We start from the raw sequence: 461,373 nt of genomic DNA, 5'->3' as shown, positions 1-461,373 counted from the left end.
ACTGGTGTTTGCATTGTCAGTTGTAGTAGTTGTCACAAGATAAGGAATATTTTGCACAGCTTCAAAAACAAATTTTTGATTATTTTTCACTAAAACATAAGGAAATTGCTTTACATTTAACAAATTATTAGAATTTAAAAAATGTAATGCAGAATAAAAATTAAATTTAGAAATTGAAAGCGTATTGTTAGTGATAGGAGCAACGATAGCCGATATAGCACTTTTTGTAGCACCGTCAATAGTTTTATAAACGCTGCCAAATTCTAAGCCCCGTTCATCAGTAATAGAACTTTGATATTCCAATATCATAATTTTCAATGTTACTTGACTTTGTTTTTTATCAACCATAGAAAGATATTTTTTCAAAATTGCAAATTTGTCATCATTAACCAATAAAACAAATGTATTGCTATCTTTCAAATAATTATATTTAACCCCCATAGTGTCGAGAATAATCTTACAATCAGCAAAGCTATTATATTTTAATTGAAATAAGTGAGACTTCATAATCATTTCTTTATGCTTTTTAATAACATAAACATGACCAAGCTTCCTTAAATAAAATCCGTTTTTATCCAAAGTCTGCTTATATAATTTAAAAATATCTTTACTGGAAATTTTATCAGGCACATACAAAGAAACAGAAGCATTTATGTCCTCATCTATATATATGCTTTTTAATGTCTGTTTTGAAACCCTATCCGTAAAATCTACTAAACTAATGTTTAATAAATCATTTGCCGCTAACAGCACCGAACAAATTAATACTATCAGAATCTTTTTCATCTGTGTCACTCCTTTTTGAAATAAAATGATAAAAATCTTTAGAACTTGACAAATAAACTATAGTCAAATATTTACCAACTTTTTCATCATAATATTTATGTATATATTCCATATCAATAAATTTTTTTAATAATCTAGGAGGCAAATTTATTTCTTTATTAGAACAAGAAGAATAAGAACAGTTCAAAACAAAAAAAGACTCATCAGAAAAATTTGATTCAATTTCCTTATTAATAGAAAAAGTATTTTTATTTAAACCAGATGAAAGAGGTTTGGAATTTGAAACAGACTTACCAGGTGGAAAATCTTTTTTAATTTTTTCCTCAACAGAAAATTTATAATATAGATATGCCAGAAGCAAAACTAATGAAAAAAGAAGGATCGCTATAATAATAAATTTCTTGATTACATTTTTAGATTCTACGATATCTCCAGACTTATAAAGTTTGAAAACTTCTTGACGTTTAGGAACTTTTTTAACTTCCACAAAAGAATCTTTTGTCATTCTAGAATCAGTATAATACATATAATTAAAATATTTTTTATTTAATGTAAGCGAAGAAGCTTTTGCTTTGTAAAAAGATTCGGCAAGTGGCTTGTATTTACTATTTACCAAAGAGAGATTTTGCGTAATCAAATATATATCATGATATAAATGCCTGTGATATGTAAGCCACCAAACTTTTACTTTATTATCCATATCAAAGAAATTATGACACTCATCAATAACAAATAATGATTTAAATATTTTTAACTCTTTTGCTTTTTCAATAAGTTCAGAATCAGAAGCTTTAGGGATCTTCTTTTTTTGCTTTGTGGAAGTAGAAATTTTTTCACGGTAGGCTTTTGCTTCCTGGAGTGTCATACCAGATTCTAATAATTCAGATAAAGACTTAAATGCAATATTTGAGTCTATTTCATCATCTAAATTTTGCTCTATGCCGTGAGCCATATTATATAAATTTGCAACTTATCAAAAAATTCATCAAAATCAAGTTTATAGACATTTTTAGTCAATTTGAAATTAAATTCATTTATATTTGTATAGCAGTTTTTATAATCTTTTTTTAAAGTAAGTTTTGTTTTTTTAGGAATCTTTTTTGCAAAATTATCGTATATGACATTTACACCAAAGTATGTTTTTCCACTACCTGGGATTCCTAAAAAATATGAAATCATTATGAAGCCGCCAATCCTAGCAATACACCAAGCTTATACAACTCATCTTTAATAATTCCAACAGCACCAATTGTGAACCTGCCAAGATGAAAAACAAGCAAAGGGACAAGTGCAGCAAAAAACATGCTAATACCATTTTGGATAGCAGGAGTTACACCAGTACACATAAGCATGCCAAAAAAACAATCTAAACCTGTTTGAGTAGTAATAGTATTGATAATATTGACAGCCGAATTATACAGGGAAATAAAAAGCGTAATACTTGCAAAATAAAAAGCACTTACAAAAACAATAGTTCCAGCTGTAATAGTAAACTGAATACCAAGTATAACACCAAAAGTAACATATTTAAGAAGATAATTTTTTACAAATTTAACAAGATAAATAATGCCTGAGACTATAAAACCAATTGCAGTAAAAAAACCCATTATGAAAAACTCCTAAGCGTATATTTCAAAGAAAAGAAAAATACAAGAATCATAAAATAAATATTTAAAACTACATAAATAATAGGCGAAAGATATCCAAAACTACTGCACAAATCAAAAGATATTTCATGACCGAAAACAGTAGTCTTAAAACAATCAGAAGTTGAACCAGACGGCAAAACAGATGAAGGAGCCTCGCCATGAAAAAGTGCAATAGCTTCATCATATTTTGACTCAATAGAATCTAAAACATTTTTAGTATTTTCATAAAAATCTTTATATTGCTGTGTAGCTCCATCTAAAAAATCTTTAGCAGCATTAAGCAAAGATAAATCTTCTTCCTTAACATCAATTAATTTTTCATCTTCAAATTTATCTTTAATATCATTCAAAATATTATTAGTAGTATTAATATCAGAACGTAAACCAGATAAATCGTTGCCAAGACCTATAATGCCAGAAGCAGTAGATGAAAAACTAGAATTTAAATCATTACTCAATTCTGCTTGTTTTTTAGTTGTAGCATTTGAAATTTCATTTGATATTTTTTGATTTTTTTCCTCATCAGTCAAATTTTCATCTGCTTTACCAAAAAAATCATAAGAACAATTCCCAAATCTGTCTTTATAGTAACCTTCTTTACAATCACACTCATTAGTAGTAGGATTATAAACTTCACCCCAAACACCATCACATTTTGGTTTTGGAACAATACAGGACAAAGTATTCTTAGTTATAACTATGCCATTATCTTCACAAACAGAAGACGGATCAATAATTTTTCCACTATCCTTACAACTTTGTTCTAATGATTTTCGAAAGTCATTACAAGGAGAAACTTTTACAGATTCATTTTTTGGAGTACAAGAAGTCTCAATAGTGGGCAAATCGTTTAAATTATCAGTACAACTAAAATTAAAATTATTTAAATCAGTGTCACAATTAAAAACTTCTTTAATAACAGTAGGAGTATATTCAGAACATGGAACAATTTTATCTTCAACAACAACACAAGATTTTAAATAAACATCCCAAGACAAAACACCAGAAAAACCTTTGGAATAATCATTAAAAACTGTACCAGGAACACAATCACTTTCAGGAATATTTACAACCAAATCTTTTTTTATACATTTATTATCAGAATTAACTACTTCATCAGAAGAACAAACAGCTCTTTTTTCATAATATCCTTGATCACAGATAATGGAACATAATGTATAATTTGGGCTGGTTTGCAAACTTAATTCTAGAGAAGGAGCATAACCCTTTATATCAAAACCAGGTAAGGTTACAGCAGCCGAAACAGCAGCACAACTGCCACCAGACGCAAGAGGATAACCCGTTAAATTATCTGGAGGCGTATCAGTACAAGGAGTCGGCTCAACACAAGTAAACTGACCATAATGTCTATAAGTTTGTACATAACCATCAGATAAATAATCATCAGTATAATAAGAATCTTCAGGATATCCCAAATCAGGACGATAACAAGGAGAAGTCAAACCAACATCCTCACAACGTCCAGTTTTTTGACCAATTTGACGAGGATTGTAAAAAGTCACAGAACTTTCAGAAGAATAATCTCTACCTAATTGAGAATCACAAACTGTATCGCCATCAAGTTTTACAATAGCACTAAACAAATCTACACTTAATAATAATAAAAATAAAATTTTAAACATTTTAATGCCTAGTAAGTGCCAAAGCACCAAATAATGGAGCTAAAACTATTGTAAGATTCAAAAATATAGAAGCGAAATAATTTATCGTTGCCATATCTGTAATTTCAAAATAAATCATTTTTCTTTACCTGCCTGCATAAATAAGATAATCGTAAAAAACATAAACACAAAACCGAACAAGAGCCCTGTAAGAGCCTCAAGGAAATGCCAATCTTTTACATCCATTCCAAGAATTAACCAGGACTGCGGTTTACAAATAGAATTATTTGAATCCCATGTATAACCAGAATGTAAATCTTTAATAGTATTATTTTCAGAAGTAGAAGCCCAAGTAGAATCAGAAGAACGAAGATAATATATACGACCAGACTTTAGATAATAATCTTCTATACAAACAGGATAATCTTTGTCGTAGAGGAAAGAAGCGGAAAGGCTTGACAATAAAAAAGAGATAATAAGTATTTTTTTCATAATCAAACCTTTTGATACAGGGGAAAAATCCCCTATTTTTTAGCCATATGTATGGCTTTGTTTATACCCCAGAAGACGCCAAGTGATACCAAAATAATTGACATTAATTGAATCAATCCGACAACGTCTAAAGAGGGCATATCAGGCATTTACTAGCCTCTGTTCCCGAAAGAAATAGCTTTACGAACACCCCAAAGAGCTGCAACAGCCACCAAAACCAAAACACCGACTGCCGTAGCGTCAGCCGTATTAAATGCAACAGATGTTAAATCCATCTTAAACCACCTTTTATTTTTTTTTGCAGGTCGTGAAACTCTGCACTGAATAGTTCACGCTACTCAATGCAAAATTCCAATACTTAAGAACTTTTAAGTTCAGATATCATTCTATCTCTTACAGCTCTTAATCTATCAATCTGTTCTTTGTAATCTATACCAAATTTGTTTTGAATATAAACCAATCTTGTTATCTCTTCCTGGTAAGCTCTTATTAAACTCTGATTCAAAATAATTCTCCTTATGCGGTTTAGGGGAGAGAGTTACCTCTCTCGGCACTTGTTAAGAAGTTGGAAATAATCTTGTTTACCAGTTCTTGACAAGCATATAAACTCGGGGCGGTGCCACAACGGCTACGCCTCTACCCTGCGGGTGCTTTGTCGTTAAGACCTCTTAGACTGCTCTTTTCTTTTGAACTTGGAATAGTCGAGCGGATTTTTTTCAAGCTCAAGCACAGGCATAGAACGATCGGCATAAAACTTAACTCCCCACTGGTCCACTTTTGCAGTATAAGCAATGGCGATTGTTTTTCCTATCTTTTCTTTGAGTTCGTCATAATACTCTTCATCAACATTAACCGTTTCAACAGATACTTTTCTGAAACCCTCTTCGTCAATACCGTCAAACATTACTGTTAAATCAGTGCTGTACTTAACTTTATCTGTTTTTCTATCTACTATTTCGATAGGCTTTACTTCTAAAAGCTGTCCAATCATGTGTGTTGTCATCTGTCACTCCTCAGTGAATTAATTTTTAACTTAACTACTGTCATAATTAAGTATTTAGAAAGCTAGAGTGAGTTTTTTTACATTTAAGGGAAAAAATAAACCCTCTTTTGACTCAAAGTCTAACTCTCTAAATACCTAACAAGTCACTTTTATTATTTAATCCCCGAGAAGTGACTGACGGGGAGAGCGTTAGAGTTTTTAACGTCTTCATGCTCAAATGGACGTGGTACCGACCGACTTACATCAAACTGAATTAACTCTTTTGTGATTGCGGGAATTCCGAAGATGCTGCTTCAATAAGAAGATTATAAGTATCAATACTGTTTTCTAATCTCTTAAGAAATTCAATTTTATATTCTATAAGTTCATCTTTAGTAAAACAATCAATTAACAAAGTAAATTCACGCACAGGTTCACATATATCGAGCCAATAAGCAATATCATATTTTGTTTTTGAAGACTGTAATTTTTGTTTTTTTAAAAGAAGTGCATCTCTTTTTTTAATATATCTAGGCAAAGCCTCTGAAAAGTATTCTTCATTATTAAGTGATTTTTCGCTATTATCAGCAGTAGAAGTGACATTATTCTTTTTATGAACAACGTTAGAAGATTTTACAGAACAGTCTATATATTTTATAAACTCATTTGTAGGGGATAGTTCCATGTTTAAGAATGGTTCTATCAAAGACGGTCTTTTAATGTTTTCTTGTTTTACTTGCATTTTGTCACTCCTAATTGTAAACTATGTTTACGTTTTATGTATATATTGTAAACTATAATAACTTTAAGATAGCTTAAATATAATTAGATATGAAATTATTTTAACTATTTTACTTAAAAAAGGTAAATTAATATGACAAAAGAAGAATTGGCAAAGCTGTTAGGAACAACAAGACAAAACCTAAATAAATGGGAAAAAGAACGACCAGACTTAGTAAGACTTATAAATCAAGGCTTAGCACTAGACTTATCTATAGAAGAAACACGTAAGCACCTGGAACGACTAGAAGCAATAAAAGAAAATGCCAGCTCTGGAAAATTTAATTTAAAATGAATGCAACAGGAGTATTTCTTTTATTTTTAGTACTCATAGCAATACAAATATTTTTAAAACCTAAGAAAAATAAATATAAAAAAAACAATAAAGGAAATAACATGAGTCAAAAAGAAGAAACAATCACAATAAAGATGATAGGAGAACATTTCAAAAAATCATCAAGAGAAATAAATAAGATATTTAATGAATTAGGTTGGATAGAAAAAAGAGACAGATGGTGGATATTGACACTAGCTGGAGAAAACAAAGGAGGAAAAGAACTATATAATCCTAAAAACAAAACCAAATATACAATATGGAATAAAAAAATATTAAATGATACACAATTAATAAATAGAATATATGATTCATCAAAAGAAAATATTAATTCAAAGCAAATACAAGGTTATGATAATCTATATAAAAAAAACAAACCAAAAATGACTAAAACAGAAAAAAAGAAAAAAGGGGATGAATACGAAAAATATATAGCTGATTTTTTTAGAGAACAAGGGTATTATGTTTGGGAGCATGGAAAAGAAAAAGGCGTTAAAGATAAAAATATTGATTTGTTTATAAAAAAAGATAAAAATATATATTTTGTACAATGCAAAAACTGGGAAACATGGAAAGTAGATCATAATAAAATAAAAGCAACTAGAATGGATATATTAGACTATTTAGAAGAAGATAAAATACTAAAAGAAATGATTAATAATTATAATTGGAAAATTTTATATATAACTTCAAAAGAATGTTTAACTAAAGCCGCATATACTTATATACAAAAAAACAAAGACATAATAGAATATCAAGTTATACCAATGGCATAGTAGCCAGAGGGGTAACTAATCCCTCTGTTTTGATTAATGCAATAATGGTACAAAGACCATAAACACTAAAAAGACTACTATTATTTTGGAATGCAAAACATCTCCTTATTACAAGAGTTCCCACCCACACCACAAACCAACCATAAAAAAATGGCAAAAAAAAAGGCTAGAACCGAAGTCCTAACCTAAAATCTCTTGTAAGTCTGTTAGTTAAGCAGACTAGGAGTGTTTTGCATTCACAAAGAAAGTATATCAAAGTATGAATAATATGTCAAAGAAACAAAATAAAAGGGTAGGTTTTTTTCGAATCTCTCCTCGTCCACCAGAAACCCCTAAAATACGAGCTTTCAAGCACCTTTTTAAAAATCAGTTTTTTTCTTGTCCTACCCCGTTTGTCAAACGAACTGCTAAAATTGGCACTAAGGGAAGTGAGTTAAAAGTTACTTTTTAAACACAAACCTTAAAAAATCAAATTAATTTTTGATAGACTCCGTTTCATCTTTTTTGAAGGGAGTCAAGTGTTAGATAAGAGGCAAGTTCAAATGATAAAAAAACTTTTAAAACAAGGATTTAATAAAACAGAAGTAGCAAGACGACTGGGAATCAGTCGTGAGACAGTTCGTAAATATTCTAAACTTCCTGATGGGTATACACCAGTTATTAACAGAGCACCAGTAGAAAATATTGTAGATCCATATCTTCCCCATATTGCAAAGATGTTGGAAATATCCCATAAGGAGAACTCTTTTATTCCAACCACTGTAATTTACAAAGAGATACAGGCTTTAGGATACAAAGGAAGCTTGCGTTGGCTCCAGCAGGTAATGCAGAAATATGAACTGCGTGAGCGAATAAAAAATAGTGAAAAGCTTATACGCTTTGAAACAGAGCCAGCCAAACAGATGCAAGTCGATTGGGTAGAGTTTCCAAAAGACAACCTCTCTGCATTCGTTGCTACAATGGGCTATTCAAGGGCTTCGTATGTGGAGTATGTTGATAATGAAAAGATAGAGACATTGCTGGCATGCCATATGAACGCTTTTAGATACTTTGGAGGCGTTCCACTAGAGTGTCTATATGATAATATGCGCACAGTCATTATTAGACGCAATGCGTACGGGAGAGGTAAACATAAACTCAATCCTCTCTTTGAAGACTTCGCCAAGCATTGTGGCTTTGCTATTAAAGTATGTCGACCATACCGTGCAAAGACGAAAGGAAAAGTTGAGAGATTTAACCATTATTTACGCTACAGTTTTCATAACGCACTGCGTGTAAAACTTGCAATGAAAAATTATCAGCTCAATATTGACAATGCTAATGCAGAAGTACTCAAATGGCTTGAAATGCAAGCCAATGTACGCATACATCAAACAACCCTGCAAAGGCCATTTGATCTGTTGGCAGAGGAGCAACCCCACTTGCTTTCTCTGCCTAAACCTTATGGTGGCATCCATCCAAAGGCTGTAATACAAAGTGTAGCAAAAAATAATCAAGAGTTCAATAAAACACAAACAATAGATTCTATCTATATTCCAAAACCAGATATACAAAGTTATGATGAACTGATCCCTGCTGCCCTGCTTTACTGTATGCTGCCAACTTTTTCTATGCAACAACTGGGAGGTGCTTTATGGAACTAGAGCAGGAGATAGAAACACTTTGCAGATCACTCAAACTCTCTACTGTAGCAAACGAGTTTCACACTGTTGCCGCCACTGCTGCCAAAGAGAGTTGGCAATATACACAGTTCTTACATGAACTTTTAGTGCTTGAAAATAACAGTAGAATGGACAGAAGTAAAAACACCCTAACCAAACTTGCAGGGTTTCCTGCTATTAAAACGCTTGAGCAGTTTGATTATACTTTTTCTGTAGGAGTTAACCGCAAACAAATAGAGGAGTTGGCAACTCTAGGTTTTATTAAACGGCATGAAAACATTATTCTCCTTGGAGAGTGTGGTGTAGGCAAAACCCATCTGGCTATTGCTTTGGCATATAAGGCAGTTCAGAACAGATACAAAGCAAAGTTTACTACTATTGCAGAATTACTTGCCAATGCCAATAAAGCCAAAAAAGATAGGAAGTATGATGCCTTTTTAAAATCAGTAACCAATCCTTCAATACTTGTTATCGATGAGATAGGTTATTTCAATATGAATAAAGAGGAAGCCAATCACTTCTTTCAGATTATCTCTAAACGGTATGAAAAAGCCTCTACTATCCTTACCTCCAATCTTGTCTTTAGCAAGTGGTCACAGGTATTTGCAGGTGATAAGGTTGTAACAACTGCTATCCTCGATAGACTACTGCATCATTCACACATCATCAACATACAAGGAGACAGCTATAGATTAAAAGAGAAAAAAGAGTCAGGAATTATCAATTCAGATTTATATAAGTTTGGAGCTAAATCTTCAAACAAAACAGGACAAAACAAAGTGGTGGTTTAAGTTTCAAATTGTAACTTTTTTTTACTTTTTAGTGCAAATTTTTAGGGTTCGTTTGACATTGCAAATAAACGCCTATTTATAAGCACTTTCACGAGTAGTTACATGTATCACTAAAATTATAAGTTTATCATCATACTTTTTATAAATAACTCTATAAGAACGAAGCTTTAAACGATATAAGTCTTCTTTTTGCCCTTGAAGCTTTTTAATCTTACCTTTTTGCATTAATGCAATTTCATATTCTTTAGAAAATAATTCCGAAAAATCTTTTAAACTATCACGAATAAATTTTAAATCAGGTTTATTTACTTTTTTAAAATCTTTTTTTGCGGTAAATGTAAATTCAATTTGATACATCAAGACCTAACTCTTGAAACATATCATCAAATGAAATTGTAGGCTCTTTAAGTTCAAGTCTTCTTTCTGCTTCTTTTAAGTCTATATAATCAAAATACATATCAAGGGCAGAAGCTATAAGATGACTCTTTTTTGTCTTAAGCTCTTTGGCGTAACGATTAATATCATTATCAAGTGATGTAGGTAATGTAATATTTAATCTTGTAGTATTCATAATGTCACTTCCTTTATGTGTATAATTATACACCTTTTATGTGTATGAAGTCAAATAAACAGCATAGGATTTTTTCGAATCTCTCCTAGTCCACCACAAACCACTAAAATACGAGCTTTCAAGCACCTTTTTAAAAATCAGTTTTTTTCTTGTCCTATCCCGTTAGACATATATTTCAATACTTCTGTCAAATTTATGATTTGAACTTATGGAATTTTGAACGGTCTCACAAATTGTAAGTGTGATGTCAACGGCGGAGTTAAAATAAGCAGTATAAGCGTAAACTGCCTGTTTCTTAACTCTGTCGTGATATATTGTACTTTGGTACATTTTTGGATTGCGCTTGACACCTCTTCACCGCTTTTTAAATCCTTCTTATGATATAATCATATTCTAAATAAAGCTTAGTAAAAAAGAGTTCCATGCAGTCATCAGATGTTAATAAAATATTAAACAATAAAGAAAAACTTTTAACGCAGATATATTTTGATTTACAACGGTTTTTTGAACAGAAGTATGGGAATGATACAGTTGTTTTTATGGAAATCGGTACTTTTTTTGAAGTGTATGAAGTCAATAATGATGAAGAACAGATTGGAAAAGCCAAAGAGATAGCGGAACTTTTAAATATACAGCTTACGAAAAAAAATAAAAAAATTATAGACAATTCTGAAAAGAATCCTTTGCTTGCCGGTGTGCCTGCCGTTTCGTTTGAACGTTATTTAAACCGTTTGATTCAGGAGCAGAAGTATACGGTTATAGTCGTCAAGCAAAAGGGAAATCCTCCTAAGATCAGTCGTTATATTTCTCAAATTGTCTCACCCGGTACCAATTTTGAACATATTATTGACAATGATGACAATTACATTGTTTCTGTTTTGATTGACAAGTTTCGTGATATTTATACGGTCGGGTATGCTGCCATTGACGTAACCACGGGGAAAACATGGCTGTATGAGACACACGGGACAAGTGAAGATCCCGCTTATGCACTTGATGAGATTTTTAATCTTTTAAATGTTTACAGAACGAGTGAAATTGTTGTGACTTTTTTAGACGGGATTGATGACCAGCGTCATGTGATGCAGTATCTGGAGATCCCCGAACATTATCACTATTCTGTGAATAACAAACGGGCAAAAATAGAGTTTCAAAATGAACTTTTTAAAGAGGTATATCAGATTCGTTCACTGCTCTCTCCTATAGAGCATCTGGATTTGGAACGCTCTCCTATGATTACCGAAGCCTTGGCAATTCTCATCAATTTTGTGATAGAACATGATTATCATATAGTGCAGAAGATGGCGATGCCCCGTCTTATAGACAATCGCCGTTTTATGTATCTGGGCAACAATGCACTGGAGCAGATGGGGATAATTTCCAAAGACAAAAAAGAGTTCACACTTTTAAAAATGCTTGACAAGAGTGCAACGGCTATAGGAAAAAGACTCTTAAAAGAGCGTCTTTTAAATCCGATAATGGAAGAAGACGAACTTGAACGTCGCTATAACCTTATAGAACGGGTTGCTTCACATGTAAGGTATTTGGATGAAATGATGCGGGGTGTTTATGACCTTGAGAGGCTTTCTCGCCGTTTAAGTCTTGGCAGACTGCATCCTTTTGAGATGAATCATATGTATGACTCTATGGTAAGTGTCAAGGAATTGATGCTTTATGTCAAAAAGCATAAAATTCAAAAAACGCCTTTTCATGAGAGTGAAGTGGAAGAGTTCTTGCGTGATATAACTAAAACGATAGATTTGGATATATCACGGCGTTTTACCAATGCCACGGTAGATGAAAACTTTTTGATGAGCGGTGTGGATGAGGCGATAGATACTTTGGTCAAAGAAAACAGCGTAATGATGCTTGCTTTTGAAGATATAATTTTGAAAATCGAAGCACTTCTGACAAGTGTCAATGCAGGAAGTTCGACAAAAATGGTGACTTTGGGACTTTTGGAAAAAGAGGGCTATTACATCTCTTTGAGCAAAAACAGATTCTCTTTGATTGAGAGTGAATTTAAAAAGCGGGAAGATTTTGCAGATTTCAGTGTAAAAAAACTGACAAACAATGTAAAAATCACCTCTGCTTTTACTGACAAACTCTCTGACAATATCATGAAAAACCGCCGAAAAATTGTTGTTTTGGTAAAAGAGCGCTATATCCAACTTCAGGCACTTTTTGAGAGACGTTATTCACTTCTTTTTGACAGAGTTATCAGTTATGTAGCTGATCTGGACGTGGGAGTGAGCTCTTCAAAGGTCGCACAGGAGTACAAACATTCAAGACCGATGATAGTGGAAACACAAGAAGATGAAAATTTTATGCAGATTATGCAATTGCGCCATCCTTTGATAGAAGTGCAGGAGCGGGGCGGGCTCTATGTTCCCAATGATATAGTGATGGGGAACCGTGACTATATGGACCTGCCTCATCCAAAAACGGTGATGCTTGATGTGGCTGTGCATGACGGGCATGACATTAACGGCGTACTTTTATACGGTATAAACTCCAGCGGAAAATCCTCTTTGATGAAGAGTATCGGCATTGCGGTGTTAATGGCTCAGTCAGGTTTTTTTGTGAGTGCTGCGGTGATGAAATTCAGTATTTTTGATTCTCTCTTTACACGCATAGTTTCTAAGGATAATCTGGCAAAGGGACTCTCTACCTTTGCAGTGGAAATGCTTGAACTTAAAAATATTTTCAACCGCTCAACCGTAAAATCGCTTGTTTTGGGCGATGAAATAAGCCACGGGACAGAAACACTCTCGGGCGTTGCCATTGTCGCTGCAGCTATACAAAAACTTGCCGAGACTCGATGTCTGTTTTTGTTTGCAACACACCTGCATCAGCTCTCGACGATGGATGAAATTACTTCGCTTGACAATGTTGTCGATTTGCACCTGAGTGTGGAGTATGATGAGAAAAGAGATACACTGATATTTAACCGTGTGCTTCAAGCCGGAAGCGGCAGCAGTATATACGGACTGGAATTTGCCAAATCGCTCCATATGGACAATGAATTTTTGGAAAATGCCAATGCCATCAGAAAACGTCTTGCCAATGATTATGACGAGCTTGAACTGCTTGTGAAGAAGAAAAAATCCAAGTACAACAAAGAGCTTTATGTGACCAAATGTGTTATCTGCGGTGCGGTGGCAGAAGATGTGCATCATATATCGCAAAAATCACTGGCTGATGATGCAGGTTTTATAGGGCATTTTCACAAAGACAACAAACATAATCTTGTGCCTTTGTGCAAAGAACATCACAAACAAATACATGACGGCAAGTTACATGTAAACGGCTTTATAATGACAAGCAAAGGGCTTGAGTTGCAGTTTGAAGAGCAGATGAAAAAAACAGAAGTAAAAAAAGTTGTTGCACCTGAAATAAATACAAATATTGAAGTAAAAGAAGTAGAAAATGACGAGCCAAAGGGCTTCGTCCTGGATGACTGGTAAGATTTAAGCCAAGGCTTTTTTGACTGCATCACTGATGCGTTTTCCATCGGCACGTCCGGCTAATTCTTTACTTGCCATGCCCATAACTTTTCCCATCTCTTTCATGCTCGAAGCACCTGTTTTTTCAATGATGGTTTTGATTTCATTTTGCAGTTCTTCATCACTGAGCTGTTTTGGCAGATAAACTTCATAGTAGGCGATTTCATCAAGTTCTATTTGCATTAAATCTTCACGGCCTGCTTCTTTGTACTGGCTTGCCGCGTCATTTCTGCGTTTGACCTGTGTCTGAATAATTTTTATGACATCTTCATCACTAAGCTCTTTTCGTTCATCTACCTCTATCTGTTTAAAAGCACTGGTAAGGAGGCGAAGCGCATCTCTTTTTTTTGTATCTTTTGCTTTCATGGCATTTTTTACATCTTGGTTGATTGTTTCTCGTAATGACATTGCTAAAATCCTTGTTTATTGTTTATGGAACTGTAATTGCTAGTATTATAACAAAATTAAGGGACTTTCTTGATGAAAAAAATAAAATTGACTGCTTTTGTATTTCTCTGTGTTGTGGTGTTGTTTAACGGATGTACAGCAAACTTAACTGATCCCGAGATAAATTTTGAACCGCCTGCCTATGTTGAACAGATGCCTGCCAAAGAGGAACAGCAGGATTTTGCCTCGACTGGCAGTATATTCGGACAGGGAGAAAATCCTCTTTTTTCTGATCACAAGGCTATGCATGTCAGTGATATTGTAACTGTAGTTATTTCAGAAACTGCACAAAGTTCAAATACCGGTACAAAGCAGCTGCAAGAGGCTGATACAAGTGCTCTTGGAGGGGGGTTGTTTTCAAGTACAGGTCTCAATTCTGCTGTAAACTCCAAAGTAGCAGACTTGAACGGATTTACGAATGTAGGTTTTAACTCTACATCAAACAGTAGTTATAAGGGATCCGGAAGTGCAACAAAGGATGCAAGCTTTACAACAACTATTTCGGCAAGAATTGTAAAAATTTTAAAAAACGGAAATTATTATATTTCTGGAAAAAGAGAGATTCTGATAGATGACCAGAAGCAGATAATTCAGTTAAGCGGTGTGATCCGTCCATATGATATTGATCAATACAACAGAATCAACTCTACACAAATCAGTGATGCAAAAATATTATATAAAACGGAGGGAGATATGGATCGTGCTACAAAACAGGGATGGGGGACGAAAATTGTTCAATCAATTTGGCCGTTTTAGTTTTGTTACAGCACTTTTTTTAACTTCTGTATATGCAGGGAGTTTTGCGGAGTTTAAAAAGGTGCAGACGGGATCTTTTAACAGCTTTAAAGATAAAAAAGACAGCGAATTCAACAAATATCTTCAGCAGCAGTGGGAAGAATACAGTGCGTATATCTCAACACCCTTATATAAAAAGAAAAAACCAAAGACTGTGCCGGCATTGCATCAAAAAAAAGTTCGAAGTGTCGGTCCGAATTTAGTGATAAAGATAAAACCTTTTGCTGAGAAAAAATCCGCTCCTCAGGAAAAAAAAATAAAAGCTGACAATACAGTTTTTGAGTTTTTTGGAACATCTTTGGGATTTGATGTTGATAAAAAAATAAAAAACGCCAACTTTTATCCCAGAACACAAAAGGGGATTGAGAATTTTTTCAGTGTTGTGGCGACAAGTGATTACGACAGCCTTTTGTACGGGATTGAGAGTACATGTAAAGAGATGCATCTCAATGACTGGGGAGTTTATCTTTTAATAAACAGACTCTCCTATACTCTTTTTTCTACACCGGATAATGAAAAATTATTGAGCTGGTTTTTGTTGAATAAGCTTGGCTACAGAGTCCGTGTAGCTTTGGGTGCAGACAAACATATAGTTTTACTTCACAGCGTCAAAGGCAAGATCTACTCTACACCAAACTATACACTGGACAATAGAAAATTTTATGTCATTTCTAAATATAACAAAGAAAATATTGCAAAAGTCTATACGTATAAAAATGATTATCCTGATGCAACAAAAGCACTTGATTTTACGTTAAAAACACTTCCTGTACTTGCAAAAAAAATCCAAACAAAAACTGTTTCTTTTAAAGAACATGGAAAAGTTTACACTTTTTCTTATCGGTATAACCAAAATCTCATAGATTTTATGAAAACATATCCTCAGGTGGAATATAAAGTTTTTTTCAATGCACCTTTGGAGTATGAGACATATAAAGACATAGCAGGGGATATCAAGAAATATACTGAGAACAAAAAAGCAAGTGAAGCTTTGGATTTTGTACTGCATTTTGTACAAAAAGCTTTTATATATGAGCGTGATCAGGAACAGTTTGGCAGAGAAAAAGTTATGTTTGCAGAGGAAACACTTTATTATAAAAAATCAGATTGCGAGGACAGAGCTGTATTGTATGCCCGTTTGGTGAAAGATTTGTTTGGTATTGGTATTGTGGGTGTTCAGTATAAAGATCACATGAGTACTGCTTTACATGTACCGATGGCAGGGGAGAGTGTACAGGTATCAGGACAAAGGTATGTTGTAGCGGATCCGACATATATAAATGCTTCTTTGGGACAAAGTATCCCCAAGTACAGATCTGTCATACCCGAAAGCTTTGTTTATGTAAAATAGGATTCAAATCTCACTGTAAATCGAACAACTGTTTTTTCCGTTTTTTTTGGCAACATACATGGCTTTGTCGGCATCATTCATAATATTTTCTATGTTGTGTTTTTCATCGGGAAAGATTTTAATGCCTATACTTGCACCAATGTGAATTTCATTTCCTTCAATGACAAATGTACGAGAGAGGGCTTCTATGATAGAGTGGCATTTTTTTTGTGCATACTCTTTGGCGGCCTCTTTTGTCTCTGCTATATTTACTAAAATGATTGCAAACTCGTCACCGCTGATTCTTGCAAGAATATCTTCTTCTCTTAAGATGCTTCTCATTCTGTGTGAGACTTGAATGAGAAGTTCATCTCCGACATGGTGGCCATAGGTGTCATTGACCTGTTTGAAATTGTCCAAGTCTATAAATAAAAAAGCATGAATAAAGCTATGTCTGATTGCCTTTGCATTCTCTTCATGGAGTCTTTGCAATAAAGCTTTTCTATTCATGAGTCCTGTGAGAAAATCATGATTTGCCTGATATTGAGCCTCTTCCTGTGCATTTCTTAAGTCTGAAATATCATAAAACTGTGCAATAAAATTAATAATTTCACCGTTTTTATCTTTAATAGCAGTAATAGAGAGTCTTTCAGGATAAATTTCACCGTTTTTACGTTTGTTGTAAATATCACCTTTCCATTGTCCGGATGAAAGGAGTTGATGCCACATGTTGGCATAAAATTCTTTACTGTGTTTGCCCGATTTTAGCAGCTTTGTGGTTTGTCCTATAATCTCATTTGCTTTATATCCTGTAATTCTGGTAAAAGATTTATTGACTTCAAGTACAACACCGTTTTTGTCAGTAATGACTATAGCCTCGTGTGAGTCGAATGTATGGGAAGCTATACGTATTTTTGCAAGAAGTTTGTCCTCTTTTCTGATAAGAGCGTTAATATAATAGAGGAGGAGAAAAAAAGAGATAAAAGAGAGAATCCAGAAGATAATTGTATATGTAAAAACCCGTTTTATATCTTTTTGTGTCTGCAGGGCATCTGTTACAATGGTATTGAGAATGTGGCTTGACACATTGTAAAGTTGTGTAATGTATTGTGAAGCAGTCTGAAACCATATTTTTGCATCTTCTTTGGATGAGAGTTTATTCTGAAAAAACATTGTTCGTAAGGCAGCTGTTTTTTGTACAGTCTCTTTTTGTATGAGTTGTTTGAAAATATTTTGTGTGTTTTTTGAAGCACATATGTAAAAAATAGTCTGGAGCTTTTTCTCTTTTTCCTGCAGGAGATGAATATAATGTATATACTTTTCATTTTTTTTGGGAGCGAGTATCTGGTTATAAACATACGCTCTTTCCTGTCCCACATACTCTTTAAGTTTTTGAAGTTCAATAAGGGCTTTGCCGTTATATGATTTTGATTCTAAATTATGCATCAGTGCAGTAATAGCCTGAAGCAGTTCTTTATTGAGGGTATTATAATATTGCATTTCATCCCAAAAGCTGATTTGTGTTTTAAGAACTTTTCTTCTCACTGCCGTAATAGAATGAAACTGCTTTTTAAGATACTGATATGCATTTGAAAAATGAATCAGATCCTGATAGGCACTGTCTGTATGCTTATACTGTTTTTCCAGATTTTTTCGGATTATTTCATCTTTTGAAACAAGGTACCCTGCACTCAGTCCTCTTTCAAGTTGTAAATTATGAATGAGTTTACTGAGAATTTTTGTTTGTTTTGCAGAGAATGCATAGGAAGTACTGTTCTTATACTTGATATAGTTTTCATTTACCAAAGAATAGGAAAAGTAAAGTAATGCAATGGCAGGAAGAGAAAAAATAAGGATAATTTTTATCTGCAAAGATTTTAAATTCATATTTAATGATATGCTGATATAGATTAAAAGATATCATTACATGTATTGAAAATGTTAAAAGTTAAAATCATGTTTCACATTGAAACACAATTTAATAATTAATAGCAACCTTGTATGTCGGATCATCTTCTTCATAACTGCAATGCGGTCCGGCTTTTTTCATGATTTTTTTACAGTCATCACTTAAGTGGCGCAAAAGAAGATTTTTGCCGGCATCTTCATATTTTTTTACGAGAGAATCTATGGCTTCGACACCGGAAAAATCCAATACTCTCGCATTTTTAAAATCAATGACAACTTTTGGCGGATCATTTGGAATGTCAAAATTATCTGAAAAAGTTGTAGCACTTGCAAAAAAGAGCGGACCTTCAAGTTCATATACTTTTGTTCCGTCTGCTTCTGTATGTGTTTTTGCCCAGATGCGTGCATGCTTCCATGCAAATACAAGTGCAGAGATGATAACACCGGCTATGACTGCAACAGCCAAATCTTCTACAACTGTTATAATTGTCACAACGACCATAACAAAAACATCGGCACGAGGCATATGTTTGAGATGTGAGAAGCTCGACCACTCAAATGTTCCTATACTCACCATAAACATAATACCCACAAGAACACCGACTGGAATGGCATTTAAAACATCTGTTAAAGAGATGACCAAGATCAAAAGTCCGACAGCTGCCGTAAATGAGGAAAGCCGTCCGAGACCGCCTGATGTATAGTTGATGATACTCTGCCCGATCATTGCACATCCCGCCATGCCTCCAAAAAATCCACAGGCGATATTTCCGGTTCCCAAAGCGATACACTCCTGGTTTCCACTGCCTCTTGTCCCACTCATTTCATCTAAAACTGCAAGTGTCAAGAGTGATTCTATAAGACCGACAAGAGCCATAATAACAGCATAAGGAAGAACCATGACAATGGCATCCATACTAAAAAGCGTATCGGGAATAATGAGATGCGGCAGTTTCCCTTTAAACTCTGACAAATCGGCCAATGCTCCGACGGTGAGTGTGTCTAAATGAGTAAAATACACCACAAGTGTTAAAAGGACGATGGCAACAAGTCCTGAGGGAACAGCCTTTGTATATTTTGGCAAGAAGTACATTATAAACATGGTAATGGCTACGATAACATACATATTTAAACCCTGTCCCTCAAAGAATTTAAACTGTGCCATGGCAATAACGATTGCCAGACCGTTTACAAAACCATATAAGGCAGGTTGGGGAACAAGACGGATAAATTTTCCAAATTTCAGCACTCCTACAGCAACCTGGATAAGTCCTGCTATGATGGTTGCCAGCAAAACATAGTGGAGCATATGGAAGTAGAGTTCATCTCCGCTAAACCCCTGTGCTGTGAGTTTTAGGTTTGCTTCTATAACAAGCCCGACTATAACAACAGCGACGCTGCCGGTAGCTCCGCTGATCATTCCCGGTTTTCCACCGATAAGTGCAGTAATAACACCTAAGATAAAAGCAGTATAAAGTCCTACAATAGGACTGACACCTGCTATAAAGCTAAAAGCAATAGCTTCAGGTACCAGTGCCACTGCAACAACAAGACCTGATAAAATATCGTTTTTTATATTTGGAGAGGTGTATTTTCTTATATCAAACAAATTATGCCTTTAGTGAATCTAGTTGTGCTAAAACTTTTTCACGTTTGGCTTCTGCTTCTTTGAGTGCTTCACGATTCTTTGCCAAAACATCTGCCGGAGCATTCGCAACAAAGCGTTCATTGTTCAGCATCCCGCTCAGTTTGCCTATCTCTTTTTGGAGTTTTTCATCCTGTTTTGTCAGTTTGTTGATAATCGGTGTCAAATCAATAGAATCTGTCGGAATGAAAGTTTCGCAGCTGTCTGCGATGTCACTGACCGCATTTTCTATTTTTGTATCGGTAAATTCTACATCTTCCACTTTTGCAAGTTTTGCGATAAAAGGCAACATCATTGCCTTTTCTTTTTCGCTCAGACCGTCAATTTTCACATAGGCTTTTTGATTTTCTGATTTGCCAGATCAACCAAAACTTTTGCACGGCGAATGGAGACGATGGCATCCATAATGGCAAATGTTTTTTCTTCTTTGCGCTGTTTTGTTTTATGTGGAAATTTTTAATCATAATAGAATCAGTATTTTCAAAGAAGTGCCGCTGAGTTCATGGTAGAGATGTTCTGTGATAAACGGCATAAACGGATGCAGGAGTTTCATGGCTTCTTTGAAAATTGCACCAAGTTCTATGATGGATGCTTTGTCTGCTTTACTCAACTCAATACCCCAGTCACAAAATTCATTCCATAAGAAACGGTACATTGTAAGGGCGGCATCGTTAAACTTGTACTCATCAAGATAGGTACGAACCTCTTTTGTAGCAAAATTCAAACGGCTCATCATAACGACCAAGATCGGTCTCAACACAAAAACTCTCCATATCAGGAAAAGTATCACCATTCATCTGCAGGTATTTGCTTGCATTGTAGAGTTTGTTTGTAAAGTTACGGTTTTGTTCGAGTTTGTCAACACTCATTCGTATATCACGTCCCTGAGCAGCAGAAATGGCAAGAGTAAAGCGTAATATATCAGCAGAGTATTTATTGACCATATCAAGAGGATCAATGACATTGCCTTTTGATTTGCTCATTTTCTGACCGTGTTCATCACGCACAAGAGCGCATGCAGATAGATGTGGTTAAACGGCAGTTCTCCTATAAAATGTTCGCCCATCATCATCATTCTTGCAACCCAGAAGAAAAGAATGTCAAAACCGGTAATAAGCAAAGAGTTTGGATAAAAATCTTTCATATCCTGTGATTGAAAAAGCTTGTCCATCTCGGTATCACCTTGACCCCAGCCAAGTGTAGAGAATGGCCACAAAGCAGAAGAAAACCATGTATCGAGTACATCAGGGTCTTGAGAGATGTTTTTTGAAGCACATTTTGGACACTCAGTCGGGTGTTCATTTTCTGTTGCCCATTCATGGTCACAATCCCCGCAGTAAAAAACAGGAATCTGGTGTCCCCACCAGAGTTGACGGCTTATACACCAGTCACGGAGTTCACCCATCCATGAATTGTAAGGAGTTTATCCAGTGCGGCGGGAAAAATTTTGCTTCACCTGCATTTGTTTTTTGTATGATTTGTCAGCGACTTCTTTGCGAACAAACCATTGTTTTGAAATATACGGCTCTACTACATTTTTACATCGGTAACAGTGTCCAACCTGATGTTTGTGGTCTTCTATTTAACGATATAACCCTCTTCCTGGAGTCTTTTTACAATAGGTTCTCGTGCTTCAAGGCGTTCCATGCCTTTGAATTCTCCGGCATAGTCATTTAAAATACCTTTTTCATCAAAAACCGTAATAAATTCCAAATCATGGCGTTTCCCGACTTCGTAGTCATTCTGGTCATGTGCAGGCGTGACTTTTACGACACCTGTTCCAAACTCCGTATCGACATAAGCGTCTGCAATAATTTTAATCTTTCTATCAAGAAGCGGTAAAACAACTTCTTTTCCTATGATGTCTTTGTATCTTTCATCATCAGGATGTACCATGACGGCAGTATCTCCAAAATAGGTTTCAGGTCGTGTAGTCGCCACTTCAACACTGCCGCTGCCATCTGCAAAATGGTAAAGCATATGGTAAAACTTACCATCTTCTTCTTCGTGTTCTACTTCGATATCTGAGAGGGCCCCGTCATGTGTGCACCAGTTTACCATGTAGTTTCCGCGAACAATCAAACCTTCATTGTAGAGATGGACAAAAGCTTCTTTGACTGACTTTTGCAGACCTTCATCCATGGTAAAGCGCTCTCTCTCCCAGGCAGGACTTACGCCCATTTTACGAAGCTGTTCTGTCATTATGCCGGCAGATTCTTCTTTCCATGCCCAGACTTTTTCCAAAAATGCTTCGCGTCCTATCTCTTCTTTCGTGAGTCCCTGTTCTAAGAGTTGTTTTTCAACAACATTTTGTGTGGCAATTCCTGCATGGTCCGTTCCCGGCTGCCAAAGTGTTTTGTAGCCGTCCATGCGTTTGTAGCGGGTAATGATGTCTTGGAGTGTAAAGGTAAGAGCATGCCCGATATGCAGTCGTCCTGTTACGTTTGGCGGTGGCATCATAATAGAGAAGTTTTTATTTTCTTCTTGTATGGCTTTGTTTCCGTCTGTTTCGAAGTATTTTCTTTCTTCCCAAATTTTATAATATTTGTTTTCGGTTTCTTGTGGATTGTATTTGTTGTCTGACATAGTGCGCGCCTTAAATTATCTAAATTAAAATTGCGCGATTATATCCAAAAAGAGGTGAGTATTTGCTTAGAAATTGCTATATGCCGGTTACTCTCTTTTTTATCTCTATCTTATCATTGTACATATTTTTATCAGCTACTTCTATAACCTGTGGCAGGAGATCATTTTTTTTAAATTTGGTTACACCAAATGAAAAACTGACACGAAAGGTGTCGTTGTGTGCTTTTAATTTTTTGCCAAGAACATTTTCTCTGATTGTATTTAAAAAAGAGCTTGCTTTTTCCTCGGAGACACTGTCGCCAAAGAGTATGATAAACTCATCACCTCCGTAGCGTATGACAGGAATTTTTAATTTTTTCAGTTCATTTGTCAAAAATATTAAAACTTTATCACCGATAATGTGGCCATGTGTATCGTTCACCTGTTTAAAATAGTTCAGATCTATAATAGCAAGCGTTCCATTATGCACAAAAGTATTGCCAAGCGGGTCCAGGTGAGTATCATGAAGCCATTTTCTGTTATATGCGTGGGTCAGTTCATCTTTGTAAACAGATTCTTTGAGTTTTTCAATTTCTTGACGAAGATATTGCGTCTCTTGCAACACCTGATTGAGAATTTTTCGTCTTTGTTCTCAATAGCATGAATGGCCCTGTTTGTATTTTCACTTAAGGCCTGTACATTTTTGGATGTTTCATTTTGTAAAGTTGTAAATCGTGAACATTCAGTTTCTATAATTTTTCTTGAAAGGCTTTCCTCATCTTCTATTTCAAGATTGTTTTTCTTGGCAAAGTCTGAAAAAACTGAAGCATAAATAGTAGGTGTGACAACAGGAATCTGTGCGATAGAGTTTTTTGCCTCATTCGAAACAATCTCTAATATTTTTTTATTTTCTTCCATGGCTTGCCTTAAAACATTTAATTTAAATGATTTTAGCATATCCCAAATAAATTTAACAATAAATAAGTATAATCACACTCTTAAAATTTTTGCCCAAGGAGTTTGTTTATGCCGTTGTCCCGATTAAATGAAGAACAGTATGCCGCTGCAACATCTCCTTACAGTAAAAATCTCATCATTGCCTCTGCCGGAACAGGAAAAACCTCGACTATTGTCGGCAGAATCGGACATCTTTTAAACAATGGCATTGCACCAAATGAAATTCTTCTGCTGACTTTTACAAACAAGGCGGCAGCAGAGATGGTGGCACGTGTTGCAGAGTATTTCGGCGGGGGTGTTGCCAAAAAAATTGATGCGGGAACATTTCATGCGGTCAGCTACAGATGGCTGAAAAAAAGAGACAAACGAGTGGTGCTCAAACAGCAGAGAGAACTCAAAACACTCTTTCGCTCTGTCTTTGAAAAGCGCTCTTTTATGCATATAGAGGCTGAAGTACAGCCCTACGGCGGGAATTATCTGTACGATTTGTACTCTTTTTACCAAAATACGGAACTGCAAAATAATTTTGAAGATTGGCTTATAGAAAAATATCCCGAACATGAACTCTTTGCTCTGATATATGCCGATATAGTCGATGAATTTGAAGCACTGAAAAAAGAGTACGGTTTTTTAAATTTTAACGATTTGCTGTTGAACTTCAGAGAGATGTGCAAAAATGACGAACTGGGATATAAAGAGGTTTTGGTGGATGAGTACCAAGACACCAATGCCCTGCAGGGAACGCTTATAGATGCGATGAACCCGCCCTCGCTCTTTTGTGTGGGGGATTATGATCAGAGTATTTATGCTTTTAACGGTGCTGATATCGGGATTATAGGCTCCTTTACGACAAAATATCCTGATGCGGTTGTGCATACTCTGACAAAAAACTACCGCTCTTCTGTGCCTATTCTCTCTCTTGCAAACAAGGTCATTGAGCATAATGAGAGAATTTATCCGAAAAAACTGGAAGTGACACGTATATATGATGCGCAGGCTCCAAAACTTTTGGCATTTGATGAGCTGTTTGACCAGTATCATGCTATGGCTGCCATGATTCGCGATACGCAGACACCCAAGAAGAAATAGCCGTGATTTTTCGTAATAACTCCTCGGCTGACGGTATAGAAGTTGGACTTCGTGAGCTTGATATTCCCTGCAAACGTAAAGGAGGCACAAGTTTTTTTGATTCGCGCGAAATAAAAGCGATACTTGATTTATACACACTGCTTGTGAACGAGTCGGATATGATGGCTTTTATACATCTCTTTGAATTTGCACGGGGCATTGGCTCTGCTATGGCAAAAGAGCTCTATATTGCACTCAAAGCTTTAGGGCAGGGGAGTATTTTTTACGGACTCTATGCGCCTGATGAGGGGATGAAAAATCCTTTTGAAAAGCGCAAACTCAACCATCAGCTCGGTCTTTTTGATGATTTTTTGGAACTCGGTGCTGTCGGAAAATATGCAAAACTCGGATTTGAAGCAAAATTTATGAAAAATCCGGTACTCAAACATCCAAAACTTACAAAAGAGAGCGCGACTTTTTTGCATAATTTTTACTTGCTTTTTCGTGATCTAAAAGGGGTGAAACAGCCAAAAACAGTCGTGAAAAAAATTGCAAATTCATCGCTTTACATGTATATATCCGATGTACTTGCAACTAAAAGAGCGACACTCAAAGACGGTTCTGTTGATGAGAAACAAAAAACGGAAGCACTGAGCAGAATACAGAGAAAAACTCTGCTTTTAGAAGAGCTCTCAAAACCTTATTCTGAGCATGAACGTTTTTTAAATGCGATGATTTTGGGTTCATCCGACTTGACGCAGGGAGAGGGGGTTAATCTCTTGAGTGTGCATGCAAGCAAAGGGCTTGAATACAAAGAAGTGTATGTGATAGATTTGATGGACGGGCGTTTTCCAAACAGAAAACTGATGCAGCGGGGTGGGAGTCTTGATGAAGAGCGACGGCTTTTTTATGTGGCAGTCACACGGGCAAAAGACATACTCTATTTGAGTTATGCCAAATACGACAAGATTAAAAAACAGAACTTTGTGCCAAGCCAGTTTTTGTATGAAGCCGGAATGGTTCCAAAAGATGAAGCTTACAGGAAAATGGTAATGCAGGAAGAAAAAGAGGAAGAGTAGTTTTTCGAACCTGTACTTTTAATTCTAAACAGTCGGCACTAAAGTACCGATTCCATGGAATATGCGGTTTGCTCGGAACCCATCCTTTAGGGTGGGCCGAGAGTGGGAGGAAAGCAACAGCAGTCGGTGCTACAGTACCGATTCCGGACACAATGCCATATTAGCTTTCATTGCGTAACTTTCTGGTTTCTAAAAAGAAACTGTGTCCAAGATATATCACATAAAAAACAGATGCAAAAAATATAACAAAAGGGATGAGTGAGAGCAGATAGAGTCCCAGTGTCTTGAGCCTGAGTGTATTGGCATGAAAAAACCTGATTTTCATCGCTTCTTCTTTGGTGCATATTGCCGAAGAGACATCATAGATCATCATTTTATGAAAGAAGTAATACAGCGGAAAATTGAATGCTATGATGTTTACAACGGGTATAAAATACAGGGGAATAAATACAAAAAACAGGACAATCATAACAAACATCCATTTCAGTGTTAAAAATATGCCTTCTGCTGCATTGGAATAGCCTATCATTGCTACATCCTGATAGTGCCTGTAGTGAATTTCTTTCAAAATAGCATGGGTTAAAAAGCCGATAACAAGCAGTGCTACAAATATAGAAGCATACAATGTCATGAATCCGCCTATGGTATAGATAAGAAAAGTGGCTATCCAGGAAGTCAGCGCACTGCTCATTAAAAATTTCATGATGCCCGTACCTGCGAGTGTGGCCTGAAAGCTTTCTGTGTGAGGTATGCCGTTTTGGATCGTCGTTTGTGTGCTTTGTATCTCCATGGTTGTGAGCTGGTCAACACCAAGACCGGCAACGATAAAAAAGAGAATATACAAAATTAGCATACTGATGACAAAAGGCATGAGTGAATACATCAGCATTTTTTTTGTAAAAAGGTCTTTGATACTCAGAGCAAGGATGTTTGTCTCATTCTCCATTTATATATTTTCCTCAATGATTTGAAATGCTTTTTGTGTATCGTCTGCACTCATTTTTCCTGATTTGTAAAAGAGGACTTTGCCGTCTTTTGAAAAAATGACGATATTTGAAGCATCATCCGCTATCTTCCACTCTTTTACCAGAGTTTTGTCTTTGTCCTTTACATAGATCGTTTTTGGAAATTCTTTTTGTTTGCCTTTGAGGATGGCTTCGATTGCGAAGTTTGGTTTCCATGTTGCCGCCATATTGACAATGGCAATACTGCCAAACGCTCCTTTTTCTCTGTAGTGTTTTTTCTTCAGTGCCTGAGAAAAATCTTCATTGACATCTTTTTCATCAGGATCAACATAAAACATGACAAATACTTTATTTTTAAGCATATTTGAGTTCCATGCGCCTCCTGTTACCAGTCCTCCTTTTTCACCCTCTATTGTTACATTTTTTGGTGCTTCCCCGATTGTAAGTGCATACAAATTGAGGGTGGTTAAAAGTGCTGCCAGTGTTAGTTTTATTTTCATCGTTTACTCCATAGTTTTTGGTTGAGTTGTAACTCCCCGACAATTCCCAGTGCCAAATGCAGGGTTTGTATATATTGCATTGCTATTTTATACTTTAAAAGTGAATGAAATACAGACGGTTCAAAAAGATCTTTATTATACTCTATTGCCATATAAATATTGCCGTCTAAAAAAGAGACATAGAGAGGGTGTTTTGATTTTTTTTTCAAATGCAGAAGTTTGCTCATAAGTGTATGTGTCAAAATATAGCGTGCTTCAATTTGGTCGTTTGAATAGACAACAAACTCTTTTTCAAAGGCAATATTGTCCATTTTTACAAGTTCGCTGCGGCTCATATTGTTTGCCTGCAGCCAGTTGCCGATAAGCGTGCCAAATGTATTTTGGGCACTGTCGGGAAGAATGATGGTTTGGGATGCAAAATGTTTGTTAAATTCGCAAACAATAAAAAGACCTTGAAATATTGTGCTCCAGCTTGTTCTGCCTTTTGAATCTTTATGTTTTTTTTGGGCATGAATATCTGAGAGTTCTATTTTTATTCCATCAATTGCTCCTCGAATATAGTCATTGCCGCTGAATTTGTCAGGCCGTGCGGTAAAAATCTTTGAACGGGTGAAACTCTCTTGTGCAATATGCGCATTTGGCAGATAAGTGAGATTTTTATCGATCTCTTGAATCAAGGGCTCAATGATGAGGCTCTTAAACTGTGCGGTATAATCTTTGATGAGGTATTTGTATATGCCTCCGCCCACAGTGAGGTACACAACTGCTGCAAAAATCCAGGCTTCAATGTTTTGGATGTTTTGTAAAAGTGCAAAAGCAAAAAGCAGGAAAATAACAGTATATACAATACCGATATTTATGATCTTTTTTTTAAGTTTTTCTCTTTTATTTTCAAGTTCCTGCAAAACAGGGAAGAGTGTTTTATAGTAAAAATCTGTTAACTCACTGATATTTTTCATATCTTAAGAAAACAGCTCTTTGACATTGACATTTTTTCTCTCGTCTTCACTGATGACAAAAACATCTTTTTTCTTGTAGCCCATCATATTTGCCATGATATTTGTAGGAATCTGCTCAAGTGCATTGTTGTAATCCGTAACGGCTTGATTGTAAGCACGGCGGGCTGCCGAGATCTGTGCCTCTACTTCATTGAGCGAATGTTGCAGATGCAGAATGTTTTCATTTGCTTTGAGCTCAGGGTAGTTCTCAACCGCAATCATAATTGAGCCAAGAGCAGCACTCATTTTTTTGTCCAAATCTATTTTCTCTTTGTTGCTCAGATTTGTTTTGTTTGCCTGGGCACGGAGTTTTGTTATATCTTCAAGGATTGATTTTCATGCTGCATATACTTACTGACACCGGCAACAAGATTTGGTATGAGGTCATATCGTTTTTTCAAAAGCGTATCGACTGAGGCAAAAATATTTTCAACCTGATTTTTCTTTGCAACAAGCGAGTTGTACATAAGAATGAGAACTATGGCAAGCACTATGAGAATTATAAGCGGTGTGGACATACAAGCAACCTTTTTTAATATAAGTATATTTTATCTGTTTATGTTTTAATCTGCACTTATGGCGTTGGCCGCCGCATAGGCACTTGCCCAGGCAAAAGCAAAGTTGTATCCGCCGCGTTTGCCGACGACATCGAGACACTCTCCTATAAAGTAGAGATTCTTCTGTTTTTTTGATTCAAATGTTTTGTTGTTTATTTCTAAGGTATTTATGCCTCCGCCGCTGACTTCTGCGTGCCGAAATCCATGCGTGTCTGTTACTTCAAATCGCCAGTTGAGCATCAGGTTTGCTATTTTTTTGGAGAGTTTTGTATCTATATTTTTGCTCTCAGGGTTGAGATGCAGGTCCTGCAAAATACCGTTTGCTATTTTTAAGGGAACTAAGCCGACCAATACATCCAAAAGAGTAAACGCAGGCATGTTTTTCTTTACATGTAAGAGATGGGCAGAGAGTTTTTGTGCTGTAAATTCAGGAAGCAGGTTGATGGAGATATCAACAGCCCCGTACTCCAAGAGTGCTTGTGAGGCATGTTGGGAGATATCCAAAATAGCAAAACCGGAAACACCGTAATTTGTAAAAAGCACATCGCCGTTACATGTAAGCTCTTTTTGCTGATTGACAAACAGCGTTACTTCGGCATTGATTTTGGCTCCGCTCATTTTGTGGGCTGTTTTAGAATTGAGGTGGAGTTGTACCAAAGAGGGGTAGGCTTCAATGACAGTGTGCCCAAAGGCTTTGGCAAACTCCTCGGCATCGGCATTACCGCCCAAATGAGAAGCAGCACGCGAACCGCTGGCAACGACAACACTGTCATAGCTGTTTGTCAGTTTTTTTATATCGGTAATTTTATGCTCTGTATGAAAAACAACGCCAAGGCTCAGGGCATATTCTATAAAAATCTTGGCAACACTTTTGGCTTCATTGCTCAGCGGATAGGCTCTTCCGTCATCCGTTACATGTAAGAGCAGTCCGATTGATGCGGCAAATTTTTCAAACTCTTTAAATCCGAAGTTCCTGATGGCATACTCTACAAAATTCGGATTTTGAGAAAAAAAATCGTTTACATGTAAATTTTTGTTTGTAATATTACAGCGTCCGTTTCCAGAGACGAGAATTTTTTTTGCCGGTTTGGTATTTTGCTCATAGAGCGTTACATGTAAACCTGCTTTTGCACAAAAGACGGCACACAAAAGCCCGCTTGCACCGCCTCCGATGATTGCAACTGATTTTGCCATTACAGATGTACTACCTTTGCTCCAAATCCGCCCATATGCTGTGGGGCATCCTCAAATTTTTTCACTCGCGGGTGGCGTTTTAAAAACTCTTTGACCGCATAAGAGAGTTTTCCTGTGCCTATGCCGTGATAGACTATGACTTCATCCCAGCCGTTGATAAGGGCGTCGCTTAAAAATTTGTCTAAGACTTCACAGGCCTCTTCGCCTCTTAAACCGTGCAAGTCACATTTGAGTCCCGCTTTTTTCTCTACATGTAAGCTCAGATTTGTCGCCGGTTTCGGTTGAATGATTTGTGTAGGTTTGAGATGTTTTGTTCTGACGCGAACCCGCATACCGTCCACTTCTATGGTCGCCTCGTTTTTGCCTTTCATGGAGACTATCGTCCCTTTTTGGGAGTGGTATTTGACTTTGTCTCCGACTTTAAACTCTATATTTCTTTTGTCCTCTTTTTGTGTCTGTTTTGGCAGTTTTTTGTTTGCTTTGTTCATCGCACGGTGAATCTCTTTGACATCGCCTGCTTTTGCCGCATTTTTGGCTTCGTTTATGGCAACATCATAAGAGTGTTTGAGTGCTGCTTTTTCTTTTTCAAGTTCACGCAAAAGCTGTTCTTTTTGTTCTTTGAGGGCATGCTCTTTTTTATGAATTTCATCCAGTTTTTCATCGACTTTTTGATGTTTTTGCCTGAGTTCACGTTCAAGTTGTGAACCGCGTTCGATCAAGAGTGAAAGTTTTTCCGAGTTGTCGCCGTAGACTTTTTTTGCCTCATTGACAATGGTATTTGAAATGCCGTAACGGCTGGCTGTTTCAAATGCGTAACTTTTCCCGATGATACCCTGCATAAATTCATAAGTGGGTTTTCGCTGCTCTTCATCATAAATGGCAGCCATCAGTTCCACATCATCACGGTCTGCCATCAGTGCAGCAAGGCGTTTGTGGTGGGTGGTCACAACCACTTTTTGTCCGCGTTTGATTAAATCATCGAGAATGACCTTAAAAAGCGCCGCCGCTTCATCAGAGTCTGTTCCGAGTTCTATCTCATCGACTCCGATGAGTGCTGATTTGTACTCAAATATACGTGAAAACTGCTGCATTCTGCCTGCAAAAGTCGAGATGTCGTTTTTGACATTTTGCGGATCATCTATAATGGCCTGTATCGCTTTAAAATTGCCTATATGTGACTTTGTCTCATTAAGTTTCATAGGAATAATATACTTTGCCATAAAAGAAGCCGCCAATATGGACTTCAAAAGCATGGTTTTTCCGCCGGCATTGACACCCGTAATCATCAAAATATTTTTGGAAAAGTCAACATTGATAGGTTTTGCATTATGCAGAGCCGGGTGAATAAAACTGTTGAGCACTATTTTTGAATCTTTTTTGCTTTTGACGAGCTGCAGGTTTTTGCTTTTTGCAAAGAGTACCCGTGCCTGATAGTTGTCAAACTTTGTAAACTCTTTGTCTATAAAGTTGATAAAAGGCTGCAGTTCATAGAGTTTTTTTGAAAATTCTTTGGCATATTCGTAAAATATTGCTTCACGTTCTTGCTCTATAAAACGAATTTGCTCTTTTGATTTAAGTACGCTGTCGGGTGCAACATAAAAAAATCCACCGGTACTTCTGCCAAGTATGGCACCTTTAAGGACATGGTTAAATCCGCCGCGTACAAGCAGACACTCTTCATTGTTTATAAAGTGAATCTGGGTATCGACAAGGTAGCCGGCGAGTTTGGAACTCGACATCATTCTTTTGAGTGCGCCTGAGATGTTGCTTTTGTGCTCTTGTATGCGTTTACTGAGCGCAAAAAGGTTTTCATCCAGATTTTCTTCAAATTTTCCGTCATTTGTGAAATATTTTTCTATTTCCAAAAACTGTTCCGGGATGATGAATTTTTCCATCCATTCTCCGATTAGGCCCTCAAGTTCTCTGTTTTTAAAATAACGAAAATAGCGCACAATTTTGACAATCTCAAAAATCTGTTCAAAATTTAAGACACCGTGTTTTTTCAAATGTCCTTTGATTTCAAAAAAATCACTTACTTTAGGCGGGGCTTTAAACTCCAGCTTATCCAACTCTTTGATAACGAAAATGCAGTTCCTGATCACCTTCAATGTACAAAGAGTGTTCACGGGAAAAAAAACTTTTAAACTGTTCTATATGTTCAACTAAGTCAAGTTGGTGGATGAGGGTATCGACTCGGGAACTTTTAGCAGTTTTATTCACAACTGTCTGCACTTATCATCTCTGCATAGTGGGGTGTGTTCTTTTTGCCTATGAAGGTGTAGGTTCCTGTACTGAGGGAGTATATGTCTGCATTGACATCGACGCCGTTACATGTAATCGTTTTTCCCTGTTTGTATTTTATTATTGTCTTGAGCATTTTGTCTCTTTGTGCCTGATTATATTTGTTGTAGGTAATGGCACCGAGTATGATAAAGAGCAATACAGCTCCGATTAGAAGTTTTTGAGAGTTGTTAAGTTCTGTAAAATAATGCAGTGCCGCGAATAAAAGTGTTACTATAATTAAACCGTAAATATATGCCATTACAGTGTGCCTCTGATTTGATAGGTAATATCACCTGCACCAAAACCGATGATGAGCCCTTTATCAAGTGTTTCCAAGTCTTTATTGTCTTTTATAACTTTTATAGTATTGTTACTGCGGGATATTTTGTCCGCTAGAGTAAGGTTGTAATGTTTGAAATTTTCTTGAAAATCAATATCGCGCGGTGCTTCTCCCGCTGCCCATACGGGGAGGATGATAAGCTCGGCCGCTCCGTCGAAACATTTGATGAATTCCTCCAGATTGTCAATGGTTCTGGAGTATTTGTGCGGCTGCCAATGGCTGTAATTTTGTCAAAACCTTTGAGCATGGCATACTCTTTGACCGATTCAAAAGTGGCTTTAATCTCTGTAGGATGATGCCCGTAATCATCTATGATGACACTGTCGTGCTCAAATCCGACAATATCAAAACGTTTTTTAATACCTTTGAAGTTTAAAATATTTTTGCGTATCTCTTCTATGGACATGGATTCATGTGCGGCAAGTATCGCGAGGGCTGCATCAATAGCAATATGCTTGCCAAATCCCCAAACATCAAAACTCCCAAAATCACGGAAGGTAAAACGGGTATGGGGCTGATTGTTTATGAGTACGAACTCTATGTTTTGTATCTCTTTGCTGGGATAAAGCCACTTGGCTTCAACTTCATTGACCAGTGTTGCCAAAAACGGGTCTTCGGCATTTAAAACTTTGAGTGGTGCAAGATTTATGAAAGTTTTGTATGAATCATAAAATCTTTCATAATTATAGTCATAATATTCCATATGTTCAGGTTCGGCATTGATGACAATGGCACAATGTGGATTTGAATTTATAAAGCTTCCGTCACTCTCATCGGCTTCAAAGATCATAACATCATTTGTTGCATCGTAACGGACGTTTGAACCAAACTCTTTGGATTCTGCACCGATAATGGCAGAGCCGCTCATAATAGCTGAGAGAATTGCTGTTGTTGTGCTCTTTCCATGTGCTCCGGCAACAGAGTAGACTTTTTTGTCATGAAGAATTTTAGGCAGTGCTTCACGGCGGGCAAGCACTTCTATACCTTTTTCTTTGGCTGCAATAATTTCGGGATTGTCAGGGCGGATAATCGCAGAGTGTACAATCAGGTCGTGATTCGTAACAGCATCTGCAGAGTGGGGTATGGTTACATGTAAACCAAGAGCGCGCAGTTTTTTGGTAATAACAGTCTCTTTGATGTCAGAACCGCTGACTTCATGCCCTTTGTAATGCATATACTGTGCAAGTCCTGAGATACCGATGCCGCCGATGCCGATGAAGTGTATTTTCATGCTTGTATGCCTTTGTCTTTCATTGTGTCGAGCAATTTTTGTGCCTCTTGCTGAAACTCGCTTATGTAAAAAGTTCCCGCTCTTTGTGTCGCTTCCAAATCTGCAACTCTGTCAAGGAAGTCATCAAAAGAAATTTTTTCCTCTGCTGCTATCCAGTGCAGTTTTAAAGCATTTGAAAATTTTTCGTCATTACTAAGCCCGCTGAGTACCTCAAAGAGGGCAGCAGCATCATTTGTCTTACCGGCGGAGTAGTGCTCTATCGCATATTCATACAAAGCACGCAGGGTTGCAAAATCCTGCACTTCGTTCATATCCATTTTTCTGTGTTCTTCGAGTGTTTGGGTAAGCTTTTCCAGCGCCAAATCAAGAATATTTGCATAAAAACCTTGCAGTGTTTCTTCATCGAAACTCTCATGTGCCTGCTGTTCCAAAACATAAAGTGCTGCTATGTCACCGCTTTGCTGGGCTTTGAGGATTTTTTCTTTTAACTCTTTATCTTTGCTCATTTAAACATTCCTTAATTCTTACAAGTGCATCTTTTGTTTTTTGGGGATTCTCAACCAGTGCAATACGAATGAATCCTTTGCCCGGGTTGTCGTCTTTTGCATCTTCTCGGGCGAGATATTCGCCCGGAAGTACTTTTACATTGTAGTTTTTGTATAATCTTTTAGTAAATTCAAGCGCGTCACCGACATGTATCCAGAGGTAAAATGTAGCATCAGGAATCTTGGTTCCCAATATCTCCTGGGCTATACGAAAGTTTTCCTGATAGACAGCTCTTGCTTTGACAACATGTTCTTCATCGCTCCATGCCGCTGCTGCCGCATATTGCAAAGGTAATGGCGAAGCACAGCCTATGTAGGTTCTGTACTTCATATACTCTCCCAATATTGTGGCGTCACCGGCGATAAAACCGGAGCGAAGACCAGGTGCAGAAGAACGCTTGGAAATGGAGTTAATCACTAAAATATTTTTAAATGTGTCATTGTTTACATGTAATGCGGCTTCTAGGAGTGAAGGCATCGGTCTGTTTGTATATATTTCGCTGTAACATTCATCATTGAGCAAAACGAAATCATGTTTGAGAGCGAGTTTGACCCACTCTCCAAGTTCGTCAAGAGTGAGCGTTGCCGTAGTAGGATTGTTTGGAAAGTTAAGTATAACCAGATCACACTTTGCCAGCTCTTCTTCGTTGATTTTTGGTTTAAAGCTGTTTTTTTCACTCAAATTCAAATGTATCACTTTTGCTCGTGTCGCTGTTGCCGCACCTTCGTAGATTTGGTAAAAAGGGTTTGTGTAGGCAATAACGGGATTTTTCTTGTCAAAAAGCAAAAACTGCGGAAAGTTAAAAAGGACTTCGCGCGTGCCGAATGTGGGAATGATTTGTGCATCGTTCAGCGTGACACCAAAGCGTTTGCCTATAAAATCTCTTTGCGCTTCTCTTAAAATCGTCTCACCGCTGGTTTTTGGATATTTTTTTAAAAGTGCGGTATTGTCAGTTAATGTTTTTTGTATGAAATCAGGTGTTTCAAACTGTGGTTCGCCGATTGTGAGAACAGAGGGATAATAGCCTTTGTTTGGTTGTATATTTTGTAATAAATTGTTTAATTTTTCAAATGGATAGGGTTCAAAATTCATAGTTTTCATCGCTTTATTAAATTAAAGCTATTATACTGTACAATAACTAATAAACAATTAAGGAATATGAAAATGAAGATAGTATTATCAGTTGTACTTGCAATGTTGATTGCAGGATGCAGTGACGAGAAAAAATCTGAGAATGTATCGGCTACAGCAGAAGCTGCGAAAGAGGTACAAACGGTCCAAAAACAACCTGTTCAAACCCGACAAAATGATGCAATGCAAAAAGTTGCTGCAGTGCAAAAAGCCATTGAAACAAAGAAGCTTGTAGTGGTAGAAAAGGTAACAAAAGATGTGCCCCAGACAAAAACAGTTGACGGTGCAAAACTTTTTACTGCTTGTTCAAGTTGTCACGGAGCACATGCTGAGAAAAAAGCTTTAGGAAAATCTCAGATAATTAAAGGATGGGACAAAACAAAAATCATAACGGCGCTCAAAGGCTATAAAGACGGAACATACGGCGGAGCTATGAAAGCTGTTATGAAAGGACAGGCGACAAAACTTTCTGATGCAGACATCAAAGCTTTGGCAGAATATATTTCTCAATTATAATATGTAATATTACACTGATATTCAAGTAAAGTTGGTACAATTACAAAAAGGGTACCTTAAAAAATAGAAACGGGAAATATTAATGACAATAATAGTGAATGGAAACAGCAAAGTTTTTAAAGAAGATATAACACTCTTGGAAATATTAAAAGAACTTGATTTGGTTGATAAAGTTATGGCAGCGGCAGTAAATATGGAAATCGTAAAGCAAAATGACTGGGATAAAAAAGTTTTAAAAGATAATGATAAACTAGAACTGCTTGATTTTGTCGGAGGAGGGTGAGTTTAAAAACTCTATACTGACAACACTGATGGCATAGTCTCCGTCATGTGTAATCGATAAAGCAACATCAGTAATCTTAAATTTTTCAATGATCTTTTTTGAAAGTGCAAAAAGCGGAGCGCCTTTTTCCGATTTATAAATTTTCATATCGAAAAAGGAACACTCTGCACCTATGCCTGTTCCCAGTGCTTTAGAAAATGCCTCTTTTGCAGCCCAGAATCCGGCTGCTGTTTTGTAGGACTTTACAAGTCTGATCTCATTTTCTGATAGAAATCTGCGAAGCCCTTTGTCACCGAACCGCGTCATCAGATGCTGCATACGCGATGCTTTTATAATATCTATCCCAATCATTAATTATTGAATGACAAATTCAGTAAAATAGATACCTTGTATTTTTCCGTCAGTAATCATAGAGTTCAGTGTATCCATAATTTGTTGTGAAACTTTTTGTTTGCCTTTTTTGGAAGAGATTTCTTCTAAAGTTTTAGAACTGAGTATTCGAATAATTCTGTCCCGAAGTACCGGTGCTTTTGAGTCAAGTTCATGACTGAGCTCGGGAGAATCAAGTTCTAAAGACATTGTTGCTTTGAGATATCTTCTTCCTGAATCACTTTTTAAGTTAACTGTAAAAGTGTCCAGCGGATATAAGACACCGATATCACTCAGTTTTCTGTTGTTGTCAAATGAACTGCTAGATACACTCTTTCTGCTTGTATGTGTATCTGCCATTCTTTCCTGTGCCTGAGGAGCATTGTTGACTACTGCTTCTTCATCTGAACCCATTAACAAAAAGGCAACTACAGCACCTATAATTATGATAAGAATCAAAACAACAATGATAATAATCATCAGCAAATTACTGGATTTTTTTTCTACGGGTGCGGATTCTTCGGTTTCTTTTTCTTCAGCCATATTTCTTCCTTGAAATTACAGTTTTATTTTTGTTAGTATATCAGAAAAATAATTATTTTTATTTTCAGTTAATAACTTTAACATCAAGAGACTTGATTATTTCTTCAAAAATCGGTCCGGCTTCACGATTACAGTCATCATGAAATTCAATAACCAAAACTTCTTTTCCATTAGCGACTTTTGTTGTATATGTGTCAGGCTTGAAAGCATATTTATTGATTATTGATTCTATTTTTGCACATACATCATCTTTTTCTTTCGCACATTCGTAAGCCAGTGACAATCTTGAAAATCGTTCTTCGCTTCTAAACTCTGCATCTATCATTTTTTGCCTTTTGAAAATATAGAGTTATTATACAACGAAATTATGCAAATATAACTTTAAAATGTATAATTTAATACCACTCCAAAAGTTTTGTTACTTCATCGACTATAAATGTTTTTATACTTGTCTTTTCAAGTGGTTTTTTAGATACAAGTGCCTTGGTGATATTTTGCATTCTCGCCTCTTTGAGCCTTGCATCAAGGGCATATACTTCTCGAACATCGCCAACCAGAGAGACTTCACCTATAAAAATAGTCTCTTTTGAGATGGCACGGTCACGGAAACTGCTGATAATTGCTGCGAGTATGGCTAAATCGGCTGCTGTTTCGGTGATTTTAATACCGCCTGTTATATTGATGAAAACATCATATCCCGAAAGCGGAATCTCCAGTTTTCGCTCAAGCAGTGCCAAAAGCATATTTAGTCGGTTGTTGTCAAAGCCGGTTGCCTGTCTTTTTGCATTTGGCGTGTGTGATTCTGACACAAGCGCCTGAACTTCTAAAATGATGGGACGGGAACCCTCCATAATGACAGTAAGTGCAGAACCGCTTTGAGAGGAGTTACGGTTAAAAAAGCGTGAAGCAATGTCTGTGGCACTCACAAGTCCTTCGGCTTTCATCTCAAAAACACCTATTTCACTTGTTGCCCCGAAACGGTTTTTAAAGCCTCGTAAAATTCTCAGCTCCTGGGAAGAATCCCCTTCAAAATACAAAACGGTGTCAACCATATGTTCCAAAACCCGAGGACCGGCAATAGAGCCTTCTTTTGTAATATGCCCGATAATGAAAATGGCTATATCCTTGTCTTTGGCAATACGCATCAATTCAAAAGTGATCTGGCGAACCTGTGTAACACTTCCCGGAGCAGAAGAGATGTTTTCCGAGTAAATAGTTTGAATAGAATCAATAATCAAAAAATCATATTTTCTGTGTTCAAGTTCAACCAAAATCTGCTCAAGTCGTATTTCACTTAAAAGGTAGAGTGAATCATGGTTTGACTTGAGGCGGTTTGCACGCAGTTTTATCTGTCCGGCTGATTCCTCTCCTGTAACATACAGTACATCTTTGCCTGTTGATGCAATGTTTGAACCTACTTTAAGCAAGAGGGTTGATTTGCCAACACCCGGACTTCCTCCTATAAGTGTGAGTGAACCGGGAACAATGCCTCCTCCTAAAACATTGTCAAGCTCATCGTCGAGTGAAGAAAATCTATAGACTTCTTCTTCTACAATGTCATTAATACTGACAGCTTTAGCCGATGATGATGTCGTTGATTTTGTCTGTTTGACAACTTCCTGCTGGTGCTCGTTTAATTCAACAAAGCTGTCCCAGGCACCACAGTTGGTACATTTTCCCATCCATTTAGGTGTGGTAAGCCCACAGTGTTGACACTCAAAGAGTACTTTTTTCTTAGCCATAATGATCATCTCTTATTTATATTTGAAGCATTATAATCTATTTTTTATTTTTGTATTAAAAAAATGACATTTTGTCATAAAATAGAAAGAGCCAATCACAGGGGGGGGGTAGTCCAATGGCATTAAGTTAAGTGGCTTTTTCGAAACCCGTACTTCAGTGCGGGCTTTGTGCCTTTCAAGACTAAGGCCTTGGTTAAAACCTAGGTTCCGAGAAAACATCAAGCTATTTTCTTAACTTAATGGCATTGAGAGGGGTAATTTTGTATTAATTTTTTTTGCATAATATTTTTGCAACTCTTTATATTGACACATCAAACATCTGTTGCAGATTATTCTACTTCCTACAAATTATATATAGAAAAGCTTAAAATGATACAACTGATAATATAAATATTTATCAAGCTATAATTTTCCAAACTCCAACCACTTAATTCCCTTAAAAAGTTCCTTAACACTATACCCACTAAAATACTGCTGAGTAGTAGTGTCTTTATCAGGTTCATGTCCAAGTATTCTGTTTATTAAATCTTTCGGAAGTTTTTGGTGTACTGCATTTCTAAGCATTTGTGAACTTGGATTATGTCTCAGAGAGTGAAAAACTTGATTTTCTTCTTTTGTTACATATCTTCTAATTCCACCCCTGTGATTGAATATCCTTTTTACTACCTTATGTTCAACCTGCTTTAATGATAAATTTTAATATAAAAACCCAAACAACCAGAGTGGAATCTTATTGCCGTGCCCGATTTCAATATCATCCGCAACAACAAAGCTGTCTGGTATATCTTTTATTTGTTTAAAAGTTTTATTTTTACTGCCTACTTCTACCAAATATTTATTGTTTATTAAAAAATCACCTTTTGCAGGTACACTTAGAACATCATCGTCAAACATACTCATAAAAAAAACTTCTCTAATCGTACCTATCTCAATATTTTGGCAATACGCATAATGAAGATTCGTATTTCCCAAATAAAGTTTATCCGGCTTAGTGAAAATATTATCGCCTTTGGTTTTCGCTCTTAAAAGGTTAAGAATTTTACCTCTTTTTAAATACTCCATATATTTATAGAGTGTATGGTAATCACTTGTACCTATTTTTACAGAGAGCTCTTTAATATTGATTTTAAATGGTTTAGATTCACATACAAATTTTATAAGCTTTTTAAGCTTAATAATTTTATCATACTCTATCGGAAAAATAGAGGGTATATCTACTTCAATAACCGTATTGATTGTCTCTTGGAGTCTAAGCAGATAACTTCCCTCATTTTCAAAATAAAAAGGGTAGTATCCCATTTTTAGATACTCCGTCCAATACTCATAAATTTTTAATTTGGAAGATATTTCATACGCTATATTTTCATGGTCGACAAAAAGTTTTTCATATGTAAAAGTTGGCAACTTTTTTGAGCTCTTTAACTCTATAAATTCTCTAAAAGACAGACCTTTCATATGGTATAGAACAGCTCGTCTGCTTAAATCTCCTTTAGAATTATCTAATTGCAATGCACTTGAACCAGAAAATATTACATGTAAATCAAGCATATCATAAATTTTTTTTAGCTCTATTTCAAAATTTTTATATTTATGAATTTCATCTATGACAAGTAGCTTCCCACCCTCTTTTGAAAAGTTGTATGCTATCTCAAACAATGATTCTATTTCTATTGCATCTGCACTAAAGTAAAGCTTTTTAGCAAGAGGCAGATCATTTTCTTGTAAATACTGTAATAAGAAAGTTGTTTTTCCAACACCTCTGGCACCTATGAGACCTATCATTTTTTGAGAAAAATCTATATTTTTGTGTATATAGCGCTTATAGGAACTTTTTAAAACTCGTAAATAGTTCAGTTGATAATCTTTAAGAGTTTGAAGCATTAGAAGTCCTTTTATTGTTTGAACATAAATATTATATCATAAAATTATGGTTTGAACCATATTTTATCCGTATGTTTTATGAAGTACTATAATATAAAAGCAGAGTTATGCATCTTCTGTAAAAATGGCATCAAGCAGACCATCGACAAATTCGTATTTGTCAAACGGTGTGAGATTTTCCGGCTGTTCTCCTGTGCCTACGTAAATTATAGGAAGTTCCAAGGCATAGGCGATGGAGAAGATACTGCCGCCTTTTGCCGTACCGTCGAGTTTTGTGATGATGATGCCGTCTATGCCTATCATCTCATTGAAGGCCTTTGCCTGACTTATTGCGGAATTGCCCTGTGTGCCGTCTATGATGAGTACGGTTCTGTGCGGTGCGCCTTTGTGGGCTTTGTCGCAGATGCGTTTTACTTTTTTGAGCTCATTTGCCAGGTTTGTCTGTGTGTGCAGACGTCCTGCAGTGTCTATGATGACATTGTCAAAACCTTTTGCCTTTGCCGAATCTATGGCATCATAGGCAACTGCCGAGCTGTCATGCCCCTGTTTGGAAGAGACAATGGGAATGTCAAGTCTGTTTGCCCAAAGTGTCAGCTGTTCGATGGCTGCGGCACGAAAGGTATCGCCTGCACCGAGTAAAACTTTTTTGCCTTCCTGCTTGTACTTGTAAGCGAGTTTTGCAATAGTGGTTGTTTTTCCGGCACCGTTGACGCCGACTATGAGTTCTACAAAAGGCGGTGTGAACTCCGGTTCTTTGTAAGAGGTGTATGCCAGTGTCGCCAAGAGTTTGGAACGCAAAATTTCACGTGTGATTTTGTCTTGGTATATTTCGTTGAGAATGATTTCGACCAAAGCATATTCTACATCCGCTTCAAGCAAAATGTCCTCGAGTTCTTCTTTGGTAAAAGTGATTTTTTTCTTTGGAGCGACTGTTTTTATAGCGGCGACGGTTTTGCTGAGGGATTTTTTTATAAAACCAAACATTGTTATATTCCTAACGCTTTTTTAATGTCACTTTCGATAAACTCTTCTTCTGTAGCACCCTGATAATAATTGATTATTTTACCGTCTTTATATAAAACCATAAGCGGAATTCCGAAGTCTCTGCCTAATTTTAACTCTTTTGCTATTTCACTGATGATACGTGAGTTTTCACTTGAATTGACAAGAGTATAGTTTGCATTATATTGTTTTTTGAATGTTTCAAGCTTTTCGTTTGGAATATTGTTTTCAACGCTAATCCCAATAATGATGAGTTTATCTTTGTATTTTTTTTGGAGTGAGGCAAGGTGTGACGCTTCCGCCTGACAAGGCGGACACCAGGTTGCAAATATATCATAAATGACTACTTTGCCTTTTGCCCCCTCAAGTTGCAGTCCATTGTCTGCTTTTTCGACAACAAGCTGTTTGTTGTCGAGTGATGTTAAAACGATTTCATTTGTTGCAAGGAGTGAATTTGCTTCTTGGCGGGTGTTTTCTTTCTCTTTTGAGCAGGCTCCAAAAAGTAATCCGATTGCCAGTAAAGTAGTTAAGAGTGGAGTGTTTCTCATATATTTTTTTGCCTTTGTTTGTTTATTTGTGTAAAATATGCAAAATTATAGCGATAAAGATTTAATATGACTCTTACAAAAAACAGTTTCAGGCAAATATGTCTTCAAAAGATTAAAAAAGCATCACAACACAATAAGTTTTATAAAGATTTTTTAATAAATAATGCACTCTTAAAAGAGTTGGAATATTTTAAAACCGGCAAAAGACTGAAAATATTGTTTTTTTATCCGTTGCCATATGAGGCAGATATCCTTAAAGTGCTTAAAAAAATGAGAAAAAAACACGATATTTTTGTGCCGTTTATGCAAGGCGAAAGTTTTAAAATGGTACCATTTAGATTACCGCTAAAGAAAAAAAAATTTGATATTTTTGAAGCGGGAAATACAATAAAAAAAAATAATAAAATTGATATAGCTATAGTTCCAGCAGTGGGAGTTGACGGTAATTTACAGAGAATTGGTTTTGGAAAAGGGATGTATGATCGTTTCTTTGCAAAATTAAAAGAAAAACCATATACTATTTTTGTACAACCGGTATTTTGTCACACAGACAGTTTGATATGTGATGCATATGATGTGGCATGTGATGTACTTATAACCCCGACAAGAACACTGCGTAAACGGAGTAGCTAAGGTCTTTATAAAAAGGTTTATTAGATGTTAAACGAAATACTGCTTGGTGGTGCAATTGCAACAGTAAGTGGAGTAGTTGGTTTTTTAATTTCTAAAAAGATAACCGGTGCTAACTTTGATGTATATGTTGAACAGGCGGTTGCCAAAGCAAAGGCGATTGAAAATGAAGCACAGACACTTCTGGAACGTGCAAAACTCAAAGCACGTGAAATAGAGCATGAAGCACAAAAAGCCTTTGACAGTGCCAAAGAACGTGCACGTGCAGATTTTGCGCAAAGAGAAGATGAACTTTTACGCAAAGAACAAAGTCTAAAGCGCTTGATACAGGATGAAGAAAAAAACATTCAAAATGAGTTAAACAGAATCAAAGCACAAAAAGTTAACCTGGAAAGAAATGAAAAATCACTGGCTTCACTGAAAAAAAAGTATGAAGAGAAAATAGATGAAGCAGTCCATACCATAGAACACAGTGCAGGTATGACACAGGAAGAGGCTAAAAAAATTCTTCTTGATAAAATTGAAGAAAAGGCGCGTGGCGAGATAGCACATATTGTAAGAAAATATGAAAATGAAGCCAGACAAGAAGGGGAGCGCAAAGCCAATTTTATTTTGGCACAGGCAACGAGTCGTTTTGCCGGAGAATTTGCTTCTGAGAGATTGACAAATCTGGTTCATTTGGAGAGTGATGAACTCAAAGGCCGCATTATCGGTAAAGAAGGGCGAAATATCAAGGCTTTGGAAACTCTTCTTGGTGTGGATATCATTATAGATGACACACCAAATGCTATTCTTGTGAGCAGTTTTAATTTGTATCGTCGAGCTATTGCAACAAAAACACTGCAGTTGCTTATAGAAGACGGAAGAATTCAGCCTGCGCGAATAGAAGAGATATTTAAAAAAGTTTCTGAGGAGTTTGAATCCAAAATTTTGGCAGAAGGTGAAGAACTGATAGCAGAAATGAATATCGGTGTAATGCACCCGGAACTTATGAAATTAATCGGAAGACTGCGTTACCGCGCAAGTTACGGACAAAATGCGTTAGCCCATACGCTTGAGGTTGCCCATCTTGCCGGAATTATGGCTGCAGAAATGGGGGGAGACCCGATCTTGGCAAAACGGGCAGGACTTTTGCATGATATAGGCAAGGCATTGACGCATGATATGGATGGAAATCATGTTGATTTAGGGGCCCAGATTTGTCGCAGATACAATGAAGATGAAGTTGTCATCAATGCAATCTATGCACATCACGGACAACAGGAAATCAACTCCATAGAGTGTGGTGCGGTTTGTGCTGCAGATGCACTTTCAGCGGCACGTCCGGGTGCACGAAGAGAAGTTCTGGAGAGTTTTTTAAAGCGTGTTACCGAAATAGAAGATATCGCATCGCGTCACAGCGGTGTCAAACAGGCATATGCGATTAATGCCGGACGGGAAGTCAGAGTCATCGTGAATGCAACTTTGGTAAATGATGATGAGTCAATTCTGATGGCAAGAGAAATTGCAAAAGAGATAGAAGATCGTGTGCAGTATCCGGGTGAAATTAAAGTAAATGTTATTCGGGAAAGTCGGGCTGTGGAATTTGCCAAATAAAGTAGAAAACTCTACTTTATTTACTTTTTAATCGTAACAACGACGGCTCCTCTCAAGTCACCCATCTTGTAGTGCTGTGCTTTATCTTCCGGATATCTTTGGGCAATGGCACGTTTTAAAGCTTCATTCTGTATATTTCCATGACATTTCAAGCACACCTGTTTGTTTATTACTAATGGTTTATAGTATTTGTATGTATGTTCATCTACTTTTTGTATCAACTGTTTTGGTAGCTTTACATGTAGGCTTTGGAGCTTTTCAAGTGATGCCAAAACTTCTTGTTCATTACCTTGCGGCTGGTTGGCGGGGTTTCTGTATTTTGTACTGATTCTTTTGACTGTTACTCCTTTTGGAAGCTTTTTGTTCACTTCCTCTGTCAGGGTATAGGCTTTTTGTGTACAGAAATCAAGGGCTTGCATAGGACCGCCTGCTTTCATATTTCTTTTCATATTGGAACCCAGGGTTTTTAGCAGCAGCATGGAACTTTTCTGTCCTGTTCTTACTATGTTCTGCAGTTGTTTGTTTTCCTGTTGAGAGGCCCCAAAAAGCAATGAAACACTCAATGTAATATATGTAACGGATTTTAAAATATTCATGAAATCCTCCTCGATTAAAATATTCTTGGGATGATTATAACAAAACTTAGAATAATTTAATGCAACTTTGAGTATAATTGCGTCAATATTTAAAGACAAGGGAGCACACCTATGGGTGAACTGTTTACTTTTTTCGGACTTATCTCAGAAGATAAAACGTTTATTTTTATGAGTCACATGTTGCTATCAGCCGGTATAGCTTTAATCTTAGCGAGAGTGGCTATGTCAAATTTACAACTTGTACCCAAAGGGACACAAAACCTGATGGAAGCATACGTGCAGGGTGTATGGTCTATGGGTACGGATGTAATGGGCAGATTGCATGCCCGTAAATATGTTGCACTGGTAGCAACTATCGGTTTGTTTGTTGGAATTGCAAATATTATTGGAATATTCCCAGGATTTGAAGCGCCTACAGCAATGTTGGAAATGCCTTTGGCTCTTGCTATAACAGTATTTGTGTATTACAACTATGTTGGTATTAAAGAGCATGGTCTGCTGCTTTATCTCAAGCACTTTCTTGGACCTGTCTGGTGGCTGTACTGGTTAATGTTCCCGATTGAGATTGTGTCTCATATCTCCCGTATTATCTCTTTGACATTCCGTCTTTTTGGAAATGTAAAAGGGGATGATATGTTCTTGATGGTAATATTGATGCTTGCTCCTTGGATATTGCCGATTGTTCCGTTTGCTCTGTTGACATTTATGGCATTTTTACAGGCGTTTATCTTTATGATGCTTACATATGTTTACCTTGGTGGTTCATTACTTGTCGATGAGACTATCTAATTTCTCTCAATGCAAAAAGACATTTATGAAAAAATTATAAGCTTTTTGCTTGGAGCATCATGGGCAATAGTATTGTTCGGTGCTCTGTTTACTTTCAAGATATTTATCAATTTCGGAATCGTAATAGCGATTTTTACCACGATGGTATATATCTTTATCTCACTCTTTCTTATTCTCGCAATAGATGCTTTTTTAGTCAATAAACAGCGACTGCAGGAAGCGAAAAAACAAACCAAACTCTTAGAAAAAATCTATACTCAAGTCACTTCATAACGTCCTTTAAAGCATACATTGGTTAAAATAAGAACAATTAATTTATTTTCACAAGGAAATTTATGTTTGAAGTAGTTATCGGTCTTGAAGTCCACGTACAATTAAATACAAAAACGAAACTTTTTTGCTCGTGTCCTACGAGTTTTAACCATAAGCAAAATACAAATACCTGTCCGACCTGTTTGGCACTGCCCGGTGCACTTCCTGTGCTTAACAAAGAAGTTATACATAAATCCATAATGCTCGGTACAGCCCTTGATGCTACGATTAACAGAGTTTCTTATTTTGACAGAAAATCCTATTTTTATCCGGATTCTCCCTCTTCTTATCAAATTACGCAGCTCTATACGCCTATAGTGGAACACGGGAAACTGCAAATTGATTTTGAAGACGGTTCACACAAAACGATTCGTGTCAATCGGGCACATATAGAGGCTGATGCCGGTAAAAACATCCATGACGGCAATATTTCAAAAGTTGATTTAAACCGTGCCGGAACACCTTTGCTCGAAATTGTAAGTGAACCGGATATGCGCAGTGCTGAAGATGCGATTCTTTATCTGAAAAAGCTCCACTCGATTATCCGCTATTTGGATATAGGTGATGCGAACATGCAGGAGGGTTCTTTTCGAGTGGATGTAAATGTCTCTATCCGTCCTAAAGGAGATGAAAAGCTGTATACCCGTGTCGAGATTAAAAACATCAACTCTTTTAAATTTATTCAGCGTGCTATAGAGCTTGAAGTGGCTCGTCAGATTGATGCATGGGAAGATGGAACATATGAAGAAGAGATTTGTCAGGAAACACGTCTTTTTGATCCTGTAAAACAGGAAACACGTTCTATGAGAGGAAAAGAAGAAGCGGCTGATTACAGATATTTTCCGGAACCTGATCTGCTCAAATGTGTTGTAACAGATGAAATGATGCAAAAATATACACAAATTCCTGAACTGCCTGATGCAAAAAAAGAGCGTTTTGTGAATGAATACGGTATGAATAAATACAATGCTATGGTAATCACTTCTGCTGTGGAGACGGCAAACTTTTTTGAAACAATGCTGCAAGAGGAAGGGGTGAGTGCAAAAACGGCTACTACATGGCTGACTGTGGAATTGCCTGCCCGTTTTAAAGGGGAGATAAATATAACGAACTCTCCGGTAGATGCAAAAAAGCTTGGATTTTTGGTCAAAAGAATAGATGATAAAACCATCAGCGGTAAAGCGGCGAAAGAAGTTTTAGATTTTTTAATGGAGAATGAAACTGTAGATGTTGACAGTGCAATTGACAAACTCGGACTCAAACAGGTTACAGATACCGGAGCAATCGAGGCGATGTGTGATGAAATTATCAATGCAAATGAGGATAAAGTTGCCCAGTACAAAGGCGGAAAAGAGAAACTTTTCGGTTTCTTTGTCGGTCAGGTGATGAAAGCAAGCAAAGGAAGTGCAAATCCACAGGTTGTCAATGAAATTCTTAAAGCTAAACTGGGTTAACTTCTATGATAAAAAGTTTGATACTTGATGCGGCCTATTTTTTAAATACCTCAAAAAAGTATCAGTCTTTTAAAAACTTTTTTTACAATATTTTAGAGAATGACAAATGCAAATATAAAAGATATATAGATATCTTTATGATTCTGCTTATTTTTATAAGTGTGGGTGTTTTAATTCGGGAAGTCAAACATCATGTAAATGACTACCTGATGTTTTTTAGCAATTATGTAATTTCTATCATTTTTTTTATAGAGTATATGTTGCGTTTGTGGGTAAACAGCAGTGTCAGTGAAATTATTGTCAAACGAGCGGAACATGATACATTTTTGCTTCGAGAGGTTAATCTTTACAAGGCGTTTAAAGAGATCGCAAAAGTAAAACTCAGCTATATGGCATCACCAAAAGCCATTATAGATCTTCTTGCAATTTTACCGTTTTTCCATGAATTGAGACTGTTGCGTATATTTATTCTTTTTAGGGTTTTTAAACTTTTTCGGTATGCCAAAAGTTTGCAAATACTGAGTTCTGTTCTTGCAACAAAAAAGTTTGAGTTTTTTACGCTTGGTATTTTTGCCTTTGTCGTTATTTTTATCTCTTCTGTTTTGATTTATGTTATGGAAGGCAACAGGGCAGACTCTCCTGTTGATACTCTTTTTGAAGCACTTTACTGGGCTATAGTGACCATTTCAACTGTGGGATACGGTGATATAGTTCCGGTAACGAGCGAAGGGCGTTTTGTATCCATCATCGTTATCATTGCAGGTATTGCAGTTTTGGCATTTACTACATCTTTGTTTGTTTCTGCTTTTACCGAGAAGCTTGAAGAGATCAAAGAGATAAAAACAATTGAAAATATTGCCAAACTAAAAAAATTTTATTTGATATGCGGATATGAAAATGTTGCCAGGGAAGTTGCCAGAAAACTTTCAAAAAGCGGGCATAACATTATCGTTCTTGATGAAGATACCCAAAGGGTGGAAAATGCAAAACTGGACGGGTATACTACATTAAATTATAATCCCGGCAATAAAGAAAGCTATGAAAAACTCAACATAGATATGAAAAAACAACTCAAAGGAGTGCTGTGTCTGCGTGAAAATGATGTAGACAATGTTTATGCCGCTTTGACTATACGGTCTTTAAACAAAGATGTTATGATTTTGTCTTTGTTAAACAATGATGCAAACCGTAACAAACTGGAGTTTGTAGGCATCAATAAAATAGTTTATCCTCAGGAGCTTGTGGGACTTATAACGAAAGAGCTGGTAGGAAAGCCTGTTGCTTTTGAAGTGATTCATGAGCTTAGGAGTGAGGATTCTGATGTAATTATCGATGAGATCGGCATCACCAAAAGAATTGTAGAAAACTTTCCTACAGTCGGAGATTTGAACAATAAACACTACAGTATCGTTTTGCTTGGCGTGTATAAGCATGAAAAAGACCGTTTTTATTTTAACCCTTTAGACAGCACTTTGTTGGAGGCCGGAGATTATCTTTTGGTCATTGGATATCAGGTGTATATTAAAGAATTTGAAAAATATTTGCATACAAGAGTACATGATGACTAAAACTACAGCATTGATATTTGGACACAATAAATACGCCTATGAAATAATTAAAAATGTAAAAGACAAATACAACAGCATCAAAGTATACTCTTTGGATGACAATGATAAAAAAGAGGGTTTGTATGATGTGGAACTTTTTGATTTAAGTGATGAGTGGGAAGATATAGAAAACAATGTCGATATTGAAAATTCAATAGCTTTTTGTGCATTGGAAGACCCTTCCGAAAATATATTTTTAACGATATCACTGCGTTCAAGTTTTAAAAACCTGACAATTATAACCATTGCATCAAATAAAGAAAATTCAGATAAACTGAAAATGGCAGGAGCCACAAAAGTCATTCCGATTGTAGAAACGACATCGGATATTATTGCAAATGTATTGGAAAAGCCGGTATCAAACAAGGTACTGCACAGTATTTTATATGAAGAGAGTGATCTCAAAATTGCACAAATTAAAATTGACGACACAAGTCATTTTAAAGATGAAAAACTTAAAAGTATAGACTGGACACGATATAATGGCATACTGGTATTGTCTGTGATGCACGAAGATATGCAGAGTGAATTTATATATTCAAACAAAGCAAAAGAGCATGTTATAAAAAGCGGTGATATTCTCGTAATTGTAGGATATGAAAAAGATATACAGGAATTTGAAAATTTGATTGGGAGTAAGCGATATGTCAATTGGAGTCATTGGAGCAGGTAAGTGGGGCAGTGCTTTGGCATTTGCCCTGAGTGAAAAAAACAGTGTTCTTATAACGTCTAGAACTCCGAGAGATTTAGACAATTTTGTCACTCTGGATGAGATTCTTGAATGTGAGTATCTTGTGATTACAGTACCTGCACAGCAGATAGCAGGCTGGCTTGAAGAAAATTTTGTATTTAAAAACCAAAAAATTCTTGTGGCATCGAAGGGCATAGAGGCTACAAGCGGAAAGTTTTTAAATGAAATATATGAAAAGTATGTTCCCGATGAAAATATAGCCTTTTTATCCGGTCCCTCTTTTGCGTCAGAAGTGATGCAGTCACTGCCGACTGCCTTGGTTATAAACTCCTCGAATGAGAAACTTGCTCAAGAATTGGGTGGTTTGTTTCCCTCTTTTATCAAAACATATACCTCAGATGATGTGACAGGCGCAGAAGTTTGCGGTGCATACAAAAATGTCATTGCGATTGCCGCAGGCATATGCAATGGATTGGAATTGGGAAATAATGCAGCTGCAGCGTTGATATCTCGCGGTTTGGTTGAAATGCAACGCTTTGGCATTGCATACGGCGCAAAAGAGGAGAGTTTCATAGGGTTAAGTGGTGCAGGTGATCTGTTTTTAACAGCTTCTTCTCCCATGAGCAGAAACTTCAGAGTGGGAATCGGTCTTGCAAAAGGCCGTACTCAAAAAGAAATTCTTGAAGCATTGGGCGAAGTTGCAGAGGGAATAGGAACTGCGTATGCGCTGCATGACATCTCTGTAAAACATGATTTGTATCTTCCTATTGCGAGAGAAGTGTATCTGACACTTGAGGGAAAAAACCCACATGAAAGTTTGAAAGATCTATTGACAAAGTAGAAAGCAGGATATATATGAAAATAGCAGTGGCACTGAGTATAGGACTTTTCTTTTTTGCTCTAAGCGGAGTCTTTTTTACACTCCAACAGAGTACCCTTATAGGGTGTATAGCCTTTTTTGTAACGCTTTGGACAAACGAAGGTCTGCCATTGGGCGTAGTCTCTCTTTTACCGATAGTTCTTTTTCCTGCCTTTGGGATTTTAGATACAAAAATGACTGCCACAAATTATGCCAATCCTATCATTTATCTCTTTTTTGGCGGTTTTTTACTTGCAATAGCGGTTGAGAAAACAAAGCTGCATTTACATGTAGCCAATAAACTTTTGGGTTTGTTTCCTGCAACACCAAGAGGGATGATATTTTCTCTTGCACTGACATCAGCTCTTTTAAGTTCCATTTTGTCCAATACGACAACAACCCTGTTACTTATCAGTATTGCAGTTTTTTTAACAGATAATATAAAATTAAAAATGCGTTTTGCCCTTGCTATTGCTTATGGTGCAAGTATAGGAGGTATATTGACACCCATCGGCACACCTCCAAATTTGATTTTGCTCGGTATTATGCAAGAACACAGTATGCAGCTTATTCCGTTTTTCCAGTGGATGTTTATGGTTGTGCCACTCTCTCTTTTTATGTTGACAAGTGTCGGTTTTTTACTGAGTTACGGTGTCAATGCAATACCGATACAGACAAAAATAGAAAAAAAAGTTTTAGAGCCATCACAGAAAAAAGTGATGTATTTAATGTTGGGCTTAATTGCAGTCTTGTTTGTCAACGCTCCTGTAAGACCCTATTGGAATGGTCTTGGTATGAGTGAGAGTGGCATACTGCTTGGTTTTGGATTGGCACTGTTTATGCCGCCTTTTAATATACTGCAATGGAAAGAGGACAGTAAAAAAATTCCTTATGCCATAATGTTTTTATTTGGTGCGGGTTTTTCTATTGCAAAAGCTTTTGCACAAACCGGACTGGCAGATGAGGTTGCATCATATCTCTTACATATGACTGAACTTTCACCATTGCTTCTTCTGTTGAGTGTTGCTGTATTGATAACTTTTACGACAGAAATTACGTCAAATACGGCACTGATTTCGATAATGCTGCCGGTTATCTATTCTGTAGCAGAGCAGTCCGGCATAAATACAACACTTTTCATGATGGTGGCTACCCTGTGTGCCAGTTATGCTTTTATGCTGCCTATTGCCACACCGCCCAATGCTATTGCGATGAGCAGCGGAGCTGTCGGGGTAAAAGATATGCTGAAATACGGAATAGTTTTGAATTTACTTGGAATATTTTTTATCGTTTTTATTGCAGAATATTTTTGGAAAAATATTTTATAGTTTGTCACTCTTTTTTCTGATGTACATGTAAAGGTCTTTGAAGATTAAAAATACAGAGTAGAGCCATAAAATATCCAGAATTGGATTATGCTGCAGACCATGTGTCAGCATATACGGATAAACAACGGCGATTGGCCATTTCAAAAAATAAAAAAATAAAATTCCTACACCGTATAACTCTTTCATACAGGTATCTTAGCAAAATATTATAAAATCTTTGCTAATATTGCAAGAAATATCTAAAGGTTGAAAAATGATAGTCCATATAGTGATGTTTAAATTTAAAGATGAAAACAAAGCTTTAAATATAGCAAAGGCAAAAGCGAAACTTGAAAGTCTGGAAAAAAGTATTGATGTGCTCAGAACCATTGAAGTTGGTATTAATTTTAATGAATCAGACAGAGCTATGGACCTCTCTCTTTACTCAACATTTGCAACCCAAGCAGATCTTGAAACATATGCGACACATGAAGAGCATCTCAAAGTGGTCTCTTTTATCAAAGAAGTTACTGTAGAGTCAAAAGTTGTTGATTATATACTTGAGTAACTGAATTTTTCTAAAATGACGATAAAACAAAATAAAAAATAGACTTAAATCGTCAAACTAGCTCTTTTTTATCACATCAGCTTATATTTATTTTTGATACAATCTCACAAAATATTTATAAAGGATGGAAAATGATGTCAGAACCAAGATTAGAAGATATGGGTGATTACAATACGTTAAAAGGCGAAAAAAAGAGAATTGTATGGGCGGTTATCATTGCCGGTCTTCTTTTAGGCGCTGTATATATGATCGCATATAATATATTTGATGACAAAGGAGATGTTATTCCTGTAAAAGATGAAATAACAATCGTTCCGTTAAGCAAAAGTATTCCAATTAGATAAGTTTTAGCTATAATTTCTCAATTAAAATAAGGCGGTAGTGGCATGTTAATGACAATAGTGGGTATATATAGTTTTTATGTATTGATCATGATATATACAAGTGTAATGCAGATAGGCTATATTAATCTCATAAAAAGAAAAACACCGGTTTTGCTGTCTGCTGCTGATTTCTTAAAAGCGGGAAATTATGCTGTTGAAAAAGAAAAACTCTCGATTGTAAATACTTTTGTTGACTATCTTGTGTTTATTGCCTGGATCGGCATTGGGATAAAGTACCTTGTTGAACAGTACTATACTCTGTCAAACCAGGCATTGATGAATGTGGCTATAGTCATGAGTTTTGTGGTTGTAAACTATATCATTTCTTTGCCTTTTTCCTATTATGAAAAATTTGTGATTGATGCAAAATACGGCTTTAACAATTCAACCCTTGGACAGTGGATAAAAGATACGTTTATTTCTTTTTTTCTGACAATTGTTTTTGGTTCTCTGGTTGTGTGGGGTATTTATGAAATCATTGCAAACTTTGAGTTGTGGTGGCTGTGGAGCTTTTTGTTTGTTTTTGCGATAGTGATTTTGATAAATATGCTTTATCCTACTTTTCGTGCAATGTTTTTTGATAAACTGACACCGCTTGAAGATGCAGAACTTGACAGTGAAATTAAAAGACTTATGGACAAAACAGGTTTTGTAAGTTCGGGTGTTTTTGTAAGTGATGCGAGTAAGCGGGATAACAGGCTCAATGCCTATTTCGGCGGATTCGGAAAAGCTAAAAAAGTTGTTTTGTTTGACACTTTGCTTAAAAAACTGACAACGAAGGAGCTTTTAGCCGTTTTAGGGCATGAACTCGGACATTTTGCCCATGGGGATATTTATAAAAATATTGCTTTGGTGGGTGTGATGCTTTTTGCAATGTTTGCAATCTTTGGTAATTTGCCGGATTCGCTTTACCTGGAACTCGGTGTTTCCAAACAGCCCTATGTCATTATGATTTTACTGATGCTGTTTATGCCGGTACTTGGTTTTGTAATGATGCCTGTTATGGGAATTGTCAGTCGGCATAACGAATATGAAGCGGATAAGACGGGGAGTGAACTTGGCGGAAGCGCAGGTGCAATTGAACTTGCAAATGCACTGAAAAAACTGGTAAATGAAAACAAAAGTTTTCCGCTTTCGCATCCTTTGTATATTTTCTTTCACTATACACATCCTCCTGTGATTGAACGATTAAAGGAACTCGGCATGGATGTGGGATATATAGAAAAGAGCGGTACTGAGGGTAAATGCGAAGCAGATATATAGTCAAAGATTTACTTCGTGAGGTTACACAGAATCTACAGCCTTGTGTACAAAGAGCCCCAAGAGAAGCACAGCTGCTTTTAATGAAATATCTTGAAGTGGATGAACTCTGGCTCATTACCCATCAAAACAGTTCTGTAGAAATTTCACAGCAGTTTTTTGAATGGGTACAAAGACGGCAAAACAATGAACCTTTTGAATACATCACAAAGCGGGTAAGCTTTTACAGTGAAGAGTTTTACATAGACGAGGGCGCCCTGATACCCCGTCCCGAAACAGAACTGCTGATAGATGAAGTGATCAAAAACGTACCGGATAAAAAGAGTGCTTTCACTTTTGCCGAGGTCGGAGTAGGGAGCGGCATCATCTCTATAATGCTTGCAAAGACTTTTAAAAACTCTAAAATCATCGCAGTGGATATTTCTCAAAAAGCTTTGGATGTGGCACAAAAAAATATAGAAAAATTTGGACTGCAGGAGCAGATTGAACTGCGGTTAGGATCTCTGCTTGAACCGGTTTGTGAAAAAATTGATTATCTGGTTTCAAATCCGCCGTATATTGAAAATGGTACTGCTTTGGAATCAAATCTCTCCTATGAGCCGCAAAATGCACTTTTTGGGGGAGAGGTCGGTGATGAAATTATTAAAGAACTTCTTGATGAAGTCTTAAGGCAAAAGATTAGATTTTTTAGTTGTGAGATTGGTTATGACCAACAAGATAAAATACAGGATTATATGCAAGGAAAAGATTTTAAATCTATAACTTTTTACAAAGACTACAGCTCGTTCGATCGCGGATTTACATTACAAATATAACAAGGTTTTACAAAATGAAAAAAAATATTTATCTGGATTTTACATATTTTATTGTTTTAGCAGCTACTTTTGGGGCTGTTTTGGTTTTAGGTGCTATCGTTGCGCCTGTTGTTTTTCATACAGACAAGATTACGGTCAACTTACTGATAGACCATTATAATGCGGGTATTATAATGGGAGAAATTTTTCACAGGTTTTCATATTGGACCTATTTTGTAGCAACTTTTGTCGCTTTGTATGAGGCCATGGCTTATAAAATGGGTCAGCGTGATGCCATCAGTTTTGCAGCGGCTGTCACAGTGATATTTGCATCTTTGATGTTTTCTGCAGTGTATGTTCCAAAAATCCTTTCTATGCAGGCACTGGGAGCAGAAGCTACACAAAGCGATACCTTTGAACATCTTCATATTGCAAGTGAGATAGATTTTAAAATACTGGCATTTGCTCTTTTGGTTCTGTTTGTCAGAAGATTGATGCTCTTAAGAGTACCTTCCAGGCAACTTTAACGCTAAATTAACACTATTTTGATAAGATTTGTCCTGAACATATTTTTGTAGTAGGTGGTTTTATGTCAATTTTTAAATTTTTCATTCTTGTTCCTCTTTTTTCAACACTTCTTTTTTCTTATCCGAATTATTCACAGGCCTTTAAAGAGAAGAAGCTTTATCCTATGGGTGAAAAAATTTATAAGAAAAAATGTTCTGATATAGACGTAAAGAGATACAACAGTTATGAAGAACTCTCAAATGCTTTGCTTACAAAAAAGAGTTGTGCAACACTCAATAAAAAATACTTGGAGGCATTGGCGCTTTATCTGTGGGAGGTTAAAAGAGTCTCAGGCAAACACAGACACTTTTGCAAACTTACTGTTTTAAAAGATGAAAAATGTCCTGTGTGCGGTATGCTTTTATATAAATATCCAAGTTGGATTTCACGTATAGAGTATACTGACAAAAATGTATCTTTTGACGGAATTAAAGATATGATGAAGTACTATTTTGAACATCCGAAGAAAATAAAACATATGTTGGTGCAAGAGTATTATACGCAGCAGGTTATTGATGCAAAAAAAGCCTATTTTGTTATGTGGAGTGATGTGTACGGACCCATGGGAAATGAGTTGATAGCTTTTAAGGATGAAGCATCTGCCAAACGGTTTTATCTTGACCACAAGGGAAAAAAGATACTCAAGTTTGATGATATCACGCCTGAAGATGTGTATAAACTGGATGAATAAAAAAAGCCGCTTTTGTCTCTTTACATGTAGTGCTTTAGTGCTTTTGAGTGTGGGAGAGATATTTTATCTACAGATGAATGATACGCTGACAAAACAAGAGTGTATGCAAAAGAAAAAATTTGTACAAATGACAACTGTTTCCAATTTTGTTTTGGCGCTGAAAAACAACTCTATTAAGGCAATACCGTGAAAAAGATTAATTTTCATCTTCTGGAATATGCCATCAATTATATTTTACGATATAAAGCAAAGAACATATTTATTCTTATAATACTGACACTGCTCATTACTCTGTTGGCGTCATTCTTTTTTGTGCAAAACTCGCTGAAGTATGAACTGGAATCAACACTTGATGCCCAACCGCAAATTATAGTGACAAATCAAAAGGCGGGCAGAGATACCACTGTGGATGAGCATGTTATAGATAGCATTGTAAATATTAAAGGTGTATCTGATGTAAATGCACGTGTATGGGGATATTATTGGTTTAAACATATGCATGCAAGATTTATTGTAGTAGGTATAGATGAATTTGAAAATCAATACAATGCTACTTTTGAAAATATAATAAAGAACAGTGAACTGAATGCTTCGTCTATGCTTGTAGGAGAGGGAGTCAAACGCATATTGGATGCAAGTTATTATAAAGAATATTTTAATTTTATTTCTCCTGATTTATCAGTAAAAAAAATTTATATAGCCGGAACATTCAAAGCCGCAACACAGTTGGAATCAAATGATATGATTGTTATGAACAAAGATACTGTGAAAGAAATTTTTGGTTACACAAACAGTGAGGCTACAGATTTGGCTGTTCGTGTCAATAACCCTCTGGAACTTCCTTCCATAATGTCAAAGATTCAAAATAGATTTCCAACTTTTAAAATTGTTGCGAGAAAAGATTTGAAAACAGCACTTGAAAACCAGTTTAATTATACCAGCACTGTTTTTTTAATTCTGTTTACAATTACTCTTTTTACATTTTTTATGATTGTTTATGATAAATCCAGCGGACTCAGCAGTGAAGAAAAAAAAGAGATAGGCATACTTAAGGCAATAGGCTGGACAATTGATGATGTTCTTAAAGCACGCATATATGAAGGTCTCATTATCTCTTTTATCGCTTATATTATGGGAATAACCCTGGCTCTCTTTTATGTGTATATTTTAAATGCGCCGATACTCAAAAACATATTTATAGACTATAATGATATTGCAAATAGTTTTACGCTTCCCTTTGTGCTTGACTATAAGATACTGCTTTTACTTTTTTTGCTCAGTGTCCCTGTATATATGTTTGCAACAATCATTCCGTCATGGAGAATTGCTACGCTTGATGCTGATGAGGTAATACGATGATAAAACTGCTACATGTAAGCAAAATTTATGATGATATAAAAGCTTTGGATAACATTGATTTGGAAATTGGCGAAGGAGAACTTGTCATATTAAAAGGGGTCAGTGGCAGTGGAAAAAGTACCATACTTTCATTGATTGCCGGACTGCTCAAACCGACAAGTGGAGATGTCCTGGTTGAAAACAAACATATCTCAAAACTGCCGGATCATTTTTGCTCCCGATACAGAAGAGACAATATCGGATTTATATTTCAAAAATATAATTTGATTCCGACGCTGAGTGTTCGTGATAATATTTTACTGCCATTGGTGCCGTTAAACCTGGATGAAAAGGCTTTACATGTAAAGCTTTTTTCTGTAATGAAGATGTTTGACATTGAACATAAAAAAGATGTGAGGGTAAAGAATCTCTCGGGTGGTGAACAGCAAAGAGTTGCAATAGCCAGGGCAAATGTAAACAATCCAAAAATAATTCTGGCAGATGAACCGACTGCAAATCTGGATGAAAAGCTCTCTTGTGAATTCATACAAATTCTTAAAGAATTAAAGTCTATGAACAAAACTGTCATCGTTGCAACACATGACCCTCTTTTTTTTGATTTGGATTTTGTGGATCGTGTTGTAGAGATACATAATGGTAAACTGCTATGCTCCTGACGCCTGAAGTATTGACAATAGACATACTGAATCTGCTCTTTGTTGTTTTCGCCACTCTTGCATTTTATTACAGTGTGAAAATAGTCTCCCGATACGACCGGAATGCTACAACTCCATTACAGTATAATCTGGAAAAACAAAGCTATCTGGTAAGTGTAGTTATAAAATTTATTTTTTATACCAAGGTTTTATTGTTTATATTTTTTATTTTTACTCTTGATGATATTTCAAATATTTTACCCGGGGCAATGTGTGGAGCCGGTGTCGTCAATGCAACACAATACGGTACCTATCTTCTGATACTTAAGGTTATCAATTTATATATTTTTGCCTACTGGCTTGTACTTAACAATGAAGATATGAAATCAGAACAACAGATATATTTACAATTGAAGTTAAAAATATATTTGTTTGCATATTTTTTGCTCATCCTCGAAATAGGGCTGGAGAGCCTGATGTTTCTTTCTATAGATACAAAGAGTGTTGTAGACTGTTGCGGTGCTATTTTTTCTACAACAGACGGTACCTACATGGCACATTTGCTAAGTGTAAACCCGGTAATGCTTCTTGGAAGTTTTTATGCTCTGTTTGCGTTTATTGTATTGGCATACAAAATAAAAAACAGATATCTGTTTTCTCTTATGAATCTACTGTTTGTTATTGCAGCCCTGGTCTCACTCATAGGTTTTTTTGGAACGTATATATACGAACTGCCAACACATCACTGCCCGTTTTGTCTGCTGCAAAAAGATTATAACTATATAGGATATTTGTTATATATATTTTTATTTATCGGTACTTTTTTTGGTATTGTTCTGGGACTTGTTCCTTTCAGGCAAGAAGATGAAAATGCAAAATATAAGATATCGCTTTTTTTTACAACTCTGTATGTTACAGCTGTAAGTTACTACCCGCTTGCATATTATATAAAAAATGGTGTTTGGCTTTAGACATTATGTTGGTTGTCCCCAAATTTACTGTTCCACCACTCTTGAGGTGTGTAGGTTGATTTTTTAACACTCTCTTCATCAAGAGGGTATTCATAAGTGTTGCAGTAGTCAAGTATAATTTGATAGGCTTCATTGATTTGCATACTCATCTGTGTTGCCTGTTCATAGTTGTCTTTATGTTTGTCAGGATGCCATTTTTTCATAAGGTTTTTATATTTGTTTTTTATTTCTTTGAGAGAAGCTTTTTCGCGAAGACCAAGGAGTGATTTGGCCTTCATTATTTTTTCAAAAGAGTGCAATGGAGTTAGTCTTGTTGTTGTCTCATATAAGCAGGAATATCCAGATAATCACCGTCAAGTTCACCGCCTACGACAAGTCTTGGTCTTACTTTGGCGCGAACAGGAGCAGGTGTTTCACTGACAAAATCTTCATTGTTTGTCAGTTCTTTTTCAAAACCTGTTGCAACAATAGTGATTTTAATATAGTTCTCAGGAATCTTCTCGCTTGTAGAGGTTCCCCAGATAACTTCTGCATCATCATGTGCACTTTCATGGACAACTTCCATTGCTTCTGCAAGTTCCATCATAGGAAAATCAGGATGCATACTGAAATGTACCAAAACACCCATTGCACCGTTAATGGACATGTTGTCTAAGAGCGGAGACTCTATTGCCGCTTTAATCGCTTCATAGGCTGCATTTTCACCTTCATGTTCCCCCACACCCATCAGTGCCATACCTTTGTGACTCATAACAGTTTGCAAGTCGGCAAAGTCAAGGTTGATATCATTGTCCCCGCTTGAGAGAATAACACCTGATGTTCCGCTGACAGCCTGTGCCAATACGCTGTCTACTATTTTAAAGCTCTCTTTAAGTCCCAGTCTTCGGTCGATGATTGATAAAAGTTTGTCATTTGGAATAACTACTATAGAATCACTCTCTTTTTTGAGTTCTTCTAATCCTTCTTCCGCTAATTTTAAACGTTTTTTTCCTTCAAACATAAAAGGTTTGGTAACGATTGAAATAGTAAGGGCTCCAACTTCTTTGGCTATCTGAGCAACTACAGGTGCAGCACCTGTTCCGGTTCCTCCGCCAAGACCTGCAGAGATAAAAACAATGTCAGCCCCTTCAAGTGCTGCTCTGATTTCATCATAGTTTTCCAGTGCAGAATCTTTGCCTATGCTTGGTTTCATTCCGGCGCCCAAACCTTTTGTAAGTTTTGCACCTATTTGAATCTTTGAAGCGGCATTTGTTTCATTGAGAACCTGTGCATCGGTATTGATAAGCATCATCTCAATACCTGTTACACCTTCATTAATCATATGTCCTATCATATTTCCACCGCCGCCACCGACACCGACAGCTATAATTCTTGCACCGGTAGGGCTCTGTGCTTCTTCTATTACAAATGGTTCCATTCTTTCACTCCTTTAAAATAACTGGGTTGCCCAGTTCCAAAATTTACTGAAACTTCCAGCTTCATCACTTTTTTTCTCTTTTGCTGTCTCTAAGTTTACCATTTTATCCTTATCACTAACTGTTTGTTCTTCAGATGAGACTATAGGTATAACAGGTTCATTGGACAGATCAATACTGTTTGTTACTGTCGGCTCTTCATTAGTATGACGGACTCTTTTGTTGACATCAATCTCATAAGGGGTATAAGGAGAAGCAGAGTACATAACCAGTCCGACAGCACTTGCATATTCCGGACCGCGCAGTGAGTCAAAAAGACCGTTCATCTCAATAGGTTTTGCCAAACGAACAGGGACAGAACCAAAGGTTGCTACAGCCAGGTCACGTATACCGTCCATTTTTGAAAAACCGCCTGTGAGGACTATACCTGCTCCAATCTGCTCTTTAAGCCCACTGTTTTCTATAAACTGTGCAAGTATCATTAATGTCTCTTCGACTCTTGCAAATATAACATTGTGGACAACTTCCAGAGAGACTTCATGCGTAGAGTTCTCATCCCCGATAATAGGAAGCTCTATTAAATCATTGCTTGGCGTGAGCAGTGAACCATAAGTCAGTTTTACTTTGTCTGCAACATTAAGCGGTGTGTGCAAGGCCATGGAAAGGTCACTTGTTACATGGTTTGAACCAACACCCAAGAATTCATTGTAGCGAATTGAATTGCCTGAGTGAATGGCAATGTTGCTTGTATTACCACCCATATCAATAACTGCGGCACCTAACTCTCTTTCATCTTCATTGAGTGTTGCGATGGCTGAAGCATAACTGTTAAGGACTACATTCTCCACCTCGACACCAGCTCCCCTGACAGCTTTTTTAAGATTGTTCAGATTTGATTTTTGTGTCGTTATGATGTGTGTTTCAACCTCAAGTCTTGAAGCATTCATCCCAAGCGGATCTTCTATATAGTCCTGGTCATCTACTTTAAAGTTAAAAGGCAGTGCATGCAGAACTTCGTATTCGTTTGGTATATTGGCGTTGTACAAAGAAGTGTGCATAACTCGTTTTATCTCTTCAAAGGAGATCTCCTTTGATTGAATGTTTACAATGCCGTTTGAGTTAAGGCTTTTTGTATAGGCTCCGGATATGGAAACAATTGCCGTGTTGATATTGCTGCCTGATACCCGTTTTGCATCTTCAACTGCTGTTTTTATACTTCTTGAAGCAAGTTCAATGTTTGTTATGCTTCCCTTTTTTAAACCCTGTGCTTTTGTTGTGCCTGCACCGGTTATTGAGATTGTATGATTATTGTCGATTTCTGCAATGATTGCACAAATTTTTGTCGAACCTATATCTATGGCTAAAACAGTTCTACTCAATTTAGAGTCCTTGAATATAAATCTCAGTTTGGTACTTGTTTTGAAGCGTTTTTATAAGCCCTTCGTTAAACAGAGTATTTTTTAATTTTGCGACAGTATCGCTAACATTGTTGTTTTTATTTGTAAGCAGTTTTTGTTCCAAAATGTTGTATAAAACAACTTTTCCGTTATTCAGACCGATATAAGATCTTTTTTTATCACTCACAAACAGTTTTTGTAAGAAATCAGCAGCTTCTTGCTTACTTAAAGGTGCTAACTTGTCTACAGAAGTCACAGTAAGAAAATCAGAAGTTTTGCCTATAAAAGTATTTACAGAATCATTGACAAGTTTCATCAGTTTTTCTTTTTTCTTTTGTGTTATATAGAGTGGTAAAATTTCCGCTTTTGCTTCTTCAAATGATTTTGGTTTTGCAGGTATTGTTTTTGTTAACTCAAAAACATAGTATGTTCCATTGATATTTATCGGTTTTGTATATGGTTTCGTCAGTGCCAGTTTGGAAATTGTATTGAGTGTTTGCTCATTGAACGGATTGTTTGATTTTGAGATTTGAGTACTTTGCGGTTTTACAGTGTCCGGAAGTTTGTTCTTTTTAAATGCTATATATGTTCGTAAGGCTTTGTCTTTCATCGCTTTTGCATTAAGCTCCCTAAGAACCTTTTCTTTAGCTGCCTCAAGAGTTAAAATTTTACTGTCACTGCCTTTGAAATGTGTTCTGTTTTCTTTGTAGTATGTCGCAATCTCTGTATCGCTGAATTTTTTTGTTACAGGGGCTACCTTGATAAAAGTAACCTCGTAAACAACATCATTCATAAAATTGTTTTTCTGTTTTTGCCAAAACTTTTTTAATGCTTCATTGTCTACAGAAACCTGAATGTCATCAAGTGCAAGAACTTTATAGTTTATTTTGTCTGCGATGTTGAAAATCGTGTTTAAAATATTTTCTTCATTTTTTGATGTTTTTACAGGAAGCAGTTTCAGAGTTTTTTGTATAAGAAGTTCTTTTCGCAACTCGGTTTCATACTCTTTGATACTCAGTCTGTTCTGGGAAAGGACAAGCTTGTATGTCTCTTTGTCGAATGCTCCGTTTTTGTAAAAAGCTTTTTGCTGTTTGAGTGCTTCAATCATCTCTTCGTCACTTACAATAAGGTCATAGGACTGTGCAAGATTTATAAGCAATGCCTGCTGTATCAACTGTTGGAGTGCCTGTTTGTCCAATCCGAACTGTTTTGCTTTTTCTTCATCAAAGTTTCCCTGAAACATTTGATTATACTGTGCATAAAGACGAGAATAGGTTTTTTGCAGTTCACCGTTTGTAATTTCAACATTTCCCACTTTTGCAACAGCACCTGCTTTGTTGCCATAGCTGTATTGTCCCCAGCCGACAAAGCCTGCTCCAACAAATGCTATTGTTGAAATCCATATAGTTATAATAAGCCATTTCTTATGTCTTTGCATCCATGTAATCATATAATAAAAACCTTGTTTGTGATATTGTTTGATATTCTATGTAAATTCGTATTAAAACTTGATAAAGAGAGAAAATAAAAGGTATAATTTGCCCATGAAAAACAATGAATTGAAAAACAGAGATCTGGATGTCCTTTGGCATCCGTGTACACAAATGAAAGACCACGAAACGCTGCCGCTTATTCCGATTAAAAAAGCACACGGTATTTATCTGGAAGATTTTGAGGGAAACAGGTATATAGATGCTATCAGCTCCTGGTGGGTAAATATGTTTGGACATACGAATGAATATATTAATTCAAAAATAAAAGAACAGCTTGATACTTTGGAACATGTTATATTGGCAGGTTTTACGCATGAACCGGTTATAAGGCTTTCTGAGCGTCTTGTAAAACTAACACCGGCTAACCTGGATAAGTGTTTTTACTCAGATAACGGTTCATCTGCTGTTGAGCTTGCCTTGAAGATGAGTTATCATGCTCATTATAACGACGGAAAGAAAAAGTCTCTTTTTGTTTCTTTAAGCAATTCATACCATGGAGAAACCATAGGTGCTTTGAGTGTCGGAGATGTGAAACTTTACAAAGAGACCTATGAGCCTCTTTTGATCAAAACAATTCAAACACCTGTCCCTGTTGATATGAGTGAGACGGCAGCTGTAGAAGCAGCGCAGAAGTTTGAAGAACTGTGTCAGGAAAAAGCATCACAAATCAGTGCCTTGATATTAGAACCTCTTATACAGGGTGCAGGCTATATGCATATGTATCATGCAAAGTATCTGGTACTTGTTCGGGAAATATGTACAAAATATGATATTCATCTTATAGCCGATGAGGTAATGGTCGGTTTTGGAAGAACAGGAGAACTTTTTGCCTGTGAAAAAGCAGGAATATCCCCTGATTTCCTGATTCTTTCAAAAGGCTTGACCGGCGGATATTTACCGCTTTCTGTGGTTCTGACTTCCAATAACATATATGCAAAATTTTACTGTGACTATAATGAGCATAAAGCTTTTTTGCATTCTCATTCCTATACAGGGAATGCCTTAGCCTGTGCCGCTGCAAATGCAACACTTGATATTTTTGAAAATCAAAATATTATTGAAAAGAACAGAGAGCTTGCAGACTATATGTCACAAAAACTCCAAAGGTTTTTAGAATTGCCGAATGTAGAACAAATCAGACAGACAGGGATGGTTGGTGTTGTGGAACTCAAAGGCTATGATGCTAAAGAGAGAATAGGGCTAAAAGTATATGAATATGGGCTTGAACATGGTGTTTTGCTGCGTCCGCTTGGACACATAGTCTATTTTATGCCGCCTTATGTGATAACTAAGGAAGAGATAGATACTATGATGGATGTGGCATATGAAGCCATAACAGGGCTTTAGTCATAATCACAAAGAGAGTTACACGAATCACCTAACATGAGTAAGCGACAGCTTTTTTCCAAAATGGCAAGTTTTTTTGCCATTTCATGAATATCTCTGCTGTATGCATAGACCCCATATCCGCGAATCACCATCAGATTTGTCTTTTTTGTTTGAAAATACAAAATAATTTCACTTTGTGCTCTTTCATACCAGTCTTCAAATTGTTTGGGATCGATTATTTCCACCAAGCCTATCTCTGTATATCCAAAATAATCTTTTGGAATGATAATGTTATGTTCAAGTGAATAGGCTGTAGTGAATTGTGGCATACTGAAGCATATAAATTTTGCTTCTGAAATATGCGAATAGATTCCTTGGTGAATATTGGCGTCTATACTTGCCTGTTTCCATCTGTAGTCCTGTTTGAAAGACAACTCTATAAGACTCTCTTCATTGATGTTGTCAAATATAGCCTCTTTTGTGTTGATGATAAAGCGGCTTTTGTCTGTTTTGGAAGATATTGAACCGTGATATATGCCAAAAAAATCTTTTCTAAACATGGAAAGAGCCAGTGATGAGAGTTGATTTTTAAGGCGTGTTTTATTCATAAGGGTTACTTAAACCAGTTTTTCATTTTGTCTATCACTGAATCCAAAATACCTTCATGAGGTTTTGATTCTATGCCAAAAGAGTCTTGAATTTTGTCTAAAAGCTCTTTTTGTTCATCAGTCAGTTTTTTAGGATACTGGATGTTGATCACAGCGATTAAATCACCTTTCCCGTGTCCATGGACATCTTCTATCCCTTCACCTCTAAAGACATACCGTTGTTTGTCTTTTGTTCCGATGTCAAGTTTTAGTTCAAGTTCGCCTGTTAAAGAAGGTATTGTCAGGGTGTCTCCTTTAACAGCTTGCGTGAAAAATACCGGAATTTCAATATATACATCGTTGTCATCTCTTATAAAATGTTTGTCAGGTTTGACTTCAAATGTTACATAAAGATCGCCACGGTTTCCTTTTTTTCCGATATTTCCTTTTCCTGAAACGCGTAAGCGGTTCCCGCTGTCAATACCTTTTGGCACAGAGATGGTAATAGTCTCTTTTACCTCTTCATAACCCTTGCCATGGCATTTTCTACATTTGTCTGTTGCTGAGGTACCTGTTCCGTTACATACCGGACAGGTTTGAGAAAAGGTCATAAAGCCCTGTTTCATATAGATTTGCCCCTGTCCTTTACATTGCGGACATGTTGAGAGCTTGCCGTCTTTTGCTCCTGTACCTTTGCATGATTCACAGGCTTTTTTATAGGTGTATTTTATCTCTTTTTCACAGCCAAATACAGCCTCATTAAAATCAATGACAATATCGACATTCATGTCAAGCGGATATTTGTCCATATCGGCAGGATTTTGGCGTCTTGTGCGTCCGCCGCCAAATCCGCTGAACATCTCTTCGAACATAGACCCCAAATCATCAAAACTTGAAGAAGATCGACTGCCGCCGCCCATTCCCTGGAGACCTTCCTTGCCATAACGGTCATAAATACTGCGTTGCTGGTCATTGCTCAAACACTGATAGGCTTCATTAATAAGCTTAAATTTGTGTTCTGCCTCTTTATCCCCAGAGTTTTTATCCGGATGATATTTTTTTGCCAAAGTTCGGTAAGCTTTTTTGATAGTTGCCTTATCTGCATTTTGTGATACTTCTAAAATCTCATAATAGCTTAAGTGTTCCATTATAATAAAATCCTATTTAAATATTTTTTTGAAATTATACCCATTTTGTAGTTTAAAAAAAAATAATTAGATGATATAATACTGTTTATGAAACAAACAACTCTTTTTTTCCTGATGATGACACTTTTTTTAGGGTGCAACAAACATACACAGTCGCCACAGCCAAGTAAAATAAAAAATGTAAATTTTACCAAAACATCTTTTTCAAAACTTCCCGGATTTCAAGAACAAAATTATGATGAATTCTTAAATAATTTTACAAATAACTGTAAAAGTACACAGGGACAAAAAATCTATAAAAATTTATGTCAAAAAGCCTTACATGTAACAGATGCAAAACAGTTTTTGCTTAATAACTTCACCCCTTACTCAATAGCTGATAAAAGTGGAAATAAAGAGGGCTTGTTAACCGGGTACTATGAAGCACGGATACACGGTTCTTTTCATAAAAGCGATACCTACAAATATCCGATTTATGCAACACCGAAGGATCTGGTTGTTGTCGATCTGAGTTCTATATATCCCGAACTCAAAAACTACAGGCTTCGAGGAAAGATACAAAATAACAGGCTGGTTCCTTATTACAGCCGCAAAGAAGCAAAGCTTCATGATTTAAATGCCTCGGTCATTTGCTACTGTGATTCTAAAATAGACAGATTTTTTCTACAGGTACAGGGTTCAGGAAAGGTAATCTTGGATGATAATTCGACGATGTATATAGGATATGAAAACCAAAATGGCTATAAATATAAATCAATAGGAAAGTATTTGGTGCAAAAAGGAGAAATTTCTTTGCAAAACATCTCTTTGCAGAGTATCCGTAAATGGTTGGAGGAACATCCCTCTCAGATCGATGAAATACTTGATTACAATCCCTCTTTTGTCTTTTTTACAAAAAGAGACAAAGGTGCAACAGGTGCATTAGGGTTACAACTTCGAGAGAAAAGTTCTATTGCAGTTGATAAAAAATATATTTCGTTGGGAAATATGCTATACTTGTCATCAAGTTTCGGAAAAGAAAAATTTAATAATATCGTTTTTGCCCAAGATACGGGTGGGGCTGTCAAAGGTCCTGTACGGGCAGATCTGTTTTTAGGCAGTGGAGAGGATGCATTGAAAATTGCCGGAAAACTACAATCACCATTGCAGTTATGGCTATTTATGCCAAATAAAAAAGAAGTGAATGAATGAACAGCTCCTTGGAAAAATTTAACAGGCTTGTTGATGCACTCGGTGAATTGCCGAGTATAGGAAAAAAGTCGGCGACAAGACTGGCGTATCATATGATTATGAATGATACATTTGCAGGGATGAAAATAGCACATGCTATTGAAGATGCCCTGGGGAGTCTGAAAAAATGCAAAGAGTGTGGTGGCATGAGCGAAGATGAACTGTGTCATATCTGCTGTGACGAGACACGCGACACATCTTTATTGTGCATAGTTGAAAATGCTAAAGATATTTTGCTTTTGGAAGAGAATGGCCTGTTTGACGGAAAATATTTTGTTTTGGAATCACTCGAAGAGTTAAGTATGACACATCTGGAAACTATTGTACAAAATGGAATAAGAGAAGTGTTGTTTGCGCTTACGCCCTCAATAGCAAATGATGCCGTCATTCTGTATATAGAAGACAAACTTGGCATATATGATTTGAATTTTTCTAAAATAGCACAGGGTGTCCCGACAGGAGTCAGTTTGGAAAATATAGATTTGCTTTCATTAACGAGAGCGTTAGAAGATAGAGTAAGGGTGTAGATGAGATTATTTTTATATGTGATTTTAATAGTAACGGTGCTCCAGGCAGAACAAATCTCTGATGCAACAAAAAGTAAAATAAATATTGAAAATATTGCAAATGATACTTCAAAAGAGAATATGCAAAAATGGCTTGATAACTCTTTTGGTCTTCGTCCCTATAAAGCAAATTACCTTTTACCTTTTGGTGTTGCAAATAAGAAGTATATAAATCATAAACTCGATATTGTGCCATATGATAAGTTTGAAGCTGAAATCCAAGTGAGCTTGCAATTGCAAGTTTTTAAAAATATTTTTGGTTTAGGGGAAAAATACTCTTTGGCATATACGCAACAGGCTTTTTGGCAGATATATGTTACATCTTCTCCTTTTAGAGAAAACTTATATAACCCTGAAGGATTTGTTGTTTTTCCCATTAGTGACAAAAGCTCAATATTTCAAATGCGATCATTAAAATTTGCTATTGCACATAAATCAAACGGACAGCCGAATACAGAGTATATACCAGAATTTAATGGTTTTAATCTCTCTAAAAGTATAAATTATTTTTATACAACATTGCGATTGCAACATAGTACGCTTATTACAGACTTAACACTTTTGGTACCTTTCCCGGGAAGTGCAAATTTAAGTGATAATCCTGATTTAATGAAATATTTAGGGTATACAAAGGTAAAATTTACCTATTTTTATAATAAACATATGTTTAGTCTGATGGCACGAGGGAATATAGACAGTATGAGAGGAGCGGTTGAAGCGACCTATTCTTACCCTTTACGAAAAGACAAATCATATCTGTATATAAAACTTTTTAGTGGATATGTAGAGTCTTTAATAGATTACAACAAAGATATCACAAAACTTTCTATAGGTTTTAGCTTTTCTCGTTAGTAAAGAAAACTTTTTTGCATCTCTTTTTTATGGCTTCTTTGTCAAGTTCAAAGTTGCAAAAAAGTTCATTTGCCAAAACTCCCTGTCCCAAAAGCATGTCTGCACCGTCTTTACATGTAAGACCTTTTTCCTTGGCAAGTTGTAAAAAGGGAGTAATTCTGCCATATATGGCATCTGCAACATAGCGGGTATTTTGCAAAGCAGCTTCAATCATCTCTTTTGGTGCAGGCAGATTTTCATCTTTGAGACCGGCACTTGTTGTATTTATAACCAAGTCATACTGACTGGGCTGAAAATTTTCCCATGTATAACATTCACAGTCAAGTTTTTCAAAGTATGTAAGGCGTGCCTTGCTTCTGTTGAGTATGCTTACATGTAAACCTTCTTCTAAAAATTTTTGCACAAGAGCTTTTGCTGTGCCGCCTGCACCAAGTACCAAAATATTTTGTATATTTTTAAACTCATTTATGGCATACATAAAGCCATCAGCATCTGTATTGTAGCCGATAAGTTTTCCGTTTTCATTTATAAGTGTATTGACAACTCCGATTTTTTTTGCAAAGCCCCGAACTTCATCACAGGCAGCATAGGCGCTCTCTTTGTGTGGTACTGTGACATTGGCACCGCTCAGGCCCAGAGAAAAAAAGGTTTCTTTGAGTTTGTTGCCATCTTTGAGAAGCGTGCGTGTATAGCAGGCATTGTAATTAAGATTTTTGAAAACGCTGTTGTGCATCAGAGGACTGCGGGAGTGTGAAACAGGATTTCCAAAGATGGAGAAAAGTTTATGCATTGTATCTCTTTTAGTCTTTTTTATCTAAATCTTCAAGTGAGTGAATGAGCGCACCCAGTTTATTGTTTACTTCAAGATACTCCAGTTCTTTTATACTGTCTGCAACTATGCCTGCACCTGCCTGAAGAACTACCTTGTCTTCTTTTACAAGGGCTGTTCGTATGGCAATTGCACTGTCCATATTTCCGTCAAACCCGAAGTATCCGACACTGCCGCTGTAAAAACCGCGTTTTAAGCCTTCATATTCGGCTATAAGTTCCATAGCACGAATTTTTGGAGCACCGGTCATAGTACCTGCTGTAAATGTTGCCATAAACAGATCAAACATATCTTTGTCATCATCGAGTGTTGCTACCACATCAGAAACAATATGCATAACATGTGAAAAACGCTCTATATGCATAATATCTTCCACTTTGACTGTACCGGTTTTGGCAACCCGGCCGACATCGTTTCTGCCAAGATCTATAAGCATTAAATGTTCAGCCAACTCTTTTGGGTCTGCGAGCAGTTCTTTTTCAAGTTCTTTGTCTTTTTGTTTTGTAGTTCCGCGTTTTCTTGTACCGGCAATTGGGCGAAGAAGCAATTGTGTATCTGTGAGTCTCACCATAACTTCAGGCGATGAGCCGACGATACTGAAATCTTCATACTCCATTAAAAACATATAAGGGGAGGGATTTTTTGTACGAAGAATACGATAAAAACTAAAAGGGTGCACTTTTATATGTCTGGTGAAACGATTTGTCATCAAAATTTGAAAAACATCACCGCTTTTAATCATCTCCTTTGATTTGTCTATCATGGCAAAGAATTTTTCTTTTGTATGGGCAAAGCTTCCTTTGTCCTCTCCAATGTTGAAGACTCTGTGTTTGTAAGTATATGTGCCTTTTAAATCATTTTCAATGGCTTGAAATTTTTCACTGTACTCTTTGAGTGTCGAAATAAGTGTAATCTGATGATTTTTATGGGAATAGACAAGGACAAGTTTTGGTAAAATCAGGTCTAAGTCCGGAGTGTTCAATTCGTCTTTGAGGTTGTCCATGAATGATCGAAGTTTTGGCTCAAAGACTTTTACCATATCATAACCGATATAGCCGATAAATCCATCCACATAACCGACATTTAGTTTTTTTGTGGCATTTTTATATTCGTCTGTATCTATATTTTTATAATACTCTTTTAAAAAGGAAAAAGGATTTTCTTTTTTAATATGTTTTGTACCGTTTTTGTCTGTATAGACTGTTTTGTCGTCTATAAACTGTAAGCGTTCTCTCGCACCTATACAGATAAAACTGTAGTTCCCCTCACTTTGTCCGGCACTTTCAAAAAGGTAGGAGACCTCCTCTTTGAAAAACTCTTTTAGTTTTGAATAAACGGCAATAGGTGCCAGCTGATCTTGTGTAAATTGTTTAGAATATATCAAGATTACCCTTGTAAAATTATAATTTTACTAAAAATGCACCCGGCTCAATTTTGGCACGAATAACACGTTTAGCATTATTTGCTTCTTTTTGTGTTTTAAATGGTCCAATCAATACTTTGTTAAGTGTTTTTGAATTGACTGTAACTTTATGATATCTATATTTATAGCCTAAATTCGTAATAGATTTTAGGAATTTTTTATTTGGTTCATATTTTGAAAAAGACCCCACCTGTATATAATACTTTACCTTTGATGTTCCATGAGGTTTCTGTTTTATCTGAGGTTTTTGTGTCACTTTTTTGGTTTGAGTCACTACTTTTTTCTGTGGTGCAGCAACTGTTTTATGTTCTTGTTTACTTTCTTGTTTGAGTTTTTGTGCGATTTTATCTAAATCTTCATCAACAGAATTATTTTCCTGTATGACATCCACTTCTTCAAAAAGAGGTTCTTCAGGTGTTTCCTGTGCAAGAGTTTTGGCTTGAGGTTCCGGCGGCAGTATAGCTTGAGGCAAATTGTCTGTCCCCTTGGAATTAAGTGAATTCATAAGCATTACAACTACTATGAGAATAATTCCCAATGTGGCAACAGCGAGAATTATTTTTTTATTTGAGCTGGAAGAGCCGTTTTTATTCAGGACAATATCACTTAGTTCATTCTTATCATTCATACTATTATACCCTCAATCTTTTATTTGTTCTATGATACCAAAAATAACCTAAAGAACAAAATCACATATGCTTCGACCACGAAGCGCCTCTCTCTTTTGCATAGACTTCATAAGGAAGTGTCAAAATGTTGTATTCATCAGGCAAATCATTTGTCGGAAACATTCTCCACTGCTTTGGCTGTTTTGCAGCCAGTTTCATACTGATCATTTTGCCAAGCTGTATCGCTTCTTGCAGTGTTGTATGCCCTTTGTGAATATAGAGATGCAAATGCCCTTTGGTCTTTGTTTCATAGGCTGTAAAGTTAATAAAACCTTCTTCTCGCAAAAGAAGCTGTGCTTTGTGATAAAATCTTTCAGGATCTCTGCCGTTATAATCAATAACTATATTTTCAACAATCCCTTTTTTGTCCACAATCGAATGAGCTACAGTTATTTCACCTTTTATATGTTTGTTAATCACAGACTGGTTTAAAGGCGCATTGACTTTTTCAAATTTATTGTAAAAAGTACGCCCTTTAAAAGTGATTTTGTTCACTACCGTATCTCTTTTGATCCAGTAGTGGTCACTTACCATTTTTATAAGTTTTAAATCCATGGCAGTCATGTGGGAACCTTAATATGTTGGTTGGTTGTATATTACAAAATTTTGTGCAAGTTCTTTGAGTTCTTCTTTTATTTTTGCCTGAAGTTCAGTATTGTTGATATCATCCAAAACATCTGCCATTTTATTTGCGATGAGTTCAAACTCTTTTTCTTTCATACCGCGAGATGTAAGTGCCGGTGAACCGATACGAATACCTGATGTTACGAAAGGACTTCGTGTCTCTCCGGGAACAGTGTTTTTATTGACAGTGATCCCTGCATTTCCCAGAGCTGCATCAGCATCTTTTCCGGAGATCTCTTTGCCTACAAAACTGACAAGCACTAAGTGATTGTCTGTTCCGCCGCTTACGACATCATAGCCGCGTTTCATAAGTACATCAGCCAATACAGAAGCATTTTTCTTTACCTGTTTCGCATAATCTTTCCACTCTGGTGTAAGATTGTGTTTAAAACCAACTGCTTTTGCAGCGATTACATGTACAAGCGGTCCGCCTTGAAGAGCCGGGAAAATAGCAGAGTTTATCTTCTTTGCTATATCCTCATCATCTGTCATTATCATACCGCCGCGAGGTCCTGCAAGTGTTTTGTGTGTAGTTGTTGTAACTACATGTGCGTGAGGGAATGGACTAGGATGCTCACCTGCGGCTACCAAACCTGCAATGTGTGCGATATCTGCAAAAAGAATTGCACCGACTTCATCGGCAATTTCACGAAATTTCTTAAAATCAATTTCACGGGCATACGCAGAAGCCCCGCATACGATGATTTTAGGCTGTACAATTTTAGCGATATCTAAAACTCTGTCATAGTTAATACGTCCGTCAAGTTCAACACCATAGGTGAAACTGGAGTAGTTTTTCCCTGAAAAACTTGGTTTGGAACCATGTGTCAAGTGTCCGCCATGGCTCAGGTCCATACCTAAAAGTTTGTCACCTGCTTTTAAAAGTGCCGCATAAACAGCTCCGTTTGCCTGTGATCCTGAATGTGGCTGCACATTTGCATATTTGCACCCAAAAAGTTTACATGCTCTGTCTATAGCCAGCTGTTCTACGCTGTCAGCATATTCACATCCGCCATAGTAGCGTTTTGCCGGATACCCTTCAGCATATTTGTTTGTAAAAACCGAACCCATAGCTTCCATTACTGCCGGAAGTGTGAAGTTTTCACTTGCTATCATTTCCAGATGGTTAGTCTGTCTCTCTAACTCTTTTTCGCACAAGTTATAAACTTCTTCATCGTACTCTTTTAAAAAACTCATGGTGTCAAAATCCTTGTAAAAATTAAAAAATATATTTATTGTACTGAAAATATAATAATATTGTTCTGAATGGAGAGTCTGTTTTTTATTTATCAGGGTTTTGAGAGCTGTCCTTAAGTTTCTATGTGCAATAATGATGGAAAATTTCAATATAAAGGTGTTGCTATGAGAAAGTATGAAACGTATAGATGTAACAAATGTGGAAATATTGTAGAAATACAGGCAGTCGGAGGAGGAGAACTGCATTGTTGTGGCGTGGCAATGGAGATGATTACGCAAAATCTTACTTTAGTCAATCTTATGAAAGCGTTTGCCGGAGAATCTCAAGCCCGAAACAAATACGAATTTTATGCAAAAGTAGCACAAAAAGAAGGTTACCGAGATATAGCTGCCCATTTCCAAAGAGCGGCAAATAATGAAAAAGAGCATGCAAAATTAGAATTTGCCCTGCTTAACAGGCTCAAAAACAACAGTGAAGAGAGCTTTGGCAAGACAATGGAAAATCTTCAAGATGCCATTAACGGTGAGCATTATGAAAATTCTGATATGTATCCTGATTTTGCAAAAATTGCCAAAGAAGAGGGTGATAAAGAAGCAGCTGCACTTTTTACGGCTATTGGCAAAGTGGAAATTGAGCATGAGAAAATGTATAAAATGCTTTTAGAACGTCTAACTTCCGGACATGAGTTTGAAAGTGATGAAGAAGAAGCATGGATATGTGAAGTGTGCGGGCATGTTCATTATGGAAAAAAACCACCGAAAAAATGTCCTGTGTGTAAACATCCGCAAGAGTATTTTTCAAGACTGCTTGAAATAAAATAGGTCCCAAAGAGGATGAAGGAAGTCTTAAAAGACTATCGCTTCATATACATAAAGCGTTGCATCCTTGCAATGCTCGGGTGCAATTCCCGCTTTTTCAATGCAGCAGCTTCTGACAAACTGCTCTTTGTCCCATCCCATATCTGTTGCCACTTGCGGTAAATAGGTACCGTTTTTATTGCCGTATTCAATATATATTCCATGTTTGCCGACAATGACATCATCAACAGAATTGACTTTTTTTCTCGGTGTAAGCACTGAAATTTCAATCTCTATATTGTCAAGTTCTTCTTTTGTGACAGGGGTAAAACGGGTGTCATACCGTGAAGCGGAAATTGCCATATCTATAATGACTTGATAAAGAGGCTCATCCGGTTCAAATCGTCCTATACAGCCTCTGAGTCTGCCGTTTTCTTTAAGTGTGACAAAAGCACCGAGGTGCAGTTTGAATTTTGGAGGTACTTTCTCTTCATCGAGGGCAATTTTTCGGTTGTGTATAACAGCTTCATAAAGCGCTGCTTTTGCTATCTCTTTGAGTGCTTTTTTTTCTTCGTCTGTGAGGTAAAATTCATCTGTGTCCATAATAAAACTCCTTTGTAGATATATTTTACATATCTTTTACAAACTAATACTACACTTTATATATGAAAAACAAGATAAAATTATTAAAACAAGAAATAGCAAAAGGGGTCATCGGTCATGAAAATATGATTGATGCTCTGCTTATCGGACTTATTACAAACGGACATATATTGCTTGAAGGGGTTCCCGGTCTTGCAAAAACAACGGCCGTCAATGCCTTGTCAAAAGCATTGAGCCTGGATTTTAAACGTGTGCAGTTTACTCCTGATTTACTGCCGTCAGACATTATCGGAGCAGAAATTTATGATGTCAAATCCGGAGAGTTTAAAATTAAACACGGTCCGGTTTTTACAAATTTGCTTTTGGCAGATGAAATAAACAGAGCGCCTGCAAAAGTACAATCGGCACTCTTGGAAGTCATGCAAGAGAGACAGGTTACAATCGGTGATGAAAGTTTTAAAATCGAACCTCCGTTTTTGGTGCTTGCAACACAAAATCCGATTGAGCAGGAGGGCGCGTATACTTTGCCCGAAGCGCAGTTAGACCGCTTTATGTTTAAAGTAATTGTCGGTTATAACACAGAAGATGAAGAGTATTTAATAGCACAAAAAGCTGCAAATGAGACTTTTGAAACCATTGAACCGGTTCTTTTGGCCAGTGAACTCGAAGAGATGAAAGAAGAGGTAAAAGCTGTTTATATCGAAGAGGAGTTGAGTACCTATATAGTAAGACTGATCTTTGCAACAAGAGATCCGAAAAAATACGGTCTTGAAGCGTTGGAACGATATATAGCTTTTGGAGCAAGTCCGCGTGCAACGATAAATATGCTCAAAGCCGTCAAAGCAAGAGCCTATTTAAGAGGGAATGATTTTGTCTCTCCTATAGATATTGCTCTGAGCATCAAAGATGTATTGCGACACCGTATCATTTTAAGTTATGACGCCATTGCAGAGGGGTTAAGCAGTGATGATATTATTCAAACAATCCTAGAATCTATAGAAATACCGTAACAGCATGCTGAAAACACTTTTGGAGTCCAATAAAAAACTTGCACTAATCCTTATCAAAACACAAAGAGAAGTCTTTAGTAAAATTGCAGGGGAAAATATTTCAAAAAAAAGAGGCGAGGGATATGATTTCCAAGAACTCAGAGAGTATGAAAGCGGAGATGATATAAGGCATATTGACTGGATTATAAGTGCAAAAACTACAAAACCCTATGTGAAAGTTTTTCATCAGCAAAAAGAACTCAACGTAGTGATTGTTCCGTTTTTATGCGGTTCGCTTCATTTTGGAACGAAAATACTGAAAAAAGATTTACTGACTCAGATTTGTGCATTACTCAGTTACAGCTGTGTCAAGCAAAACAATCCCTTTGAGAGCTATATCTGCAGTGATACACTCTTTTTGTGTACGCAAAAGACCAAACAGCTCTTTGCTGTGCGAAGACTGGCAGAAAAGGTTGAGAGTTTTGATATTCTTGGAAAAACTTTGGATTATTCGTATAGTACACAGGCTCTTTACAGACAAATTCAAAGAAAGAGCATGCTGTTTTTAATCGGAGATTTTTTTGATACGCATGATTTAAATTTGATGGCATTGAGTCTGAAACATGAGCTTGTACTTATTATTGTCCGTGACCGTTTTGAAGAAAATCCTGCAGAACTTGGGGAGTTGCATATTACCGACCCGGCTTTGGGTATGAGTGCAGAGATAAGCCTTAACAAAAAAACGCTCCATTCCTATAGAAAAAAAATAGTACAAAATGATGAGATGCTGTATAAAAAACTGAAAACAGCAGGAGTCCGTTTTGTGAAAATTTACACAGATGAAGATCCGGCTGAAAAAATTATCGGTCTTATGGAGAAAACATGAATGAAATAAATGATATTTTTGCTCCTGTAACAGTACCGGACAACTCTTTGTATCTGTTAGTGTTTTTTATACTGCTTTTTTTTATACTGTTTTTTGCACTCTTTTATTTTTATAAAAAAAGAGTGCAAAAAAATAAAACAGACGAAACATGCTATTTGAAAATACTGCTGCATTCAAATTTTTATAATGTCAAACAAAGTGCTTACCTTTTTACCTATTACGGAAGAAAACTGGCAAAAACACAAGAGCAGAAAAAAGAGCTTGAGCATATAATTTCACAGCTTTTTCTCTATAAATACCAACAAAAATCTCTACAGATACCGCAAAAGCTCTCTCATGAAATAGAGAATTTTTTAGATACGCTAAGAGAATTCTATGCTTAATTCCTTTCATTTTACATATCCCTTTTTTTTGCTGCTGCTTCCTTTGTTTGTTTTGAGCACTTTGTTATTCAATCAGGAAAAAGAATCTTTCTATATGCCTCATTTTTTGCAACTGCTCTTGCATGTTAAGAAGAAACACTATGCAAGAGAAATTTTAAAATGGGCTATGATTACATGTATGACTGTTGCATTGAGCGATCCTGTTGTAGTGAAAAAAATAAAAGCAGTCAGGAGCAATGCCGTTGATATTGTGTTGGCACTTGATACCAGCGGTTCTATGAGTACTTATGGCTTTAATGAAAAAAATTACAAACAAAGCAGACTGGATGTGGTAAAAGAGGTCGTGAAAAGTTTTATAGATATGAGAAAGAGCGACAGAATAGGTTTGGTCATTTTTGGTACAACAGCCGCTATAGCCTCTCCTCTGAGTTTTGACAAAGAGGCGCAAAAAAATATCGTGGGCAAGATTGAAGTGGGGGTTATTGGAAAAAGCACAGCTTTGATTGATGCTCTCGTCTCTTCTGCAGCGCTTTTGAAAAATGCAAAAAGCAAGTCAAAAATCATTATACTGTTGAGTGACGGAGAAGACTCTGCAAGTAAAATTCCGCTTGCATTTGCACTGAAACTGGCAAAAAAATACAGCATAAAAATTTATACGATAACCATAGACAAAAGTTACAGCAACATGATGAAGGTTATTGCCAGTAAAAACGGTGCACAAAACTTTGAAGTGCAAAATAAAAAAGATTTACTCAAAGTCTACAAACGCATTGATAGGCTGCAAAAAAGTGAACTCGAGTACAATACTTTAGATGTAGAAGAGCATATATATTTTTATTTTCTTCTGTTTTCGTTGTTGTGCGCAATCTTGCTTGTAGCACATGTAAAAACGAGAGGGGTGTTGTAAATGTTCTTTTTATATGATTATGTACTGTACCTCTTGGTTGTTCCTGCATTACTCTTTGTTTTCTCTTTTAAAAAGAGCAACAATATTCTCGAAACTGTTTTTTCTCAGGCAGTGATCAGACAACTCACATTACATCCTCAGTTAATACAAGCTTCCATGCGCTACAGATATTTTTTACTTGTCATATCTTTGATGATAATCGCACTTGCCCGTCCTGTATATCTGAAACAAAATACGGTGATCAAACAGATGAGTAGTTCGGCTGTTATTGCACTTGATGTCTCAGAATCTATGAACTCATCAGATATTTATCCGAGCCGTTTCACTTTAGCCAAAGAAAAGCTTGTAAAACTCATCGAAAAAGCAGAGCATTTACATGTAGGGGTACTGTTGTTCGCTAAAAACAGCTATATGCTTTATCCCCTTAGTGAAGATACACAGGCTCTTGCCTATATGCTTAAAAACGCTCAGATAAAGCAAAAATTTGAGCCAAACACCAATCTCTTTGGTGTATTTGAGGCAAGTGAAAAAATGCTGCATACGGAAAAAACAAAAAATATAATTTTACTGAGTGACGGTGGTGAAGATGTCACAAGAGTGGATGAAACTGCATATATTAGAAAAAATCATCTAAGGCTGTATGTCATTGATTTTGCATCCAGGAAAAATAATGCCTTGAACAATATGGTGCAAAAGAGTCATGGGTATTATACAAAGTATCAATGGGGAGAGGGTGACATAGAAAAAATTCTCAATGCCATACAAAAGAGTTCGCAAAAGATATCTGCTGATGCATATGATATGAAACAGTATCAGGAACTGTTTATGTATCCTTTGGGGCTTGCACTGTTGATTCTCTATTTTGTTTTTATACTGAACTTGAAAAAAAAGCATACAGTTAAACTGACAGTGTTGTTTGCTCTGATGCAGCTGACTTTTTTAAATACTCCTGTAAATGCGGGTGTTTTCGATTTTATAACTCTGCAAAAAGCAAAGTCTTTTTATGCAAAAAGCAGTATGAGCAAGCGGTAGAATGTTATAAAAAGCTCAAGCCTACAAGCGCAGTTAATTATAATATTGCCAATGCTTTGTATAAAAAACATGAATATTTACAGGCAATAAAGTATTATAAAAAAGCACTCGGCAAAGATAAACTGTTCAATGCAAAAATTTATCACAATATCGGCAACTGTTATGTACAAAGAGGGAAACTGGAACTGGCAAAGTCTCAGTTTGAGCATTCTTTGCAACTGCATGTTTTTGATAAGACAAAAAAGAATTTACAGATAATTACACAGGAGCTTAAAAAAAGAAAAAAACTCAAAAAGATTTTCAGCAGAGGCACGGCAAAAGTATGTTTTAAAAACAGGCTTGAACAAATGAATAATGATTATAAAGTCAGTTCAAAATACAAGATAAAACTGCAAAAACTGGTTTTGTCAGAGGAAGAAAAATGGATAAAAATAATACAAAAACAAAAAACTCCTGTTTTCTTGCAAAAAATCCGGACAAAAAGGAGCAGCAGTGACAGTAAAAAACCTTGGTAGTATAATTTTTTTACTCTTTTGTATTCCTTTGGAACTGTATGCATGGGTACAAACAACTGCACCCAAAGAGATTGTCAAAACAGAAACTTTGGAGTTTCGCGTGGTTGCAAAAGGTTTTCATGTTACATTTCCAATGATAGAGTATATAGACGGGTATATCGTGCAAAATGTAAGAACTTTCCATGAGGCAACGCTGATTCATGCGAAAAAAGCAGACAAAGTGACTAAAATTTACTCTTTGGCACCGACCGAAGATGTTACATTACCTGCTTTTAGTATCAAAGTTGACGGCAAGGTTGAAAAGACACAGCCTTTACATGTAAAGGTGAAAAAACGCACACAAACACATTCACCGGATTATAGACTCAGTATGAACATCAGCAATATAACGCCGATGGCAGGAGAAAAGTTTCTGTTACATGTAAGGCTTGTCTGTAAAGATGATGTAGAAGACTATAGTGTTGAGACCCCCCGTTTTAATGATTTTGCATTGCAGGAAATCAGTGACAAAGAGTATAAAAACGATAAAGGCGAATGGGTCGAAGAGCTTCGCTATGAAATCATAGCCCAAAAAAGCGGTACTTTTGTTTTAAATCCCATAAAAGCTGCAATAGAACTCTCAAGCCCAAAATATGCAAAACGAAATATTTATTCTAATGCTCTGAACCTGGAAGTGAAAAAAATTCCAAATAATCTTACTGTTATGGGTTCTTATGAGCTTCATGCAAGTGTGAATGTCAAATATGTCCAAAAAAATCAGCCGGTACAATTCACACTCTCTCTGCAGGGCAAGGGCAATATCAATAATTTTGATGATATAAACATAAGTATAGCAGGTGCAACCGTATACGAAAAAAGTACAAAAAAACTGCACCAGGGAGAGGAAGAAATTTATCAAAAAAGTTTTGAAATTGTTTCGGATAAAAACTTTACAATTCCCTCTGTTTCTTTAGAATATTTTGACATCAAGGAGCAAAGAGTAAAAGAGATAACAACACAGGCTTTTGCGATACATGTGGAAGATGCTGTGTTTGAAGATACAACAAAAAAGAAGGAAAGGACAACTATGATGGAAAAAGCAGTTTATTTTTTGTCGGGAGTATTTGCAGCACTGTTTTTAGTTTACATGTATCAGGTACTGAAAAATACTACAAGAACGGACAAAGAAAAAAGGATCAAAAAAGAGTTGCAGAGTATTGGGGATAAAGAGAAATTTTTGAAAAAAGTTGTACCTTATTTGGGAAAAAACAGATCACTGGACAGATTACTGTATACTCTTGAAAATGTAGAAAATGCTGAATTTAAGCAATTGAAAAAAGAGATAATCAGATATATCTGTGAAGAAGATATTTTATAGCAACATTATGTTGCTATAAAACTAGTTTAAGTTCGGTTTAGGAGTTTTATCTGTTGAAGCAGGAAGCATAGGCATCATCATATGCGGTTTTTTCCCTGTTAATGAACCTAAGAATGCTTCAATAGACTCAGCCTGTTTGTCCGTAATTTTCATTCCAAGTTGAATACGCCCCATCTCTTTGATAGCATCTTTTAAGTTCCAAATCATACCATTGTGAAAGTAAGGTGCAGTCTCAGTAATGTTTCTGAGTGTCGGTACTTTTACCATGCCGTTTTTGTCACCTTTAAAGTCACCTGTATTCATGTATTTGTATGTTGCTGCCACATTCAATACATTCATTTCACCGCCAAGTGCTACACCGTTATGACAAGATGCACAACCAACTTGAATGAAAGTTTTCAGACCCTCTTTTTGCTTTGGTGTCATTGCTTCTTTGTAACCATTCATAAATGCATCAAACGGTGCCGGTGTTACAAGTGTACGTTCAAAATTTGCAATAGTGTCCGTAATTTTTTCAAAAGTGATTTTTACATTGTCACCGTATGCTTTTTTAAATGCTTTTACATATTCCGGCATAGATTTGACTACTTCTTCTATATGTCCTTTTGTTGCTGCCATTTCAGGATGGGCAAGTGCTGGTCCCTGTGCCTGCTCTTCCAAATCTTTTGCCCGTCCGTCCCAAAACTGAGAACCGAAGAACACTGCATTGTAAACTGTCGGTGCATTTAAGTGATGCGGATTGTGTCTCCACATATGTCCTGTTGAAGGACCTACGCCGTCATCTCCACCTTCCATTAAATTATGGCATGTGTTACATGAAATAAGACCACTGCGTGAAAGACGCGGATCCATATAAAGCTTTTCACCGAGTTTTACTTTTGCTTTTGTGATAGGATTTTTCGGATTGTCTATCAGTTTTAAAAGTTCAGTTTGTGAACTCGGAATTGGCATAAGGCCTGCGTTTTTTGCATCTTGAACCAATGATGATGCCATTAACGAAGCGGCTGTTAATGCTAGTGCTGCGATTTTTTTCATTTTGTCTTCCTTCTAAATATTTATAGGTGTAGTATAACAGAACTAATCTTAAAGGAAAATAATTATCATTTAAAAAAAATTTATGGAATTTATCTTTCAAACTGGAACAGGAGTGACAAAAAGCAACAACAGTCGGCACTGAAGTACCGATTCCCAGAAGAGAGGAGTGCTGTTTGGAAAAGGCTTCAAAAACATTTTTGGTATTTTTCAGGTCTGAAACAGCGATTTCGGGAAGAGAGTGTTGTTTGGAACCCGTACTTCAGTGCGGGCTTTTGGTATTAAAAGACTACATCCAAGGTTAAAACCCGGATTCGGAAAAAATATCAGTTTTTTTAACTTATTAAAGGAATTGATTCTTCAGATTTAATGAAATCCAATGCTGCCTGTACAGCATTGATATAACTCAGTGTTTTTGCTTTATTTTTGTAGGCGATGTCAAAAGCAGTTCCATGATCGACTGATGTGCGTATGATGGGCAGGTTAAGTGAAATATTAACACTTTCGTCAAAATAGAGTGCTTTGAGCGGAGCAAGTCCCTGGTCGTGATACATTGCTGCAAAATAGTTGTAGTTGTTGCGGCAGTAGGGTGCAAAGGCCACATCAGGCACCATTGGACCGACAAACTGTTCAAAGCCTATTTTTTTGTTGGCACTTTTTATTGCCTTCGTGATTATAAGCTCTTCATGCCCCAAAACACCGTTGTCTCCAGCATGCGGATTAAGACCGAGCACGGCTACAGGGGCTTTTGGAATTGTATTGTGCATATCCAAAAAGAACTGTTTGAGTTTTTTGTATTTTATACTTTTTGCAACATCTTTGAGTGGAATGTGTTCTGTAAAAAGTGCCACATACATTTTATGGCATCCTAGCATCATAATGGCTTCTTTGCCAAAGTGTTTGCGTAAGAGGTCTGTATGTCCTTTGTACTCAAGTCCTGCCTGCATCCAGGCTTCTTTATGTATCGGTAAGGTTACAACGGCTTTGGCTTTTTTTTCTTCACACAAACGCACGGCAGCCATAAAAGAATCATAGGCGTACAAACCGCTCTTGGCAGCTACTTTTCCCGGCTGCAGAGCAAAATCTCCCGCAACTTCATAAAGTGTGAAATCATCAGGGATGCTTACATGTAACAGTGCAGAGGCTTTTTGCAAGATATTTTTATTGATGCAGTAAACCGGATGGCATATTTTAGCAATCTCTTCATGTGCTTTGAGTGCTATCTCCAGTCCGACACCGTTTACATCACCGACACTTACGGCTATTGTTGGCTTATTCATCGCCTTGTAACTCTTTTCATCTCTTGTATCGCTTCACGTAATCCGGTAAAAACACTGCGGGCGATAATGCTTTGTCCGATGTTCAACTCTGTAATCTCCTGAATCTGCATGATTTCATCTACATTATGATAATTGAGTCCATGGCCTGCTGCTACTTCGAGACCAAGTTCTTTTGCATATCTTGCAGAGAGTTTTAACTCTTCGAGGGCAGTTTCCAGTCTGTCACTGAGTTCATATCTTGGAAATTCAAGTTCTTTTACAGAGTGATTTGATTTTGGCAAAGAGGAGTGAAGCATCGCAAAAAGATTTGCAAAAAGTCCGGTGTGAAGTTCGACCATCTCGGCTCCGAGCTTTTTTGACTGTTCTATCGCATCTGTAGAGGGGTCAACAAACAGCGAAACAGGAATGATGGCGTCATGGAGTTGCTCAATTGCATAGGATATTTCATTTTCATAGGCAAAAACATCAAGTCCGCCTTCTGTGGTAACTTCTTCTCTTTTTTCAGGAACCAAGGTTGCACGATGAGGCCTGACCTTACTGACAATGTCGAGTATTTTTTTATTAATCGAACATTCCAAATTAACAGGCACCTTCGAAAACTGCAAAATATTTGTAACATCATTGTCCTGAATATGTCTTCTGTCTTCTCGTAAGTGTATAGTAATCTGATCAGCACCGCTTTCACAGGCGACGTAAAGTGCCTGCAAAATATCAGGGTCATTTACCTGCCTGGCTTCTCGTAAAACTGCTACATGATCAATGTTTACACCAAGTTTCATTTGTTTCCTTTTGTTTTTTCTTTTACTGATTTATAAAATTCAAGATACTTTTCTTCCAAATTCTCATAGTTGATGATTTCGCCTATATGGACTTCAACAGTGTAAGGTTCATTGTAAGGGGCATTTTTAAATACCTTTTCAAGTTTGTCATTGATATATACAGGAACTATGTCAAGGTTGTTTGCTTTGGCTATTTTTGAAGCACCGCTTTGAAATTGTTTAATGCCTTCTCCATTGTATCTCTCACCTTCTGGAAAGATGTAAATATTTAAGTCATCAACTTTGGCAAGTGTTCTTTTGATGGTCTTAAAAAAGCGTACGAGTCCTTTTTTGTTTTCCAAATCTACAGGAATACATCCGCTGTATTGAAAAAATTTGCCATATATCGGGTCTTCAAAAAGTTCCTGTTTTGCTATCCAGGCACCACTTTTGCTGTATCTTGAAAAAATATTTTCCATCACGAGAATATCAAGCAGAGAACGGTGGTTGATTGCATAAAGAATTTTGTCTTTGTTTGGAAGTTTGCCTACAGGTTTTACTTTGATATTCAAAAAGTTCAAAACTTGTTTGAATACTCCTGTCTTGCTTTTGAGAGTTCCTGATAGGCATATTTTTGTGTGATAAACGGATGAAAATAGGTTTGTTTGAAAATTTTTATATATTTGAAGCCAAGCTCAATCATAAAAATAAATTTTCCTAAATCTTTTAGCATGAGGTGCCCTTTCATTGAAAAAGAAAATTATAGCTAAAAATATACAACCCTTTTGTAACACGCCTACGCATTGTCTTTTTTTAAGGTCATCTCTGTTTCCATGATTCTGATTTCATCATTGGCAGAAATACGTATGTCAGCATCTGCTTTGAGTTTCTGTTTGTCAATTTTTTTCGGATAGTCAAAATGGTTTAATATATGTTTGATGGTATTTATACGGGCTTTTTTCTTGTTATCGGAACGAATGATTGTCCAGGGTGCATAGTCTGTATGAGATGCTAAGAGCATAGAATATTTCGCTATGGTGTATTTGTCCCATAAATCTTGTGATTTTTCATCCACCGGTGAGAGTTTGTACTGTTTGAGCGGGTCTGTTTTTCTCTTCTCAAAACGTCTTTTCTGTTCGGCTTTTGAAACAGAAAAATAGAATTTAAAAATTTTTATATTGGAATTGACAAGCATCTTTTCAAATTCGGGAACTTCATGTAAAAACTCTTTATGCTCCTCTTGTGTACAAAAGCCCATAACAGGCTCAACACCTGCACGGTTATAGTAACTTCTGTCAAAAAGGACTATCTCTCCGGCTGATGGCAGGTGTTGGACATATCTTTGAAAATACCACTGTGTTCTCTCTTTGTCACTGGGCTTGTCAAGGGCTACTACTCTTGCACCACGAGGATTGAGATGTTCTGTAATACGTTTGATAGTCCCGCCTTTTCCCGCAGCATCACGACCTTCAAAAATCATTAAAACCTTCTGTCCTGTTTCTTTGACATGGTTTTGCATTTTTAAGAGTTCTATCTGTAAATCTTTGAGTTCACTTTCATATCGCAGGACTTCATCTTTTACCCAGACGGCAACACGTTTCTTATGAGGGTCTTTGCCTCTTTTGTCCTCAGTGTCTTTCTCTTTTGTTTTATTTTTTCTTCTGTCTTCATGTACAATATCTTTTAAATCAGTACCTTCTTTTATCTCATCTTCGAGCATAGTTCTTTCATGTCCCATCTTTTTATCCTTTGATTTATTATAATCACTTTCACCTTAACATAAATTTTGTTCTATGTTATAATGGTACAAGAAGGTATGAAAAGATGGATGTAAGTATTGAATCAGCATTTAAAAATTTTTTGGAAATTGATTTTAAAAAAATAAAAAAATACAAAAAAGCTGTGCTTGCAAAAAAAGAGACCGAACCCCTGCATCAAATGCGTGTCTCTTTGAGAAGGATGCGCTCTGTATTGTTTACTTTTCAATCCGTAATACCAAAAAAAATTACAAAAAAAATTGACATAAAAATTGCAACCGTGGCCTCTTATTGCAACAGAGCCCGTGATATTGATGTTTACATGGAAACATACTTGAAAAAAGAGACATTGTCTTCTACAGAATCGCTGCTTTATAAAATTGTTGTCCACTACAGAGAAAAAGAGTATAAAAAGATTCAAAAGTATTTAAAGTCTCACAAATATAAAAAGCTTATAAGAGAACTAAGAAGATGGATACAAACAAAAAAATGGCGAAAAAAGCTTAAAAAAAAGGAGTTGTCCGCCTGGAAAAAAACATTATTCCTTTTGCCGAAAATTTTTTAAAAAGCTATACAAATGAAATAATTTTATACGGTTCCACAATAGGGAGTGTCTTGGAAGATGAACAGGCACACAAATTACGAATTAAATTAAAAAAACTGCGATATGCCACAGAGCTGTTTTCCGCTTATCTGCAAAAGAAAGATACTCTCACAAACACACTCAAAGAACTACAGGATATTTTAGGAAAACTTCATGATATATATGTAACAAAAGAGTTGCACAAAGTTTTTCTGCAATCCCAAAAAAACAAAAAACTTTTTACCTTTACAAAACAACTTGAAGCAGAGAATACAAAGAGGAAAAAAAAGCTTAAAGAAGCTTTTTTTCTAAAGTGGAAAGAGTTTAGAAAGATTGCTCAACAAGTTGATTAATCTTATCCACATCCTGTGTATTTGCAAAACAGCTTTTCTCTCCGCATATCATGAAATCATCTGTTTCACTTCTTTTTAACAGTGTGAACGGATATTTTATTTTTGCCAGTTTGTACGCGTAGCTGTAAATGTTTTGTTCGCTTGTTTTTATAACTCTGTCTCCTTTGACATATCGTAAAGCCTGTATAAGCATAGAGGGGTAGTAAATTGGCTTACGCCCGAGTTCATAAGAGTTGTATTCCATTGTTTTAAAGGCAAAATGGGTATATTTTTCATCTTCAAGAAGTGTTCCGAGGGTTTGTAGAACATCTATCATAATACTGACGGAACTTGTATATGTTGTATCGGTTATTTCGGCTTTTACAGCAAATTCGCCGCTACTGAAGTTCCACAGTCCTTTGTCGTAAAACTCTTCCAGTGCTTTGTTGACAAACCGTTGGGCATGTATAAGATACATTTCATTTTGTGTGTATTTAAAAGCGCTGAGAAGTGCCTGTGAGAGAAATGCATAATCTTCTAAAAAAGCTTCGACTTTTGGCTTTTTGTGCATGAGTGCCGTATGATACAGTTTTCCATCAATAAAGAGTGTTTCAAGAAGTTTATCAAGGCTTTTTATGGCTTTTTCTTTGTACTTGCTATCAACAGTTCCAAGCAAAAATAAAGTATTTATCATCATACCCGACCATGATGTCTGTACTTTTTTGTCTGTAAAAGGGTAGTCTCTTTTTTGTCGAATTTTTTGTAGAAGCGGTTTTACATTACTGAACCATGCAGGAATCTCTTCTTCAAAACGAATGATATTTTTGCCTTCAAAATTTCCGTGATGCGTAACATGCATCGTTTCACACATCTCTTTTGCATTTTCATATCCATTTTGAACAAGAAGCGTATAAACTTCATCATAGGTATAAACAAAGTAGCTTCCCTCTCCCTCCTCACTGTCGGCATCACTTGCACTGTAAAAAAGTCCATCTTCACTCATAAAGTTGTACCAGAAGTCTGCTGTCTCTTTTGCAATATGCAAATATGTTTTATCCTCATATAGCAAATAGGCTTTTGTGTAGACACCACAGAGCAGGGCATTGTCATAGAGCATCTTTTCAAAATGCGGCACAAGCCATTTTTCATCTACACTGTAACGGCAAAAGCCTCCGTCTACAAGGTCATACATACCGCCTTTTATCATGTTTTTGAGTGTATTTGTCAGCATTGTTTTTGCATCGGCATCATTGTAGAGTCTTGCAACAACAAGCAGGGCATCAAGAGTGGAAGCACGTGGAAATTTCGGTTTATCTGAAAAACCGCCGTTTTGTGCGTCATAATTGTTTTTGGCTTGGAGCAGAAAATTTTTATAAAACTCCTCTTTTAACACAGTCGCTTCTTTTGGATGCTCTTTTTGACCCAAAAAGCCTTCTATCTCATTGGCATTTTCAAAGAGTTTGGGATCCCCTCTTTTACTTTTCTTGCTATAAGTTGTGTAATCTCTTTAAAACCCATGCCTTCTATGCTGCCAGAATTTGATTCAGGCGGTATGTAAGTGGCGGCAAAAAAGGGTTTGTTCTGTGGTGTACAAAATATACTTGTCGGCCATCCTCCGGCGCGACGATTCAAAAGCATATATACTTCCTGATAATATTTGTCTATATCCGGACGCTCTTCTCTGTCTACTTTTATAGAGATGAAACTTTCATTTAAAATATCCGCACACTCTTTGTCTTCAAATACTTTTTCTTCCATTACATGGCACCAGTGACAGGAACTGTAGCCTATGCTGATGAAAATTGCTTTGTTTTGGGCCTCAGCCTGAACAAAAGCCTCCTCACACCACGGCCACCAGTCTACGGGATTGTCTTTGTGCTGCTGCAGGTATGGAGAATCTTCGTTTGCTAATCTGTTTGACATAGTTTGTAACCTCTTGTATTTTATAGGGTCAATGCCATTAAGTTAAGCAATTTTTTCGGAACCCGTACTTTAGTGCGGGCTTTGTGTCTTTCAAAATTAAAGCCTAGGGTAAAACCTGGGTTCCAAGAAAACATCAAACTTATTTCTTAACTTAATGGCATTGATTTTGTATGGTAGGGTATGAAAAAAGGGCTGATGCTTTGCTTAAGCGTGTAATTTACACAACTTGTATAAAAACATGATACAATAGTGTTGAATTTAGTGAATAGAGTATTGTATGAAAAAAATCTATATAGCCGGACCTGATGTTTTTGAGCCTGATTCTGTTGCAATTGGAAAAAATTTAGTGCAATTGTGCCAAAAATATGGATATGAAGGTCTCTACCCGCTTGACAACATTGTTGATTTTTCACAGCAAAAACATAAAATTGCACAGGATATATTTGATGCAAATATTGCAATGATACAAGAGGCTGACATAGTGATAGCCAACTTAAATCCTTTTCGCGGGAAAGAGCCTGACAGCGGAACTGTTTTTGAGTGCGGATATGCCTATGGACTCAAAAAAGAGGTATACGGATACTTAAGTCCTGCCTGTAATTATATTGACAGATTTACAGAAGATGAAAGATTTGCAAAAGAGGGATCTTTTTACGATTTGGATGCAAGAGTGATAGAAGATTTTGATTATCCGCTTAATCTAATGCTCTCCTGTTCTACAAAAATTATAGAAGGCAGTTTTGAAACAGTTTTAAAATTTTTAAAAGGCAGAGAATGAGATTTTTCCTATTGATACTCTTCTTTTTATGTGGTTTCACAGAAGCCGATACAAACCGAGGACACGCTGCAGATGCCTTGGAAAAAGTCTCTTTGCAACTCCACTGGAAATATCAGTTTGAGTTTGCGGGATTTATTGCCGCCAAAGAAAAGGGATTTTACCGTGATGCCGGTCTGGATGTGGAGATCAAAGAGTACAGGACGGGGATGGATGTCGTTGATGAGGTTCTCTCACAAAGAGCAAATTACGGTATTTACAACTCTTCTATTTTACTGGAGTATCTGCAGGGAAAACCCCTGATTCTGTTGGCGTCATTTTTTAAGCGTTCCGCACTTGTATTGATTACACAGCCTTCTATCCATTCTCCCAAAGATCTGATCGGCAAAACAGTGATGTCTTCGCTAGTTGATGATTTCAGGCTTAATTTTAAACCTTATTTGGATGGATACGGCGTAAAGATAAGTGATCTTAAAATGGTTCCGCAAACATACCGTGTGGATGAGTTTGCAAAAGGTGAAGTCGATGCTATGACGGCCTTTATTTCCGATCAGCCTCACAAACTTGACAAACTCGGTGTAAAATATAATATTCTGGATCCCTCAAATGATAACCTCTTTGTCTTGCAGGAGGAACTCTTTACCTCCGCTGCTGAACTGAAAAACCATCCCTACCGGGTGCATGCTTTTAAAAAAGCTTCCATAAAAGGCTGGGAATATGCTCTCTCGCACAGAAAAGAGATTGCCAAAATCATTCATGAAAAATATGCGCCACAGCTGGACACAGAGACATTGGAATATGAAGCAGAAACAATCAACAAACTGATATTGCCTTTTATATATGACATAGGTTCCATAGACAGAAACTTCCTGCATAAACAGATGCAGCTTTTTAAAAATGATTTTCATGTGGGTGCGGGAAAAACACTGGATGATTTTATTGTAAAGCCCGGGATAAACGGACTCGCATTGACAGATGAGGAACAAAGATATATAGAGCTGCATAAAAAGATATCTTTGTGTGTAAATTATGATTTTTTTCCGATTGACGGATTTAAAGACGGCAGACACATTGGTATTATGGCTGATGTGTTTGCAATGATTGGCAATAAAACAGGTTTTGAGTTTATTCCTGTAGAATCACACTCAGAAGAAGAGTTGTTCCAAAAACTGCAAGAAAAAAAGTGCAAACTACTTGCAGTCGTGGCAACGAATAACAGGTATTTTACTACTGTCAGACCGACAAAACCTTTTAGCAGTACCCATTTCACATTGTTAAGCAGGCTTGACAAATCCTTTGTTGAAAACCCTCTGTTTTTAAAAGGAAAGTTGTTGCTGGTGCAAAAAAACTCATTTAAAAATTATTTAAACTATCTGTATCCCTATTTAAATATTGAAGTGGAAGAGAATAAAAATACAATGGTGAAAAAAGTGCTCGACGGCAGAGCCTATGCTATTGCATCCATAGATGAACAGGCGGACTATTTTATTGACAAATATGGATACGGAAAGCTGAAGATCAATGGATTCCTGGCAAAAGAGAGGCTGCTGCATGGAAGTATAGGTGTGCAAAAGGATGAACCGGTCTTGTACTCAATTATGCAAAAAGCTTTGAAGAGTCTTTCCAAAGAGAAGATAGAAGCAATAAAAAACAGCTGGAGACTCACGCGGTATCATGAAAGAGTTGATTACTTTCTTTTATGGATGGTTTTAGGGGTTGTTGCAATCATTTTTTTTATTATGATTTACTATCAAAGAAAATTGAAAAACTTCAATGCGGCACTTGAACAAAGAGTGCAGCAAAAAACAAAAGAACTGCAGGAGACAAATGAAATTTTAAAACACAAAGTACAGGAAAAAGCAAAAGAACTGATAAAAAAAGATGAAATTCTGACTGCACAGTCAAAACAGGCTGTAATGGGAGAAATGATCAGTATGATTGCCCATCAATGGCGACAGCCCCTAAATACAATTACGCTTCAAATTTCAAATTTACAGTTAAAATATCTTATGGGACAACAAATTTCCAAAGAGGATATTATGCAGACTTTGGAAGATATCAGTGATTCTGTTGTGTATCTTTCAGATACGATTGAGGATTTCAAGACATATTTTCGCCCAAACAAAGCTCCTCAAGAGACTGACATGAGAGGATTGCTAAAAAAAGCAATAAAATTTGTTGAGCCAAGACTCAAGTCAAATAAAATTGAACTCCAAACAGAATGTGATTCTGAGTTGCATGCAAATGTATATGCAAATGAACTGATACAGGTTTTACTGAATCTGTTAAACAATGCCATTGAAGCATACGAAAATAAAAAAACAGAAGATAAGATTATAAAGCTTACATGTAAACAGAGCGGTCCGAAGATTCAGATTGATGTGACTGACAAAGCGGGAGGTATAAGAAAAGAACACTTGTCCAAATTGTTTGAACCCTATTTTTCTACCAAAGGCAAAAACGGAACAGGCCTTGGACTGTACATGTCAAAAATGATTATAGAAAAACAGTTTGGAGGGAGTATCAGTGTGGAAAGTTCAATGTTTGGTACAACTTTTACCATAGTCATACCAAAAGATGTACAAAAATAATATTTAGATTTGTTTTCTTTTTACCATTGCCAAAACCATCGGGAGGTTGAGCCCGTCGTTATGGTATCCTTCATCTCTGCATGATTCACATTTGTCACCCATAGGGCATATGTCGTTTTGCAGGAGTTCTTGGAGGGTTGTGAAATTATTCTCTTTTATACAATCAGCTATATCTTTTAGAGTCAGCGAATTGCATACACATATTTCAGTATCTAAATCTATCATGTTTTTAAAAACCTTTTTCTTTGATATGGAATTATAATATATTTTTATTAACACAAATTTTATATTTATGAGATACAATTACACAAAGAATACATACAAAAATGTAATATTTTCCTAAAAGGACAGATATATGAAACTGTTGAATAAAATATTTTTAATTTTGACTTTTAGCCTCGGCTTGCTTCATGCAAGCGCTTTTTTAATGCCGGACCAGGCATTTAAACCTTATGCCAAAGTCAATGACACAATGCAGATAGAAACAGGTGTGAAAATTGCCAAAGATATTTATCTGTATGTTGATAAATTAAAAATTGAACTGATTGATGCAAAAGGTTTGTCCATACAAAGCATCACAAAGCCTGCTGCATCTGAGCACCAGGGCGACAAAGTTTATATCAAGTCACCGAATTTTATTGTTACATTGAAAAAAGATGCTTCCTGAAAGGGATGCAAACAATAAAATTAAAAATCTCCTACCAGGGATGTTCGGAGCAGGGCTTGTGTTATGAACCAAGTACAAAAGAGTTTACACTCACAGTGGATACAGACAAACTCTCTTCAACAAACGATGCGTTAGGTACAAAAACAGAAAAAAAATCAGAGACTGACTCTATAGCAGATACGATAAAATCAAGCAGTTTTTTTGTTATTTTGGCAACTTTTTTCGGGTTTGGCGTGTTACTCTCTTTGACGCCTTGTGTATTTCCTATGATTCCTATAATTTCCGGTGTGATAATTTCTCAGGGTGAAGGACTTACGACAAAAAAAGCTTTTGCCCTCTCTTTGGTTTATGTACTTGCAATGGCTGTTGCCTATACAATTGCAGGTGTTTTAGCAGGAGTCTTTGGAGCTAATCTGCAAGCAGCATTGCAAAATCCCTGGGTTGTCTACTCTTTTGCAGGTATCTTTGTTGCTCTTGCTGCAAGTATGTTTGGTTTTTATGAATTGAAACTTCCTGATGCACTTGTAACCAAAGTAAGTACAAATACAAATCGTAACGGTTTTATAGGTGTAGCCATTATGGGATTTCTCTCAGCACTTATTGTCGGTCCCTGTGTTGCTGCTCCTTTGGCAGGTGCTTTGGTATACATAGGACAAACGGGTGATGCACTCTTAGGCGGGGCTGCACTTTTTAGTATGAGTATAGGAATGGGTGTTTTACTTGTTTTAGTCGGTGTAAGTGCCGGTAAGTTTATGCCTAAACCTGGTCCGTGGATGGTTATGGTCAATGAAATTTTTGGCGCATTAATGTTGGGTGTTGCTATTTGGATGCTTGAAAAAGTACTGCCGTCATCTGTTACTACTTTGATGTATGCAATTGTCGGAATAGGATTCAGTGTTCATTTTGGAGCCTTTGACAAAGACGGACACAGTTTCAAGCGGAGTCTGTCTTTGCTCTTGTTTCTCTACTCTTTGGCACTTTTCATGAGTGTTTTAGCAGGCGCACCAAGTATAAAACAGCCGCTTGGATTTTTAAAATCACAGGCAGCAGGTACAGTGCTTCCTGCAAATGAGAAAAAGTTGACATTTACAAAGGTAACCTCATTGGATGAGCTCAATACTTTGTTGGAAAAAAACAGAGGTAAAAAAATAATGCTTGATTTTGCAGCTGACTGGTGTACGGCATGTAAAGAACTTGAAGAGGTGACTTTTGCAGATCCGAGAGTAAAAGAAAAATTAAGTGAATATGTTCTGATTCGTGCTGACGTTACGGCAAACGGAGCAAAAGAAAAGGCACTCTCTAAGGCATATGGTGTTTTTGGTCCTCCTGTGATGATCTTTTTTGACAAAGATTTAAATGTAGAGAAATCCAAAACAATTGTAGGATTTATAGAACCGGAAGCGTTCTTAAAACATCTTCAGTAATTTGGACTAAAGAATAGAGGCGGAGTTTATTTGTTAAAAAAAATAGTAATCTTTTTTGGGGGCATTATACTGATCACATTGCTTCTGAGCTTATACTACAAAAATGAAGTCAAAGAAGAAAAAATTTACCATATTATGGATCAAATGCGGCTGACACTTGACTCACAGCTCAAATCTCATGAAATGGATGATCTGAAAATTGCGCTGCTCCTTTCAAAAAATGAAGCACTTGTCAATGCCCTGGAAAATGATGATGAAGATCTGGGCTATAAAATTTTAGAAGATATTACACAGAATATTGAAAAAAACACCGGTATGCATATACGTGCCCAGGTCATTACAAAAGAGCTGAATATCTTTGCAAGAAGCTGGGATGACATTTATGCCGGTATGCCGATAGGTGACTACAGACTGGATCTGCAATATTTCTATACGCATACAAACCCCCGTACCTCTGTAGAAATCGGACGCCGTCTGGGTATAAAGGCAACAGTGCCTGTATATAAAAACGGTAACTTTTTGGGCTTTGTGGAAGTTATCTCTTTTTTTAAATCTATAACAGACTTTTTCAGCTCCATGGGTGTTGATTTGTATGTGTTACTCGATGTAAAACACACAGATACTGCAGTTTTGATGATGCAAAACCTGACAATTGACAATTATGTTCTGGCAAACAGAAACTATAATTATGCACATATTCAAACCCTCAACCATATTGATTTTAAAGAACTGAAGCTTAACGGTGTTGTTTATGCAGATGAAAAATATATTTTTTATGAAAATATGAAAGACGGAAGTGGTACAATAATAGGGGCTTTTGTTTTTGTACTGCCAAAAAGGTATTTGGATTATTTTAGAAATCCGGAAGATGATATCTCTTTTTTAATTAATGTTACAAGAAGCGGACTGTATGATGTTGTCAAAGAAGAAAAATATCAAAACAACATATATAAAGATTACAGTGCCAAATCAATGGTCTATCTGCAGGATGTCATAGACAAAGAAGAGAGACAGCTGTTTTTTGACGAAGCCTATGAAAAGTTTGATAAATACTCCAAAGACGAGTTGATTCAAATGATGCTTAACAGAAAAATTGTAAAAAAAATAGACGGGAAAATTAAATGAAAATTTTACTTTTGGAAGATGAATACTCTTTGCGTATCAGCGTAGAAGAATTTTTGAGTGATCTTGGATATGAAGTAGACGGGATTACGGATGGACTTGAAGCATATGATGCTGTTTATGATAAAAGTTATGATCTGCTTCTTTTGGATGTAAATGTTCCCTCTTTGAACGGTTTTGAACTTTTAAAAAAACTGCGTGCAGATGAAATTACAACACCTGCCATATTCCTAACATCAATGACGGATGTTGATGATTTAAAAGAGGGTTACAAAAGAGGGTGCTGTGACTATATCCGCAAGCCGTTTGATCTCGAAGAGCTTGAACTGCGTATAGATCAGGCAATTGCAAGTCATTTGCAAAATGACGGTAACAGTGTAGAACTCGGTTGTGGTCTGGTGTATGATTTGAAAAAAAGCAAACTGACGAAAGATGATGAAGAGATTGTACTGAGAAAAACAGAAAAAGATTTGCTTGAAGTGCTTATCAAGCATAAAAACTCTATAGTTTCTACAGAAATGTTTCAAGATGAAGTATGGGGAGAGTATGTGGAACCGGCTACAATACGAGTTCAGCTCAACAATCTTAAAAAGAAACTTCCACAGGCAGTCATACAAAACAGACGCGGTTTAGGGTACATTATTGAAAGATAATAAATATTCGGCGAAATATGCGCTTATTTATACTTTTTGGTTTCCGGCATACTGCTGACGCCTCTGTTTTTTTATTTCGTCTATATGAAAAATATCCATTCTATTCAAAATGAACTTTTTTTAAAAGAAAAGTCTCTTTTGGTGGTAAAAGCGATGGAAGAATTTAACCAGGATGATGAATATTTTGAGTACCCAAGGTTTAAAACATTTCAGTCAGGTCTTTATGACGAAGGTTTTCATCCGATTTTTACCTTGATTGACACTCCGATCAATTATTTTAAAGAGGGATATTATTTAGAAGGCAACAACGCCTACCTCATTGTAACCTTGCCAAAGAGAGATATTTCGGTGCGAGATATCTTGTGCTGAAAAATGAAATCTCCTTGCACCTGTGTATGAAAAAGTGTTTATTATCCTTTTTACCATTGTTGTCTTCGTCTTTATACTGAGTCTCTTTTTTCTAGGCAGTTTCGCCAAACCTTTTCAAAGAATAAACAAGCAGCTGGACAACTTTATAAAAGACTCCATGCATGAAATAAATACACCCCTCTCTATCATTAATGTAAATATTGATCTTTACAACAGAAAATATGAACAAAACAAATATATGCAGAGAATGAAAGCTGCCGCAAAAGTACTCTCTAATATCTACAATGATATGGACTATCTTATAAAATATGAACGCTTGCATCATGAAAAAAAAGATATAGATCTTGCCGAGTTTTTAAAAGAACGTATAGAGTATTTTAATGAAGTTGCCAAAATGAAAAATATTCAGATCAATGCATCAATACAGGAGTGCGGAATGGTATATATGAATGACAAAGAACTGCAGCGTCTCATAGACAACAATATATCCAATGCCATAAAATACTCGTATGAAAATTCAAATATTGATATTACTCTTTTTAGGAAAAATGAAAAATGTCATTTGAGTTTTAAAGACTATGGTGTAGGCATTGAAAAAGTTGAAAAGATATTTAGCCGATATTACAGAGAAGACAGCAGCAAAGGCGGTTTTGGAATAGGGCTCAATATAGTAAAAGCAATCATAGACAAAGAAAATATAGAACTTAAAATAGAGTCACTTCCGAAGCAGGGAAGTCTGTTTATCTACACATTTCCTAAAAAAAAGACAAATTAAATATAAATAAAACTGATTTTACATAAATTTTACATTTAGTAGTTACACTTACTCCATAAAACAAATAGGAGGAACGAGAATGAAGAAAACTGTTATGATGTCATTACTTGTGGGTGTTTCATTATTTGCTACTGATTATAGCAAAGTAATAACACATCCGGATGCGAGTAAGATGATAGAAAAAGATTTGTTAGCACCACCAAAAGTATATAGTATGCCAGCCGGTTGTGTAACAACTGACCCTGATGCAATAGCAAGAGGTGCATATATTTTCCATAATTTAAACGGAAAGAAGGCAAAGAAAAACCCGCCAAAAGGTTTGTCTAGAAAAACGAAAGACGGAAAAGTCAAGCAATACGGAAACTGTGTTGCCTGCCATAATATAGAAGGTGCTAAAGGTGCCGGTAATATAGGTCCTGATTTAACTGACTATAGAGAAAACTTTATAGAGAGTGGTGCAAGAGACAACCAGTTTGTTTTTCAAAAAATAGCTGATGCCCGTATTGACAATCCGGATACTCATATGACAATTAACTTAACAACCAAGTTATTCACTCCAAGAGAAATATGTGATATTACTTCATATATTGTTGCTCCAAAATAATTATAAGGAATTTAAACTATGCAAAGAAGAGATTTTTTCAAAAAACTAGGAACAGTAGCTGCGGTATCAGCTGTTATGCCAGCGATGAGTTTTGCCGGTGGTTCGAAACCTATAAGTCCAAATAAAATGGATTATAATACTGCTGTAAACACGATAACAGGTGGGAAAACCCCTAAACCTTCAAAAAAAGTAAAATTAAAAGTTCCGGAAATTGCGGAAAACGGTGCAGTTGTTCCTGTAACAGTTACAGTTGATTCTCCAATGACTGAGAGTAACTATGTAAAAGCTATTCATATTTTAACAGGAAAAAATTCAAATGCTCGTACAATTGATGTTTATTTGACTCCTGCTAACGGCAAAGCAATGTTTTCAACACGTATTAAACTTGGTGGTACGCAAAAAGTAACTGCTTTGGTAGAGTTGAGCAATGGAGAGTTTTTAACAGCTTCTCAAAGTGTTAAAGTAACTATTGGTGGTTGTGGTTGATTCTAACCAAACATTTAAAGTCAAGAAAAATATAAAATAGAGGAATTGAAAATGCAAGAAAGAAAGTCACTGATTAAAATCAAGCCAAAAAGATATAAAAACGGCGAGATAGTCAAAGTTAGTTTTATGGTTATGCACCCAATGCATACTGGTATGGCTAAAGATAAAAAAACGAAAAAAATTATTCCGGCAAAATATATAAACAGTGTAAAGTTTATTTATAACGGAAAAGAAATTACAAGTATGAAAGTCTGGGAGTCATTATCTGTAAACCCTGTATTTACTACATACATGAAAATTAACGGCAAAGGGAAACTGACTGTTAAATATACGGATAATACTGGCGAAGCGCACGAAAAAACCAAAAAGATTAAACCAAAAGGATAATCAAATGAAAACAGGTATTAAAATAGCTCTATCAGTTGCAATGCTTGCTTCATTATCTTATGGTGGTGAGCAATTTGCAATGAGCGACGCAGACCGTGCAATGTACGCAGAGATGTCAGAGAACAATCCTGCAGACATTATGGTGGCTGACGGTGAAGAATTATTAGGTTATATGGGTGGGGACGAAGGTCTTGCAAAATATCTTGGTGTGACCGAAGATGAACTGCCGGCATATATAGCAGGGTTTCCCCGCTATATCAAAAAGTTTGACATGGTTGTAGGAATTGACCAGGTAATTCAGGCAATGATGGCAGACGGAGGGCATAAACCGCTGAAGCTTAAAAGCGGAAACATGTTTGCAATGGTGGCATATGTGAAATCTATTGCAAACGGCGAAAAGATAAACATAGATGTAACAGCAAACAAGCAGATGAAAGAAGCTTATGCACTGGGTTTAAAGACATATATGACAAAACGCGGCGGTCGCGGACTTTCATGTAACTCTTGTCATGCTCCTGCTGTAGTCGGCCGTATTTTAAGAACACAGCCGCTTCCGGATTTAGGTGCAAAAGGTGCAAAAGCTGCGGCAACATGGCCGGCATACAGAATGACAAAATCATCTTTAAGAACACTGCAACGCCGTTTTCAGGGATGTATGAAAAATGCACTTTTAAAAGTTATACCGCTCGGTTCAAAACAGATGGTAGCACTTGAAGTGTATTTAACAAATAAAGCAAAGGGCGCTGAAATTTCAATCCCTGGTTTAAAAAGATAGAAGGTTAATTAATGGAAATTTCTAGAAGAGATTTTATGCACATTGCAGCGATATTTGGACTGACTGCAGCTACAAGCAGCTTTGCAAGTTCACAAAAAATAGAGCAGATTGGTTTAAAAGATATATACCAGTTTAATTCAATGGGTAATTTTACACTGATGCATATATGTGATTTACATGCACATATAAAACCACTATACTGGAGAGAGCCCTCAACATTGATCTCTGCTCCAAACCTTGTGGGAACACCTGGGTTTTTATGTGGTGAAGCATTTGCAAAGCATTATGGACTTGAACCAAGTTCTCTTGATGCATATTTCGACACATATATAGACTTTAGCAAATTGGCTAAAAAGTTTGGAAAAATGGGCGGTATCGCGCACATTAAAACTTTGACAAATCACATTATAAAAGAACGCGGAAAAGAGAATGTACTTTTCCTTGATTCCGGTGATACATGGCAGGGAACTGGTGTGGCACTGAAAACCGCTGGCGAAGCTATTGTAAAAGCCCAAAATTATCTTGGAATTGACACTATGGTCGGGCACTGGGAATTTACCTATGGGAAAGAGAGAGTCAAAGAGCTGATTGAGATGCTTGATGCGAAATTTATTTCTCAAAATATCATAGGTGATGATCCTTTTGCTGATGAGTATGAAGAGTTGATTTTTGAACCGTATACTATTGAAGAGCGTGGTGGGGCAAAAATCGGAATTATCGGACAATCCTTTCCGTTTACATCTACTGCGAACCCAAAAGAGTTTACAGAGGGTTGGAGTTTTGGTTTAAGACTTGAAACACTTCAAGAATATGTAGATGAGTTGAAAAATGAGAAAAAAGTGGACTGCGTTGTTGTGCTTTCGCACGATGGATTCAGCGTTGATCAGGAAGTGGCGCGTAAAGTTAAAGGTATCGACTTTATTTTAAGCGGTCATACACATGACCCTTCACCGGAACCTATTGTCATTAACGGTACTGTTATCGTTATTGCAGGAAGTCACGGAAAATATATAGGTCGTTTGGATATTGATGCAAAAAACGGAAAAGTGAACGGATATGAGTACAAACTGATTCCTATTGCTTCGCATATTATTCCGGCAGATCCGGAGGGTGTAAAGCTTGTCAATGAATTGTATGCTCCTTTTGATAAAGAGTTTAATGAAGTGTTAGGCCGAACAAAAGGAATGCTTTATAAGCGTGATACATTCTTCTCAACATTTGATCAGCTCATCAATGATGCAATTATGGATGAGATGAAATGTGATGTCTCTTTTACTCCAGGGTACAGATGGGGAACAACAGTGCTTGCCGGTGACAATATTTTAATGGACAATGTATATGAGATGTGTGGGATTACCTATCCTGATGTGTATACATTTGAGTTAAAAGGTGAAAAAATTGCAACACTTTTAGAAGATATTGCAGATAATGTTTTTAATGCAAACCCTCTATACCAGCAGGGTGGTGACATGAGCCGTCTTGGCGGTGTAACCTATTCTATCGCCGTTTCAAACAAAGCGGGTGAGAGAATATCAAATCTTAAGATTGGAGGTAAACCTATAGACTTGAAGAAAACATATATAGTCTCATCATGGGGTGGGAACCTGCAAAAAGCAGGCGCCAACTTGCAAACTGACAAAATTCGTCCGGTTTATGATGTTGTACGTGATTATATTAAAAAGAAAAAAGTGGTTGATGTGAGTAACAAAGGTAATGTTACTATACTAGATTACAGTTGTGGCTGTCCGACTAAGGGGTCAAGAGGCTGCTAAAGGAACAGGAGGCAGCTGCAACTGCCTCCTGTATCTGAATGTGTTAACAATAACATAATCAAACAAGGTTATTATAACACTTTTTAAACAAATAAAAGGGAAACAAATGAAAAATATGATTAAATTGGCAGCTGGAACTGCTGCTTTACTACTAATGGCTACTTCAGCACAGGCAACGTTAAAGACAGATAAGGTTACTTTAAAAGGGAACATGCAAGTGAAGTATAACAAACTTCCATCTCCAGTTGATTCTTTGAAAGAAGCTTTTACTGAGGGTATGTTCTACGGTCGTTTCAGAACAAACTTTTTCTATTGGGACTGGGATGTAGAAAATTATGCAACTGGCGGAAAGCAAAAAGATAACAAAAACAATGGTGTCGGTGGTAGTTTAATCTATAAATCTGCTCCGTTTAAAGGGTTCAGCGGAACTGTTGGCCTGTATACATCACAAAACTTAGATTTCTTTCGTATGGATAAACAAGATGCAAAATATGCAAAATCGGGTAAAGATACATTCAGCAGATATAATTTATCAACTGGCGGGCATTATGGTATTACTGATTTAGGTCAGGCATATTTGCAGTATGATGCTACAAAAAAGACAACTGTTAAAGTTGGTCGTCAAATGTTTGAGACAGTGTTTACAAAATCAAATGATACAAAGATGATACCAAATACTTTTGACGGTCTTACTGTTGTCAGTAAAGATTTACCAAAAACTACGGTAAAACTTGCATATTTTACAAAACAAAAACTAAGAGATCATACAGTTGCACATGATGTTCTCGCATTTGATCCAAACAATAAATGGAACCAAAATGATGATTCGGCAATAAACAAAAACCTCACAGTTGCAAGAATAGGACAGGATAACAAACTTATAGTCGGTACTGTGACAAACAAGTCTGTTAAAAACCTCAAAGCAAGTGTAGGTTATGCAACAGTTCCCGGTGTTGTGAGCAATATTACATTGGAAGCACATTATACTATTCCTGTCGGTTCAATGAAAGTTGTCCCTGGTGTGAGATATATGATGCAGTATGATGCTTTGGGTGCCAACTACGGTGTGGCAAACTTAAAAGGGAATCAGACAAACTATACTAATCCGAACTCTTTGGATTCAAATCTGTTATGTGCTAGAATTGACTTTAAACAAGGTGCATTTTTAGGCCGTTTAGGGTACTCAAAAGTAGCTGACAAAGCAGATATCGTTGCTCCATGGCGTGGATTCCCGACGGGTGGATTTACTCGTGCAATGGCTCAATATAACTGGTATGCAAACACTCAAACTATTATGCTTCGCGCAGGATATGACTTTGGAAAAGCAAAAATTCTTCCAGGATTCAGTGTAATGGTCAGATACGCAATGCAGGATTTTGATGACAGTAAACCAGGTGTACAGGCTGATAGTAATATTATTCATATGGATGTTCGTCAGAACATCGGACACAGCAGTGAATTAAAATTCAGACTCGGTATGGTTGACGCGAAACCGACAAACGGTAAGACAGATGTATCATACAATGAGTACCGTTTAGAGTATAACTACTTCTTCTAAAGAGAAGTAGTTTAATCACAATTATAAAGGTTATGCTTTGAAGTCATTTTTGTTGAGTATTGTATTATTTCATTCTCTCCTTTCTTACGATTACAAACTTCAGCCTGAAAAAGTAGATGAGATCACCACTCACTGCTTTTTTGGGCTACCAGAAGTGATGGATGAGCATAACAACGGAAACATGTCCAATTCATGTTTTGTTACCCTTGGGAGCAGCTATCTTGTGATAGATAGTGGTCCCACGTATCAGTATGCCCAGCAGGCATATCAAAAGATGAAAGCTATCAAAAATCTTCCTGTCTCTTATGTTATAAACACACATGTTCATGATGATCATTGGCTTGGAAATAGTTACTATGCGACACTTGGTGCCAAAATCATAGGATCAGAGGCATTTAAAGAACTTCCTAAGTTGAAACAAACACGCATGCAAAGAAGAATATCTGCCGAGGCATATAAAAAAACGACACAGGTCTTTCCGACTGTTTTTGTAAAAAAAGAAAAAGTTTTACAGATTAACGGAAACAAAGTATATATCAAAAGTGTAAATCATAAAGCGCACACAAACAGTGATCTTTACGTTTACATACCAAGTAAAAAAATTGTCTTTGTAGGTGATCTTGTGTTTAATCAAAGACTTCCTTCACTTCGAGATGGAGATATAAGCGGCTGGTTGGAGGCTCTTGAACAAATAAAGAAAATGGATGTTCAGTATATTATTGGCGGGCATGGAGAAAATATAGATAAAAAAGCCGTTGATTTTACCTATAATTATCTGAAAACCTTAAAAAAAGAAGTAAAAAAAAGGCTGGAAGCGGGTGAAGATATCGCTGATGTTGTAAATGAGGTTAAAATGAAAAAGTATGAAAATGACCCTTTTTATGATTCCATCCACAGACAGAATGTAGAAACAGCTTATAGAATGTTGGAGTGGGAAGATGAGTAAAATTATATTTTTAGTTTTGTTAAGTGCTTTTTCTTTATGGGGTCTTGAATTTCATACTTATGAAGAAGCGTTAAAAATCCAAAAACAAAACAATAAAATTATTATGATAGATGTCATACGTTCGGATTGTCAGTACTGCATCAAAATGAAAAAAGAGGTTTTTGATGATCCGGAAATGTCAGAATGGATAGAAGAACGTTTTATTCCCGTGGAATTGAACCTTGACTTTGATGAACTGCCTTTGGGATTACATGTATATTTTACACCGACTTTTTTCTTTGTAGACAAAAATCAAAAAATAATTAAACAGATTCCGGGTTCATGGAATATTCAGGATTTTAAAGATTTAACAAAAAATATAAAATAAAGGATAATTCATGCTAAAATTTACACTAATTTTACTAAGCTTTTGTATTCTCTCGTTTGCAGATACAGAGTATGCAGAGCCCAAACCTTCTATAGACAATCCGAGACAAATTGTCTTTTCAGTCACAGAAGATTCTCCGCATGCACTGGATCACATACTCAGTGTCGCAAACAATGTTTTGAAGTTTTACGGACCGGAAAAAGTAGAGATGAAAATCGTTGCCTATTCCAAGGGGATAAAACTTTTGGACAGACATGTGAAAGAGACTGCTGTGCGCGTAGATGCTCTGATGCAGTATGATGTAGAATTTGTTGCGTGTGGAAACACAATGCGGACACTGCATATAAAAAAAGAAGACCTTGTTGACGGCTCCGTTGTAGTAACCGCAGGTGTGGTTGAACTGCTGGAGAGTGTTAAAGCAGGTTGGATTTATATTAAACCATAGGAAAAGAAAAATGAAAAAACTAATTACACTGGCAATTGTACTTTTTTGTGCAGTTTCACTCCAGGCAAAAGGAGACTTGCATCTTTTCAGTATAGAAAACAAAGATGGAAAAATTACTCCATATACTATTGAACAGGCGCTGAACAACGGCGGTTTCCATGTAGAGCTTAACAGCAATATGATAGGACCGTTTAAAAAACAGTTTAAAGAGACACAATACAAAGTTTTTACTTTAATGACATTCTGGAGTAAAAAATACACAAGAGATTTGGTGATTAAGTATCCAAAAGCGGGTGTTTTTACACCGATGGGTATGGGAATCTATCAGGCAAAAAATGAAAATACTTTGCATTTTTCTGTGTTGAGCGCAGAGGCACAGGGAAAAATATTAGGGATTAAAGACCTGTCTCTTCTGAAAAAGATAGAAACAGACGTGCTTGCAGTGATAAAAAAGAATTTTCCAAAAGCAAAGCATACTTACAGTGAAGACAGTTTAAAAACATCACATAATTTAGTAACAGTTTATGAGATGGAAGTAGATGAGGATGAAGACCCTGATGATGTGCTGGATGAACTTCAAATGAACCTTGAAGGCGCATTTAAACCATACGGGTTTGTTGTTCCCCAGTTTATGGATCTCAACGAAGTACTTACACAAGACGGAACAAAAGAATCGCCGTTTGATTTTTATATTACTTACTCTATCTGTAAACTGCCGGTTATTTATACTGTTTCAAAAAGCAGACCTGAAGCATCGGCATTTGCACCATGTACAACAATGTTGTATAAGAAAAAAGGAGAAAATAAAGTTGTCGTAGGTTTTCCGGCTGTGTATAACTGGCTGAGTTCTGCAAAAGTTGAAGACAAAGAGGCGAAAGCGACACTCTTAAAAGCACAAAAAGATTTCGAATCTATTTTGAAAGATATTACAGAGTAGAAGAGTTATCTTCTTGCTCTGCTTCTGTTGGCATTTGAGCCGCGGGAGTTTCCTCTTGGCTTGTTTCTTGAGCCTCGGTTTCCACCCATATTGATAGGTTCTGCTTTGATGCTCGGATCGGGTTTAAATCCCTTGAGCCATACTTTTTGTATATCTTTTTTTATCAGCTTTTCTATATTGCCTAAAAACTCATCTTCATCAACACACACAAGTGATATAGCTTCTCCTTTGTTTCCTGCACGGCCTGTTCGTCCGATGCGATGAACATAATCTTCGCTGACATTAGGCAGTTCAAAGTTAACGACATGAGGCAGCTGGTCGATGTCGATGCCACGTGCTGCAATATCCGTTGCGACTAAAACTCTCACATCCCTTTTTTGAAATCTGCAAGTGCTTTCGTACGTGCATTTTGGCTTTTGTTTCCATGATGGCAACTGAGGAAATACCCTCTTTTTCAAGTTGTCCGCTGAGTTTGTTTGCGCCGTGTTTTGTGCGTGTAAATACAAGAACCTGCTGCCATTTTCCCTCATGTATAAGATGGGTTAAGAGTTCTCTTTTTCTTGTCTTGTCAACAGGATAGACACTCTGCGCTACACTGGTGTTTGACTCGTTTGTGCGGGCTACTTCTATAAGCGTAGGAGATCTTAAAAACTGGTTTGAGAGTTTTTTAATGGCATCCGAATAGGTTGCAGAAAAAAGCAGGGTTTGGCGTTCGCTTGGAATAATGTTGACAATTTTTTTAATGTCGTTGACAAAACCCATATCGAGCATTCTGTCCGCTTCATCAAGTACCAAAAACTCTATTTCTCTCAAATCGATTGTTTTTTGGGAAATATGGTCAAGCAGACGTCCCGGTGTTGCAATGACAATATCAATGCCTTTTCGCAGTTGTGTAATCTGCGGGTTAATCTTTACACCGCCAAAAATAACAGTTGATTTAAAAGGGGTATGTTTGGCATACAATGCGACATTTTCGGCAACCTGCAGTGCAAGCTCGCGTGTCGGCGTCAAAATAAGTGCACGGACTTTATGCTTTTGCTTTGAAGATTTTTTGCGTGAAAGCAACTCCAAAAGAGGCAGTGTAAAACCTGCGGTTTTTCCTGTTCCTGTCTGTGCACCTGCCAAAATATCTTTTTTTTGTAAAATGACGGGAATCGCCTTTGCCTGAATGGGTGTAGGTATATCATACCCTTGTTCTTTGACAGCTTTTAAAATCGGCGCTGAAAGACCGAGTGAATTAAATGTAATTTCTTTTTGAATCGTTTTTTCCTAATGAAGACTTAAACAAGTCTTTTGTTTATTCTTCTATAATAGCATAATTTATGGCATTTGTGGGTATAATTTCAAAAATACTTTTATAGGATACCAAATGCCTGCTGATACCATTGCCATTAAACCAAACAACCATCGTATTTATCCCTGCCCGGATGATAAAAAAACAGAACTTTTAAATAAAATTATAGAAGAAAACAAAAATGAAGATATTTTGGTGGTTTGTGCAAGCAATTCTCAAGCACTTAAAGAAGAGCTGGACAATAAAGAGATTCCTGTCATAGAAGATAAAGAACTTGTAAAAAACAAAAATTTGACCTGTGGTTTTTTGATCAGTTATGATATGCCGATCAAAGCCATCGTCTATATAGCAAGAGTGTCAAAAGCTACACACAAGGCCGTAATGCTGTTGGATGAGAGTGAGCAAAAAGCCCTGCATGCTATAGAAAATTTGCTTGGACGTGCCATTAAACAAGAAACAGTTGAAGGTTTTGCATATCCGCAAAAAGAGTCTAAAGATTCAGATGAACCAAAAAGAAAAAAACTCTCAAAAGATGAGATAAGAGAAGTTGCTAAAAAACGGTATGAAAGTTCTACACAGGAAAAGCCGAAGTTTGACAAGCCAAAAGGTGATTTTACAAAGGATGATGAAAAAGAGAACAAATGGGCAAAAAAGAAAAAAGCACCCAACAAGTTTTTAGGCAAAGATGAAAACGGCAAAGCAAAATTTTCAGGAAAAAGCGGCGAGCGTAATCACCGTTATGACGGGAAGCCAAGAGAAAAGCTTACAGGGAAAAAAATAAGCATTCAAGCCCGCAAACCAAAAGATACATAAAGGCATTAGTTTGACGCTAACGGGAAAGAATCTCTGCCACTCTTTGAGAACTCCCATGCTGCAGATATTCTCTTAAAGATTGGGAATTTTGTAAAAATTTCTCTCTGTCATACTCTTTATAAGCATTTAAAAGATTTTCTACAGTCACATCTTTCTGAATAAACTCAGGATGCAGTGCCTCCTTTTTATACTGTGAAAACATAATATTCCCAAGACCAAGATAATCCAGTTTTACAAGTCTGCTTGCTAGAAAATAATCAAACGGTTTTGCAATGTAACTCAAAACAAAAGGCACACCTATGAGTGCCGCTTCAAGTGTAGCCGTTCCACTGCAGATAAAAGCAAAATCTGCATTGTAAAGGGCGTTATGCGGTTCATGCGTGATGTCAAAATCACTTATATCTCCATATAATGACTTGATGTCTGTCTGGGAAAAATGCTCAGGTATAACCAGTGTTGCCTTTACATGTAAGTGCTGCACAAGTTCCCTAAAAACAGGCATGAGTTTTGTAATTTCACCTTTTCGACTGCCGGGCATAAACACGACATTTTGTACTTCGTCCCTGAGGGATTCTTTAAAGTGTGTAATTTGGTCAAGTAATGGATGCCCGACATATTCTATAGGAGCTTCTTTTGGATAGTAACTCGGCTCAAAAGGTAAAATAGAGCATAACCTGTCTATAGTTTTGGCAAGCACGGGAATGCGTTTTTTCTTCCAGGCCCAGGCTTGGGGCAGTATATAGTAGATTATCTTTTTTTGCGGGTATCTTTTTTTGATTTTTTTTGCCAGAGGCAGGTTGAAGCCGGAAGAGTCTATCAGCAGTATTTTATCCGCCTCTTTTGCAAGTTCTGTCATTTCGTCTGCAAGTTTGAAAAAGAACCGTAATTTTTTCAAAGCATCCACAAAACCCATAATAGCAAGGCTTCTCAAATCCACAATGGGCTCTCCCAGATTTTTATCAAAGATACCTATAAATTCAACATCATCGGCCAACTCTTTTTGTAATGATTTGAGATGCATATTTGCAGAGTGTTCGAGTGCTGATACAAGAATTTTCATGAGTTTTAAGCCTTAATAATTTATAATACGGACATTATATCAAAGGTGGTCTGAAATGCTTATATCAAATGCCGTAGTGTGTGACGTAAACGGAGAAAGAAATGTCGATGTACAGATACAAGACGGTGTGATTGTCGCCATAGGTGAAAATTTGCAGGATGAAAATGTTATAGATGCCCAAGGTGTCTATCTGTTGCCTAGTCTTATAGATACCAATGTAAGAGTGCTGGATTCTTCTTTAAATGCAAAAAATATAAAAACACTTGCGAAAGAGGCAAGAAAAGGCGGAGTAGGGCATATTGTATTAAATGCCGATGCAACACCTGCTATTGACAATGAAGTCGTTTTGGAGTTTGCACAAAACGGTGTCAAAGATATAAAGGGCGTAAAGATTGATTTTATGCTGAACGCTTTAAAAGAAGATATGGCGCTTTCAAATATCGCGATTTTATTAAAAAAAGGTGTTGTGGCCCCTTATATGAGCACGATAGCAAAAAACAATATTGCTATTAAAATAGCAGAATATGTCAAGATGTATGACGTAACACTCTTTTGCAAGCCTGAGGACAACTCTTTGATTAATGCCGGTGTAATGCTTGAGGGGGATGTCAGCTCAAAACTCGGACTGGCAGGAATTCCTGAGCTGAGTGAAGTATTACATGTATCACGAATGATAGAAATAGCAAGATATTTCAATATTAAAATACTCTTTAAGTCCATTGCCTCACCTCGTTCTATAGAGCTTATCACTAAGGCAAAAAAAGAGGGTGTCCATGTAAGCTGTGAAGTCTCCGTACATCACTTGATTTATTCCGATGAAGCCTGTGAAGGTTTTAATACAACGGCAAAACTCAATCCTCCTTTAGCAAGCAGGGAAGATGTCATTCTTTTGCAAAATGCTTTAAAAAATGGTGATATTGATGTTCTGAGTGTTTTGCATCAGCCAAATTCACCTGTAAATAAAGAAGTGGCGTTCTTTGATGCGGCCTATGGATGTGAAGCACTTGAAGATGCACTTTCGATTTATTATACAAAACTGGTAAAATCAGGGATGATCTCTATGAGCGAATTAGTAAAATTGACTGTACAAAATCCTGCCAAATGTATCAATACGAAAGCAGGAATTATAGAGGTAGGACAAAATGCAGCAGACATTGTGCTTTTTGACACAAATGAAAAAAAAGTTATCCACAATGCCCAGTCGCTTTATAACGGCGAAGCACTTTTTGGAACTGCTATTCCAATGCCGGAAGAGAGTGATAAAAAGTAACAACAGTCGGCACTGAAGTACCGATTCCGAAGTCTTTTTGGAACCCGTACTTCAGTGCGGGCGAGAGTGGCAGGAAAGTTATTACAGAAAAAAATTTGGTTTTATTTTTAAGCCATGCTTTGGCATAGAAAGTACTGATTGCGAAGTCTTTTTGGAACCCGTACTTCAGTGCGGGCTGAATTGCTTTTATGTTTAAATTACTTGAAAATCAACTTCTTTTTGCATAAAATATTTGTTTATACTCTGCAAAGCTGTCTGCTAAAATAGCCTCACGAACTTCTCTCATCAGGTTGAGATAGTAGTGCAGATTGTGAATCGTAGCAAGTCTGAAGTAGGTTATTTCACGCGCACGAAATAGATGGTTGATGTAGGCACGGCTGTATGTTTTACATGTAAGGCACTGACACTCAGGGTCTATCGGTAAAGGATCTTCTTTGAACTTGGCCCCTTTGATGTTTATTTTCCCAAATGATGTAAAAAGAGTGCCGTTTCTTGCATTTCTTGTGGGCATTACACAGTCAAACATATCGATGCCGCGTTCAATATTTTCTATTAAATCTTCCGGTGTACCGACACCCATCAGGTAACGGGGTTTGTCTTTTGGCATATATTGTACGGTATGTTCTACCGTATCGTACATTTCATTGTTGAGTTCTCCTACAGAGAGCCCGCCGATGGCAAAACCGTCATAATCCAAAGCACACAGTTCGGTCGCACTTTTTGTTCGAAACGCTTTGTCTGTACCGCCTTGAATTATGGCAAAAATATTCTGTTCAACGCCCACACCCTCTTTTTGCTTTGCACGAAAGTACTCTATAGACTCTTTTGCCCAGGCAGTTGTCCGTTCTATAGAGAGTTTTATGCGCTCCTGTGTTGCCGGCAGTGCAACCAAATCATCTAAAATCATCATGATGTCAGAACCGAGATTGTGTTGGATGTCTATTACCTTTTTAGGTGTAAAGAAGTGTTTGCTGCCGTCAATGTGGGAGCGAAACTCTATACCGTCAGTTTTTGATTTTGAGATGTCGCTTAATGAAAATGCCTGGAAACCGCCGCTGTCTGTCAAAAAACTTTTAGGGTATTGTGTAAAGCCGTGAAGCTTGCCCATCTTGGCAACCGTTTTGTCTCCGGGACGCAGATACATATGGTAGGTGTTTGCCAAAATGATGTCGGCACCGAGTAATTCTAAAACATCATGTGCATCCAAAGATTTCACACTGCCTATAGTACCGACAGGCATAAAAACAGGTGTTTTAATAGTGGAGTGGGCTGTTTTAAGAGTTCCCGCACGGGCATTTTTTGAAGTTGCATCTAAAGTAAATTCCATATTTCTCCACTCATTTTAAAATTTTGTGAAATTATAGCTAATTTATGTCAGTAAAATATAGGTGATGTCATCTTCTTGTATTTCTATCTTTTTTTGATACAAATTTTCAAATTCCTCAACACTGTTTGCCTGCATAAAATCTTCTGCAATATATGCATTATAACTCTCTTGTGAATTATGAACCGTGTTCTCATTCAAACCGTCACTGTAGAGAATCATTTTTTTAAGTTTTTGTATATCCAGTGTGTCAACAGTAAATTTTTTTGTATAGGATGCCAGAGGAGTATTGTTGGATTTGAGTTTGAAGACCTCTTGTGTATCGAGCATATAGAGTACAGGAGGCATAGAAAAAATCGCATAACTCAGGGTATTGTGCTTAAAATGTAAAAAATGCGCACAAAGTACTTCATATTTTAGTAAATTTGGTCGTATAAACTTCACTAGCGAGTTGAGTAATGTCTCAAGCGAAAACAGTTTTTTTTCTTCTTTTAGCAAATCAACAGAGTAGTTGACAAAAGAACTGCACAGCATTGCAGTCACAGAAGCAGAGATGCCTTTGCCCATACCGTCTACCAAAAAGATAAAATACTCATTTTCATTTAGCTTTCGTATAATATAGCTGTCTCCGCTGAGCGTGTCTTTTGGCTTATAGACGGCTTTACATGTAAGTTTTAGAAGCCTGTTGTCCTCTTCCAAATCATTTTTTGTAATAATTTTTTCTTTTGCAAAAGTAATACCTTCCTGATAATTGCTGTATTTTATTTTTTGGTCCTGTTCTTTCATAATACATCTGTCAACTATGATGGATTTTACTGCCTGATTGAATATTGAGACTAAAGAAGAGACAGTAAAAGGTCGTTTTAAAAAGCTTGCAATATGCAGATCAATTGCTTCTTTGAGAATTTCAATACTTTGAAAAGAAGTTACCAGTACTATTGGAACAGAAGTATCCACTTTGCGTATTTTTTTGCTCATTTGCAGTCCGTTGCATATCGGCATACTGTATCTGGTAATAACAATATCTATTTCATTTTTTTGAAAGCTGTTAAAACCTTCTAGACCGTTTTTGGCACAATATACATTTTTGAACATATCGGCAAAAATGTTTTTATATATCTGTATCGTTTTTGTATCGTTTTCAACACATAATATATTTAAAGTTTTATATATGTCTGATATATAGTCATTCATCAATGCGCGGAGAGTTTTTTTACATTCAATAAAGGAACCAGATTCAAATCATCCAAAAGTTCATGCAAACCTTCATTTTGTATGTGTACCTCAAGATTTATCCCGTCGTCCACGAGTTTACACAGGTATCCTATAATAGAGGAGGTAATGGAGATGGATTCCAAAATGAGAATTTTTATATATTTTATATCCGGAGAATTGTCGATCATCTTTTCAATTTCGTTTTTTATTTCTTCATAATGGCTTATAGCCTTGATATTGCCTTTTACAGTTATAGTATTTAATGATGATGAAATTTCCATTTTTAGCTCCAGTTTGCTTTTTATAAATAGTACGCCTCTATATATTAAGAATTGCTTAATCTTGCGATTTAAAATAGCAAATAATAATAAAATGTCACTAATCAGATATTTGCAATGCTATTAGAGACTTCTAAGCCCATTTATTATAGAATTGTAAAAATATTTTTAAAGGTGAGTGAATGGCAACAATCGGTATGAGTGATATCAAAAAAAATGTGCGTCTGATAGTAGGGGAAGTTCCGTATAAAGTAGTAGAGTTCCAACATGTAAAACCGGGAAAAGGGGCAGCATTTGTCCGTATGAAAATGAAAAGTTTTTTAAACGGCAAAGTGGTTGAAAAAACAGTGCATGCGGGTGACAAGTTTGAAGTGCCTGTGATTGAATACAAAACAATGCAGTATCTGTATGATGACGGAGAGATGTATCAGTTTATGGATAATGAAACATATGATCAGCTTGGCTTGACATATGAACAGTGTGATGATGCTTCTAAGTGGTTTAAAGACGGTATCAACGTTGATATTGTGTTTTACAAAGGCAAGGCAATTTCTGTGCAGGCTCCGGAAGTAATGGAATTTGTTATCACAGAAACACCGCCGAATTTTAAAGGTGATACATCAAGCGGAAGCAAAAAACCTGCAACACTCGAAAGCGGTGCTGTTGTTCAGGTACCGTATCATGTGCTAGAGGGCGATACTGTTAAAGTCAATACAGTTGACGGCGAGTATTTAGAAAAAGTTAAATAATTTAACTTCACTGATTAAGGAATAAGCAGCATGGGATTAAGCAATAAAGAGTTACCGAAATTAGGCCTTTTGTATATGGACTATGTCCTGAGATTTTTTGACCACTCCAATTTCAAAGGGTGGCCAAACAAAATAGAAACAGTGACATATCACTGGAAAAATGATAAAGAGAGATTTATTCAAGAGGTCAAAGACAAAAAAATTGATGTACTTATCGGCAATATTCCTGCTACTGCTTATGAGACATTTCGTGAAATTGCTCGAGCCTTGCCTCATGTGCGTTTTATTCCTTCTTTGGATACACAGTTTTCTAACAAATCAAAAGAGAATGTGACACGGTTTGCCTGGAAATATGACTTGCCGATTCCAAAGACCTATATTTACTACAATCATAAAAAAGCGGATGAAGCACTGAAAAAAGCAAAGTATCCTAAAATCATCAAAAAGTCCTACGGACCTTCAAATTACGGCGGTTATTTTGTACATAAAGTCGACAGTTATGAGGAAGCAAAAGCACTTTTGGAAGAAAAAAGATATCATCCCGTTTATGTGCAGGATTTTGTGCCGATGGAGGCAGACATTCGTGTTATGCTCATAGGGCATAAACCTGTATGTGCCTTTTGGCGTCGTGCGCCTGAGGGGGAATGGCTGACAAATACTTCCCAGGGCGGCAGTATGGATTATAATGATGTACCAAAATCCGTACTTGATTTGGCAGTGAAAGTCTCAAAGGCTGCAAAAGCAGAATACTGGGCCTGTGATGTGGCTTACGGCAAAGACGGGAAAGTGCGTATTTTAGAGTGTGCGACTGCATTTGCCGCTTTTCCTTATATAAGAGACTGGATCGGGGAATACCTGATGTGGCTTTTAAGCGAGGGAAGATTTAGAAAACCGCATATTCCAATGTTTAACTGGGAAGAGCTGGGAAAAATCTCTCCGGATTTGCTGCGAACAATGCGACACATTACTTTTGGTGAATATCGTGCAAGTTATGACGGTGCCTACTTTGGTAAAAAGAAGAAAATGTATGGTGACAAAGAAGTTTATCTGCATGAACTGGATAAAAAGTATAAAATTTCTGCCGTCAAACCACGATACAGTGAGGAGTGGCCGAGTGAAAAATGGAATTATCAGGATAAACTCTCGCTTAAACCGTTGCGTTCTTTGAAGAAAGATTCGAATGTAGAAGTTCCAAAGCCTACGAAAGATGAATCACAGGAGTCTTTTAGTGATGAGGTGAAAATTACACAAGAAGAACTGAGTGATTTTTTAACATCTGTAAAAGGCATAGGGAAAAAGAAAGTAAAAAAAATAGTGGAACATTTTGGTGATGTGGAAGAGGTAATTGGTGTATTGCATCAAAATCCGAATATGCTGACAGAAATAAAAGGCATTACCGAGAAGCTTGTAAAAAAAATAAAAAAAGCATGGAAAAAGCTTCTTAAATAAGGAGCTTTTTTTCATCTTCTTACCTCAAATTAAGTCATTTTAACTATAATCACTCTATTCTTTACATACTAAAAAACGGAGTGATTTTTGAGTGCAAAACCTTCCTTTACACATTTACATCTTCATACAGAATACTCACTGTTAGACGGTGCAAACAAACTCTCAAACCTTGTTTCAAGAGTCAAAGAACTTGGGATGACAAGTGTTGCGATGACAGATCACGGCAATATGTTTGGAGCTATTGATTTTTACAAGCAGATGAAAAATGCCGGACTCAAGCCTATTATCGGTATGGAAGGGTACATTCACAACGGTGAGACTCTTGGCGATAAAAGTACAAAACAGCGTTTTCATATCTGTTTATATGCCAAAAATAAAAAGGGATATGAAAATCTGATGTACCTCTCCTCCAAAGCCTTTATAGAGGGCTTTTACTATTTCCCGCGAATCAACAAAAAAGAGCTAAGAGAACACAGTGAGGGGCTTATCTGTACCTCTGCATGTCTTCAGGGAGAAGTAAACTGGCACCTAAATCTGCAAAATGAAAGAAATGTCAAAAACGGTGCGCTCGGATATGAGGGTGCTTTAGATGTTGCTCGGGAGTATCAGGATATTTTCGGTGATGACTTTTACCTTGAACTGATGCGTCACGGTATCGGGGATCAACTCTACATAGATGAGCAGATTTTAAAAATTTCCAAAGAAACAGGTATTAAAGTTGTGGCGACAAATGACACACACTATACCTATCCTGAAGATGCCCAGTACCATGAGGCCTTTATGTGCATAGGGATGAATAAACTTTATGATGATCCAAATCGTATGCGTCATTCGGTACATGAGTTTTATATAAAATCTCCTGATGAGATGGCACGGCTTTTTGCCGATATTCCGGAAGCTTTAGAACATACGCAGGAAATTACAGACAAAATAGAAGATTTTGTACCCATTGTAAAATCACCGACACCGCCCAACTTTAAATTTACGCAGGAGTATGCAAAAGAAGAGGGGCTTGATATAGACTTTGAAGATGATCCCCCTTTACCTGAAAATGCCACAGAAGAAGAGAAAAAAAAGTGGATGAGTGCTGCTGATAAGAATGATGCTGAATTTTTCATTGTCAAATGCCGACAGGGACTCCAAAAGCGTCTGAAAATTGTTCCAAAAGAGAAGCATCAGGAGTATCGGGACAGGCTGGAATTTGAGATGAACATCATTAACTCTATGAAATTTCCCGGTTATATGATGATTGTTTGGGACTTTGTTAAAGAGGCAAAGCGTCTGGGTATTGCAGTAGGTCCCGGACGGGGAAGTGCTGCCGGAAGCCTGGTTGCCTACTCTTTGGAGATTACCGACATTGACCCGATGAAATACGACCTGCTTTTTGAGCGTTTTTTAAATCCTGAGCGTGTGAGTATGCCCGATATTGATATGGATTTTATGCAGGCGCGCCGCGGAGAAGTGATAGACTATGTCACAAAAAAATACGGGCGTAATCAGGTTGCCCAAATCATTACTTTTGGTTCTTTGCTTGCCAAGGGAGTCATTCGGGATGTGGCACGTGTTTTGGATATGCCGCTTAGTAAAGCCGACCAGATGGCAAAACTTGTACCCGATGAACTCGGCATTACACTTAACGGTAAAACAAAAAACGGAGAGTTTAAAGAGGGTGCTTTTCAAAAAGAGCCAAAACTTCGAGAACTCATAGAGAGTGATCCTCAGGTCGGACGGGTTTGGGAATTTGCCAAAAAGCTTGAAGGGCTCAAGCGAAATGCAGGAATGCACGCTGCCGGTGTCGTTATAAGCAATGAAGAGTTATGGAAAAAAACACCTATATACAAGCCTTCCGGGGAAGATACTTTTGTCACACAGTATTCACTCAACTATATGGAAGATGTCGATTTAATCAAGTTTGACTTCTTGGGTCTAAAAACACTCGATGTTATTGACAATGCAATCAAACTCATTAAAAGAAGATACAACAAGGAGATAGACTGGCATCAGATAGACGAAAATGACAAAAATGTGTATGATGTCATTCAGACCGGTGAAACAGTCGGAATGTTTCAGATAGAATCATCCGGTATGCAGGATCTGAACCGTCGTTTAAAACCTTCAAACTTTGAGGATTTGATTGCGGTCCTGGCACTGTATCGTCCGGGTCCTATGGAATCAGGGATGCTTGATGATTTCATCGAGCGTAAACACGGACGACAGGAAATTACCTATGTTTTTCCCGCACTTGAAGAGATACTCAAGCCTACCTACGGAGTTATAGTTTATCAAGAACAGGTTATGCAGATTGTGCAGACTATCGGTGGATTTTCTCTCGGTGGTGCAGATATTGTGCGCCGTGCCATGGGGAAGAAAAAAGTCGAGGAGATGCTTAAATACAACAAAGAGTTCTCCGAGGGTGCAGCCAAACAGGGGCTTGATTATAAAACGGCTTCAGAACTCTTTGATTTGATTGAAAAGTTTGCCGGATACGGTTTCAACAAATCACACTCGGCAGCCTATGCCATGGTTACTTTTCAAACGGCATGGCTCAAGACATATTATCCCAATGAATTTATGGCAGCACTTTTAACCTCAGACAAAGACAATACAGAAAAAGTAGTGCGCTATATAGATGAAGTCAAGCGAATGGGCATAGCACTTTCTCCTCCTGATATCTGTGACTCTTATTTGGAATTTTCTGCTATTACGAAAAATCAGCAGGAGATTATTTTGTTTGGTTTGGGCGGTATAAAAGGGGTTGGAGAAGCAGCTATTTATGCCATGATAGAAGAGCGCGAAGAAAACGGCGACTATACCTCTTTGCAGGATTTTGTCAACAGAATCGAGCCAAGTAAAGTAAACAAGCGTGTTATTGAAGCCATTATAAAGTCAGGCGGATTTGACAGATACGGCTACTCACGAAAAGCACTCTTAGACCAGATAGAACTGATTGTGGAGACGGCAAAAAAAGCGAGTGAAGCAAAGAAAAATGCAGTTGGTTCTCTTTTTGGAGATGATGAAGAGATTACAACCGTAAAACTCGAACTTACAAACTCAGACGAATATGAACTCAAAGAGATTTTAGAGTTTGAAAAAGAGACTTTGGGATTTTATGTCTCCGGGCATCCGATGGATAATTTCAGACAAGAATTGGATGAGCTAAATTATACACTCTCATCAGAACTTGAAAGCATCAAAGACGGCTCTTTTGCTATATTTATAGGAAAAGTAGAAGAGATAACGAAAAAAATCTCTAAAAAAGGGAATCAGTTCGGTATTGTCAACCTGATGGACTTTCATGGAAATATTGAAATTATGCTTTTTTCCGATAAGCTCGAACAACTCAGTGAAATGGACTTGGAAGAACCTGTTGCTTTTAAGGCAAGAGTCACGCATACTGATTTTGGACCACGACTCAATGTTACAAAGCTAATGACACTCAAACAGGCAAAGAAAGAGACAAAAAAAGTAAAAACAGAGATTCAAGAAGCGCCGCCGGAGCCAATTAATTTGGCTGTACGACTGAGCAGTAATTTTGATGTACTGGAAAAACTTTATACGCTTATCAGGCAAAATCCGGGGAACAGACCGCTTAAAATTACCATAGTATCAAAACTGCACAATGTCGTCATAGATTCCGCCATACATGTAAATGCACAGCTCATAACTGCGCTTGAAGGCAATGAATTTGTGGATATAATAGGATAAACAGATGAATAAACAAGATTTTAACGAAGGACTTTTAGGCTTTTTGGATGCTTCGCCTACGCCTTTTCATGCGACGCAAAATATGGCAATGATGTTTGAAAATGCAGGATTTATCAAGCTTGATGAAACAGATAAATGGGAACTTAAAGCAGGACAAAAGTATTATGTCACACGCAATGGCTCATCAATCATTGCCTTTACCTATCCAAAAACAGAGAAAAATTATGTGATGGTCGGGGCACATACCGATTCGCCAAACCTGAAACTCAAGCCAAATCCTGTAATAAAAGAGCATGGTGTGGTGAAATTCGGTGTTGAGCCTTACGGCGGACTGCTCTTAAATCCCTGGTTTGACAGAGATTTATCTTTAGCGGGTCGGGTAAGTTATCTTGATGCAAACAAGACTTTGCAAAGTATCTTGATTAATGTGCAAAAGCCAATCGCTGTTATTCCATCGCTAGCCATTCATTTGGACGACAAAGCCAACAAAGAGAGAACGGTGAACAAACAGACAGATATCTGTCCGGTTTTGAGCACAAATGAAGATTTTGATTTTGATGAATTTATTAAATGGCAGCTTGCAAACAACGGTATTGGAGATGTCGAAGAAATTTATGCAAGTGAGTTGAGCTTTTATGATACACAAAAAGCAGAATTTGTAGGGCTGCGGAATGATTTTATTGCAAGTGCGCGGCTTGATAATCTGCTGAGTTGTTACACAGGCATGGTTAGTATTTGCAGTGTAAATACAGACAAGCCTATGCTTTTCATCGCAAGTGACCATGAAGAGGTGGGGAGTGAATCGACGAGCGGAGCAGGGGGCAGTTTTCTAGAAAATACCCTGCACAGAATGTTTGATGATTATGAAGAGTATATGAAGATGACAAGAAGCTCTTTGATGATAAGTGCAGACAATGCCCATGCAATTCATCCAAATTACCCGGCAAAACATGACAGCAATCATGCCCCGCATATAAACAAAGGTGTTGTCATAAAAGTCAATGCAAATCAGCGATATGCCTCCAATGACAAAACAATAGCAAAGTTTAAGTATAGCGCTTCATTGTTACATGTAAGGCTGCAAAATTTTGTGACAAGAAGCGATATGGGATGTGGCTCCACCATAGGACCCATCACGGCTTCGCGTTTAGGAATAGACACCATAGATGTAGGACTGCCAACCTGGGCAATGCATTCCATACGCGAACTTGCCGGCAGTGATGATGCACATGATTTGTATAAAATTTTGACAGGACTCAGTGCTTAATGGCATCTATTACACCGCAGGAACTTAATGTTCTTATTCAGCAGACTTATAAGGTTGAGAATGAGTTTAATGAGTTAAAGGCCTCGTATGCACACCTGCAGGATACTGTTGAAAAGGTTGTTGAATTTCTCCCTAATGCTATTTGGATTCTTAACAGTGATAACACTGTTTTTTTGCAAAATTCCCATGCAAGAGAGTTATGGGAGCTTTTAAAGCTTTTGGAGTACCGTGATGAAGATTATGAAATTACTTTTAATGCACACTCCTACCTTGTCAAGAGTTCTACCTATAAAGACAAAGTGATGCTCTCTGCAACAGATATTACAGAACAAAAGCGAAAAGAGAATCTTGCCACTATGGGACAGATGGCAGCCCACCTTTCCCATGAAATACGGAACCCTATAGGGGCGATTTCTTTGATGAGTTCGACACTTAAAAAACGGGTACTTCCTGAAAATATTCCAATAGTCGAAGAGATACAAAAATCAGTTTATAGAATTGAGCGAATCATTAAAGCGACACTGATGTTTTCAAAAGGTGTGCAGACACAAAAAGATCTTATACCGTGGAGTCAGCTCAAAGAGTCTCTGGATATGGCGATAGCCTATTACGGATATTCAAAAGAGATAGAATTTGTTTTTCCAAAAGAGGATTTTTTTATGCATGCAGACAAAGATTTACTTGAAATGCTGTTTGCAAACTTTATCACCAATGCCATTGATGCGATAGAAGAGGATGAAAACGAAGAGGGAAGGGTTGAAATAACCTATGAAAATGATGGAATATATCACATCTTTAAGATATATGACAGTGGTGTGGCTATAGATAATGAAAAAGAGCTTTTTGAAGCATTTAAAAGCACAAAGCTCAAAGGCAACGGTTTAGGACTTGTTCTTTCCCGTCAGATTGCCGAGGCACACGGCGGAAGTGTAAATTTATGCACTGTGCAGAAAAAATGTTTTGAAGTGAAAATTAAAATGTAAGTTAAAAAGGCGTGATTGTTTTTAGGTTAGTTTATTATTATCTTATTGCAAGTATAATAATTTTTTTTTAAAAGGTTAAACATGAAAAAAATTCTCTCTTTAATTGGTTCAATGCATACGATGGCAATTTTAATGCTTATTTTTGCATTTACAATAGGGTATGCAACGATAGTTGAAAATGACTATGGAACGATGACTGCAAAAGCAGAAATCTATAATGCACGATGGTTTGAGGTTTTGCTGGGTTTATTGGCTTTGAATCTTTTGTATAATATCTATCGATTTAAGATGTACAAACTCTCTAAAGCGCCTATTTTTATCTTTCATATTGCGTTCTTGGTGATATTGGTCGGTGCGGCAGTGACGCGGTATTTTGGTTATGAAGGGACTATGCATATTCGTGAAGGAGGCAGTGCTTCTTCAATTGTAAGTGCTGATCCCTATATAAGCATAAAAGTCAGTAACGGCAGTGACACAAAAAAATTCTCTAAAGTTTTATATCTCTCAAAAAGAGGAAATAATGATTTTGAGGCGTATGTGAAGCTTGAGAATAAAAAGGTTGATGTGAAGCTTGTAGAGTACATTCCTAATGCCATAGAAACTTTGGTGGCAGACAAAAACGGCAAGGCAATAGCAAAACTTATGGTTACAGGCAGTGGACAGGGAAAACCTGTAGCACTCGAAGAGGGCAAGTTTTATAATGCGGGAAGTTTTATTCTGGATTTTAATTCAGGCGAACATTTTGATAAACCGGTTTTGTTTTTGTATATAAAAGACGGCAGGTTGTACCTGAAGCATGATATGAAACTTTCTTACTTAAAAATGGCTGACCGATCCAGAGGCAGTTTGGATGCAAATGATCATGAAGCGCTTCAGACAAGAGTTCTTTACAGCAGTGATTTAGGCGGTTTTGTTTTGCGTGATTTTATGCTGCATGCACATAAAAAAGTGGTTTCAAACCCAAAATCCATACTGCGGGCTTCCGGTGTAGATGCGCTTAAGTTTTTGGTTCACAGTGGCGATAAACAAAAAGAAGTCCTGGTATACTCACAAAAAGGTATGCTTGGTGTTCCCAGTGAAGTGGATATAAATGGTTTACATGTAAGTGTTGCCTATGGTTCAAAAGAGATAAAAATTCCTTTTACCTTAAAACTTTTGGATTTCCAGCTTGACAGATATCCGGGATCTATGAGTCCGGCATCGTATGCAAGTGAAGTGGAACTTATAGACAAGGAAATGGGAATTGATATGAAATACAGAATATACATGAATCATATTTTGGAACACAGAAATTACAGATTTTTCCAATCTTCTTATGATATGGATGAAAAAGGAACAATTTTGTCAGTAAACCATGACCCAGGAACACTGCCGACATATATAGGGTATTTTTTATTGGCACTCGGAATGTTTTGGGCACTTTTTTCCAAAAAACACAGATTTGCCAAACTTTCGGCAAAAGCAAAGAAAGCGAGTGAGTGTAAAATAGTTCCGGCATTGTTGATTGCAGGTTTGGCATTTGCAGTGACACCGGCAAAAGCCGCTGAACTTGATCCGGCTATAAAAACCATACTTTCTTTTGATAAAGAGCATGCACAAAAATTTGGACATTTGATAGTGCAGGATACAAAAGGACGTATGAAGCCGATAGATACACTTGCTTTGGAAGTATTGGCAAAAATACACAGAAGTTCTACATTGCAAGTCGGAGAAACAGAGTTAAGTGCAAATCAGGTAATCCTGGGCATGATGATACGACCGGATGTTTACAAAGACATAAAACTTATTCGAACGGGTGATGAAAGAATAAATGAGGCCATAGGAATAAAAAAAGATGCAAAATATGCCTCTTTTGCACAGTTTTTTCAGGATCCTGCAGGTATGCGGGGTTACAAGCTTTTGTCTCTTGTTGAACAGGCTTCAAGAAAAGCTCCAAAAGACAGAAACAAGTTAGACAAAGCTGCCTTGAAAATTGATGAAAAAGTAAATGTTGTTTATATGGTTTTTACAGGTTCACTGTTGAAAATATGGCCAAAACCGAATGACCTTAATAACAAATGGTATGCAACAATTGAGGCTTTAAAAACATTTGATGCTTCTCAGGCTGAAAAAGTCAGAATGATTGCGATAGCCTATTTCACAGCTGTCGATGCTGCTCTTTCAAACGGAGAATGGAAAATCGCTGATGCAGGATTGAAAAAGATAGACGAATATCAGAGGTTCTACGGTTCTGCTGTCTATCCGAGTGAAAATAAAATAAAAGCAGAGATTTTTTACAACCACTCAAATGTTTTTGAAATTCTTTGGCCATTGTATTTCATTATGGGCTTTGTATTATTGATTTTAAGTTTTGTGAAAATTTTAAAACCGAAATTTCAAATGCAAAAAATTACAAAAGTTTCTTTGGGACTTTTAGGTATCTTTTTTATTGCACATACTTTGGGTCTTGCACTGCGATGGTACATATCGGGACATGCTCCATGGTCAAACGGTTTTGAATCAATGACATATATTGCATGGGCAACGGTTCTGGCAGGATTTATTTTTTCCAAGCAGTCTCCTATTACGCTGGCATCTACGTCAATTTTGGCAGGTCTGATTCTGTTTGTGGCACATTTGAGCTGGATGAACCCGCAGATTACCAATCTTGTGCCTGTACTTAATTCTTACTGGTTGAGTATTCATGTTTCTATGATTACGGCAAGTTACGGTTTTCTGGGGCTTGGAGCATTACTTGGGTTTATCACCCTGTTGCTGTTTATTGTAAAAAATGACAAAAATGAGAAGCAGATATCTCTTTCAATTAAAGAGTTAAATGCAATCAATGAAATGAGTTTGATGATAGGGCTCGTTTTACTGACTGTTGGAAACTTTTTAGGCGGTGTCTGGGCGAATGAATCATGGGGTCGATACTGGGGATGGGATCCAAAAGAGACATGGGCACTGGTGACTATTTTAGTCTATGCCGTTGTTATCCATGTACGGTTTATTAAATCTATTTACAATGACTTTAATTACAGTGTAATCTCGCTCTTGGCATTTACATCGGTTTTGATGACATATTTCGGAGTGAATTATTATCTTGCGGGTATGCACTCGTATGCAAAAGGGGATCCGGTACCTATTCCTGACTTTGTTCCGGTAACCTATGCAATAGTGTTTATAATTATTGCACTTGCTTTTAGAAACAGAAGATTAGCTTAGGTATTAGGCTTGAAAGATACAAAGCCCACTAAAATACGGGTTCCAAAAAACAGTTTAACTGGAATCGGTACTTTAGTGCCGGCTGTTATGGTCTGGTACTTATGAATCTGGGCTGAAAATTGATAAACTCGTAAAATAGGAATCGTATTGGAATTTACAGGTTTTAGTAAAAAAACACTGCCGTTTTTGGCAGCAATTCGAAAAAACAACAACAAAGAGTGGTTTTCGGCTCATAAACAGGAGTACGAAACACTCATTCTCAATCCCTCCCGTGCTTTTGTCACAGAGATGGGAGAGCATCTGCAGGCACTTGAACCATCCATAAACGCAATACCAAAAATCAACAAATCTCTGTATAGAATCTACCGTGATTCAAGACGTCCAAATGCGCTTGTCATGCCTATAAAAGAGCGCATCGGCATAATATTTTGGCAGGGAAACAGCAAGAGAATGCAAAGCTCCTCTTTTTATCTGCACTTTTCGCCTGAAGAACTTTATGTAGCCGTGGGTGTACGCTGGTTTGAAAAACCGATGCTTGATGCTTTTCGGCAAACCATTAAAAATGATGCCAAACGTGCCGAACTCGCAAATATACTTAAAGTTATCAAAGCAAAAAACAAAAACTACACCCATCTTGAAAAAGGCTATAAGCGTTTTCCTAAAGGATTTCATGCTGATATGGAACATGCTGATTTGAGCCTTTATAAAGGTATGGCAACCTATACGATACTCGACCCGCATCTTATAGAAGACGGGGAGAAGCTTATAAACAGGCTTTATGAAATTTATGAAGATATGCTGCCTCTGCAACAGTTTATGTATGAAGTCAGCCTGAGAGTCGAAGATGAGTAATATTTTTGATTATGAGCTGCCTGAACCTGACAGTGAGAAATTTCAAACACTTTTAAAAAAGAAAAATGTAGAAATAAAAACTATAGTAAGCAACACCCTGAAAACTCCGCAAACCTTTGTTGAGGAGAGAGATGAATGGCTTGTCGTTCTCAAAGGTTGTGCAAAATTGGAAATAAATGGTATAGTACACAAATTAAAAAGCGGTGATACTCTGTTTATAGCTGCAAATACAAAGCATACACTTCTCAAAACAAAAAAAGTCGTTGTCTGGCTGAGTGTATATATACAATAGGAAGTAGATTGAAAAAAGAGGCGATAGTATTACTGAATATGGGTGGTCCAAACAACCTGAATGAAGTAGAAATGTTTTTAAAAAATATGTTTGCAGATAAAAACATACTGACGATGAAAAGCAATCTTGTGAGAAAAATGGTTGGCGGACTGATTGTCTTTAACCGTGCGGAAGCATCTCAGGAAATATACAGAGAACTGGGCGGAAAATCGCCTATAGTCGGGCATACAAAAAATCTTGTGTCAAAACTGCAAAAAAAACTGGGTGAAAAATTTATAGTTGATTTTGCCATGCGATATACACCGCCTTTTGCCTGTGAAGTAGTGGAAAAACTGGCTAAAGAGGATGTGGACAAAATATACTTGATTCCTTTGTATCCGCAATACTCTACAACGACGACAAAGTCCTCTCTTGAAGATTTTGAAGAGTGCTATCACAAGAGTAAAGGCAATGCACTTTTGGTGGAAATAAAACATTTTTTCCAAAATGAAACATATAACAGGGCAGTTATTCAAAGTATTCAAAATACAGTGGGAGAGAGTGAGTATCGTGATTTTGACATTGTTTTTTCAGCACACGGACTTCCGCAAAAAATTATAGATGCGGGAGATGTGTATGAAAAACATGTGAAACGTCATGTGGAAATTTTAAAAGAGATGATGCAAAAAGAAGGGATGGCATTTCATGATGTTCATTTGGCATACCAGTCAAAAGTAGGGCGTATGGAGTGGCTCAAACCTTCACTTGAGGACAAACTCAAAACAGTCAGAAACAGGGGTGTTGTCATTTTTCCTATCGCCTTTACTATTGACAATTCGGAAACAGACTATGAGCTGGATGTAGAGTACAGAGAAATAGCACAGGATTTGGGATTTAAAGAGTATAGAGTCTGTAAATGTCCAAATGACAGTGATTTGTTTGTTGAAGCACTTGTGGAAATTTATAAAAAGATGAAATCATGAAAAAAATAGTTATATTTGATATGGACGGGACATTGATTGATTCAAAAAAAGATATTACCATCTCAGTCAATTATGTAAGAAAAACAAATCATAACCTGCCTCCACTAAGCGAAGAGTTTATAGTGGATGCTATTAACAAAGAGGTAAGAAATCTTCCTAAACTTTTTACAATACTGAAATCTATGAAGAAAAAGACAGAATTCTTTTTGAAAAACATTATAAAGAGCAGTGTATAGAACATCCTTACCTTTATGATGGTGTCCAAGAGATGCTTGAGCGGTTACATGTAAAGGGGGTAAAGCTTTCAGTTGCGACAAATGCACCGACACAGTTTGCCCTGACAATGCTGGAACATTTACATGTAGCCGATTGTTTGACATGATAGTCGGTGCAGATAAAGTACAGGCATCAAAGCCGCATCCCGATATGATACACAAGATTTTGAATTTTTACAGTTATGATGCAAAAAAAGATAAGGCATGGATGGTGGGGGATAATTCAAAAGATATTAAAAGTGCACACAATGCCGGCATTGAAGCGATTTTTGCAGCATGGGGATTTTCTGCGCATGGAACACATACCGTAGTAGTAAAAGATCCAAAAGAAATAGTAGATATCGTTTTACAATAAATTATGATACAATAAATCCTAACTCGGTTGAGGAGGGATGTCAAAATGTTTCATAATGATTTACTGATAGCTTTTATTGTAATGGGCATTTTATTTTTACGACAAATAGCAATTTTGAAACGTCCGGACAAAATTAACTATGCTCCTCTAAATGTCAAGAATCAAAGTGAAATGATAATAAAACAGATTGTTTTATCAGTGAAGAATATGCAGGAACTTGAAAAAACAACAGCAAGTTTTCCAAAAATATTTTCTCAATTAAACAGTGTGATTCAAGAAATAGAAGCGATAAAATCGGATTATATAACATCATACAAAGAGCTTGAAAATCTTTTAAAAAGATTGGAAAAAAAGCTCTTTTAAGTCATTTTAAATATTTGTCGATATAATCCAAACCAAAATAACAATTATAAGGAAAAATATGAAAAGAAGAGAATTTCTTAAAACTTCTATGGCTGCTTCAGCTGCTATTTTAGGTACAACTGCATTATCAGCCGGTGAAACACATCAGCCAATTGATACCAGAAAAGTCTCTGATATGGCTTTCCCTGAAAAAAGACCATTGATAACCTATTCGGACAGACCACCGCTTTTGGAATCACCAAGAAGCACATTTGCACGCGGCATCACTGAAAATGATGAATTTTTTGTCAGATGGCACCTTCCGGATATCCCGACTTATATTGATACAGATTCTTTTACTATTAAAATCGATGGTTTGGTTGAAAAAGAGTTGGAAATTTCTCTTAAAGAGTTGAAAAATGATTTTGAACAAGTTGAAGTAACTGCAGTACTGCAATGTGGTGGTAATTCCCGTTCAGCTTTTACACCAATAGCAGGCGGTATTCAATGGGGAAGTGGTGCTATGGGATGTGCAAAATGGAAAGGTGTACGGTTAAGTGATATTTTGAATCGTGCAGGCTTGAAAAAAGATGCTCATTGGATCGGTTTCAACGGTAAGGATAATGCAGCTTATTATGAAACACCGAATTTTGTAAGAGAATTAGAGATTGAAGAGTTAAATGATCATGTCATTATTGCGTATGAAATGAATGGTGAGGATTTACCTTATTTAAATGGCTTTCCTCTTCGTTTGGTTATTCCTGGATACTATTCGGACAGTTGGGTTAAAATGTTAAGTAATATTACAGTTACAAATAAATACAAATCTCTTTTCTTTATGGATGTAGCATACCGTGTTCCAGACAATAAATGTGAATGTGAAACGCCAAAGCATAAATTTAAACCAACAAAGCCAATAACAAATATGAATGTAAAATCAGTGATAGGGTATCCTGAAAACGGGATGAAACTCTATCATAATTCACATGTAGTTGTAAGAGGTGTGGCATTTGATGACGGACATGGAATTAGAGAAGTTTTAGTCTCTGTTAATGGTGGGAAAACATGGGAAAAAGCAGAACTCAAACAAGAAAATGGACGTTATGCTTATACGGAGTTTAGGTATTCATATAAACCTACAAAATACGGAAAACTGACATTTATGGCAAAAGCAGTTAATCGTCTTGGAGATGAACAGCCATTTGCAAAAGATATCGGATGGAACCATGGTGGATATAAGTACAATGGTATTGATGAAGTTACAGTAGAAGTGGTTTAAGGAGAAAAAATGAAAAAATTATTATTAATAGCAATACTGTCCGCAGGTTCACTCTTTGCACAAGTAAAGGGAGATATTGAAGTCCCGTATATATCTTATCAAATCAAAATGGGTAAAGGATTTGATGCTGTTCAGGCAAACTGTCTGATGTGTCACTCTTTTGGATATATTATTAACCAAGGCCCTCAATCACGTGAGTTTTGGCATAAAAAGATAGAGAAGATGATTGTACATTTTAAAGCACCTATCACAAAAGAAGATGAAAAAATTGTGACTGACTATCTCTTTAAGCACTATGGAAACGGCAAATTAAAATAGTACCTGTCAAAAAAAATTGCAGGAATGGAGGTAAATTTCATGTCAATCAGTAAAAAAATACATATACCATTGGTAGTTTCTATTTTAGCAGGATTTATTGTTATTTTGGTGAACTACTATTATTCTATTAAAGACTTGGAACATGAGGTTTATACTTCAGAATCTGCTTCTTTGCATCTTAGCTACAAGCAAGCAATGCAAGCAAAGGAAGACATCGGTCTTACCAATGCTATAAACATATCGCAAAATTACAGTGTGATACGCTCATTGATGGAAAACAACAGAACTGTTGCCATCAATGGTTTAAAAAGCCTGTCTCAGGAATTTAAAAAATACACAAAATATAAAAATATTAAAATACATATACATGATGCAAATGTACATAGTTTTTTACGTGCTTGGAAGCCAAAGAAATTTGGAGATGATTTAAGTTCTTTTAGAAAAACAATAGTTGCCGTTAAAAGAGATAAAAAACCTATTGTCGCTATTGAGCTTGGTCGTGCAGGGCTTGTACTCAGAGGCTTAGCTCCCGTTGAGCTCAATAATCGCTATTTAGGTTCTGTTGAATTTATGCAAGGTTTAAATTCTATAATAAAATCTGCGAGAAAAAACAACGGATACGAAATAGCCATTGTCATGAAAAACGAATATCTCTCAACAGCACGTTCATTAAAATCTGCTCCAAAAGTCGGTAATTTTACACTTGCAGTCAAAGAAAATGTCGTTAATAAAGAGTTTTTTAATGATTTGGCTCATATTTCTATTGAGAAGACAGATAGACCACAAATAACTGATAAGTATTTTATAGTCTCAGAACCTATAAAAGATTTTTCAAACAATGTTGTTGCTTATGCACTGATCGGTGAAGATATCAATAAAGTAAACAGCGTCATTTCTCAATCTGAAGACTCTCTTTTGAGACAAGTATATATTATGTCTTTGGTTGATCTGTTTATTTTACTGTTTTTAATGTACATTATCAAAAAAACAATTACTGACCCTATAGTAAACCTTGCAAATGTTGCTGATGAATTGGCACAGGGTGATGCTGATTTGTCAAGAGACTTCCCGTGGTATCAGAAGATGAATTAGGGCAGGCGAGTAAAAATTTCAATGCCTTTTTAGATAAAGTCGAAGCGCTTGCACTCGAAGCAAAAGAAGAAGCTTTAAGAGCTGAAGATTCTGCAAAACATGCTGCGGAAATTGGCGAGAAGAACAAACTGACTCTTGCGCTGTCGGGAGAGATGATAAGCGGTGCACTCAACAATGCAGAAAATTTAAGAAACAGCATGTCTCAGAGTGTTGAAAGTGTCAATCAGGTAAATATACTCAATGCCAAAACATCCGAAGTCATTAAAGAAGTGACACACTCTACGGATAACATTAAAGATGCAATTGGCAGTATTACAGAGATGGTTTCAGAATCACGACATTCTGCAGAGGAACTGAATGCAAATGTTGAAGAAATTTTTAATGTGATCTCTCTTATTAAAGATATTTCAGACCAGACTAACCTGCTTGCACTGAATGCGGCTATAGAAGCGGCACGTGCAGGTGAACACGGACGAGGATTTGCAGTAGTTGCCGATGAAGTTCGTAAGCTTGCAGAACGAACGCAAAAAGCTACAAGTGAGGTAGAAGCAAATATAAGTGTACTTAAGCAAAACTCGATGAATATGAGTGAAAACAGTGAAAAAATTGAAGAACACTCCATAAGTTCACAGCAAACACTCGAGGACTATGTTGACACGCTTTCTCAGTTGATTTCCAACAGTGAAGCTATCACAAAAGACAATGAAATCATAGGATACGAACTATTTACAAATATGGCAAAACTTGATCATATGGTCTATAAAAACAATGCATATTCATCAATGCTTGAAGGGAAATTGAAATTTGAATTGAGTGACCATACTCAATGCAGACTAGGCAAATGGTATGCAGATGAAGGTAAAAAACTATTTGGAAAAAGCAGTTTTTATACAAATCTGCAAGAGCCGCATAAAAAAGTGCATGATGATATAGCAAAAGCTATGCGTATGCTTGGCAGTGATAAAGTTGATGAAATCATAAAAATATTTAAAGATGCAGAAAAAGCATCACAGGAGTTGTTTACTTATTTAGACAATATGGTTAAAGAGAAATTATAATTCTTTTTAACCCGCTATTTATACCCAATGCCATTAAGTTAAAAAAAATTAATGCTTTTTCGGAACCGGTACTTCAGTCATAAGTATCTACACAACTTAAAACTCCATCTGCATAAAGTCATTGAGTTCTTTTTGAATGCTATGGAGTTCTTCAATATCATAAAGTTCAAGCATATCCATAGCAGAGAAGAAGTTCCATAAACCTGCTAACAGAGCCGGAGAGGTAGATATCTTCTTTCTTGCTACCAATCTCCCGCTTAATCGAACTAAAAACTTTCTAATTGCCAGCATGTTTTTACTATTTGTATGTTCAATTTCCCATACAAGCAAACAGGCATAAGAGGCAACAAACAAGCGTTTAAATATAGCCTGTGCACTCTCTTGCTGCCATTTTTCCAAATTAAACCCTGAACTCTTTAGCAGTTGTCAAACGAGTGTTTTCATTCTTTCATTGAAAAAGATAGCATATACTTCTTCTAGGAGCTCTTTTTCTATCTCATGGATAGTTTGAGTGTCTTTGATGTTAAATTTGTTTCTAGATACATCACTGTTATCGTAGTAAAACTCACTACTTACTAACTGATACTTTGATGCCATACTTTTTTCTGAGGAGTTGAGCTTTTTTATAACAGAAGTATTTGTTGTAGTATATCCTTCAATAGCTTGAGAGACAGATACAATTTTTGAAATGATATTTTTATTGTTTGGATTCTTACTCATAAAATACTTCCTTAAATAGATAAGCTATTATAACAAAAAATAGATGATGAATGGATAAGTTGTATGTTTTTGAAAAGTTGTAAAAATGTTACTGTAAGTGTCAGTCATATTGTCAGTAAAAATCCTATAAAATCAGCTGACAGTTATTAAATCAATTACTTGAAAGTGCCTATTTTATGGGTATTTGAAATAGGTGGATGGGGTAGAGGGATTCGAACCCCCGAATGCCAGTACCAAAAACTGGTGCCTTACCGCTTGGCGATACCCCAATGCTTTGTAGATTAAAGATTGGTTGCGGAAACAGGATTTGAACCTGTGACCTTCGGGTTATGAGCCCGACGAGCTACCGAACTGCTCTATTCCGCGGTGTTTCAAACACTTTTACTCTGTGTTTGTGAGCGAAATTATAGACAAAAATTTCTTTTATGTCAAGAGTTTTTTATTAAAAGTATTAATTTTTTTTTTGAACTCTTTTTAATACTAATTTTCCTATAATAAAGAAAAGAAAAATATTAATAAATAAAGAGAAAATATGAAACCGATAGAAAGAGTTTTACAGGCTATAGAAGATATTAAAAAAGGTAAAATGGTTATTATGGTTGATGATGAAGACAGAGAAAACGAGGGCGATCTGGTCTATGCAGCCGCCTTTTCTACACCGGCACATGTAAACTTTATGGCAATGCACGCACGGGGGCTTATATGTGTTGCTCTTTCTAAGTCTATTGCCGACAGACTTGATTTGAATCCTATGGTGAGTTCAAATACTTCTTCGTATGAAACTGCCTTTACTGTCTCTGTCGATGCTAAAGATGCACTGACAGGAATTTCGGCTAAAGAGGGACGATACTATAAAAATATTAGCCAACCCCATTTCAAAGCCGGATGAACTGGTAAAACCGGGACATATTTTTCCTCTCATTGCAAAAGAGGGCGGTACACTTGTAAGAACAGGTCATACGGAAGGCTCTGTTGATCTGTGTCGTTTGGCAGGGCTGAGTGAAGCGGGGGTAATTTGTGAAATAATTAAAGATAATGGTGAAATGGCCCGTCGTGATGATTTGGATATTTTTGCCAAAAAACATGATCTGCATACAGTATTTATTTCTGATATTGTTGAGTATAGACTTTCGAATGAAAGACTTGTAAAAGAGACAGAGGTGCAGGAGATAGAGTTTTTCGGTGTCAAAGTGCAGCAACATACATTTGAAGACCATGATGGTATAAAACATACAGCGATACTTTTTTACAATGCAGGTGAAGTTGCAAATGTACGGGTTCATAATGTAATTCCTGACTGTGAACTACTTTTGCAACAAGAGAAATACAATAATTTGATCAATTCTATAGAATATCTGAAGCAAAACAGCGGTTTGTTGGTTTTTATAAACAAAACACATCATCAGGACAATGCGGCCATAAAAGAGTTTGGAATAGGGGCGCAGATTATTAAATCATTTGGTATTTCAAAAATGAATCTTATTACTTCTATGAAAAAAACCGACTTTGTAGGACTGAGCGGATTTGGACTTGAAGTAAATGAGATTATTGATATTTAACTGATGTACAAATTTTTTCTTCTTGTCTCTGTGTTTGTTGCATGTAATGCAGATTCACAGATGATACAGCGTACAAAAGTATTGATGGGTACTTTTGTGTCAATATCTGTCGACAAGGAAGATAAAAAATTTCTTAAACCCTCTTTTGAGATTATCAAAAGGGTCGATAACTCGCTCTCTACCTATAAAAAGAATTCTCCAATATCTCAACTTAATCAAAACAGACATGCATCTTTAGACAAGTATTCTTATGAAGCTTTGACGCTTTCTTTAAAATACTATAAGCAAACACACGGGTACTTTAATATTGCGATAGGAACAATTACGAAAGATTTATACAGATTTGGTGCCAAAGAGCGTATTGCTTTGAAAAATGAACTTGAAAAAAGTTCTGTTTCTGTCAATGAGCTTAGATTTGATAAAGATGAGGCTTTTTTAGGCAATGCAGTAAAAATAGATCTTGGCGGTATGGGAAAGGGATTTGCAGCAGACAAAGTCAGTGAATTTTTACTGCAAAACAAGGTGAAAAAGGCAGTTGTTGCCCTGAGCGGAGACATTCGATGCATAGGCAGCTGTAAAATTGCCGTTAATAATCCTTTGGATGTGACACATCCTTTGGTTACATTTATAATGCATAACAGCGGTGTGAGCACAAGCGGAAATTATAATCGTTATATAAAAAGCACAAAGCATAATCATCTCATTAATCCAAAAACAAAAGAATCAGAACAAAAATTTATCTCTATAACGCTTGTCTCAAAACTTCCATCAGCAACACTCGATGCATATGCAACGGCTGCGAGTGTTATGCCGATAAAAGAAACATATGCATTTTTAGATTCTAAGAAGATAGGCTACATTATTTTGCAAGCAGATAAAAAACTTGTTATAAGCAAAAATATAGCTGAATATACTGATATGTTTATTAAAAATTAAATGATTCAGTTTTTAGAATTCTTATTTTGGTAAGCTCTTTGTTATGTTGCAGCTTTAACTCTTTTGCTGCTTTTTTTGAGATAAGCCGAAAACCAAGTGTTAGTACAATTTTATCACCTTTTTGCAGCTTTGTATTGTAGACAATATTTTTTTTCGCATAAATAAGGGTATCTTTTAAAATATTAGTCGCTTCAAAAGGCATACTTTCTTTGTTGCCTTTTCCGAAAATACGTGTAAATATATAAGGTTCCTGAACTATTTTGTCTGCTCCGCGAATGATTGTAACATTGAGGACTCCTTCTCTGTAGGCCTGTCCGAACAGAGCATGATTGGCAAGATTTTCAATGCTTACCTGAAAGCCTTTTTCATGTTTTTGTACATGAAAATTGATATATTTTCCGAGACTTTTGCTGAGTTTGTGCAGACCTGCTATGCCATGATAGGCATGAGTCTTACTGTCGCTGAGTGTTGTTTTGCTGCCCATGGTTTGCGGCATATGACAGGATATACAGGTATTTTTGTCTTTTTTGTCAATATACGCATCAAGCATGATGATATCAAAATCATGCGCATTGTTTACATGTGAATGGCATCCCATGCAGACATTGCCGTTATAGTAGTTTTCATTGTTGTATTCAATTTGGTGATAAGGAGAATTTTTAGAGCGTTTGATAAGACCAAAAAAAGAAGTTGTTGTTTCATATGTAACTTTGGATCTGTTTCTTTTATCTTCTTGGGCACTAAAGAAGTCTTTTTTCTTTCCTGTTAAAATATTTTTGTTTGCTTCATCATATTTTTGAATATTTTTGATTGTATGGCAGTAGATACATGATATCGGTTCTTCTTTTTCCTGTTGCAGGTTTTTTGCGCTTGGTGCATGACAGCTGTTGCATTTGCCTCTTTCTTTTTCTTTGTGTTCTTTCTCAAAACCGCTCTATATATTGCATCATTAGCAAGCGATGACTTTCTGTGAATGGAATCATAATATTCTTTATAGATTAAAGGATGGCATTTTTGACACACTTTGTTGTCGTTTGCAAAGGAAGCATTACATGTAATAAGAAGTAATAAAAATAATAAAAGTGTTTTCATAACAAATATTGTAGCCAATTAATCATATAAAATACTTTTAAAGAGTATAAACAAAGTATACAATATGACAATTTCAAAGAAAAAAAATGAAAATATTTTTAAAAATGCAAGCGATTCAAAACCGTTTATAAGAGCAAATGGTGTAAAAATTTCTAAAAATGAGAGTATAAACAGAGCAGATGTAAGCAGTCGCAGTTCTTTTGTTCTTTTTTTGTGTGTAAAGAGCAAAAAGTGCACAGTAACCATTACGAAAAGTCCAAAGGCAAAAATATGCGGCAAGATGATTTTCAGTATGCCGCCTGGTGTTTTAGGTGCTATGAAAAGTGCTTCATTTCCAAGATAGTATGTTAACACACCTTCGGTCGTGAAGCCGATCTTGGATGCAAAAAGAATACTGCTGCTCAGAAGAAGGAGTATTGAAAAGAGAATAAAGTAAAATATAGCAAGGTTATAGGCTTTTTGCAAAATTAAGGCTCCATAATGAATAAATAACCATGTAAAATGCACATAAATGCCATAAATAATATGTTACAAGATAAATATACACAAAAAAAGGATGTATATAATATGAAAGCGTAAGGGCAATGAGCATAATCAGCGCACTTGTCATCACACTGTTAAGACAAAAAAGTTTCAGAGTGTCATTTGCGGTTAAGCGGATAAATATAGCACTGAGTGTGAGAAGTATCATCATCATGAAAAATATTTTGGTATGAATATATTCCAAAAACGAGGCTTCGGAGATGGGTTCGAGGAAATTTTCTTCATTTCCAAAAAGTGTGAATTTTACCTGTTCATAAAAAAGACCAAAGTTGCTGGAATCTACAAAGACTTCAGCAGCAAAATACAAAAGCATGAAAACGAGCAAGCCGTTGAGCATAGGTTTGATCGATGAATCTTTTTTAAGTCTTTTATAAGAGTAAAACGCAATTATTTATCCTTATAGAGCATATTGTATATGGCAAATGCTATACGCGAACCATCAGTAAGACTCTTTGCGCTCATTGTTGCACCTGAGATATTTGTTATTTCACGATTGAGTTTTAATAACTTGTCAGTTTTTTTGTTTTTAAACTGTTGCGTCCATCTTTTTGGCGGAAGATATTCCAGTGTTTCATTAAAGGCAATGACTTCTATCCCCTGCAAAACAGAGTCTTTGAAAAAATAGAGTGTTACTGCATTTTTGGAACGAACTTTTCTGTTAACAAGTATGCCGTATCCTAATATTTTTCCGTTTTTTTCGGCTATATATACTCTGTAGATTTTTGTAGTCAGTTTTACACCTGCATTTTTTTGTACTGTTTTAAATTTTTCATGGGTCAGAATAATATTCTTCTTGGTAATTGTTGCATTAAGATCAAAATTTTCTTTCATTGCATCAATAGGAGATACAAGGAGTTGGGCTGATAGCTGTTGTGTCAATAGCAGTATAAATAGTGAAATATATTTCATAGCTTAATTCTTTAAATATTTTATTTTTAAAATTCTAGCAAAATAATTGGGGTTTTGCAGTAAAATTGCTGCAAAACCTTATAAAGGAGAAAATATGTCCGAATGTTTTTAAAAAACAAAACCTAAAGATATGCCGGTAATATTCCCTGTCGCCGCATTGTCTGAGACAACATACTCAGCTTTAAGGACTACCTGCTCATGTGGGAAAAAGTTAATCCCAAGTGTCACATCTGTTATGGCATCACCTGCAGTTCCGCCGTTGCTTACTTCTGATTGCGGATTATATCGTTCATATTGCACAAAAAGAGGTGTTTTTTTGTCTGTACCTATTAAAGAGGCAATATTGTAACTTGCATTTAAGAAACCGCCGTAATTTGCTGTAACCTGTTGACTTGCATTTGTATCAAGTCTTTTGTTTTGTGCATAGGTACCGTAAATTCTTGCTGCGCCTATTTTGTAGTCAAGATGAACATCTACCATAAGCAAATCTTTTGAAAAGTATGATGAAGCACCGATAAGCAAACCGCTTTTTCCGGTGTAGTCAACTCTTATCTGTCCTGCTGCATCCGGATTTTTCACTAAACGCCCGCTGCCGCGGCCGTTTCTTACCCACTTGTCCCCGGTATCCGTTATCTGCAGTGCTGTGACTATAGAGGCTTTGTACTCTATGCCATCTGCAATTTCACCGTAAACCATTGCCCCTGAAGTATTCCATGTAGTCGGAATAATATACTTCGCTGTATTTGGACGCTGTATCGTTGTAAAGAGTGTCGGTTCGTGCTGTTCATTCATTAAACCCATCGGGAGCAAGAAGTTACCAAGACGTGCATTGAAGTTTTTGTTCCCGATGAAGTCAAGGTACATAAATTCAACAGCTACAGTATCACCGGTCGCACCTGTACTGGTAGCCTTTACTCCGCCGCCTTCATACTCAATTTCCGAGTTTAAAATGATATTGTCAGCAAACTTATATCCAAAATATGTTATAAATCTTTTTATCTGTGTTTCAGAACCAGCCTTTTGTGTACTTGAATAATACATTTCACCGTATCCGCCGATACTTAACGGTGATTTTGAGTAGTAAACTTTAGAAGCAGCACTACCTAGACCGGTATAACGCTTTTTCTCATCAACTTTGGTATAATTAAAGCCGGTTTTTAAATCACTTGTTTCATCAACAAGAATCTGTGTCATTTCTTTGAGATCTTTCACTTCCTGTTGAAGCTTGAGAATATCTGTTTTGTCATCCCCGAAAGAGGCACTGCTTACCAGTAACATGCTTGCTAATACTAGTGATACGTTTGTTTTTTTCATTTTTTTATCCTTTGTCTTGATTATGATATTTACTATCAAAATCTTTTTGATGCAGAAATTATATACTTTTTTTTTAAAAATATTCTTAATTTTAATAATTATTATCGATATTAAAGAATAATCTTTGATATAATAAAGAAAAAAAAAGATTGAGAGTTTATGAGAGAAATATTTTTAAGAAATGAAGACGGTAATCAAGTGTCGATAGAAGTAGATTTAAATGCTTATGCATATAGTAACAAGTACGGATGGCTGCTTAGTGTATTTATAAAGTTTGATGCTCTTGATGAAAGCGCAGAGGGCTTTGAAGAGTTTTTGGATGTAAAAGAATCTTTGATTATAACTCTTGAACATGAAGACAAAGCAAAGTACGTCGGTTCAAGAGTTGTAGATGGATGGAGTGAGCTCTATTTTTACGCGGCTGACTCAAAAGGCTTGGATGCTGCAGTGGCAAATATGCTAAAACCAGCTCATTATATTTATGAAAGCAATGTAGTCCGTGATACAAAATGGGATTTTCATTATAAAAACCTTGCTCCGAATGATTTGGAACTGTGTCATATAGAAAGCGAAAAAATTATTTTTTTACTCAAAGAAGAAGGCGATAATTTAGAAATTCCAAGAGCAGTGGAACATTATGTTTCATTTACAACACCTACACAAAAGAATAAATTTTTAAACTCTTTATCTCTTGAAGGTTTCAGTTTCAAAGATGAGATAAGCAGTGAAGAGTTTGAAAACGGTGTAGCTTTACTCAAAATACATGCTGTGACAAGAGAGGAAGTAAAAAAAGTTGTCAATGAACTTTTTGAAGCAATAAAAAAAGAGCAGGGCTATTATGAAGGATGGAGTACGCTTTTAGCACAAGAAGAAAATGTTTAAAATAGCAGGTGTCATCAATTATCTTGCAGTGGTTTTTCTGAATGCTTTTACAGATCTCGGGCATAAAATCATTATACAAAACACGATATTCAAGGTTTATGACGGAAGTACACAAATTGTCTTGACGGCAATCGTTAATGCCTTGGTTTTACTTCCTTTTATTTTGATTTTTTCTCCTTCGGGTTTCTTGGCAGACAGATTTGCCAAAAACAAAATTATGGAGTATGCTGCTCTTTTTGCGGTGATTATTACCCTTGGTATTACCTATGCCTATTATCATGGGTATTTTGTTTTTGCTTTTATTTTAACCTTTTTGCTTGCCATGCAGAGTGCAATTTACGGCCCGGCGAAATACGGATATATAAAAGAGTTGGTTGGTGTGAAATTTCTCAGCAGTGCCAACAGTGCTGTTCAGGCAATCACAACCGTTGCGATCCTTGGCGGTATTATTTTTTATACGGTTTTATTTGAGGGAATGTACAGGGATACTTTGGTAACAGAGTCCCAAATTTTGCAAACTGTTGCGCCTCTGGGCTGGCTTTTGGTGATCGGTTCGATAATTGAGTGGTTTTTAGCCTCAAAACTGCCAAATAAAATGATAGAAGCGAGCAAACGGGATTTTCGCTTAAAAAAGTATGTGAGCGGTGTCTATTTGTTCAGAAACATTAAAACAGTCAGAAGAAACAGAGAAATCTTTGATGCGATTATCGCACTCAGTCTTTTCTGGTCAATATCACAGGTTGTTTTGGCTGTATTTGGCGAATATGCAAAAGATGAGCTACATGTAACCAACACCATCTATGTTCAGGGTGTGATGGCACTTGCAGGGATAGGCATTGTTGTCGGATCAGTTATGGTTGCAAAACTCTCAAGATTTTATATTAATGTCGGTTTGGCGGGGATAGGGGCAACCATTATAACGCTTATTGTTTTGAGTGTGCCGTTTTTGCATTCTATGACATTCATTGCAATTATGTTTACACTCTTTGGTATTTTTGCGGCATTTATTTTGGTACCGTTAAATGCAAGAATTCAGTATCTGGCTTCACGTGTACATCTTGGAATTATTTTGGCAGCAAATAATTTTATACAAAACATATTTATGTTTACTTTTTTATTGTTGACAACGGTATTCGCATATTTAGGGATGAATGCAGAACTGCTTTTTTATTTTATGGGGATGATAGGCATTTATCTGGTACGTAATTTATATAAAAGATATGTAGTAGAGATGTTTTTTTCACTTATGGGTCTTATTGCGGCATTGCGGCATAAATATATTTACACAGGATTAGAAAATATCCCGGAGGACAAAGCTGTTTTATTACTGGGAAATCATGTCAGCTGGCTTGACTGGATTTTATTGCAGTTGCCTATAGCAAGACGAATAAATTATATGATGGACAAAGATATTTATAACTGGAAATTTTTTCACGCTGTTTTTAAAAAGGGGGAAGCAATCCCTCTTTCGCCAAGAGCATTCAAAGATGCAATGAAAGAGGCACATAAAAGATTAAAAAAAGGCAGCATTGTCGCTTTGTTTCCCGAAGGCGAAATATCACAGGACGGAAATATACATGAGTTTAAGAGAGGGTATGAGCTGATTCCAAAAGATTATGAGGGTGTTATTGTTCCTTTTTATATAGATAAAGGTATATTTGGCAGTTCTTTTGCAAAATATAGGCCAAAAGGTGCCAAAAGGAATATTTTTAAGCGCAGAGTAGTTAAAATCTATTTTGGAAATCCTCTGCCGATTGATACAAAAGCAAAAGAGTTACGGGATATAATTTTAAAAATGAGAGAAAAATATGAAGCTGAATAAACCAAAACATAATCTTTATAAAAATGGTATGTATGCAGTAGAGGGTTTTATAGATATAGTGAAAAATGAAACATCATTTAAGTGGCAGCTTTTTATGCTTGCGGTGATGGGTATTGTTGCCTGGAGTTTGCCGGTAGGTTTTGTACACTCAAGTATCCTTTTTATTTCACTGTTTATACCTGTTTTGGCAGAAGTCGCAAACAGTGCCATTGAAAGAGTTGTGGATTTGGTGACTAACGAGTATCATATTTTGGCAAAACAGGCAAAAGATGCCGGTGCGACTTTAGTTCTGTTAAGCTTATTGGTTACACTTATGATATGGATTTTTACATTAGCTGATGCTTTAGTATAGGGAGAATTATAATGAATACAACGTTAATAATAGGTGCGGGCGGCGTAAGCCGTGTCGTTGTGCATAAATGTGTACAGAATGCAGAGGTATTTGGAAAAATAGTACTTGCAAGCAGAACAAAATCAAAATGCGATGATATTAAATCAGAACTGCCTGATGCAGATATAGAAACCTATGCGCTTGATGCAGACAATACACAGGAGATAGCAGATTTGATAAATAAAGTGCAGGCGGATATAGTTATCAATGTGGCACTTCCTTACCAGGACCTAACAATTATGGACGCCTGTATTGCAACAAAAACAGATTATTTGGACACTGCAAACTATGAACATCCCGATGAGGCAAAATTTGAGTATAAACTGCAATGGGAAAAAGACGAAGCCTTCAAAGAAGCAGGTATTATGGGTTTGCTTGGCAGCGGTTTTGACCCGGGTGTGACAAATGTTTTTTGTGCCTATGCGCAAAAACACTATTTTGACGAAATTCATACTATTGATATTCTTGATTGCAATGCAGGTGATCACGGCTATCCTTTTGCAACAAACTTCAATCCTGAGATCAATCTTCGTGAAGTTTCTGCAAACGGGCGATACTGGGAAAACGGCAAATGGATAGAAACAGAGCCGATGGAGATAAAAATGGTCTGGGATTATCCTGAAATCGGACCTAAAGATTCTTATTTGCTTTATCATGAAGAGATGGAATCCCTTGTCAAGCATATAAAAGGGCTTAAGCGTATTCGGTTTTTTATGACCTTTGGCGAGAGTTATCTTACGCATATGAAGTGTCTTGAAAATGTAGGCATGCTGGGAATTGAGCCGATTGAGCATCAGGGGCAACAAATTGTTCCGATAGAGTTTTTAAAAACACTGCTCCCTGATCCGGCTTCTCTTGGTCCCCGTACAAAAGGAAAAACAAATATCGGTATCGTGGCAGAGGGCATAAAAGACGGCAAAAAGAAAAAAATCTATATTTATCAGGTAAGTGATCATGAAGCATGCTATAAAGAGGTGAACTCTCAGGCTGTCTCTTATACGACGGGAGTTCCTGCGATGATAGGTGCAAAGTTGATGCTTGAAAAAGTCTGGTACAAAACAGGGGTGCATAATATGGAAGAGTTTGATCCTGATCCGTTTATGGAAGAGCTCAATAAACAGGGATTGCCTTGGAAGATTCAAGAACTAGACTAAACAAATGAATCCAATTAAAACACCGTGTTATATATGCGAGGAAATCCTTTTAGAAAAGAATCTGCAAACTTTAGCGTATGTGCAAGAACAAAGCGGTGCCAAAATTATTTTGGCACTCAAGGGCTTTGCAATGTGGAGCACTTTTGAACTGGTGGCAAAATATTTAAAAGGCTGTACAGCCAGTGGTCTGTATGAGGCAAAACTTGCCCGTGAAGAATTTTGCAAATACAACCCGGATGCAGAAGTGCATACTTATTCTCCGGCATATAAAGATGATGAGATTGAAGAAATAACCAAAATATCTGATCATATAGTCTTTAATTCTCCAAATCAATTGGAAAAATATATTTGGAAAGTCAAAGAAATCAATGAAAATATTCATGTTTCTTGAGAATAAACCCTGAAGTCTCTTCTTCTCCGGTCGATATATACAACCCCTGCGGTTTGTACAGCAGACTGGGAACAACTCTGCAGAATTTTGATGAAAAACTGCTTGAAAAGATAGACGGACTCAATTTTCATGCGCTTTGTGAGCAAAATGCAGATGCGCTTGAACAGGTTTAGCGGCTTTTGAAGATAAATTCGGAAGATATTTGAAAAATTTGCAATATATTAATTTTGGCGGAGGACATCACATAACCAAAAAAGGCTATGATATAGAGAAACTTGTTTGGATAATCAAAGAATTTCGTGAAAAATATAATATTGATGTCTATTTGGAACCCGGAGAGGCCGTCGGTTGGGAAACAGGCTATCTGGAGTCCACTGTTTTGGATGTTTTTCAAAACGGTATGAATATAGCCATTTTGACATCAGCAGAAGCACATATGCCTGATACACTGGCAATGCCGTATCGTGCCCAAGTAAGAAATGCAGGCATGGCAAATGAAAAAAAATATACCTACCGTTTAGGCGGAAACACCTGTCTTGCGGGTGACATCATGGGGGATTACTCTTTTGATACACCTTTGCATGTAGGAGACACTGTTATATTTGAAGATCAAATTCATTATACTTTTGTCAAAAATACCACCTTTAATGGTGTGAAACTTCCTTCTTTGGCGATAAAGCGCAAAAACGGAACAATTGAACTTGTAAAAGAGTTTGGATATGAAGATTACAAAAACAGACTTTCATGAACTTTTAGTCAAAATCGCCAAAATAAAGATTTATTAAAAATGCAATTGCATAATTTGCTTTGTAACTGTTTTCCTTGTGAAAGTTTACAGAGGGACTGATCTGATAAAAAAACCATTTTTTCCATATGTTTTTTCTAAAAGTCAAAACTGTAGCATAATTATTTATACCGCTGTACTTTTTAGAAGACTGTTCTGTTGTATATTCTGTATTGCCGGAAAATATTTCAGATATACTTAGGATGTTTTTTTTGTTAAAGTTCCAATAGTATTGTGCCGAGATATCATAGTCCATTCCCTTTACCTTTGTTTTTGTTTCTCTGTGTAAGGTGAGCCTTAACAGTGATCTGTCTGTAAGTGTATTGTCGAAATAGATGAAAGTTCTTTCTGTAAAACTCTCTTTACTCGAATACTCAAAAATCTGCATTGGTTCGATTTTCCAGTTTTTTGCAATAAAAACTTTATAATATCGTGCTCTGACAAACGGATAAAAGCCTCTGATTCCAATGGAATACCTGCTTTGGATCTCGTAACTGTCTGATCTGAAATAGTTGAGACCAAGTTCTGTGGCAGCATTTTTGTCTATTATGTTTTTCTTTTCATTGATGCCTGAGATAAAAAGATTAAGCTTCTGATTTGTTCTTTTGAGGGCAATGTTGGCATTTATGTTCAGGGTACTTTTTTCTTGTATTTTGACTGAAATTGTGTATTTAGATTTACACTGACAAATGATTTTTCTGTTTCATTGAAATATTTTTCATTTTTAAAAAAATCATCATAGCTATTTTGTGCTTTTTTTCCTGTGAACAGTTTGCTGATCGTCTGATCAAGGGTGTCTGAATAGCCTGTGACTTTGTCAGAAATTATTTTATGCGCAGTATCAAGATACGATGAATTTGTATCTGTGGATTCGGCACGGAGCACACAAAGTAAGAAAACAAATAAAAATAAAAAAAATTTCATACTAAAGCTTCCTGAAAATAATATATGTTTGTTTTATCGGTTCAAGGTGTATACAAAAAAATTTCAATATAATAGCATATAAAGTTTATGCTAAGGAACTCCGAAACTCTTAAGATAAGAAAGGTTGAGAATGATAGAAGATAAAGAACGTTGGAATATTCGCCATGTAGAGAAGCCGATGCGAAAAAATGTAGAACCGATAGTTGAAAAGTATATAGATTGTGCAGCAGGAGACAGAGCCTGGATATTGCCTGCGGAATTGGCAGAAATACGCACTTTTTAGCAAAAAAGGTTTTGAAGTTGATGCTGTGGATTTTAGTGATTATGCACTTTCTCAGATAAAAGATGATGAGAAAATAAATAAAATAGAAGCTGACCTGGACAGTTATAATTTAGAGAAAATACGTACGATCTCATTATCAATATTAACTATTTGAGCAGAAGGTTGTTGCCGCAGATCAAAGAAGCTCTCAAGCCGAACGGCCTGTTGATTTTTGAAACTTTTATTGTGGCACACGGCGATTTTAATCAGCCGGCAAACCCTGAATACCTTTTGCGTACAAATGAATTGCTGCATGCTTTTATGGGCTTGATATTATTACTATGAAGAAAAAGACGAAGTGAATCTGCGAGGCGAAGATACCCGTGTAGCCTCTCTTGTAGCAAGAAAAAGATGTTAAAGTAAAGAATTTCATGTGTAAAAACTCTTTGCAGATATATGAATTTTTGGATAAAAAAAATTTATTGCAAAACAGTCCAAAACGGTGGTGGCCCAATGCAGGAACTTTTGAAGTCGTTGTCGGTGCAATTCTGACGCAAAACACAACATGGAAAAATGTTGAAAAGTCTTTAAAGAATTTAGACATGTTTTTGGATTTGAACAGTTTTGCCGCTTTGGATGTAGACGTCTTAAAAGAGAAGATTCGTCCAAGCGGATTCTATAACCAAAAAGCACCAAGGCTTTTGCAGCTTGCAAAAAACATTCAAAATGAATTTGGTGATTTTGCATCTTTTCAAAAAGAGGTAAGCAGAGAGTGGCTTTTGCTGCAAAAAGGCATCGGACAGGAGAGTGCGGACGCTATTCTCTGTTATGCCTGTTTTAGAGATGAGATGGTTGTAGACAGTTATACAAAAAGGCTGTTAAAGAGTTTTGACATAGAGTTTAAAAATTATATGCAGTATAAAGAATTTTTGGAATCAGGCATAAAAGAGGCCTTTACATGTAAAGATTTAAACCTTATATATGCCCGATATCATGGCATGATAGTAGAATACAACAAAATATGTAAATTATAAACCTTCAAGCAGAACATTCCAGAGCCGATTTACTTCCTGGTTGCCTAAAAAAAGAGAAGATTTGTTTTCAAAGAGTTCTTTTAGTCCTTTTTTGTTGATTGCCAGCGTATGCGAACACTGTTCATGCGTTGGAAGATATGCACGCAAGAGCGAGACATCTCCATCAATTTTTTTGGAACATAAAAAGCAGTGCATATCTTTATGCAGCCGTCCTTCATGCTCCAAAAGTTTGGTATAGGCTTCAATAGCTACGCGTTTGGGGTTTTGTCTGTTCCAGTTTTGTGAAGCTTCCTCAATTAAATCAAAATAAAAAGAACCAATATCTTCAGAGTCTTTCAAGTGCTTATAGAAAAGCCCTAAAAAATCCTGCCATAATCGCAAAAGATTATAATCATTTATCCAGCTGTATCCAATGTGTATAACATCTTTAAGTCTTGATATAGTGGATTTTGCCGAGTTTTCGACTTCATAATCAATTTTAAAACCTATATTTATTACACCGTGACGTGCACCGTAGAATCTGTAAAGGGTATCTAAGCTGTTTTGAGATAAAATATTTACTATTAAATCTTCGTCTTTGACGCGATTTAAATTAATGATAAAACCTTGCACCTAATTGCTTCCTATATACACACTTTTTAATTTTTTTTAAAATATTTTACACTTATTATGCTTATTTAAACCAAAAGAAAGTATAATTTACATGCTTTGTCTAAATAGACTAAGTTTCTTTAAAAAGAGATTAAATTTATATGTTTTGCATATAAAATTTACAAATTTGGGAGTTGAAATGGTTGAACATCATGATTTATTAAGATCATTTAAGGATAATTGCGGTTTTGGTCTTGTCGCCAACATCAAAAACAAACCTTCACACAAAGTGCTCAATGATGCAGTGACTGCGCTTGAACGCATGATGCACCGTGGTGCTGTTGCTGCAGATGGAAAAACGGGGGACGGAAGCGGTTTACTGCTTTCCATGCCGACTGATTTTCTTAAAAATGAAGCAAAAGAAAAAGGTATAGAATTACCGTCTCAGTTTGCAGTAGCTGTAGTTTTTACCAAAGAAAAAAAGCATTTGCAGACACTGGAATCTATTTGTAACAACAATGATTTAAAAGTGGTTTTACACCGTGATGTTCCAATTGACACCAATGCTCTAGGAGACCAGGCACTGGCTTCACTGCCTCACATCGTACAGCTTTTCATTGTTCCTAATTCAATCATGGCCACAAACAGATTTGATGCACTTTTATATCTTTCACGCAAAGAAGCAGAACATGAAATGATTTCTGAAAGAGATTTCTATATAGCATCTATGAGTTCGAAAGTGCTATCGTATAAAGGGCTTGTTATGCCTACGCATATCAAAGAATTTTACAAAGATCTGCAGAATGAAAATTTTAAAATCTCTTTTTCACTTTTTCATCAAAGATTTTCAACAAATACACTCCCTGAATGGCGTCTTGCACAGCCGTTTCGTGCTGTAGCGCATAATGGAGAAATCAACTCTGTTGAAGCCAACCGCATTAATGTGGCTATAAAATCAGAATCAATAAAAAGCGAAGTATTCAGCGACGAAGAAATTAAAAGACTGCTTCCTATCCTGCAGCCCGGTGCTTCTGACAGTGCTTCAGCCGATAACTTTTTTGAATTTTTAATTGTAAACGGTATGGACTTTTTCAAAGCTGTCCGTGCAGTGATTCCTCCGGCATGGCAGAACGCACCGCATATGGATCCTGAATTACGAGCTTTTTATGAATATCATTCAACTGTATTTGAAGCATGGGACGGTCCGGCTGCATTTTCAGTAACAGACGGACGATATATAGGCTGTGTACTTGACAGAAACGGTTTGCGTCCATCAAAATACATCGTAACAAAAGATGACAACCTTCTGATAGCTTCCGAGTACGGTGTTGTAGATATTCCCGAAGAAGAGATCAAAGAGCGTGGACGTCTGCAGTCAGGGGAAATGATAGGACTTGATCTGAAATTTGGCAAGCTTCTGAAGAGTCAGGAAATTGATGATTATTTAAAAGGTTCCAATCCGTATATGAAGTGGCTGAATGAACATATGATTTATTTGCAGGAACATGTGGAAGAGCAGTATGTTGTATGCAGAGAAGTTGATGAGGCAGATTTGATTGCCAAACAAAGATATTTTAATGTTACGCAGGAAGTTATTGAACAGGTAATCGAACCAATGGTAAAAGAGGCAAAAGAAGCCGTGGGTTCTATGGGTGATGACACACCTCTTGCAGCTTTTTCTAAAAAACAGCGTAATTTTACTGATTTTTTCAAGCAAAAATTTGCACAGGTTACCAATCCGCCAATTGATCCTATTCGTGAAAAAGTTGTAATGAGCTTAAATACCGGTTTTGGTGAAGTGCATAATATGCTGGATGAAATTCCGTCACATGCACACAGGCTGAAGTCTATTTCTCCGATAATAACGACTGAAAAGTTGGAAGTGCTCAAGTCTTTTGGCGATGATTCCTCTCCAAGATATCAGGAATTTTATAAAAATGCCACATTTTCAACCACTATATAAGCGATTTGAAAGCCTCTTTGGAAGCATTGGTTCAAAAAGTCATAGCATCGGTTAAAAATGAAGGAACACGCATTGTCATTTTGGATGACAGCGGATTTGACAAGGACAACAAAGTTATTCCGATGGCAATGGCCATAGGCCGTTTGAACTTCGCTTTGCTGGACGAAAAGATTCGTCATTTGGTTTCTATTATTGCTACTACGGGAGAAGTCATTGATTCGCACAGTGCTGCAGTACTCCTTGGATATGGTGCTTCGGCAATCCATCCTTATGTATTGTTCGCAACAGTGGCAAACCAGCTTGAAAAATCAAAAGCGTTAAATATGACATTTTCTGAAGCCTATAAATCTGTACACACTGCACTCAACAGCGGACTCTTGAAAATTATGTCCAAAATGGGAATTGCAACAATTGCCTCTTACAGAAATTCCGGTCTTTTTGATGTAATGGGACTGGATAAAACCATAGTAAAAGAGTGTTTTGCAACATCGCACTGTACGCTCAGCGGACTCACCTATGAAGATATAGACGAAAGACTGCAAAAAGCCCATAAAGATGCTTTTAAAACAAACGGTTTTAACAAAATATTTCCTTTGAATATCGGTGGCTACTATAAGTTTTATACAAATCAGGAACATCATGATTTCGGTCCTGCTGTCATTCATGCAATTCATGCTGTTTCAAAACACCCTACACAGGAAAATTTTGATACGTTGAAAAACCTTGTGAACAAGCGCGGATTGAAATTTATTCGTGATTTCTTTGACTTGAAATCAGACAGAAAACCGATTGATATATCAGAAGTTGAACCGAAAGAAGCGATTTTCAAACGTTTTGCATCCGCTGCTATGAGTCTCGGTTCCATTTCTCCTGAAGCCCATGAAACAATTGCCATTGCAATGAACAGAATCGGAGCACAGTCAAACTCAGGAGAAGGCGGAGAGGACAAAGCAAGATACAACACAGAGAGAGTTTCCAAAATCAAACAGGTCGCTTCAGGCCGTTTTGGTGTTACTCCGGCGTATCTGAGAAGTGCAGAGGAGATTCAGATTAAAGTTGCACAGGGTGCAAAACCGGGTGAAGGCGGACAGCTCCGGGACATAAGGTTACTGCCCTTATCGGAAAGCTTCGTCATACTGTTCCCGGCGTGACACTCATATCACCGCCGCCGCACCATGATATTTATTCTATTGAAGATTTGGCACAGTTGATTTTTGATTTGAAGCAGGTCAATCCTGCGGCAAGAATCGCTGTCAAGCTTGTATCTACTGTCGGAGTAGGCACCATTGCTGCGGGTGTGGCAAAAGCCTATGCTGATAAAATTATTATTTCAGGAGGAGACGGTGGTACCGGTGCCGCTCCGCTGACCTCTATCAAATTTGCAGGGAATCCTTGGGAACTCGGATTGTCTGAAGCACATAATGCGCTTAAGGCAAATAATCTGCGTGGACTTGTAGAATTACAGACAGACGGTGGACTAAAAACAGGACTTGATGTTGTTAAAGCTGCTTTACTGGGTGCTGAGTCTTTTGCTTTCGGTACAGGTGTTTTGACTATTGTAGGCTGTAAAATGCTTCGTATTTGTCATGTTAATAAATGTTCTGTAGGTATTGCAACACAAAACGAAAAACTTCGTGAAGAGTTCTTTAAAGGACATGTTGATCAGGTAATCAATTATTTTACATATTTGGCCGAAGATATCAGAGCCATTATGGCAGAACTTGGGTACAGAACCATGGAGGAAATGATAGGCCGTGTGGACCTGCTGAGTGTCAAAGACGATGAATTTGCCAAGAAATTTGATTTCTCGGCAATCCTGCACAGAGAAGAGGGTGTCAATACGCATCAACAGCCGTTTAATCCGCCTTTTGATGATAACAAATTTGAAAAAGATGTTCTCAAAGAGGCGATGAATGCGATTAAACATCCTGAATACCCGATACGCATCAAAAGAGAAATCCAAAATATCCACAGAAGTTTTGGTGCTTTGATATCCGGAGAAATTGCGAAATACTACGGGGATGAAGGACTGAAGCCGGATACAATCAAAATGAATCTCAGCGGTGTAGCCGGACAGGCACTTGGTGCGTTTTTAATTCCGGGTGTTTCGATTTATCTTGACGGCGTTGCAAATGATTATATAGGCAAAGGTATGCACGGAGGAAAAATCATTATTACTTCCAAAAATGAGGGTGAAGAATTTTCAGCAGGCGGTAACACCTGTCTTTATGGTGCTACCGGCGGAAAACTTTATATTTCAGGCAGTGTCGGAGAGCGTTTTGCAGTACGTAATTCCGGAGCCTTTGCTATTGTTGAGGGGACCGGGACAATGCCTGTGAATATATGACAGGCGGTGTTGTTGTCATTCTGGGACGTACCGGTATTAATTTTGGTGCAGGAATGACAGGAGGCGTGAGCTTTGTCTATGATGAAGATCATGATTTTATTGAAAATGTAAACAGTGAACTTGTGGAAGCTGTAAGAATTGATACAGATGAGGGAGATGAAGCACGACACTACCTCAAACGCCTGCTCAAAGATTATGTAGTAGAAACAAAGAGCAAAAAAGCTGAAGATTTACTGGAAAACTTTAGAGTGGAAGTACGAAACTTCTGGCTGGTAAAACCTAAAAATTTAACAAAATTACCTCTTAATCTAGAGAACGGAGACTAAAATGCGCGAATACCTAAAAACTGAGAGAATTGACCCGGCAAAAAGACTGGTTGTTGACAGAACAAAAGATTTTGGTGAAATTTACGAAGTCTTTGATAAAGATGAGGCAGCAACACAGAGTGACAGATGTATTCAGTGCGGCGATCCGTTTTGTTTAAACAAATGTCCTTTGCACAATTATATTCCTCAATGGCTCAAATCTATTGCCGAAAAAGATTTGGAATTTGCTTTTAAACTCTCCAATGAACCTTCTCCTTTCCCTGAAGTCATGGGAAGAGTATGCCCGCATGACAGACTCTGTGAAGGGGATTGTACATTAAATGACGGGCACGGGGCGATTACCATCGGTTCTGTTGAAACACACATTACTGAAGCAGGATTTAAAGCAGGATATACACCGGATTTTCCTGGAATAACAACAGATAAAAAAGTGGCTGTTATCGGAAGCGGTCCAGCAGGACTCTCTGCTGCTACCTATCTTTTGCGTTCAGGCATTGCTGTAACCATGTATGAAAAAAGTGACCGTGCAGGCGGTCTTTTGACATACGGTATTCCAAATTTCAAACTCGATAAAAAAGTAGTTGAGAGACGTGTGAAACTTTTGGAAGAGGCCGGATTGACACTTGTGCTCAACAGTGAAGTGGGACGTGATATAGAGTTTGAAACTATTGCAAACGAACATGATGCAATGTTTATAGGCGTTGGTGCAACAAAAGCAAAAAGTGCGGGTATCGCAGGTGAAAATGCACCAAATGTCTACAAGGCAATGGATTATCTTACAAACATACAAAGAAAGAATTTTAAACAGCCGTATGATAAAAAATTTGATTTTAAAGATTTAAATGTTGTGGTCATCGGTGGAGGTGATACGGCGATGGATTGTTTAAGAACTGCAAAACGAGAAGGTGCAAAATCTGTTACATGTTTGTATCGCAGAGATGAAAAAAACATGCCGGGCAGTAAAAAAGAGTATAAAAATGCGATGGAAGAGGGTGTTGATTTTACATTTCTTGTAGCACCCAAAGAGATAATATTAAATGAGGAAGGACGTGCAGTGGCGGTAGAAGTTGTAAAAACAACTCTGGGTGCCAAAGATGCTTCAGGCCGTCAACGCATGGAAGAGGTAAAAGGTTCACAATTCAGAGTGAATGCAGATGTGGTTATAATGTCACTTGGATTTGATCCTGTTGTGCCGTCGTTTTTAGCTGAAAACGGCATAGAGACAAATTCATGGGGTGGGATTATTGTGAATGAAGAGACATACGAAACAACAACACCCGGTATATATGCCGGAGGCGATTGTTTTCGTGGTGCCGATTTAGTTGTAACTGCGGCTTTTGACGGTCGTGAGGCAGCAAGAAGCATTATAGACTCTTTGTTGCAATAAATTCAAGCAGATTTACTTGTTTTTGATGAGTAAATCTGCCTTTCTTCTGAAAAAAATATTTTCAAAAATTCTTTAAAATCAACATTAATTTGCTATAATAGAGTCTATTTATATAATTTAAGGATTTTTTTTGAATTTACTAAACCTTTTTACAAAAACATTTGACAATAAACAACCGGAAAAAGCCGAAGCAGGGTCTCATTGGATTAAATGCAAATCATGTCACTCTCTTATGTACTACAAAGAAGTTGAGAACCAAAACTATGTATGTCCAAAATGTGGGTATCATATCCGTATAGGTGTAAAAGAGAGACTCAACATGCTTGCAGACGAGGGAACATTTGTAGAGTATGATGCTTCATTGGAACCTGTGGATCCGTTGAAGTTTGTTGACAAAAAACCTTATAAAAAACGTCTTGAAGAAGCCTATGCAAAAACAGGAAGAAAATCATCAGTAGTAAGCGGTGAATGTAAAATGAACGGGGTTGATGTACAGCTTGTCATTTTTGATTTTGCTTTTATGGGCGGTTCTTTGGGCTCAGTTGAGGGTGAAAAAATTGTTCGCGCGGCTGAGAGAGCTATTGAGAAAAAGCAGGGTTTGATCATACTCAGTGCCTCAGGTGGTGCAAGAATGCAGGAATCAACCTTTTCACTGCTGCAGATGAGTAAAACTTCGGCGGCACTGGCAAAACTTTCCAATCACAAACTGCCTTTTATCTCTGTGCTTACGGACCCGACGATGGGTGGGGTGAGTGCCTCTTTTGCCAACCTTGGTGACATTATTATAGCTGAACCGGGAGCGTTGATCGGTTTTGCAGGACAGAGAGTTATTGAGCAGACTATTGGTTCAGAATTGCCTGAGGGATTTCAAAGAGCTGAATTTTTACTAGAACACGGTTCCATTGATATGATTGTCAATCGAAACAAGTTGAAAAAAACCCTCTCTGATATGCTGACTTTACTGAAAAAAGACTGATATGAGACTCTATGCGTTATGTGATCAGGACATGCTTGATAAAAAAGGAATTTCTTTAGAATCCTTTATAGGTATTGCAAAAAAGAAGAATGCTGAAATTATACAATATCGAAATAAAAATGCAGACATCGCTTTTATTAAAGCACAATTGATAAAAATCAGAAAACTTTATGACGGTTTTTTGATAGTGAATGATGCCTATGAGCTTGTTGAATTCTGCGATGGTGTGCATGTAGGGCAGGAAGATCTTAAAGCTATAGATACAGATGTATTCAAGGCAGTCAAAATTTTACGAAGTGTTATAAATGAAGACAAAATTTTAGGTATTTCAACGCATAATGAAGAAGAAGTTTTGCAGGCAAATGCAATGGATTTAAACTATATCGGACTTGGCGCATACAGAAATACTGATACAAAAAAAGATGTATCAAGCCTTCTTGGAGATACCCTGGATACCATTGCCTCAAAATCCAGACACCATGTCGCTGCTATAGGCGGTGTGAAACTTAATGATTCATTTGAACATGTAACATACAATGTAATCGGGAGCGGCTTACTCCAATGAATATAGAAATCATCTCTATAGCAAAAAGAGAAAAAACACTTTACGATCCGCTGTATAAAGAGTTGACAAAAATGATATCAAGGTTTGCAACTGTAAAAGATACGGAGATTTTTTCAAAAGATGTAACAAAAGCACACACAATTTCCCCACAGGCCGCTCAAAAAGCATATACCAAAGCTTTAGAAGCTTATATTGGGAAAGATTTCTGTATAACTTTGCATCCAGATGGAAAACTAGTAGACAGTTTTGAATTTAGTAAGCTTCTAAATGATAAAATGTCCGTAAAATTTTTTATAGGCGGAGCATATGGTTTTGAAAAAGATTTTTTAGACCAAAGCAATGCTGTTGTCAGTTTAGGCAAAATAACAATGAGTCATAAAATTGCCAAGGCGGTTTTATTGGAACAGATCTATAGAGGTTTTGCTATACTGAGCAATCATCCATATCATAAATAAAAGGGAAATATAAGTGCAAGCAAGTGAGTTAAAATATTTTAAAGAGTTACTACTGAGTCGAAAAGAACAGATAGAGAAAAACATTCAGGGTGTCCGAACAGAACTAAGTGAACTGAGTTCGTTAGATTTAAATGATGAAGGCGATCATGCTTCGGCAAATAACAATTCTATGGTAGAAGGTGCTATAATAGAGCAGCAAAAGCAGGAATTGGATGAGATTGAAAAAATACTCTCTAAAATTAAAAACGGTGGTTATGGTGTTTGTGAAATGTGTGAAGATGAAATAGGATTTCAAAGACTGAAAGTAAAACCGCATGCTGCATACTGCATTGACTGTAGAGAAATAGTAGAGAAATCTAAATAAAGGATTGGAGAATGTATATTAAAAGGTACACAGTAGCTGCATTGGTTTGGATGGGACTTGTCGGTTGGTATGTTTACGCATATGTAACACAGGAAAGCATGAGTATAGATCTGTTTGGCATTCCTATGCCGTCACTCTCTATTGCTTTATGGGTAATCATACCGATATTTATCCTATACCTTGCAAGCGTGGCACATATGACATTCTATTCAATTATCGGTAATTTTCGATTACGTAAATATGAAAAAGATTATGAAAAACTTATTAATGCTGTTATTGATGCCTACCTGGGAAAAAAAGAGAGAAACTATACATTTAAAACCGATAGATATACTCTATTGGGAACGCTTTTGCAAAATAGTGAGATGCACCCGGTCGGAGAGATTATAGGAAAAATAAATAACGAAAAAATTGAAAAAGTACTGCGTATTATTCAAGATGTCAAAAACGGTGAAGTTGTGGATCTTAAACCGTACAATTTACCGTCTGACAATGAACTTGTGATACAAAACGAAAGAAACAGATACAAAAAAGGTCAGATAAGTGCAGAAAATATTCTGGCAAACTGTACCAAATATGATGACAGTATATGTAAAGAGGTTTATGTGGATTATGTCAAAACCGCACCATTGAGCGGTATTGAAAAATATAAATCCTTTTTAACAAAAGAGGCTTTACATGTAATCCTTTCAAGAATTAATGCTGATGAAAATATTTTGAAAATCAGCAATGAAGTACTTATAGATTTATTTAAAAAACTTGATCTCAGCAAGAAAGACTATATTGAAATTTCTTCGATTCTATCTAAAGGCGGTATGATTCCGGAACAGAGAATAAAACTTTTTGAAATATTGTCTGAAGAAGATGAAGATGCTGTGGATGCGTATCTTTATACGCTTTATGACCTTGAAATGATAGCACCGGCCAATGCTATTCTTGACAATTCTCAGCCTGATGAGTATCAGAACTTTAAAGCCTATCGTGCGCTTAAAGAGTGTGGACAAAACTTTAGTATAGATATGTTTCTGTAATAATGAAAAAAACAAAACTCTCCTTTGACAAGCCATTATATGTATTAGCCCCATTGGCGGGTTTTACTGATCTTCCTTTTAGAAGTGTGGTGAAAAAATTTGGAGCAGATTTGACTGTCAGTGAAATGTTGAGTTCAAATGCTCTGGCTCACGGTTCACAAAAAACACTGCATATGCTGGAAAAATCTTCTTTGGAAGATCCGTATTCTGTACAAATTGCAGGTGCTGATGTTGATATTGTACGTCGTGCGGTTGAAATACTAAACGAACAGGATGGAATTGACATTATTGATCTGAACTGTGGTTGTCCTGTACCCAAAGTTGTGGGTCACGGCAGTGGCAGTTCTCTTCTTTTGGACCTTCCTCTGATGGGAGATATAATAAAAACTATTAAAAATACTTCCAATAAAAATATGACCAGTGTTAAAATAAGATTGGGCTTTGAAAAGAAAAACCACGTAGATATTGCAAAAGTTGTACAGGACAGCGGTGCAGATTTTATTGCAGTGCATGGAAGAACACGAACCGGCAAGTTTAAAGCAGCTGTTGATTATGATGCAATAAGAGAGATAAAAGAGGCTGTAGATATCCCGGTGATTGCCAACGGAGATATAGACTCTTATGAAAAAGCCAAATGGGTGCTTGAACATACTGGTGCTGACGGGGTTATGATAGGTCGCGGTGCAGTAGGGGCTCCGTGGATATTTCATCAGCTTAAAACCGGTGCAGAATCTATCGAACAGAGTCTTAAACATGAAATTATTATGGAACATTTTGACAAAATGATAGAGTTTTACGGACAGCATGGTGTTGCAATGTTTAGAAAGCATACCCATACCTATTCGAAAGGCTATCGAGGTGCATCAGTTTTGAGAAATGAAGTAAACTCAATTGATGATATAGCAACATACCGTTCAGTCATAGATGACTTCTTTAAAAACAGTGAGATGACACTCTGATGTTAGAAATTTCTCCGGCAATTAAAAATTTAGAAAAAGAAGACATAGCGGATAATTTACTCCATTATGTTTATAATACAAAACATTTACTCTCTTTAATTAAAAAAGGCATCGAACTGGATGATCCTTCCTATTTGAGTTCCTACCGTTCCTTTGAAGGGGAAGTGTATGAAAATTTTATTTATGAGAAGCTTTTGCGTTACGCCCAGGAGAATGACTATATAACAAAATTTGTACTCAAGGGTTTTCATCAGGGAAAATGCAAAGCCTATGCAAATACTCTTTCCATCAGCGAGAAAGAACAAATAGTCTACAGAACAAAAAGCCGTGAAATCAGTGAATTTGATGCAATGTTTTTGACAAAAAACAATGAACTCTATTTTGTTGAAATGACACTGGTAAAGTCTGTATTGAAATTGCGTCGCAGACTGAGAAAGAAAAAAGCACTTTTGGAAATTATCTTTCCAAACTACACAATCAAATCATTAATTATCTTAAATGAAGGTGCCACAGGTGCCAAGCAGTTTCCGTCATACTGTAAAGTATGGTTTACAAAAGAGTTCTCGGCTGCAGAAGTTTTAGAATATATTACAAAACTCGACAAACAAAAACTTTTGCCAAAAGACAAAATAAATTCCAAGAAAATGATAGAAGCACACATGCTGAAACTTCATCCGTTCAGGTATTATAATACCATGAGCTGGATTACCAAAACAATACGTGCAAATAAAAAATATGTCATAGATATGAATTTCTTGATGACTGAAAAAGTACAAAGATATCATGATCTATACAATAAATTTTATGTCGGTTTTTTGACTGTAAAAGATATGAAAAACATACTGCAGTTAAAAGAGGGTGAATATTCGCAAGAACAACGGGTAGTTGTTGCATTGGAAAAGAAACATTCTGATGAGATTGTAGTGACGTACTACATACAGACAACCCGTAAGAATCTTTATCTGTACAGTTTTAATGACGGGAAAGTTGTGAAAGAAAAAAAAGATCCTTACGGAATTACTGTAACAGAAGTGTTTCATATCAATAAATTGATGAATGAGAGCTATTTGTTAAGTATATCTCAGGTCAATACAATTAAAAAACTACTGAAAGAACGTTTTAAAAGAGAGAGTCAAAAACCAAACGTAAATTAGTTTTTTACTGCATTTCATAGGCTATGTTTGCAGCTCTTTCTTTGTATGCCTGAAGAGGTTCCTGCTTTTGTGATGTTTGCGATTTACCTAAAAATTTTTCTAAATCTTCATGTCTGCTTTGTAAAATCTCATCAAACTCCTTTTGGGATGCCGGCTTGTTATCTGTAAATTTGTCCAGAAGTATATTGCCGTTACCCATAAGAACCAGGTAGCTTTGATTGCCAAAGTCAAGCATAACAACACTGTTCTTCTCATCTATGGCTTTTTGAAACCGTATACTGACATTTTGTTCTGTCATATCAGTGTTGTCATTTTGTAAAGGGGATTTTTTTGTGTTTTAAAGAGCCAGTTGTTATTTGATGTTTCCGTATTAGCAGGGAGAGGTTTCATTTTTTTCTTGATATATAAAAGTATAAGAATTCCAAGGATTAAAATCGCAACCACAATATAATAACTTGAAGACATTGCGTCATCCTTTTTTGTCGGCAATGCACTGAGTGAATTTACAGAAGAGGATGATGCTTTTTTAAAAGTTGATGATTTTACAGCTGTTTTGTTTGTAAAGCGCAATCTCAATCCGTAGCCGTCAGATGTTTTTGAAGCAATAAGTTTTGTTGATGGAGATATAGAAGCAACAATCAGGGTTTCACTGTTAAGAGGTGTGATAGTCAATGAGTGTAAATACTGGGAAGAGACTTTTTTTATTTTTGGTGATTCTATCGTGGCATCTTCAAGTTTTATGATGATTTTTGATTTACTGATACTCTGCTTTATCTGCCCGGTGTAAGGTGTATCAAAAGTAATCATGACATCGGCTCTGTCAGTTCTTTCATAAATATTATAGCTTAAAATTTTTGAAGCATACAGGGAAAACGGCAGATAAAAAGTAATAAAATTTTAATCATAATCTCTCTTTTGACAGGTAGTAGAGTACAGCACTTGAATCCAGCACTTCATTGATACGGATAGCGAGGTTTTTTTCGTAAACCATCACTTCTCCTTTTCCTATAATACGTCCGTTGACATAAGACTCAACACTCTCTCCTGCCGGTTTTTTTAAATCGATAATAGATCCTTTTTCAAGCTTTAAAACTTCTGCAACACTCAACTCGGTCTCTCCCAGATCAGCAATAAATTCAACTTCCATGTCTAAAATACCGGAGTAGTCCATCCATGAAAGTTCTTCTTGCAGGTCAAATTTTTTTGTATCAGGCATCTAATTCCTTAATGGCAATAATGAGTTCGGCATTGTCTATATGAACGACTTTGCGCTCATCAAAGCTAAAGTCAAATTCTCCGACTTTTGCAAAATGAGGCGTTCCCATTGTATATGAGATTCCAAGTCCTTCAGCAATGACTTTGGCGCTTCCTATAATAAGATTGGCAGTTTCAAGTGTCATTTCCTTGAGCGTCTCTTCATCACTTTTTTCTTCTTCTAAAAACAGTTTTGAAACTTTCTGCATAAAATCATTGTCAGAAGCTATATAACCCTGTAGCGCTTCTGGTCTTGAGTTTGTACATCTATGTAAGCAATAAGTGTTCTCTTGTTTGTCGGGGCATCTTTTATTTCGCATGAAGCGCCGATTTGATGTATGCAAAAGTTTTTTGCTGCTTCTTTTAAGCTCTCTAGCATTATCTACCTTTCTTATAATTCATAGATTATACTTGAATGAAACACAAAGTAAAATTAAACTATTATTTATATTGGGGTATAATTCCAAAAAAGTTATGGATAATAATGATTGAATTAATCTTGCTTGGTACTTTTGTCGGTTTGCTGTCCGGGCTTTTTGGAATAGGCGGTGGAACAATTCTGGTGCCACTGCTGCTATTGCTTGGGTATGAAACAAAAATTGCCATAGGCATTTCGGTTATTCAGATGGTTTTCAGCTCTGTTTACGGCAGCTATCTGAATAATAAAAAAGGAACACTTGATGTCCTGATGGTTGTTATTATTGGACTTGGCGGTTTTACCGGTGCCCTTTTAAGCGGTAATATTACGGCAAGTTTCAGTGACCAGACCTTGGAAATGGTCTTTTTGGCATTTGCTGCATTTGCACTTATTCGCCTTTTTATGAAAACACATGACTATAAACACGAAAAGAAAGTAAACAAGGCAGTGCTTTTTGTCACAGGTTTTGTCATAGGGGCAATAAGCATGTCCATAGGGGTAGGTGGGAGTCTGATTCTTGTCCCTATCCTTGTTGGGTTTTTACATGTACCTTTGAAAAAAGCTACATCAGCAGGACTGTTCTTTGTTGTTTTTTCATCTGTTTCGGGGTTGATATCGCATACACTGCATGGGCATGTTGATTATACAAGTGGAATCATTATAGGGTTGGCATCATTGGCAGGTGTGTATGCAGGCATACATTTAAAGCATCATATCTTAAATGTATCTCTGCAAAAAAAACTCTTAACTGTTCTTTATCTGATTATTGTAATATATTTGCTCTATAGAATTTTTTGAGGTATAAATGAAAAAAAAAGATGTAATTAAAATCACCGGCGCGCGCGAAAACAATTTAAAAAATATCAATTTGACAATTCCTAAAAATGAATTGATTGTGATGACTGGACTCAGTGGAAGCGGGAAGTCTACTCTGGCTTTTGATACGCTCTATGCAGAGGGTCAGCGCCGCTACATGGAATCACTCTCTTCGTATGCAAGACAGTTTTTAGACCGTGTAGGCAAGCCTGATGTTGACAAAATAGAGGGGCTCACACCTGCTATAGCCATAGATCAAAAAACAACCTCAAAAAATCCGCGTTCAACTGTCGGAACAATTACGGAAATATATGATTATTTTCGACTGCTGTATGCCCGTGTCGGTATTCAGTACTGTCATAAATGCGGCAAAAAGATTTCTCAAATGTCGGCTTCGGATATAATTGGCGAAGTTGCAAAGCTGCCTGAGGGAGCAAAACTTTTCCTGATGGCACCGCTTGTAAGAGAGAACAAAGGTGCCTACGCAGACCTGATTGAGTCACTTGTGCATAAAGGCTATGTCCGTGCTCAGATTGACGGTGTTATGGTACGTCTGGATGAAGAGATAGAACTCTCAAAAACAAAAAAGCATACGATTAAAGTAGTTGTTGACAGAGTGATTGTCAAAGAAGAGAACAAAGAACGAATCGCATCAGATGTGGAAAAAGCGCTCAAAGAAAGCTACGGCGAACTGGAAGTGGAAATACTCAACTATGAAGAACTCGGCTGCCCTCAGCATATTCACTATTCGGAACATAACGCCTGTTTTGACTGTAAAATAAGCTTTGAACCGCTTGAACCTTTGAGCTTCTCTTTTAACTCTCCAAAAGGCGCCTGTTCTGAATGTGACGGTCTTGGCATACGTTATGCACTTGATATTGACAAGATTATTGACAGTGATCTGAGTATTGAAAAAGGTGCTGTTAAAATTGTTTACGGTTTTAACAAAGGTTACTATTTTACCTTTTTAAAGGGTTTTTGTGCACATAATGACATTGACGTTACTGTACCGTATTCTGAATTGCCATTGCACCAGCAAAAAGCGATTTTACACGGCAATATAGATGAAGTAGAGTTTTTGTGGAAAAACCATAAAGTAAAAAGAATATTCCCGGGTATTATCCGTATAGCCTATGATATGCTTAAAGACGAAAAAGAACTTGCAGACTATATGAGTGAAAAGGTCTGTGATGTCTGTGGCGGGCACAGGCTCAAACGCGAATCTTTGGCAGTGAAAGTGGCTGATACAAAAATAGCACAGCTTCTCGAAATGCCGATTGCCAAAACCTATGAATTTTTTGCCAATGATGAGAACTTTTCCTATTTCGACAGACAGTCAAGAATGATAGCAGAGCCTATTTTAAACGAAATCAAAGAACGACTTTTCTTTCTTTATGATGTAGGACTTGGCTACATTACTTTGGGTCGTGATGCCAGAACCATAAGCGGCGGAGAAGCGCAAAGAATTCGTATTGCCTCACAAATCGGTTCGGGACTTACAGGTGTTATGTATGTACTTGATGAACCTAGTATTGGACTTCATGAGAGAGACACCTTGAAACTTATCCGAACACTCAGAAGCCTGCAGGAAAAAGGAAACACCGTTATCGTGGTTGAGCATGACAAAGAGAGACCATAGAAAATGCAGACTTTATAGTAGACATAGGAAGCGGTGCGGGAAAATTCGGCGGAGAAGTTGTTTTCAGCGGAACACTGGAAAAATTGAAAAAAGCAAAAACACTTACGGCTGACTACCTTTACGGACGTAAAAAAATCGAGTATTTTTACAGACGTCCGCAGGAAAAATGGATAGAAATCAAAAATGTCACTATTAACAATATTGAAAACCTGAGTGCGAAAATTCCGCTTAACAACTTTGTCTGCATCACAGGAGTCAGCGGCAGCGGAAAAAGTTCTCTGATGCTTCAGACACTTCTTCCGACGGCAAGAGAGTTGCTAAATCATGCACGTAAGGTCAATAAAGTTGCCGGTGTAGAAATAAACGGACTCGAACATGTAGACAAGGTTATTTATCTTGATCAAAGCCCGATAGGGCGTACTCCAAGGAGTAATCCGGCAACCTATACCGGTGTTATGGATGAAATCCGCAACCTTTTTGCTCAGACAAAAGAGAGTCAGATTCGCGGATATACGGCATCAAGATTCTCTTTTAATGTCAAAGGCGGTCGGTGTGAAAAGTGTCAGGGAGAGGGTGAAAACAAGATAGAAATGCACTTTTTGCCTGATATTATGGTCAAATGCGATGCCTGTGGCGGGAAACGCTATAACCAGCAGACTCTGGAGGTTTTTTACAAAGGAAAAACCATCGCCGATGTGCTTGCCATGAGTGTGGATGAGGCTTTTGAATTTTTTAAACCTATTCCTAAGATACACCAAAAAATGAAAACACTTGTCGATGTAGGACTTGGCTATATAACTTTGGGTCAAAATGCCGTAACGCTCTCAGGCGGAGAAGCGCAGAGAATCAAACTCTCAAAAGAGCTCAGCCGTAAAGATACAGGAAAAACGCTTTATATTCTGGATGAACCGACAACAGGTTTGCATTTTGCCGACGTTGACAGATTGACAAATGTACTGCATAAGTTTGTCGAACTCGGTAACTCTATGCTCATCATTGAGCATAATCTTGATATGATAAAAAATGCCGATTATATTATAGATATGGGTCCTGAAGGCGGCAGCGGCGGGGGACTCATAATAGCGGAAGGTTCCCCGGAAGTGTTGGCAAAGAACCATAAAAAAACAGGCTCTTACACCGGTGAATATCTTGAAAAAGAGTTAAAGTTACATTGAAAAAATAATAATAATTTCACATTCATATGTTAAAGTATTAAAAGTGACTACTTTATTGGAGGATGTGAAACAATGTTTGGAAAAGTTCAGCTTAAAACTAGACTCTATGTAACTCTTGGAGGTTTGATATTTCTTATATTTATAGTTGGAGAATGGAGTTTATGGCAATCTTCTCAGATAAATAAACGAGTAAGTAATATTTATACTCAAGAAGTGATCCCTTTAGAAAACATATCACACCTTAAGGGGGCTCTTTATAGGATTCGAGATAGAAGTTTACGACTTCTTGATGCTAAAGATCCTTTAGAAATTATACATCACCAAGAAATCATATCTCAGCAAGTAAAAAGAATTGAAGAAGAGTTAGATAGCTATGATAATACAAGACTTTCAAATGAAGAACTTTTAGAACTTGAAAAATTTAAAGTAAATTTTCACGAATATCTTTCCATTATTTATGAAAAAATCTATCCATATCTTTTAAAAAAAAGTGAAAATGAGCTTGAGCCAATTCTCTACAAAGAGGCTATTTTTGAGTTTCGTCAAGCAAGAGAAGCACTCAATGAACTCTCAGAATACCAGATACAAAGAGCAAAACTGAGACACCAACACTCTGATGAGATTTTCAGTAAGCAAGTTATTATAATTCAGCTTATTATTTTAGTTATAGTGGGTTTAAGTGGTTTTTTTGCAAAAATGCTCATGAATTCTATTATAGAACCAATTAAGCAGATAAATGACGTACTTGCTACCATTTCTCATGAAGATTTTTCTAAGCGTATTCGTGTTACATCAGAAGATGAATTAGGAAAAATGTCCCAGATGCTTAACAACAGTATAGCAATGCTACAAACTACTTTCCAGGAACTTTCAATTTTAATAAATTATGATAAACTAACAAATCTGCCAAATCGAAAAATGTTTCAAGAGGAGATAGAGAAGTGTATAAGCAAATGTCTTAAGAGTAATGAACTCTTTGCAGTGATGTTTATTGATGTTGATAATTTTAAAAATATTAACGACACTTATGGACATACAACGGGAGATAAACTTTTAGAGATTATTGCAAAAAGGATGAAAACACATATTCGCTCCAACGATATACTTGCACGACTTGGTGGTGATGAGTTTGCTATACTGCTTCAAAATATCAAAAATCCAACAGTACCTGGCAATATCGCAAATAAAATTTTAGATACTATGCAAAAACCCATCTATATAGACCAGCATACTATCTTTACCTCCATATCTATCGGTATATATGTCTCAGACCACCAAAATGAATCAAGGGAAAAGATACTCTCATATGCTGATGTTGCGATGTATGCTGCAAAAAATTCAGGAAAAGCAAAATACATCTATTTTAATAAAAAAATGTATGAAAAACAAGAATCTGAAACATTGTTAGATATTCAACTAAGAGATGCTGTACAAAACAAAGAATTTCGAGTATATTTCCAGCCTATAGTCGAGCCAAAAACAGAAGCACTCTACGGCGTTGAGACACTACTACGATGGGAGAGAGATGGAGAAATAATCTCCCCTGCTAAGTTTATAGCCAAACTTGAAAGTAATGGGATGATTCTTGATGTTACTTATATGATTATAGAAGAGGTTTTTGAGATGATAGAGCGAAGAGGCTTTAAAAATGTAGTTTCCATAAACCTTTCCATCTTACAGTTTTATGATGAAAACTTTATCCCATTTTTAAAAAGAGTATTACAGAAGTATCCATCAATCAACCCTCAAAAAATCTATTTTGAGATAACAGAGAGTGTTTTTGCTCAAAACAATGATCTTATTTTTAGCACTATGGAACTTATTAAAAAGTTAGGCTTTAAGTTTTCTTTGGATGATTTTGGGACAGGGTACTCTTCATTGTCTTACATTAAAGACTATCCAATCAATACTATAAAAATAGATAAAAAATTTGTTGATAATCTTTTAGATGATGTAAGAGCACAAGAACTACTTGAAGGGATTGTCTATTTGGCAAAAACACTGCATCTTACTATTGTTATAGAGGGAGTTGAAGATGCTGCAACACTCAAAAGTGTCACAAAACACAACAGTGTAAAAATTCAAGGCTACTATTTTTACAAACCAATGACAAAGGAGTCATTTGAGAGACTTTTAGATTAAATATGAAATATATTTCATATTTAAATCATCATAAATTCATATCGGTTTGCTAGTATTAGATAACTTTAAACAAAGGTGCTTATATGTTGAAAAACATTACTATTAAACAACAACTCCTCATTGTTCCTGTCGTTATCTCCCTTGCATTTATCTATCTTTATTTTGCTATTGATTCTAACTTGGACAAACTTGAAGATAAAAGTCAAAAAGCTTCTATCTCCAACAAAATCGTCAAAGAGATGCTTGAAGCAAGAATAAACGAAAAAAACTATATACGACGAAAAGATGCAAACTATGCAAATGAGCTTCAAAAACTTGTGCAAGAGAGTTTACAAGAAGCAAAAGCTTTAAAGAAGAGTTTTAAAGATCCACAAAACAAACAGCTTGTTCAAGATGTTATAACAAACATAGAGCAGTACCTTCATCTGTTTAAAAAGTTTCAAAAACTTCGAGATGCTTCTTTAGAAGAAGAGGCAAAGATGGTAAAAGAGGCAAAAGATGTCGAAATTATCGCTTCAAAAGTAAGAGATATTCAAAAAAGACAGCGAGATAAAGTCATACGCACCTCAAAAGATGTACGAGTTATAGCAGATGAGATAGAAGAGGCATCTTTAGCGAACAAAATAGTAAAAGAGCTTTTGCTTATGCGAATAGCAGAGAAAAATTACCTTCGCCGTAAAGATATAAAGTATCAAGACCAGGTAGAGGCGTATATTAGAAATATTGAAAAGCTCTCTTTACATGTAAAAGATATTTTAGGCTCTCCAAAAAACAAAAGAATGATAGATGATATTTTGAAAGCTTTGAGTGAATATAAAAAAGCTTTTTATACTTTTAGTGAGCTGCGAGAGAAGTCACTTCAGGTAAATAAGCAGATGAAAAAAGAAGCACAAGAGGCTCAAGAAGCTCTTGTTACATTAAGAAAAGATCAAAAACAAGAGAAAGAGAAACTTGCTCAAAGTCTTCAAATGCAGTTGATTACTCTTTTTATAGCTATAGGTTTAGGTGTTATTGTCTTTATGCTTTTTGTATCTACTACTATTAGTAGAAACCTTATGCAGATAGCGAATGCTGCAAAAAATTTAGCTTCTGGAGATGGTGATTTAACAAAGAGAATCCATATTGAAGGTAAAAATGAATTGGCTAATGTTGCCAAATATATTAATCAATTTATTGAGAAGGTTCAAAATGCCATAAGTGAAGCTAAAACAGTCAGTAATGAAGCCTCATCAATATCAAACGAACTCTCTGCTACATCTTTAGAGATTGGCAAACGGGTAGAAGATGAAGCTACTCTTGTAAAATCTATCAACAACGATACAGATCAAACAACACAAGAAGCAGAGTTTGTTGATGATACAGTTCAAGAGATGCAAAAGATCTCACAAAACTCTTTTGAAGCATTAAGCCAAACTACAGAAAAAATAAATGCCCTTATTAGTACCGTAAAAGACTCCAGTGTAAAAGAGGAAGAACTTGCACTCAAGATGCAAGAGCTTAAAGAGAGTACCAATGATGTAAAAAGCATACTTGAACTCATAGGCGATATAGCTGAACAGACAAATTTGCTCTCACTCAATGCAGCCATTGAAGCAGCACGAGCAGGAGAGCATGGACGAGGTTTTGCTGTTGTTGCTGATGAAGTAAGAAAGCTTGCAGAGAGAACCCAAAAAAGTCTTACAGAGATAAATGCCACCATCAATGTTGTTGTGCAGTCAGTTGATGAATCAAGCGATAATATGCAAGAAAACGCAAAAGAGATAGCTCAAGCAGCTGAACAGGCAGGTGATGTAGAAGAGAGCATAGACAGTGTTATGGATGCTATAGAAAAATCAAAATCAATGGCACAGGAGAGCTCTTTAGCTGTAGATAAACTCAAAAACAGAGTTGTTGACATCTCCAAAAATATGGCGAAGCTCAATGATGTATCTATCACTAATGCAAGAAGTGTTGAAGAGATTGCTGCAGCAGCTGAACATCAAAATGATATCATTGAAAAATTAAATGCCCAACTTAGCAGTTTTAAAAGTTAGAAAATGCACAAGCTAGTACTTATTGGCGCATCAACAGGTGGACCAGGGCATATAAAAAAAATAGTCCAAAAACTAGATAAAAATACTAAAGCATCATTTGTCATAGCCCAGCATATGAATAGTAATGTAATGGAGAGTTTTACTACAGAACTCTCAAGTATTTCCAAGCTACCTCTACACCTTGTAGAAGATAAAACAAAGATTGAACCATCCTCTATCTATATATGTAAAACAAGTTCAAAGTTCTCAATCCAATCAGATTCTATCTATTTAGACTCTTTAGATAAAGAGACACTCTATACACCAAGCATTGATGCTCTTTTTGAGTCTGCACTTGGATGTTTGCCTCAGTATGGAGTTACAGCTGTGATTTTAACAGGTATAGGTGATGATGGATCAAAAGGGATGGATTTACTTTATAAGAAAGGGGCATTGTGCATAGCTGAAAGCAGTGAGAGTGCTAAAGTTTATGGAATGCCAAAAGCAGCATATGAGCAAAATCAAAACATTGAAATCATGCATATTGACAATATAGCCAAATATCTTCAAAATGTTTAATTTTTTTAGAAAAAAAGCTTTAAACTCTCTTGAGTATTCTCACGAGACTAATAGTGTCGAAGTAAATAGAAGTGCTAAAAAAGAACTTTATATATACATTGAGAAGCAATCAGGAATAATTTTAGATGAAAACAAACCTCTTATTGAACAAAAAATAGTTGATTATTGTAAAAATAATAATATAGCCTCTTTTTCTAAACTTCTTGAACATATTCAAGAGAGTACATTTAATTTTGAAGAGTTTATAACCCTCATTACGATTAATGAAACCTACTTTTTTCGTGAGCATACACAGATTCAAGAAGCTTTAGAAAATTATAAAAATACTCATAAAAAATTACATATTTTATCTCTCCCATCTTCAACAGGAGAGGAAGTTTATAGCATTGTTATTACTGCATTAGAGATGAATATAAGTAATTTTACAGTTGTCGGAGTTGATATTGACAAAAATGTTATACAAAAAGCAAAAGAGGGGATCTATAAAGAGCGTTCACTTCATAGAGTCAAACAAGATATTATAGAAAAATACTTTACAAAGAAAAATAATAGTTTTTATGTAAAAGAAGATGTTAAAAAGTTTGTAGAATTTCATATTGCCAATATATTTGAAACAAATCTTACTAAGCTTGGAAAATTTGACATTATTTTCTCTCGTAATATGTTTATATATTTTAATGACGAGAAGAAGATACAAGCATATAAACATCTCCAAAAGTTAAAAAAAGAGAATACAACAAACATTTATCTAGGACATGCGGATGTATCAAGTCAACTAGAACATTATATTAGGAGTTGAAGTATGAAAAAAATCTTTTTAGGTACTGCTTTGGTAGCATTTATATCTGTCAATATGCAGGCAGAAATTATTGCTGATAGACCAGGTTTTAGTACAGGAACATATACAGTGAAACCTGGAAAGTTTAATATTGAGATGGGATACAATTACACTTTTGACACACTTTCATCGAAAAACAATACTCAAGATTTTCCTCTTTTTGAACTTCGTACAGGGGTTACAGAAGATATTGAATTTGATTTTTTATGGGATGGATGGAGTACTACAAAAGATTTTAAGGAGAGCCCTACATCTGATATAACCATAGGTGGAAAATATAGCCTCATTAAAAATGAGAAATATAATTTTACATTTATGACACTCGTAACATTGCCGACAGATACGCAGAGCAACTTTAAAACAGAAAATATTTCACCACTCGTTGGGTTGTTGTGGGATTATACACTAAATGAAACTGTTTCATTTTTTGGAACATTTCAATCGAGTACTTACAGGGATGAAAAACGAATCTATGATTTTCAACCTGCAACTGGGATTACTTTTAGCCATACAGAGAAGTTTGCCAGCTTTATAGAACTCTATTCCATCATACCATCTTCATCAATAATACCTACGGAAAAAGTAGTTGATGGAGGTTTTACATATTTACTACAAGAGAATATTCAACTTGATATAAACGGAGGATTAGGACTCAATAGAGAGTCTGAAGACTTCTTTGGACTTGGCATTGCAATAGGGTTTTAACTAGTATAAAACTTGATTCCTACAAAGGTTCCTTTGCCTTTTTTGCTGCGAATTTTTATAGAGGCACTGTGAAGTTCCAAGATCCAAGTTGCCAAGCTAAGTCCAAGTCCATACCCATCACTGTTTGAAAAGGCATTTTCACCTCTATAGTAAGGATGAAAAATTAACTTGAGTTCTTTTTTATCTATTCCTATGCCGTAATCAATTATTGCAAGAAAAATAAAGTTTTTCTTTTTTCTAAGGATAATTTTTATCCTCTTGTTTGGTAATGAATATTTTATTGCATTATCAATAATATTTCCAATAGCATGTTGAAGTAGTTTTTCATGACCGTGTATTGAGATTGCCTGATTGATCTCTATATCTATTTTTAGGTGTTTAGCTTCTATCTCACTTTTTTTTGTGTCCAATATAGAGTAGAGGATATCATTGAGTAAAACCCGTTGCATAGAGTTGTTGAGCTTTTTTATATTGTTGTTTGAGACATAGAGCATTTGAGAGACTATGTTTTCAAGACTATTTATTTTTTGTATAAATGCTCGCAACTCTGTTGCAAGATTATCTTGAAGTGCTGTGTAGTAAAGAGAGTATTCTAGCTTAGCTTTAAGCTCAGCAAGAGGTGTTTTTAGCTCATGTGCCATATTCGCATTAAATGATTGTGCAACTTTGTTTTTTTGATTCAAATAAAAAATTATTTTATTTACCTCTTCTACAAACTGTTTAATCTCTTGAATGTTTTTAGGTATACAAAGCGGTTGGATATTATCATGTAAAATCTCTTTTTCAATACTGACAATAGTATCTGTTATATAACTATTGAGATGCACTAGTTTTATTTTTAGCCAGAGAAAGTAGAGAATGGTAAAAATATTAAATATAATGTAGTATTTTATATATGGCTCTAAAGAGTTCAAATTTTCTAAAAAAAACTATATGAACTAAAAGCAGTGTTAGTAAAAAAAGAACTTTTTTATATCTCAAAAGTCTACTCAACAATTTTATAACCAATACCTCTTACCGTGTGTATGATTTTTGTATCTTTAGAACTTTCTATTTTTTTTCTGAGATTATAAATAGTAACATTCAAAAGATTTGGGTCTATAAAGTTTTCCATATTCCATATATAATCTATAATCTCGGTTTTTGAGACAACACTGTTTTTTCTTTTCATTAGTAGCAGAAGAAGATTAAATTCATTATTTCTTAATTCTATAGTTTTATCTCCTTTTTTTAGCTCTCTTGACATAATGTTGAGCGTCAAGTCTCTTGCTTTGAGAATATGACTTTTTATGTTAGTTGAGCGTTTTGAGAGTGCACGGACTCGAGCTACAAGTTCTATGAAACGAAAAGGCTTTGTGAGATAATCATCTGCTCCCTTATTGAGTCCATCAACAATATCGTCACATGTACTACTTGCACTAAGCATCAATAGAGGAGTGTTATTTTCATTTTTTCGGAGTTCATAGCAAAAAGAGCTTCCATCTCCATCTGGCAGTATTTTATCAAGAACAATAACATCATAATTTTTCATTTGAATATATGAGCTGGCTTCATCTATTAATACTACACTATCAACGCAAATCCCTTCCTCTTGTAAACCTTTTGTAAGTATTGCTGCTAGTTCCATATCGTCTTCAACTAAAAGAATATTCATTCATTAACCTTGATATCGTTTTGCGTAATCTATTATATAACAACATCATATAATATCTTATTAAATTTTGATTGATAATCTTAATAAAAGTATTTTTAAGATTATTATTTTTGTAAATTTACAGTATAATTCGAAAAAAATAAAGGCTTAAAATGTCAGTATATGTTTTTGGACACAAAAATCCCGATAGTGACTCTATTGTTGGTGCTATCTCATTATCTTATTTAAAAAACCAAGTTGAAAAGGAAGAGTATATTCCTGCCCGTCAGGGTGAAATAACTGCTGAGACCGAGTTTATTTTAGATAAATTCGGCGGTACTCTGCCAATGCTCAAAACATCAGTGGCAGGTGAGAGAGTTTTTATAGTTGATTCTACCGACAAAGCACATTTTCAGGACGATATTGACGAAGCAACTATAATAGGTATTGCCGACCACCATAAACTGGGTGATTTGACTACGGATACGCCTCTTGAAGCATGGATTCGACCGATTGGGTGTTCTAACACGGTAATTTATGAAATGTACAGATGTTACGGTGTGGAAGTACCAAAAGAGATTGCAGGTTTAATGATGATGGCAATTTTAAGTGATACGGTTATATTTAAATCTCCTACATGTACCAAAGTCGATACCAAAGCGGTCAAAGAACTAGCAGAAATTGCCGGAGTAACAGACTATAAAAAACTGGCGATGGAGATGTTTATAGTAAAATCTGCTGTTGACGGTGCAAGTGCCCGTGATTTAAATACACGGGATTATAAAGAGTTTAATATGAACGGCACAAAAGTCGGTATCGGGCAGCTTGAAATGGTCGATATTTCAGTCTTGGAACCTCGTGAAGAGGAACTGCTTGAAGATATGAAAAAGATGAAAGAAGAGGGCGGACTGCATACTGTTTTGATTCTTTTGACAGACATCATGAAAGAGGGTTCAAAACTTTTGGTTGTCAGTGATGACGAATCAAAAATAGAAAAAGCATTTGACATTAAACTCCAAGACCATAAAGCATGGCTCGATGGCGTACTGAGCCGTAAAAAGCAGGTAGTGCCTTTTGTGCAGCCTCAGTTTTAACTCTTTTTAGACTTGTTTGAATAGTGCGTTGCACTGACAATATCACCGATGATGGCGCGGTGATAGAGGTAGGGCTGTTTTATATTGCTAATAACATACCTGCCGCCGGATGTCGTGATTACTTCCAGTGTTCCAACATCAATTATTTTGCCAAATCTTTTACTGAAAGGCTTGATATAGATAGTTCTGATCTCTTCAAGGTTAATCGGAAAAATCTCTTTTTGTACCCGGCCCTTGAGAATAATAAGCCTTTTTTGTGTGAGCAGACAGTTGTAGGATTTTTTTTCTTTTATTTCATCCAGATGGACAAAAAAAGTGCGAATCATTAAAACAATACCAATCACACCTATTTCGTACTCATATCCTATAAACAGCAGAAGAGATCCCAGGGCATAGAGTTTTATCATAGGCAAATAAAACGTTTTTGATATTTCTGCCCGTACCAAAACCGATTCATCTTTGTGCAGAACCTTTTTAAAATTTTCTATGATATTTTCCTTTTGCGTTATTGTCTATTCTGTATAAAGGTATCTTTTTATCTTTTTTGTCGGTGTTTTTACAAAAGGCTCAATCTGTTCTATAAATTTTTGAATTTTTGAAAATGAGGCCAACTGTGCATTGACCTCTATTCTCATATTTTCCAGGTAATCTGCAATTTTTTCTCTGACTTCATTTTCCGGCATATTATGAGCATTAAACATTTTATCTATAAGTTCATAGTCCAGGTGTACTCTTGCAACCACTTTTCCGTCTTTTTCCATCACAAGGGAATCAAGAACCGCCTCATGTTGATTGATGATAGCCTCTATCTGTTCCGGATATATGTTTTCTCCACCGGGACCGATAATGACATTTTTACTTCTTCCGCTGATAAAGAGATACCCGTCTTCATCTATGTAACCCAAGTCTCCGGTATAAAACCAGCCATCTTTGATAACCTCTTTTGTCTGCTCTTCATCTTTGTAATAGCCTATCATTACACTGGGTGATCTGGTTATAATCTCCCCTTCACCGTTTTGCGGGTTGGGATCTTTTATCTGCACTTCGACTCCGACCATCGGCAAGCCGGTAGAGCCTATCTTGATCGGGTAGCCGATTCTCCCTCCCGCTATAAGCGGAGATGTTTCGGTGAGTCCATAGCCTACAATGTATGGAAAGTTGGCTTCTGCCAAAAATTTTTCCACATAGGGAGAGAGTGCTGCACCGCCTATGCCGAAAAATTTGATCCGGCCTCCGAATGTTTCGATTAGTTTTTTTCCGGCAACTTTATTGAGCAGTTTGCGTATAAAAGGGATGGAGTAGAGTGTTTTCATAATAAACGAACCGGTAAATTTTGGCAATATTTTATTTTTGTATATTTTTTCTATGATTAGAGGCACACTGAGCATCATAGTCGGTCTGACGCTGGCGAATGCCTTGATAAGAACGTTGGGTGTAGGTGCTTTGTCGAGATATACAATGTCTGCACCATGTAAAATCGGCAGTATCATACCGACAGTACACTCGAGAGTATGTGCCAAAGGTAGAATGGAAAGAAAAGTATCTTCGGGTAAAATAGTTACGTTTTTATAGGCACTCATTGCATTGGTAACAAGGTTTTTGTGTGAGAGCATCACCCCTTTTGAGTGTCCTGTCGTGCCTGACGTATACAAAAGTGCCGCCATATCATCTTCTTTTGGTCTTGGAAGTTCTTTGGAAGCCATTTTCTGTGTCAGTTTTGCGATGTAACTGTGATTTGTTAACTCATCTATGAGTGTTAAATCATCAAGTTTTATAACAAACTTCATATTGGAATTATCCAGCTCTTCTATGGTTTGAAGATGCTTTTGTGATACAAAAACAGCTTTTGCCTCAGAGTGTCTGATAATGTGCTGGACATCAGAGGGATGAAAATCAGGAAGTATGGGAACAATGACACCGCCAAAATAGGTAACAGAAAAATATGCAACAGCCCAGTTAGGCATATTTTCACTCAGCAGGGCAACTTTATCGCCTTTTCTGATACCGTTTTTCTTTAAAAGTTTGATCATGGCATGTACATTTTCATGTAACTCTTCATAGCTCATAGGGTCCTGGTCAACTTTAGACAATACTTTTTTCGGTCCGTACAGCTCAACTGACCGTTTTAGCAAACTTGGCAGTGTGTAGTCCTGCATATTTTCATAAGGGTAGGTAATATCTGTCATAGTTCATCTTTTATCTTTATTTGTTATTTTATTATACAGAGTATTTCTTTAATGTAAAATGTAGAGTGATTAAATATACAATTAATTTTAATAAGAGTAGAATTTTAGAAGCACGCTTAGGTGTCTTTTTTATTTTGGAGAATAAAGCAATGAATATGCATAAAATTATATCCGGGTCATTTTTTATCTTGGCCATGACGGTCAATTTCGGTTTTTTTTACGGAGAGCCTACAGTACTTGAACAGCACAGTTCTTACGAGCTTTTTGCTGCGATTATTGTCAACCTGATAGCCACAGTACTCAAACTGGGGGACAGAACACAGTTGGGGGCGGTTTTACTGGCAACAAGTATTGTAGCAGATATTCAGCTTATCGCATCTGCGACTGTCTGGGCTTTTGCAATATATGTAATTGGTGATGTGAATATAGAGGCCGCAACAGCGATTGTCTCGCTCTCAGGCGGAGCACTCCTGGCAAATATAGTCTCGGTTATACTCTTTGTCGGCGATACACTCAAGTCAAAAAGATAGCAAGATATGAATGAACAGATTGTATGGATTGTTCTTAAAAGGTTAAGGACACCTTTTTTGGTCATTATCATTACTTTTGCCATATCCATACTCGGGTTAGTGCTGATTCAGGGGACAGACAACAACGGCGACCCTTATCAGATGACTTTTTTTGATGCCTTTTATTTTGTGACCTATATGGCAAGTACTATCGGTTTTGGAGAGGCTCCGTATACTTTCAACTACGAACAGCGGATGTGGGTGAGTTTTTCTATCTATTTTACAGTGATAGGATGGTTTTACGGGATAGGAGCGATAGTTTCTCTGATACAGGATGAGGCACTGAAAAAAGCATTAAACAGGAACTCGTTCAGAAATCATGTAAGAAATATAAACAAACCCTTTTATATTATTCTCGGATATAACGGGATAACAAAAAGTATTATTGACAGACTCAACGGACATGACTACAGGCTCGTTGTTTTAGATAAAGACGAAGAGAAGATAGACGAGTTGATATTGGAAAATTTTTATCCAAATGTTCCTGGATTTGTAGGTGATGCAACAAATCAAAAAATGCTTAAAATTGCAGGAATCCATCAAAAAAACTGTGCAGGTATAATCTCTCTTTTTGAAGATGATATGGTAAATTCAAAAATAGCCACCATCAGCAAACTGCTCAATAAAAAAATTGATATTATTGTCAAGGCAACTTCAAAGCTCAGCTTGAACACTTTCGAAGTATGAATTTGAAACATGTGAAAAATCCTTTTGATATTATATCAAAACGCATCTACTATGGTATAACAGCACCCTATATTGGCTTTTGGAGATGTGGATGTACGGACACATACTCAAACTGAAAAAAAGAGACCAGTTCCCTCTTGGAAAATACATTATATACGGTAAAGGAAGAATGGTCAAAGCGATTCAAGAAGGATTGCAAAAGGCCGGTATAGAGTATGTGATTGAAGATTTTGATTCACAGCGCTACATAGAAGAGAAAAATACAACCATTTTCGGGGATGATGAAGATATACACAGACTGATTGAACTCGGTGTCAAAGAGAGTGCCTGCATCATAGCCGCAACACAAAATGATTTGCTGAACCTTACTATTTTAAACAAGGCGAAACAGTTGAATCCGAAAATATTTACAATGGCCCGTGAAAATTCCTTAGACGATTTAAATATATTTCAGGCATCTAAAATCAATAAAATATATATTGTAGAGAAGATATTGGCTGATGCAACATACAGCTATATAGCAAGACCTCTGGCCGACCTATTTATACAAGAAGCACGCAAAAAAGATGATGAATGGGCAAGAATCATTGTCTATATGCTTAATAATATCACAGGGATGAATCCAATGTACTTTGAAACTGTACTGAATGATGCAAATGCGTATGCACTGACATTAAGGCTTGAAAAAGGTGAAAATATAAGCCTTGCAGATTTAAGAAGATCCCGTGCTGACAGAAATGAGATGTTACATGTAGTTTTTTTGCTGCTCAAAAGAGGGAATAACATATACTTGATGCCTGATGCAAGAATGAATCTGCAAATCGGTGATGAACTGCTGATAGTTCAGATGAGGAAAATTACAGTGATTTTGAGTATATTGTCAATAACATATATGAACTGGAGTATGTTTTAGGATATACAAGTTCTTAAGGCAGAGTTAAAACAAAGCGTGTACCTGCAGGCTCGTTTTTTTGCACAACTATTTTTATATCCATAGCATATGCCAGTCTTTTTACGATATCAAGCCCGAGACCACTGCTGTTTTCATCACTGTAGGAGCGTTCAAATATTTTTTCCGGTTCTTTGATTCCTTTGCCGCTGTCTTCTATATATAAAGCATTCTTATTGTTATAAATCTTTATATATCCATTGGAACTGTTGTATTTACAGGCATTTGAAATAATGTTTTGCAGAATTTGCTTCATAGCCTGTGTATTTATTTTTGCTTTGAGTATGTTGCATTGAATGTGAAAAGCGATATGGGGATAAAGGGTTTTTTGGATTTCAACAACTTCTTGAATAATAGGGCATATATTTTGATTTTGTATCTGAAAAGTTTCTTCCTGAAGCAGTATTGTTAGGTTTTCATGGAGTTCTGAAATATTGTTGATACTCTTTTTTAACCTTATTAATGCTTTTGTATTTTGTAATTGCGGAATTTTTTCGATGAGTTTCATATTGAGTTGCATAGAGGTGACAGGCGTATTTAAGTCATGAATTAAATCTTTTGCAAATTTATCAAGAGTTATGATACTTTCGCGTAAAGGCTTTAAAGCATTTTTTGCAAGCTTGTAGCTAATATATGCAAAAATAAGAAGCAATAAAACTGTATGGACAGAACTTTTTTTTTGAAGTTGGATAATCTTTGATCAAAGCTGTGTTTTGACTTAAATACTTGTAGATATTTTCCACGCCTGTTCATAGGTAGCAGTTTGGAAAATTCTTTTTCTCCTATAGTGAAATTTCTAATATCAACATGTTTGGGTACTTTGACAAAAGCATGATGAAAATCTTTGTTGTATTCATCTATTCGAAGTACCCATTTTAATATGTCTGGCGTACTCAATAAGTGAAAATTCCTCTTCTTTTAAAAAGTGGTTTTTTGTCTGTTGAAAATAAAAATATCCGGCAATTAAAATAAGCAGGGCAGTGCTGATAAAGTAAATAAGAAAAAATTTTAAAAATGCCAGTTTTTCATGATGATGCAAGACGGTATCCTATCCCTTTTATCGTTGTAATTGGGAGGCCGATTTTGCGAAGTTTGTTAATGTGTACACGCAAGGCTCCCTCGCTCATCTCTTTGTTCCCGTTGAGTGCTTCGAGTATAAGCTCTTTTTGGACTGTTTTGTTGAGGTTTTGAAAAAACAGCTTTGTAATCTGCAGTTCATAAGGAGAAAGCGGTATGAATTTTGATTGATTGTAAAGTTCGTCTTTGTCGATTACAAAGCGAAAGTCATTGACCCGTAATTCATTCTGATAGGTATGATAGGCTTTTTTCAAAAGAGCATGTATGCGTATGAGGAGTTCATCAAAATCAAAGGGCTTTTTGATGTAGTCATCCGCACCGACATCAAAGCCGTTTGCCAAAGAGGCGACATCACTTAAAGAAGTAAGGAAAACAGCCGGTGTCATATCTCCGCTTTGGCGTAAACTTTTTAAAAACTCAAAACCGTTAAGCAAGGGGACATTGACATCCAAAAGCATCAGAGTGAATTTGTTTTCAAATGTCGCATCCAGAGCCGCTTCCCCGTCCTTTACATGTAACACTTCAAATGCTTCATTTTCCAACAGTTCAATTAAGGTTTCAGATAATACTTCATCATCTTCTAATAATAATATTTTTGCCATAGGCAAAGTATATACTAAAGCACATTAGCTCAATGTTAACATTCAATAATCTTTTCTTTTGTGTAAATAGTGTATTATTAGTATAATACTTCAGATTTTAAAGGGCTATATATTTTGAGCAGACGACATAAAAACAAACACAACAATTCAAAAAGAGATACAGTCACTTTCAGCGAAAAAGATTTTCTGCCGACAACACGGGCGGAAATGGATGCCAAAGGCTGGGATTATTGTGATGTTATTTTAGTAAGTGGGGATGCCTATATAGATTCTCCGTTTATCGGTGTTGCTATGGTCGGGCGTATGCTTGAGAGAATGGGATACAGAGTCGGAATGATAGGACAGCCGGACATTGACAGACCTGATGATATTATGCGTTTGGGTGAGCCTCGTTTGTACTGGGGTGTCAGTGGTGGCAGCGTTGACAGTATGGTTTCAAACTATACAGCCACCAAAAAGTTTCGAAATTCCGATGATTATACTCCGGGTGGAAAAAACAACAAAAGACCTGACAGAGCAGTTTTGGTTTATACAAATCTGATACGGCGTTATTTTAAGAATACTGTGCCTATAGTTTTGGGAGGTATTGAAGCCTCTTTGCGACGTGTAAGTCATTATGATTACTGGTCCAACAAACTCAAAAAGCCTGTTTTGTTTGATTCCAAAGCAGATGTGATGATTTACGGTATGGGGGAAATTGCACTGGAACAGTTAACCCGTGCCATAGATGAAAAGAGAGATTACAGAGATATACGGGGTATCTGTTATATATCCAAAGAGCCGGTTTATGAGTTTATTCAGCTCCCTTCGCACCAAGAGTGTTTGGATGACAAAGAGAAATATATAGACCTTTTTGATCTCTTTTATGACAATAATGACCCTATAGCGGCAAAAGGACTTTGTCAGCCGGTAGACAGCCGGTACCTCATTCAAAACCCTCCCTGCGACTACCTGAATGAAGAGGAGATGGATGCAAACTCCAACCTGCCTTTTACAAGAGAGCTGCACCCTTACTATGCCAAAGAGGGGAAAGTGAAATGTCTGGAGACGATTAAGTTTTCCATCATGACGCATCACGGCTGTTGGGGAGAGTGCAACTTTTGTGCCATAGGGGTGCATCAGGGAAGAACTATCAGAACGCGTTCGGAAAACAATATTTTATCAGAAGCCAAAGAGTTCAATAAATACAAAGACTATAAGGGCATTATTTCCGATGTCGGCGGTCCTACGGCAAATATGTACGGATATGAGTGCAATAAAAAGCTCAAACTCGGTACCTGTGACCATCAGCGTTGTGTCGATGCCAGCCATTTATGCAAGTCGATGAAGGTTGACCACTCTCGTAATATAAATCTTTTACGCCAGGTTCGTCAGGTGGAGGGTGTGCGAAAAGCATTTGTGGCTTCGGGTGTCCGATATGATTTGATTACAGAGGATAAACAGCACGGATACAGTTACCTTAAAGAGATGGTAGAACATCATATATCAGGACAGATGAAAGTAGCTCCGGAACATACGCAGCAGCATGTACTTGAACTCATGGGAAAACCGGGAAAACAGACATTGATAGACTTTAAAAAACTGTATGACAAACTCAACAAAGAGTCCGGTAAAAAGCAGTTTTTGACCTATTATCTCATCGCTGCGCATCCGGGATGTGAGGAGAAAGACATGCACGAGCTGAAGCGTTTTACCACAGAAGAGTTGCAAATGAATCCTGAACAGGCACAGGTCTTTACTCCGACTCCAGGTACCTATTCTGCTGTAATGTATTATACTGAACTGGACCCTAAAACACGCAAGAAAATTTTTGTAGAAAAAGATACAAAACGCAAAGAGCGGCAAAAACAGATAGTGGTTGCAAAAGATACCTTTGCATCAGGATTTGCTTCTTAATCTTTGCGAATGGATGTAGCCGTTACAAATATATAGTCTTTGCCCGTAACAGTGACGCGAAACTTTTTTTGCTGCAGGTATTTTTTTGCAAAGATGACATCCTTGTAAAGCAGTCCCATTTCTGAAAAAGCATAGTTTTTGACTCTGGCCCCATAAATCATTTCCCCGTCTATCCAGCGGCAGTTTGGAAAACCGAGTATCATAGCTCCCTCTTTTTTGAGATGGTTTTGGACTATGGACATGAGTGTTTTGTTAAACTCCAAATTTGAGCTTTGCAGTGTGCCTATACTGATGATGAGGTCAAATTTTCCCAAATCAAGTGCATTGAGACTGTTGATATCGGCTACATGTAAAGAGATGTTGGCAAAGTCTTTAAACTTCTTTTTTGCCGCGTCTACGGCAGACTCGCAGTAGTCGATGCCGACAAGGTCAAGCTCTGCAAAGTTGTCTGCCAAAGAGGCGATAACTTCAAACTCGTCTCCACTGTTGACCCCGAGATTCAAAATACGTTTTCTTTTGTTCAGGTGTACATTTTTTAATGCCTGTGTGTAACTGTAAATAAAAGAAGCCTCTTCATTTTTGTGAATTTTTCCGAAAATGGAATTTTCTCCGTATTTTTCTTCTTTGTCTGTGATGTTTTTATGAAAGGTGCTGTCTTCATCAAGTTTTTCATAACGCATAATTACGGTGTGTTCATCAGCAATTTTCGGTGTCAGCATTCTGCATTTAAGCAAATGTGCCAAATCAATCCAGCTTTTATAGCCACGGTAAATATACTCTTGTCCGTTACATGTAATGCGTGTGCCGTTATACAACGAAGTCGCAATGTCAGGATTAAGTATTTGAAATGAAATTATCTCTTTTCCCTGCATTGTATTGATGTAATTTTGTAATACTTTTGTGATTTGTGTCATAGTTTGATGTGTAAAGGTTAGCATTCTTGAATTATACACTTTTATTAGATAAAATGATAAGAAACCTGCAAAGAGAGATATGTTTTGACAACGAATGATAATATTAGTTTTTATAATTTTATGCATAAGCAGATACTTGTTGTTATTTTATTGTTTTTAGGAACAGGTCCCGGATATATAGTCATGGGATATCTTTACTCTTCAATTATTGTCGAAATACTTTGGTTTGTCTTTTTTTACTGCTTTCAGTCTGGGGATGGAAGCTGTATAGAAATTATTCGAGAAAGATGACTATATCACAAAAAGACAGATGGCTTGAAAAAGTAAAATATTTTATGTTTATATATTTTTCCTTATGGACAATAATGTTTTTATACTATATTTCAAAAGATGCCATCAGTGCACATTATATAGCTATTGCAACACAACTCGGCAGTGCGGTAGTCGCGGCAACTATTTTAGCTTCACAGAAAAAGCTGGTAGTAGCAACAGTTTCGTTTTTAATGCTTCCACTTGTTGTCTACTTCATAGCAATTGGAGAACTTTATTCGTATATTCTTGCATTTTTCACTGTTGTGTTGAGTATGGTTCTTTTATATGCTGCAAAAAATACACATGCCTATTTGTTAAAAAGCAGGTTTCAGGCATATCATGATTATTTGACAGGACTTGGAAACAGACGTTATTTTATAGAGTATCTGGACAGTTCTGTTAGGGAGAACAAAAACAGATATACCTATTTGCTTTTAATAGATTTGGATTATTTTAAAACAATCAACGATACCCTTGGACATGATATCGGAGATAAACTTCTTGTTGAAGTTTCAGAGCGTTTGACACAGTTGGCTGACAAATACAGTAACATCGTTGCCAGATTGGGTGGAGATGAATTTTGTATTTTAAGCGATGCACTTGAGACGAAAGAGAAATGCCTTGCGCAGGCAAAAGAATTTTCAAATAAAATTCTACACACAATAAAAGAGACCTATTTTATAGAAGACAGCACGCTTCACATTAGTGCAAGTATAGGGGTGAGTATCATAAACAACCCAAAACTCAATGCCCATGATTTTTTAAAAGAAGCAGACATTGCAATGTATGAAGTTAAAAGTGCGGGCAGAGATGATGTCGTCATATTTAATGATGCACTGTGCAAAATTATAGAAAATAAATTACATGTAGAAAGACTGCTGCATTTTGCCATAGAAAAAAATGAAATATATCTGCAATACCAACCCCAAATAAGCTGTAAAAATAAAATTATCGGCTGTGAAGTGCTTGCAAGGTGGAAAAGTGCCACACTCGGTCAGGTGAGTCCTGAAGTGTTTATCGGCGTTGCTGAGAGTACCGGTTATATTATAGAGTTAGGAGAATATATTTTGGAAGAAGCTATAAAAACTCTGCAAAGATGGGAAAGTATCGGAATGCATCTGCATCAAATGTCGATTAACATTAGTGTAAGGCAGCTTTTAAACAAAGATTTTATTGCTATAGTTGAACGTCTTCTTCGTCAGTACAATGTGGCCGGCTTTCATACAAAACTGATTTTTGAAATTACTGAAACGAGTACATCTCAGGACTTAAAAAGACTGATTGTCACAATCAATGCGCTCAAAAAATATAATATCCATTTTTCTATAGATGATTTTGGTACGGGTTATTCATCATTAAGCTATATCCGTGATATTCCCGTAACTGAGTTAAAAATAGATCAGTCTTTTATAGCAGAACTTGACAACAGGCAACAGGCATCTTTAGTGAAGAGTATTATTGATATTTCAAAAAATCTGCATCTCACAACAGTAGCCGAAGGTGTTGAAACACAGGAACAAAGAGACTTTTTGGAAAAAATAGAGTGTGATTTGTATCAGGGATATCTTTTTTCCAAACCGCTGTTAAGCGAAGATTTTGAAAAACTGATGCGAAATAATTAATAATGCAAAAAATGTTCCAACTTCTTTCTTCTCTTACATTATTTTCAGTTTGATTTGTCTACAATAAACAAACTATAAATGAGTAAAAAAACAATAAAGATAAAAAATGAGAATAGATAAATTTTTAAATTCGGTAAATATTACAAAAAGACGTTCTGTTGCACAGGATATGATTAGTAACGGAGTAGTAGAGATAAACGGTGTGGTTGCAAAGGCGAGTAAAAATGTGGAAGTCGGCAGTATTATTACTGTAAACTATCTTAATGAATCAAAAAAGTATGAAGTGCTGCAAATTCCTACAACAAAATCAACGCCAAAATCTCTGCAAGATCAGTATATAAAGGAGATTTCATGACATATGAGGAAGCTTTAGTCAAATTTACTTCACTTTTTCAACATGAAATGAGTGATGCACAGATGCGTGAGTTTTTACTCAGTATACGACTTGATGCAAGTACTCCTGTGGAAGTGATTGCCGCTGCTGCACAGGTTATGCGCAGTTTTGCCGTTGCTTTGCCTGTTTCTGATGAACTCAGAGAAAATGCGCTTGATATTGTCGGAACAGGCGGTGATAAAATAGGCAGTTTCAACATCTCCTCAACAGTAGCGCTGCTTGCTGCTTCTTGTGGGGCAACCGTTGCAAAGCACGGAAGTCGTTCTATCACTTCAAAAAGCGGCAGTGCCGATATGTTTGAAACACTGGGTGTTCGGCTTGACTTGAGTATTGAGCAGAGTGCAAAACTTCTTGAAGAGACAGGTTTTACTTTTATGTTTGCACAAAATCATCATCCGGCCATGAAATTCATCGTACCGGTACGTAAAAGCATCCCTGATAAAACCATATTTAACATACTCGGACCTTTGACAAACCCTGCCGGTGTGAAAAAATCAATGCTGGGTGTATTTGACAAAGCTTTTGTACCAAAAATGGCAGAAGCACTTCAGATAAACGGAGCTACATCGGCTTTGGTTGTCAGCTCAAACGAAGGAATGGACGAAATAAGCATCAGTGATGTGACCTATGCGGCTTTACTGCAAGACGGCAAGACACGAGAGTTTATTATTGATCCGCAGGAGTATGGTATTAAAAAAGCACCGCTAGAAGCCATAATGGGTGGCGATGCACTCAAAAATGCAAATATTTTACGAGCTGTTTTTGATGAAAAAGCAACAGATGCCCAGCGTGATATAGTGCTTATAAATACTGCAGCATCGTTGATGGTAGGAGATTTGGCCCGAGATATACAAGATGGACTGGAAATGGCAAGAGAAGCCCTTGCAAAAGCAAGACCGAAAGTAAAATTAAAACAAATCATAGAAACATCAAACAAGTTATGAAAAAAACATATACATATAGACTGGAAGAGTTAGACTCTTTGGCAGACAGGATTATAAGTCAACTACAAGAAGGTGTTATTATTTTAAAAGGCGATTTGGCTGCAGGCAAAACGACTTTGGTAAAAAATATAGCAAAAAAACTCGGATTGAGTGAAGATGTGACATCGCCTACTTTTTCACTGCAGCAATGTTATGGGGAAAAACTATTTCATTATGATATTTACAATCACGGGCTTGATCATTTTATCTCTTTGGGAATGCTTGAAGAGTTGGAAAAACCGGGTCTGCATTTTATAGAGTGGGGAAGTGATGAATTGGTGGATATTTTAGTCTCTGCCGGCATTGAAACAGTGACAATAGAGATAGAAAAAATTTCAGATGATGCAAGAGAGTATACAATATGCACACATTAAAAGCAACAGACTTAAAAAAGAAAATTAAAGATTTGGAAATAGTAAAAAGTATAAGTCTTGAAGTCAACAGTGGTGAGGTTGTAGGACTGCTTGGACCGAACGGAGCAGGAAAGACAACCACTTTTTATATGATTTGCGGTTTGGTAGAAGCAACAGAGGGGAAAGTTATTTTGACGGAGAAGATCTTATCGGGATGCCCTTACATGAAAGAGCACTCAAAGGTATAGGTTATTTACCGCAGGAAGCTTCGATTTTTAAAGATTTGAGTGTTGAAGACAATTTAATGATAGCGGCTGAAGTCGGTATAAAAGGTAAAGCAGAACAAGAAGCACGCATTGTGGAACTGCTTGATATGTTCAATATTGAGCCTATACGATACAGAAAGGGAATCAGTCTCAGCGGCGGAGAACGTCGCCGTGTTGAAATTGCCCGTGCGCTTGTAAACAAACCAAAGTTTTTGTTGCTGGATGAACCTTTTGCCGGAGTTGATCCTATTGCCGTTATGGATATACAAAAAGTGATACATCAGCTTGTATCATATGACATAGGTGTATTGATAACAGACCATAATGTGCGTGAAACACTGGATGTTTGTGACAGAGTCTATGTTATAAAATCGGGAGAGCTTCTTGCGCAGGGAACCAGTGATGAAATCGGACAAAATGAAGATGTCCGTACACATTACCTCGGTGAAAGCTTCAAACTTTAGGAATTCATGAAAATATGGGAGCATTAAGACAAACACAGGGAGTTGAAACAAAACACAAGCTCTCAAATACCCTGCGTAACTGGCTTCCCATATTGCATTCAAGTCTTTCTGATTTGGGTGAAGCTATGACTCCTTTTGTCGAAGCCAATCCTGTTATAGAAGTGAAATCAGGCTTTGAAGAAGATTTTGAAAAAAAGATTCCAAGAAAAATAATTTCCCGCGGAGTGAGCAATTCCAGAACAGAGCAGATAGAAGCGCTGACTATTCAAAGTCGAACACTTTATGATGTTTTAGATGAGCAAATAGGTGCGCCGCTGTTTCCTACACCTGTTTCACAAAAAGTAGCTTTGTTTGTCATCGAAAATTTGGACGAATATGGCTATTACGACGGTAACACAGAAGAATTTTGCCAAAAAAACAGTATAGACAGAGAAACTTTTGAAAAGATTCGTCTGCGCTTTTTACATGTAGAACCCGTAGGCATAGGTGCTAAAGATTTGGCTGAGTCATTTTTGTTTCAACTAGACAACAGTGAAATCAGTGACCAGGCATATAGTCTGGCCGTAAAAATCATTAATGACATGCAAAATATTCATGCCTACTCCAAAGAAGAGTCTTTTAACGAGGTTATGCATGTATTGTCAACATTCAAAAATCCGCCAAATATCGAATATCAGGAAGATTCCGCGCAGATCATTCCTGATTTGATGATATATTTTAATGATGAACAGCAGATAGAAGTCAAACTCAATGATGCCTACTATCCTGTGATAAACATAGACACCTCTTATGGCGTTGAGCATGAATTTGTAAGACAAAAAATCAAAGAGGCAAAAAGTTTGGTGGATGCGCTTGATATGAGAAAAGCAACACTTTACAAAGTAGGTTTGATGATCGTCGAATACCAGTATGATTTTTTTACAGGCGGACAAATCATGCCATTGACACTTAAAACTCTGGCTGATGAATTTGGACACAATCCCTCAACTATTTCGCGAGCCATTGCAAACAAATATATAGCATGCGACAGAGGTGTTTTGGCTATGAAAGAGTTCTTTACAACCGCCATTGATGAAGATGTCAGTAATGCTGCCATCAAAGAGTTTCTCGTTGAACTTATTAAGAATGAAAACCATGAAAAGCCTTTGAGTGACATGAAGCTTTTAGCCCTGATAGAAGAAAAATTCAAAGTAAAAATGGTCAGACGTACGATAGCAAAATACAGAAAACAGCTCAATATCGCAGGTTCAAGTGAGAGAAAGAAACTCTACAAACTGGGTATTTGATATATCTCAAAAAAAGAGATATTATTACTCTTTTTCCAAGAAAAGTCTGTACCCGTTTGTTTCATGGGAAGGAACAACTTCTATTAATCTCCATCCTTCTTTATACAAGGCAGACAGTGTTGTCTTGGAGTTTTGAATCTGTGAAATCACATCCGGGTTTTTATCTTCTTTGCTTGCCTGCTGTTTAATATCTGATATCTGAATTATTTCAGAATCCTCGTTGTATAAAACTGCGCAAAAATATATTCGAATTTCCATGGTATTAAACCTCTCTTCTTTTTAGATGAAAATATTATAGCAAAATTTTACGGATCTGCGTTGAAAAAAAGATTTTGGCTCTCTTGTGACCATTTTGTAATATAAAATGATTATACTTGCACAGAGAGATAACAAAGGTTGTATTTGAAAATGCACGAAACTACTACTGTTGCTGTACGGTCTATATTTATTTCGGATATACATCTGGGAACACGTTTTTCAAAAGCAGAGGCTTTATTGATTATGGAGCTGTTTTGGTGCAACATGCAAAACACAATAACTATGATGGTGTAATTTGCGGCCATATACACAAAGCGGAGATGCGTTATATAGAAGGCATCAGGTATTTAAATTGCGGTGACTGGGTTGAGAGCTGTACTGCGATTTTAGAAACATTGGAGGGTGAATGGAAAATTGTCAGTTTCCGCGAGAAATAACTCTTTGTTTGTCCGGAGGTGCAGGTCGCGGAGCATACCATTTGGGCATAGTTTCCGTACTGCAGGAGAACGGTGTCAAGATTAAAGCTGTCAGCGGTACAAGCGCAGGTGCTCTGATCGGAGCATCCCTTGCCTGCGGCAAGAGTGCCGCATACATTTTTGAGGTGATACAATCAAAAGAGTTCCGCTCTGTTTTTAAGATCTCTTTGGGTAACGGCTATCTTTTTAAACTTGATCATAATGCGGCAGTTGTTGACAAACTTATAGACAAAGAAAGTTTTGAAACACTTGAGATACCGTTACATGTAACGGCATGTGATGTAGAAAAGGAGCAAGCGATTTATTATGACAGTGGCAAAATTCTTAAAGAAGCAGTTTTGGCATCCTGCTCTATTGCACCCTTGTTCGCTCCGGTGTATGTCAACAAAACACTTGTCGTAGACGGCGGGCTTGTAGACAATTTCCCGGTTGAGAGGCTGCAGCAGTACAATTATCCTATCATCGGAATAAATCTTTTTCCAAAATATAAAAAAGTGCCAAAAACCATACTGGGGTGGATTAAAAAGAATATACATACAGCATGGCAGTCAAAATATGTCAGCAAAAAAGAGCTTTGTTACATGTATCTGTGTAATGAAAAACTGTTGGATATCAAAGTTTTTTCATTTCGGGATATTGGCAAAGCTTATGCAATGGGAAGAGAAGAGATGCAAAAAATTATAAAAGAGAGTAACAAAGTATGATTATTTATATACACGGTTTTGCAAGCAGCGGAGAAGGGTATAAAGCAAAACTTTTTAGAGAATATTTTATAAACAAAAATGAAAAATTTATGGCGCCATCATTGTCATATATCCCTGAACTGGCGATTCAGACACTGGAAGAAATTATAAAAAATTCACAAGAAAAAGTCAGTCTGACGGGTTCGTCTTTGGGAGGGTACTATGCAACATATCTTGCACATAAATATAATCTTAAAGCAGTACTGATAAATCCTTCAACCTATCCGTATAGTACACTGCAAAAAACACTTGGTTTTATGCAGAGTTTTTATGACGGCAGCTGTTTTGAATGGAGAGAATCCCATCTGCAAATGCTTAAAAAGTATGAAGTACAAGAACCAAAACAGGAGAACTTTATGCTTTTGCTCCAAAAGGAGATGAAACACTCAACTACAAAGAAGCGGCAGATAAGTTTGATAAAGCAACACTGATGATAGAAGAGGGCGGAAGCCACAGTTTTGACAATATTGAACGCTATTTTGAAAAAACGGAAACGTTTTTACGATAAAAGAGCAACAGTGTCAAAGAGGGCAAAAAGTCAATACATTTTTTTGCTATAATAAATAATTAAAAAGAACAAGGTAATAAAGCATGAAAAACAGATCAAAGAGTGGTTTTACGCTCATAGAATTAATGATAGTTATTGTCATCCTGGGACTTTTGGCAGCCATGATAATGCCAAGTCTTACTGGAAAAGGCGAAGAAGCAAAAAGAAAACTGGTGTGTGTACAAATGAAGAGTATTTACAATGGTGCCCTTGATATGTTTAAAATTGACAACAGCAGGTATCCTACTACAGATGAAGGGCTTGAAGCCCTTGTAAAAAACCCGGATCCGCAAAAATATCCCAACTACTCACCGAGTGGGTATTTTAAAGACAATGAGATTCCAAAAGACTCATGGGGGAGAAATTTTATCTATATGAACAATGACGGCAAAGTGGAACTGGTCTCTCTTGGTGCAGATGCAAAAGAGGGCGGAACAAAAGAAGCTGCAGACATAAAACTCAGTCAGTGTAAATAAGAGATACTGTTTTTGAAAAAAGCTTTTACTCTCATTGAACTTATGATAGTCATAGTGATAATGGGAGTTGTTTATACTTTGGTCATAGGCAGTTTTAAAAAGCTCAGTGAAAAAAGTACAAATTTGTCACTTAAAAATTTAAAAGAGTTTTTACAATCTTATCCGCATAAAGAGAGTGCAAAGTTTGTTTGTTTGGATAAGTGCAAGAATTGTTTTGTGCTGATAGATGGAAAAAAGCAGGATATAAAGATAAAAAATTTCCTTGATGAGAGTGTACAAGTTTATCGCTATGACTTTGATCTTGGTGCGATGCAAAAAGAGAATACAGGCTATTTTAATCAGGAGAATATTGAAGAAAATGTCTGCTTTTCATATGAAGTGGATGGTGACGGAGTCGGTGATCAGGTACTGGTAGAGTATAAAAACAATGTATATGATTTTACACCCTATTTTGAACCTCCGCAAGTGTACAGCAGTGTAGAAGAAGCAGTAAATGCAAAACAAGATTTAATGACAAAGATAATACAATGATATTTAAGTACAGCGGAATTGACGAGTTTGGTAAAAAAGTATCTGACAAGATTGAAGCTTCTGATTTGGCAGAGGCCAAGAGTAAATTAAAGCCAAAAAGATTATTTATCAAAAAATCAGTGAAGAAGCCCCGTCATTTTTTGACTCCCTACATTTTTCAAGAAAATACCGAATAAGTACAAAAGAGTTGTCCGGGCTTTCCCGTGAACTTGCCATGTATATCCGTTCCGGTATCAGTATAGTGTCTGCACTGAAAATTGTGCAGACACATTATGAAAACAACAAAAAGATGAAACTCTTTTTATCTACAGTGAGTACACATCTGAATGAGGGAAAAGATTTTTACTCAGCACTTGAAGCGCAAAAGGTAGTGGTGCTTCCGGAATTTTTCAAGTACTCGATAAAAGTCAGTGAAAACGGGGGTGTTTTGGATGAAGTGCTTTTGGAACTTTCAAAATTTTTAAAAGAACAGGAACGCATTAAAAAAGAGATAAAAAGTGCTTTTGCCTACCCTTCTTTTATGATAATTGTTCTTTGCTTATGATTGCTTTTATGCTGACCTTTGTGGTGCCGCAGATTACAGGAATATTTGTCAATATGCATCAGGAACTGCCTACACCTACAAAAGTAGTCATTGCAGCAGGAACATTTTTTCAAAATAATTTTAAAATCATTTTGGCATCACTGTTTGCCGGTATTGTCATATTTATATCTGCACGCAAGAAAAGCCGCTCTTTTGCGTACGGGGTCGATAAACTGCTGTTAAAACTTCCGTATTTCGGAGAGATTATACAAAAAAGCGAATTGGCACGCTTCTCTTATATGGCATCTTTGCTGGTCCGCTCGGGTGTCCCTTTTGTGCGTACTATAAATCTCGGGACAAATATTTTAAACAATCTTGTGCTCAAAGAGCTGTTTACAACTGCTTCAAAGAAAGTGGTAGAAGGAAAACTGCTTTCAAATGCACTCAATGAATCAGATTTAAAGATTGATTATGCTTTTATCCAGTCTATAGCTTTGGGAGAAGAGACGTCAGAACTTGAAACAATTTTGCATAATGTTTCAGAACTCTATTTTGAAGAGAATCGTGACAAAATTTCTCTGCTGTTAACTTTGCTTGAACCTGCTCTTATGCTCTTTGTCGGTGGATCTATCGGATTTATAGTTTCTGCTATGCTGTTGCCAATTTTTTCTATGAGTATTCAGTAAATGTTTAAAAAAAATGCAATAGCCCTTTGATAACGATGTTTTTCATTATGGCAATTACAGTTACAATAGGGGTCTCACTCGGACATATCAACAGTGCAAAAGAGAATCTTTCCTCTGAGAAATTTTTACTGCAAACTACTGCTGTTTTGGATGATATGCTGAAAATTTTAAAAGAGACTCCCGAACTTGATGATATAAACGACACACAGACTTTTCGTGCATTTTTATTGCAATACAGCACAGTTGTCCCGTTAAGTACGGATATAATGGTAGAGGTAAAGCTGGAGAGTGCCCGATCTAAATTTAATTTTAATGCACTTAAAAAGAACATAGCTGAAGGGGAGAGTGCACTAAAGAATGCACTTATCGGTTATTTTAATGCAAAAATGATCAACAGTGAGTATCTTTATCTCCTTGAAGATTTAACAGGCGGTACAAAAGAAGACGGAATGTATAACAGTGCTCTGTTTGATGACAATCCTTATCTTTTTAGAGACTATATAAGTTCTGACGAACAGATAAAAGAGTTAAATGAGTATTATAAAAAAACCTATCATGATAACAGCGTTGAACACATAGATCTGCATAAAATCTTTACTTTTGGAAATTATAAAAATTCTTCTTATGTGATTGATTTAAACTTTGTAACAGGGATGTTTTTAATATAATGTCAGGGAACTATTATGAGCAGGAAAACACTGCTGCAGAAGATGATAATTTTTTTGTGGACTGTGACAAATTGACGGCAGAAGAGAAAGAAGACTTGAAAAGAAAATTTAATGCAAGTTGTGATTTGCAAAAAATTATAACAGTGACGCTTTTGGTCACACAGGGCAAACAAAATGCTGAAATAAAATTTGAATACAATATAAAAACCAAAAAAGGATCAAACTTTGTTTACAAAATTTAAAAATAATTACAAAACAATTTTGTTGGATCCTTTCATGGAACCAGTGCAGATTGAAGAAAAAATAAATGTTGTTTTATCTCCGTCTTTATACTGGGTAAAGAAAATTTCTTTACCTGTGAAATATATAAGGAAGTAAAAAAACTGCTTCCTTCCATTTTTGAAGATATTCTGCCTGAGGGTCAATACAGCTACTATGCCTATAAAGAAAATGACGAGTATATAGTTTTTGCCTATGAAGATAAAATGATTCTGGAGCTGATGGCACAAAAAGAAATATCTCCTTCAAATGTTGTCAATATCTATTTTGCACAGAGTGAATTTTCTTCCTTGGAAGGGGCCTGTAGAGTAAATGAAAAACAGGCGCTTGTAGTAAAAAACGGTATAGTGATTCTTGTACCGGATTTTTGGATAAAAGAAGCAGGTATCCTTAAACCGGATGATTTTAAACCATCCGGTCATGCTATAGTTTTACAGCAGTTTAATCATATTCTCAAAAAGTCCAGTTTTTATAAGATTGGTTTTGTTCTGTTGTTTATCACAGGTATAGTTTTCGGAGAATGGCTTATTACTATGGATAAGGCAGCCACGCTTGAAGATCAAAGGAATGCCGTATTTGCAAAATATAATTTAAAGCCTACCATGATGCAAAATCAGGCTATTCATGCAGAACTGAATAAAATATACGAAAAACAGATGAAACTGAGAGAATATATAGGATATTTTCTCAAAATGCATCTTGCAAAAAATGAAAAAATTTCTTACATAGGATTTGATTCCAAAGTGTTAACAGTGATTATAAAAGGTGTTACACAGAGTAAAAAATTATAGAAGCATTGAAACGTAAAGGTATTCATGCTAAAACCCAATTAAAAAATTCAGTACTGACTTTGGAGATAACTTTATGAACCGCTTAAATCCTCTTTACGTTGGCATCTTTTTACTTTTGCTTTTACTGTTTTTTATTTTGAAGCTCATAGATGTCAAAAAAAGAGCTCCATCAGGAAAAAATTCTCTATGAAAAAACGCTGAAAGTTTCTTTAGACACGAGTGCTTTAAAAAAAGCATTTGCCAACAAAGAAAAAGAGAAAAAGGAGATTCTGCATATATTGTCCAATCCTGTTTTAAAAAGTTCCAAGATAAAAAAAGAGATAACAAATTCAGGAATACACATCAGTTCTCAAAATATGGATATAAAAGCTTTGAATTTTTTAATGGGCAAAATTCTCAATACAACATTTAACATAACAATGCTGAAAATAAAAAGAATCAGCGAGAGCAAATCAACGCTGGAGGTGAAGATAAAATGGTAAAAAAACTGGTTTTATTCCTGTTGTATGTCCTGTTTTTTATGATGGCATTTATCTATTTTTCTCCCAAAGTAAATATATACTATTTTGCTGAAGAGCAACTGCAAAAAAAAGGTATTGTTCTGAATGATGAGACTCTCAGTGATGAAGGTTTTACGCTTGAAATAAAAAATGCTGTTTTATATGTTAAAACACTCGAAACTGCAAAAATACAAAAGATAAAACTGAATCTTTTTCTTTTGTATAACAGTGTAGAGGTTGAAGGTTTGGTCTTATCCGATATGGCATCAGGATTTATACCTTTACATGTAAAGAGTCTGTATCTTGTCTATACTGTATTTAATCCTTTACATGTAACGGGAAAATGCAGTGGTGAGTTTGGAGAGGCTGATATTAATATCGACCTTGTCAAGAGAACTTTGCAGGTTTTGATAAAACCTTCAAAAAAATGTTGACTCATTATCGTACAACACTGCGAAATTTGAAAAAAGATAAAAACGGAGGCTTCATTTATGAACAAAGTCTCTAATTCTAAGATGTTGCAAATCATTACAAAATTGTTGATTTTAATAGCTCTTTCCAAACTGCTTGCGCTCGTGCTGTTATGGTATTTGCCAAGCAATGGTATAGATGTAAAGATAAAAAAGAATTATCGTCCGGCATATCAAAGAGTAAATTTTACAAATATGCTTACTCTTTGCATACAAATACCAAGGGGTATAAAAAAACAAATGAAACGGGTGCGCACAGAAGTATTACCGATATGACTCTGATCGGTCTTTATGGTTCTAAAAATTATGGATATGCCATAGTGGCAATGAAATCGAATTTGAAAAAAACTTCAATTATCGGAGTGGGTGAAACGTATAATGGCTATACTTTTGAAAGAAATCAATAACGATAATGTTGTTTTTACAAAAGACGGCAAAAACTATATACTGTATTTTGTCAAACAAAAAATTAAAGATGTAAGTATAAACCGGGTCACGCATAATGAAACAGATAATGGTGTGACAAATATATCAAGGCAGGATATAAAGTTTTTTGAAAAAAATCCTCAAAAGATTTGGAAACAAATTGCCATAAAGGAAGTCATGGAAGATGGAAAAATTAAAGGTTTTAAGATAATGAAAATAAATAAAAATTCAAAATTTGCAGCACTCGGGTTGCAAAAAGGTGATATTGTCATTAAAGCAAACAATATTGATTTGACATCATATAAAGCAGTGATGAATATATATAAAAATGTAAACAAATTAAGCGAAATAAGCTTGGTTGTTTTAAGAAATAACACAGAAAAGGAATTGATATATGAAATTCATTAAGCACATAGGATTGATACTACTTTTAACATTCTCTCTTCAGGCAAGAGAACAGGTGAATGTTAACTTTTCAAATTTGGCCATTGATGATTTTGTAAAACTGGTAGCAAAAATTACACATAAAAATATTTTAATGAATTATAAAATAAACGGAAGTGTCAATCTTGTAAGTTCTGCACCTATCTATGATGATGAATTGATGGGGATGCTGGTTTCTGTTTTACAGTCAAAAGGCTACTCTTTGGCACGTAATGGGTCTTATTATGAAATTGTCCGCTCTTCTGAGGTTGCAAGATCTAATGCGGATGTTGTCAAACCAAACCAAAAAGTATCCGGATCTTTAATGGTAACCCAGGCTGTTAAAGTAGAGGGTGAAAATGTAGATATTATAGCGGCAAAGATTCGTTATCTTATTTCAAAAACTGCAAAACTGATGACATTAAAAGAGAGCAATACGATCTTGATAACTGATTATCCAAAAAATATAGAAACCATTAAAAAAATAATCAAAGATATTCAAATAACAAACAACTCTATTGTAAAACTGGTATATATAAAACATGCAGATGCCGGAAAACTTCAGGCTCGTTTGTTGGATATAAGCAAGTCAATATTTAATCCTAAAGTCGTTTCGGACAAAGTCAATATCATTTTTGATGAAAATATAAACGGTTTGATTGTTATCGGAAATAAAAAGAATGTAGCAAAAATTGAAGATTTGGCGAAAAAACTTGATGTAGAGTCAAACATTAGCCGGTCAGTTGAAATTTACAGTCTTAAAAACTCTGATGCAAAGAATGTTATCAAAACCCTCAAGGAAATTATTTCTGATAAAACATATCAAGGGCTTACTACAAAACCGAATATCTCTTCGAGCGAAGAGATAAATGCCATCATCGCAGTGGCGGACCCTGAGATACTCAAAGGAATCAAGGTTATTATTGATGCACTGGACAAGGAAAAATACCAGGTATATGTTCAGGCAAGAATTATTAATATCAATAAAAACAATGCCGAAAGTTTAGGAATGAAATATGGTTTTGCAGCAGGAGATGTTTCAGCATCCGGACTTTATGCAATGAGTGCAAATTTTGGTGATGCTAATTTGCAAAATCTGGCATCAACACAGATTATCAATTATCTCGGTGCTATTGGCTCTGGCGCAAAAAGCGCATTGGCCCTTGGGGCAACACTTGATTTTTTACAAAGTCACGGCGCATCAAAAACAATATCAAATCCTTCAATTCTCTGTGTCAACAATAAACAATCTTCCATCTATGTCGGTAAAACCATTTCTATAATATCCGGTGCAACAACAAATGCTGTTTCGGGGTGACAAACAACTATAAAAGAGAAAATATCGGTCTGACATTACGAATCAAACCAGAGTATCCTCAAACGACAAGGTAACTTTGGATGTTGAAGCGTCTTTGGAAAATATTTTAAGCTCTGATGCAGCGGGACAGCCTGTTACGTCAAAGCAAGAGGTGAAGACACAGGCGATTTTAAGAAGCGGCGAAAGCATTATCATCGGCGGTCTTGTAAAATCCCTTGACAGAAAAACAAAAACAAAAGTTCCTCTGCTGGGTGATATTCCAATGATAGGAGAGTATCTTTTTTCATCTACTGAAACAATTAAAGAACAGGATAACTTAGTAGTCATTCTGACTCCTTATGTCATAGACAAAAGTGAAGAACTTTCAAAACTGCAAAGAGACCTGGGTGTTCTTTCAAGTGTGCAAAAAGAGTATAATGAAAAAATCTTTAAAAAGATAATGAGTAAAAAAAATGAAAAGATACAAAAGAATACAGAACCTGCAGTGCATGTCAAAGGTGTCTATTAATGCTCAATACAGAAGTGCTTCATGATTTACATTTACAGGTATGTGAACCTGAGGGTATACCAACGGAGATCAGTGTTAAAAACTATCTTCTTTTTAGTAAAACAGAAGAAGAAGTCATTGCATGTGTCTGTGAAAGATATTTGGTTGAAGCGAGTAACTATTATACAAAACTAGAAATCAAATATCCTCTCAAGATGCTTGATGAAGATTCGTATGACAGGCTTTATAACCGTTTTTTGGAACTTCGAACAGACAAAGCAATAGAGACAATGCAAGAAGATTCTTCAGAAGAGAATGAACAAGAAGACATCTCTCTGACCGATTTTTTAAGAACGTCGAGTGACATTTTAACGAGTGAAGAATCAGCACCCATTATCAAGTTTGTCAATGCACTTTTTTATCAGGCTGTCAAAAAAAGAGCTTCGGATATCCATATAGAGGTCAAAGAGAAGAGTGGTGAAGTCCGATTTCGTATAGACGGAATGCTGAGTAAAAATGCAGATTTGGACAAAAAAGTTGTCAGTCTTATCATCAGCCGTATTAAAGTTATTTCAAATTTAGATATTTCGGAAAAACGTATTCCCCAAGACGGAAGAACACAGATAAAAATTGCAGGTGAGATATTGGATATCAGGGTTTCGGTACTGCCTACTTTTTATGGAGAAAGAGTTGTTATGCGTATTTTGATGCAAAGTTCACAAATACCGCAGATAACAGAGCTTGGATTTCATCAGGATATGATTGAAAAGATCAAAAGTCTGTTACGCCTTTCACACGGAATTATTTTAGTGACCGGACCGACAGGGAGTGGTAAAACAACATCTTTGCACTCTTTCCTGCGAGAAGTGGAATCTCCCGAAAAAAATCTTATAACCGTTGAAGATCCTGTGGAGTATAAATCAGAAAGCATATCGCAGATTCAAGTGAATGAAAAAGTAGGACTCACCTTTGCAAGTGCTCTGCGTTCAATTTTACGCCAGGATCCTGATGTCATAATGATAGGAGAAATCAGAGATGAAGAGACAGCATCTATTGCGGTGCGTGCAGCACTGACAGGGCATCTGGTTTTTTCTACAATTCACACAAATTCTGCATCTGCTACGATATCAAGATTGGTTGATATGGGAATTGCACCGTTTTTAATATCCTCTTCTATTTTAGGTATTTTGGCGCAAAGGCTGGTCCGCGTATTATGCCCTGAGTGCAAAGAAGAAGATGTCATAGCTGAAAATTTTGCCGATGACTACAATATCCCAAAAGAGAGCAAAATTTTTAAGCAAAAGGGTGCCCCGCATGCAATTACAGTGGCTACACAGGCAGAAGATCGATAGGAGAACTTTTGATTATGAATGACAAGGTAAAAGATCTTTTAAAAACTACAGCGGATGAGCACAGTATCAAAGAAGCACTGGAAGCTGACGGTTTGCAAAGTATCTCTTTTCAACTCTCCAACATGGTTTTAAATGGAAACTTCGCTGGATGAAGCAATCCGTATCGGATTATAAAATGTTTTGTACTGCTACATGTAATCTTCACAGGAGAGCTTTTACACTGATAGAGGTAATGGTAGCAGTGATGATTATTTCAGTGGTAATTATGGCGTTACTGCAAATAAATGCCAACAATACACATATATTTTCTCAGGTGAAAAATCAGGAAACGGCTACGCAATATCTTTCATTGCTTGTAGGAACAAAATATGGCTTTGAAAATGAAAAGATATCTTTAGAAGAGTTGGTTTCAGACTTTGATTTGGATGATGATTTTAGAAGAGAACTCAAACATACAGATATAGAAATAGTGTATCAAACACTGCAGAGTATTGACACAAGCATGTTTGATGAATCCGCAAACGAGGAAGAAGACAACGATCCAAATAAAAAAAACAGTGCAGGAACTATCTACGAAACAGGAAGAAGTACATTGAAAACCAAGAACTACTCCTCATCACTGTTACGGTTAAGAATACGATGAAAAAAGCTTTTACATTGATAGAAATGATGATATCTATAACTATTTTATCTATTATGATGGTTTATTTGTACAGAGTCAATGCTTCTGTAAACAAAAGTAATACATTTTATGAAAAACAGGTCAACGGATTTAATTCCCTGAGTCTAAAAAAGAGAGTACTTTTCCTGGACTTGTCTTTAATGCTTTATCAGCAAAACAGTATCGTGCATAATGACAAAAATGAAGATGTCCTCTTTTTGCAAACAACACATTCCCTTCACAGAAGAGTAAACCCTTATGTGACCTATATAGTCAAAAATAAAAAACTTTACAGACTGGAATCATTACAAAAACCTGTTTATCCGTTATCAGAAGCCGATAAATTTAATGCAGACTGTCTTGGCAGTGTTGATGTCTTCAGAGTTTATAAACAAAAGGATAAAGCAGTTTTTTTAGTCAATTTGAAGTTTGAAGATTCGGACCGTATATTGATGAAGGCAAGGGTTTTAAATGAATACTGAAATGTCCAAGCTGCAAACACGCTATTTTGACTTGGATTTTATCCGTGGAATTGCTATTGTGTTAATGGTTGTTTTTCATTTTTGTTTCGATTTGAATAATTTTCATTTTATAGATATAAATATCTATCATGGAGTTTTTTGGCATTATTTCCGTTATGTCATAGTAAGTCTGTTTCTATTATGTGTCGGAGTGTCACTTTATCTGGTCAATGAAAGCGGTTACAACTTTACAAAAGATTTGAAAAGATTTTTTCTTATTTTTGCGAATGCTATGCTTGTCTCTGCAGCTAGTTATTTTACATTCCCTCACAGTTTTATCTATTTTGGTATCTTGCATTTTATCGCATTTGCTTCTCTTTTAGCACTTGCATTTGTAAAGTTTCCAAAAATTGCTTTGCTTGCAGGGATCACAATTATAGTGTTGAGTTACAATAACACTCTTCATATGCATTGGCTCTATAACATCCTGAAAATGCCACTACATCTGCCAAAGCATCCGGAGGATTTAGTTCCTTTTACTCCGTGGTTTGGTGTTGTTCTTGTTGGTATTTTTATTGGCTGCAAAAAACTTTTTATTTTTAATACAGTACAAAATTATTTTACGAAAAAAGTATCTTTTCTGGGGAAGCATTCACTGCTGATTTATATGATTCATCAACCTGTTCTTTTTGGGACAGTTTTCAGTATGCATGAAATTTTGGAATAGTGTGTGATAAAGCAAAATTTCAATAATTCGGAGTGTAAACTTAATTCACAACTTTATAGTTTTTCGATATAATCTTTTTACAAAAAGCATTTGCTATGTTAATGAGAATGTGTTGTGCAGTATTTTTTTTTGACAAAATATAAAAAAGGTTTGATTATGGAGTGCGAATTTCCTACAGTTAATTCAAATATGGATGAAGTAAAAGAGATTTTTGAGAGTGTTAAAACGATTGCAGTTTTGGGGCTTTCTCCTGATGAGAGCAAAGACAGTCACAGGGTTGCCAAATATCTTCAGGATCAGGGGTATAAAATAATTCCTGTTTATCCAAAAGGAGAGACGATTCTTGGAGAAAAAGTTTATAACTCTTTGGCTGAAATTCCTTTTGCAGTTGACATGGTTGATATTTTCAGAAAACCCGCAGCACTTGATGCCATTGCAGATGCCTGTATAAAACGTGGTGATGTAAAAGTTTTTTGGGCACAAAAAGGTATAGTAAACAATGAAGCCGCTAAAAAAGCACAGGATGCAGGAATGAAAGTTGTACAAAACCAGTGCACTATGGTTGATCATCGAAATCTACAGGGCTGATTTTGATTCCTTTACAAAAAATCAAAGATGCGCATAAACGTATAGAAGAAGTTGTTGTCAACACTCCTTTTTCATATGCTCCATATCTGAGTGAAATTTCCGGATGCAAGGTATATTTGAAAAAAGAGAACCTGCAAATAACAGGAGCATTTAAACTTCGCGGTGCATATAATAAAATAGCCACTTTGACACCACAGCAAAGAGAATGCGGTGTTGTCGCAGCAAGTGCCGGCAATCATGCCCAGGGGGTGGCCTACTCCGCTGCCGCTTTTGATACAAAAGCAGTGATAGTAATGCCGGAATCGACACCGCTTACAAAGATAGACGGAGTAAAACATTTCGGTGCAGAGGTGATTCTTGCTGGCACAAACTATGATGAAGCCTATGCCTATGCAAAGGAGTATGGCGAAAAAAATCATTTGACTTTTGTGCATCCTTTTGAAGATGAAGAGGTGATGGCAGGACAGGGTACTGTAGCCTTGGAAATTCTTGAAAAATGCCAAGAACTTGACGCTGTCCTCATTCCTGTCGGCGGCGGTGGACTTATTGCCGGTATGGCCAGTGCTCTCAAAGCTGTCAACCCCGCTGTAAAAGTAATTGGTGTGAGTGCCAAAGGTGCACCTGCATTTAAAAATTCCTATGATTTAAAAAGAGCTGTTGATTCTACAAGCGTAAGAACGATAGCCGACGGGATAGCAGTACGCGACACTTCTGTGGTTACTCTCAAACATGCCCTTGAGTGTGTGGACGAGATAATAAGTGTAGATGATGAGGAGATAGCAAGTGCCATTTTGTTTTTACTTGAGAAACAAAAACTGGTGGTTGAAGGAGCCGGATCTGTCGGTGTTGCGGCACTACTGCATCATAAACTGGATTATCTAAAAGACAAAAATGTTGCAGTTGTTCTGAGCGGGGGAAATATGGATGTTACGCTCCTTTCTGTCATTATAGAAAAGGGTCTTCTGAAGTCTCATCGCAAAATGAAAATTACCGTCACATTGGTTGACAAGCCGGGTTCTTTGATGCGTTTTACGCAGATACTCCAAGAGTTAAATGCAAATATTGTGCATATTTCTTATGACAGAACGTCCGTATCGCTGGATTACGGAGATGCTAATGTGACCGTGCATATGGAGACAAAAGGAAAGCAGCATCAGGAAGAAATTAAAGAGGCTCTTGTAAAAGAGGGTTATTTGAGAGACTGAAAATGAAAACTGTTAAAAGTCAAAGTATTGTATATCCTGTAATCTTGATAAAAATTTTAAAAGACAAGCGTCTTGTTGTTATAGACTCTAAAACTACTGTAAGGTTTTACGACAAAGACAGCCTGAAAGTGCAAAGCGGATTTAAAGTTAATATTGAACACAAATATTATAAAAATAATGTGGTGGATTACAGCTATGACGGCAATTATTTTGCAACAATGTCAGCAGATGCAAAAGAGTCAAGACTCTATAATGCCCAAACAAAAAAAGCTATTGCCAGAGTTACCAGACACCAGGGGGAAGTTTCCTGTGTCGGTATAGACCCGCTCTCCAGGTATATGTTCTCATGCGGAGAAGACGGCAAAACTTTTGCATTGGATGTTAAAAGCGGAAAGATTGTGTTTACACTTCCCCATCATGCCGATACCATTAATGATGTCTCTTTTTCAAAAAACGGAAACTGGGTAGCCATAGCGAGTTATGACAGAAAAATCACACTGTTTAATCTGGTAACAATGACTCCGAAAGAAAAGTTAAAAGCCCACTCTGCACCAGTTATGAAACTAAAATTTTTTGGCAGAAACAAACTGGTGAGTATTGATAAAAATTCAAAAGCGATTATCTGGAATATATACAGTGGTAAGGTTATTCAAAGATTAGAAGGTATTCATGATGATGTTACTCAGCTTGTAATCAGCGGTGATGAAAAATTTCTGTTTTTAAGTACGAAGTTAGGATATATTTTAGTATATGATTTAAATACATATGAGTTGATAGCACCGAGATTTATAAAGATTACTTCGCCTATTGTCAGTTTGGCTTTTGATGATGAGCATAATCATCTTATTGTTGGAACAGAAGATGGATTCCTGATGTATTATGACATATTTGAAAAAATTGATACATTAAAAAATCTTTTAATGAAACAGGACATAGACGCAATTGAAGAAGAGGTAAAAAAGAATCCTATTTTACGTTATACGGATATATATAATTTAGTTTCAAACCTATGGGAAAACACATTGGAAAAGGCAAAAAAAGCTTTCCAAAACGGGAAAAAAGAACAGGCACTGTTAATGCTCAAAAATTTCATGAAGATTCCCAGCAAAAACAGAGTTATACAAAAACTTGTAAGTGATTATGCTGAGTATGATAAATTTGTACAACTCGCAAAAAACGGAAAACTGGCACTGGCATACAGCCTGGCAAACCAATATCCGGTTTACAAAGAATCAAAAATATATAAACTTTTAGAAGAGAGATGGAAAAAAGATTTGTTTCAGGCACTGAAATATGCTTTGCAGCCAAATCAGATGGAACGTGCCAAAGAGATTTTGGCTCCCTATAGAGGTATCAGCAATAAAACAACTTTTATTCAGGATGTTTTAACAAAGGGTGCAATCTATAAAAGATTCAGAAATGCTCTTGGCAAAAAAGATTTTAAACTGGCATCTGCTCTTGTTCATCAGAACCCTTTTTTAAAGGAGTTTCCGGAGTATGACTCGATGATAAAATATGCCGACACTATCTATATGAAAATCCAAAAACTAGTATATGAAGGTGAAAATATAGCTGCTATGAAACTGATGAATCTGCTCAGTACGTTTACAGATTTTAAAGATGAAGTTGAGCTTATGTTAAAAGAGATACAAAACAAGCAGAAATTTTATGATGCTGTAGAGAGTGGTGATTATCAAACGGCATATAATATGATGGCAGAATATGAAGAGCTCCAGGAAACCAAAGCAGGAGAAAAGCTTCAAATGAATGGGATGCTGATCTAATCAAAGCAAACAGTTTTGCAGCTGTCGGTGATGTAAACGGGGTAAAAAACATTTTACATAAATATTTTGATATCAGTTCAAAAACGACAGCCTTGGCAACTATATTTGCCTGGACGTATATAAATCAACTCGAAACAGCCATAAGAGAAAAAAGAGATCGCAAAGAGATAGAAAACGGCATTAAAAATTATATTTTAAATTTTGGCATTGACGACCAAATAGAAATATTATTTGAAATATTTAAAAAAAGATACAAAGATACAAAATTGGATATAGAACAGTTAAAAAAAGGTTCGCTCTCTATGTGGCGGCCTTCAATGATTGTAAAATCAATTTTAGATTAATGCTTTAACCTCAATTATAGCTCTCCTGAAGTATAATTAGCGAATTTTTAAAATTATATATTATACAGAGGAGACTTTTCATGCAAATTAGTGGCGCACAGATGGTCATTGAAGCTTTAATTGCAGAAGGCGTAGATACAGTTTTTGGCTACCCTGGCGGAGCAATTATGAATGTCTATGACGAAATCTACAAACAAGACAAATTTCAACATATATTAACTCGTCACGAGCAGCAGCGGTTCATGCTGCAGAGGGTTATTCAAAAGCCAGCGGAAAAGTCGGTGTATCTATGATAACAAGCGGTCCTGGGTTCACAAACGCTGTAACAGGTTTAGCAGATGCATACATGGATTCTATTCCTTTGGTGGTTATTTCAGGACAGGTTCCAATGAGTTTAATCGGAACAGATGCCTTTCAAGAGATTGATGCGGTTGGAATAAGCCGTTCCTGTACAAAACACAATTATCTTGTTACAGATGCAAAAGATCTGCCGCGTATACTAAAAGAGGCTTTTTATATAGCACGAACAGGCCGTCCAGGCCCGGTTCATGTTGATATACCCAAAGATGTGACTGCACAGGTTGCAGAATTTGATTATGATGTGGAGCTGGATTTAGAAACATATAAACCGCATGTCAAAGGCAATCCCCGTCAAATCAAAAAAGCTATGGAGGCGATAGCAAATGCAAAACGTCCTTTGTTTTACCTCGGCGGCGGTATCATTAATTCAAATGCAGCCTATGAGGTAAGAGATTTGGTACATACAACAGGCATTCCTGCTGTTGAGACATTTATGGCCAGAGGAACATTGTCTTATGATGATGACCTGCTTATAGGGATGCTAGGAATGCATGGTTCCTATGCGGCAAATATGGCGATGAGCGAAACAGATCTGGTCATTGCCCTCGGTGCCAGATTTGATGACCGTGTTACCGGAAAATTAAGTGAATTTGCAAAAAATGCTGCGGTTATACATGTAGATATAGATCCTGCAAGTATTTCAAAGCTTGTTAATGCAAACTATCCTATAGTAGGTGATGTGAAAAATGTTGTCAATGAGATGCTTAAACTCACCTCCATGGTAAACAGTGACAACTATGAACAGTGGAGAGAAACGATAGAAAATTTTGCAGAGTTGCATCCACTGACATTTCATGAAGATACAGAAAATATCAAGCCACAGTGGGTAGTAAAACGTGTAGGTGAGCTTCTAGGTGATGATGCAAATATTTCAACAGATGTCGGACAGCATCAAATGTGGGCGGCACAGTTTTATCCGTTTACGAGACCCCGTCAGTTTATAAGTTCCGGTGGACTCGGAACTATGGGCTTTGGTTTTCCGGCGGCTATGGGTGTCAAAGCGGCTGTTCCTGAAAAAACAAGTATCAACTTTACCGGAGACGGCTCTATTTTGATGAATTGTCAGGAGTTAATGACAGCCGTTGAGAAAAAATTACCGGTAATCAATATTATTCTGAATAATAATTTTTTGGGTATGGTTCGCCAATGGCAGACACTCTTTTATGACAAACGCCACAGTGAGACAGATCTTTCTGTACAGCCGGATTTTGTAAAACTTGCGGAAGCTTTTGGCGGAATAGGGTACAGAGTTACTACAAAAGAGGAATTTGATGCCGCTTTAAAAGAGGCTGTAGAAAAGAATATTGTTGCATTTATTGATGTTAAAGTTGAACGGTTTGAAAATGTTATGCCAATGGTTCCATCAGGCGGAAGCCTGTTTAATATGATGTTATTAGAGAAAAAGGAGAGTAAATAATGACTGACAATACAGAAAGAAGAGTAGTTTCCGTTATCGTTGTGAATGAAGCGAGTGTATTGTCCCGAATTACCGATCTTTTTTCCGGACGTGGCTACAACATTACATCCTTGACTGTTGCCCCAATTCCTGAGAGTAAATATTCCCGTTTGACAATTGTCACATCAGGTTCGGTGCGTGTGATTGAGCAGATAACAAAACAGTTGCACAAACTCATTCCTGTTTTACGGGTTTATGAACATGCAGATTTGGTTGAAAAAGAGATGGCACTGGTCAAATTTCCTATTACAGAAAACATAAGTGATATCAGCGCTATCTGTAATGCTTACAATGGAAAAATAGTCAATGTTGGTAATGATGTCATTATAACCATGGTTGCTGACGAGCCCAAAAGAGTCGATCACTATCTACAGGCGATTAAAAAATATAATCCAAAAGAGATAGTCAGAAGCGGCGCTGTTGCTTTAGAGAGATAAAAAGATGAAGCTGAGTAAAATAGCTTCAACATTAGAGTGTAGTATTGTCGACAATGATATTGATATTGTAGGAATAAATACTCTTAAAGATGCAAAAGAGAATGAAGTCTCTTTTGTGTCCAACTCAAAATATGTAAAAGATCTCGAAAATACAAAAGCTGCAGCAGTTATAATTTCTGAAAAATTAGCTTCAAAACTCCCTGCAAACTGTATTCCTTTGGTAACAAAAAACCCTTATTGGTCCATGGCCATACTCTCAAAATATTTTGCGCCGCCCGTAGAAGATGAGAGACTTCCTCTCCCGCAGATTGGGAAAAATTCAAAAATTTCTCCCAAGGCTGAAATAGCAAATGGTGCGGTAATCGGTGATAATTGTATAGTTTTGGCACATGTTTATATAGGTGCAAAAAGTGTTATAGGAAACAATACAGTTATTTATCCTAGTGTGACAATATACAGAGACTGTCAAATCGGCAATGACTGTATAATCCATGCAAACACAGTTATAGGTTCTGACGGATTCGGATTTGCGACAAATGAAAAAGGTGAGCATAAAAAGATTTATCAAAATGGGAATGTAGTTGTAGAAGATGATGTTGAAATTGGAAGCAATACCAGTATTGACAGAGCTGTTTTTGGCTCTACTTTGATAAAAAAAGGAACACGCATTGACAATCTTGTGCAGATTGGACATAACTGTGAAATCGGTGAGTATTGTGTTATGGTTTCTCAGTCTGGTCTTGCAGGTTCAACAAAACTTGGCAGAAATGTTGTTATGGGCGGGCAGGCTGCCGCAGCCGGTCACCTGGAGGTTGCCCCTTTTTCAACTTTTGCTGCACGAAGCGGAATAACAAACTCTGTAAAAGAACCCGGAAAGACATATGCAGGTTTTCCTTTGATGGGGCACAGACAATGGCTTAAACTTCAGGCAAAACTTGCTAGACTTATCAAGTAAAAACACAACAAGGAGTTAGTATGTCAAAAACAATCCCGTTAAGCGGAACAAAAAACGGTGTTATATCGGTAACAAAACTTGAGGAACCATATGGTGAGGGAAGCGGTACTGTAGCTAGTATAGGAATTTCACTCTCAGGTGATGCCCAAAATCCGGAATGGAAAGTTCATATTCCATTGGATAATTTAGAAGAAGTCATAAAGGCTTTATCTGAGCTAAAGTAGGTTTTTGCCTACTTTGCTTTGAGTTCCTGCACAAACTCATCAATTCTTTTAATACCTTCTCTGATAGTTGCAATTCCCGTAGCAAAACTGAATCTGAAATACCCTTCGCTTCCAAAACCAACACCAGGAACAACGGCTACACCTTTGGCTGCTAAAAGTTCTTTTGCAAAGCCTAGTGAATCATTACTGACTTCTTGAATATTGACAAAAAGATAAAAAGCACCATCCGGTTTTAAAACACTGAGTCCGTTGATTTTATTAAAAAGTTCTACAGCTTCATCACGACGCTTGATAAACTCTTTTCGCATCATTTCTATATCTTCATCTGCACTGCCGTCAAGTCCTGCAATAGCAGCATACTGTGTCATGGTATTGACATTGGATGTGCTTTGTGACTGCAGTTTTTTTGTTGCTTTGATAATTTCGGTATGGTGTGATGCCATATATCCGAAACGCCAGCCTGTCATGGCAACTGACTTGCTTAAACCATTGATGGTGATTGTTCTTTTAAACATGTCTTCACTGACTGCTGCTGCTGAAGTAAAATCCCCGTCATATATCAGTTTTTCATACATTTCATCGCTGGCTACGAGAACATCCGTCCCTTCAAGCACTTTTGCCAAAGCAGTGAGTTCTTCTTTGGAATAAACTGCACCGGTAGGATTTGACGGTGTTGTAAGAATCAGCATTTTTGTATTTGGTGTCAATGCTTTTTTGAGCTGTTGGGGAGTGATTTTAAAGGCAGTCGCATCACTTGTCTGAATTTCTACGACAGTCCCGTCAAAATATTTTACAAGTTCAGGGTAGGTTACCCAGTATGGCGCAGGAATAATAACCTCATCGCCTTTTTCAATTGTTACAGAAAAAAGATTAAACAAGGAATGTTTTGCGCCATTGTTAATGATAATCTGGTTAGGGTCATATGTTAAACCGTTATCTCTTTTGAGTTTGGCAGCGACTGCTTCTTTGATGGCCGGAATCCCATCTACTGCGGTATATTTTGTAAAACCGTTGTTGATTGCATCTATAGCCGCGTCTTTGATAACTCTGGGTGTATCAAAATCCGGTTCTCCGGCTGAAAAACTGAGAATGTCTTTACCCTCTGCTTTTAACTCTTGTGCAAGCGCTGTAATTGCTATTGTAATTGATTCAGATAGTTTATCTATGCGTTTTGCTAGCATTTGAACCCTTTTTTATAATATATTTGATAAATTATACTAAAAAAAAGATGTATATTTGTTGAGAAAAGAGCGAAAAATTAATTTTTCATTGATTTTATAAAAGATTCATATATATGTTCAAGTTCAAGGTCTTGATCTAGAAGATCTTTATTTTCTTTTACTAAAATATGTTCAAGTATAGCCACACGCTTGAGAAGGTATTCAAACATCTCTTTGTTTATATCAGGGAGCATATTGTGCATAAAAGGATCTTTACATCTCCCTTTTTCAATGATATGTGCAGGCAAACCGACTGCTGTGGAACAATCAGGAACTTCTTTGACGACAACCGAGTTGGCACCGATTTTTGCATATTCGCCTATTGTGATGTTTCCCAGTATCTTTGCGCCGGCTCCGATTACCGCTCCCTTTTTGATAGTCGGATGTCGTTTGCCGTGAGTTAAAGAAACACCACCGAGTGTTACACCCTGATATATGAGCACATCATCTTCAATGATGGCAGTCTCTCCGATTACAACTCCAAAACCGTGGTCAATAAAGACGCGCTTACCAATACTCGCGGCAGGGTGGATGTCAATATTTGTAAGTATTTGGGTTATTCCCATGATTGCCCTTGCTGTACGGGTAAAGTTGTTTGTATAAAGTTTGTGCGCTATTCTGTACCATGCAACTGCCCATACACCAGGGTAATTAAATAAAAAATCAATTTTTGAATTTAATGCAGGATCATTTCTGTACGCATTTGAAAAGTCTTCCTTGATATCGGCAAATATTCCCATGCTCATCCTTAATTTGTTGTTCTTAAATAGCCATTTTGATATAAAAATCTTTCTAGCTGTAGCAGTGTATCATTTTTTTCTTTTTCTGTAATAAAGCTGGCATTTGAGAGTTTGTTTTTAACTTGATTTAATATTTCATGTTTGTCATATCCTATTGATTCAAGTATCTCCAAAATACTTTTTGATTCTACTGCATTTGTTATATTGTATCCGGAGTCATTGATTGAAATTGTATATTCACTGGGGTGTGTAAAAAGATTATGGTTCATTCCCAGTGTCTCCTGATAGGCACCAATATTGAAAAAAGCCAAAAAATAATCTTCTTCATCAATATTAACATCATGGAGATATAAAGGTTTGTCCGGATCAAAGCCTATTTCTCCGTCACTGTCACAGGTAATATCCCAAAGAGAGGCTGCTCTGAGCGGGGTTGTGTTTAAATGATGAATGGGCATCACAGGAAAATGCTGTCCCAGTCCCCAGTAATCAGGCAGACTCTGAAAAACAGAAGCATTAATGAGATAGCGTTCCTGGAGCTTGATCTGGAGCTGTTCGAGTTCATTGGTCGGATTGGCTGATTTAAGATAGAGTGCTTTTTTTATAATATTATGCACCAGAATTTCTGCGTTTGAACGGTCTTGAAGATCAATATAGCCTAAATCAAAAAGCGTGAAAAGTGATTCCATATGATCAAGCGCATCATGAAGATATTCTATACAGTTGGCATTGTTAAGAAGTCTGTTCAATTCTATCAGTTCTTCAACCAAAGGCGGATTTGACTCTTTAAAATTTAAAAGTTTTTCCTGATAATCCTGAGTGAAAAGTTCTAAAACAGGTGTGATTAATACAGCATGTGAAGCAACTATAAAACGTCCTGATTCCGTAAATATATCCGGATGTGCAACATTTTTGCTGTCCATGATTTCACCAAGTAAAAAAACAACAGAACTTGAAAATTCATCTATTGAGTAGTTACGTGCATGTGATTTTTCATGTTGGTCATATTCTACAGCCAAACCGCCGCCGATGTTGATACTTGAAAGTGCATCAGCACCCATTTTTTTCAGTTCCGCATAGATATTTCCGGCTTCACGGAGTGCTTTTTTCAGCGGAGCAATGTCTGCTATCTGTGAGCCAATATGAAAATGAATCATTGTCAGTTTCTCAAGTAAATTCGCATCTTTGAGGAGTTTTATTGCCTCAATGATTTCTGTTGAAGTCAGTCCGAATTTTGCATCCATTCCGCCGCTTTTTGCCCATATGCCGCTGCCTGCACTGTGCAGCCTGACACGTATGCCGATATTTGGAACTTTTAAATTGGATTTGGAAGCTACATCAATAATGGTTTCAAGTTCATTGAGCCCTTCTATGGTGATGGTGATATTTTGACCACTGTGTGCTGCTATAAATCCCAGCGTAAGCATCTCTTCGTCTTTGAATCCGTTGACAGTAATGTTGGCTCCGTCAAGCACTTTGCTCATTGCCAAAATAAGTTCAGCCTTGCTTCCGGCTTCAAGTCCGTAGTTATACTTTGCACCCTGTGATGTAATTGCCTCAACAGCTGCCGGAAACTGGTTTACTTTGAGCGGAAAAACAGCTTTAAACTTTCCTTTATAGCTGTTTTCTTCAATAGCTTTTTCAAAATAGTTGTAGAGTGTTTTAATCTGTCTTTTGACCAAATGAGGAAATCGTAAAAGGAGAGGTCCTTTAACATCTTTTGCCCGTATATTGTTGACTATATCAAGCAGAGAAGGCATAGATTTGTAATTAAGTTTGATTTCACCGTCTTCTATAATAAAGTTTTTGTTTGCCCAGATATCAAGGCCGAAATTATTCATCATTTATCCTAAATTTTAAATTTTTGCTGAAAATATTTGTCAATATCAAAATATATTTCACCACTTCTGTTTTTATAGGTAAGGAGGCTTTTGTTTAAGTCTTTAATGCTTTTTATACCCATTACTGCCATGACAGTCTTCATACTTTTAAGAAGATTTTTATGATAGTGTCCAATTTGTATGCCTTTTTTTATTACAAGATAGGAGGCTCTTTTTTTTGGATCCTGTGTTGCCATGCCGACCGGGCAGACATGTGTTCCAAAACCAGAACACATTTTTGCCCGGATACACCCGCCACTCATCATAAATGCACGTGCAATGCCTACAGCATCAGCACCCATACACAAGGTGATGACAGCATCATCGGGTGTTAGAATTTTTCCACTGGCAATTATTTTGACATCTTCTCTGATATTATATTTTTTTAAAAGCATATCCAGAATATAAAGTGAGTTGTTTGTTGTGAGGCCTACTGATTCCATTAGCTCAAGCGGAGCAGTTGCGCTGCCACCCTCACCGCTGTCCACTGTGATGAAATCTGGTATAAATTCACCATAATTTTTTCTTTTGGCAAGTTTTTGTACCAGTGTTTCTACAGAGGCTATGTCTGAAATGACTATTTTGAATCCAACCGGTTTTTCTGAGAGTCTTTGCAGTTTTTCAATAAAATTTAAAAGATCCTCTATTGTATCTGCATAAGGGAACCTGTTGGGAGAAATGATGTCTTTTCCCTCTTCAACACCACGGTAGTAGGCTATGTCCGCTGTTACTTTTGAACCTGCGAGTTTTCCGCCTGTCTGTTTTGCTCCCTGGGCTATTTTAATTTCAGTCATTTTGCAAAATTTCATTATTTTTTTATATTTTTCTTTATCAAAATTGCCGTTTTTGTCTCTGACACCGTACAAACCAGAACTGATTTGAAAAATCATATCCGGCAGCTCCTTTGGAACTTCCCGCGGAAAATATTCTATGGCTGCTTCCCAGTTCACACGAAAAAGAAGGTGGCTGGAGGTATCATAAATATAGGTATTTTGGGTTTTTTCATTCAGTAAAATATCTCTGTACCATTTCAGCGCTACTTTTTTATTAAAGAAAAAATCTCCGATTTTAAAAGCAAGTTCTGCAAAAGGGGTACTTTTGACAACTTCAAGATATTTTGAATTGTTCGGATCTATTTTGAGGGTAAAAAGATGGTTGGAAGTAAGTGAGCCTTCTCCTGTATTGATTGTCAGGTTGGAATCTCTTCCCGCTAAGCTAAAGGCTCTTACTGCTTCGGGAGACAGGGCACCGTCACTCATAGCAGAACGGATAATCGGTGTTTGCGATACAAAAGGGTATTTTCTGTTCTTTCCAAAAACTACCTGCATGTTTTGATCAACCTCCTCATCGTTTAAAACACTTGTAGCATGTTTTAAGATAAATCTTGATCCTGAAAAGGGCTGGCTTACGGAAAATGACTGGTAGTTTGGTTTGTTCTTGGCTGCTGTATACACCCAGTCAACCTTGTCTTTGGAGTCATAAAAAGATTCTTCTGCAAAATATTGACGCAGTGGTTCACGGAGGGCCTCAAAAAAATAACGAAATCTTCCTATAATCGGGTAGTTTACAAGAAGAGCATGCTGTCTTTGCACATATCTGTCGTATATGTAAAGAGCGATGACTGCTATTATGATGAGCACGGCAAAATATTCTACAAATTCGTCTAAAAAGTGCCATAAACCATGAACCCACTCCATCTAAAATTCTTTGAGCGGAATTGTCTTTTCAATTTTATTTTCTAAATCTTTAACCCAAATTGTTCCGTTGCTCATTTCATTTGTACCAATAACGCAGCAGTATTTTGCATTCATTTTATCCGCACTTTTGAGATGATTTTTGAGGTTTTTCGCCTTATAATCGCAAACTGCTTTGTCTGTAGCCCTTTTTTTATGTGTCAGCGTGATTATTGTATCTATGGCTTCTTCGTCCATAGCACCAAGATAATAGCCTTCTCTTAATTCCTGTGGCATTTGTATGAGTTCCAACAGTCTTTCAATACCCATCGCAAAACCTACAGCAGGGGTAGGGCGACCGTCTAAAAACTCTACAAGTCTGTCATATCTTCCACCACCGGCAATAGCACTTTGACTGCCTATATTGTCACTGACAAATTCAAAAGCGGTTTTGGAGTAGTAGTCAAGTCCTCGTACAAGATTCGTATCTACTTCATAGCTGATGTCATTTGCATCAAGTATTTTTTTCAGTTTTTCAAAGTCATTGTCACAGTTTTCGCACAGTGAATGTAAAAGTTTTGGAGCATTTTCGTACAAAGATTGACACTTTTCATTTTTACAGTCAAGAACACGGATGGGGTTCGTACTTTTTCTTCGTTTACAGTCTTCACAAATTTCATCCTCAATACTTTCTATAAAAGAGACAAGGGTGTCACGGTACTCAGGCATGCAGTTGTTGTCACCGAGTGAATTGATCTGCAACCTGTAGCCGATACCAAGCTCTTTGAGTATATCACTGACCATCATGATCATATTTGCATCTTCATACACACTCTCAATACCGAAACTTTCAACTCCAAACTGATGAAACTCTCTCAAACGTCCTTTCTGGGGTCTTTCATAACGAAACATAGGACCATGATAAAAAAATCTGTGAATCCCGCCTGCTTTGTCTAATTTTTTTTGAATAAAAGCCCGTACAACACCGGCTGTTCCCTCAGGGCGCAGACATACATCATTGTCTCCTTGTCCGTAAACTGGTACATCTCTTTGCCGACAATGTCACTGCTCTCTCCGACACTGCGTTTAAAAAGTGCCGTCTCTTCTAAAAGTGGTGTTTCTATATAGTGAAAACCATATCTTCTGGCAATGTTTTGTGCCACATCCAAAAAATAAGTAAATCGTTTTGATTCGTTTTCATCAAGTATATCATTCATACCTCTTAGTGATTTAATCATAATTCTTTATCCTTTTAGCATTGTTTCATTTTTAATATTATCTAATATTTCTTTTGTGATTTCATCTCTGTTTTTTGTGGCATCAATTTCAATCAACGGCACACCCAGAAGAAGACTTGCTTCTTTGATACTCTCTTGAATCTTTAACAAATATTCACTGCCTCTGAGTTCAATGCCGTCAAGTTTTTTTTGCGAAAGTCTGTATTTGAGTTCCTGTTTTGTCAGACGCAGTAAAAAGATTGCCTGGGGATATATTTTTTTTGTTGCGAAATCATTCAGACTGATCAAATCTTTTTTACTGATACTTCCCTGGGTGAGTGCATAGGCGACACCACTTACAGCACTTCTGTCTGAAATAATCATTTTGTGCAGATTTGGTTCTATTACCTCTTTTATATGTTCTGCTCTGTCTGCAAGAAAAAGAAGAAACTCTGCTCTTTTGCTTTTTGTTTTTGCACTCAAAACAAGTCTGCGAATTTCTTGTCCTATAGCAGTTCCACCGGGTTCTTTTGTAATGACTGCATCAGGAAAGTACTTTTTCAGTGCTTCTATCTGTGTACTTTTCCCGGCTGTATCAATACCTTCTATTGCAATATACATCAGCGCAGACTCCCTATAACCTGCTGTACCTCTTTTGGTAAGAGGTGATCTGTTTTTCCGTTAAACTTTAAAAGATTCCTGACAATAGAAGAACTGATAAAAGCATGTTTGAGTTTTGGCATCAAATAGACCGTTTCTATGTTTTCATCAAGGGAGTTATTGAGATAGCCGAGTTGCAACTCGTATTCAAAGTCACTTACAGCACGAAGCCCTCGTATAAGCACCCTTGCATCGTGTTCGTGTGCCAGATCTATAGTAAGGTTGTCAAAACCTGTAACACGGACATCTTTGATGTCTTTGACGGCAATTTCGACCATTTTTATTCTTTGTTCGAGGCTAAACATGGGATTTTTGTCTTTTGACTGAGCAACAGCGACAATCACTTCATCAAATAAATTTTTTGCACGTTCGATAATATCAAAATGTCCATTTGTTATCGGATCAAATGTTCCCGGGTATAAAGCGATTTTACGACTCTTCAATTTGCCACCTTTTATATAAACTGTTTTCAATTTCCAGTAAATCAAACCATTTGCCAATGAGAAAATTTTCCATTTCATCAAGTGTCTGCTGCTTTGAATAATATGCCATAACAGGCGGCGCAATAATGATACCAAGGCTTGCAAGTTTATGCATATTCTCTAAATTAATGGCAGAAAAAGGCATCTCTCTCGGTGCTAAAATAAGCTTTTTCTGTTCTTTGATTACAACTGCAGCGCACCGTGTAATCAAGTTGTCCGAAATTCCACAGGCTATTTTTGCCAGTGTATTCATAGAACACGGTGCGATAATCATAGCATCAACCCCAAAAGAGCCTGATGCAACAGAGGCTGCAATGTTTTTATTATTATGGGCAGTGACATTACTCATTTCATGTACAAGTACTTTTTCTGAATTTTCTGTCATGATAAAATGTTTTTCAACAGATTCAGGAAGAAGCTGAATGATTTTCAGACCAAGGTTCACACCACTGGCCCCACTGCTTGCAACTACTATTTTTCTTTTTTTCATTGTACCTCTGCTTTGTTCTTTCCGGTTATAACAACTCTTATTTTTTTTCCATTTCTCTTTATAACACTGACAGTGTCTCCAAGTCTTCCGTTTTGAAGTGCTTTTGCAGAAAAATAGATATGTATTGCATTGTTGTTAAAATTAACACTGACACTCGAGCCGCGTTTGACTAAAAACAAACCGACAACATCTCTTTTTGTTATGATATTACCTGCTTTAATGTTGTGCTTACTTTGGTAGTGCTTTACATGTAAACCCTCTAACGGCATCGCTTTGAATTTATCCAGTATTATACTCTTTTTTTGTGTATTTATATTGGTGAGTTCATTATCTTTTTTGATGTTTTTTCTGGCAAACAAAATGGAAACAGTGGCTAAAATTTTATATTTAAAAAATATTTTTTTATTATCATCTGTTTTTATATATAAAATGCCCTTGTTGGACAAGTGTGCTTTGGTGCTAAAATGAACAGTGTAGCGTTTTGGGAGTTCTTCCATATAATGTGTGGGAAAGAGTGTTATTGTAGATATTTTTATATTTTTATATTTTTCTTTATAGTGCTTTTTTATACTGTTTTTTATATACGTTGTATTGATAGGGCTTTTTTTTGTGAACTGTATGTAACTGTGTTTTGAAGTAAAGTTGTCAAAACCGCTTTTGTGAAGTATTTTTAAAAGTTCTTTTTTTTGTATACGTTTTGAATGTCTGTTTTTGTCTATATCAAAAAGTTTTCTGTCATTTTTTTTACTTACAGGTACAATATCTGAAAGCATAATAAAATCATTTTTTATATAATAATTGCTTCGAAGAGTGTTGGCAGCGAAAATAGTTGAAAAAGAGATGAGTAGAAGAATTATTTTTAGAAATAACATAAGTATCTCTCATTTTGAGAACTAACAACTGTAAAAAGTGGTACCAGAGAGGGGATTTGAACCCCTAAGCCGTGAGGCGGCGGATTTTGAATCCGCTATGTATACCGTTCCATCACTCTGGCAAATCAGCTGTTGAAGTTGGAATGATAGTAGGAATTTACTTAAAAGTAAATAATATTTGGCCGATAATACCATTAAATGGAACTTTTATTGCTATACTTTGCCAATAATTGCCAGAAACCAAACAATATTTTGAAAACGGAGAGATATTATGCGTGTAACATCAAGTATGTATTACAACAGTCTGTATGCTACAAATAATTTAAAAATAAACAATGAACTTTTTGATGTAAATAAGCAGATTGCCTCAGGATTGAAAATTCAATATGCCAAAGATGATGTAAGAACATTTACAGAAACTATGCGGCTTGACAATGAGCTCGTTACAATAGGGCAGGTGAAAAAGAGTACAGAAAGCGGGTATAAAATTTCAAATCAGACAGATGTTGTTCTCAATGAGTTTGAAACTTCACTTGACAGAATGAAGACTCTGCTTATAAATGCCGCAAACGGCACACACAGCCCTGACTCTCTTGATGCCATAGCCGGAGAGCTTCGGGGTTTGGAAAAACATTTTAAAAACCTGGCAAACACTTCGATTAACGGGCAGTTTTTATTTTCTGGTTCTGCTGTCAATACAAAACCGATAGATGCAAACGGAATATATCAGGGGAATGATGCAGGAATGAACTCTGTGCTTGGTTCAAATTCCACACAAAAGTATAATCTCACCGGAACAGAACTTTTTTTAGGCGAAGAACAAAATACAAAAAGAGAAATCACAACAAATGTAATCAACAATGATTTGATTAACGGTGGAATAATTACTACAGACAGCAGTATTAGAGATTTGATGGGTGATATAGATGATGATACAACTACAGTCAACAAAAATTATTTTTATATCAGAGGGACTAGAAGTGACGGCACCGCCTTTAAAGTCAGAAAAGAGTTTGACGATACGGCAAAAGTAAGCGATTTACTGGATGAAATAGGCAAAGCATACGGAAACAACGGCAGTATAAATGTTGTTAATGTAAGTTTAAATGCAAATGGACAGATTGTTGTCCAAGACAAACAGAAAGGTTCAAGCAAACTGGATTTTCATATGGTGGGGGCGGTTGATTTTGATTTGACGACAGATGAAAACGGTGATACCCAAAACAATGATGCACTCGTAAATGATATAGATTTGCTGGATGTCGGTGAAAAAGATTATGCAAAAATAAAAGACGGAACTGCTACATCAAGCCTCTATGTCAAAGAGTTTATCCAGTCAGGTTTCATACCGGCTGCCGGTGCAGCCAGCAATATAGAAGGGATAGTGTATGACAGAACACAATTTTCCAAAAGCGGCGCAGAACTCACATCAAATGTCCCTCAGATTCTAAAAGAGACAAATGCCTTTGCCTCTCCATCTGCAAAAATTTCAGAAGTAGCTGATTTGTCTCAGGGAACACCCGGTACGCTTGATGCAACCGTATTGAATCTGGAAGGAAATGATATTAACGGTAATCCTTATACCGCAACAATAAATTTAGATTCCGCAGGTTCAACTTTTACAATTGGTGGAAATACTTATGATATTTTTAATATGCAGACTCCAAGAACAGCCACGGATGCTGACAATGTAACCTATCAGCAGCTCATGGATGTCGTGAATATGGTAATAACAGGCACCTATCCGGCGACTGACAATACTTCTGGAAATAAAGCACAGGAAGCTATTGACTATGATGATGCAATAAAAGCTTCAAATCTGCAAGGTACTACATCTTTAACATATGACGGAAAGTTGAAATTCACTGACTTGACTGCTACTCAGACACAATCGACAATAGCACTTTATGATGCTAACAGTGATAATTTTACAGCAGATGCTTCTGTTATGACCTTTAATGCAAACAACGCTTTAACTATTGTTGATCCAAAAACAGATTTTTTTAAAAATCTTGATGAAGCCATTAGTGCTGTAGAAGATCATAAACTTTATCCGGACAGTTCCAGCGGAAATATGCGAAATCAAGGAATAGAAAATGCGCTTGCAGCAATAGACAAACTGCAGTCACATGTCTCCAGAAGCCATTCGGTTGTCGGTGCACAGTCAAATACCTTAAACACTTCACTCGAAAGAACAAGTCTGCTGGAAGTCAGTACAATGACCCTGCGCTCTGAAGTAATAGACACAGACATTGCAGAGGCCTCTTTGCGTTTGTCTCAACTCAGCTTAAACTATCAGGCGATGCTCTCAACTGTGGGGAAAATTTCGCAATTAAGTCTGGTAAATTATTTATAGGATATACTTTTATATATTATTTATCCCTTCTTACTATAAAGGTTTTCTAGCTTGAAAGATACTCTGTTTATTATCATTTTTGGTGTATTAATTTATCTCGGTTTTTCAACTCTTTTTGGTCCAACTGGGCTTATGGGCAGTTATGGTGCTACTTTTTCTTCTTACAATCAGCTTTATTTTGGTTATATATCGTTTGTATATCTCTTTGTGCTGCTGTTTCCTTTGTATTTTCTGTATAAAGATACATCTTTTGGTTTTAGAAAGTTAGAACTGGGTGTTGCTTCTTTTTTGCTTTTATGCTCTTTTCTTATCGCACAGGCCTTACTTGTTACAAATGAATACAGAGGAAAATTCGGTGCAGATTTTGTAGACTTTTTATCTCCCTATATAGGTGTTTTCGGATTATGGGTATTTTGGTTTATTATTACGGCGGTTGCCATGGTGATTCTTTTTGATAAAAGCAGTTCGGAGATCTTACATGTAGTCATATCTTCACTCAAATCCAATAAACCGAAGAATGCAGCAACTTTTGTTGAAAAGGAACAGAGTGAGACCTTGCAACAAGATGAAATCATGCAAAAAGAAGAGAACAAAGAGACAGAGTATGTTGAACAAACCCAAGATGAAGAAATAGACAAACCGGCATATCTAAGAAAAGAAAAAAAGCATGTACCGGCAGAAGAAACAAGTGAGACAAAAAAAACTATTTTAGATATTGCCGCGGATGTAAAAGAGCATAAAAATACTGTTATCGTTGATGAGCTTGAAGAAAATGCAAAACTCTTGGCTAATATTGAAAAAGGGAAGGTAGAAAAACCCAAAAACTTTAAGCTGCCTTCTGTAGATTTTTTGCAAAAGCCGAATAAAACAACACATAATGTGGATGAAAAAGAGCTTGATGACAAGATACGCTATCTTATTGAAAAGCTGGCACATTTTAAAATTGACGGAGATGTTGTGCGTACCTATGCAGGTCCTGTAGTTTCTACCTTTGAGTTTAAACCGGCAGCCAATGTGAAAGTGAGTAAAATACTTAACCTCCAAGATGATTTGGCGATGGCGCTTTCAGCGGAGACTATTCGTATTCAGGCACCTATCCCGGGAAAAGATGTTGTCGGAATAGAGATTCCCAATGAAGCAGTAGATACCATTTATCTGCGTGAACTTTTAGATGACAAACTCTTTAAAGACTCGGCCTCACCACTTACTATAGCGCTTGGAAAAGACATTGTAGGCAAGCCTTTTATTACTGATTTAAAAAAGTTGCCGCATTTGCTTATAGCAGGTACAACAGGAAGCGGGAAAAGTGTCGGGATCAATGCTATGATACTTTCACTTTTATATAAAAATTCTCCTGATCAGCTGCGTCTTTTGATGATTGACCCGAAAATGCTTGAGTTTTCCATATATAATGATATCCCGCATCTGCTTACTCCTGTCATTACAAAGCCAAAACAGGCTATTGTCTCACTTAACAATATGGTCGGTGAAATGGAACGGCGTTACGAACTCATGGCTGAGAGTCGTACAAAAAATATTGAAAATTATAATGAAAAAGTAAAAAAAGAGGGTGGTGAACATTTCCCTTATATAGTCGTAATTATTGATGAATTGGCTGACCTGATGATGACAAGCGGCAAAGATGTTGAACTTTCCATCGCAAGACTTGCGCAAAAATCACGTGCCTGTGGAATTCATCTTATCATCGCGACACAAAGACCGTCTGTAGATGTTGTTACGGGACTTATTAAAGCCAACCTGCCTTCACGCATATCCTACAGAGTGGGACAAAAGATTGATTCAAAAATCATTTTAGACCAAATGGGTGCAGAATCACTTCTGGGGCGTGGAGATATGCTTTTTACGCCTCCGGGTTCGCCGGCTTTGGTACGCCTGCATGCTCCGTGGGCTACAGAAGAAGAGATAGAGAAGATAGTAGATTTTATTAAAGCGCAGCGAGAACCAAATTATGACAAAAGCTTTTTGATAGAAGAGACGAATGCCGAAGGTGGTTCTGCTTCAGGCTCTAATGAAAGCTATGAAGAGCTTGATCCTTTGTACGAAGAGGCGAAAAATGTAGTTTTAACTGACAGAAAAACATCTATTTCTTATCTGCAAAGAAAACTACAGATTGGATATAACCGTTCTGCAAGAGTGATAGAACAGCTTGAAAATGAAGGAGTTCTCTCTTCTCCAAATGCCAAGGGTGTCAGAGAGATATTGTAATGCCAAAACCGCATTTTATATTTATGAAACAAAAAGATTCTTTTTGTGTACATGTAAAGAATCTGGAAAAATTACGTGTTGAACAGATACAGGAAATAGAAGCATTTGTTGCGCAAAGAAAAGGGTACTTTGATTTTACTGCCTACACATTCAGTATTGGAAAAAAACTTGAATATCGGGAATTTGTAAAACTTCTTGATATGTTACATGTAGAAGCTTTGGTTGAGGAAGCTGTTTGTGCTCCGCAAACCAGCGCCAGAATTTCTTTTGGGCAATACAAAGGAATGCTTTACAATGAACTGCCTGATTCTTATCTGTTATGGCTCAAAAACAACTATATGGGCAGTGACAGAGAAATTATCTGCACTGAAATTGCAAAACGCAGACTCTAGTGTTACTTTTCTATACAATGAAGTAATTTTACGCAATATAGATGTATAGATTCGTAACACTGTCGATATGATTACTTTTCTTTTAGCTATAATGTCCCCAAATTAAATTTACAATAGGAAGTATTATGGGATTTAGAGAAGACTATAAAGCACATGTAGAAGAAAGAGCGGCACTTGGTGTCCCTCCATTACCTCTTACTGCTGAACAGACAGTAGAAGTTATCGAGTTTATTAAAACAGGTGAATATATTGAAGAGATGCTGGATCTTTTAGAAAATCGTGTATCTCCGGGTGTAGATGATGCAGCCTATGTCAAAGCAGCATTTTTAAACGAATTGGCAAGTGAAGAACATCATGTGGCAGCTATTCCACCTGAAAAAGCTGTCCAAATGCTTGGTATGATGCTTGGCGGATACAATGTGAAACCATTAATTGATGCTTTAACGTCAAAAAATGTAAAAGTTGTTGCAGCAGCTATTGAAGCACTTTCCAGTACATTATTGGTATATGATGCGTTCAATGATGTTGAAGAGTTGCACAAAAAAGGTGTGACTGCAGCAACTCACGTTTTAAATGCATGGGCAGACGCTGACTGGTTTACAAAAAAACCTGAACTTCCTGAAAAATTAACTGTTACCGTATTTAAAGTTCCTGGTGAAACAAACACTGATGATTTGTCTCCTGCTTCTGAAGCATTTACACGTTCAGACATTCCTTTGCATGCAAACTCTATGCTTGCTGCAAAAATGGAAGATCCTATCGGAACTATTAACAGACTGAAAGAGCTTGGTCATCCTGTTGCCTATGTTGGTGATGTTGTAGGTACCGGTTCAAGCCGTAAATCAGGTATCAACTCTGTACAGTGGCACATGGGAGAGGATATTCCGGGTGTTCCAAACAAACGTACCGGCGGTGTAGTTCTTGGCGGAACAATCGCACCTATTTTCTTTGCAACAGCAGAAGACTCGGGAGCACTTCCAATCGAACTTGATGTTTCTCAAATGGAAACAGGTGATGTTATTGACATCTATCCGTATAAAGGTGAAGCACATAAAGACGGTAAATGCATCGCTACATTTACATTAAAACCAAATACTATTACTGATGAAGTACGTGCAGGCGGTCGTATTCCACTTATTATCGGTCGTGGGCTTACAAACAAAGCACGCAGTGTTTTAGGAAAAGCTCCGGCTGATATTTTCTTAACACCTGATCAGCCTGAAGATACTGGTAAAGGGTATACTTTAGCACAAAAAATGGTTGGTAAAGCATGTGGAATGGATGGTGTTCGTCCGGGTATGTATTGTGAGCCTGAAATGAGTACAGTCGGTTCTCAAGACACAACAGGTCCTATGACAAGAGATGAGATCAAAGAACTTGCTGCGCTTGGGTTCAATGCTGATTTGGTATTACAGACTTTCTGTCATACATCTGCGTATCCAAAACCGTCAGATATTAAGATGTTCCATACATTACCTGACTTTATTGCAAACCGTTCAGGTGTTGCTCTTCGTCCTGGTGACGGTATTATCCACTCATGGCTAAACAGAATGGTTCTTCCGGATACTGTAGGTACGGGTGCAGATTCACATACTCGTTTTCCTATCGGTATCTCTTTTCCAGGCGGTTCCGGAATCGTTGCATTTGCAGCAGTTACAGGTTCTATGCCTTTGACTATGCCGGAATCAGTTCTTGTAAAATTTAAAGGAAAAATGCAACCGGGAATCACATTACGTGACTTGGTTAATGCTATTCCGCATCAGGCTATAAAAGAAGGTCTTTTGACAGTTGAGAAAAAAGGAAAGAAAAATATTTTTGCCGGGCGTATTTTGGAAATTCAGGGCTTGCCTGATCTGAAAGCCGAACAGGCATTTGAATTGTCAGATGCATCAGCAGAACGTTCTGCTGCAGCATGTACAGTTCAGTTAGACAAAGAACCAATTATTGAGTACTTAAAATCTAATATTACACTTTTAAATTCTATGATTGATGCAGGATATGAAGACCATCGTACATTGGCACGTCGTATTGTGAAAATGGAAGAGTGGTTGGAAAAACCTGAACTGATGAAAGCGGATGAAGATGCAGAATATGCGGCAGTACTTGAGATTGATTTGGATCAAATCACAGAGCCTATTTTGGCATGCCCGAATGATCCGGATGATGTTGCTACACTTTCAGAGATTTTAGCTGACCCTAAACGTCCGCATAAAATTGATGAAGTATTTGTCGGTTCATGTATGACAAATATCGGCCACTACCGTGCACTTGGTGAAGTATTAAAAGGCGAAGGTGCTGTTCCTACCCGTTTATGGGTTTGCCCTCCGACAAAAATGGATGAGAAACAACTTGTAGAAGATGGCTACTATGCAATCTTTGGTGCTGCAGGTGCAAGAACAGAAGTTCCGGGATGTTCATTATGTATGGGGAATCAGGCACGTGTATCAGATGGTGCAGTAGTGTTTTCAACATCAACACGTAACTTTGACAACCGTTTAGGAAAAGAAGCACAGGTTTATCTTGGTTCTGCTGAACTTGCAGCGGTATGTTCACTTCTTGGAAAAATTCCGACAAAAGAAGAGTACTTGGAGTTAACGAAAAAAATAGAAGGGAAAGAAGATGATATCTATAAATATCTAAACTTCAACCTAATCAAAGATTATAAGCTTAACTAGCTGTATGCAGAATGAAACTAAATTTCATTCTGCCAAGTTGAACTAAATTCACAGTGCAATAAATGGACTAAATCCGTTTTTGTTACATATTACTCACTGACTATATCATATTCATCCGGAATATCCGGTACATATTTATCTTGCGATATTTTTTTATTTACTTCTTGGTTTTTAAATACAATCTTTATATCATTTTCAAGTTCATCTTTGTATGAAATAGATTTAATGATGGAATTTTCTGTTTTTATGATGTATTCTTTATTCTGAAAATTCGCTAAATAACTCCCTTTTGCGATCTCTTTTGCATTGTGAATAATTTTAAAAAGATCAAAATCTCCATTAAGATGTTTAATGATGACCTGTTCTAACTCCGGTTCAATAACTACAATTTTATTTTGTAAAATATAAACACTTTTCTGCACAGGTTTTGTATACTGCCAAAGAGCATAACGAGGTTTAGAAGCTGTTACATGCCCCGTATATGTTATCTTCACACCTTTGTCATCTACTATTCTTTGTAAAAAATCTGCTTCAAAACTGTTTATATTTTTTATACTTGCATAGCCAGATGTTATCAACAATGCAGCTAAAATTATTCTTTTCATTTTTCTCCTTTAAAAAGAAATTATAGCAAATTATTCATTTATACTATTTATTAGATTTAATGTGATAAAATAAGAACAATTTCAGCGATTACTATATAGTAAATTATATAGTAACGATAATAAGGTTGCAAATGCTACAAGCATTCATGGGTAAGGTATTTGGTACTGCAAATGACCGAGAATTAAAAAAATATACTAAAAAAGTTAAAAAGATTAATGAACTTGAAAGCAAATATGAAGTTTTAAGTGATGATGCACTCAAAAATGCTTTTGAAGATTTGAAACAAAGTGTACAGAGCGGCGAGAAAACTCTGGATGATGTGTTGTATGATTCTTTTGCCATAACAAGAGAAGCTGCAAAACGTGTTTTGAATATGCGTCATTTTGATGTTCAGCTTATAGGCGGTATGGTTTTACATGAGGGTAGAATTGCCGAAATGAAAACCGGTGAGGGAAAAACTCTTGTGGCTACACTTGCCATTACTCTCAATGCAATGACAGGCAAGGGCGTTCATTTGGTAACAGTGAATGATTATCTGGCTTCCCGTGATGCAAAAGAGATGGGTGTGCTGTACAATTTTCTGGGCTACAGTGTAGGCACGATTCTCGAAGACATGCATGATCCTGCAGAGAAAAAAGCTGCTTATGATGCGGATATTACCTACGGTACAAACAATGAGTTCGGCTTTGACTATTTGCGTGACAATATGAGTTATTCAAAAGACCAGATGGTCCAGCGTGGACACAATTTCGTAATTGTCGATGAAGTGGATTCTATTTTAATTGATGAGGCGAGAACGCCTTTGATAATTTCAGGGCCCACAAACAGAAATATGCAGGATTATCTCAAAGCAAACAGAGTTGCTTTGGAATTGAATAAAGAGGAACATTTTACTGTTGATGAAAAAGACAAAGTGATATTGATTACAGAAGAGGGTATCACAAAAGCGGAAGAACTTTTTGGTGTTGAAAATCTTTACAGTGCTGAGAATGCTTCTTTGCCGCATATGCTTGACCAGGCTTTAAAGGCAAATTACCTTTTTGAAAAAGATGTTGATTATGTTGTCAATGACGGGGAAGTGGTTATTGTTGACGAATTTACGGGCCGATTAAGCGAAGGACGTCGTTTTTCAGAAGGACTGCATCAGGCACTTGAAGCCAAAGAGGGTGTGGAAATAAAAGAAGAAACACAAACACTTGCAGATATTACTTTTCAAAACTACTTCAGAATGTATGACAAACTTGCGGGAATGACAGGTACTGCCGAAACAGAGGCAACAGAATTTGCACAGATTTATAATTTGGATGTTGTTTCCATTCCTACAAATATTCCGATTGCAAGAAAAGATTTGAATGATTTAATATATAAAACAGAAGAAGAGAAATTTACAGCTGTTATTGAGACCATTAAAAAACTAAGAAAATCAGGACAACCTATTTTAATAGGGACGGCTTCTATTGAAAAATCTGAAGTTTTACATGAAATACTGAAGAAGGAAAAAATTGCACATACTGTTTTAAATGCAAAAAACCATGCACAAGAGAGTGAAATCATTAAACATGCCGGAGCAAAGGGTGCTGTAACCATTGCGACAAATATGGCAGGACGCGGTGTTGACATTAAGGTAAGTGATGAAGTAAAAGAGCTCGGTGGTTTGTATATCATAGGAACCGAGAGACATGAAAACCGTCGTATTGACAACCAGCTGCGCGGACGTTCCGGGCGTCAGGGTGATCCCGGAACAACACAGTTTTATCTTTCACTTGAAGACAATCTTTTACGAATATTCGGCAGTGATAAAATCAAGTCCATCATGGAAAGACTCGGTGTTGAAGACGGCGAATATATAGAATCTAGAATGGTCACCCGTGCAGTTGAAAAAGCACAGAAAAAAGTTGAAAATATGCACTATGAAGGGCGTAAGCAAATTGTTGAATATGATGATGTTGCAAATGAGCAAAGAAAAATCGTTTATAAATTCAGAAATCAACTTTTAAGTGATGATTATGATATTGCTGGTAAAATTGATGAAATCAGAGAAGAATATGTTGCAAATCTTTTAGCTCGCTCGGATATATTTGCCGGTGCAGACAAAGAAGATTTTAATCTTGAAAAACTCTCTCAGCTTCTTAAGGAAGAGATGAATTTTGATTTGGATATCGAGCAGTTAAAAGAGCTTGAATACGAAGAGTTGTATGCCAAAGTTACAGAACTGTTAAAAACGGCTTATGATGAAAAGATGGGCGTGTTGGATGAGCAGACAAGACAGGATATAGAAAAAGAGTTTTATCTCAAAGAGTTGGACAATGCCTGGAGAGAACATCTTTATGCGATGGACAATATGAAAACCGGTATTCGTTTGCGTGCATATAATCAAAAAGATCCTCTTGTTGAGTACAAAAAAGAGAGTTTTGGTCTTTTTGGTGAATTAATTAATGATATTAAATTCAATACAATCAAAACCTTGCAGATTATACAGTTCCAGATGGAATCTCCGGAAGAAGAAGCTGCCAGAATTTCCAAACAGCTTGAAGAAGAGAAAAAAGCACAAGAAGCATTGATGCGGCTGAACCATCATGACAATGTGGATATTGATGCCGAAGATGACTTTGTTGTGAGTAAAAAAATAGCAAGAAATGACCCCTGTCCGTGCGGAAGCGGAAAAAAGTACAAGCAGTGCTGTGGAAAAAGCGGTCCGAAAAAAGGTGTTTTTGCTTCTTGAAAAAATCAATAGTTTCTTACCTTGTGAAAAGATTTTTACGCTTTGACAAGGAGCAGCCTTTTATCTTTATATCTGCACTTTTAGCCTTTATAGGAATTACGCTCGGTGTCATGGTACTTCTTATTGCCATGGCACTTATGAATGGTTTTGACAAAGAGTTTAAAGACAAACTGACTGTTATGAACTACCCTTTAACCATCATTCCAAAGTTTTACGGTGCTGTAAACAGCAATCTGCTTATGGATTTGGAAGAGAAATTTCTTATTTGCAGTTTAGCCCTTACATTCAGTCTTCTGTGATGGCCAGAAGCGGTTCAAGACTTGAAGGCGGGTATCTCTTTGGTGTAAACTTTGAGGATGAAGTGAAAGTCAATTCGGTACTTGCAAAAGCAATTACCGGGCATACTTTTAAAAAATTTGATGTCGTTATCGGAAAAACTCTTAAAGAAGAATTTAATTTACATGTAAATGATAAACTGATGTATATTTTTACAAATGTGGAACCGGGCGGACTCTCTGTTACTCCAAAAATAAAGCGCTTTCAAATCAAGTCGTTTTTTGATTCAGGGCTTTCTGCTTATGATAAAGCATACTCCTACACAACACTGGAGGCTATGCAGACCATAGAGCATATGGCCGCAAATGAATATGACGGTATTCATATATATTCCAAAGATCCACGAAAAGATATAGAAAAAATAAAAAAAGTGCTGCCAATCAGTGTAACAGTAAAAGGCTGGTGGGAAGACAATATGAATTTTTTTGCTGCTTTGGAGATGGAAAAAACTTCTCTTTTTATTGTCCTGATGCTTATTATTCTTATTGCTTCTATCAATATTATCTCTTCTCTTTTAATGACTGTAATGAACAGAAGAGGGGAAATAGCACTTTTGCTCTCTTTGGGTGCAACGACATCTGAAATTAAAAAAGTATTTTTGTATTTGGGAATTGTTATAGGAATTACCGGTATTTTAGCCGGTATTGTCTTTGGACTGAGTGGTATATGGCTACTCAGTACTTTTGATATTGTCTCTTTGCCAAAAGATGTTTATCCTACTTCGAGACTTCCCCTGGACTTGACACTTCATGATTTCATTTTTATTGTCGCAGGTGCTTTTGGTATCGTTGTAGCTTCCTCTTATTATCCTGCCAAAAAGGCAAGTGAAGTAGATATACTGACTGTTCTTCGAAATGAGTAGTAAAACTCCTAAAAGAGTTTTTGAAGCACTTTAAAAGGAAAGGTAAGCGTTCTCTTGATAATATTGAGCGGTGCTACAATAATATCTTTGGCAACCATGGTATTTATAGTAGGATCGCTGAGCTTCCCTGTAACTTTGAGTGTGGTTGATATACTTTTTCCATCAAAAATAATATAACCGACAAGTGGTACTTTTGAGAGATTACTTCCCAGATCTGTTTTTAAATTTAAAACCAAATTGATACTGTTCTTGTTGATATCCGCACTCCCTTTTCCGAGTATTGTCAATTCTTTGGATTCAAGATAAATATCTGAAATATCAAAGACACCTTTTTTTGCATGAAATTTTACATAGGCATTCTTTACATGTAAACCTTTTTTACTGTAACCCGGCAGTGAAAAAGTAACAAGAGAGGGTATTGTATTGACAAAAGCCAGGACATTATTGAGAAGTTTATAGTCAATCATTACAGTATCATGCATGTAAAAAACACCCTTGTAGTCTTCAAGTGTTCCATTCATAGAAAAGTCCAGACTCCCACCACTGAATTTAGACGGGGCAAAGAGTTTTTCCATGAATTTATCATTAAAGTTTTCTCCATAAAGATGAAAAGTATTGTTTTCAAGCTTAAACCCTGCGTTTCCTTTTTTGTGAATCAGTTGTGCTGTTAGGATATTATTGTAATATTGCAGATGCATTGTATCTGAAACAGCGTATCGGTTGTTGCCAAGATAAAGATAGGAATCTATCGCATCTGCGGAAAGCTTAAAGTTGCCTGTTTTTGCATTTGACTGTGTTGTTATTTGTTTTGCAAGTTTGACAATAGCATCTAAATTCAGACCGGCATCATGTATTTTGATTGCAACATCTTTATCTATTTTAATGTGCATTTTCTTGTTTATGTTGAGATAAATTTTTTGTTTTTTTGTAATTTCTCCTCTTACAGTGTAGGTGCTGATTTCCTTGTTTTTGTTGACTAGCAAATGATAAGGATAGTGTAAAGTTGCGCTAAACTGAGTATAGGGGGCATCATTTTTTTTATAAAAACTGATTTTTCCTTCATTGAGTTTATATTTTTGTAAAAAAAGTGATTTTTTTGCAAGAATCTCAAGAGCATTAAGTGTTAATTTCCATTGTTTTTCATTGGAAACAAAAGAAGCATCAAGTTCTCGTGAATCTATTGTAATATTTTCGCCGTCAATATATCCGCCTAGCATTATTTTATTGTTTTTATAGAGTATGGCATCTGTTTTTGGGTTTTTCAATACAAAGTCATTTAAACTTATATGTGCTTTTTTTGAATCAAAATCATAATAAGCATAGACTTTTGTACTGATATAATCACTGATTTGTAAAAATGTATGTTTTAAATATATACTTTGTTTATCAAAATTTATATAAAAATTGCTTGCTTTGTATTGCGATCCGTTAACATTGAAAAATATATCTTCCTGTGAAGAGACAGATAAAACCTTGTCGTATTGTATGTGTAACGGTGTTACTGTTTGTGTGAGTTCTATACCGCTGTACTGTAGCTTTAAGAGATCTACATCAAGATTTGTTTTAGATGCTTTGAGGTCTATTGTTCCATTGACATATCCATTTGTCATTTTCCAGATATTAAAATACGTTGCGGGTATATTTGCCTGCAGTTTTTTCAGATCAAAATCTACTGAGAGTTTCTCTAACGTAATAATTTTGTTTTTGTATTGCCATTTTGAAGAATCTATATCTATTGTGTCCTGCTTTGGATTAATACGGTAGGCTACATGCAAAGGTCCTTTTTGTGTATCAAGAGAGAGACCCTGTGTCTCTATTTTGTGAAAGTTTAAATTTATTGTTCCTTCTGATTTCTTTGCATTAAAGCTTACATATACATTCGCCGCAGCAATCTCTTTGTATTTTGCCTGCATTTTATCTATCAGCACATCATAATTATCAAGATGTATATGTGTATTGAAAATATCTATATTCAGTCCAAGGTAGTCAAAGTTTGCTTTTTTGGTATAAAAGTCTCCTTTGGCATCTACATCAATTGTATGCAGGTTGACCTCTATCGTTAAATCTGTATTGACTGTTCCTTTTCTTTGTAAAAAAGGCAGTTTTATTTTGTAGGTGTTCAATACATGTAACATGTCTTTGTTAAGCATACCTTCAAACAGCAAATGCAGTGTTAAAAGTTCTTCTTTTTTATTGAAGTCAATTTTAAGCCAGCTTTTTCCTAAATGCATGCCATACGTCAAAGCATTTTGAGGTTTTATATATAAAACACCCTTTTTAAATTCAAGGTTTGTCTGCTTGCTTTTTACAGCCTCAAGTTTTGGATTGTATGTATAGATGAGTTTTTGTGCAACTGCCTGTATATATATGTTTTTATAAGCATTTTGCAAATCACTATAATCAATAAAACCATGAAATTTTTGAATATCAAGATATTGCATTTTAATGGCAGTATATGCCCAGTATATTACTTCTTTTGGCAAATGTGCGATTTTTATAAGGTGAGAAATATCAGTTATGTGTTTGTTGCTGACAACATTGTAGATGAGTTGTTTCGCATCTGCAATTGCATAAACAGTAAGGTTTGCATCATTATGAATATCAAGGTCAATTTTTGTGTATACTTTTTGTGCCTGTGTATCAAAAATAACACTGCCTTTTATAGTGACAGCCCTTTTTTTGTCTTGAAACTTTTTTATTGAGACTGTAAGCAGATCTGTTTTTGCATAAATCTTCGATTCAAAATCAAAATCGGGAGATTGAAAAACAAAAAAGCCCTGATCACTACTCGTGTATTTAAAAGAGCCTGTGGCATTTCCAAATACTATGTTACTGACAACAAGAGAGCGAAACCAGTGTGTTGTTTGCGTAACAATTTTAAGATATTTACTGAATTCTTTAAAACTGACATTGTTCGCAGTTTTGTTTTTTTGTCTGTCAATTTTTAAGGTTTTAACAGAAACAGTAAGTCTGTCATCCCATTTGATATAAACATTTTTTGCATGAATATTTGATATAGAAACATTATCAAGATATAATCCATTTTGTAAAACTATAAACAAACCAACAAGAAGAAGAAACATGAAAGTAAAAAAAACAGCTATACTCGCGTATGTTTTCGCAATAATCTTCGTGATTGCATTATCTTTCATGTATTACCTTAATAAACCTATTTATACGCCCAAAGTCCTCTATATTCCTGCAGGCTCTATTAACAAAATTATAACACAATTGCAGTCTAAAAATTATGATGTCTGTAAAATCGATTCTTTTCTTTTACGGATGATTGGCTCCCCTCAAAGCGGATGGATAAATTTACAGACAAGGGCTAATACCAAAGCGGATTTTTTATATAAACTGACAAGATCCAAGGCAGCTTTGCAAAATGTTACACTTATTCCGGGAGAGACTACCTATATATTTTTAAATCAACTGGCAAGTAATTTGCATCTCAACAGACAAAAATTACAAAATGAATTCGACAAGTATGCTCCAATAAAAGAGGGCGTTTTTATTCCTGATACCTACAGACTTCCTTTGGGTATTACGGAAAAAGAGCTTATAAAAGTGTTACTAAACAGCTCACACAGAAAAATGAAAGAACTTTCTCTAAAGTTTTTCGGCAATTATAATGAAAAGAAATGGTTTCGATATGTAGCAATAGCTTCAATAATTCAAAAAGAATCAGCCAGTGTAAAAGAGATGCCTTTGGTGAGTTCTGTTATATACAACAGAATAAACAAAGGAATGAAACTGCAAATGGACGGAACGCTTAACTACGGAAAGTATTCGCACCAAAAGGTCACACCCTACCGAATTAAAAATGATACTACAACATACAATACATACAGACATGCAGGGCTCCCAACTGCTCCTGTTTGCAATGTAAGTATTGATGCCATACGGGCTGCGGTATTTCCGAAAAAAACCAAGTATCTCTATTTTATGAAATCCAAAAACGGAACACATGACTTTACATGTAACTATTCTACACATTTACGCAACATAAAGCGTGCTACAAAATGAAACAAAAAAGAAAGATAATGTGAACTTTTTCCTGTCAATGCCCTGTTTGTTTCTCTTAAGTGTTATTATTTAATTCGTAAAGTTCATAAATATATAATTTATGAATAAATATTAACTCAGAAGGACAGAACATGTCAAAAATTATTTGGTCAAAAATTGATGAAGCTCCGGCTTTAGCAACATATTCTTTATTGCCAATCGTAAATGCTTTTACAAAAGAAGCAGGTGTAGAAGTTGTAACTAGTGATATTTCACTTGCAGGGAGAGTTTTAGCAGCAATGGGTCTTGGAGAAGACGAGTTGTCTAAGCTTGGTGAACTTGTGCAAAAACCGGAAGCGAACATTATTAAGCTTCCAAATATTTCTGCTTCAGTTGGTCAATTAAAAGATTGTATTGCGGAACTTCAGTCTCAAGGGTATGATATTCCGAACTACCCGGAAAATCCTGCAAATGCCCAAGAGGAAGCTATCCAGGCTAAATACAGTACTTGTCTTGGTTCTGCAGTCAATCCTGTCCTTCGTGAAGGAAACTCTGACAGACGTGCAGCACATGCAGTTAAAAAATATGCACAAAAACATCCACACAGACTGAAGCCTTTTGCTGAAAACTCAAAAGCTTATGTTGCTCACATGAACGGTGACGGTGATTTTTATGCAAATGAACAGTCAGTAACTATGGACAAAGCGCAAAAAGTGACAATTGCATTAAACGGCAAAGAGTTAAAAACTATTGATGCTCTTGAGAAAGAAATTCTTGACGGTACATTTATGTCAGTGAAAAAGTTAAGAGCATTTATCCAAAAAAGTATTGATGAGGCAAAAGAGAAAGGTGTTATATGGTCTATTCACCTCAAAGCCACAATGATGAAAATCTCTGATCCGATTATGTTTGGTCATGCATTCCAGGTTTTCTTCAAAGAAGTTTTTGACAAATACGCAGATTTATTCGCTGAATTAGGTGTTAATCCAAATCTTGGTATGAGTGATTTGGAGAAAAAAATTGCCGGTCACCCAAAAGAAGCAGAAATCAAAGCTGCTTTCCAGGCAGTAGTTGATGCTGATGCACCGAGAATTGCTATGGTTGACTCTGACAAAGGGACAACAAACTTCAATGCTTCAAATGATGTAATTATTGATGCGTCTATGCCTGTTGTTGTACGTGAAGGCGGTAAGCAGTGGGACAGAACAGGTGCGGCTGATGAGTGTGTTGCTGTTATTCCTGACAGTACATATGCAATGTTTCACCAAGAGATGGTTGCTGACTGTGTGAAAAACGGCCAATATGATGTAACTACTATGGGTAATGTTGCAAATGTCGGTCTTATGGCACAAAAAGCAGAAGAGTATGGTTCTCATCCGACAACTTTTGAGCTTGAAGAGAGCGGCACGGTTACCGTAACTGCTGAAGACGGTACAGAACTTATGAAATTTGAGTGTGAAAAAGGCGATATCTGGAGAATGTCCCGTGTGAAAGATATTCCGATTCAAGACTGGGTACGCTTGGCGGTTGAACGTGCAAGAATTACAGGAAATCCTGCCGTATTCTGGTTGGATGAAGATCGTGCACATGATGCGCAGATGATTAAAAAAGTAAACAAATACTTAAATGACCATGACACGACAGGTTTGGATATTAAAATCATGGATGTTGCTTCTGCTACAAGATTCACAAACGAAAGAGTAAGAGCAGGCAAAGACACAATCTCTGTAACCGGTAATGTTCTTCGTGACCACTTGACAGATATGTACCCGATTTTAGAGCTTGGAACATCTGCAAAAATGCTTTCAATTGTTCCATTGTTAGCCGGTGGCGGTCTGTTTGAAACAGGTGCCGGCGGATCTGCTCCTAAACATGTGGATCAGTTCTTAGAGTGCGGTCACCTCAGATGGGATTCATTAGGTGAGTTTTTAGCATTGGCTGAGTCACTTAGAATGATGTACCAAAAAAGTGAAGACAGCAAAATCGGTGCATTGACAGAAGGTCTTGACAAAGCAAACGAAGGTTACCTTGACAATGATAAAGCGCCGAGCAGAAAATGCGGTGAGCCTGATAACAAAGCGTCTCATTACTGGGTAGCACGCTACTGGGCTGAGGCACTCAGTACACAGACTGCTGACACTGCTTTGGCAGAGAAGTTTACGCCGATTGCCGAAACACTTATCAAAAATGAAGAAAAAATTCTTTCCGAGCTTGCTGCTGCGGAAGGTTCTCCGAAAGATATCGGTGGGTATTTCCACCCGGATGATGCCAAAGCTGAAAAAGCAATGCGTCCGTCTGCAACATTGAATGCAATAATTGATTCAATCTAAGTTGAATTATATCGTGCGTAAGGTATACTTACGCACGATATTCCTCTTTTTTATGTAACTCTTATTTTAACAGGTGCTATATACAAAAGATGAATGCCGTTTCATCTAAACTTTCGATGTCTGAATATACTTAAATGTTATGTGTTCGCACATATTGTTTAAGTGTACTGTACTGGTCATCATACTATTTAATATTAAGGAGCATATATGAGTCAAGGAAAAAGAGTAGGGATAGTAGGTGCTGGTAATGTTGGTGCAACAGTAGCATACTCTCTGGCAATGCTTGGATCGTGTCATGAAATTATTCTTCGTGACAATAAAATAGATGTAGCAAAAGGAAAGGCTCTCGATATGTCTCAGGCAGCTTCTGCTGTAAGAAGTCATACCGTGGTTAAAGTTGCTGAAGAGATGTCGGATCTGGTTGACTGTGATGTTGTTGTTGTAACTGCCGGCAGTCCAAGACTTCCTGGTATGAGTCGCGATGACTTATTGATGATAAATGCAAAAATTACAAAAGAAGTTATAAAAGGTATTGCAAAATACTCTCCAAATGCAGTTGTTATCATGGTTTCAAATCCGCTTGATGCGATGACATATGTAGCACTTAAAGAGAGTGGATTTGACAGAAGCCGTGTTATCGGAATGGCTGGAATCCTGGACAGTTCAAGAATGGCAGCATTTATACAGGAAAAGCTTGGTTACGGCGGAGGGCAGATTCGTGCTTCGGTTATGGGCGGACACGGAGATGACATGGTGCCGCTTCCTCGCTACTCAACTGTAGCGGGTGTACCGCTTTCTGATGTGCTGACGAATGATGAAATTGCCGAAATTGTTGACAGAACCCGCCACGGCGGTGCTGAAATTGTGGGATACCTAAAAACAGGTTCAGCTTATTATGCGCCTGCAAAATCAACAGCGATTATGGTGGATGCAATTTTAAAAGATACAAAACAGATTCACCCTTGTGCGGTATGCCTTGAAGGTGAATACGGTTACAGTGATGTAGTTTCGGGGGTTCCTGTAATGCTTGGTGCAAAGGGTGCTGAAAAAATCATTGAAGTGACACTCGATGAAAAAGAAAAAGCAATGTTTGCAAAATCCTGTAAATCAGTTCAGGATTTGATAGATACATTAAAAGAAAATAATTTTTTTGAAGGGAAATAAAGAATGAAGAGCCGTATAGAAAAAGACACCATGGGTGAAATCGAAGTACCTCAAGATGCTTATTGGGGTGCGCAGACACAAAGAAGTATTCAAAACTTTAAAATCGGTGAAGAAAAAATGCCGTATGAGATTACCCGTGCATTTTCATACCTGAAAAAAGCTGTGGCACTTGTCAATAAAGACCTGGGAAAACTCGATGCAAAAAAAGCAGATGCAATTGCGCAGGCTGCTGATGACATGCTGGCAGGAAAACTTGACGGAAACTATCCGCTTGTTGTATGGCAGACCGGTTCAGGTACGCAGTCAAATATGAACAACAATGAAGTGCTTGCAAATCGTGCTACAGAAATACTCGGCGGAGATTTTAGAAAAGAGAAACTGGTACATCCGAATGATGATGTTAACAAGTCACAGTCTTCAAATGATACATATCCGACTGCTTTACATGTAGCGGCTGTTATCGCTGTTGAAGAGAATCTTCTTCCTGCTATTGCCAAACTTAAAGCTACTTTACAGGCAAAAAGTGAAGCGTTTGCCCATATAGTGAAAATAGGCCGCACACACCTGCAGGATGCTACTCCTTTAACTCTTGGACAGGAAATAAGCGGTTGGGTTGAAATGCTGAGCAAATGTGAAAAGATGGCAAAAGACTCTCTTGAAGCAGTCAGAGAGTTGGCACTTGGCGGTACCGCAGTCGGAACAGGGCTTAACGCTCATCCCGAACTTGGTGAAAGAGTTGCTAAAAAGCTCAGTGAATTGACAGGGCATGAATTTGTGACAGCACCAAACAAATTTCACGCACTCACTTCCCATGATGCACTTGTTTTTGCTCACGGTGCGCTCAAAGCACTTGCTGCTGATATGATGAAAATAGCAAATGATGTGCGATGGTTGGCATCAGGTCCCCGTTGCGGCCTTGGTGAAATTGAAATTCCTGCAAATGAGCCTGGAAGTTCTATTATGCCGGGAAAAGTAAATCCTACACAAAGTGAAGCGGTAACAATGGTTACCTGTCAGGTTATGGGAAATGATGCAACAATAGGCTTTGCAGCAAGTCAGGGAAATTTTGAATTAAATGTTTTTAAACCTGTTATAGCATATAATTTTTTACAGTCTGTGCGTCTTTTAAGTGACTCAATCATATCATTTAATGATAATGCCGCTGTGGGAATCAAACCTGTTGAGGCAAAAATAGATCATTATTTACATGATTCATTGATGCTTGTAACAGCTTTGAACCCATATATCGGATATGAAAATGCAGCTAAAATTGCAAAAACTGCGCATGCAAACAATTCAACATTGAAAGAGACAGCTGTTGAACTCGGGCTTTTGACACCTGAACAGTTTGACGAATATGTAAAACCGGAAGAGATGATTGCACCTAAGGCTTAAAAGCCAATGCAAGCGAGGAACTAAATTCCGAGTCGTATAAGGCTTAAAAGCCAATGCAAGCGAGGAACTAAATTCCGAGTCGTATAAGGCTTAAAAACAAGCGTCTTTCAATTTTAAACAAGGAGAATAAATGAATATACATGAATATCAGGCAAAAGAAATTTTTGCTGAGTATGGTGTTCCGACACCAAAAGGTAAAATTGCAAACTCGGTGGAAGAGGCTGTAGAAAATGCAAAAGAGTTAGGTGGACCTGTCTGGGTTGTAAAAGCACAAATACATGCAGGTGGTCGTGGACTAGGCGGTGGTGTAAAACTGGCTAAAAGTCTTGATGAAGTAAAACAGTATGCCCAGGAAATTCTTGGTATGACTTTGGTGACACACCAAACAGGGCCTGAAGGAAAACTTGTACAAAAAGTATATATAGAAGACGGTGCTGACATTAAAGACGAGCTTTACCTTTCTGTAGTACTTGACCGCGCACAGGAAATGCCGATTATCATGGCTTCTACCGAAGGCGGGATGGACATAGAAACTGTAGCAGAAAAAACTCCGGAAAAAATCATTAAAGTTACTGTTGATCCTTCTATCGGATTTCAAGGGTTTCATGGTCGTGAATTGGTTTTCGGTCTTGGGATTACAGATAAAAACGAGCAGCGTAAAATGATTGATTTTGCTTCTAAACTCTATAAGCTTTATATGGACAAAGATGCAGAGATGATCGAAATCAATCCGCTTGTAAAAACCGGTTCTGGAGACTTTATTGCACTTGACGGCAAAATGGGATTTGATGATTCGGCACTTGGGCGTCATCCTGAACTTGAAGCAATGAGAGATATTTCAGAAGAAGATCCGGATGAGCGTGAAGCTGCCCAGTATGGTCTTTCTTATATTGCGCTTGACGGTGAAATCGGTTGTATGGTAAACGGTGCAGGGCTTGCTATGGGAACAATGGATACTATTAACTATATGGGCGGAACACCTGCGAATTTCCTTGATGTCGGGGGAAGTGCAAATGCAGAAACGGTTGCAAAAGGTTTTGAAATAATTTTGAAAAATCCAAATGTTAAAGCCATTTTTGTAAATATCTTTGGCGGTATAGTCAGATGTGACCGTATCGCAAACGGTATACTTGAAGCTACAAAACTTGTAGATGTTCATGTACCGGTTATTGTTCGTCTTGATGGTACAAATGCTCCAGAAGCAGCAGAGATTCTTAAAAATGCAAATATACCAAATGTAATTCCAGCGACAGACTTGGCAGACGGTGCTGCAAAAGCTGTTGCTGCAGCAAAAGGAGAGTTATAAGATATGTCAATTTTAGTAAACAAAGATACAAAAGTAATCGTTCAGGGTTTTACCGGTAAAGAGGGTACTTTTCATGCAGAACAGTGTATTGATTACGGTACAAATATTGTCGGTGGTGTAACACCAAACAAAGGTGGTGAAACACATTTGGGTAAACCGGTTTTCAATACGGTCAAAGATGCGGTTGATGCAACCGGTGCAACTGTTTCTATGGTTTTTGTTCCGCCTGCGTTTGTTGCAGATGCTGTAATGGAAGCTGCCGATGCAGGAATTGAACTTGCTGTAATCATTACAGAAGGGGCTCCGGTCAAAGATATGATGTTTGCCAAGCAATATGCTACTAAACACAATATGAAAACAATAGGGCCAAACTGTCCTGGTATTATCACTGCCGAGGAGTGTAAAATCGGAATTATGCCTGGAATGATTTTCAAAAAAGGCAATGTCGGACTCATTTCCAAATCCGGAACACTTACTTACGAAGGTGCCAACCAGGTTGTAAAAGAAGGATTTGGTATTTCTACTGCTGTTGGTATCGGCGGGGATCCGATTATCGGACTTTCATACAAGCAGATTCTGCCAATGTTTGAAGCTGATCCTGAAACAGAGGCAATTGTAATGATTGGTGAAATCGGCGGAGACCTTGAGATTCAGGCGGCAAAACTGATAAAAGAGCAGATAACAAAGCCTGTTGTCGCTTTTATTGCAGGGCAAACAGCTCCTAAAGGAAAACGTATGGGTCATGCCGGTGCGATTATTTCCGGTAGTGCAGGTACTGCAAAAGAAAAAATGGAAGCTCTTGAAGCTGCCGGTGTTAAAGTTGTTGTTTCTCCAGCAGAAATCGGAAAAGCTGTTGCTGAAGTTTTAGCAAAAAAATAATTTATTTTTATACTCTTTCACAAAAACTTTCTGAAAATATTAATTTTCCAGAAAGTTTTTTTCCTCTTTTTTTATAATTTATATCTCTTTTTAATCTTTTAAAATCTCACTGCTTGTGTGTAGATACTAAACGGTATATGGTTTTTATAATTTATACTTTAATTTTATTTTTTAAAATTTCAATATAAGTGTGTAAATACTAAACGTTATATGCTCTTTTTAGCAATAAACATCAACTTTTATAATCAAGTTGATAATGATTTGCTATACTCTTAATATGCAAACTAATATATGCAAACTAATATACATAGTTAATTTGTACTTAACAACAGGAGAATAAATGGGAACTTTTAAAACTGAAAACCCAGGAAATGAACCAGTATGGGTAAACACGAACAATTGTAAAGCGTGTGACATTTGTGTGTCTGTGTGTCCTTCCGGTGTATTAGGAATGGTATATGACCCAACATCAACACTGGGTGCAATGATATCAATTGATTATCCGGAAGATTGTATCGGGTGTAATGAATGTGAACTTACATGTCCGGATTTTGCTATTTATGTAGCAGACAGAAAAGAATTGAAAGCTGCAGGAAAAAGTTTTGCAAAACTAACTGATGAAGCGAAAAAAAGACAAGCGGAAATTGTTGCAAACAATTATATGTCTGTGAAACAAAAAGGAGCTAAATAATGAGAGAAGTTATCTCGACAGGTAATGAATTAGCTGCAAAAGCTGCAGTAGAAGCAGGAGCAAGATTTTTTGGAGGATACCCTATTACTCCATCATCTGAAGTAATGCATGAATCTTCTGATTTATTGCCAAAGGTCGGTGGTGTCTGTATTCAGATGGAAGATGAAATCGGGGGTATTTCAGCTGCTATCGGTGCATCAATGACAGGTGTTAAATCTTTTACAGCTACATCTGGTCCTGGTATCTCTTTAAAAGCGGAGCAGATTGGTCTCGCTTTTATTGCTGAAATTCCATTGGTTATCATCAATGTAATGCGTGGCGGTCCTTCTACAGGTCTTCCTACTCGTGTTTCTCAGGCAGATATCGGTCAGGCACAGTATCCTACACACGGTGACTATGCGTCTATCACTCTATGTGCAGGTTCATTAACTGAATGTTATACACAAACAGTACGTGCATTTAACCTGGCTGAAAAATATATGACTCCTGTTTTTATGCTTCTTGATGAAACAATCGGGCACATGCACGGAAAAGCTGATTTACCGGATATTGAAGAAATTGACGCTGCTATTGTAGACCGCGAAAGATTTCATGGCAATCCGGAAGATTACAAGCCATATAAAGCTGAAATGAACAAACCTGCGGTACTTAACCCTATGTTTGAAGGGTATAAATACCACATCACAGGTTTGCATCACGGAGACGAAGGTTTTCCTACCGAAGATGCAGAGCAGTGTGAATTTAACATTGAGCGTTTAGTCGGTAAGATAAATACAGTACACTTGGAAAATGGCGGACTTGATGACCTTCCTGATTATGAAGAAGTTGATTTGGAAGATGCTGATGTTTGTATCATTGCCTATGGTTCAATTGCTCTTGGTGCTTATGAAGCTGTTAAAAAACTTCGCTCAGAAGGTATCAAAGCAGGACTGTTCAGACCAATTATGTTGTGGCCGTCTCCTATTAAAAGATTAGAAGAGATTGGAAAGAAATTTGAAAACAGAATTATGGTGACTGAACTCAATATGGGTCAGTACTCAAAAGAAATTGAACGCGTTATCAAACGTAATGATTTTACTACTTTACTCAAAGCAAACGGTCGTCCGATCGCACCGGCAGAAATGGTAGCAAAAGTTAAGGAGATGATTTAATGGCATTTAATTATGATAAATATTTACGTGTAAACAAGATGCCGACACTGTGGTGTTGGGGTTGTGGTGATGGTGTTATTTTAAAAGCGACTATCCGTGCAATTGAGAAAATGGGATGGGATATGAAAGATGTTTGTATCGTATCCGGAATAGGGTGTTCTGGTCGTTTTTCTTCATATATCGACTGTAATACTGTGCATACAACACACGGTAGAACTGTTGCGTATGCTACAGGAATCAAACTTGCCAAGCCGCATGCACATGTCATTGTTGTTGCAGGTGACGGTGACGGACTTGCAATCGGAGGAAACCACACTATTCACGGCTGTAGAAGAAATATTGATTTGAATTTTATTCTAATCAATAACTTTATTTATGGTCTTACAAATTCACAGACTTCCCCGACAACTCCTCGCGGTATGTGGACTGTTTCTCAAAAGAACGGTAACATTGATCCGACTTTTGATGCCTGTAAACTGGCAATCGGAGCAGGGGCGTCTTTTGTAGCGCGTGAGTCTATGACGGACCCTAAGAAACTTGAAAAAATTCTTGTAAAAGGTTTTTCTCATAAAGGTTTCTCATTTATGGATATCTTTTCCAACTGTCACATCAACCTTGGCCGTAAAAACAAAATGGTTTCTGCAATGGATAACCTGAAATGGATTGATGAAATTACACTTCCGCTGAAAAAATGGGAAGCACTCTCTGAAGAAGAACAGCTTAACATTTTTCCAACCGGTGTTTTAAGAGAAGTTGAACAAGAAGAGTATTGCGATATGTATGCTGAAATTCAAAAAGCAGCACAAGGGCAACGTCCTAAAATCACTCAAGATGATTTTGAGAAAAAAATATAAGGGGTTATAGATGAGACATACTTTAAGATTTACTGGTGTAGGCGGACAGGGTGTTCTCCTTGCCGGTGAAATTATGGCTGCCTGTAAAATTAAAAACGGTGGATATGGACTAAAAACAGCTACTTATACTTCTCAGGTTCGTGGTGGTGCAACTGTTGTTGATATTACACTTGATGATGAAGAGATTCGTTATCCGTATGCAAATGAAGGTGAAATTGATTTTATGCTTTCTGTTGCAGATGTTTCTTATCACCAGTTCAAAAATGGTGTAAGACCCGGAAACAAGATAGTTGTTGATCCAAATCTTGTACACCCGACAGAAGAAGACAGAAAACTGTGGGATATTATTGAAATTCCTATCATTACGATTGCAAAAGAAGAGGTCGGGAATGTAATTACCCAATCTGTTGTTGCTTTGGCAATTACAAACACAATGACCGGTGTACTTCCGGAAGAGTCTTTGATTGAAACAATGCTTTCAAAAGTTCCGCCAAAAGTTCATGAGGCAAACAAAAAAGCATATGCGCTTGGAAAAGCCTATGCTTTAGATGCGATGGGAACAAAATAACTTTTAACCTTTAGCATAAAAAAGCAGTTCTTTATCAGGGACTGCTTTTTTTAAAACAAGTATTTGATATTAATTAGTATCTAATATTCTATAATATCATATTTTGATGCTTTCCCAAAAAAAATCTACATGTTTTTCAAATTGTGTCGCAAGTGAATTTGTCGAACAGGCATCAAATCTCAGTAATGTAACCTGAAGTCTGATATAAAAGAGGGTGCTGATAAACTCATAAGCAATAAGCATTGGATCGCAAGAGCGAATTAAAGAGTTTTGCATCATAATGAAAAAGCCTTCTGAGAGCAAGGCAATGTTTTTATCATGGTATTGGCTCATAAACTGTTCCCTGAGGCTTTTATTTTGCATAAGCTCAATCATGAGCAGCCTGAACATGTTTTCGTTTTTTTTGTCAAATGTCAGCATTTTATACTGCATGGTATATTTTTGTAAAAACGGTTTCCCCCTAAATGCCAATTCTTTCACTTCGTCTTCTGAAAACGAAAAGGGCGAAGAGAAGATATTTTTAGCAACTTCAAGAAATATCTCCTCCTTGCTCTTGTAGTGATTGTATAAAGCACTCTCTCTTATTCCAACTTCAGCAGCAATTTTACGCACACTGGCTCCTTTGTATCCGTAGTGTGAAAAGAGGGCGGTTGCGGCTGTAAGTATTTTCTCTTTTGTTGTGTTTTTTTTCTTTATATCCCTGTTTTCAGGCATTTAAAGCTCCTTTACTTCTAAAAGTGAACAATTGTTCTTGTATATGCAATTATATATGAACAGTTGTTAATATCTTCTTAAATACAAGTGAACAATTGTTCTTATTGCTCCATATTAGTATGAACAGATGTTCATGCTCTAGCCTTTGTTTAGAATTTTTATGTATAATTCCATCAGGCATAAGAGATAGTAACTTGAACCTGTATTCAAGAGGAAAGTCCGAGCTGCTGTAAGACAGTGTTCCATTTAACTAATGGCCGTAGCAATACGAGGGAAAGTGCAACAGAAAACAAACTTCTACCTTTTGGTAGTAAAGGTGAAAAGGTGGTGTAAGAGACCACCAGTCTTTATAGCGATATAGAGAGCTTGTAAACCCAACATGGCAGCAAGAAACAAATGGTTAGCGTCTTACAATGCTATTGTTTCGCTAGAGGCACAACGCAAGATGTGCAGTAGATTAATGCTATCACTACAAAACTCGGCTTATCTTATGCCTGAAAACCACTCTCAAGAGAGCAGATGATTTTTCAAGAGAATTTACATTAGCAGTATTTACGAGCAGTCCGTGCTTTGAGAATATAGATGAGGGATTTAATTTTTCTAAAATTTCTTTTCTATGTTGTTTAAGGTAATACACTTTTTTAAGCTTGCTTTTATTAAAGAAGGTGTATGATTTCAACATTAAAGGCTCCTTCTTTGATGTTCTATATGTTCTATATGTTCTATATGTTCTATATGTTCTATATGTTCTATATGTTCTATATGTTCTATATGTAGGGGTTTTTTCTTCATTAGACGGAAATATGGTAATGTTACGAAGTTTGGCGACAAGATAATCATTGCATATTTCCTTTTTTCAATATTTCTTCCAATCTTTCTTTTTGTAATTTTACAATAAAAAAAATCAAAGTTCGTTATAATAACATATTGAAACTTAAATTTTGTCAATAGTGAGGAAGAAAATGAAAAAAAAGAAAATCAAGAAGGTTTGGGTTACTAAAGCAGAGAACCCGTACATTAATGTAATAAAAAGAAATATTTACAAAATGGTTGAAAATACAGATTCTTTGGAAATAATTGAAAAATTAAAAGAACTAGATAAAGTGTATTCAGCAGAAAAGGCATTCATCAACATGGTTGGTAGGGGCACTATGAGCTTCCAGACAATGATCAAAATTATGTTAGCATCAGGTCATCAAAAATTTGTTTTTGATATTTCAGATGAGGAAAAAACAGAAATATACGAGTTTGAATCTAAAAAACTAAATAGTTAGATAAGGATGTGTAATGAGGATCTTTGTCTGGTAAATGCAGACAAATTGCTGAAAAATTACAATATCTATCTTTTGGTTTTAAAGTCTTATTCAAAAAAGACAATAAAAATCTACCACAATACTGCTGATTCATTTTTGTACTTTTTAAAAATGCAAAATTATCATAATGTTAATCAAATTACAAAAAATACATTATATAATTTTATTAGTCATACAAGAAACAATGCTACTCTCGGCACTAGAACCACTAATCTTCTAATTTCCTCGCTGAATAATTTTACAAAATTTTTGTGTGAGAAATACAATTGCTGTAAATCACAAAAGCTAAAACATCTAAAATTTATGTCAAAACTACCCAATATAATTGACGAATCTGAAATGCTAGAGCTTTTGAAAGTGAAAAATCCAATTTATGATAAACAGGCAACATGGATACAATATAGAAATTATGCCCTTGTGGTACTAATCTATTCATCTGGATTGAGAATAAGTGAAGCAACAAATATGCTTCTTGGCGACATTGTAGAAAGCGGGTGGGTTAGAGTAGAGTGTGGAAAAGGCGGTAAAACCAGGATTGTTCCTATCAATATTCATGTACTTACTCAAAAATACATTTGGTTTTTCTGCCCGCTACTTTAGCACCTGTTCCGTAAACCCTCGCCGTTAAGGGCGGGGATATAAGGAACATTTGTGAAACAAATATTAATCAGGGGTTTTTTGTTGTTCAATGTATTGCTTTAATATCTCAATCGGAGCACCACCAACACTTGCCACAAAATAACTTCTACTCCATAAGGCTACATTTTCACCCCAATACTCTTTTTTGAATATATCAAAATTTTGTCTTAATCTTCTACTTGACACGCCCTTTAATGAATTAACTAAAACAGACAAAGCTATCCGTGGTGGATATAAGACTAACAGATGAACATGGTCAGCTTCCCCATCAAATTTTTCAAGTGTTGCATCATTCATTTTACAGCTATCAAACTTCAACAGCAACTATCAAAAATAATAAATTGTATCTTCCAAAAATAGGTGAAGTTAGAGCAAAGTTTCATCGTGGAATAGTTGCAGGCAAAATTAAAACTGTAACAGTAAGTTATGAAGCTAATCAATACTTTGCAAGTATTAACTACGAAGATGGTTTAAATGAGTGTGTAGGGTCTAATAATGGTAAATCTATAGGGATAGATATGGGAATAGTTGTATTTGCTTATACAAGTGAAAATCAACCAATAAATCCCACCAAAGAGCACGACTTAACAAAAGATATAAAAAAAATGATAAAAGCTCAAAAGAGCTTAAGTCGCAAGAAAAAAGGGAGTGAAAATAGAGCAAAAGTAAAAGCAAAACTTGCTAAAAAGCATTTAAAAATCAAAAATAAACGAAATGATTTTTTACATAAAATCTCAAATAAACTTAGTGAAAACCAAACTGTAAAAGTTGAAGATTTAAAAGTAAAAAATATGTCTAAAAAAGCTAAAGGTTCAATAGAAAATCCCAATATGAGAGCAAGTGCAAAAAGTGGACTTAACCGTTCAATATTGCAACAATCATGGGGGAAATTCTTTGAGCTACTTGAATACAAATTGAAAAGAAATGGCGGAGAGCTCATAAAAGTTGATCCAAAACATACTTCTTAAAAATGTTCAAAGTGTGGACACATTTCAAAAGAGAATAGGCAAACACAGGCTCAATTCATCTGTACTAAATGTCACACGGCATTAAATGCAGACTACAATGCCAGTGTAAATATTCTTAATGCGGTAGGAACTATCGTCAAAGCCTCTTAATATCCTAAACAGTAGTTTGGAGTTTCTAGGAAGCTCCGCCATTTATGGCGGGGTAGTTCACCGGAAACAATCAAAAAGCATCCTATGGCAAATTTTAACAATATTTAAACAGAGTTTTAAAACATACAATGTTTAAACAATTCCTATCTTCTGTTTAAACATATACCAAATAATATTAATTGTTTAAACAATGACTAAACAATGTTAAAACAAAGAATAAACAATATGATAGTTTAAAGTGAGTTTAGGCAATGTTTAAAATAAGAATGAAAAGAATTTTTAAACTGTCATTGTTTAAACAGAGGAAAAACAGAGTTTAAGAAGATGATAAAACAGTGTTTTAAGTATATGATTGTTTTAAAAGAGTTTAAACAATGTCTAAACATTATTTAAACAGAGTTTTAAACACATGATGTGTGATTGAAAAGGAGCCATTAGCTTCATCTTTTTGTAAAAAGTCTATTACTTCAATATTCGATACATCGAGATTTAAAGCTTCAAGAGTGTTTTTATTCAACTGGAGCATGTTGCTTGTGTAGAGTTTACCGTCAAAGTTAAAGAATTTTTTTGTGGTAAAATTGTTTTCACCCCATAGCGATATCAACTCCGCTAAAGACTGTGTGAATGAGCTCGTATTTATTGCGCCAATAACTTGCACGACTTTATCTAAGCGTAGGAGAAAGTTCTTTTTTCCTTTGAAGATATCATCAAAAACTACTGCCTTGTCTGTCTCATCTACAAGTTCAATCAGGCAGTAGAAAAAATAACTGCTGTCGATATATAAAAAACTGTCATTTCGTAGTAACACGGGTATGTTTATCTCTTTGTGAGGCACTAGAACACTTTGTAGAAAATCACTCAATGGAATGTTGTTTATATTCCTAAGGAGTATGTCAATGCCGGATATTGAATGCTTGTCTGGCTCATTAGCAGATTGTCTATCATCTGGTATTGTTTCATCCTCTTTGGTTTCTTCGTTTTCATAAGCCTCTATAAGTTCCTTTTGGGACGGTCGCTGTTCTTTTTCTTCTCGCTCTTTTCTTTCTTTTTCTTCTTTCTCTTTGGCAAGTGAAATCAAGAGCTCTTGATGAATATTCAGTTTTTTTGGTTCTTCTTTTTTTGGTTCCGTTTCTTGTGATTTAGTAATGCTGTTTATGCTAATATTATCTTGTTTGTCGTCTTTGTTAACGCTTTTGGTAGCATCATCAACAGAGTGTTCTTTCCCTTTTTTCTTTTCAAGGTTAATAATCGGTTTTTCATTAGGAAAAACTATTTTATTTCTTCCGCCTTTCTTTGCGCGGTACATCATTTCATCGGCGCAATTTGTTGCTTTATCAAAGCTGTCGTACCACTCACCAATACAGGCCCCTGTACTGATTGTAAACTTAATAATATTTCCGTTTACATGAAGCTCATTGTCTTCAATTGATTTTCTTATGTTTTCAAGTATTGCGTGCGTTTTTTGTCGATTCTCATGAGAAATCAACACAAACTCCTCGCCACCATACCTGTATAGTCCAATATTTTGACCTTTTATTTGTTTAAATGCCTTATCTGCTATCATCTGAAGCACAAGATCACCGGTTTTGTGCCCATAAGTGTCATTGATATTTTTAAATTTATCACCATCTATGAAAGCAATAATACACTCTTTGACATCAAATTTTTCTATGTCTTCTAAATATTTTCTTTTGTTGAAAGCTCGTGTGAGCGGATCTTTAATTAGCTCTTCTTGAAGTAGTCGCCTCTCTTCTACTAATTCTGCTATTTGTCCCTTGTGTTGCTCCAGCTCATTTATGGCAACAGGTAGATTTTTGATTTCTTCTGAGGCGATTTTAGAATCCGTCTCATATTTGCCCTTAGAGGCATTTTTGTCTTTAACCTTACCCTTACCATTAGATTGAGTGTTATTTAGCTCTACAGACACTGTTTTGTTATTCTGATAGACATATTTATTTTTCTCTTGCGTTTCAATACTCAAACTGTTGTCAATATGGTTTCTTTCAATTATCGTTCCGTCTTCGGAAATATTTATTTCAAAATAATTTTTCGGCACCTCTTTTGTGCCACTTGATTCTTTTGAATCAGATGGGATGGCACTACTGATTTTAGATCGACTTGTAATCTTTCGATATGCCTCTTCTGCAACAAGAACAATATTGCCATTTTTATCAATCACTCCAAAATCATCAATGTGTCTGTAGATGTAATCAAATGTTGCGTATGGAATTTTTACAGCTTCATTTTTGCCTTTGAGTTTTAGAATAAATTCTTGTTTTTCTTCTTCGCTTTTGTTGTCTGTGTATTTTTCTATCAGTTTTGCTCTTTCTCTCTCTTTTTGAATAGCGGCTCTTCTTACCTGTTGTGTGCGAAACCAAAAACTGTCTTTGATTTTTAAAAAAATCAAATAAACAATCATTACAAGAAAAAGAAAGAAAATAATTGAGATGATTAAATCCATTTTTTACACCTTTTTGAAAATTTAAAATTGTCGTTTTTTGAAATTTTAGGGCAATATACAAAGTATAAACTTTTTATAATATTAGTTTTAATTTTTATATAAAATTATAATATTATTAATATTATATATACAATTGCAAAAAAACTAAGAAAATATGACAATTTGAGGGCTAGATTATTATAATATATATTATTAATATTATTATAATAATAACCCTTAAAATTAAATAAATTAACTTTTCTAGTTAAAAATACCTTCATTTAACCCATCGCTTTTTGACCAAAATTGATGTATTTCTACTGTTCCCTCAATGGCTTTCAATGTACTCGTAACTTGTCTGTCATAACCTATAACTTCAATATCAGAAGAGTTTAAAATCAAAGATATTCTTTCCTCATATGCTTTCTTACCTATAATCTTTTCTAATGGCTCGCTATTGATTGAAACAGAATTGAGCAGAGTAATTTTATTGCTTTTTTTATCTTTTAGCAAAATTCTATTATAGAAATTTTTATTAGATTTGCTCAAAAAACTAAGTCCATGATATGATAAAATATTCACAAAAAACTTCCCGTTTCTTGCTAATTTTTCATCATCATTTCTTAAAAAATCACGCTCAATCAATTTAGCAATATCTTCTCCTTCTTCGATTTTCATAGATGCTTTTTTTATACCTTTAACATACTCAATTAATGAATAAATTAAAAATCCATAATCAAACATCAAAAATCCATAATCTTGGTTTTTATGAAAAATAATTGGTCCGTTTGGACCATGCTTTTTTTGAATGTCAATAGCTTTTTTTGTTAGCATGTTACAATATCCAGCAATATATTTTTCATTTAGTACATCGCAAATATCCATTGGCTCTTTATAATTCATCCCTTTAGCTCCTGTTGCTGTTTAAAATATATTTTTACTAAATGTCAAAAATTCAACATCACCTACTTTTCTCATTAAATTATTCTTTGCTGTCCTGATCATCTCATCTTTTCTCCTTCTTTAAAATAAACCCGTGACTATTGTTCCTTAACCAATTTGTTAAAATCTTCTGTAAGACACTAATGTCTTTTGAGACAATCTCTTGATAAGTTCCGTCAGATAATTTTCCCTGCAGTAGAAAAATATTATTCCCCTTGAAACTATCTGTATTACCCATTATTTTATTCTCCTTGTCTGATAAATTTACTTTTGATTAAAATATTGTAAATTTCCATTCTTCTTTCTCTGTCATCATTCATGTCCGCAACATATAAATCCACAACCAACCTTTCCAGTTCTCCTAACCTCTCCTCTAAAATCTCTCTAATACATTCACAATGCTTTAATCTCTCTAGTGCCAATAATATATCAGGAGCCAACTCTTCAACTGCCTCAAACTTCTCTGATTGTTCATGGACCAACCGAACTTGTTCTTTAATCTCTTGCATCTCTAAATCATAATAACAAAACATATGATTCCTTAGCCATGTCATAAACGAATCTATTTTCCAGCACAACCCTCTGAGTATTAATTTGATTCGATTTGTTTTTCTCTCACCTAATTGTTTCATTTGCTTTCTCTCCTTTTTGATTTAGCATAGTTTTTGTTGTAAACATGCACTCGGCCAATTTTACTTTCAAGTAGTTTATATAGAGACGATTTAAAATATTTTGTTATTTGGATATCGCCATGAATAAGATAATAAAAATGAATATCCTTAAGTGTTGGCTCAACAACAACTGAGAGTTTTTTTAACTTGTACTTCTTTCTCAGCTTCCTGTTTAAAAAATAAAATAAATTTTCAAAAAGAAATGCTAATGCACCCTCTGAAATACAAGAACATCGAATTTCTTTTCCAGCTCTACTTTCGATAGAAACATATAAAATGTTTTTTTCATTAAAAAATTTCTGTTGTTTGATTTTCATCATTTGATTGAATGTAATAAAAACAACAGGCAATTTAAAAGTATATAGAGAAGATTTATCATTGTTGAGAATCTTTAATAAAATGTCATTACCTGAAATATCAACAGGAACAGCTTTGTAAATTTTATCTGGATCAAAAAATAATTCAAATCTGTTTTCAATTGAATATTCAATAAGATTTTCATAAATTGCGGTTGATACTGAATTCATTTGCAATCTGGTCAAATTAAAAGAATTATAATTTACAGTGTAGCCATCTTTAGACACCATTCCTGTAATAACCTTGCTATTTGAAACATAAGTAGCTACATCACACGAAAAAACTGTTTTAATAGCCTTGTTAATGATAGAAAATAATTCCAATTCATTAATAAAATATTCCTGTGATAGTTGTTTTATTTTTTCGTCAGAATTAAAAATATTTTGCATTCATCCCCAGTTTCTTAAAATATCAGCAAATTAATATATATAAATTATTTGTGTAATAATAATATAAAATTGACAATTAGGCAAATATAATATATAATTTTGCATTGTTTAAACATTGTTTAGCAATAGTTTAGAATAAGTTAAAAATAACAGAAGGAAAAAACAATGAAGATACAGCTTACATTGGATAACCCAAAAGCTATAGCAATATACAACTTGCTTGAAAAAAAGATAAAAAGCAAATCTTTTGAAAAAGCACTATTTCTCTTGGCACAAGATAGTAGCAATGAAATATATTTCGGATACGAAAATGCAAAAAAAGCCAAAGCAGTTGCAATGGATGTAGTTATTACAGAAGCATTGCCAGAAACAGAACCTCAGCAAAAAACAGACAAACCAGACAATGAAAAAACAATAGACAGTCAAAAGAGCGATAACACTGATACAGGCACAAAAGCTACAAGCGGCTTTAAAATTGAACTTTAATAAGGAGTATAACCATGAATGAAAATGTAAACAAAATAGCATCAACGCTTACAAAACTATCAGGCGATGAAATACTGGCTGAGGATGCAATAGAGTTTGAAGGTTTTAAATATAGAGTCGGCGAAACTTCCGGATCCAATATTGATTACATGTATGACCTAAAGGACCTGGTAAACTACAGTCATATTTTTGTAAGAAGTCTCATTAAAAATAGACCTATTAAAAAAATTGCGATTTCAATACCGACAGAGGCGTACTATTCCTCAAAACTCAAAGAAGATGGCGGAATTATCGAAAAGATGAAAGAGAGCCTAAAAAGAAATATACCAACACTTGAAAAAGTAAGAGTTTTACCTCAGGGAACTGCTGCTGTTTCTCATCTTGTTATGCAAAACATGATTAATCCAAAAGATGGAAATATACTTGTTATTGATGGCGGTTTCAATACGGTTAATATATCTGTAACGAATGAAGCAGGAAAAATACTCTATACCAACTCCATTCATGATGAACTTGGTGTTTATAATTTGTTGACCGAGTATTTCAGAGAGGAGTTAAAAAGAAAACATGACGAAGTGACAACAAATGCTCAAATGCTAAAGGAGATTTTCTTAAAAGAAAAAATAGATCTTGGTTTTAACACTGTTAATATTATCAGAGAGAAAGAGCAGGCCCTGGCTACATTTTTGCCTAAGCTTATTGAAAGAGTAACAAGAGAACTTAAAAAGAAAAAAATAGAATTTGGCCAGTTTGTTTTTGTTGGTGGCATATCTTATTATATTGACAAAAATATCATTAGCAGTTCTAAACCATTCTTTATACCGGAAGAAGGTGGAGAATTCTTAACTTTGCTTGGGATGAAGGAGATGGTTGATGACGACTATGATGTATTTGATGTCGGTTTTGGCGATGTGAAATATTCATTCAAAGAATAAAAGCAGTTAAATCTCATAAAGGAGGTGAAAAAAGTGACTTTTGAAAAAATGAAAGCCCTGCAGCGTTTGGCGACAGAGCAGGGCGTCAAAATACAAACAGTTAGAGAGTTTGCTAAATTTGCACTTGAAACGCAATTATAACATAAAAAAATAGGAGAAAAGACCCCCCAATGTCATATGAATGGTAATGCTTAAGCCAAATAGCTGAGATCTCAATTGCCTTTGGCGATTGAGTAGCTCACAAACTGCAAACATTTACCAAAATTGTATTGTAATTCTATAAGCGAAATGACTGCTTGTCCGTCTCAGGCTGTTTTTACAGCTATGGTAAAACTAATTTGCATCAGTCAACTTTTGTAAAACATCAATAATATCATCCATCTTTTCACTTGCACCACTTACTTCCTGGGATATATTATTGACATCTTCAGCATTGTTTTTTAAGCTGTCAGAAGCTTCTGAAATGGACTGTATCAGTATATTTGTAGTAGCAGATGATTCAGCTAGGCTTTTTTGAGTTCTCTCAGCCAGCTTTCGTACTTCATCGGCAACTACAGCAAATCCACGACCATGCTCACCTGCACGAGCAGCTTCAATAGCAGCGTTAAGTGCCAACAGATTTGTTTGTTCGGCAATATCTCCAATAGTTGCTAAGATAACTTTTGTATCATTAGCATTGCCAACAAGTGATTCAAGATTCTCTACCATTTCATTTTCTTTATAGGAGATAGAATGGATACGATCAACAATGGAATTTATTACTTCTTTGAAATCTGCAATTGTAGTGTTGGTTATATCTTCGATTGTAGCATTGAGATCTTTAGCGGATTCTGCGATGACTTTATTAGAGTTATCATTTTCTTGTCGCATATCTTCTAAAGCTTGACCGAGATTATTTATATTTTCTAAAAGATCGGCCATTTTTGCTTCAACCTTGATGTCACATCTAACATGGAAGTTTCCGTTAGCAAACTCTTGTAGTGTGTTAATTGCCTGATCTAAGTTCTCCTCAGAAGAATCAATCATTTTATTCATGCTCTCTCTAAGTACATGAACATAAGGTGTACTACTATCTGCATTAATACGACAAGAATAGTGACCTTTTGCTACTTTGTCTGCAAGTAGAACCATCTCTCCCGCTACTTTTGTATCGTTAAGTATAAGTTGTTCATATTTTTTAAGAAGTTTATTTAATGTAGCTTCTATCTCATCTTTCGTATTTTCGTTTATATCTACTTTATTTCTTTCAAATTCAATGAGTTCATCAATTTGTTGAAGTAGGTTTGTTAGATTGGTTTTAGATTGAGACATGTTTAAAAATACCAAACTAAGCGCAAACACAATTAAAGCAACGGCTATTTGTAGGATAGAAGATGTTGATAAAAGTAATGTTCCTATAAGTAAAACAAAGCCGACTGATAGAATAATATTTTTTTGTAATTGTTTCATTGTCATACCTGCTTATTGTAATGTTTTATAGAGATTTTCTGCTGCTGCAATTTCTGCCTTGGAGGGCTTTCTTCTGCAAGACATATATGTTATGGCTTGTCTTACTTCATCATACATTGGGTACACTGTAGCAAATACCCAGTAAAAACCGCCATCTTTTGTTTTATTTTTGACATAACCGGTCCAAATTTTATTTTGTTTAATGGTTTCCCACAGGTCTTTAAAAGCTGCTTTTGGCATATCTGGGTGCCTAACAATATTATGTGGCTTTCCTATCATCTCTTCAACTGTAAAACCGGCAATTTTACAAAAATCATCATTTGCAAACAGAATAGTTCCTTTACTATCAGTTTGTGAGACTAAGAAATCGTTGCTTTTAAGAACTGTTTCATTCATTTTATTGTACCTTTCTATTAAAATTTTATTTAATTATAAAAAATTATATAACTTTTATTTTAAGATAAATTTAATATTATAGATTTTATTGAAAAATATAATAAAATATGAACAAAAGTATATTTTTTATTGTTGCGTAAGCTAATTAATGTAATACGATTAATTACTTAGAAACAGAAACTTATCAAACATACAACAAAGCTTAAAAAAGTGGGGTACACGGCAACAATGCTTACCATCAAATAGCTAGTTAGGCTATAGAGTAGGAATCCGCCCCATAAATTTATGAGGTGGAGTATCAATAAACAAAAATGGAGAAAGATAAAAATGATTAAAAAAATAACAACAGCGTTGCTACTGGCGGTTTCGCTCTTTGGATTTGAGTCAAAATATCTTCCAAACATAGACATTGATACAAAATGCTCAAAAATACTCCATAAGTCGGCTATGGATATATGTTATAGCTATAAATGGAAAGCTCCAAAGCTTGCAGTGTATTCAATCACGGCGCAAGATATGAAGAAGCATCACTATAAAAGAAAAGGTTTGACATTTAAACCAGATTATCAGGTGCCAATTAAATACAGAAGCTATACAAGAGATTACTCTCATACCGGTTTTGATCGTGGTCATAATGCCCCCAATGCTGCCTTTTCATACGATAGAAAACTTCAAAAGGAGACCTTTTTGCTTAGTAATATTTCTCCTCAAAAACCACAACTCAACAGGAGGCTATGGGCTAAAATCGAGAGGTTTGCCCGCATGCAAGCTTCTTGGCACGGTAAGGTCAATGTTGTTAATGGAACTTGCGGAAGTTTGGGGCATATTAGAAATGGAGTAAATATACCGGCATATTGGTACAAAATCATTTTCTTGCCAAGTGGTAAAACAGTGAGTTTTCTTTCCCCAAATACAAACAATGGAATGTCAAAAGCTAAAATTAAAGATTATATGTCAAGCTTGGATGAGATTAAAAATAGATGCAACATCGGCTTTGATTTAAGATGAGACACATTAAAAAAATAGAGTTAAATTTTATCATGTTTGACATATCTGTCGATATCAGACTTTCTAAACATCTCTTTATTAAGCGAAAAAGTGATGATAATAAGGCTCCTATTCGATCGTTCATGTTTAAAACAAGAGAAGGGTATCAAGAGTTAATTCGATCTGCTGTTTCTCAATACAACATACTGGACTATCCAGATAAAAGTAAAATTGTTTTTGTCTTTGAATATAATGATGAAAAATACTCCGTCCTATTGGCTGTTGATAAAAGTAAGAATACAGAGCGTCCCCTTGTGACTGTAGTAACTGTTGAAAAAATAGGTTCAAGGCATTTTGGAAGAAGAGAATCTTTTCATATGGAGAGAATCAAGATTTATTCTGATTTCATTTTGACTCCTTCGTTTCTAAGAGATGTTGAGGTGAAAATAGGAACCTATGAAAAAAAATATGCAGTATATAGAACCGTATTTTTCAATAAACTTGCTAATAGATTTGGTTTTGATGAGAAGGTTGACCAAGAAAGACTTATTAGCTCAATAATAAGCTCAGTTGCGAAAAAGAAAACATCCCCATTTCAAGAGTGGGTAATTTTTTCGTGTAATGGTAAGAAATATGCAATTATGGTAAGCATTGAAAAAGTATACCATGGTAATTTTTACAAAACTGCAATAATTTTTGCTGATTTACGCAATAAGGTTAAATCCGATAATAGAGGATATGTATTTTACAACAGAGATAAAATTTCTCAAAGTAATATCGGAGTTGGAATTATGCAAAATGACTTTAAAAAGCATAAGCAGCCCAATATTAAAACGAAGATAGGCTTAACAATAAAACAAAAATCGAACCACAACAAAGGTAGTGATTAATATCCTGTATATTAGACAAAAACAAAACAGTATAATTTAAAATTAATCAGAAATAATTAGAACTTCTCTGCTGTTGATCTGTAGTGTTCTAGTCAGTATAATACAAAAGTAAAATAAAACAGAAAAGGAAATTAAATGCCAGAAACAATAGCAATTTTTGTATTCGCAGTAGTAATCATTGCAAAAGGTATAAAAGTTGTCTCACAAGCAGATATGTTGGTAATAGAGAGGCTTGGAAAATACAATAGAGTTCTAACAGGTGGTCTAAAAGAAGGTGAAAAAGTCAAAATTGCTTCTATACAAAAAGGGAAAGCAATATTAGAGAGATAAAAAAGATGAAAGAAAAAAACAAAAAGTTGTTAGAATCACTTGGAATATTTGCAGATATTGATTTAAAAAATATTACAAGAGTAGGTTCTTCGCGCACAAGAGACGGATGGTGGCTGAGAATTAGCAGAGATGGTGAAACAATATCAAGGGTCTTTAGTGATGATGATTTTGGAAATCCTTTTTTGTCTTTACAGGCGGCAGTAAAGTTAAGAGAAAAGTTTAAACCAAAAAAAACAACATCCAATACAGGATATATGTCACTTTTTATTTCAGTTTATAGCAAAAAGAGCCCTATGCTTAGGGTCAGCTATAAAAATGAAGCAAAAGCTTTTAATATTATGGATTATGGCTATATTTTCGCACTCAAAGAGGGAATGCAATGGCTTAACAATAAAGATGAAACTCTATATAATAAAAAAATCAAATTAAATATAGACAAAGGATTGACGTATTTAAATAAGAATATGGATCAAAAAAAATATTTAAGACTTTTGGAAAAAACATTTTTGTATAAAAAAAGTGATGGTGATTATTATGTTCCAAAAAATAGAAGAAGGACATTGTTGATTCTGGCAAATCAACATTCTCAAGTGATAAGAAAAGATATATCTTTTACTTATAGCGAATATGTAAAAAATACATTAAAATATGTACGAAAAGCAGGTTTTGATTTTCAAGTAGAGAATGATAATTTTAAATATGACAAAGACGATTATTATGCAGTTGTTTTGGCAGAACACAATACTTCTTCTAAAGAGTTTTGTTTTAGAGTGCGTAAGCTTGTCGATTTTTCTAAAAAAGAATTTTACACCATTAAAAAATCAGCTTCTTTTTTTAAAACAATTTACAAAGATAACCCAACTGTCAAAAAAGACATTATTAATATAATTCCTGATTTTCAAACAAAAGAAGAGTTTGACAAGTATTTGCATGATGAAAAAGTTAAAAAGATTGCCGAAAAAAAAGAGCTGCTAAGAAAGAAGAATGCCAATAAAAGCAATGTTGAGTACGCAAAACGCAAAGACAAACAAATAGGCTATATTTCTAAAATAATTCATGATTACGATAGATTAATCAACTGGTTGTCAAACGAACACTAAAATTTTGCACTAAGAAGTAAAAAAAAGTTACAATTTGAAACTTAAACCACCTCTTAATTTTGCCTTATTTTGTTTGAAGATTTAGCTCCAAACTTATATAAATCTGAGTTGATAATTCCTGATTCTTTTTTCTCTTTTAACCTATAGCTGTCTCCTTGTATATTAATGATATGTGAATGGTGCAACAGTCTATCAAGAATAGCAGTTGTTACAACTTTGTCACCTGCAAATACCTGTGTCCATTTGCTAAAAACAAGATTGGAGGTAAGGATAGTGGAACCTTTCTCAGACCGTTCACAAAAAACTGCTGAATTTAACTCCGCCGTTGACAAGAAACAAGAGGATTGCTAAGGTTCAGGGGAATTTGAATGAGTTTATAGTGTGACAAAAGAAAAAATTAAAAAAACTGGATTAAAAATTATCAAAAAATCCGCAAATACAAAAGAATAGCCGAAAAAAGCAAAAGGTAATGGCACCTCTTGCGATTATTTTACTTTTTTCTCCAAATTCTCAACGCGACTTTTAAGATTAATCAATTGTATAAATATATTTTTAATATCATTTTCGGCCAATTTTATATATTCTAATTCACCCAGTTTAATGCTCTGTATCGAACCGTTTTGTATCTTGCTTTTTACTGTTTTTTTGCTTACAGAGAAAATCTGAGCATATTTATCAATAGGAACAAGAATGCTTTCATCTGCTTGACTTATTATTTCATTATATACAGAGTTTGTTTCAAAAAACTCTCTTAGCGCAAGATTGATTATCTTGCTCGTGTTGAGGTCGGAACCGGTCAATAATTTTAGGTTTTCAATTTTATCAAAAAGATCTATTTCAATATTTATTGATGTTTGTTTATATTTCATTGTTTTTTATCCTATCTTAACATGTTAGAGCGTTGTAGGTGCTGATTTTTCTCAATTGTACTAAAAATATCTACAATTAACTTGAAATCACGTGTATCTTGAATGACTTTATGGAATCTCTCTTGCACATTTTCTCTAATTTTTACCAATCTTTCTCTTTCTGCTTTTAGATTTTCAATTTTATCACCCCCAGCAGGAGTATCGTGTATTGAGCTGTCAATTTGTGCTATTAAAGAATCAAAAAAAGACGATGAAAACAAATAGGCATTATATTGCGCAAGTAATTGTTTAAGAGATGCTGTATAACCAGTTTCTTGACCGTCCTTTCTTTCTAATGTGGCTATTATCCTAAAATATTTGCTGGCGCCAGGAACCAATACTGGAATAATGGAGTTGCTATCTGCTGTAATTGGCTCATTTTCAAATAATCCAATATTTCCGTTAATTCCACTTTTTTCTTTAATTTTATATTTAATAAGCTTGTAGCTCTCTTTAAGTGCCCCTTCCCATTCAAGCTTTATAGCAGTGTTTGCATGATTTGAGGAGACAAGAGAAATAAATCGAATAACTTTTTTACTTGGTGACCCGGAAGTGCTGGTTGATGAAACAGCTTTTGCCTTGTATGTAAAATCACCAACAGTGATTTTATGATTATAAATATAACAATAGCCGTCACCGGACATACTGTCACCGGAAACAGTTTTCATTAAAGATGAGTCAGGAGAAAACCCGTTAATGATAGCATCGGCAACTTTGTCGGTACTTGAAACAATCGGAGAAAGATTTACATATGACGGGTTTTTTATACCTTTGTCACCATCGGCCATGTGTTCAATAGCAGAATCTGCTATTTTAGTTGGATTAACCTTGCAATATTCTCCGCCAGGAACACTTGTACAATCAGTTAGGTCTGTAATGCTTTTTAATCCTTTTGCGGAAAGAGCTGTGTCTCCAACAAAAACCAAATCTAAAAGGATTTTTGTTTTTAGCGCATCCAAATCAGAGGAATTAACAAAGTTTTTTCCGCCGATTGTTCCGTTACTTAAGAAGGTTGATAGATCTCCAATATACAATGTGTTTGTTGAAGAATCTTTTGGCAAGGCAGCATCGGTAATCTTGGAAGCTGCAACTTTAGAACTGATTCCAAAAACACCTTTAAGAGTTTTTAGAATCTCTTTAAGAGACGAACCTTTTTCGGCATCTTTGGCTGCGGCTGTTGTGTTTGAATCTGAAGAGCTTGTAAAGCTGTTTATCCAATTTGCAGAATCATCAACAAAACCACTTATGCCTTTATCTGCATTTTGTATAGCTATTCCAACATCTGAATTTTTTCCGGTAATTGTATTTCTGATTGGTCCAAACAGATCACTGTTTCCAATGCTCTGACCAATACTACAGGCGTTTTGTAAAAGGTTTTGTATTGCTCTGGCCCATTTTTGGATAGCCGCAAAAGTTTTTTGTAATCCAGGCATGCTCATCACAAGAGCAAGCATAACTCCCCATGCAAGTTGCGCACCGGCATCAGACAATTGGTCTTTAATATCATTTAGCCCAAGCATACTTACAAACATATCACCCGTACTGAAACCATTACATCCGGCCTGCCAAAGATTACCGGTGGTACTGCCGGCGTTTATCCAAGGAGCGTAACCGTTTGATTTTTTAAAAGAAAATTCATAACTGCCAGAATAAAAATACTTAGAACCGGTTGCAGGAGATTGCCACTCTGAAGATTTAGTATGTGCTGTATCTACTAAATCAGACAGATTAGCTGCATATGTTTGCTGGGAAAAAACAACAAAAGCCATAAATACACTTAACATTTTTTTCATGTTTATTACCTTTTTATTTATTTTAGAAACAAGAGTCTCATTGTAAAAAACCAAATTGACATAGATTCTTTAAAATAAGACACAGGCCAAGAGAAAAAAACTCTTGGCTCGCTAAAATTTCTGAATAACTCCATCTACATTAATAAAAACAGTTTTTTGGGGAAGATGCAGCTGTTCGTTTGCAAAACCTATTACCATCAAACTTTGCAGCGGAGAAAGATTGCTCTTATTCTTGTTTTTTCCAATAGACTGTTTTACTTTATCAAGCTCATCTTTAGAAAGTGTTCTGCCTGCAACAAATTCCTTGAAGCTAGCCAGACGCTCTTTGTTTGTTTTTTTATTAAGAACATATACTGTCTCAAACATTTTCAATTGACTGCCATTTGTAGGTTTTAAAAATATTATCATTTTGTGTGATTTTGCCAACTTATCGAGCTTTTTCATTGCAGAGGAAGAAATGTTTATATCTGTAAAAACATAAAGCGTATCATTACCTGTGCCATAAGTGATGTAGTTGCTTTTCTTCATAAGTTCGTGAAATACTCTAGGGTTTATTTTTTCAGGAGTAATCTTGTATTTTGACATAAGCGAGGACCAATTGACTCTTTCTCCTTTTAGTGTAAACATCGAAGGAGTGCCTCTGACACCAAGAGCATCAGCAACATTTTGTCCTTTTTTTAACAGAGCATAAAGTTTTTTGATTTTTTCTTTTGAAAACTTATCAGCATTTAGAAAGTCTTTTTTACCATCTGAAATATCTGAAAGTGCTTTTGCCCTCAGTGCATCTGTTTTTTGGGATAATATATAAAGACTCATCTTGGTGGCGTTTTGATGAAACGAGAGAGGAAACAAAAAGACATGAAATTTTACTTTATCTTTTAAAGCGCTCCATTGTTTCTCAAATTTTTTACAATAAGGGCATTCTGGATCAGTGAATACTATATATTCATTTTTACCACTTCCAAACTCAAATGCCTGTTTTTTTAAATCAACTTTGCTCATATCTACCGGAATTTTTAACTCTTTTGTTGTGTTTGTATTAAAAGCTCTTCCGAAAATAATCGTTTTCTTGTCGTGTGTCAAAAACGCAGTTTGTCCTTTTCCTAAATCCAGTTGATAGATATCTCCTTGGTCTAATATCTTTTCGACTTTTATTTTTGCTTTTTTCAGCAAGGGAAGATTTTCAATATTTTTTTTGTCAACAGGCGATGCCATAAGAGAAGAAGACAGGATTCCTGCAATTACCGGAAAAAATAGTTTTTTCATTAAATATTCCTTGATATATTTGAATTTATTGTACAATTATATTATAATTCTAAATATTTATCAAATATATTTTTTAACAATATGATAATAAAAGGAAAATTAGTGAAAAAAATTCTCTCCATACTGCTGCTGGCCAGCACGATGTATGCAACAAATGTTGAGATTGTTAAAAACGATCGCACAAAAACGTTTAATCAGGTTGATGATAACTATTCAGATGAAAAAGGCTTTGCGTTTTATGAAGATTTATCACAAAAAAAACAAAACAAAAAGACTGCAAAACAAAAAAACTGCTGCAGTGAATTGCTGAAAATAAGTAAAAAAATTCTCAAAGAGAATGAAAAGCAAACAAAAATACAAGAAAAGATTTTAAAACTATTGCAAAGTTCATTGGATCCAAAACCAAAAAAAATAACAGTAAATGGAAGAGAATGCATAGAGAATTCAAGTGCAGAGTGTTTTAAGATGCCACTAACGCCAGAAGCAAAAAGTATTCCAGCAATGGCAGCATGGATGAAAGATCCAAATATGAAAAATACAGTAAATTATCTTCAATGGCAAGCAAAATATTTTAAAGAGATTTTTAAAAGAGCAGATGCCTTGCCGATGGCTGTGACACAATTTGGAGATAAAGCGTACCCTTTACCAAATCAACCAATCGGCTATACTGATATAATGGGCTTCGACAATAACAAACAACAAATAAAACAATTCATGAAAGAAGTAAACAAAAAATATTCATACATACTGTTTCTTGGGCTAAATGTGGACCTGGATATGATAAGTATTTATGAGGTTTCGCAACTAATAAATAAGTATCCGAACGTTGAGCTATCCTTCGTATTTAGTGACAAAAAGGCTGAAAAGATGTTCAAGCAAGCCATGGATGTGCTTTTTTCACCAAAAATGAAAGAAAGAATAAACAAAGGAAGTATGACAATCAGCAAAAAGCTGTTTAACACATATGGAATTTACACAACACCATCTATTGTAGCAGTAAACAAAAAAGAAAAGACTGCAAACACAATTAGTACGGGACGACTCCAGATAGACAACTTAGAAAGAAAAATGTACAACCTGCTAGAGTATCAAGGAAAACTAGACTATAAAAAATTCATAAAACACAATACGTGGAATAAAGATGTAAATTATAGAGATCGTTATTTCAAAAACAAACTAGGAATTGATATAAACAGTTTCATGAAGGAGAAAGAATGAAATTATTACTTGTATTAATTTTCTTAGTTTCGGGAATTTTTGCAAAAGATATAGTGTTTGAACAAAACGAAAATGTAAAAAAAGAGCAGAGAAAACTTATAACAGTAAAAGATTATAATGATTATATTAAGACAATGAAAAGCGCAATAAAATATGGCGACTATTCTGCGGCAATATATCTTGGTGCCCTATACATACAAGATATTAAATTAAAAGACAGAGTAATGAAAGCAGATATAAGAAAAGCAAAAAAATACTTTAGACTTGCATACAATAAAGGATATGGTTTTGCTGCTTTCTATTTATCAAAACTTGAAGAGCCAAATGAGGCCATATTAGATATTAAAAATGCACTGTATATGAAAAATACAAAGAAAAAAATAAGAGAACTTTTGGCAATCAGGTATGCAGAAATCGTTCTTAATAACGAAGAGCTCTACAAAAATAAAAAAGCAATAGAAATGGCAATAGCGGATATTAACCCAATATCACTCCGTTCAGATAACCCAATATTGGATTTTGAATTGGCCCATTTGTTTTTTCTTGACAAACAATATAACAAAGCAAATAAGTATATAAACTCCGCATGCAATAATCCAAAAGCAGGTCCGCAACTATTGGCGCTTTGCCTTAATGATCCTTATTTGAATAAACGAGGCGAAAATGAAAAGATTGATGCAACAAAAAAATTACAAAACATTAGCGATAAAATGGGTAGTCTTGATGATTCTGGCAACAAAAATAGATGCACAGCAACTCTCAATGGAAAAAGAAGTGAATAATTGCCAAATTGACAATCAGATTTTGCTTTTAATTGCAAGCGCAGAACGATGTAATCAGCGGGAAATAGGGTATCCGTATTTAATCTCTTTTAATAGTAAAAAAGAGAAGGAGCAGGCAAGAAAAATTGCAAATTTCAAATGGATAGATAATAGAACTGCAGATTGTTTGGATGCGAAAAACTGCACAGAAGCTCTTACATTCTTGCTTAAAAACAAAATAACAAATCTTGACCTTGGGCCATACCAACTAAACTATATATATCAAAAACTTCCTTTGCAAGACTACTTTAATGTCAAAAAAAGCTACGAATACGCATGTGGGTTAATTTATCAAAATATCAAAAAATACGGATACAGTTGGGACACTATAGCAATGTACCACTCTCATACAAAAAAACACAAAGAAAAGTACCTAAGGATACTCTCTGCCAATATAAAAAAATTAAAATCAGGAGCATTAAAATGAAAAAAATATCTTATTCGATAGCAACACTATCTATACTACTTTCCGGGTGCGTTCAGCATGAAGCACCTAAGCCAAAAGAAGTTAAAGAAATTATAAAAGAAACAAAAACAGTAAGAGAAAAATACTATGTACAGACTGACAAACAAACAAAACAGGCAGTTTCTATTCTGATAGAAAAATATGGTGCACTGAGTTATCAAAACAAAAAACTGCAAGAGTATATAAAACAGCAAGAAAAAAAAATAAAAGAGCTAAACAAGAATAAGGCTCAAAAAATAAAAGAATCTATCACTAAAGAAAAACCAAAAGACCAAAAGAAAACCTCTAAAGAAAAAAGCATATTAGGGGTTTATAAAGTAAAAACTTTCGCAGTGAATGTCAGACAATACCCAACAGTAAAAAATTCTCGAATTTTATATTGCCTGTATAAAAACAATGTTGTTGAAATTATTGGCCAAAAAAATGATTGGGGAAGGCTCAAGGATGGTTCATGGATATGGACCAAAGCACTAAAGAAAATAAAAAAACATTCTAAAAATTAAGAAGAAATGATGCAGGCCACAATACTTGATTTTTTTATGAACAATCAAAATTTTTCCATCATATTGATTGTAGTTTTAATAGAGAGACTTAAAAATTACACATCAGGAAATATAGCAGGTGTGTGGATTGCAAATTTTATTGGTACATTTTTTCACGAACTGGCACACTTTGTTGTGTCAATATTGCTATTTGGAAAGCCGGTAAAAGTATCACTATTTCCAAAAAAACAAGAAAATGGTTATGTGTTGGGTTATGTGGAATCAAGCAACGTCACATGGTACAACGCACTCCCGATCTCATTGGCTCCACTCGTCCTTATTCCTGTAGCTTTTTATTTCAAGGAGTATTTCTTTGTCTTTGTAGATCAAAATGTTTATACATACTTGTTGGAAATTTTTATAACTGCAACATTATTGGAAAACGCAATCCCGTCTTTGCAAGATTTCAAAGTGGCTTTTTCCAATATAGGGTTTATATTTTATATTGCTATTGTCGCAGCTTACTTTTATTACTACAAAGGATTTACATTATGATAAAAAAATTCACTCTTTTTTATCTGATTGCATTGCATCAACTTTATGCACTCAGCCTCTCTGATATGCAGCCAGCAGATATGAGCTACTTGTACAACAAAGAGTTTAATAAAAAACTTCCAAATTTAAGTCTAAAAAAAGATGATTCGCTGCATCCGACACTGCTTTATTTTTTTTCCAAAAGTGTTACAAGTACAACACTTAAAAACTTTCTAAGCAGAGCTAACAAACTGAAAGATATAAAAACATATGTTGTTTTCAGGGGATTTGATCAAGAAGCTAAAGAGATAATGATGAAACAAGATAAGCAGAGACTCCTTGTTAAAATACATCCATTTCTTTATACAGAGCTGCATATAGAAAAAGTACCTGTTGTTGTTTATGCGCTTTGTCCAGATGAATTTAGATACAAACAATGCAAATATCTTTTAAGAATGGATGGGGATATGAGTTTAAACAAATTTTTTGAAGTTGCAAGCAAGCAGGATGAAAACTTATTGCGGTATTACAATATTCTGGAAAATGATGGAGTAGATGATGATAAAAAAAATAATTAGCGCACTGATGGCACTTGCTGCTATAAATATTTGTGTAAATGCGGATGAGATGAGTAGTTTTACAGCAAGCAACACAAATATACAGTCGGGTGATGATATTAACCTAACTATGAATTATGTGGTAACTAAGAAATATCAACTGCATTTAAACGCCTATAATAATCAAACGAATGATGAGCTTTCTCCAACATTTATTGCGCAAGATTTAAAACATGTGATATATAGGGTTCCGGATAATGTTGATTATGACATTAAGATTATTGCAAGTTTGTTTGAAGACGGAAGCATTGTTGATAGTAAGGAATTGGTTTTGAGTACAGAAAAACATGTTAATTCTCAAGCAGACTGTCCGTCATGGTCCATTTATAATAACGGATATTGTTGGGCTTGGGCATCTCCATGTTCAGGTGGATGTTCAACAATTACATTCTCAAGAGTTCCATCAGGATGGAGATTTGCAACAGCAGCAGAATGGACAAAAAAACCAGACAAAACAGCATTTACATCAACTGGAAATTGTGCTTCTTCTTATTTTGATATAAGATATGGGCATTGTGATTGGCAAAATACTCCTGTGTATCAATATGATAGTAGCTATAATGAACTTTGGACAATTTGTGATGGAGATTGCAAATGAAAAATAAGCTATTTATATTTTTATCCATATTGATGATATTTACTACAAATTCTTTCGCATTGGGAAAAAAACCATGCCTCGATCCTTTCTCAACAATCAACTGGGGTTTCTTTTTTGATGATTTACTTATAGGTGGCTATGGGGATGGGAACCATAATCCAGTATGTTTATGTTCAACAACAAGCGATGGAGTTCCTGATATTGGTTTAAAATTGCGATTAACCGAACCAATAGGCTTTATCGAACTGGTAAGTGAGCCCGGAAAATTCCCATGCTTTATGAAAGATAGCTCAAAAGGCGGGATTGCAAAACTAAAAAAAAGAGGTACGCCAAGAACATACAGAAATGGACACTATTATCAATATCCAGTGTTTGCATTATTAAATTTTGGGTTGGACCAGTTGTGTGTTGCAAAAAACATACCACTAGACCTTCCTTTTATCGGAGAATTAAATCCGGCATGGTACGACGATTTTACGGCTGTCATGATTAATCCGGTGGCATTGTTGGTGGCAAACCCCATTGGGGCTTTGGCATGCTTATGGGATTGTGCAACAGCCACATTTAAAAAACCAACAGAGTTTTTAAGTTGGTGTAACGGATGTTGGCAAACAAGAAGAATCGGGACCGGACGACCTATGGGAGAAAATGGTCCGGTGGATGACGCGGCTTTGGCTATGTCAATTCTTGATTTTCAGCATATGGGTTATATGTTGCCCCAAACAATAGAAATACCAGGGACCTCCACGGTCCCTTTTGCAGGTGGGGCAACTCTTAGTTCAGCTAACGATTTAGCTTGCGGAAAAACAACTAACTATTTTCCAAAAGTAATAAAAAATCAATATTTTTTGCAAATTTCTTACCCTATTGTTTCAGACAAAATCATTACACCAGGAGAAAGTGCAATGATTTGGTCAAATTTTAAAGGTGTCCCCACATACCAAGATAGAATATTTACGGTATGGAGAAGAAAAGTGTGCTGCGTAGGCGTTGCGCATTTATTATATTAAAAAGGAAAACACATGTTAAAAACAATACTGATTCTAATAATGGCGCTAAATTTATATTCACAAGAAACTAACACGGAGAACTTAACAATAGATGATCTCGGAACTTTTTTTGTTAAAAAACTAAACTTAACCGACGAGGAAGCAAAATCAAGTGCTGACGAGTTGCTTGAAAAAGGAATGGTGATTTACAATACAACTTTACCAAAAAAAACAATAATGTACCAAGGGAAAGCTATTGAGTATAATCCGTCCACAAACAAAAAAAAGTCAATGAAGTATTTGATTGCCTCAGGGTTACTTGGAAATCCTCAGGCTGCAGTAGTAGCAATGGATTATCTAAATTTTGATGGATTTATACAGGGTGGAAAAAAATACAGACTTGAGCTGGCAAAAGTTTTAGATAAAAATGGCTACCTGTATGGTACTTACATATTAGGCATGTGGTACAGTATTCAAGGAAGAGACAGAGATCTTGCTTTGCATTATCTTGGCATCGTTAATGACTATTGTAAAAATAGAAAAAATGACGCAATAATATCTTTGACTATAGATAAATATTATGAAGAAGATGAAAACAAAAAAAGACAAGAGGGGATACGAAGATGCAATATTGCAAACAGTTTCTATAGAAATATAAAAAATCAAACCTTTACAACGCCTACACCATCAACTGATGCAATTGAACAAAACAAAAAGATGAAAGAGTTAATGAAGAATCTAATGATCAACAAACAAAAAGATGCAGTTGAAAAATATCTACAGGAACAAGACAAATGAAAAAGATAGCCATTCTCTTGGTAAGTTTTTGTGCGAGTCTCTTTGCAATACAGCAACCTGTCTTTTTGGGTACTGAAGGGAAAGTTTTTAAACCAGCAGAAAAAGATATGTATTTGGTGTTAAAAGAGAAGTTTAGAAATTTTGAAAAAGACAATAATTTGACCAAAAAATTCAAAGAAATCCTTAAAAATAAAATGTATGTAGATATGAATGTAAAAACATGCGAACAAGACAAAATTTACAACAAAAAAATAATTTACATTGTTAAAGAAAATGTTGTTTTTCAGGGGAAAACAATTGCAAAAAAAGGAGATGAAATCAATCTTTTGGAAAAAGTGAGACTTGATGGGCTTGCTATTTTTACAAATTATACTACAGAAAAAGAAAAAAATATTTTAATGACGATAATAAATCAATATGAAACAAGATTAAGAATTTATGTGACAAAAGGAGATATAAATAGATTAAAAAACGATATAGCTCATTTTTTTCCAAAAAGAAACAATATTATTGTTGGAAAAGCGCCGAAAATATTACTTAAAAGATTTAATGTGCAATGTGTGCCATCAGTAATGTACCAAAAAAATTATGAATTGATAACTACAGAAATCGGAGTACAAAAAGATGAATAAAATTATATATAGTTTAGTCATAGGTACATTTCTTTTTATCAATATTCACGCCGATACAATAGAGCAAGACAATCATGCCCCATTTTCACTGAGTCAACATCTGAAAATAGGAACTTATATAGGAAATAGTTTTGCCTATACGCTTGATGGAGAAGACCCGGATGGCGACGAATTCTTTTTTCAGTTAGACGATCCGACAGGTTTGGCTTCTCAGGGGGTTAATTGTGATTTTTACCACACAAACCAGCTAAATTGTAGCATTAGTGAGGATTTATCAATACCGGAATCGAGCACATGTGTTATGAAGGACAACTATATACAATCATCGTGCGCAACACTACAAGTTGCGTACCATATAATAGATGACAAAGGGATGCAGTCGTTAAAACACTACAATGTAACACTATATATATCAAACAAAGAAAACAATACTTCAGGTGCATTTGAGACGGATATTACAAAAAATCCGAGAGCTTTTTTGAATGAAATGCAAGGAAAAACAAGATTGAGCGATTATGGAAATATTGCAAACAGCAATAACATAGGTGCAAGTATGCTTAATTCGGATATGTTTGCAGATGGAGACAGTCAGTTTGGAAAACAAATGAATCTCTCTAAAGATATTATAAATAATAAAGACATGGAGGGGATGCAATCAGATAGACTTAATGAAACATCCGAAGGGGTGACAGCTTTGGGGAACACAGCTACAGATCCTGACTTTATTAATCAAACATACTCAGAAGGAATAGCTAGTCTTGGATATGACAGTATAGGTGCCCCTGTCAACTGTGTGATAGAGAGAAAAAATATGCAATTAGAGAAATATTTTATATGCTCAGCGGATCCAATGATAAATATTGATCAAACTCTAGCAACAAAATACTACGCAATAGCAGGAAATGAGCCGGCTGCACTTTCTACTTGTGAGTCAATGTGTAGACAAACGGCAACATGCGACCCTGAACAAACAGAAAATCTTGTTGACTTCGTAAGGAACAGAAATTTTGTTGACGAAACAGTGTACTCATCAATAATAAATAATATTAAAAATATTGACACTGTTGACAGAATACGAGTATTTATTAAAAATTCTTCGGGAGTTTTACAAGACAGTTATGATGTGAATTTGACAACTGAAATATCAACGGGTGACATATACTGGGATGATTCAATAATACCATCACGCAGACAGATTGGAAATCAACTACAGATGAATGTAAGCTTTATGGGTGATTCTTTTTATTCAAGCACAATAACCGGCAATACATTTATCTTGCTTCCAAAAATTTCATATTGGGCATCAATCAACAATAGAGAAGTGTTGAAAAGTTATGATGCATCACAATTATACACGATTGTCTTTTCAAACAATGGAACAAACTACAGGTGTCCACTGCCAAGACGAACAGAGCAAACATATGAGGACGCCGTCTCTTGTAATAGTGCCTGTGTGCAACAAGATGAATGCGTAATGTTTACTGATTCATCTTACGATGCACAAACTGCAGAGGAGATAGCAAACTATTGTAAAGATACGGTAGTAGCAGGAAATAGACCATTAGAGGAACTTGTGGAGAATGGAGAATGCGTACTAAAAGATGAGTATGTAATAGACAATTACAATAATCCAACGCATTATTATGTCAGAGATTTTGTACAAGTGGACCCATATAGACCTGAAATAGGTTTCTTGTCGAGTGCTGATGTGTTAAAAAAAGAAAAAGCTGTTGAAATAGCATATGCTTTTGGAGACATGATTAATAGCGGGAGCGACAGGGGACAAAAAGATGAAATAAACAAATTAAACACAAACCTTTTTACAGATTTTGATTTTCATGAAAGCACAGACATGTTTAAGACTTTGCCTGTTGTATCTGGAGCTTCAGTGGCAAATATGGATATATCTATTTTGTTGAAACTGAATCCATCTTTTTTTCATAAAGAGAAATTCAAAGAGTCTGTCAGAAGTGAACTGACAACAGATAAAGAAAGGATGATTTACGATGCCTATGGAGATGTTCTGCAAAGAATTCCAGACGAAGATGGAATGCAATATTGGTTGCAAAATACTTCAAACATAAACGACTACGAATCAATTAAAGAAGCAATATTTAACGGAGCAATAAATTCTGACAACACGGTCGGAATAACAATCGGAATCTTAACTGTGGATGTCCCTGACTTTATAGATGAAAATACAACAATCCGCACAGAATTTAAAATATTAGACAAAAAAGGCGAATTTAGAACAGCTTTTGTTACTGGCCCAGCCATAGATTACACCTCTAAAGATAATAATTACATTATAGGAGACTGGGAGGGTGGCGGCACCTGTTATGAATCATCTGTATCAAACTGCAACAGTGGGTTGCAGCGAGGAATCGCAAAACGTGATTCTGCGGGCTGTCCAATTAATTCAAGTAAATTAAAGTGTTATTATCAGCCAAGCAATGTTACAGGGGCTACAGTTTCAGAAATAGTGCTCAATGAGTATTTGCAAAAAATTGGAAGAATGCCAGAATATGATGGTTTTTACTATTGGATAAATGCCATTAAAGATGGAATGAGTATAAATGATTTTCATAACAATTTTGACTCCGCAGTAACAGCAAATTTGCAAAATTTAGACGAAGGAAGCTTTCTTGACACAAATGTGACAGACACAAGTATACAACTAAACTCAATGCTTCAAAATTATATTTATGCAAGAGGCGGGTCATTCAATCCTGCAACTATAAGTTTTGAAACAGGTTCCTTAACCTCAGCAACACCATCGGACTTTATGATAGTAAATCCTTATGTGTATAACGAACAGCTTAAAAACAACTATATGAAATTAAAATCATATTTTTTAACGGAACCAGCAACGGGAAAACCTATTGATGTGGCGCAAGATAGTGCACTTTCAGAAAATTCATCATTTAATCACACTTATCATTTTTTATTTGCTTACGTTGATAAAGCGCCGGCAATGAAAGATTTAACTGTAAAAGACTTTATTGACAGAGTGTGGGATGATTACAGAAATCATATTAAAAAGTATTTTGTTTGGGACTATGTTACGCGTTCAATGGCAACAAAAAAGCTTACAGATTCAACAACAGAATGGAAAAACCATTTATTGATTAATAGATATGGGTCGTATTTCAATACTGACAGTTTTTCATATCTTGGAGAATCTGATTTGATTACAACTTTTTATGAAGATGCGAGCATTGAAAAAAACGACAATGTATACATAGCAAAAAGAGGAGATAATTATATAATAAAAATGAATCCTCTTGGACAAAATTATGAATATCACGAAAATGCTTGTCCCGATAATCAACAATATGATGTTAGTACAGGAAAATGTACACAAGAAACATCCTCAACACTTACGAGTGAACCAATCTGTGTAAGCGGAACTTACAATCAAAACACAGGAAAATGTGAAGGAACCACACTTGGCACAATAAGCATTTCTGAATATAAAAGTTCAAGCAGTTGTCTGGAGATTAAAAAAACACTAAATGTCAATATAAACAATATTGACGATGTCTTAAGTTTTAAAATAGATAATGCACAATATGATGACTTCTTGATGGTAAAAGTAAATGGACATGTTGCTGGAATAGGGCCATACCCAGGCGACAATATTTTGCTGAGCTCATGGAGTCCTTATGGAATTGTGGATGTGTACAACAACGGACAGGCAACAGAATATGCCTGTGAACAAAACAGTCGAGGGTATTTTACAAATAATATAGATATAAAGCAGTATTTGTCTACAGGACAAAACACCATAGAGGTAACACTTTTTGTAAAAGGCGGTGGTATGATGGGGGTAAACTTTTCAATAAATGGAAGCGGTGTGTCGTGCGGAAATGACGAATGTACCCAAAGTGCAACCGTAGTTCAAAGTCAAACCGATCCATCTTGCATGGCGGGGTATACGCTTAATACGATTAGTGGATCTTGTGAAAAAGAAGAAACAAATATCACGACAAGCGAGCCGTCTTGTCAAAACTCGTCAGACCTAATAGATGCATCAGGTCAATGTTATGAAATAATACCATTGTTAGGCACCTACGACAAAAATGGATACTATTTTGCATATCTTCAAAAAGATGGAGACAATAATATAAAATTTATCACCCCAATTGTAGCGTCTTCCCCTATACAGTGCACACAACATCCATACAAATGCGAAGCTACACAACAAGTCTTTTATTCGCAAAATAGTTGTGAAAATTATTGTAATCAAAGTTGTGTGGAAGAATCTCAGCAGAGTTCTTTACTTCCAAACAGTTTTTATAGTCAAGAGGAATGTGTAAATTCATGCATAAAGTATGAACAAAAAACTTTGCAAAGCGTTAGAATGCGCTTAGTGGCAAAAAACGACATACTTACACAATCTGGAAATATCTCAATTGTTAAAAACAGCAGCACATATGGAAATGGCGATTTTTCTAACGACCTTTATTATGCTGATGGAAATATCTATCTAAGTCAGACAAACTCAGGGATTGATTTGGGGGAGTTTGAAAACGGGGACAGTTTACAGATATCTTATGGCACGACAAGCGTTAATCAAAACAATATCATTGGATTGGCAAGAGTAAATGATTCATATATTGACGGGGTTCAGTTTGGGTATGTTCCTTCGGAAACCTTGGATAGTTGTGTGAATATGCACGCTTATTATCCTAATATGGGGATATATTTACAAGTTGATTACAATAATGACGGTATTTATGATACAGACATTAAAATATCTGAAACATTTCTGTGCCATCCGAGCACGATCAAGAGCGTTATTCAAAATATCTCATTTGAAGGGGATAAAATAAATTATGATTTTGTGCTGCAGGACGGAAGTATTGTTCACCAGAGCAAAGATATTATTGTTGACAATAAGGGTGAATGTTACGCAGATGCAAATATTACAAACAATATTCCTTTACCGCAAACGTATGCTAGCAGTGACTATATACCACCGGCAACAATTTTGCAATCTAATGAAATAAACAGCACTATGCGTTTTGCAAGAAAAACAGTGCTGTTTTCGCTTGGAACTGTTGATAGAAACATGCAGACATATTATGATTTCTACAGTCAAAATGGCAGTGTAGAGGGATTAAACAACGAAATTAACATAAACAATAATATTCCAATTCCGCTATATCAAGGTGTTCACCAGTCGGATGATTTTGATGTGATGCTAAAAGATACCGGTTTTGATTCCGGTATTAATACTGCAGTTGGTGACTATAAGCTAAAAGTTGGGTTTGGGTTTGTTCCATGGAATGATTGTAGGAATTTTGATGGGTTTACAACAAGTCTAAAATATGATTACATACCTAAAACCAATTGTTCTTCATATGGTTCATTGTATCATTATTCCGATTATGCTAAAAAATGCATTAGTCAAAAATTTGTAGACAATCAAGGAAATTACTATTGTCCATATGGAGTATTGAGTGGAGATAATTGTGAAGTAAACCCAACATGTATAGAAAATTGGGACGAAGACCCTGTTGACACATCAAGATGTTATAAAACTACAATAAGCAGCACAGAAGGCACGACAAAAGTATGTAAGCCATGGTGGAGAATCATGAGAGTTTACGATTGCAGCGGAATGGTTACGGATAATGCCTACAATTTAATAGACAATATTACATCGGGGCCTCCGAGATTTGTAAATGTGTGCACACAACAGGAAAAAATCTATAAAAGTTTAACAATTGACAGCGATGGCAATATTGTAGAAGGGGAATAAAAATGTGGTTTAAAAAAATAGTTAATATTCTGGTTTCATTATCTCTTCTTCAGTCCCAAGTGCATATTGCGACAATAGGTGCAGTATTTATTGCTACTTCAGTGCTTAACGCAGAAGTTATTGTTGATACAAGCGCAAGCACAGGCACAAGCTCACCAGTTGGCAGTAGTGGCCAAGAGTCGGTCCCGGTAGAAGAAGATACGCCGACATTGAATGCTCAGTGTTTGGTGTACTTTGATGTTTTACAGAGCGACACATGTAAACAATACTGGCTGGATGTCGGCAGCGATAATATTGAAGATTTGCAAAATGGCGGGGATTCCCAAATATTTGAAAGTTGTCTTAAAACAAATTGCGGAAGTTACCCAACTGCAGGAATTCCACAAGAGCAGACATATCCTTATATTATGGAAACAGTGAAAGGGTGTACACTTGAAAGCGAAAGAACCGTAAACGGAAGCGGACTTAATATTACAGAATGGCTAAAAGCTGATTCTTCAGATGAAAACAATATAAGCACAACACAAACAAGTATAAAAACAATACCGTATAAATTACTACAATACACATGTCCAAGTTACAGCGAAGATGTTTGTGTTGCATCGGAAAGAGTGATGCAGTCGCCTGTAATGTGTTTCAAATCAAACATATCAATAGACTTGAAAAACAGTATAAAAGATTGTTTATCTGGGGATACAGGTGCTTGTGATAATGTAAACAATAGTGGCGGCATTGGAAATTTTGTATTTTGGCAATACTGTGATGCAGATAATGATGGGGACGGTTATTATGAAAGTTTATCCTCGCAAACACAAGCGGCATGCAATAGAAACGATGCAAGTCTGTTGAGGTGTGACAGAGATAGGGCTTGCACATTGGTAGCCTCTTGTGAAAACGAAAGCAATGTGACAAAAACCACAACAACAAAACAAAAATGTGATGATGTTGGAAGAAATTTTGAAGAACACATAATAGACACGCAATGCGGAGACCAGACTGATCAATACAAAGAAAATGCAAATTGCATACGAATAAATTCTATTTCTGACGCTCTTCAGGATAATACAATAAAAATGAGTTTTATTTCAGGAGCAGGCACAAAAACAGACGATTATACGGAGTTTGTTATTTATAAAAAGAAAGAAAATTTTCAGCATGACGAGATATTAGCTGCACTGTTTTTTCCATGGTCTCTCGATAAGACAGTTGCCGGGTATTCATTTTTAGGTATCGGAGTAACAGGAATTGCTACGTTTTTTGGTGCCACGGTGAATTGGGAAGAAGATGGGTTGGCAACAGTGCTTGACGATTTGTATAAAAAAACAAAAGATTATTGCAGCGCGATGGACGGAAATTGTTCGATTGAGCACGAACAAGGTGTGAGAAGCTGGGATTGGACAACAGGGAAAATCATCAAAAAGAGACACACAAGAGTAATAGCACAAAGTGCGATATGGACGGAACCGTTTGTTCAAAATATGCAAATTGATGGATATGAATGGGAGAGTGGGCCAAGCCGAGAGCTTAGGTGGATTCCTTCGAGAATAAATTATTCAATGAAATTAAATCTTCCGCCAAATGACATTCTTGTTATTTATAACACAAATACAAAAGCAAATATGCAGTCATACATCGGAACCAAAATTAATACATATACAGATATACCATCGTGCGGAACGGAAGGAGTAAACCCAATAAACCAGTATAAGGATATAACACAACCTGTCAGGTTCGCACTAGCGCCAGAGATAGAAATCCATGATGTTGCAATGGTTTTGCCTCATGCCGGAATGTATTCCTTTAAACTATTCGACAACGATACATATGTGGACACATTTGTTAAATTTTTCCCAATGAACAATGGGGGCAATTACCCACTATCAGGAGCAGATCTTTTATCTACAAACTTAGATTATGAAAGTTTTTCAGAAACTGTTTTGGCTAATGTACAAAGCAAAATAGCAGAATTGGTTGAAAACAAAATAAACGAAAAGGAATTGTTTATAAACAATATTGTAAATAGTGTACTGCGCATTATACAAGAAGGAAACAAATACAAACTCGACAACAACGCACAAATTGATTATCTTAACGATTTAAATAACTCGGATGCTTCGCTGATCTACTCACTGCTAGAAGAAGATTATCTGGAGGAAATGAAGGAGAATAACAGTTCAGACCTGTTTACAAACGATGGAGGTGATTTTACAAATTTTCCACAAAAAATAGACAGCGATATTATCTTGCAGTTTGAAGAGGTTGCGGGAGCACTTGTAGAAAACCCGGATAACATTCAAGACCAATATGCCGTTGGTAGATATGGAGAAATTACAGACCAAAGAACAAAGCCGGCTTTTCTTTCTGAACTGCAAACAAGACTGGATAATTTTATTGCTCCACTTGATACCCAAAGATTGGATAAGGTTGTTGAATATACAAATGATGTATATAGTGATTATACAGAAGTGAAAGACAAAGTAAGTTTGTATCTTAATAAATCCGGAACAAGATACTCAACTTCGACAGAATATGGAAGTTATAGTGCATCTTTTAAATCCTCTTGTGGTGACTACAGTGAGGCGCTTGGCAATGTCGATAGTCAATATGATGCAACAAAATCTATAATTGGAGGAAATTTTTTTCAATCGGATTTAAGCTTCATTAAGGATGGAACAAAGAGTATTATTACGGGGCATCTGGGCGATCAAACCATTCGGTATAAATATTACAAAAACACAAGAAGCGGAAGCAGCAAATACGATAACTACCACTCTGCAATTTCTGGAACTTACAGCTGTTCCTATGATTGTAATGTTTATAGTAGTTGTGCATCAACAACACCAGTCGTGTGTGATTCAAACGGGACAAACTGTACCGGTGGAGATTGTGTTGCTGGATATGTATGGACAAGTAATGGATGTACAGAATCAAGCAGTTGTCAAACTTTTGGAAGCACAGGAAGCAATTGTTCTGCACAGTGCAATGGATATCATGTGCCATATTATGGGAGCCTATATGATGACAACGGAGATGTGAATAATGATTGGGATAACTCCTGCGCTGGTTCCTATGAATGGTACAACACAAATGACAACAACGGAATAAGGGGAAGCAAAACCATTTCAGGTGTAAATGTAAGTGGGTATTTTGGTTCATGGGGTACTTATTCGTGTGATAATTTTCCTATCCGTTCAACTGGAAACGACCGAACAAAATGTGTCTACAACAGACATGACCAGGTGGATAATTATAGAAATACTGTTCCGAGTTCAGCATTGTCTTGGTCAAGCACATCTAAAAAACTTGATACAAGCACAAATGCAGTAGAGGCAGAGCTGGTGTCATGGATGGAGGTAAATAATTTCAAAGATTCTTCAGATTCAAGTCCGTATTTTACTGGTAGCGACAATGTAAGATACGGCCTTGCGTATGATTCGGCAAATGGAATAAACACGGAATCTGATAGTTATATAGTTCCATTAATTAGAACAAAGGTAGTAAATCTCTATAAAAATTATCTGACAAATTACTATAATAATCTGCTTAATGCAAATCTTAGCCAGGTCAATACGGATTTAACAAATTTGATAAATTCAGAATACGAATCATACTATAACGCATATTTTGCTGACAATTGGCACAAATTCAACAGAATAAAAATAGAAGATGCAGAAGTAAGACCGGAAGATGCAAATTCTGTAAACTTTGATATAACATTGCCCGGAGGCCATTATGTAAAAAACCCAAATGCATTTTCTATAACAATTGCACCGCACTATGAAGTTAGAAAGTACAGGTGTTACACAGATTGGAAAACATGTGATACTCCGGATAATTGCACGTTTGACAAAGAAAATATAACAAACTATATAACAGACTCTGACCATAAATCAGTAGCTACCATGAAAGATGTGGAGTTTAAGTGTGATTCTCAAAATACAGTCTCCGTGTGTGAATCATTGAAAATTACAAAACAATGTAATGATCTGAATATGACAATGCCGCATATTGAATATGACGATACTGATTTTTCTCAAGATTTTTATAGCAATATAGGCAAAACAATGGCGCTGAATGAGTCAATAAAAATATTTGGTGCAAAACCGTTGAACTGCGAAGAGGGGCTCTTTATAGATATGAGCTGGGCAGAAGATCCGCTGTTTTGGGCAGGGGCGTTGATGGCAGGGCTCTCCCAACTGCAAGGATTCAGTGCTTTTACTGAAGGAATGAAAGGATGGGCGTCAACAGCCATGGGTTCGCTTAGCTTCATTGGGGATACGGCACAATGTGCAATGGCTTTTGGCAGTTGCATGTCAGCAGCTGGTTTTGGACCAGTAGATTTGGTAAGCAATATGTTTTCTACAAGTGCTTACGATCCGGTAAGCGGATCTTATCCGCCAGCAGGTGTGAGTGCTTCGGATGGTTCATATATAGTAAATAATGCACAACAAGGATGCTTGCAGGCTGGTGGCGATGCATCCTGCGGAGAATTTGCAGCACAGTTTGCTGGTGAATCTTCAGCAATGATGAGCAGTTTGGCAAACTCACAGGCAATGACATCAATAGCAACAACGCTTGGATTCCAATCGGGTGCTTCAATGATGGCGGCATTGGGAAATCCGCTTGTTGGCTTAGCAGTACAAGTAATAATGAATCTTGCGCTAAATACATTTGACAGCTGTAGTCAATGTACTAGCAAAGATTGCGCCGAATCTCATGATCCGCAAGAAGCTAAACAGTTAATCGCAATGACTGATGCTTTGAAAGTCTCTTCGAGATATTCAGGAAGTGAATATGGGCTAGGAGCAGATTTTCAAGCATACAATAACTGTTTTTTCAAAAGCAGTGGATGTGCTGCAAAGTTTATAGGAAGCTGCATTCGCGATTATAAAACATTTTGTTGTTACAACAGCAGAATGTCAAGAATACTTGCTGGCCAAATATACCAACAACTTGGATATACATACCAGGCAGACGGATGCTCAGCTATTGGAATTGAAGATTTATCGCGAATTGACTTTTCAATGTGTGCGTCAGGAGTGATACCGAATCCGTCAAACAAATGTCTGAACTACAAAGAGATAGAAGATTATATGATGTCTCAGATAAATTGGGACACACAAAAGAGTTTCGATGTCAATACCGTGATTCAAACATCAATCAACGCGGCAAGAACAATGAATTAAGATATATTGTTTTTTTTTGACTAGATTGTAATAGTTTGTTATAATCTTATTTTTAATAGGAGTTAAAATGAGATATATAGCAATAGCAATCACTTCAGTCTTTGTCGGTATTTTTTTAACAGGCTGCGGAGGCAGTTCACCTAAGCCTGATAAATTATTAAGAACAAAAACCCAACAGGAACAATTGTTGAAAGAAACAATTCATTATACTGCCAATGCTGTGAAAACATTTAAAAAGCAGGAACTAGCCATCCCTGCAGGCGCTAAAGTATTTATTATAAATGCATACCCTGATCAAAAAAAGAAAGCAAAAGAGATGTTTGATTTTGCAATTGCTTTAATGAACAAAAAAGGTCTGTGTTATAAAAAAGAGCATGACGAAAATGCCATAGAGAAATGCACAAAAGTCAAAGTGGAAATAACAGAAAAGGGAAAAACAGCCAATTTGTTATTAGATTCGCTAAACAAGGGGTGGTCGGCAAATGAAGCAGCTAGGGCAATTTATCAATTTAACAAAAAATATTTTCCAGGTTATCTGGTTACTAGACCGGAAGGAACACTTGGGGCCATAAAAAATCTTGAAATATACAATGAACAAATTGATAGAGATATTTATAAATATTGTGAAATTGATGGATACCTAGAAAGATACGCATCTGCACAAAACCTTCAAATTGTTGATAATCCGAATGATGCAGAATATATATTAATATATGAAAGACTAGGGTGTAGCGACAGATATATAACCCATCAGCCACCGGTACTTATGCAACAGGTACTTAACGAAGAAAACACAAGCATGCAGACGGCAAACAATAATCAATTCAATATCTACAAAAGTGATGGATCCGGCGGAGTGACTGGAGCAGTTTTGGGAGCTGGAATTGGCCGTGCGGCCAGTCAAGGCTTTAGATTGCTATTGACACCGACAGTTTCAGTGTTTGGTGCAATTGGAGCCTTTATGCCTCGCTACGCTTCAAACAAAGGTGTTGCGTATGAATATATATTAATAGATAAACAAAAAAAAGAATATTTTTATCATATTGTAGATATGGCTGGCTACTCAAGCATGAATGATTCTGCGGAAGACATTTTAAATAATAGATCGTCAGCTGTAGCAAAATATTTACTGCAGCCATAAAAAGGAAAAACCAATGAAATATACAAAAATTTTATCCACGCTTGCGATTGGAATATTAATGAGTGGATGTGGCGGACATCCTCGACCGGCTAAAAGAATACCGGTGGATCATTCTATATACCCAACAATAGAAAAAAATATAACCATTGTTAATAAAGATGTTCAATTTAATGCTATAGGTTTTTTTGGTCCAGATAAAACTAAAAGAAAGTATTCAAAATATTTTACCACACATATAGATTATATGTGGGCAAAAAAATGTAGCGGGCCAGATATTATTCATATGAGTGAATTTTACAACAATGAGCAACATAAAAAAGAGTGGAAAGAGCTGTATAAAATATACAATAATGGTACAAACAGTTTATATAGAGAAAAAATTTTAGAAATAAGAACGCAAAATTGCAAAAATAAGTAAAACATAAGCAAAAACAAAATAGAATTATTATGATTTTTACTTTTATATATTTAAATTTTTAATATATAAAGAACCTTCTTTTTTTGAAGGCAGGCATCTCGAATGCAACTCTATCATACACATTGAAATCTAGCTAGTGTAGGGACTGAGAATAAAGCGGTTAGTGATCGCAGCTAGGAAAACACTCGGTAAAAATATGCCGAGTATAAACCCCTCTAATTGCGGGGAAAGAGGTCTCATAAGCCTCTTCTGCTGTTTTTTCGCAGCAGACCTAAAGCTATTGCTACTAACTTGTGCTAGAAATAGTAAACATCAACAAAAATGTTGATCACAAGGGCGGACGGTAATGCGTTGGGAAATTTGATAAAAATGTAGATTGCAACTAAAAAAGCAGACGAAATGCTGCTTTTGCCTTTATGGATATTGCCTATGTGTGACAAAAAGTCAGTTTTTATCAAAAAACCCTTAACCGGTATAGTAAAAAAGCAATAGATGATGGGAACCTAAAAGAGTGCCCTGAAAACTATGCTATAGTTTTGCACATTTTATGGTCCCTGAAATGGACAATCCGCAGCGAAGTACCCTCCCGAGCGAGATTCTCATTATATTGAGATTAAAGGGTATGTGCTCAACGACTATCGAAAGGGTGCAGTGTGCACACTGAGTAGAGTAGCCTCAAAACGCTTTTACTATTTTTTCATCTTATTAATTTTTTTAAAAAGGTAGAAAAAATGGCACAAAAATTCAAATATATCCCAAGATTCGCAGATAACACAGAGAAAAGAGATAATCTTGTTGAATTTATCTCTTCACTTGAAGTTTCCAAAACATACGATACGAAAGCAAAACGTGAAAGAATTGATAATATACAAGAGTATTTTCTTTTTTCAAGTCTTTACAGAAGTAGTGAAGAAATCATCAGAAACGAAGATATAATCACAGACAGAAATGCAAACGCAAGAGTTCATACTCTTGTAACGACAACAAAACTATCGGACGATTTGGCATTTATTGCTGGCAATATCGACGGCGTGATAGACTCATTAAGAACAAAAGTGACAACATCTGGAAACGAAAGTGACTTTAAAGCGCTTAATCAAGCCGTAAAAATCTGGGAAGATACTAATAAAAAAGTAACAGCAGCTGCAGAACAGTTAAAAACAATCGTAGAAGCAAATCTTGAACAAGGTTATGGTTCTTCAAGACAATTAAGAGCTTATGAAAGTAAAAAAATCAACGAAAAGATTGATGAAATCAAAAAGCTTTTCTTCACTGACAATAAAACAACCCAAGAAATTGCAGATACTTACGGTGTGCGTCATGGACTCGTACAGGTGATTGTTGCTGAACTGATAGAAGAAAATCTCCTAAACAATATTGAAGTAATCAGAGAAAAAATAGCTTCTGGTGTTAAAAGAGATGAACTTGTTAAAGAGTACAAAACCTCTAAAAAGAAAATGACAGAATTTGTAAAAAATAACAATCTTCTTCCAGAAAAAAAGCCAACAAACAGCAAAGCAATAGATACGGCAACTAAAGCAAAAAATACTGACACTAAAATAGATAAGCCAAAAACAGCTCCAAAAGAGACAAACACCAAAACAGAAAAACCAACTGAAGTAAAAACACAAGACAAAGAAGAAAAATAGTAAATATTTGAGGTGAAACGGGGGGAGTACAAAAATTGTACTAAGATATAGTCTGCTCCCATGTGAAAGCATGGGTAGACCATATTATTAAGATATATACAATATGTTTTAGCAATATGGTCAGGTAAAGAGTTGCGATCTTTGCTGAACACAAAGGGTTTCAAAGAAATATAGTTTTATTTCAAAAACATCGTAAGGTCTTTAATATAGATAATGATTGTAATATTTGTACAGCCTTATCTAATATTAAAGATATAATTATAAAAATTAACTAGCTTTCCAGAAGCTAATAATGAAGAAAAAGAAAACTTCATATTAGCTTCTATGGCTAGTATTCTCTTTTAATTCCTTATTAGTTTCTGGAAGCCTAGTGCTTCAAACTAAAGTCGATCACGTGTACCTTCCATTGGAAGATTGTCTTATATGTGCGACTCAAAAGGAGTTGAAATGACAAAAAGAATAAACGGGAGCCTGCTTGAAACAACTGCGATTAAAGCAGTAGAACAAACAGATAATGTCTCCCATCAAGCTAGCACAAGCGCAGATGAATATGCTAGTAAATTAGCGTCTTTTGTGCTTGAAAATGGCACCACGGTAACAGGTGGAGCGTTAAAGCTTTTAAAAGATGCAATAATGCACCCGAGCTTCAAGCTCTATTTGGGAGGAAGTTTTTTTACTTCCTTTGAGGCGAATTCTTTAGCAACAATGGTGCAAAAAGTAAATAAAGTTTACTTTGGGTCTAACCCCGCCATGTTGCGAGGAACTCTCATTCACCTGGGGCGCGAGTTAGCTTTAAAGCATAAAATCCAAATAGGCGAATTATTGCCGTTTATGGATTGCATCAAAGCAATTCGCAAAGAGCTAGAGAATAAATTCCAATTCATGCAGCCAAAATATGTTGGCACAATTACAAAGGGTGAATTATTCCTAGAAGTATCTCGTGCCTTTCGTGTATACTATAAGAAATATCTTGTAGAAGCCGAGGATTTCGAGGTAGAATGTAGCTACAATATTAGATTTCCATTGGAAATTTTTAATAATCCAGCACATTCTAAGCACTTTCTTGGAAGTGGAACTTTCGATGGATTGGCAAAACGAGTTGTTGATGATAAAGAAATTTACATTATGGTGGATGCCAAAACAACAACTTCTCCAATTTCTGCATCAGTAGAAATGGATGAAAAACTTGCAAAATTCATTGAGCAAAAAAAGTTGCTTCAGACAGCATTAAAAGAGGAGCAAAAAGTCCTTAAAAAGTTTGTAAATGCAAACGAAAAGCTATCTGAGGCTAAAACAACTCTTCAAGAGATAGAAGTTAAGCTAGAGGATGCAACTGCAAACTCAAAAGCAACACTTAATCTTGAAAAAAGAGTAAAAAAATGGGAAGAAGAAGTAAAAAAATGGGAGAATAATCTCTTAAACTTCGAAAAATCTCAAAAAACAGCGGCACTTATAGAGGCTGAAATATCTGAACTCAATGAACTCATTGAGCCATTGATGAAAGACTATCTTCTTGAGAAAGAAGAAGCAGCCCTAAAAGAGTGTCGTAAAAAACACGAAGCACAACTCGCATATTATGCAATACTTGAGTCTTTTAAGACTGGTAGAATTGTATCTCGATTAAGAGTTGAGAATGTAGTGTGCAAGAAGGCAAAAAGTGATGAAAAATATTACAACAAGCCTGAAGTACAAGTGTTTGAATGGGATTTAACTCCTGAAGCACTAGCGGAAACTGAAGAAAAAGTGGTAACACTTATAAAAACAGTTGAAGCAGTTTTGGACGGATTAGATCCTATGGTGGTCTTTAGACCTAATAAAACAACTTTTTACGGAAGTGAATTTAATGAACTTCTAGAAGAGGTTAAAGAAATGGTGCAAAATAAAAAAGCAGAAGATAAATAGTCTTTGGAAGTAATTTTAGAGGCTACGGGTCTAACAGCAAGGTAAGAAACAATGCTATTCAAAGATAGCTAACTTGCTTACATAAACATGCTGCGCCCGCTTTTGCGATTTGCATTATATCACAAAAAAAATAAAAAATACAAAAAACCTACAAAAAATCCGCAACAGAGTAAACAATCAAGCCAACAACATAAAATATTTTTAGAATATTCTTAAAAAGTATGTATTTGATAGTTGAAAATTGCAACAAAGTAGGTAAAGGAAAAATCATGTTTAATAAAATAATCTTAGGTGGCAACTTAACTCGTGATATCGAACTCAGATACTCTCAAGGGGGAATGGGCATTGCAAAAACTGCAATCGCTACAAGCCGTAAATTTACCAGCAATGGTGAGAAAAAAGAGGAAGTATGTTTTGTAGATATCACATTCTTTGGAAGAAGTGCTGAAGTTGCCAACCAATATCTTCGCAAAGGAAGTAAAATCCTTGTTGAGGGAAGATTGCAATTTGAACAATGGGTTGACCAAAACGGACAAAAAAGATCGAAACACTCTGTGATTGTTGAGACAATGCAGATGTTAGATTCCAAAGGAGATAATCAAAATGGTGGCAACACCAACAATGCTCCTGCTTCACAAAATCAACAATACGGTGGTCAGCAACAACAAACGCAACAGCAAAGCTATGGACAGCCACAGCAAAGCTATGCAAATGCCAAACCACAACAAGCACCTCAGCAACAGGCAAAACAAATGCCGGTAAACGATGTGCCTGAAATTGATATAAGTGAAGACGAAATTCCGTTTTAGGGTTTACTAAAATAAAAAAATAGTTGCTACCCAGTAGCTCACAACCCCATACAGGGACAAGACATACCATGTCAAATCCCTGTAGGGATTGGTATGTCTTTTTACTTTCGTAAGGAGATAATTATGGGAGCATTGACACAAAATTTCAACGGAGCTAATCCACCACAACAAGGTGGAAATGGCGGAATCGCTGAAGTGCTAGAAGGCAAAAAAGATTTTTTTGTTGCCTTTTATGGCGAGTCCGGATACAAAAGAGCTATGGAAACTGCAATAGCCATTGCAACAGACTCTAAGTTTGACAGATGTAGTCCTATATCAATCGCTGAAGCTATTATGGCATCAGTAAGAGTAGGACTTGACATTGAGCTTGGAGAAGCATGGCTTGTGCCTTACAAAGAGACCGTACAGTTTCAAATTGGGCGCAAAGGTTTTCAAAAGCTACTGTATAATTCAGCAGCTGGATGGCTCATTGATGCTGAACCTGTATATGATACTGATTCTTTCGAATATCAAATTACAGAACAGGGTAAAAAAATTACATTTACTCCAAACTTCTTCGAACGTGAAGAAGATTCAAGCGAGTGGATCTTTGGCCACATGAAAGCTATCTATCTGAGTGCTACTGATAAAAGTGGAAGAAAAATCCATAAAGTGGTCACTAAAAAACAGATAGAGAAGCTTCGTCTAAATTCTCCGAACCAAATATATGCCTCAAAATGGGCTAAACCAGATGTTAAAGATAGAATAGCCAAAAAGCTACCTGTTGAAATTTGGCAAAAATGGTACGGGGAAATGGCAATAACTAAAGCAATTAAACTTTTTGCAAAACAGCTACCAATCGGAGACAAAGTTATCAATAAAGCTATTAAGCTTGATGACTTAGCTGAAGTTGGCGAACAAGAAGAGTTTATTGCTGAAGCACAAACAATAGAACCGACACCTCTACCTCAACAAACCACAATACAACCAGATCCAAAAACTCCAACATCAATCAATGATATTAAAGCGCAAGCTGCAATATTAGGTGCTGAAGTAAGCGGACCAGTTGAAAAACATGGTAAGTTTTGGGTGAAGGCAATAACAAGTGAGCACACTGACACACAACTCTTGCAAAAATTAGGCTTTATCTTTATAAGTCATAAAAATGTTTGGGTTATGGAAGTCACTCACTTAATATAAAAGGAGGCTATTATGCACTTCCTTTATACGAGAGAAGGAGCTGAGGAAGCTTTGGGCATAAATGACTTAAGTTACAGAGTCAACAAAGCATTAAAAGCTGGGATAAAACCTAGCAGAACTATAGGTGGTATTGAGTATTTCGATCTCGATGCGCTTATTGATCCTTATGCTCTTTCGCAAAGAGAATATAAAAAGGAAATGGATTATTTTGTTGAAAAACAAATAAAACAAAATGGAGATGTTTATCATTTTCAGCCATCTCTTTTTTAGATAAGTTTAACTCCAAAAGGGAGTTTTAGCACGAGAAATCGTACAAGCTAGGACTCCCTTTGGGGACTCCTATGCTTTATAGTCTGGGAGGACACAAAAAATGAAAACAATAGCAATCACAGCAATACTAGCAATTGCAGCGCACTTCGCTGTTGGAGTATTAATGGCAAAAAGCGACACAATCGCTTCAATTAAATCTCACAATGCTAAAATTGAAATTGCAATGATTCAAAAATAAAAAGTTTAGCTCCCAAAGGGAAGCTTTCACCACGCATAGCGTGTGGCGAGAAGTTTCCCTTTTGGGGACTTCTTTGCCTATGGTTTAGGAGTATAAAAATGCTAAACGCTACAAAAAAAATATTAAATGATGTTAAAGCGCATTTAATAGAAAAAAATATAAGACCTGTAATCAAAATTTCTCGCCATTTTGAGGATAGACTCGTTGAACGTTTCAACGCAATGGTAGAGAGTTTTGACGAACAAGAGCTGACTCGTTTTGAGAGAACAGTTGAAAAAGCAATGGAAAAATTGCCGGTATCAAATGTTGCTCAAGAGTATGTTCACCCAGCTTACGGCATCTGCATAGTTGCTAAAAAGCTAGGTGTAAATTACTTAGAATTAGTAACTTGCTATAAAAAGGAGCCAACATGCTAATTATTAAAGGATATATTGTCCTAATGGTAGCAATTGGCTTCATTATGATGATAAAAAGTCATTCATTCAAAAAGTTAAGTTTATGGAAGCAACTAATAGTTCTTACCATTTCACCTCTCCTGTTGACAAGAGAAATTTTCAAAGACTTTAAAAAGGAGTTAAAATGATTAAAATTGTAAAAAAATCGTCTGGGGAATATATCCTTAGATGTGGCGCAATTGAAAACTCTATAGCTCCTTTGGAGTTAAGAGAGGTTTCTCGAAACAAAGTTAAGCCATTGAAAAATTGCTATTGCGGAATTCTTCGCAATATCTCTTTCAATGGCGAAATGGAGGTGAAGCTTGCGTCTTGAATATGATATAGAAGCATTGGAGGCTATCTCTGTACAGGATGTAGTTATCGCTTTAGGCGGTAGATATCCAAAGGACAGAGAGCCTGGAATGCCTCAGTATAATATGTCTTGTTGCAATGGCAATTTTCACAAAGAAGGCGATAAAAAACCTTCCATGACAATATATAAAAGCAAAAACATTTGCAAATGTCATGTGTGCGGCACAGCGGGGAATCCGATATCTGTCGCAAAGAGCATGCTAGGTGATTTCAAAAAAGCTTGCGAATGGCTGCACGATACTTTCAGTATTCCGTATAAAAGCGGCAGCAATTACAGTAAGCCAAAGAAATTTCAAGCTCCAAAACCAAAACAAACAGAGTATATAAGATTTGACAAGAGTCTTGGTTTTACCCATGTTGAGGTGAGAGAGTTTGTAAAGAGATATGATCGACTAAATAAAGAGCAGAAGCTTAAGTTGGTATACACATACCTTTACCGCTTCAGCCTTACAACTAATCATACAAAATTAAAGAACTACTACAGCTCAAGAGGAATTGAAAACAATCTTCACATATCAAAAATAGGCTTTTTGTCTGAAGATGATATAAAAATTGTAGTAGATAAATTAATTGCTGTTTTCAAGATAGAGGATTTAATAGAGTTTGGCATATTAAATGATGCCTCTCACAAATACTTTCCTCTTCAATGGAAACAAATTAAGAACTGTTTGCTTGTTCCATCATTCAGTATACATACTGATTTGGTAGAAGGTTTTATGCTTCGCCCAATAGATGAGAGTAATAAATGGTTTAAAGGCAAAGAGAGCAGATTGTCTGTTCCCTCAATTCTAAAGCCTTTTCCTTTTGGAGTTGGCTACGGGGTCCTCTCAAAAGAGTGTGATATTTATATTGCAGAGGGTCACATTGACGCACTCTCTCTTCCTAAAAACAGCTGTTTTATCGCAACTCCTGGTATTCAGGCTTTCGAGCCGGAACAACTTGGTATCTTGCAAGGCCGTAACATTAAATTGGTCTTTGATCAAGATGATGCAGGGCAACAAGCAGCATGGGGTTTTACAACGCTTGAGTTTCTAGGTCAAACTATGACTGTTTTACATAGTCAGAAGGATGATTTAGAGGCAACAGTCAGATTGCTGAAATCTCAAAATGTTGAGGTGTCTCAAATAGTTCACGAGGGTTTTGTTTCAAAGCTCTATAAGGCAGGTGTTAAATCTGTTGAGGTGATTACTTGGGATAAAAAACTTGGTAAAGATGTTAATGATTTACTTATTAATGGAAATTTATCAAAAGTCTTTAAAGGATAAATCATGGAATACATAGAAGTATTTCTCGGATTTTCGTTATTTATTTTTCTCACTGCATGGTGGGCAAAAGTTATTTAACTTTCCGGAAAGATAGAAAACCAGTTTAACTCCAAAAGGGAGTTCATAGCACACGAAAGTGTATAAGCTAGGACTCCCTTTGGGGACTCCTATGCTTTTAAGTCTAGGGAGACAAACAAATGAAAAATCAAAACAGAAAAATTGTAAACAAATCGCTGATTAAAGCGATTGTCCATTCCATTATCGCTCCGGTGGTAATTTTTATAGCAATGCTATTTGTTGATAAAAGCATGTCGCTGGTAAGCGTGATAGGGTGGTATATCTTCACAATAACGCTGTATGCAACTACAAAAGAGAAGCAATTAACAGCATATTTCTTTTTTAATATTTTAAAAGGGATTATTGCATTTATTCTCATAGCACTGCTGCTGGGGATTAATTAAAAAGCTTCGTCAAAAAATCTACTTAATCTTGGAAATCTATTGCTTCTTGCAACAATAAGGTAAAAAGCAGACATCAGTATTGATACAAGCAACATGCCGTATTGGTGAAGCATTACTAGAATAAAAGATAAGAGCAGAATTGTAGAGATAGCAAATGCTTTCATTGAGTACCTTGGTGTATTTTTTATGAAAGTATAACACAAAACAAAAGTTGCCATTTTTGGCCAGCCCACAAAGGGGATATGTTCTATCCCTTTGGGGTAGGTGTATTTCCTTTTTTACAAGGAAACAAAAATGAAAGCACATATTTTAAGCGCGGCAATATCTGTATTAATAGCAATAATGCTGTTTTATACAATCTATTTGCCGGTAATTACAGAGAAAAAATCCGAAGTAAACTTTATGAAAAAAGAGTTTGAAAAAGCAGACTTGCTTCAAACTCATCAAGAGTAGAAAAGGATGAGTAGTGCACAATATAAAAGAAGTATCTTTTGTGACAATCTTTTCACTGTTTCTCGATGCTTTACATTTTAATGTAAAAGTGACAAAAGCAGTAAATGGTCTAAGAGCAAAAGGCAAAAACAAACAATTTCGCCTAATCCAATCCACAAAAAAAATAGTTTTAACAGAGTATGGAGCCAAATTTAATGGCTTTGAATATGAAAAAGTTGAAAATGTTTTTGTATATAAAATCGTGGAAGATTTAGGAGATATAAAGGTGGTAGATGAGAATAACAGATCAATCATTCGGTTGACAGATTCACATGCTATCCTGAAAATAGAGTCTACGCATCCAAAGCAGAATAATGCTGTTTCATTGGGAAATGCGTCAAACTCATTAGATTACAAAGAGTTAAAAGAGGAGAAATCTTATGCAACTCTTTTTTAGCAAAGTTGGTCATTAAGACTTAAAACCCATGAGGGAGTAGAAACTATTCCCTCTGGGGATAGGTCTGCTTTCTTTTTAAATTAGAAGGTATAAAAATGAAAAACTTAATTGATGTAAAAAAACATTCGTCGTCCGTAATGAATCTGATTGCAACAGTGCAGTTAAAAAAATATGGCGTTGAGTGTTATTTTGAAAATGCAGCGACAGCTATTGCTCTTGGTGCAAGCAGAAGCGAAGTATTGGAAGGCTTGAAGAAAGATATCGACAAAACTGCCGGTAATATTTTAAGAGCGCAGCCAATTATACACTCAATCCAAAATGGAGTGGTAACAGAGTTTGACTCTATTTACAATTCCGTTGAGGAGGTATTTGGATCTTGTTATGACAAAGAAAAAGAGATTATTACCCTTAGTGGTATTTCTTTTGATCTAAACAACTCTCAATACTACACAAAAAGTGCTATGTCTGAACAAATCTTAAAAAATCTGTTTGACATTGAAAGAAAAGAACTCAATGCTGTTCTTAAAACTCTCTCTAAATATGAAGCAGTAAAAACAGATATCGAAAGAGCTATCTTGTATCCATCCACTATTTTAGCAGATGAGATTATCAGCAAGGTGGCTGCTGAAGATGTTAAGTTTGAATCGTTTCGCAAAGAGATGAGTGATACAGAAAAAGAAGAGTTCGATAAAACATTCAAAAGAACAGGCGTAACAGGTGTAATTCAAAATTCTACCTATATTGATGCAAAAGGGGTTAAGCAATTAGCACCTTCACATAAGCAAAAAGATACGATGGAACTTACAAATCTGTTGGCATCCGGTTCTTTGAAATATATTGAAGCTGTTGAAATTGATGGTGACGGCTCTCTTGAGAAAATGACAAATCTTGTTAAGCAGATTGAAGAGTTAAAACTCAACACAAGTGTAAAATTTACACTCAAAGCGAGAAAACTCGGAAACCTAAAAGCAAGAGGTGTGTTCTTTCAGAATCAGCTAATTGTTGCTGAAGATGTAAGAGATACATCGGCTATCATTCATGAGATAGGCCACTTGATTCATTTAACTCGTTTTGAGGAGAATAAATTTGTTAATTATATGATTGACAAGCTGACTCCAATGATAGAGCTTGATGATGAAATATCGCCAACTAAGGAAAACTACTATAAAAAGCCAACTGAAGTTGTAGCACGAGCTTGTGAAATTGCAGGCTTGTTTGCAAAAGAAGATGGCAGATTGGTAATAGATGACAGTAACTTTGAGATAATTAAAAGTAGAGAGTTTTATACTCAATACAAAGGAATTTATTTCAACTTTACTGATTTTGACAAAACAACAAAAGATGAGTTATTAGCTCTATTTGAACTATTTTATGAGACTGGCCCAGATGAGGTTGTAGAGAGCAGATATGATAATTTTATTAAAATAGATACTCAATACACAAAAACCAAAAAAGAGCTCAGTTTCTACGAAATGATAAAAAGAGAGCAGCTAAAAGCAATCAAGGAGTTAAAAGCCTTGTATGCTTTAGTAAATACTCAAAACATCAATTTGATATTCAGCAATAGAGGAAATGCTTCTATCGAGGAACTTGCTAAACAAATATTGACGAATATTAAATATTGCGGAAACCATAAAGAGAGAATGACTGCTCCTGAATGGATGGAAGTGATTGAGAACAAATCTGGTGTAATTAATTTTGCATTAGATCAAGTTAAAAAAGAACTTTCTGAAAAAGAGTGGATACTTTTTCTTTATGATCTAAAAAAGAATGCTTGGAGTTCTATCGAAAGAGAAATTTTCTTTTACGGTTTTAGTGATAAATTTGCAAGAGCATTGCGAAAAGTGTTTAGAGAAAATGAAACACCGGAACATGATGTGATTGTGGAGTTTAGAACATCTGTTATGAGTAAAAATATAGGCGCTCTATTGACACCTAAATTCTTAGCAGATTATGAACTCACAAAAGAGATCTTAGAAAAAGAGCCTCAAGCAATTAAATATATAAATGCCGATTACCTCAGCAGAGACCTTTTAAGAAACCTCAATACTGTGGTCCTTGAAAACTCTGACAACATTAGAGGCTATATTAATCCGGCATTGGGAGACGATGAAGAGTTTATGAAATATGCTGTAGAAAAAGACAGACTGGCAATGACACATACCAAAGAGTTAAGAAACAACAAAGAGTTTATGCTCTGGTTTTTTGAAACTCACGGGTATGAAAACAACTTGGCATTTTTAGGAGATTCTCTTAAAGATGATGAAGTGTTCGCAAAACCTATTGTTAAAGAAAACAGCACATACTTAAACTTTTTTACTCAAAGAGTTCAAGATCTTTTGGATGAAAATCCGCAAGAGAGAGAACTTAAAAAACTAGAAGGTGCCAAAGCAGGACTTCGTAAAAAGATTGCGAAAGAGACAAAAAGCATGAAGGTGCTAGAGATTCTTTCAAAGGACAAAAATTACGATGTGCGTGCCGAAGTTGCAAAAAACGAGCACACTGCATATGGTACATTGCTGAAGTTGGCAAAATTAAAAAACCGATGGGTTAGAACGGCTTTAGCAAGCAATAAAAACACCCCAGAAAGTGTTATAACAATACTATCCAAAGAGGATGACGAGTATGTGCTTGCTGAACTTGCAAAAAATATTGTTGTAGGCCAAAAACAACTACTGAAACTTTCAAAAAACAAATACAGATGGGTTCAATGGTCTGTTCTTCAAAATCCAAATATTCAAAACTTCAAACTTCCAGTAAAAATACATAGGGAGATTGTAGGAAATTGCATAAGAGGGGATGAAGAATATTTCCATCATGAAATCAAATCAAATTCAAATTTTGAAGGAAGTTTTGGATTCTTTGATGATTTAGCCAATAATTGCGAACAGTATAACCTTAACGATGGTTTTGAAGAAGTGTTTGCAAAATTGGCTGCAGATATCAGGGATCATAAATTCAAAAATGATACAGAGAATTCCAAAGTTGAAACACAAGCAGAAGGAAATACATCAATTGTAACAGAAGATGCAGCTCGCGATTTTGAAACTCTGGTAGAGCAGGATGAGGCTATTGACTACAGCTCTTTGATAGAGCAGGGTGAAGTTGTAGATTTTGAGAGAACTGACGGAAAGGGTGTCGAAAAAGTTTTGAAAATTAAAGCTGAGATTGAAGATTTTAGATCCTTTAATCAATATATGAGATCAAACAAAATGGGGTACTATTCTCGCTTTGCAAAAGGTTTTATTCTCTATGAGGAGTATGCAAAAGAGCTGCTTGGTAAATTATCAAGCGATTCTAAAAAAGCCGCATCTGTGGCTGCTACTCTCTATAGTGCTGATTTGCTTCAAAACTTTGCCAACGGCACACTCTTTTAAGGAGATAAGATGTTTGAAACCATGTGGAATCAATTCATTTGTTTTTATCTCCATCACAAGATACTGTTTTGGTTAATTGTGGTCGAAGCCTTTCCGCTGCTTTTAATGCTAAGGAATGGTTTGGCACTGTTGGCTGAAAAAACAGTTGATAGCTGTGTAGACAATGCAGAACGAGAAAGAAATGTGGCCAGTATATTATACTTCTTTAAAGACCTTGGTCCAAATACGGCTTCTTTCTCAATAGTGACTCTTATAGTGGATATGGGCAGTGATGATGGGTTTCAAACTGCAACAGTTTGGATATTGACCATTGTCTTCTTTGTTGGTATAATACTAAAAGAAAAGAGTAGAAGATATATCAATATTTTTTACGAAACACTTAAAGAGAAGAGGAGTCAACAATGGGAACGATCATCGGAACATTAATACTCGGCTCAATAATAGCTTTTTTAACAATAGGCGCTTCCACCCTGGAAAAAGACCTTAAAAAGCTACAGAAACACAAACACTAAAAATCCCATAACTTAAAATTGTTAAATTTTAAACACTGATTAGGTTCAGAGGGATTTTTGCGCAATAAAAGGAATATTATGGCAAAGATTGATAGACTTCGAGAAGAAGCAATAGAATTGAGGACAAGAATGTTTTTTGTACTCGGTTTAATTGCTGTCTTTTTTGGAGGTTTCGGAAGTCTTTATATTAAATTAGTTGAAAAAAGTAGCGGAATGATTATTGCCGGAATGTTTGTATTATTGATTTTAATTCCTTTTCTGGCTATAATTTATTATAAAATTAGAGTATCTTACTTTGAAAAACTTAATGAATTAGAACTTGAAAAAGGATAGAATATGGACAACATTCAAATAATTGGTAGCGTGTTGATGGCAATTGCTGTTTTAATGTTTGTAGGTTTTTTATACTACTTTTACCAAAGCAATTCTAACCATTCCCACTCCAAATAACTAAAATCCCCCTAGCTTAAAACTGTTAAATTTTAAACACTGATTAAGTTCAGAGGGATTTTTAATGTCAAAAAAGTTTAACTCCAAAAGGGAGTTTTAGCACACCGAAAGGTATAAGCTAGGACTCCCTTGGGGACTCCTATGCTTTATTATAGTCTGGGAGGACTTTTTTATTATGTCAAAATTAAAAAACAGAAGAGTATGGGGAATTGAATTACCTTTATTATTAAAAGGTACTGAATCTCCCTATATTAATTATGGTGAATCGCGTTATGGATATATTTCATGGAAAGATTTTCTTGAAGATTTACCAACAATAAAGATACCAAAAATAGGTCCTAGAGGTGGAGAGTCATGGATTGATATTAAGCAAGCAATTGCATTTGATAGAAATATCTATAACCTTGCCATAAATTTTACAGATGCGGAGTTCTTGAAAATTTATTTTGAGAACACTTTTTTAAATATTGATGGAATGATTATCAATTTTAAAGAAGGAAGTTATCTGTTGGAAAAATGGGATTTTGTAAAACTTCAAAACGGAAGCATGAAATACACAGTAGTGGATAAATTCAAAGGTGGAACGATTAAATTCAACACCAATGGTGTCCAAAAATTCTCTGTGTGGAAAAATGGCAAATGCTTGGAAGATAGATTTACCTCTATTGACGATGCAACAGAATTTATTTCCCAAGGAGGACTTCATGTGTAAAATACCAAAAATCAACTCGGGATATCAAGTGCTCTTAAAAGAGGTGCTGCCTGTGGTTGAAAACTTCAAAGAAGATATCACAGAACACGACAAGCTGTTGCTAACTGGATATGAAGGAGATTTTATTTCTCTTTATAGAGAGTCAGGCACACACTTGTTTAGATGTGATACATTAAAAGATCTTGCAAATTGGAACTATAAAAATATTCCCGAGTCAATACAATTGTCTTACGAAGGGCTGCTTGCAATGGTTAAAATGAATCAAAATTACATCTATGTAAAAGATGATACATTTAAGCCAATTACGGCAGCAGAAGTTGAAGCAATAATGTCTCAAAAACATAAAGATGCTTTGTATTTTTATGAAAACTCATTTAAGAAAATGAACTTTGATGGCATGGCTGCAACAATTGAATTTTTTATGGTTCAGTATGGAAGAAAGTGGAAAAGCAACTTTGTAAAAGAGTGGGAGGGCAGTTATTGTTCACCAGAAACTCAAAGAATCCGTAACCACTTCGGTATGGATTTTTTAAAAACTATAAAGTTTCAAACAAAACAAGAAGAGATCAGAAAATCTCTTATTAATTTTTATATGAAGGATAGATAATGAGTTATGAATTAATAGAAGTAAAAGGCAGATGGAATGATGACTACCTGGATGCAGAAGGTGTTTTTACAAATACGGCTGCAATTGGTGTATATGACGGCTCTTTTAATGACGACCATATTTTTTATTGGTTTGATGACAAAGACAAAGTTATTGGAAACCAGGGGGACTTCACTATTGTGTCTTTTATAACAGAAGATATTGTGTTTGCAATAAAATCTAGTGGATTAACTCAGGATTACAGACCAAATGTTGTAATACAGCGCGATGGAGAATCAATTCCGTTGTGGTACCACACAACATTTTACAAACCTGGTCCCGCTTTAGAATACATAGGAACTCTTTATGAGAGTGGAGTATTACAAAGCGATATTGATGATGGCCTGTGGCTAACACTTCAAGAATTGAGAGAGGTATAGTCATGGAAGAGTTTCAACAAAAACTTGAAACCATCAAGATGTAAGAAAAAATGATGAGGTGTATAAAAAACAAAGAGATATTCTAGCAAAAGTAATAAGTAAAAGCATGAAAACCTCAACGGTTGTTATGTTAAGAGCTTACGGCTTTATAGATGAGCGTCTCAAAGAAACAATCAATCGACTTTATTGGAGTTTGACGGCCACAGACTATTGCCATTTACATATCGAAAAAGATATAAATTACGGTATTGACTGGTTTCAAAAATTTAAAGTCGCCTAATAGATACGAATTAGTTTAGCACCCCCATTCGGGATGCTCTGACCGCATAAACATATGTGGCTAGAAGCTCCCGAAAGGGACTCCTATGCCAAAATTTAAACATATGTTTATTTCTTTCATAGGAGTAAATTATGAATGCTAAAGAAATTACAATAAAAAACATTGAGGCAAATGGGTTTCGCATTGGAAAGGCTGTAAAAGGTAAAGGGTATGAGCTTTATGAAGCTCCATATCATTTTGTGTATGGCTGGGGAATATTGAAGGATGATAAAAAGAAAGCATTTATCCTTGATAAAATCTCTAAATCCAATATAAACAACCTGTTCGTAAAAGATATATGGATTGCAGCAGACTCCAAAAAACACTTTCAGTATGAAAGCAAAGAACAAGCGCAATCACAAATCAAATTACAAGAATTGATAGACAAAAAGTTTGAAGGTGTAAGTGAAATAACAATTTACTATGCTCCAGATAAGCTTCTTGGCTATTTTCCAATCACGAAATACAAAAGTGATATCAATTCTCAAGCAGAGATGATAAAAAATCTTTTAAAGTTTGACAAAAAAGAACTTTACAAAGATGAGCTCTTCGATTATGAGGATGAGTGGGAATATGATGACGACATAATTTCTTTCAACAGCAACGGCTATATTGGTGATTACTCACTGGTTCATGGCTCAGGCTATATGGAAGATAGATACAACTGTAAACACATCGATGGAAGGCTTGACAATTACAATGAAATGATTGTTGATGACTTCTGGCGAATGGATATTGAAGAGTGCATGAAAACACACTTTGAAGAACTTGATCCAAACGATAAACTCTGCGTCTATCACCGAAAAGGTAAAGATTGGCATGTTGGGCATCAATATGAATCCGAACAGATTATCTTGACCTATCGTGATGATGAGGGTGAAATTTATGAAGATGAGTTCTATGCTCTGTATTGTAAAAAAGATAAAGAGCTACAAGAAAAATTTGTCAAAATCATAGCTTCATGGAGAGATGATATTGATATGAAATCATATATTTACAATGAACTTGAGATTGGTGGATACGACAACAACTACTATAATGATAGTGTTGTGAACCAGACTCTTGTTGAGTTGATATATGAAGACAAAAATGATCTAGCAATCGAAATTGTTGAGAGTCTCCAATCTTGGGAACTTAAAACAATTAAAGAAGAGTTTGCAAAAACTTATTATGCAATCATTGGCAAGGCAATTAAAGTGAAAGATGACTTAACGATTCAAATCACAACAGTTCCTTGTCAATTTTCTTCAAAACCAAATGCTCCTCAAATAAAAACTTACAACCATTTGAAGCTTATAAAGCGATTGGAAAAAAGATATGACTATGAGCTTGTAAAAACAAGCATATCGGGTTCTTTAGACACCGTTCAATGGGCTATTAAGCAAGGTAACGAGGAGTACCATTTTGATATATGTGATGTAATAGCGCGCGATATTGATGGAACACAAACATTAAGAGAATTTATTGTTGAGGTGTTAGAGGCTTTAGAAAAAAGAAGACTTGAGAAAATTTCTCAAGCAGAACTTTTTGAAAAAGCTTCTCGTGTATTTATTGGTATTGCAGATTCAATACAAGCAGGAAACTGTGAGTATGGAACAAATCAGTTTATCGCAAAACATCATATTGATACAAGTAAGATTGGTGGCATCCGAGGTGATGTGCTGTTGGAAATGGAAAACTCAAGCTTTACAAAGCGAGCAGTAAACCATGCAATTATCGCGCACGGAGGATTGGCATCATGATTGATTATAAAAAAGTAAGAAACAAAAAATTTGTTTATGTTGTATCGTTTTACGATGGACGCATTGATGGCTGTAAATACAGTGTTGAAAAAATAAATGTATCCTACTCTGGCTTTATAGCAACCGTAGGTACAAAATATTTCGCAACTTTTGAAACAGCGGATAATCTTGCAAAAAGGTTAAATGCTCAAAGCCTTAATGAAGGAGATCAAAAATGAAACAATACACAAAAAAACAAATTCATGATGCAATGAAACGATTTCTTGATGTTGATTTTGAACAAAGAACTACAGTGGACGGAAGAGACAGTCTGGTTTACGCGACAAGCAACGAAAATTTTAAGATATTTGTTGATTTATCAACAGGTATGTTTTCAGGCTTTGAAGTAGAAACTAGGAGAATTACTCCTCCACACGGTTCAATTCAGTCGATCAAAGGAATGTAAGATGCATACAGTATACGAAGGAACTCTTGAGAGCTGCTTGGCTTTTATTCGTTCCGAAGAAGAAAATGATGAAACCTTATGTTTTGATTTGGTTCAAAGCAATATATCTAATACGCTTTTTTATGTAAAAGAGTTGGATGGATATGATATATATCAAGGTTCGTATTAAAAACGAAGTCATTTAATACTCAAGGGTGTTAAAATACTTCACATTAGTTGCTACCCAGTAGCTCACAAACCCTATGCGGGAAGACACATCAAGTCATACCCGTAAGGGTTGGTGTGTTCTGAATTCTTTAAAGGATTAATTATGGCAACTGAAAATACAAACAATAAAGAAATTGTAGAAATAAGATACATCCTGCCAGGACTGATAACTGCACAGAAGCCAGAAGATTTTGAGGCAATGAGCAAGAAGCAAAGAGAAGGTTGGGCTTTTGATATATTGTCTGATAAAACAGATTTTGAATTAGTCAAAGGAACTTACACTCTTGAAAATAATAATGGCTCAGACCGTTGTTTACAAGATGCACACAAAGTTTATGATGAAACACCCTATGTTGAAGCAATAGCATCAGGATGCGGTGAAAAACTTCATTATACAACTTCACTGTGGAACACTTATTCTGAGCAACTTGGAAAACAAAAAAACGCAATAAGTGTTGAAATGTTTAAGGTGCTGTTGGAAAAGGCAGATGTAATTACTATTGATGGAAGTCCATATTGTTTCATGTGGGATTTTAAGGATGACTATTTGTTGTCTACAAAATATGAAGAAGATGGATTTTTATATAAAATCAATATAGATGAAGACAATATCCTTGGGATATTTAAAGAAAATGAAGAATATAGATTAGTTTGTGAAAACACAGATTATAAAGTATCTCTCCATACGCTTGGCACTCTTTAGGATATGGTTATGAAAAGTTTAAAAATAATGCGTCTAACACAACAAAATCTTAATTATGTTTCTGAAAGATTGGAAACAAATTGGAATGGCGATTTTGATGGAAGTATGATTGATATGTGTATCGACAAAGCTTTTCCAAAATGGGTTAGAATTGGAGTAGAAGAGAAAAAGAAAGAAGTTTTGTATTTTAACAAAGAACTTTTTACTGATTTCTTGCTCTCCAATCCAAAATACAAAGACTTGGCACAAAAAGCATACACTGAGTATAAAAACAGTGATGGCTATGATGAGTATGAGTATTATTTGGACCATATGGAATCAATTATTGATGATTATCATTTATCATCTTGCACAAAATACATTAGCGCTTATGATTTTATTTTAGATGTGCTATTGCCAAAAAAAACAAAAAAAGTCTATTGTAGCTGTTGTGATAGTGCATATGCCACTGTTGTAGATGGAGGTCAAAATAGCTTATATATTTGTACTATGTGCAGAGAAAATGAGCCAAAAAGATTTCAAAACATCGACAACACCATCGACATTAAAAATGCAATAGATTATGGAAATGACTAAAACAGAATATTGATTAATTCAAATGAATGTTTTAGTAATAAAAACTTGCTCATAGAGCCAACCCCATACAGGGACAAGACATACCATGTCAAATCCCTGTAGGGATTGGTATGTCTTTTTTAACCTATAAAGGACAAATTATGACAGAAATAATAGTAACAGGTGAAGAAGTAACAACAGCGGTTTTGGAAGAGCTTAGAATTGATGAATATAATTCAGTAAGAGTTTTTGATAGAGACCGCGAGGTGATGCTTCACGATTTAAAAGTAGTTATCTATAACGAAGATGAAGATGAAGATTTGGAAAAATTTGAATGTGAAGATTGCGGATGCTACTTTATGGTTGAGGATAGAGATAGTTTTGAATGCCCAAATTGTCAAACAGATAACAATTCATTGAAAGAAGTTGCACTACAAGAGGTAACAGCCAGTAGAACTTTACATGGTTTAGAAAATGGATTGGCGTATTATAACTATGAAGGCGTTCACTTTAGAGTCTTTAAAAGCTTTAAGGATGGAGAATTATGGTTAGATACGGGTGATGACGATTATGTTATTGCTGAGTTTGACTGCGAGGATGCACTGGAAAACTATCTCATAAATAAAACAAAGGCATATGAAATAAAAGCCGGCAATAGAACATATTTTGTCAAAGAATATAAAGCTGGTGAGTTTGGGATATATGATGAAAAGGATAAGCTTCAGGCTGATTGTTTTGAGAGTATTGAACATGCCCAAGAGTGGTTTGATAAAGAAATAAAAATCAATAAAAAGCTCAAAGTTTTAAATGATGCAATTTTTGCAACACTTGATAACGATGATGCAATGATTGATATTAGGCCATGTGTCTATTGTAAAGAAAATAATTCTACCCATTTTTTGTGTGATTCTTGCGGAGCGGGAATGTGTGATGATTGTTACGATTCCCACAAAGAACATACAGAACATTATCATGTACCACTAGAGGAGTGCGAGGGCAAACATATAGACTTGATTAAGAAAGTTTGTAATTGTGATGATCCTCAATACATATGTGAAACATGTATGAAAAAAGCACTCTCTTTAACACCGGAAGATTTTGCAAAAGAGGCGAATAAAATCCTCGAAGGAACAAACCTCAGAGCTGTAATTATTGAAACATCCGAACTTTACGGTGAAGATGGTGATGTGGATGAATATGATCCATACTATATGCAGCCAATGTACGAAGGGTATCTTGAGGACATAACAAATGAAGAGGAGATTGATAATGCAAGAACAGGAAGATATTGTTCTCTAGAATCAGTTTCAAAAGAACTCGAAGGTTTTGCACAAGACAGAAAAATCGGTTTCATCGCAAATGAGAGCAAAAAGCTTACAGGCACTCGATGGAAAGATAAAGAAAGTCTTGAAAACCATTTAAAAGAGTTATTTAAAATAGATCCTATTTTAGATGATGTGGACGAAAGCGGACTGGTAAGTGATTATGCATTTATTGGCTCTATCTTTCAAGACTATGGATATCTTGATATCTATTATCTTAAAATCCCGTTTAATAAAGCAGGTAGAGAAGAAACGATATATATAACTGAAGTAAATGTATCGTTTGAATAAAATAGTTAGTCATTAAGACTCAAATCCACAAGGGAGTAAATTCTATCTCCCTTGGGGGATAGGTCTGCTTCCTTTTTGACAATAAGGAAATAAAAATGTACGAACTAGACAATATATTAGAACTTCAACGAGAGTTAAACATATGGGAAATGGAAGAGGCATTTGCCGAAATCAATTCGATCTATATAGAAAACTGCGAAAATGTAGTTGCGGCTCAATTTGGAGGCAATTAAATGAATAATGTTGTAGCACAAAAAACTGAAATTAAATTCAGCATCGTTTTTAGTGTATACGCACTAATAAAATTTTACCTCAGAGGACTAAATAGCGTAAGTTATGCACATCCTCTTGCAGGCAAGCTGCAGCAAGCAAAAATGGGAGAGCGAATCGCTCTTGAAGTGCACGATCCGGAAGCCGGTTCATATACAGTTGTTGCTGTTAGAAAATCTCCAACAAAAGCCATTATTATCACTGGCTGGAGAAATGACACAGACAATAATATTATTCCAATGGCAAAAGAGCTTATTGAAATACTTTATAAAGTAATTTTCGGTAATGGATTGAGCTCATGGGACATTAAAAAGGAGAAGAAGAAATGGCTTTCCAACTAGAAAACAAAGATAGCCGAGACTTAGACTCAGAAAGAATCTTTTTTGAGGACCTGAGTCCAGAAGCACAAAAAAAAGCTTTAGCTTTACAAGGTATCGCTGATTACAGAGATGCAAATTGGGACATTATGCCTTTGGTGTATTATTATGAACCAATCAGCAATCTTTCTCAATCAGAGATAGATGATGAGGCTTTATACTTTTTAAAAAATATTGTATAATGGTATTAAAAAGAGGAGTTAAAAAATGACTGCAAAAAATACCTACGAAAAAGTATCTTTTAATCTTCCGACTAATCTAAAAAAAGAAGTTAGCAAATTAAAAGATGAATTAAAAGTTTCTCTTAATTCAATATACAAAACAGCGATTGAAGAGTATGTTGAAAAACAAGAATTAGCAAAATGGGAAAAGGGTGCAAAATTGGCCTCTAAAAACAAAAAGTATTTGGCTTTATGTGATGAACTTGGAGAAACTGGAGGGGAGTTGTATGAATATTAAACAAGGCGATATATGGATGATTAATTTTAATCCCAGTATAGGCAGTGAAATTCAAAAAGAACGACCAGCTGTAGTTATCAATAGCGATAGCATTGGACGATTTGGATTGAGCATTGTTGTGCCCATTACGGAGTGGAAAGATTTCTTTGAAGATTTTCCATGGATAATAAAAATTCAAAATTCCCCTCAAAATGGATTATCAAAGCTCTCTGCTATAGAATGCTTCCAAATAAAAAACTTTTCTCAAAAGAGATTTGTAAAAAAAATTGGAAGTATTGACAACGAGATGCTTGAAAATATCCATACAAAAGTGCTAAAAACACTCAACCCTACCTATAAAATAGCTTAAGTTTAACTTCCATATAGGGAGTTTCAATCATGTATACACATGAGCCTGAAATTCCCACTATGGGATTTTAGTGCTTTGTGTATTAAAATCCATAGGAGAATAATATGGGAGCTTTACAAACTGTAAAAAAACTAAAAGAAAACAACGAAGACCTTGAATGGTACCCGACAACGCGCGAAATTATTGAAGCAATGTATTGGGACCTACTTGGGGATAAAGTCGGCGAAGAAAAATATCGTGCCAGCGGCAAAAGATACACAATGCTTGATATTGGTGCCGGAAACGGTAAAGTATTTGATACCATAAAAGAGATTGCCCAAGAGCAACCGCTTCTTGATGAATACTATTACCACGATATTAAAAAAGAGAGTAAATCATGGAGAAACGAAAACGAGAGATACGCTAATCGTGTGTTTATTACCAAATACATGGTCATTGAAAAATCTCAGATTTTAGTCGACATGATGCCAAAAGAAACACTTGTTGTCGGTATGGATTTTGAGCAGAATACTCTGATTGACAAGCAAGCAGATGTAGTGTTTTGTAATCCGCCGTACTCTCAGTATGAACAATGGGCAACAAGAATCATACGCGAAGCAAATGCAAAATATATCTATCTTGTTATTCCACAGAGATGGGGAAAGCACAAAGGTATAGCACAGGCGCTTAAAGATCGTAAGGCAAAAGTGAAAATCATTGGTAACTTTGATTTTTTAAATGCTGAGGATCGTAAGGCTAGGGCATATGTTTCGCTTGTAAAAGTAGAACTCAACTATATGAAATATGATAAAAGCAGATACCATCGAGGCGATTCTAAAGTTGCCGTTGATCCATTTGATTTATGGTTTGAGCAGACATTTAGAATTAAAGCACAGGAGAAGGAAGATGATTATTTTTCTTCCGTTGGCAGAGCAGAAAAAAAAGAGAGAGAGTTTCAAAAAAGAGTAGAGAATGAACTTGTATCAGGGAGAGACCTGGTCTCTGTACTGGTCCAGCTTTATAATCAAGAGATGGAAAAACTTATAGGTAACTATATGAAGCTTTCCGAACTTGATGAAGAACTTTTTGCGGAACTCAATATAAAGTTGAACGAGGTAAAAGAGTCATTTAAACTCAAAATACAAGGACTCAAAAACTTATATTGGGAAGAGATCTTTAATAATCTCACAGAGATTACAAAAAGATTGACTCGCTCAACAAGAGACAAACTCAAAAACAAATTAATGGCAAATGCAAGTATTGATTTTAATGAGAGTAACATTCGATCTGTTGTTATCTGGGTACTTAAAAATGCAAACCATTACTATGAAGAGCAAATGCTTGAGCTTTATGACACATTCACGACAGAGGAGGGGATAAGACTTTACAAGTCAAATCAGCATTTTGTGAAGGATACTTTTCGTTACAACAAGCGAGATAAAAAACTTGACAAATATGCACTTGATTACAGAGTCATTCTCCATTACTATGTGGATGACTGGGATAAAAGAGAAGGCAGAGTGGCTGACAAACAGTATGAAAACATCAGAGATGTTTCTGTAATTGGAAGAAACCTTGGTTTTGCAGTAAATGACGAAGAATTTCAAAATTCAAACAAATACAACGGAAAGTTGCAATATGGAGTGAAGTCCAATATCTTTTTTGCCGTTGCAAACAGAATTCTTCCAAAAGGCACCAAAACGCTTGATGGAAAAATCAAAGAAGTATATGTGCATACAAACAAGCCAAATGAAAACGGTGAGCGTGTAATGGAAAAAGATGGTGTGCTTTATGTTTATAGTGATAAAAACAAAACTGATTGGGTTCAATATAAAATCGGTGATGCATACTTCCATGAAAATACAATACTTCTAGAGAGTGATATTTTCACAACGGTAAAACCACACAAAAACGGAAACTGCCATTTTCAGTTCAATAAAAAGTTTATGCAAAAACTAAACTTGGAAGTTGGGCGCATCAGAGGATGGTTAAAGGATCCAAAACACGCTTCAGAGGAGATGGATATAAGTATTGAGGATGCAACAGAGTATTGGAAAAGCAGTTTTACACTACTTCCTGAAAATATTCAAAATTTGCTTCCAAATATGAACATAAACATATCTGCTGAAGATGAGAATGAAAAAAACCCTGTAATAGACAACAGCGAATCTGAAATCAAAGCCAAAGATGACGAAGTTAAAAAAGAGGAGATGGAGACATCAAATCTTTATGACGAAAATCAGCTAGAGGTTTTTAAGAATGGCACGCTGTTTGATGTTGCATAAAGGAGAAAAGATGTTTTTAGGAAAAACACAAAAAGAAGAGATCATAATGGAACTGAAAATTATTGGGGACGAAGCTTCAGTCGGTACGATTGAGGAAATTGAAAAATATGGTGTAGATGCAGAATGCTTATTGTTTACAGATGTGGACAATCAGCAGGTAGCTATCAAAATCACAGAAGATATTTGGATCTATTCTCAGCAAGATAAGTTCTTTTATGATTGGCATGAGGATAGTGAGCGAGATGCAAGAGAATATAAAACAGAAACTATCAACCTTGCTGATTATTCAGTAAGTGAAGTAGAAAACAATGTGAAATATTTTTATGACTCGTTAGAAAAAATGAAAAAAGAATGCAAGCAAGATTGGAAACAAATTGCCTGTGAATGTATATTTGAAAACTAAGGAGATTAAAATGCAAGCAGAAATTAGATTTTTACAACCGGGTTTAGTAAAAGCAGAGGCGCCAAAAGGATTTGAAGATTGGACGCCTTCACAAAAAGAAAAGTGGGCACATAAAGTTCTAATAGACCTTAAGGAGGAGAAAGGAGATATTGCATTGCTTGAAGCGATGGCATATCTGGTAAATCCGACTGAAACCGGCGAGTATTTTGATGAAGCTCCGCAGGTTGCAGCAATTGAAGCAGATTGTGGCGACACAATATTGTTTGAAACTGCAGAATGGAAGGCATTTAAACTACCAAATGACAAAAAATATCTGGTATTTACCAGCTACCATTCTGCAGGCGGTCAAACAAATTTCATTGCAAACGGAATGAAAGAAGTTTCTAGATTAGTCTACGCATCTTTTAAAGGAGAAGAAATATCTTCAAAACTAGAAAGTGAAATAGAATGGTTTATAAGCGAAGTAAACGACCTGAAAGCAATAAATGATGACATGTGGAATGAATTTAGTAATGACACATGGATTACTGTAACACTTGCAGAAAAGTAATTATCCCTCCGATGGGATATAAAGGATAAAAAAATGACTGACTTTATAAGAAATTTAATGTTAGAAGAGTATGCAAAAAAAGATTTTAAAGATTTTTCAAAAGAAGGCCTTCAATGGTTTTTGACAAATTACAATCTTACTCCAGAAATGAAGTTAAAAATCGAAAAAGCGCTCATTACATTAAAAAATTAAAGTTAAATATCTTTTACTCAACTCTAAAATAAGTTTAGCTCCAAAGGGAGTTTAGTTTTAATCGACTAGATTTCCCTTTGGGGATTTCTATGTCTAAAAAGTCATGGAGACTTATTATGAAAACAATAAAAGTAAAAAAAATGTCAAGCTTCGCCGCTAACTATATAGCTGATTTAATTGCTGCAGGAATTGTGGTAAGAATTATAATAGGAGAAGCATAATGTATTGCTGCACAGTAAAAAAAGAGACCGCAACAAATAAATATCTTGAAACATTAGAAAATAATTTTGATGAGGTCCTAATAACAAAAAAAGAGAAGTATCAACTCCTTACTATTAGAGACAAAGCAAATAAAACAAACTATGATTGGATTGTATGGCTTCAGTTAAAAGTAGCTTATGACAAAACAAACAGTTGCATGAAAACATCCGATGAAAAACTTGAAGGTGTTTTAAAGGCGCTTTGTGACTGGTGGCCACTTCTTAAAAATCCAAATGATTCAAAACCAAAACAACTTAGCTTGTTTGGAGATGATGAGGAGTTTGAGGAAGAAGAACCACCGGCTCCAACAGGAGGAGAAGACAACAGATGGGCAAAGTATTATCGCGAATGTGACCGCATAAGAAAAGCAAACATTTTAAAGAAATACAGCTTTTTTGAGGTGTTTCATGATGTAGGCGAATGGTGGCACTATGACGATACAGACTTTTCCCACATGCTCCCAAAAACACAGGAAGAGATGAAAGCTCTTATTAAAGAGTTTATATCCGGTGAAATAAAGAGCAAGATACTCCAATACAATAAGATCGAAAAAGAAAAAGGGTGTTTAAAAGATATTCCTTTATCTGACTATGAGCTTTACCAAAGAACAGTCAGATGGCTTAGTTTTGATCTTGTTCCATTCCGGAAATATGCCAATATTAGCATAGATAACGGCTATCATGTTCATGAATACGAAGAGAGATATTTTCATAAATTTCACTTTAGAGGTGGAAAGATTGAGGGCAGCTCCTGGGACAATAAGAGATATGGTCGTTTCGATTTAAGAAAAGACAAGGAGTTTATCTCCTGGCTTAGAGAGTTCTATGCTGCACCATATAAAGAGTCACTGAGTGATATCGAAGTTCTAAAAAAGAACATTGATGTTTTCTTTTGCTCAACACTATGGCATAAAGCAGATGAATATCAATGGCAAGAGAGAATTAATCGTTTTGAGAATTGGAAACAGTTCAAGAGCGATCTAAATTCTTTTTTAAAAGAAAACAATATCGACGGCAGCAATGGTGGTGGTAGTGGATATTCAGTTGACGGTTACGATGCATGGTACAACAAGTGGAAAAAGGGAAACATTAAAATTTCTCAAGACAAAGAGTATCGAGCAGAGCTTGGCCGACAAACAGAAGAACTTGAGATTGATGACTATGACAGAGTTGTAGTATTTGATATCTCAGGCGATGAGATTTACAAAAAAGCATATGAGCTGTTTTACACAAGTAAAACTCCGTCATTGTTTGATCTTGTAGCATAGGAGAGTTTATGATAAATCTATATCATGTGAGCAATCCAATATTTAGAAAAAAAATTCTTAGAGAAGGATTGTTGCCAAAAGTAGGGGATTCATATATCGCTCACTATGAAGAAAAAAATATAGGACCGGTAATTTTTGTTTCAACTCAAAACGATTACGACTCTACATACGATGATGACAGATATCTTATATCTTTGTCTGATGAAGAGTTTAAAGTTCTAGAGTTTAAGATAGACAATGAAGTTCAAAACGGACTTTACACCAGACATCCCATAGCAAAAGAGAAGCTCGAACTTGTCCATAGTGGTACAGGCAAGAGTCTTTTTTAAAAAAAGCAATCCAAATATCCCGTATTGTATGGGGGTAAAAAATAATTTACTTCCCATGCAATCACAGCAATAGCTATGGGGAAGTTTCGAGGACTTAAAAATGGAAATTATATTAATAAAAATAATTGGCGGTTTTTTCCTTCTTATATTCTTATTGCTATTAAGTGAACTCGGATTGCTAAAAAAATGGTATGAAGAGATATACACACACCCAGAATCAACAAAAGTTAAGATATTTTTTGCTGAATTAACAGCGGATATATTTTATGTTATTGGAGGTTCTGCAGTGGCATCCACAGTGTTTATGTTGATAACGACTAAAAGCTTTAGTGTTCCGGCGTTTACATTTGGATTGGCATTCGCTATAATAGGTAAATATTTAAAAGAAAAATAGAAAGGATACGATATGGAAACTTATGAGATTATTGCTGTTGTTGCACTGTTTATCGGCGTAGCACTGTCAATTGGTAAGTACCAACATCTACACCGCAAGAATTAAACAACTTTTGTAAATAAAATCCCCGATAAATACTTATTAGAGTAAAAATCTTAATACTGGTTTAGTCCAGAGGGTATTTTATTGCAAAATTTCTACTTATAGTTGCTATCCAGTAGCTCACAAACCCTATGCGGGAAGACACATCAAATGTCACCCGCAAGGGTTGATGTGTGCGATTTTCTTGAAGGAGAAATTATGACAACTTTTAATATAAAAATGGATTTTCACGGAAGCTACGACGCGGCAATTACAATGTTGACAATTACAAAAGAGCAATATGAGCTTATTAAAAAAGCGCAAAAAGATGTCTCAAACTCTAAAATAATTGACGAGGCAATATTGGGCTCAAATGTTATGTCGCATGAAGACTTGCGTGAATATGATGGAAAAAAAGATATTTCAGATATTACACTGTCTAATCTGCAGGCATTCGAGTTTAAATTAGAAGAAATGGAAGTCAAATTGTATAAAAATGAGCTTCACGCATATTTTAAATATAGCGATGATGACGATACATTATATGCAGCGAAATCTATTTCAATCAAAGAGCTTGACAACTTTTTCAATCCGGAAAACTCCGAGCTTGTTGAAAAAGACAGTAATACATATTACTGTGAAATTTGCTGTATGGAAACTACATTTGATGAACAAGATAATTGCGAAGTGTGTGGAAACCATCGAGGCTCAGAAATGAGTGAAAAAGACGAGGAGAATCAAAACCTTGCCTTTGAAAACAAAATGATGGCAGAAGCACTATCAACTCTTGGGTTTTCTCAAGAAGAGATAAGCAATATCTGTGCAGGTTCATTAAAAATACAAAAACCACTCCTTAGAGTTATGCAACTCAACAAAGATGAATGTATCAGTGATGATGTATTTCATGAGTTGGTTGAGGAATCTGGTGCATCATTGCACAGAGAAGGTACTGCTGATGAGTATGCAATAATAAAAGTATTAGCAAACGAAGTCATTTAATACACATTAGTGGTGTTAAAATACTTCGCATTGTCAAAAAGTCGCTCATAAGAGCCAATCCCACCAGGGACAAGACATACCATGTCAAATCCCTGTGGGGGGATTGGTATGTCTTTTTTATTCTCATAAAGGAGACATTGTGACAATAGTAAATTTAAAAACAAACGGAAAAACCTTCAACGCTTCTAATTTTGATACAAATTTTGACATTCTTGAAGCTTTAGCAGTCAAAAATAATGATGTTCTATCAATAAGATATGACTGCAAGACAAAAGAAGCAAGTTTGGAGATATTATCTAATCCAGAAAATGCAAATGATGATTTTTTGGATTTTGTCAACAGTTTTGAAGATAACTATAATCCAACAGAGTATCTCATTGATCAATACCAAAAATATCTATACCCTTTTTATAACGGGGATATTATGGAAGATGAGCTTGTTGAGTATATTGTATATAGAGATACAGATCAAACAATTTGTCTGCTGGACAAGGATAAGATAGAAATAAAAACATCAGAAGATACAGGAATCATTATTGATAAATTCAAAAATGATAAGTTGATAGATACACAAACTATATTTTTTGATGATTACGAACAATTTCCAAGATTTGTTATTAAGGTCTGGGAAACAGAAGAACTAAGAGATATCGGCGAAAGCATTGAGGTTGAATGCCACTACACTTTTGTTAGTGCAAAAGCTGCCGCTGAAACTATCTGGAACAAAAACAGTTATGCTTGCGTAGAAGTGCAAGACGAAATAAATTGCTACGAAACAATGTTGCATTTCTCGTAACAATTTTCCGTAAACAAATCTAAATAAAATAGTCGCTCATAAAGAGCTAATCCCAAACGGGGTAGAGACACACAAGTCATTTACCCCAAAGGGGTTGGTGTGTCTCTTTTGTATATCAGAGGAGATAATTTATGAAAACTTATTTAGTGCCATTTGAGGCAGAAGAAACAGTATGGAATAGTTGTGTTGCAAAAGTAGAAGCAGCTTCAAAAGAAGAGGCTTTTGCCAAAGTGCAAAATTCAATAGAAAGCGGAAATCCGTTTCGTGATTTCAATGCAGATTGGGATGGTGCAAACACAGCAACTTCTGAAGTTGTTGAAACCACAAGATATTGCATTGGCGATGAGTACAATTGCACAGTTGAAGATGTAAAAGAAGTCAATGAGTTGGAAGTAGAATTAACTTTTAGCGCGTTCGATCTTCTTAGACTCGAAAAAGATGCAATATATTCAGCTGTCGAACAACAGCTTGATGGTGTTGAAGTTTTAGATATGGAAATTATTCCAAGCAAAATATCCGGTACAGAAGTAACATACAGATGTATTCCAACGGATTACAAATTAGAGTTTCAAGTGCGTGCGTACTTTATGGATATGGATGAAGATCCAACAACGCCATATGAAGAGGAGACATACCAAATTCATTGCAAAACTGAAGCAGAAGCTTTGGTTGCTGCTAGAGATTTGGCATATGGCTCCGAAACAGCTTCAGGTGTTAATGTAAGCGTCGAAACCGAAATAGAGTAAAAAAGGCATTAGCCACAAAAGAGAGAGAAAATTTCTATAGTGGCTAATGCCATTATAGTATCCCTCGTTTTGTGGCTTTCGTAACGAAAATCAAAAAAAACAAAACAAGGAAAATATTATGACAAACGAAACAAAAACAATAGCAGCAGAACTACTAGGTGCAGAAATTGCAGACACAATAGAGATTAAAGATGTTCACTTTAGAGCAACTTATAACTACTGGAACGAGTATGACAATGCTGAAATTTGCAGCAATATCGTAATTAGTGCAAAAAAAGAAGATTTATCTTTTTATATTGTATTTTATTACGGTATAGGTCGCAAACAAAACGAAACCGAAAGCCGTATCTGGTTGATATCTGAGCAAGAGAGAGAATCCATTTCTATGGAAGCAATGCTCTCTCCGGCAATGTATCATCACAATCAAACTCTATCTGAAGAATTGGATTCTATTCGCTACGAATTGGATAAAAGATTTTTCAGCGATGATGAAGGTATTCAAAACGATGATCCTTTATTTATTGAGGATTATGCAGGAATGCTTGAGAATGCGGCGTTTATTAAAATCAACATGAAAATTAATAAGCAAAATCCTACAAAGGCAGATGTTGAAAAACTTCAGGGAAAACTAGAAGAGGTTAAAGAATTGCTGGATGAAAAAATAGCAGAAAATAATCTTAATGTTGTTTTAAACAGTCCATTGACTCCTCTTTTTGCAAAGTCTTTTTTACATGATAATAAAATCACTGCAATTAGACGAAATCAGGTAGTGGAGTCACCAGACTACACACCAGTAAAAGGAAACGTAATTGAGCTTATCTCCGAAGATAAAGATTTTGAGCCAATTGTTTATGAAATAGATGATGGTTTTATGAATCTTTACGGAGAGGGGATTTGCTCATATGAGGATTTTTCAGCCATAGAAAATATTGACATCAATGAAGCTGAAGCAATTTTTGATCTGTTTGACGAAAGTTTCAACAGAGACGGAGAGTTTCAGGTTAGAAAAATCACTATGCAACAATTAAAAAAAGACGAAAATGTTTTAAAAAACATATATTCGACTTGCTCTGAAGTTTGCGAAGGTGAGTTTGCCGACTATCTTTATGACAATATGGATGAGATGTTTGCGCAGCCGCATAATATAGCTTTAATTACAAAGGCTATTCAGGATTTTAGATCTTGGGGTGCTGCAGAAGATGACGAGGAAGTGTTTGCCGAAATCAGCTATGTGCAAGATGTTACGGTTACTGACATCAATTGGGATAGTGGTAAAAAGAAACTTCCAAACTCGCTAGACATCAGCGTTCCAATGCGAATTTTTGAAAACGAAGATCCAAAAGATTACGATCAAATCGCAAGTGATTATATTGGCAATTTAATATCTGATCGCTACGGATTCCTTCATGAAGGGTTCTCAGATACATTCGATAAAAATATGCATTTTATCAATGAATTTCATGATTATATGTATGCTGATGGCAAATTAGTCGAAGCTGGTGTAAGAATTGGTATTGAGAAAGATAAAAATCTACTCTTAGATAAAGGTATTTTCTATGCACATTTGCCTAGAAATATTTTTCTTTCCAAAGAAAAAACTGAAGAGTGTTCAAATTGCAAGAAAAGTATAGCACCAGAAGATGAGGCATATACTAACTTCTCTAACGGGAAAACACTATGTGATTCTTGCTCTGTTATGTGTGAGTCTTGTGGAAATTATTTTCATGAAGATGGCGGAAACAGGGATGGTGAAAATATTTTTTGCTGCTACGGTTGTTTGCAAAACAATCAAGACACTTTAAGATTAATCCAGCTTAAAGATGATGAAGGAGAGATATTGCTGGCAAGCACTAGCTTGACTTCAGATGAAATTATAAAAGCTGTTTTTGATGAAAGTGATAACACAATGGACTACGAAGAGAAGCTAAATGCTTATGCAAAAGCTAATTCTAAAGTATTTAAGCGTGTTTATGCTGAATTGGAGATAATATAATAATCACCCAAGTTGGGGAAAGCATTTGATTGCACTTCCCCAACAGGGTGAAGCATGCCATTGTTTTCCCTTAACAAATTATTTTTAAATAAAAAAACAAGGAAAACACAATGAAAAAAATTACTACAAACACAAAAACACTTTCAAATGCAGTTGCAATTGCTAATACATATACATCTAAAGATGGTGATTATGCAGGAGCTATTACTTTTGTTGGAAACGACGGGATGATTGAAGTTAAAGCAACAGACAATATGCAAACTATTATCTTTAAAAATATTAGCTTTGTGTCTGCGGATTTAACAGATAACAGCTTCGATGCAATTACACTTGATGGCAAAAAGCTTGCTACTGTATTGAAGGTAACAAAAAGTGATGAGGTAATTATAGAACTACACGAAGATCACATTGTTGTCAAAAGCAGCAGAAGTCGTGTGAAAATAAGTACACAGGCAAAAGCACAAGAGATTGAAATAGAAAAAGGATATGGAAAAACGCTAGAAATTGGCAACTCTATAAAATCTATTCATTATTTAGTGCATGCCATAGATACGAATAATCCAAAGTTTGAACTGAACGGATTGTTTATAAATGTAAAAAAAGGCAATGTTGATATGGTGGCAACAGATTCAAAAAGACTCGCAGTAGTTTCAAGTGAAACTTCTATGGAGGATATGCATCTGATTTTGCCTCGTCAAACAGTATTGACAATAGACAAACTCTTTAGTGATGTGGATATTGAAACGGAGGCAGATGATGTATTATTTTCAATACACTCTCCTTTTATAAGCTACTCCACAAAACTTATTAATGGTAAGTACCCAGAGTACAAAAGAATTTTACCAACAAGCTTTTCACAAACAGTGATGCTTAATGTAAAAGAGTTTAAAGAAACAGTAGAAGAGGCCTCAATGTTTGAGTCTGATATTTTAATTACTATCAAAAATCAAGCATTGGCTGCTTCTGATATTAGCAAAAACACAAATGTGCAAATGCAAAAAGATGAATCTATGTATATTCATACAGATTTGCAATTTGCAATTTACGCAAAATACATCTTAGATGTTCTTGCATCTTGCGATTCTGAAGAGATTCAACTCTGTTTTAATGACAGTAATATTCCAATTGCCTTAAAAACAGGGGAATTTCAAGAAGTTATAATGCCGATTGCACTTCCTGATGTGGAAGAAAATGAATCTAGTGATTCAAGAGAGGCAGCGTAATGACAAAGAAAGAAGCAAAAAAAATTGCAAGAGATATCGCGGGAGTAAAAATGCTCTCAGATGTAAAAGCATTGTATGTTTTATATGTAATGCAGGAGAAAAAAAGTTCTCTAAATCTTGATGATGCTATTGAGTGTTTAGAAAAATACTTATTCGGTGGAAGCAAAAGCGACGATCTCATTATTTTTATGAGAGATGAGAATAACAATATTGTCGAATCCGTAAAATGCACAAAAGAAGAGAGCTTCAGACAGCCATACCGTGCTTTAATTGACCAATGGGAAGCCAATCAACTAAAATCATTAATATATGACATGATTGAAAACGACCTGCTTCCATGGGAACAAGAACTGAAGCATATGGCTTTAAAAAGTAAGGTATAAAAGGAAATGTTTATGAAAAATGCAGCTTTCACATTAAAAAAAGTAGGAGAAGATGATTACTCTCTTTGGATGACCACATCTCCAGAAAATAGAGATTCCGGAATTTCCATACGGGGAACAAAAAAAGAACTTCTGGATGATATACCAGTAGATCTTGATATTCTTTTCTATATGGCGGATACTGAAAATCCAAAGGATGCTCTAAAGCATGTTGAACTAGGAAAAAGCATAATTGAAAGACTTGCGAGTTTTTTCTTTGAACTTAACTATGAAAACATAGAAGAGTATTTAAAAGCTGAAGCTGAAAGAACTGAAATAGAGTTTAATCCACCAAAAAACAAAGTGGATGCAAACTACTATGAAGATTTTATAGCAAAAGTTATTGAATATGATGCGCGTCATTATGGAAAAGATTACATCATTCAACTATTCAATGAGTTTCTAAAAGAATAGAAACTACTTAACAAAAAATTAGTTTAACTCCAAAAGGGAGTTCATAGCACGAGCAATCGTACAAGCTAGGACTCCCCTTGGGGACTCCTATGCTTTTTAGTCTGGGAGGACACAAAAAAATGAATGTAGCAAAATACATCGTATTAACAAAAGATAAAAAAGAGGTGCGTTTTTTCGCAGCAGGCATAGTGAATGAGTATGGTACTTTTACAGGTATCATACATGACTATACCGGCGGAGGAAACTATGAGGAGAAATTAGTATTTGAGGATAAATGGATTCCAGAAGTGGATTCAAACAATGAACCGTTAGAGTGGGATACGCAAGTTGAGATTTTCAATACGCTCTCATCTTTAACGGTTGATAAAATTGAAGATTCACTGGATAGATTCATTTGTTATGATACTGAAGTTTTCAACTATGTTCCTCAAAACGGAATGATGAGATACTTTGATCCTGATGGTGTACTGGTTGACAATATGTCACTTCGCACTCCTTATGGCCTGGGCAACACCTCTTTTGTAGATGGATATAAAATTGTTGATTCAATCGAATACAACATAAGCATGGAGGTCGCATAATGAAATCAGTTATGAGTTTTCCAAATAGAGGACCTTGGGGCAAAAGCAATTGGCGTGGTAACACAAGTGGTCATGTAATCCGTGAGATTATAGAACACTTTAGTCCAAAGCTGTTTGTCGATGCCTGTGAAGGGTCTGGAACTAGCGGTGATGTATGTCGAGATATGGGAGTTGAGTATGCAGGATTAGACCTTTATAAAGGTCAAGATTTTACAAAGGATTTTATCCTTGATCAACTACCACGACCTGCTGATATTGTTTTCACACATCCACCTTATGCAGATATGATTACATATTCTGGAGAGGTTTATGGAAATGAAGCAATAGCAGGAGACACATCAAGATGTCAATCACCGGAAGAATTTATCTCCAAGAGTCAAGTGATGCTAATGAACCAAAGAGAGGCTACGAGAGAGGGCGGTATTTATGCCACCTTAATTGGAGATCACAGAGGTGGCACACTCGGTCGTGGAAATTTCAGAAGTTATCAGAGTGACTTTATCCAAATGATGCCAAAAGATGAGCTTTTGAGTGTAACTATCAAGTTGCAACACAACTGCTTATCTGATAATCGTCAATATAGTGGAAGCTTTGTGCCAATTATGCATGAGTACCTTCTGCTTTGGAAAAAGAAGCAAAAATCGCTCTTTGAAATATCTTTTGATATGGCAAGCGAGATGACCAAAAGAGTTGCCACAACCTGGCGAAATGCAATACGCATAGTTATGATGAAGCTAAAAGAGGCAAGACTTTCAGACATCTACACAGAGGTTGAAAAAGTTGCAGCTAATCTTGTAGCTAATAATCCAAATTATAAAGCAAAGATACGCCAAACACTTCAAAAGCATTTTACAAATGTCGAGCGCGGTGTTTGGGCGGTAGCGTAATGAAAATCTATTTTGCATGCCCGACAGGACAAAGAAGAGATAATATTGTCAAAGACTACGGAGATAAATTTGGTGCTTGTTTAACACGAGACATTTTCAATAATGTAACTGCCAAACAAATGCCTTGGTTCTTTGATAATGGTGCTTTTTCGGATTGGAAAACAAAAAAACTTTTCGATTTTGAAAAATTCACTAAGCGTCTCTTGGAAATCGAAGGAAAAGTAAGATTTAAAATCTTACCGGATCCTGACTTTGTAGTCATTCCAGATATTGTCACAAAAGGAAATCGTTCACTTGTATACTCTAATGCTTGGATGGAATATCTCAATCACAATTTTCCATACTTCAAATACTATCTTGCAGTTCAAGATGGAATGAGTATTGAAGATGTTGAGAACTATATTCGAGAGAGAATGTATGACGGACTGTTTTTAGGTGGCACAAAATCATGGAAATATGAAAATGGAGAAAAATGGGTTCAACTCGCACACAAATATGGATTACCAATCCATTGTGGAGGAGTTGGAACAAGAAAAAATATATTGTGGGCTAAAATGGCAGGTTTTGATTCATGTGACAGTGGTGTCGCAATGATACATCCCATGCATCTCAATGATGTGCTGAATATGGATAGAGAACTGCTTTGGTCTGCATAATAAAAATCTAAAATATCCCGTATTGTATGGGGATAAAAACTTATTTCCCATACAATCAAAGCAAATAGCTTTGGGGAAATTTTAGAGGTAAAAAAATGATATATTTAACTTATTTGTTTTTCACTTTGGTATTTGTTTATAACACACCGCTTTTTGACACCTTTATTGACTTCATAAAGAAAAAACCTATCATTATTATAGTTATTGCCATTATTGGGGATGCATTATATATGATAGGAGGTGGAATTATTGCCGGACTTATAGTTAATGTTAGACTTGATAAATTTACACTTTTTGTGTTGATTAACAATTATGGTACAATAATGGTAATAATAGGTGCAGTTATAAGAGAATACTTCAAGGTATTAAGAAAAGGATAAATTATGGAATTACTAATAGGAATAGGAATGGTGGCAATGTTTATCATGATTGGTCTCGTGAGAAACCAAAAAAATGAAAACAAAAAAGATTGTTGTAAAATATAATCTTTCAATAGCCACAACTCTTTCTTTAAAACCCCCTCTAAATACATAATATTGTTTAATTGGAATTTTACTGATTCAGTTCAGAGGGTATTCTATTGTAAAAAAAACAGTTAGTCATTAAGACTTAAACCCACAAGGGAGTAAATTCTATTCCCTTGGGGATAGGTCTGCTTCCTTTTTAACAATAAGGAAATAAAAATGACATATAACAAACTGATAGAGTTAATAAAAGAAGAGAATACAGGAATAGCAAAAGGTTATTCAATTTCTTTCTTGCAAGATGAATTTTCTTTTGGAAAAACAGAAGAAGAACTTTTGGCTTTATTTAAAGAAGACTTGGCAATATTTAAAGGTATTGAAAATGTTTTCTTAAAATCAAAAGAGCCAATGGAAGGAGATTTTGTTGAATATAAAAAAGGGAAACTTGCTAGAATATCTCGTCTTCACAAAAATGACGATATACAGCTATCTAATAAAATTGGTGTATATGTTTCCAATACTGGTTCACAGGCAAGTGGATGCACTTGGGACCCGGAAGTAGATCATGAAAAAATAAACACATCAGACTTAATAGCAACAACAAGAACCAAAAAAGGTACTTGCTGGACATTTAGTCAAAACCTATCTGGTAAAGACAGAAGTGTCTATTTTGAAATCGAATTCAAAGTATGGAGCGTAAAATGAAAAACTCTATAAAAGAGATTCAAACTCTATACTTGAATCAAGAAAAACCTCTTTATGTTGCATATAGCGGTGGTAAAGACTCTACTGTAACACTTGATATAGTTGTTAAAGCTATCATGGAATTACCAGCAGAGCAAAGGCTTAAAGAGATAATCGTTATGTTTAGCGATACACTCTTGGAGATGCCACCTGTAATAGGTCAAATTCAAAATTCTATCGAAAGTTTTAAGACTTTTTGTGATGAGAATAAACTTCCGTTTATTTTCAAGCAAGTAAGTCCTGAATTACAAGACACTTTCTGGTCAAAACTCATTGGTATTGGTTACACATTGCCTCGTAGAGATTATAGATGGTGTACCGATAGAATGAAAATAAAACCTATGCAAAAAGCAATAGACGAGGTAGTTGAAGCATATGGAGGATATATAGCCGTAACAGGTGCTAGAAAAGACGAAAGTGCTGACCGAAAGGAAAGACTAGAGTCAAATGCTTTAGAGGGCTATTTACACCTTAAAAAGCATTCTGATAGCAGATGTTATCTATTGGCTCCAATAGAAGATATGACACAAGATGAGGTTTGGGACTATATATATACCAAATCAGAGTCTTGGGTTGACAAGAATGGTCTGGGTGTAATTTACAGTGAAGCTGCCGGAGATGGAGATGAATGTACTTCAGTTTTAGAAGGCGGTGAAACAGGAAATAAACCAGGCTGTTCAAAAAGTGCGAGATTTGGATGTTATATCTGTCCTCTTTTTGAGAAGGATAAAACACTCAATAATCTTGTGCAGGGAAATGAATATCTCTCATACCTAGAGACATTTAGAAATTGGCTAGTTCAATTTCGAGATGGACACTGGGATAAAAGAGATGTATACAATCATAGAAACTTTAAAAAGATTGAATACGATAGAGATACACATCGTTTAGGTATGGTCTCACCTGGTGGCTACACTTTGGAATTTCGTTATGAAATCTTTTTAAGATTGATGGAGATGCAAGAGAAAGTGCAAAAAACAAACCCTGAATTTCAAGCAATCTCAATTGCCGAACTTGAATTTATTCAAGACAGATGGCTAAAAGAGGGCGATTTGGAATTAAGAGTTGTTGAGTATATGGAGTATCACTATGGAATTGAAATCAAATACGACAAAAAGTTGTATGAAAATGCAATTGCGCTGCAGATACTTCAAGGCAAAGAAGATTCAGCCACTATAGGCTCACTTCAATACTATTCGCATCAACATCAAACTACTAGGTACTTCGTACAACTAGCACAACAACTTCAAGAAAAAACAGGTAATGCAAAAGAGTGGATATATGCACTTAGCGGGTTATCATTGAAAATTTCTCAAGAAGAAGCTGTTGCTTTTGTATTGGAACTGCCTGTTGAAACAAAACAATATCATCCGACAAAAGACATGGAAAAAATCTATCGTCAAGAATGGACAACAGACACAATTAATTTTGTGACTATTGAAAAGCTTGTCTACAATAAGGCAATTCAAAAGCCTTCAGAGAGAGATCTGTTTGGATATGTCGGAGAAAGAGCAGAGGAGTTTACTAAATTGGAAAGTGTTCAATCAAACAATTATAATTGGGAAGAAGATCCTAACTTGTCGTTTGAGGACAAAATTGCCATTTTAGAGGACGCTATAGATTATAACCGAGAGGAGATAAAAGCTAATCGCAGAGAGGCTTTATGTTATCAAAGGTTGGAAGCAATATAAAAGGAAAAAAATGAACAACATCATGCAACTGCTTGATGCAGAAATAGCGCAAGTCGCAAAAACAACAAAACCTGTTCACGTTCGATTGAAACATATGGGTAATGGAGTTTATAAAGGTTTTTTGCCTTTTAAGATTGAAGGAGACTTTATTCTTAATTCCAAAAAACTTGACAATGTGCCAGTATTGGTAGATTATCAAGAGGACCATGTGGTAATCGAGCTTGATAGCAATGAAGAAAATATCAATGCGTTTTTAAGCAAAGATGAGGCTTCATTGCTTAAAGCTGTCAAGGAACAGGTGCGAGGAGAACTGAAAGAGAAACCATCTTTTGTAATAGGACCTCCGGGTACTGGTAAAACAAAAGTTATTACCAAAATCTTGGAAGAGGCAATTAAAAACAATCTAAAAGTTCTAGTTGCATCTCCGACCAATATGGCCGTAGAAAATGTGTTTGAGCGCATTGATGCAAAAGCCATTGGGTTAAAAGATGGAGAAGTTATTTTAACCATAAAAACAGAACTTGAAGATTTGCAGGAATTTTCACCAGAAGCAATCAAGCGCAGAAAACTGCAGCCGATTGAAGATGAATTAGAAATCCTGCAGATGGCTAAAGCAGATATGGTTAAAAGAAAAAGAGACGCTCAGCCAACGCTAGAAGCTCAGAAAAATCTCAAAGAAGCTGCCGATACAAAATTAGCAAATTTTCAAAGAGATTTTAGAGAGTTATCCAAAAGACAAAAAGAGCTAAAAAGCTCTATTGATGAAACAAACAATAGGATTAAAAGCTTAACAGGTAATGCATTTCTTAAAGGTGTTGCCAAAGTCTTTATGGGTAATAAACTTGAGGAGCTAGAAGAAGAGCGAGAGAAAAAAGAAAAAAAGCTAAAAACTGTTCAAAATGAGATAGATGCACTTGAATCTAAAATACAAGTTGCTCAAACAGAAACAGAGGAAGCTAAGAAGTCTTTTACAAAAGAGCATGACGCCATATATGAGGCAACTGTTGCAATTGATAAAATCAATAAACGAATAAAACACCTGCAAGAAAAAGCCGAGGAACTAAGACAATTAAATCTTTACAGTTCAGCCAAGATTGTAGGTGCAACACTCGTGAATGCAACACTCAATCAAAAGTTACAGAATGCAGAATTTGACTTAATAATAGTAGATGAGGCATCAATGGCTTTGACACCATATATAACGATTGCAGCTCAAGCATTAAGAGAAAAAGCAAAAGGTATAAAAAAGATTTCATATATTAAATCTGATGATTTGTATGAAGCGCAAAACAAAGCTGTCAGTATGGCTCTTAATTCAAGACTTGTTCTTGTTGGAGATCCAAAACAGCTTCCGCCTATTGCAGAAACACGCGAGATGAAAAAAACCATTTTTGAAGTATATGGAGCAGACAGAATATTTGAAGGAGAAAATCCAGAAAATACAGTATTACTTGACATTAATTTTAGAAATCATCCAAAAATTACCGCATTGGCATCTAAGCTGTTTTATGGTGGATTACTTAAAAGTGGTAAAGAAGATGATGGAAAAGATGCGCTTTTTGTAAGAAAAAGCAACTCAAAAATGGTTTCAAGTGATGGTAGCTATATCAATAACATTAATATGAAAATAGTTGTCTCACAAGTAGAAAAAGCACTTAAAAGAGGGCGAAGAAGTGTAGGAATAATTACTCCATACAGAAAACAAGCCCTTTTAATAGAAGAAAACCTACAGTATCTTTTTAAAGAATATCCGGATGCGGATGTTCAAGCAGGTACAGTCCATAAGTTCCAAGGAAAAGAAAAAGACATCATTATTTACGATCTGACTTTTTCTCCATCAGAAGATGGGCGAATACCTGCGACATACGATGGTGATAAAAACTCAACAGCAGCTAAATTGCTAAATGTGGCAATGACACGAGCTGAAGGGTTTTTTATTATTGTCGGGGATGTTGAGGGTATCCTGAAACTTAAAAACCAAAATTTGGTTTTAAGAGAATGGGTAGAAGCAATAGCACAATAGTGCTATTGGAAAAATGATATAATAAGGAAAAAATATGAGCAATTTAATGAGCAAAACAAAAGTAGATGATTTTTTGATTGAAATGATTTCTCCAAAAGTAAAAGAAATTGAAGAAAAATTCACAAACAATCAGTCATTATCACAAGATGATATAAACACATTATTGTTAAAATCTCAATACAATCACATTAACCATCTTGATCAAAAATTAGATGAAGTAGTGGAAGATGTAGCTAGTTTAAAAAATGATTTTAAACTATTGGAGCAAAAAGTTGAACAAAGATTTGAGACTTTTGAACAAAGATTTGAGACTTTTGAGCATAGAATAGACGCTACGATTCAAAAGGCATTAAACAAAAATATGGTTTTAATTGTTAGTGCCGGTAGCATATTGGTTCTTGCATCAAAACTTATTGACAAAATATTTACATAGTAAATGTTTAGGCTGCTCTTTTAACGATTTTGTTAAGAGCAACCGTAAGATTTAGATATATTTTTTGTCAATGAAGCAAGTTCCCAAAAGGCAATTTCGACATAACAATTTCATGCTGATTAACATACCTTTTGCAGTTTTCTCCTCCAAGTTTTATCACAAACCTTTCAAAAAAACCCCGTTGTCTAACACGGGGATGAATTGAAAAAGCTATAAGCTTTTAATGCTTTCACGAAAAATCAGTAACAGAAAAAAGACTCATTCTAATTGTTTTATCATACAATTTCTGAAAGTTTTCTACAATTAATTGATTTTCTTTTGTATTGTTTTTTCCAAGTTCTGGATGTTTTTTATCCCTCCATAACCCTAGCAAATGTGATTTGGTTATCTTTTTATCGCTCTTGAGTATATCTCGAACATCTTTAACGGCTTTTAATAACAATTCTGAATCAATATAGTGTGTTTTATCTGCATATTGGATAGGATAAAGTGCATTCGAGAGTGCTTTTTTTGAGCTTAGTAAAACATGCTCAGGCTTACTGCTGCTAACTTTTCTCATAATCACAAATGGAGGTTTTAGCATATATGGATTTTTTATATAATCTTTAAATCTAAAACCTTCTTCTGATCCTGCTTGAGTAAGTTTTTTTATCTGTTTGTTTTGAACCAAAGAATCACCAGTAAGTTTTAAAACCGGTAACGTCATTCCCCACAAGGCAGTTTGTGAGATAAAATTGCTATTATTTATAAGATATGTAGTTGTAAATGTTCGCAATTTTGTGTTAACATAGGACCCCACTCCCTGTATTCCTTTTTTATCAACCTCATCACTAATACAACACCTCATCCCTTTTTCTCTATTGTCATTGATAACTTCCCATCTCTGTTTTGTTTTGTCTTCTTCGAGTTTTATACCTTCAATTTTTGGCAAACCAAGTTTTCCAGAAAGCAAACGAGCAACATAACCAAGACCAGATTCAAAACTCAAATCATCAAGCACTTTAAACTTTTTATTTTTGCTTGAGTTATCTGTGTATTCAATTAGCGCAGTAGATGGCATATAACACGCTACAAGGTCTTTGTTTGACCAATAAGGTGGAATTGCTCTATGAAATGCTATCTTCTTGCTATCAACAGCAAAACTGTCAACAGGAACTGGTTTTGCAGGAGTGGTTTTATTTAGAATGATAGATTTATCTTCATCCATGGCTTCTATTATAAAGCTGGACACTTTCCCAAACCCAATATTTCTTTTTTTTCCGATACCTTTGATGTTTTGCAATAGTGCAATTAGTCGTTTTTTATCTGCTCGAATATAGAAATAAATTTCTGGTGTGACAATAATTTCTTCACTCATCGCAAATGCTTTTGCAGTTGAAGATAGAAAATCATTAGATACTGGCTTTTTTGCAAATTTATCAGTAATATCGAAAATCTTTTTTGGTTCCGGTTTTTTATAAAAAGATGTAAAATCTAGTTTGAGCGGATTATCTTTAGGTATATACCAAATGGACCCACTAAAAACCCCGTTTTCTTTAGCAATGAAATCAATCATTGATAAGTCATCGCTATACTCCATGTGCTTATTCTTTCTGCGGACAATTTTAAAATATTCCGCAATAAGCATGCTATCTAATGTTGTATATCTATCCATTATGAATGGTGTTTCAAGCTCAAAAGTGACCTTGAAGTTTTCCAATGTGTTTCGATCTAGTTGTTGCATTCTTTTTCCTTTTTGAATTTTTAGGAAGCTCCGCCATTTATGGCGGGGTAGTTCACTCTCTGATAAAATCAGTATGTGTGCATCAGATGCTTTTTGAATGATTTTTGACTCTTTTGTTATAGCCACCCTACAAAATCAGTATGTGTACATCATTGAAATTTTTGATGAACTTCTATACTGGGTTATAGCCACCCTATAAAATCAGTATGTGTACATCTTTATATTATATTTTTCAATTCATTGTACAGTTATAGCCACCTTGTAAAATCAGTATATGTATAGCTTTTCAGATTTTACGAATGATAGAATGTAAATTTAAGCCACCCTATAAAATCAGTATGTGTACATCTACTGAGAAGTTGTTGAAAATAACAGAGGAGTTGTAGCCGCCCTATAAAATCAATATGTGTATTTCACAAGAAATAGTTGAGATTAATGAGGTAGTGCTATAGCCACCCTATAAAATCAATATGTGTATTTCACAAGAAATAGTTGAGATTAATGAGGTAGTGCTATAGCCACCCTATAAAATCAGCATGTGTATATCTGCACTACCAAAATCTCCTACAATCACAACTCCTTTATTTTTTTTATTCTTCCATAACCCAAACCAAACTTATATCCAAGCTGTTGAGGTAAAGAGTATGTACTTACAAAACGCGCCCATATTGCAGGATGATACTCAAACGTTCCATTGTGATAGTATCTTGTAGTGAAATGCTTAAACTCCTTAAAGGTAATCATTCCGTCCATTACGGCATCAAAATCTTCACCAAAATACTCTTTTATCTGATACCTTACAGAATCAAGCATTAAGTTTTCAGCATATGCTTTTAAGCCTTCAATGTCGTTTCTGTTTTTGAAATCATTATAAATAGCATGATCTGTTTTTGAAGCACCAATAATAAGAGGTTTCATTGTGACATATTCAATACCACGAGTCTCTTTTATGATACCAAAGTGTGTATTCTTCCGAGGAACTACTCTATCAACTTTCAAATCCAAACCGTTGAGTTTTATTTCTGGATTGAGTGTAATTCTTGATATTAAATGCTCTACAGCATCCATGATTTCATCTTTGTGATCAACATATGTAGTTACCTCAAAATACTTTTCCGTAGGTTGAGTGTATATAAAGGGAGCAGGTCTATTGTCGTGCCATAAGAACAACGGTTTGTATTTGTCAGAAACAATACTGCCGATATATCTTCTTATATCATTTGAAAATAAGGCATCTTTGCCTTCTTTTTTTATGCTTCCTGTGTAGTAAACTGTAAGTTTCATTTTTTTCCTTATTAGTTTTGCAAGTCTCTCGTAAATTCAGTATGTATATTCGTTACTTGTTAATAGTACGAAAAACTTTAGGTTTGTAGCCACCCTACAAAATCAGCACATATATAGCGAAATGTCAAATCTACCTATCTCAATTGAGGTGTTATAGCCGCCCTATAAAATCAGTATATATAGCCAAATTCCACAAAACACTGTGAAGCAAGGCAGTGAGAAAGTAAATGTTAATTTACTTCTCATTAATCCTATCAAGCATTTCGCTAATTTGGATATTTTTTTCATCTATATTTTCAAGCCATTCCTCAAAAGCAGCTACGCATTTTGATGCATCATCGTCTAAAGACACGCTAACGGACGCATTGCTTAAAAAATCATTCCATTTTGAGCGAATAACACTTTTGCCAAAAGTAAGCTCATAATTCATCTTTCCTCTACCATGAGAGCCAATCGCACCAAGCTGTTTTTTTACTAATTTGATAAGTGAAGATATCAGCAGGCCTTTTTCGATGTCTGTAAGCTTGTCGGTGCTGACTATGCTTCCATAAAAATCTGTTCCGGCATGAACTTCTTCAGTGCTAATAACATGACTTGCATTGAGGTTTTCGACATCTTTGTTCTCTCTTGAGTTCTTAACAACTTCATCCCATTCTTCAAGCGTTTGGAAAGTAAAAATCTTACTATTCTCACTTCGTCTTTCCATATCATCTACTTTGTATTGCACTTTTATAGATGAACACTTTGCGTAATATCCTCCATTATCATTTTTGGATTTTGCTATGGGGTAAACAAGATTTCCATCAGGATCTTTCTCTTTTGGAAACAAAGGAGAAACGCTGACTTTTCCACTAACTGCAAGAGAAACACCAAGATATGAAACAACTGGATTTGCCTCTCTGATTTCTCTCTCTTTGCCTATTGGACAATTTGTATAGCTAACATTGCCACCTGCATTTTGAGCATGAAATGATTTTCCAATAACTATTGCATTTTTGCCAAGACTTATGTCTTTTTCTATTGCCTTATCATATAAAATTCTCGTTGAAACACGTCTCAATGCTCCTCTAAAACCATTTGCTGTATAAATAGGTAATTTTACAAACACTTTTTCATCGCCAATTGGTACATACATTGGCATTTTTTGGATTGCAGTATAGCTTACTTTTGAACCATCAATCATCGTCTCTTCGACACCAGATATTTGGCAAAGCGGCGTTACTGCAGTCGCTTTTATTTTGATTTCCATAATTTTTTCCTTCTTATGTGTATTTTAAATTTTTAGCATCTCTGTAAAATCAATATGTCTATTAACAATAATAAGTGAAATAACATTTTTGTGTTGAAAAGTATACTTTAATTCTGATACAATGTCAATTATTATTAAGTCTAAAAGGTCTATGTATGTTAAACAATCAAAAAAGAAATATCGTTCTTAGAGAAAAGCAAAAAGAAGCAGTTGATTACATAACAGGCAATTTTCAAAAGTTTCCGCTAATAGAGGCACCTACAGGTTTTGGGAAAACTATTGTCTTACTGGAGAGTGCTATTAAATTACAAAAAATGGGATATACTGTAGTAATAAGCACACCAAACAATAAGCTCACAATAGATGCATACAAAGAGGCTGCTTCTTTTTATCCCAATTTGCCAATAAGTTTTGCTATAGGAATAAACAACTATATAGATGTTGCTAAAGTGTATAATTGTAAAAATAGTGGTGCATTAGAGCAATATATAGATATGGACTCTTTTAGAGTATGGGAAGATAATTGCGACGAAAAAGAGGATTTGCTTTTTGATGATTTCAATGAAGTTATAAAATATAAAGACATTGCTTACCAAGATTTAGTAAAAGAGCTTATATGTAAAACAAAAAGAGAGGATGAGAGCTTTCCTGATAATTCAATAGTGTTTACAAATCATTTTTATCTTTTATCCTATGGGCGTTCTGCTAAGCGAGAGAACTTAAAAAATATTGTTCTTTTGGTAGATGAGGTGCACGAATTAGAAACAGTAGCAGAGACAATTTTCCAAAACAGTTTTTCCCCATTCTTTTTAAAGAGCATTACAGGAAGATTAATATCAGAGCTGAAGGAGTCTGATAAAGATTTTGTTGGTAAAAAAAGCATGGAAAAAGAACTTAACAAAACATATGCCAAGATCTCTGAAGAATTCTCCAAGATTATGAGTATTAGAAGCACATCAATGGTCGGGGAATTTGACTTAAAAAACAAAGAATTATATTTAAAATCTCTAAATAGCATCAACTCAGAAGCACTCAAAAGCTTATCTGCGAGAATAACCAAGTTTTTAAAAAAGAATAGTAATATCTCCTTTAGAAGCAAAGGTATATATCATGCTCTATTGAACGAAACAAAAGAGCTAAAAGGTATCACAGAGAGCATTAAAAGCGGTAATGATGTTAATGTCTTGCTTTCACCAAGCAAAGGGTATCCCACCTACAAAAGCACAAAAGGAAGAGCAGCGACATTGCTAAAGAATTTTCTATGGGATCATATAGTAGGAATGGCGGGTGTTTCTGCCACGTTGAATACTACTGTAAATCCACAAGATGAGGTCAATAAAAAATTTGCATACGGGAGAATAGGGCTAGACTACTTTGCTGCGCCAGAAATAATAACTTTTAAAAGAGAGTTTCCAAAAGAGAATGTAAAACTCATCACAAAGCCAATAAAGCAATACAGTATGGATTATGAAGCAGAGGAAGCAGGGGCAGACAGTGACCTTATTAGATGGGCCAGTGAAATAGCTGAGCATATAAAAAAGACATATGACAATAAAAACAGTATGGTAATTGCCGGTGGTTTTAAAGAGGTGGAATACATAGGCAGAGAACTTGAGTCTTTAAATCTTAAAAATATAATCACTGCCCACCCGAACGAAAAAACAATAACAACAATAAAGAGATTTACAAACACAGGTGGAATTCTTGTAGGCACAAGAAACTATGGTACAGGAATTTCTTTAGATGGCGAACAGTTAGAAAGGCTTTATATTGTAAAACTGCCTTATCCGCAGGTAACTGCTATAAAATGGATAAAACTTAAAGAGTTTAGCGAGCCGCTGTTTTGGATAAATTTCAACAACGAAATGATTATGCAATTGAGACAATTTTTTGGTCGGCTTCAAAGAACGAAAAAGGACAAAGGGGAAATTCACCTGCTTGATGCCAGAGGAATAAAGGGCGAAGATAAAAAATATAGTAAATCTATTGTTTCAAAAGTAAAACATTATATGCAAGAATATGGAATTTTTGATGAGAAGAGATCATCAATTGTTGTGAAGCCAAGAGAAAGATATTTTTCAGGAGAAATGAATATTGATGCAGAAGACCTGTTTTAAAATCTGAAATTTACTGGTTCGATTTTTGGGGTTCATTATAATCACTAATAATACTCCTCCTTAATATCATTAAGTGAAAACGTACTATTTTCTTTTAAAGAATACGGTAAATTAAAAACAGCCAATCCTTTTACGGTATCAAGACAGATAACACTTTTTTTCACTCCGACATAATCCAGAATATATTTGCTGCCAAACTGATCATATACAAAACTTTCATCTTTGCTAACATACAGCATGTTTTTAACACTTTCTCTAAAATCTTTAGAATAAGGGATTAGCATAAACAGGTCAAGCTCCTCATCGCTTAACTGCTTTAGTAATTCTTGCGGTAATTCTATATCTTTTGTGTCTTTTGTGTTAGAAATCAGATCAATAAACGCCTCAATTGCACCTTCTTCGCCTAGTGAACAGTCAATTGATGAGCATGAAAACTCTATGAAGTTTCCTGTTGTTTTGTTGTCGTATATAAAATTCATATAGATTCAACCCGTCGATCTTGTCCTCCTTTTTCTCCTTTAAGAGGATTGCGGATTATGGTTTGTTCAATTTTCGTACCGGTCATATAGTTAAAAACAGAACCCGTCATCATACCTATTTTATAATTATTTTTCTGGAGGATTTTTTCGTAAAACAAAACTAAATCTTCCCCTCTGATACTTTGCTCACTTTTATCGCAGATACAGATCGGTTGCATTATTATGCCATCCGTTTGAAATTCTTTTAACATCCAGTCAAAAAATCTCTTCCCGATTCCATTGCCTCTGTATTTTTCTATTATGGTCATTTCCAGCAGTGATAGAACAGAAACGCTATCGCGTTTGGTTTTACATTGAAAATAAGAAGCAATATCGAAGACTTCTTCGTCTCTGCAACTTCTGTGAATCAAAAAGCCATTTGAAGTACCTATCAGCTTTCCTTTGTGTTTAACTTCACAATAAAACTGATCTAACTTATCGCTTTCCCCTTTTAGCGTTTTGATAAATTGTATCTCTTTTTCCATCATTACTCCCCTATGTTTTTTACATGCTGATAGTAAACATCTCCGAATGCATGTGTATAATTTAATAGCACATCAGATATTGTACTACTGTCTTTAAGTTGAATCGGCTTGTACCACAAGACATTAACCACTTCACTTCGCAAATGAAGATGTTTTGTTTCTCTTTTGTCCTGGCAGGAAACAGTAAAACTAATCTCAGGATAAGGTGAAGCATGTTTGTAACTAAGTATTTTAATATCAATATTCTCTGAATCATCCTCTATGGCTTTTTTAAGAAAGTCATACTCTTGCTCCATTTTTTTTAGTTCCAAATCCCGTTTATTCTCTAATATTTTCTTGTTGATAGGGTCAAAATTATGTGTTGCAAACATCTCTCTGTAATTTTTATATATCTTGTTTTTGACTATCTCGAAGTGAGCAGGAAGATATTTTTCTATTGAGTGCTCCTTGGAGATATATTGATATTTTATTTTATATTCTACACTATATTTTGTAGCGACACAAGATGGATTTAAAAAGTTAACAATCTTGTTGAATTTAAGATGTTTTTTTTCCATAGGGGTACTAATGAGTTTTTGTAAAATTAACATCATCTTGTTGATATTTTCACTTGTTTCTTCGTCAATAAAATAGAGTTTCGCTTCATCAAATTCACGATAAGGATATTTTTCCAAAAGCTGATAAATGGCATCGTAAATATCACTAAAATAGAGTGCTGCCTCTCCAGGAAAACGAATGTTTTTAAGACCTGTCTGAAATTCAATCATTTCCTTAGAGGCTTCAAGAGAGTGTACTGCAAGAAAAGCAATGAAAGCACCTCGCAACTTAATAGAGCGCTCTATTGAATAATGCTTTTCGTTTTGAGTAAGTTCATCCGCTTCTTTTATGAATTTAGTGATTTCTTTTGGAACAGATTGTATTTTTTTGTCTTCTATTGTATTTTTGAGGTAAGAAGCCACACCGGCAATAAGTTTCTTGCTTGCCACAAAACCTTTTTTGTCACTCATGCTGAAGCCTTTTTGTTTTTTTGCTTTTCGATAAATTGCTGTGTTTTATAAGTAGCATCCATGGTGGTATTTGCAAGATGAATAATCTGGTCTGCTAATCCAATAAGGCTTGTTGTCGGTATTCTAAAAAGCAAAATTAAATCATTCTCTTTAAACTGAAAAGAGCTGTATTTTTCAATAATAGAAACTTCTATGGATTTTGTCATTTTTTGGCCACCACTGTATTTTTTAACAGACTGTATGCTTTGATACTGTAGTTCTTTGAGTTGACTTGCAAAAGACCGTAAAGAGACTGCGTCAAAAGCAACTGATATATATTTTTCATCTTTTGAAAAAGGGTGGCACTCCATCCAGAATACAGCATCCACAAAATCGGCCCCTTTCTCTACCTTGGCGTTAACAACAAGTGCACCATTGCTATCTGTTGCCGAAAATCTTCCAACATGAAATTTCTTTGTACTGTTATTCATAAGACCTTCCTGTTACCAAGACTTCTAACCCATATCTGTAAATGCTTTGCCATCCGCACTCACTGTTTAATGGTCTTGTTCTGTGTCTGGTATGAAGCGTCTTTATTTTAAACATCCCGTCCTCATAAATCACGACTCCGCTTTCTTCTAAAAAACCATCAATAAAAGATGAATTTAAAACATCACCCTCATATATTTTTTTTCCGTTGCTGTCAAAAAAACCACTAAAGAGCATAATCACACACTCTTTACCTTTGTATACTTTATTAAAAGAGAAACCGTCATCCAAAATATAGATATCTCCGTTTAGTGCTATTGCAAAAGAATCGTAATATGTCTTTCCGTTGACAAACACTCTCATGTCGAGAGAACTCCTGCTGTAGTTCTTATTGATGTCGATTTCTTTAGCAGCTTGCGACACAAGTTTTGCTCCTCTGATGAGACATGATTTTTTTATCGAATCCACTAAAATATAATCGAGAGTCTTTTTTTGAAGAATCTCCTTTGTTAGAATCTGAATGTCTGGCTGAAGTTTTTTTATCTGAATAAGAGTATCAGAGCTGAATTCAGAACTAAAATAATTAACAGTGTCTATTATAGAATTAATAGTTAAGACCAAAGAAGATGCGGCATCTTTAGCAAGTTTGGTGTTTTTTGAGAGAATTCCTTCATTGAATCTGTTAATTTGTTTAAAATAATAAACAGTATTTTCCAAAAAGTTAATTTTATTGATTTTCATGCACTTGACTCCTTGAGCTTATTTTTCTTTGTGTAAATATTTTCTGTAACATCATTGATTTTTTTATCAATTGTCTTGTTAATGGCATCAGTCATTATTCTGGCTGCTTTGCAGCTTGAAAAAACAGCTCCAGTTTGTTTTGTTTTGTCAATTGATTTAAAAATCTCCTCTGTTAAACCGTATACCCTGCTTAATCCGTCCGAATTTAATCTATACAAGTTGTGCAGCGCTGTGTTTGCAGAAATCGAAAGATTTTTTGTGTACTTAACGGACTCCTCCCATGCAGCAATAGACAGGGCGCTTGCGTGGATGAACAAGTTGCATTTATGGCTGTATTTTTTCTTCTTTCCATGCTCAACATCATGAATCTGAACATGAAAGTTGTTGTGTTTTTTTGTAATAGTATTGTAAATTTTTGCAACACTTCCTATTCTCTCAATAGTGCTCCACTCATCAAGCAAGGCCAACATAAATAATCCAACAGAATAAATTTTAATAAGCTCTTTGTCATTCATTGTGCACCATCCTGCGATTTACTGGTATAACCGTCACATTGCATACCGTGCATGAGTGTTTTTCTAAGATTGAACTGCTCGTAATTGCCATCATTTGATTTTGCTGATCTCTTGCAATTTCTGCAGATGGATATATTTATATCCGGGTGATTGCATTTTGTGATTTCGTAACTTGCGATAATTTTATTCCTTTTTTCATTGTCTAAATCATAAACTGTCATTAGGCAGTTTTGGCAATAGAGTGCTTCAAAATTAAAGACGTAGACCAACTCTGTGTTGCAAGAAGGACAAAAAACAGATTTCATAGCTTCTTTTGAAATGTTCATCCTGAACCCCCTACTAATTTACATAATATAAACACCATTATATCACTATAATATTATCAAGTCAATCATATACAAATAGTAATATAACTCCAGCACCTCAACAAAGACCCACCCTAAATACCTTCCTCCACAAAACACGAAAAACACAATTCTTCCAAACAGACAATTTTTCCAATTTTCCCAATGCAGTTTTTCTGCAACACACAAATCAGAACTGTTTCCATTCTTTCCAAATCCCCCAAAAACCCCCAATCCCTCTCACGACGGCTTGTAGGGTTGAGATTTGTTTTGTGTGAAGCCTGGTGGGAATGGAGTGAGGCAGGGTGGCTTGATTGTTGGTTTTGTGTTGTTGCTTGTGGGTGTTTTGATGAGGTGTGGGAGTTATATTATTAATATTTAATATAGTGGACTACCATGTCATAAATTGCGGAGTTTCCTAAAATAGCTGTTTTGAGTTACTGCTATTTTAGTATTTGCTCTACAATGATCTTCTTTTGTCTGCACAAAAAATTTCTGTTGTAAAGTGATAAAAGAAAGCCTCAAAGAACACAAAAGAGAAGTTTGGTTCAAGATGCTTAGTGTATTTTTTTGCTTTTAATTGTAAATATTGGCACATTTGTTTACTCCTTGCATTATTGTTTTGTCAATCGAAATAGTTTTTTCAAATACAGGATTGTAATATTTCAATATATAGTCCACTATTGATGTTATTGAGAAATGCCACCGTTTTGAATCATGATAGTATATATCATCAACAAACAGTTCTCCTTTTTTTCTAAGTTCGTCAATTTCATTTGTTTTTAAACACAGCAGTGTTGCTGTTTGATTTTTTGTAAGGTAAAAACCACACATATTGAAAAGTTCTTTTATCATTGCGTATCTTACATTCATTACACACCTTTTTATCTATTTTAAAAATTCTACAGCATATTAAAAAGAAAAACAAATTGCGAATAATGACACTTGCAGATACTTTACGGAACATTGTGAAACATGATGTAACTTGCTAATACTCCACCCTATAAATGTTTTTATAGTAGTGCGTAAAATCTACACACTCATAAAAAATACTGACTGCTATTTGCTATCTCTTAGTGAAAATTTTTCAATTCCGTAAATTTCCCCTCTAGCAATTAATTCTATAAAAGAAAAAATATCATCAATACTACTTAATTCATAGCACGAATTACAGTCATCTGTGTCAATAATAATACGGTACCCATTTGAAAAATAAGGTTCAAACATTTTTAGGTGCTCTATTAAACCATTCCATTTTTCAGAACATTTTTCACAATTACATTTCACAACACTGTTGGTATGACCGCATTTTTTGCAAGAAGTATCTACAGTAAGTCTATAAGGAACATCCACCGGCAAACAAGAGTATATTAATTCAGAACTTTCTCCGCAAGAGAGGCATTTTGGAGTGAATGCAAAAACTTCCAAAGCACTACGGGGACCAATACTTGAATCATCGTAAAGACCTTTGATAATAAGCTCTGTGAGAACTAGGGACCTATCATTCTTATCTACCGTTTGATAAAAATATGTATTTCTGCTTTTATTTTTTTTAAAACTCTTTAAATTCTTGCTTATGTCTTTGATATCATATAATGCTAGTCTCGCAACTTGATCTTTTGAATATCCTTTGTTTTGCGTAGTTTTTACATATTCAAAAACATCCTCGTTGCTATTAATAGCCTCCATATAGCTTATTTTTGCGTCCGATAAAATCTTTAGCGCTTCAATTGGTATTGCTTCCATATGATTTCCTTTTTTCAGTAAATATCGGGGTTCTAGGTAATATTGAGAAAGAAAAATACCAGAATTGATATTCCAATACATCTGCTCTTAAATAGAACACATCCACAAATTCTTTATTAAAATCAGGCCACTATTTATAGCTCGAAATACATCATGTCGTCTCTAAGCATGTTGGAAATTTTCCCTGGAATATCTTTTCTTGTGAAAAAAAGATAACTATTTTCTTTCTCTTTGTCAAAATCAGAATAGTCCAAGTGCACAGGCTTTGTAAACACTCTTCCAAATACCTCACAACTCTGCAATATTACTTCTTTTAGCACTTGTACCATATCGAATTGTTCTTTTGTCATATTTTTTTTGGAAAAAGGGATTTCGATAGCAAGAGATGTAGATACAAAATAATCAGACATCATATAGTAGTTAATAAATGCGTAAATAACTACTTCAAAACTCTCCATCAAAAAGTTTTTGTTTTCATGTTCAATAAACTCAATATTATTAAGTACATAAAAGCTTATGTTTTTTGCATCTTCAATATTTTTTATTGAAGTAATATTCTTCTTATATTGATAGTGTAAAGCATTTGCTATTGTGCTGGAAGCCCCTATAGTAAAACAGTTTTTTCCGTTAAGTATCATTTTTTCAAGAGCTGTCTCCACAAAAGAATCCACTTCTTCTTTGGGGGTACCTACTTCTTTTCGCAATAAGCCATGATAGTTAAAAGATTGACACGAAAATGTAGCCGACATGTTGCCAGGTATTGCAAAATCAATTGTTTTGGCAGTAAACAAAAAACCTTCTGTTGCAAAAGATTTTCCATACAGAAGGCCATCTTGTTCAGAAAATGAAAAATCAATGATTTCATCAAAAAAATCACTGTCTATTTGTGCACTATAAAACCTATCATGAAAACCATAAATTTCTGCTTTTTTTATATAGTCAAGATCTTCTTTTGGTTTAGAATGTGGGAAAAGCAACTTCAAATCAAAGCTAGGTTCATTATTGCAAAGCGTTTTTAAAATAGCGTTATAGCTCTTATATCCATACTCTTTTGCAAATAAGTTTAGTTTTTGAGAATTGCTAATGTCTTTGTTTTGGTAGTTTTTTAGTGCTAGATGCTTAAAGCACTCTTTTGTAAGTGTACACATGTTATATCGCTCCTTAAGTGTGTCATTTGAATTATTCTTGCCCCTGTTAGAATACAAATTGCCTAAGTCGCCATATTGAAACATTTTACAAAAAAATACTTTTTCCATAGATGGGGCGGAAGGTAGAAATTAAACCTGCCAAATTTTAGGCAAAAAATACTTAAAGTTCGTTTAAGTTCTAGGAGGCTCTACTATTCAAGGCGAGGTAGTTTATAGTTATGTTTCCCTTTGATGCTCCACCCCATAAATGAGGTGGATTCTTACCCTAATCACTCATATTGTTAATCCTGTTGGTTTTCATCATCTCTTCAATATCTACACCTCCGCCACTCGTATCACCGCCGTAAGCCTGTTGTAACTGTTGCAATGAAGTACCTGATTCCAATATAGAAGCGTTGTTGCCGAGGTTCTGCATTAATCCTTGCATAGAATTCGTACCAATTCCATTGATTCCATAACTACTTAAATCGCTCTGTGCCAACATCTGAGAGAACTGCTCTCTCATTTGAGGGTTTTGCATAGCTTGCATATACTCTTGCGCAGGTACTCGTGTTCCAACGCCGCCAATAGTAAGCCTGCCACCGTTTGTTGTGATTGCTTTTTGACCGCCTACGGTTTGAATGACTGTGTTTGCAGGGTTTGTTGCAAGTGCTTGAGTGTTTACTGCTGCACTTTGTGTTATTTGTTGGGTTAGGGCTTGTCCTAGTGGGGCAGGGTTGAAACTACTACTGCCGGAACCAAATCCATTGTTTGTATATGGATCAACACCTGCTCCAAGAGGATTATTGCCTGAATATGTGGTATTTCCGTTTTGGCTTAAATAATCTGTTGTATCAACTACCATATTGGTTGCCGATGTAAAAGCATAAGCAGCACCAGTTACAGGATTTGGCGCTGCTAAGAATGCAGCAGCTGTGGCTGATTGTGCTCCACTTAGAATGCTTTGTTTTATATTCCCTTGTTGATATTGTTCATATGAGTTATAAGCGGAGAATCCAGCATCAGCAGCGATTAAGCCTTTTCCGGCATATTTTAAACCTTCTAGCAACTTGCTACTTTCGCCATCTTTTGCTATACTATCTAAATAATCTTGGTAGGCAGAAGTTCTTCCGCCTCCTTCATTGAATTTTTTACCTTCAAAGGAGTTCTTATGAACACTATTATTTTGCTTGCTCTTGGAGCTGTCGGTGGATTGGCTGTTATCTATATTGGTGCTTTGATTATTGCTGGACTTCTCAACATCAAAGATAGGTTCTCTACCCATTGATGTAAAAGCCTTATTGATAGCCGGTTTAATAATCCCATCCTTCATACCAGCCTTTCTAGCAAGTCCTTCTGCTATCCCAGTACCAGTAAGCCCAAACATTAAGCCTTCTCCAATAGCACCCAATGCGTGTTCTGCATAACCGGTTATTCCATACTTAGAATCCCTCCCTCTTTTAACATTCTCACTGGAGTCTCTATTCACAAAAGCATTTCCGTCTAAATCTGTATCAACATTCATTCTTTCTCCACCAACAATAAGCTGTGAAGTTGTTGCCATATCTCCTGCACCTAAGGCTGAAAGTCCATCAGTGAATTTTTGTCCTGTTGTTGCAATTAAGCCATTTTTGCCTCTTGTCGCAATACCTGCTTTTATTGCCTGTGCATCAAATAAATCCTTATCGTTAGCACCTTCACGCATAGCATCAAGCTTTTTTTGCGTAATTTCTCTATCATTGCTTTTCTCAAAGCGTGTCTTGTCAACAGTAGCCATAGCACTTGCTTTTTGTGCTTGTGCGGCTGCATACTGCTCAGGAGAGTTGTATTTATCGACACTGGCTATATCACTCCCCGTTTTCCCCATAGATTGCGCAAAAGCCAAAGCCCCAGCACCAGATAAAGCCTGCTTCATGAATTCAGCAGCACCTTTACCACCTTCCATGATAGCTTTTGCCATTTTGTCGGCAACTTCTGGTGAGTAGCCTCCACCTGCTTTGCTCTGAAGATATTCAGATATACTTCCTTGTGTACCCATTTGTTGCATTTTTGCTTTTAGTGATGCTTCTGCAACATCAGAACTAACTGCTTTCTCAACACCACCCTGTGTTTTTATTTTAGCGGCAGTTGATTGTTGTTTTGACATCTCCCCGTACATTGCATTTTGCGCATAATTAATACCGCTTTTATTATTTGCTTGAATTCCAAGAGCCTGTCCCATTAATGATTGCTGTTTGCTTTGATCACTCAAACTGTTTACATCGCCAAGAGTTAAACCTTTTTTGGCATCATGTAGTGCTGTTTGCAGACTTGCTTTCTTTTCATCAAGCGCCTTCATGATTTTTGCATTTTTTGCAGTATGTGCGCCTAATTTTGCTTTTTGATTGTCGATATCTTCTATTTCATTGCTAATTGACTGAGCAAGTGTTTTATCTTTAAATTTTCCATTCAAATCTCTTCCATAGTTTTTCGTAGATTGCTTGAATGCTCATGCATTCCAGTTAATTTTTCTTCTTCACCGGTTTTAATATCTTTTTGATATTTTTTAAGGTTGCCTTTGTAGACACCTTTTTGAAACGCATCCCCTTTAGCAATCTCACCGGCAACACCCATAGCTCCAACACGCTTAATATCACTCATATCTGCTTTTATCTGCTCATCACTTTTTCCATCAAAATACATACCGACACCCATCATTTTGTTGGTTTGCATTCTTGCAGACATCTCTGCACCTTCTTTGAAATGCTTCATTCCATTAACATCATTCTTGACAGCTTTCACATTTCCAATGTCTGAATGAGCAGATTTAATTCCCTCTAATGTACCGGCATAGTTCGCATCAGGTGTGGAAATATTGTCTCCATAAGCAGCCATAGAATTCAACTTTTTAGAAGCCTGTTTTGCTGCACCTGAATGAATAGAACCCATTTTGTCATAATTGGCACTTTCTGCTTCAACATTGGCCGCTTGCACTGCACCTTCAATTTGACCGCCTCTAAAAGCAACATTACCACCTCCAGCGGACTGCATTGCACCTGTAAAACCTAAATCAGAACCAATCTTTTGTTCAGTTCTGTATCTGTCTGCAACTGCTGCATCCGTAATATTGTCTCCATAAAGCATATATCCAGTATTTTTCACCGGCTATATTATTGCTTCTACAGCATTCTTTTTAGCATCTTCCCCAGTAGTAGAATATATCATTGTTGTGGTAACAACAGAATGTCCTAAAAGGTCTTGAAGTATTTTTATATTACCGTCTTTCTCAGCAAACTCTCTACCAAATTGGTGTCTAAACAAATGAAGTCCCGTAATGCTTTTTTCTATTTTTCCCTCTTCATGAAGCTTGTCAAACATCTTTTTCACGTTATTATAAAGTGTCCTTCGGTCCATTTTTTTACCGCTAGTGTTTTCAGATAAATATGAATTTTCGCCAGGAAGATTTTTTTTAAAATATTCATAATATCCATCAAAATACTCTTTTTTTATATAGGTCGTTCTGTTTTTATTCCCTTTGCCACCTATAACATCAATCCTGTAAGAGTCGTCAAAGGGTTTTATATCGCAGAGTTTTACATTTAAAGCCTCACTAGCCCTTAAACCACTTTTATACATTAGGATAATCATAGCTGAATCCCTATATGCAACGCTAACAGAGTTTTTTCTAACTCTTTTTTGTAGTTTTCCAGGATCGAGGACATATTCATCTAAAAATTCCAAAAGTGCGTTTATTGATTTTTGATCCAATTCTTTGTGGCTTTTCACGCTTTTGCCAGATTGCTTTTTATACTGCTTCATTTTTCTTAAAATATCTCTAAAACACTCTGTATCGGTCTCCTCACGCATATATATAAAAAACTTGTGCAGCACGGCTCTTCTATTCATCATAGTTGAAATGGATGCTTTTTTTATACTTGCTATATAATTTATTATATAGTTGTTATCAATTTCGCAAAAAGCTACCTCATTTTTATAATAGTAATCCTCAAAATGGGAAATAACATAAGAGATTTTTTCCTCCTCTTTAAAATTCTGCTTTAAATATAATTCTGTGAGTTCCACATAATCAAGATTATGTTTCGTGGCAAAAGATAAGAAGTCAGAAAGCATATACAATCTTTCTTTTAGTGAACCATATGTTTTGTTAATTTCATAATTTTCCATCCAAAGCAAAAAATCATTACAATCATCTACGCTAACATCACATATCCCTTTCTTGTCGCCAAGATATACAGAACAATACTCTCTAAATGCATTCAATGTAAACTTATATGAGTCTATCGTGTTTCTGCTTCTTCCTAATAGATGCAAATCTGCCAAAAAGTTTTTAATCCATATTTCTATATCGTTATCAAGAGAAATCCCGTGTTCTAGCCTCTTGGAGACTGTTGACTCTTTAGTGTTGAGTATCCCATCTATATTAAACATAAAAAATTGCTCCTTTGAAATCACTAAATAAGTCATAATTGTATATTATGACATACTTTAAATAATCGTTTTTCTTTTTTTTGAAAGCATTTGTATTAAACTTTTGTTTTTTCAAAAACGATATCAATACACATCAATAGACTATTGATGTAGAATTATATCATATTATCATTGACAATATATCATTAATATAATATAATTCCATTATAATTACTTTTATATTAATCTATATGGTAAATATACACATTAATATGTTTTTATGAATCATTGATTTTATAAAATGTATTCCAATTGTGGTTTAACATAGAATTGATAGAAGAATCTTCTATTCTATATAGTATATATAGTCATTGGCTCAATGATAAGTGCGTCAATGTTATAAAAAGAAAAACAATGGAAAACTTAAGGGAAAACCATAATGTTTAAAATAACCGAGTTCACATTAACCAAATACAAACAAGGCAAAACTCCCAGTGATGGTGAGGTAGTATGGGCTTATGCAACAACACGAGAAACTGCTCAACAAAAATACAAAGCTATCGCAAGACTTTGTAAGTACCTGGAACAAAAAGATCCAAATAGACATGAGTATTATGATGGTGACTTTGTAGAGCTTACCAAAATGAGAAGGGATGCACCATTTAATGATAATGGAGAAGTTATCTATAAAAAATCTATTATTGGAGATACAAAATTTCATCGCAAAGCCATTCAGAGATTAGCAAGATACCTAAGCAGGAGAGATGATGAGTATATCTACTTTGGAAAATTACCGCTGCATGAGAGAGGAGAGAATTGCTATATTTTGGCGTCAAGAAGTACAAAAATACTCAATGATGCAGACAAAGAAAAGCAGATTAAAAATCAAATTCGCGGTAAAAAAGCTGCTATCACAAGAAACATCAATAAAGCCAAAAAGCTAAGAGAGTCTTATAAGGCTACTTTGTTTCCAGATGAATACAAAACAGATAAGCGATATATCTCCCTTGTAACAAACCTGTATAAACAGAAGAAAAGACTTGCAGACAATAGAAAGTCAGATATTGGTGTCATACCTACTGTTATTGGTGGTCATATTGCTGATATTACACACTTGAAAAAGGATTTTTTATGAGTACAAATATTAGTAAGTTTTCAATCGAAAAAGAAATTTATTTTTTAGATATTTCTATTCTGGAGAAAACTAATTCTTGGTTTCTTCTACAAAATGCTATATATAAAATTATTTTTTGGAATAAAACTAAACAAGAAATTGGAAAGTTGGCAATAGAAAAATCAACAAAAGAAGCACAGAAAAAAATATTAGAAGATTTTAATCAAAATGTAGAGCTAGTTAAGTATATTTTTCAAAAAGGCAAAAGAATTGATAATGATAAAGATAGCAGACGCATTTATACGAGAAGTGATATTGAAAATAATGCAATCGCTCATCCTCACAAAATAAGTCTTTTTCTATGTGAAATTGCAACTAGATTAATATGGGAAAAAAATGGCTATATTACTATTAAGCTTGAAAGTGAGGAATGGGAAGAAGATCTATCAAAAAAAACAATAAGCAATATTCTACTTTGTAATTTTAAAATGCCGTACGATGGCTTTTCAATAGATACCTCAAATTATAGCTGGACATATAATAATGAGACAATTCAAACCATACAATTTGGAAAATTTGGAAATCCTAAAGAAAATAAGAATGGAAACCATTATAATGAAATGTTTGGAGTTGTGGTCTATACCGATGATGTGGCAGCTAATGTTCTTCATTTCAATCCGAGTCTTACATTGGCTGAAAATTTTAATAGTCAAAATTTTGATAATTTAAAAGAAGTAGAAAATTTAATTGGAAGGTTGTTGAGCATAGCAATGTATTTGGAAAATTTCAAATACGACAAAGATAGAGTTGTGATAGGAACCAAGATAGTTAAAAAAAGCAAAAAGAAAGGAATAAAGCAGAACACAAAAACAACAGTCATTAGGCTCAAACAACCAAAACATAAAGAAATCATAAACAGGGATGGTTTTGTAAGAAGTAAGAATAAAATTTCTTTTATAGTTCGAGGACACTGGAGAAATCAAAGCTATGTAAATAAAGAAACAAAGGAACGATACAATAAACCAAAATGGATAGATCCTTATTTCAAAGGTGATGGATCTAAAACACTTAAAAAAATAATTGAGATATGAGTCTAAAAAATTAGGAGAAAATACAATGAAAAATTTAAATGCTATTTGGATGCTTATTGATACCAATAAATTTAACAAAGAAATTAAATTGCTTAAAGACAAGTTTGCTTTTTTTAGAGGAAAAATTAAAATAATGCAATTACAAACAGAGTTTTGGTTAAAACAAATATTTACTCAAAATGGCAAAGAGTTAGTGTAATGAATACTTTTGAGAGGGTTAAGGTAATGATCAAACCGCAAACAGTTGATTATGGTCATATACAAACCAACAAAAAGAATATCCAGACTTTGAGAATTGCCAAAAAAGAGATCGAGAAAAAATTGAAAAAAGAGAATATAAAAAATGATAGATAAAGAAGAAAAAAAAGAGGCACAATTGATTCGTAAAGAAATTGATGAAGCGCTTGCTGAAAATACAAAAAATATGGAGCAATTGGAGACAAGAATAGACGATTGCTTAAACAGACTTAATTTAAAGCATATTAAGGTTGTCACATATTTGTTTTACAATCGAATTGATTTTTGTTTTATGGAATTTACCGAACGAAAATATTTTAAGATACTAAGAATACATAACAGCTTTTCTATAAACAGCGAGAAATCAAATATAGTCTTGGAAACTCATTACAAAGATGATATTTTTAAAGTAAAAGAGTTTATTGAAAACAACAGAGAACTGTTGCTGGATTCTATGCAAAAGAAAGAAGAATGTATGCTTAGAGAGAAAAAACTAATTGATGAAATTCTCAGCAAACACGGTAAAAATGTTAAAAAAACACATAAAATTAAAAGGACGAAATAATGAATAAAAAACAAAATGAAACGACAGCAAAAGTCAGAAAAACAAGTGAACATATTGAAAACATACAATCTTTGTTGGGCATAAATATAGATCAATGCAATATACCATTAATCTCGCGTCTTGGCCAAATCATCCCCATATCAGAAGATTGCTACTTATCTTCCGATAATTACTCCGTAGATGCTACAATGGAAAACATAGGCATGCGCAAAAGAAGACCTTACAGAATGGTATATATCGGAAGAGCCGGGAGTGGTAAAACTACTAAAATATTGCAAGATATTTACAATGTAAAAGATACAAAAGTTGCTGCATTTGTTCATGATAGCGAAATAAGCAAATATGCCAAAAGACTAAAAAATGTCGACTTTTTCTCAAAAGAGAACAATATAAACGAAGTCCTTAAAACCAATCTGTACGATACTCTCATTATTGACACTCATCTTTCCATACCAGTTGATATCAATTTACAGCTGCCAAAAAATATTTTCTGGAGCTTCCAAAGTGTGCATGAAATCAAAGAGTGTTGTGATGTTTTTTCAATATTTAATGATATTCTAAGAGAAATGGATGAAGAGATACGAGAAAGCGAAAAGTGCATCATTCTCGCGCTAGAAAATAAAACTACACAAGGATAAACAATGAGAAAAAAAAGAATAAATGTTAGTGATGAGGTATTTGACAAGCTGCTTGTGATGGCAAAAGACGCAAAATCAAGTGGCAATAAGCCAAACGAAAAGGTAGAAAATTATTTCAACAACGGTGCTTTCTTTAAACAAACAGATGTTATACAATCGCGTATAGCACAATTAGAAGAAGAAAATACACAACTTAAAGCCAAGGCATCGCTAATAGATGATGCACAACTGCAAAGGCTTAAAAAACTTCAAGCTTTGAATGTTTTGGGTGATGAATTTCCGAGTGCATTAAAAACACTTATTGATTCTTATACAGAAACACACGCTGACTCTATACAAGAAGCAGCGTCCAAAATTTAATAGAGTACAAAATGGAAATTTTTAGAGATGGAGAGGCTATTATTCAGACAAAAAGAAGAGAAGATTTTCGACTTTTCTCAAAACTGGATATAGAGTATGCAAACCAAGACCTAGAAAAAATCGTAAATGTTGTTTATGCGAACAGAAATATAGATCTCAATTATGTTTTTGATCTTTTGTATTTTCACGGATATGATTTAATCAATGAAAACGATATAGATCAAGTTATGATATGGTTAAAGCAAATATTTTCTCAATACAAGAAGGAATTTTGAGATATGAGCAGGCGTAAAGAAATTTCAAACAGTATGTACTGTGTCGAAAAATGATTAAGGGATATAGAAAATGAACGAGCACGACTTTAAAATAGATGACAATATTATCTACTCTATTATACAAAAACAGGCAGGTACTCTACAAAAAGCATTTTTGGAATTAATCATGAACTCCATAGATGCAGAAGCATCAAAAGTTGAAATTACATTTGATGGATATAATTTTGAGGTTCTTGATGATGGCAAGGGTTTTGAGAGTGAAGAGACAATCCATAAGTTCTTTGGGACCTTTGGAACACCGCATAATGAGGGAGATTCTACATATGGCTTGTTCCGTATGGGTCGTGGACAAATCATGGCTTTTTCTAAAAATTCTTGGCACTCCAATGTCTATTCTATGTATGTGGATGTAAAAAACAATGGTACAAAGTATAATTTAAAAAGCAACTGCGAGCGTCTTGATGGATGCAAAATAAGCGGTACTTTGTATGATGAACTTGAACCATTTGAGGTGAAAGGATTTGAGAAAGAACTCAAAGAGTTTATTAAATTTTCTCAGATTCCCGTCTACCTCAACGGAGAGATGATCAGCTCTAAAATAGAAGATATCAAATGGGATATTGTAAATGATGACGCTTATATTAAACTTGATAACAAAAGAAACCTTGCAGTCTATAATCTTGGCGTAAAAGTTAGAGAATACTCAAGCTGGGATATAGGTTATGGCGGAATTATTGTAAGTAAAAAACCATTAGAAGTAAACTTTGCAAGAAATGATATTTTAAAGAAAAGTTGTTCTGTGTGGAAATCAGTACAAAGTGAAATTAAAATACTTCTTGGAAAAAAAAGTTCTGAAAGTTCAAAGAAAATAGATAGCAAAATTAAGGATATATTATGTTAGAAAAAAAGCTTGTTCAAAAAATTCTCAATGTGAGTCCAAAAACTGTTTATAATTATTACAGAGAAAAAAGACCTATAATTGAACTGCTTGAAAAATTTTTTTCAAATGAAGATCTTGAAAGATTTTTAGAAAATAGGGCTCTTGGAAAGTTTGATGTTGATATTCATACAGAACAAGCAAACTTAAACAAGGAGCTTCTTAGTCGCATCGAAAGACTTGAGCATAAAATCACCGAAATGGAAAAAAAACAAAAATGATTAAAAAAATAACAACAGCATTACTACTAACGGTCTCAGGTTCGAGTCAAAATCATGTAAACCAAATTAGTTGTCTTTTTTCGCAAGATACACCACATGAGGGTGAACAACAATTTGGTAGTTTTCAATTGATTTTTTTGTTATCATTTGTCGATTGAGTTCATGTAACATTCCATATAAAATTTCCCAATTTACTTCTTTTTCAAAATAGACTCCATATACGGCAATGCAAATTTCTTTTATCGAGAGTTCGTTTTCCAATTTTTTCACTATTGATATATTTTTTTTGTAAATTGAGTTTTGTAAAACAAGGTTTTCTATTTTTTTTAAAGCATTTGCTATATAAGACATTATTCTCCAATCCTATAGCTTACAACTTTTTATTTTGGTTCACCAAGGTAAAAACCTTGAAAATAATCAACACCAGCATGTTTCAAAGATGAATAATCATCCTCAGACTCTATATGCTCTGCAATCAGCTCGATTTTTAACTTCTTGCATAAATCAATAATCATAGCAATAATAATCTGATTTTTTTCATTTTTAAAGTTTTTCACAAAATGCCCGTCAAGTTTTAAATAGTCGAAAGAAATCAAAGAAATTATATAAAAATTAGAATTTTTTATGCCAAAATCATCAATAGAGATTTCAATACCATGTTTTTTGATTTCCTTGCAAAACCAAATCACTGTATTGATATTTCCAATATCATATGTTTCGATAAACTCTATAACAAGCCTGGAAAGTAACTCTTTTTCATAATTCTTCAAAAGCTCAAGAAATGCATCAGAAATAAAACTATTTTCAATGTCTCTGTATGACATATTTATAGAAATTCTTACTTCATTATTTCTCTTTAATTCCTCGCATGCATTTTTTAAGGACTGCAATAAAATAATTCCAAATTTGTCATCTTGCTTAATGTGTGAAAAAAAATGCGATGGAGACAGAATATTCTTGTTTTCCAATTGCAATCTAACAAGAGATTCATACATAAAAACAGAACCATTCCTTGCATATATTGGTTGAAGATGAAAAACAAAATTATTACTCACAAGAGCTTTTTGAATAAAATTATGCATTTTCACTTCCTTTTGTTTCTATAAAGTTTACTTTTGAAAACATCTTCCCTGTTTTTACCAAGGCTTTTCCCCATCCATACTGCGTAAATTCTAACAACTCTTTACTTACACCAAATGATCTGCGCACTGAATCAAAATCAGCTATCCCTGTATTTAAAATAATTTGAGCGTCAAAATTCTTTAAAAATTCTGGTGGAAAATGTTCTGCTGATTGTGCAGCAACGATAATGCCAAACCCAAACCCTCTTGCTTCCGTTGCTATTCTATTGAGATAACTATATGGGTCGTTTTTATCTCGTGACGTACCGGCAATAAGTTTTGACTCATCTATTAAGACATATGTATCTACTTTTGCCCCTCTGGCTTTATTTTTTCGCTCGGAATAAGTACCTCTGATCTTACAAGCTTTAAAAACTTTTCCAAGCCAGACATCTACAATAAATCTTTGTATTTCCACATCAAGTCCACTTATATTTATGACATTAAGTCCAGGCTTAACTGGTGGGGTCTTTGAATTGAAAATTTCAGAAGAGACTAGAGCATTAATATAAGATGCCAGTTTCTCAACTGTTCGAATAACATCTTTTTTCATATATTTATTTACTTCAATATTGTTGGCACAAAACCACTCTTTAGGGTTTAAGTCGCTAATTTCATCATCATTATGAGATTGCTCCATAAAGTCTATCAGTAATTTATTTATTTCTTCTTGGATCTCACTAACCGGTGTTTTATTTAATTTTGCATTTTTAATTTTTGCGAATATCTTATCTGTAAAGTCTTCAACAACACTATCTGTTTCTGTCGAAAACTCACCGTTGAAAAACATAATAATCTTCTCTATAAGCATTAAAGTATCACTCAAATCAGGAAGAGTATTTCCCCATGTTTTTATATCATTATAAACAAAACCTTTAAGCAAATAGGTGTCCATAAGCAAATCATATAAAACATCTTTTTGATTAGTGCCCATGTTTGGCATAAAATTCTTTTTTATAATTTCTATCATTCTTTGAATCTGAACTTTTGGGCCAGAATTTTGCATTTTAAAAAGTTGCTCTTTATCAGCTTCTGCTTCACCATTTATAATACTCGCTAGTTCTTCTGCTGACACTCCAGTATCAAACTCAAATGGATTAATGCCATACTTGCTGTTCCAGGCAGTAAATTCAATATAATTGCCAATAATTTCACCGTTGTCGTTTTTAATAACCATATCGCCTTTTAAGTCAAATATATATATGTGTTTTTTTTGCTCGGTGAGGTATTTTGCTATTTTTAATAAAAAGGTCGTTTTCCCACTCCCACTCCCGCCGCAACAAAGCATATGAGGGTTGATTGACTTAGAAGAATCCGGATTCCATTCAATTGGTGGCACATCAGGTCTGTTTGCTAATCTTCCATATATGAAACTCATTTATTTTTTTCCTTTTTGAAATTTCATTTGAAATCCCCATTTCATTGCACCTGTTTTTTTGTCTTTATATTCAGATAAAAAGACTTTTGCATCATATACGTTTTTATTTTTTGCAACAAAACCCGTAAAGAAATACCCTCGTTTCAATGGTAATATCTTTTTAAACACATCAAGCCTATCTTCCTCTGTAAACAACTCCATCTCCTTTGAAGAAAAAAACCTGTAAATATAATTATCCCATATCGCAAAATTACATCCACTTTTCTTGTTGTATTTTTCACACACATAATATTTTGTACATTCTCCTGTTTCAGTGTTTACATACTCTTTTTGCAATACAGAAAAGTTGCATTTTGGGCATTTCCCCACTTTTTTAAACTCTTCTGGTTCATAGTTTGCCAACAGAAGGTCAATTTTTGTCTCACTATTTTTATAATCATCAATATTTATTTTCAGGCCATGTTTTATGATGACTTTTCTAAGAAGATTTATTTTTGCATCACTTGGTTTCGTATCAATCGAAATATTTGCATTATCAAATGCCTCTGTGATCATTTCATCTAATTCTGATATAACTGATTCAATTTTTATTTCACCTTCTTTGGCTCTGATTATTTTCTCATCTATTTCATACATATATTCCAAATTCATAAAAGACGGCAAAAACTTTTCAAAAAACTCAAATAAAATTATCGAGGACTGTTGAGGATAAAGCATTCTTTTAATGTTGAGTGCCGCTTTAGAGTCAACAATTTCTTCCACAATTGCATCATAGGAGTTGCCACCGATTCCATGTTTTTCTAAAATTTGAGTAATAAATCTTCCTATACCGTATCTTGGTGGTCTTTTGCTGGTAAAAGGTTTAGTATAAACACTTATAGGAACAAGCTCCGTCCCTGGCTCCAAATCAGGCAAAACCACTGTTTGTCCAAAATAAGAATCACTGTTGTAGGCAATTCTTTTAACCATTTCTCCTGTAAGCAGTTCCCAGTTTTCAAACCCATCAAGAACAATGTTTGACTGATTAACAAGCTTTCTGTTACCAGCAACAATTTCAACACTCGAAGCATCATAGATACTGTTTTTCATCTGGGTTGCCAAAGTTGTATAGAAAATAAGCTCATATAGTTTTTTTATGTCATTTTTTTGTGCAGCACTTTCAAATGAAATACTGTTAAACTCCATAGTTTTTTCAATATTTTTAGGAAAATAGTTTTTCAAAAACTTTACAGGCCTGATACACTCTTTGCTTCTGTCAATTTTTTTATCAATAAAAACTCGTCTTGATTGTAAAACTCTCTCCTGGGAATAGACTGAATTTAAAACAGTTATCATTTCCTCGACAACAGACTCTTCTATATTCCATCCGTTGGTATCTATGCTTGTTATGAGTCCGCAATCGTATAAAAATTCTGCAAGTTTTGTTGTATAACTCGGTGAAAACTGAAACAAGTAAAAGCAGCTGTATTTCAACTGTGCATTTGTTAATGGCGGATGTGGACTTTTTTCTGCACTCTTGTTTACTTTGAAATTATCAACAATATGTGCGCAGTCTTTATTTTCCAATTCTACAATGCAGTCTTCTATCTCTTTTTGCATATCTATCGTGTACCTTGCCGGGTAGCTTGCCGTAAATTCTATTCCGTCGTATTCGTAACTTGCCTCAACTTTAATAATTTCTTGTGCTTCAAACTTTTCTATCTGCAATTCTCTTTTTACCAAAAAATGAAGTGCGAATATCGAATGGTAAGAAAGATAAAAATTTGAAATTTCTTTGTACCATTCTTTATATTTTTTATTTAATACTTCGTGTTTATTTGAAGACAGAATATACTCTTGTGTATTGCAATACTTTTCTTTTTGCTGAAGAATAATATATTTCTTCACCCCAGAGAAAAGCTTTTCCTTGATAATTTTATTTACTTGTTCTTGCACAGTCTTCCCTCCGCATTTTTTTATTTCTCTAGTGCCTGATTCTCTTTGTAGTCAATAAGCCTTGTATTTTTTTCAATCCATTTGTATATAGTATTGTATTCGGATGTAATAATGGACTCATAATGCTCCAATGTTGTCAGCATATCTTCTCTAATGGAATTGTTCTTTAAATTTTCCAGAAATATATTCTCTTCAATCTTCTTTTCAATTGTAAATATCTCTTCGATTTTTTGTTTTATCTCCTGCAACTCATCATAGCTCATGGAGTAAGCTTCAATAATCCCAATAACCATTCTTTTGTGCCATTCAAATTCTTTCTGTGCTGATTCACCGGAAAAGGTTATTAAAAAATTAAAAAAATCATAAAGCTCACCTTTGGTTTTTGTATCTATTATCTCTATGTCTTTTTTTAATTTCTCAATTTTTTTTGAAAATGTTGCATCGTTTAAAAAATAGTAATAAAAAATACTTTCGTGTACTTTTCTTCTTTCAACATCATTGTGCCAAGAAGTAAACAAAAACAAAAAGACATCGGACTCATCAAGAGCGTCCCTTTGATTTAAAAAAGCAGATGTTTTCATTACCTGCTCTATGGTAGACAGGTATTTTCTATCAGATGTTTTTACATCTTGGACCAAAAGCTTGTTAATAATAGAATCAATATCTGATAAAATTTTCTCTGGTATTGTGATTTCTCTTGACTTTTGTGCAATCAAATCAATATCATCTAGTGTAAATATTGGTTTTTCAATTGGTGTTTTATCAAACAGAGACATGAAATATTTTTTTCTATTTTCAGGGTCCTGGATTCTTTTTACCTCATACCAGATTAATATCCTATCAACAAAAGGCTCAATCAACGCACCAGTTGGATATTCATTTGAAGCACCTATCATGGAAATCAAAGGAACATCAATCATTCTTCCATCACCAGTCGTATAGTATCTGTCTGCCATAATCTGTAGCGTCATATTTAGCACTTCATTTTTTGCCTTAAACATTTCATCAAGAAATACAATATGTGAGTCTAAAATTGTATTTTGAGCGTTATAGTAAATTGTTCCATTCTCTGCAACTTTCTTTTCCCCAAAAAGTTGCTTGGACTCAGTATCACTGCCAATAAGCAATTCCCAATACTTAATATCTTTTATAAGATTACTAAAGAGCCGTATTGTTAATGATTTTGCGACACCTCTTTCTCCTATAAGAAACATATGGGATTTGCTCAAAATGGAAAGTGTTGTTAATCGGATAAGCTGGTCTCTCTCTATTAATCTTTTGCTTAACTCTTCAATTGAAACCAAAACACTTTTTTTTAAATACTCATATTCCATATCAGGCTCCACTTTCATCTTCAAAATTCATGTTTTTAATGTTCTGCATCTGCATCATTATGTTGTCATTAATCTCTTTAAGTTGATTCATAATTGTTTCTGTTTCAAGTTCAGGCATTTCAATTTGAATAGAATCGTCTGGATCGCTTTGGTATGGAAATTTCACAAAATATTTTTTTCCGTAATGTTTTATATATGCCTCTCCTATTTGCAGCTCATCTATATGCTCAGCCGTTGCCACCACTCTGTCTTCATGAATAATTGTGTTTCTTCCTCCTCCGGCAACATCAACATCGCTCATGTGGATATTTACGGCAACTTTTACACTTCCAAGTGATTCTGCAGCTTCTACTCGCGATGAAAGAGAATCTTGTTTCATGTAGATTTTAGTTGCTGTGTTGTCATCCACAATATCAGCAAGAGTTTCACCGAGTTTTAACTTAGGGTCACTCGTTGATTGATAAAATGCTCCGAGTGTCATACCAAGACTTCTTGCTTTATTGTATAATTCCTCAATACCTGGAAATGCCATAGGTTTTGCTTCATCAATAAGACAAGCTGATCTATTTTCCAAGCCTCTACCGGAAGCGCCAATTTCCCCAAACATCGAGATAAACATTCTTATAAAGATTTTAATCATCATCTCGGAAACCGCCTCAAAACGCAATGGTGCGGGTTCTAATATTGTTAAAACCCTGTCTGTCTTTAATTTTATCCTTAAAGGATTGATTCGAGTAGAGGTAAAAATCTTTCCGATATTTCCAAAAGCAAGCTGTCCTATGATCGTACTAAAAGTATCGCCAACTGCACTGTATCTATCATTCCCCATTGCTATTAATGGCTTAATTTGTTCTGTGGCCTCTAGCTTTAATCTTTTTAACTCCTGTAAATCTTTTTTTTCTGATATTTTTGGTATCGGATAAACATTAACAAGCTCTGCCAATTCTTCTAAGTGTGCAAATTGTCCAAAATATGCTAACTCTTTAAAAGTTACAAGAGTTCTGTCAAACGGAGAAATGTCAATCTTGACATCTCTTTTTTTAATAATTTGTTCTAAGGAGATTGAAGAAATATCAGGGATAGAAAAATCATCATCTTCATAGTCAACTTCTAAATCTGCCATCTCTTTAAACTTCATATAGTTTTCAGCTTCTGATATTATTTTAGAAACTAGATCATCTTCATGCCCATAGTAAGTCACTTTTTCTAAAAAACGCATAGATTTCAAAATAGCAAAAGCTATTCTGTAAACTTGCCCGGAAAAATATTTTTCACTGGCACTCTCTACACCTGCCCCGGATGATGAAAGCGAACGACATGCAGCAGCTATCTCTTCATCGTCCATACCAAAGATAGGATTAAGTCTATCGGAGAGATCAGGATGCGATGCTGTTATTCGCATTACGCTATTATTGCATCCTTCCTGGAGTGCAAACTCATACATCCATCTTGCAATTTCCTGTTCTGCACCGACTTTTGGATCAACTGCAAAAACATTCCAACCGTGAGCAATCATTTGTCTCATAATTATTGCAAACAGTCTTGATTTTCCGAAACCACTTGTTCCGTATACCACGAAATGGTTATGGAGTTTTCCCCACTCCAGATACAATAAAAAAGTACCAGAATCAACATCTTTCAAATCGACTGCCATTCCAAGCCATAAGCCTTTTTTGTCATCATAAAAAGTTTGTTCAATTTCAAGAATATAAGACTCTAATTCTTTTTTATGGGCTTTAAAAGCCTTTAAATCCTTATGGTCGTCAAATTCCTCTTCTAGTTTTTTAATATCTGCAATAACTGTTTTTAAATCTTTTCGGTATTTTTTATACTTTTCAACTCTGTCTTTTAGACTTGAAGATTTTACTTTTATCTTTTTTGCCATACCGAGCAAAGCGTTGTCTGTTTCATTTTGATTAGATTGAAATTTGTTTTTTAAATATGGAAACAGGTTTTTTATTTTCTTCATTATTGTGCCCCTTAGATTACTAATTGGTTTAAATTGTCAGCTATATAATACCCTTGAACATGAGAAAGTCCAATTTTCTTTACAAGCATCAAATCATCTTCAGTTTCAACAAATGTGATAATTGTCTTAATATTAAAATGCTCCTCAAGAATAAATATGATGTCTATAAACTCTTTTTTATCCTGATTAGCCCTTAATTCGTCAATAGTCATCTTGATATACTCCGGCTTAAAGTTTATAAGTGAAGACAAATTGATGTTATCAAACTTCATGTTGTCAAAAACAACTTCAACATTAGCATCAAGTTTTTGAACTTTTTTAACAAATTCAATAACCTCCCGTATCCCATCATCACTATAATCAAGCTTCATTTCCAAAAAGAATTTTCGCTCTTTAAATTTTTTAAAAAACTCAAAAAGAAAAACATTAAATTTCTTATTTCTTATTCCATCCAACGAAATATTGATTGAGTTTGGAATAGCGTCCAGATACCCTTCTTGAAAAATATTCATAATAAATAGCTGCTTGATTTTAAAAAAATACTTCAACTCTTTTGCTTTGTATATAAAATCTTTTGGAAAATATTCTACTTTTCCATTCATTAAAGATGGTAAGTTTTCATAAAATTCTATTGATTTCTTATTTAAGTTTATGATTGCCTCTTTCCTGGTTTTTATTGTGTTGTCTTTGAGCACTTTTTTAAAAAATTTATCCCAATCTATGTCTAAACTTTTTTTATTGCGATTTGACAAATATTCAAAAATCTCTTCTTCTGCATATCCTTCCATTTGTTTGGCTTGAAAAATAATAGCATCCTGAAGAGTAAGTCCGTATGTCTTCATAACAACATCCGTTTTGGCCCTGTCTTTAGGATTGGAAGTAGAAAGCCAGTAACCATACGGTGTTAATTTTAAAAGCGCAACAAATTCATATCTCTTTTGTTTTACAAAAAACTCTGAATAATGCGGGTAGCGGGACTTTAAAGATTTAAACAAAGAAAGATCAAAATCACTCAAAGAAATTTTACCGGTTGCGACTGCCTGATCAATAGCGTCTTTCGAGTGAGGCAAAAATATTTTCCAGTCTGCTGTTTTATAAATTGCTTCTGCCTGTGGATTTTGAAAGAATTCATCAACTTGTTGAGTGATAATCATTGGTATTCCAAAATATTTTCTAATTCTTCTTGCAAAATCTTCTAAGAATTTCGCAAACAACGGATTGCCCAGAACTTTCCATGCCTCATCCACTCCTACTATTCTTCTGGCACTTTTATCTTTTTGGTAGCCTATAAAAGCTTCTCTTGCTGTTTTTTGAAGATAAAGCATTGCTACAACCGGCATAATAGGACTTGTTGAAATATCATCAAGTTCAAGAATAAAGAAATTATTATCAAAGTTCAAATTACTGGCCCCATTAAAATATTTAAAATATTGGCCATTTTCAAGACTGTATGGCTCAAGTGTGACGATTATTTGCACGAGCTGGTCCACAATATTTTGTTCGCCTTTTTCAAGTGCCTTTTCTTTAAAATCAATAAGCGCTTCTCTTACTTCTCGCATACCGGCATCACGGCCTTTTATTCTAAAAGCATGATTAATTGCATTTGCTATCAATACAGATAAAACTGTCATATTCATTTTTTCAGAACCGGATGCTGTTGTGTCTTTGTAGATGTCCTGGAGGTTCATTCCGGCCATAAATCCAACAATAGGCACAAGCATTTCAATCTCATCATCAGCAATTAATGTAACTTCTTTTCCATCTCGTATTTCTATTTTGGTATTGATTTCTGTAAAAAAGTTCATACAAATATTGCTTTCAGGAGAAAATTCCACAAATTGACCACCGATTGTTTGAGCAAATTTAATGTAACTTCTACCAAAATCTATCATTCTTACAAACCATCCGGCATTAACCGCTTTTGCAAGGAAATCATTTGTCCAAACAGACTTACCAGAACCCATCGGACCAATAACGACAATATTGTAATTGTCTGAGTTGTAAATATCCAAAGGAATCAACTGTCCTGTTCTGCCGACATACAGATGATTAGGCATTCCGTTACCTGTAAAATCACCTATCAAAGGAGTTATTTGAGCATTGTTTGATTTAAAATTTTTATCAAATTTATCAATATTTTTATGAATAATCTCCGAATATTGCAATGCTAAACTCATTAGAAAAGTTTGATATGCAATCTGAGGAAACTTCTCCTCTTTAAGTATCCATCTGCCAGGAATTTGCTCAAAGCTTTTTTTGATTAAGGCAGTATATTGGTCCATTTTATTCATGTCTTTTTCAAAGAGAGTTAAAGAGAAAAATGATTCAAGTGGTGTCTCGCCTAATTGCTCAATATACTGGATAACTTCCTCATTTTCGTCTCTTCTTTCTTTAATCTGAGGTTTCTTTTTGTAAACCATAGGGGGCATCCCTGAAAGTTGCCCAAGATTCCAGCGTGCTTTTTTCAAGATGGCTTTTTTCTGCTGTTCAACATTTTTAAATCTTATTGTCAAAGAAAGCAAAAAAGGATTAGGAAGATTTAATTGAAAATCGTCTCCCATAACACTAAAAAAAACATTTTGAAAGGTGAATATATCGACTTCTCTTGGGTATTTATCAGTTGTTAAAACTCTTGCTTTCCAGTTGTCCGGCATTTCCAAGAGTTTGGTTTTATCATTTAATCGAATAAAAGAGTCTTTTGTCATTTGCTTATTCAGCGTAGTTATTGAGTCATTGCTGAGCGGGTATTTATCCAGAGAAGGGTTTATGATCTCTCTGACATAAGGAACAAACTCATCGGGCTTAAAGGGTCTTATTTGATAGCTTTTAAACATACCTAGGAGCTGGTTGTACTGTTGATTGATGACAAATTCATCTGTATCATATGGGAATAAAACAGAAAGAGTATGTACGAAGTTTCTCACGCGCATATCTGACTCATTGCCTGCAATAGATGATGTCGTCCAGCTTTGAAATTTTTCCATTAAATCAGCTGTGTATTCTTTGAGAACATCTGGATTTTTTACATTTGGTGTCGAATTGGCTCGCATCTCTGCAAATTCATCAAGCACCTTGTGTACGTCTTTAGAAGCATATGTTGAAAAATTCACAATGGTATCATCAAGGACAACACTGTTGATCATGTTGATAATATCTTTTTCTGTGTCAGTTGTAAGATATGGTGGTGGATAGAGTCTAAAAACAATGCCTACTCTTCCGTCTGCTTGAATATAATATCCGATATTATCTTCTGTCTCTTCAACATAGCTGCGATAAAACAGAAGTCTGCTGATGGTTCTCTTGTCACTGAGTGCGCTAATTTGTTCTTGATTGAAACTATCAACATCTGTCATCAAATCTTCTGGGTAAAAGAACTCTTTTGTTAAATCTATCACTTTTCCTGTTGCTTTTTTCAATGCTGCTTTCATTTTTGAATCCTTTTAGTTTGATATTTATTTGCATAGTAATCTGAAAATTGACGAAGCATTTCAGCTAATGAGTCTTTGTCAACTTCTCCGACAATTGGTTCAGTCGCTAATTTTGCATTAGGCAATAAAAAATAAGTTGTCGGTACTGTTCCGGAAAAAGGAAGAGTAGGGTAGACGTGTTCTCCTTTGCCAATATCGCAAGTAGCAAGAATGTAGTCTTTTTTTAATTTTTTAATATTTTGCGTAACTGCACCGGAAATATATTTATGGCAATGAGGACATCCTGAACTAGCCACAATATAAAATATTGGTTTGTTCTCTTTTTTAGCCAGTATCATTGCATTGGAAATATTGTGACTGTTTGCAAAAAGATAAGATGTAAAAATTAACGATGTTATTAAAAGTATTTTGTTCATACTGCTTTCCAAATTTGATTTTTATTAACACTACTCTTATACATAGCGTATAAACTATGTATAAGAGTAGTATAGGAAGGGGTGTTTTTTAGACTTTTATAGCCCTTTTGTAGACTTTTATAGCCCCTCGATAGACTTTTATAGCCCCTCGATAGACTTTTATAGCCCCTCTTCACATTTTTAATTAGACTTTTATAGCCCCTCGATAGACTTTTATAGCCCTTAAAGTTTCCTGAATAGACTTTTATAGCCCCTATTTCTATAAAATTGCCAAATAGACTTTTATAGCCCCTTGGTGAACTTTTATAGCCCTTTTGTAGACTTTTATAGCCCCTCGATAGACTTTTATAGCCCCTGCTAATTTTTACAGTATTTTTATCAGGAAACTTAAGAAAATCAAATTGACTATTTTTAGGGGTTTTAATTATAAAAAATAGACTTTTATAGCCCCTCGATAGACTTTTATAGCCCCTACTATATTGAAAAACGGCACTTTTCTTAAACATCTTTATCTCCGTTAACTAGGTATTTTTTCTTATCTTTCAGTGAGGAAAATGTAAGTGTTTGTTCATTATTTGTAAGGCTTATTCCAAATTTTTCACGAAGATATTCCTGAACATTTTCTCTCTTTAAATCGGTTATATAATTACTTAATTGGCTTTCGCTGAGCATCTCTTTTAGATTAAGTTTTTCTATTAAATTATCAATTCTGATCTGACTGTTTTTACCATCATTATTAATCATAAATCGAACGACAGCTTTTATAAAATCAGGGTTAATTTTATGAGATTTTAAATCTAATTCTTTACTCCATTTGCTAGAGAGTCTGTCAATTTTGACAATATCATCTATATAGTCTCTATGCTGCAGTGCTTTAGTTCCTGCTAAGAAGTAGGTGTATTCCTGTGTAAAACGAACCTTTATGCGATTTTCATCTATAATGGATACACTATCAATAAAACCGAAGTTGTAGTCTATTTTCTGTTCACTTCCATTGGTAGAATAGACATTTAATCTAAACTCCGATAGCTCTTTTAGTTGTTGGATTATTTGATTTTTATCTTTTTGCTTGTGAAGCTTTCGCTTAAGATCATAAGCCGTTAAAATTACATGAAAACTATGCTCACGCCTTGAAAAGTTTTTCGGATAATTCAGTAACACTTCAAGAATATCCTTGTGTCTTTGCCCTAATAAGCGACCACGAACCTCCACTTTGTCAAATAGATCAGTTTTAATCTCTAAAATCTGATTATTTTTAACGAACTTTTTGTAGATATTGCTTAACTCTATTCTCTTTAATGGAAGAAAAAGAGGCAAAGAGTTTTCAAGCAATGAACTTGTCGTTAAATTTACTTTGCTAATTGCTTTAAGAAACTCATCCTTTTCAAGATACTGCACAAAGTGACCTTCCGGATTCTCACATTTGATAATTTCAACCTCGTTACTTTCATTTATTTTTGTATTATTCGACAACATGTATTCCAAACCTCTCTTCAAGTGCTTTAAACATAGCTTCATCTTCTTTTGTGACCTCAATCTCATCATCAAGCAGTATGTAATCATTCGCGCCTTCTATATCATCTAAATTAACTTCGGTGCCATCACTAGATATAGCCACAAAGTCACTCTTTTGTGCAGTGCTAGCATCAGCTTTTAATGGTTCGCTTTCTTGTTGAAACATTTCAATTTCATACATTTTTTTATCTTGTATGTGATTTGCTTTCTTTGTTTGTATGAATCTGCTTTGTGGTTGTTTTTTATCCGAAATAACTTCATAATGTATGCGAACTGCATTAATAAAAGCAGTTGCGCCTCTGGCACCGCCTTCTTTGTTGTGATGATGTATAATTAGTAGTGTTTTTCTCTCTTCTTCAAGCCATTCGCTAAGGAGGTTCATTAAATATCTGGCTTCTGTGTTGGAATTCTCATCAATTGCAATAAAAGAGTCAAGAGGATCCAACAGAATTACATCATAAGGTTTTGCAATCATTTTAAATTCATAGAAAAATTGTGCAACTTCTAGCTGTCTGTTTTTACCAATTTGAAGAAAAGGCTGCGGTCGACAGGCTTTATCCATTATATCAATTTCTATATCTTTTAAATGCTTGTTTTTCTCTTTTAGTATTTCCATTCTATATTTTGTGTTGCTTGCACTATCCTCACTGAACCATCCCAAACAATTGACATTGCTGTTTTGTAATTCTAAAAGGAGTTTTAAGAGCGTAAAACTTTTTCCTACACCTCCGGATGATGTAAAAAGAGTTGTTTCGTACTTTTGTATAGGACAGCTATCTTCTAAATAAAACTCTGGTGCTTTTGCTTCTATATCTTTTGAGGATGTAGGAGTAAGGCGTTTGGAGTTGTAGTTTTTGCCACTAAAGGCATTTTGCAATTTTAGTTTCATTTGAGCAAAATCAAGTATTTCATCTTGCAAATCTTCTTCAAGTTCAACAAGCAGTCTTTTGAGCTCCCTCTTTTCTTTGTATTCTTTAACCTGTGCAACATAATATTCTATATTACTTGCAGGGTTTTTTGAGAGGACTACAAGGAGTTCATCTTCATACTTTCCTTTTAGCTCTTTTATGATTACATCTTCATCCATTGGTAAATTGTTTTGATGCATTTTTCGTATTAGTTTAAAGATTTCTTGATGAGCGATAGGGATAAAATCTAAACTTTCCAATTCAGAGCAATCTTCTATTAGCTCTTTATTGGAGACAAGCGATGATAAAAGTGTTTGTTCTATATTAATTGCATCTGTATATCTCAATGTAATACTCCTTATAGATATTGTGTTTGAATCAAGTAGTGTTTATTTGGTTTTGTTCTTTGAATTATTATTATGAAAAAGATATTTAAACTAAGCCAAACCATTGTTTAAATACAGTCTAAACAATGCCAAAACAATGTCTACTCAATACTATGTATTTAAACAATGGTTAGATATTGGTAAATATTTAAACAATGCCAAAACTAAGTCTAAACAATGGTTAAACAATGCTTACTCATTACTATGTATTTAAACAATGTTAATCCTAAGTCTAAACAATGCCTACTCATTACTATGTATTTAAACAATGGTTAGATATTTTTTTCATAATAATAATTCAAAGAACAAAACCAAATAAACACTATTTGATTTTTTAAATACTTAGCAAAGGCTAAATACTTAAAAAATTAAATAACTCCTTTCAATTTTTAACTTAGTAATTTACATCCTTTTTCTTTTGTGATATAATTACGCTTGTGAAGATCGCTTGATTTGATTTATGGAGCGGCAAATCTAAGGTTGCGATGGATTGATCCCCATTGCGACCTTTTTTTTTGCCCTCCAAGATCAAATCAAGGGAGACGTTATGAATAAGCTGATCTTCACAATTGCGCTTATGTGCATTTTTGCACCTATGTTGAATTAACATAGTCAGGGGAGTTTTACTCCCTTGTCTCCCTAAAACTCTTGCTGTATCACTCAAGGAATGATGTCTGATACCTTTTGCTGATGCCCGATTTAGCAGTTTATATATTTTTTCCATTTTATGATATAATTGCATCTGTGAACACAATCTTATTGGTATCAACGGAGCGGTAAAAAGCTTTACAAAGGTTAAGGAAGTCATGAGCCTTAACCTTTTTTTTTGCCCTCCAAGATACCAATTAAGGGAGATGTTATGAATAAGCTTGTGTTCACAATACTGCTTATGTGCATTTTCGCACCTATGTTGAATTGACATAGTCGGGGGAGTTTTGCTCCCTTGTCTCCCTGAAACAGCTTGAATATTTTTCATCCTAATCATCTCCTCTTAAATCTTCTACAATATCTATTACTTCCTCAACTTGATCACTCATATTGTTAATCCTGTTGGTTTTCATCATCTCTTCAATCTGATCATTTCCACCAGATACATCACCACCTCCATGAAGAGCTTGTAGTTGTTCTAATGAAGTACCTTGCTCAAGTATTGATGCATTGCCTCCAAGATTTTGCAAAAGCCCTTGCATTGTATTTGCACCTATGCCATTCATTCCATATCCACTTAAATCGCTTTGTGCCAACATCTGAGAGAACTGCTCTCTCATTTGAGGGTTTTGCATAGCTTGCATATACTCTTGCGCAGGTACTTGTGTTCCAACGCCGCCAATAGTAAGCCTGCCACCGTTTGTTGTGATTGCTTTTTGACCGCCTACGGTTTGAATGACTGTGTTTGCAGGGTTTGTTGCAAGTGCTTGAGTGTTTACTGCTGCACTTTGTGTTATTTGCTGGGTTAGGGCTTGTCCTAGTGTGGCAGCTGGTGGAGCTACAATTGTTTCTCCTGCAACACCGTTATTGAGATGATTATTGTATCCTGCTACATTATGGGAACCACTAAATATGCCAGCCGCATTACTAGGGACATTTCCAAGGTCGTTAAATCCTTGCGTTACTAAACTGGTAGCTACTTGTGATAACCCAACGCCAAAGCTGTCTTTTGAGAGTTCATTAAAAGGATTTCCAAAAGGATTGATTTTATCTAGATGGTTTGCTGTCTGAGCAACAGCACCTAAGCCTACATCAAAAATACCATTGATAGCATTGTTAATACCTGCGTAAGCATTAGCTAATCTATAGGATTTTTCATCTATCGCTTGTTTAGGCGAAATATTCATTACCTCCCCTAATATAACTCCTTCAGCACCATTTTTTACATGCTCTGCTATATTGGCTAGTTTTTCAGTTCTCTTCATATCCTTGTTGATGTTTTTGCCATTTTTTGCTATACTATCCAGATAATCTTGGTAGGCAGAAGTTCTTCCGCCACTTTCAGTATTAACTTTGCCAGTACTGGTAGCTTTGGCTTTCTCTAAACCTTTTTCAGCCTCACTTAAATCGTATTCAGCATTAAACTTATCTCCTTTTAAGTCCTCTAGTCTGTCATGTTTTATATCTTCGCCAGAGCTAACTAAATCCATGGTTTTAAACCTTTTAGTTTTTCCAGTTTTTTTGTCTTTTATGACTTTTTCCGGTGTCTGAATATCATTTTTGTGCAATTCATCCAAACCGATACCGGCATCTTCAAAATCAGTTAAATCAATTTTACCGCCACTGTTGAGATTTGCTTTCAACTCTCTAAGTTTTCTCATCTCATCTGAACCCTTAGACGCTTTTTGAATATGTTCCCCAATCACATCTTTTAAACGTTCTTTAGCCAACTGAACAGGCTTAGCATCCTCCACTCTTTTGATATCTTTATTCACCGAATCCAAATTGTTTTGAGCAGTATTGACCTTTTCTTGGTTATTTGTTATACTTGAATTATCTGAATTAAAGGAATTATCATGTGGTTTATCACTAACTTTTTCATCGGTGTTACTGTTATATTGATTGTCTCCGCTATTGGTGGAGCTATCGCCGGGATTATTAGTGGGGTTAGAAGAAGTATCGCCAAACATAAGTCTATCAGATAAATATTCAGAAGTTTTACCAAATCCACTTTTCAATCCATCCCAAGCACCTTTCCCCATCTTAGTAACACGAGTATCCTGTACTCGTGAGGCTGCTTTCACTGCTTTTCTATCTTCTTTTGGAAAATCTTTTAAATTAAATTCATCCCCAGCATGTTTTATAATTGGATTTCCCTCTTTATCGAGCTTACCCGTATCGTAGTCCTCAGTAAATACCCTTTTGCCCTGTCCGGCATTCAAAGCCTTTTCTCCTGCCATCCCTATAGCAGTTGCGGCTACAGGAGAGGCTGCTAATAATGCTCCATCAAGAGCGGTATGAAATTCATCTTTATTCATATTTTTAGGAAGCAAATTCATGCCTTTTAATATATTGTATACCCCATCGGCAGCTAATGCTTTTCCGTAGTTACCTTTAGACACTAAAGACATAAATTGTTCACTACCCGCAAGAGAATCAATTTCTTTATCTGTTGGTTCTTTTCCTTTATGCGCAGCTTTTAATATAGTTCTGGCTATATCTCTGTTTTGGAATTGAGCAAGAGAACTAGAGTTGTTCGTTTCATCATGATCTCCTTGTTTATTGTCCGTAGAACCATCAACATTGGCAATAGTTTCTCCTGTATTTGCATTTGTTGAAAAATTGACACGATTTTTACCTATCATCATTCTTGTATCTCTATTCATTGTTCCAGCTGTTGCTTCTTCTTGTGCGATTGCTGCATTCAGTCCGGATAATGATTTTCCATTTTTATCTGTCAATCCTGAAGTATATAAATCTTCTATTGCCTGTTTTCTTTTTTCTTTGGCATCAGCCCCTGTTGATTTTCCAACAACTCTTTTAATATAGGCATCTGCTTTTTCTTGTCCGAAGTTCTCAGATACCATTAGTTTTTTAGCTGCTCCTGCGGCTGCAACAGCGGCACTATGTTTTTCAAAACCTACATAGCCACCGTTTTTAAATTTATCGTTAAGCGTTTGCACTGTTGTTATATCTTTTCCGGTCTTAGCAGCAGCCTGAGAAAAAGCCAAACCCCCAGCACCAGATATAGCCTGTTTCATAAATTCAGCAGCACCTTTACCACCTTCCATGATAGCTTTTGCCATTTTGTCGGCAACTTCTGGTGAGTAGCCTCCACCTGCTTTGCTCTGAAGATATTCAGATATACTTCCTTGTGTACCCATTTGTTGCATTTTTGCTTTTAGTGATGCTTCTGCAACATCAGAACTAACTGCTTTCTCAACACCACCCTGTGTTTTTATTTTAGCGGCAGTTGATTGTTGTTTTGACATCTCCCCGTACATTGCATTTTGCGCATAATTAATACCGCTTTTATTATTTGCTTGAATTCCAAGAGCCTGTCCCATTAATGATTGCTGTTTGCTTTGATCACTCAAACTGTTTACATCGCCAAGAGTTAAACCTTTTTTGGCATCATGTAGTGCTGTTTGCAGACTTGCTTTCTTTTCATCAAGCGCCTTCATGATTTTTGCATTTTTTGCAGTATGTGCGCCTAATTTTGCTTTTTGATTGTCGATATCTTCTATTTCATTGCTAATTGACTGAGCAAGTGTTTTATCTTTAAATTTTCCATTCAAATCTCTTCCATAGTTTTTTCGTAGATTGCTTGAATGCTCATGCATTCCAGTTAATTTTTCTTCTTCACCGGTTTTAATATCTTTTTGATATTTTTTAAGGTTGCCTTTGTAGACACCTTTTTGAAACGCATCCCCTTTAGCAATCTCACCGGCAACACCCATAGCTCCAACACGCTTAATATCACTCATATCTGCTTTTATCTGCTCATCACTTTTTCCATCAAAATACATACCGACACCCATCATTTTGTTGGTTTGCATTCTTGCAGACATCTCTGCACCTTCTTTGAAATGCTTCATTCCATTAACATCATTCTTGACAGCTTTCACATTTCCAATGTCTGAATGAGCAGATTTAATTCCCTCTAATGTACCGGCATAGTTCGCATCAGGTGTGGAAATATTGTCTCCATAAGCAGCCATAGAATTCAACTTTTTAGAAGCCTGTTTTGCTGCACCTGAATGAATAGAACCCATTTTGTCATAATTGGCACTTTCTGCTTCAACATTGGCCGCTTGCACTGCACCTTCAATTTGACCGCCTCTAAAAGCAACATTACCACCTCCAGCGGACTGCATTGCACCTGTAAAACCTAAATCAGAACCAATCTTTTGTTCAGTTCTGTATCTGTCTGCAACTGCTGCATCCGTAATATTGTCTCTTTGGTTAAGGGCACCCATGGCTGCATTTGCACGTGATGCCTGGTCTTGAAGTCTTTGATACCAATCACCGGCACTCACTCCACTAGGAGCATCGCTAAGAGAGAAACCGGCTTTACCAAGTTTTTGTTTTGCGACTTCTTCCATCTCTTTATCATATGCAGCTTCTTTCGCTTTGGTTGTTGTGTCAACATCCATTGCTGCATCAGGACCGCTCTTATAAGCAGAAGAGAGTGATGTCATAGCTGACATTGCAGCGCTTGCTTGCCCTTTTAAAATCAAACCAGGTGCAATCATGGCAATAGTAGCACCCAAAAATCCTGCAACACCGGTATAGGTGGCCATATCCAAATAATACTGTTTCAATGCAGATATGGAACTTGGAATACACCCGACAGAAGCAACAAAATCTGTAAAATGCTTGCTCGCAAAATAGGTCACTATATCACTAGAAACAGCCATACCGATACCAACTGCAGCAAACCCGATAAGGCTCATAAAGTAACTAAGAATATATTTGGAGCCTTTATCGGAACCTAACATGATTGCAATTACAGGAACAAAAATTCCGTAAAAATAAATCACGCCTTTTAAAATGTGGAAGATATAAGGTGCAATAGTGGCAAACCATTTTCCTACACCCACACCGCCCATTTGAATCTGTTGGATTGCAGATTGTGCAGTAATAGCATTTGCGTAGTCAACACCGGTTTGCAGATTGTTGTTGTTTTGGGTGATGGCAGCATTAATTGGTGCTATCATAGCAGCATTGACAATAAATCCCTTTTGCATCCCCAAGGCATCTGCTGCAAGCTGGCTGGATTGAACATATATGCTTCCAACTTGATTAAGTCCATTGGCCAAGTTGCCTAAATCCACATTAAGCTGTTTAGCAACTTGACCACTGAGAATATCGGCAACATCAGATTCTTTATTCTTTAAGTTGTTGTTGTAATAATCACTACATGTCGTTCCGTCTGCAAGAGTGTCATTGTTTGTTAGTCCAAGAGCATTTGGGTCAATGATATCAATTAAATCACGATCTGGACTTTTTATTTTATATATCGTATTGCTTGTTGCAGTGGGTAAGACACACTCAAGTGCGTATGTTTTTAAGGATTGTGAAAAATCAAAAGTTGTTTCGTTTCTATCCAGAAAATTTTGATCAGATGCAATTTCAATTATTTTAGATAATTTGGTAAGCCCCACCGCAAAACCAATTTTTGATGTTGAAAACTCTTGTGTTCCGTTTACGGAATTTAGAGCATCATCAACAAGATTTGTTCCAACAAGTTCAAATGCACTCGAAGCACCATACATGGCACCAAGTAAAGAGGGTACCGTGCCTACAGAATAGGTGCTTGTTCCAGGGGTAATATTTTGTACAATTCGAACATCTTCAATATGCACATCTGTCGTATAATGTAAAAATCCGACAATAGTTAAAGGAACAGCCGCTGATTTCGCTATTTGCATAAAATCTTTTTTATACCACAGCTCAATTCCTATCATTATCACTGCTATAAATGATGCAATATATACCAGGTCGATATATTCTGAGGATGTGACCGCTTTTTGTACAGCAGTCATAATCATCTTTATAAAACCAATGTCTCCATGAACATAGATGCCAGTAAGGTCTTCAAAGTTCGAAGCAAACGCCACACTAGGAAGAATAAATATTACTAAAAGTACAAATAACGCTCTCATAAATAAATTTCCTTTTTTAATCAGATAATAAACAATGTTTAAAAAGAAAATAATCACTCTTTAAACATTGTTTAGCAATAGTTTTAACAATGCTAAATGCTAAAACATTGTTTAATGATTGTTTTAACATTGTTTTAGCATTGATTACACTTTTAACATTGTTTAAACAATTGTTAAACATATAAATAAAAACATTCATTGTTTTAACATTGTTTAAACAGAGTTTAGTCATTACTTACCCTTTGTGTTTTTTTGAATAAAGTTTTTGATGACTTCATCATACTTGTCGGGTGATATGGTGGTTTTTTCAAATACAGGTATCTTTTTCTCTATGGCATCCATTTTTTCCTGCATCACAAGAAGAGTTTGCTTTATTTTTTCTATGGCTTCAGTATTTTTTTTGATAGCTTCAGCATTGTTTGTTGTCTCTTTTTTGGATGCATCCATAGAACCATTGGTAAGATTAAGTTTTTTATCCAAAGCATCATTTTTTTCAATAAGATAGACAAGACTCTCTTTGATGTCTGTCAATGTTGCATCTTCGCTAGATGCAAAAACATTACCGGTTAGCGACAAGATGATTAAACCGCCTATTAAAATTTTATTTTTCATTCTTTTTGTTCTCCTTTTTGTTTGTTATTTTTTTTATAAAGTTTTTAATTGCAATATCATTTTTGGAAGCCTTGTGTAGATTCTCTTTTGCTGCAACCGGTGTTGTCTTTTGCTTGTAAACAGAATTGACAAAATTGCGAATATTTTTATTGTCTTTAAAATTGCTTCTGTCAACACTATTGTCGGACAGCATAAAAGGCATCTTATGCTGAGGAGTTAATAATCCTCTTGATTTTGCAGGTAAGACATTGCCTGCAATAAAATCAGGTTTTTTTGCCCAAATATACAGGTCATGACTACTTACTAGAGTATTACTTCTGTTTTTATAGCTGTTAACCCACACGCGTAAAACAACTCCCATATCTACAATCACCTTGTCATCTGGTGTTTGCGTGCCTATTATTGGAATATAATTGAATGTGTAAGCTTTTGGACGCTTTAACTTGACTATTGTTGTTTTCGGCTTCGGCTTTACGCTCTCTTTTGAACTACAACCACTTATGCCGATAATCATTGCACCGGCTAGCAATATGCTGCTTAAACTCTTACTCATTATCATTTCCTTCTGCTGCACACGAATAATTTCCATATGCTTTTTTTTGAACTTCTCTCCAGTTTTTATATACGTCATAGCTGTTGCCGCATACTCCCGCATCAGAATAATCGCAACTGTGCTCCGCACAATACGTTTCATTTTTCCCAACACCAATCCATGAACAGCCGCTAAAACTTAGTGTCAATATAGCGGTGGTTATTGCAATATGTAATTTATTCATCCTCTATGTCCTTTTCACTAAAATACTCCATATCAATTGGCTCATATTTGCTAAGTTGAAGCTTTTCTCCACCTTTGAAGGCTATTGTTACTTTTCTTCCAGCTCTGATAGATATAGTTGGATTCAGACTATTGAGCATTTTCATATAGTAATCAGAGAATTTTTTCAAAACTTCGCTTGTTCCTCTGCCTGCGCCTTGAATAAGCCCGCCGCTCATATATTGAGAATTCACGGCTGCCGGATTATCTCCAACTGGAATGACAACATTTGTATTAGAGTTGCCAATAGCCATAGAGAGAGATTGAATCATACTCTCAACAATTGCCAAAGGTAAACCGGCCTTAATGATTTCTTTTTCTCTTGAAACCAATCGCCCTTTAATTCCATAATTTCCGTTCTCATCAAACACCCATCCTGCGATTTTTTGATCAATTTTATAGCTGCTACCATCCAAATCAGTAATGTTGCATGAAATTTTAGAAAGACGAAGCTCTGCAGCCCTTTTACTTAAACTGCCTTTGGCTGTTGCAAGAATAATACAGCCGTCTATATTGACAGATGCATCGTTGGCAATTAATTCATCCCCGTTAATGCGAATATAAATAGGTACCGCTTCGGAAGCATCATCTCCTTCTGTAAGGATTGGCATTTCTCCACCATTAATAAGTAATCCTTTTGTGAAACCAGGCATAAGTGTAAAACTCGGCATAGCAACTGTATTGTTAATATCCTTAGTCGATTCACTGAATTCTTGTGTCTCATAATCCATCGTATCGCTGTTTACTTCCACAAATGCATCTTCATAAATATCATCATCTTCTTTTTTTTGATTGCTATATAAAACTGCTGATTTTGCCTTTGAGCTTGTGTGCGTAAAATCTTTCTTCAAAGGCGGTAAATCTGGCAGATTGATTCCGTTTTTGGCACCGGTGTTTACATATTTAGTTTTTTTAACAATTTCTAAAATATCCTTTTTTTGACTGTTTATTTTTTTCTGCAACATGTTTTGCTGCTGCGTGGTCATATTAAGCCTGTTTATGATTTCATCTTTTGTTTTTGAAAAATCTTTTTTCATTGACTGCAGCTCTTTAGTGATTGAAAGTGTGTTTTTTTGCAGTTTTTCCTCAACGAGAGTCACTGTTTTATTCATATCAGCCTGCAAAGATGTTTTTAACTCATTAACATCCTTTTTTAATCCTTTCATCTCCTGGTCTTTTAATACTCTCCACTGGAATGTTGTATCGACTGCTAATCCCATTTTTGTCGTATTATTATCTTCTACAGCAGACATGCGAATAGAGTCTTTTTGTAACATTTTGTACGTTTTATAAAAAACTACGCCAAAAAAGATTACCAATGGAATAGTGATAAGAACCAATGTTGTCTTTTTTGTGATGTTTTTTTCTATATTTTTAGCCTGAGTGTTGAGAGATGTTAGGTTCTCAAGTTTATCCTCGTCGGCATTTTTTTTATCCTCTTTCTCTTTTTTGTTTTTTAATTTTTCTAGGGTCTCTCCGCTTTTTTTCATTTTTAAATTGTCGGTAATATAAGAATGTAAATCACCCATGCCAAAAGTAAATTTATTTTTCATCTTTTACTCCGTCGCCGTTGGAGTTATTACGAACATTCTTGTTGCCTCACCTGACTCTAGTTCTCTGTTTTCTATAGATATTGCGTATGTGTTTTTAGAGGCAAACATTGGCTCGTTGAGACGCTGTGTGCTTTCTGATATATTTTCAACACTGTATTCAAGAGCGCTGTATCTTTTGCCTATTAGCGTTTTTATTAAAACAAATTTTAAAGAATTTGAATTATATACCTGATGGTGTGTTTCAATTTTATACCCAGATGGTGTTTTGTTGTGATAAAGATACTGGATTAGTTTGCTGCATATCTTTTCATGAGAAATACCTTTTAGGGAGGTGTTTTTATTTTCTCTTTCTTGATAATCCACAAATTTCAAATAGGTATCTGTATCTTTTTTATCCGCAGAAACTACGATGGTAATAAGTAGTGGATATTTTGAATATCCCCACACGATCAGTTGCGTTTTACCTATTTTGTATGGATAAAACTGTACGAAATTTTTACCCCATGTTGAGGCAAACGCTTTATTTTTTGGTTTATTTGTTTCTGTACCGTTTTTCTTCTTAAATTGATTAAGTGAAAAGAACTTTTTATTGTTTGTCCCTTGGTTTGCATTTGGTATAGATACTTTTTCTTTTAAAGGATTAAATTTTTTAGTTTTCTTTTTTATCTTTTTTTTGTAGACAAATGGAGAAAATCTTTTCTCTTTCACCTCAAAAGGGAATTCAAGTACACTAAACTCTTTAAGTGGTATTTTAATCTCTATTGTTTGGACCATAGGGATATCTTTTGCGGACAAAATTCCTACTACTACAAAACTAGAAACAATCAGTGCCAAAATCTTCGACATACAAAACTCCTTTCACATAACGTAAATCTACATCGTATTTACACTCTTTTTTGCTTTTTTCCTTGCTGATACTTTGAAACGCAATCCCGTTTACAGTAATTGTTGCACTTCGGATAATCCCTTTTGACTCTATTACATTTGAAAGATTGGTATCTTCCGGAATAAATTTTTGTGACATTAAATTTTTACTTAACGTATTTGTAAAAATATCAATCTCTTTTTTCTTTTCCACAAAACGGGTAGGGCGCATCATTTTCTTAAGTAGTTGAACTTTCTTTCCAATGGTTTCATATGTAAAATTTGACAGCTCTTTTATTACATACTCTCCCCACATTCGATAGTAAACTTTATTTGCTCCATCTATGCCGGCTACAACAACTGGGGCATTTTTATAAATTAGCGTTGCGGGCAATTCAATATTCACTCGCGTTGTTTCCCTAATGCTCATAAAAGCAAAAGACAAAATAACAATTGCAACAGAGAGCATCACAACTATTCTCCATAAGTATTTGACAACAACTTTGTCTTTGTCGATAATTGATATAAATTCTTCACCTTTTAGTTTATCAGCCACTAAAAATTCCTCCTATTCTATAAATAATTTTTCGTTTGGATTTGGATAGTAGTCATCTACATCCACATCCATTCTTTTTGCCTCTTCTTTAAATTCTTTTTCTTTTACCTTGTAGATATGCATGGTGTACAAAAGGTGCTTCAAAAACCCTTTTGGTGCTTCATCTTTAAACTTTGAGTAATAAAAAGCCGTAAAACCACCAATAAGCATACTTATAATAAAATCTGGTGCCGGTGGCAAAACAGAAGTTAAAGAAGATGCAAAAAACAGAACCAGTCCGACTGCAAAGAAGATCCCTATTGTGTCAATTTCAATTGAAACAAAAACTCTCGGTCTATTGAACCATTTTAAAAATCTAACTTTTGTATATTTAGCCATTATTAAAAACCTTTATTTCCCTCAAAGAGAGGGAAAAATAACACTTAGAATGTAAATCCACTAAATGATGTAACAAGTGAAGCTGCTCCACCGATAATAGCAGCAGAAATACCGCCGACAACAAGTGAAATTGTCCAATCTTTTGTTTTCATATATGTAATTGCTGCAGCAATTAAAACAAGAAACAAAATAACAGGCACCGCAAACTGCGTTGATTGATCAAGAAACGTTGTTTTGAATGCATCTATTGGTCCTGCTGCAAAAGAGTTTGTAGCCAAAGCTCCAAGAGCCAACATGAATAGAACCATTTTTTTTATAACCATAAGAATCCTTTTTTTATTTTTTAAATATGAACAGAGTAGGAAAAAAATCTGGCGGTGATCTGTTATGTTTTTGATACATTACTTTTTGCTCCTTTTAAAAGTCAAATTTTTCTCTTGCGAGATCCGCAGGATTTTTAAACTCTTTTTGCATAGAAAACAGATTATCTTTATATGTTTGCTTGTATTTGTTGTAAACAAGATAGTTCACAACACTGTAAGAGAGTAAAAAAAGCAAAAAGAGTAGCAATAATCCATTAAAGATAGTTTCAAATTGCGTCACAAAACTTATAAAATATGGTTTTGATACGACAACGGCCCACATCTTTTCAAGAAAACCCATTTTAAATTGATAGCTCAAGATTTCATTTGCTAATTGCTGCCAGTCAACATGTGAAAAATAAACTAAAACTAAAGCTATTGTGACCGACCCAAGAATAAATTCATAGAAATGCCACGCAGTTCTTACAATTTTTATAAAACGTCCTGTTTCTTTTTCCCCGACTTTATGCCTATCAAGAGAGTAAACTATTCTTGCAACTTGAAAAACTGTAATCTGCAGAAAAAACAATGAACCAATAATTCCTAAAACTACAGAAAAAGGCGCAATCATTAAATAGATAATGATTGCCAAAAAAATAGAAGTTATTCCTGTGCTGATCGTAGGAATAAGTCTAAAAAACAGATCAAAAAAGCCGAGTTCAGACATAGCGTAAGTGCTTTCCACAAAATCACTTTTGGAAATTTTCATTGATTGCAATTCCGCTTCTATCTCTCTTATGTCATAATGAAAAAAAAGCCTTTTGAAAAAACCATGTCCTTTTGCGGCTTCTTGTGACCTGGTTGTCTGGTTGTAATCATGAGGAATAGAGGTCATAGTCCCTCTTGGATCCCCTTTAACCATTCCTTCTTTGTTAGAATAGCTTCCGTGTTGTCCATGTTGTCCAGTGCTGGTCATACTATTGTTTGGATTGCCACCCTGTGTCATTGTTCTATTCCTTCTAAATTGTTTTTAAATTCACTGATTAACTCAATGTATTTTTTTCTTATTGCAATATATTGCGTTGCATTTATTTTATTTCTTGTATATTTTTTCTCTATCCGCGATATTGAATCCGCCACAAACAAAGAAAGACTCACAAGAACATTTGCCTCATAAATTTGATATTCAATACACTTGGTTCTCTTTTTCAAAATATCTCCAATGCATATGATTTAGCAATCAGCAGTGATATTGCCACATTCAATAAAAGCAAAAAGACAATAAAAATATGCTCTGCTATAGAATTGGTATAAAATCTCAACTGTTTTGGCAAGATTGCTATTTTTGTGTTTGGAAAAAACGGAAAGAAAAAACCATTGATTCCACCTTTTGTCAACATGTCTCCTAAATCATGCATCAATATTCCAAGCGAAAAACCATATAGGAAAAGTTTTGTGAAATAATCCTGCACGAAATAAGTAGCCACAAATAGGGCTATCGGAACGAACAGGTAGTGCGTAAATGTTCTATGTTTAAAAACAGAACTCATAACTAAAGAAATTGCGTAAAGCCTTCTTCCTATATAGCTTTCGCTCTCATCAATATCTGGAGCAAGAGAGCCAAAAATTACACTAAAATAAAAAGCAATCAAATCTATCGTTTCAATATCATTGCATGCTATATCTAAGCAATACTCAATTATTACAAGTGCAGAAACACTTGCTAATGCCATGTGTCCTTTTGCTGTCACAATTCTTCCTCTTTAGATGAACCGGGTTTTATATATTTCTTCACATAAATAATTTCCTGTGTTCTGGCATTCTTATCAGCCAAAATCAAATCTTTTAAAAAATCATTTTTTATTTTCACTGGCGAGTGTTGAACATTGATTGTTTGATACACTGTATCGACAACATCTTTTGTTATTTCTCTGTTTCCATTCAAAGCCTCAGATGAAAGATAATCTTGAAGAAACTTTGCACTTATTTTTTCATGTGACATTTTTGCGGAATTGTGTACTAAACGCTTTACAGCTAGAGATTTGCCAAAATCATGAAGTAGGGCACACATAACATTTATTCCGGCAGTGTTGCCTTGTTTTGAAAGTTTTAATGTTTCGTAAGCCACATTTGTACTGTGTGTAAATAAATCTATTTCATACAGCAGATCATAATTGGAAAAAGTTTTTTTAAGATAGATGTCGTAATTTTTATCAACACTTGGAGTATTTGCAAAATCATACTCAATCATTAAATTGAGAATATTCTTAATGGTTTTTTTAAATGACGGAGTTCTCTTTATAATATATTGAACCACATCCAATAGCTCCTCTTTTTCATTCTCTATTAAAGGAACATCAACAACATCCTCTATGATGGGCGACAATGCTCTTCTTTCTTCAAGTTTTAAAAAAAGATTGTATATGTTTGCAATATCAATAAACTTATTCACTTTTTATCCTATACTAAACTTTTGTTATTTGAACTTTGTGGTTACTAAGTGTTAAAACATTTGACGAACCCTTGATGAAAATATCAGTTGTGTTTTTATTGATTCGTACTTTTGTAAAATCCACAATCTCGATTGAGAATGTCATGCCGAAAAAAATAAGTTTTTTTATCTCGTTTTTTAAAAGTTCCATCTATTGCTCCTGTGTTGTATTCTCAGTAATTATTCGTAACGCTTTTTCTGTCAAGGCCACATAATCAAAACTCGTGTTTTCCAAAACAAGCTTTTCAAACAATTCGTGTTTAAAAAGATTTTCTATTTTTTGTTTTATAAGCACAATAGAATCATTGCTAACTTCTTTGATCACATCTTCCATATTAAAGTAGTAATATATTGTTTCGTTTACGGTAATTTGTTTATTATCTTTATTGGAAAGTAGGGCATAGATTGACAAAAAGAGTTCTATATCCTCTGTGTACATATCTACATCTTTTCTATAGAGAGTTGGGTTTTCATAACACAACAATCGTTTTACGTTTTCAATCTCACTAAAAAGTCTTTCATTTGATTCTATATAGTTGTCGAATTTTGGAAGACTTTTAATATTGGCTTGAAAACCAATTAATCCTTCTGTCTGTTTTACAAGTTGTTCAACACTGCTACTAAGGCAATCAATAGCCATCTTTTGATCAAAAATATTACTTACCACAATCTCTTGTAATCTTTCAATTGCCTTGAAGATATGATCTTCAACAATTTCTATTTTTTTTGTTTCAGAAGAAACAGAATAAGTGCCTTGTTTTCTGATTGTCGGTAAAACTTCACCCGTAACCCATTTTTTAAATTTTTTTGCTTCTGGTTTGTTGGAACGCAAGATGAGTGAATATAATCCAGATTCTGTTACTACCGACATATCTCTATTTTGACCTGATGAAAAAATTCTTTGTGTCAGCTTTTCATCATCATCTAATTTCGACAAGGTCATTGACACATCACTATAACCCAGCGCATCACAAATATCCTTCACCACAAACAATGGATTACCCGAATCACCTAATACACGAATTTCCGCATTTTCATTTTTAAATATTTGAGGTATCATATTTTTTTCCTTGAGGATTTTATTAAACATAAAATATTTCTTATAAATTTATAATAACTATATTTATTAAGTTTAGAAGCTATTTTAATGATATAATTGCGTATTCTAATAGGGTAAAAATATTTTTCAAGAGAATTTACATTATGTTAACCAATACACATATTGTTTAATATGAACTATTTCAAAGACTCTATAGAGAATAAACACTCGAATAAACTCCAGGAACAGATACACAATGGAAAGAAAAGAACAACTTATCAAAGATATACAAAACCTTCTCAACAGCTATGATGGCATACGCCCTACTTCTATTAATTCTGATTTATTACAATTTATGGATGAAAAAACTCTTATAGATACAATTGATGCTTTGTTGACACAAAAAGAAAAAAACAGTGTTTCTGATACAGAGTGGCTTGAGCAATTTAAGACAAATTCTTGAATTTGTTGATAAATGTTAGCGTTATTAACTATTTGTAGTGTATAATATAACAAATTAAAATATAGGAAAAAACAATGGGTAATTTAGATTTAATTCAATTAACAGAACAGACAAAAAAACTTACAGCTATGGTTGTAGAAGATGAAAAAGTAACGAACGAACTTTTGAGTTCTACGTTTAAAAACTTTTTTGCAAAAGTGGAATCATGTTTCGACGGTGATACGGCATTAAAAGTATATGAGCAGATGAAGCCGGATGTAGTTTTTGTCGACATTATTATGGAAGGAATGGACGGGATAGAACTTTCTCGTAAAATTCGTGAAATTAATCCAAGTCAAATCATTATAGTGATCTCTGCAAGTAACGATATGGAAAAAATTTCTGCATCAATTGAAGTGGGTGTAAACAGTTTTATTCAAAAGCCTATTGACACGAAAAAAATTATAGAGCTTTTAGGTAATGTTGTTTCTATGGTGGCTAAAAAGAAAAAAGTAGAGACAAAAACATTTTCAATCTCTCTTCCTTTGGATTTATACGAAACTGTAAACGAGAATGCAAAAGCAGAAAGTATTTCTAAAAATGCCGTCATTATCAGAGCACTTCGTAGCTTTTATGAATAATTAACGAAATATATAGATTTTATCTTTTTTTAAGGATATTGTCTATATAATTTCGGCTCAACAAAAGTTGAGCATGTTGGCCCCGTCGTCTAGCGGTTAGGATCCATGGTTTTCATCCATGTTACAGGAGTTCGATTCTCCTCGGGGTCACCAACTTTTCTTCCTTTTTCCCAATCATAAAATATCATCTATACAACTGTCAAATACAATAATACACTCGCCTATTCAAAAATCATTCGGAACCCGTACTTTCAATGCTAAAGAAAGAGTGCGGGCTTTGTGCCTTAATAACTAAGGCCAGGAGGTTGTGAAAAAATATCAAATCGCCAATTTTTGTTTTACAAGCTCATTTACAATTTTAGGATTTGCTTTACCCCCTGTCTTTTTCAATACCTGTCCTACAAAGAAACCAAACAGCTTGTTATTCCCTGCTTTGTATTTTGCCACATTATCAGGATTGTTTGCAATAACTTCATCGATAACAGGTAAAATTTGAGCCGGATCACTGATCTGCACCAGCCCTTTTGCTTGAACTATCTGCGTCGGGTTTTCTCCACTCTTTGACATATCCTCAAACACCTGTTTGGCAATTTTACTTGAGATAATATCTTCTTCAATCATTTTTGCCAGTTGTGCTATATGCACGGGGCCGAATTTCAGCGTCTCTGCATCTGTGTTTTTAAGCACTCTGGCTACTTCATTGACTACAATATTTGAGAGTGTGACAGGCGCGTTACATGTACAGAGTGCCTCTTCAAAAAAGTCACAGAGAAAGGCATCACGGCCAGCGTATTTGCAACCTCATTGTTGAGTTTCAGCGTATCTGTATATTTTTCAAATACTTTTTTTGCTCCTCTGTCATAGGTGTTACTTCACCGTCTATTTGTACCTGTTTGGCTTTTTGTTGTGTTGCCTGCTGTTTTGGTTTTTCTTTTTTCGTCCAGGAGTCTTTCAGTCCGACAATTTTGTTAAATACAGGGTGCGCATCGCTGTAATCAACCGGATCAGCATAAAAATAGCCTTGTCTCTCAAACTGAAACCTCTCATCCGGTTTTTCAAGTATCACAGCAGGTTCAATCAGCGCATTTTTAATGATTTGCAAAGAGTTTGGATTTAAGTCTTCAATCCCCTCCGGTGCTTCAGTTTTAAACAGTCTGTCGTACAGACGGATCTCTATTTTTTTTGCCTCTGCTGCGCTCACCCATTGAATGGCACTTTTTACTTTGATGCCGCTTGTATCTTTCGTACCGCTTTTGAATCAGGATAATACTCTGCTTTTATTTCTGTAATATTTCCATCGGCATCTTTAATGATCTCTTTACATGTAATGATATAGCCGTGTCTTAGTCTCACAGGCTGTTCAGGAGTAAGACGGAAGTAGCCTTTTGGAGGATTCTCTTCAAAGTCTGCCCGTTCGATATAAAGCTCTTTTGAAAAAGGAATCTTTCTTGAACCCTCTTTTGGAACATCATGCGGATAGTACGGTGCCTCAATCTCCTCAGAACCTTCATAGTTTTCAATTGTGACCTTCAAAGGGTCCATCACGCACATGACACGGGGAACTTTTGTGTTTAAATCATCGCGTATAGAAAATTCAAGCTGTGCAACATCAACCACAGAGTTTGCTTTTGCTATACCGATTTGCTCACAAAAATTTAAAATGGACTCCGGTGTGTATCCTCTCCTTCTGTACCCTGCAATTGTAGGCAGACGAGGATCGTCCCATCCGCTTACATAGCCTCCCTCAACCAGTTCCAAAAGTTTTCTTTTGCTCATAACCGTATAGTTGATATTGAGTCTTGCAAATTCATACTGATAGGGACGGGGCGGTTTCAGTTCAAGCGTATCGAGTACCCAGTCGTAAATATCACGATTGTTTTCAAACTCCAAGGTACAAATTGAGTGTGTGACCCCTCTATATAATCAGACAAACAGTGTGCAAAATCATACATCGGGTAGATTGACCATGTATCCCCTGCTCTAAAGTGATGTGCATGTCTTATACGGTATAAAAGCGGGTCTCTCATTTTCATATTGGCTGCACCCATATCTATCTTAGCCCGTAAAACATGCTCACCGTCTTTAAATTCGCCCTTTTTCATTCTTTGGAAAAGATCGAGATTTTCTTCAACACTTCTGCTTGCATATTTACTGCGCTTTCCGGGCTGTGTAACAGTGCCGCGGTATTGGCGTATTTCATCTTCGCTCAGACTGTCGACATAGGCTTTGCCCATTTTGATAAGCTGCACCGCATAATCATATATCTGAGAAAAATAATCAGAGGTAAAATAAAGATTCTCACCCCAGTCAAATCCAAGCCATCTGACGGCATCTTCAAGAGCTTCTACATACTTTGTATCTTCTTTTGTCGGATTGGTGTCATCCATTCGCAGGTTGCAGTGACCGTTATAATCACGGGCAATACCAAAATTTATAGATATGGACTTGGCATGTCCGATATGCGGAAAACCGTTGGGCTCGGGCGGAAACCTTGTTACTATCTCTTTGTATTTTCTGATTTTAAATCATTTTCAACTATTGTACGTAAAAAATCTTTTTTTTTATTGTTCATTGTTTTTAAACCTTTTATTATCAGCCATTGAGTCTTTTTAGTCTTTTAAAAATACAAAGCCCGCACGCGAAAGTACGGGTCTTGAGAAACTGCTTCACTTAATGGCATTGAAGGAGTACATTTTAACAAATCATAGCTTATAATTAATCAAAAGTTTGTTAGAATTACAAAAAATTTATCTAGGAATGTTAATGCTAAGATTTGCGTCCAGCCCTATTGGAGACATGCATATAAATGATTTAAGAATTGCACTCTTAAACTACATTGTATCAAAACAAAAAAATGAAGATTTCATTGTAAGAATAGAAGATATAGACAAAGAAAAAGTTATGCACAATAAAGACCAGGAAACCCTGGATATTTTAGGGCTTTTTGGAATTGAATATTCTCACGTGGTGTATCAAAGCCAAAACTTCGTTTTCATTCGGCTATGGCTCTGCAACTTTTGCATGAGAAAAAAGCTTTTTCCTGTTTTTGTTCCGATGAATGGTTGCAAAAAAAGCGCAGTGAGGCAGAAAAAGCGCAAAAGAGTACCATTATGATGATGCATGCAGAAATCTTCCTGCCGAACTTGTCATTGACAATACAGCCCCTTTTACTGTAAGAATAGTACGTCCTGATACACCAGTCATTGTAAAAGACCGGCTTAAAGGTGCAATCAGTTTTGAACCTGATGCTGTTGACAGTTTTGTGATCATGAATCACGATAAAACGCCTGCCTATGATTTTGCCTGTGCGGTAGATGATATGCTGAGTGATGTTTCAATGATTATTTGCGATGAAAAATATCTCAACAATACACCAAAACAGGTACATGTAAGAAACCAGCTCCAATATAACAAAGAGATTGAATATGCCCACCTGCACGGTATACAGAACAGTGTCAGTGTAAAACAGCTTTTGGAAGAAGGATATTTGCCCGAAGCTATTTCAAATTATTTAATATCAATCGGCAGCAATCCTCCAAAAGAGATTTTTACACTCAAAGAAGCGACAGAATGGTTTGACCTGGACAAACTTGCAGATAATCCTGTTCGTTTTGATCAGGATAGGCTGAAACAGATCAACAAAGAGCATTTAAAAAACCTGGATGCAACAGAGTTGTCTCGTTATGTAGGATTTGCCGACCCGGAAATCGGAGAACTTACACGTATTTATCTTGAAGAAGCGGGGACTACAAAAGAGTTGAAAGAAAAAATTGCTTCTATTTTTGCAAAAAGAGTTACTGCCCACGATTGCAGAAGAAATGAGTCAATGGCAAAAGCGATAAAAAATGCGCCCTACTTTGAAGAGTATAATGATTTTAAAAACTATATCATGGATAAAACAGGGCTTAAAGATGAAAACTTTTTAAAACCGTTGCGTATACTTCTTACTAATGCCGAACATGGGCCTGCTATAGAAAAAATATATAAATATCTGAAAAACTATCTGAAGGAGATTATCAAATGAGTGCATTAGTTGAAATTATACAGGGGATTGGCGGAATTTTTATAGGACTTGTAAATGTCTATATCTGGGTGATTATTATTGCAGCGCTGCTGAGTTTTGTGAATCCCGATCCATATAACCCTGTTGTGCAGTTTCTTCACAGAGTAACAAATCCGGCATACGCGTTTGTAAGAAGATTTATGCGAACAGATTTAAATGGTCTGGATTTCGCACCGCTTATCATTATTATAGCACTGCAGGTTCTTATTGTAATTTTACAGTCCATACTTTATTAAAGGTGTCCTCTTCAACGTTTAAAAGTCAGAATTGTACTGTTTTGTCCTAATTGGATTTTTAAATGCAAAGTCTCTTTGTTCTGCTTTGCAAATCCGACAAGGTAGTACTTGTTCCATTTTGCATGAAATGATGTAAGTGCTGTAAATTCATTTTGGACAGGTAATGATTCTACAAGGATTGCAGGTTTTTCGTTGAGATAAAATTCTACTTTGCTCTTTTTGTTTTTTTTATAAAGATAGAGATAGAAATATTCATAATCTTTGTAAATTTTCGGATCTGTTTTGTTTAAATACACAGCAGTTACAATTGCGACTACGTCAGCTTTTGTATTGACAACTTTGCTGCTTTGCAGATTGTCTTCGGCCAACTCTTGAGAATTTTTTAAATGAAATCTTTCAAATGCATTTTTTTGCGCGCACCCCCAAAAGTTATCAGTAATAAGAGTATTGGTAGTAAAAATTTCATTTTTTGGCCCTATTCTTTTTTGGAATTATATCTTATTAAACTCTTCTTTTGTATAATGGCCTAAAATTTTTAAAGAAAAGTCACAAGGACTTATATATTGAAAAAAAGATTAGCAGTTGCATTTACCGGACCCTCTAACAGCGGTAAAACAACATTGATACTCAAAGTTGCCAGAAAACTCATACATGAACATCATTTGGAAGTAGCTATCATAAAGCATGACCCAAAAGACAAGGCTAGATTTGATGTTGTTGGTAAAGACAGTTACAAATTCAGTGATACCGGGGCAGAAGTCATTGTGACTTCTCCAAACAGAACAACCTACTTTTCACACCGTCATGCCGATTTGGATGAAATGATACGCATGTTTCGTGATTTTGATATTTTACTCGTTGAAGGGCTGAAAAATCTGCCCCTGCCAAGAATAAGTATATTTAGAAACAGTATAGATGAAGACTACTTTCCTTACATGAATGCGCTTGCTGTTGATGAAAGTATAGATATTGAAAAATACACTTTGCCAAAAGATGTTGATGTTTTAGATTTAAATGACACAGATGAAGTGATAACATGGATACAAAAAAATGCAAAAAAAGTTTAAAAAGGAAAAAAAATGAGAGATATATTTGATGCAATTCAAAAAAGTGCCAAAAGAATTAAAGAAGCAATTGACACAAAAGACATAGGATACTCACAGCTCGAAAACAGTTCTGGCGAAACACAGCTTGAACTTGACATAAAATGTGACATGATTATTGAAGAAGAATTTTCCAAAGTTGCTTCTATCCATACGGTTGCCAGTGAAGAAAAAGAGCATGAAGAGGTTTTACATGAAAACGGCAAATATTTTATTGCCTACGACCCGCTTGACGGTTCATCATTAATAGATGTAAATTTGAGCGTAGGATCGATTTTTGGCATTTATGAGGGTGCGTTTGGAACACAAAAAATGGTTGCTGCCTGCTATGTTGTTTATGGTCCGCGCGTTGAAATGGTCTTTTCACAAAACAAAACAAAGCTTTATCTGCTGCAGGCCGGTGAATTTGAGTTTGTCAAAGAGATACGACTCAACGAAAAAGGCAAACTGATGGCTCCGGGAGGAACACAGCAAAACTGGAAAAAATACCACAAAGCCATGATAGACGGTTTTTTTGCAGAGGGATACCGTCTGCGATACTCCGGCGGTATGGTACCTGACCTGCATCAGATTCTGCTCAAAGGCGGCGGACTTTTCAGCTATCCTGCTACAAGTGATAAACCAGAAGGAAAACTTCGCCGTTTGTTTGAAGTGTTTCCTTTTGCTTTTGTGTTTAAAACTTCAGGAGGAGAGGCCGTTGACGGAAAAGATGAAATTTTAACTCTTGGTCATGCACATATTCATGATACTTCACCATGTTTTTTTGGTTCAAAATATGAAATAGACCGAGTGAAAGAAGTATATGCAAGAAACGCATAAAAAGCCTAAAGACAAATTTGAACTGCATCTTGATGAAATGATACAAAAAGTTCAGGAGTGTCAAGAGCAAAAAAATCATAAAAGCTGCAGTGTGTGTGAACACTATTTTGGCTGTGAGCTGCGAAATGAATATATAAAAGCCGTTTATAACAGCATGTCAAAAGGCGAAACAGGCGGTTTTGAATTTTAATACTATTGGCAATAGTAAACATTTTAGATAAAATACATTAAATATTTAACAGGAACATACATTGAGTAAATACATAACAACACCTATATACTATGTCAACGGAGAGGCTCACATCGGGCATGCTTACACGACTTTCATTGCAGATACTCTGGCACGCTATGAGAGACTCAAAGGTGAAGATACTTTCTTTTTGACAGGAACAGATGAGCACGGACAAAAGATAGAAGAGTCTGCAAAAAAAGCAGGAAAACCTACACAGGAGTTTGCAGACGAAATCAGTGCGACTTTTAAGAATCTTTGGGATGAGTTTGGTATAAGTTATGATAAGTTTATACGAACAACTGATGAAGAACACAAAAAAGGTGTACAAAAAGCTTTTGAAGTGATGTATGCAAAAGGTGATATTTACAAGGACTTCTATGAAGGCCATTATTGTGTAAGTTGTGAAACATTTTTTCCCGAAACACAGCTTATAGACAGTGAATTTTGCCCTGACTGCGGAAGAACAACAAGTGTGGTAAAGGAAGAGAGCTATTTTTTCAGACTTTCAAACTATGAAGATAAGCTGCTGGAACATTATGCAAGTCATCCTGATTTTATTATGCCCCGCTCGCGTGCAAATGAAGTTGTAAATTTTGTAAAAGGCGGTCTGCGTGACCTTTCTGTAACACGCACATCATTTAGCTGGGGGGTGAAAATGCCTAAAAGTATCGGAGATGACAAACATGTTATGTATGTTTGGCTTGACGCACTTTTAAACTATATCACAGCTCTTGGTTATGGTTCGGATGAAAAACTTATGAATTATTGGCCGGCTGATGTTCATTTTGTCGGAAAAGATATTCTTCGTTTTCATGCTATTTACTGGCCTGCATTTTTAATGAGTCTGGATCTCCCTCTTCCTAAGCATATCGGTGCGCATGGCTGGTGGACACGAGACGGTGAAAAAATGAGCAAATCAAAAGGAAATGTTGTTTCTCCAAAAGAAGTTGCGGATGCCTATGGTGTAGAAAATCTCCGTTACTTTATGCTTAGAGAAGTTCCTTTTGGCCAAGACGGTGATTTTTCACAACGTGCTTTTATAGACCGTATAAACTCTGAACTTTCAAATGATCTTGGAAACCTGCTCAATCGTATCATAGGTATGAGTGGAAAATATTCTGATTTTCAAATAGACAGCGTAGATGTAGAAAAATACCATTCTAAAGAGATTGAGCAAATGAATCTGATTTTGGATTCTCTTGATACATTTTTAGAAAATCTGCAACCACACAGGTATCTTGAAGAACTGTGGAAACTTTTTGCAATAGGAAACGGTGTTATACAAGAGTATGAACCATGGGTAAAAATGAAAAACGGACAAAAAGACGAAGCACTCGCTACTGTAGCTGTTGTTGCAAATATACTGGCAAAAGCGGCTGTAATGCTTCACCCTGTTATGCCAAATACAACAAATATCATAGCGGATGCACTCTCTTTTGAAATAAATACAGCAAGTTACAAAGAGCTTATACTAGAGAAAAAACTGTTGAAATTATTTAATATTAAAAAGTGCCGCCTCTTTTTCCCAGAATCGAAGAACCTTTGATGCAAGAAGTGCCAAAGGCAGAACCTGTGACAGCAACAAAAAAAGAACAAAGCTCCAAAAAAGAAACAAAAGAGACGAAAAAAGAAAATGACAACCTTATTGAAATTGGTCAATTTTTTGAAACATCTTTGAAAGTCGGAACTGTTGTAGAAGCTGAGGAAGTACCAAAAAGTAAAAAACTTTTAAAATTACAGATTGATTTAGGCGAAGAGAATTTGAGACAGGTTGTTGCCGGTATAAAAGAGTTTTATTCTCCTGATAATTTGATAAATACTCAAGTGTGTGTTGTAGCCAACCTCAAACCTGCCAAATTAATGGGAATGATAAGTGAAGGAATGCTTCTTGCTGCCAAAGATGAAGACGGTCTTTGTCTAATCAGACCCGAAAAACCTAAAAAAGCAGGCACACCTGTTGGATGAGACTGGAAAATACTTTAGCACTTATACACGGAGAACTGGTAAATACTCCCTTTGTAAGTAATTTTAACAATATTGTTTTTGATGCAAAAGCGGTGAAGAGAGGTGATCTTTTTATAGCTTTTGATGAAGGTTCCATAGAAGATGCTGTTTTTAACGGTGCCTACGGTGTAGTGTTTGACAAGCCTACGCAGATAACAGACAGTGAGATAGCCTGGATAAAAGTGAAAGATTTGGAAGACGCAATCAAACGACTTTTGCGTTTTGAACTTATCGCTAAAGAGATATCAGTATATGCCTGTGATGAGATTGTTCTCAAAATTGCTTTACAGGTTGTTACAGAACCGAGCTTCATCGCTTTACACGGCGATATAAAAAGCATCTTTAAAGAGTTGTCAAATATAGAAAACGGTTCCACTCTTCTCTTTAGCCCTACTCTTACTTCTGCGGATTTATTTACAAAAATCAAAGAGTTACCAAAAAGTAAGGCACAAAGTATCAATATCATTGAACAGACACTTTTTGAAACATCTTTCATTTATGACAATGTTTTTTATGAAAGACAACTTATCTCACCATTCTTTATGCCCTATCTTGAGCAACTGCTTTATCTTTTTAAAGTGCTGAAAATTAATTTCAGACTAAGAAAATTTACGCCGATTGATCATTTTGAAGCAGTTTTTACAAATAAAAGTTTTGAGATAAAAGAGTTTGGAACCAGTGACAAAGTATTGATATTTGAAAAAAGCACCTCTTTGATAGAGAATGAAATACTGTTTTTGCAAAAACAGGCAAGCTGGGCCAAAATTATTTATATTATTCCCTCTACATGTAAACAAAGGCTCGATGCTGATCTTCTGGAACAGAAAAATTTATTTTTTTATAAAAATAAAAATGAAATCAAAAATATTTTACAGGCAAACAATTTTCATTTTGCCTTGATAGTCGGTGTAGATAAATCAATACTGGAAAAACCTTTAATAAGGCAAACTCAACTGACTTTGGATTTTTAAAAAATAATGGTATATTATAAGAGTTAACTACAAAGGATAAAAAATGAAAAAAATCATATTAGCGTTACTTTTAGCCGGGGCTTCACTTTATGCACTTGAAGTACAAAACACGACAGTAAAGTTTACCGCATTCAAAACATATGCGAAAAAAGGTGTGAGCGGCGTTTTTGACAAAATCAGAGTCAAAACACAAAAAGCGGATACAGTTACAGCTCTTTTAAGAAATGCAACAGCAGAGATAGAAACATCGAGTGTCAACAGTGGAAACAAAGGCAGAGACGCAAAACTGGTTGCACAGTTTTTTAATGTTCAAAATGTGAAGCGTATCAAAGCAAAAATTATTGATGTTACAAAAAATACTCTTATATTGCAATTGAACATGAATAATAAAACTTTAAATATTCCTATGAGCTACAGTATTGCAAACAACACAGTTGATGCAAAAGGGTAATAGATTTGGCAGATTTTATGATGTTGCAGTCTTTGAAATCAATCAACAAGGCATGTTATTCTCTTCATCAGGGTAAAACATGGCAAGATGTAAACATATACTTTACAATGCAATATAAATAGATGAATCGCAGAGATTTTCTAAGTACCGCAACACTCACTTCTGCAGCCATAGCCCTCGGCGGCTGTAATGAAGGGAACCATGTCGCAATAGACTATTCAAAACATCCTAAAAAACACAATGATGCTGTGAAGAATGTTCATTTTAATAAAAACAAAAAAACAGTTATCAAACTTGCAACAAGCTGGCCCGCACATTTCCCTATAATGGGAACCGGTGTTGAAGAGTTTGCACAGCGTCTTCATGCCATCAGCGGTGGCAGTTTGGAGATAAAAATTTATCCTAAAAATGTTCTTGTTCCTGCTTTGGCTGTCTTTGATGCCTGTTCCAGCGGGCAGATAGATGCTTTTCACTCCGGTCCCTATTACTGGAAAGGAAAAAATTCTGCTTTTTCTCTTTACAGTGGTATTCCTTTTGGTTTTACCGCTGAAGAAGTAAACTCATGGATGCTCTATGGTGACGGTATGAATTTATGGAGAGAACATTATGCAAAACACAATCTCTATCCGTTTTTAGGCGGAAACACAAATATTCAAATGGGCGGATGGTTTCGAAAACCTATAAACTCTTTGGCTGATATGCAGGGACTTAAAATGCGAATTCCCGGTCTTGGCGGAGAGGTTTTTCACGCATGGGGTCAATCCTGTTTTGTTGCCTGCGGGAGAAATTTATACTTCTTTAGAGCGTGGTGTCATTGATGCAACAGAGTGGGTGGGCCCTGCCCTTGACATTAAAATGGGGTTTTATAAAGTTGCTCCTTATTATTATTCCGGTTGGCATGAACCGGGTTCTGTTCTTGAATTAACATTCAATAAACATACATGGAACAAGCTTGCCAGTGAACATCAGTCTATGATTGAAGTGGCTGCAAGTGAAATGAATGCAAATATGGCAACGAAATTTCATCATGAGAATATCTACGCTTTGCAAAAACTCAAAAGTTTACATGTAACGCTTGCACAGTTTCCGGATGATGTAACCGAAGCCGGGAAAAAAGCACTTCAGGAAGTCATCCATGATCTCAGCAGCAAAAACAATGATTTTGCCGAAGTGTATGCCTCTATAAAAGCATACCTGAACCTTTCTAAAGAGTGGAGTGATGTGAGTCTTGGATATTTTCTAAATGTCAGATAAGCCCTCTCTTTGTATAAATATATAAGTTATATCATCCTCCTGATCAAAAACCTGTTTTTTTCTTTTTGCTTCAAGTTCATTGATGTCTTTAGCTTCTTTAAAATCTTTTCCAAGGTACTTCCCGTAAAATTCCGAAGAATCCCTGACGGAGTTTTCATTGAGTCCGTCACTGAAAACAAGTATCTTGGATATTTTTTTTATATCAAGGATTGTAGTATTTACACTTTTTGTATAGCTTGCCAAAGGAGGATTGTTCGATTTTATTTTTGCAACATCATTGCTGTCATCTTTTATACATAAAATCGCAGGCATGGAAAACATAGCATATTCCAGTCTCTCTTTACTGCTAAAATAGAGAAAAGTTGCACAGATAACCTCTTCTTCAAGTAAATTCGGCGCGATAAACTCCAAAAGCTGTTTTATGAGTTGTGTTAAAGAAAAATTTTTGTTTTTTATCATTTGATTTATTATGTTGTTCGCAGATGCACTGCACAGCATGGCTGTAACAGCTGCCGATATTCCTTTTCCCATACCGTCAACCAAAAACATAAAATATCCATCATCTGAAATCTTTCTTATAATATAACTGTCCCCGCTTAAAATATCTTTTGGTTGATAAAAAACTTCACATGTAAAGTGTAAAAAATTTTTATTTTCCTGCAGGTCATTTTTTATAATTGTTGTCTCTTTTTGATAGGTTAAAGTTTCCTGATAATTAGAGTAACAGAGTTTTTGCTGTTGTGCCTGCATCAGCAGTCTGTCTGCAAGTACTGATTTTGCAACAAACTCCAAAGTAGAAAAAATTGACTTTGATGAAATCGGTTTTTTTATAAAACTTGTAATACGAAGATCAATTGCAGTGCGTAACATTTCCAAACTTTCTAAGGCAGTCAATAAAATAATGGGGATACCGGCATCACATTCTCTTATTTTTTCACTCATTTGCAAACCGTTCATTACGGGCATAGAGTAATCTGTCAATACGATGTCAACTTGTTTCTTTTGAAACACATTCAAGCCCTCAGCACCGTTATATGCTGTATATACATTTTTAAAAAGCATAGAAAAGAGCGTTGTGTAAATATCCATAACATTTGTATCATCTTCAACACAGAGTATATTTAAGCTAGTGTAAATTTTTAGATTATCATTCACTTTCGCATCCTAATATAATCGTAAATTCAGATCCGTCTTGTAAACTGTGTACATATATATCACCATTAAGATTTTCTTTGATTATTTTTTTACTCATATAAAGCCCCAGACCTGTTCCTTTACCCTGCTCTTTTGTTGTAAAATAAGGTTCAAAAATTCTCTCTATTATAACAGGTTTTATGCCTCCTGCATTATCTATGACTTTTACAGTGCATGTATTATTCTCCCTAAATGCTTTGAATATAATCTTTTTATGTTTATTTTCATGTTCTTCAAAAGCATCTCGGGCATTTGAAATAAAATTAATTAAAACATGCTCTAAATCTTTTCTGTAGGTGAAAAGTGCTAATCCCTCCTCTACATCTGTTAAAAAATCAATATTGTGATTTTTAAGCTGTGCCCCCATTAAATGTAAAATATCACTTATAACCTGTTCTATTTTTATCAATTCTTTTTCATTGACAGGTTTTGTGAAATTCATAAAATCATTAATGGTATTTGACATTTCTTGCGCCATGTTTTCTATAAAAAGAGTTGTTTCACTTATTTTCTCGCTTGTTATAATATTCATATCATTTTGCATACTAAGCTGAATTGCAGATGCACTAATTGCATTCAAAGGCTGTCTCCATTGATGCGCTATCATATTTATCATTTCACCCATCTGTGCAAGTTTTGACTGTTGAGAAATAATATTATCTTTTACTTTTATATCAGTCAAGTCTAAAGATGTTCCTATGATTTTTATCGGTTTATTATTCTCAAATACCATTTTTGCACTTTCAAAAAGTGTAATTATTTTTCCGTCTTCTCTTTTGAGTCGTATTTCCATGCTGTGAACAGAGCCATCATTTAATGCTTTTTGTGCCTGCATTAGCTGAGCTCTGTCTTCTTCTAAAACCATATTTACAAACTCAAGGTAACTGGGTTCCCCAAGAGAAATATCTCTGTTGAAAATTTTAAAACTCTCTTTTGACCATGTGATTTTATTGGTTTTTAGATCTAATTCCCAACTGCCTATATGCGATATCTCTTGTATATGAGCAAGGGTGTTGTTTTTTGCTTCTAACTCTTTTTTTAATATTTGAAGTTTATTGTTTTCTTCTTGCAACTCTTTTGTTGTAACATCCAATATATGCATTAAAGCAGCATAGGTTTTCTTTTTTGATCTGAAATCTTCATCTTTTTTATCAAGAAAATTTATTTGATGATTAGTTTCAGATATAACATTGGACTCAGATAAAGCTATAGCGGTTAATGTTTCATTTAACAGCTCCGGTTTTTTTTCTGTATAAAACTCGCCATAAGTAAAGAATCCGCTTGTCGGTGCCAAATCTGCAAATGGCATAATTTCATCTTCTGTTAAGCCAGACATAAAACGGCGACGAGCCATACAGGAGTATATAAAAAAAGTCTCAACATTGATATTGGAAACTTTGACTGGGTTCATTACTATTTTTTCAGCATCTCCGACACCAAAATATATTTTCATTCCTTCTAATAAATTTCCGGCAAAGCTTAAGCTGCCGTCTGTATGCTTGGTCGTGATAGCTCTTGCAACATCAACCCCGTTTTTTGTTGTAATCAGAGGAAATTCTATTCCGGTAACAGGCAAATTGTCAGTTACGTCTGAACCTAAATATTTTTTATAAAAATCAACTGCTGTCATATTATCTATCGTGTAAACTCTGTTTTTTTCTGATTTGGTAATAATATGTTGACGCCCTACTTTGTTCCAGCCAAAATGATATAAACTCGTTACATGTAACATGTCAGAATCCAATGCAACCGCTACTGCACCTTTATCATACAGTTTATTTTGCAAGCCAATGTAGCAGTTGTCAAATTTTGCATTATCACCGGAAAGCCCACCGGCAATTTTTACATGCGGTGCAACACAATAGATACCGTTTAAAAACTCTTCTCCATTACACAATAAACCGTCAGCAAAGACAATGAGTAGTTTTGTTCTTGGTGTTACAAGCTCTTTTGCAAGTTTTACACCGTTATCAAAATCAGAATCTATTTGTGTATATGCCAGATGCAAACAGGTTGTTTCAAATATTGACACAGAAACAACTGTTGTGAATTGAAAAATTTTATTTTCAAAAATTTCTCCATCGGTGGAGGAAGCTATAATTTTGGCATTTTTAAATTTTGATGATAAAAATCTCAAAATTTCTTCAAATCTTCGTTTGTTTTGTCCTGAAAAAACCTGTATAAGAATAGCGTTGCCTTGTATAATTTCTTCATAATCTTCACTAAAGATTTCAGACAAATTATCTTCACTTATAAGATAATTATATGTTTTCATGATTTGTGTCCTTTGCAGTATCTTCAGTAGATAAGTGCGGTTTAGGTTCATAAAAATAATAGCCTTGCGAATATTCAATTCCCAGTGTTTCTACAGTATAGGCAACCTCTTGCGAATGAACATACTCTGCTATAACCTTTGCACCGATACTTTTGGCAAAATCAGTCATAGTTTTAACAATAGAGTAACTTTTTGCATTTGTATCAATATTTTTTACAAAACTGCCATCAATTTTTATAAAATCTATATTCATAGCGTGCACCCTTTCAAAATTAGAATTTTGGGCACCAAAATCATCTATGGCAATACTAAAACCGATATTTTTCAATTCCATTAACTGTTCCAAAGAATTTTGAGCTCCTGTAGCACTAATACCTTCGAGCACTTCTAAGATAACACGGGAAGGTTCAATATTGTATTGTAAAAGTTTTTTTAAAAAATACTCTTTTAAATAGTTGTTATGTAAATCTCTTTCCGTAATATTAATTGAAAAATCAAATTTATTATGTTTAAAAATCTGAAATGATTTGTCTATCATAATTTTTGTAATTTCTGGAATAAGTCCTATAATTTCAGCTATATTAATAAATTCAAATGGAGAATAGGTTTTTTCGGCATTTACTATTCTTGCAAGACACTCATATTTATAAACTTTATGCGTTTTATTGTCAACAATAGGCTGAAAGTAAGGAACAACACAGTCATTTTTAATTGCATCTCTTATAATCGGAGAATATTTTTGTATTTGAGCTTGAAGTTTTTCAATCAGCAGGTCCTGAGAATATATTTTAATGATATTTCTTTCTTGTTTTTTTGCTTCTTTTAGTGCAATGTATGCATGTTTCAGGAGCTTGTCATCTCCTTTGGCAATAGCCATGGTTACAGTAAATTTAATATCAATGTCATACAGTTTTATAACAGATTCGGCTATAATGTTTTGTAATTTTTTTGCATATGCCATAAGTGCATTCTCGTTCAGTTTACATGTAAGAGCAAATTCGTCATTTCCCAAGTAGAATAGACTCGAATGAGGAGGTCTGTTTTTTGTCAATAATTTCGCTAAAAAAACAATACTCTTATCACCGATTTCATAACCATATACTACATTAATGCTGTCAAAGTTATCGATATTTAGCAAAATAAGCACTGTATCGGTTTCTGTGTTTTTTAATGCTTTGTTTAAAGCAAAACGATTTTGCAAACCGGTTAACTTATCGGTTACTGCCTGCTGATGTATAACTTGTGTTTTTGTATTTATCTCTTCTTCAAGCTTTTTTCTGTAACCCTGCATCATTCTGCCGGCTAGAATACTTTCAGCTAATTTTCTAATAAGCAATACCGTTTTATCCATTTTTATAGGCTTTAAAAGAAAACCGTCTACGCCAAGTTCTATGGCTTTAAGCAGATAGTCTGTGATGTTATATGCGGAGATGATTACAACTTTTTGCATAGGATTGTTTTCTTTAATGAGTTTGGTTAACTTCAATCCATCCATTTTTGGCATGCTGATATCTGTAAACACAATATCATACTGAGAGTTTTGATATTTTTGCCAACCGTCTTCACCATCAACTGCAACATCTACACTTTGAAACAGTATATCAAATATCATTATAGTTTGTTCTCTAACAGTTCTTTCATCTTCTACATAAAGTACACGTATCTCTTTTGTCTGTTCTGATAAAACTTTTATTTCCGTTAACATTGCAGGAACCTTTATAAATTTTTTGACTTGCTCTAGATTGTGGCACTCAAACATTTATTAATATATTCTATAATGATGTTGTGTTTAGTACATTGTACTTTAACTAAATTTAATATCACATTAAAATCGCTGTCTGCAAACAAAGCGCAATTGTCCTCTGTTTGCTTAATCTATAGTAAGATTGCAAAAAAAATTACCTAAAGGGATTTTCTTGAAAAAACTGCTATTTTTATTATTTTTGTTTTCATCCCTGCTTTTTGCCTCTTTTGGTGGAACTATTGTAGATATACACACTTTGCGACCTATAGCATCTGCTTTTATCAGTGACTCAAAAAACAGTGTCAAAAGTGATGAAAACGGTTCGTTCTTTATAGATTCAAAAGAAAACAGATACCATATCAAAGCCTATGGATACAGACCTTATACGTTTACATCTGATACAAACACAACAACATTGAAACTTGAACCCATTCATGTAAAAGCACTCTACTTAACCTTCTGGGGTGCCAGCAACAACTCCGGTACGTTAAAAAAAATACTCCATCTCATAGAGACAACCGAGGCAAATGCCGTGGTGGTAGATGTTAAAAACGAATACGGTTCTACCCAGTTTTGGACCGGCTTCAAGCAGGCCAATGAGTATGGTGCCTACAAGCAGCGTACGAACAGAGATATTAAAAAATTTATAAAAACTATGAAAGAGCGGCATATCTATACCATTGCCAGAATTGTAACCTTTAAAGATGAACTGCAGGCTTCTCACAATATTGACTACGCCATCAAAAAAAATAAAAAAATATGGAGAAATCATGACAATATGGCCTGGGTGGACCCTTTTGACAAACGTGCGCACAATTATGCCATATCTATTGCCGAAGAAGCTGCAAAGGCCGGCTATGATGAAATCAATTTTGACTATATCCGTTTTCCTGCAAAAAAAGGATTGCAGTTTTGTAGACAATGCACGCAACCAAACCGGATAAAAGCAATAGAGAGTTTTTTGAAAGAGGCACAGAGAAGATTAAAAAAATACGGTGTTTTTATCTCTGTTGACACCTATGGAAATATTTGCTGGGCAAAAGATGACAACGGCATAGGACAGACTGTTACATCATTGGCAAATTACGCAGACTACTTATGCCCGATGCTCTACCCTTCAGGCTTTTCAAGCGGCTCTTTTTATTTTAAGTATCCGGCGAAACACCCCTATGAGGTTGTATATCGAAGTATAAAAAAGATTCAAGACAGAATTCCAAGCAATAGAGTCCGCCCATGGCTGCAGTATTTTAAAGATTATACATCTTCAAGAAAAGCGTATAAGAGAGAAGAGATACAGGCACAAATCAAAGCTGCAGAGGATATAGGAACAAACGGATGGATGCTCTGGTCGCCTTCAAGCAAGTATCATCAGGAATATTTACAAAGATAGAGAAATGTTTTTCAGTTTTTTTCTGAGTACTTTTGCGTGAGGCAGGTATTTTCCAACCAGGTCATGAAAATCTTTTGAGTGGTTCATATGGACAAGATGTGCAAGTTCGTGGACTATTACATAATCTATCAGCTCTTTATGTACTTTTATCAGTTGGGTGTTGAATGTAATGATTTTTGCAGAGCTACAGCTTCCCCACCGGCTTTTCATCTTTCTGAATTTTAAAGTTTTGTATTCCTGTTGCATTATCTGGGCAAAATAGTCTACTCTTTGAGGCAGATACTCTTTGGCTGTATATGTATAAAAATTATCATATGCAGACAGAACTTTTGTCTTGTCTGATGTTTGCAAGCGCTGCAGTTTTTTTCGCAGGTAATGCGCTTCATCACTGTCTATACTGTAAATTTCGCCAAACAGCAGCACTTCATCCTCCAGGTTTACATGTAAAGGCTTGCGCAGAGAATTTTTATGTAACTGTTTTCGAATCCAGGACTCTTTATCCTGAAAAAACTCTATCGCATACTTTTTTTGCCTGTATGGCGTTTTTATGATAATGCTTGAATCATGCTTTATCTGTATGTAACTGTGCTTAAGTTTTGGAGCATATACAAGCTGTGCCGTAAGCTCTTTACATGTAACCGTTTTATGCATAGGGAATCGGGTCGCTCACGCCTGTTTTTTCAAAGCCGTTTAAACGGAGTCTGCAGCTGTCGCACACACCGCAGGCCCTGTCTTCGTTTTTATAGCAACTCCATGTCAGTTCCAAAGGAACATTCAGTTTTAGGGCTTCTTCTACAATTTGTGATTTTTTGAGGTGCACCAGCGGCATTTTTATTTCTATCTTTGTGTCATCTTTTGTGCCTAGATTGATTGCTTTTTGCATAGCCTGTATATATTCTTCCCTGCAATCCGGATACCCGCTGCTGTCCTCTTCAACAACGCCTATACTGATAACCTCTGCACCCTCTTTTTCAGCTATTGCTGCGGCCATAGAGAGAAATATGCCGTTTCTAAACGGTACATACGTTACAGGAATACCCTCTTCTACTCCGCCTGTAGGTACTTCTATGTTTATGTCTGTCAGTGCAGAAGCACCAAGTTGTTTAAAAAAATCCAAATCTAAAATATACTTTTGCTTTACATGTAAACTTTGACATATATTTTCAAAACATGCAAGCTCTTTTGCCTGTGTTCTTTGGTCATAATTAAAATGAACTGCTATAACTTCATAGCCTTGATTCTTCATCATATAGGCGCTTAACGTAGAATCCATGCCTCCGCTCATGATGCAAACAGCTTTTTTATTTGTGTTATTTTCTTTTTTCATGGTACAATTTTACCATAAGTGTTATATACTTTAGTATTTCAAACAAGGAGGAAGTTATGGAAGTATCATCTTCAACACAAACTTCATCAGGGCTGGGACAAACAGATATTATGAAAAAAGCGCAGGATGTACAGGCGCAGCAAATAGAAAAAATTATTCAGGCTGCTCAGGAGCAATCCAAACAAATGACTGCACAAAAAACCGGTGTAGGAAGCAATCTTAATATTACAGGCTGAATTTCTCCTCTTTCTTGGCAGATGTTTTCTCATCTGCTATAATTCCACTTATGATAGATATTGACAACAAAACTTCTTTTGAAGTAAACAACACGCTGCTGCAAAAAATTGCTTTAAGTATGACAGATAAAGACATAGAACTTGTCATTACTGCAAATGATGAGATACGGCAAATAAACAAAGAGTATAGAAACATAGACAAACCAACCGATGTGCTCAGTTTTCCCTATGAAGAGATGCCTATGAGTCCACTTGGAAGCATAGTTGTTTCTTATGATTTTGTACGTGAAAAAGCTGCAGAGTTCAAGCATACACAAGAAGATGAATTTACACTCCTTTTTATACACGGACTTTTACATCTCCTTGGATATGATCATGAAACAGATAATGGTCAAATGCGAGAAGAAGAAGAACGGCTCATTAATGAGTTTCATCTTCCGAAAAGTTTAATAGTAAGAACACAGGGATAGGTACTTAACAATGGATTATATTATATTTATTTCGGCAATGGCCGCTTTGATTTATGGGGCTGATTTTATCATTAAAGAGTCAGAACGGATTGCACTGCACTTTAACATTTCACACTTTGTCATCGGTGCGACTTTGGTGGCTTTTGGCACCTCTTTGCCGGAAATGGCAGCTTCTATGATGGCATCGGCACACGGAAAAAGCGATATGGCCGTTGCCAATGTCGTAGGAAGTGTCATTTTTAATATCACTTTGGTACTGGGTATTGTTTTTATGATTGCGAAATCCATGAATCCGGACAGGGATCTCTTCTCAAAAGACAGTGCCTGGGTTATTGTACCTCTGGTAATCTTTTTTATTATGACGCTCGACGGAAAGATCAGCCGCATTGACGGTGCTTTGTTTTTACTTATGATGGTTTCATATATCATATTTTTGTTTTCAAGCAACAAAGAAGAGCTTGAAGGCGAGATAGATGAAGATTTGGTCAAAGAAAAATTTAATTGGCTAAAAAGTGCTGTACTGTTGGGTGTTGGTTTTGTTTTAACAATCGGAGGCGCCAACTTTGTTGTAGAGAGCGGTACAAATATAGCAAGAAGTTTACATGTAAGTGAGTGGATTATCGGTCTGTTTTTAATCTCTTTGGGTACTTCTCTGCCTGAACTTGTCGTCTCTCTTGTCGCCGTAAAAAAAGGCAATGCCGAGATGAGTATAGGAAATATCATAGGTTCAAATGTAGCCAATTTTTCTATGGTTTTAGGAGGTGCGGCTCTTTTGAATCCGCTGAGTGTAAATCTGGCAGCTACAAAATTTGACATGCTTATTCTTGCTGCAGCCTCCATAGCGCTTTTGTTTGTTTTGGCAAACAAGCTGTACAACAAAGCCGGAGGCATTTTTCTGCTTATAATTTTAGCACTGTTTATTCAAAATTCTTTTGCATAAAATTATTTTTTCTTGATATACCCAAGTTCTAAAAGCCTGTTGTATATGTCAGAAACTATAGAACCCGCTGCATGCCCGCCGTGTCCGCCGTGTTCTACCATAACAGTTACAACATACTGAGGATGTTTATACGGTCCATAAGTTGTAAACCAGGCATGTGATCTCTTATAGTAAGAGAGTTCATGTTCCTTCTTTCTTTTCAAAATATCCTGTTTTATGCCTATGACCTGTGCCGTCCCTGTTTTGCCTGCTATTTTTACTTTTACATGCAAATAATTCGTGGCCGTTCCGTGAGGAGAATTACATACCTGATACATCGCCTTTTGGATAACAGGAAGTTTTTTCAATTCCACTTTGTTCAACACATTTTTGTAGCTGCTTTTATACTTTTTATCTCCAATCAAAGAAACAAAATGTGGAGTAGGCAGCTTTCCGGTTGCCATAAGCGCTGTTTCTCTGGCAATCTGTATAGGCGTTACAAGAAAATCACCCTGCCCGATTGCCATATTTGCCGTTTCGCCTATATTCCATATTTTATGGTATTTTCGTAGCTTCCATTCACGGGAGGGAACAACACCTATAAATTCATTGGGCAAATCTATACCTGTTTTTTTACCAAAACCATAGCGTTTTAAGCCGGCACTCATTTTTTTATTGCCCAGTACCAGGCTTCCTTTATAGAAAAAATCATCACAACTCTCCCGTATTGCTTTTGTGATGTTGGTGTGTCTGTGCCCTTTTTTCTTCCAGCATCTAAACGTTCTTCCGCCTAACTTCAGGTTTGAGCGGCAGTCAACACTCCAGTATTCATTCAAGTCCGTAGTGATATATAAAAGCCCCAAAAGAGGTTTAATGGTCGAACCTGGCGGATACAAACCGTGTGTCATTTTATTTGTAAAAGGGTGATCAAGACTTGATGAGAGTTCATCATACATTTTATAGGACATTCCGGAAACAAAAATATTTAAGTCATAATTTGGATAACTGCCCGCAGCTAAAATGGAACCGTCAACATTCATAACAATTACAGCACCTACCTTGCCTTCAAAAAGCTTTGAGATGTACTTTTGCAACTCCATATCAAGCGTAAGTTTCAGTTTTCTCTCCTCATCAGGACTTTTATAACTTAACTCCTCCACTTCCCGATTGTTGGCATTGACTTTTATCTCTTTTACTCCAGGTGTACCCTGCAGGTAAGAATTATAGTATTTTTCAAGACCTGTTTTTCCGGTGTAGCCTATGAGGTCAAGCAGAGGGTCTTTGTCAATATCTTTTTGGTTTGCACGAGAAACATAGCCTATCATATGTGCAGCAATATTTTTATACGGATAGTATCTTTTGGGTGCCGGAAGAATTTTAATGTTTTTTCGCAGGTTCAGCATAGAATATACCGGCATCATTTTTTCATATGGTATGAAATGGACAACATCTATGAAGTTGTGGTTATAGTATGAGTCTTTTTTTCTGTAGTTTTTAATAATTTTTTCTTTGTCTAAATCAGGCAGTGCTTTCTTTAAAAAAGAGACGGTGTCATTAAATTCGTTTTTATGTTTTTTCAAGAGCAAATGAGGTGCAATTTGGATTTTAAATCCAAGTTTGTTAATAGCTACAGGTCGATTGTATCTGTCTACTATCTCACCTCTGACAGGTGCTATCTGCTCATGTTTGATGGTGTTTTGCAATGAAAGCCTGCTGTAGTAACTGTTTGATTCAACGGCCAGATAGAAAACGCGCACTATAAGTGCCAGCCAGATTGATACAAACACAAAAATAATAAATTTTATTTTCATAAGAGACCTATTAAAAAGAATTCAATTACTATATAGTAAATTATATAGTAATTTATATTTGGCTGTGGCAATAAAAAAATATTTGACAACAGTGTCAGAAAAAGAAAATAACCAAGATAGACAAGGATGGCTGTCAGTGCTCGAATACAAACTGAACAGTTGGAATTTTTGGTGATTTGAGGCATAATAAATTTATACAATACATAAAAATAGACAACTGCACTCAAAAGCATATATCCGTAGTTGGCTTCAAAAACAACAAGACACAGTACAACAACAAAAACAGAGAGTGTGTCGTCATTGTCAAGTGCACGGGCAAAAAGTACATACAGAAGTGTCAGCATTGGCGGCAAAAACGGATAAATAGTGCCCAGACTGTCATACAGTACAAAAAGCACTATATAAAAGAGTGAGATTACAGGTTTTTGATGAGAGATACTTCGTTGCATATCGGGAAGTGTTTACATTTAATACAATCGGCCCAAATTTTATGTTCGGGAAGGGACTCTTTTGGAATTTCCACAAATCCCAGTCTTTCAAAAAAAGATTGCTTGTAGGTGAGACTCAGTACTTTTTGAAGACCGAGTGTTCTGCCCTCATCAACAGCGCATTCAACCAGGTTTTCTCCTATTTTCTGTCCCCGAAACCCCTCTTTTACAACCAAAGAGCGTATTTCGCCAAGATATCTTGTGTGGATGTGGAGTGCCGTAAAACCGACAAGTTCATCAGCTATAAAAGCCAAAGTATACGAACGGATATTTGTTGCGATTTCATCCTCGCTTCTTTCTAAAATGATACCGCTCTGCACTTCAGGCTGTACCAGATCTCTCATTTTTTCAATATCTGAGAGTTTCGCCTTGGTGTAGTCAATCTTCATCTGTCTTCTCTTGCAGTATTCCATAAATGACTTGAACAATTTTATTGATTCCTCTTTTTTTCGCACTTGAAACCATTAAAGCATTTGGAAACTCTTTTCGAAGTGCACTTTGCTCTTTTTGATTTAATTTGTCAATTTTTGTAAATATTTGCAGTATATATTGGTTTTCTCTTGCCGTGCTAAAAAGAAAATCACTCACTGCCGTATCTATTTCCAAATGGGGATGTCTGCAATCTATAAGGTGTATAAAAATCTTTATCTCTTCCCTGTTGGCTATATAGTCTGTCAGATTTTTTTCCCAATCATGCTTGAGAGATTTTGCTACTTTTGCGTAGCCAAAACCAGGCAGGTCTACAAACTTTGCCACAAGTTTTTCAGAAGATTCTCTGTTTAAAAAAGTAACATCAAAATAATTTATAAGCTTTGTTTTTCCGGGAGTTGAAGAGACTTTAGCCAACCCTTTGTGATTTGTCAAAGCGTTGAGCAGTGAACTTTTTCCAACATTTGAGCGTGCCATAAAAACTACTTCGTTCTGTTCTTTGGATTCCGGAGCTGCATTGACATTCGGAGCCGATGTTATAAACTTTGCCTCAACAATGTCTATCATTTTTTTTCCTTTTCGTCTTTTATATCAAATATCATAATGACAGGCTCTTTTGCAACACCTTTGGCATAGGCTTTCCCGCTTATCGCCTGCAAAATTACTTCATCACCGAAAATCTCTTTTTTCTCGTTCAGTTGTTGCAGATGTACATTTCCAAAAAAGTGATATTCTTTTTTTAAAGGCAGGTAAACGACTTTTTGTGCAACACCTCTGTAGTTTGCTCCCTCTACTGTTTTTATTACAAAAGAAGCATTTCCGACAGCTACAAATTTTGTGGGCTTGTTGTTTTTGTCCGTATATACTGTAACCTTGGAGGCGTTAAGTTCATCATTGACTTTTTTAATTCTGACATGTCCGGTAAAAACTGAAATACCTTTTTTCTGGTCGCCTCTAAACTCATCTGCTTTGATTTTAAGCTCTTGTGAAAAGAGTAGAGTCTGTAAAAAAAGTGTTAGTACAAGTAGATATTTCATCTATTTTTCCTCTTTTAATTGATATGTAGCAATAACATTTTTAGAATAAATCTTTTTTGTAATATTATTGTATTTTATATAGTCGCCGATGACTACATTGTCATTCAGGTAGGCAGTGTATTTTGTATTGCTGACTACATCTGCTGTTTTTTTATTGTAAAGTGCTTCTTGGCTTTTAAATGTCAGTCCGTCTTCTCGCACATAGACAACATGACCGCTCAGCTTGACGATTTCATTTTTATATACACCCAGGTCAGAGACCATATTTGCAATATATTTTTTCGAATTGTCGGTATAGTCCATATCTTTTATCTCATATCTCTCAGCGTATCTTGTTCCGGTGTTTCCAAGTAAAATTGTCGCCAATCCGTGAGTATCAAGTTCATACATCGTAAAATCACTCAATTCAAAGAGTGGCACATCTGTAAAATGGTGTATTTTTACATCCATAGGTTTGAACATGAAAAATATCATCAGCAAAAGCGTAATGACAAAGGTTAAAAATATATTGATATTGATTTTTTACTCCTTACACCCAGACAGATAAAAATGCTTCTTTTTGGTCATTTTCTTTCACTAAAATATCTATCATCTCTCTTACCGCACCATTGCCGCCGCTTTTTGAGAGTGTTGTATTGACAAGTTCTTTAATTGCATCATGCCCGTCACTCGGAGTAAAACTTCTCCCGGCAAGACGCAGCATATTATAGTCATTCAGATCATCGCCGATTACGCCAACCTCATAAAACTCCAGACCGAGTTCAGCAATGATTTTTCTTAGAATACTCTCTTTGTCCCGTATACCCTGGTACAAATGCTGCACTCCCAGTTCTTTGGCTCTTTTTTCAACGATAGAGGAATTTCTTCCTGTTATAATGGCAACCTGATTTCCCGTTTTTATCCAGGTTGTTATGCCAAGTCCATCTTTTACATTAAAATTTTTGCTTTCAAATCCCTCTGCCGAGTATATAAGTTTACCATCAGTTAAACAACCGTCAACATCCAATACTATCAGTTTAATCATAAAACATCTTTTGTACTTGGGATGCCGACTCTCTCATTCTTTGCCGTTGCCCGTCTGAGTGCAACAGCGACCGCCTTAAATGCCGCTTCTATAATGTGGTGTTTGTTTTTCCCGCGGCACTCTATAATGTGCATGCTTATTCTTGCGTTTAAGGCAAAGGCACGAAAAAACTCTTCAACAAGCTCTGTATCAAACTGCCCTACTTTTCCACTGACACTGAGTTCATAGACCAAAAAAGGACGATTGCTCAGATCCAAATCGCAGGAGACACATGCCTCATCCATCACAATGTTTGCACTCCCAAAACGCTCCATATTTTTTACAGGGTAAAGAGTCTGAGCAAGCACAGAGCCTAAAACAATGCCCACATCCTCAACACTGTGATGGTCATCTATATGCGTATCCCCTTTACATGTAACGTCCAAATCAATGAGAGAGTGTTTGGAAAAACTCTCAAGCATATGGTCTAAAAAGCCGACACCTGTATTAATATTACTTTTGCCTGTACCGTTGATATCGAGTGATACTGTTATATCTGTCTCTTTGGTTGTTCTTGTTTTTGTAATCATTTTTAATCCTCTCTCACTATAAATGCACCTTTGAATATGCCGTTTGCCTTGTAGTCTCTTGCTTCTTGTTCACTTTTAAAGCCTTTGAGCCAGACTTTGAACATTCTGCCGTTTGGTGTCTGCATATCTTTGATGACTGTTGTATATCCGTCGGTATTGTTATACTTTTCCTGTGTCCTTATTGCGCCGTTTATATTTGAAAAAGAGGCAATCTGCAATGCAAAACTGCTTAATTCCACACTCTTAGGTGATTTTTTCAACTGTTTTTTATTTGGTATCTTGTTTTTGCCTTTTCCTGCAAAACCAAGCACTTCAAGTGTTACAGGAGCAGTTCCCGTGCCTATCATGTCGATTTTTGAGGCTGCCGCTTTTGAGAGGTCTATGATTCTTGTCGAGACAAAAGGCCCCCTGTCATTGATGCGAACCACCGTACTTTTTCCGTTTCTTCTGTTGGTCACTCTTACAATGGTATTCATCGGCAGTGTTTTATGTGCAGCTGTCATATCCCACATATTGTATCTTTCACCGTTAGATGTAAACTTTCCGTGAAAATTCGGTCCGTACCAGCTTGCATTGCCTCGGAATCTGTCTCCGACACTTACGACAGTCGGATAGTACCGTTTTCCGTGTACCACATAAGGACGCATCGTCGGATGTGAATATTTTTTCTGACTGTATGCAGGGCTTGAGTATTTATGATGTATGTAGCTGCTCGGTCCTCTTGTGCTGCATCCGCTTGTAAACAAAGTAATACCAAGCACCGATAAAAAAAATATTTTATTCATACAGCTTCAACCTTTCGCCGACCCGAATCAAAGATCCTTTGATGTTGTTTTGTGCCCGTATGTTTTTAATGCTGATTTTATGGGCTCTTGCGATGGAGCCTAAAGAATCACCTTTTTTTACCATATAATAATGCGTACTTTGAAATTTTTTGTGTTTAGTGTTTTTGGCTATGGGAATGACAAGCTTTTGTTTGATTCGTAAACGGTTTGTGCGCAGTTTGTTGAAATCTTTAATCACCTTGTACGAAACACCGTATTTTTTGCCAATACGGGAAAGGTTTTCTCCCCGTCTGACTACATGTATCTTGTAGATATTCTGTATGGGTTCCTGAAAATACTTTTGCTTGTATTCTGCGAGTTTGATATACGGTATATATACATCGTATCCATCTGCATATGGCGGAACAAAATCATATTTTAAATGTCTGTTGAGCTTTTTCAAATCTTTTAAGGGAATATGAATAAGTTTTGAGAGTCGTGCCAAGGACTCTCCGCGAGGCAGTTTCACGGTTGCAATCGAGTAGGCGTTTGCACGATTTAAAAGGTACTCATACTCACTGTGCAGCATATACTGCTCGTCACTGCCTATCAGGGCAAGGGCAACAATTTTGCGGATATAGTAGCGGCTCTCTCTCGGGATATAGTGTTTTTTAGGATTGAGTAAAACAGAAAGTTTGTCTGTTTTTGCCTTTCTAATTGCCTTGCTTAACGCACCGCCGCCACAGTTATAGGCAATGGCAGCCAAATACCATTTTCCAAACCGCTTATGCAGTGCCGAAAGGTATTTTGCCGCCGCTTCGGTTGATTTGATCAAATCGCGTCTCTCATCTACATACTCGTCAATTTTCAGATGAAAAAGTTTGCCTGTTGCGGGCATAAACTGCCACAGTCCGGCTGCTCGTTTATTAGAATAGGCCTTTGTGTGAAAATTTGATTCAGCCATGGCAAGATAGAGAAACTCCTGAGGAACATTGTATTTTGAGAGTGTACTCTTAATGGCAGGAATAAACAGATAGGCATCTTCCATCGCCTTGAAAAAATGTTTGTCTCTTGACAATGTTTTTGCTTTCATTCTGTTCATTACAGGATCATACAAAAATGACGGTTCTATATCAAATGAGTCCAACAATGCCAGTTCTTTGTTGTAGTTTGATTCATACGTCAAATTCGCCAAAAGAAGAAACGGGAAACACAAGGTTAATATATATTTAATCATAGACAACTTTTTAATTTTAATTTATGCTATTTTAGCCAAAATTCTATTAAAAAAAGTTGTAACCACAATAATATTAAGAAATATGAAAGAGTTTCAGGGCATTTCCTGTGGTCAAATTTTCTATTTCCTCTCTTGGAATCTCTAAGATTTCTGACATTTTCTGTGCCACAAGAGTCGTATAAAGCGGTTCATTTCTCTCTCCTCTGTGCGGTGTAGGCGTCAGATACGGACCGTCTGTTTCTATAAGGAGTTTCTCTTTTGGTATACGTGGTAAAATATTGACGAGCTTTTTGGCATTTTTAAAAGTCAAAACACCGCCTATGCCAAAGTAGAAGTTTTCATTTGCCAAACTTAAAAGCTCATCGTCGGCATTGAAACAGTGCAGCACACCACCCACTTCACCTGCATTATGCTCCAGCAGCAGCATTTTTGCATCATGCGAAGCGTTGCGGATATGGACTATCAAAGGCTTTTTGTGTTTTTTGGCAAACTCTATCTGCGCTGCAAAAACCTTTGCCTGCGCCTCTTTTTCCTGTGCTTTTTCTGCATCACTGCCTTCAAGACGAAAGTAATCCAGCCCGCATTCACCGATTGCCACACATTTTTTATGTTCCACGTACTTTTCAAAGCAGGACATATCAAAACCCTCGATATCATACGGATGCACACCTATGGCAAAATAGACATCTTCATAGCGTTCCGCAATGCTGATAGCTTTTTCCAAAGTACTTACATCCGCTCCGGGAATGATAAAACGCTTCACCCCACCCTCTCTGGCACGCTCCAACACCGCATCCAAATCTTCATCATACCGGTCATCATCCAAATGTATATGTGTGTCAATTATCATTTTTCTTTTCTCTTCTCTTCTTTACATGTAATATGTTTCGTATCATTAAAAATATAAAAAACACAGAAACCAAAACAGAACCGCCTGCAAGGAGTGTATTGCCTGCATTGTAAAAACTGTATGCCAAAAACAGTCCTACAATTGAGATCACGAAACACATCTGTTTGCCTCCAACAGCTCTTTTGCAAACTTTTTGGCTTCACTCGAAACAGTTTCTCCACTGATGATTCTGGCTATTTCATCGACTCGTTCGTTCATGTTCAGCTCTTTTGTTTTTGATATTTTACCATCTTTATAGACCAAAAAGTGCTGATTTCCCATAGAAGTAAGCTGCGGCTGATGGGAAATCACAAATATCTGAAAATGTTCAGAGAGCTGTTTGAGAACTTTTGCCACGCTCATAGACTCCTCACCGCTTAGATTCGCATCTATTTCATCCAGCATCAACACCCCGCCATTGTTGCTCATAAACTCTGACTTTAAAGCCAAAACTGCCAGACGGAGCCTGTTAAATTCACCCGTACTTATTTTGGAAAGTTCCGTGTCATTGAGTTCAATCTCCAGCTTGTCCTGTCCGTAAAGGTTGTATGATATTGTGCGCATGTGGATCTTTGCATCTCTTAAATACAAATTATGCAAGTAGCGATTTAAGTCTTTGACAAAACCCGGCAAAGCTTTTTCACGGCAGGAACTCAATGCATCGGCAAGCTCTTTAACTTCTGCAGAGAGCTTTTCATACCTTGTATGCAAATCGTTTTTTGCACTTTCAATATTTTCATATTTTACAAGTTCAAGCTCTTTTTGCTTTTTATACTCCAGTGCCTCTTCTATGCTTCCGTACCTGCGTTTGAGTCCGCTTAAGGCCTCTATACGGTTCAGCACCTCCTCCACATCAACATCATCCAATGCGCTAAAACGCTCCTGCGAACTCTCCAAGATACTTCGCAACTCATTCATGGCATCATCAAAAAAACTGCTCGATTCATCCAAAGCTTCCAGGGCGGATGAAACCAAATGCTCGTAATTGAAAATCTCATTTGCCGACTCTATACTGCCTAAAACTTTCTCTTTTTTTGAAAGCGCTTTTTTAATTTGCAACAGTTCTTCATCTTCGCCTATAACAGGGTTTATGTCTTCTATTTTTTTTATCTCATATGCTGCAAACTCTTTTAACTCAACAATTTTTTTCTCTTCTTCTTCTATTACATGTAACGCTTTTTTCACCTCTTGATACTCTAAAAAACTTTTTTTATAGGACTCTTTTAGCTTCACGATTTTTTGAGATTTGCTCCCTGCCCTTTTATCTAAAATATCAAGCAGGTTTTCATTTTCAAAATCGCTGAAATCTTTTAAACTCAAATGACGGAGATACTGAGATGCAACCCGACTGAGAGATTTGCGAGAAAGGCTTTGGTTGTTTATAAAGTAACGGGACTTTTCTTTTTTGATGTGTTTAAATACATTGATATCATCATTTTCAATGCCGCACTCCTCTTCGTCAATCGTCCAGGTAACACTTGCCTCACAAACAGAAGCATCACAAGACGCACCCCCGAGCGATGAAAGTATAGACTCCATAAGTATAGACTTCCCGCTCCCGCTCGGACCGGTAAACACAACCAGACCCGATTGCAAATTAAGCTCCGCTTCTTTAAAACTCAAATAATCTTTTAAATAAAATCTCTCTATCATTCTTTTGCCTTTTTAAAAGTCCAAAGGACTTATGAGTTTTGCTTTGTTCATCTCAGAAACTACATGAGTATAAATCATAGTAGTTTCTACAGATTTATGCCCTAAAAGCTCTTGAATACTTCTTAAGTCTATGCCTGCTTGCAGTAAATGAGTCGCATAACTATGTCGAAATATATGTGAAGTCACACGTTTATTTATGTTTGCTTTTTGTGCTGCTGCTTTTATATTTCTGCCTAATGTTTTTGGATGAATATGGTGCCTTCTAATCGTATCACTCCGAGGGTCTTTTGAGACTTTAGTCATAGGGAAAATATATTGCCACTTTGTTTTAAACTTTGCTTTTGGAGATTTTCTTTCATAAGCATGAGGCATGTATACAGAGCCGTATCCATCCTTTATATCTTTAGCATGTATGCCTTTAACATAGTCAATTTGTGCAAAAAGTCTTTGCTTTATTACTTGAGGAAGAGGAACTGTTCTATCTTTTAAACTTTTAGAATTCCATATATAAAGTTTATCAAATCCAAAATCTATATCCTTAATCCTTATATTTAATGCTTCGCTCATTCGTAAGCCACAGCCATACATAAGATATACTATAAGTTGATATATCCCTGTCAGATTTTCTAAAATTTTCTGTACTTCATCTTTGGTTAAAACAACTGGTATATGCTTTCTTTCTTGTGCTCGTAAAGCCTGAATATTTTCATTTGACAAGTCTATATCTAAAACTTGAGTATATAAAAATAAAAGTGCAGAAAAAGCTTGATTCTGTGTAGTAGGACTTACTTTTCTCTTAACTGCCAAATAAGTTAAAAATTCTTCTATCTCATTCTTGCCCATTTCAACGGGATGCTTTTTTTTATGAAAAAATATATACTGTTTTATCCAGCCAGTATAAGACTGCTCTGTTTTAATACTGTAATGCTTAAATCTAATTTTTTCACGAACCAAATCAAGTAGTTTTTTCTTCATTTGCATAATAACTCCTTTAGAACTAGACAGACATTATGTCCTTTCTCTACAGTTTATCTTTATTAGAAAGACATTTTGTCCAACTATTAGACTATTTTTCAGTAAAAGGTACATTTAGAATTTTTACAATAGTAGCTCTTTTTTTGTTTTAAACTAATTTTTATTGCAAACTGTCATATTTTTAAAAATAGAAAGACAATTATCATGTCTCACTATTTTTGTTTTTTAAGGTTTATGTGTATATAATGTCTCCTATTTAATAGTTATCCGCTCACTGCGTGACCGGATAACGGGGGCGCGGGTTGAACACCCGCTAGTCATCTGTCGCACAGCGCCAGATAACAAGCGGGAGGAATGAGCAACAACATCAGAAAATAAATTTTCAGATGTCGCCGTCATTCACCCGCGCCCCCGTTATACTAAAAAAGAAGATATGTTATAATACAAACAAAAAAGGAGAGTACATGGTAGCCGTAAAACAAGAAGCACAAGAGATGATTCAAAATCTTCCTGACAACTGTACTTATGAAGATATTCAGTATCACCTTTATGTTGTAGAAAAAATTAAAAATGGCATTAGTCGTGCTGAGAATGGTGAAGTTTCATCGCATCAAGATGCAAAACAAAGAATGGATAAATGGCTTTCACACTAGAGTGGTCAGAAGAAGCTCTTGAGGATATTGAGTCAATTGCAACTTACATAGAAAAAGATTCCCCAACCTATGCTAAATCTGTAGTTTCAAAGTTTTTTGAAAAAGCAGAGATATTACAAGGATTTTCAGAACTAGGGCGAAAAGTTCCTGAATTTAATGACACAAAAATTCGAGAAATTTTTGTTTAATAGTTATAGACTTATCTATAAATTGAATGAAGATAGTATTTTGTTTGTGGCAGTAGTTCATGGAAAAAGACTTCTTGAAAATCATCAACAAAGTATAACAAAACAGAGTAGCCAATAAATACCTAGCGGCAATTTATTGGCTATCTTCAGTCGTTATGTTACTAAAATATTTATTATTCTTTATTGACATTTAAATATTTTTACTGTAGACTATAAGTCACTTAATAAGCACAGGAAAATCACAAAATATGATGTCATCAAGAAAACAGGACTTTCAAAAGATTAAAAACACAATAACATCGTATATTCATACTGAAACAGAGTCATCAATTGTTGCACACGGAGATTCTTTAGAAATATTAAAAACAATTCCAGACAATACCATATCATTAATACTAACTGATCCACCCTACCATGCAACTAAAAAGAAAAATATTTATGGAGATACTTTATTTAAGAAAGATGAGCATTATTTGGAGTGGATGGCTTCTTATGCTAAAGAATGGCGAAGAGTACTTAAGCAAAATGGATCATTATTTTGTTTCTGTGATTCATCTATGTCTGCACGCCTTGAGGTATTATTTTCATCTAACTTTAACATATTATCTCATATTGTTTGGACAAAACCAAATGAACCAGGATTTGATGGTTGGAAAGGTAAAATGAAAAAAGAGTCATTACGACAATGGTATGCTCATTCAGAACGAATAATATTTGCTGAACCAGCTATTAATGGTAACCTCCATCGCTCTCCATTTGGGGAGTTTCTACGAAATATGCGAAAACAATCAGGTCTTTCAGGACATCAACTAACTGAACTTACTGGTGCATATGGAAAAGTAAATCATGGGGGTGCTGTTTCTAACTGGGAGGCTGGTCGTAATACACCAAGTAAAGAACAATATGAAAAAATACGAAAGGCAATTCTTGATACAAAGAAAGTTGACTATATGCCCCCTTATGAAGATGTTATAAGAGTTTTTAATATTGATGGAACAAAAGAGTTTACTGATGTTTGGACATTTCCATCAGTCAAATCATATAAAGGAAAGCACCCTGCCGAAAAACCATTAGATATGTTAAAACACGCTATAGAAGCAACTACATACCAAAATGATATTGTATTGGACTGTTTTGCCGGCTCAGGAAGTACTGCAATATCAGCACTTTCATTGAATCGTAAAAATATATCAATTGAAATTGAAGAACACTGGGTAAATAAGATTTCATCTAGAATAATAAATTTTCTAAATAATGACGAGTTCTTGAAATTAAATAAATTAAATGAAATCCCTATTACTAAAATACAAGAAAAATTATTCTAACTTTCAAAATAACCTTGTTCAATATTTCTTTGAAGTACATTCTTCATCCAATCAATTGTTTCATCGATACCAGAGTCTTTTACAACAACATTGCAATGATGGTGTCCCCAGCCTAAATTGTAAGGACGGTGGTTGTATTGACCATATCTTAATTCTTGAATGTGGAATAGATTAATTTCTGTAACTGTTAAGTCATGCACTTCCCTTCCAGTTGCTTGTACTAATCTATTAAAAAATCCGTAAGCAGTTAATGGCTCTAAACATAATGGACAAATCGTTTTATTCTCATTATTTATCATTCTTGCATCAATTAAACGCTCATAATCTAATAAGCCTTTTTCTTCTGCTTGTGAGAAACAATCTTCTTTTCTTTTAATAGCATCATCTTCAGACATCCCAAACTCCATAACAACTTCTAAAGAATCAGAACATAACCAGAATATTATTTCTAACTGTGTACGACAATCTTCAATCCTGTTTTTTGTTGCATACTCAAACAAACGGATCCCTGCACCTTTCATACCTGTTGTATTGAAACCTCTTGAAATTTTACCACCATTATCTATTGATGTTGTGGCTGCAATTCTAGCTACATATTGTCCGCCTAGCGGTGCTTCTCTATTGTTAGCGGGAAACCATCCTAAACTTTCAGGGTTATTAGAATCCCAATCTGAACGAATTTGATAGAATATAAGAGCATTTTCTCCTAAAACTAACTCTTTTAATTCTAAATCATTTTCTATATTTGGATTTTCAAAATACTCCTTTGGTGTTATTAAAACAATAAATCCATTAGTAAATGAATCCTCTCCTGCAGGAGGTGAGCCAATTTCATCAAACAGATGATATGGAATAAGAACAGTACTTGAACGAGATACACGGTTTTGATATATAACATCATCATCCGCTCCTCTTGTTTGACCTGTTTTATAGATTTTTCTGTCTAAAAGCTGTGGTAGTTTTGGTGGACGTGTTTTCTTTTTTGCCAATTTAATTTTCCTTTCTTGTTTGTATACTTTTGTTTAAATCTAAAAGAAAATCTGATATATTAATCTCTAAGGCTAGAACAATAGATTCTAAAGAATCAAGTGTTATATTACGAACACCTCTTTCTACTCCAGATATATATGTTCTATCTAACCCAGCCATATTTGCTAAGTCTTCTTGACTTATATTCTTTTGTTTTCTGATTTTTCTTAAAGTAATTGCAACATTTTTTACTAGTTCTTTAGACATGAAATCTTTTATCTTTTCTTTTTTAGTTATAATACCATTTTGATGACTATTAGTACACGGACTATAAGTCACATAACAAAACCTCGTAGCCAATAAATGCCCTAACGGTCATTTATTGGCTAGAGTCAACCGTTAGCATCCTCAAAAATTTCATCTTACATAATTTAAGTTCTAAAAATGGGAACTATGTTATAATTCGTCTATGAGAATAATTTCAAAGAAAAAACTAAAAGATTTTTACGAGCAGCCAAAATACACAGACTCTAAAAATCCTTTAGAAGCTTGGCATAAAGAGGTTCTGAAACTTGATTGGAATAATCCAAATGAAGTAAAAGAGATGTATCGAAGTGCTAGTATTATTGGAAATGAAAAAGTTGTTTTCAATATTGCTGGAAATAAGTATAGACTGATAGTTTCAATAAACTATTATGCAAAAATTGTTTTTGTAAAATTTATTGGAACACATAAACAATACGATAAAGTTAAAATGGAGGATTTATAAGATGAATATTAAACCAATCAAAAATGAGCAAAACTATAATGAAGCACTGCAAAGAATTGAAAATTTAATGAGTGCCAAACCAAATACACCAGAGATGGATGAACTAGAAGTCTTAACAACTTTAGTAGAGGCTTATGAAGAAAAACACTATAAAATCGAAGCACCTGACCCAATAGAAGCTATTAAGTTTAGAATGGAGCAAGAAGGCTTAAAACAAAAAGACTTAGTTTCTATTGTTGGAAGTAAATCTAGAGTATCTGAAATTTTAAATAAAAAAAGAAAACTCACTATTGAGATGATAAGAAATTTACATAAGCAGTTGCACATACCAGTAGAAAGTCTTTTTTTAGACTACAAGACTAACTGTGCTTAAATGCTAACAAAACAAAGCTGAGCCCTAAACGTGCCACTCAGCTTCGCCGTTAACTCTCCACAAAAACTTTCAAGACTTGACAAACATGGTATAATTAAAGTATACTTTTTATACTTAAAATACAAAAAAAGGATTTATGTGAAATTTGAGTATGATGATACGAAAAGTCAAATCAATAAAGAGAAACATGGCATAGATTTTGTAGAAGCTCAAAAGCTTTGGCAAGATGAGGATGCACTTGTTGTTCCTGCTAACATTGTTGATAATGAAATTCGCTATGCACTCATCTCAAAAATACTCACAAAATGTTTTGTTGTAATATTTACTATAATAGAAAACACAAATAGAATTATTAGTGTTCGAAGATGTAGGAAAAATGAGGAGAAGAATTATGAAAACAATAACTGCTAAAGAGTTTGATGAGAAGTTTGATAATGGTGAAGACATAAGTGAATATCTTGATTTTTCACAAGCTACCAGACCTAATGCTCTTAAAACAGATACAAAAAAAGTTAATGTAGATTTCCCACAATGGGTTATAGACTCTTTAGACAAAGAAGCAAAAAAGATAGGTGTAACTAGACAGTCTATCATTAAAGTTTGGATAGCTGAAAGGCTTAAAGAAGAAACTAGGCACTTACAAGTAAGTTAACAAAACAGAGTAACCAATAAATTACCTGGCAGAAATTTATCGGCTATCTTCGACCGTTACAAAAACCAACATTATACCTATTTATAGAGAGCTGATTGTGCAGCATTGGAGGATTATGTATAAAATTGAAAATGACACTGTTTATGTTATGGCTATTGTTGATTCAAGACAAAATGTTGAAGAGTTGTTGTTACAAACATGATTAGCTGTCAACAATACGACTATATTGAAATAGCATGTATGTACCACTACCCTGTTAAATTAACCATGAAATCAGGTTCTGTTTTTGAAGGAAAAGCACTTGATACAGCCCGTAACGAAAATCATCAGGAATGTATCAAAATAAAAACCGAAAATCATGAAGTATTGGTTGTACTTGATGAAATCAACACACTTGAAACTGCCATAAAAAATCCATATTTTAAGATTATTTCCTTCGTTTAAAACTTAAGTGTTTCTTATTTAAGTTTTAATATAATCAAAACAAAAAGATATGATAAAAGAAGGCAAATTGTGGAAATTATTAAAATAGTATGTTCAGAGTGCAACACTCTTAACAGTAGCAAAGGTGAATCCAAAGAAGAAACCGTTATCTGTAAACAATGCCACTCAGAACTCGACAATCCTTTTGTTGTTGAAGTAGATGATGAAAACTGCATGCTGCACATCAAAGAAAACAGTATTGCGGTATTGGTTGATTTTTATTCTACTGCCTGTGGTCCGTGTATGGCAATGTATGAAGACTATGAAGATGCGGCACTTGGTTTTGGATCGACAGTAAGGTTTTTAAAAATAAATGCCGACAAACATCAAAAAGCAGCAAAAGAGTATGGAGTGGGTGCGCTTCCAACCATTATTGCCTTCAAAGAAGGAGAAGAAGTCGGCCGTATCAGCCAACAGCTCTCTCAGGTTGAGCTTAGTCTTTGGGCACAAGACCTAGAAACATTATACCTGTGAGCTTTATGCTTATGTATTAATTTCTCAAGATAAAGAAGTGCCGGATGTCATTTTAGAGTGTGTCAGTAAACTTGTAAAGGAGCTTAAAAGTCTCGATACTGCCACTTTTGAAAGAATAGTAAACAATCCTTTCTCTCAAGAAGCAAGAGACTTGGCCCGATGGTGGGAAATGTATCAGACCTATATTCCCGTTAGCTAAAAAATTATAAGTGTTTTTAATTTTAAGTGCAATCAAAAAGTACAAAGGTACACTGTCAATTTTAAAAAGGATACAAATTGACAGCAAATAAAAAATATGAAGTCATTACATATGAAGAAAATATAGTTTTTAATTTTACGCTTCCAGAAGATGGAAAAGAAAACCAGTTAAGCAAAGAAGTTATTTTAGTCTGGGATGATGTTTTAGAAAAGTTTTTAGAGACATTTACACAGGAAAAATCTTATACCATTCATTCATTTAAGAATGCAAGAGAAAAAAACAGGTTTATCGAAAATATTGAAAAGGTAACCGAAGAAATTATAGATCAGATAGATGAAGATATAAGCCAAAAGATGAAATTTGGATTTGACTACACTTCTCCAACTTACGAAGATTAAAAACAGCCGGTTGATGCCGCTGTTTTAAAGTATTAAGAATTAGCTGATTGAAAATACTCTGCCATCAGCGCATCCATCGTTTTAACATGATCTAGCATCCAAGATTCTAAATTCCCCTTTATATAAGCCATAATCGCATTCGTATCTCTTTTTTCTTCAAAATACTTAATGATATGCGCAAGCTCGCTTAAATGTCTGTCATGTTCTGCTTTATGTGAGTTATATGATGGAAATTTTGTTTCCTGCATCATACTTTCTTCTTCTGAAAAATGTATGGAAGTATGTGCAAGAAGCTCCTTGAGCGTTGCAAGCGTTGATTCTATATCGTTGCTGCCTGCAGCTGTCTCAAGTTTGTTTATAAGAAGACTTTCCTCCAGGTGTGTGTCATTCATGCTCGGTACTGCTACCATCGAAAGTTCTTCTTGTGCAATCAATTTTTTTCCTTTTGTATGCTAAACTGCATATACTCTGATATTGTCGGTTTCGAGTTGACCGTTTAAAATTCTCTGAATGGAAGTCAGTGTTCCTCCTGAACTTGCACAAGATCCGCAGGCCCCGACATATGAGATATAAATATCAGTCAGACCGTTTGTCTCTTTAAGATCTATAAAATCCAGATCCCCGCCATCTGCATGTAAGAATTCTCTGATTTTTTCATCTATAATTTTATCTACAGCATTAATCTTTTGGATGACACTCATGTTGTCAAAGTCCACTTTTTCCGTTGTTGTTTCGCTCATTATTGTCTCCTTTTTGTGATTATAATACCATTGGATACTTAATAAAAAATAAAAAAAATCAGTTGGTTTTTTTCCCGTTTATCATATGGGTTACGGAAACTTTATCGTTCACAGACTTGATTATAACTTCTGCAAAGTCACCCATTTCATACTTTCTCAGTGTAATTGTTCGCGTCATTTCACCTGCAGTGTCCTTGACAACTTTAAATCCCTCTTCTTTAAAGTGAAGAATACACTCATCAGCATTTGAATAGGCGGAAGATTCTTTTTTTTCTTCATTGTATGGCTTCACCCTGATTTTACCACCACTTTCATCATATGAGATTTTCAATCCTACAGAGGGTATGTTACTTTTCTCTACCCATTGGGTAGTGTCAAACTCTTTTGTCTCACCGTCAGACAACATAAGCAATCCCTTGCCGTCATTACTGTTAAACTGAAATATCATTCCTGTCATGCTCATTTTTCATCCTTGTGTATTTACTGAATTTTAACCTCTTTAGGCTTAAGACAAGAAAGGGTAAGATTCAACTTATAAAACATACCAAAGGAGAGTACTATGCTCATGAAAAATCTGCAGGATGACATCAGTGATGTCGAACTGAAACAAAGATGGCGGCTCTACTGGATAACTACAATCTTTGAATTTTCAAATCTCAAACTCCAGGAAATGGCATGGGTCTACCCCCAAACAGCCAAATGGCCCGATGATGAAGTATGGTCTTCTTCCTTTGATGAATGCATAAGTGCCTATTTTGACATATTAGCACTCGACGATGCTTACGAAAAAGCTGTCCTGCATGCAAATGTTTCCAAACAAGAGGCTGATCATGCAAAAAAGTTTCATCAACTTGCAGCCTTTTATATGGAACCGGATGAAAATCCTCAGGAGATACTGCAGGATGAAGAATGGCTCCGGGTTGTCAGTGCAGCAAAAGAATTCTGGGAGTATTTGAAAAAGAATGTCACATCACAAAGAGAGACAGACTTGATGAATAACTTAGAAAAAAAGTTTCCGTTTTCTTTTGACTAAGCATTTAAGAGACATATAGCTACAATTCACGAAATCAAAAACCATATTATTATGAAGGTAACAGCAAAAATGATAACACAAGAAGAATTAGAATCGATACAAAGCAGTGACGAGAGTGTTCGCAGAGCACTGGCAAACAACCCGGAGACATCCACAGAAGCACTGGATAAATTAAGTGAAGATGAAAACCAGTTTGTACGCGCAAGAGTTGCTGCACATATCAATACTTCACCTGAAACATTAGACAAACTAAGCAAAGACGAAAGTCCGTTTGTTCGTGAATTTGTTGCAGAACACCCAAATACAAAAGTCGAAACGCTCATAGCCCTAAGCAAAGACAGAGAAGTTGTGTCTTGGGTAGCCGGCAATGCAAACACCCCTGTTGATATTTTGGATACGCTCAGTAATGATGAGGATGTATTTGTCAAAATTTCTATTGCAGTGAACCCAAGCACAACACCTGAAATCTTAAATAAACTAAGCAAAGACGAAGATGAAAATGTTCGGGCAGCGGTTGCGAAAAATCCGATTGTACCGCTTGATATACTTGAAAGGTTAAGCAGTGACGAGCATGAGGATGTACGCAAAATTGTTTCTGAACACCCCTCAAGAGCAATCAAACCGGTATATAAACAGAGAAATTTTAAAAACATATTAAAAAAATAACATAAACAGATATTAACAAGAGTATTTTCCTGAAATTTACTATACTACGGCCTGAATTTTACGACAAAAAGGGGAAATAAATGGCGCAAAATAATCCAAAGACAGTAGACCTGGCAATAATAGGTGCAGGTCCTGGCGGAATGGCAGCTGCTATAGAAGCAAAACTGGCCGGTATCGAAAATGTTATGGTTATAGACAAGGCACCGCATCATAATGATATGATTCATAAGTTTTACAAAAAAGGCAAAAGAGTAGATAAAGACTGGATGGGAATCAAGTTTGAATTTACTGGCAATGTTACTTTTGAAGAGTGTTCAAAAGAAGATTATATTCAACAAATGAATGATAAGTTAAGTGAAGCCGGCGTATTGGACAAATTTGAATACAACCATGAAATAATTAGAATTGAAAAAGAGGAAGATGGACTTTTTTCAATTGTTTATGCTACAGACGGCATAGCCGAAGCTCTTGAAAATATGAAAGCAAAAAATGTTATTCTTTCTGTTGGTCGCATGGGTAAACCTAACAAACCAAAATACAAATTTCCAAAGAACTCAAAAGTGTACTTAACTTCAATCTTTCCAAAGTTCAAAACGGTGAACATGTGATGATAGTCGGCGGTGGAGATACCGCCGGTGAGTATGCCTATGGTTTGATTGAAATGGAAGGTATGGAAGACTGTGTTGTAACACTCAATTACAGACAGGCTGAAATAAAAAGAATGAATCCGACCAATACAGAAATGTGCATGAAGTACCTTAACAATGGCAAACTTATCAATAAACTCGGTGTAGATGTTGCAAGTGTTGAACCAGGTACAGAAAGAGCAATCAAAGTAAACTTTACAGATGGAACTACCGGTGAATATGACAGAGCAGTCTATGCACTTGGCGGTACTACTCCAAAAGACATCCTTGTAAATTCAGGTGTTAAAACAGGGGAATGGGATGTTCCGGTGTATGATGAAAAAACTTTTGAGACAAATGTAAAAGGTCTTTATACTATTGGTGATGTTGTTACGGATCAGGGAAGTATTGCACTTGCATTCAATCATGCAAGTGATGCTGTCAAAGACATTGCTTCAAAGTTAAAATAGAGTTTATCTATTTTAACTTCGTTGTTTAAGATTTAGATTTATAAGTTGTGTTTACATTATCAATAAATGATTTTGTAAACATTCCTACGCGAGGCTCATCCTCATAATGATAGGCAGCAAATCCGAAAAAATCTTCTGGCGTAATGTCATACTCTATCATTTTGTTTATTGCACCTGTCATATCATTGCTAAAAAACAGTTCTGCAATCTCTTCACCCTGATTTGCACTGTTTTGAGTGTCAGTCGGTCTGTAGCATTTTTGTTTGAGCATTTGTTCTTCAAGTTCGTCAAGTCTGTCGCCCTCTTCTACAGTGGCTGTACCTGTTTTAAGAATTTGCATAACCAGTTGCTGCATTTCTTCTAATATTTTTGCTTGTTCACTCATCTACTCTTCCTCTTCTTCATCTATATCCAAATTGTCAATAAACTGTTCAGCTAAAATATCTGCTTTTTTGTAAAACCTTTGAGCAATTTCAGGAGTAAACATAGTATCAACAACATTTTTAAAAAGCATCAGCCAGCGTTCAAATGTTTCTCTGTACATCTGCCCCAAAAATGCATGCGGAGGGAAGGGATCACCCTTGTAACCAATTTCTGCATTCATCATCAGTAGCCAAAACCCAATTAATGTATTTAAATGTTCATGCCATTTTCCACTCTTCAAATCACTTCCCAGCGCTTTTGTAAAATAAGGGCTTAAAATATCATCTTTGAGTACATCAGCATAAAACCGATGTACCATCTCTTCTACCTTAGCTCTGTCTACGGTATCATAAAGCATATACTCTCCTAATTTTTAATCATAAAAGTATAGCTAAATTTTATCCCAAATGATAATGATAATCTTTTTGCAGTCTTAAATAAAATAATTAATCTAATTCTTATATTTTCAGTTTGTTTTATTTTACTACCATGCTATCTGTTAAATATAAAAATCGGCTACAGAGCTGATACAAATTACGAGGAGTGTTATTATGGTAGAAGAACAGTAGAAAAATTAAAAAAAGTGGTGGAACTTGTTGATAAGGTTCAGGTTAATCCTGATGTGACTGTCGACTATTTTATTCCTGGTGTTTTGGTTACAGAAAACGTCAAAGGACATGATGAAGCAAAGGCCCGTATATTCAATTTACGTATGCTGTAAACGGTACTGATTCACATATACAGATTGTACCTTTAACGCTCAATGACCTTGAAAAAACTCCTGAGGATCTGGCAAACTATATTACGTTTTCTCTAGAAACGTTTATGGCTGAAATGGATTCCCGCCAATTTGGTGCACAGTAAAAACCTCTCTGCGACCCAGTGATTTAAAGCTATTTGAGCCTCTTTTGGCCCATAGCTTTAATTTGCCTTTCTCTTTTACCCACTGCCTTTTATCTTATGTTTAGGCTCAACAACAATTCAGTAATATACAAAAATTAAAAAATATTATATCAAAAAAAGATGAGAATATGCCAAATTTAAAAGAGTTAGCCCAAGCAGCTATGGACAAAGAAGAAAAGAACAAACCGAGTTTAGCAGAACTGGCACAGGCAGCAGTAGAAAAACATGAAAAAATCATTGAAGACAACTATGCAAAAAAATTGGCGCAGGCAGACAAAGAACCAGTTGCTCAAACAGTCAACAATATAGAGCTTGCAAGAACTTTAAAGGAAAAACTTTCAAAAGAACTTTTCGGACAGGAACAGGCCATAAATACTGTTGTCAACAGTATGAAAAATGATATCAGTGAAAATAAAAAAGCCCCGAAAGCTACATACCTCTTTTTGGGTTCTCCTGCAACCGGAAAAACTTTTTTGGCTGAGCTTATGAGTGAACATCTGCCAAAATATAAAATCATGAAGTTTGATATGACACAGTACCATCAACAAAATGGTGGTGAACTCTATGGCTATCCTGCCGGATGGAAAGGCTACGGTGTCGGTCAACTGACAGGCTTTGTACACAGAAATCCCAAAGCGATTATAGTGCTTGATGCTTTTGAAAAATGTGACAACATAATTCAGAGTAATCTTCTGGGTATATTTGAAGGCGGCCAGTTACGTGACGGCTGTGGATGGGACAAGGTTACAGATGCTCCCTGCAGTGAAGATCCAGACATTATATACAATGAAGAAAACGCCAACTATATGGTTGATTTTACACAGGCAATTTTTATCATCACTACCAGTCTCGGAAAAGAGCTTTATCTTGACAACCGTTTCAAAGACCTTGTAAAACAGGATTATATTCAGGCTGAATCTATGATTCTTGAAGCCATTAGACGTGAAAGAAAAAGGGACAGCAGAAGCGGTGGCTGGCAGGAAGCAATTTTGCCGGAACTGGTTTCCAGGTTTTCGCAGGCGAATATCTGTCTTTTTAACAAACTGAACTACGATGCCTATGCGAATATTGCAAAAAAAGTATTTTTACAATATAAAGACGGATTCAAAGAAAAATACAACATTAAATTTTCAGTTGAAGAGAACTTCGATGATTTTTTAAAAATACAAATACTGAACTTTGCTCCGGAACTGGATGCAAGACGTATAAAAGACAAAGTAAGCACCACTTTTTTTGACAGAATTACCGCATACATAATGGACTCAGGCATACAAACCGGTGAGTTTGTTAAAATTAAAGTCTCCCTCTCAAAAAGTTCCCTCAATTATCTCAACGAAACAGTCAATCCTCTTATAGAAGATGAAACACTGGTAAAAGAACTTTTCAGAAAAAACATTACACTTGATGTAGAAGACAGTATTACCAGCAAGCGGGGCGTTATAAGCTATAAGATTTTCAATATTAGATTTAAACAGGTGACAAAGATCAAAGACTTCAGTGAAGACGGATTGGTTTTTGACATACCGATGTCTCTTTTGATGATATAGCAGGACATTACAAAGCAAAACAGAGACTGCAGGAGGTTATTAACTTTTTTAAAGAGCCCAGGCTTTTAGAGAGTTTTGATGTTGCACCGCCAAAAGGTATGCTTCTTTACGGACCGCCGGGAACAGGGAAGACAATGCTGGCAAAAGCTTTTGCCAAAGAAGCCGAGTTGCCTTTTATTGCTATAACCGGGCTTGAACTTCTTGACCCTGTAAAAACAAAACAGGTTTTCAGCAAAGCAAAAGAGTATGCACCTGCTATTGTCTTTATAGATGAAATAGATACCATTGGCAAACGCGGCGGAGAAAACGGAAAAGAGGTTCCAATAAACAAGCTTCTCTCCGAAATAGATGGTTTTTCTGATACAAAAGGTGAAAATATTTTTGTTATAGCGGCAACCAACTATAAAGAAAACATTGACAGTGCAATCATCAGACCCGGTCGTATTGAAATTCACATCGAGGTAAACAATCTTGACAAAGATGCCCGAGAATATTTTTTAAATAAAATCATAAAAACAAACCTTCAAGCGGTTCTTTTGATATGAGCAGACTGCTTATGCACACTGCAGGATTCACCGGTTCACAACTTGAATTGTTAAGCAAAGAAGCCTCATTTTACTGCTTAAGACATGGCTTGCCTGCTATAACACAGGAAATTTTGGTTGAACAAATCAATGCTATAAAGTATGGCGAAAAACAGACCTATCTCTCTGCGGAACAGATATTTGAAGAGACAGCTATTTATGAAGCAGGCCGTGCTGTTGCATCCAAGATACTGATGCCTCATATCCATATAGAACATATAAGTTTGACGCCTCGGGACAACAATGAGCATTTTATTTCTCATGATTATAATGAAATTCAGGACAATATGACCGTCAAAGATTTTAAAAACAGAATATTGGTCTCCTGGCAGGCAGGACTTCACAGATTAAGCGTTTTGGCAGCAGTGACGGAATGAATTCCGGTGCGTTAAATGATTTGCAACAGGCTACACATGATGCCTATAAGCAATAGCACATTATGGAATGGACAAAGAAGTCGGCTACATTAATATCAACGGAATTATGGATGCACAAAAAGGAAGCAGTGTCAGTAAAGATACAGAGCACTACCATACAAAAATCGACAAAGCACTTGAAAGATGGATGAATGAGGGTGAGGAAAATATTAAAAACTTTATTGATGAACACTGGAATGTTATCGAAAAGCTCGCATCTCTTCTTCTTGAAAAAGAGATTATTTATGAGGATGAGCTCGATACAATTATAGGTCTGTCTCTGAAAAAATAAGACTACATTGCATGTCCCAAATGTAAGGCCATCTCCGAATCCCATTTGGATACATGTAAAACCAGCCACTTTTTGAAATCAGTTTCTAAAAAATCCTGTAGTTCAAGGGGACTTTTCAAAACAAGCCATCTTTCAAAAAACTTTGCAATCTTTTCTCTCATTGTATCATGGTCATTCTTGTGAACTTGGTAATTGGTATAATTATTTTGTTTCATCATCTCTTCTTCTGTCTGAAAATGGTCTTCAACATCAAACAAAACAACTTTAAAAAGCTCATCAATTTTTTCTATATCTTTTGCCACGACTGCATCATAAAAACTGTTAATAATCTCAATTTCCTCGTCATGAAGCATATTAATCACTTCATTGCTTACCTGTTGTACCTCATGCGGTTTAATCAGCATATTTTTTATCTCCTTTTACTTGCCATAATACGCTCAAGCATCGAATCAAGCTTTCCGGTTGAGCGTATTTCGATGACTGATGTCACTACTCCGTGCAGGGCAACATAAATTAAATATTGTGCAAGCTCTTTTGCCCCGCTTTCTTGCGCTTTTTCCTCAAGTATCTCTTTTTGCAGTTTATTTACACTGAATCCAAGTTCAACTGCAGGCTCTTCTGTAGACAAGCCTGCATCCGAGATACTGAAAGTCTGTGCTCTGAGCGCTACAACTTTTAAATATGCACGAACATCATCAAAACCATTCTCCTGTGCTCTTAAATCTATTGTCTCTTTTTGCGCAGGTGTTACTTTAAAGTATATAGCAGTTTTTTCATCTGTCAAAATTTATTTCCTTCTTCTTTTAAGGAAATATTATATAATTCTTTTCCTTAGCTGGCACAAAAAATAAGAAAGTAAATCCTGAGTACTGCCCTCTTTTTAGCCCTCTGCATGTAATATTATTCTATGAAACTTAATGATATGATTTTACAAACACCCTACCTTTTACTCGACAGTGATTTTTACAGCTTTATGATATAGCAATGCTCAAAGCCAACCAAAAATATGTTTTAAAAAACTATATGCTGCAAGAGGCGATACTCCTTGCCCAAAAAGGTGATTTTTCAATGGTACAGACACTTTTGCACATTGCAAGAAAACCTTATGATGAATTACCTGAATTTGAGCATTTTACACAGGAAACACCCGAAGAGTACAAGAACATCGGACTTTCATGTTCATCATAGATTCTAAATCTTGAGTTTATTATTTATAAACTGTTGCGAAAACAGAGTTCCTTTTTTCTTAAAAACTTCGGCAATCTCAGACACATAGACTTCATCAACACTTAAAGAGAAAAGTTCCAACCATCTGTCAAAACTTTCTCTGCTGATTTGGGGAAGTTTAATATGTGCACCTATGAAGTTTCCTTTATAGGTTTTTTGACCAAGCATCTTGGCCAACCAAAAATCAGCCAAAAGATCAATATGCTCAACCCACTCTTCACTTTGCATATCATCTCCGAGTTCATGGATAAAATAAGGTCCCAGTATTGTATCTTCTATGGCTTTTTCATAAAACAAAGTCATCATAACTGTAAGGTTTTTTCTGGTAATTTCGCTCTGAGGTTCTATTACTCATCCTTTTTCTGGAATTTTTAAGCGAAAGTATAGCAAAATTCATAATATAACTGAATTTTATACCTCTTTTAAAAGAGGCAGTGTCTCTAAAAGTTTTTCACAATATTCCCATTGATCAAGAGTCTCCCTCCATTGAGAATTAATTGCATCTACGCCAAAGTATGCACCAAGTACCATGCCTATGGCAATTGCCCGTGAAGCGTTGTCTCCGCCAACCATAGCATTCGCAGCCAGAGCCTCGTTAAGTCCGTTCTTGTTTTCAGCATATTTAAGTATAAAATAGACCGAACCCGGTAAAGTTCCCTGTGTGGGAGATGCTTTTCCTACTTTAATAGGCTCACTTCTTCCCACATCCCAGAGTTTTGCCATAGATGTCAGTGCCAGATCATCACAGAACTTCTCTTTTAAGAGTTCGCTGTTTTCATCTGTTGCTTCTTTGTGTTTTGCTATTGCCTGTGCCACCTTGCTTTCTATAAAGCCTCCCATCTGTACTGCCACTGTTTCAATGGCATCACGTGGAGTTGAACCGTGAATGACACGATGTGTAACTCTGGCAAAAAATTCACCTCCCTCAAGTGCTTCGGGATGACGATGTGTAAACATAGCCTGGCGTGCAACACGGGCAAGTGTTTCTTCATTGTCATAATAGGCATGGGCTGCTACATGACGGATGGCTGTGGCGTTGGAGCCTCCACCCAAACGCTCAACAGGCACACCTTGTTTCACCTGCGCATAGGTCTCTTTTGTCATCGTACAAATCCATGAACCCCATCCGTTTTCCAAACGATTCATCCAGTGTGGCAGTAATGAAGCGACATCAAATTCTCTTGGCGGATTAGCCGTAGCTGCCAGATGTTCTAAAATGACTATATTGTAATCGCCATAGTCAGTAGTTCCGCCTGCTTTTTTTCCGGGGTGATAATTGCGTTCTCCCCACCCTATTCCATGTGTCTGTCCGCCCATCATTTCACCCGGACTCATAAATTTTTCTATCGATTTGTTTCCGTATGCTTTGTAGATTTTCTGTGCGTCATACTCATAATGCGAACCCAGACACAAAGCATCGCCCGCCAGTGCACCGAAAAAGGCACCTTTTATCGAAGATTTCTTGTTTTTTAACATATTTTTTCCTTTTACAACTATTATACCACTGCGACTTTGACCCAAAGAAGTTGAAATGCATACTCAAAAATAGTTCAAATATTCTTAAGAAAAAAATATTTGACTTTTTATAATTATTTTGCTAATATATCCACTAGTTGAGTCTTCCTGTATAAAGAAGATTAACTCAAGGAGACTAATATGAATTATTATGAAACAATACCGGAAAAAGAAAAAATTAAATGTATATTATGCCAACACTATTGCCAAATGAAAGAGGGGCAGGTGGGTGTGTGCGGCGTGAATAAAAATGAAAACGGAGCACTTAAAACACTTGTTTACGGGCATCCGAGTGCACTGAATGTTGATCCTGTCGAGAAAAAACCGCTCTACCATCTCTTGCCGGGGACTACAGCCCTCTCTTTTGGGACAGTCGGCTGTAATTTCAAATGCCCGTTCTGCCAGAACTGGCAGATTTCACAAGAGCATACAGTCGATGAAAGCGTCTATATTTCTCCCGAAAAGATGGTTGATCTGGCTTTGGAGAACGGTGCTTCTTCCATTGCCTACACCTACAATGAACCGACTATATTTTACCCGTATGCCAAAGATATCGGCGTCATTGCAAGGCAAAAAGGACTGAAAAATATTTTTGTCACAAACGGATTTGAAACCCCGGAAGTTGTCAAAGATATGGCCTCGTGGCTTGATGCTGCCAATGTAGACCTTAAAAGCTGGGACGATGCCTATTACAAAAAAGTATTAAAAGGCGGACTTGAAGCGGTCAAAGAGACACTCAAAGGTATGGTCAAAGAAGGTATCTGGGTGGAAGTGACGACACTTTTAATAGAAGGCGATAATGACAGTGATGAAGATTTAGAAGCAATGGCATCATTTATAGCCAATGATCTGGGCGTACATGTGCCCTGGCATTTGAGTGCTTTTCACCCTGATTACAAAATGCAGGATCACGAATATACAAAACTGCAAACCCTGCAGCGTGCCAGTGATATAGCAAAAAAAGCAGGTTTATTGTATGTTTATATGGGAAATGTTCCCGTCCACGGCGATACCTACTGTCCGGATTGCGGGACTTTGCTTATAGACAGAACAGGCTATGCAGTCACAAAAAATTCTCTCATTGAGGGACATTGTCCAAAATGCGGACGAGTTATAGAAGGAGTATGGAAATGAGTATAAGAAAAGATGCAGTTGCCGGGCAGTTCTATCCCGCAAGCAAAAAAGAGATACAAAAAATGTTCACTCATTACAATAAAATAATAGATGAGTCCATAAAAGACGAGTCAGTCCTTGAATTAAAGCCAAGAGCTGTTATTGTGCCGCATGCAGGCTATGTTTATTCTGCATTTACGGCAAATATCGCCTTTAGATTACTAAAAAATTCTCATGCAAAACGTGTGGTGGTGATTGGACCGAGTCACCGTGTCTATTTAAACGGTACAAGTGTTGCGGAATATGACAGTTATGAAACACCGCTTGGAAACCTGCCTATAGATAAAAAACTTGCAAATGAATTGATAGAGAAATTCGGCTTACATTTTCAGCCGGACGCCCATGCAGAACACTCAACAGAAGTACAGATGCCCTTTGTAAAAAACTATCTGCCGGAAGCTTCTGTTGTGGAACTTGTCTATGGAAATGAAAATCCGTCCAATTTGGCAAAAGTTATTGAATATTTGTTAGAGGATGAAGATACTGTTGTTGTTATTAGTACGGATCTGAGCCATTATTATGACATTGAAAAAGCAAAAACTCTTGATACCGTTTGCCTTGATGCCGTAGCCAATCTCAATCCTGCTGAGTTACATCAGGGCTGTGAAGCCTGCGGGATTATAGGCGTAGAAGCGATGCTGATAGCAGCAATACAAAACGGTCTGAAACCGACACTGCTTGATTACAGAACCAGTGCAGATGCAAGCGGAGACAAGTCACAGGTAGTCGGTTATATGAGTGCCGCATTTACAAAGTAGACTATTTTTCTTTTAAAATAACCCACAAATGACTGTACCAGTACCAGGCATCTCCTTTTGCATGGGCGGTACATGTATAATGATTTCTCGGATAGAGCAAAGGTGATTTTGACTGTACTTTTACACTGTTTGTATCAAGCCACTGCATCGCTATTTTTTCTCCCTCAGCCGTATAACACTGTAAATCCTGAAGCGGTTTTTTAAGAGTGAGGGTCAAAACAGGCGGATTGTTTGAAACATCAACAAGCGTATCTTCATTTGAAACGCTCAACAAAGGCAGAGGCAGTGTATTTATTTTCAATACAAACTGCTTCATCTCTCCAAAACCTCCCGACATCGGAAATCTTGTCAAAGCCATGAAATTACTTGCATCTGAAATTGGACCAGAATTTTGCGCTACACCGATATAGCCTAAACTTTTGACCAACTGCATCAGTTGTTCGTCATACTCGCCAAAAGGATATGCCAGTATTTTCGGGTCAGTGCAGACTTTATCGCCAAGCTCTTTTTCTATTTTCACTTCACACATTTTTATCTCTTTGGTAACATGTTTTTTATAGTTTTTTGGATCTTTTATACCATCGCGCACTAAAAACTGATGGGAATAGGTGTGGTTTGTATACTCTGCACCGTATTTTCCCATCTCACGCATTTCATCCCAGGTCAAATAATGAACAGACTCATGCACAACAGGAACAGAATTGACAAATACAGTAAAAGGAAATTTGTATTTTTTAAGCAAAGGATAGGCTTTTGTATAGACACTGCGATATCCGTCATCTATAGTAATTGAAACCGTTTTATCCGGAAGTTCTTTTTTTTCAATTAAATATTTTACTGTTTTAGAAAACGGCCAGACAGTATAGTTGTTGTCTGCCAGGTATTGCATCTGTTGTGTAAATAGTTCCATAGATATACTCGTAGAGGGGTATCTGTTTTCATCAAACCGATGGTACTGCAAAACAACAGCATGGTTTTGGTGTGCCAAAAGAGAGCTTTGCAAAAGAAATACAGCAAGTAAATAGTGTGTCAATGTTTTCATGCTCTTATTATATCTTTATTTGATTTAGATAAAATTAGCGTATTATTTTTAAAGGCAGATTCTTATATGAACAATTATACAAAAAAACTTCTCTATCTTCTTCTGACATTTATAACGCTGATTGCCGGCTATGCCTATCTGCGTTATGCATATAAAGTGACAGACAGCACTCCTTTTACTCAGGAGATTGTCCTCATCATTCTTGGTACTATTGCAACAGTTTTCATAACCGCACTGCTGCTGAACAAACAGACAGAAGTTGAAATAGAAAAAGAACAGAATATCAAATTTCTTGATTTAAAAGCGGCAACCTACGAAAGACTTTTGGACTTGATGGAGAGCATGTCAGAACAGTCTCTTCTGACGGACAAAGAGATAACAAAACTGCAATTTGTGACACACAGACTTGCTATTTTTGCCTCACCTGCCGTTTTGAACGAATACAATAACTTTCTCAAAGTCATTTCCATACTTTCCAAAGACGGGACACTCAGCAACGATGACCAACAGTTGGGAGAAGCACTCGGCAAACTTACCATACAAATAAGATTTGATCTGCTCAATGAAAATCCTCATCAAAAGAGCTATACAGCAGAACAAATAAAAAGAATGATTAAAAAGAATTCTGACAGTTCCTCGAGTATCAATATAGACTAGTCACCCCAATGCAGCTTTTCTTTTAACACATCAAAATAGTTGAATTCGTCTCTGTGAATGAGTTTGACTCTTTTTTTGCTAATTTGATATGGATACTCTGCCCTATTTCCAACTCATGTTTGTCCTGCCCGTCTATTATGAGCAGAGCTTTGTCTTTTGGTGTTTTCATCTCTATAGAAAATTTTCCCGGTAAGACCACAGGTCTTTGTGTCAAAGAATGCGGACATATTGGAGTCAGGGCAAAAACATTTGTCAGAGGAAACAAAACGGGACCTCCTGCTGAAAGATTGTATGCGGTTGAGCCTGTCGGAGTAGCCACTATCACACCGTCACCATAATAGGTATTGAATGCTTTTGAATCGACCAGGGTCTCTACATGTATCATATTTGAAACGGAAGCCCGTGTGATAACAATGTCATTAAAAGCATAAAGGACAACTTCTTTGTTGTTTTGTATAAACTGGGCTTCCAAAATAGATCTTTCATCCACTCTGTAGTTGCCTGCAACCAGATTGGCAACAAACTCTTCTAATTCGTTGAGGTTGATATCTGCCAAAAATCCGAGAGAGCCGGCATAAATGCCAAATATCGGCACATCATACCGAAAAGAGCGTCTGACAGTCGATATAAGTGTTCCGTCTCCTCCAAGCGTTACAAGAATATCGGAGTTTTCACACAGATATTCAAATTCCATCCCCATTACACCTATCATGCCCCCGCTGATACTGTCTATAATTACTTCTATGTTATGTTTGTTAAAAATTTTTTCAAGCTTAAAATAGCTCTCTTTGAGTTCAGGAGTGGACGGTCGTAAAACAACACCGACTTTTTTAATTGTATTTGTTTTCAAAATTGCTCATTTGTGTAATAATTTTGTTAATTATACTATATTTAGGTATAATCGCGAAAATTATTTATATAGGACTCTATATTTTGAGAACTCATTACTGTACAGATTTAAATGAAACAAATGTTGGAGAAGATGTCGTTCTTACCGGCTGGGCGAATAATTATCGTGACCATGGTGGAATTATTTTCATAGATTTGCGTGATAAAACAGGACTTATTCAGCTTACGTGTGACCCTGAAGACTCTAAAGAAGCGCATAAAGTTGCAAACAATGTCCGTGATGAATATGTTTTAATAGTCAAAGGAACCGTTCGTCTTCGCGGAGAAGGTTTGACAAATCCCCGTTTGAAAACCGGCGCTATTGAAATTATTGTAAAAGAACTGATTATAGAAAACAAATCTGCTCCTACTCCTTTTGTCATTGGCGATAAAAATGTCGGTGAAGAGACAAGATTGAAATATCGTTACCTGGAACTTCGTGATCCTGATATGTATGAAGTTTTTCGCCTGCGTTCAAAAGCAGCGATTGCGGCAAGAAATATTTTGGATAAAAACGGATTTTTGGAAGTTGAAACACCGATTTTGACAAAATCGACTCCCGAAGGCGCCAGAGACTATTTGGTACCGTCTCGTGTGCACAATGGTGAGTTTTATGCCCTGCCACAGTCACCACAGCTTTTCAAACAGCTCTTGATGGTTGGCGGATTTGACAGATACTTTCAAATCGCAAAATGTTTCCGTGATGAAGACTTGCGGGCAGACCGTCAGCCTGAATTTACGCAGATAGATGTTGAGATGAGTTTTTGTAATCAAGAAGATGTTATGAAAATAGCCGAAGATCTGCTTGTGGCAATGTTTGATGCCTGTGGTGTTGAAATCAAGCCTCCTTTTAACCGTATTACATATAAAGACGCTATGGAATTATACGGCTCTGACAAACCGGATTTGCGTTATGACCTTAAAATGGTAGATGTCATTGACATTTTTGAACGATGTGATAATGAAATATTTACAAATATTGCAAAAAAACCGCATGTTAACCGTATTAAAGCGCTCAAAGTTCCAGGTGCTGATCTGATATTTTCAAAACGTGAAATGAAATCTTTCGAAGAGTATGTACGTAAGTTTGGCGCACATGGTCTTGGATATTTCCAGATGAAAGAAGACGGGCTTAAAGGTCCTCTGACCAAGTTTTTCTCTGAAGCAGACATAGCGCTTATCATTGAAAGAACCGAACTTGAAGTCGGTGATGTTGTTTTCTTTGGTGCAGGTGACAAAAAAACGGTATGGGATTACATGGGAAGATTCAGAAATTTCATTGCCGAGCATGAAAAAATGAATCTGATAGACGAAAATGCTTTTGAATTTGTATGGGTTGTCGATTTTCCGATGTTTGAAGTTGAAGACGGTCGCGTAAAAGCGCTGCACCATCCGTTTACCATGCCAAAAGACACAGACAAAGATGATGTAGAAGAGATAGAGTCTATCGCTTATGACATCGTTTTAAACGGTACAGAACTTGGTGGCGGATCTATTCGTATACACAAAGAAGAGATACAGGAAGAGGTCTTTAAACTGCTTGGAATCGAAGAAGAAGAGGCGCAGGAAAAATTCGGCTTCCTGCTTGATGCTCTTAAATTCGGTGCACCTCCACACGGTGGTTTTGCTTTAGGATTTGACAGACTCATTATGCTTTTAACGAAAAAAACAAGCATTCGTGATGTTATTGCATTCCCTAAAACACAAAAAGCGTCCTGTTTGTTAACTAAAGCACCAAGTCCTGTTGACAATGCACAACTGCGTGACTTACATATACGCCTGCGTGAACAAACAAAGGCATAATATTATGTCGCACACAAAAAAACTCTTTCTTATTATCGGAGCTCCAGGCTCCGGTAAAACTACAGATGCTGAGCTCATAGCACAACACAACCCTGATATCACACACTACTCTACCGGTGATATGCTGCGAGCCGAAGTTGCCAGTGCGAGTGAACGGGGCAAAGAGATACACAGATATATCTCAAAAGGCGAAATTGTTCCTATAGATATCGTTATAGAGACAATCATCAATGCTATAAAATCTTCTCCGACTGACATTATTATCATCGACGGCTATCCAAGAAGTGTAGAGCAGATGCTTGCACTTGATACCTACCTGCAAAAGCATAAAGATATTGAACTTTCCAGTGTTATTGAGGTAGAGGTAAGCGAAGAGACAGCCAGGCAAAGAGTGCTTGGACGCGCCAGAGGTGAAGATGACAACAACGAAGTCTTTAACAACCGTATGAAAATATATATGGAACCTTTAGGGCAGATTAAAGATTTTTATACGCAAAAAGGCATTTTAAAAGTCATTTCCGGTGAGCGAAGTATTGAAGAGATAGTTCACGACATGGAAAGCTTTATTCAATCAAAAATCTAAAGGCCTCCACGGTGCAAAAATTCATTTTAAAACTTTTCCCCGAAATTATGATCAAAGGACCCTCTGCAAAACGCCAGATGGTCGGTCAACTCTACAACAACCTGCTCACAATTTTACAGCGTATAGACACAAAAATCGAAGTCAAAAAATTCTCTGACAAAATGGAAGTTTTAACCCCCGAAGATGTTTTGCCTGAGGTAAGACAAAAACTTTTGGATACTCCCGGCATTGAACAGATTCTTGAAGTGCTGCAGTTTGACGACATGGATACTATTGAGAAAATCAAAACAAAAGTATGCGAACTTGTTGCCGATTCTTTGGATGACAAGACATTTGTTGTCAGAGTAAAACGAACCGGAAAACATACTTTCAGTTCCATAGATATAGAAAGAACAGTAGGCGGGCATCTTTTGGCAAACTCAAATGCAAAAAGTGTTTCTTTAAAACATCCCGATGTGATTATACAAATGGAACTCATCCAAAATCAGCTCAATCTCATTACCACAAAGTACAAAGGACTCAGCGGATTTCCTATTGGCACACAGGGCGATATTCTCTCTTTGATGTCCGGTGGTTTTGACTCTACCGTGGCTTCGTATCTGACAATGAAACGGGGTATAAAAACGCATTTTATTTTCTTCAATCTTGGCGGTATAGCGCATGAAATAGGTGTGAAACAGGTTGCACTCTATCTTTGGAACAAATTCGGATCTTCTCACAAGGTCAAATTTGTCTCCGTTGCCTTTGATGATGTGCTTACAGAAATTTTCAGAGCAACACCGCCGACATACATGGGTGTTATGCTCAAACGTTTAATGCTCAGAGCATCTGAACAGGTAGCCGATGCTATGGAGATTGATGCCCTTGTGACCGGTGAGAGTGTTGCGCAGGTATCAAGTCAGACACTTCGTAACCTTGCGCTCATAGACCAGGTAACGAACAAGCTTATTTTGCGTCCTCTCGCAACAATGAACAAGCCCGAAATTATGAACATGGCCAATGAAATCGGCACACGCCATTTTGCTGAAAGTATGCCCGAATACTGTGGTGTTATTTCTCAAAATCCAATTACGCACGGTTCTTTCAAGCGTATGGAAAAAGTGGCAGAAAAATTTAACTATGATATACTTGATGCAGCAGTGCAAAATGCACAATATTTAAGTATTGATGAAATAATAGATGACATTACAAATCTGGCACCTGTTGAAGTTGTTCATACTTTGAAAAACGGTGATTTTACGGTGATAGATATTCGTCCGGAAGAAGAGTGTATTGCGCTTACATGTAACACGCTCAAGATACCTTTTCACAAACTAAAAACAGAGTTTGACAAGCTTCCACAGGACAAAGAGTATCTTCTGTACTGTGACAAAGGCATCATGAGCCAATTGCATGCACAGTACTTACGGGATGCCAAAGGCTGTGAAAATATCCGGGTCTACCGACCCGAATCATAGCAGACGGTTATTCACCAAGTTGTGAAACAATCGCTTTTTCAACATCTGCGATATCAGCAGTGCCGTCAACTCTGATATATTTGATATTCGGATTTTTTTCAGCCTGTTCTTTGTAGTAGTCTATGAGCGGTTCTGTCTGCTCATGGTAGACTTTCAGTCTGTCCTGTACCACTTCTTCTTTGTCATCATCACGCTGTACCAAATCTTCACCCGTTTCATCATCCTTGCCTTCTACTTTTGGCGGATTGTAAACAACATGATAGGTTCTCCCACTTGCCAGATGCGCGCGTCTTCCTGACATACGTTTGACTATCTCTTCATCCGGTACATCTATCTCTATCACGGCATCAATCGCAATTCCTGCATTCGTTACTGCATCTGCTTGAGGCAGTGTACGAGGAAACCCGTCTAAAAGATAGCCGTTTTTACAGTCATCCTGTGCAATTCTGTCCTTGACAAGTCCTATAATAATCTCATCTGTCACGAGCTGTCCCGCATCCATAGCCGCTTTTGCCATTTTTCCCATCTCAGTTCCCGCTTTGATTGCGGCACGAAGCATATCGCCTGTAGAAATCTGCGGGATATTGTACTTCTTGGTTAAAAACTGCGCCTGTGTCCCTTTTCCTGCACCCGGAGCGCCTAAAAGAATTATTCTCATTTATTTTCCTCCTCTTCTTTAAATCCAAAATCTTCTTCATCTTCACACTCTTGAGCAGCCAATATGTCCGCTACAAGCTCTTTTGCCTCTTCTTCTTCCATATCACCGTTTTTAATGTCTTCTATAACATCTTCGAGGTCAGATTTGAATTCACGGAGTTCTTCTATTTCCTCTTTGGCATCCTGTGTTGCCTCTTTGTTTCCGGCTATCTCTTCAAAAATCTCATCGAGTCTTTCTGTAATATCGGGAATAACACTTTTCGTCAGCAGTTCTTCTAATTTTTCTATATGTGACATTTTCTGTCCTTATTAATTGTTTATGAAATAATACTATAATTATGTAAAAAAGTAATGCTATGAACTTTTATGCAGTTATTATTGGAACAGAAATTCTTAACGGAAGACGCGTTGACAAACATTTTGAATTTTTAAAGAATGAACTTGCAAAATACGGGCATGAACTTTGTGCCTCTTTTGTCATCAAAGACGATGTCAGACTGATGAAACGCACCTATAAAATGATACGCGACGACAAAGAAGCAGTGATGTTCTCTTTTGGCGGCATCGGTTCGACTCCCGATGATTTGACACGGGAGTGGCCGCGGAAGTTTTCAGAAATTCCAAGCCCGTAACACATGAAAAATTCAAACAAGACATTATCAAAAAATTTGGTGACGAGGCATATCCTCATCGTATCCACATGGCGGAGATACCGCCAAATGCAGAACTTCTGCCAAATCCGGTAAACAACATGTCCGGTTTTGCTTTAGACAGGAGATTCTTTTTTATGCCGGGTTTCCCCTCGATGTCCCATCCAATGAGCAGTGAAATAATAAAAAAATGTTTTTCACAGGCAAGGAAAAAATACAGATATACACTGCTGGCAGAAACAAGTGAAAATACACTCATTGATGTTATGCAAAAACTCCCAAAAAACATTGAGCTTTCTTCCCTGCCAATTTTTATACAGAACAAACCGAATGTGGAACTCTCTTTAAGCGGAGAAAACAATGAAGAAGTAAAAAAATATTTTGATATGTTTCAAGAGGAACTTTCACGCAAACATATACCATTTAAAAAATTATAAACCAAAGAATTTTATCATGTTAGTTTGATTATTGGTACTTTTATTGCTTTTATCTCTTATATATGTTGTTTATCTTAACACCTCATAAAAATGAGTTTAAAGAAAAAGAGGAACAGCATTGCATTTTTAACATATAAGAGAAAATAAAACTATGGCATTAATAATGAACAACCATGTCTTCAAAGGGCATAAGACTTTACTGGGCAATAAATTTGTAACATATAAAGAACTGAACCTCCCGAGTCGTACCGATATATACCAATACGCCAAGAACGGTTTTGACTGGGGAAACACCTCAAAAGGTGCCTTGCAGCTTGCTTTTGCAATACTCTACCAACTCAGCAATAAAGAAACAGCACAGATGTATGCAAAAGAGTTTTGTGAAGATGTTGTCAAACAGCTTAATTCCCGCGACTGGGTTTTAGAAGCTTCAAATGTTCTTGCCTGGATGGATACGAATTGTACTACAGTTACTGAGATACAGCAAAAAAAACCAAAACAAAAAAGATTAAAACCTGCAAACAAAAAAATCAAAAAAGACAAATCAAATGTTGTCAAAGATATTTGCAAAGAGCTTCAAATCACACAAAAACAACTCGCCGAAGTCCTTGAAGTACCCGAAGGCACCGTCAGCAGCTGGGCTGTTAAAAATGAAATTCCCAGACTCGGCAAAAAAGCCATAGAATTTTATATACAAAATACAAAAAACCAAAAAATCGTTGACAGCTACAGAAGTTTTATAGAACTTCTGCAAGCATCATAACAAGGATACCCTTGAAACCAAAAGACGAAGTGACAAGAAGTTTGTTAATTGACAAAAACACATGGGATGAAGCGATGAAATACTCACGCAGTCGCTACAAAATGAGCCTGAGCAAAGTTGTTGAATCTTTGCTTCAGGAATGGCTTGCCAAAGAGAAAAGGAAACCTCTCGACAACACAAAACAAAAGAAGTTTTTTGAATAAACTACCTTGCATATCCGGTATTTTTAGGCGCAGTTTCATCATAGTCAAAAAGTTCGAGTATGCTCTTTTTATTCATTTTTCTGGCAAAATCTACGGCACTGAAACCTTTTAAGTCCCGTACATTTTTGTCGGCACCATGTTTTAAAAGAAGTTTGGCAATTTCAACTCTTCCGTAACATGCTGCACCCATCAATGCGGTAAAACCGCTTTTTCTTGTCGTTTCATTTACTTTTTTACCCTGCTCTATCAGATGTTTGACTATTTCAATTTTATCATAGGTAATTGCCATATCAAAAATACTGACACCTTCATCATCGCAGTCAAAAATGTCTGCCCCGTTGTTTATGAGCAGCATTATTGTCTCATCTGAGCACTGTGCACGTAATGCACAGGCAAGTACAGACTCTCCCGCCTCATTCTTTTGGGAAAGTTTCCCGCCATTTTTTATATGTTTTTTTATACCAAGATAATCATCGTTTTTTAGTAGTTCAAGCCAAGTGTTCAAAATATTCTCTTTTTATTTTATTATTTAAATTATATACTAAACTTCGTTAGTAGTTTTTAAGTATAATTGCAAATCAAATTAATTAAGTGAGAATTCAATGGACGTTATTCAAACAGCAGATGCATTTAAAGCATTGGTAAACAATATTAAAACAAACACAACCGGATACAAAGATCCTTTGGCTTTTGGTATAGCACGAGTAGACTTGGGACAGTTAAATGTCAACAAGTCTCTTCAGGCGACCTACCCGGTAATCAACTGGGATGAAAATTTTGGCAGTGCCGCGATTTTCATCCAGGCACTTGCAGATCAGGGAATTACAGTAGATTTTACACAAAATGAAGTCGTATGTGACATAAATTTACAGTTTTTAAAAGATTGTCTCAATGCTTTTACCCCTTATTCTGACGAAGCACACGGTGATGCACACAAAAACATTCAAGTAGTTTCAGCACTCTATTCTCAAATAGTAAACAACGGAAGTCTTGAAGGCGAATTCAAAGTATGCTTTATATTTGAAGATGCGCCTTGCGAAAGTGTAGAAGCAACCTATCTAAAACTGTATGCAATTTCTCTTGCAAAAGTAGGACTTCGCGAAATCAATCTTAACGGTGCCTTCGGTGCATTGCCGAATGTTGCATGGTCTAACGGACAACCGATAGAACTTGATTATTTACGAGAGTTTGAAATTGAACTCAAACTTGCAAATGAGTATCCGCATATTGATTTTGTAGACAAATTTCCAAGATTTTTACAGCACATTATTCCTGCAGACAATACACGTATACTTGACACTTCCAAAGTACGTTTCGGTGCACAGCTTGCAGCCGGGACAACTGTAATGCCGGGGGCTTCATACATCAACTTTAATGCAGGAACAACCGGTGTAAGCATGGTGGAAGGTCGTATTTCTTCTTCTGCGATTGTTGGTGACGGTTCTGATGTCGGAGGCGGTGCTTCAATTCTTGGTGTACTAAGCGGTACTGACGGAAACCCAATCAGTATCGGCAAAAACTGTCTTTTGGGAGCCAACTCTGTTTGTGGTATTCCTTTGGGGGATGGCTGTATTATAGATGCCGGTTTGGCAATTCTTGAAGGAACAAAAGTAGGTATTTACCCAACTGAACTTGAAAAAATCAGAGAAGTAAACAAAGGCATAGCTATTGAAGGGGAAATTTTCAAAGCAAAACAACTCTCTTTTTTCAATGGACTTCACTTCCGACAAAACTCTCTAACCGGAGAAATCACTGCATCACGATCTACTCGAGAAATTAAACTCAACGCTGACCTGCACTAGGTTTAGATAAATATTGAAGAACTGTTCTTCAATATTTATTATATTTTGGCACTTAGCTGCTTACACTCTGCTAACAGATTTTTTTTACAATACTGCAGATATCAACAAAAGGGGAAATCATGAAAAAAACTATTATCAGCCTGTCACTTATCACTACTGCCCTGCTTTTTGGAAATGACAATATCAATACGACACAGTTTTTAAACAGCGCGATTGAAGATGCGTATGACATACATGACACATTTAAGAACAAAACAGATACTCTGCTAAAAAGTGATGAAGCTTTACAGGCTTATGCCAAAGAAGTTGTAAATTTTGAATCAAAACTTGAAACATTTCCAAACAACAGCACAAAAGAATTTCAATCAACAAAAGATGCACTCAATGCCTTGGATGATGTAGAACAGTTAAGTACACAAATAACAGTACTGGCAAAAACAACAGCTTATCTTGCAGCACATCAGGCTGACAATACAAATGAGAGCTATAATAATACTATACAGACAATGTCAAAAACAATACTCAGACTTTCCGATGATATTGGCACTATGGCAGATAGAATTGGTGAAATGGCCGACAAAATTGGTGTAATGGCAGACAGAATTGTACAAACACAAGAAATTCAATCCAAAAACTACACTGCAACCCTGCAGTTATCTCAATATGCTATGAATCTGGCTTCCAACCAAGGCGAAGCTTCCCGTAATATGTCAACAAACAACTTAACAACTTCTATGTCAAATAGTATGCAGACTCAAAATATGAATCAAAACAATCCCCAGGGAAGTATTCCTATGCGCTAAAACTTTATGCTATAATTAGAACATATGAGGAGGCGTTTATGAGTATCTCAAATAATATTGCATCCATTCAGGCAAATACAAATGTCCTGAATGTCACTGCAAATAATATTGCAAATGTCAATACAGAAGGATTTGTCCCAAAAGATGCAAAAATATCCACTCAGTCTAATTCTTTACATGTAAACATAAGAGAAGCAGACAACAACGGTTCAAAAAAGAGTCAAACGGATTTGGCAAAAGAGATTCCTGCTGAAATTATTGCCCAAGAGAGTGTAGCAGTAAATGTCAATGTCATTAAAACCCAAAATGAGATGATGGGAACACTTTTGGATATAAAAACATAATTAACGGGTCACAATATTCATACTTTTGAGATTTTTTAAAAAAGAGGCACTCTCATCAAAATCAGACAAGTTGCTTCCCATTTGAAGAGTGCTAAAAACTGTTTTACCAATGATATATCTTCCCTCAACGCCATGCCTTAGTGTTTTTATGCCCCAGAGATTTTGAAAAACGACTATCTTGTTGTTTTTCGTTCCAACATACAAGGCTATATGCCCTTTTCTGTACAACAGAGTTTCAAAAGGGACTCCGTATCGTTGAATCATTTTTATTTTTTTCTCATCAGAGATATTTTCTAAAGATATGACTTTGCCTACTCTGCTTTGCTGATAAGAATTTCTTGGCAACCAGATACCAAACGGTGCAAAAAAATCTCTTAGTGTAGAAGAACAATCTCTCTGATTGTATATGCCACCCCATCCGTAGTTTACATGTAAAAGTTCGCCCATTACAAGATTGATGTTTTTTGCATTAAATTTCAGTATTCCCTTATGTCCGATTTTCCTATTGACTGAAGTGTTTACACAATAGGGTTCTTTCAACATGTATGCTGCTATAGTTAAAATGTGAAACTCTTTTTGATTTTGGCTGATGATTGGAAACATTGTTCCCAGAGTGGATTTAAATAAAAAATCTTTTTTGGGTGTATACAAAGGAACATTGTCCTGTAAAACAAATACCTGTTGTGCCTTTTGCCACATTTCTGCACATTTCCTGTCCATATAGACAATGTCTCGTGCGTGTACCCATCCGTAAGCAAAGCTGGACTTGACAAATACCCACTCTCTGTCTTTTGAATAGTGTGAAACAAAAAGCGGCTTATTCGCGGCAACGGTAGAGTTTTGCATGTAGTCAAAAGGAAAGCCCTCGCCTGCTTTATTCGGGTCTCTCAAAACCGGCCTGGTGGTAGGAAAAGCTCTGATACTCACCTTTCTCAGGGTAATTGCCTGTTTGTTTACACTGGAATAGGCTTCAAAATTAGAATTATTTTTTATTTGTTTAAAAAAACTATCATCAAGTGGCTGTAAATTTTCCCCATAACTGTTTGTTGCATCAAATAATTTATATGCCCACATCGCATTTTCTAACGGAATATCCATGCTGTCAATATTCCACGGCTGAAAATACATTGTGGCAAATTTTTCTAATGACGAAATATAGCCCTTGTTTATGGCATGTGCATACTCTGAAACATCTTGGGAAATTCCGCTCAAACCTTTGATATATTCTGCTTTTGGCAACTTCTTATGAGAAGCAGTCTGTGAGGTTGTCTGCGAACATCCACTTATCAGGACAAGCGCTAAAGATAAATACAGATACTTCAAAAAAATCCTTTAATCTACATCACCAAATCTGCTGACAACCCTGCCAACAACTTCAACCTGATTTGCATCAAGTGTTTGTGTACTATAGACAGAATTGTCAGAGATTATATCAAGTTTTCCGTCAATTCTCTTTTGTACACGTTTTATAAAAAGTCCTGCTTCGGTTCTTATGGTAAAAATACCGCCGCGATTGATATCTGTCTTGCTTCTGTTAATAAATACAATATCATTATAACTAAAAGTAGGCTCCATTGAGTCACCCGAAACATTAATAGCTTCTATATTTTGCAGCTCTTTTTCTCCACCGAGCATAAATACAAACTGCTCAGGAATTTCAAGCTCTTCTATCTCTTCAGACTCTATGTCACTTCCTCCTCCTGCACTGGCATTGATGTCGGAAAAGTATTTGACCATATAGAATTTATTTGTTGCTTCAACCAAACTTTCAGGAGACTGTCCATACAAAAGCCAGTTTATAGAGATACTTCTTTTGGCACAAAAATCCAGTAATTCGTTAAATGGAATTTTGTTACGTCTTTTCATTGTTGCAAAATTCATCTGCGAAATACCCAATACCGCAGCAACATCTTTGTCAAAAACTTTTTTCGGAGCAACTTCATCAGAGATAATGCTTTTAATCTCTTCTACTATATCCAAGAAACTATTCATTTTGAACCCTTTTTATATTGATTTGCAATAGTATAGTCTAAAAATCAAAGAATGTCAAAAAATATTTGGCAATTTGAAATATTTTTTATATTTTTTTTGAATTGTTGTACTATTAGTACATATTTATATAAAGGATGAAAAATGTCATTACTTATAAAAAATGCAGAGAGTTTGTTTGAAAAGTTTGAAAATCATTTAGAAAAATGGGCAGAAAAATTATTTTAGGATTTGAGATCTTTGTCTTTTTCACGTTCTTGCGATTTTGTTTTGTGATAGCCGGCAAATATAAAAACCATAAATAAGACAAACAAGAGTGTCATAACTGTATCAACCAAACTGTTCATTGCTTACTCCTCGGTAAAGGTAGAATAATTTTGACGGATTGCATCATAAAGAATTATTCCCGTGCTGATAGCAAGATTAAGACTGCGCCCGTCTTTTGTCATAGGAATAGTTATATTTTGTGCTTTATATTTGGTTAACAGATCTTCCGGTATTCCTTTTGTTTCACTGCCAAAAAAGATATAATCACCTTCTTTGAATTTGGCATCAAAATAGGGTTTGTCCGTTTTTGTTGTAGCAAAATAGGCATTATCCGTTATATCGTTACATGTAAAGAATTCATCAATACTTTCCCACACTTTCAAATCAAGCTTATTCCAGTAATCAAGACCTGCCCGACGAACAGCTTTTTCATCTATATCAAAACCTATAGGTTTAATTAAGTGCAGCGAAGCCCCTGCATTGACACAGAGTCTGCCTATCGCTCCGGTATTGTTTGGTATTTGCGGATGTACCAATACTATGTTGAATGCCATTAAAAAATTACCGTTCTGTTTGCATAGGTAAAAATTCTGTCTTCGAGAGCCAGTTTCAATGCTTTGGAAAGAACTACTTTTTCAACATCTCTGCCGGCACGCTGCATATCTTTCCAGCTGTAGGCATGTGTTACATGGATTGTCTCCTGTGCGACAATAGGCCCTTCGTCAAGATTGTTGTTTACAAAGTGTGCTGTTGCTCCAATGATTTTCACCCCTCTGTCATAGGCTTGTTTATAAGGATTTGCACCTATGAATGCCGGTAAAAACGAATGGTGTATATTTATGATTTTATTTTCAAATGTTTCAACAAATCTTGGTGTCAGGATTCGCATATATTTTGCCAGAACTATAAAATCAACTTCTTTGTAGCTTTGAATAGCCTCAATAATTTTACTTTCATGTTCCTGACGCTCCAATCCCTGATGAGAAATCGTGATATAAGGAATATCAAACTTTTTTACAAATGATTCCAAATTATCATAATTGGAAATAACCGCTACAATATTTGCCTCAAGTTCACCCGCTTCATGACGGATCAGAATATCGCCAAGTGCATGAATCTCTTTTGTTGCCATTATTATGATGTTTTTTTTCTCAGGTTTTACAATTTTTATGCCGGAGTGTTCAGGCAATACTTCGTGTAAAGCTTTAAGCAGTTCTGTATTATCAACATTCCCGTCAACAACACTACGCATAAAAAACTTGTTGCTCTCTCTGTCAACAAACTCACTGTTGGACAGAATATTCAGATCATAACTGTAAAATATACTTGAAACTTTATGTACAAGTCCTTTTTCATCATTTGCATCTATTAAAACTCTATATTGACTCATCTACAGATTTCCTTTTTCCAGCTTTTCAACACGGGCGTCTATTGTTGCCAAAGTATATTCTAAAAAGTTAAGTGTCATGTCTACTTTGGCTTCAATATTTGCATTATTTGGCGCTTGAAAACCTTCAAAAAGGACCAAAAGCCTCTCTCTTATGGAGTTCAAATAAATCAATTCACTTTCCATGGATGTATGCGCATCATCTTTTTGCTGCGGGCGTTCTTCGGTTTCCTCAGCAAAAGTTTCCTGTTGCACTTCTTTTACACTCTCTTGCGGCAGTTCATCTTCCATTTCAGCCAGTGTTGACAATATGACATCTTTTAGTTCCATGCTTTTAATAACCACCTTTCAAACTCTTTGAACTCAACTTCGGAATCCATCTTTAAAAAATACTCTTTCATTTGAACATTTACATGTAAAAACTTTTTTCTCATACCGGAGAGTCTTCGTATAGCAATTTTGGCATCACTGTTATTTGGGTCTTTTTTTAAGACTTCCTTATAAATTTCCAATGCCTCTTCTTTTAAACCTTGCAGTTCATAAATATTTGCCAAAGTCAGAGTCTGCATATGAAATCAGCCTACTTTTCTATGTAGTTTGCAATAATTGAGCCCATTTCACTTGTTGAGCAGACTTCTTTTGCATCAAACTGAGCCAAGTCACCTGTTCTGTAGCCTTCGCTTAATGTTTTTTTGATGGCATTGTCAATTTTGTTGGCAGCCTCTTCTTCATTAAGTGCATATCGAAGCATCATTGATGCAGAAGAAATAGTTGCTATAGGATTTGCAATCCCCTGTCCTGCAATATCAGGGGCTGAACCGTGAATAGGTTCATATACACCGATTTTAGCACCGATGGAAGCGGATGGCAGCAGTCCTATGGAACCCGAGAGCATACTTGCCTCATCACTTAATATGTCGCCAAATATATTTCCTGTAAGCATTACATCAAACTGTTTTGGATCGCGGATAAGCTGCATAGCGGCATTGTCCACATACATGTGAGAAAGTTCTACTTCCGGATACTCTTTTGCCACTTCTTCAACAGTTTCTCTCCATAACTGGGAAACATCCAAAACATTTGCTTTGTCGATGGAACATACACGTTTACTGCGAGTCATTGCAATTTTAAATGCCTGATGGGCAATACGCACGATTTCATCGCGTGTATATACCATAGTGTTCCAGCCTTTGGTTGCATCGCGTCCTTTTGGCTCACCAAAATAAATACCGCCGATAAGTTCGCGAACTACCATTAAGTCAACACCGCGGACAACTTCCGGCTTTAATGAAGAAGCATTAACGAGTTCATCATATACAACTGCCGGACGCAAATTGGCATACACACCAAGCTCTTTTCTAAAACGCAAAAGACCGCTTTCAGGACGCTTTTCACGTGGAAGAGTGTCCCATTTTTCACCGCCGATAGCACCAAAAAGAACAGCATCGGAATTCAATGCTCCGGAAATTGTCTCTTGAGGAAGCGGATCACCTGTAATATCATACGCACATCCGCCCATTAATAAATCTTCATATTTCAGAATAAACCCGCTGTATGATGCAACTGCATCCAAAACTTTTACAGCCTCGTCAATAATTTCAGGACCAATTCCATCACCTTTTATCAGTGCTATTTTGTATGATTTCATCTATTTTTTTCCTTCTACTTCATTTTTTGCAAAGTTCATTAAACCACCTGCATCTATCAGCTCCTGCATAAAAGCAGGGATCGGAGTAAACTTATATGTTTTATCTGTACTTTGGTTTGTGATTGTGCCTGCATTCATATCAATACTGATTGCATCACCCTCCTGAATCTCATCTGCTTCTTTAAGTTCAAATATAGGCAGCCCCATATTAAATGCATTTCTGTAAAAAATTCTGGCAAATGTAGGTGCAATGATGGCAGCAACACCGGCAGCTTTTAATGCAATCGGTGCATGTTCACGAGAACTTCCGCATCCAAAATTTTCGCCTGCGACGATAACATCCCCGGGAGACATTTTATTTACAAATTCAGGATCAGCATCTTCCATTACATGTTTTGCCAGTTCTTCTGGTACTGAAGTATTTAAATATCTTGCAGCAATAATCAAATCGGTATCTATATCTTTTCCAAATTTCCAAACTTTTCCATTTATGTTTGCTTTTTGCATCTAAAATCCTATTGTTTTTACTAAATAATTTTGCGATTATATCTAAAATGTTATATGAAGTTAATTAAAAAATAATTTTACAAAAGAACTGCATTAATATTAACAAATATCAATGCAGTTGCACAGCTATGTTATCGCTTGAGATTGTTTGTAGTTTGAAGCATCTCGTCACTGGTGGTAATGATTTTTGAATTTGCATCATAGGCACGTTGACCGGTAATCAAATCTGTCAGTTCAACTACCAGTTCAACATTACTGAGTTCCACAAACCCCTGTCTCAGTGTCCCGAGCCCATCAATACCGGGAATCCCTTCAACCGGTTGTCCCGAACTGTCTGTTTCAAGATAGAGATTGTCACCCATGGCATGCAAACCGGCCGGATTTATAAAATTTGTTGTTTGAATCTGTCCTATCTGTGTTGCCTGCGTCTGCCCGGGCTGAATCACTGTCACTGTTCCGTCGGTACCGATATTGATATTTGTCGCATCAGGAGGAATTACAATCTGTGGTACCAGTGTGTATCCGTCACTGTTGACAATCGTTCCGTTTTGATCTATTTTGAAAGAACCGTTTTTAGAGTAAACCTGTGTCCCGTCAGGCAGTTCCATTTTAAAAAAACCTCTGCCCGTAATAGCCAGATCCAGATTGTTATCTGTCTGCTTTAAAGATCCTTCGGAGAATATTTTATTTATTGCCGTCGGACGGACACCTAAACCAACCTCAATTCCGGTAGGACTTTTGGTTGTATCACTGGTTGATGTTCCTGCATATTCCATCACATGATACATCAAGTCAGCAAATTCTGCACGGGATTTCTTAAACCCAATAGTGTTCACATTGGCAATATTATTGGCCGTCGTATCAATTTGTGTCTGCATCCCCAACATTCCTGTTGAAGCTGTATAGAGTGATTGCATCATTTTGTTCTATCCTTAATTTTATTTCATAAAATGAAGGGAACCGTTTGTCCCTTTCAGTACGCCAAAAGAAGTAATTCTTTTAGCTGCGTTAACACTGGGTTTCCTTCGGCAGGAAGCCCACGCAACTGGTTGCTCTTAAAAAAGTCATGTTATGCTTTTTTCGCAAGTTTTTCTATTGCGTCTCTGTTCATGTCATTCATTTGCGCGTCCATTACCTTTTGATACATTCCTACGAGTCTGTTTGTTTCTATTAGCTGTGTCATCATTTTTACTGCATTTACATTGCTTTTTTCCACAAAACCCTGTCTGACTGCACCGCTTTGTTCAATACTTGTCAAAGAGTCTGTATTTGGAAGTTTATAAAGGTTGTCACCCTCTTTGATAAGATCTTTGATATTTTCAGGCTGGGCAATGAATAATTTTTTATTCTCCACCAGAGAGAGACTGTTTGGAACATTGGTAAAAATCTGCCCATTTTTATCTACTTCTATAACACTGTCCATTGTCGCAAAACTGATTCCCTCTTTTGACTTCTGATAATCACTTGGAAGTACCTCATACCCCTGTTTGGTAATGAGCTTTCCTTCATCATTGAGGGTGAAAGCACCGTCACGGGTAAGGCGTATGCCCTCGGGGGTTTTTACTGCAAAAAACAATCCCTCTCGAGAAAGTGCAAAATCCAAAGAGTTTGAACTTTTTTGCATATTTCCAACAGAATAGTCAGTATAAGAGTCTACTATCTGCGGTGCCCGTGTCATTGTTCTGTTGAGAAATGCCGCACCCTCTTTGGAATTGTCACTATTTGGAAGCTCATCTCTGGCCTCTTTATACAGCCGCATAAAATCACCGACAATAAGCTGATCTTCTTTAAAACCGTTTGTATTCACATTTGCCAAATTATTTGCAATGGTATCAAGTCTGTTAAACTGCGTTACCATCCCGGCAGCAGAACTGTAATAGCCTGTTTGCATTTATTGCCCCTGTATTGATTTACATGTAATAAGCAATGTCCGTTCCAACAAAATTTTATTCAGAAAAAAGCATCTGTTAAGAATATTTCGGTATAATCCACCTTTTAAAAACCTTAACTCAATTGGAGCACCCTCCCATATGACAGCAAAAGAACTCAACAAAGCTTTAGAGACCTTTTTTGAAGAGCACAAGTCCAAAGATTGTGTCACTTATGAATCTTTAATCGAATTTTTTGACAAACAGCCTACAGCTGCTCAGGCAAAAAATATTTATAAACTTCTCCAAAAACACAAAAAATGTATTTATACATCCAGCGAACATGCTAAAAAACTAAATGACCAGGAAGCAGAAGCACGCAGAAGCGCCCAGCGAAAAATGCTCGAAGACAATGAGACAGACAAATTTGATATTTTAAAAGAGCATGAACTTCTTGAATGGTCCCGCTCAGATTCTCCTGTTCGTATGTATCTTCGGGAAATGGGACAAATTCCACTTCTGACAAAAGAAGAGGAGATTGAAATTTCTAAAAAAATAGAAGCCGGAGAAAGCATTATTATAGATGCCATATGTTCTGTTCCCTATTTGATAGATTTCATTCTAGACTACAAAGAACCTCTTATTAACCGTGAAAGACGCGTCAAAGAACTCTTTAAAAGTTTTGAAGACGAAAAAGATGACGGAGATGATGATACAGATGATGACTCTGCAGAAAAAACATTGTCTGTAAAAGACAAAAGCAGAGTTGAAAAAGTATCTACAAGTTTCAAAGCTTTGGAAAAAGCGAAAAAAGACTGGGTAAAAGCCACAGAAAAAGCACCTGAAAATCTTGACGGAGAACTTACAGAAGAAATTGTGCATTACTACTTGACTGTAACATATAAAAAATCTGTACTCAAAGAAAAACTTCTTGACCTCGGACCTACTTCAAAGCTGATAAATGAATTGGTAAAAGCAATGGAAACAACACTCAAAAGTGATGAAGGGTACGATAAAGAGTTGAAACGTTTAGAGTACAAACTGCCTCTTTTTAATGCCACATTAAAAGCAAATCATAAAATTTTAGTGGAAAAGATTCAGGATCTGACAAAAGAAGATATTGCCAATATGGTTCCTGAAGCAACAATGGTTTCAACCTATATGGAAATTAAAAAACTGGTACAGACAAAAGAGGCTTCAAAAAACAGCTTTGATATGGAACCGGAAAAACTTGCTGATATTTTAGAGCAGATCAAACGCGGTAAAAATATCTCGGAAATTTCCAAAACAAAAATGGCAAAATCAAACCTGCGTCTTGTAGTTTCCATTGCCAAGCGCTATACCAATCGCGGTTTGCCTTTCCTCGACCTTATCCAGGAAGGAAATATCGGTCTTATGAAAGCAGTTGACAAATTTGAATATCAAAAAGGATACAAATTTTCAACCTACGCAACTTGGTGGATTCGTCAGGCTATTTCCCGTGCTATTGCCGATCAGGCCAGAACAATCCGTATCCCTATTCATATGATTGAAACGATTAACCGTATCAATAAAATTATGCGTAAACACCTGCAGGAAAACGGAAAAGAGCCGGATGTTGATACAATTGCACAGGAAGTCGGCTTATCAGTTGAAAAAGTCAAAAATGTCATCAAAATCACCAAAGAGCCTATCTCTCTTGAAGCTCCTATCGGCAGCGAGGATGATGGCCGTTTTGGGGACTTTATAGAAGATAAAACATCTCTTTCTCCTTCTGATGCAATTTTAAAAGATGACTTGAGAATTCAGATTGAACAGGTTCTTGAGCAGTTAAACGAAAGAGAAAAAGCCGTTATCAAACTCCGTTTCGGAATTATGGATGATGAGAGTGACAGAACACTCGAAGAGATTGGGAAAGAACTCAGTGTAACCCGTGAACGTGTTCGTCAAATTGAATCAAGCGCCATCAAAAAACTCAAACATCCTAAAGTTGGACGAAAACTCAAAAACTATATCGAAGAATAATGATGAATATGACATTGGAACAAAAATGGATAGAAAACGATTATAATCCATTTATTTTATTCCGTTCTAATGGAAAAATAATTTCTCTCAATACAGAAGCTCAGTTTCTACTGGGATCTGTCCAGCCCAGTGAACTTTTTAATCTTGCCCAAACCTATGCCAACATAACCTTTGGCTTCAAAACAACCTTTTTGGAACTGGAATACGGCAGATATAAATTTTTTGCCATTACGGTCGGCTATGAAGACGAAGAGTGTATAGGTATCAAACTCTACCAGGCACCAACCTACAAAATAAATACAAAAAAACCTGACGGTGAACTCACAAATATATTTACGATTACAGATTTGTGCATTGCTTCAAATTCCATCAGTTCGGAAATAAATTTTATTAAAAACTATGACCCGACTATTCCTGATGTTGTTGTCAATGCCAACAATTTAATCAAATTATTAAATTTTATATACAAAGCATCTCAAAAAAGCAGAGTTATTGAAACAAAAATTTCCTATATTGTTGGAGAATATATCAAGTTTCATGATAAAAAATATGGTCTTTTTTCTATCTCCGTTATAGCGGACAACATTGACAGTGAAATGTTGCCAGACATCAAAATGCTCGCTGATAAATATGATTTTTATGTAGAAATTACTAAAAAATCAATATCCATACATCTTCCAATCATAACACACTGATCTTTGCCCTTAAGCTAAAACTTCTTTAGAGACCAAAGCACCGGTTACAATTCCGATCAAAAGAGACGGAAGGTAATATGCCAGCTCCAGTACTTCATTGTTCTTCAAAGCTATAAATCCTAATATAAGCAGTATATAGGGTATGATTCGTATAATGGAAACACTTCCTCTGAAGCCATGTTTTGCATTTTTCAGGCTTAAAGTCTTTATTTTTGCTTTTTCTTCTTTGACAATCTGCTTTAAATCAAGCTCTTCTGCCGGAGTATTATTTATACTGTCGTCTTCGTAAAGTCCATGCGGATCATCTATTGTGTCAAGCAGATCTTTTTCGTCTTCATATTCTTTAGTATCAACCTTGTTCTGCACCATTTTTCTATAAGAAAAAGAGGAACCGAGTATAATCAAAAAAGCACTTAAGAATGCAATTTCGATATTGAGAAATATTTTTTGAGAATAAAAATATGTGATAAAAATCAGAATCTGTACCACAAAAAAAATACTAATAGTTTTTTTCACCGTAATCCTCATCCTCATCATCTTCAAGCTGTTTTTTTATCGCATATCTGTCTTCTTTTGCCAGTTTTTCAAATTCTTTGTATTGTTTTGAATATGCTTTGTAGATATTTAATATTGCTGCTGCAACTCCAATGAAAACACCTACCCAAAAAAGCCACTCGATACCTGTCCATCTTTTTAACAGCCAGCCAATACCGACACCCAACAGTACCGCCACAACCATGGAGATACCCAAAGAGAGACTGTCTGCTGCCTCTACAATAGGCTTTATTCTTGGTTTGCGTTGCCCCGGGGCATTCTCTCTGGCTTCGCTATTCACCTTGTCCTGCGTGTCATCAGACATTTGTTATTTCCTTAAATACTTCGGCACTCGCCTGTATTGTATTTTCTATCATTTCATCGGTAATTGCCGTGGAAATAAATCCTGTTTCATACAAAGAACAGGCAAAGTAGTGTCCGCGCTCAAGCATGCCGGTATGAAACTTTGCAAAAAGTTCTGCATCACTCTTTGCTGCATCACTAAAGTTTTTTACAGGTTTGTCATTAAAGAAAAAACCGAACATTGAACCTCTTGTATCTACCTGCATAGGTATATTGTACTTTGCAGCGGTCCTTTGCATCCCTTCAACCAGTCTTTTGGCTCTTTCATTTAAAACATCAATCACTCTTGCATTGTTTTTGAGTTTCATCAGAGCAGTATATCCTGCTGCCATTGCCACAGGATTGCCGCTTAAAGTTCCGGCCTGGTACACAGGACCTTCAGGTGAGAGCATTGCCATTATCTCTGCGCGCGCACCAAAGGCACCGACCGGCATACCGCCGCCTATCACCTTTCCGAGTGTTACTATGTCAGGTTTTACCCCTGTTATGGACTCGGCACCGTGAACACTTGCGCGAAATCCGCTCATCACTTCATCAAACAAAAGCAGAGTACCGTGTTCGTCACAAAGCTTTCTGAGTGCATGCAAAAACTCTTTGTCAGCCGGAACAAGTCCCATATTGCCTGCAATTGGTTCTATAATCACACAGGCAATATTGTCGGAGTCCGCAAAACATTTTTTGACACTCTCTATATTGTTATATTCAGCCAAAAGCGTGTGTTTTGTAAAGTCAGCCGGAACACCGGGACTTGAAGGATTTCCAAAAGTCGCCGCACCGCTTCCCGCTTCGACCAAAAGAGCATCACTGTGTCCGTGATAGCATCCTGTAAACTTCACAATATCATCACGCCCTGTAAAGCCGCGTGCCAAACGAATAGCACTCATAACAGCTTCTGTTCCGCTGCTTACAAAACGTACTTTGTCAATTGAGTCAAAAAAGCCGACAACAAGCTTTGCGAGTTCTGTCTCTGCCAATGTCGGTGCGCCAAAGCTCAAACCATGCTTTACGGCATCAATAACAGCAGCTTCTATAGCTTCATCACGATGTCCAAAAAGTAAAGGTCCCCAACTTTGGACATAATCAATATACTCATTCCCGTCTACATCTTTCAAGTAGGCGCCTTTGCCCTCAGTGATAAACAGAGGTGTTGTACCCACACTCTTAAATGCTCTTACCGGTGAATCAACCCCACCCGGGATTAAACGCTGTGCCTCTTCAAATGCTTTTTGTGATGCCTCTGTATTCATTTGCAACCTTGTATCTCTATTTTTTTATAATTATATCTAAGTATTGCTAAACGACAGCAACACTATTAATATTGATTTGATATAATCTCACAAATTAAATAATGGATTATTTTTGAACAGATCTTCTTTTGCCTTTTTCGTTGCTTTACTGATACATCTGCTTCTGTTTTTGCTTTTGTGGATAGTGTGGACTTTTACACCGGATACAGAAAAAAAAGCAGTTCCCAAAGAAAAAAGAATTAAAATATCTCTCAAAGAGATGCCAAAGAAGCATAAAAAATCAGGAATAACAAAACAAAAGCCCAAACCTTCGCCCATTGTTCCGCCAATGCCAAAAGGTTCCCAGCTTAAAAAAATAGTAAAACAAAAAACTGTAAAATATGAACCAAAGAAAACACCCAGAAAACCAAAATTAAACAAGCCGAAAAAAACAAAAAAAATCATCAAAAAAACAGTGAAACAGCCAAAGGTCAAACCTCTTCCGACAAAAAAATCCTATATTCCTTTAGAAAAAAAAGCCCAACCAAAAAAAATAAAAAAGCCAGAGGAAAAGCCAAAAAAACTCTCCTGGCTTTATGAAGACAAATCTGCCCAGGAAACAAAAAGTGTCAGGAAAAAAGCCACACACAACAACAGTAATATTTCTCAAAATATTAAAAAACTCTACGGGGATGAATTTGGCAAACTTACACCCGGACAACAGCAGTATATTTTAGATAACCAGGAGATTATGCGCAGAATTACCCAACAGGTCCTTAATCGTGTTGCAAGAGTCAATATCCCACGGGGTTTACATGTAAACAGAAGTAATGTAATAGAATTCTATTTGCATCCAAACGGAGATATGACAGGTTTTCGCTTTATTTCCAAGAGTGGCTACTATATTCTTGATGATACAACCAAAGAGACTATAGAGTATGCCTACAGCAGATACCCAAGACCAAAAGAGACAACGCTGATACGATACAATGTATTTTATAATCTAGCAGGATATTAAGCCAGGCACTTAAGCTTTTTGTGCGGCCAACAGTTTCAAGGCACCTTTATATATCGGCTCATCAATAAACCCATACTCTTCATCTACAAAACCGGTAATACCCTCATCACGATGCATCTCAAAGAGTTTCACAATGATTTTTGCCCTTTTTAGCTCTTCTTCTGTATCTACAAATATTTTATGTACAAGTTTCACCTGTCCCGGTGAGATACAGGCTTTTGCATCATATCCCATCTCTTTTTCAAGCAGTAACCATTGTTCAAAAGTTTTTAAATCTTCAAATTCCTGAAACACAAAGGAAACAGGTTTTACTTTCATAGCTCTGGCTGTAATTAAAAAATGTGCAAGCATATATTTCACAGTCGGATTTTGCAGATTAATCAAACTCTGTGAAAGCCCCATATCGGCAAACAAATCTAAAATTCCAAGATAAAACACCCCTACCCTTTTGTTTATTTTCAAAGAAGAAAGATTATGCCAGGCCTGGGCTGTTTCTATAGAAAGATGCAAGTCTATGTCATCATGCAAAAGAGCCAGTACATTTTTTACTTCTTCTTTGTTTTTAATTTTTGGTACACGGACAGCATCAGGCATAAACTGATTAAGATAGGCAATTTCATCATAGCCACCCTTATCCAAAGCATTCACCCGAACAACCAGTTTCTTGTCACTCTTTTTAAGGTGAGAGAGAAAAACAGCTGCCAAAGCGAGAGCAAAAGGTTTGTCTTCTTTGCTTACACCATCTTCCAGATTTAACATAATGCACTCTGCTTCAAGACTTTCTATTTTAGAAAGATGTTTAATATTATGACAAGAAAGCATCAATACTGATTTAAAACTGTTTTTTTTGTTGATGTGGCGAAATGTTGGCACAGCCAAAGCATCAAGTGCAGCCAAGTCCCTGTTTTCATACGCTTGTGTAATTTCACTTAACATCTTTTTTCTTTTTATCGTTTTTGTGCAGATACAGATACAATGCCTGAATTTCTTCTGTCGTTAAAAAATATCTCGGCATACCTCTTTTCCTTTGGTTTAAAACTCTATAAAAACTATCGAACTCAATGTTGTTAATTCTTGGGCCGACAAAACTTTTTTTCTTTTTTTTATGCACATAGTCAGCTATGACTTTCCCTTCCCCGTTCTCTCCGTGACAATTTTGACAGCCTATGCCTCTTGGGTTTTTATAAAGTTGTGAAGCATATTCCATCGGTGTTATAAAAGTACTTGAAGCGTATACAAACAGGGGAATCATTAAAAAAAAGATATGTTTCATCATTAGCCTAATATTATTTTAAAAGGGTATAATATCAAAAAATTTATTTAAGAGGTTTAAATGCAGATTCTTGATGGGAAAGCACTTGCAAAAAAAATTGAAAACAATGTGGCAGATGAAGTTGCCAAATTAAAAGCACAAACAGACAGAACTCCAGGACTTGCCGTAATACTTGTAGGGCAGGATCCTGCGAGCCAGGCATATGTCAGCATGAAGAAAAAAGCCTGTGACAGAGTCGGTTTTTACTCAGTCAGCCATGAAATGCCAGAAGACATTTCTCAAGATGCGATAGAAAATACCATCAAAATGATGAATCAAAACCCAAATATTGACGGAATACTTGTGCAGCTTCCTCTGCCTCCGCAAATAGATACAACAAAAATTCTTGAACTTGTTGATCCTGCAAAAGATGTTGACGGTTTTCATCCCTACAATGTAGGACGCCTTGTCACAAATCTGGACGGTTTTGTACCCTGCACACCACTTGGTGTAATGGAACTTTTACAAGAGTATGACATTGATGTAAAAGGAAAGAACTGTTGTGTTGTCGGTGCTTCGAATATTGTCGGAAAACCTATGGCTGCTCTTTTGCTCAACGCAGATGCTACTGTTGAAGTATGTCATATATTTACAGATGACTTAAAAAAACATACATTAAATGCAGATATTATTCTTGTCGGTGTCGGCGTTATTAATCTTATCAAAGAAGATATGGTAAAAGACGGTGCCATCATCATAGATATAGGGATCAACAGAGCAGACAACGGCAAACTTGTCGGTGATGTGGATTTTGAAAATGTAAGTAAAAAATGCTCATACATCACACCTGTTCCCGGCGGTGTCGGACCGATGACTATTGCAATGCTTTTGAGCAATACTCTCAAAGCCGCAAAACTCAATGCACAAGACAAAGATTAATTCAATGAAAAAAATCTTACATAAAGCATATAAATGGTCAAACTCCTGGACAGGGACTGTTGTCATTGTTCTTTTTACTATCTTTTTTGTTGCCCAGGCTTTTCGTATTCCAAGCGGCAGCATGAAAGACTCCCTTCTGATCGGAGACCACCTTTTTGCCAAAAAATTTGCGTACGGTATTCCTATGCCCTATATTCCGTTTTTGGAAATTCCCATTATTCCATGGAGCAAAGAGTTGAAAATTGTTGATGGAGACACCCCAAAGCACGGTGATATCGTCATTTTCAGATACCCCGGAAATATTAAACAGCATTTTGTAAAACGCTGTGTTGCTCTTCCCGGAGACGAATTGTTTGTTGCTGATAAAAACCTGTTTCTACACTTTAAAGAAGGTGACGAATGGATTAAAAAGAATTATAAAGATTATGAAATAGCAATTTTTGACGGTAAACTGTGGGTAAAAAATCCTTATATGAAAAAACATCCCGGTATTCATCATGACCCGAAAATCGTAAATAACGGGCGTTTTCCGATACAGATTTTTTATGTAAACCCGCTCAAAGTCGAAAAAAATCATTATTTTATGATGGGTGACAATCGTGACCACTCCAATGACAGCCGTTTCTGGGGAAGTGTTCCTTATGAAAATATTGAAGGAACCCCCTGGTTTATCTATTTCTCAATTGACAAAAATTATAAAATTCGATGGGACAGAATAGGAAAAACACCTGCCGACCTGGAAAAACCGGAGCACTTAAAAAAAGCAATACAAGAAAGAGAAAAAGAAGACAAAGAATATTATGGACTCACTTGATTTATTAAAAATAGCAGCTGCCGTTTTAGCACTTGCTGTTGCAATTATCGGACACGAAATTATGCATGGCTGGGTTGCTTACATGTACGGTGACATGACAGCCAAAAATGCAGGACGTTTAACAGTAAACCCAATTTCGCACATAGATCTTGTCGGAACTATCATAGTGCCTGCTACTATGTACTTTTTACCGATGCTGTTAGGCTCGGACGGCGGTATTTTGTTCGGTTGGGCAAAGCCTGTTCCGATCAATACCTTTACTGTCATAAACAGAGGTGGATATAATGCCGCTATGCAGGTGGACTTGGCAGGTATTGTCTATAATTTCACTATGGGTGCAGTCGCAGCAATTACTCTGACTGCTATGAGTACACCGACAACTGCCGACTCTCTGTTTTATATATTTTTCTATATATTTATATACCAACTGCTTATTATCAATATAGTTTTAGGCGTATTTAACCTGCTGCCTATTCCCCAGTTTGACGGTGGGCATTTTTTAATGCATCTTGCGTTAAAATATAAAATAAATTCTATTGCAGAGTTTTATTACAAATATGACAGATACGGGATTGTTATTGTACTTATTATTTTAATGACCCCGTTAAATCAATATGTACTTTTTATGCCGGTGCAGGCAATTATACATTTGTTACTATCTTAGAGGAGAGAAAATGAAATTTTATATAGGTACCGACCATGCAGGTTTAGAACTGAAGAACTGGACAGTAGAGCTTTTACAATCCAAAGGACATGAAGTAATTGATTTTGGACCATATAGTGCAGACAGAGTGGACTACCCTGATTATGCGCACAAGGTTGCAACGGCGGTTTTGGAAGATGAAAACTCCCAAGGTATTTTAATCTGCGGGAGCGGAATCGGTATGAGTATGGCAGCCAACAGGCATCACGGTATTCGTGCTGCACTGTGCCATGATGCTTATACTGCAACCGTAGCACGCGGACACAATGATGCAAATATCTTATGTTTTGGTGAGAGAATTGTCGGAAAAGGTGTTGCTGAATCTATCATTGATGCATGGATAGCAGGAAGCTTTGAAGGTGGCCGTCACATTGCCAGAGTAGCAAAAATAGAAACACTCTAACAAATACATTCAAGGAAAAGCTATGTTTGGAGAATGGTCACTTTTAACAATACTCTCTATTGTCTCTATCTATTTATTTGTAAAAATGTTTTATTTCAAAAGCATTACAAATAAGGAACAAAGAAGCAATGACTTAATGAAATTAACGCTTCAGGAGGCAGAAATTTTAATTCGAAAGTACCAGATTCAACTCCAGCGTGCTCTTGGAAATGTCGATATATTAAGCGAAGAACTGACAAAACTCAGAAATGAGTTAAAGGTTTTAAAACAAAGAAATGCAAAACACAGACAGGAAGTAGACAGACTCAATGCAAAGATTAAAGCACTGGAAAGTCGTATTGACGCACTTTTATAAGGATGAAAATGATAACACTAAGTAAAACTGAAAAAAAAATCCTGGAAAACTCAATCAGAGATATACAAGATTTTCCAAAACCGGGGATTGTGTTCAAAGATATCACTACTTTACTCAACAACAAAGAGGCATATGCTGTTTTGATGAATCATCTTTACCAAAGATATAAAGAGTATAATCTTGAATATATTGCCGGTATTGATGCCAGAGGTTTTATATTCGGAGCGGCTTTAGCGCAAATGCTCGGAATTGGATTTGTGCCTATTCGCAAAAAAGGAAAACTTCCCTACACAACCATTAGCGAAAAGTATGCGCTCGAATACGGAGTGGATGAAATCGAAGTTCATATAGATGCTTTTGGAAACGAAAAGGTGCAAGAGTCCTCGTAATAGATGATTTAATAGCTACAGGCGGTACAGCAAATGCGGCTGCCACACTTGTCAACCAGACAGGTGCCACATGTATCGAATGTTGTTTTATTATAGGACTTGCCTTCCTTGACGGTATAAAAAAACTACAAGAAAAAACTGATGTATATTCAGTGATAGAGGTTAACTAATGATGTATATTCCCAGCCCTTCAAAATATGATCCTGACGAAAACGGACATTTTGGAATTTTCGGTGGTCGCTATGTTCCTGAAACACTTATGCCGGCACTGCTTCAACTCAAAGTTGAATATGAAGCTATTCGTTTTGATGAAGAGTTCTGGAAAGAGGTCGACTACTATCTAAAAGATTATGTAGGGCGCCCGAGTCCTCTTTTTTATGCCGAAAATATTTCTAAAGAAATCGGTGCAAAGGTTTATCTCAAACGTGAAGACTTAAATCATACAGGTGCTCATAAGGTCAACAATGTTATTGCACAGGGTTTGATGGCAAAACGCTTAGGTTATAAAAAAGTCATTGCTGAGACCGGTGCGGGACAGCATGGTGTGGCAACAGCAACCATTGCAGCACTGCTTGATTTGGAGTGTGAAATATTTATGGGTGCAAAGGATGTAGAGCGCCAAGAACTGAATGTTTTTCGTATGAAACTTCTTGGTGCAAAGGTCAATGCTGTTGAGAGTGGCAGCAGACACTTAAAGATGCAATGAATGATGCCATCCGTCACTGGGTCACCAATGCAAGAGATACCTTTTACATCATAGGAACAGTCGCCGGTCCACACCCCTACCCTATGATGGTACGCGACTTTCAGGCAATTATCGGCTGGGAGGCAAGAGCACAGATTTTACAAAAAGAGAACAGACTGCCGATTATGTGCTTGCCTGCATAGGAGGAGGCAGCAATGCCATCGGTATGTTTCAACACTTTTTAGATGACAAAGAGGTACAATGTATCGGTATTGAAGCCGGTGGACTTGGCTTAGATACAAACAAACACGGCTGTTCTTTGGAAAAAGGGCGTCCAGGTATTTTGCATGGTCAGATGAGCTATCTGCTCCAAGACGAAGACGGACAGGTTCTTGAAGCGCATTCAATCAGTGCGGGACTTGACTACCCGGGCATTGGACCTGAACATGCTTTTCACAAAGACAACAAATCAGTTTCATATGACAATGTCACAGACCAGGAAGCCCTGGATGCATTTGTTGGCTTTCTCAAAAAGAGGGAATCATTCCGGCATTTGAAAGTTCCCATGCAGTCGCCTATTTGAAAAAGATGCCTGATATAAAAGACAAACTCATCATCGTCAACCTCTCAGGCCGCGGAGACAAAGATATGATTCAGGCAAAAGATATTTTACATTTTGACTAATTGAAACTAGGCAATAAAGATTTTTCCATATCTTTGTTGTTTTGCTTCATAAAGAGCATACTTGGCTCTTTCTATCACATTTTTCATCTCATCATTTTCCATAAAACTGGTAATTCCAAATGCAATTTCAAGATTTGATTTTTCAATTGATTCTGCTCGAGAAAGTGCTGCACTCATTTTTTTAATAAACACTTCAGATAATTTTTCACTGGTATTTGTCAATATAAGAATAAAATCTGAGCCTTCCCATCTTGCCAACACATCTGATTTACGAATTAACTTTTTCAATTCTTTTGCAAAAAGTGATATAAGTTTTTCTCCATGATACAAACCAAACATACCAATAATTTTATTAATATTAATAAGAGAAAAATAGACTATAGTTGTATCTGTTTGATAACGGTTATAATAGTCTATTTGATATTTTAGAATAACTTGCATTTGCATTTTTGATGTTAATTTTGAAAGTTGATCAACGGTTGCAAGATTAGCAAGTTTATCCATTCTTAATCTATATTCCTGAAGTTTTGTAAATACTTCACAATGATAGGATACTCTGTCAATTATTTCCAAAGAGGCAAAAGGTTTTTTTATATAATCACATCCACCGGCTTTGAAACATTTATCAAGCTTCTCTTTACTGTATAGTTCTGCACTGTCTATAAAAACAGTCGGAATTTTCACAGAACTGTCAAAATTACTTTCAAATATTGTTTGAGTTAAGTCCAGATAATTAATACTTGTATTTACCAAAATAAGATTATATTCATCTATATTTTTTTTCAAAATATTAAATTCATTTAAATTCAGCACTGCCTTACATGTAAACTCATGTTTCTCTAATAATGAATTTAAAACATCAAAATTGTGCTGATTCACTTCTAGTATTAAAATTTGTTTTTTTATCATATGTGTATACTATCATAAAATTAATATTTTATTCTTTATTGGCTAATATTTTGCTATGATATAGAAAAATAAATTTACAAAATGGAACACTATGAATATAAAATTAATTACCGAAAAAGCATATAATGCAAAAAACAATGTGAGTGTAGAATTCGTCATGCC

General features: G+C 35.8%; 483 protein-coding genes, 4 tRNA genes, 1 other RNA gene and 28 pseudogenes (2 of these 516 only partly in view). 308 read left to right on the top strand and 208 right to left on the bottom strand.

The window, feature by feature from the left end:
- From MLC44_RS08750 to MLC44_RS08715, 8 genes are all read right to left on the bottom strand, one after another.
- Positions 1-786, bottom strand: the 5' portion of a protein-coding gene (locus MLC44_RS08750) for a type II secretion system protein GspD (protein ID WP_434656982.1). It extends 396 nt beyond the left edge of the window; only the first 786 of its 1,182 coding nucleotides appear in the window; its start codon is at positions 784-786; its stop codon lies off the left edge, out of view.
- Positions 734-1,738, bottom strand: a complete 1,005-nt coding sequence (locus MLC44_RS08745; protein ID WP_434656980.1) for a zonular occludens toxin domain-containing protein — start codon at positions 1,736-1,738, stop codon at positions 734-736. Before MLC44_RS08745 ends, MLC44_RS08750 begins: the two co-directional genes overlap by 53 nt.
- A 226-nt stretch (positions 1,739-1,964) precedes the next feature.
- On the bottom strand, positions 1,965-2,393 hold the full coding sequence (locus MLC44_RS08740) for a hypothetical protein (RefSeq protein ID WP_434656978.1): 429 nt from the start codon (positions 2,391-2,393) through the stop codon (positions 1,965-1,967).
- On the bottom strand, positions 2,393-4,078 hold the full coding sequence (locus tag MLC44_RS08735) for a hypothetical protein (protein WP_434656976.1): 1,686 nt from the start codon (positions 4,076-4,078) through the stop codon (positions 2,393-2,395). Before MLC44_RS08735 ends, MLC44_RS08740 begins: the two co-directional genes overlap by 1 nt.
- Before the next feature lie 114 nt (positions 4,079-4,192).
- Positions 4,193-4,549: a hypothetical protein gene (locus MLC44_RS08730; RefSeq protein WP_434656973.1), complete on the bottom strand. Its 357-nt coding sequence runs from the start codon at positions 4,547-4,549 to the stop codon at positions 4,193-4,195.
- 152 nt (positions 4,550-4,701) lie between these two features.
- Positions 4,702-4,824, bottom strand: coding sequence for a hypothetical protein (locus tag MLC44_RS08725; RefSeq protein WP_434656971.1), 123 nt, complete (start codon positions 4,822-4,824; stop codon positions 4,702-4,704).
- Positions 4,825-5,207: 383 nt separating this feature from the next.
- Positions 5,208-5,552, bottom strand: a complete 345-nt coding sequence (locus MLC44_RS08720) for a hypothetical protein (RefSeq protein ID WP_434656969.1) — start codon at positions 5,550-5,552, stop codon at positions 5,208-5,210.
- A gap of 253 nt (positions 5,553-5,805) precedes the next feature.
- Positions 5,806-6,273: a hypothetical protein gene (locus MLC44_RS08715; RefSeq protein ID WP_434656966.1), complete on the bottom strand. Its 468-nt coding sequence runs from the start codon at positions 6,271-6,273 to the stop codon at positions 5,806-5,808.
- A gap of 132 nt (positions 6,274-6,405) precedes the next feature.
- On the opposite strand from MLC44_RS08715, the gene MLC44_RS08710 reads away from it, so the two are divergent.
- The 4 genes from MLC44_RS08710 (at position 6,406) to istB (ending at position 9,873) form a co-directional block, all read left to right on the top strand.
- Complete coding sequence (locus tag MLC44_RS08710) at positions 6,406-6,606, top strand: helix-turn-helix domain-containing protein (protein ID WP_434656965.1); 201 nt, start codon at positions 6,406-6,408, stop codon at positions 6,604-6,606.
- Complete coding sequence (locus MLC44_RS08705; protein WP_434656963.1) at positions 6,603-7,421, top strand: restriction endonuclease; 819 nt, start codon at positions 6,603-6,605, stop codon at positions 7,419-7,421. Before MLC44_RS08710 ends, MLC44_RS08705 begins: the two co-directional genes overlap by 4 nt.
- Before the next feature lie 518 nt (positions 7,422-7,939).
- The gene (gene istA / locus MLC44_RS08700) at positions 7,940-9,064 is read left to right on the top strand and encodes an IS21 family transposase (RefSeq protein WP_434656960.1); all 1,125 of its coding nucleotides are present in this window, start codon (positions 7,940-7,942) and stop codon (positions 9,062-9,064) included.
- The gene (gene istB, locus MLC44_RS08695) at positions 9,055-9,873 is read left to right on the top strand and encodes an IS21-like element helper ATPase IstB (protein WP_434656958.1); all 819 of its coding nucleotides are present in this window, start codon (positions 9,055-9,057) and stop codon (positions 9,871-9,873) included. Before istA ends, istB begins: the two co-directional genes overlap by 10 nt.
- A gap of 72 nt (positions 9,874-9,945) precedes the next feature.
- On the opposite strand, the gene MLC44_RS08690 is transcribed toward istB, so the two are convergent.
- Together MLC44_RS08690 and MLC44_RS08685 are read right to left on the bottom strand one after the other, a co-directional pair.
- Entirely contained in the window at positions 9,946-10,230 is a 285-nt protein-coding gene (locus MLC44_RS08690; protein WP_151900059.1) for a type II toxin-antitoxin system RelE family toxin, read from the bottom strand.
- Positions 10,217-10,444, bottom strand: coding sequence for a hypothetical protein (locus tag MLC44_RS08685; protein ID WP_434656956.1), 228 nt, complete (start codon positions 10,442-10,444; stop codon positions 10,217-10,219). The genes MLC44_RS08690 and MLC44_RS08685 overlap by 14 nt, the downstream gene beginning before the upstream one ends.
- A 422-nt stretch (positions 10,445-10,866) precedes the next feature.
- Between MLC44_RS08685 and MLC44_RS08680 the strand changes: the two genes are divergently transcribed.
- The gene (locus MLC44_RS08680; protein ID WP_434656954.1) at positions 10,867-13,911 is read left to right on the top strand and encodes a MutS-related protein; all 3,045 of its coding nucleotides are present in this window, start codon (positions 10,867-10,869) and stop codon (positions 13,909-13,911) included.
- A 3-nt stretch (positions 13,912-13,914) separates the two neighbouring features.
- Here MLC44_RS08680 and MLC44_RS08675 read toward each other — a convergent pair whose 3' ends face one another.
- Positions 13,915-14,358 (bottom strand): GatB/YqeY domain-containing protein, encoded by a 444-nt coding sequence (locus MLC44_RS08675; RefSeq protein ID WP_346388924.1) that lies wholly within the window; start codon positions 14,356-14,358, stop codon positions 13,915-13,917.
- A gap of 72 nt (positions 14,359-14,430) precedes the next feature.
- Between MLC44_RS08675 and flgH the strand changes: the two genes are divergently transcribed.
- Positions 14,431-15,153, top strand: a complete 723-nt coding sequence (gene flgH, locus MLC44_RS08670; RefSeq protein ID WP_151900064.1) for a flagellar basal body L-ring protein FlgH — start codon at positions 14,431-14,433, stop codon at positions 15,151-15,153.
- Complete coding sequence (locus MLC44_RS08665; protein WP_434579944.1) at positions 15,128-16,543, top strand: hypothetical protein; 1,416 nt, start codon at positions 15,128-15,130, stop codon at positions 16,541-16,543. The genes flgH and MLC44_RS08665 overlap by 26 nt, the downstream gene beginning before the upstream one ends.
- A gap of 3 nt (positions 16,544-16,546) precedes the next feature.
- Here the strand turns inward: MLC44_RS08665 and MLC44_RS08660 are convergent, their stop codons facing one another.
- The 5 genes and pseudogenes from MLC44_RS08660 to MLC44_RS08640 form a co-directional block, all read right to left on the bottom strand.
- Positions 16,547-18,409 carry a diguanylate cyclase domain-containing protein gene (locus MLC44_RS08660; protein ID WP_434656952.1) on the bottom strand — a complete coding sequence of 621 codons (1,863 nt, stop codon included), beginning with the start codon at positions 18,407-18,409 and terminating at the stop codon, positions 16,547-16,549.
- A gap of 91 nt (positions 18,410-18,500) precedes the next feature.
- Positions 18,501-20,039, bottom strand: a complete 1,539-nt coding sequence (locus MLC44_RS08655) for a SulP family inorganic anion transporter (RefSeq protein WP_346388921.1) — start codon at positions 20,037-20,039, stop codon at positions 18,501-18,503.
- Position 20,040: 1 nt separating this feature from the next.
- Positions 20,041-22,661, bottom strand: a pseudogene (locus MLC44_RS08650) (valine--tRNA ligase).
- Between the two features lie 76 nt (positions 22,662-22,737).
- Positions 22,738-23,262 carry a GGDEF domain-containing protein gene (locus MLC44_RS08645; RefSeq protein WP_434656950.1) on the bottom strand — a complete coding sequence of 175 codons (525 nt, stop codon included), beginning with the start codon at positions 23,260-23,262 and terminating at the stop codon, positions 22,738-22,740.
- Positions 23,193-23,558: a hypothetical protein gene (locus tag MLC44_RS08640; protein WP_434656948.1), complete on the bottom strand. Its 366-nt coding sequence runs from the start codon at positions 23,556-23,558 to the stop codon at positions 23,193-23,195. The genes MLC44_RS08645 and MLC44_RS08640 overlap by 70 nt, the downstream gene beginning before the upstream one ends.
- A gap of 108 nt (positions 23,559-23,666) precedes the next feature.
- Here MLC44_RS08640 and MLC44_RS08635 point away from each other — a divergent pair.
- Positions 23,667-25,744 (top strand): annotated as a pseudogene (locus MLC44_RS08635) (ATP-dependent helicase).
- Between the two features lie 160 nt (positions 25,745-25,904).
- On the opposite strand, the gene MLC44_RS08630 reads toward MLC44_RS08635, so the two are convergent.
- The 10 genes and pseudogenes from MLC44_RS08630 to MLC44_RS08585 all read right to left on the bottom strand — a co-directional run bounded on the left by MLC44_RS08630 (position 25,905) and on the right by MLC44_RS08585 (position 35,450).
- Positions 25,905-26,690, bottom strand: a complete 786-nt coding sequence (locus MLC44_RS08630) for an EI24 domain-containing protein (RefSeq protein WP_151900070.1) — start codon at positions 26,688-26,690, stop codon at positions 25,905-25,907.
- Positions 26,691-27,209, bottom strand: coding sequence for a YtfJ family protein (locus MLC44_RS08625; RefSeq protein WP_434636407.1), 519 nt, complete (start codon positions 27,207-27,209; stop codon positions 26,691-26,693).
- Positions 27,206-28,168 (bottom strand): DUF3137 domain-containing protein, encoded by a 963-nt coding sequence (locus tag MLC44_RS08620; RefSeq protein WP_434656945.1) that lies wholly within the window; start codon positions 28,166-28,168, stop codon positions 27,206-27,208. The genes MLC44_RS08625 and MLC44_RS08620 overlap by 4 nt, the downstream gene beginning before the upstream one ends.
- 3 nt (positions 28,169-28,171) lie before the next feature.
- A pseudogene (locus MLC44_RS08615) lies at positions 28,172-28,725 on the bottom strand (LemA family protein).
- Positions 28,726-28,770: 45 nt separating this feature from the next.
- Positions 28,771-29,958 (bottom strand): NAD(P)/FAD-dependent oxidoreductase, encoded by a 1,188-nt coding sequence (locus MLC44_RS08610; RefSeq protein ID WP_434636401.1) that lies wholly within the window; start codon positions 29,956-29,958, stop codon positions 28,771-28,773.
- Positions 29,958-32,178: pseudogene (locus tag MLC44_RS08605) on the bottom strand (endonuclease MutS2). The gene MLC44_RS08610 and the pseudogene MLC44_RS08605 overlap by 1 nt, the downstream one beginning before the upstream one ends.
- Entirely contained in the window at positions 32,171-32,500 is a 330-nt protein-coding gene (locus tag MLC44_RS08600; RefSeq protein ID WP_434656943.1) for a hypothetical protein, read from the bottom strand. Before MLC44_RS08600 ends, MLC44_RS08605 begins: the two are co-directional and overlap by 8 nt.
- Positions 32,500-33,812, bottom strand: a pseudogene (murC, locus tag MLC44_RS08595) (UDP-N-acetylmuramate--L-alanine ligase). Before murC ends, MLC44_RS08600 begins: the two are co-directional and overlap by 1 nt.
- Positions 33,809-34,318, bottom strand: coding sequence for a hypothetical protein (locus tag MLC44_RS08590; RefSeq protein WP_434656941.1), 510 nt, complete (start codon positions 34,316-34,318; stop codon positions 33,809-33,811). Before MLC44_RS08590 ends, murC begins: the two are co-directional and overlap by 4 nt.
- A complete protein-coding gene (locus tag MLC44_RS08585; protein ID WP_434658873.1) occupies positions 34,305-35,450 on the bottom strand; it encodes a succinyldiaminopimelate transaminase in 1,146 nt (381 codons plus the stop codon). The genes MLC44_RS08590 and MLC44_RS08585 overlap by 14 nt, the downstream gene beginning before the upstream one ends.
- A gap of 72 nt (positions 35,451-35,522) precedes the next feature.
- Between MLC44_RS08585 and MLC44_RS08580 the strand changes: the two genes are divergently transcribed.
- Both MLC44_RS08580 and thiS read left to right on the top strand, forming a co-directional pair.
- On the top strand, positions 35,523-36,005 hold the full coding sequence (locus MLC44_RS08580; RefSeq protein WP_434656939.1) for a c-type cytochrome: 483 nt from the start codon (positions 35,523-35,525) through the stop codon (positions 36,003-36,005).
- Positions 36,006-36,087: 82 nt separating this feature from the next.
- Positions 36,088-36,288 carry a sulfur carrier protein ThiS gene (thiS, locus tag MLC44_RS08575; protein ID WP_434656937.1) on the top strand — a complete coding sequence of 67 codons (201 nt, stop codon included), beginning with the start codon at positions 36,088-36,090 and terminating at the stop codon, positions 36,286-36,288.
- Here thiS and acpS read toward each other — a convergent pair.
- From acpS to MLC44_RS08540, 7 genes are all read right to left on the bottom strand, one after another.
- Entirely contained in the window at positions 36,256-36,639 is a 384-nt protein-coding gene (gene acpS, locus MLC44_RS08570; protein ID WP_434656935.1) for a holo-ACP synthase, read from the bottom strand. The genes thiS and acpS overlap by 33 nt on opposite strands.
- A gap of 3 nt (positions 36,640-36,642) precedes the next feature.
- On the bottom strand, positions 36,643-37,200 hold the full coding sequence (gene fliL, locus MLC44_RS08565) for a flagellar basal body-associated protein FliL (protein ID WP_434656933.1): 558 nt from the start codon (positions 37,198-37,200) through the stop codon (positions 36,643-36,645).
- 64 nt (positions 37,201-37,264) lie between these two features.
- Complete coding sequence (locus MLC44_RS08560) at positions 37,265-37,525, bottom strand: hypothetical protein (RefSeq protein ID WP_151900081.1); 261 nt, start codon at positions 37,523-37,525, stop codon at positions 37,265-37,267.
- Between the two features lie 70 nt (positions 37,526-37,595).
- Positions 37,596-38,942 (bottom strand): DNA repair protein RadA, encoded by a 1,347-nt coding sequence (gene radA, locus MLC44_RS08555; RefSeq protein ID WP_346388894.1) that lies wholly within the window; start codon positions 38,940-38,942, stop codon positions 37,596-37,598.
- Between the two features lie 696 nt (positions 38,943-39,638).
- Positions 39,639-40,823 (bottom strand): AAA family ATPase, encoded by a 1,185-nt coding sequence (locus MLC44_RS08550; RefSeq protein WP_346388893.1) that lies wholly within the window; start codon positions 40,821-40,823, stop codon positions 39,639-39,641.
- 105 nt (positions 40,824-40,928) lie between these two features.
- A complete protein-coding gene (gene ftsY, locus MLC44_RS08545; protein WP_151900085.1) occupies positions 40,929-41,807 on the bottom strand; it encodes a signal recognition particle-docking protein FtsY in 879 nt (292 codons plus the stop codon).
- A 2-nt stretch (positions 41,808-41,809) separates the two neighbouring features.
- Positions 41,810-42,373 (bottom strand): TlpA family protein disulfide reductase, encoded by a 564-nt coding sequence (locus MLC44_RS08540; protein WP_151900086.1) that lies wholly within the window; start codon positions 42,371-42,373, stop codon positions 41,810-41,812.
- 66 nt (positions 42,374-42,439) lie between these two features.
- On the opposite strand from MLC44_RS08540, the gene MLC44_RS08535 reads away from it, so the two are divergent.
- Both MLC44_RS08535 and rny read left to right on the top strand, forming a co-directional pair.
- Positions 42,440-43,006 (top strand): 5-formyltetrahydrofolate cyclo-ligase, encoded by a 567-nt coding sequence (locus MLC44_RS08535; RefSeq protein WP_434656930.1) that lies wholly within the window; start codon positions 42,440-42,442, stop codon positions 43,004-43,006.
- Positions 43,007-43,030: 24 nt separating this feature from the next.
- Positions 43,031-44,599 carry a ribonuclease Y gene (gene rny, locus MLC44_RS08530; RefSeq protein ID WP_151900088.1) on the top strand — a complete coding sequence of 523 codons (1,569 nt, stop codon included), beginning with the start codon at positions 43,031-43,033 and terminating at the stop codon, positions 44,597-44,599.
- 20 nt (positions 44,600-44,619) lie between these two features.
- Here rny and MLC44_RS08525 read toward each other — a convergent pair whose 3' ends face one another.
- Positions 44,620-45,195 (bottom strand): Tll0287-like domain-containing protein, encoded by a 576-nt coding sequence (locus MLC44_RS08525; RefSeq protein WP_434579917.1) that lies wholly within the window; start codon positions 45,193-45,195, stop codon positions 44,620-44,622.
- A 111-nt stretch (positions 45,196-45,306) separates the two neighbouring features.
- Here MLC44_RS08525 and MLC44_RS08520 point away from each other — a divergent pair, with 111 nt between their 5' ends.
- From MLC44_RS08520 to MLC44_RS08490, 7 genes are all read left to right on the top strand, one after another.
- Positions 45,307-45,984 carry a F0F1 ATP synthase subunit A gene (locus MLC44_RS08520; RefSeq protein WP_151900090.1) on the top strand — a complete coding sequence of 226 codons (678 nt, stop codon included), beginning with the start codon at positions 45,307-45,309 and terminating at the stop codon, positions 45,982-45,984.
- 9 nt (positions 45,985-45,993) lie between these two features.
- Entirely contained in the window at positions 45,994-46,257 is a 264-nt protein-coding gene (locus MLC44_RS08515; RefSeq protein ID WP_226065585.1) for a hypothetical protein, read from the top strand.
- A 62-nt stretch (positions 46,258-46,319) separates the two neighbouring features.
- Positions 46,320-47,750, top strand: coding sequence for an Asp-tRNA(Asn)/Glu-tRNA(Gln) amidotransferase subunit GatB (gatB, locus tag MLC44_RS08510; RefSeq protein ID WP_346388888.1), 1,431 nt, complete (start codon positions 46,320-46,322; stop codon positions 47,748-47,750).
- Between the two features lie 5 nt (positions 47,751-47,755).
- On the top strand, positions 47,756-49,318 hold the full coding sequence (locus tag MLC44_RS08505) for an ion transporter (protein ID WP_188110050.1): 1,563 nt from the start codon (positions 47,756-47,758) through the stop codon (positions 49,316-49,318).
- A complete protein-coding gene (locus tag MLC44_RS08500; RefSeq protein ID WP_151900093.1) occupies positions 49,311-50,030 on the top strand; it encodes an NAD-binding protein in 720 nt (239 codons plus the stop codon). The genes MLC44_RS08505 and MLC44_RS08500 overlap by 8 nt, the downstream gene beginning before the upstream one ends.
- A complete protein-coding gene (locus tag MLC44_RS08495; protein WP_346388886.1) occupies positions 50,002-50,889 on the top strand; it encodes an NAD(P)H-dependent glycerol-3-phosphate dehydrogenase in 888 nt (295 codons plus the stop codon). Before MLC44_RS08500 ends, MLC44_RS08495 begins: the two co-directional genes overlap by 29 nt.
- 14 nt (positions 50,890-50,903) lie before the next feature.
- Entirely contained in the window at positions 50,904-52,235 is a 1,332-nt protein-coding gene (locus MLC44_RS08490; RefSeq protein WP_434656927.1) for an SLC13 family permease, read from the top strand.
- Here the strand turns inward: MLC44_RS08490 and MLC44_RS08485 are convergent.
- Positions 52,230-52,421 (bottom strand): hypothetical protein, encoded by a 192-nt coding sequence (locus MLC44_RS08485; protein WP_434656924.1) that lies wholly within the window; start codon positions 52,419-52,421, stop codon positions 52,230-52,232. The genes MLC44_RS08490 and MLC44_RS08485 overlap by 6 nt on opposite strands.
- Positions 52,422-52,488: 67 nt before the next feature.
- Here MLC44_RS08485 and MLC44_RS08480 point away from each other — a divergent pair, with 67 nt between their 5' ends.
- The 10 genes from MLC44_RS08480 to MLC44_RS08435 all read left to right on the top strand — a co-directional run bounded on the left by MLC44_RS08480 (position 52,489) and on the right by MLC44_RS08435 (position 59,442).
- Positions 52,489-52,782 carry a Dabb family protein gene (locus MLC44_RS08480; RefSeq protein ID WP_151900097.1) on the top strand — a complete coding sequence of 98 codons (294 nt, stop codon included), beginning with the start codon at positions 52,489-52,491 and terminating at the stop codon, positions 52,780-52,782.
- Between the two features lie 131 nt (positions 52,783-52,913).
- Positions 52,914-53,126: a hypothetical protein gene (locus MLC44_RS08475; RefSeq protein ID WP_230973313.1), complete on the top strand. Its 213-nt coding sequence runs from the start codon at positions 52,914-52,916 to the stop codon at positions 53,124-53,126.
- 42 nt (positions 53,127-53,168) lie between these two features.
- A complete protein-coding gene (locus MLC44_RS08470) occupies positions 53,169-54,428 on the top strand; it encodes a M48 family metallopeptidase (protein ID WP_434579909.1) in 1,260 nt (419 codons plus the stop codon).
- Entirely contained in the window at positions 54,410-55,240 is an 831-nt protein-coding gene (gene prmC / locus MLC44_RS08465; protein WP_151900099.1) for a peptide chain release factor N(5)-glutamine methyltransferase, read from the top strand. The genes MLC44_RS08470 and prmC overlap by 19 nt, the downstream gene beginning before the upstream one ends.
- A 14-nt stretch (positions 55,241-55,254) precedes the next feature.
- Entirely contained in the window at positions 55,255-55,746 is a 492-nt protein-coding gene (locus MLC44_RS08460; protein ID WP_418640426.1) for a DUF4149 domain-containing protein, read from the top strand.
- A gap of 62 nt (positions 55,747-55,808) precedes the next feature.
- Positions 55,809-56,477, top strand: a complete 669-nt coding sequence (locus tag MLC44_RS08455) for a nitrous oxide reductase accessory protein NosL (RefSeq protein ID WP_434636373.1) — start codon at positions 55,809-55,811, stop codon at positions 56,475-56,477.
- Entirely contained in the window at positions 56,470-56,667 is a 198-nt protein-coding gene (locus MLC44_RS08450; protein WP_151900102.1) for a hypothetical protein, read from the top strand. Before MLC44_RS08455 ends, MLC44_RS08450 begins: the two co-directional genes overlap by 8 nt.
- A complete protein-coding gene (locus tag MLC44_RS08445; protein ID WP_346388880.1) occupies positions 56,664-57,836 on the top strand; it encodes an ABC transporter permease in 1,173 nt (390 codons plus the stop codon). The genes MLC44_RS08450 and MLC44_RS08445 overlap by 4 nt, the downstream gene beginning before the upstream one ends.
- Positions 57,833-58,492, top strand: a complete 660-nt coding sequence (locus MLC44_RS08440) for an ABC transporter ATP-binding protein (RefSeq protein ID WP_434636368.1) — start codon at positions 57,833-57,835, stop codon at positions 58,490-58,492. The genes MLC44_RS08445 and MLC44_RS08440 overlap by 4 nt, the downstream gene beginning before the upstream one ends.
- Entirely contained in the window at positions 58,483-59,442 is a 960-nt protein-coding gene (locus MLC44_RS08435) for a hypothetical protein (RefSeq protein WP_434656922.1), read from the top strand. The genes MLC44_RS08440 and MLC44_RS08435 overlap by 10 nt, the downstream gene beginning before the upstream one ends.
- Here the strand turns inward: MLC44_RS08435 and MLC44_RS08430 are convergent.
- The 4 genes from MLC44_RS08430 to MLC44_RS08415 are packed head-to-tail and all read right to left on the bottom strand — an operon-like array spanning position 59,439 to position 63,704.
- Entirely contained in the window at positions 59,439-59,720 is a 282-nt protein-coding gene (locus tag MLC44_RS08430; protein WP_346388877.1) for a J domain-containing protein, read from the bottom strand. The two genes, MLC44_RS08435 and MLC44_RS08430, sit on opposite strands and share 4 nt — an antisense overlap.
- A gap of 26 nt (positions 59,721-59,746) precedes the next feature.
- Positions 59,747-60,859 (bottom strand): cell division protein FtsZ, encoded by a 1,113-nt coding sequence (ftsZ, locus tag MLC44_RS08425; protein ID WP_151900107.1) that lies wholly within the window; start codon positions 60,857-60,859, stop codon positions 59,747-59,749.
- Between the two features lie 12 nt (positions 60,860-60,871).
- Positions 60,872-62,236 carry a cell division protein FtsA gene (ftsA, locus tag MLC44_RS08420; RefSeq protein ID WP_151900108.1) on the bottom strand — a complete coding sequence of 455 codons (1,365 nt, stop codon included), beginning with the start codon at positions 62,234-62,236 and terminating at the stop codon, positions 60,872-60,874.
- Between the two features lies 1 nt (position 62,237).
- The gene (locus MLC44_RS08415; RefSeq protein WP_434656920.1) at positions 62,238-63,704 is read right to left on the bottom strand and encodes a peptidylprolyl isomerase; all 1,467 of its coding nucleotides are present in this window, start codon (positions 63,702-63,704) and stop codon (positions 62,238-62,240) included.
- A gap of 94 nt (positions 63,705-63,798) precedes the next feature.
- Between MLC44_RS08415 and MLC44_RS08410 the strand changes: the two genes are divergently transcribed.
- A complete protein-coding gene (locus MLC44_RS08410; protein WP_346388874.1) occupies positions 63,799-65,094 on the top strand; it encodes an adenosylmethionine--8-amino-7-oxononanoate transaminase in 1,296 nt (431 codons plus the stop codon).
- Here MLC44_RS08410 and MLC44_RS08405 read toward each other — a convergent pair.
- Both MLC44_RS08405 and dnaJ read right to left on the bottom strand, forming a co-directional pair.
- Entirely contained in the window at positions 65,091-65,684 is a 594-nt protein-coding gene (locus MLC44_RS08405) for a class II aldolase and adducin N-terminal domain-containing protein (RefSeq protein WP_151900111.1), read from the bottom strand. The two genes, MLC44_RS08410 and MLC44_RS08405, sit on opposite strands and share 4 nt — an antisense overlap.
- Before the next feature lie 5 nt (positions 65,685-65,689).
- The gene (gene dnaJ / locus MLC44_RS08400; protein WP_151900112.1) at positions 65,690-66,811 is read right to left on the bottom strand and encodes a molecular chaperone DnaJ; all 1,122 of its coding nucleotides are present in this window, start codon (positions 66,809-66,811) and stop codon (positions 65,690-65,692) included.
- 87 nt (positions 66,812-66,898) lie between these two features.
- Here dnaJ and mltA point away from each other — a divergent pair, with 87 nt between their 5' ends.
- The 3 genes from mltA to MLC44_RS08385 are packed head-to-tail and all read left to right on the top strand — an operon-like array spanning position 66,899 to position 69,459.
- Positions 66,899-68,002, top strand: a complete 1,104-nt coding sequence (gene mltA, locus MLC44_RS08395; protein ID WP_434579898.1) for a murein transglycosylase A — start codon at positions 66,899-66,901, stop codon at positions 68,000-68,002.
- Positions 67,999-68,568 (top strand): recombination mediator RecR, encoded by a 570-nt coding sequence (recR, locus tag MLC44_RS08390; protein ID WP_151900113.1) that lies wholly within the window; start codon positions 67,999-68,001, stop codon positions 68,566-68,568. Before mltA ends, recR begins: the two co-directional genes overlap by 4 nt.
- The gene (locus tag MLC44_RS08385; protein WP_434636362.1) at positions 68,569-69,459 is read left to right on the top strand and encodes a phospholipase A; all 891 of its coding nucleotides are present in this window, start codon (positions 68,569-68,571) and stop codon (positions 69,457-69,459) included.
- Here MLC44_RS08385 and MLC44_RS08380 read toward each other — a convergent pair.
- The 5 genes from MLC44_RS08380 to MLC44_RS08360 form a co-directional block, all read right to left on the bottom strand.
- A complete protein-coding gene (locus MLC44_RS08380) occupies positions 69,443-70,249 on the bottom strand; it encodes a shikimate dehydrogenase (protein ID WP_434656918.1) in 807 nt (268 codons plus the stop codon). The two genes, MLC44_RS08385 and MLC44_RS08380, sit on opposite strands and share 17 nt — an antisense overlap.
- A gap of 10 nt (positions 70,250-70,259) precedes the next feature.
- Positions 70,260-71,672: an anthranilate synthase component I family protein gene (locus MLC44_RS08375; protein ID WP_151900116.1), complete on the bottom strand. Its 1,413-nt coding sequence runs from the start codon at positions 71,670-71,672 to the stop codon at positions 70,260-70,262.
- A 16-nt stretch (positions 71,673-71,688) separates the two neighbouring features.
- A complete protein-coding gene (locus MLC44_RS08370) occupies positions 71,689-72,339 on the bottom strand; it encodes an SPOR domain-containing protein (RefSeq protein WP_346388871.1) in 651 nt (216 codons plus the stop codon).
- Positions 72,340-72,400: 61 nt separating this feature from the next.
- The gene (locus MLC44_RS08365) at positions 72,401-72,943 is read right to left on the bottom strand and encodes a DUF1882 domain-containing protein (RefSeq protein ID WP_151900118.1); all 543 of its coding nucleotides are present in this window, start codon (positions 72,941-72,943) and stop codon (positions 72,401-72,403) included.
- 9 nt (positions 72,944-72,952) lie between these two features.
- Entirely contained in the window at positions 72,953-74,200 is a 1,248-nt protein-coding gene (locus MLC44_RS08360) for a serine hydroxymethyltransferase (RefSeq protein ID WP_151900119.1), read from the bottom strand.
- A gap of 165 nt (positions 74,201-74,365) precedes the next feature.
- Here MLC44_RS08360 and rbr point away from each other — a divergent pair, with 165 nt between their 5' ends.
- Positions 74,366-75,022: a rubrerythrin gene (gene rbr / locus MLC44_RS08355; protein WP_434656915.1), complete on the top strand. Its 657-nt coding sequence runs from the start codon at positions 74,366-74,368 to the stop codon at positions 75,020-75,022.
- 24 nt (positions 75,023-75,046) lie between these two features.
- Here rbr and amrA read toward each other — a convergent pair whose 3' ends face one another.
- Positions 75,047-75,601 carry an AmmeMemoRadiSam system protein A gene (gene amrA / locus MLC44_RS08350; RefSeq protein ID WP_151900121.1) on the bottom strand — a complete coding sequence of 185 codons (555 nt, stop codon included), beginning with the start codon at positions 75,599-75,601 and terminating at the stop codon, positions 75,047-75,049.
- A 62-nt stretch (positions 75,602-75,663) separates the two neighbouring features.
- Between amrA and MLC44_RS08345 the strand changes: the two genes are divergently transcribed.
- The 7 genes and pseudogenes from MLC44_RS08345 (at position 75,664) to MLC44_RS08315 (ending at position 81,670) form a co-directional block, all read left to right on the top strand.
- Positions 75,664-76,611, top strand: coding sequence for an AAA family ATPase (locus MLC44_RS08345; protein ID WP_151900122.1), 948 nt, complete (start codon positions 75,664-75,666; stop codon positions 76,609-76,611).
- A gap of 4 nt (positions 76,612-76,615) precedes the next feature.
- Positions 76,616-77,476, top strand: coding sequence for a DUF58 domain-containing protein (locus tag MLC44_RS08340; RefSeq protein WP_346388869.1), 861 nt, complete (start codon positions 76,616-76,618; stop codon positions 77,474-77,476).
- On the top strand, positions 77,473-77,859 hold the full coding sequence (locus MLC44_RS08335; protein ID WP_151900124.1) for a hypothetical protein: 387 nt from the start codon (positions 77,473-77,475) through the stop codon (positions 77,857-77,859). Before MLC44_RS08340 ends, MLC44_RS08335 begins: the two co-directional genes overlap by 4 nt.
- A 94-nt stretch (positions 77,860-77,953) precedes the next feature.
- Positions 77,954-78,766 carry a vWA domain-containing protein gene (locus MLC44_RS08330; RefSeq protein WP_434656911.1) on the top strand — a complete coding sequence of 271 codons (813 nt, stop codon included), beginning with the start codon at positions 77,954-77,956 and terminating at the stop codon, positions 78,764-78,766.
- Positions 78,767-79,798: a vWA domain-containing protein gene (locus tag MLC44_RS08325; protein WP_434656908.1), complete on the top strand. Its 1,032-nt coding sequence runs from the start codon at positions 78,767-78,769 to the stop codon at positions 79,796-79,798.
- Between the two features lie 38 nt (positions 79,799-79,836).
- Positions 79,837-80,313, top strand: a pseudogene (locus MLC44_RS08320) (tetratricopeptide repeat protein); the annotation flags it as partial.
- Positions 80,291-81,670 carry a BatD family protein gene (locus MLC44_RS08315; RefSeq protein WP_434656905.1) on the top strand — a complete coding sequence of 460 codons (1,380 nt, stop codon included), beginning with the start codon at positions 80,291-80,293 and terminating at the stop codon, positions 81,668-81,670. The pseudogene MLC44_RS08320 and the gene MLC44_RS08315, both read left to right, overlap by 23 nt.
- Before the next feature lie 21 nt (positions 81,671-81,691).
- Here the strand turns inward: MLC44_RS08315 and MLC44_RS08310 are convergent, their stop codons facing one another.
- The 6 genes from MLC44_RS08310 to ppk2 form a co-directional block, all read right to left on the bottom strand.
- Positions 81,692-82,705, bottom strand: coding sequence for a cytochrome-c peroxidase (locus MLC44_RS08310; protein ID WP_346388865.1), 1,014 nt, complete (start codon positions 82,703-82,705; stop codon positions 81,692-81,694).
- Between the two features lie 332 nt (positions 82,706-83,037).
- Positions 83,038-83,982, bottom strand: coding sequence for a 4-hydroxythreonine-4-phosphate dehydrogenase (gene pdxA / locus MLC44_RS08305; RefSeq protein ID WP_346388864.1), 945 nt, complete (start codon positions 83,980-83,982; stop codon positions 83,038-83,040).
- Entirely contained in the window at positions 83,979-84,761 is a 783-nt protein-coding gene (locus MLC44_RS08300; RefSeq protein ID WP_151900132.1) for a pyridoxine 5'-phosphate synthase, read from the bottom strand. Before MLC44_RS08300 ends, pdxA begins: the two co-directional genes overlap by 4 nt.
- Positions 84,758-85,321, bottom strand: a complete 564-nt coding sequence (locus MLC44_RS08295) for a lysophospholipid acyltransferase family protein (protein WP_434656902.1) — start codon at positions 85,319-85,321, stop codon at positions 84,758-84,760. Before MLC44_RS08295 ends, MLC44_RS08300 begins: the two co-directional genes overlap by 4 nt.
- Positions 85,318-85,473, bottom strand: coding sequence for a hypothetical protein (locus MLC44_RS08290; protein ID WP_434656900.1), 156 nt, complete (start codon positions 85,471-85,473; stop codon positions 85,318-85,320). The genes MLC44_RS08295 and MLC44_RS08290 overlap by 4 nt, the downstream gene beginning before the upstream one ends.
- Before the next feature lie 63 nt (positions 85,474-85,536).
- A complete protein-coding gene (ppk2, locus tag MLC44_RS08285; RefSeq protein WP_188110054.1) occupies positions 85,537-86,478 on the bottom strand; it encodes a polyphosphate kinase 2 in 942 nt (313 codons plus the stop codon).
- 86 nt (positions 86,479-86,564) lie between these two features.
- Between ppk2 and MLC44_RS08280 the strand changes: the two genes are divergently transcribed.
- The gene (locus MLC44_RS08280) at positions 86,565-87,062 is read left to right on the top strand and encodes a CHAD domain-containing protein (RefSeq protein ID WP_434656898.1); all 498 of its coding nucleotides are present in this window, start codon (positions 86,565-86,567) and stop codon (positions 87,060-87,062) included.
- The gene (locus tag MLC44_RS08275; RefSeq protein WP_434658872.1) at positions 87,023-87,433 is read left to right on the top strand and encodes a CHAD domain-containing protein; all 411 of its coding nucleotides are present in this window, start codon (positions 87,023-87,025) and stop codon (positions 87,431-87,433) included. Before MLC44_RS08280 ends, MLC44_RS08275 begins: the two co-directional genes overlap by 40 nt.
- On the opposite strand, the gene MLC44_RS08270 is transcribed toward MLC44_RS08275, so the two are convergent.
- Both MLC44_RS08270 and MLC44_RS08265 read right to left on the bottom strand, forming a co-directional pair.
- Positions 87,405-88,838, bottom strand: a complete 1,434-nt coding sequence (locus MLC44_RS08270) for a thioredoxin domain-containing protein (protein WP_434656896.1) — start codon at positions 88,836-88,838, stop codon at positions 87,405-87,407. The genes MLC44_RS08275 and MLC44_RS08270 overlap by 29 nt on opposite strands.
- 8 nt (positions 88,839-88,846) lie before the next feature.
- Positions 88,847-89,335: a DUF255 domain-containing protein gene (locus MLC44_RS08265; RefSeq protein ID WP_434656894.1), complete on the bottom strand. Its 489-nt coding sequence runs from the start codon at positions 89,333-89,335 to the stop codon at positions 88,847-88,849.
- Between the two features lie 277 nt (positions 89,336-89,612).
- Between MLC44_RS08265 and MLC44_RS08260 the strand changes: the two genes are divergently transcribed.
- Both MLC44_RS08260 and MLC44_RS08255 read left to right on the top strand, forming a co-directional pair.
- Entirely contained in the window at positions 89,613-90,113 is a 501-nt protein-coding gene (locus MLC44_RS08260) for a nucleoside 2-deoxyribosyltransferase (protein ID WP_151900136.1), read from the top strand.
- A complete protein-coding gene (locus MLC44_RS08255) occupies positions 90,110-92,701 on the top strand; it encodes an ABC transporter substrate-binding protein (RefSeq protein ID WP_434656891.1) in 2,592 nt (863 codons plus the stop codon). Before MLC44_RS08260 ends, MLC44_RS08255 begins: the two co-directional genes overlap by 4 nt.
- Positions 92,702-92,704: 3 nt before the next feature.
- Here the strand turns inward: MLC44_RS08255 and MLC44_RS08250 are convergent, their stop codons facing one another.
- Positions 92,705-92,926 carry a (2Fe-2S)-binding protein gene (locus MLC44_RS08250; protein WP_151900138.1) on the bottom strand — a complete coding sequence of 74 codons (222 nt, stop codon included), beginning with the start codon at positions 92,924-92,926 and terminating at the stop codon, positions 92,705-92,707.
- Between the two features lie 130 nt (positions 92,927-93,056).
- Between MLC44_RS08250 and MLC44_RS08245 the strand changes: the two genes are divergently transcribed.
- The 16 genes from MLC44_RS08245 to MLC44_RS08170 all read left to right on the top strand — a co-directional run bounded on the left by MLC44_RS08245 (position 93,057) and on the right by MLC44_RS08170 (position 105,988).
- Entirely contained in the window at positions 93,057-93,368 is a 312-nt protein-coding gene (locus MLC44_RS08245; RefSeq protein WP_434656888.1) for a protein-disulfide reductase DsbD domain-containing protein, read from the top strand.
- 5 nt (positions 93,369-93,373) lie between these two features.
- A complete protein-coding gene (dsbD, locus tag MLC44_RS08240; RefSeq protein ID WP_434656886.1) occupies positions 93,374-94,792 on the top strand; it encodes a protein-disulfide reductase DsbD in 1,419 nt (472 codons plus the stop codon).
- A 30-nt stretch (positions 94,793-94,822) separates the two neighbouring features.
- Complete coding sequence (locus tag MLC44_RS08235) at positions 94,823-95,917, top strand: cache domain-containing protein (RefSeq protein WP_434656884.1); 1,095 nt, start codon at positions 94,823-94,825, stop codon at positions 95,915-95,917.
- Positions 95,914-96,567, top strand: coding sequence for a response regulator transcription factor (locus tag MLC44_RS08230; RefSeq protein ID WP_151900140.1), 654 nt, complete (start codon positions 95,914-95,916; stop codon positions 96,565-96,567). The genes MLC44_RS08235 and MLC44_RS08230 overlap by 4 nt, the downstream gene beginning before the upstream one ends.
- Positions 96,568-96,651: 84 nt before the next feature.
- Positions 96,652-96,936, top strand: coding sequence for a hypothetical protein (locus tag MLC44_RS08225; protein ID WP_434656882.1), 285 nt, complete (start codon positions 96,652-96,654; stop codon positions 96,934-96,936).
- Between the two features lie 22 nt (positions 96,937-96,958).
- A complete protein-coding gene (locus MLC44_RS08220; RefSeq protein WP_434656880.1) occupies positions 96,959-97,711 on the top strand; it encodes a sensor histidine kinase in 753 nt (250 codons plus the stop codon).
- Positions 97,712-97,790: 79 nt separating this feature from the next.
- Positions 97,791-98,315, top strand: a complete 525-nt coding sequence (gene soxX, locus MLC44_RS08215) for a sulfur oxidation c-type cytochrome SoxX (RefSeq protein WP_151900142.1) — start codon at positions 97,791-97,793, stop codon at positions 98,313-98,315.
- Between the two features lie 18 nt (positions 98,316-98,333).
- Positions 98,334-98,801, top strand: a complete 468-nt coding sequence (soxY, locus tag MLC44_RS08210) for a thiosulfate oxidation carrier protein SoxY (protein ID WP_151900143.1) — start codon at positions 98,334-98,336, stop codon at positions 98,799-98,801.
- Between the two features lie 51 nt (positions 98,802-98,852).
- Complete coding sequence (soxZ, locus tag MLC44_RS08205; protein ID WP_193149969.1) at positions 98,853-99,188, top strand: thiosulfate oxidation carrier complex protein SoxZ; 336 nt, start codon at positions 98,853-98,855, stop codon at positions 99,186-99,188.
- Positions 99,189-99,192: 4 nt separating this feature from the next.
- Positions 99,193-99,963, top strand: a complete 771-nt coding sequence (gene soxA, locus MLC44_RS08200) for a sulfur oxidation c-type cytochrome SoxA (protein ID WP_151900145.1) — start codon at positions 99,193-99,195, stop codon at positions 99,961-99,963.
- An 11-nt stretch (positions 99,964-99,974) separates the two neighbouring features.
- Positions 99,975-101,735, top strand: coding sequence for a thiosulfohydrolase SoxB (gene soxB / locus MLC44_RS08195; RefSeq protein ID WP_151900146.1), 1,761 nt, complete (start codon positions 99,975-99,977; stop codon positions 101,733-101,735).
- Positions 101,736-101,841: 106 nt separating this feature from the next.
- Entirely contained in the window at positions 101,842-103,293 is a 1,452-nt protein-coding gene (locus MLC44_RS08190) for an OprD family outer membrane porin (RefSeq protein ID WP_151900147.1), read from the top strand.
- 37 nt (positions 103,294-103,330) lie between these two features.
- A complete protein-coding gene (locus MLC44_RS08185; protein WP_434656877.1) occupies positions 103,331-104,239 on the top strand; it encodes an MBL fold metallo-hydrolase in 909 nt (302 codons plus the stop codon).
- A complete protein-coding gene (locus tag MLC44_RS08180; RefSeq protein ID WP_151900149.1) occupies positions 104,232-104,606 on the top strand; it encodes a thioredoxin family protein in 375 nt (124 codons plus the stop codon). Before MLC44_RS08185 ends, MLC44_RS08180 begins: the two co-directional genes overlap by 8 nt.
- Before the next feature lie 10 nt (positions 104,607-104,616).
- A complete protein-coding gene (locus MLC44_RS08175; protein ID WP_151900150.1) occupies positions 104,617-105,051 on the top strand; it encodes a DsrE family protein in 435 nt (144 codons plus the stop codon).
- 10 nt (positions 105,052-105,061) lie between these two features.
- Positions 105,062-105,988: a DUF302 domain-containing protein gene (locus MLC44_RS08170; protein WP_151900151.1), complete on the top strand. Its 927-nt coding sequence runs from the start codon at positions 105,062-105,064 to the stop codon at positions 105,986-105,988.
- Between the two features lie 5 nt (positions 105,989-105,993).
- On the opposite strand, the pseudogene MLC44_RS08165 reads toward MLC44_RS08170, so the two are convergent.
- Positions 105,994-107,236 (bottom strand): annotated as a pseudogene (locus tag MLC44_RS08165) (DEAD/DEAH box helicase).
- A 121-nt stretch (positions 107,237-107,357) separates the two neighbouring features.
- Between MLC44_RS08165 and MLC44_RS08160 the strand changes: the two are divergent.
- Positions 107,358-108,095, top strand: a complete 738-nt coding sequence (locus MLC44_RS08160; protein WP_434656875.1) for a hypothetical protein — start codon at positions 107,358-107,360, stop codon at positions 108,093-108,095.
- A gap of 16 nt (positions 108,096-108,111) precedes the next feature.
- Here MLC44_RS08160 and lpxB read toward each other — a convergent pair whose 3' ends face one another.
- The gene (lpxB, locus tag MLC44_RS08155) at positions 108,112-109,155 is read right to left on the bottom strand and encodes a lipid-A-disaccharide synthase (protein ID WP_434656872.1); all 1,044 of its coding nucleotides are present in this window, start codon (positions 109,153-109,155) and stop codon (positions 108,112-108,114) included.
- Positions 109,156-109,210: 55 nt separating this feature from the next.
- Between lpxB and MLC44_RS08150 the strand changes: the two genes are divergently transcribed.
- A complete protein-coding gene (locus MLC44_RS08150) occupies positions 109,211-110,425 on the top strand; it encodes a dihydroorotase (RefSeq protein WP_434656870.1) in 1,215 nt (404 codons plus the stop codon).
- Between the two features lie 208 nt (positions 110,426-110,633).
- Here the strand turns inward: MLC44_RS08150 and tgt are convergent, their stop codons facing one another.
- Genes tgt through MLC44_RS08135 form a run of 3 tightly spaced genes read right to left on the bottom strand, consistent with a single transcriptional unit; the run spans position 110,634 to position 113,245 of the window.
- The gene (gene tgt, locus MLC44_RS08145; protein WP_418640403.1) at positions 110,634-111,752 is read right to left on the bottom strand and encodes a tRNA guanosine(34) transglycosylase Tgt; all 1,119 of its coding nucleotides are present in this window, start codon (positions 111,750-111,752) and stop codon (positions 110,634-110,636) included.
- Positions 111,753-111,794: 42 nt separating this feature from the next.
- On the bottom strand, positions 111,795-112,943 hold the full coding sequence (locus MLC44_RS08140; RefSeq protein WP_434656868.1) for a response regulator: 1,149 nt from the start codon (positions 112,941-112,943) through the stop codon (positions 111,795-111,797).
- Positions 112,943-113,245, bottom strand: a complete 303-nt coding sequence (locus MLC44_RS08135) for a hypothetical protein (RefSeq protein ID WP_151900158.1) — start codon at positions 113,243-113,245, stop codon at positions 112,943-112,945. Before MLC44_RS08135 ends, MLC44_RS08140 begins: the two co-directional genes overlap by 1 nt.
- Before the next feature lie 179 nt (positions 113,246-113,424).
- On the opposite strand from MLC44_RS08135, the gene efp reads away from it, so the two are divergent.
- The 16 genes and pseudogenes from efp to MLC44_RS08055 form a co-directional block, all read left to right on the top strand.
- On the top strand, positions 113,425-113,991 hold the full coding sequence (gene efp / locus MLC44_RS08130; protein WP_151900159.1) for an elongation factor P: 567 nt from the start codon (positions 113,425-113,427) through the stop codon (positions 113,989-113,991).
- 30 nt (positions 113,992-114,021) lie between these two features.
- On the top strand, positions 114,022-115,440 hold the full coding sequence (locus MLC44_RS08125; RefSeq protein ID WP_346388849.1) for an ATP-grasp domain-containing protein: 1,419 nt from the start codon (positions 114,022-114,024) through the stop codon (positions 115,438-115,440).
- An 87-nt stretch (positions 115,441-115,527) separates the two neighbouring features.
- Positions 115,528-119,145, top strand: a complete 3,618-nt coding sequence (dnaE, locus tag MLC44_RS08120; protein ID WP_346388848.1) for a DNA polymerase III subunit alpha — start codon at positions 115,528-115,530, stop codon at positions 119,143-119,145.
- Positions 119,146-119,149: 4 nt separating this feature from the next.
- Positions 119,150-120,412, top strand: a complete 1,263-nt coding sequence (locus MLC44_RS08115; protein ID WP_434579857.1) for a M18 family aminopeptidase — start codon at positions 119,150-119,152, stop codon at positions 120,410-120,412.
- Entirely contained in the window at positions 120,412-121,395 is a 984-nt protein-coding gene (locus MLC44_RS08110) for a sensor histidine kinase (RefSeq protein WP_151900163.1), read from the top strand. Before MLC44_RS08115 ends, MLC44_RS08110 begins: the two co-directional genes overlap by 1 nt.
- Before the next feature lie 81 nt (positions 121,396-121,476).
- Positions 121,477-124,599 carry a cytochrome c biogenesis protein CcsA gene (ccsA, locus tag MLC44_RS08105; RefSeq protein WP_434656865.1) on the top strand — a complete coding sequence of 1,041 codons (3,123 nt, stop codon included), beginning with the start codon at positions 121,477-121,479 and terminating at the stop codon, positions 124,597-124,599.
- A gap of 147 nt (positions 124,600-124,746) precedes the next feature.
- On the top strand, positions 124,747-125,451 hold the full coding sequence (locus MLC44_RS08100; RefSeq protein WP_434656863.1) for a DUF2461 domain-containing protein: 705 nt from the start codon (positions 124,747-124,749) through the stop codon (positions 125,449-125,451).
- Positions 125,444-125,743 carry a cupin domain-containing protein gene (locus MLC44_RS08095; RefSeq protein WP_151900166.1) on the top strand — a complete coding sequence of 100 codons (300 nt, stop codon included), beginning with the start codon at positions 125,444-125,446 and terminating at the stop codon, positions 125,741-125,743. Before MLC44_RS08100 ends, MLC44_RS08095 begins: the two co-directional genes overlap by 8 nt.
- Before the next feature lie 8 nt (positions 125,744-125,751).
- The gene (gene hemH / locus MLC44_RS08090) at positions 125,752-126,705 is read left to right on the top strand and encodes a ferrochelatase (RefSeq protein WP_151900167.1); all 954 of its coding nucleotides are present in this window, start codon (positions 125,752-125,754) and stop codon (positions 126,703-126,705) included.
- Positions 126,702-126,941: an HAD family hydrolase gene (locus MLC44_RS08085; RefSeq protein ID WP_434656861.1), complete on the top strand. Its 240-nt coding sequence runs from the start codon at positions 126,702-126,704 to the stop codon at positions 126,939-126,941. Before hemH ends, MLC44_RS08085 begins: the two co-directional genes overlap by 4 nt.
- A 32-nt stretch (positions 126,942-126,973) precedes the next feature.
- Positions 126,974-127,335 (top strand): annotated as a pseudogene (locus tag MLC44_RS08080) (HAD family hydrolase).
- A 45-nt stretch (positions 127,336-127,380) separates the two neighbouring features.
- Complete coding sequence (locus tag MLC44_RS08075; protein ID WP_151900169.1) at positions 127,381-127,698, top strand: hypothetical protein; 318 nt, start codon at positions 127,381-127,383, stop codon at positions 127,696-127,698.
- Between the two features lie 58 nt (positions 127,699-127,756).
- On the top strand, positions 127,757-128,956 hold the full coding sequence (locus MLC44_RS08070) for a molybdopterin-dependent oxidoreductase (protein WP_151900170.1): 1,200 nt from the start codon (positions 127,757-127,759) through the stop codon (positions 128,954-128,956).
- A 9-nt stretch (positions 128,957-128,965) separates the two neighbouring features.
- The gene (locus MLC44_RS08065) at positions 128,966-129,274 is read left to right on the top strand and encodes a sulfite:cytochrome C oxidoreductase subunit B (protein ID WP_151900171.1); all 309 of its coding nucleotides are present in this window, start codon (positions 128,966-128,968) and stop codon (positions 129,272-129,274) included.
- 39 nt (positions 129,275-129,313) lie between these two features.
- Positions 129,314-130,366, top strand: coding sequence for a cache domain-containing protein (locus MLC44_RS08060; RefSeq protein WP_434656858.1), 1,053 nt, complete (start codon positions 129,314-129,316; stop codon positions 130,364-130,366).
- Between the two features lie 392 nt (positions 130,367-130,758).
- Positions 130,759-131,424 (top strand): annotated as a pseudogene (locus tag MLC44_RS08055) (methyl-accepting chemotaxis protein); the annotation flags it as partial.
- A 96-nt stretch (positions 131,425-131,520) separates the two neighbouring features.
- Here the strand turns inward: MLC44_RS08055 and MLC44_RS08050 are convergent.
- From MLC44_RS08050 to MLC44_RS08035, 4 genes are all read right to left on the bottom strand, one after another.
- The gene (locus tag MLC44_RS08050; protein ID WP_434656856.1) at positions 131,521-131,823 is read right to left on the bottom strand and encodes a hypothetical protein; all 303 of its coding nucleotides are present in this window, start codon (positions 131,821-131,823) and stop codon (positions 131,521-131,523) included.
- A 27-nt stretch (positions 131,824-131,850) separates the two neighbouring features.
- The gene (locus MLC44_RS08045; protein WP_434656854.1) at positions 131,851-132,144 is read right to left on the bottom strand and encodes a hypothetical protein; all 294 of its coding nucleotides are present in this window, start codon (positions 132,142-132,144) and stop codon (positions 131,851-131,853) included.
- Positions 132,145-132,338: 194 nt separating this feature from the next.
- A tRNA-Gln gene (locus tag MLC44_RS08040) sits at positions 132,339-132,413 on the bottom strand.
- Positions 132,414-132,433: 20 nt separating this feature from the next.
- A tRNA-Met gene (locus tag MLC44_RS08035) sits at positions 132,434-132,510 on the bottom strand.
- 166 nt (positions 132,511-132,676) lie between these two features.
- On the opposite strand from MLC44_RS08035, the pseudogene MLC44_RS08030 reads away from it, so the two are divergent.
- Positions 132,677-133,703 (top strand): annotated as a pseudogene (locus tag MLC44_RS08030) (bifunctional 3,4-dihydroxy-2-butanone 4-phosphate synthase/GTP cyclohydrolase II).
- 3 nt (positions 133,704-133,706) lie between these two features.
- Positions 133,707-134,639 carry an FAD:protein FMN transferase gene (locus MLC44_RS08025; RefSeq protein ID WP_188110058.1) on the top strand — a complete coding sequence of 311 codons (933 nt, stop codon included), beginning with the start codon at positions 133,707-133,709 and terminating at the stop codon, positions 134,637-134,639.
- On the opposite strand, the gene MLC44_RS08020 is transcribed toward MLC44_RS08025, so the two are convergent.
- The 6 genes from MLC44_RS08020 to MLC44_RS07995 all read right to left on the bottom strand — a co-directional run bounded on the left by MLC44_RS08020 (position 134,629) and on the right by MLC44_RS07995 (position 138,497).
- The gene (locus tag MLC44_RS08020; protein ID WP_434656852.1) at positions 134,629-135,237 is read right to left on the bottom strand and encodes a hypothetical protein; all 609 of its coding nucleotides are present in this window, start codon (positions 135,235-135,237) and stop codon (positions 134,629-134,631) included. The two genes, MLC44_RS08025 and MLC44_RS08020, sit on opposite strands and share 11 nt — an antisense overlap.
- 167 nt (positions 135,238-135,404) lie before the next feature.
- Positions 135,405-135,731, bottom strand: a complete 327-nt coding sequence (locus tag MLC44_RS08015) for a hypothetical protein (protein ID WP_434656850.1) — start codon at positions 135,729-135,731, stop codon at positions 135,405-135,407.
- Between the two features lie 18 nt (positions 135,732-135,749).
- Complete coding sequence (locus MLC44_RS08010) at positions 135,750-136,196, bottom strand: hypothetical protein (RefSeq protein WP_230973315.1); 447 nt, start codon at positions 136,194-136,196, stop codon at positions 135,750-135,752.
- On the bottom strand, positions 136,180-136,587 hold the full coding sequence (locus tag MLC44_RS08005; protein WP_434656847.1) for a hypothetical protein: 408 nt from the start codon (positions 136,585-136,587) through the stop codon (positions 136,180-136,182). The genes MLC44_RS08010 and MLC44_RS08005 overlap by 17 nt, the downstream gene beginning before the upstream one ends.
- A gap of 74 nt (positions 136,588-136,661) precedes the next feature.
- Complete coding sequence (locus MLC44_RS08000; RefSeq protein WP_151900178.1) at positions 136,662-137,183, bottom strand: FMN-binding protein; 522 nt, start codon at positions 137,181-137,183, stop codon at positions 136,662-136,664.
- Positions 137,184-137,291: 108 nt separating this feature from the next.
- Positions 137,292-138,497, bottom strand: a complete 1,206-nt coding sequence (locus MLC44_RS07995) for a porin (RefSeq protein WP_151900179.1) — start codon at positions 138,495-138,497, stop codon at positions 137,292-137,294.
- Between the two features lie 159 nt (positions 138,498-138,656).
- Here MLC44_RS07995 and MLC44_RS07990 point away from each other — a divergent pair, with 159 nt between their 5' ends.
- From MLC44_RS07990 to nspC, 5 genes and pseudogenes are all read left to right on the top strand, one after another.
- Entirely contained in the window at positions 138,657-139,379 is a 723-nt protein-coding gene (locus tag MLC44_RS07990) for a DUF695 domain-containing protein (protein ID WP_346388831.1), read from the top strand.
- The gene (locus MLC44_RS07985; RefSeq protein ID WP_434656844.1) at positions 139,372-141,201 is read left to right on the top strand and encodes an MFS transporter; all 1,830 of its coding nucleotides are present in this window, start codon (positions 139,372-139,374) and stop codon (positions 141,199-141,201) included. Before MLC44_RS07990 ends, MLC44_RS07985 begins: the two co-directional genes overlap by 8 nt.
- On the top strand, positions 141,188-141,553 hold the full coding sequence (locus MLC44_RS07980) for a diacylglycerol kinase (RefSeq protein WP_418640389.1): 366 nt from the start codon (positions 141,188-141,190) through the stop codon (positions 141,551-141,553). The genes MLC44_RS07985 and MLC44_RS07980 overlap by 14 nt, the downstream gene beginning before the upstream one ends.
- A gap of 11 nt (positions 141,554-141,564) precedes the next feature.
- Positions 141,565-142,746, top strand: coding sequence for a saccharopine dehydrogenase family protein (locus tag MLC44_RS07975; RefSeq protein WP_151900183.1), 1,182 nt, complete (start codon positions 141,565-141,567; stop codon positions 142,744-142,746).
- A gap of 4 nt (positions 142,747-142,750) precedes the next feature.
- Positions 142,751-143,885: pseudogene (nspC, locus tag MLC44_RS07970) on the top strand (carboxynorspermidine decarboxylase).
- Positions 143,886-143,889: 4 nt separating this feature from the next.
- Here nspC and MLC44_RS07965 read toward each other — a convergent pair.
- Together MLC44_RS07965 and MLC44_RS07960 are read right to left on the bottom strand one after the other, a co-directional pair.
- Complete coding sequence (locus tag MLC44_RS07965; RefSeq protein ID WP_151900186.1) at positions 143,890-144,309, bottom strand: hypothetical protein; 420 nt, start codon at positions 144,307-144,309, stop codon at positions 143,890-143,892.
- 242 nt (positions 144,310-144,551) lie between these two features.
- Positions 144,552-144,845, bottom strand: coding sequence for a hypothetical protein (locus MLC44_RS07960; RefSeq protein ID WP_434656842.1), 294 nt, complete (start codon positions 144,843-144,845; stop codon positions 144,552-144,554).
- Positions 144,846-144,975: 130 nt separating this feature from the next.
- Here MLC44_RS07960 and MLC44_RS07955 point away from each other — a divergent pair, with 130 nt between their 5' ends.
- The 3 genes from MLC44_RS07955 (at position 144,976) to MLC44_RS07945 (ending at position 146,141) form a co-directional block, all read left to right on the top strand.
- Positions 144,976-145,128 (top strand): hypothetical protein, encoded by a 153-nt coding sequence (locus tag MLC44_RS07955; RefSeq protein WP_434656840.1) that lies wholly within the window; start codon positions 144,976-144,978, stop codon positions 145,126-145,128.
- A gap of 165 nt (positions 145,129-145,293) precedes the next feature.
- Complete coding sequence (locus MLC44_RS07950) at positions 145,294-145,452, top strand: hypothetical protein (RefSeq protein WP_434656837.1); 159 nt, start codon at positions 145,294-145,296, stop codon at positions 145,450-145,452.
- An 86-nt stretch (positions 145,453-145,538) separates the two neighbouring features.
- A complete protein-coding gene (locus MLC44_RS07945) occupies positions 145,539-146,141 on the top strand; it encodes a 3-methyladenine DNA glycosylase (RefSeq protein ID WP_434656834.1) in 603 nt (200 codons plus the stop codon).
- On the opposite strand, the gene recO is transcribed toward MLC44_RS07945, so the two are convergent.
- Positions 146,136-146,753 (bottom strand): recombination protein RecO, encoded by a 618-nt coding sequence (gene recO / locus MLC44_RS07940; RefSeq protein WP_151900190.1) that lies wholly within the window; start codon positions 146,751-146,753, stop codon positions 146,136-146,138. The genes MLC44_RS07945 and recO overlap by 6 nt on opposite strands.
- 178 nt (positions 146,754-146,931) lie before the next feature.
- Here recO and gltB point away from each other — a divergent pair.
- The 9 genes and pseudogenes from gltB to MLC44_RS07895 all read left to right on the top strand — a co-directional run bounded on the left by gltB (position 146,932) and on the right by MLC44_RS07895 (position 158,259).
- Positions 146,932-151,368: pseudogene (gltB, locus tag MLC44_RS07935) on the top strand (glutamate synthase large subunit).
- Position 151,369: 1 nt separating this feature from the next.
- The gene (locus tag MLC44_RS07930; protein WP_151900191.1) at positions 151,370-152,755 is read left to right on the top strand and encodes a glutamate synthase subunit beta; all 1,386 of its coding nucleotides are present in this window, start codon (positions 151,370-151,372) and stop codon (positions 152,753-152,755) included.
- Positions 152,756-152,885: 130 nt separating this feature from the next.
- Positions 152,886-153,731: an acetyl-CoA carboxylase, carboxyltransferase subunit beta gene (accD, locus tag MLC44_RS07925; RefSeq protein WP_151900192.1), complete on the top strand. Its 846-nt coding sequence runs from the start codon at positions 152,886-152,888 to the stop codon at positions 153,729-153,731.
- A gap of 1 nt (position 153,732) precedes the next feature.
- Complete coding sequence (locus MLC44_RS07920) at positions 153,733-154,296, top strand: thiamine phosphate synthase (RefSeq protein WP_151900193.1); 564 nt, start codon at positions 153,733-153,735, stop codon at positions 154,294-154,296.
- Positions 154,293-154,751 carry a 23S rRNA (pseudouridine(1915)-N(3))-methyltransferase RlmH gene (locus tag MLC44_RS07915; RefSeq protein ID WP_434656832.1) on the top strand — a complete coding sequence of 153 codons (459 nt, stop codon included), beginning with the start codon at positions 154,293-154,295 and terminating at the stop codon, positions 154,749-154,751. Before MLC44_RS07920 ends, MLC44_RS07915 begins: the two co-directional genes overlap by 4 nt.
- A 13-nt stretch (positions 154,752-154,764) precedes the next feature.
- A complete protein-coding gene (dksA, locus tag MLC44_RS07910) occupies positions 154,765-155,115 on the top strand; it encodes an RNA polymerase-binding protein DksA (protein WP_151900195.1) in 351 nt (116 codons plus the stop codon).
- A gap of 11 nt (positions 155,116-155,126) precedes the next feature.
- Complete coding sequence (locus tag MLC44_RS07905; protein ID WP_151900196.1) at positions 155,127-156,146, top strand: hypothetical protein; 1,020 nt, start codon at positions 155,127-155,129, stop codon at positions 156,144-156,146.
- Between the two features lie 2 nt (positions 156,147-156,148).
- Positions 156,149-157,105 carry a tRNA dihydrouridine synthase DusB gene (dusB, locus tag MLC44_RS07900; protein WP_151900197.1) on the top strand — a complete coding sequence of 319 codons (957 nt, stop codon included), beginning with the start codon at positions 156,149-156,151 and terminating at the stop codon, positions 157,103-157,105.
- Positions 157,105-158,259, top strand: a complete 1,155-nt coding sequence (locus tag MLC44_RS07895; protein ID WP_151900198.1) for a hypothetical protein — start codon at positions 157,105-157,107, stop codon at positions 158,257-158,259. Before dusB ends, MLC44_RS07895 begins: the two co-directional genes overlap by 1 nt.
- A gap of 4 nt (positions 158,260-158,263) precedes the next feature.
- Here the strand turns inward: MLC44_RS07895 and MLC44_RS07890 are convergent, their stop codons facing one another.
- The 5 genes from MLC44_RS07890 to MLC44_RS07870 form a co-directional block, all read right to left on the bottom strand.
- Positions 158,264-158,557: a hypothetical protein gene (locus MLC44_RS07890; RefSeq protein ID WP_434656830.1), complete on the bottom strand. Its 294-nt coding sequence runs from the start codon at positions 158,555-158,557 to the stop codon at positions 158,264-158,266.
- Positions 158,554-159,066 carry a hypothetical protein gene (locus tag MLC44_RS07885; protein ID WP_434656827.1) on the bottom strand — a complete coding sequence of 171 codons (513 nt, stop codon included), beginning with the start codon at positions 159,064-159,066 and terminating at the stop codon, positions 158,554-158,556. The genes MLC44_RS07890 and MLC44_RS07885 overlap by 4 nt, the downstream gene beginning before the upstream one ends.
- A gap of 94 nt (positions 159,067-159,160) precedes the next feature.
- Positions 159,161-159,475: a flagellar motor switch protein FliN gene (fliN, locus tag MLC44_RS07880; protein WP_151900200.1), complete on the bottom strand. Its 315-nt coding sequence runs from the start codon at positions 159,473-159,475 to the stop codon at positions 159,161-159,163.
- The gene (locus MLC44_RS07875; protein ID WP_434656824.1) at positions 159,468-159,722 is read right to left on the bottom strand and encodes a hypothetical protein; all 255 of its coding nucleotides are present in this window, start codon (positions 159,720-159,722) and stop codon (positions 159,468-159,470) included. Before MLC44_RS07875 ends, fliN begins: the two co-directional genes overlap by 8 nt.
- Before the next feature lie 17 nt (positions 159,723-159,739).
- Entirely contained in the window at positions 159,740-159,892 is a 153-nt protein-coding gene (locus tag MLC44_RS07870; RefSeq protein WP_434656821.1) for a hypothetical protein, read from the bottom strand.
- Positions 159,893-159,997: 105 nt separating this feature from the next.
- On the opposite strand from MLC44_RS07870, the gene MLC44_RS07865 reads away from it, so the two are divergent.
- The 7 genes and pseudogenes from MLC44_RS07865 (at position 159,998) to MLC44_RS07835 (ending at position 169,837) form a co-directional block, all read left to right on the top strand.
- Positions 159,998-160,729 (top strand): sulfite exporter TauE/SafE family protein, encoded by a 732-nt coding sequence (locus MLC44_RS07865; protein ID WP_151900202.1) that lies wholly within the window; start codon positions 159,998-160,000, stop codon positions 160,727-160,729.
- Between the two features lie 7 nt (positions 160,730-160,736).
- Positions 160,737-163,561: pseudogene (uvrA, locus tag MLC44_RS07860) on the top strand (excinuclease ABC subunit UvrA).
- Between the two features lie 72 nt (positions 163,562-163,633).
- Complete coding sequence (locus MLC44_RS07855; RefSeq protein WP_151900204.1) at positions 163,634-165,703, top strand: EAL domain-containing protein; 2,070 nt, start codon at positions 163,634-163,636, stop codon at positions 165,701-165,703.
- 83 nt (positions 165,704-165,786) lie between these two features.
- Entirely contained in the window at positions 165,787-167,736 is a 1,950-nt protein-coding gene (locus MLC44_RS07850; protein ID WP_151900205.1) for a methyl-accepting chemotaxis protein, read from the top strand.
- A 3-nt stretch (positions 167,737-167,739) separates the two neighbouring features.
- Positions 167,740-168,294, top strand: coding sequence for a chemotaxis protein CheB (locus MLC44_RS07845; protein WP_434656817.1), 555 nt, complete (start codon positions 167,740-167,742; stop codon positions 168,292-168,294).
- On the top strand, positions 168,287-169,093 hold the full coding sequence (locus MLC44_RS07840; RefSeq protein WP_434656814.1) for a CheR family methyltransferase: 807 nt from the start codon (positions 168,287-168,289) through the stop codon (positions 169,091-169,093). The genes MLC44_RS07845 and MLC44_RS07840 overlap by 8 nt, the downstream gene beginning before the upstream one ends.
- A gap of 3 nt (positions 169,094-169,096) precedes the next feature.
- Positions 169,097-169,837, top strand: coding sequence for a transporter (locus MLC44_RS07835; RefSeq protein ID WP_151900208.1), 741 nt, complete (start codon positions 169,097-169,099; stop codon positions 169,835-169,837).
- On the opposite strand, the gene MLC44_RS07830 is transcribed toward MLC44_RS07835, so the two are convergent.
- Together MLC44_RS07830 and MLC44_RS07825 are read right to left on the bottom strand one after the other, a co-directional pair.
- A complete protein-coding gene (locus MLC44_RS07830) occupies positions 169,834-170,664 on the bottom strand; it encodes a sensor histidine kinase (RefSeq protein WP_434656810.1) in 831 nt (276 codons plus the stop codon). The genes MLC44_RS07835 and MLC44_RS07830 overlap by 4 nt on opposite strands.
- Positions 170,665-170,822: 158 nt before the next feature.
- Entirely contained in the window at positions 170,823-171,491 is a 669-nt protein-coding gene (locus MLC44_RS07825; RefSeq protein WP_151900210.1) for a response regulator transcription factor, read from the bottom strand.
- A 152-nt stretch (positions 171,492-171,643) separates the two neighbouring features.
- Here MLC44_RS07825 and MLC44_RS07820 point away from each other — a divergent pair, with 152 nt between their 5' ends.
- A complete protein-coding gene (locus MLC44_RS07820) occupies positions 171,644-172,564 on the top strand; it encodes a manganese-dependent inorganic pyrophosphatase (protein ID WP_151900211.1) in 921 nt (306 codons plus the stop codon).
- Here MLC44_RS07820 and MLC44_RS07815 read toward each other — a convergent pair.
- Positions 172,561-173,010, bottom strand: coding sequence for a hypothetical protein (locus tag MLC44_RS07815; protein WP_434656808.1), 450 nt, complete (start codon positions 173,008-173,010; stop codon positions 172,561-172,563). The genes MLC44_RS07820 and MLC44_RS07815 overlap by 4 nt on opposite strands.
- A 66-nt stretch (positions 173,011-173,076) precedes the next feature.
- Positions 173,077-174,750: an AMP-binding protein gene (locus MLC44_RS07810; RefSeq protein WP_434656806.1), complete on the bottom strand. Its 1,674-nt coding sequence runs from the start codon at positions 174,748-174,750 to the stop codon at positions 173,077-173,079.
- A gap of 149 nt (positions 174,751-174,899) precedes the next feature.
- Here MLC44_RS07810 and MLC44_RS07805 point away from each other — a divergent pair, with 149 nt between their 5' ends.
- From MLC44_RS07805 to MLC44_RS07795, 3 genes are all read left to right on the top strand, one after another.
- Complete coding sequence (locus MLC44_RS07805; RefSeq protein WP_151900213.1) at positions 174,900-175,280, top strand: DUF6394 family protein; 381 nt, start codon at positions 174,900-174,902, stop codon at positions 175,278-175,280.
- Positions 175,281-175,286: 6 nt separating this feature from the next.
- On the top strand, positions 175,287-176,006 hold the full coding sequence (locus MLC44_RS07800; protein ID WP_434656804.1) for an NAD-binding protein: 720 nt from the start codon (positions 175,287-175,289) through the stop codon (positions 176,004-176,006).
- A 91-nt stretch (positions 176,007-176,097) separates the two neighbouring features.
- Complete coding sequence (locus MLC44_RS07795) at positions 176,098-176,919, top strand: NAD-binding protein (protein ID WP_434656802.1); 822 nt, start codon at positions 176,098-176,100, stop codon at positions 176,917-176,919.
- A gap of 13 nt (positions 176,920-176,932) precedes the next feature.
- Here the strand turns inward: MLC44_RS07795 and MLC44_RS07790 are convergent, their stop codons facing one another.
- Together MLC44_RS07790 and MLC44_RS07785 are read right to left on the bottom strand one after the other, a co-directional pair.
- Positions 176,933-177,607 (bottom strand): sensor histidine kinase, encoded by a 675-nt coding sequence (locus tag MLC44_RS07790; protein WP_434656800.1) that lies wholly within the window; start codon positions 177,605-177,607, stop codon positions 176,933-176,935.
- A 373-nt stretch (positions 177,608-177,980) separates the two neighbouring features.
- The gene (locus MLC44_RS07785; RefSeq protein WP_346388819.1) at positions 177,981-178,634 is read right to left on the bottom strand and encodes a response regulator transcription factor; all 654 of its coding nucleotides are present in this window, start codon (positions 178,632-178,634) and stop codon (positions 177,981-177,983) included.
- Between the two features lie 207 nt (positions 178,635-178,841).
- Between MLC44_RS07785 and MLC44_RS07780 the strand changes: the two genes are divergently transcribed.
- Positions 178,842-180,530, top strand: a complete 1,689-nt coding sequence (locus MLC44_RS07780) for a YgiQ family radical SAM protein (RefSeq protein WP_418641406.1) — start codon at positions 178,842-178,844, stop codon at positions 180,528-180,530.
- On the opposite strand, the gene MLC44_RS07775 is transcribed toward MLC44_RS07780, so the two are convergent.
- Positions 180,527-181,570, bottom strand: a complete 1,044-nt coding sequence (locus MLC44_RS07775) for a class I SAM-dependent methyltransferase (RefSeq protein ID WP_434656797.1) — start codon at positions 181,568-181,570, stop codon at positions 180,527-180,529. The genes MLC44_RS07780 and MLC44_RS07775 overlap by 4 nt on opposite strands.
- A gap of 161 nt (positions 181,571-181,731) precedes the next feature.
- On the opposite strand from MLC44_RS07775, the gene MLC44_RS07770 reads away from it, so the two are divergent.
- The 6 genes and pseudogenes from MLC44_RS07770 to MLC44_RS07745 all read left to right on the top strand — a co-directional run bounded on the left by MLC44_RS07770 (position 181,732) and on the right by MLC44_RS07745 (position 187,124).
- Positions 181,732-183,378 (top strand): putative bifunctional diguanylate cyclase/phosphodiesterase, encoded by a 1,647-nt coding sequence (locus MLC44_RS07770; RefSeq protein ID WP_434656795.1) that lies wholly within the window; start codon positions 181,732-181,734, stop codon positions 183,376-183,378.
- Between the two features lie 106 nt (positions 183,379-183,484).
- Positions 183,485-183,733, top strand: coding sequence for an RNA-binding S4 domain-containing protein (locus tag MLC44_RS07765; protein WP_151900218.1), 249 nt, complete (start codon positions 183,485-183,487; stop codon positions 183,731-183,733).
- A complete protein-coding gene (gene trpD, locus MLC44_RS07760) occupies positions 183,730-184,716 on the top strand; it encodes an anthranilate phosphoribosyltransferase (RefSeq protein ID WP_434656793.1) in 987 nt (328 codons plus the stop codon). The genes MLC44_RS07765 and trpD overlap by 4 nt, the downstream gene beginning before the upstream one ends.
- On the top strand, positions 184,713-185,129 hold the full coding sequence (gene tsaE / locus MLC44_RS07755; protein ID WP_434656790.1) for a tRNA (adenosine(37)-N6)-threonylcarbamoyltransferase complex ATPase subunit type 1 TsaE: 417 nt from the start codon (positions 184,713-184,715) through the stop codon (positions 185,127-185,129). Before trpD ends, tsaE begins: the two co-directional genes overlap by 4 nt.
- A pseudogene (lptB, locus tag MLC44_RS07750) lies at positions 185,117-185,838 on the top strand (LPS export ABC transporter ATP-binding protein). Before tsaE ends, lptB begins: the two are co-directional and overlap by 13 nt.
- Positions 185,839-185,852: 14 nt before the next feature.
- Positions 185,853-187,124 carry an RNA polymerase factor sigma-54 gene (locus MLC44_RS07745; protein ID WP_418640370.1) on the top strand — a complete coding sequence of 424 codons (1,272 nt, stop codon included), beginning with the start codon at positions 185,853-185,855 and terminating at the stop codon, positions 187,122-187,124.
- 24 nt (positions 187,125-187,148) lie between these two features.
- Here MLC44_RS07745 and MLC44_RS07740 read toward each other — a convergent pair whose 3' ends face one another.
- The gene (locus tag MLC44_RS07740) at positions 187,149-187,382 is read right to left on the bottom strand and encodes a hypothetical protein (RefSeq protein WP_151900223.1); all 234 of its coding nucleotides are present in this window, start codon (positions 187,380-187,382) and stop codon (positions 187,149-187,151) included.
- A gap of 116 nt (positions 187,383-187,498) precedes the next feature.
- Here MLC44_RS07740 and MLC44_RS07735 point away from each other — a divergent pair, with 116 nt between their 5' ends.
- The 29 genes and pseudogenes from MLC44_RS07735 (at position 187,499) to MLC44_RS07595 (ending at position 207,280) form a co-directional block, all read left to right on the top strand.
- On the top strand, positions 187,499-187,819 hold the full coding sequence (locus tag MLC44_RS07735; RefSeq protein ID WP_434656788.1) for a hypothetical protein: 321 nt from the start codon (positions 187,499-187,501) through the stop codon (positions 187,817-187,819).
- Complete coding sequence (locus MLC44_RS07730) at positions 187,789-188,562, top strand: patatin-like phospholipase family protein (protein WP_346388815.1); 774 nt, start codon at positions 187,789-187,791, stop codon at positions 188,560-188,562. The genes MLC44_RS07735 and MLC44_RS07730 overlap by 31 nt, the downstream gene beginning before the upstream one ends.
- A pseudogene (locus tag MLC44_RS07725) lies at positions 188,559-189,109 on the top strand (YqiA/YcfP family alpha/beta fold hydrolase). The gene MLC44_RS07730 and the pseudogene MLC44_RS07725 overlap by 4 nt, the downstream one beginning before the upstream one ends.
- A gap of 83 nt (positions 189,110-189,192) precedes the next feature.
- Entirely contained in the window at positions 189,193-189,624 is a 432-nt protein-coding gene (gene gspG / locus MLC44_RS07720) for a type II secretion system major pseudopilin GspG (RefSeq protein WP_151900226.1), read from the top strand.
- 12 nt (positions 189,625-189,636) lie between these two features.
- Positions 189,637-190,155 carry a type II secretion system protein gene (locus MLC44_RS07715; protein WP_418640367.1) on the top strand — a complete coding sequence of 173 codons (519 nt, stop codon included), beginning with the start codon at positions 189,637-189,639 and terminating at the stop codon, positions 190,153-190,155.
- Complete coding sequence (locus MLC44_RS07710; RefSeq protein WP_434656786.1) at positions 190,152-190,331, top strand: hypothetical protein; 180 nt, start codon at positions 190,152-190,154, stop codon at positions 190,329-190,331. The genes MLC44_RS07715 and MLC44_RS07710 overlap by 4 nt, the downstream gene beginning before the upstream one ends.
- An 11-nt stretch (positions 190,332-190,342) precedes the next feature.
- Positions 190,343-190,699 (top strand): type II secretion system F family protein, encoded by a 357-nt coding sequence (locus MLC44_RS07705; protein ID WP_434656785.1) that lies wholly within the window; start codon positions 190,343-190,345, stop codon positions 190,697-190,699.
- Positions 190,696-191,364 (top strand): type II secretion system F family protein, encoded by a 669-nt coding sequence (locus MLC44_RS07700; RefSeq protein WP_434656782.1) that lies wholly within the window; start codon positions 190,696-190,698, stop codon positions 191,362-191,364. Before MLC44_RS07705 ends, MLC44_RS07700 begins: the two co-directional genes overlap by 4 nt.
- Before the next feature lie 47 nt (positions 191,365-191,411).
- On the top strand, positions 191,412-192,032 hold the full coding sequence (locus MLC44_RS07695; protein ID WP_434656779.1) for a hypothetical protein: 621 nt from the start codon (positions 191,412-191,414) through the stop codon (positions 192,030-192,032).
- Positions 192,032-192,274, top strand: coding sequence for a hypothetical protein (locus tag MLC44_RS07690; RefSeq protein ID WP_434656777.1), 243 nt, complete (start codon positions 192,032-192,034; stop codon positions 192,272-192,274). Before MLC44_RS07695 ends, MLC44_RS07690 begins: the two co-directional genes overlap by 1 nt.
- A gap of 243 nt (positions 192,275-192,517) precedes the next feature.
- A complete protein-coding gene (locus MLC44_RS07685) occupies positions 192,518-193,102 on the top strand; it encodes a hypothetical protein (RefSeq protein ID WP_434656775.1) in 585 nt (194 codons plus the stop codon).
- Positions 193,103-193,251: 149 nt separating this feature from the next.
- Positions 193,252-193,584, top strand: coding sequence for a hypothetical protein (locus MLC44_RS07680; RefSeq protein WP_434656773.1), 333 nt, complete (start codon positions 193,252-193,254; stop codon positions 193,582-193,584).
- Positions 193,578-194,036, top strand: coding sequence for a hypothetical protein (locus MLC44_RS07675; protein ID WP_434656770.1), 459 nt, complete (start codon positions 193,578-193,580; stop codon positions 194,034-194,036). The genes MLC44_RS07680 and MLC44_RS07675 overlap by 7 nt, the downstream gene beginning before the upstream one ends.
- A gap of 149 nt (positions 194,037-194,185) precedes the next feature.
- Positions 194,186-194,479 carry a hypothetical protein gene (locus MLC44_RS07670; RefSeq protein ID WP_434656768.1) on the top strand — a complete coding sequence of 98 codons (294 nt, stop codon included), beginning with the start codon at positions 194,186-194,188 and terminating at the stop codon, positions 194,477-194,479.
- Positions 194,463-194,906, top strand: a complete 444-nt coding sequence (locus tag MLC44_RS07665; protein ID WP_434656766.1) for a PDZ domain-containing protein — start codon at positions 194,463-194,465, stop codon at positions 194,904-194,906. Before MLC44_RS07670 ends, MLC44_RS07665 begins: the two co-directional genes overlap by 17 nt.
- On the top strand, positions 194,893-196,239 hold the full coding sequence (locus MLC44_RS07660) for a secretin N-terminal domain-containing protein (RefSeq protein ID WP_434656764.1): 1,347 nt from the start codon (positions 194,893-194,895) through the stop codon (positions 196,237-196,239). Before MLC44_RS07665 ends, MLC44_RS07660 begins: the two co-directional genes overlap by 14 nt.
- A gap of 34 nt (positions 196,240-196,273) precedes the next feature.
- Positions 196,274-196,747: a type II secretion system protein GspD gene (locus tag MLC44_RS07655; RefSeq protein WP_434658871.1), complete on the top strand. Its 474-nt coding sequence runs from the start codon at positions 196,274-196,276 to the stop codon at positions 196,745-196,747.
- Positions 196,747-198,230: pseudogene (locus MLC44_RS07650) on the top strand (GspE/PulE family protein). Before MLC44_RS07655 ends, MLC44_RS07650 begins: the two are co-directional and overlap by 1 nt.
- Complete coding sequence (locus tag MLC44_RS07645) at positions 198,227-198,721, top strand: type IV pilus modification PilV family protein (RefSeq protein ID WP_418640361.1); 495 nt, start codon at positions 198,227-198,229, stop codon at positions 198,719-198,721. The pseudogene MLC44_RS07650 and the gene MLC44_RS07645 overlap by 4 nt, the downstream one beginning before the upstream one ends.
- Positions 198,718-199,221 (top strand): PulJ/GspJ family protein, encoded by a 504-nt coding sequence (locus tag MLC44_RS07640; RefSeq protein WP_418640360.1) that lies wholly within the window; start codon positions 198,718-198,720, stop codon positions 199,219-199,221. The genes MLC44_RS07645 and MLC44_RS07640 overlap by 4 nt, the downstream gene beginning before the upstream one ends.
- Positions 199,211-199,927: a heparan-alpha-glucosaminide N-acetyltransferase gene (locus MLC44_RS07635; protein ID WP_418640359.1), complete on the top strand. Its 717-nt coding sequence runs from the start codon at positions 199,211-199,213 to the stop codon at positions 199,925-199,927. Before MLC44_RS07640 ends, MLC44_RS07635 begins: the two co-directional genes overlap by 11 nt.
- Before the next feature lie 156 nt (positions 199,928-200,083).
- Positions 200,084-200,515 carry a CoA-binding protein gene (locus MLC44_RS07630; RefSeq protein ID WP_151901512.1) on the top strand — a complete coding sequence of 144 codons (432 nt, stop codon included), beginning with the start codon at positions 200,084-200,086 and terminating at the stop codon, positions 200,513-200,515.
- A gap of 2 nt (positions 200,516-200,517) precedes the next feature.
- Positions 200,518-201,720 carry a threonine ammonia-lyase gene (gene ilvA, locus MLC44_RS07625; protein WP_346388804.1) on the top strand — a complete coding sequence of 401 codons (1,203 nt, stop codon included), beginning with the start codon at positions 200,518-200,520 and terminating at the stop codon, positions 201,718-201,720.
- Positions 201,721-201,722: 2 nt separating this feature from the next.
- Positions 201,723-203,504 carry a WD40 repeat domain-containing protein gene (locus MLC44_RS07620; protein ID WP_434656761.1) on the top strand — a complete coding sequence of 594 codons (1,782 nt, stop codon included), beginning with the start codon at positions 201,723-201,725 and terminating at the stop codon, positions 203,502-203,504.
- A 92-nt stretch (positions 203,505-203,596) separates the two neighbouring features.
- A complete protein-coding gene (locus MLC44_RS07615) occupies positions 203,597-203,848 on the top strand; it encodes a hypothetical protein (protein ID WP_434656759.1) in 252 nt (83 codons plus the stop codon).
- Between the two features lie 80 nt (positions 203,849-203,928).
- Positions 203,929-205,625 (top strand): annotated as a pseudogene (locus MLC44_RS07610) (acetolactate synthase large subunit).
- Positions 205,625-206,101, top strand: a complete 477-nt coding sequence (gene ilvN, locus MLC44_RS07605; protein WP_151900246.1) for an acetolactate synthase small subunit — start codon at positions 205,625-205,627, stop codon at positions 206,099-206,101. The pseudogene MLC44_RS07610 and the gene ilvN overlap by 1 nt, the downstream one beginning before the upstream one ends.
- Before the next feature lie 4 nt (positions 206,102-206,105).
- Entirely contained in the window at positions 206,106-207,056 is a 951-nt protein-coding gene (gene lpxD / locus MLC44_RS07600; protein ID WP_346388801.1) for a UDP-3-O-(3-hydroxymyristoyl)glucosamine N-acyltransferase, read from the top strand.
- Positions 207,057-207,076: 20 nt separating this feature from the next.
- Positions 207,077-207,280, top strand: coding sequence for a hypothetical protein (locus MLC44_RS07595; RefSeq protein WP_193149839.1), 204 nt, complete (start codon positions 207,077-207,079; stop codon positions 207,278-207,280).
- Positions 207,281-207,288: 8 nt separating this feature from the next.
- Here the strand turns inward: MLC44_RS07595 and MLC44_RS07590 are convergent, their stop codons facing one another.
- From MLC44_RS07590 to MLC44_RS07545, 10 genes and pseudogenes are all read right to left on the bottom strand, one after another.
- Positions 207,289-208,461: a pyridoxal phosphate-dependent aminotransferase gene (locus MLC44_RS07590; protein ID WP_418640357.1), complete on the bottom strand. Its 1,173-nt coding sequence runs from the start codon at positions 208,459-208,461 to the stop codon at positions 207,289-207,291.
- A gap of 77 nt (positions 208,462-208,538) precedes the next feature.
- Positions 208,539-209,240, bottom strand: coding sequence for a serine O-acetyltransferase (gene cysE, locus MLC44_RS07585; protein ID WP_151900250.1), 702 nt, complete (start codon positions 209,238-209,240; stop codon positions 208,539-208,541).
- Positions 209,241-209,248: 8 nt separating this feature from the next.
- Entirely contained in the window at positions 209,249-211,078 is a 1,830-nt protein-coding gene (speA, locus tag MLC44_RS07580) for a biosynthetic arginine decarboxylase (RefSeq protein WP_346388798.1), read from the bottom strand.
- An 8-nt stretch (positions 211,079-211,086) separates the two neighbouring features.
- Positions 211,087-212,814: an FMN-binding glutamate synthase family protein gene (locus MLC44_RS07575; protein WP_151900252.1), complete on the bottom strand. Its 1,728-nt coding sequence runs from the start codon at positions 212,812-212,814 to the stop codon at positions 211,087-211,089.
- Positions 212,815-214,028, bottom strand: a pseudogene (gene hisS / locus MLC44_RS07570) (histidine--tRNA ligase).
- A 6-nt stretch (positions 214,029-214,034) separates the two neighbouring features.
- A complete protein-coding gene (gene tmk, locus MLC44_RS07565) occupies positions 214,035-214,628 on the bottom strand; it encodes a dTMP kinase (RefSeq protein WP_151900254.1) in 594 nt (197 codons plus the stop codon).
- Positions 214,628-215,110, bottom strand: coding sequence for a pantetheine-phosphate adenylyltransferase (coaD, locus tag MLC44_RS07560; protein ID WP_434656757.1), 483 nt, complete (start codon positions 215,108-215,110; stop codon positions 214,628-214,630). The genes tmk and coaD overlap by 1 nt, the downstream gene beginning before the upstream one ends.
- Positions 215,097-215,639, bottom strand: coding sequence for a UbiX family flavin prenyltransferase (locus tag MLC44_RS07555; protein ID WP_151900256.1), 543 nt, complete (start codon positions 215,637-215,639; stop codon positions 215,097-215,099). The genes coaD and MLC44_RS07555 overlap by 14 nt, the downstream gene beginning before the upstream one ends.
- Positions 215,636-216,511, bottom strand: coding sequence for a flagellar basal body P-ring formation chaperone FlgA (gene flgA, locus MLC44_RS07550; RefSeq protein WP_434656755.1), 876 nt, complete (start codon positions 216,509-216,511; stop codon positions 215,636-215,638). The genes MLC44_RS07555 and flgA overlap by 4 nt, the downstream gene beginning before the upstream one ends.
- A 38-nt stretch (positions 216,512-216,549) precedes the next feature.
- Positions 216,550-216,633, bottom strand: a tRNA-Leu gene (locus MLC44_RS07545).
- Positions 216,634-216,782: 149 nt separating this feature from the next.
- Between MLC44_RS07545 and MLC44_RS07540 the strand changes: the two genes are divergently transcribed.
- The 4 genes from MLC44_RS07540 to acnB all read left to right on the top strand — a co-directional run bounded on the left by MLC44_RS07540 (position 216,783) and on the right by acnB (position 224,160).
- On the top strand, positions 216,783-218,867 hold the full coding sequence (locus tag MLC44_RS07540) for a flagellar biosynthesis protein FlgL (protein WP_434656750.1): 2,085 nt from the start codon (positions 216,783-216,785) through the stop codon (positions 218,865-218,867).
- 51 nt (positions 218,868-218,918) lie between these two features.
- Positions 218,919-221,093, top strand: a complete 2,175-nt coding sequence (locus MLC44_RS07535) for a DNA translocase FtsK (protein ID WP_434656737.1) — start codon at positions 218,919-218,921, stop codon at positions 221,091-221,093.
- On the top strand, positions 221,093-221,485 hold the full coding sequence (locus MLC44_RS07530) for a putative quorum-sensing-regulated virulence factor (protein ID WP_151900260.1): 393 nt from the start codon (positions 221,093-221,095) through the stop codon (positions 221,483-221,485). Before MLC44_RS07535 ends, MLC44_RS07530 begins: the two co-directional genes overlap by 1 nt.
- A gap of 125 nt (positions 221,486-221,610) precedes the next feature.
- Positions 221,611-224,160 (top strand): bifunctional aconitate hydratase 2/2-methylisocitrate dehydratase, encoded by a 2,550-nt coding sequence (gene acnB / locus MLC44_RS07525; RefSeq protein WP_434656730.1) that lies wholly within the window; start codon positions 221,611-221,613, stop codon positions 224,158-224,160.
- Positions 224,161-224,249: 89 nt separating this feature from the next.
- On the opposite strand, the gene lolA is transcribed toward acnB, so the two are convergent.
- Positions 224,250-224,765, bottom strand: a complete 516-nt coding sequence (gene lolA, locus MLC44_RS07520) for a LolA-like outer membrane lipoprotein chaperone (protein ID WP_346388792.1) — start codon at positions 224,763-224,765, stop codon at positions 224,250-224,252.
- 131 nt (positions 224,766-224,896) lie between these two features.
- On the opposite strand from lolA, the gene secA reads away from it, so the two are divergent.
- Both secA and MLC44_RS07510 read left to right on the top strand, forming a co-directional pair.
- The gene (gene secA, locus MLC44_RS07515) at positions 224,897-227,488 is read left to right on the top strand and encodes a preprotein translocase subunit SecA (RefSeq protein ID WP_434656727.1); all 2,592 of its coding nucleotides are present in this window, start codon (positions 224,897-224,899) and stop codon (positions 227,486-227,488) included.
- Positions 227,485-228,686, top strand: a pseudogene (locus MLC44_RS07510) (FtsX-like permease family protein). Before secA ends, MLC44_RS07510 begins: the two are co-directional and overlap by 4 nt.
- Positions 228,687-228,694: 8 nt before the next feature.
- On the opposite strand, the gene MLC44_RS07505 reads toward MLC44_RS07510, so the two are convergent.
- A complete protein-coding gene (locus MLC44_RS07505; RefSeq protein ID WP_434656724.1) occupies positions 228,695-231,838 on the bottom strand; it encodes a YhdP family protein in 3,144 nt (1,047 codons plus the stop codon).
- On the opposite strand from MLC44_RS07505, the gene mltG reads away from it, so the two are divergent.
- From mltG to MLC44_RS07455, 10 genes are all read left to right on the top strand, one after another.
- Positions 231,768-232,712 carry an endolytic transglycosylase MltG gene (mltG, locus tag MLC44_RS07500; RefSeq protein ID WP_418640351.1) on the top strand — a complete coding sequence of 315 codons (945 nt, stop codon included), beginning with the start codon at positions 231,768-231,770 and terminating at the stop codon, positions 232,710-232,712. The genes MLC44_RS07505 and mltG overlap by 71 nt on opposite strands.
- 131 nt (positions 232,713-232,843) lie before the next feature.
- On the top strand, positions 232,844-235,021 hold the full coding sequence (locus tag MLC44_RS07495; RefSeq protein WP_346388788.1) for an NADP-dependent isocitrate dehydrogenase: 2,178 nt from the start codon (positions 232,844-232,846) through the stop codon (positions 235,019-235,021).
- 207 nt (positions 235,022-235,228) lie between these two features.
- The gene (mdh, locus tag MLC44_RS07490) at positions 235,229-236,185 is read left to right on the top strand and encodes a malate dehydrogenase (RefSeq protein ID WP_151900268.1); all 957 of its coding nucleotides are present in this window, start codon (positions 235,229-235,231) and stop codon (positions 236,183-236,185) included.
- A gap of 3 nt (positions 236,186-236,188) precedes the next feature.
- Complete coding sequence (gene fumC / locus MLC44_RS07485) at positions 236,189-237,580, top strand: class II fumarate hydratase (protein WP_151900269.1); 1,392 nt, start codon at positions 236,189-236,191, stop codon at positions 237,578-237,580.
- Positions 237,581-237,710: 130 nt separating this feature from the next.
- Complete coding sequence (gene sucC, locus MLC44_RS07480) at positions 237,711-238,886, top strand: ADP-forming succinate--CoA ligase subunit beta (RefSeq protein WP_151900270.1); 1,176 nt, start codon at positions 237,711-237,713, stop codon at positions 238,884-238,886.
- A 3-nt stretch (positions 238,887-238,889) separates the two neighbouring features.
- Positions 238,890-239,765 carry a succinate--CoA ligase subunit alpha gene (sucD, locus tag MLC44_RS07475; RefSeq protein WP_151900271.1) on the top strand — a complete coding sequence of 292 codons (876 nt, stop codon included), beginning with the start codon at positions 238,890-238,892 and terminating at the stop codon, positions 239,763-239,765.
- A gap of 340 nt (positions 239,766-240,105) precedes the next feature.
- Complete coding sequence (locus tag MLC44_RS07470) at positions 240,106-240,456, top strand: 4Fe-4S binding protein (RefSeq protein WP_151900272.1); 351 nt, start codon at positions 240,106-240,108, stop codon at positions 240,454-240,456.
- The gene (locus tag MLC44_RS07465; RefSeq protein ID WP_151900273.1) at positions 240,453-241,607 is read left to right on the top strand and encodes a 2-oxoglutarate synthase subunit alpha; all 1,155 of its coding nucleotides are present in this window, start codon (positions 240,453-240,455) and stop codon (positions 241,605-241,607) included. The genes MLC44_RS07470 and MLC44_RS07465 overlap by 4 nt, the downstream gene beginning before the upstream one ends.
- A complete protein-coding gene (locus MLC44_RS07460; protein WP_151900274.1) occupies positions 241,607-242,461 on the top strand; it encodes a 2-oxoglutarate ferredoxin oxidoreductase subunit beta in 855 nt (284 codons plus the stop codon). The genes MLC44_RS07465 and MLC44_RS07460 overlap by 1 nt, the downstream gene beginning before the upstream one ends.
- Positions 242,462-242,471: 10 nt before the next feature.
- Complete coding sequence (locus tag MLC44_RS07455; RefSeq protein WP_151900275.1) at positions 242,472-243,029, top strand: 2-oxoacid:acceptor oxidoreductase family protein; 558 nt, start codon at positions 242,472-242,474, stop codon at positions 243,027-243,029.
- Between the two features lie 96 nt (positions 243,030-243,125).
- Here MLC44_RS07455 and MLC44_RS07450 read toward each other — a convergent pair whose 3' ends face one another.
- Entirely contained in the window at positions 243,126-243,743 is a 618-nt protein-coding gene (locus MLC44_RS07450) for a TetR/AcrR family transcriptional regulator (protein WP_346388787.1), read from the bottom strand.
- A 174-nt stretch (positions 243,744-243,917) separates the two neighbouring features.
- On the opposite strand from MLC44_RS07450, the gene rnpB reads away from it, so the two are divergent.
- Positions 243,918-244,244, top strand: an RNA gene (gene rnpB, locus MLC44_RS07445) — RNase P RNA component class A.
- A 180-nt stretch (positions 244,245-244,424) separates the two neighbouring features.
- On the opposite strand, the gene MLC44_RS07440 is transcribed toward rnpB, so the two are convergent.
- Positions 244,425-244,583, bottom strand: a complete 159-nt coding sequence (locus MLC44_RS07440; RefSeq protein WP_434656719.1) for a hypothetical protein — start codon at positions 244,581-244,583, stop codon at positions 244,425-244,427.
- A 122-nt stretch (positions 244,584-244,705) separates the two neighbouring features.
- Between MLC44_RS07440 and MLC44_RS07435 the strand changes: the two genes are divergently transcribed.
- Positions 244,706-245,017, top strand: a complete 312-nt coding sequence (locus MLC44_RS07435; protein WP_152184690.1) for a hypothetical protein — start codon at positions 244,706-244,708, stop codon at positions 245,015-245,017.
- Positions 245,018-245,062: 45 nt separating this feature from the next.
- Complete coding sequence (locus MLC44_RS07430) at positions 245,063-245,656, top strand: tyrosine-type recombinase/integrase (RefSeq protein ID WP_434656717.1); 594 nt, start codon at positions 245,063-245,065, stop codon at positions 245,654-245,656.
- A gap of 63 nt (positions 245,657-245,719) precedes the next feature.
- Here the strand turns inward: MLC44_RS07430 and tnpA are convergent.
- Positions 245,720-245,998, bottom strand: a pseudogene (tnpA, locus tag MLC44_RS07425) (IS200/IS605 family transposase); the annotation flags it as partial.
- On the opposite strand from tnpA, the pseudogene MLC44_RS07420 reads away from it, so the two are divergent.
- Positions 245,920-246,813: pseudogene (locus MLC44_RS07420) on the top strand (RNA-guided endonuclease InsQ/TnpB family protein). The pseudogenes tnpA and MLC44_RS07420 overlap by 79 nt on opposite strands.
- A gap of 385 nt (positions 246,814-247,198) precedes the next feature.
- Here MLC44_RS07420 and MLC44_RS07415 read toward each other — a convergent pair.
- From MLC44_RS07415 to MLC44_RS07400, 4 genes are all read right to left on the bottom strand, one after another.
- Positions 247,199-249,274: a GGDEF domain-containing protein gene (locus MLC44_RS07415; protein WP_152184687.1), complete on the bottom strand. Its 2,076-nt coding sequence runs from the start codon at positions 249,272-249,274 to the stop codon at positions 247,199-247,201.
- Positions 249,275-249,514: 240 nt separating this feature from the next.
- Positions 249,515-250,156: a hypothetical protein gene (locus MLC44_RS07410; RefSeq protein ID WP_152184686.1), complete on the bottom strand. Its 642-nt coding sequence runs from the start codon at positions 250,154-250,156 to the stop codon at positions 249,515-249,517.
- A gap of 281 nt (positions 250,157-250,437) precedes the next feature.
- Positions 250,438-250,827: a hypothetical protein gene (locus MLC44_RS07405; protein ID WP_152184685.1), complete on the bottom strand. Its 390-nt coding sequence runs from the start codon at positions 250,825-250,827 to the stop codon at positions 250,438-250,440.
- On the bottom strand, positions 250,824-251,612 hold the full coding sequence (locus tag MLC44_RS07400; RefSeq protein ID WP_152184684.1) for a hypothetical protein: 789 nt from the start codon (positions 251,610-251,612) through the stop codon (positions 250,824-250,826). Before MLC44_RS07400 ends, MLC44_RS07405 begins: the two co-directional genes overlap by 4 nt.
- A 165-nt stretch (positions 251,613-251,777) precedes the next feature.
- Between MLC44_RS07400 and MLC44_RS07395 the strand changes: the two genes are divergently transcribed.
- Both MLC44_RS07395 and MLC44_RS07390 read left to right on the top strand, forming a co-directional pair.
- Entirely contained in the window at positions 251,778-252,098 is a 321-nt protein-coding gene (locus MLC44_RS07395) for a hypothetical protein (RefSeq protein ID WP_152184683.1), read from the top strand.
- Between the two features lie 14 nt (positions 252,099-252,112).
- Positions 252,113-253,033: a plasmid segregation protein ParM domain-containing protein gene (locus MLC44_RS07390; RefSeq protein ID WP_152184682.1), complete on the top strand. Its 921-nt coding sequence runs from the start codon at positions 252,113-252,115 to the stop codon at positions 253,031-253,033.
- 333 nt (positions 253,034-253,366) lie between these two features.
- On the opposite strand, the gene MLC44_RS07385 is transcribed toward MLC44_RS07390, so the two are convergent.
- Positions 253,367-254,482, bottom strand: coding sequence for a methyl-accepting chemotaxis protein (locus tag MLC44_RS07385; protein WP_152184681.1), 1,116 nt, complete (start codon positions 254,480-254,482; stop codon positions 253,367-253,369).
- Between the two features lie 12 nt (positions 254,483-254,494).
- Positions 254,495-254,878, bottom strand: coding sequence for a PAS domain-containing protein (locus tag MLC44_RS07380; RefSeq protein WP_152184680.1), 384 nt, complete (start codon positions 254,876-254,878; stop codon positions 254,495-254,497).
- Between the two features lie 327 nt (positions 254,879-255,205).
- Between MLC44_RS07380 and MLC44_RS07375 the strand changes: the two genes are divergently transcribed.
- From MLC44_RS07375 to MLC44_RS07360, 4 genes are all read left to right on the top strand, one after another.
- Complete coding sequence (locus MLC44_RS07375; protein ID WP_188109498.1) at positions 255,206-255,886, top strand: DNA/RNA non-specific endonuclease; 681 nt, start codon at positions 255,206-255,208, stop codon at positions 255,884-255,886.
- Positions 255,883-256,755 (top strand): hypothetical protein, encoded by an 873-nt coding sequence (locus MLC44_RS07370; RefSeq protein ID WP_434656710.1) that lies wholly within the window; start codon positions 255,883-255,885, stop codon positions 256,753-256,755. The genes MLC44_RS07375 and MLC44_RS07370 overlap by 4 nt, the downstream gene beginning before the upstream one ends.
- A 135-nt stretch (positions 256,756-256,890) precedes the next feature.
- Positions 256,891-257,085 carry a hypothetical protein gene (locus MLC44_RS07365; RefSeq protein ID WP_152184677.1) on the top strand — a complete coding sequence of 65 codons (195 nt, stop codon included), beginning with the start codon at positions 256,891-256,893 and terminating at the stop codon, positions 257,083-257,085.
- 5 nt (positions 257,086-257,090) lie between these two features.
- Positions 257,091-258,185: a hypothetical protein gene (locus MLC44_RS07360; RefSeq protein WP_152184676.1), complete on the top strand. Its 1,095-nt coding sequence runs from the start codon at positions 257,091-257,093 to the stop codon at positions 258,183-258,185.
- 53 nt (positions 258,186-258,238) lie between these two features.
- On the opposite strand, the gene MLC44_RS07355 is transcribed toward MLC44_RS07360, so the two are convergent.
- The 4 genes from MLC44_RS07355 to MLC44_RS07340 form a co-directional block, all read right to left on the bottom strand.
- A complete protein-coding gene (locus MLC44_RS07355; RefSeq protein ID WP_425505073.1) occupies positions 258,239-258,517 on the bottom strand; it encodes an ATP-binding protein in 279 nt (92 codons plus the stop codon).
- A gap of 153 nt (positions 258,518-258,670) precedes the next feature.
- A complete protein-coding gene (locus MLC44_RS07350) occupies positions 258,671-259,054 on the bottom strand; it encodes a hypothetical protein (protein WP_152184857.1) in 384 nt (127 codons plus the stop codon).
- Positions 259,055-259,065: 11 nt separating this feature from the next.
- Positions 259,066-260,886: a conjugal transfer protein TraH gene (locus MLC44_RS07345; protein ID WP_152184858.1), complete on the bottom strand. Its 1,821-nt coding sequence runs from the start codon at positions 260,884-260,886 to the stop codon at positions 259,066-259,068.
- Positions 260,887-260,997: 111 nt separating this feature from the next.
- Positions 260,998-262,152, bottom strand: coding sequence for a DsbC family protein (locus MLC44_RS07340; protein ID WP_152184859.1), 1,155 nt, complete (start codon positions 262,150-262,152; stop codon positions 260,998-261,000).
- Between the two features lie 102 nt (positions 262,153-262,254).
- Here MLC44_RS07340 and MLC44_RS07335 point away from each other — a divergent pair, with 102 nt between their 5' ends.
- The 67 genes from MLC44_RS07335 (at position 262,255) to MLC44_RS07005 (ending at position 324,216) form a co-directional block, all read left to right on the top strand.
- Positions 262,255-263,370 carry a hypothetical protein gene (locus MLC44_RS07335; RefSeq protein WP_152184860.1) on the top strand — a complete coding sequence of 372 codons (1,116 nt, stop codon included), beginning with the start codon at positions 262,255-262,257 and terminating at the stop codon, positions 263,368-263,370.
- A complete protein-coding gene (locus MLC44_RS07330; protein WP_152184861.1) occupies positions 263,367-264,152 on the top strand; it encodes a hypothetical protein in 786 nt (261 codons plus the stop codon). The genes MLC44_RS07335 and MLC44_RS07330 overlap by 4 nt, the downstream gene beginning before the upstream one ends.
- Complete coding sequence (locus tag MLC44_RS07325; protein WP_152184862.1) at positions 264,094-264,618, top strand: hypothetical protein; 525 nt, start codon at positions 264,094-264,096, stop codon at positions 264,616-264,618. The genes MLC44_RS07330 and MLC44_RS07325 overlap by 59 nt, the downstream gene beginning before the upstream one ends.
- Positions 264,615-265,160 carry an SH3 domain-containing protein gene (locus MLC44_RS07320; protein WP_152184863.1) on the top strand — a complete coding sequence of 182 codons (546 nt, stop codon included), beginning with the start codon at positions 264,615-264,617 and terminating at the stop codon, positions 265,158-265,160. The genes MLC44_RS07325 and MLC44_RS07320 overlap by 4 nt, the downstream gene beginning before the upstream one ends.
- Before the next feature lie 36 nt (positions 265,161-265,196).
- The gene (locus MLC44_RS07315) at positions 265,197-265,694 is read left to right on the top strand and encodes a hypothetical protein (RefSeq protein ID WP_434656703.1); all 498 of its coding nucleotides are present in this window, start codon (positions 265,197-265,199) and stop codon (positions 265,692-265,694) included.
- On the top strand, positions 265,691-266,251 hold the full coding sequence (locus MLC44_RS07310; RefSeq protein ID WP_188109515.1) for a TrbC family F-type conjugative pilus assembly protein: 561 nt from the start codon (positions 265,691-265,693) through the stop codon (positions 266,249-266,251). The genes MLC44_RS07315 and MLC44_RS07310 overlap by 4 nt, the downstream gene beginning before the upstream one ends.
- The gene (locus MLC44_RS07305) at positions 266,232-266,888 is read left to right on the top strand and encodes a hypothetical protein (RefSeq protein WP_152184865.1); all 657 of its coding nucleotides are present in this window, start codon (positions 266,232-266,234) and stop codon (positions 266,886-266,888) included. The genes MLC44_RS07310 and MLC44_RS07305 overlap by 20 nt, the downstream gene beginning before the upstream one ends.
- Positions 266,885-267,898, top strand: a complete 1,014-nt coding sequence (locus MLC44_RS07300) for a TraU family protein (RefSeq protein WP_152184866.1) — start codon at positions 266,885-266,887, stop codon at positions 267,896-267,898. Before MLC44_RS07305 ends, MLC44_RS07300 begins: the two co-directional genes overlap by 4 nt.
- A gap of 12 nt (positions 267,899-267,910) precedes the next feature.
- The gene (locus tag MLC44_RS07295; protein ID WP_152184867.1) at positions 267,911-268,675 is read left to right on the top strand and encodes a hypothetical protein; all 765 of its coding nucleotides are present in this window, start codon (positions 267,911-267,913) and stop codon (positions 268,673-268,675) included.
- A complete protein-coding gene (locus MLC44_RS07290) occupies positions 268,672-269,307 on the top strand; it encodes a hypothetical protein (protein ID WP_152184868.1) in 636 nt (211 codons plus the stop codon). The genes MLC44_RS07295 and MLC44_RS07290 overlap by 4 nt, the downstream gene beginning before the upstream one ends.
- Positions 269,300-275,074 (top strand): hypothetical protein, encoded by a 5,775-nt coding sequence (locus MLC44_RS07285; RefSeq protein WP_434656698.1) that lies wholly within the window; start codon positions 269,300-269,302, stop codon positions 275,072-275,074. Before MLC44_RS07290 ends, MLC44_RS07285 begins: the two co-directional genes overlap by 8 nt.
- Before the next feature lie 2 nt (positions 275,075-275,076).
- The gene (gene traN / locus MLC44_RS07280; RefSeq protein WP_434656696.1) at positions 275,077-280,260 is read left to right on the top strand and encodes a conjugal transfer protein TraN; all 5,184 of its coding nucleotides are present in this window, start codon (positions 275,077-275,079) and stop codon (positions 280,258-280,260) included.
- 67 nt (positions 280,261-280,327) lie between these two features.
- Positions 280,328-281,401 carry a hypothetical protein gene (locus tag MLC44_RS07275; protein WP_152184452.1) on the top strand — a complete coding sequence of 358 codons (1,074 nt, stop codon included), beginning with the start codon at positions 280,328-280,330 and terminating at the stop codon, positions 281,399-281,401.
- 13 nt (positions 281,402-281,414) lie between these two features.
- Positions 281,415-281,819 carry a hypothetical protein gene (locus MLC44_RS07270; RefSeq protein WP_152184451.1) on the top strand — a complete coding sequence of 135 codons (405 nt, stop codon included), beginning with the start codon at positions 281,415-281,417 and terminating at the stop codon, positions 281,817-281,819.
- Between the two features lie 731 nt (positions 281,820-282,550).
- Complete coding sequence (locus MLC44_RS07265) at positions 282,551-283,468, top strand: hypothetical protein (RefSeq protein WP_152184450.1); 918 nt, start codon at positions 282,551-282,553, stop codon at positions 283,466-283,468.
- Between the two features lie 447 nt (positions 283,469-283,915).
- A complete protein-coding gene (locus MLC44_RS07260; protein ID WP_434656692.1) occupies positions 283,916-285,370 on the top strand; it encodes a hypothetical protein in 1,455 nt (484 codons plus the stop codon).
- Positions 285,371-285,639: 269 nt separating this feature from the next.
- Positions 285,640-286,179 carry a single-stranded DNA-binding protein gene (locus tag MLC44_RS07255; protein WP_434656690.1) on the top strand — a complete coding sequence of 180 codons (540 nt, stop codon included), beginning with the start codon at positions 285,640-285,642 and terminating at the stop codon, positions 286,177-286,179.
- Positions 286,180-286,302: 123 nt separating this feature from the next.
- A complete protein-coding gene (locus tag MLC44_RS07250) occupies positions 286,303-287,358 on the top strand; it encodes a recombinase RecT (protein ID WP_434656687.1) in 1,056 nt (351 codons plus the stop codon).
- A gap of 12 nt (positions 287,359-287,370) precedes the next feature.
- Entirely contained in the window at positions 287,371-287,628 is a 258-nt protein-coding gene (locus MLC44_RS07245; protein ID WP_152184445.1) for a hypothetical protein, read from the top strand.
- A 100-nt stretch (positions 287,629-287,728) separates the two neighbouring features.
- Positions 287,729-287,866, top strand: coding sequence for a hypothetical protein (locus tag MLC44_RS07240; protein ID WP_188109488.1), 138 nt, complete (start codon positions 287,729-287,731; stop codon positions 287,864-287,866).
- A gap of 98 nt (positions 287,867-287,964) precedes the next feature.
- On the top strand, positions 287,965-288,282 hold the full coding sequence (locus MLC44_RS07235; RefSeq protein ID WP_152184444.1) for a hypothetical protein: 318 nt from the start codon (positions 287,965-287,967) through the stop codon (positions 288,280-288,282).
- A gap of 163 nt (positions 288,283-288,445) precedes the next feature.
- Entirely contained in the window at positions 288,446-288,634 is a 189-nt protein-coding gene (locus tag MLC44_RS07230) for a hypothetical protein (RefSeq protein ID WP_434656684.1), read from the top strand.
- Positions 288,624-289,937: a toprim domain-containing protein gene (locus MLC44_RS07225; protein ID WP_434656682.1), complete on the top strand. Its 1,314-nt coding sequence runs from the start codon at positions 288,624-288,626 to the stop codon at positions 289,935-289,937. The genes MLC44_RS07230 and MLC44_RS07225 overlap by 11 nt, the downstream gene beginning before the upstream one ends.
- A gap of 197 nt (positions 289,938-290,134) precedes the next feature.
- Positions 290,135-290,398, top strand: a complete 264-nt coding sequence (locus MLC44_RS07220; protein ID WP_152184442.1) for a hypothetical protein — start codon at positions 290,135-290,137, stop codon at positions 290,396-290,398.
- 294 nt (positions 290,399-290,692) lie between these two features.
- Positions 290,693-290,851, top strand: a complete 159-nt coding sequence (locus MLC44_RS07215; RefSeq protein WP_434656679.1) for a hypothetical protein — start codon at positions 290,693-290,695, stop codon at positions 290,849-290,851.
- 13 nt (positions 290,852-290,864) lie between these two features.
- The gene (locus MLC44_RS07210) at positions 290,865-291,287 is read left to right on the top strand and encodes a hypothetical protein (protein WP_152184441.1); all 423 of its coding nucleotides are present in this window, start codon (positions 290,865-290,867) and stop codon (positions 291,285-291,287) included.
- Between the two features lie 95 nt (positions 291,288-291,382).
- Positions 291,383-294,664 (top strand): hypothetical protein, encoded by a 3,282-nt coding sequence (locus MLC44_RS07205; protein WP_434656677.1) that lies wholly within the window; start codon positions 291,383-291,385, stop codon positions 294,662-294,664.
- A 9-nt stretch (positions 294,665-294,673) separates the two neighbouring features.
- Positions 294,674-295,090, top strand: coding sequence for a hypothetical protein (locus tag MLC44_RS07200; protein ID WP_152184439.1), 417 nt, complete (start codon positions 294,674-294,676; stop codon positions 295,088-295,090).
- Positions 295,091-295,254: 164 nt separating this feature from the next.
- Complete coding sequence (locus MLC44_RS07195; protein WP_152184438.1) at positions 295,255-295,509, top strand: hypothetical protein; 255 nt, start codon at positions 295,255-295,257, stop codon at positions 295,507-295,509.
- A 292-nt stretch (positions 295,510-295,801) separates the two neighbouring features.
- Positions 295,802-296,338, top strand: a complete 537-nt coding sequence (locus MLC44_RS07190) for a hypothetical protein (RefSeq protein ID WP_152184437.1) — start codon at positions 295,802-295,804, stop codon at positions 296,336-296,338.
- A gap of 52 nt (positions 296,339-296,390) precedes the next feature.
- On the top strand, positions 296,391-296,945 hold the full coding sequence (locus MLC44_RS07185; protein ID WP_434656673.1) for a hypothetical protein: 555 nt from the start codon (positions 296,391-296,393) through the stop codon (positions 296,943-296,945).
- Entirely contained in the window at positions 296,945-297,364 is a 420-nt protein-coding gene (locus MLC44_RS07180; protein ID WP_152184435.1) for a hypothetical protein, read from the top strand. The genes MLC44_RS07185 and MLC44_RS07180 overlap by 1 nt, the downstream gene beginning before the upstream one ends.
- A 106-nt stretch (positions 297,365-297,470) precedes the next feature.
- On the top strand, positions 297,471-297,644 hold the full coding sequence (locus MLC44_RS07175; RefSeq protein WP_434656670.1) for a hypothetical protein: 174 nt from the start codon (positions 297,471-297,473) through the stop codon (positions 297,642-297,644).
- 131 nt (positions 297,645-297,775) lie between these two features.
- Positions 297,776-299,425 (top strand): hypothetical protein, encoded by a 1,650-nt coding sequence (locus MLC44_RS07170; protein ID WP_152184433.1) that lies wholly within the window; start codon positions 297,776-297,778, stop codon positions 299,423-299,425.
- Entirely contained in the window at positions 299,422-299,643 is a 222-nt protein-coding gene (locus tag MLC44_RS07165; RefSeq protein ID WP_434656668.1) for a hypothetical protein, read from the top strand. The genes MLC44_RS07170 and MLC44_RS07165 overlap by 4 nt, the downstream gene beginning before the upstream one ends.
- Positions 299,640-299,870, top strand: coding sequence for a hypothetical protein (locus MLC44_RS07160; RefSeq protein WP_152184431.1), 231 nt, complete (start codon positions 299,640-299,642; stop codon positions 299,868-299,870). Before MLC44_RS07165 ends, MLC44_RS07160 begins: the two co-directional genes overlap by 4 nt.
- Position 299,871: 1 nt before the next feature.
- On the top strand, positions 299,872-300,039 hold the full coding sequence (locus MLC44_RS07155; RefSeq protein WP_434656666.1) for a hypothetical protein: 168 nt from the start codon (positions 299,872-299,874) through the stop codon (positions 300,037-300,039).
- Positions 300,040-300,180: 141 nt separating this feature from the next.
- On the top strand, positions 300,181-300,780 hold the full coding sequence (locus tag MLC44_RS07150) for a hypothetical protein (RefSeq protein WP_434656664.1): 600 nt from the start codon (positions 300,181-300,183) through the stop codon (positions 300,778-300,780).
- A gap of 9 nt (positions 300,781-300,789) precedes the next feature.
- A complete protein-coding gene (locus MLC44_RS07145) occupies positions 300,790-301,356 on the top strand; it encodes a hypothetical protein (RefSeq protein ID WP_434656663.1) in 567 nt (188 codons plus the stop codon).
- 140 nt (positions 301,357-301,496) lie between these two features.
- Positions 301,497-302,948, top strand: a complete 1,452-nt coding sequence (locus MLC44_RS07140; protein WP_152184428.1) for a hypothetical protein — start codon at positions 301,497-301,499, stop codon at positions 302,946-302,948.
- Positions 302,949-303,043: 95 nt separating this feature from the next.
- Positions 303,044-303,181, top strand: coding sequence for a hypothetical protein (locus MLC44_RS07135; RefSeq protein WP_188109485.1), 138 nt, complete (start codon positions 303,044-303,046; stop codon positions 303,179-303,181).
- Entirely contained in the window at positions 303,182-303,559 is a 378-nt protein-coding gene (locus MLC44_RS07130; RefSeq protein WP_434656660.1) for a hypothetical protein, read from the top strand.
- On the top strand, positions 303,544-303,777 hold the full coding sequence (locus MLC44_RS07125; RefSeq protein WP_434656657.1) for a hypothetical protein: 234 nt from the start codon (positions 303,544-303,546) through the stop codon (positions 303,775-303,777). Before MLC44_RS07130 ends, MLC44_RS07125 begins: the two co-directional genes overlap by 16 nt.
- A gap of 25 nt (positions 303,778-303,802) precedes the next feature.
- Positions 303,803-304,054, top strand: a complete 252-nt coding sequence (locus MLC44_RS07120; RefSeq protein WP_434656654.1) for a hypothetical protein — start codon at positions 303,803-303,805, stop codon at positions 304,052-304,054.
- The gene (locus tag MLC44_RS07115) at positions 304,044-304,403 is read left to right on the top strand and encodes a type II toxin-antitoxin system PemK/MazF family toxin (protein ID WP_152184424.1); all 360 of its coding nucleotides are present in this window, start codon (positions 304,044-304,046) and stop codon (positions 304,401-304,403) included. The genes MLC44_RS07120 and MLC44_RS07115 overlap by 11 nt, the downstream gene beginning before the upstream one ends.
- Positions 304,404-304,507: 104 nt before the next feature.
- Complete coding sequence (locus tag MLC44_RS07110; protein WP_434656652.1) at positions 304,508-306,667, top strand: DUF4942 domain-containing protein; 2,160 nt, start codon at positions 304,508-304,510, stop codon at positions 306,665-306,667.
- A gap of 10 nt (positions 306,668-306,677) precedes the next feature.
- Positions 306,678-307,070, top strand: a complete 393-nt coding sequence (locus tag MLC44_RS07105) for a hypothetical protein (RefSeq protein WP_152184422.1) — start codon at positions 306,678-306,680, stop codon at positions 307,068-307,070.
- 10 nt (positions 307,071-307,080) lie between these two features.
- Positions 307,081-307,620, top strand: coding sequence for a hypothetical protein (locus tag MLC44_RS07100; RefSeq protein ID WP_152184421.1), 540 nt, complete (start codon positions 307,081-307,083; stop codon positions 307,618-307,620).
- Positions 307,621-307,653: 33 nt separating this feature from the next.
- Positions 307,654-307,812 (top strand): hypothetical protein, encoded by a 159-nt coding sequence (locus MLC44_RS07095; protein WP_188109484.1) that lies wholly within the window; start codon positions 307,654-307,656, stop codon positions 307,810-307,812.
- Between the two features lie 220 nt (positions 307,813-308,032).
- Positions 308,033-309,340 carry a hypothetical protein gene (locus tag MLC44_RS07090; protein WP_152184420.1) on the top strand — a complete coding sequence of 436 codons (1,308 nt, stop codon included), beginning with the start codon at positions 308,033-308,035 and terminating at the stop codon, positions 309,338-309,340.
- Between the two features lie 8 nt (positions 309,341-309,348).
- Entirely contained in the window at positions 309,349-309,669 is a 321-nt protein-coding gene (locus tag MLC44_RS07085) for a hypothetical protein (protein ID WP_152184419.1), read from the top strand.
- Between the two features lie 100 nt (positions 309,670-309,769).
- Positions 309,770-310,063: a hypothetical protein gene (locus MLC44_RS07080; RefSeq protein WP_152184418.1), complete on the top strand. Its 294-nt coding sequence runs from the start codon at positions 309,770-309,772 to the stop codon at positions 310,061-310,063.
- 300 nt (positions 310,064-310,363) lie between these two features.
- The gene (locus MLC44_RS07075) at positions 310,364-311,143 is read left to right on the top strand and encodes a hypothetical protein (protein WP_152184417.1); all 780 of its coding nucleotides are present in this window, start codon (positions 310,364-310,366) and stop codon (positions 311,141-311,143) included.
- 139 nt (positions 311,144-311,282) lie between these two features.
- Positions 311,283-311,939, top strand: coding sequence for a hypothetical protein (locus tag MLC44_RS07070; protein ID WP_152184416.1), 657 nt, complete (start codon positions 311,283-311,285; stop codon positions 311,937-311,939).
- A 131-nt stretch (positions 311,940-312,070) separates the two neighbouring features.
- Positions 312,071-312,685, top strand: coding sequence for a hypothetical protein (locus MLC44_RS07065; RefSeq protein WP_152184415.1), 615 nt, complete (start codon positions 312,071-312,073; stop codon positions 312,683-312,685).
- Positions 312,686-312,803: 118 nt separating this feature from the next.
- Positions 312,804-314,678 (top strand): hypothetical protein, encoded by a 1,875-nt coding sequence (locus tag MLC44_RS07060; protein ID WP_152184414.1) that lies wholly within the window; start codon positions 312,804-312,806, stop codon positions 314,676-314,678.
- Between the two features lie 110 nt (positions 314,679-314,788).
- Complete coding sequence (gene dnaN, locus MLC44_RS07055; protein ID WP_152184413.1) at positions 314,789-315,901, top strand: DNA polymerase III subunit beta; 1,113 nt, start codon at positions 314,789-314,791, stop codon at positions 315,899-315,901.
- Positions 315,901-316,284 carry a hypothetical protein gene (locus MLC44_RS07050; protein ID WP_152184412.1) on the top strand — a complete coding sequence of 128 codons (384 nt, stop codon included), beginning with the start codon at positions 315,901-315,903 and terminating at the stop codon, positions 316,282-316,284. The genes dnaN and MLC44_RS07050 overlap by 1 nt, the downstream gene beginning before the upstream one ends.
- A 12-nt stretch (positions 316,285-316,296) precedes the next feature.
- Positions 316,297-316,737, top strand: coding sequence for a hypothetical protein (locus tag MLC44_RS07045; protein WP_152184411.1), 441 nt, complete (start codon positions 316,297-316,299; stop codon positions 316,735-316,737).
- Between the two features lie 119 nt (positions 316,738-316,856).
- Entirely contained in the window at positions 316,857-317,318 is a 462-nt protein-coding gene (locus tag MLC44_RS07040) for a hypothetical protein (protein WP_152184410.1), read from the top strand.
- Positions 317,318-318,205 carry a hypothetical protein gene (locus MLC44_RS07035; RefSeq protein WP_152184409.1) on the top strand — a complete coding sequence of 296 codons (888 nt, stop codon included), beginning with the start codon at positions 317,318-317,320 and terminating at the stop codon, positions 318,203-318,205. Before MLC44_RS07040 ends, MLC44_RS07035 begins: the two co-directional genes overlap by 1 nt.
- Positions 318,205-318,861 carry a hypothetical protein gene (locus tag MLC44_RS07030; RefSeq protein WP_152184408.1) on the top strand — a complete coding sequence of 219 codons (657 nt, stop codon included), beginning with the start codon at positions 318,205-318,207 and terminating at the stop codon, positions 318,859-318,861. The genes MLC44_RS07035 and MLC44_RS07030 overlap by 1 nt, the downstream gene beginning before the upstream one ends.
- A gap of 95 nt (positions 318,862-318,956) precedes the next feature.
- Complete coding sequence (locus tag MLC44_RS07025) at positions 318,957-319,241, top strand: hypothetical protein (RefSeq protein ID WP_434656643.1); 285 nt, start codon at positions 318,957-318,959, stop codon at positions 319,239-319,241.
- Positions 319,242-319,544: 303 nt separating this feature from the next.
- Positions 319,545-320,030: a hypothetical protein gene (locus MLC44_RS07020; protein ID WP_152184406.1), complete on the top strand. Its 486-nt coding sequence runs from the start codon at positions 319,545-319,547 to the stop codon at positions 320,028-320,030.
- Positions 320,027-321,760: a phosphoadenosine phosphosulfate reductase family protein gene (locus MLC44_RS07015; protein ID WP_188109483.1), complete on the top strand. Its 1,734-nt coding sequence runs from the start codon at positions 320,027-320,029 to the stop codon at positions 321,758-321,760. The genes MLC44_RS07020 and MLC44_RS07015 overlap by 4 nt, the downstream gene beginning before the upstream one ends.
- Positions 321,761-321,770: 10 nt before the next feature.
- Positions 321,771-323,783 carry a DEAD/DEAH box helicase gene (locus MLC44_RS07010; RefSeq protein ID WP_152184404.1) on the top strand — a complete coding sequence of 671 codons (2,013 nt, stop codon included), beginning with the start codon at positions 321,771-321,773 and terminating at the stop codon, positions 323,781-323,783.
- Positions 323,784-323,817: 34 nt separating this feature from the next.
- A complete protein-coding gene (locus MLC44_RS07005; RefSeq protein WP_152184403.1) occupies positions 323,818-324,216 on the top strand; it encodes a hypothetical protein in 399 nt (132 codons plus the stop codon).
- 229 nt (positions 324,217-324,445) lie between these two features.
- Here the strand turns inward: MLC44_RS07005 and MLC44_RS07000 are convergent, their stop codons facing one another.
- The 3 genes from MLC44_RS07000 to MLC44_RS06990 all read right to left on the bottom strand — a co-directional run bounded on the left by MLC44_RS07000 (position 324,446) and on the right by MLC44_RS06990 (position 328,472).
- Positions 324,446-325,939 carry a hypothetical protein gene (locus MLC44_RS07000; RefSeq protein WP_152184402.1) on the bottom strand — a complete coding sequence of 498 codons (1,494 nt, stop codon included), beginning with the start codon at positions 325,937-325,939 and terminating at the stop codon, positions 324,446-324,448.
- 570 nt (positions 325,940-326,509) lie between these two features.
- Positions 326,510-327,223 (bottom strand): hypothetical protein, encoded by a 714-nt coding sequence (locus MLC44_RS06995; protein WP_152184401.1) that lies wholly within the window; start codon positions 327,221-327,223, stop codon positions 326,510-326,512.
- A gap of 235 nt (positions 327,224-327,458) precedes the next feature.
- Positions 327,459-328,472: a hypothetical protein gene (locus MLC44_RS06990; protein ID WP_152184400.1), complete on the bottom strand. Its 1,014-nt coding sequence runs from the start codon at positions 328,470-328,472 to the stop codon at positions 327,459-327,461.
- A 155-nt stretch (positions 328,473-328,627) separates the two neighbouring features.
- Between MLC44_RS06990 and MLC44_RS06985 the strand changes: the two genes are divergently transcribed.
- On the top strand, positions 328,628-330,589 hold the full coding sequence (locus MLC44_RS06985; protein ID WP_152184399.1) for a helicase C-terminal domain-containing protein: 1,962 nt from the start codon (positions 328,628-328,630) through the stop codon (positions 330,587-330,589).
- A 44-nt stretch (positions 330,590-330,633) separates the two neighbouring features.
- Here the strand turns inward: MLC44_RS06985 and MLC44_RS06980 are convergent, their stop codons facing one another.
- From MLC44_RS06980 to MLC44_RS06920, 13 genes are all read right to left on the bottom strand, one after another.
- Positions 330,634-331,068 carry a hypothetical protein gene (locus MLC44_RS06980; protein ID WP_152184398.1) on the bottom strand — a complete coding sequence of 145 codons (435 nt, stop codon included), beginning with the start codon at positions 331,066-331,068 and terminating at the stop codon, positions 330,634-330,636.
- Positions 331,065-331,595 carry a hypothetical protein gene (locus MLC44_RS06975; protein ID WP_434656637.1) on the bottom strand — a complete coding sequence of 177 codons (531 nt, stop codon included), beginning with the start codon at positions 331,593-331,595 and terminating at the stop codon, positions 331,065-331,067. Before MLC44_RS06975 ends, MLC44_RS06980 begins: the two co-directional genes overlap by 4 nt.
- A complete protein-coding gene (locus MLC44_RS06970; RefSeq protein WP_152184396.1) occupies positions 331,595-332,599 on the bottom strand; it encodes a hypothetical protein in 1,005 nt (334 codons plus the stop codon). Before MLC44_RS06970 ends, MLC44_RS06975 begins: the two co-directional genes overlap by 1 nt.
- A complete protein-coding gene (locus MLC44_RS06965) occupies positions 332,596-333,069 on the bottom strand; it encodes a hypothetical protein (protein WP_152184395.1) in 474 nt (157 codons plus the stop codon). Before MLC44_RS06965 ends, MLC44_RS06970 begins: the two co-directional genes overlap by 4 nt.
- Positions 333,062-333,808, bottom strand: a complete 747-nt coding sequence (locus MLC44_RS06960) for a YopX family protein (protein ID WP_152184394.1) — start codon at positions 333,806-333,808, stop codon at positions 333,062-333,064. Before MLC44_RS06960 ends, MLC44_RS06965 begins: the two co-directional genes overlap by 8 nt.
- Positions 333,805-334,323: a hypothetical protein gene (locus MLC44_RS06955; RefSeq protein ID WP_152184393.1), complete on the bottom strand. Its 519-nt coding sequence runs from the start codon at positions 334,321-334,323 to the stop codon at positions 333,805-333,807. Before MLC44_RS06955 ends, MLC44_RS06960 begins: the two co-directional genes overlap by 4 nt.
- Positions 334,320-334,649, bottom strand: a complete 330-nt coding sequence (locus tag MLC44_RS06950; protein ID WP_152184392.1) for a hypothetical protein — start codon at positions 334,647-334,649, stop codon at positions 334,320-334,322. The genes MLC44_RS06955 and MLC44_RS06950 overlap by 4 nt, the downstream gene beginning before the upstream one ends.
- 594 nt (positions 334,650-335,243) lie before the next feature.
- Positions 335,244-335,540 (bottom strand): hypothetical protein, encoded by a 297-nt coding sequence (locus tag MLC44_RS06945; protein ID WP_152184391.1) that lies wholly within the window; start codon positions 335,538-335,540, stop codon positions 335,244-335,246.
- A gap of 186 nt (positions 335,541-335,726) precedes the next feature.
- Positions 335,727-336,413, bottom strand: coding sequence for a hypothetical protein (locus MLC44_RS06940; protein ID WP_434656631.1), 687 nt, complete (start codon positions 336,411-336,413; stop codon positions 335,727-335,729).
- A gap of 134 nt (positions 336,414-336,547) precedes the next feature.
- Positions 336,548-337,669, bottom strand: a complete 1,122-nt coding sequence (locus MLC44_RS06935) for a hypothetical protein (protein ID WP_434656628.1) — start codon at positions 337,667-337,669, stop codon at positions 336,548-336,550.
- Between the two features lie 157 nt (positions 337,670-337,826).
- The gene (locus tag MLC44_RS06930) at positions 337,827-339,992 is read right to left on the bottom strand and encodes a hypothetical protein (protein WP_434656626.1); all 2,166 of its coding nucleotides are present in this window, start codon (positions 339,990-339,992) and stop codon (positions 337,827-337,829) included.
- Positions 339,989-340,681, bottom strand: a complete 693-nt coding sequence (locus tag MLC44_RS06925) for a hypothetical protein (RefSeq protein WP_434656623.1) — start codon at positions 340,679-340,681, stop codon at positions 339,989-339,991. Before MLC44_RS06925 ends, MLC44_RS06930 begins: the two co-directional genes overlap by 4 nt.
- Before the next feature lie 3 nt (positions 340,682-340,684).
- Entirely contained in the window at positions 340,685-341,968 is a 1,284-nt protein-coding gene (locus MLC44_RS06920) for a site-specific integrase (protein WP_188109513.1), read from the bottom strand.
- 418 nt (positions 341,969-342,386) lie between these two features.
- Between MLC44_RS06920 and MLC44_RS06915 the strand changes: the two genes are divergently transcribed.
- The 10 genes from MLC44_RS06915 to MLC44_RS06870 all read left to right on the top strand — a co-directional run bounded on the left by MLC44_RS06915 (position 342,387) and on the right by MLC44_RS06870 (position 347,385).
- Positions 342,387-343,082, top strand: a complete 696-nt coding sequence (locus MLC44_RS06915; protein ID WP_152184855.1) for a hypothetical protein — start codon at positions 342,387-342,389, stop codon at positions 343,080-343,082.
- Entirely contained in the window at positions 343,079-344,152 is a 1,074-nt protein-coding gene (locus MLC44_RS06910) for a hypothetical protein (RefSeq protein ID WP_152184854.1), read from the top strand. Before MLC44_RS06915 ends, MLC44_RS06910 begins: the two co-directional genes overlap by 4 nt.
- A 25-nt stretch (positions 344,153-344,177) precedes the next feature.
- Positions 344,178-344,351: a hypothetical protein gene (locus MLC44_RS06905; RefSeq protein WP_188109512.1), complete on the top strand. Its 174-nt coding sequence runs from the start codon at positions 344,178-344,180 to the stop codon at positions 344,349-344,351.
- Positions 344,351-344,506, top strand: a complete 156-nt coding sequence (locus MLC44_RS06900; protein ID WP_188109511.1) for a hypothetical protein — start codon at positions 344,351-344,353, stop codon at positions 344,504-344,506. The genes MLC44_RS06905 and MLC44_RS06900 overlap by 1 nt, the downstream gene beginning before the upstream one ends.
- Entirely contained in the window at positions 344,496-344,954 is a 459-nt protein-coding gene (locus MLC44_RS06895; RefSeq protein ID WP_152184853.1) for a hypothetical protein, read from the top strand. Before MLC44_RS06900 ends, MLC44_RS06895 begins: the two co-directional genes overlap by 11 nt.
- Positions 344,954-345,592: a hypothetical protein gene (locus MLC44_RS06890; protein WP_152184852.1), complete on the top strand. Its 639-nt coding sequence runs from the start codon at positions 344,954-344,956 to the stop codon at positions 345,590-345,592. Before MLC44_RS06895 ends, MLC44_RS06890 begins: the two co-directional genes overlap by 1 nt.
- Before the next feature lie 3 nt (positions 345,593-345,595).
- On the top strand, positions 345,596-345,952 hold the full coding sequence (locus MLC44_RS06885) for a hypothetical protein (protein ID WP_152184851.1): 357 nt from the start codon (positions 345,596-345,598) through the stop codon (positions 345,950-345,952).
- An 11-nt stretch (positions 345,953-345,963) separates the two neighbouring features.
- Positions 345,964-346,227: a hypothetical protein gene (locus tag MLC44_RS06880; RefSeq protein WP_152184850.1), complete on the top strand. Its 264-nt coding sequence runs from the start codon at positions 345,964-345,966 to the stop codon at positions 346,225-346,227.
- A gap of 70 nt (positions 346,228-346,297) precedes the next feature.
- Positions 346,298-347,128 (top strand): ATP-binding protein, encoded by an 831-nt coding sequence (locus tag MLC44_RS06875; RefSeq protein ID WP_152184849.1) that lies wholly within the window; start codon positions 346,298-346,300, stop codon positions 347,126-347,128.
- Positions 347,122-347,385: a hypothetical protein gene (locus tag MLC44_RS06870; protein ID WP_152184848.1), complete on the top strand. Its 264-nt coding sequence runs from the start codon at positions 347,122-347,124 to the stop codon at positions 347,383-347,385. The genes MLC44_RS06875 and MLC44_RS06870 overlap by 7 nt, the downstream gene beginning before the upstream one ends.
- Before the next feature lie 66 nt (positions 347,386-347,451).
- Here the strand turns inward: MLC44_RS06870 and MLC44_RS06865 are convergent, their stop codons facing one another.
- From MLC44_RS06865 to MLC44_RS06740, 26 genes are all read right to left on the bottom strand, one after another.
- A complete protein-coding gene (locus tag MLC44_RS06865; RefSeq protein ID WP_152184847.1) occupies positions 347,452-347,736 on the bottom strand; it encodes a hypothetical protein in 285 nt (94 codons plus the stop codon).
- A 29-nt stretch (positions 347,737-347,765) separates the two neighbouring features.
- The gene (locus MLC44_RS06860) at positions 347,766-348,467 is read right to left on the bottom strand and encodes an EAL domain-containing protein (protein WP_152184846.1); all 702 of its coding nucleotides are present in this window, start codon (positions 348,465-348,467) and stop codon (positions 347,766-347,768) included.
- A complete protein-coding gene (locus MLC44_RS06855) occupies positions 348,460-349,884 on the bottom strand; it encodes an ATPase/DNA packaging protein (protein WP_152184845.1) in 1,425 nt (474 codons plus the stop codon). The genes MLC44_RS06860 and MLC44_RS06855 overlap by 8 nt, the downstream gene beginning before the upstream one ends.
- On the bottom strand, positions 349,885-351,819 hold the full coding sequence (locus MLC44_RS06850; RefSeq protein WP_188109510.1) for a DNA topoisomerase: 1,935 nt from the start codon (positions 351,817-351,819) through the stop codon (positions 349,885-349,887).
- A gap of 20 nt (positions 351,820-351,839) precedes the next feature.
- On the bottom strand, positions 351,840-353,153 hold the full coding sequence (locus MLC44_RS06845) for an AAA family ATPase (RefSeq protein ID WP_188109509.1): 1,314 nt from the start codon (positions 353,151-353,153) through the stop codon (positions 351,840-351,842).
- A 1-nt stretch (position 353,154) separates the two neighbouring features.
- Entirely contained in the window at positions 353,155-355,122 is a 1,968-nt protein-coding gene (locus tag MLC44_RS06840) for a TraM recognition domain-containing protein (protein ID WP_152184842.1), read from the bottom strand.
- A gap of 11 nt (positions 355,123-355,133) precedes the next feature.
- Positions 355,134-358,550 (bottom strand): EAL domain-containing protein, encoded by a 3,417-nt coding sequence (locus MLC44_RS06835; protein ID WP_434656613.1) that lies wholly within the window; start codon positions 358,548-358,550, stop codon positions 355,134-355,136.
- Positions 358,547-358,966 (bottom strand): hypothetical protein, encoded by a 420-nt coding sequence (locus MLC44_RS06830; RefSeq protein WP_152184840.1) that lies wholly within the window; start codon positions 358,964-358,966, stop codon positions 358,547-358,549. The genes MLC44_RS06835 and MLC44_RS06830 overlap by 4 nt, the downstream gene beginning before the upstream one ends.
- Positions 358,967-359,464: 498 nt before the next feature.
- Positions 359,465-360,364 carry a hypothetical protein gene (locus MLC44_RS06825; protein WP_434656610.1) on the bottom strand — a complete coding sequence of 300 codons (900 nt, stop codon included), beginning with the start codon at positions 360,362-360,364 and terminating at the stop codon, positions 359,465-359,467.
- Between the two features lie 64 nt (positions 360,365-360,428).
- Positions 360,429-361,736, bottom strand: coding sequence for a DnaB-like helicase N-terminal domain-containing protein (locus tag MLC44_RS06820; RefSeq protein ID WP_152184838.1), 1,308 nt, complete (start codon positions 361,734-361,736; stop codon positions 360,429-360,431).
- A 433-nt stretch (positions 361,737-362,169) separates the two neighbouring features.
- Positions 362,170-362,751 carry a hypothetical protein gene (locus MLC44_RS06815; protein ID WP_152184837.1) on the bottom strand — a complete coding sequence of 194 codons (582 nt, stop codon included), beginning with the start codon at positions 362,749-362,751 and terminating at the stop codon, positions 362,170-362,172.
- Position 362,752: 1 nt separating this feature from the next.
- Positions 362,753-368,428, bottom strand: a complete 5,676-nt coding sequence (locus tag MLC44_RS06810) for a conjugal transfer protein TraG N-terminal domain-containing protein (protein WP_434656606.1) — start codon at positions 368,426-368,428, stop codon at positions 362,753-362,755.
- A gap of 174 nt (positions 368,429-368,602) precedes the next feature.
- The gene (locus MLC44_RS06805) at positions 368,603-368,983 is read right to left on the bottom strand and encodes a hypothetical protein (protein WP_152182869.1); all 381 of its coding nucleotides are present in this window, start codon (positions 368,981-368,983) and stop codon (positions 368,603-368,605) included.
- Positions 368,973-369,536: a hypothetical protein gene (locus MLC44_RS06800; protein ID WP_152182870.1), complete on the bottom strand. Its 564-nt coding sequence runs from the start codon at positions 369,534-369,536 to the stop codon at positions 368,973-368,975. The genes MLC44_RS06805 and MLC44_RS06800 overlap by 11 nt, the downstream gene beginning before the upstream one ends.
- Complete coding sequence (locus tag MLC44_RS06795; protein WP_152182871.1) at positions 369,529-369,759, bottom strand: hypothetical protein; 231 nt, start codon at positions 369,757-369,759, stop codon at positions 369,529-369,531. Before MLC44_RS06795 ends, MLC44_RS06800 begins: the two co-directional genes overlap by 8 nt.
- Complete coding sequence (locus MLC44_RS06790) at positions 369,752-371,350, bottom strand: TraB/VirB10 family protein (protein WP_152182872.1); 1,599 nt, start codon at positions 371,348-371,350, stop codon at positions 369,752-369,754. The genes MLC44_RS06795 and MLC44_RS06790 overlap by 8 nt, the downstream gene beginning before the upstream one ends.
- 3 nt (positions 371,351-371,353) lie before the next feature.
- Positions 371,354-372,184, bottom strand: coding sequence for a TraK domain-containing protein (locus tag MLC44_RS06785; protein ID WP_188109399.1), 831 nt, complete (start codon positions 372,182-372,184; stop codon positions 371,354-371,356).
- Positions 372,165-372,770 carry a TraE/TraK family type IV conjugative transfer system protein gene (locus MLC44_RS06780; RefSeq protein ID WP_152182874.1) on the bottom strand — a complete coding sequence of 202 codons (606 nt, stop codon included), beginning with the start codon at positions 372,768-372,770 and terminating at the stop codon, positions 372,165-372,167. Before MLC44_RS06780 ends, MLC44_RS06785 begins: the two co-directional genes overlap by 20 nt.
- Before the next feature lie 12 nt (positions 372,771-372,782).
- Positions 372,783-373,148: a hypothetical protein gene (locus MLC44_RS06775; RefSeq protein ID WP_152182875.1), complete on the bottom strand. Its 366-nt coding sequence runs from the start codon at positions 373,146-373,148 to the stop codon at positions 372,783-372,785.
- Positions 373,149-373,192: 44 nt separating this feature from the next.
- Positions 373,193-373,471, bottom strand: a complete 279-nt coding sequence (locus MLC44_RS06770; RefSeq protein ID WP_434658865.1) for a hypothetical protein — start codon at positions 373,469-373,471, stop codon at positions 373,193-373,195.
- Between the two features lie 94 nt (positions 373,472-373,565).
- Complete coding sequence (locus MLC44_RS06765) at positions 373,566-374,456, bottom strand: hypothetical protein (RefSeq protein WP_152182877.1); 891 nt, start codon at positions 374,454-374,456, stop codon at positions 373,566-373,568.
- Positions 374,453-374,662: a hypothetical protein gene (locus MLC44_RS06760; protein WP_152182878.1), complete on the bottom strand. Its 210-nt coding sequence runs from the start codon at positions 374,660-374,662 to the stop codon at positions 374,453-374,455. Before MLC44_RS06760 ends, MLC44_RS06765 begins: the two co-directional genes overlap by 4 nt.
- On the bottom strand, positions 374,659-375,201 hold the full coding sequence (locus MLC44_RS06755) for a metal-dependent hydrolase (protein ID WP_152182879.1): 543 nt from the start codon (positions 375,199-375,201) through the stop codon (positions 374,659-374,661). Before MLC44_RS06755 ends, MLC44_RS06760 begins: the two co-directional genes overlap by 4 nt.
- Positions 375,198-375,902, bottom strand: coding sequence for an HD domain-containing protein (locus MLC44_RS06750; protein WP_152182880.1), 705 nt, complete (start codon positions 375,900-375,902; stop codon positions 375,198-375,200). The genes MLC44_RS06755 and MLC44_RS06750 overlap by 4 nt, the downstream gene beginning before the upstream one ends.
- Positions 375,903-375,915: 13 nt before the next feature.
- Positions 375,916-376,092, bottom strand: a complete 177-nt coding sequence (locus MLC44_RS06745; protein WP_188109400.1) for a hypothetical protein — start codon at positions 376,090-376,092, stop codon at positions 375,916-375,918.
- Entirely contained in the window at positions 376,093-377,001 is a 909-nt protein-coding gene (locus MLC44_RS06740) for a BRO-N domain-containing protein (protein WP_152182881.1), read from the bottom strand. It lies immediately after the preceding gene.
- 235 nt (positions 377,002-377,236) lie between these two features.
- On the opposite strand from MLC44_RS06740, the gene MLC44_RS06735 reads away from it, so the two are divergent.
- From MLC44_RS06735 to MLC44_RS06725, 3 genes are all read left to right on the top strand, one after another.
- On the top strand, positions 377,237-377,443 hold the full coding sequence (locus MLC44_RS06735; RefSeq protein ID WP_434658864.1) for a hypothetical protein: 207 nt from the start codon (positions 377,237-377,239) through the stop codon (positions 377,441-377,443).
- 74 nt (positions 377,444-377,517) lie between these two features.
- Positions 377,518-378,063, top strand: coding sequence for a response regulator (locus MLC44_RS06730; protein ID WP_151900278.1), 546 nt, complete (start codon positions 377,518-377,520; stop codon positions 378,061-378,063).
- A 78-nt stretch (positions 378,064-378,141) separates the two neighbouring features.
- Positions 378,142-378,216: transfer RNA gene (locus tag MLC44_RS06725), tRNA-Glu, on the top strand.
- A gap of 165 nt (positions 378,217-378,381) precedes the next feature.
- Here MLC44_RS06725 and MLC44_RS06720 read toward each other — a convergent pair.
- A pseudogene (locus MLC44_RS06720) lies at positions 378,382-380,635 on the bottom strand (glutamine--tRNA ligase/YqeY domain fusion protein).
- A gap of 191 nt (positions 380,636-380,826) precedes the next feature.
- Here MLC44_RS06720 and gltX point away from each other — a divergent pair.
- A pseudogene (gene gltX / locus MLC44_RS06715) lies at positions 380,827-382,087 on the top strand (glutamate--tRNA ligase).
- On the top strand, positions 382,084-382,362 hold the full coding sequence (locus tag MLC44_RS06710; protein WP_151900281.1) for a YggT family protein: 279 nt from the start codon (positions 382,084-382,086) through the stop codon (positions 382,360-382,362). Before gltX ends, MLC44_RS06710 begins: the two are co-directional and overlap by 4 nt.
- 11 nt (positions 382,363-382,373) lie before the next feature.
- On the opposite strand, the gene MLC44_RS06705 is transcribed toward MLC44_RS06710, so the two are convergent.
- Entirely contained in the window at positions 382,374-382,730 is a 357-nt protein-coding gene (locus MLC44_RS06705) for a hypothetical protein (protein WP_434658863.1), read from the bottom strand.
- A gap of 195 nt (positions 382,731-382,925) precedes the next feature.
- Here MLC44_RS06705 and mobB point away from each other — a divergent pair, with 195 nt between their 5' ends.
- From mobB to MLC44_RS06670, 7 genes and pseudogenes are all read left to right on the top strand, one after another.
- Complete coding sequence (gene mobB / locus MLC44_RS06700) at positions 382,926-383,429, top strand: molybdopterin-guanine dinucleotide biosynthesis protein B (protein ID WP_151900283.1); 504 nt, start codon at positions 382,926-382,928, stop codon at positions 383,427-383,429.
- Between the two features lie 12 nt (positions 383,430-383,441).
- The gene (locus MLC44_RS06695) at positions 383,442-384,284 is read left to right on the top strand and encodes a class 1 fructose-bisphosphatase (RefSeq protein WP_434658862.1); all 843 of its coding nucleotides are present in this window, start codon (positions 383,442-383,444) and stop codon (positions 384,282-384,284) included.
- Positions 384,268-384,474, top strand: coding sequence for a hypothetical protein (locus tag MLC44_RS06690; RefSeq protein WP_151900285.1), 207 nt, complete (start codon positions 384,268-384,270; stop codon positions 384,472-384,474). The genes MLC44_RS06695 and MLC44_RS06690 overlap by 17 nt, the downstream gene beginning before the upstream one ends.
- A 61-nt stretch (positions 384,475-384,535) precedes the next feature.
- A pseudogene (gene metG, locus MLC44_RS06685) lies at positions 384,536-386,481 on the top strand (methionine--tRNA ligase).
- Entirely contained in the window at positions 386,478-387,491 is a 1,014-nt protein-coding gene (locus MLC44_RS06680; protein WP_434658861.1) for a hypothetical protein, read from the top strand. Before metG ends, MLC44_RS06680 begins: the two are co-directional and overlap by 4 nt.
- Positions 387,492-387,534: 43 nt before the next feature.
- Positions 387,535-387,942, top strand: a complete 408-nt coding sequence (locus MLC44_RS06675; protein WP_434658860.1) for a YceI family protein — start codon at positions 387,535-387,537, stop codon at positions 387,940-387,942.
- Between the two features lie 122 nt (positions 387,943-388,064).
- Positions 388,065-389,196: pseudogene (locus MLC44_RS06670) on the top strand (TRAP transporter substrate-binding protein).
- Here the strand turns inward: MLC44_RS06670 and MLC44_RS06665 are convergent.
- From MLC44_RS06665 to MLC44_RS06655, 3 genes are read right to left on the bottom strand one after another with little or no spacing between them, the layout of a single operon-like run.
- A complete protein-coding gene (locus tag MLC44_RS06665; protein ID WP_434658859.1) occupies positions 389,182-390,351 on the bottom strand; it encodes a response regulator in 1,170 nt (389 codons plus the stop codon). The pseudogene MLC44_RS06670 and the gene MLC44_RS06665 overlap by 15 nt on opposite strands.
- Positions 390,344-392,665: an FIST N-terminal domain-containing protein gene (locus MLC44_RS06660; RefSeq protein ID WP_434658858.1), complete on the bottom strand. Its 2,322-nt coding sequence runs from the start codon at positions 392,663-392,665 to the stop codon at positions 390,344-390,346. The genes MLC44_RS06665 and MLC44_RS06660 overlap by 8 nt, the downstream gene beginning before the upstream one ends.
- Positions 392,652-394,370: an EAL domain-containing protein gene (locus tag MLC44_RS06655; protein ID WP_434658857.1), complete on the bottom strand. Its 1,719-nt coding sequence runs from the start codon at positions 394,368-394,370 to the stop codon at positions 392,652-392,654. The genes MLC44_RS06660 and MLC44_RS06655 overlap by 14 nt, the downstream gene beginning before the upstream one ends.
- 211 nt (positions 394,371-394,581) lie before the next feature.
- Here MLC44_RS06655 and MLC44_RS06650 point away from each other — a divergent pair, with 211 nt between their 5' ends.
- The gene (locus MLC44_RS06650; RefSeq protein ID WP_434658856.1) at positions 394,582-395,799 is read left to right on the top strand and encodes a putative glycoside hydrolase; all 1,218 of its coding nucleotides are present in this window, start codon (positions 394,582-394,584) and stop codon (positions 395,797-395,799) included.
- Here MLC44_RS06650 and MLC44_RS06645 read toward each other — a convergent pair.
- Entirely contained in the window at positions 395,788-396,450 is a 663-nt protein-coding gene (locus MLC44_RS06645) for a M48 family metallopeptidase (RefSeq protein ID WP_151900293.1), read from the bottom strand. The two genes, MLC44_RS06650 and MLC44_RS06645, sit on opposite strands and share 12 nt — an antisense overlap.
- Complete coding sequence (queC, locus tag MLC44_RS06640) at positions 396,443-397,126, bottom strand: 7-cyano-7-deazaguanine synthase QueC (protein ID WP_434658855.1); 684 nt, start codon at positions 397,124-397,126, stop codon at positions 396,443-396,445. The genes MLC44_RS06645 and queC overlap by 8 nt, the downstream gene beginning before the upstream one ends.
- 56 nt (positions 397,127-397,182) lie before the next feature.
- On the opposite strand from queC, the gene MLC44_RS06635 reads away from it, so the two are divergent.
- Genes MLC44_RS06635 through MLC44_RS06625 form a run of 3 tightly spaced genes read left to right on the top strand, consistent with a single transcriptional unit; the run spans position 397,183 to position 398,772 of the window.
- Complete coding sequence (locus MLC44_RS06635) at positions 397,183-397,362, top strand: hypothetical protein (RefSeq protein WP_151900295.1); 180 nt, start codon at positions 397,183-397,185, stop codon at positions 397,360-397,362.
- Positions 397,363-397,412: 50 nt separating this feature from the next.
- Entirely contained in the window at positions 397,413-397,832 is a 420-nt protein-coding gene (gene ybeY / locus MLC44_RS06630) for an rRNA maturation RNase YbeY (RefSeq protein WP_346389034.1), read from the top strand.
- Between the two features lie 10 nt (positions 397,833-397,842).
- Positions 397,843-398,772, top strand: coding sequence for a calcium/sodium antiporter (locus tag MLC44_RS06625; protein ID WP_434658854.1), 930 nt, complete (start codon positions 397,843-397,845; stop codon positions 398,770-398,772).
- 2 nt (positions 398,773-398,774) lie between these two features.
- Here MLC44_RS06625 and mrdA read toward each other — a convergent pair whose 3' ends face one another.
- The 14 genes from mrdA to MLC44_RS06555 form a co-directional block, all read right to left on the bottom strand.
- Positions 398,775-400,562, bottom strand: coding sequence for a penicillin-binding protein 2 (gene mrdA, locus MLC44_RS06620; RefSeq protein WP_418640342.1), 1,788 nt, complete (start codon positions 400,560-400,562; stop codon positions 398,775-398,777).
- On the bottom strand, positions 400,559-401,011 hold the full coding sequence (locus tag MLC44_RS06615; RefSeq protein ID WP_151900299.1) for a hypothetical protein: 453 nt from the start codon (positions 401,009-401,011) through the stop codon (positions 400,559-400,561). Before MLC44_RS06615 ends, mrdA begins: the two co-directional genes overlap by 4 nt.
- On the bottom strand, positions 400,978-401,439 hold the full coding sequence (locus tag MLC44_RS06610) for an N-acetyltransferase (protein WP_434636197.1): 462 nt from the start codon (positions 401,437-401,439) through the stop codon (positions 400,978-400,980). Before MLC44_RS06610 ends, MLC44_RS06615 begins: the two co-directional genes overlap by 34 nt.
- Positions 401,429-402,046, bottom strand: a complete 618-nt coding sequence (gene yihA, locus MLC44_RS06605; RefSeq protein ID WP_434658853.1) for a ribosome biogenesis GTP-binding protein YihA/YsxC — start codon at positions 402,044-402,046, stop codon at positions 401,429-401,431. The genes MLC44_RS06610 and yihA overlap by 11 nt, the downstream gene beginning before the upstream one ends.
- The gene (gene lptA / locus MLC44_RS06600) at positions 402,043-402,516 is read right to left on the bottom strand and encodes a lipopolysaccharide transport periplasmic protein LptA (RefSeq protein WP_346388771.1); all 474 of its coding nucleotides are present in this window, start codon (positions 402,514-402,516) and stop codon (positions 402,043-402,045) included. Before lptA ends, yihA begins: the two co-directional genes overlap by 4 nt.
- Positions 402,517-402,978 carry an LPS export ABC transporter periplasmic protein LptC gene (locus tag MLC44_RS06595; protein ID WP_418640338.1) on the bottom strand — a complete coding sequence of 154 codons (462 nt, stop codon included), beginning with the start codon at positions 402,976-402,978 and terminating at the stop codon, positions 402,517-402,519.
- A 67-nt stretch (positions 402,979-403,045) separates the two neighbouring features.
- Positions 403,046-403,540 (bottom strand): KdsC family phosphatase, encoded by a 495-nt coding sequence (locus MLC44_RS06590; RefSeq protein ID WP_151900304.1) that lies wholly within the window; start codon positions 403,538-403,540, stop codon positions 403,046-403,048.
- The gene (gene hisB, locus MLC44_RS06585; RefSeq protein ID WP_346388770.1) at positions 403,537-404,109 is read right to left on the bottom strand and encodes an imidazoleglycerol-phosphate dehydratase HisB; all 573 of its coding nucleotides are present in this window, start codon (positions 404,107-404,109) and stop codon (positions 403,537-403,539) included. Before hisB ends, MLC44_RS06590 begins: the two co-directional genes overlap by 4 nt.
- Before the next feature lie 2 nt (positions 404,110-404,111).
- Complete coding sequence (locus MLC44_RS06580) at positions 404,112-404,894, bottom strand: septal ring lytic transglycosylase RlpA family protein (protein ID WP_188110062.1); 783 nt, start codon at positions 404,892-404,894, stop codon at positions 404,112-404,114.
- A complete protein-coding gene (locus tag MLC44_RS06575; protein WP_230973323.1) occupies positions 404,887-406,110 on the bottom strand; it encodes a lytic transglycosylase domain-containing protein in 1,224 nt (407 codons plus the stop codon). The genes MLC44_RS06580 and MLC44_RS06575 overlap by 8 nt, the downstream gene beginning before the upstream one ends.
- Positions 406,111-406,183: 73 nt before the next feature.
- Positions 406,184-406,960, bottom strand: coding sequence for a TatD family hydrolase (locus tag MLC44_RS06570; protein WP_434658852.1), 777 nt, complete (start codon positions 406,958-406,960; stop codon positions 406,184-406,186).
- Complete coding sequence (locus tag MLC44_RS06565) at positions 406,950-407,120, bottom strand: hypothetical protein (protein WP_188110063.1); 171 nt, start codon at positions 407,118-407,120, stop codon at positions 406,950-406,952. The genes MLC44_RS06570 and MLC44_RS06565 overlap by 11 nt, the downstream gene beginning before the upstream one ends.
- Positions 407,108-408,652 carry an AAA family ATPase gene (locus tag MLC44_RS06560; RefSeq protein WP_434658851.1) on the bottom strand — a complete coding sequence of 515 codons (1,545 nt, stop codon included), beginning with the start codon at positions 408,650-408,652 and terminating at the stop codon, positions 407,108-407,110. The genes MLC44_RS06565 and MLC44_RS06560 overlap by 13 nt, the downstream gene beginning before the upstream one ends.
- 12 nt (positions 408,653-408,664) lie before the next feature.
- On the bottom strand, positions 408,665-409,633 hold the full coding sequence (locus tag MLC44_RS06555; protein ID WP_434658850.1) for an integron integrase: 969 nt from the start codon (positions 409,631-409,633) through the stop codon (positions 408,665-408,667).
- Positions 409,634-410,091: 458 nt separating this feature from the next.
- Between MLC44_RS06555 and MLC44_RS06550 the strand changes: the two genes are divergently transcribed.
- From MLC44_RS06550 to MLC44_RS06540, 3 genes are all read left to right on the top strand, one after another.
- Positions 410,092-410,280, top strand: coding sequence for a hypothetical protein (locus MLC44_RS06550; protein WP_151900322.1), 189 nt, complete (start codon positions 410,092-410,094; stop codon positions 410,278-410,280).
- Complete coding sequence (locus MLC44_RS06545; RefSeq protein ID WP_434658849.1) at positions 410,265-410,468, top strand: type II toxin-antitoxin system RelE/ParE family toxin; 204 nt, start codon at positions 410,265-410,267, stop codon at positions 410,466-410,468. The genes MLC44_RS06550 and MLC44_RS06545 overlap by 16 nt, the downstream gene beginning before the upstream one ends.
- A gap of 248 nt (positions 410,469-410,716) precedes the next feature.
- On the top strand, positions 410,717-411,793 hold the full coding sequence (locus MLC44_RS06540) for a DNA methyltransferase (RefSeq protein ID WP_434658848.1): 1,077 nt from the start codon (positions 410,717-410,719) through the stop codon (positions 411,791-411,793).
- Here the strand turns inward: MLC44_RS06540 and MLC44_RS06535 are convergent.
- Positions 411,790-412,782 (bottom strand): BstXI family restriction endonuclease, encoded by a 993-nt coding sequence (locus tag MLC44_RS06535; RefSeq protein WP_434658847.1) that lies wholly within the window; start codon positions 412,780-412,782, stop codon positions 411,790-411,792. The genes MLC44_RS06540 and MLC44_RS06535 overlap by 4 nt on opposite strands.
- Position 412,783: 1 nt before the next feature.
- Entirely contained in the window at positions 412,784-413,101 is a 318-nt protein-coding gene (locus MLC44_RS06530; RefSeq protein ID WP_434658846.1) for a helix-turn-helix domain-containing protein, read from the bottom strand.
- A gap of 130 nt (positions 413,102-413,231) precedes the next feature.
- On the opposite strand from MLC44_RS06530, the gene MLC44_RS06525 reads away from it, so the two are divergent.
- From MLC44_RS06525 to MLC44_RS06495, 7 genes are all read left to right on the top strand, one after another.
- Entirely contained in the window at positions 413,232-413,531 is a 300-nt protein-coding gene (locus tag MLC44_RS06525) for a type II toxin-antitoxin system HigB family toxin (protein WP_346388698.1), read from the top strand.
- A 1-nt stretch (position 413,532) separates the two neighbouring features.
- On the top strand, positions 413,533-413,904 hold the full coding sequence (locus tag MLC44_RS06520) for a helix-turn-helix domain-containing protein (RefSeq protein ID WP_151900325.1): 372 nt from the start codon (positions 413,533-413,535) through the stop codon (positions 413,902-413,904).
- 138 nt (positions 413,905-414,042) lie between these two features.
- Positions 414,043-414,315, top strand: coding sequence for a BrnT family toxin (locus MLC44_RS06515; protein ID WP_434658845.1), 273 nt, complete (start codon positions 414,043-414,045; stop codon positions 414,313-414,315).
- A complete protein-coding gene (brnA, locus tag MLC44_RS06510) occupies positions 414,296-414,556 on the top strand; it encodes a type II toxin-antitoxin system BrnA family antitoxin (RefSeq protein ID WP_223176111.1) in 261 nt (86 codons plus the stop codon). Before MLC44_RS06515 ends, brnA begins: the two co-directional genes overlap by 20 nt.
- Before the next feature lie 198 nt (positions 414,557-414,754).
- Positions 414,755-415,000, top strand: coding sequence for a Rho-binding antiterminator (locus tag MLC44_RS06505; protein ID WP_418640325.1), 246 nt, complete (start codon positions 414,755-414,757; stop codon positions 414,998-415,000).
- Positions 415,001-415,069: 69 nt separating this feature from the next.
- Entirely contained in the window at positions 415,070-415,513 is a 444-nt protein-coding gene (locus MLC44_RS06500; protein WP_346388758.1) for a thioredoxin family protein, read from the top strand.
- Positions 415,514-415,789: 276 nt separating this feature from the next.
- Positions 415,790-416,110, top strand: coding sequence for a hypothetical protein (locus MLC44_RS06495; protein WP_151900331.1), 321 nt, complete (start codon positions 415,790-415,792; stop codon positions 416,108-416,110).
- A gap of 32 nt (positions 416,111-416,142) precedes the next feature.
- On the opposite strand, the gene MLC44_RS06490 is transcribed toward MLC44_RS06495, so the two are convergent.
- Genes MLC44_RS06490 through MLC44_RS06480 form a run of 3 tightly spaced genes read right to left on the bottom strand, consistent with a single transcriptional unit; the run spans position 416,143 to position 417,313 of the window.
- Complete coding sequence (locus tag MLC44_RS06490; RefSeq protein WP_434658844.1) at positions 416,143-416,544, bottom strand: bacteriohemerythrin; 402 nt, start codon at positions 416,542-416,544, stop codon at positions 416,143-416,145.
- A gap of 18 nt (positions 416,545-416,562) precedes the next feature.
- Positions 416,563-416,850, bottom strand: coding sequence for a NifU family protein (locus MLC44_RS06485; RefSeq protein WP_151900333.1), 288 nt, complete (start codon positions 416,848-416,850; stop codon positions 416,563-416,565).
- Between the two features lie 58 nt (positions 416,851-416,908).
- Complete coding sequence (locus MLC44_RS06480; RefSeq protein ID WP_151900334.1) at positions 416,909-417,313, bottom strand: hypothetical protein; 405 nt, start codon at positions 417,311-417,313, stop codon at positions 416,909-416,911.
- Positions 417,314-417,409: 96 nt separating this feature from the next.
- Here MLC44_RS06480 and MLC44_RS06475 point away from each other — a divergent pair, with 96 nt between their 5' ends.
- The 4 genes from MLC44_RS06475 (at position 417,410) to MLC44_RS06460 (ending at position 419,645) form a co-directional block, all read left to right on the top strand.
- Positions 417,410-417,883, top strand: a complete 474-nt coding sequence (locus tag MLC44_RS06475; protein WP_346388755.1) for a hypothetical protein — start codon at positions 417,410-417,412, stop codon at positions 417,881-417,883.
- Positions 417,884-417,952: 69 nt separating this feature from the next.
- On the top strand, positions 417,953-418,549 hold the full coding sequence (locus tag MLC44_RS06470) for a hypothetical protein (RefSeq protein ID WP_434658843.1): 597 nt from the start codon (positions 417,953-417,955) through the stop codon (positions 418,547-418,549).
- Between the two features lie 80 nt (positions 418,550-418,629).
- Positions 418,630-419,157 (top strand): NAD(P)-binding domain-containing protein, encoded by a 528-nt coding sequence (locus MLC44_RS06465; protein ID WP_434658842.1) that lies wholly within the window; start codon positions 418,630-418,632, stop codon positions 419,155-419,157.
- The gene (locus MLC44_RS06460) at positions 419,154-419,645 is read left to right on the top strand and encodes an NAD(P)-binding domain-containing protein (protein ID WP_434658841.1); all 492 of its coding nucleotides are present in this window, start codon (positions 419,154-419,156) and stop codon (positions 419,643-419,645) included. The genes MLC44_RS06465 and MLC44_RS06460 overlap by 4 nt, the downstream gene beginning before the upstream one ends.
- Before the next feature lie 25 nt (positions 419,646-419,670).
- Here MLC44_RS06460 and MLC44_RS06455 read toward each other — a convergent pair whose 3' ends face one another.
- Both MLC44_RS06455 and MLC44_RS06450 read right to left on the bottom strand, forming a co-directional pair.
- Positions 419,671-420,030 carry a hypothetical protein gene (locus MLC44_RS06455; RefSeq protein ID WP_151900338.1) on the bottom strand — a complete coding sequence of 120 codons (360 nt, stop codon included), beginning with the start codon at positions 420,028-420,030 and terminating at the stop codon, positions 419,671-419,673.
- A complete protein-coding gene (locus MLC44_RS06450) occupies positions 420,031-420,426 on the bottom strand; it encodes a group III truncated hemoglobin (RefSeq protein ID WP_151900339.1) in 396 nt (131 codons plus the stop codon).
- Positions 420,427-421,099: 673 nt separating this feature from the next.
- Between MLC44_RS06450 and MLC44_RS06445 the strand changes: the two genes are divergently transcribed.
- The 4 genes from MLC44_RS06445 to MLC44_RS06430 all read left to right on the top strand — a co-directional run bounded on the left by MLC44_RS06445 (position 421,100) and on the right by MLC44_RS06430 (position 423,810).
- Positions 421,100-422,518, top strand: a complete 1,419-nt coding sequence (locus tag MLC44_RS06445; RefSeq protein WP_434658840.1) for an AAA family ATPase — start codon at positions 421,100-421,102, stop codon at positions 422,516-422,518.
- Positions 422,519-422,616: 98 nt separating this feature from the next.
- The gene (locus tag MLC44_RS06440) at positions 422,617-423,063 is read left to right on the top strand and encodes an AAA family ATPase (RefSeq protein ID WP_434658839.1); all 447 of its coding nucleotides are present in this window, start codon (positions 422,617-422,619) and stop codon (positions 423,061-423,063) included.
- Positions 423,060-423,479 (top strand): hypothetical protein, encoded by a 420-nt coding sequence (locus tag MLC44_RS06435; RefSeq protein ID WP_434658838.1) that lies wholly within the window; start codon positions 423,060-423,062, stop codon positions 423,477-423,479. Before MLC44_RS06440 ends, MLC44_RS06435 begins: the two co-directional genes overlap by 4 nt.
- Before the next feature lie 52 nt (positions 423,480-423,531).
- Entirely contained in the window at positions 423,532-423,810 is a 279-nt protein-coding gene (locus tag MLC44_RS06430) for a hypothetical protein (RefSeq protein WP_434658870.1), read from the top strand.
- Between the two features lie 2 nt (positions 423,811-423,812).
- Here the strand turns inward: MLC44_RS06430 and MLC44_RS06425 are convergent, their stop codons facing one another.
- Entirely contained in the window at positions 423,813-424,214 is a 402-nt protein-coding gene (locus tag MLC44_RS06425; RefSeq protein WP_151900342.1) for a bacteriohemerythrin, read from the bottom strand.
- A gap of 5 nt (positions 424,215-424,219) precedes the next feature.
- Positions 424,220-424,594, bottom strand: a complete 375-nt coding sequence (locus MLC44_RS06420; RefSeq protein WP_151900343.1) for a hypothetical protein — start codon at positions 424,592-424,594, stop codon at positions 424,220-424,222.
- A gap of 200 nt (positions 424,595-424,794) precedes the next feature.
- Here MLC44_RS06420 and MLC44_RS06415 point away from each other — a divergent pair, with 200 nt between their 5' ends.
- Positions 424,795-424,998, top strand: coding sequence for a hypothetical protein (locus MLC44_RS06415; protein ID WP_434658837.1), 204 nt, complete (start codon positions 424,795-424,797; stop codon positions 424,996-424,998).
- Between the two features lie 3 nt (positions 424,999-425,001).
- On the opposite strand, the gene MLC44_RS06410 is transcribed toward MLC44_RS06415, so the two are convergent.
- Positions 425,002-425,343: a group III truncated hemoglobin gene (locus tag MLC44_RS06410; RefSeq protein ID WP_151900344.1), complete on the bottom strand. Its 342-nt coding sequence runs from the start codon at positions 425,341-425,343 to the stop codon at positions 425,002-425,004.
- A 105-nt stretch (positions 425,344-425,448) separates the two neighbouring features.
- A complete protein-coding gene (locus tag MLC44_RS06405; RefSeq protein WP_434658836.1) occupies positions 425,449-426,513 on the bottom strand; it encodes an ADP-ribosylglycohydrolase family protein in 1,065 nt (354 codons plus the stop codon).
- A 180-nt stretch (positions 426,514-426,693) separates the two neighbouring features.
- Here MLC44_RS06405 and amrS point away from each other — a divergent pair, with 180 nt between their 5' ends.
- Positions 426,694-427,686, top strand: coding sequence for an AmmeMemoRadiSam system radical SAM enzyme (gene amrS / locus MLC44_RS06400; protein WP_151900346.1), 993 nt, complete (start codon positions 426,694-426,696; stop codon positions 427,684-427,686).
- Positions 427,683-428,483: an AmmeMemoRadiSam system protein B gene (amrB, locus tag MLC44_RS06395; RefSeq protein ID WP_151900347.1), complete on the top strand. Its 801-nt coding sequence runs from the start codon at positions 427,683-427,685 to the stop codon at positions 428,481-428,483. The genes amrS and amrB overlap by 4 nt, the downstream gene beginning before the upstream one ends.
- 1 nt (position 428,484) lies before the next feature.
- Here the strand turns inward: amrB and MLC44_RS06390 are convergent, their stop codons facing one another.
- Positions 428,485-429,525 (bottom strand): polysaccharide deacetylase family protein, encoded by a 1,041-nt coding sequence (locus MLC44_RS06390; RefSeq protein WP_434658835.1) that lies wholly within the window; start codon positions 429,523-429,525, stop codon positions 428,485-428,487.
- A gap of 66 nt (positions 429,526-429,591) precedes the next feature.
- Here MLC44_RS06390 and MLC44_RS06385 point away from each other — a divergent pair, with 66 nt between their 5' ends.
- Positions 429,592-430,182 (top strand): hypothetical protein, encoded by a 591-nt coding sequence (locus MLC44_RS06385; RefSeq protein WP_434658834.1) that lies wholly within the window; start codon positions 429,592-429,594, stop codon positions 430,180-430,182.
- Here MLC44_RS06385 and MLC44_RS06380 read toward each other — a convergent pair.
- Positions 430,179-431,032: pseudogene (locus tag MLC44_RS06380) on the bottom strand (NAD(+)/NADH kinase). The gene MLC44_RS06385 and the pseudogene MLC44_RS06380 sit on opposite strands and share 4 nt — an antisense overlap.
- An 83-nt stretch (positions 431,033-431,115) precedes the next feature.
- Between MLC44_RS06380 and aspS the strand changes: the two are divergent.
- Genes aspS through thiI form a run of 3 tightly spaced genes read left to right on the top strand, consistent with a single transcriptional unit; the run spans position 431,116 to position 434,913 of the window.
- Entirely contained in the window at positions 431,116-432,873 is a 1,758-nt protein-coding gene (gene aspS, locus MLC44_RS06375; protein WP_346388746.1) for an aspartate--tRNA ligase, read from the top strand.
- A 4-nt stretch (positions 432,874-432,877) separates the two neighbouring features.
- Entirely contained in the window at positions 432,878-433,456 is a 579-nt protein-coding gene (locus MLC44_RS06370; RefSeq protein WP_434658833.1) for an adenylate kinase, read from the top strand.
- 11 nt (positions 433,457-433,467) lie between these two features.
- A complete protein-coding gene (gene thiI, locus MLC44_RS06365; RefSeq protein WP_434658832.1) occupies positions 433,468-434,913 on the top strand; it encodes a tRNA uracil 4-sulfurtransferase ThiI in 1,446 nt (481 codons plus the stop codon).
- 7 nt (positions 434,914-434,920) lie between these two features.
- Here the strand turns inward: thiI and adk are convergent, their stop codons facing one another.
- On the bottom strand, positions 434,921-435,571 hold the full coding sequence (gene adk, locus MLC44_RS06360; RefSeq protein WP_346388743.1) for an adenylate kinase: 651 nt from the start codon (positions 435,569-435,571) through the stop codon (positions 434,921-434,923).
- Positions 435,568-435,867, bottom strand: a complete 300-nt coding sequence (locus MLC44_RS06355) for a hypothetical protein (RefSeq protein ID WP_151900355.1) — start codon at positions 435,865-435,867, stop codon at positions 435,568-435,570. The genes adk and MLC44_RS06355 overlap by 4 nt, the downstream gene beginning before the upstream one ends.
- 59 nt (positions 435,868-435,926) lie before the next feature.
- On the opposite strand from MLC44_RS06355, the gene MLC44_RS06350 reads away from it, so the two are divergent.
- From MLC44_RS06350 to MLC44_RS06335, 4 genes are all read left to right on the top strand, one after another.
- Positions 435,927-436,202 (top strand): molybdopterin-binding protein, encoded by a 276-nt coding sequence (locus MLC44_RS06350; protein ID WP_434658831.1) that lies wholly within the window; start codon positions 435,927-435,929, stop codon positions 436,200-436,202.
- Positions 436,166-436,657 (top strand): hypothetical protein, encoded by a 492-nt coding sequence (locus MLC44_RS06345; RefSeq protein ID WP_434658830.1) that lies wholly within the window; start codon positions 436,166-436,168, stop codon positions 436,655-436,657. The genes MLC44_RS06350 and MLC44_RS06345 overlap by 37 nt, the downstream gene beginning before the upstream one ends.
- Positions 436,658-436,820: 163 nt before the next feature.
- Complete coding sequence (locus MLC44_RS06340) at positions 436,821-437,420, top strand: DUF6166 domain-containing protein (RefSeq protein WP_346388741.1); 600 nt, start codon at positions 436,821-436,823, stop codon at positions 437,418-437,420.
- Positions 437,421-437,431: 11 nt separating this feature from the next.
- Positions 437,432-437,623, top strand: coding sequence for a hypothetical protein (locus MLC44_RS06335; RefSeq protein WP_151900358.1), 192 nt, complete (start codon positions 437,432-437,434; stop codon positions 437,621-437,623).
- A gap of 1 nt (position 437,624) precedes the next feature.
- Here the strand turns inward: MLC44_RS06335 and MLC44_RS06330 are convergent, their stop codons facing one another.
- Positions 437,625-438,128 carry an ankyrin repeat domain-containing protein gene (locus MLC44_RS06330; protein ID WP_151900359.1) on the bottom strand — a complete coding sequence of 168 codons (504 nt, stop codon included), beginning with the start codon at positions 438,126-438,128 and terminating at the stop codon, positions 437,625-437,627.
- 97 nt (positions 438,129-438,225) lie between these two features.
- Here MLC44_RS06330 and MLC44_RS06325 point away from each other — a divergent pair, with 97 nt between their 5' ends.
- The 3 genes from MLC44_RS06325 to MLC44_RS06315 all read left to right on the top strand — a co-directional run bounded on the left by MLC44_RS06325 (position 438,226) and on the right by MLC44_RS06315 (position 440,572).
- Positions 438,226-439,425 (top strand): tetrahydrodipicolinate N-succinyltransferase N-terminal domain-containing protein, encoded by a 1,200-nt coding sequence (locus MLC44_RS06325; RefSeq protein ID WP_346388740.1) that lies wholly within the window; start codon positions 438,226-438,228, stop codon positions 439,423-439,425.
- Positions 439,426-439,544: 119 nt separating this feature from the next.
- Positions 439,545-440,228 (top strand): hypothetical protein, encoded by a 684-nt coding sequence (locus tag MLC44_RS06320; RefSeq protein WP_434658829.1) that lies wholly within the window; start codon positions 439,545-439,547, stop codon positions 440,226-440,228.
- 38 nt (positions 440,229-440,266) lie between these two features.
- On the top strand, positions 440,267-440,572 hold the full coding sequence (locus tag MLC44_RS06315) for a flagellar basal body protein (protein ID WP_434658828.1): 306 nt from the start codon (positions 440,267-440,269) through the stop codon (positions 440,570-440,572).
- On the opposite strand, the gene MLC44_RS06310 is transcribed toward MLC44_RS06315, so the two are convergent.
- The 11 genes from MLC44_RS06310 to MLC44_RS06260 all read right to left on the bottom strand — a co-directional run bounded on the left by MLC44_RS06310 (position 440,573) and on the right by MLC44_RS06260 (position 448,261).
- A complete protein-coding gene (locus MLC44_RS06310) occupies positions 440,573-441,895 on the bottom strand; it encodes an SH3 domain-containing protein (RefSeq protein ID WP_151900363.1) in 1,323 nt (440 codons plus the stop codon).
- 9 nt (positions 441,896-441,904) lie between these two features.
- Positions 441,905-442,564: a LexA family transcriptional regulator gene (locus MLC44_RS06305; RefSeq protein WP_151900364.1), complete on the bottom strand. Its 660-nt coding sequence runs from the start codon at positions 442,562-442,564 to the stop codon at positions 441,905-441,907.
- Between the two features lie 221 nt (positions 442,565-442,785).
- Positions 442,786-442,908 carry a hypothetical protein gene (locus MLC44_RS06300; protein ID WP_269138909.1) on the bottom strand — a complete coding sequence of 41 codons (123 nt, stop codon included), beginning with the start codon at positions 442,906-442,908 and terminating at the stop codon, positions 442,786-442,788.
- A 3-nt stretch (positions 442,909-442,911) separates the two neighbouring features.
- Positions 442,912-443,382 (bottom strand): tRNA (cytidine(34)-2'-O)-methyltransferase, encoded by a 471-nt coding sequence (locus MLC44_RS06295; protein ID WP_434658827.1) that lies wholly within the window; start codon positions 443,380-443,382, stop codon positions 442,912-442,914.
- Positions 443,382-444,218 (bottom strand): formyltetrahydrofolate deformylase, encoded by an 837-nt coding sequence (gene purU / locus MLC44_RS06290; RefSeq protein ID WP_434658826.1) that lies wholly within the window; start codon positions 444,216-444,218, stop codon positions 443,382-443,384. The genes MLC44_RS06295 and purU overlap by 1 nt, the downstream gene beginning before the upstream one ends.
- A complete protein-coding gene (locus tag MLC44_RS06285) occupies positions 444,219-444,545 on the bottom strand; it encodes a CiaD-like domain-containing protein (protein ID WP_346388735.1) in 327 nt (108 codons plus the stop codon).
- Complete coding sequence (locus MLC44_RS06280; RefSeq protein ID WP_151900368.1) at positions 444,536-444,784, bottom strand: tetratricopeptide repeat protein; 249 nt, start codon at positions 444,782-444,784, stop codon at positions 444,536-444,538. Before MLC44_RS06280 ends, MLC44_RS06285 begins: the two co-directional genes overlap by 10 nt.
- Before the next feature lie 11 nt (positions 444,785-444,795).
- Positions 444,796-445,863, bottom strand: coding sequence for a 3-isopropylmalate dehydrogenase (leuB, locus tag MLC44_RS06275; protein ID WP_151900369.1), 1,068 nt, complete (start codon positions 445,861-445,863; stop codon positions 444,796-444,798).
- Positions 445,864-446,370, bottom strand: a complete 507-nt coding sequence (locus tag MLC44_RS06270) for a 3-isopropylmalate dehydratase small subunit (protein ID WP_151900370.1) — start codon at positions 446,368-446,370, stop codon at positions 445,864-445,866.
- Between the two features lie 131 nt (positions 446,371-446,501).
- A complete protein-coding gene (gene flgG, locus MLC44_RS06265) occupies positions 446,502-447,290 on the bottom strand; it encodes a flagellar basal-body rod protein FlgG (RefSeq protein WP_151900371.1) in 789 nt (262 codons plus the stop codon).
- A 149-nt stretch (positions 447,291-447,439) separates the two neighbouring features.
- The gene (locus MLC44_RS06260) at positions 447,440-448,261 is read right to left on the bottom strand and encodes a flagellar hook-basal body protein (protein WP_418641386.1); all 822 of its coding nucleotides are present in this window, start codon (positions 448,259-448,261) and stop codon (positions 447,440-447,442) included.
- A 139-nt stretch (positions 448,262-448,400) separates the two neighbouring features.
- Here MLC44_RS06260 and rpoD point away from each other — a divergent pair, with 139 nt between their 5' ends.
- Both rpoD and MLC44_RS06250 read left to right on the top strand, forming a co-directional pair.
- Entirely contained in the window at positions 448,401-450,242 is a 1,842-nt protein-coding gene (gene rpoD / locus MLC44_RS06255) for an RNA polymerase sigma factor RpoD (protein WP_151900373.1), read from the top strand.
- A gap of 2 nt (positions 450,243-450,244) precedes the next feature.
- A complete protein-coding gene (locus MLC44_RS06250; RefSeq protein WP_188110069.1) occupies positions 450,245-450,937 on the top strand; it encodes a hypothetical protein in 693 nt (230 codons plus the stop codon).
- 9 nt (positions 450,938-450,946) lie between these two features.
- Here the strand turns inward: MLC44_RS06250 and MLC44_RS06245 are convergent, their stop codons facing one another.
- Genes MLC44_RS06245 through hemL form a run of 3 tightly spaced genes read right to left on the bottom strand, consistent with a single transcriptional unit; the run spans position 450,947 to position 453,081 of the window.
- Positions 450,947-451,453 (bottom strand): hypothetical protein, encoded by a 507-nt coding sequence (locus MLC44_RS06245; protein ID WP_188109948.1) that lies wholly within the window; start codon positions 451,451-451,453, stop codon positions 450,947-450,949.
- A complete protein-coding gene (locus MLC44_RS06240) occupies positions 451,437-451,796 on the bottom strand; it encodes an AtpZ/AtpI family protein (RefSeq protein ID WP_346388732.1) in 360 nt (119 codons plus the stop codon). The genes MLC44_RS06245 and MLC44_RS06240 overlap by 17 nt, the downstream gene beginning before the upstream one ends.
- The gene (gene hemL, locus MLC44_RS06235; protein ID WP_418641384.1) at positions 451,789-453,081 is read right to left on the bottom strand and encodes a glutamate-1-semialdehyde 2,1-aminomutase; all 1,293 of its coding nucleotides are present in this window, start codon (positions 453,079-453,081) and stop codon (positions 451,789-451,791) included. Before hemL ends, MLC44_RS06240 begins: the two co-directional genes overlap by 8 nt.
- 112 nt (positions 453,082-453,193) lie before the next feature.
- On the opposite strand from hemL, the gene MLC44_RS06230 reads away from it, so the two are divergent.
- Entirely contained in the window at positions 453,194-454,078 is an 885-nt protein-coding gene (locus tag MLC44_RS06230) for a hypothetical protein (RefSeq protein ID WP_346388730.1), read from the top strand.
- Between the two features lie 9 nt (positions 454,079-454,087).
- On the opposite strand, the gene MLC44_RS06225 is transcribed toward MLC44_RS06230, so the two are convergent.
- Both MLC44_RS06225 and MLC44_RS06220 read right to left on the bottom strand, forming a co-directional pair.
- The gene (locus MLC44_RS06225; RefSeq protein WP_434658825.1) at positions 454,088-455,014 is read right to left on the bottom strand and encodes an HpcH/HpaI aldolase/citrate lyase family protein; all 927 of its coding nucleotides are present in this window, start codon (positions 455,012-455,014) and stop codon (positions 454,088-454,090) included.
- A complete protein-coding gene (locus tag MLC44_RS06220; protein WP_151900378.1) occupies positions 455,004-455,351 on the bottom strand; it encodes a c-type cytochrome in 348 nt (115 codons plus the stop codon). The genes MLC44_RS06225 and MLC44_RS06220 overlap by 11 nt, the downstream gene beginning before the upstream one ends.
- Positions 455,352-455,411: 60 nt before the next feature.
- Between MLC44_RS06220 and folD the strand changes: the two genes are divergently transcribed.
- The 7 genes and pseudogenes from folD to trpB all read left to right on the top strand — a co-directional run bounded on the left by folD (position 455,412) and on the right by trpB (position 460,302).
- Complete coding sequence (folD, locus tag MLC44_RS06215) at positions 455,412-456,269, top strand: bifunctional methylenetetrahydrofolate dehydrogenase/methenyltetrahydrofolate cyclohydrolase FolD (protein ID WP_151900379.1); 858 nt, start codon at positions 455,412-455,414, stop codon at positions 456,267-456,269.
- Between the two features lie 4 nt (positions 456,270-456,273).
- Positions 456,274-457,083 (top strand): signal peptidase I, encoded by an 810-nt coding sequence (gene lepB / locus MLC44_RS06210; RefSeq protein WP_434658824.1) that lies wholly within the window; start codon positions 456,274-456,276, stop codon positions 457,081-457,083.
- Positions 457,070-457,747: a site-2 protease family protein gene (locus tag MLC44_RS06205; RefSeq protein WP_151900381.1), complete on the top strand. Its 678-nt coding sequence runs from the start codon at positions 457,070-457,072 to the stop codon at positions 457,745-457,747. Before lepB ends, MLC44_RS06205 begins: the two co-directional genes overlap by 14 nt.
- 10 nt (positions 457,748-457,757) lie before the next feature.
- Complete coding sequence (gene rpiB / locus MLC44_RS06200; RefSeq protein ID WP_151900382.1) at positions 457,758-458,189, top strand: ribose 5-phosphate isomerase B; 432 nt, start codon at positions 457,758-457,760, stop codon at positions 458,187-458,189.
- Between the two features lie 22 nt (positions 458,190-458,211).
- Positions 458,212-458,544 (top strand): hypothetical protein, encoded by a 333-nt coding sequence (locus MLC44_RS06195; protein ID WP_151900383.1) that lies wholly within the window; start codon positions 458,212-458,214, stop codon positions 458,542-458,544.
- A gap of 8 nt (positions 458,545-458,552) precedes the next feature.
- Positions 458,553-459,103, top strand: a pseudogene (locus tag MLC44_RS06190) (adenine phosphoribosyltransferase).
- 2 nt (positions 459,104-459,105) lie between these two features.
- A pseudogene (gene trpB, locus MLC44_RS06185) lies at positions 459,106-460,302 on the top strand (tryptophan synthase subunit beta).
- A gap of 6 nt (positions 460,303-460,308) precedes the next feature.
- Here trpB and MLC44_RS06180 read toward each other — a convergent pair.
- Positions 460,309-461,211 carry a diguanylate cyclase domain-containing protein gene (locus MLC44_RS06180; RefSeq protein WP_434658823.1) on the bottom strand — a complete coding sequence of 301 codons (903 nt, stop codon included), beginning with the start codon at positions 461,209-461,211 and terminating at the stop codon, positions 460,309-460,311.
- 91 nt (positions 461,212-461,302) lie between these two features.
- Here MLC44_RS06180 and MLC44_RS06175 point away from each other — a divergent pair, with 91 nt between their 5' ends.
- Positions 461,303-461,373, top strand: the 5' portion of a protein-coding gene (locus tag MLC44_RS06175) for a hypothetical protein (RefSeq protein WP_434658822.1). 187 nt of this gene lie beyond the right edge of the window; only the first 71 of its 258 coding nucleotides appear in the window; the start codon lies at positions 461,303-461,305; its stop codon lies beyond the right edge, outside the window.

It is taken from the genome of Sulfurimonas sp. NW9, assembly GCF_051132275.1.
GTDB classification, from domain to species: Bacteria; Campylobacterota; Campylobacteria; order Campylobacterales; family Sulfurimonadaceae; genus Sulfurimonas; species Sulfurimonas hydrogeniphila.
The sequence above is the reverse complement of the archived record's forward strand: the minus strand, read 5'-3'. Positions and strand labels throughout refer to the sequence as shown.

Coding starts and splice junctions, on each gene's coding strand:
- dsbD (WP_434656886.1), top strand. CDS start 93,374: ATGCAAACAATAAAATTAAAAATCTCCTACCAGGGATGTTCGGAGCAG.
- MLC44_RS06900 (WP_188109511.1), top strand. CDS start 344,351: ATGAATACTTTTGAGAGGGTTAAGGTAATGATCAAACCGCAAACAGTT.
- MLC44_RS08175 (WP_151900150.1), top strand. CDS start 104,617: ATGCTAAAATTTACACTAATTTTACTAAGCTTTTGTATTCTCTCGTTT.
- MLC44_RS08245 (WP_434656888.1), top strand. CDS start 93,057: ATGAAACTGTTGAATAAAATATTTTTAATTTTGACTTTTAGCCTCGGC.
- MLC44_RS06350 (WP_434658831.1), top strand. CDS start 435,927: ATGAACTTTTATGCAGTTATTATTGGAACAGAAATTCTTAACGGAAGA.
- MLC44_RS08685 (WP_434656956.1), bottom strand. CDS start 10,444: ATGAATACTACAAGATTAAATATTACATTACCTACATCACTTGATAAT.
- MLC44_RS08170 (WP_151900151.1), top strand. CDS start 105,062: ATGAAAAAACTAATTACACTGGCAATTGTACTTTTTTGTGCAGTTTCA.
- MLC44_RS07745 (WP_418640370.1), top strand. CDS start 185,853: ATGGGAGCATTAAGACAAACACAGGGAGTTGAAACAAAACACAAGCTC.
- fliN (WP_151900200.1), bottom strand. CDS start 159,475: ATGCCTGATACAAAAAAATTTGACCTGCAAGAAGAACTTTCATGGATG.
- MLC44_RS06730 (WP_151900278.1), top strand. CDS start 377,518: ATGGGTAATTTAGATTTAATTCAATTAACAGAACAGACAAAAAAACTT.
- MLC44_RS06655 (WP_434658857.1), bottom strand. CDS start 394,370: ATGTTAACGGAAATAAAAGTTTTATCAGAACAGACAAAAGAGATACGT.
- MLC44_RS07025 (WP_434656643.1), top strand. CDS start 318,957: ATGATATATTTAACTTATTTGTTTTTCACTTTGGTATTTGTTTATAAC.
- MLC44_RS06195 (WP_151900383.1), top strand. CDS start 458,212: ATGTTTGGAGAATGGTCACTTTTAACAATACTCTCTATTGTCTCTATC.
- MLC44_RS06680 (WP_434658861.1), top strand. CDS start 386,478: ATGAGACTGGAAAATACTTTAGCACTTATACACGGAGAACTGGTAAAT.
- MLC44_RS06355 (WP_151900355.1), bottom strand. CDS start 435,867: ATGTCACATATAGAAAAATTAGAAGAACTGCTGACGAAAAGTGTTATT.
- MLC44_RS06555 (WP_434658850.1), bottom strand. CDS start 409,633: ATGCAAATGAAGAAAAAACTACTTGATTTGGTTCGTGAAAAAATTAGA.
- MLC44_RS07165 (WP_434656668.1), top strand. CDS start 299,422: ATGATTGATTATAAAAAAGTAAGAAACAAAAAATTTGTTTATGTTGTA.
- MLC44_RS07595 (WP_193149839.1), top strand. CDS start 207,077: ATGTCAAAAACAATCCCGTTAAGCGGAACAAAAAACGGTGTTATATCG.
- MLC44_RS07105 (WP_152184422.1), top strand. CDS start 306,678: ATGTTTTTAGGAAAAACACAAAAAGAAGAGATCATAATGGAACTGAAA.
- MLC44_RS07870 (WP_434656821.1), bottom strand. CDS start 159,892: ATGCTAGAGAGCTTAAAAGAAGCAGCAAAAAACTTTTGCATACATCAA.
- MLC44_RS08495 (WP_346388886.1), top strand. CDS start 50,002: ATGTCAATTGGAGTCATTGGAGCAGGTAAGTGGGGCAGTGCTTTGGCA.
- MLC44_RS07620 (WP_434656761.1), top strand. CDS start 201,723: ATGAAAACTGTTAAAAGTCAAAGTATTGTATATCCTGTAATCTTGATA.
- MLC44_RS07395 (WP_152184683.1), top strand. CDS start 251,778: ATGAAGATACAGCTTACATTGGATAACCCAAAAGCTATAGCAATATAC.
- MLC44_RS08045 (WP_434656854.1), bottom strand. CDS start 132,144: ATGAGTAAGAATCCAAACAATAAAAATATCATTTCAAAAATTGTATCT.
- MLC44_RS07575 (WP_151900252.1), bottom strand. CDS start 212,814: ATGGAGTGGGTTCATGGTTTATGGCACTTTTTAGACGAATTTGTAGAA.
- MLC44_RS06890 (WP_152184852.1), top strand. CDS start 344,954: ATGAATAAAAAACAAAATGAAACGACAGCAAAAGTCAGAAAAACAAGT.
- MLC44_RS08640 (WP_434656948.1), bottom strand. CDS start 23,558: ATGGAAGAAAATAAAAAAATATTAGAGATTGTTTCGAATGAGGCAAAA.
- MLC44_RS08585 (WP_434658873.1), bottom strand. CDS start 35,450: ATGAATTTTGAACCCTATCCATTTGAAAAATTAAACAATTTATTACAA.
- MLC44_RS06505 (WP_418640325.1), top strand. CDS start 414,755: ATGATTAGCTGTCAACAATACGACTATATTGAAATAGCATGTATGTAC.
- MLC44_RS08125 (WP_346388849.1), top strand. CDS start 114,022: ATGGGATTAAGCAATAAAGAGTTACCGAAATTAGGCCTTTTGTATATG.
- MLC44_RS06800 (WP_152182870.1), bottom strand. CDS start 369,536: ATGAGTAAGAGTTTAAGCAGCATATTGCTAGCCGGTGCAATGATTATC.
- MLC44_RS07330 (WP_152184861.1), top strand. CDS start 263,367: ATGAAATTATTACTTGTATTAATTTTCTTAGTTTCGGGAATTTTTGCA.
- MLC44_RS08475 (WP_230973313.1), top strand. CDS start 52,914: ATGATGTCAGAACCAAGATTAGAAGATATGGGTGATTACAATACGTTA.
- MLC44_RS07770 (WP_434656795.1), top strand. CDS start 181,732: ATGACTATATCACAAAAAGACAGATGGCTTGAAAAAGTAAAATATTTT.
- MLC44_RS08150 (WP_434656870.1), top strand. CDS start 109,211: ATGCTTATATCAAATGCCGTAGTGTGTGACGTAAACGGAGAAAGAAAT.
- MLC44_RS07435 (WP_152184690.1), top strand. CDS start 244,706: ATGAAAAAAAAGAAAATCAAGAAGGTTTGGGTTACTAAAGCAGAGAAC.
- MLC44_RS07065 (WP_152184415.1), top strand. CDS start 312,071: ATGAAAACTTATTTAGTGCCATTTGAGGCAGAAGAAACAGTATGGAAT.
- soxZ (WP_193149969.1), top strand. CDS start 98,853: ATGCAAGAAAGAAAGTCACTGATTAAAATCAAGCCAAAAAGATATAAA.
- hemL (WP_418641384.1), bottom strand. CDS start 453,081: ATGAATACAGAGGCATCACAAAAAGCATTTGAAGAGGCACAGCGTTTA.
- dnaN (WP_152184413.1), top strand. CDS start 314,789: ATGAAAAAAATTACTACAAACACAAAAACACTTTCAAATGCAGTTGCA.
- MLC44_RS07740 (WP_151900223.1), bottom strand. CDS start 187,382: ATGGAAATTCGAATATATTTTTGCGCAGTTTTATACAACGAGGATTCT.
- MLC44_RS08600 (WP_434656943.1), bottom strand. CDS start 32,500: ATGGCATATATTTACGGTTTAATTATAGTAACACTTTTATTCGCGGCA.
- MLC44_RS08190 (WP_151900147.1), top strand. CDS start 101,842: ATGAAAAATATGATTAAATTGGCAGCTGGAACTGCTGCTTTACTACTA.
- MLC44_RS06970 (WP_152184396.1), bottom strand. CDS start 332,599: ATGAGTGACAAAAAAGGTTTTGTGGCAAGCAAGAAACTTATTGCCGGT.
- MLC44_RS06690 (WP_151900285.1), top strand. CDS start 384,268: ATGCAAGAAACGCATAAAAAGCCTAAAGACAAATTTGAACTGCATCTT.
- MLC44_RS06435 (WP_434658838.1), top strand. CDS start 423,060: ATGAGCAGACTGCTTATGCACACTGCAGGATTCACCGGTTCACAACTT.
- MLC44_RS07195 (WP_152184438.1), top strand. CDS start 295,255: ATGGCAAAGATTGATAGACTTCGAGAAGAAGCAATAGAATTGAGGACA.
- MLC44_RS07965 (WP_151900186.1), bottom strand. CDS start 144,309: ATGCAGATTTTTGAGTATTCGAGTAAAGAGAGTTTTACAGAAAGAACT.
- MLC44_RS07980 (WP_418640389.1), top strand. CDS start 141,188: ATGAAGCTGAATAAACCAAAACATAATCTTTATAAAAATGGTATGTAT.
- MLC44_RS08280 (WP_434656898.1), top strand. CDS start 86,565: ATGGATGTAAGTATTGAATCAGCATTTAAAAATTTTTTGGAAATTGAT.
- MLC44_RS07540 (WP_434656750.1), top strand. CDS start 216,783: ATGCGTGTAACATCAAGTATGTATTACAACAGTCTGTATGCTACAAAT.
- MLC44_RS08540 (WP_151900086.1), bottom strand. CDS start 42,373: ATGAGAAACACTCCACTCTTAACTACTTTACTGGCAATCGGATTACTT.
- MLC44_RS06220 (WP_151900378.1), bottom strand. CDS start 455,351: ATGAAACATATCTTTTTTTTAATGATTCCCCTGTTTGTATACGCTTCA.
- MLC44_RS08110 (WP_151900163.1), top strand. CDS start 120,412: ATGGCATCTATTACACCGCAGGAACTTAATGTTCTTATTCAGCAGACT.
- MLC44_RS07050 (WP_152184412.1), top strand. CDS start 315,901: ATGACAAAGAAAGAAGCAAAAAAAATTGCAAGAGATATCGCGGGAGTA.
- MLC44_RS08660 (WP_434656952.1), bottom strand. CDS start 18,409: ATGAATTTAAAATCTTTGCAGATAAAAATTATCCTTATTTTTTCTCTT.
- amrB (WP_151900347.1), top strand. CDS start 427,683: ATGAGTATAAGAAAAGATGCAGTTGCCGGGCAGTTCTATCCCGCAAGC.
- MLC44_RS06485 (WP_151900333.1), bottom strand. CDS start 416,850: ATGAGCGAAACAACAACGGAAAAAGTGGACTTTGACAACATGAGTGTC.
- MLC44_RS08015 (WP_434656850.1), bottom strand. CDS start 135,731: ATGAAAACACTTTTATTATTTTTATTACTTCTTATTACATGTAATGCT.
- MLC44_RS07115 (WP_152184424.1), top strand. CDS start 304,044: ATGAATATTAAACAAGGCGATATATGGATGATTAATTTTAATCCCAGT.
- recR (WP_151900113.1), top strand. CDS start 67,999: ATGAACAGCTCCTTGGAAAAATTTAACAGGCTTGTTGATGCACTCGGT.
- MLC44_RS08405 (WP_151900111.1), bottom strand. CDS start 65,684: ATGAATAAAACACGCCTTAAAAATCAACTCTCATCACTGGCTCTTTCC.
- MLC44_RS06520 (WP_151900325.1), top strand. CDS start 413,533: ATGAATATTAAACCAATCAAAAATGAGCAAAACTATAATGAAGCACTG.
- MLC44_RS07370 (WP_434656710.1), top strand. CDS start 255,883: ATGAGACACATTAAAAAAATAGAGTTAAATTTTATCATGTTTGACATA.
- MLC44_RS06950 (WP_152184392.1), bottom strand. CDS start 334,649: ATGAACATTTCAAAAGAAGCTATGAAATCTGTTTTTTGTCCTTCTTGC.
- MLC44_RS07260 (WP_434656692.1), top strand. CDS start 283,916: ATGACAAAAAGAATAAACGGGAGCCTGCTTGAAACAACTGCGATTAAA.
- MLC44_RS07300 (WP_152184866.1), top strand. CDS start 266,885: ATGAAAAATAAGCTATTTATATTTTTATCCATATTGATGATATTTACT.
- MLC44_RS07150 (WP_434656664.1), top strand. CDS start 300,181: ATGGCAACTGAAAATACAAACAATAAAGAAATTGTAGAAATAAGATAC.
- ftsZ (WP_151900107.1), bottom strand. CDS start 60,859: ATGGAACCATTTGTAATAGAAGAAGCACAGAGCCCTACCGGTGCAAGA.
- MLC44_RS06320 (WP_434658829.1), top strand. CDS start 439,545: ATGAAAAAAACTATTATCAGCCTGTCACTTATCACTACTGCCCTGCTT.
- MLC44_RS08745 (WP_434656980.1), bottom strand. CDS start 1,738: ATGGCTCACGGCATAGAGCAAAATTTAGATGATGAAATAGACTCAAAT.
- MLC44_RS06995 (WP_152184401.1), bottom strand. CDS start 327,223: ATGAAACTTACAGTTTACTACACAGGAAGCATAAAAAAAGAAGGCAAA.
- MLC44_RS08000 (WP_151900178.1), bottom strand. CDS start 137,183: ATGAAATATATTTCACTATTTATACTGCTATTGACACAACAGCTATCA.
- ilvN (WP_151900246.1), top strand. CDS start 205,625: ATGACTGACAATACAGAAAGAAGAGTAGTTTCCGTTATCGTTGTGAAT.
- ftsY (WP_151900085.1), bottom strand. CDS start 41,807: ATGTTTGGTTTTATAAAAAAATCCCTCAGCAAAACCGTCGCCGCTATA.
- MLC44_RS07800 (WP_434656804.1), top strand. CDS start 175,287: ATGAATGAACAGATTGTATGGATTGTTCTTAAAAGGTTAAGGACACCT.
- speA (WP_346388798.1), bottom strand. CDS start 211,078: ATGAATAATTTCGGCCTTGATATCTGGGCAAACAAAAACTTTATTATA.
- MLC44_RS07840 (WP_434656814.1), top strand. CDS start 168,287: ATGTTTAATTTTTTTAGAAAAAAAGCTTTAAACTCTCTTGAGTATTCT.
- MLC44_RS07685 (WP_434656775.1), top strand. CDS start 192,518: ATGATTCTGGAGCTGATGGCACAAAAAGAAATATCTCCTTCAAATGTT.
- soxY (WP_151900143.1), top strand. CDS start 98,334: ATGCAAAGAAGAGATTTTTTCAAAAAACTAGGAACAGTAGCTGCGGTA.
- MLC44_RS08440 (WP_434636368.1), top strand. CDS start 57,833: ATGATAAAACTGCTACATGTAAGCAAAATTTATGATGATATAAAAGCT.
- MLC44_RS06910 (WP_152184854.1), top strand. CDS start 343,079: ATGAGTACAAATATTAGTAAGTTTTCAATCGAAAAAGAAATTTATTTT.
- MLC44_RS08225 (WP_434656882.1), top strand. CDS start 96,652: ATGAAAAATATCCATTCTATTCAAAATGAACTTTTTTTAAAAGAAAAG.
- flgA (WP_434656755.1), bottom strand. CDS start 216,511: ATGTTATTTCTAAAAATAATTCTTCTACTCATCTCTTTTTCAACTATT.
- MLC44_RS08610 (WP_434636401.1), bottom strand. CDS start 29,958: ATGGCAAAATCAGTTGCAATCATCGGAGGCGGTGCAAGCGGGCTTTTG.
- MLC44_RS08490 (WP_434656927.1), top strand. CDS start 50,904: ATGAAAATAGCAGTGGCACTGAGTATAGGACTTTTCTTTTTTGCTCTA.
- rbr (WP_434656915.1), top strand. CDS start 74,366: ATGAGAAAGTATGAAACGTATAGATGTAACAAATGTGGAAATATTGTA.
- pdxA (WP_346388864.1), bottom strand. CDS start 83,982: ATGAATAAGCCAACAATAGCCGTAAGTGTCGGTGATGTAAACGGTGTC.
- acpS (WP_434656935.1), bottom strand. CDS start 36,639: ATGATTGGGATAGATATTATAAAAGCATCGCGTATGCAGCATCTGATG.
- MLC44_RS06935 (WP_434656628.1), bottom strand. CDS start 337,669: ATGGAAAAAGTATTTTTTTGTAAAATGTTTCAATATGGCGACTTAGGC.
- MLC44_RS08230 (WP_151900140.1), top strand. CDS start 95,914: ATGAAAATTTTACTTTTGGAAGATGAATACTCTTTGCGTATCAGCGTA.
- MLC44_RS06660 (WP_434658858.1), bottom strand. CDS start 392,665: ATGAAAACATATAATTATCTTATAAGTGAAGATAATTTGTCTGAAATC.
- MLC44_RS06915 (WP_152184855.1), top strand. CDS start 342,387: ATGTTTAAAATAACCGAGTTCACATTAACCAAATACAAACAAGGCAAA.
- MLC44_RS08255 (WP_434656891.1), top strand. CDS start 90,110: ATGAGATTTTTCCTATTGATACTCTTCTTTTTATGTGGTTTCACAGAA.
- MLC44_RS06845 (WP_188109509.1), bottom strand. CDS start 353,153: ATGGAATATGAGTATTTAAAAAAAAGTGTTTTGGTTTCAATTGAAGAG.
- MLC44_RS07135 (WP_188109485.1), top strand. CDS start 303,044: ATGTACGAACTAGACAATATATTAGAACTTCAACGAGAGTTAAACATA.
- MLC44_RS06280 (WP_151900368.1), bottom strand. CDS start 444,784: ATGCAGACTCTGACTTTGGCAAATATTTATGAACTGCAAGGTTTAAAA.
- gspG (WP_151900226.1), top strand. CDS start 189,193: ATGAAAAACAGATCAAAGAGTGGTTTTACGCTCATAGAATTAATGATA.
- MLC44_RS06415 (WP_434658837.1), top strand. CDS start 424,795: ATGCTCAAAGCCAACCAAAAATATGTTTTAAAAAACTATATGCTGCAA.
- MLC44_RS07360 (WP_152184676.1), top strand. CDS start 257,091: ATGAAAGAAAAAAACAAAAAGTTGTTAGAATCACTTGGAATATTTGCA.
- MLC44_RS07680 (WP_434656773.1), top strand. CDS start 193,252: ATGTCAAAAAAAGAGCTCCATCAGGAAAAAATTCTCTATGAAAAAACG.
- MLC44_RS06770 (WP_434658865.1), bottom strand. CDS start 373,471: ATGGTTATAAAAAAAATGGTTCTATTCATGTTGGCTCTTGGAGCTTTG.
- lptA (WP_346388771.1), bottom strand. CDS start 402,516: ATGAAATATCTACTTGTACTAACACTTTTTTTACAGACTCTACTCTTT.
- MLC44_RS07795 (WP_434656802.1), top strand. CDS start 176,098: ATGTACGGACACATACTCAAACTGAAAAAAAGAGACCAGTTCCCTCTT.
- MLC44_RS06835 (WP_434656613.1), bottom strand. CDS start 358,550: ATGAAAGCAGCATTGAAAAAAGCAACAGGAAAAGTGATAGATTTAACA.
- MLC44_RS06285 (WP_346388735.1), bottom strand. CDS start 444,545: ATGGAACTAAAAGATGTCATATTGTCAACACTGGCTGAAATGGAAGAT.
- gatB (WP_346388888.1), top strand. CDS start 46,320: ATGTTTGAAGTAGTTATCGGTCTTGAAGTCCACGTACAATTAAATACA.
- MLC44_RS07670 (WP_434656768.1), top strand. CDS start 194,186: ATGGTATTTGCCAAGCAATGGTATAGATGTAAAGATAAAAAAGAATTA.
- MLC44_RS06565 (WP_188110063.1), bottom strand. CDS start 407,120: ATGTGTTTCGTGATCTCAATTGTAGGACTGTTTTTGGCATACAGTTTT.
- MLC44_RS06860 (WP_152184846.1), bottom strand. CDS start 348,467: ATGCATAATTTTATTCAAAAAGCTCTTGTGAGTAATAATTTTGTTTTT.
- lpxD (WP_346388801.1), top strand. CDS start 206,106: ATGAAGCTGAGTAAAATAGCTTCAACATTAGAGTGTAGTATTGTCGAC.
- MLC44_RS08095 (WP_151900166.1), top strand. CDS start 125,444: ATGAGTAATATTTTTGATTATGAGCTGCCTGAACCTGACAGTGAGAAA.
- MLC44_RS08455 (WP_434636373.1), top strand. CDS start 55,809: ATGTCAATTTTTAAATTTTTCATTCTTGTTCCTCTTTTTTCAACACTT.
- MLC44_RS08625 (WP_434636407.1), bottom strand. CDS start 27,209: ATGAAAATAAAACTAACACTGGCAGCACTTTTAACCACCCTCAATTTG.
- MLC44_RS08590 (WP_434656941.1), bottom strand. CDS start 34,318: ATGAGCAAAGATAAAGAGTTAAAAGAAAAAATCCTCAAAGCCCAGCAA.
- MLC44_RS06960 (WP_152184394.1), bottom strand. CDS start 333,808: ATGAAAATCAATAAAATTAACTTTTTGGAAAATACTGTTTATTATTTT.
- MLC44_RS07265 (WP_152184450.1), top strand. CDS start 282,551: ATGGCACAAAAATTCAAATATATCCCAAGATTCGCAGATAACACAGAG.
- MLC44_RS06240 (WP_346388732.1), bottom strand. CDS start 451,796: ATGTCTGATGACACGCAGGACAAGGTGAATAGCGAAGCCAGAGAGAAT.
- MLC44_RS07875 (WP_434656824.1), bottom strand. CDS start 159,722: ATGCAGAAAGTTTCAAAACTGTTTTTAGAAGAAGAAAAAAGTGATGAA.
- MLC44_RS08675 (WP_346388924.1), bottom strand. CDS start 14,358: ATGTCATTACGAGAAACAATCAACCAAGATGTAAAAAATGCCATGAAA.
- MLC44_RS07000 (WP_152184402.1), bottom strand. CDS start 325,939: ATGCAACAACTAGATCGAAACACATTGGAAAACTTCAAGGTCACTTTT.
- MLC44_RS07985 (WP_434656844.1), top strand. CDS start 139,372: ATGTTTAAAATAGCAGGTGTCATCAATTATCTTGCAGTGGTTTTTCTG.
- MLC44_RS08060 (WP_434656858.1), top strand. CDS start 129,314: ATGTCAATCAGTAAAAAAATACATATACCATTGGTAGTTTCTATTTTA.
- MLC44_RS07975 (WP_151900183.1), top strand. CDS start 141,565: ATGAATACAACGTTAATAATAGGTGCGGGCGGCGTAAGCCGTGTCGTT.
- MLC44_RS07460 (WP_151900274.1), top strand. CDS start 241,607: ATGGCATTTAATTATGATAAATATTTACGTGTAAACAAGATGCCGACA.
- MLC44_RS06295 (WP_434658827.1), bottom strand. CDS start 443,382: ATGGCATTCAACATAGTATTGGTACATCCGCAAATACCAAACAATACC.
- MLC44_RS07155 (WP_434656666.1), top strand. CDS start 299,872: ATGCATACAGTATACGAAGGAACTCTTGAGAGCTGCTTGGCTTTTATT.
- MLC44_RS06385 (WP_434658834.1), top strand. CDS start 429,592: ATGAACAATTATACAAAAAAACTTCTCTATCTTCTTCTGACATTTATA.
- folD (WP_151900379.1), top strand. CDS start 455,412: ATGCAGATTCTTGATGGGAAAGCACTTGCAAAAAAAATTGAAAACAAT.
- MLC44_RS08715 (WP_434656966.1), bottom strand. CDS start 6,273: ATGCAAGTAAAACAAGAAAACATTAAAAGACCGTCTTTGATAGAACCA.
- MLC44_RS08410 (WP_346388874.1), top strand. CDS start 63,799: ATGAAAAACAATGAATTGAAAAACAGAGATCTGGATGTCCTTTGGCAT.
- MLC44_RS08450 (WP_151900102.1), top strand. CDS start 56,470: ATGAATAAAAAAAGCCGCTTTTGTCTCTTTACATGTAGTGCTTTAGTG.
- MLC44_RS06405 (WP_434658836.1), bottom strand. CDS start 426,513: ATGTTAAAAAACAAGAAATCTTCGATAAAAGGTGCCTTTTTCGGTGCA.
- secA (WP_434656727.1), top strand. CDS start 224,897: ATGCTACAAGCATTCATGGGTAAGGTATTTGGTACTGCAAATGACCGA.
- MLC44_RS07835 (WP_151900208.1), top strand. CDS start 169,097: ATGAAAAAAATCTTTTTAGGTACTGCTTTGGTAGCATTTATATCTGTC.
- MLC44_RS07325 (WP_152184862.1), top strand. CDS start 264,094: ATGATTCTGGCAACAAAAATAGATGCACAGCAACTCTCAATGGAAAAA.
- MLC44_RS08345 (WP_151900122.1), top strand. CDS start 75,664: ATGAAAAACAAGATAAAATTATTAAAACAAGAAATAGCAAAAGGGGTC.
- MLC44_RS08065 (WP_151900171.1), top strand. CDS start 128,966: ATGAAAAAATTATTATTAATAGCAATACTGTCCGCAGGTTCACTCTTT.
- MLC44_RS07180 (WP_152184435.1), top strand. CDS start 296,945: ATGAGTTATGAATTAATAGAAGTAAAAGGCAGATGGAATGATGACTAC.
- lolA (WP_346388792.1), bottom strand. CDS start 224,765: ATGAAAAGAATAATTTTAGCTGCATTGTTGATAACATCTGGCTATGCA.
- MLC44_RS06440 (WP_434658839.1), top strand. CDS start 422,617: ATGCTTCTTTACGGACCGCCGGGAACAGGGAAGACAATGCTGGCAAAA.
- MLC44_RS08360 (WP_151900119.1), bottom strand. CDS start 74,200: ATGAGTTTTTTAAAAGAGTACGATGAAGAAGTTTATAACTTGTGCGAA.
- queC (WP_434658855.1), bottom strand. CDS start 397,126: ATGAAAAAAGAAAATAACACAAATAAAAAAGCTGTTTGCATCATGAGC.
- MLC44_RS07920 (WP_151900193.1), top strand. CDS start 153,733: ATGAGACTCTATGCGTTATGTGATCAGGACATGCTTGATAAAAAAGGA.
- MLC44_RS07365 (WP_152184677.1), top strand. CDS start 256,891: ATGCCAGAAACAATAGCAATTTTTGTATTCGCAGTAGTAATCATTGCA.
- MLC44_RS07555 (WP_151900256.1), bottom strand. CDS start 215,639: ATGAAAAAAAGAAAAATAGTAGTTGCAAGCAGTGGGGCCAGTGGTGTG.
- trpD (WP_434656793.1), top strand. CDS start 183,730: ATGACATATGAGGAAGCTTTAGTCAAATTTACTTCACTTTTTCAACAT.
- sucD (WP_151900271.1), top strand. CDS start 238,890: ATGTCAATTTTAGTAAACAAAGATACAAAAGTAATCGTTCAGGGTTTT.
- MLC44_RS06965 (WP_152184395.1), bottom strand. CDS start 333,069: ATGAATAACAGTACAAAGAAATTTCATGTTGGAAGATTTTCGGCAACA.
- rpiB (WP_151900382.1), top strand. CDS start 457,758: ATGAAATTTTATATAGGTACCGACCATGCAGGTTTAGAACTGAAGAAC.
- fumC (WP_151900269.1), top strand. CDS start 236,189: ATGAAGAGCCGTATAGAAAAAGACACCATGGGTGAAATCGAAGTACCT.
- MLC44_RS06475 (WP_346388755.1), top strand. CDS start 417,410: ATGCTCATGAAAAATCTGCAGGATGACATCAGTGATGTCGAACTGAAA.
- MLC44_RS06790 (WP_152182872.1), bottom strand. CDS start 371,350: ATGAAAAATAAATTTACTTTTGGCATGGGTGATTTACATTCTTATATT.
- MLC44_RS07170 (WP_152184433.1), top strand. CDS start 297,776: ATGAATGCTAAAGAAATTACAATAAAAAACATTGAGGCAAATGGGTTT.
- MLC44_RS06455 (WP_151900338.1), bottom strand. CDS start 420,030: ATGAGTGAACAAGCAAAAATATTAGAAGAAATGCAGCAACTGGTTATG.
- tsaE (WP_434656790.1), top strand. CDS start 184,713: ATGAAAAAAACATATACATATAGACTGGAAGAGTTAGACTCTTTGGCA.
- MLC44_RS08535 (WP_434656930.1), top strand. CDS start 42,440: ATGACTCTTACAAAAAACAGTTTCAGGCAAATATGTCTTCAAAAGATT.
- MLC44_RS06305 (WP_151900364.1), bottom strand. CDS start 442,564: ATGAATAGTTTCTTGGATATAGTAGAAGAGATTAAAAGCATTATCTCT.
- MLC44_RS06875 (WP_152184849.1), top strand. CDS start 346,298: ATGAACGAGCACGACTTTAAAATAGATGACAATATTATCTACTCTATT.
- MLC44_RS07470 (WP_151900272.1), top strand. CDS start 240,106: ATGGGAACTTTTAAAACTGAAAACCCAGGAAATGAACCAGTATGGGTA.
- MLC44_RS08250 (WP_151900138.1), bottom strand. CDS start 92,926: ATGATAGATTTAGATACTGAAATATGTGTATGCAATTCGCTGACTCTA.
- MLC44_RS07350 (WP_152184857.1), bottom strand. CDS start 259,054: ATGAAATATAAACAAACATCAATAAATATTGAAATAGATCTTTTTGAT.
- MLC44_RS06250 (WP_188110069.1), top strand. CDS start 450,245: ATGAATATGACATTGGAACAAAAATGGATAGAAAACGATTATAATCCA.
- MLC44_RS06340 (WP_346388741.1), top strand. CDS start 436,821: ATGAACAACCATGTCTTCAAAGGGCATAAGACTTTACTGGGCAATAAA.
- MLC44_RS08560 (WP_151900081.1), bottom strand. CDS start 37,525: ATGATAGATGCAGAGTTTAGAAGCGAAGAACGATTTTCAAGATTGTCA.
- MLC44_RS08310 (WP_346388865.1), bottom strand. CDS start 82,705: ATGAAAAAAATCGCAGCACTAGCATTAACAGCCGCTTCGTTAATGGCA.
- MLC44_RS08075 (WP_151900169.1), top strand. CDS start 127,381: ATGTTTCATAATGATTTACTGATAGCTTTTATTGTAATGGGCATTTTA.
- MLC44_RS08415 (WP_434656920.1), bottom strand. CDS start 63,704: ATGATTACATGGATGCAAAGACATAAGAAATGGCTTATTATAACTATA.
- MLC44_RS07775 (WP_434656797.1), bottom strand. CDS start 181,570: ATGCATAAAATTATAAAAACTAATATTATCATTCGTTGTCAAAACATA.
- MLC44_RS07270 (WP_152184451.1), top strand. CDS start 281,415: ATGAAATATACAAAAATTTTATCCACGCTTGCGATTGGAATATTAATG.
- MLC44_RS06945 (WP_152184391.1), bottom strand. CDS start 335,540: ATGAATGTAAGATACGCAATGATAAAAGAACTTTTCAATATGTGTGGT.
- MLC44_RS07315 (WP_434656703.1), top strand. CDS start 265,197: ATGAACAATCAAAATTTTTCCATCATATTGATTGTAGTTTTAATAGAG.
- MLC44_RS07455 (WP_151900275.1), top strand. CDS start 242,472: ATGAGACATACTTTAAGATTTACTGGTGTAGGCGGACAGGGTGTTCTC.
- MLC44_RS07675 (WP_434656770.1), top strand. CDS start 193,578: ATGGTAAAAAAACTGGTTTTATTCCTGTTGTATGTCCTGTTTTTTATG.
- MLC44_RS08365 (WP_151900118.1), bottom strand. CDS start 72,943: ATGACTGCCATGGATTTAAAACTTATAAAAATGGTAAGTGACCACTAC.
- MLC44_RS08480 (WP_151900097.1), top strand. CDS start 52,489: ATGATAGTCCATATAGTGATGTTTAAATTTAAAGATGAAAACAAAGCT.
- MLC44_RS06885 (WP_152184851.1), top strand. CDS start 345,596: ATGAGAAAAAAAAGAATAAATGTTAGTGATGAGGTATTTGACAAGCTG.
- soxB (WP_151900146.1), top strand. CDS start 99,975: ATGGAAATTTCTAGAAGAGATTTTATGCACATTGCAGCGATATTTGGA.
- MLC44_RS06560 (WP_434658851.1), bottom strand. CDS start 408,652: ATGATAGAGAGATTTTATTTAAAAGATTATTTGAGTTTTAAAGAAGCG.
- MLC44_RS06775 (WP_152182875.1), bottom strand. CDS start 373,148: ATGGCTAAATATACAAAAGTTAGATTTTTAAAATGGTTCAATAGACCG.
- MLC44_RS07345 (WP_152184858.1), bottom strand. CDS start 260,886: ATGAAAAAAATGTTAAGTGTATTTATGGCTTTTGTTGTTTTTTCCCAG.
- MLC44_RS08265 (WP_434656894.1), bottom strand. CDS start 89,335: ATGTCAAACAGATTAGCAAACGAAGATTCTCCATACCTGCAGCAGCAC.
- MLC44_RS06795 (WP_152182871.1), bottom strand. CDS start 369,759: ATGAATAAATTACATATTGCAATAACCACCGCTATATTGACACTAAGT.
- MLC44_RS08135 (WP_151900158.1), bottom strand. CDS start 113,245: ATGGAAATTTCATCATCATTAAATACTATAACTGTAAAAGGCAATATC.
- MLC44_RS06545 (WP_434658849.1), top strand. CDS start 410,265: ATGGCTTTCACACTAGAGTGGTCAGAAGAAGCTCTTGAGGATATTGAG.
- MLC44_RS07230 (WP_434656684.1), top strand. CDS start 288,446: ATGATTAAAATTGTAAAAAAATCGTCTGGGGAATATATCCTTAGATGT.
- MLC44_RS08690 (WP_151900059.1), bottom strand. CDS start 10,230: ATGTATCAAATTGAATTTACATTTACCGCAAAAAAAGATTTTAAAAAA.
- sucC (WP_151900270.1), top strand. CDS start 237,711: ATGAATATACATGAATATCAGGCAAAAGAAATTTTTGCTGAGTATGGT.
- MLC44_RS08160 (WP_434656875.1), top strand. CDS start 107,358: ATGCCTGCTGATACCATTGCCATTAAACCAAACAACCATCGTATTTAT.
- MLC44_RS08580 (WP_434656939.1), top strand. CDS start 35,523: ATGAAGATAGTATTATCAGTTGTACTTGCAATGTTGATTGCAGGATGC.
- MLC44_RS07730 (WP_346388815.1), top strand. CDS start 187,789: ATGGAAAATTGTCAGTTTCCGCGAGAAATAACTCTTTGTTTGTCCGGA.
- MLC44_RS07215 (WP_434656679.1), top strand. CDS start 290,693: ATGAAAGCACATATTTTAAGCGCGGCAATATCTGTATTAATAGCAATA.
- MLC44_RS06550 (WP_151900322.1), top strand. CDS start 410,092: ATGGTAGCCGTAAAACAAGAAGCACAAGAGATGATTCAAAATCTTCCT.
- MLC44_RS07895 (WP_151900198.1), top strand. CDS start 157,105: ATGTTAGAAATTTCTCCGGCAATTAAAAATTTAGAAAAAGAAGACATA.
- mltA (WP_434579898.1), top strand. CDS start 66,899: ATGAAACAAACAACTCTTTTTTTCCTGATGATGACACTTTTTTTAGGG.
- MLC44_RS07890 (WP_434656830.1), bottom strand. CDS start 158,557: ATGACAGAACAAAATGTCAGTATACGGTTTCAAAAAGCCATAGATGAG.
- MLC44_RS08325 (WP_434656908.1), top strand. CDS start 78,767: ATGTTCTTTTTATATGATTATGTACTGTACCTCTTGGTTGTTCCTGCA.
- MLC44_RS08085 (WP_434656861.1), top strand. CDS start 126,702: ATGAAAAAAATAGTTATATTTGATATGGACGGGACATTGATTGATTCA.
- tgt (WP_418640403.1), bottom strand. CDS start 111,752: ATGGAATTTACTTTAGATGCAACTTCAAAAAATGCCCGTGCGGGAACT.
- MLC44_RS06325 (WP_346388740.1), top strand. CDS start 438,226: ATGGACGTTATTCAAACAGCAGATGCATTTAAAGCATTGGTAAACAAT.
- MLC44_RS06300 (WP_269138909.1), bottom strand. CDS start 442,908: ATGAACAGTTTGGTTGATACAGTTATGACACTCTTGTTTGTCTTATTT.
- MLC44_RS07130 (WP_434656660.1), top strand. CDS start 303,182: ATGAATAATGTTGTAGCACAAAAAACTGAAATTAAATTCAGCATCGTT.
- soxX (WP_151900142.1), top strand. CDS start 97,791: ATGAAGAAAACTGTTATGATGTCATTACTTGTGGGTGTTTCATTATTT.
- MLC44_RS07030 (WP_152184408.1), top strand. CDS start 318,205: ATGAAAATCTATTTTGCATGCCCGACAGGACAAAGAAGAGATAATATT.
- MLC44_RS06765 (WP_152182877.1), bottom strand. CDS start 374,456: ATGACACAGGGTGGCAATCCAAACAATAGTATGACCAGCACTGGACAA.
- lepB (WP_434658824.1), top strand. CDS start 456,274: ATGAAAAAAATCTTACATAAAGCATATAAATGGTCAAACTCCTGGACA.
- MLC44_RS07060 (WP_152184414.1), top strand. CDS start 312,804: ATGACAAACGAAACAAAAACAATAGCAGCAGAACTACTAGGTGCAGAA.
- MLC44_RS08020 (WP_434656852.1), bottom strand. CDS start 135,237: ATGGGATGCCATTCACATGTAAACAATGCGCATGATTTTGATATCATC.
- MLC44_RS07930 (WP_151900191.1), top strand. CDS start 151,370: ATGCGCGAATACCTAAAAACTGAGAGAATTGACCCGGCAAAAAGACTG.
- MLC44_RS07450 (WP_346388787.1), bottom strand. CDS start 243,743: ATGCCTGAAAACAGGGATATAAAGAAAAAAAACACAACAAAAGAGAAA.
- MLC44_RS07590 (WP_418640357.1), bottom strand. CDS start 208,461: ATGCTAGCAAAACGCATAGATAAACTATCTGAATCAATTACAATAGCA.
- MLC44_RS07385 (WP_152184681.1), bottom strand. CDS start 254,482: ATGAAACAATTACAAAAAAATATTATTCTATCAGTCGGCTTTGTTTTA.
- MLC44_RS08330 (WP_434656911.1), top strand. CDS start 77,954: ATGCCTCATTTTTTGCAACTGCTCTTGCATGTTAAGAAGAAACACTAT.
- MLC44_RS07235 (WP_152184444.1), top strand. CDS start 287,965: ATGCTAAACGCTACAAAAAAAATATTAAATGATGTTAAAGCGCATTTA.
- MLC44_RS06615 (WP_151900299.1), bottom strand. CDS start 401,011: ATGCAACGAAGTATCTCTCATCAAAAACCTGTAATCTCACTCTTTTAT.
- MLC44_RS06575 (WP_230973323.1), bottom strand. CDS start 406,110: ATGATTAAATATATATTAACCTTGTGTTTCCCGTTTCTTCTTTTGGCG.
- MLC44_RS08435 (WP_434656922.1), top strand. CDS start 58,483: ATGCTCCTGACGCCTGAAGTATTGACAATAGACATACTGAATCTGCTC.
- MLC44_RS08430 (WP_346388877.1), bottom strand. CDS start 59,720: ATGAAGGCCAAATCACTCCTTGGTCTTCGCGAAAAAGCTTCTCTCAAA.
- MLC44_RS07695 (WP_434656779.1), top strand. CDS start 191,412: ATGGCAATTACAGTTACAATAGGGGTCTCACTCGGACATATCAACAGT.
- MLC44_RS08680 (WP_434656954.1), top strand. CDS start 10,867: ATGCAGTCATCAGATGTTAATAAAATATTAAACAATAAAGAAAAACTT.
- MLC44_RS07290 (WP_152184868.1), top strand. CDS start 268,672: ATGAAAAAGATAGCCATTCTCTTGGTAAGTTTTTGTGCGAGTCTCTTT.
- MLC44_RS08720 (WP_434656969.1), bottom strand. CDS start 5,552: ATGACAACACACATGATTGGACAGCTTTTAGAAGTAAAGCCTATCGAA.
- MLC44_RS06830 (WP_152184840.1), bottom strand. CDS start 358,966: ATGAACAAAATACTTTTAATAACATCGTTAATTTTTACATCTTATCTT.
- MLC44_RS07090 (WP_152184420.1), top strand. CDS start 308,033: ATGTATTGCTGCACAGTAAAAAAAGAGACCGCAACAAATAAATATCTT.
- MLC44_RS06940 (WP_434656631.1), bottom strand. CDS start 336,413: ATGGAAGCAATACCAATTGAAGCGCTAAAGATTTTATCGGACGCAAAA.
- MLC44_RS06955 (WP_152184393.1), bottom strand. CDS start 334,323: ATGAATGACAAAGAGCTTATTAAAATTTATTCTGTTGGATTATTTATG.
- MLC44_RS08485 (WP_434656924.1), bottom strand. CDS start 52,421: ATGAAAGAGTTATACGGTGTAGGAATTTTATTTTTTTATTTTTTGAAA.
- MLC44_RS08380 (WP_434656918.1), bottom strand. CDS start 70,249: ATGCATAAACTTTTCTCCATCTTTGGAAATCCTGTTTCACACTCCCGC.
- dnaJ (WP_151900112.1), bottom strand. CDS start 66,811: ATGGAACACTTAAGCTATTATGAGATTTTAGAAGTATCACAAAATGCA.
- MLC44_RS08520 (WP_151900090.1), top strand. CDS start 45,307: ATGGGTGAACTGTTTACTTTTTTCGGACTTATCTCAGAAGATAAAACG.
- MLC44_RS07690 (WP_434656777.1), top strand. CDS start 192,032: ATGTCAGGGAACTATTATGAGCAGGAAAACACTGCTGCAGAAGATGAT.
- MLC44_RS07995 (WP_151900179.1), bottom strand. CDS start 138,497: ATGAAAAAAACAAACGTATCACTAGTATTAGCAAGCATGTTACTGGTA.
- MLC44_RS06675 (WP_434658860.1), top strand. CDS start 387,535: ATGAAAAAAATCATATTAGCGTTACTTTTAGCCGGGGCTTCACTTTAT.
- MLC44_RS08070 (WP_151900170.1), top strand. CDS start 127,757: ATGAAAAGAAGAGAATTTCTTAAAACTTCTATGGCTGCTTCAGCTGCT.
- MLC44_RS07045 (WP_152184411.1), top strand. CDS start 316,297: ATGAAAAATGCAGCTTTCACATTAAAAAAAGTAGGAGAAGATGATTAC.
- MLC44_RS07855 (WP_151900204.1), top strand. CDS start 163,634: ATGTTTGGAAAAGTTCAGCTTAAAACTAGACTCTATGTAACTCTTGGA.
- MLC44_RS08525 (WP_434579917.1), bottom strand. CDS start 45,195: ATGAATATTTTAAAATCCGTTACATATATTACATTGAGTGTTTCATTG.
- istB (WP_434656958.1), top strand. CDS start 9,055: ATGGAACTAGAGCAGGAGATAGAAACACTTTGCAGATCACTCAAACTC.
- MLC44_RS08340 (WP_346388869.1), top strand. CDS start 76,616: ATGCTGAAAACACTTTTGGAGTCCAATAAAAAACTTGCACTAATCCTT.
- MLC44_RS07955 (WP_434656840.1), top strand. CDS start 144,976: ATGATAGAAGATAAAGAACGTTGGAATATTCGCCATGTAGAGAAGCCG.
- MLC44_RS07630 (WP_151901512.1), top strand. CDS start 200,084: ATGGAGTGCGAATTTCCTACAGTTAATTCAAATATGGATGAAGTAAAA.
- rny (WP_151900088.1), top strand. CDS start 43,031: ATGTTAAACGAAATACTGCTTGGTGGTGCAATTGCAACAGTAAGTGGA.
- hisB (WP_346388770.1), bottom strand. CDS start 404,109: ATGATTACAAAAACAAGAACAACCAAAGAGACAGATATAACAGTATCA.
- MLC44_RS06450 (WP_151900339.1), bottom strand. CDS start 420,426: ATGCTTTATGATACCGTAGACAGAGCTAAGGTAGAAGAGATGGTACAT.
- MLC44_RS08290 (WP_434656900.1), bottom strand. CDS start 85,473: ATGCTAAAAGATTTAGGAAAATTTATTTTTATGATTGAGCTTGGCTTC.
- ybeY (WP_346389034.1), top strand. CDS start 397,413: ATGATAGATATTGACAACAAAACTTCTTTTGAAGTAAACAACACGCTG.
- MLC44_RS07100 (WP_152184421.1), top strand. CDS start 307,081: ATGCAAGCAGAAATTAGATTTTTACAACCGGGTTTAGTAAAAGCAGAG.
- MLC44_RS08500 (WP_151900093.1), top strand. CDS start 49,311: ATGACTAAAACTACAGCATTGATATTTGGACACAATAAATACGCCTAT.
- soxA (WP_151900145.1), top strand. CDS start 99,193: ATGAAAACAGGTATTAAAATAGCTCTATCAGTTGCAATGCTTGCTTCA.
- MLC44_RS07005 (WP_152184403.1), top strand. CDS start 323,818: ATGAGCAATTTAATGAGCAAAACAAAAGTAGATGATTTTTTGATTGAA.
- MLC44_RS07010 (WP_152184404.1), top strand. CDS start 321,771: ATGAACAACATCATGCAACTGCTTGATGCAGAAATAGCGCAAGTCGCA.
- MLC44_RS08115 (WP_434579857.1), top strand. CDS start 119,150: ATGAATAAACAAGATTTTAACGAAGGACTTTTAGGCTTTTTGGATGCT.
- flgH (WP_151900064.1), top strand. CDS start 14,431: ATGAAAAAAATAAAATTGACTGCTTTTGTATTTCTCTGTGTTGTGGTG.
- MLC44_RS06895 (WP_152184853.1), top strand. CDS start 344,496: ATGATAGATAAAGAAGAAAAAAAAGAGGCACAATTGATTCGTAAAGAA.
- mrdA (WP_418640342.1), bottom strand. CDS start 400,562: ATGAAAATAAAATTTATTATTTTTGTGTTTGTATCAATCTGGCTGGCA.
- MLC44_RS06260 (WP_418641386.1), bottom strand. CDS start 448,261: ATGCAAACAGGCTATTACAGTTCTGCTGCCGGGATGGTAACGCAGTTT.
- MLC44_RS08460 (WP_418640426.1), top strand. CDS start 55,255: ATGAAAAAAAATATTTATCTGGATTTTACATATTTTATTGTTTTAGCA.
- MLC44_RS07035 (WP_152184409.1), top strand. CDS start 317,318: ATGAAATCAGTTATGAGTTTTCCAAATAGAGGACCTTGGGGCAAAAGC.
- MLC44_RS07635 (WP_418640359.1), top strand. CDS start 199,211: ATGAATACTGAAATGTCCAAGCTGCAAACACGCTATTTTGACTTGGAT.
- MLC44_RS07205 (WP_434656677.1), top strand. CDS start 291,383: ATGAAAAACTTAATTGATGTAAAAAAACATTCGTCGTCCGTAATGAAT.
- MLC44_RS07095 (WP_188109484.1), top strand. CDS start 307,654: ATGACTGACTTTATAAGAAATTTAATGTTAGAAGAGTATGCAAAAAAA.
- MLC44_RS07640 (WP_418640360.1), top strand. CDS start 198,718: ATGAAAAAAGCTTTTACATTGATAGAAATGATGATATCTATAACTATT.
- MLC44_RS07400 (WP_152184684.1), bottom strand. CDS start 251,612: ATGCAAAATATTTTTAATTCTGACGAAAAAATAAAACAACTATCACAG.
- MLC44_RS07810 (WP_434656806.1), bottom strand. CDS start 174,750: ATGACAGATATTACCTACCCTTATGAAAATATGCAGGACTACACACTG.
- MLC44_RS06540 (WP_434658848.1), top strand. CDS start 410,717: ATGATGTCATCAAGAAAACAGGACTTTCAAAAGATTAAAAACACAATA.
- MLC44_RS07960 (WP_434656842.1), bottom strand. CDS start 144,845: ATGAAATTTTTTTTATTTTTATTTGTTTTCTTACTTTGTGTGCTCCGT.
- MLC44_RS07080 (WP_152184418.1), top strand. CDS start 309,770: ATGGAAATTATATTAATAAAAATAATTGGCGGTTTTTTCCTTCTTATA.
- MLC44_RS07415 (WP_152184687.1), bottom strand. CDS start 249,274: ATGGATTTAATCATCTCAATTATTTTCTTTCTTTTTCTTGTAATGATT.
- MLC44_RS07140 (WP_152184428.1), top strand. CDS start 301,497: ATGACAGAAATAATAGTAACAGGTGAAGAAGTAACAACAGCGGTTTTG.
- MLC44_RS06445 (WP_434658840.1), top strand. CDS start 421,100: ATGCCAAATTTAAAAGAGTTAGCCCAAGCAGCTATGGACAAAGAAGAA.
- MLC44_RS08730 (WP_434656973.1), bottom strand. CDS start 4,549: ATGAAAAAAATACTTATTATCTCTTTTTTATTGTCAAGCCTTTCCGCT.
- MLC44_RS06870 (WP_152184848.1), top strand. CDS start 347,122: ATGTTAGAAAAAAAGCTTGTTCAAAAAATTCTCAATGTGAGTCCAAAA.
- MLC44_RS07160 (WP_152184431.1), top strand. CDS start 299,640: ATGAAACAATACACAAAAAAACAAATTCATGATGCAATGAAACGATTT.
- flgG (WP_151900371.1), bottom strand. CDS start 447,290: ATGATGCAATCACTCTATACAGCTTCAACAGGAATGTTGGGGATGCAG.
- MLC44_RS07285 (WP_434656698.1), top strand. CDS start 269,300: ATGAATAAAATTATATATAGTTTAGTCATAGGTACATTTCTTTTTATC.
- traN (WP_434656696.1), top strand. CDS start 275,077: ATGTGGTTTAAAAAAATAGTTAATATTCTGGTTTCATTATCTCTTCTT.
- MLC44_RS07440 (WP_434656719.1), bottom strand. CDS start 244,583: ATGATTATCTTGTCGCCAAACTTCGTAACATTACCATATTTCCGTCTA.
- MLC44_RS07805 (WP_151900213.1), top strand. CDS start 174,900: ATGAATATGCATAAAATTATATCCGGGTCATTTTTTATCTTGGCCATG.
- MLC44_RS06315 (WP_434658828.1), top strand. CDS start 440,267: ATGAGTATCTCAAATAATATTGCATCCATTCAGGCAAATACAAATGTC.
- MLC44_RS08710 (WP_434656965.1), top strand. CDS start 6,406: ATGACAAAAGAAGAATTGGCAAAGCTGTTAGGAACAACAAGACAAAAC.
- MLC44_RS06525 (WP_346388698.1), top strand. CDS start 413,232: ATGAGAATAATTTCAAAGAAAAAACTAAAAGATTTTTACGAGCAGCCA.
- efp (WP_151900159.1), top strand. CDS start 113,425: ATGGCAACAATCGGTATGAGTGATATCAAAAAAAATGTGCGTCTGATA.
- MLC44_RS07145 (WP_434656663.1), top strand. CDS start 300,790: ATGAAAAGTTTAAAAATAATGCGTCTAACACAACAAAATCTTAATTAT.
- MLC44_RS07530 (WP_151900260.1), top strand. CDS start 221,093: ATGCCAAAACCGCATTTTATATTTATGAAACAAAAAGATTCTTTTTGT.
- thiS (WP_434656937.1), top strand. CDS start 36,088: ATGACAATAATAGTGAATGGAAACAGCAAAGTTTTTAAAGAAGATATA.
- MLC44_RS06225 (WP_434658825.1), bottom strand. CDS start 455,014: ATGTTAAGTGAAATTACACAAGCGTATGAAAACAGGGACTTGGCTGCA.
- MLC44_RS08515 (WP_226065585.1), top strand. CDS start 45,994: ATGCAAAAAGACATTTATGAAAAAATTATAAGCTTTTTGCTTGGAGCA.
- MLC44_RS07410 (WP_152184686.1), bottom strand. CDS start 250,156: ATGAATTATAAAGAGCCAATGGATATTTGCGATGTACTAAATGAAAAA.
- MLC44_RS06745 (WP_188109400.1), bottom strand. CDS start 376,092: ATGGAACTTTTAAAAAACGAGATAAAAAAACTTATTTTTTTCGGCATG.
- MLC44_RS07120 (WP_434656654.1), top strand. CDS start 303,803: ATGACTGCAAAAAATACCTACGAAAAAGTATCTTTTAATCTTCCGACT.
- MLC44_RS08180 (WP_151900149.1), top strand. CDS start 104,232: ATGAGTAAAATTATATTTTTAGTTTTGTTAAGTGCTTTTTCTTTATGG.
- MLC44_RS07505 (WP_434656724.1), bottom strand. CDS start 231,838: ATGAAAGATAATGCAATCACGAAGATTATTGCGAAAACATACGCGAGT.
- MLC44_RS07765 (WP_151900218.1), top strand. CDS start 183,485: ATGAGAATAGATAAATTTTTAAATTCGGTAAATATTACAAAAAGACGT.
- brnA (WP_223176111.1), top strand. CDS start 414,296: ATGAAAACAATAACTGCTAAAGAGTTTGATGAGAAGTTTGATAATGGT.
- MLC44_RS08705 (WP_434656963.1), top strand. CDS start 6,603: ATGAATGCAACAGGAGTATTTCTTTTATTTTTAGTACTCATAGCAATA.
- MLC44_RS07320 (WP_152184863.1), top strand. CDS start 264,615: ATGAAAAAAATATCTTATTCGATAGCAACACTATCTATACTACTTTCC.
- MLC44_RS08550 (WP_346388893.1), bottom strand. CDS start 40,823: ATGCTTCAAACTCTTAAAGATTATCAACTGAACTATTTACGAGTTTTA.
- MLC44_RS08740 (WP_434656978.1), bottom strand. CDS start 2,393: ATGGGTTTTTTTACTGCAATTGGTTTTATAGTCTCAGGCATTATTTAT.
- MLC44_RS07945 (WP_434656834.1), top strand. CDS start 145,539: ATGTGTAAAAACTCTTTGCAGATATATGAATTTTTGGATAAAAAAAAT.
- MLC44_RS08505 (WP_188110050.1), top strand. CDS start 47,756: ATGATAAAAAGTTTGATACTTGATGCGGCCTATTTTTTAAATACCTCA.
- MLC44_RS08260 (WP_151900136.1), top strand. CDS start 89,613: ATGAAAAAAATCTATATAGCCGGACCTGATGTTTTTGAGCCTGATTCT.
- tmk (WP_151900254.1), bottom strand. CDS start 214,628: ATGTATATTGCAATAGAAGGTATTGATACAGCCGGGAAAAGTACACAG.
- lpxB (WP_434656872.1), bottom strand. CDS start 109,155: ATGAAAATTCTTGTATCAGCACTCGAACACTCTGCAAATATGCATCTC.
- MLC44_RS06425 (WP_151900342.1), bottom strand. CDS start 424,214: ATGCTGATTAAACCGCATGAGGTACAACAGGTAAGCAATGAAGTGATT.
- MLC44_RS07310 (WP_188109515.1), top strand. CDS start 265,691: ATGATAAAAAAATTCACTCTTTTTTATCTGATTGCATTGCATCAACTT.
- MLC44_RS08735 (WP_434656976.1), bottom strand. CDS start 4,078: ATGTTTAAAATTTTATTTTTATTATTATTAAGTGTAGATTTGTTTAGT.
- MLC44_RS08370 (WP_346388871.1), bottom strand. CDS start 72,339: ATGAATGATAAGAATGAACTAAGTGATATTGTCCTGAATAAAAACGGC.
- MLC44_RS07380 (WP_152184680.1), bottom strand. CDS start 254,878: ATGAATGAAACAGTTCTTAAAAGCAACGATTTCTTAGTCTCACAAACT.
- MLC44_RS06610 (WP_434636197.1), bottom strand. CDS start 401,439: ATGAAGATTGACTACACCAAGGCGAAACTCTCAGATATTGAAAAAATG.
- MLC44_RS08725 (WP_434656971.1), bottom strand. CDS start 4,824: ATGGATTTAACATCTGTTGCATTTAATACGGCTGACGCTACGGCAGTC.
- MLC44_RS06205 (WP_151900381.1), top strand. CDS start 457,070: ATGGACTCACTTGATTTATTAAAAATAGCAGCTGCCGTTTTAGCACTT.
- MLC44_RS08335 (WP_151900124.1), top strand. CDS start 77,473: ATGAATGAAATAAATGATATTTTTGCTCCTGTAACAGTACCGGACAAC.
- MLC44_RS08630 (WP_151900070.1), bottom strand. CDS start 26,690: ATGGAGAATGAGACAAACATCCTTGCTCTGAGTATCAAAGACCTTTTT.
- MLC44_RS07240 (WP_188109488.1), top strand. CDS start 287,729: ATGAAAACAATAGCAATCACAGCAATACTAGCAATTGCAGCGCACTTC.
- MLC44_RS06805 (WP_152182869.1), bottom strand. CDS start 368,983: ATGAAAAATAAAATTTTAATAGGCGGTTTAATCATCTTGTCGCTAACC.
- MLC44_RS07710 (WP_434656786.1), top strand. CDS start 190,152: ATGATATTTAAGTACAGCGGAATTGACGAGTTTGGTAAAAAAGTATCT.
- MLC44_RS06815 (WP_152184837.1), bottom strand. CDS start 362,751: ATGAAAAATATTCAAGCTGTTTCAGGGAGACAAGGGAGCAAAACTCCC.
- MLC44_RS06270 (WP_151900370.1), bottom strand. CDS start 446,370: ATGCAAAAAGCAAACATAAATGGAAAAGTTTGGAAATTTGGAAAAGAT.
- MLC44_RS07495 (WP_346388788.1), top strand. CDS start 232,844: ATGTCAAAAATTATTTGGTCAAAAATTGATGAAGCTCCGGCTTTAGCA.
- MLC44_RS06590 (WP_151900304.1), bottom strand. CDS start 403,540: ATGATTAAACTGATAGTATTGGATGTTGACGGTTGTTTAACTGATGGT.
- MLC44_RS07220 (WP_152184442.1), top strand. CDS start 290,135: ATGAAAAATCAAAACAGAAAAATTGTAAACAAATCGCTGATTAAAGCG.
- amrS (WP_151900346.1), top strand. CDS start 426,694: ATGAATTATTATGAAACAATACCGGAAAAAGAAAAAATTAAATGTATA.
- MLC44_RS07785 (WP_346388819.1), bottom strand. CDS start 178,634: ATGGCAAAAATATTATTATTAGAAGATGATGAAGTATTATCTGAAACC.
- MLC44_RS07200 (WP_152184439.1), top strand. CDS start 294,674: ATGTTTGAAACCATGTGGAATCAATTCATTTGTTTTTATCTCCATCAC.
- MLC44_RS07820 (WP_151900211.1), top strand. CDS start 171,644: ATGTCAGTATATGTTTTTGGACACAAAAATCCCGATAGTGACTCTATT.
- MLC44_RS08385 (WP_434636362.1), top strand. CDS start 68,569: ATGAGATTATTTTTATATGTGATTTTAATAGTAACGGTGCTCCAGGCA.
- fliL (WP_434656933.1), bottom strand. CDS start 37,200: ATGGCTGAAGAAAAAGAAACCGAAGAATCCGCACCCGTAGAAAAAAAA.
- MLC44_RS06635 (WP_151900295.1), top strand. CDS start 397,183: ATGGAAGTATCATCTTCAACACAAACTTCATCAGGGCTGGGACAAACA.
- MLC44_RS07405 (WP_152184685.1), bottom strand. CDS start 250,827: ATGAAACAATTAGGTGAGAGAAAAACAAATCGAATCAAATTAATACTC.
- purU (WP_434658826.1), bottom strand. CDS start 444,218: ATGAGTCAATATAGAGTTTTAATAGATGCAAATGATGAAAAAGGACTT.
- MLC44_RS07275 (WP_152184452.1), top strand. CDS start 280,328: ATGAGATATATAGCAATAGCAATCACTTCAGTCTTTGTCGGTATTTTT.
- MLC44_RS06465 (WP_434658842.1), top strand. CDS start 418,630: ATGGCGCAAAATAATCCAAAGACAGTAGACCTGGCAATAATAGGTGCA.
- MLC44_RS08005 (WP_434656847.1), bottom strand. CDS start 136,587: ATGCTTTTGTATTTTGCTGCTGAAGTCTTTGTAGATTCCAGCAACTTT.
- MLC44_RS07905 (WP_151900196.1), top strand. CDS start 155,127: ATGTATATTAAAAGGTACACAGTAGCTGCATTGGTTTGGATGGGACTT.
- MLC44_RS07865 (WP_151900202.1), top strand. CDS start 159,998: ATGATTGAATTAATCTTGCTTGGTACTTTTGTCGGTTTGCTGTCCGGG.
- MLC44_RS07305 (WP_152184865.1), top strand. CDS start 266,232: ATGATAAAAAAAATAATTAGCGCACTGATGGCACTTGCTGCTATAAAT.
- MLC44_RS06625 (WP_434658854.1), top strand. CDS start 397,843: ATGGATTATATTATATTTATTTCGGCAATGGCCGCTTTGATTTATGGG.
- MLC44_RS08620 (WP_434656945.1), bottom strand. CDS start 28,168: ATGAAAAATATCAGTGAGTTAACAGATTTTTACTATAAAACACTCTTC.
- MLC44_RS07175 (WP_434656670.1), top strand. CDS start 297,471: ATGAAAACCTCAACGGTTGTTATGTTAAGAGCTTACGGCTTTATAGAT.
- MLC44_RS08140 (WP_434656868.1), bottom strand. CDS start 112,943: ATGAATGACTATATATCAGACATATATAAAACTTTAAATATATTATGT.
- MLC44_RS07390 (WP_152184682.1), top strand. CDS start 252,113: ATGAATGAAAATGTAAACAAAATAGCATCAACGCTTACAAAACTATCA.
- MLC44_RS06975 (WP_434656637.1), bottom strand. CDS start 331,595: ATGATGGAAAAAGAGATACAATTTATCAAAACGCTAAAAGGGGAAAGC.
- MLC44_RS07245 (WP_152184445.1), top strand. CDS start 287,371: ATGCACTTCCTTTATACGAGAGAAGGAGCTGAGGAAGCTTTGGGCATA.
- MLC44_RS07990 (WP_346388831.1), top strand. CDS start 138,657: ATGAGAGAAATATTTTTAAGAAATGAAGACGGTAATCAAGTGTCGATA.
- MLC44_RS07700 (WP_434656782.1), top strand. CDS start 190,696: ATGATTGCTTTTATGCTGACCTTTGTGGTGCCGCAGATTACAGGAATA.
- MLC44_RS07075 (WP_152184417.1), top strand. CDS start 310,364: ATGACAACTTTTAATATAAAAATGGATTTTCACGGAAGCTACGACGCG.
- MLC44_RS06880 (WP_152184850.1), top strand. CDS start 345,964: ATGGAAATTTTTAGAGATGGAGAGGCTATTATTCAGACAAAAAGAAGA.
- MLC44_RS06990 (WP_152184400.1), bottom strand. CDS start 328,472: ATGGAAATCAAAATAAAAGCGACTGCAGTAACGCCGCTTTGCCAAATA.
- MLC44_RS08025 (WP_188110058.1), top strand. CDS start 133,707: ATGTACAAATTTTTTCTTCTTGTCTCTGTGTTTGTTGCATGTAATGCA.
- MLC44_RS07125 (WP_434656657.1), top strand. CDS start 303,544: ATGGCTTTCCAACTAGAAAACAAAGATAGCCGAGACTTAGACTCAGAA.
- MLC44_RS06390 (WP_434658835.1), bottom strand. CDS start 429,525: ATGAAAACATTGACACACTATTTACTTGCTGTATTTCTTTTGCAAAGC.
- MLC44_RS06180 (WP_434658823.1), bottom strand. CDS start 461,211: ATGATAAAAAAACAAATTTTAATACTAGAAGTGAATCAGCACAATTTT.
- MLC44_RS07825 (WP_151900210.1), bottom strand. CDS start 171,491: ATGAATATTCTTTTAGTTGAAGACGATATGGAACTAGCAGCAATACTT.
- MLC44_RS07040 (WP_152184410.1), top strand. CDS start 316,857: ATGAATGTAGCAAAATACATCGTATTAACAAAAGATAAAAAAGAGGTG.
- MLC44_RS07780 (WP_418641406.1), top strand. CDS start 178,842: ATGGATGCCAAAGGCTGGGATTATTGTGATGTTATTTTAGTAAGTGGG.
- MLC44_RS06905 (WP_188109512.1), top strand. CDS start 344,178: ATGAAAAATTTAAATGCTATTTGGATGCTTATTGATACCAATAAATTT.
- MLC44_RS06740 (WP_152182881.1), bottom strand. CDS start 377,001: ATGATACCTCAAATATTTAAAAATGAAAATGCGGAAATTCGTGTATTA.
- MLC44_RS07850 (WP_151900205.1), top strand. CDS start 165,787: ATGTTGAAAAACATTACTATTAAACAACAACTCCTCATTGTTCCTGTC.
- ccsA (WP_434656865.1), top strand. CDS start 121,477: ATGAAAAAAATTCTCTCTTTAATTGGTTCAATGCATACGATGGCAATT.
- adk (WP_346388743.1), bottom strand. CDS start 435,571: ATGAGAATAATTCTTTTAGGCGCTCCGGGTGCAGGAAAAGGGACACAG.
- MLC44_RS06580 (WP_188110062.1), bottom strand. CDS start 404,894: ATGAATAAAATATTTTTTTTATCGGTGCTTGGTATTACTTTGTTTACA.
- MLC44_RS07915 (WP_434656832.1), top strand. CDS start 154,293: ATGAATATAGAAATCATCTCTATAGCAAAAAGAGAAAAAACACTTTAC.
- mdh (WP_151900268.1), top strand. CDS start 235,229: ATGAGTCAAGGAAAAAGAGTAGGGATAGTAGGTGCTGGTAATGTTGGT.
- ppk2 (WP_188110054.1), bottom strand. CDS start 86,478: ATGGGACATGAAAGAACTATGCTCGAAGATGAGATAAAAGAAGGTACT.
- MLC44_RS07295 (WP_152184867.1), top strand. CDS start 267,911: ATGTTAAAAACAATACTGATTCTAATAATGGCGCTAAATTTATATTCA.
- MLC44_RS06570 (WP_434658852.1), bottom strand. CDS start 406,960: ATGATAATTGACACACATATACATTTGGATGATGACCGGTATGATGAA.
- MLC44_RS07645 (WP_418640361.1), top strand. CDS start 198,227: ATGAAGCAATCCGTATCGGATTATAAAATGTTTTGTACTGCTACATGT.
- MLC44_RS07340 (WP_152184859.1), bottom strand. CDS start 262,152: ATGAAAAAACTATTTTTTCCGGTAATTGCAGGAATCCTGTCTTCTTCT.
- MLC44_RS06370 (WP_434658833.1), top strand. CDS start 432,878: ATGTCGCACACAAAAAAACTCTTTCTTATTATCGGAGCTCCAGGCTCC.
- acnB (WP_434656730.1), top strand. CDS start 221,611: ATGGGATTTAGAGAAGACTATAAAGCACATGTAGAAGAAAGAGCGGCA.
- MLC44_RS06980 (WP_152184398.1), bottom strand. CDS start 331,068: ATGAATTTTATATACGACAACAAAACAACAGGAAACTTCATAGAGTTT.
- MLC44_RS06595 (WP_418640338.1), bottom strand. CDS start 402,978: ATGTTCAAACCTATGGATGTAAAAATACACCATTTTACAGATGTGCCA.
- MLC44_RS07085 (WP_152184419.1), top strand. CDS start 309,349: ATGATAAATCTATATCATGTGAGCAATCCAATATTTAGAAAAAAAATT.
- prmC (WP_151900099.1), top strand. CDS start 54,410: ATGCGAAGCAGATATATAGTCAAAGATTTACTTCGTGAGGTTACACAG.
- MLC44_RS06480 (WP_151900334.1), bottom strand. CDS start 417,313: ATGAGCATGACAGGAATGATATTTCAGTTTAACAGTAATGACGGCAAG.
- dusB (WP_151900197.1), top strand. CDS start 156,149: ATGAAAAAAACAAAACTCTCCTTTGACAAGCCATTATATGTATTAGCC.
- MLC44_RS07020 (WP_152184406.1), top strand. CDS start 319,545: ATGACATATAACAAACTGATAGAGTTAATAAAAGAAGAGAATACAGGA.
- amrA (WP_151900121.1), bottom strand. CDS start 75,601: ATGGACACAGATGAATTTTACCTCACAGACGAAGAAAAAAAAGCACTC.
- rpoD (WP_151900373.1), top strand. CDS start 448,401: ATGACAGCAAAAGAACTCAACAAAGCTTTAGAGACCTTTTTTGAAGAG.
- radA (WP_346388894.1), bottom strand. CDS start 38,942: ATGGCTAAGAAAAAAGTACTCTTTGAGTGTCAACACTGTGGGCTTACC.
- MLC44_RS06985 (WP_152184399.1), top strand. CDS start 328,628: ATGTTAAACAATCAAAAAAGAAATATCGTTCTTAGAGAAAAGCAAAAA.
- MLC44_RS08300 (WP_151900132.1), bottom strand. CDS start 84,761: ATGAAACTTGGTGTAAACATTGATCATGTAGCAGTTTTACGAGAAGCC.
- MLC44_RS07255 (WP_434656690.1), top strand. CDS start 285,640: ATGTTTAATAAAATAATCTTAGGTGGCAACTTAACTCGTGATATCGAA.
- MLC44_RS07110 (WP_434656652.1), top strand. CDS start 304,508: ATGGGAGCTTTACAAACTGTAAAAAAACTAAAAGAAAACAACGAAGAC.
- MLC44_RS06645 (WP_151900293.1), bottom strand. CDS start 396,450: ATGCATAAAACGGTTACATGTAAAGAGCTTACGGCACAGCTTGTATAT.
- MLC44_RS07660 (WP_434656764.1), top strand. CDS start 194,893: ATGAAATTCATTAAGCACATAGGATTGATACTACTTTTAACATTCTCT.
- MLC44_RS06710 (WP_151900281.1), top strand. CDS start 382,084: ATGAGTGCATTAGTTGAAATTATACAGGGGATTGGCGGAATTTTTATA.
- MLC44_RS06865 (WP_152184847.1), bottom strand. CDS start 347,736: ATGTCTTATATAGCAAATGCTTTAAAAAAAATAGAAAACCTTGTTTTA.
- MLC44_RS07885 (WP_434656827.1), bottom strand. CDS start 159,066: ATGATTACTTTTGATACACCTTACACCGGGCAGATAAAGCAGAGTATC.
- MLC44_RS07250 (WP_434656687.1), top strand. CDS start 286,303: ATGGGAGCATTGACACAAAATTTCAACGGAGCTAATCCACCACAACAA.
- MLC44_RS07845 (WP_434656817.1), top strand. CDS start 167,740: ATGCACAAGCTAGTACTTATTGGCGCATCAACAGGTGGACCAGGGCAT.
- MLC44_RS07375 (WP_188109498.1), top strand. CDS start 255,206: ATGATTAAAAAAATAACAACAGCGTTGCTACTGGCGGTTTCGCTCTTT.
- cysE (WP_151900250.1), bottom strand. CDS start 209,240: ATGGGAATATTTGCCGATATCAAGGAAGACTTTTCAAATGCGTACAGA.
- MLC44_RS06695 (WP_434658862.1), top strand. CDS start 383,442: ATGAGAGATATATTTGATGCAATTCAAAAAAGTGCCAAAAGAATTAAA.
- MLC44_RS06735 (WP_434658864.1), top strand. CDS start 377,237: ATGGAAAGAAAAGAACAACTTATCAAAGATATACAAAACCTTCTCAAC.
- yihA (WP_434658853.1), bottom strand. CDS start 402,046: ATGATAGACATTGTTGAGGCAAAGTTTATAACATCGGCTCCGAATGTC.
- leuB (WP_151900369.1), bottom strand. CDS start 445,863: ATGAAATCATACAAAATAGCACTGATAAAAGGTGATGGAATTGGTCCT.
- MLC44_RS07190 (WP_152184437.1), top strand. CDS start 295,802: ATGTCAAAATTAAAAAACAGAAGAGTATGGGGAATTGAATTACCTTTA.
- mltG (WP_418640351.1), top strand. CDS start 231,768: ATGAAAGTAAAAAAAACAGCTATACTCGCGTATGTTTTCGCAATAATC.
- MLC44_RS06920 (WP_188109513.1), bottom strand. CDS start 341,968: ATGTTTAATATAGATGGGATACTCAACACTAAAGAGTCAACAGTCTCC.
- MLC44_RS06855 (WP_152184845.1), bottom strand. CDS start 349,884: ATGAGTTTCATATATGGAAGATTAGCAAACAGACCTGATGTGCCACCA.
- MLC44_RS06410 (WP_151900344.1), bottom strand. CDS start 425,343: ATGATGACTTTGTTTTATGAAAAAGCCATAGAAGATACAATACTGGGA.
- MLC44_RS06840 (WP_152184842.1), bottom strand. CDS start 355,122: ATGAAGAAAATAAAAAACCTGTTTCCATATTTAAAAAACAAATTTCAA.
- MLC44_RS07015 (WP_188109483.1), top strand. CDS start 320,027: ATGAAAAACTCTATAAAAGAGATTCAAACTCTATACTTGAATCAAGAA.
- MLC44_RS08470 (WP_434579909.1), top strand. CDS start 53,169: ATGTTAATGACAATAGTGGGTATATATAGTTTTTATGTATTGATCATG.
- MLC44_RS06470 (WP_434658843.1), top strand. CDS start 417,953: ATGATAACACAAGAAGAATTAGAATCGATACAAAGCAGTGACGAGAGT.